At 47.5% G+C, this 381,815-nt stretch carries 302 protein-coding genes, 5 tRNA genes, 1 rRNA gene and 8 pseudogenes (2 of these 316 only partly in view); 173 read left to right on the forward strand and 143 right to left on the reverse strand.

The features are described from left to right. Nucleotides 1–924, forward strand: the 3' portion of a protein-coding gene (locus tag ACIDITHRIX25_RS000000100170; protein WP_201731892.1) for an IS630 family transposase. It extends 102 nt beyond the left edge of the window; the window shows 924 of its 1,026 coding nt (coding positions 103–1,026); the start codon falls outside the window, past its left edge; it ends in the stop codon at nucleotides 922–924. Between the two features lie 63 nt (nucleotides 925–987). Here ACIDITHRIX25_RS000000100170 and ACIDITHRIX25_RS000000100175 read toward each other — a convergent pair whose 3' ends face one another. Both ACIDITHRIX25_RS000000100175 and galU read right to left on the reverse strand, forming a co-directional pair. Beyond that, nucleotides 988–2,208, reverse strand: a complete 1,221-nt coding sequence (locus ACIDITHRIX25_RS000000100175; protein ID WP_201731893.1) for a molybdopterin molybdotransferase MoeA — start codon at nucleotides 2,206–2,208, stop codon at nucleotides 988–990. Nucleotides 2,209–2,850: 642 nt separating this feature from the next. Then, complete coding sequence (gene galU / locus ACIDITHRIX25_RS000000100180) at nucleotides 2,851–3,846, reverse strand: UTP--glucose-1-phosphate uridylyltransferase GalU (protein WP_201731894.1); 996 nt, start codon at nucleotides 3,844–3,846, stop codon at nucleotides 2,851–2,853. 403 nt (nucleotides 3,847–4,249) lie between these two features. On the opposite strand from galU, the gene ACIDITHRIX25_RS000000100185 reads away from it, so the two are divergent. Then, the gene (locus tag ACIDITHRIX25_RS000000100185; RefSeq protein WP_201731895.1) at nucleotides 4,250–4,579 is read left to right on the forward strand and encodes an FmdB family zinc ribbon protein; all 330 of its coding nucleotides are present in this window, start codon (nucleotides 4,250–4,252) and stop codon (nucleotides 4,577–4,579) included. On the opposite strand, the gene ACIDITHRIX25_RS000000100190 is transcribed toward ACIDITHRIX25_RS000000100185, so the two are convergent. Then, a complete protein-coding gene (locus tag ACIDITHRIX25_RS000000100190) occupies nucleotides 4,576–5,808 on the reverse strand; it encodes an NAD(P)/FAD-dependent oxidoreductase (protein ID WP_201731896.1) in 1,233 nt (410 codons plus the stop codon). The genes ACIDITHRIX25_RS000000100185 and ACIDITHRIX25_RS000000100190 overlap by 4 nt on opposite strands. Before the next feature lie 398 nt (nucleotides 5,809–6,206). Here ACIDITHRIX25_RS000000100190 and ACIDITHRIX25_RS000000100195 point away from each other — a divergent pair, with 398 nt between their 5' ends. Continuing rightward, on the forward strand, nucleotides 6,207–6,410 hold the full coding sequence (locus ACIDITHRIX25_RS000000100195; protein WP_201731897.1) for a hypothetical protein: 204 nt from the start codon (nucleotides 6,207–6,209) through the stop codon (nucleotides 6,408–6,410). A 1,266-nt stretch (nucleotides 6,411–7,676) separates the two neighbouring features. On the opposite strand, the gene ACIDITHRIX25_RS000000100200 is transcribed toward ACIDITHRIX25_RS000000100195, so the two are convergent. Genes ACIDITHRIX25_RS000000100200 through ACIDITHRIX25_RS000000100210 form a run of 3 tightly spaced genes read right to left on the reverse strand, consistent with a single transcriptional unit; the run spans nucleotide 7,677 to nucleotide 11,058 of the window. Continuing rightward, a complete protein-coding gene (locus ACIDITHRIX25_RS000000100200) occupies nucleotides 7,677–8,321 on the reverse strand; it encodes a PHP domain-containing protein (protein ID WP_201731898.1) in 645 nt (214 codons plus the stop codon). Between the two features lie 9 nt (nucleotides 8,322–8,330). Then, entirely contained in the window at nucleotides 8,331–9,674 is a 1,344-nt protein-coding gene (locus ACIDITHRIX25_RS000000100205; protein ID WP_201731899.1) for a TldD/PmbA family protein, read from the reverse strand. Continuing rightward, the gene (locus ACIDITHRIX25_RS000000100210; protein WP_201731900.1) at nucleotides 9,667–11,058 is read right to left on the reverse strand and encodes a TldD/PmbA family protein; all 1,392 of its coding nucleotides are present in this window, start codon (nucleotides 11,056–11,058) and stop codon (nucleotides 9,667–9,669) included. The genes ACIDITHRIX25_RS000000100205 and ACIDITHRIX25_RS000000100210 overlap by 8 nt, the downstream gene beginning before the upstream one ends. A gap of 327 nt (nucleotides 11,059–11,385) precedes the next feature. Between ACIDITHRIX25_RS000000100210 and ACIDITHRIX25_RS000000100215 the strand changes: the two genes are divergently transcribed. The 4 genes from ACIDITHRIX25_RS000000100215 to ACIDITHRIX25_RS000000100230 all read left to right on the forward strand — a co-directional run bounded on the left by ACIDITHRIX25_RS000000100215 (nucleotide 11,386) and on the right by ACIDITHRIX25_RS000000100230 (nucleotide 16,541). Further along, complete coding sequence (locus ACIDITHRIX25_RS000000100215; protein WP_201731901.1) at nucleotides 11,386–12,399, forward strand: lysylphosphatidylglycerol synthase transmembrane domain-containing protein; 1,014 nt, start codon at nucleotides 11,386–11,388, stop codon at nucleotides 12,397–12,399. 708 nt (nucleotides 12,400–13,107) lie between these two features. Further along, nucleotides 13,108–14,163 (forward strand): polyprenyl synthetase family protein, encoded by a 1,056-nt coding sequence (locus ACIDITHRIX25_RS000000100220; RefSeq protein ID WP_201731902.1) that lies wholly within the window; start codon nucleotides 13,108–13,110, stop codon nucleotides 14,161–14,163. Between the two features lie 21 nt (nucleotides 14,164–14,184). After that, entirely contained in the window at nucleotides 14,185–15,690 is a 1,506-nt protein-coding gene (locus ACIDITHRIX25_RS000000100225; protein ID WP_052605734.1) for a phytoene desaturase family protein, read from the forward strand. Beyond that, nucleotides 15,684–16,541: a phytoene/squalene synthase family protein gene (locus ACIDITHRIX25_RS000000100230; protein ID WP_201731903.1), complete on the forward strand. Its 858-nt coding sequence runs from the start codon at nucleotides 15,684–15,686 to the stop codon at nucleotides 16,539–16,541. Before ACIDITHRIX25_RS000000100225 ends, ACIDITHRIX25_RS000000100230 begins: the two co-directional genes overlap by 7 nt. On the opposite strand, the gene ACIDITHRIX25_RS000000100235 is transcribed toward ACIDITHRIX25_RS000000100230, so the two are convergent. The 3 genes from ACIDITHRIX25_RS000000100235 to ACIDITHRIX25_RS000000100245 all read right to left on the reverse strand — a co-directional run bounded on the left by ACIDITHRIX25_RS000000100235 (nucleotide 16,455) and on the right by ACIDITHRIX25_RS000000100245 (nucleotide 17,760). Next, nucleotides 16,455–16,982: a sterol desaturase family protein gene (locus ACIDITHRIX25_RS000000100235; RefSeq protein ID WP_082058652.1), complete on the reverse strand. Its 528-nt coding sequence runs from the start codon at nucleotides 16,980–16,982 to the stop codon at nucleotides 16,455–16,457. The two genes, ACIDITHRIX25_RS000000100230 and ACIDITHRIX25_RS000000100235, sit on opposite strands and share 87 nt — an antisense overlap. A gap of 105 nt (nucleotides 16,983–17,087) precedes the next feature. After that, entirely contained in the window at nucleotides 17,088–17,411 is a 324-nt protein-coding gene (locus ACIDITHRIX25_RS000000100240) for a lycopene cyclase domain-containing protein (protein WP_201731904.1), read from the reverse strand. A gap of 4 nt (nucleotides 17,412–17,415) precedes the next feature. Further along, a complete protein-coding gene (locus ACIDITHRIX25_RS000000100245; protein WP_249685808.1) occupies nucleotides 17,416–17,760 on the reverse strand; it encodes a lycopene cyclase domain-containing protein in 345 nt (114 codons plus the stop codon). Between the two features lie 466 nt (nucleotides 17,761–18,226). Here ACIDITHRIX25_RS000000100245 and ACIDITHRIX25_RS000000100250 point away from each other — a divergent pair, with 466 nt between their 5' ends. Beyond that, the gene (locus tag ACIDITHRIX25_RS000000100250) at nucleotides 18,227–19,930 is read left to right on the forward strand and encodes a hypothetical protein (protein WP_201731905.1); all 1,704 of its coding nucleotides are present in this window, start codon (nucleotides 18,227–18,229) and stop codon (nucleotides 19,928–19,930) included. A 681-nt stretch (nucleotides 19,931–20,611) separates the two neighbouring features. Here ACIDITHRIX25_RS000000100250 and ACIDITHRIX25_RS000000100255 read toward each other — a convergent pair. Next, a complete protein-coding gene (locus ACIDITHRIX25_RS000000100255) occupies nucleotides 20,612–23,134 on the reverse strand; it encodes a DUF2309 domain-containing protein (RefSeq protein ID WP_201731906.1) in 2,523 nt (840 codons plus the stop codon). Continuing rightward, complete coding sequence (locus tag ACIDITHRIX25_RS000000100260) at nucleotides 23,131–24,747, reverse strand: proton-conducting transporter transmembrane domain-containing protein (protein ID WP_201731907.1); 1,617 nt, start codon at nucleotides 24,745–24,747, stop codon at nucleotides 23,131–23,133. The genes ACIDITHRIX25_RS000000100255 and ACIDITHRIX25_RS000000100260 overlap by 4 nt, the downstream gene beginning before the upstream one ends. A gap of 885 nt (nucleotides 24,748–25,632) precedes the next feature. On the opposite strand from ACIDITHRIX25_RS000000100260, the gene dxs reads away from it, so the two are divergent. After that, nucleotides 25,633–27,546: a 1-deoxy-D-xylulose-5-phosphate synthase gene (gene dxs / locus ACIDITHRIX25_RS000000100265; RefSeq protein ID WP_201731908.1), complete on the forward strand. Its 1,914-nt coding sequence runs from the start codon at nucleotides 25,633–25,635 to the stop codon at nucleotides 27,544–27,546. 54 nt (nucleotides 27,547–27,600) lie between these two features. On the opposite strand, the gene ACIDITHRIX25_RS000000100270 is transcribed toward dxs, so the two are convergent. From ACIDITHRIX25_RS000000100270 to ACIDITHRIX25_RS000000100305, 8 genes are all read right to left on the reverse strand, one after another. Next, nucleotides 27,601–28,329, reverse strand: coding sequence for an SOS response-associated peptidase (locus tag ACIDITHRIX25_RS000000100270; RefSeq protein WP_201731909.1), 729 nt, complete (start codon nucleotides 28,327–28,329; stop codon nucleotides 27,601–27,603). A gap of 151 nt (nucleotides 28,330–28,480) precedes the next feature. Then, nucleotides 28,481–29,203, reverse strand: a complete 723-nt coding sequence (locus ACIDITHRIX25_RS000000100275) for a class I SAM-dependent methyltransferase (RefSeq protein ID WP_201731910.1) — start codon at nucleotides 29,201–29,203, stop codon at nucleotides 28,481–28,483. Then, nucleotides 29,200–30,543 (reverse strand): glycosyltransferase family 4 protein, encoded by a 1,344-nt coding sequence (locus ACIDITHRIX25_RS000000100280; protein WP_201731911.1) that lies wholly within the window; start codon nucleotides 30,541–30,543, stop codon nucleotides 29,200–29,202. Before ACIDITHRIX25_RS000000100280 ends, ACIDITHRIX25_RS000000100275 begins: the two co-directional genes overlap by 4 nt. Continuing rightward, on the reverse strand, nucleotides 30,533–31,819 hold the full coding sequence (locus ACIDITHRIX25_RS000000100285) for an NRAMP family divalent metal transporter (protein ID WP_201731912.1): 1,287 nt from the start codon (nucleotides 31,817–31,819) through the stop codon (nucleotides 30,533–30,535). Before ACIDITHRIX25_RS000000100285 ends, ACIDITHRIX25_RS000000100280 begins: the two co-directional genes overlap by 11 nt. 156 nt (nucleotides 31,820–31,975) lie before the next feature. Beyond that, complete coding sequence (locus tag ACIDITHRIX25_RS000000100290) at nucleotides 31,976–33,322, reverse strand: magnesium transporter MgtE N-terminal domain-containing protein (RefSeq protein WP_052605746.1); 1,347 nt, start codon at nucleotides 33,320–33,322, stop codon at nucleotides 31,976–31,978. Between the two features lie 398 nt (nucleotides 33,323–33,720). Then, on the reverse strand, nucleotides 33,721–34,428 hold the full coding sequence (locus ACIDITHRIX25_RS000000100295) for a class I SAM-dependent methyltransferase (RefSeq protein ID WP_052605747.1): 708 nt from the start codon (nucleotides 34,426–34,428) through the stop codon (nucleotides 33,721–33,723). Nucleotides 34,429–35,269: 841 nt separating this feature from the next. Further along, nucleotides 35,270–36,586 carry an MFS transporter gene (locus ACIDITHRIX25_RS000000100300; RefSeq protein ID WP_201731913.1) on the reverse strand — a complete coding sequence of 439 codons (1,317 nt, stop codon included), beginning with the start codon at nucleotides 36,584–36,586 and terminating at the stop codon, nucleotides 35,270–35,272. 167 nt (nucleotides 36,587–36,753) lie between these two features. Then, the gene (locus ACIDITHRIX25_RS000000100305) at nucleotides 36,754–38,358 is read right to left on the reverse strand and encodes an MDR family MFS transporter (protein ID WP_201731914.1); all 1,605 of its coding nucleotides are present in this window, start codon (nucleotides 38,356–38,358) and stop codon (nucleotides 36,754–36,756) included. A 583-nt stretch (nucleotides 38,359–38,941) separates the two neighbouring features. On the opposite strand from ACIDITHRIX25_RS000000100305, the gene ACIDITHRIX25_RS000000100310 reads away from it, so the two are divergent. Then, complete coding sequence (locus tag ACIDITHRIX25_RS000000100310; protein WP_201731915.1) at nucleotides 38,942–39,961, forward strand: prenyltransferase/squalene oxidase repeat-containing protein; 1,020 nt, start codon at nucleotides 38,942–38,944, stop codon at nucleotides 39,959–39,961. Here the strand turns inward: ACIDITHRIX25_RS000000100310 and ACIDITHRIX25_RS000000100315 are convergent. Continuing rightward, nucleotides 39,942–40,598, reverse strand: coding sequence for a class I SAM-dependent methyltransferase (locus ACIDITHRIX25_RS000000100315; protein WP_052605750.1), 657 nt, complete (start codon nucleotides 40,596–40,598; stop codon nucleotides 39,942–39,944). The genes ACIDITHRIX25_RS000000100310 and ACIDITHRIX25_RS000000100315 overlap by 20 nt on opposite strands. 234 nt (nucleotides 40,599–40,832) lie before the next feature. Between ACIDITHRIX25_RS000000100315 and ACIDITHRIX25_RS000000100320 the strand changes: the two are divergent. After that, a pseudogene (locus ACIDITHRIX25_RS000000100320) lies at nucleotides 40,833–41,299 on the forward strand (SDR family oxidoreductase); the annotation flags it as partial. A 205-nt stretch (nucleotides 41,300–41,504) separates the two neighbouring features. Here ACIDITHRIX25_RS000000100320 and ACIDITHRIX25_RS000000100325 read toward each other — a convergent pair. The 8 genes and pseudogenes from ACIDITHRIX25_RS000000100325 to ACIDITHRIX25_RS000000100360 form a co-directional block, all read right to left on the reverse strand. Beyond that, nucleotides 41,505–42,854: a sensor histidine kinase gene (locus ACIDITHRIX25_RS000000100325; protein ID WP_201731917.1), complete on the reverse strand. Its 1,350-nt coding sequence runs from the start codon at nucleotides 42,852–42,854 to the stop codon at nucleotides 41,505–41,507. Between the two features lie 49 nt (nucleotides 42,855–42,903). Further along, nucleotides 42,904–43,050 carry a winged helix-turn-helix domain-containing protein gene (locus tag ACIDITHRIX25_RS000000100330; RefSeq protein ID WP_082058655.1) on the reverse strand — a complete coding sequence of 49 codons (147 nt, stop codon included), beginning with the start codon at nucleotides 43,048–43,050 and terminating at the stop codon, nucleotides 42,904–42,906. Then, nucleotides 43,047–43,232 (reverse strand): hypothetical protein, encoded by a 186-nt coding sequence (locus ACIDITHRIX25_RS000000100335; RefSeq protein WP_201731918.1) that lies wholly within the window; start codon nucleotides 43,230–43,232, stop codon nucleotides 43,047–43,049. Before ACIDITHRIX25_RS000000100335 ends, ACIDITHRIX25_RS000000100330 begins: the two co-directional genes overlap by 4 nt. Beyond that, nucleotides 43,233–43,895, reverse strand: a complete 663-nt coding sequence (locus tag ACIDITHRIX25_RS000000100340; protein ID WP_201731919.1) for a zinc ribbon domain-containing protein — start codon at nucleotides 43,893–43,895, stop codon at nucleotides 43,233–43,235. It abuts the gene before it with no gap. After that, on the reverse strand, nucleotides 43,879–44,709 hold the full coding sequence (locus ACIDITHRIX25_RS000000100345; RefSeq protein ID WP_201731920.1) for a hypothetical protein: 831 nt from the start codon (nucleotides 44,707–44,709) through the stop codon (nucleotides 43,879–43,881). The genes ACIDITHRIX25_RS000000100340 and ACIDITHRIX25_RS000000100345 overlap by 17 nt, the downstream gene beginning before the upstream one ends. 34 nt (nucleotides 44,710–44,743) lie before the next feature. Continuing rightward, a pseudogene (locus tag ACIDITHRIX25_RS000000100350) lies at nucleotides 44,744–45,369 on the reverse strand (IS607 family transposase). Between the two features lie 33 nt (nucleotides 45,370–45,402). Next, on the reverse strand, nucleotides 45,403–45,993 hold the full coding sequence (locus ACIDITHRIX25_RS000000100355) for a response regulator transcription factor (protein WP_052606659.1): 591 nt from the start codon (nucleotides 45,991–45,993) through the stop codon (nucleotides 45,403–45,405). Between the two features lie 406 nt (nucleotides 45,994–46,399). Further along, entirely contained in the window at nucleotides 46,400–48,946 is a 2,547-nt protein-coding gene (locus tag ACIDITHRIX25_RS000000100360) for a M1 family metallopeptidase (RefSeq protein WP_052606658.1), read from the reverse strand. An 821-nt stretch (nucleotides 48,947–49,767) separates the two neighbouring features. On the opposite strand from ACIDITHRIX25_RS000000100360, the gene ACIDITHRIX25_RS000000100365 reads away from it, so the two are divergent. Further along, entirely contained in the window at nucleotides 49,768–50,745 is a 978-nt protein-coding gene (locus ACIDITHRIX25_RS000000100365) for an adenosine kinase (RefSeq protein WP_201731921.1), read from the forward strand. A 752-nt stretch (nucleotides 50,746–51,497) separates the two neighbouring features. Here ACIDITHRIX25_RS000000100365 and ACIDITHRIX25_RS000000100370 read toward each other — a convergent pair. The 3 genes from ACIDITHRIX25_RS000000100370 to ACIDITHRIX25_RS000000100380 all read right to left on the reverse strand — a co-directional run bounded on the left by ACIDITHRIX25_RS000000100370 (nucleotide 51,498) and on the right by ACIDITHRIX25_RS000000100380 (nucleotide 52,962). Then, entirely contained in the window at nucleotides 51,498–51,713 is a 216-nt protein-coding gene (locus tag ACIDITHRIX25_RS000000100370) for a transposase (RefSeq protein WP_201731922.1), read from the reverse strand. Nucleotides 51,714–51,796: 83 nt separating this feature from the next. Further along, the gene (locus ACIDITHRIX25_RS000000100375) at nucleotides 51,797–52,345 is read right to left on the reverse strand and encodes an IS110 family transposase (protein ID WP_201731923.1); all 549 of its coding nucleotides are present in this window, start codon (nucleotides 52,343–52,345) and stop codon (nucleotides 51,797–51,799) included. A gap of 221 nt (nucleotides 52,346–52,566) precedes the next feature. Further along, nucleotides 52,567–52,962 carry a response regulator gene (locus ACIDITHRIX25_RS000000100380; protein ID WP_152626115.1) on the reverse strand — a complete coding sequence of 132 codons (396 nt, stop codon included), beginning with the start codon at nucleotides 52,960–52,962 and terminating at the stop codon, nucleotides 52,567–52,569. Between the two features lie 366 nt (nucleotides 52,963–53,328). Between ACIDITHRIX25_RS000000100380 and ACIDITHRIX25_RS000000100385 the strand changes: the two genes are divergently transcribed. Beyond that, nucleotides 53,329–54,033: a hypothetical protein gene (locus tag ACIDITHRIX25_RS000000100385; RefSeq protein ID WP_201731924.1), complete on the forward strand. Its 705-nt coding sequence runs from the start codon at nucleotides 53,329–53,331 to the stop codon at nucleotides 54,031–54,033. Here ACIDITHRIX25_RS000000100385 and ACIDITHRIX25_RS000000100390 read toward each other — a convergent pair. Both ACIDITHRIX25_RS000000100390 and ACIDITHRIX25_RS000000100395 read right to left on the reverse strand, forming a co-directional pair. Then, complete coding sequence (locus tag ACIDITHRIX25_RS000000100390; protein ID WP_201731925.1) at nucleotides 54,030–54,713, reverse strand: hypothetical protein; 684 nt, start codon at nucleotides 54,711–54,713, stop codon at nucleotides 54,030–54,032. The genes ACIDITHRIX25_RS000000100385 and ACIDITHRIX25_RS000000100390 overlap by 4 nt on opposite strands. After that, the gene (locus tag ACIDITHRIX25_RS000000100395) at nucleotides 54,623–55,702 is read right to left on the reverse strand and encodes a CHASE3 domain-containing protein (protein WP_201731926.1); all 1,080 of its coding nucleotides are present in this window, start codon (nucleotides 55,700–55,702) and stop codon (nucleotides 54,623–54,625) included. Before ACIDITHRIX25_RS000000100395 ends, ACIDITHRIX25_RS000000100390 begins: the two co-directional genes overlap by 91 nt. Nucleotides 55,703–56,289: 587 nt before the next feature. Between ACIDITHRIX25_RS000000100395 and ACIDITHRIX25_RS000000100400 the strand changes: the two genes are divergently transcribed. The 7 genes from ACIDITHRIX25_RS000000100400 to ACIDITHRIX25_RS000000100430 all read left to right on the forward strand — a co-directional run bounded on the left by ACIDITHRIX25_RS000000100400 (nucleotide 56,290) and on the right by ACIDITHRIX25_RS000000100430 (nucleotide 66,347). Continuing rightward, on the forward strand, nucleotides 56,290–56,934 hold the full coding sequence (locus ACIDITHRIX25_RS000000100400) for a response regulator (protein WP_052606650.1): 645 nt from the start codon (nucleotides 56,290–56,292) through the stop codon (nucleotides 56,932–56,934). 106 nt (nucleotides 56,935–57,040) lie between these two features. Next, complete coding sequence (locus ACIDITHRIX25_RS000000100405; RefSeq protein ID WP_052606649.1) at nucleotides 57,041–57,895, forward strand: glycerophosphodiester phosphodiesterase family protein; 855 nt, start codon at nucleotides 57,041–57,043, stop codon at nucleotides 57,893–57,895. Nucleotides 57,896–58,081: 186 nt separating this feature from the next. Further along, entirely contained in the window at nucleotides 58,082–59,113 is a 1,032-nt protein-coding gene (mnmA, locus tag ACIDITHRIX25_RS000000100410) for a tRNA 2-thiouridine(34) synthase MnmA (protein ID WP_201731927.1), read from the forward strand. Between the two features lie 293 nt (nucleotides 59,114–59,406). Beyond that, the gene (gene ligA / locus ACIDITHRIX25_RS000000100415; protein ID WP_201731928.1) at nucleotides 59,407–61,512 is read left to right on the forward strand and encodes an NAD-dependent DNA ligase LigA; all 2,106 of its coding nucleotides are present in this window, start codon (nucleotides 59,407–59,409) and stop codon (nucleotides 61,510–61,512) included. A 129-nt stretch (nucleotides 61,513–61,641) separates the two neighbouring features. Beyond that, nucleotides 61,642–63,924, forward strand: coding sequence for a Stk1 family PASTA domain-containing Ser/Thr kinase (locus ACIDITHRIX25_RS000000100420; RefSeq protein WP_201731929.1), 2,283 nt, complete (start codon nucleotides 61,642–61,644; stop codon nucleotides 63,922–63,924). 733 nt (nucleotides 63,925–64,657) lie between these two features. Further along, nucleotides 64,658–65,620 (forward strand): ABC transporter ATP-binding protein, encoded by a 963-nt coding sequence (locus ACIDITHRIX25_RS000000100425; RefSeq protein WP_201731930.1) that lies wholly within the window; start codon nucleotides 64,658–64,660, stop codon nucleotides 65,618–65,620. After that, nucleotides 65,613–66,347: an ABC transporter permease gene (locus ACIDITHRIX25_RS000000100430; protein WP_201731931.1), complete on the forward strand. Its 735-nt coding sequence runs from the start codon at nucleotides 65,613–65,615 to the stop codon at nucleotides 66,345–66,347. Before ACIDITHRIX25_RS000000100425 ends, ACIDITHRIX25_RS000000100430 begins: the two co-directional genes overlap by 8 nt. A gap of 215 nt (nucleotides 66,348–66,562) precedes the next feature. Here ACIDITHRIX25_RS000000100430 and ACIDITHRIX25_RS000000100435 read toward each other — a convergent pair whose 3' ends face one another. The 3 genes from ACIDITHRIX25_RS000000100435 to ACIDITHRIX25_RS000000100445 all read right to left on the reverse strand — a co-directional run bounded on the left by ACIDITHRIX25_RS000000100435 (nucleotide 66,563) and on the right by ACIDITHRIX25_RS000000100445 (nucleotide 69,285). Then, on the reverse strand, nucleotides 66,563–66,946 hold the full coding sequence (locus tag ACIDITHRIX25_RS000000100435) for a transposase (protein WP_201731932.1): 384 nt from the start codon (nucleotides 66,944–66,946) through the stop codon (nucleotides 66,563–66,565). 615 nt (nucleotides 66,947–67,561) lie between these two features. Then, on the reverse strand, nucleotides 67,562–68,356 hold the full coding sequence (locus ACIDITHRIX25_RS000000100440; protein WP_201731933.1) for a Druantia anti-phage system protein DruA: 795 nt from the start codon (nucleotides 68,354–68,356) through the stop codon (nucleotides 67,562–67,564). A 170-nt stretch (nucleotides 68,357–68,526) separates the two neighbouring features. Beyond that, the gene (locus ACIDITHRIX25_RS000000100445) at nucleotides 68,527–69,285 is read right to left on the reverse strand and encodes an alpha/beta hydrolase (RefSeq protein WP_201731934.1); all 759 of its coding nucleotides are present in this window, start codon (nucleotides 69,283–69,285) and stop codon (nucleotides 68,527–68,529) included. 502 nt (nucleotides 69,286–69,787) lie between these two features. On the opposite strand from ACIDITHRIX25_RS000000100445, the gene ACIDITHRIX25_RS000000100450 reads away from it, so the two are divergent. From ACIDITHRIX25_RS000000100450 to ACIDITHRIX25_RS000000100500, 11 genes are all read left to right on the forward strand, one after another. Continuing rightward, on the forward strand, nucleotides 69,788–70,207 hold the full coding sequence (locus tag ACIDITHRIX25_RS000000100450; protein ID WP_201731935.1) for an SCP2 sterol-binding domain-containing protein: 420 nt from the start codon (nucleotides 69,788–69,790) through the stop codon (nucleotides 70,205–70,207). A gap of 261 nt (nucleotides 70,208–70,468) precedes the next feature. Further along, nucleotides 70,469–70,771 (forward strand): Asp-tRNA(Asn)/Glu-tRNA(Gln) amidotransferase subunit GatC, encoded by a 303-nt coding sequence (gatC, locus tag ACIDITHRIX25_RS000000100455; RefSeq protein ID WP_052606389.1) that lies wholly within the window; start codon nucleotides 70,469–70,471, stop codon nucleotides 70,769–70,771. Between the two features lie 9 nt (nucleotides 70,772–70,780). Then, on the forward strand, nucleotides 70,781–72,232 hold the full coding sequence (gene gatA, locus ACIDITHRIX25_RS000000100460; RefSeq protein WP_201731936.1) for an Asp-tRNA(Asn)/Glu-tRNA(Gln) amidotransferase subunit GatA: 1,452 nt from the start codon (nucleotides 70,781–70,783) through the stop codon (nucleotides 72,230–72,232). 49 nt (nucleotides 72,233–72,281) lie between these two features. Continuing rightward, nucleotides 72,282–73,748, forward strand: coding sequence for an Asp-tRNA(Asn)/Glu-tRNA(Gln) amidotransferase subunit GatB (gene gatB, locus ACIDITHRIX25_RS000000100465; protein ID WP_201731937.1), 1,467 nt, complete (start codon nucleotides 72,282–72,284; stop codon nucleotides 73,746–73,748). Nucleotides 73,749–73,968: 220 nt separating this feature from the next. Beyond that, nucleotides 73,969–75,642, forward strand: coding sequence for a dihydroxy-acid dehydratase (gene ilvD, locus ACIDITHRIX25_RS000000100470; protein ID WP_235347814.1), 1,674 nt, complete (start codon nucleotides 73,969–73,971; stop codon nucleotides 75,640–75,642). 311 nt (nucleotides 75,643–75,953) lie between these two features. After that, entirely contained in the window at nucleotides 75,954–77,675 is a 1,722-nt protein-coding gene (locus ACIDITHRIX25_RS000000100475; protein ID WP_052606385.1) for an acetolactate synthase large subunit, read from the forward strand. Beyond that, a complete protein-coding gene (gene ilvN / locus ACIDITHRIX25_RS000000100480) occupies nucleotides 77,676–78,260 on the forward strand; it encodes an acetolactate synthase small subunit (RefSeq protein ID WP_082058741.1) in 585 nt (194 codons plus the stop codon). Nucleotides 78,261–78,264: 4 nt separating this feature from the next. Beyond that, nucleotides 78,265–79,287, forward strand: coding sequence for a ketol-acid reductoisomerase (gene ilvC, locus ACIDITHRIX25_RS000000100485; protein WP_052606384.1), 1,023 nt, complete (start codon nucleotides 78,265–78,267; stop codon nucleotides 79,285–79,287). A gap of 5 nt (nucleotides 79,288–79,292) precedes the next feature. Then, a complete protein-coding gene (locus tag ACIDITHRIX25_RS000000100490) occupies nucleotides 79,293–80,855 on the forward strand; it encodes a hypothetical protein (protein ID WP_052606383.1) in 1,563 nt (520 codons plus the stop codon). Between the two features lie 6 nt (nucleotides 80,856–80,861). Further along, on the forward strand, nucleotides 80,862–81,554 hold the full coding sequence (locus ACIDITHRIX25_RS000000100495; protein WP_052606382.1) for an ABC transporter ATP-binding protein: 693 nt from the start codon (nucleotides 80,862–80,864) through the stop codon (nucleotides 81,552–81,554). 207 nt (nucleotides 81,555–81,761) lie between these two features. Beyond that, nucleotides 81,762–84,083, forward strand: coding sequence for a putative bifunctional diguanylate cyclase/phosphodiesterase (locus ACIDITHRIX25_RS000000100500; protein WP_052606381.1), 2,322 nt, complete (start codon nucleotides 81,762–81,764; stop codon nucleotides 84,081–84,083). Here the strand turns inward: ACIDITHRIX25_RS000000100500 and ACIDITHRIX25_RS000000100505 are convergent. The 3 genes from ACIDITHRIX25_RS000000100505 to serA all read right to left on the reverse strand — a co-directional run bounded on the left by ACIDITHRIX25_RS000000100505 (nucleotide 84,042) and on the right by serA (nucleotide 90,120). Beyond that, nucleotides 84,042–84,932, reverse strand: a complete 891-nt coding sequence (locus ACIDITHRIX25_RS000000100505) for a hypothetical protein (RefSeq protein WP_052606380.1) — start codon at nucleotides 84,930–84,932, stop codon at nucleotides 84,042–84,044. The two genes, ACIDITHRIX25_RS000000100500 and ACIDITHRIX25_RS000000100505, sit on opposite strands and share 42 nt — an antisense overlap. Before the next feature lie 916 nt (nucleotides 84,933–85,848). Further along, nucleotides 85,849–87,399: a 2-isopropylmalate synthase gene (locus tag ACIDITHRIX25_RS000000100510; protein WP_052604598.1), complete on the reverse strand. Its 1,551-nt coding sequence runs from the start codon at nucleotides 87,397–87,399 to the stop codon at nucleotides 85,849–85,851. Nucleotides 87,400–88,554: 1,155 nt separating this feature from the next. Continuing rightward, complete coding sequence (gene serA / locus ACIDITHRIX25_RS000000100515) at nucleotides 88,555–90,120, reverse strand: phosphoglycerate dehydrogenase (RefSeq protein ID WP_052604601.1); 1,566 nt, start codon at nucleotides 90,118–90,120, stop codon at nucleotides 88,555–88,557. A gap of 190 nt (nucleotides 90,121–90,310) precedes the next feature. Between serA and ACIDITHRIX25_RS000000100520 the strand changes: the two genes are divergently transcribed. Next, a complete protein-coding gene (locus ACIDITHRIX25_RS000000100520) occupies nucleotides 90,311–91,303 on the forward strand; it encodes an NAD(P)/FAD-dependent oxidoreductase (protein ID WP_213333473.1) in 993 nt (330 codons plus the stop codon). Nucleotides 91,304–91,853: 550 nt separating this feature from the next. Here ACIDITHRIX25_RS000000100520 and ACIDITHRIX25_RS000000100525 read toward each other — a convergent pair. After that, on the reverse strand, nucleotides 91,854–93,068 hold the full coding sequence (locus ACIDITHRIX25_RS000000100525) for a pyridoxal phosphate-dependent aminotransferase (protein WP_052604594.1): 1,215 nt from the start codon (nucleotides 93,066–93,068) through the stop codon (nucleotides 91,854–91,856). 34 nt (nucleotides 93,069–93,102) lie between these two features. On the opposite strand from ACIDITHRIX25_RS000000100525, the gene serC reads away from it, so the two are divergent. Together serC and ACIDITHRIX25_RS000000100535 are read left to right on the forward strand one after the other, a co-directional pair. Beyond that, on the forward strand, nucleotides 93,103–94,233 hold the full coding sequence (gene serC / locus ACIDITHRIX25_RS000000100530) for a phosphoserine transaminase (protein WP_052604593.1): 1,131 nt from the start codon (nucleotides 93,103–93,105) through the stop codon (nucleotides 94,231–94,233). A gap of 2 nt (nucleotides 94,234–94,235) precedes the next feature. Continuing rightward, nucleotides 94,236–95,159: a DMT family transporter gene (locus tag ACIDITHRIX25_RS000000100535; protein WP_201731939.1), complete on the forward strand. Its 924-nt coding sequence runs from the start codon at nucleotides 94,236–94,238 to the stop codon at nucleotides 95,157–95,159. Here the strand turns inward: ACIDITHRIX25_RS000000100535 and leuD are convergent. Both leuD and leuC read right to left on the reverse strand, forming a co-directional pair. Further along, entirely contained in the window at nucleotides 95,128–95,721 is a 594-nt protein-coding gene (gene leuD / locus ACIDITHRIX25_RS000000100540) for a 3-isopropylmalate dehydratase small subunit (protein ID WP_201731940.1), read from the reverse strand. The genes ACIDITHRIX25_RS000000100535 and leuD overlap by 32 nt on opposite strands. A gap of 90 nt (nucleotides 95,722–95,811) precedes the next feature. Then, entirely contained in the window at nucleotides 95,812–97,221 is a 1,410-nt protein-coding gene (leuC, locus tag ACIDITHRIX25_RS000000100545; RefSeq protein ID WP_052604590.1) for a 3-isopropylmalate dehydratase large subunit, read from the reverse strand. Between the two features lie 537 nt (nucleotides 97,222–97,758). Here leuC and greA point away from each other — a divergent pair. The 7 genes from greA to ACIDITHRIX25_RS000000100580 all read left to right on the forward strand — a co-directional run bounded on the left by greA (nucleotide 97,759) and on the right by ACIDITHRIX25_RS000000100580 (nucleotide 104,709). Then, nucleotides 97,759–98,211 (forward strand): transcription elongation factor GreA, encoded by a 453-nt coding sequence (gene greA / locus ACIDITHRIX25_RS000000100550; RefSeq protein WP_235347569.1) that lies wholly within the window; start codon nucleotides 97,759–97,761, stop codon nucleotides 98,209–98,211. A 508-nt stretch (nucleotides 98,212–98,719) separates the two neighbouring features. After that, complete coding sequence (locus ACIDITHRIX25_RS000000100555) at nucleotides 98,720–99,745, forward strand: 3-isopropylmalate dehydrogenase (protein ID WP_201731941.1); 1,026 nt, start codon at nucleotides 98,720–98,722, stop codon at nucleotides 99,743–99,745. Further along, a complete protein-coding gene (locus ACIDITHRIX25_RS000000100560) occupies nucleotides 99,735–100,658 on the forward strand; it encodes a branched-chain amino acid transaminase (protein ID WP_201731942.1) in 924 nt (307 codons plus the stop codon). The genes ACIDITHRIX25_RS000000100555 and ACIDITHRIX25_RS000000100560 overlap by 11 nt, the downstream gene beginning before the upstream one ends. Beyond that, complete coding sequence (gene cimA, locus ACIDITHRIX25_RS000000100565) at nucleotides 100,648–102,240, forward strand: citramalate synthase (RefSeq protein WP_201731943.1); 1,593 nt, start codon at nucleotides 100,648–100,650, stop codon at nucleotides 102,238–102,240. Before ACIDITHRIX25_RS000000100560 ends, cimA begins: the two co-directional genes overlap by 11 nt. Nucleotides 102,241–102,401: 161 nt before the next feature. Next, complete coding sequence (locus tag ACIDITHRIX25_RS000000100570; protein WP_052604586.1) at nucleotides 102,402–102,920, forward strand: hypothetical protein; 519 nt, start codon at nucleotides 102,402–102,404, stop codon at nucleotides 102,918–102,920. Between the two features lie 92 nt (nucleotides 102,921–103,012). Next, nucleotides 103,013–104,488: an amidase family protein gene (locus ACIDITHRIX25_RS000000100575; protein ID WP_201731944.1), complete on the forward strand. Its 1,476-nt coding sequence runs from the start codon at nucleotides 103,013–103,015 to the stop codon at nucleotides 104,486–104,488. 148 nt (nucleotides 104,489–104,636) lie between these two features. Then, nucleotides 104,637–104,709: transfer RNA gene (locus tag ACIDITHRIX25_RS000000100580), tRNA-Arg, on the forward strand. Nucleotides 104,710–104,748: 39 nt separating this feature from the next. Here ACIDITHRIX25_RS000000100580 and ACIDITHRIX25_RS000000100585 read toward each other — a convergent pair. Then, nucleotides 104,749–104,931, reverse strand: coding sequence for a hypothetical protein (locus ACIDITHRIX25_RS000000100585; protein ID WP_201731945.1), 183 nt, complete (start codon nucleotides 104,929–104,931; stop codon nucleotides 104,749–104,751). A 782-nt stretch (nucleotides 104,932–105,713) separates the two neighbouring features. Then, nucleotides 105,714–106,373, reverse strand: coding sequence for an NADPH-dependent F420 reductase (locus tag ACIDITHRIX25_RS000000100590; RefSeq protein WP_201731946.1), 660 nt, complete (start codon nucleotides 106,371–106,373; stop codon nucleotides 105,714–105,716). 570 nt (nucleotides 106,374–106,943) lie between these two features. Between ACIDITHRIX25_RS000000100590 and ACIDITHRIX25_RS000000100595 the strand changes: the two genes are divergently transcribed. Further along, entirely contained in the window at nucleotides 106,944–108,353 is a 1,410-nt protein-coding gene (locus ACIDITHRIX25_RS000000100595) for an NAD-dependent malic enzyme (RefSeq protein WP_201731947.1), read from the forward strand. A 315-nt stretch (nucleotides 108,354–108,668) separates the two neighbouring features. Here the strand turns inward: ACIDITHRIX25_RS000000100595 and ACIDITHRIX25_RS000000100600 are convergent, their stop codons facing one another. Further along, nucleotides 108,669–109,838, reverse strand: coding sequence for a universal stress protein (locus tag ACIDITHRIX25_RS000000100600; RefSeq protein WP_201731948.1), 1,170 nt, complete (start codon nucleotides 109,836–109,838; stop codon nucleotides 108,669–108,671). Nucleotides 109,839–110,408: 570 nt separating this feature from the next. Here ACIDITHRIX25_RS000000100600 and ACIDITHRIX25_RS000000100605 point away from each other — a divergent pair. The 11 genes from ACIDITHRIX25_RS000000100605 (at nucleotide 110,409) to ACIDITHRIX25_RS000000100655 (ending at nucleotide 124,126) form a co-directional block, all read left to right on the forward strand. Further along, nucleotides 110,409–111,911 carry a sensor histidine kinase gene (locus tag ACIDITHRIX25_RS000000100605; RefSeq protein ID WP_201731949.1) on the forward strand — a complete coding sequence of 501 codons (1,503 nt, stop codon included), beginning with the start codon at nucleotides 110,409–110,411 and terminating at the stop codon, nucleotides 111,909–111,911. Continuing rightward, nucleotides 111,901–112,614 carry a response regulator transcription factor gene (locus ACIDITHRIX25_RS000000100610; protein WP_201731950.1) on the forward strand — a complete coding sequence of 238 codons (714 nt, stop codon included), beginning with the start codon at nucleotides 111,901–111,903 and terminating at the stop codon, nucleotides 112,612–112,614. Before ACIDITHRIX25_RS000000100605 ends, ACIDITHRIX25_RS000000100610 begins: the two co-directional genes overlap by 11 nt. Nucleotides 112,615–112,759: 145 nt before the next feature. After that, complete coding sequence (gene kdpF, locus ACIDITHRIX25_RS000000100615; RefSeq protein WP_152626096.1) at nucleotides 112,760–112,846, forward strand: K(+)-transporting ATPase subunit F; 87 nt, start codon at nucleotides 112,760–112,762, stop codon at nucleotides 112,844–112,846. Beyond that, a complete protein-coding gene (kdpA, locus tag ACIDITHRIX25_RS000000100620) occupies nucleotides 112,846–114,534 on the forward strand; it encodes a potassium-transporting ATPase subunit KdpA (RefSeq protein WP_201731951.1) in 1,689 nt (562 codons plus the stop codon). Before kdpF ends, kdpA begins: the two co-directional genes overlap by 1 nt. After that, nucleotides 114,534–116,591: a potassium-transporting ATPase subunit KdpB gene (kdpB, locus tag ACIDITHRIX25_RS000000100625; RefSeq protein WP_052606465.1), complete on the forward strand. Its 2,058-nt coding sequence runs from the start codon at nucleotides 114,534–114,536 to the stop codon at nucleotides 116,589–116,591. The genes kdpA and kdpB overlap by 1 nt, the downstream gene beginning before the upstream one ends. Next, on the forward strand, nucleotides 116,592–117,125 hold the full coding sequence (locus tag ACIDITHRIX25_RS000000100630) for a potassium-transporting ATPase subunit C (protein WP_201731952.1): 534 nt from the start codon (nucleotides 116,592–116,594) through the stop codon (nucleotides 117,123–117,125). A 156-nt stretch (nucleotides 117,126–117,281) separates the two neighbouring features. After that, on the forward strand, nucleotides 117,282–117,959 hold the full coding sequence (locus ACIDITHRIX25_RS000000100635; RefSeq protein ID WP_201731953.1) for a nitroreductase family protein: 678 nt from the start codon (nucleotides 117,282–117,284) through the stop codon (nucleotides 117,957–117,959). Nucleotides 117,960–119,777: 1,818 nt separating this feature from the next. After that, complete coding sequence (locus ACIDITHRIX25_RS000000100640) at nucleotides 119,778–121,475, forward strand: glycosyltransferase family protein (protein ID WP_201731954.1); 1,698 nt, start codon at nucleotides 119,778–119,780, stop codon at nucleotides 121,473–121,475. Nucleotides 121,476–121,523: 48 nt separating this feature from the next. Then, nucleotides 121,524–121,979 carry a hypothetical protein gene (locus ACIDITHRIX25_RS000000100645; RefSeq protein ID WP_201731955.1) on the forward strand — a complete coding sequence of 152 codons (456 nt, stop codon included), beginning with the start codon at nucleotides 121,524–121,526 and terminating at the stop codon, nucleotides 121,977–121,979. A 551-nt stretch (nucleotides 121,980–122,530) separates the two neighbouring features. Then, a complete protein-coding gene (locus ACIDITHRIX25_RS000000100650) occupies nucleotides 122,531–123,361 on the forward strand; it encodes a maleylpyruvate isomerase family mycothiol-dependent enzyme (RefSeq protein WP_052606844.1) in 831 nt (276 codons plus the stop codon). 96 nt (nucleotides 123,362–123,457) lie between these two features. Further along, complete coding sequence (locus tag ACIDITHRIX25_RS000000100655) at nucleotides 123,458–124,126, forward strand: DsbA family oxidoreductase (protein WP_201731956.1); 669 nt, start codon at nucleotides 123,458–123,460, stop codon at nucleotides 124,124–124,126. A 2-nt stretch (nucleotides 124,127–124,128) separates the two neighbouring features. Here the strand turns inward: ACIDITHRIX25_RS000000100655 and ACIDITHRIX25_RS000000100660 are convergent, their stop codons facing one another. After that, nucleotides 124,129–125,505: an acyl-CoA carboxylase subunit beta gene (locus ACIDITHRIX25_RS000000100660; protein ID WP_201731957.1), complete on the reverse strand. Its 1,377-nt coding sequence runs from the start codon at nucleotides 125,503–125,505 to the stop codon at nucleotides 124,129–124,131. A gap of 134 nt (nucleotides 125,506–125,639) precedes the next feature. After that, nucleotides 125,640–126,878: an NAD(P)/FAD-dependent oxidoreductase gene (locus ACIDITHRIX25_RS000000100665; RefSeq protein ID WP_201731958.1), complete on the reverse strand. Its 1,239-nt coding sequence runs from the start codon at nucleotides 126,876–126,878 to the stop codon at nucleotides 125,640–125,642. A gap of 360 nt (nucleotides 126,879–127,238) precedes the next feature. Between ACIDITHRIX25_RS000000100665 and ACIDITHRIX25_RS000000100670 the strand changes: the two genes are divergently transcribed. The 5 genes from ACIDITHRIX25_RS000000100670 to ACIDITHRIX25_RS000000100690 all read left to right on the forward strand — a co-directional run bounded on the left by ACIDITHRIX25_RS000000100670 (nucleotide 127,239) and on the right by ACIDITHRIX25_RS000000100690 (nucleotide 132,495). Beyond that, nucleotides 127,239–128,339 (forward strand): lysylphosphatidylglycerol synthase transmembrane domain-containing protein, encoded by a 1,101-nt coding sequence (locus ACIDITHRIX25_RS000000100670; RefSeq protein WP_213333475.1) that lies wholly within the window; start codon nucleotides 127,239–127,241, stop codon nucleotides 128,337–128,339. After that, nucleotides 128,329–128,769 carry a hypothetical protein gene (locus tag ACIDITHRIX25_RS000000100675; RefSeq protein WP_201731960.1) on the forward strand — a complete coding sequence of 147 codons (441 nt, stop codon included), beginning with the start codon at nucleotides 128,329–128,331 and terminating at the stop codon, nucleotides 128,767–128,769. The genes ACIDITHRIX25_RS000000100670 and ACIDITHRIX25_RS000000100675 overlap by 11 nt, the downstream gene beginning before the upstream one ends. Before the next feature lie 427 nt (nucleotides 128,770–129,196). Next, nucleotides 129,197–131,776 (forward strand): penicillin acylase family protein, encoded by a 2,580-nt coding sequence (locus ACIDITHRIX25_RS000000100680; RefSeq protein WP_201731961.1) that lies wholly within the window; start codon nucleotides 129,197–129,199, stop codon nucleotides 131,774–131,776. A gap of 34 nt (nucleotides 131,777–131,810) precedes the next feature. Continuing rightward, entirely contained in the window at nucleotides 131,811–132,221 is a 411-nt protein-coding gene (locus tag ACIDITHRIX25_RS000000100685) for a hypothetical protein (RefSeq protein ID WP_201731962.1), read from the forward strand. Between the two features lie 88 nt (nucleotides 132,222–132,309). Continuing rightward, complete coding sequence (locus ACIDITHRIX25_RS000000100690) at nucleotides 132,310–132,495, forward strand: hypothetical protein (protein ID WP_052607232.1); 186 nt, start codon at nucleotides 132,310–132,312, stop codon at nucleotides 132,493–132,495. A gap of 25 nt (nucleotides 132,496–132,520) precedes the next feature. Here the strand turns inward: ACIDITHRIX25_RS000000100690 and ACIDITHRIX25_RS000000100695 are convergent, their stop codons facing one another. Beyond that, on the reverse strand, nucleotides 132,521–133,354 hold the full coding sequence (locus ACIDITHRIX25_RS000000100695; protein ID WP_213333476.1) for an HDOD domain-containing protein: 834 nt from the start codon (nucleotides 133,352–133,354) through the stop codon (nucleotides 132,521–132,523). Nucleotides 133,355–135,191: 1,837 nt separating this feature from the next. Between ACIDITHRIX25_RS000000100695 and ACIDITHRIX25_RS000000100700 the strand changes: the two genes are divergently transcribed. Beyond that, nucleotides 135,192–136,337 carry an EAL and HDOD domain-containing protein gene (locus tag ACIDITHRIX25_RS000000100700; protein WP_349632175.1) on the forward strand — a complete coding sequence of 382 codons (1,146 nt, stop codon included), beginning with the start codon at nucleotides 135,192–135,194 and terminating at the stop codon, nucleotides 136,335–136,337. 125 nt (nucleotides 136,338–136,462) lie between these two features. Here the strand turns inward: ACIDITHRIX25_RS000000100700 and ACIDITHRIX25_RS000000100705 are convergent, their stop codons facing one another. Genes ACIDITHRIX25_RS000000100705 through ACIDITHRIX25_RS000000100720 form a run of 4 tightly spaced genes read right to left on the reverse strand, consistent with a single transcriptional unit; the run spans nucleotide 136,463 to nucleotide 140,027 of the window. After that, nucleotides 136,463–137,164: a response regulator transcription factor gene (locus tag ACIDITHRIX25_RS000000100705; protein ID WP_201731965.1), complete on the reverse strand. Its 702-nt coding sequence runs from the start codon at nucleotides 137,162–137,164 to the stop codon at nucleotides 136,463–136,465. Continuing rightward, complete coding sequence (locus ACIDITHRIX25_RS000000100710; RefSeq protein ID WP_201731966.1) at nucleotides 137,103–138,317, reverse strand: sensor histidine kinase; 1,215 nt, start codon at nucleotides 138,315–138,317, stop codon at nucleotides 137,103–137,105. The genes ACIDITHRIX25_RS000000100705 and ACIDITHRIX25_RS000000100710 overlap by 62 nt, the downstream gene beginning before the upstream one ends. 11 nt (nucleotides 138,318–138,328) lie before the next feature. Beyond that, a complete protein-coding gene (locus ACIDITHRIX25_RS000000100715; RefSeq protein ID WP_052607237.1) occupies nucleotides 138,329–139,102 on the reverse strand; it encodes an ABC transporter permease in 774 nt (257 codons plus the stop codon). Nucleotides 139,103–139,118: 16 nt separating this feature from the next. Beyond that, the gene (locus ACIDITHRIX25_RS000000100720; protein WP_052607238.1) at nucleotides 139,119–140,027 is read right to left on the reverse strand and encodes an ABC transporter ATP-binding protein; all 909 of its coding nucleotides are present in this window, start codon (nucleotides 140,025–140,027) and stop codon (nucleotides 139,119–139,121) included. A 303-nt stretch (nucleotides 140,028–140,330) separates the two neighbouring features. Between ACIDITHRIX25_RS000000100720 and ACIDITHRIX25_RS000000100725 the strand changes: the two genes are divergently transcribed. The 4 genes from ACIDITHRIX25_RS000000100725 (at nucleotide 140,331) to ACIDITHRIX25_RS000000100740 (ending at nucleotide 144,843) form a co-directional block, all read left to right on the forward strand. After that, complete coding sequence (locus ACIDITHRIX25_RS000000100725) at nucleotides 140,331–140,468, forward strand: hypothetical protein (protein ID WP_201731967.1); 138 nt, start codon at nucleotides 140,331–140,333, stop codon at nucleotides 140,466–140,468. A 350-nt stretch (nucleotides 140,469–140,818) separates the two neighbouring features. Next, a complete protein-coding gene (locus tag ACIDITHRIX25_RS000000100730) occupies nucleotides 140,819–141,343 on the forward strand; it encodes a MarR family winged helix-turn-helix transcriptional regulator (protein ID WP_052604570.1) in 525 nt (174 codons plus the stop codon). Nucleotides 141,344–141,426: 83 nt separating this feature from the next. Beyond that, nucleotides 141,427–143,772 carry an MMPL family transporter gene (locus tag ACIDITHRIX25_RS000000100735; protein ID WP_052604569.1) on the forward strand — a complete coding sequence of 782 codons (2,346 nt, stop codon included), beginning with the start codon at nucleotides 141,427–141,429 and terminating at the stop codon, nucleotides 143,770–143,772. Between the two features lie 294 nt (nucleotides 143,773–144,066). Then, nucleotides 144,067–144,843, forward strand: a complete 777-nt coding sequence (locus ACIDITHRIX25_RS000000100740) for an enoyl-CoA hydratase-related protein (protein WP_201731968.1) — start codon at nucleotides 144,067–144,069, stop codon at nucleotides 144,841–144,843. On the opposite strand, the gene ACIDITHRIX25_RS000000100745 is transcribed toward ACIDITHRIX25_RS000000100740, so the two are convergent. The 3 genes from ACIDITHRIX25_RS000000100745 to ACIDITHRIX25_RS000000100755 all read right to left on the reverse strand — a co-directional run bounded on the left by ACIDITHRIX25_RS000000100745 (nucleotide 144,840) and on the right by ACIDITHRIX25_RS000000100755 (nucleotide 148,996). Then, the gene (locus ACIDITHRIX25_RS000000100745) at nucleotides 144,840–146,468 is read right to left on the reverse strand and encodes a class I adenylate-forming enzyme family protein (RefSeq protein WP_201731969.1); all 1,629 of its coding nucleotides are present in this window, start codon (nucleotides 146,466–146,468) and stop codon (nucleotides 144,840–144,842) included. The genes ACIDITHRIX25_RS000000100740 and ACIDITHRIX25_RS000000100745 overlap by 4 nt on opposite strands. A gap of 651 nt (nucleotides 146,469–147,119) precedes the next feature. After that, complete coding sequence (locus tag ACIDITHRIX25_RS000000100750) at nucleotides 147,120–148,508, reverse strand: aspartate aminotransferase family protein (RefSeq protein WP_052604565.1); 1,389 nt, start codon at nucleotides 148,506–148,508, stop codon at nucleotides 147,120–147,122. Continuing rightward, nucleotides 148,505–148,996, reverse strand: coding sequence for an Lrp/AsnC family transcriptional regulator (locus tag ACIDITHRIX25_RS000000100755; RefSeq protein WP_052604580.1), 492 nt, complete (start codon nucleotides 148,994–148,996; stop codon nucleotides 148,505–148,507). Before ACIDITHRIX25_RS000000100755 ends, ACIDITHRIX25_RS000000100750 begins: the two co-directional genes overlap by 4 nt. A 494-nt stretch (nucleotides 148,997–149,490) precedes the next feature. Between ACIDITHRIX25_RS000000100755 and ACIDITHRIX25_RS000000100760 the strand changes: the two genes are divergently transcribed. Both ACIDITHRIX25_RS000000100760 and ACIDITHRIX25_RS000000100765 read left to right on the forward strand, forming a co-directional pair. Further along, a complete protein-coding gene (locus tag ACIDITHRIX25_RS000000100760; protein ID WP_052604564.1) occupies nucleotides 149,491–150,708 on the forward strand; it encodes a saccharopine dehydrogenase family protein in 1,218 nt (405 codons plus the stop codon). Between the two features lie 120 nt (nucleotides 150,709–150,828). Next, nucleotides 150,829–152,265: a gamma-aminobutyraldehyde dehydrogenase gene (locus ACIDITHRIX25_RS000000100765; protein ID WP_201731970.1), complete on the forward strand. Its 1,437-nt coding sequence runs from the start codon at nucleotides 150,829–150,831 to the stop codon at nucleotides 152,263–152,265. 599 nt (nucleotides 152,266–152,864) lie between these two features. On the opposite strand, the gene ACIDITHRIX25_RS000000100770 is transcribed toward ACIDITHRIX25_RS000000100765, so the two are convergent. The 6 genes from ACIDITHRIX25_RS000000100770 to ACIDITHRIX25_RS000000100795 all read right to left on the reverse strand — a co-directional run bounded on the left by ACIDITHRIX25_RS000000100770 (nucleotide 152,865) and on the right by ACIDITHRIX25_RS000000100795 (nucleotide 159,784). Then, on the reverse strand, nucleotides 152,865–153,050 hold the full coding sequence (locus ACIDITHRIX25_RS000000100770) for a hypothetical protein (protein ID WP_213333478.1): 186 nt from the start codon (nucleotides 153,048–153,050) through the stop codon (nucleotides 152,865–152,867). Between the two features lie 616 nt (nucleotides 153,051–153,666). Further along, the gene (locus ACIDITHRIX25_RS000000100775) at nucleotides 153,667–154,932 is read right to left on the reverse strand and encodes an aspartate aminotransferase family protein (protein WP_201731971.1); all 1,266 of its coding nucleotides are present in this window, start codon (nucleotides 154,930–154,932) and stop codon (nucleotides 153,667–153,669) included. Nucleotides 154,933–155,069: 137 nt separating this feature from the next. Next, nucleotides 155,070–156,443 (reverse strand): NAD(P)/FAD-dependent oxidoreductase, encoded by a 1,374-nt coding sequence (locus ACIDITHRIX25_RS000000100780; protein ID WP_052604559.1) that lies wholly within the window; start codon nucleotides 156,441–156,443, stop codon nucleotides 155,070–155,072. 9 nt (nucleotides 156,444–156,452) lie between these two features. Continuing rightward, nucleotides 156,453–157,508 (reverse strand): alanine dehydrogenase, encoded by a 1,056-nt coding sequence (locus ACIDITHRIX25_RS000000100785; RefSeq protein WP_052604558.1) that lies wholly within the window; start codon nucleotides 157,506–157,508, stop codon nucleotides 156,453–156,455. 373 nt (nucleotides 157,509–157,881) lie between these two features. After that, nucleotides 157,882–158,898, reverse strand: coding sequence for an XdhC family protein (locus ACIDITHRIX25_RS000000100790; RefSeq protein WP_201731972.1), 1,017 nt, complete (start codon nucleotides 158,896–158,898; stop codon nucleotides 157,882–157,884). A gap of 52 nt (nucleotides 158,899–158,950) precedes the next feature. Beyond that, nucleotides 158,951–159,784 (reverse strand): aminotransferase class IV, encoded by an 834-nt coding sequence (locus ACIDITHRIX25_RS000000100795; RefSeq protein ID WP_052604556.1) that lies wholly within the window; start codon nucleotides 159,782–159,784, stop codon nucleotides 158,951–158,953. Nucleotides 159,785–160,130: 346 nt separating this feature from the next. Between ACIDITHRIX25_RS000000100795 and ACIDITHRIX25_RS000000100800 the strand changes: the two genes are divergently transcribed. Next, nucleotides 160,131–160,206, forward strand: a tRNA-Glu gene (locus tag ACIDITHRIX25_RS000000100800). A gap of 443 nt (nucleotides 160,207–160,649) precedes the next feature. Here the strand turns inward: ACIDITHRIX25_RS000000100800 and ACIDITHRIX25_RS000000100805 are convergent. The 3 genes from ACIDITHRIX25_RS000000100805 to gltX form a co-directional block, all read right to left on the reverse strand. Then, a tRNA-Gln gene (locus tag ACIDITHRIX25_RS000000100805) sits at nucleotides 160,650–160,721 on the reverse strand. Nucleotides 160,722–160,751: 30 nt separating this feature from the next. Continuing rightward, a complete protein-coding gene (locus ACIDITHRIX25_RS000000100810) occupies nucleotides 160,752–161,381 on the reverse strand; it encodes a YdcF family protein (protein WP_052604555.1) in 630 nt (209 codons plus the stop codon). A gap of 43 nt (nucleotides 161,382–161,424) precedes the next feature. After that, complete coding sequence (gene gltX, locus ACIDITHRIX25_RS000000100815) at nucleotides 161,425–162,807, reverse strand: glutamate--tRNA ligase (RefSeq protein ID WP_201731973.1); 1,383 nt, start codon at nucleotides 162,805–162,807, stop codon at nucleotides 161,425–161,427. Nucleotides 162,808–163,051: 244 nt separating this feature from the next. Between gltX and ACIDITHRIX25_RS000000100820 the strand changes: the two genes are divergently transcribed. Further along, entirely contained in the window at nucleotides 163,052–165,409 is a 2,358-nt protein-coding gene (locus ACIDITHRIX25_RS000000100820; protein ID WP_201731974.1) for a xanthine dehydrogenase family protein molybdopterin-binding subunit, read from the forward strand. A 191-nt stretch (nucleotides 165,410–165,600) separates the two neighbouring features. Here ACIDITHRIX25_RS000000100820 and ACIDITHRIX25_RS000000100825 read toward each other — a convergent pair whose 3' ends face one another. Both ACIDITHRIX25_RS000000100825 and ACIDITHRIX25_RS000000100830 read right to left on the reverse strand, forming a co-directional pair. After that, complete coding sequence (locus tag ACIDITHRIX25_RS000000100825) at nucleotides 165,601–166,458, reverse strand: 3-hydroxybutyryl-CoA dehydrogenase (protein ID WP_052604552.1); 858 nt, start codon at nucleotides 166,456–166,458, stop codon at nucleotides 165,601–165,603. A 60-nt stretch (nucleotides 166,459–166,518) separates the two neighbouring features. Continuing rightward, nucleotides 166,519–167,670 carry an acyl-CoA dehydrogenase family protein gene (locus ACIDITHRIX25_RS000000100830; protein WP_349632177.1) on the reverse strand — a complete coding sequence of 384 codons (1,152 nt, stop codon included), beginning with the start codon at nucleotides 167,668–167,670 and terminating at the stop codon, nucleotides 166,519–166,521. 240 nt (nucleotides 167,671–167,910) lie between these two features. Between ACIDITHRIX25_RS000000100830 and ACIDITHRIX25_RS000000100835 the strand changes: the two genes are divergently transcribed. Next, entirely contained in the window at nucleotides 167,911–169,131 is a 1,221-nt protein-coding gene (locus tag ACIDITHRIX25_RS000000100835; RefSeq protein ID WP_201731975.1) for an acyl-CoA dehydrogenase family protein, read from the forward strand. A gap of 218 nt (nucleotides 169,132–169,349) precedes the next feature. Here ACIDITHRIX25_RS000000100835 and typA read toward each other — a convergent pair whose 3' ends face one another. Together typA and ACIDITHRIX25_RS000000100845 are read right to left on the reverse strand one after the other, a co-directional pair. Next, nucleotides 169,350–171,176, reverse strand: coding sequence for a translational GTPase TypA (typA, locus tag ACIDITHRIX25_RS000000100840; protein ID WP_052604550.1), 1,827 nt, complete (start codon nucleotides 171,174–171,176; stop codon nucleotides 169,350–169,352). Between the two features lie 153 nt (nucleotides 171,177–171,329). After that, the gene (locus tag ACIDITHRIX25_RS000000100845) at nucleotides 171,330–172,235 is read right to left on the reverse strand and encodes a cytochrome c oxidase assembly protein (protein ID WP_052604549.1); all 906 of its coding nucleotides are present in this window, start codon (nucleotides 172,233–172,235) and stop codon (nucleotides 171,330–171,332) included. A gap of 680 nt (nucleotides 172,236–172,915) precedes the next feature. Here ACIDITHRIX25_RS000000100845 and ACIDITHRIX25_RS000000100850 point away from each other — a divergent pair. The 5 genes from ACIDITHRIX25_RS000000100850 to ACIDITHRIX25_RS000000100870 all read left to right on the forward strand — a co-directional run bounded on the left by ACIDITHRIX25_RS000000100850 (nucleotide 172,916) and on the right by ACIDITHRIX25_RS000000100870 (nucleotide 181,264). Next, nucleotides 172,916–174,853 carry a helix-turn-helix transcriptional regulator gene (locus ACIDITHRIX25_RS000000100850; protein ID WP_201731976.1) on the forward strand — a complete coding sequence of 646 codons (1,938 nt, stop codon included), beginning with the start codon at nucleotides 172,916–172,918 and terminating at the stop codon, nucleotides 174,851–174,853. 261 nt (nucleotides 174,854–175,114) lie between these two features. Next, a complete protein-coding gene (locus tag ACIDITHRIX25_RS000000100855) occupies nucleotides 175,115–175,855 on the forward strand; it encodes a dienelactone hydrolase family protein (protein WP_082058460.1) in 741 nt (246 codons plus the stop codon). Between the two features lie 11 nt (nucleotides 175,856–175,866). Continuing rightward, on the forward strand, nucleotides 175,867–176,130 hold the full coding sequence (locus ACIDITHRIX25_RS000000100860) for a DUF6295 family protein (protein WP_052604547.1): 264 nt from the start codon (nucleotides 175,867–175,869) through the stop codon (nucleotides 176,128–176,130). 478 nt (nucleotides 176,131–176,608) lie between these two features. Then, nucleotides 176,609–179,524: a relaxase domain-containing protein gene (locus ACIDITHRIX25_RS000000100865; protein ID WP_201731977.1), complete on the forward strand. Its 2,916-nt coding sequence runs from the start codon at nucleotides 176,609–176,611 to the stop codon at nucleotides 179,522–179,524. A 201-nt stretch (nucleotides 179,525–179,725) separates the two neighbouring features. Further along, the gene (locus ACIDITHRIX25_RS000000100870; RefSeq protein WP_235347561.1) at nucleotides 179,726–181,264 is read left to right on the forward strand and encodes an AMP-binding protein; all 1,539 of its coding nucleotides are present in this window, start codon (nucleotides 179,726–179,728) and stop codon (nucleotides 181,262–181,264) included. 636 nt (nucleotides 181,265–181,900) lie between these two features. Here the strand turns inward: ACIDITHRIX25_RS000000100870 and ACIDITHRIX25_RS000000100875 are convergent. Further along, nucleotides 181,901–182,656, reverse strand: coding sequence for a PIG-L deacetylase family protein (locus ACIDITHRIX25_RS000000100875; protein ID WP_152625842.1), 756 nt, complete (start codon nucleotides 182,654–182,656; stop codon nucleotides 181,901–181,903). A gap of 41 nt (nucleotides 182,657–182,697) precedes the next feature. Beyond that, nucleotides 182,698–183,411: a glycosyltransferase family protein gene (locus ACIDITHRIX25_RS000000100880; RefSeq protein ID WP_201731978.1), complete on the reverse strand. Its 714-nt coding sequence runs from the start codon at nucleotides 183,409–183,411 to the stop codon at nucleotides 182,698–182,700. Nucleotides 183,412–183,461: 50 nt separating this feature from the next. Here ACIDITHRIX25_RS000000100880 and ACIDITHRIX25_RS000000100885 point away from each other — a divergent pair, with 50 nt between their 5' ends. The 5 genes from ACIDITHRIX25_RS000000100885 (at nucleotide 183,462) to lipA (ending at nucleotide 190,345) form a co-directional block, all read left to right on the forward strand. Continuing rightward, a complete protein-coding gene (locus ACIDITHRIX25_RS000000100885) occupies nucleotides 183,462–184,568 on the forward strand; it encodes an adenylate/guanylate cyclase domain-containing protein (protein ID WP_201731979.1) in 1,107 nt (368 codons plus the stop codon). Between the two features lie 58 nt (nucleotides 184,569–184,626). After that, the gene (gene rnhB / locus ACIDITHRIX25_RS000000100890; protein ID WP_052604542.1) at nucleotides 184,627–185,319 is read left to right on the forward strand and encodes a ribonuclease HII; all 693 of its coding nucleotides are present in this window, start codon (nucleotides 184,627–184,629) and stop codon (nucleotides 185,317–185,319) included. A gap of 398 nt (nucleotides 185,320–185,717) precedes the next feature. Further along, complete coding sequence (gene lpdA, locus ACIDITHRIX25_RS000000100895) at nucleotides 185,718–187,118, forward strand: dihydrolipoyl dehydrogenase (protein WP_235347560.1); 1,401 nt, start codon at nucleotides 185,718–185,720, stop codon at nucleotides 187,116–187,118. Next, nucleotides 187,111–188,559 carry a dihydrolipoamide acetyltransferase family protein gene (locus tag ACIDITHRIX25_RS000000100900; RefSeq protein ID WP_201731980.1) on the forward strand — a complete coding sequence of 483 codons (1,449 nt, stop codon included), beginning with the start codon at nucleotides 187,111–187,113 and terminating at the stop codon, nucleotides 188,557–188,559. The genes lpdA and ACIDITHRIX25_RS000000100900 overlap by 8 nt, the downstream gene beginning before the upstream one ends. A gap of 142 nt (nucleotides 188,560–188,701) precedes the next feature. Continuing rightward, entirely contained in the window at nucleotides 188,702–190,345 is a 1,644-nt protein-coding gene (gene lipA / locus ACIDITHRIX25_RS000000100905; protein WP_052604539.1) for a lipoyl synthase, read from the forward strand. A gap of 493 nt (nucleotides 190,346–190,838) precedes the next feature. Here the strand turns inward: lipA and ACIDITHRIX25_RS000000100910 are convergent, their stop codons facing one another. Further along, nucleotides 190,839–191,165 carry a metal-sensitive transcriptional regulator gene (locus ACIDITHRIX25_RS000000100910; protein ID WP_052604537.1) on the reverse strand — a complete coding sequence of 109 codons (327 nt, stop codon included), beginning with the start codon at nucleotides 191,163–191,165 and terminating at the stop codon, nucleotides 190,839–190,841. Nucleotides 191,166–191,250: 85 nt separating this feature from the next. On the opposite strand from ACIDITHRIX25_RS000000100910, the gene ACIDITHRIX25_RS000000100915 reads away from it, so the two are divergent. The 3 genes from ACIDITHRIX25_RS000000100915 (at nucleotide 191,251) to ACIDITHRIX25_RS000000100925 (ending at nucleotide 195,139) form a co-directional block, all read left to right on the forward strand. Further along, complete coding sequence (locus ACIDITHRIX25_RS000000100915) at nucleotides 191,251–191,457, forward strand: heavy-metal-associated domain-containing protein (RefSeq protein WP_052604536.1); 207 nt, start codon at nucleotides 191,251–191,253, stop codon at nucleotides 191,455–191,457. A 132-nt stretch (nucleotides 191,458–191,589) separates the two neighbouring features. Then, nucleotides 191,590–193,809, forward strand: a complete 2,220-nt coding sequence (locus ACIDITHRIX25_RS000000100920; protein WP_201731981.1) for a heavy metal translocating P-type ATPase — start codon at nucleotides 191,590–191,592, stop codon at nucleotides 193,807–193,809. Nucleotides 193,810–193,942: 133 nt separating this feature from the next. Then, nucleotides 193,943–195,139 (forward strand): aminopeptidase P family protein, encoded by a 1,197-nt coding sequence (locus tag ACIDITHRIX25_RS000000100925; RefSeq protein WP_052604534.1) that lies wholly within the window; start codon nucleotides 193,943–193,945, stop codon nucleotides 195,137–195,139. A 566-nt stretch (nucleotides 195,140–195,705) separates the two neighbouring features. Here the strand turns inward: ACIDITHRIX25_RS000000100925 and ACIDITHRIX25_RS000000100930 are convergent. Next, nucleotides 195,706–196,617, reverse strand: coding sequence for a LysR family transcriptional regulator (locus ACIDITHRIX25_RS000000100930; protein ID WP_052604533.1), 912 nt, complete (start codon nucleotides 196,615–196,617; stop codon nucleotides 195,706–195,708). A 241-nt stretch (nucleotides 196,618–196,858) separates the two neighbouring features. Here ACIDITHRIX25_RS000000100930 and ACIDITHRIX25_RS000000100935 point away from each other — a divergent pair, with 241 nt between their 5' ends. The 3 genes from ACIDITHRIX25_RS000000100935 (at nucleotide 196,859) to cbbX (ending at nucleotide 199,981) form a co-directional block, all read left to right on the forward strand. After that, nucleotides 196,859–198,337 (forward strand): ribulose-bisphosphate carboxylase large subunit, encoded by a 1,479-nt coding sequence (locus tag ACIDITHRIX25_RS000000100935; protein WP_052604532.1) that lies wholly within the window; start codon nucleotides 196,859–196,861, stop codon nucleotides 198,335–198,337. Nucleotides 198,338–198,358: 21 nt separating this feature from the next. Continuing rightward, a complete protein-coding gene (locus ACIDITHRIX25_RS000000100940) occupies nucleotides 198,359–198,796 on the forward strand; it encodes a ribulose bisphosphate carboxylase small subunit (protein ID WP_201731982.1) in 438 nt (145 codons plus the stop codon). 243 nt (nucleotides 198,797–199,039) lie between these two features. Then, entirely contained in the window at nucleotides 199,040–199,981 is a 942-nt protein-coding gene (cbbX, locus tag ACIDITHRIX25_RS000000100945) for a CbbX protein (protein ID WP_052604530.1), read from the forward strand. Nucleotides 199,982–200,076: 95 nt separating this feature from the next. On the opposite strand, the gene ACIDITHRIX25_RS000000100950 is transcribed toward cbbX, so the two are convergent. Both ACIDITHRIX25_RS000000100950 and ACIDITHRIX25_RS000000100955 read right to left on the reverse strand, forming a co-directional pair. Next, the gene (locus ACIDITHRIX25_RS000000100950; RefSeq protein WP_201731983.1) at nucleotides 200,077–201,228 is read right to left on the reverse strand and encodes a GAF domain-containing sensor histidine kinase; all 1,152 of its coding nucleotides are present in this window, start codon (nucleotides 201,226–201,228) and stop codon (nucleotides 200,077–200,079) included. A 69-nt stretch (nucleotides 201,229–201,297) separates the two neighbouring features. Beyond that, nucleotides 201,298–201,984 (reverse strand): response regulator, encoded by a 687-nt coding sequence (locus tag ACIDITHRIX25_RS000000100955; RefSeq protein WP_235347556.1) that lies wholly within the window; start codon nucleotides 201,982–201,984, stop codon nucleotides 201,298–201,300. Between the two features lie 321 nt (nucleotides 201,985–202,305). Between ACIDITHRIX25_RS000000100955 and rpe the strand changes: the two genes are divergently transcribed. The 3 genes from rpe (at nucleotide 202,306) to ACIDITHRIX25_RS000000100970 (ending at nucleotide 207,067) form a co-directional block, all read left to right on the forward strand. Next, nucleotides 202,306–202,995 carry a ribulose-phosphate 3-epimerase gene (gene rpe, locus ACIDITHRIX25_RS000000100960; protein WP_082058457.1) on the forward strand — a complete coding sequence of 230 codons (690 nt, stop codon included), beginning with the start codon at nucleotides 202,306–202,308 and terminating at the stop codon, nucleotides 202,993–202,995. A gap of 65 nt (nucleotides 202,996–203,060) precedes the next feature. Beyond that, nucleotides 203,061–205,994 (forward strand): transketolase, encoded by a 2,934-nt coding sequence (tkt, locus tag ACIDITHRIX25_RS000000100965; protein WP_201731984.1) that lies wholly within the window; start codon nucleotides 203,061–203,063, stop codon nucleotides 205,992–205,994. A gap of 128 nt (nucleotides 205,995–206,122) precedes the next feature. Beyond that, complete coding sequence (locus ACIDITHRIX25_RS000000100970; RefSeq protein ID WP_052604528.1) at nucleotides 206,123–207,067, forward strand: phosphoribulokinase; 945 nt, start codon at nucleotides 206,123–206,125, stop codon at nucleotides 207,065–207,067. Nucleotides 207,068–207,810: 743 nt separating this feature from the next. Here ACIDITHRIX25_RS000000100970 and ACIDITHRIX25_RS000000100975 read toward each other — a convergent pair. Then, nucleotides 207,811–208,395: a class I SAM-dependent methyltransferase gene (locus ACIDITHRIX25_RS000000100975; protein ID WP_152625840.1), complete on the reverse strand. Its 585-nt coding sequence runs from the start codon at nucleotides 208,393–208,395 to the stop codon at nucleotides 207,811–207,813. 280 nt (nucleotides 208,396–208,675) lie between these two features. After that, nucleotides 208,676–212,140, reverse strand: coding sequence for a methionine synthase (metH, locus tag ACIDITHRIX25_RS000000100980; RefSeq protein ID WP_052604525.1), 3,465 nt, complete (start codon nucleotides 212,138–212,140; stop codon nucleotides 208,676–208,678). A gap of 68 nt (nucleotides 212,141–212,208) precedes the next feature. Between metH and ACIDITHRIX25_RS000000100985 the strand changes: the two genes are divergently transcribed. Both ACIDITHRIX25_RS000000100985 and ACIDITHRIX25_RS000000100990 read left to right on the forward strand, forming a co-directional pair. Continuing rightward, nucleotides 212,209–212,748, forward strand: a complete 540-nt coding sequence (locus ACIDITHRIX25_RS000000100985; RefSeq protein ID WP_052604524.1) for a cob(I)yrinic acid a,c-diamide adenosyltransferase — start codon at nucleotides 212,209–212,211, stop codon at nucleotides 212,746–212,748. Nucleotides 212,749–213,000: 252 nt separating this feature from the next. Continuing rightward, on the forward strand, nucleotides 213,001–214,476 hold the full coding sequence (locus tag ACIDITHRIX25_RS000000100990; protein ID WP_052604523.1) for a leucyl aminopeptidase: 1,476 nt from the start codon (nucleotides 213,001–213,003) through the stop codon (nucleotides 214,474–214,476). A gap of 240 nt (nucleotides 214,477–214,716) precedes the next feature. Here ACIDITHRIX25_RS000000100990 and ACIDITHRIX25_RS000000100995 read toward each other — a convergent pair whose 3' ends face one another. Then, on the reverse strand, nucleotides 214,717–215,412 hold the full coding sequence (locus ACIDITHRIX25_RS000000100995; protein WP_052604522.1) for a hypothetical protein: 696 nt from the start codon (nucleotides 215,410–215,412) through the stop codon (nucleotides 214,717–214,719). Nucleotides 215,413–216,037: 625 nt separating this feature from the next. Further along, entirely contained in the window at nucleotides 216,038–216,646 is a 609-nt protein-coding gene (locus ACIDITHRIX25_RS000000101000; protein WP_052604520.1) for a nitroreductase family protein, read from the reverse strand. Between the two features lie 191 nt (nucleotides 216,647–216,837). Between ACIDITHRIX25_RS000000101000 and moeB the strand changes: the two genes are divergently transcribed. From moeB to ACIDITHRIX25_RS000000101020, 4 genes are all read left to right on the forward strand, one after another. Continuing rightward, on the forward strand, nucleotides 216,838–218,022 hold the full coding sequence (moeB, locus tag ACIDITHRIX25_RS000000101005; RefSeq protein WP_052604519.1) for a molybdopterin-synthase adenylyltransferase MoeB: 1,185 nt from the start codon (nucleotides 216,838–216,840) through the stop codon (nucleotides 218,020–218,022). A 521-nt stretch (nucleotides 218,023–218,543) separates the two neighbouring features. Further along, nucleotides 218,544–219,380 carry a sulfite exporter TauE/SafE family protein gene (locus tag ACIDITHRIX25_RS000000101010; protein WP_052604517.1) on the forward strand — a complete coding sequence of 279 codons (837 nt, stop codon included), beginning with the start codon at nucleotides 218,544–218,546 and terminating at the stop codon, nucleotides 219,378–219,380. Beyond that, entirely contained in the window at nucleotides 219,381–219,821 is a 441-nt protein-coding gene (locus tag ACIDITHRIX25_RS000000101015; RefSeq protein WP_052604516.1) for a DUF1634 domain-containing protein, read from the forward strand. Nucleotides 219,822–219,823: 2 nt separating this feature from the next. After that, entirely contained in the window at nucleotides 219,824–220,564 is a 741-nt protein-coding gene (locus tag ACIDITHRIX25_RS000000101020; RefSeq protein WP_052604515.1) for a GntR family transcriptional regulator, read from the forward strand. A gap of 87 nt (nucleotides 220,565–220,651) precedes the next feature. On the opposite strand, the gene ACIDITHRIX25_RS000000101025 is transcribed toward ACIDITHRIX25_RS000000101020, so the two are convergent. Next, entirely contained in the window at nucleotides 220,652–220,870 is a 219-nt protein-coding gene (locus tag ACIDITHRIX25_RS000000101025) for a hypothetical protein (RefSeq protein WP_201731985.1), read from the reverse strand. 163 nt (nucleotides 220,871–221,033) lie between these two features. Here ACIDITHRIX25_RS000000101025 and ACIDITHRIX25_RS000000101030 point away from each other — a divergent pair, with 163 nt between their 5' ends. The 6 genes from ACIDITHRIX25_RS000000101030 to ACIDITHRIX25_RS000000101055 all read left to right on the forward strand — a co-directional run bounded on the left by ACIDITHRIX25_RS000000101030 (nucleotide 221,034) and on the right by ACIDITHRIX25_RS000000101055 (nucleotide 228,996). Further along, nucleotides 221,034–222,674 (forward strand): NRAMP family divalent metal transporter, encoded by a 1,641-nt coding sequence (locus tag ACIDITHRIX25_RS000000101030; protein WP_201731986.1) that lies wholly within the window; start codon nucleotides 221,034–221,036, stop codon nucleotides 222,672–222,674. 269 nt (nucleotides 222,675–222,943) lie between these two features. Next, a complete protein-coding gene (gene istA, locus ACIDITHRIX25_RS000000101035) occupies nucleotides 222,944–224,182 on the forward strand; it encodes an IS21 family transposase (RefSeq protein ID WP_201731987.1) in 1,239 nt (412 codons plus the stop codon). After that, nucleotides 224,169–224,957 carry an IS21-like element helper ATPase IstB gene (gene istB, locus ACIDITHRIX25_RS000000101040; RefSeq protein WP_201731988.1) on the forward strand — a complete coding sequence of 263 codons (789 nt, stop codon included), beginning with the start codon at nucleotides 224,169–224,171 and terminating at the stop codon, nucleotides 224,955–224,957. The genes istA and istB overlap by 14 nt, the downstream gene beginning before the upstream one ends. Beyond that, a complete protein-coding gene (locus tag ACIDITHRIX25_RS000000101045; protein WP_201731989.1) occupies nucleotides 224,954–225,490 on the forward strand; it encodes a hypothetical protein in 537 nt (178 codons plus the stop codon). Before istB ends, ACIDITHRIX25_RS000000101045 begins: the two co-directional genes overlap by 4 nt. A gap of 557 nt (nucleotides 225,491–226,047) precedes the next feature. Continuing rightward, a complete protein-coding gene (locus tag ACIDITHRIX25_RS000000101050; RefSeq protein WP_201731990.1) occupies nucleotides 226,048–227,631 on the forward strand; it encodes an acyl-CoA mutase large subunit family protein in 1,584 nt (527 codons plus the stop codon). A 9-nt stretch (nucleotides 227,632–227,640) separates the two neighbouring features. Further along, nucleotides 227,641–228,996 (forward strand): dihydrolipoyl dehydrogenase family protein, encoded by a 1,356-nt coding sequence (locus ACIDITHRIX25_RS000000101055; RefSeq protein ID WP_052604512.1) that lies wholly within the window; start codon nucleotides 227,641–227,643, stop codon nucleotides 228,994–228,996. A 1,012-nt stretch (nucleotides 228,997–230,008) separates the two neighbouring features. On the opposite strand, the gene ACIDITHRIX25_RS000000101060 is transcribed toward ACIDITHRIX25_RS000000101055, so the two are convergent. After that, on the reverse strand, nucleotides 230,009–231,199 hold the full coding sequence (locus tag ACIDITHRIX25_RS000000101060) for an amidohydrolase (protein ID WP_201731991.1): 1,191 nt from the start codon (nucleotides 231,197–231,199) through the stop codon (nucleotides 230,009–230,011). Nucleotides 231,200–231,424: 225 nt separating this feature from the next. Next, nucleotides 231,425–233,194: an acetyl-CoA carboxylase biotin carboxylase subunit gene (locus ACIDITHRIX25_RS000000101065; RefSeq protein WP_201731992.1), complete on the reverse strand. Its 1,770-nt coding sequence runs from the start codon at nucleotides 233,192–233,194 to the stop codon at nucleotides 231,425–231,427. Between the two features lie 52 nt (nucleotides 233,195–233,246). Here ACIDITHRIX25_RS000000101065 and ACIDITHRIX25_RS000000101070 point away from each other — a divergent pair, with 52 nt between their 5' ends. The 9 genes from ACIDITHRIX25_RS000000101070 (at nucleotide 233,247) to ACIDITHRIX25_RS000000101110 (ending at nucleotide 242,543) form a co-directional block, all read left to right on the forward strand. Then, a complete protein-coding gene (locus tag ACIDITHRIX25_RS000000101070) occupies nucleotides 233,247–234,038 on the forward strand; it encodes a biotin--[acetyl-CoA-carboxylase] ligase (protein ID WP_052604510.1) in 792 nt (263 codons plus the stop codon). Nucleotides 234,039–234,208: 170 nt separating this feature from the next. Beyond that, nucleotides 234,209–235,354 (forward strand): acyl-CoA dehydrogenase family protein, encoded by a 1,146-nt coding sequence (locus ACIDITHRIX25_RS000000101075; RefSeq protein WP_201731993.1) that lies wholly within the window; start codon nucleotides 234,209–234,211, stop codon nucleotides 235,352–235,354. A 17-nt stretch (nucleotides 235,355–235,371) separates the two neighbouring features. Continuing rightward, the gene (locus tag ACIDITHRIX25_RS000000101080; protein WP_052604509.1) at nucleotides 235,372–236,451 is read left to right on the forward strand and encodes a glucose-1-phosphate thymidylyltransferase; all 1,080 of its coding nucleotides are present in this window, start codon (nucleotides 235,372–235,374) and stop codon (nucleotides 236,449–236,451) included. A 101-nt stretch (nucleotides 236,452–236,552) separates the two neighbouring features. After that, nucleotides 236,553–237,566 (forward strand): dTDP-glucose 4,6-dehydratase, encoded by a 1,014-nt coding sequence (gene rfbB, locus ACIDITHRIX25_RS000000101085; RefSeq protein WP_052604508.1) that lies wholly within the window; start codon nucleotides 236,553–236,555, stop codon nucleotides 237,564–237,566. Nucleotides 237,567–237,651: 85 nt separating this feature from the next. Further along, complete coding sequence (rfbD, locus tag ACIDITHRIX25_RS000000101090) at nucleotides 237,652–238,536, forward strand: dTDP-4-dehydrorhamnose reductase (protein WP_201731994.1); 885 nt, start codon at nucleotides 237,652–237,654, stop codon at nucleotides 238,534–238,536. 48 nt (nucleotides 238,537–238,584) lie between these two features. Then, complete coding sequence (locus ACIDITHRIX25_RS000000101095) at nucleotides 238,585–239,466, forward strand: glycosyltransferase (protein WP_201731995.1); 882 nt, start codon at nucleotides 238,585–238,587, stop codon at nucleotides 239,464–239,466. A gap of 134 nt (nucleotides 239,467–239,600) precedes the next feature. After that, the gene (locus ACIDITHRIX25_RS000000101100; RefSeq protein ID WP_201731996.1) at nucleotides 239,601–240,326 is read left to right on the forward strand and encodes a hypothetical protein; all 726 of its coding nucleotides are present in this window, start codon (nucleotides 239,601–239,603) and stop codon (nucleotides 240,324–240,326) included. A 153-nt stretch (nucleotides 240,327–240,479) separates the two neighbouring features. Then, a complete protein-coding gene (locus tag ACIDITHRIX25_RS000000101105) occupies nucleotides 240,480–241,550 on the forward strand; it encodes a nucleotidyltransferase family protein (RefSeq protein ID WP_052604504.1) in 1,071 nt (356 codons plus the stop codon). A gap of 12 nt (nucleotides 241,551–241,562) precedes the next feature. After that, complete coding sequence (locus tag ACIDITHRIX25_RS000000101110; RefSeq protein ID WP_160291720.1) at nucleotides 241,563–242,543, forward strand: NAD-dependent epimerase/dehydratase family protein; 981 nt, start codon at nucleotides 241,563–241,565, stop codon at nucleotides 242,541–242,543. Nucleotides 242,544–242,620: 77 nt separating this feature from the next. Here the strand turns inward: ACIDITHRIX25_RS000000101110 and cofE are convergent, their stop codons facing one another. From cofE to ACIDITHRIX25_RS000000101125, 3 genes are all read right to left on the reverse strand, one after another. Then, nucleotides 242,621–243,340, reverse strand: coding sequence for a coenzyme F420-0:L-glutamate ligase (gene cofE, locus ACIDITHRIX25_RS000000101115; protein ID WP_201731997.1), 720 nt, complete (start codon nucleotides 243,338–243,340; stop codon nucleotides 242,621–242,623). A 4-nt stretch (nucleotides 243,341–243,344) separates the two neighbouring features. Then, nucleotides 243,345–244,286 carry a 2-phospho-L-lactate transferase gene (gene cofD, locus ACIDITHRIX25_RS000000101120; RefSeq protein WP_201731998.1) on the reverse strand — a complete coding sequence of 314 codons (942 nt, stop codon included), beginning with the start codon at nucleotides 244,284–244,286 and terminating at the stop codon, nucleotides 243,345–243,347. 129 nt (nucleotides 244,287–244,415) lie between these two features. Further along, nucleotides 244,416–245,390: an NAD(P)H-dependent flavin oxidoreductase gene (locus ACIDITHRIX25_RS000000101125; protein ID WP_201731999.1), complete on the reverse strand. Its 975-nt coding sequence runs from the start codon at nucleotides 245,388–245,390 to the stop codon at nucleotides 244,416–244,418. A 584-nt stretch (nucleotides 245,391–245,974) separates the two neighbouring features. Between ACIDITHRIX25_RS000000101125 and ACIDITHRIX25_RS000000101130 the strand changes: the two genes are divergently transcribed. The 7 genes from ACIDITHRIX25_RS000000101130 (at nucleotide 245,975) to ACIDITHRIX25_RS000000101160 (ending at nucleotide 256,533) form a co-directional block, all read left to right on the forward strand. Beyond that, nucleotides 245,975–247,129 (forward strand): glycosyltransferase family 4 protein, encoded by a 1,155-nt coding sequence (locus ACIDITHRIX25_RS000000101130; RefSeq protein WP_201732000.1) that lies wholly within the window; start codon nucleotides 245,975–245,977, stop codon nucleotides 247,127–247,129. Between the two features lie 4 nt (nucleotides 247,130–247,133). Continuing rightward, complete coding sequence (locus ACIDITHRIX25_RS000000101135) at nucleotides 247,134–248,264, forward strand: glycosyltransferase family 4 protein (protein ID WP_052604498.1); 1,131 nt, start codon at nucleotides 247,134–247,136, stop codon at nucleotides 248,262–248,264. 54 nt (nucleotides 248,265–248,318) lie between these two features. Beyond that, nucleotides 248,319–249,455 carry a glycosyltransferase family 4 protein gene (locus ACIDITHRIX25_RS000000101140; protein WP_201732001.1) on the forward strand — a complete coding sequence of 379 codons (1,137 nt, stop codon included), beginning with the start codon at nucleotides 248,319–248,321 and terminating at the stop codon, nucleotides 249,453–249,455. Between the two features lies 1 nt (nucleotide 249,456). Next, the gene (locus ACIDITHRIX25_RS000000101145) at nucleotides 249,457–250,374 is read left to right on the forward strand and encodes a GDP-mannose 4,6-dehydratase (RefSeq protein ID WP_052604496.1); all 918 of its coding nucleotides are present in this window, start codon (nucleotides 249,457–249,459) and stop codon (nucleotides 250,372–250,374) included. A gap of 273 nt (nucleotides 250,375–250,647) precedes the next feature. Then, nucleotides 250,648–253,641: a glycosyltransferase family 2 protein gene (locus ACIDITHRIX25_RS000000101150; protein ID WP_201732003.1), complete on the forward strand. Its 2,994-nt coding sequence runs from the start codon at nucleotides 250,648–250,650 to the stop codon at nucleotides 253,639–253,641. A gap of 58 nt (nucleotides 253,642–253,699) precedes the next feature. Next, nucleotides 253,700–255,211, forward strand: a complete 1,512-nt coding sequence (locus ACIDITHRIX25_RS000000101155) for a DUF5719 family protein (protein ID WP_201732004.1) — start codon at nucleotides 253,700–253,702, stop codon at nucleotides 255,209–255,211. Nucleotides 255,212–255,573: 362 nt separating this feature from the next. After that, nucleotides 255,574–256,533 (forward strand): LLM class F420-dependent oxidoreductase, encoded by a 960-nt coding sequence (locus ACIDITHRIX25_RS000000101160; protein ID WP_052604493.1) that lies wholly within the window; start codon nucleotides 255,574–255,576, stop codon nucleotides 256,531–256,533. Nucleotides 256,534–256,697: 164 nt separating this feature from the next. On the opposite strand, the gene ACIDITHRIX25_RS000000101165 is transcribed toward ACIDITHRIX25_RS000000101160, so the two are convergent. The 4 genes from ACIDITHRIX25_RS000000101165 to ACIDITHRIX25_RS000000101180 all read right to left on the reverse strand — a co-directional run bounded on the left by ACIDITHRIX25_RS000000101165 (nucleotide 256,698) and on the right by ACIDITHRIX25_RS000000101180 (nucleotide 261,262). Then, nucleotides 256,698–257,249: a hypothetical protein gene (locus tag ACIDITHRIX25_RS000000101165; RefSeq protein WP_201732005.1), complete on the reverse strand. Its 552-nt coding sequence runs from the start codon at nucleotides 257,247–257,249 to the stop codon at nucleotides 256,698–256,700. Nucleotides 257,250–257,322: 73 nt separating this feature from the next. Continuing rightward, on the reverse strand, nucleotides 257,323–258,084 hold the full coding sequence (locus ACIDITHRIX25_RS000000101170) for a dihydrofolate reductase family protein (protein ID WP_052604491.1): 762 nt from the start codon (nucleotides 258,082–258,084) through the stop codon (nucleotides 257,323–257,325). Nucleotides 258,085–258,246: 162 nt separating this feature from the next. Beyond that, the gene (zapE, locus tag ACIDITHRIX25_RS000000101175) at nucleotides 258,247–259,281 is read right to left on the reverse strand and encodes a cell division protein ZapE (protein WP_201732006.1); all 1,035 of its coding nucleotides are present in this window, start codon (nucleotides 259,279–259,281) and stop codon (nucleotides 258,247–258,249) included. A gap of 820 nt (nucleotides 259,282–260,101) precedes the next feature. After that, entirely contained in the window at nucleotides 260,102–261,262 is a 1,161-nt protein-coding gene (locus ACIDITHRIX25_RS000000101180; RefSeq protein ID WP_052604488.1) for a GAF domain-containing sensor histidine kinase, read from the reverse strand. Nucleotides 261,263–261,615: 353 nt separating this feature from the next. Here ACIDITHRIX25_RS000000101180 and ACIDITHRIX25_RS000000101185 point away from each other — a divergent pair, with 353 nt between their 5' ends. Continuing rightward, complete coding sequence (locus ACIDITHRIX25_RS000000101185) at nucleotides 261,616–262,668, forward strand: hypothetical protein (protein WP_201732007.1); 1,053 nt, start codon at nucleotides 261,616–261,618, stop codon at nucleotides 262,666–262,668. A gap of 142 nt (nucleotides 262,669–262,810) precedes the next feature. Here ACIDITHRIX25_RS000000101185 and ACIDITHRIX25_RS000000101190 read toward each other — a convergent pair whose 3' ends face one another. From ACIDITHRIX25_RS000000101190 to ACIDITHRIX25_RS000000101205, 4 genes are all read right to left on the reverse strand, one after another. Continuing rightward, nucleotides 262,811–263,518: a hypothetical protein gene (locus ACIDITHRIX25_RS000000101190; RefSeq protein WP_201732008.1), complete on the reverse strand. Its 708-nt coding sequence runs from the start codon at nucleotides 263,516–263,518 to the stop codon at nucleotides 262,811–262,813. 86 nt (nucleotides 263,519–263,604) lie between these two features. Beyond that, nucleotides 263,605–264,663, reverse strand: a complete 1,059-nt coding sequence (locus ACIDITHRIX25_RS000000101195) for an FAD:protein FMN transferase (protein WP_052604484.1) — start codon at nucleotides 264,661–264,663, stop codon at nucleotides 263,605–263,607. Beyond that, the gene (locus ACIDITHRIX25_RS000000101200; protein WP_052604483.1) at nucleotides 264,660–265,178 is read right to left on the reverse strand and encodes a hypothetical protein; all 519 of its coding nucleotides are present in this window, start codon (nucleotides 265,176–265,178) and stop codon (nucleotides 264,660–264,662) included. Before ACIDITHRIX25_RS000000101200 ends, ACIDITHRIX25_RS000000101195 begins: the two co-directional genes overlap by 4 nt. Nucleotides 265,179–265,181: 3 nt before the next feature. Beyond that, nucleotides 265,182–265,661, reverse strand: a complete 480-nt coding sequence (locus ACIDITHRIX25_RS000000101205) for a hypothetical protein (protein WP_201732009.1) — start codon at nucleotides 265,659–265,661, stop codon at nucleotides 265,182–265,184. A gap of 448 nt (nucleotides 265,662–266,109) precedes the next feature. Between ACIDITHRIX25_RS000000101205 and ACIDITHRIX25_RS000000101210 the strand changes: the two genes are divergently transcribed. From ACIDITHRIX25_RS000000101210 to ACIDITHRIX25_RS000000101220, 3 genes are all read left to right on the forward strand, one after another. Then, complete coding sequence (locus ACIDITHRIX25_RS000000101210) at nucleotides 266,110–266,253, forward strand: hypothetical protein (protein WP_201732010.1); 144 nt, start codon at nucleotides 266,110–266,112, stop codon at nucleotides 266,251–266,253. A 196-nt stretch (nucleotides 266,254–266,449) separates the two neighbouring features. After that, on the forward strand, nucleotides 266,450–266,794 hold the full coding sequence (locus tag ACIDITHRIX25_RS000000101215) for a HAMP domain-containing protein (protein WP_213333479.1): 345 nt from the start codon (nucleotides 266,450–266,452) through the stop codon (nucleotides 266,792–266,794). Nucleotides 266,795–266,945: 151 nt separating this feature from the next. After that, nucleotides 266,946–267,158 carry a hypothetical protein gene (locus ACIDITHRIX25_RS000000101220; protein ID WP_201732012.1) on the forward strand — a complete coding sequence of 71 codons (213 nt, stop codon included), beginning with the start codon at nucleotides 266,946–266,948 and terminating at the stop codon, nucleotides 267,156–267,158. 139 nt (nucleotides 267,159–267,297) lie between these two features. Here the strand turns inward: ACIDITHRIX25_RS000000101220 and ACIDITHRIX25_RS000000101225 are convergent, their stop codons facing one another. The 10 genes from ACIDITHRIX25_RS000000101225 to ACIDITHRIX25_RS000000101270 form a co-directional block, all read right to left on the reverse strand. Continuing rightward, nucleotides 267,298–268,116, reverse strand: coding sequence for an SDR family oxidoreductase (locus ACIDITHRIX25_RS000000101225; protein WP_052604480.1), 819 nt, complete (start codon nucleotides 268,114–268,116; stop codon nucleotides 267,298–267,300). A gap of 107 nt (nucleotides 268,117–268,223) precedes the next feature. Continuing rightward, nucleotides 268,224–268,832, reverse strand: a complete 609-nt coding sequence (locus ACIDITHRIX25_RS000000101230; RefSeq protein WP_201732013.1) for a DsbA family protein — start codon at nucleotides 268,830–268,832, stop codon at nucleotides 268,224–268,226. Nucleotides 268,833–268,857: 25 nt separating this feature from the next. Continuing rightward, on the reverse strand, nucleotides 268,858–269,262 hold the full coding sequence (locus ACIDITHRIX25_RS000000101235; protein WP_052604478.1) for an NUDIX hydrolase: 405 nt from the start codon (nucleotides 269,260–269,262) through the stop codon (nucleotides 268,858–268,860). An 87-nt stretch (nucleotides 269,263–269,349) separates the two neighbouring features. Beyond that, on the reverse strand, nucleotides 269,350–269,895 hold the full coding sequence (locus ACIDITHRIX25_RS000000101240; protein ID WP_201732014.1) for a phosphatase PAP2 family protein: 546 nt from the start codon (nucleotides 269,893–269,895) through the stop codon (nucleotides 269,350–269,352). Nucleotides 269,896–269,922: 27 nt separating this feature from the next. Beyond that, the gene (locus ACIDITHRIX25_RS000000101245; RefSeq protein ID WP_052604476.1) at nucleotides 269,923–270,768 is read right to left on the reverse strand and encodes a RecB family exonuclease; all 846 of its coding nucleotides are present in this window, start codon (nucleotides 270,766–270,768) and stop codon (nucleotides 269,923–269,925) included. Nucleotides 270,769–271,192: 424 nt separating this feature from the next. Beyond that, nucleotides 271,193–271,378: a hypothetical protein gene (locus ACIDITHRIX25_RS000000101250; protein WP_052604475.1), complete on the reverse strand. Its 186-nt coding sequence runs from the start codon at nucleotides 271,376–271,378 to the stop codon at nucleotides 271,193–271,195. Nucleotides 271,379–271,732: 354 nt separating this feature from the next. After that, a complete protein-coding gene (locus ACIDITHRIX25_RS000000101255) occupies nucleotides 271,733–272,602 on the reverse strand; it encodes an IS3 family transposase (protein ID WP_249685811.1) in 870 nt (289 codons plus the stop codon). Continuing rightward, nucleotides 272,602–272,922 (reverse strand): transposase, encoded by a 321-nt coding sequence (locus ACIDITHRIX25_RS000000101260; protein ID WP_052604111.1) that lies wholly within the window; start codon nucleotides 272,920–272,922, stop codon nucleotides 272,602–272,604. The genes ACIDITHRIX25_RS000000101255 and ACIDITHRIX25_RS000000101260 overlap by 1 nt, the downstream gene beginning before the upstream one ends. Nucleotides 272,923–273,616: 694 nt before the next feature. After that, entirely contained in the window at nucleotides 273,617–273,787 is a 171-nt protein-coding gene (locus ACIDITHRIX25_RS000000101265) for a hypothetical protein (protein ID WP_201732015.1), read from the reverse strand. Nucleotides 273,788–274,061: 274 nt separating this feature from the next. After that, on the reverse strand, nucleotides 274,062–275,678 hold the full coding sequence (locus ACIDITHRIX25_RS000000101270; protein WP_201732016.1) for a coiled-coil domain-containing protein: 1,617 nt from the start codon (nucleotides 275,676–275,678) through the stop codon (nucleotides 274,062–274,064). A gap of 1,931 nt (nucleotides 275,679–277,609) precedes the next feature. On the opposite strand from ACIDITHRIX25_RS000000101270, the pseudogene ACIDITHRIX25_RS000000101275 reads away from it, so the two are divergent. Then, a pseudogene (locus ACIDITHRIX25_RS000000101275) lies at nucleotides 277,610–278,541 on the forward strand (IS1595 family transposase). A 411-nt stretch (nucleotides 278,542–278,952) separates the two neighbouring features. On the opposite strand, the gene ACIDITHRIX25_RS000000101280 reads toward ACIDITHRIX25_RS000000101275, so the two are convergent. Then, on the reverse strand, nucleotides 278,953–279,822 hold the full coding sequence (locus ACIDITHRIX25_RS000000101280; protein ID WP_052604105.1) for an alpha/beta fold hydrolase: 870 nt from the start codon (nucleotides 279,820–279,822) through the stop codon (nucleotides 278,953–278,955). 157 nt (nucleotides 279,823–279,979) lie between these two features. On the opposite strand from ACIDITHRIX25_RS000000101280, the gene ACIDITHRIX25_RS000000101285 reads away from it, so the two are divergent. The 22 genes from ACIDITHRIX25_RS000000101285 (at nucleotide 279,980) to ACIDITHRIX25_RS000000101390 (ending at nucleotide 304,533) form a co-directional block, all read left to right on the forward strand. Then, nucleotides 279,980–280,492 (forward strand): DedA family protein, encoded by a 513-nt coding sequence (locus tag ACIDITHRIX25_RS000000101285; protein ID WP_201732017.1) that lies wholly within the window; start codon nucleotides 279,980–279,982, stop codon nucleotides 280,490–280,492. A 100-nt stretch (nucleotides 280,493–280,592) separates the two neighbouring features. Continuing rightward, nucleotides 280,593–280,662, forward strand: a tRNA-Pro gene (locus tag ACIDITHRIX25_RS000000101290). 1,300 nt (nucleotides 280,663–281,962) lie between these two features. Beyond that, a tRNA-Gly gene (locus tag ACIDITHRIX25_RS000000101295) sits at nucleotides 281,963–282,036 on the forward strand. A gap of 335 nt (nucleotides 282,037–282,371) precedes the next feature. Then, nucleotides 282,372–283,457 (forward strand): redox-regulated ATPase YchF, encoded by a 1,086-nt coding sequence (gene ychF, locus ACIDITHRIX25_RS000000101300; RefSeq protein ID WP_201732018.1) that lies wholly within the window; start codon nucleotides 282,372–282,374, stop codon nucleotides 283,455–283,457. An 897-nt stretch (nucleotides 283,458–284,354) separates the two neighbouring features. Next, complete coding sequence (gene tig, locus ACIDITHRIX25_RS000000101305; RefSeq protein ID WP_201732019.1) at nucleotides 284,355–285,893, forward strand: trigger factor; 1,539 nt, start codon at nucleotides 284,355–284,357, stop codon at nucleotides 285,891–285,893. 57 nt (nucleotides 285,894–285,950) lie between these two features. Beyond that, nucleotides 285,951–286,574 (forward strand): ATP-dependent Clp protease proteolytic subunit, encoded by a 624-nt coding sequence (locus ACIDITHRIX25_RS000000101310; protein WP_052604101.1) that lies wholly within the window; start codon nucleotides 285,951–285,953, stop codon nucleotides 286,572–286,574. Between the two features lie 90 nt (nucleotides 286,575–286,664). Next, nucleotides 286,665–287,936, forward strand: a complete 1,272-nt coding sequence (clpX, locus tag ACIDITHRIX25_RS000000101315; RefSeq protein WP_052604114.1) for an ATP-dependent Clp protease ATP-binding subunit ClpX — start codon at nucleotides 286,665–286,667, stop codon at nucleotides 287,934–287,936. 35 nt (nucleotides 287,937–287,971) lie between these two features. After that, nucleotides 287,972–289,258, forward strand: coding sequence for a bifunctional folylpolyglutamate synthase/dihydrofolate synthase (locus ACIDITHRIX25_RS000000101320; protein ID WP_201732020.1), 1,287 nt, complete (start codon nucleotides 287,972–287,974; stop codon nucleotides 289,256–289,258). A gap of 67 nt (nucleotides 289,259–289,325) precedes the next feature. Next, nucleotides 289,326–289,733, forward strand: coding sequence for a nucleoside-diphosphate kinase (gene ndk, locus ACIDITHRIX25_RS000000101325; RefSeq protein ID WP_052604113.1), 408 nt, complete (start codon nucleotides 289,326–289,328; stop codon nucleotides 289,731–289,733). A gap of 148 nt (nucleotides 289,734–289,881) precedes the next feature. Then, nucleotides 289,882–290,910, forward strand: coding sequence for a rod shape-determining protein (locus tag ACIDITHRIX25_RS000000101330; RefSeq protein WP_052604099.1), 1,029 nt, complete (start codon nucleotides 289,882–289,884; stop codon nucleotides 290,908–290,910). Between the two features lie 17 nt (nucleotides 290,911–290,927). Beyond that, nucleotides 290,928–291,767 (forward strand): rod shape-determining protein MreC, encoded by an 840-nt coding sequence (gene mreC, locus ACIDITHRIX25_RS000000101335; protein WP_201732021.1) that lies wholly within the window; start codon nucleotides 290,928–290,930, stop codon nucleotides 291,765–291,767. After that, complete coding sequence (mreD, locus tag ACIDITHRIX25_RS000000101340; protein ID WP_052604097.1) at nucleotides 291,764–292,297, forward strand: rod shape-determining protein MreD; 534 nt, start codon at nucleotides 291,764–291,766, stop codon at nucleotides 292,295–292,297. Before mreC ends, mreD begins: the two co-directional genes overlap by 4 nt. A gap of 19 nt (nucleotides 292,298–292,316) precedes the next feature. Next, nucleotides 292,317–294,410, forward strand: a complete 2,094-nt coding sequence (gene mrdA / locus ACIDITHRIX25_RS000000101345) for a penicillin-binding protein 2 (RefSeq protein WP_201732022.1) — start codon at nucleotides 292,317–292,319, stop codon at nucleotides 294,408–294,410. A gap of 432 nt (nucleotides 294,411–294,842) precedes the next feature. Then, nucleotides 294,843–296,738: an Rne/Rng family ribonuclease gene (locus tag ACIDITHRIX25_RS000000101350; protein WP_052604095.1), complete on the forward strand. Its 1,896-nt coding sequence runs from the start codon at nucleotides 294,843–294,845 to the stop codon at nucleotides 296,736–296,738. A gap of 23 nt (nucleotides 296,739–296,761) precedes the next feature. Further along, nucleotides 296,762–297,067: a 50S ribosomal protein L21 gene (gene rplU / locus ACIDITHRIX25_RS000000101355; RefSeq protein WP_052604094.1), complete on the forward strand. Its 306-nt coding sequence runs from the start codon at nucleotides 296,762–296,764 to the stop codon at nucleotides 297,065–297,067. Between the two features lie 77 nt (nucleotides 297,068–297,144). After that, a complete protein-coding gene (gene rpmA, locus ACIDITHRIX25_RS000000101360; RefSeq protein ID WP_052604093.1) occupies nucleotides 297,145–297,390 on the forward strand; it encodes a 50S ribosomal protein L27 in 246 nt (81 codons plus the stop codon). Between the two features lie 94 nt (nucleotides 297,391–297,484). Then, on the forward strand, nucleotides 297,485–298,765 hold the full coding sequence (gene obgE / locus ACIDITHRIX25_RS000000101365) for a GTPase ObgE (protein WP_052604092.1): 1,281 nt from the start codon (nucleotides 297,485–297,487) through the stop codon (nucleotides 298,763–298,765). A gap of 160 nt (nucleotides 298,766–298,925) precedes the next feature. Next, a complete protein-coding gene (gene proB, locus ACIDITHRIX25_RS000000101370; RefSeq protein ID WP_052604091.1) occupies nucleotides 298,926–300,017 on the forward strand; it encodes a glutamate 5-kinase in 1,092 nt (363 codons plus the stop codon). A gap of 163 nt (nucleotides 300,018–300,180) precedes the next feature. After that, a complete protein-coding gene (locus ACIDITHRIX25_RS000000101375) occupies nucleotides 300,181–301,443 on the forward strand; it encodes a glutamate-5-semialdehyde dehydrogenase (RefSeq protein WP_201732023.1) in 1,263 nt (420 codons plus the stop codon). A 73-nt stretch (nucleotides 301,444–301,516) separates the two neighbouring features. Next, nucleotides 301,517–302,356: an AAA family ATPase gene (locus ACIDITHRIX25_RS000000101380; protein WP_349632178.1), complete on the forward strand. Its 840-nt coding sequence runs from the start codon at nucleotides 301,517–301,519 to the stop codon at nucleotides 302,354–302,356. Between the two features lie 9 nt (nucleotides 302,357–302,365). Beyond that, nucleotides 302,366–303,787, forward strand: coding sequence for a vWA domain-containing protein (locus tag ACIDITHRIX25_RS000000101385; protein WP_052604088.1), 1,422 nt, complete (start codon nucleotides 302,366–302,368; stop codon nucleotides 303,785–303,787). Between the two features lie 59 nt (nucleotides 303,788–303,846). Continuing rightward, nucleotides 303,847–304,533 (forward strand): histidine phosphatase family protein, encoded by a 687-nt coding sequence (locus ACIDITHRIX25_RS000000101390; RefSeq protein WP_201732025.1) that lies wholly within the window; start codon nucleotides 303,847–303,849, stop codon nucleotides 304,531–304,533. 459 nt (nucleotides 304,534–304,992) lie between these two features. Here ACIDITHRIX25_RS000000101390 and ACIDITHRIX25_RS000000101395 read toward each other — a convergent pair whose 3' ends face one another. From ACIDITHRIX25_RS000000101395 to ACIDITHRIX25_RS000000101405, 3 genes are all read right to left on the reverse strand, one after another. Next, nucleotides 304,993–305,424: an SRPBCC family protein gene (locus ACIDITHRIX25_RS000000101395; RefSeq protein ID WP_201732026.1), complete on the reverse strand. Its 432-nt coding sequence runs from the start codon at nucleotides 305,422–305,424 to the stop codon at nucleotides 304,993–304,995. 404 nt (nucleotides 305,425–305,828) lie between these two features. Next, nucleotides 305,829–307,463 (reverse strand): glycoside hydrolase family 25 domain-containing protein, encoded by a 1,635-nt coding sequence (locus ACIDITHRIX25_RS000000101400; RefSeq protein WP_201732027.1) that lies wholly within the window; start codon nucleotides 307,461–307,463, stop codon nucleotides 305,829–305,831. Nucleotides 307,464–307,776: 313 nt separating this feature from the next. Beyond that, nucleotides 307,777–309,126, reverse strand: coding sequence for a class II 3-deoxy-7-phosphoheptulonate synthase (locus ACIDITHRIX25_RS000000101405; RefSeq protein WP_052604084.1), 1,350 nt, complete (start codon nucleotides 309,124–309,126; stop codon nucleotides 307,777–307,779). A gap of 221 nt (nucleotides 309,127–309,347) precedes the next feature. On the opposite strand from ACIDITHRIX25_RS000000101405, the gene ACIDITHRIX25_RS000000101410 reads away from it, so the two are divergent. The 3 genes from ACIDITHRIX25_RS000000101410 (at nucleotide 309,348) to rsfS (ending at nucleotide 311,343) form a co-directional block, all read left to right on the forward strand. After that, nucleotides 309,348–310,280: a TIGR03621 family F420-dependent LLM class oxidoreductase gene (locus ACIDITHRIX25_RS000000101410; protein WP_052604083.1), complete on the forward strand. Its 933-nt coding sequence runs from the start codon at nucleotides 309,348–309,350 to the stop codon at nucleotides 310,278–310,280. Nucleotides 310,281–310,284: 4 nt separating this feature from the next. Beyond that, a complete protein-coding gene (nadD, locus tag ACIDITHRIX25_RS000000101415; protein ID WP_160291682.1) occupies nucleotides 310,285–310,890 on the forward strand; it encodes a nicotinate-nucleotide adenylyltransferase in 606 nt (201 codons plus the stop codon). A gap of 78 nt (nucleotides 310,891–310,968) precedes the next feature. Beyond that, entirely contained in the window at nucleotides 310,969–311,343 is a 375-nt protein-coding gene (rsfS, locus tag ACIDITHRIX25_RS000000101420) for a ribosome silencing factor (protein ID WP_052604082.1), read from the forward strand. Between the two features lie 444 nt (nucleotides 311,344–311,787). On the opposite strand, the gene ACIDITHRIX25_RS000000101425 is transcribed toward rsfS, so the two are convergent. The 4 genes from ACIDITHRIX25_RS000000101425 to ACIDITHRIX25_RS000000101440 all read right to left on the reverse strand — a co-directional run bounded on the left by ACIDITHRIX25_RS000000101425 (nucleotide 311,788) and on the right by ACIDITHRIX25_RS000000101440 (nucleotide 315,192). Continuing rightward, nucleotides 311,788–312,414 carry a mycothiol-dependent nitroreductase Rv2466c family protein gene (locus tag ACIDITHRIX25_RS000000101425; protein ID WP_052604081.1) on the reverse strand — a complete coding sequence of 209 codons (627 nt, stop codon included), beginning with the start codon at nucleotides 312,412–312,414 and terminating at the stop codon, nucleotides 311,788–311,790. A gap of 185 nt (nucleotides 312,415–312,599) precedes the next feature. Then, nucleotides 312,600–313,835: a DUF1501 domain-containing protein gene (locus ACIDITHRIX25_RS000000101430; protein ID WP_052604080.1), complete on the reverse strand. Its 1,236-nt coding sequence runs from the start codon at nucleotides 313,833–313,835 to the stop codon at nucleotides 312,600–312,602. 80 nt (nucleotides 313,836–313,915) lie between these two features. Next, the gene (locus ACIDITHRIX25_RS000000101435; RefSeq protein ID WP_201732028.1) at nucleotides 313,916–314,059 is read right to left on the reverse strand and encodes a hypothetical protein; all 144 of its coding nucleotides are present in this window, start codon (nucleotides 314,057–314,059) and stop codon (nucleotides 313,916–313,918) included. A gap of 5 nt (nucleotides 314,060–314,064) precedes the next feature. Continuing rightward, nucleotides 314,065–315,192, reverse strand: a complete 1,128-nt coding sequence (locus ACIDITHRIX25_RS000000101440; protein ID WP_201732029.1) for a DUF1800 domain-containing protein — start codon at nucleotides 315,190–315,192, stop codon at nucleotides 314,065–314,067. A 689-nt stretch (nucleotides 315,193–315,881) separates the two neighbouring features. On the opposite strand from ACIDITHRIX25_RS000000101440, the gene ACIDITHRIX25_RS000000101445 reads away from it, so the two are divergent. Beyond that, on the forward strand, nucleotides 315,882–316,721 hold the full coding sequence (locus tag ACIDITHRIX25_RS000000101445) for a fumarylacetoacetate hydrolase family protein (protein WP_160291681.1): 840 nt from the start codon (nucleotides 315,882–315,884) through the stop codon (nucleotides 316,719–316,721). Nucleotides 316,722–316,858: 137 nt separating this feature from the next. Here the strand turns inward: ACIDITHRIX25_RS000000101445 and ACIDITHRIX25_RS000000101450 are convergent, their stop codons facing one another. Together ACIDITHRIX25_RS000000101450 and ACIDITHRIX25_RS000000101455 are read right to left on the reverse strand one after the other, a co-directional pair. After that, nucleotides 316,859–317,164, reverse strand: a complete 306-nt coding sequence (locus tag ACIDITHRIX25_RS000000101450) for an SHOCT domain-containing protein (RefSeq protein ID WP_052604076.1) — start codon at nucleotides 317,162–317,164, stop codon at nucleotides 316,859–316,861. A 107-nt stretch (nucleotides 317,165–317,271) separates the two neighbouring features. After that, nucleotides 317,272–317,709 carry a hypothetical protein gene (locus ACIDITHRIX25_RS000000101455; RefSeq protein ID WP_052604075.1) on the reverse strand — a complete coding sequence of 146 codons (438 nt, stop codon included), beginning with the start codon at nucleotides 317,707–317,709 and terminating at the stop codon, nucleotides 317,272–317,274. Nucleotides 317,710–317,780: 71 nt separating this feature from the next. Here ACIDITHRIX25_RS000000101455 and ACIDITHRIX25_RS000000101460 point away from each other — a divergent pair. Beyond that, nucleotides 317,781–318,262, forward strand: a pseudogene (locus tag ACIDITHRIX25_RS000000101460) (IS1595 family transposase); the annotation flags it as partial. 135 nt (nucleotides 318,263–318,397) lie between these two features. On the opposite strand, the gene ACIDITHRIX25_RS000000101465 reads toward ACIDITHRIX25_RS000000101460, so the two are convergent. After that, nucleotides 318,398–318,604, reverse strand: a complete 207-nt coding sequence (locus ACIDITHRIX25_RS000000101465) for a hypothetical protein (protein WP_052604074.1) — start codon at nucleotides 318,602–318,604, stop codon at nucleotides 318,398–318,400. Between the two features lie 235 nt (nucleotides 318,605–318,839). Between ACIDITHRIX25_RS000000101465 and ACIDITHRIX25_RS000000101470 the strand changes: the two genes are divergently transcribed. The 3 genes from ACIDITHRIX25_RS000000101470 (at nucleotide 318,840) to ACIDITHRIX25_RS000000101480 (ending at nucleotide 323,102) form a co-directional block, all read left to right on the forward strand. Next, nucleotides 318,840–320,189, forward strand: coding sequence for an ammonium transporter (locus ACIDITHRIX25_RS000000101470; protein ID WP_052604073.1), 1,350 nt, complete (start codon nucleotides 318,840–318,842; stop codon nucleotides 320,187–320,189). Beyond that, complete coding sequence (locus tag ACIDITHRIX25_RS000000101475; protein ID WP_052604072.1) at nucleotides 320,186–320,524, forward strand: P-II family nitrogen regulator; 339 nt, start codon at nucleotides 320,186–320,188, stop codon at nucleotides 320,522–320,524. Before ACIDITHRIX25_RS000000101470 ends, ACIDITHRIX25_RS000000101475 begins: the two co-directional genes overlap by 4 nt. Before the next feature lie 256 nt (nucleotides 320,525–320,780). Continuing rightward, nucleotides 320,781–323,102 (forward strand): [protein-PII] uridylyltransferase, encoded by a 2,322-nt coding sequence (locus ACIDITHRIX25_RS000000101480; RefSeq protein ID WP_201732030.1) that lies wholly within the window; start codon nucleotides 320,781–320,783, stop codon nucleotides 323,100–323,102. 27 nt (nucleotides 323,103–323,129) lie between these two features. On the opposite strand, the gene hutG is transcribed toward ACIDITHRIX25_RS000000101480, so the two are convergent. The 6 genes from hutG to ACIDITHRIX25_RS000000101510 all read right to left on the reverse strand — a co-directional run bounded on the left by hutG (nucleotide 323,130) and on the right by ACIDITHRIX25_RS000000101510 (nucleotide 330,908). Further along, entirely contained in the window at nucleotides 323,130–324,104 is a 975-nt protein-coding gene (gene hutG / locus ACIDITHRIX25_RS000000101485; RefSeq protein ID WP_201732031.1) for a formimidoylglutamase, read from the reverse strand. Next, nucleotides 324,085–325,317 (reverse strand): imidazolonepropionase, encoded by a 1,233-nt coding sequence (gene hutI / locus ACIDITHRIX25_RS000000101490; RefSeq protein ID WP_201732032.1) that lies wholly within the window; start codon nucleotides 325,315–325,317, stop codon nucleotides 324,085–324,087. The genes hutG and hutI overlap by 20 nt, the downstream gene beginning before the upstream one ends. Next, entirely contained in the window at nucleotides 325,317–327,035 is a 1,719-nt protein-coding gene (hutU, locus tag ACIDITHRIX25_RS000000101495) for a urocanate hydratase (protein WP_052604068.1), read from the reverse strand. The genes hutI and hutU overlap by 1 nt, the downstream gene beginning before the upstream one ends. A gap of 65 nt (nucleotides 327,036–327,100) precedes the next feature. Further along, nucleotides 327,101–327,835 (reverse strand): histidine utilization transcriptional repressor HutC, encoded by a 735-nt coding sequence (gene hutC / locus ACIDITHRIX25_RS000000101500; protein ID WP_213333480.1) that lies wholly within the window; start codon nucleotides 327,833–327,835, stop codon nucleotides 327,101–327,103. Continuing rightward, nucleotides 327,802–329,337, reverse strand: a complete 1,536-nt coding sequence (hutH, locus tag ACIDITHRIX25_RS000000101505; RefSeq protein ID WP_249685819.1) for a histidine ammonia-lyase — start codon at nucleotides 329,335–329,337, stop codon at nucleotides 327,802–327,804. The genes hutC and hutH overlap by 34 nt, the downstream gene beginning before the upstream one ends. A 527-nt stretch (nucleotides 329,338–329,864) precedes the next feature. After that, nucleotides 329,865–330,908, reverse strand: a complete 1,044-nt coding sequence (locus ACIDITHRIX25_RS000000101510; RefSeq protein ID WP_052604064.1) for an aminotransferase class V-fold PLP-dependent enzyme — start codon at nucleotides 330,906–330,908, stop codon at nucleotides 329,865–329,867. A 1,344-nt stretch (nucleotides 330,909–332,252) separates the two neighbouring features. Between ACIDITHRIX25_RS000000101510 and ACIDITHRIX25_RS000000101515 the strand changes: the two genes are divergently transcribed. Then, nucleotides 332,253–332,798: an Rv1352/Rv1906c domain-containing protein gene (locus tag ACIDITHRIX25_RS000000101515; protein ID WP_152625784.1), complete on the forward strand. Its 546-nt coding sequence runs from the start codon at nucleotides 332,253–332,255 to the stop codon at nucleotides 332,796–332,798. On the opposite strand, the gene ACIDITHRIX25_RS000000101520 is transcribed toward ACIDITHRIX25_RS000000101515, so the two are convergent. Continuing rightward, nucleotides 332,767–334,362 (reverse strand): Ppx/GppA phosphatase family protein, encoded by a 1,596-nt coding sequence (locus ACIDITHRIX25_RS000000101520; protein ID WP_052604062.1) that lies wholly within the window; start codon nucleotides 334,360–334,362, stop codon nucleotides 332,767–332,769. The genes ACIDITHRIX25_RS000000101515 and ACIDITHRIX25_RS000000101520 overlap by 32 nt on opposite strands. 941 nt (nucleotides 334,363–335,303) lie before the next feature. Here ACIDITHRIX25_RS000000101520 and ACIDITHRIX25_RS000000101525 point away from each other — a divergent pair. Next, nucleotides 335,304–335,603, forward strand: coding sequence for a helix-turn-helix transcriptional regulator (locus ACIDITHRIX25_RS000000101525; protein ID WP_052604061.1), 300 nt, complete (start codon nucleotides 335,304–335,306; stop codon nucleotides 335,601–335,603). A gap of 399 nt (nucleotides 335,604–336,002) precedes the next feature. Here ACIDITHRIX25_RS000000101525 and ACIDITHRIX25_RS000000101530 read toward each other — a convergent pair whose 3' ends face one another. Continuing rightward, nucleotides 336,003–337,175, reverse strand: coding sequence for a lysylphosphatidylglycerol synthase transmembrane domain-containing protein (locus tag ACIDITHRIX25_RS000000101530; protein WP_052604060.1), 1,173 nt, complete (start codon nucleotides 337,173–337,175; stop codon nucleotides 336,003–336,005). A gap of 181 nt (nucleotides 337,176–337,356) precedes the next feature. Here ACIDITHRIX25_RS000000101530 and ACIDITHRIX25_RS000000101535 point away from each other — a divergent pair, with 181 nt between their 5' ends. Together ACIDITHRIX25_RS000000101535 and ACIDITHRIX25_RS000000101540 are read left to right on the forward strand one after the other, a co-directional pair. Beyond that, nucleotides 337,357–338,460: an AI-2E family transporter gene (locus ACIDITHRIX25_RS000000101535; RefSeq protein WP_052604059.1), complete on the forward strand. Its 1,104-nt coding sequence runs from the start codon at nucleotides 337,357–337,359 to the stop codon at nucleotides 338,458–338,460. A gap of 446 nt (nucleotides 338,461–338,906) precedes the next feature. Then, nucleotides 338,907–339,257, forward strand: coding sequence for a hypothetical protein (locus ACIDITHRIX25_RS000000101540; protein ID WP_052604058.1), 351 nt, complete (start codon nucleotides 338,907–338,909; stop codon nucleotides 339,255–339,257). Nucleotides 339,258–339,444: 187 nt separating this feature from the next. Here the strand turns inward: ACIDITHRIX25_RS000000101540 and ACIDITHRIX25_RS000000101545 are convergent, their stop codons facing one another. Then, nucleotides 339,445–340,578: an IS630 family transposase gene (locus ACIDITHRIX25_RS000000101545; RefSeq protein ID WP_249685821.1), complete on the reverse strand. Its 1,134-nt coding sequence runs from the start codon at nucleotides 340,576–340,578 to the stop codon at nucleotides 339,445–339,447. Nucleotides 340,579–340,715: 137 nt separating this feature from the next. Here ACIDITHRIX25_RS000000101545 and ACIDITHRIX25_RS000000101550 point away from each other — a divergent pair. The 4 genes and pseudogenes from ACIDITHRIX25_RS000000101550 to ACIDITHRIX25_RS000000101565 all read left to right on the forward strand — a co-directional run. Then, a pseudogene (locus ACIDITHRIX25_RS000000101550) lies at nucleotides 340,716–341,537 on the forward strand (transposase); the annotation flags it as partial. After that, on the forward strand, nucleotides 341,483–341,719 hold the full coding sequence (locus ACIDITHRIX25_RS000000101555; protein ID WP_201732035.1) for a hypothetical protein: 237 nt from the start codon (nucleotides 341,483–341,485) through the stop codon (nucleotides 341,717–341,719). The pseudogene ACIDITHRIX25_RS000000101550 and the gene ACIDITHRIX25_RS000000101555, both read left to right, overlap by 55 nt. Nucleotides 341,720–341,971: 252 nt before the next feature. Beyond that, nucleotides 341,972–342,196 carry a transposase gene (locus ACIDITHRIX25_RS000000101560; RefSeq protein WP_283770453.1) on the forward strand — a complete coding sequence of 75 codons (225 nt, stop codon included), beginning with the start codon at nucleotides 341,972–341,974 and terminating at the stop codon, nucleotides 342,194–342,196. A 529-nt stretch (nucleotides 342,197–342,725) separates the two neighbouring features. Continuing rightward, nucleotides 342,726–343,139, forward strand: a complete 414-nt coding sequence (locus tag ACIDITHRIX25_RS000000101565; RefSeq protein ID WP_052607177.1) for a hypothetical protein — start codon at nucleotides 342,726–342,728, stop codon at nucleotides 343,137–343,139. Nucleotides 343,140–344,009: 870 nt separating this feature from the next. Here ACIDITHRIX25_RS000000101565 and ACIDITHRIX25_RS000000101570 read toward each other — a convergent pair. The 3 genes from ACIDITHRIX25_RS000000101570 to ACIDITHRIX25_RS000000101580 all read right to left on the reverse strand — a co-directional run bounded on the left by ACIDITHRIX25_RS000000101570 (nucleotide 344,010) and on the right by ACIDITHRIX25_RS000000101580 (nucleotide 345,660). Then, complete coding sequence (locus ACIDITHRIX25_RS000000101570; RefSeq protein WP_283770445.1) at nucleotides 344,010–344,510, reverse strand: transposase; 501 nt, start codon at nucleotides 344,508–344,510, stop codon at nucleotides 344,010–344,012. A gap of 127 nt (nucleotides 344,511–344,637) precedes the next feature. Beyond that, nucleotides 344,638–344,814: a hypothetical protein gene (locus tag ACIDITHRIX25_RS000000101575; protein WP_201732037.1), complete on the reverse strand. Its 177-nt coding sequence runs from the start codon at nucleotides 344,812–344,814 to the stop codon at nucleotides 344,638–344,640. 678 nt (nucleotides 344,815–345,492) lie between these two features. Next, nucleotides 345,493–345,660 carry a hypothetical protein gene (locus tag ACIDITHRIX25_RS000000101580; protein ID WP_201732038.1) on the reverse strand — a complete coding sequence of 56 codons (168 nt, stop codon included), beginning with the start codon at nucleotides 345,658–345,660 and terminating at the stop codon, nucleotides 345,493–345,495. A 501-nt stretch (nucleotides 345,661–346,161) separates the two neighbouring features. Here ACIDITHRIX25_RS000000101580 and ACIDITHRIX25_RS000000101585 point away from each other — a divergent pair. Then, the gene (locus ACIDITHRIX25_RS000000101585; protein ID WP_201732039.1) at nucleotides 346,162–347,268 is read left to right on the forward strand and encodes an IS1380 family transposase; all 1,107 of its coding nucleotides are present in this window, start codon (nucleotides 346,162–346,164) and stop codon (nucleotides 347,266–347,268) included. Between the two features lie 718 nt (nucleotides 347,269–347,986). Here the strand turns inward: ACIDITHRIX25_RS000000101585 and ACIDITHRIX25_RS000000101590 are convergent. After that, nucleotides 347,987–348,616 carry a DUF1697 domain-containing protein gene (locus ACIDITHRIX25_RS000000101590; RefSeq protein WP_201732040.1) on the reverse strand — a complete coding sequence of 210 codons (630 nt, stop codon included), beginning with the start codon at nucleotides 348,614–348,616 and terminating at the stop codon, nucleotides 347,987–347,989. A 269-nt stretch (nucleotides 348,617–348,885) separates the two neighbouring features. Between ACIDITHRIX25_RS000000101590 and ACIDITHRIX25_RS000000101595 the strand changes: the two genes are divergently transcribed. From ACIDITHRIX25_RS000000101595 to ACIDITHRIX25_RS000000101615, 5 genes and pseudogenes are all read left to right on the forward strand, one after another. Further along, a complete protein-coding gene (locus ACIDITHRIX25_RS000000101595) occupies nucleotides 348,886–349,233 on the forward strand; it encodes a hypothetical protein (protein WP_201732041.1) in 348 nt (115 codons plus the stop codon). A gap of 34 nt (nucleotides 349,234–349,267) precedes the next feature. Further along, a complete protein-coding gene (locus ACIDITHRIX25_RS000000101600; RefSeq protein WP_201732042.1) occupies nucleotides 349,268–349,756 on the forward strand; it encodes a hypothetical protein in 489 nt (162 codons plus the stop codon). A 100-nt stretch (nucleotides 349,757–349,856) separates the two neighbouring features. Beyond that, complete coding sequence (locus tag ACIDITHRIX25_RS000000101605; protein WP_201732043.1) at nucleotides 349,857–350,480, forward strand: DDE-type integrase/transposase/recombinase; 624 nt, start codon at nucleotides 349,857–349,859, stop codon at nucleotides 350,478–350,480. Nucleotides 350,481–350,607: 127 nt separating this feature from the next. Then, nucleotides 350,608–350,958 (forward strand): annotated as a pseudogene (locus tag ACIDITHRIX25_RS000000101610) (integrase core domain-containing protein); the annotation flags it as partial. 11 nt (nucleotides 350,959–350,969) lie between these two features. Beyond that, complete coding sequence (locus ACIDITHRIX25_RS000000101615) at nucleotides 350,970–351,236, forward strand: hypothetical protein (RefSeq protein WP_201732045.1); 267 nt, start codon at nucleotides 350,970–350,972, stop codon at nucleotides 351,234–351,236. Nucleotides 351,237–351,422: 186 nt separating this feature from the next. Here the strand turns inward: ACIDITHRIX25_RS000000101615 and ACIDITHRIX25_RS000000101620 are convergent. Continuing rightward, a pseudogene (locus tag ACIDITHRIX25_RS000000101620) lies at nucleotides 351,423–352,523 on the reverse strand (IS630 family transposase). A gap of 160 nt (nucleotides 352,524–352,683) precedes the next feature. On the opposite strand from ACIDITHRIX25_RS000000101620, the gene ACIDITHRIX25_RS000000101625 reads away from it, so the two are divergent. Then, nucleotides 352,684–353,487 (forward strand): DDE-type integrase/transposase/recombinase, encoded by an 804-nt coding sequence (locus ACIDITHRIX25_RS000000101625; protein WP_201732046.1) that lies wholly within the window; start codon nucleotides 352,684–352,686, stop codon nucleotides 353,485–353,487. Between the two features lie 1,137 nt (nucleotides 353,488–354,624). On the opposite strand, the gene ACIDITHRIX25_RS000000101630 is transcribed toward ACIDITHRIX25_RS000000101625, so the two are convergent. The 6 genes and pseudogenes from ACIDITHRIX25_RS000000101630 to ACIDITHRIX25_RS000000101655 form a co-directional block, all read right to left on the reverse strand. After that, entirely contained in the window at nucleotides 354,625–354,822 is a 198-nt protein-coding gene (locus ACIDITHRIX25_RS000000101630; protein ID WP_201732047.1) for a hypothetical protein, read from the reverse strand. A 964-nt stretch (nucleotides 354,823–355,786) separates the two neighbouring features. Further along, nucleotides 355,787–355,912 (reverse strand): hypothetical protein, encoded by a 126-nt coding sequence (locus tag ACIDITHRIX25_RS000000101635; RefSeq protein WP_283770446.1) that lies wholly within the window; start codon nucleotides 355,910–355,912, stop codon nucleotides 355,787–355,789. Nucleotides 355,913–356,029: 117 nt separating this feature from the next. After that, entirely contained in the window at nucleotides 356,030–356,767 is a 738-nt protein-coding gene (locus tag ACIDITHRIX25_RS000000101640) for a polysaccharide deacetylase family protein (RefSeq protein ID WP_160291756.1), read from the reverse strand. 283 nt (nucleotides 356,768–357,050) lie between these two features. Further along, entirely contained in the window at nucleotides 357,051–357,776 is a 726-nt protein-coding gene (locus ACIDITHRIX25_RS000000101645; RefSeq protein ID WP_152625912.1) for a hypothetical protein, read from the reverse strand. 490 nt (nucleotides 357,777–358,266) lie between these two features. Continuing rightward, nucleotides 358,267–358,569, reverse strand: a pseudogene (locus ACIDITHRIX25_RS000000101650) (hypothetical protein); the annotation flags it as partial. A gap of 887 nt (nucleotides 358,570–359,456) precedes the next feature. Further along, a complete protein-coding gene (locus ACIDITHRIX25_RS000000101655; RefSeq protein WP_201732048.1) occupies nucleotides 359,457–361,208 on the reverse strand; it encodes an MGDG synthase family glycosyltransferase in 1,752 nt (583 codons plus the stop codon). 31 nt (nucleotides 361,209–361,239) lie between these two features. Between ACIDITHRIX25_RS000000101655 and ACIDITHRIX25_RS000000101660 the strand changes: the two genes are divergently transcribed. From ACIDITHRIX25_RS000000101660 to ACIDITHRIX25_RS000000101670, 3 genes are all read left to right on the forward strand, one after another. Then, nucleotides 361,240–362,109, forward strand: coding sequence for a DMT family transporter (locus tag ACIDITHRIX25_RS000000101660; protein ID WP_052605121.1), 870 nt, complete (start codon nucleotides 361,240–361,242; stop codon nucleotides 362,107–362,109). Between the two features lie 303 nt (nucleotides 362,110–362,412). Beyond that, complete coding sequence (locus ACIDITHRIX25_RS000000101665) at nucleotides 362,413–363,129, forward strand: alpha/beta fold hydrolase (RefSeq protein ID WP_160291755.1); 717 nt, start codon at nucleotides 362,413–362,415, stop codon at nucleotides 363,127–363,129. Nucleotides 363,130–363,499: 370 nt separating this feature from the next. Continuing rightward, nucleotides 363,500–363,781: a WhiB family transcriptional regulator gene (locus ACIDITHRIX25_RS000000101670; RefSeq protein WP_082058546.1), complete on the forward strand. Its 282-nt coding sequence runs from the start codon at nucleotides 363,500–363,502 to the stop codon at nucleotides 363,779–363,781. Nucleotides 363,782–364,603: 822 nt separating this feature from the next. On the opposite strand, the gene fdhD is transcribed toward ACIDITHRIX25_RS000000101670, so the two are convergent. Continuing rightward, complete coding sequence (gene fdhD / locus ACIDITHRIX25_RS000000101675; RefSeq protein ID WP_052605119.1) at nucleotides 364,604–365,473, reverse strand: formate dehydrogenase accessory sulfurtransferase FdhD; 870 nt, start codon at nucleotides 365,471–365,473, stop codon at nucleotides 364,604–364,606. Continuing rightward, nucleotides 365,470–366,072: a molybdenum cofactor guanylyltransferase gene (gene mobA / locus ACIDITHRIX25_RS000000101680; protein ID WP_201732049.1), complete on the reverse strand. Its 603-nt coding sequence runs from the start codon at nucleotides 366,070–366,072 to the stop codon at nucleotides 365,470–365,472. The genes fdhD and mobA overlap by 4 nt, the downstream gene beginning before the upstream one ends. A 290-nt stretch (nucleotides 366,073–366,362) precedes the next feature. Between mobA and ACIDITHRIX25_RS000000101685 the strand changes: the two genes are divergently transcribed. Then, entirely contained in the window at nucleotides 366,363–367,607 is a 1,245-nt protein-coding gene (locus tag ACIDITHRIX25_RS000000101685) for a Rieske 2Fe-2S domain-containing protein (protein WP_201732050.1), read from the forward strand. Between the two features lie 748 nt (nucleotides 367,608–368,355). Here the strand turns inward: ACIDITHRIX25_RS000000101685 and ACIDITHRIX25_RS000000101690 are convergent. From ACIDITHRIX25_RS000000101690 to ACIDITHRIX25_RS000000101710, 5 genes are all read right to left on the reverse strand, one after another. After that, complete coding sequence (locus tag ACIDITHRIX25_RS000000101690) at nucleotides 368,356–369,639, reverse strand: isochorismate synthase (RefSeq protein WP_052605116.1); 1,284 nt, start codon at nucleotides 369,637–369,639, stop codon at nucleotides 368,356–368,358. A 13-nt stretch (nucleotides 369,640–369,652) separates the two neighbouring features. Then, nucleotides 369,653–370,357, reverse strand: coding sequence for a ubiquinone/menaquinone biosynthesis methyltransferase (locus ACIDITHRIX25_RS000000101695; RefSeq protein WP_052605115.1), 705 nt, complete (start codon nucleotides 370,355–370,357; stop codon nucleotides 369,653–369,655). After that, nucleotides 370,354–371,199 (reverse strand): MerR family transcriptional regulator, encoded by an 846-nt coding sequence (locus tag ACIDITHRIX25_RS000000101700; RefSeq protein WP_052605114.1) that lies wholly within the window; start codon nucleotides 371,197–371,199, stop codon nucleotides 370,354–370,356. Before ACIDITHRIX25_RS000000101700 ends, ACIDITHRIX25_RS000000101695 begins: the two co-directional genes overlap by 4 nt. A 461-nt stretch (nucleotides 371,200–371,660) precedes the next feature. Beyond that, entirely contained in the window at nucleotides 371,661–372,581 is a 921-nt protein-coding gene (locus ACIDITHRIX25_RS000000101705; RefSeq protein ID WP_200891205.1) for a PPK2 family polyphosphate kinase, read from the reverse strand. A 36-nt stretch (nucleotides 372,582–372,617) separates the two neighbouring features. Then, on the reverse strand, nucleotides 372,618–373,073 hold the full coding sequence (locus ACIDITHRIX25_RS000000101710; protein WP_052605113.1) for a MaoC family dehydratase: 456 nt from the start codon (nucleotides 373,071–373,073) through the stop codon (nucleotides 372,618–372,620). 474 nt (nucleotides 373,074–373,547) lie between these two features. Here ACIDITHRIX25_RS000000101710 and ygiD point away from each other — a divergent pair, with 474 nt between their 5' ends. After that, nucleotides 373,548–374,321, forward strand: a complete 774-nt coding sequence (gene ygiD / locus ACIDITHRIX25_RS000000101715; RefSeq protein ID WP_052605112.1) for a 4,5-DOPA-extradiol-dioxygenase — start codon at nucleotides 373,548–373,550, stop codon at nucleotides 374,319–374,321. Nucleotides 374,322–374,674: 353 nt separating this feature from the next. Here ygiD and ACIDITHRIX25_RS000000101720 read toward each other — a convergent pair whose 3' ends face one another. Both ACIDITHRIX25_RS000000101720 and rlmN read right to left on the reverse strand, forming a co-directional pair. Then, nucleotides 374,675–375,019 carry a hypothetical protein gene (locus ACIDITHRIX25_RS000000101720; RefSeq protein ID WP_052605111.1) on the reverse strand — a complete coding sequence of 115 codons (345 nt, stop codon included), beginning with the start codon at nucleotides 375,017–375,019 and terminating at the stop codon, nucleotides 374,675–374,677. Nucleotides 375,020–375,162: 143 nt separating this feature from the next. Continuing rightward, nucleotides 375,163–376,224: a dual-specificity RNA methyltransferase RlmN gene (gene rlmN / locus ACIDITHRIX25_RS000000101725; protein ID WP_235347685.1), complete on the reverse strand. Its 1,062-nt coding sequence runs from the start codon at nucleotides 376,222–376,224 to the stop codon at nucleotides 375,163–375,165. Between the two features lie 87 nt (nucleotides 376,225–376,311). Here rlmN and ACIDITHRIX25_RS000000101730 point away from each other — a divergent pair, with 87 nt between their 5' ends. Beyond that, nucleotides 376,312–377,025 (forward strand): VIT1/CCC1 transporter family protein, encoded by a 714-nt coding sequence (locus ACIDITHRIX25_RS000000101730; protein ID WP_052605127.1) that lies wholly within the window; start codon nucleotides 376,312–376,314, stop codon nucleotides 377,023–377,025. 308 nt (nucleotides 377,026–377,333) lie between these two features. Here ACIDITHRIX25_RS000000101730 and mshD read toward each other — a convergent pair whose 3' ends face one another. Beyond that, nucleotides 377,334–378,281, reverse strand: coding sequence for a mycothiol synthase (gene mshD, locus ACIDITHRIX25_RS000000101735; RefSeq protein WP_052605109.1), 948 nt, complete (start codon nucleotides 378,279–378,281; stop codon nucleotides 377,334–377,336). Nucleotides 378,282–378,669: 388 nt separating this feature from the next. Between mshD and ACIDITHRIX25_RS000000101740 the strand changes: the two genes are divergently transcribed. Both ACIDITHRIX25_RS000000101740 and ACIDITHRIX25_RS000000101745 read left to right on the forward strand, forming a co-directional pair. Then, complete coding sequence (locus tag ACIDITHRIX25_RS000000101740) at nucleotides 378,670–379,155, forward strand: type IV pilin protein (protein ID WP_201732051.1); 486 nt, start codon at nucleotides 378,670–378,672, stop codon at nucleotides 379,153–379,155. A 1,646-nt stretch (nucleotides 379,156–380,801) separates the two neighbouring features. After that, nucleotides 380,802–381,815 (forward strand): 16S ribosomal RNA (locus ACIDITHRIX25_RS000000101745) (it continues 503 nt past the right edge of the window).

Below are 381,815 nucleotides of genomic sequence, written 5' to 3' on the forward strand. Positions count from 1 at the left end.
GGGAGTCCCCTCAACAGGACAGGCCTCTCTGTCAAGCATGTACAGCGAATTCGACGGTCATTCCGCGGCGTTGGCACTGAGGCATTCAAGGACAAGCGCCATAACAACGCTCCGGTACTTCTCTCAAAGTCTCAAAGAGATGAAGTGGCAATCATGCTCACGACTACAACTCCCAATGACCACGGCTATAGCAGTTCCCCGTTTTGGTCAACACGGATCCTGGCTACAGTACTCAAGCGCAGATACGGTGTTCTCTATGCCTCTAGGACTAGCTATTACGTTCTGTTTCGGGAAAGTAAGTTCAGCTTCCATCTGCCGGGCAAACAGTACGAGAAGGCTGATCCACAAGCGGTAGCTGAATGGAAAGACGAGCAGCAAGAACGTCTGAAAGAGGCATTCTCTGATCCAGATACGGTGATTCTCTGTGAAGACGAGATGGTTCTCACTCAGGCGACAACTACTCAGAAAGTGTGGATACCGAAAGGAACCACACCAGCTGTAATTGAGACCAATGGAACCAGAATGAACCGGAGCATCTATAGGTTTTTGAACCTCAAGACAGGCAAGGAGCATGCATTTGCAACAGAGCGCCAGACTATGCATGAAACAGCGGCCATACTGCTGGCGATCCGCAAGATCTACCCAAGAGAGAAGATTCTGCTTATATGGGATGGGGCAGGATGGCACAGAGGGAGCGTCGCTCAAGAGGCAATTAGGGAGCATCACATCGAAGCAGTCCATTTCCCTCCGTATTCTCCGCAACTCAATCCCCAGGAACACGTTTGGAAGCAAGGGCGCTCTGCTGTAACCCACAATCGCTTCATTCCCAAGATTGAACCAGTCACAAAGGAATTAGTCGACTATCTCAACACGACGACATTCCCATACTCTTTGCTTGATTTCAAGGAGCAAGTCATAGTGTGAGCTCTATAGATGTAACTTTCGTTTCTCTTTGAGGGTTCTATTTGAGTTGAATGTGTCGTTTCTCTAAAGAGCACTAAGAGGTAATACTTCGACCTCTTGGTCTTTGAGGAATCCATCTCCGTCTTCGACGATGATAAGAGAATTTGCTTTCGACATCTCATGGAGCATGTGTGAACCTTGTTTGTCAAGAGGCTTTACTGCTAGGGCTCCACTGTTATTTACATGTAGATTCGAACGTACAAAGTGTCTTTTACCGTCAGGGGTTCGCTTGTAAGCGCCGGTGGCTTTTGCTAAAACTGGCCGAGGGAGCGGCTCTAGATCTCCTTGCATCTTTCGAAGCGCGGGTTTGACCAATAGCTCGAAGCTGACTAACGCGGAGACGGGGTTGCCGGGTAAACCGAAGAATGGAGTGTTGTCGATTTTTCCAAACGCAAAGGGCTTGGCTGGTCGTATCGCGATTTGCATCCACTGAGCTTTTCCATTTGACAGTTCGTTTAAGATTGCTTTGGTGTAGTCGAAATCTCCTACACTGACGCCGCCAGAGGTTATTATGACGTCTACCTCTTTGGCTGCGTCTAAAAATGCCTTGCGTAGATCCTCTGGTCTATCTTTCACGATTCCTAGATCGAGGACGTTGGCGCCGCTTGAGGATGCAATTGCAAGTAGGGAATGACGATTTGAATCTCGTATCTTTCCGTAGGTTAGGGCCTGTCCGACCTCGGCGAGTTCGTCTCCGGTCGAGATCACGCCAATTTTGATTCGGCGAAAGGCTGGCACTTTCGCAAATCCCACAGATGCTAATACACCTATATGAGCTGGGGTTAATCGGGTATTTGATTCAAAGAGCCGAGTTCCAATTGCTATGTCTGAACCTTTGCGTCGTATGTTGTCACCCGGCGCAATTCGACAAGAAATAGTCGCCATAATATCGCTAGCAACGACATCTTCTATCATTACCACGGCCGAACAATTTGATGGTATTGGTGCGCCCGTCATGATTCGAACGCATGTACCCGGGGCAATCTCTACCTTGTCTGGGCTACCGGCGGCAATGGTGGCTGCGATTCTTACCTCGATGCTCCCTGAGAGGTTTAGACGATCTATCTCCTCTGATCTAATGGCTATTCCGTCGACTGCTGTGTTGTCAAATGGGGGAATTTCTTCCATGGCCTCAAGCGAACCCGAGGTAATGAGTCCGTTTGCTTCGTCGATAGGAATTGCCATTGCCCGTGAGGTATCAATATTTGACAATACGTACTGCTGTGCCTGTGTTAAGGGGATCATTCTCTTTGAACCTAACTAGATATTTCCTTTTATATACCTACGTTAGATTCAAAATGGAAATTTAAGGCGAGTGCGTACAGGCTAAAGAAGTGCGGTCACTCTTAATGGTCTCCATGGTGGCGATCCGATCTTGGGAATCTGGGCGCCAGGGGTTTCACTTGGATGATTGCGCCTTGGTTGGGGTGGTGACTAAGGCCAAAAATTGATCCCAAGCCTATTTAGCCGATGCCCGTATGGGGGAGTTTGCAAGGGTGATTTTACCCGAGGCGTGATCTGTTGGTTGATGAATCTTTATTGTAGGTTTGCCGGTACTTCTTTAATCTCTTTGTGGCCACGATGAGATTTTGAGTAGTTGTTGAGACTGTGCTTTGAGTATCTTGGCGAATTGGTAGTAGATTCGACGGCACTTGTAACTAGAAGGCTTGAGTTTCGATTTTTGCAAGATTTGCCCTAAAGATCTGACTCAGAATAAGTTTGTTGGGTTTTATGGTTACGGGTAGGGCGTCGGTTGAGAATCAATATTTAGACGGTTTACTTAAAATAATTGCTTCTGACGGATTTTCGGTTCTACAGGATATTTGTGGAATCATGCATAGCAATTACCATATCAGCTATAGTATCGGTGGCTAAATCAGACAGAACTTATATGAGTTTGCGATCTAGATCAATCTTTATATCGAGCAGGTCTTGGCACATTTCACGTAATTTTGGATCATTGGCAACCACGTTTGCAAGAATTTCTCTGAATGGACCCGAGAGGTCGCTGCGATCTAGTGCAGTTTCGACCGTTGCCCTCAGGTAATCCAATTTATTTCCGATGTCGTATCGTTTTTCCGAGGTGATGAGGCCATAGATTGCCTGCCATCCAAGAAGAATTTGAATTGCATCAGTTAATTGGATTTCACCAGCAAAGCCCGGATTTGTCTCTGAAAGCGCATCGAAGATTTCCGGAGTGAATATATATCTTCCAGTAACCGCTAGGTTGCTAGGTGCATCCTCTACGGTAGGTTTTTCAACTATTTTTGATATTCTAGCAAAATTTGGAGTCACGAATTCAGGCACAGCGCATCCATAAAGACGTATGTCGGCTTTTGGTACCTCGCGAAGGGCAATTACAGAACGACCGTTTCGATAAAATTGTGACAGCATGTCAGGTAATAGGGTAGAGTCCGACGCTGCAATATCATCAGCCAAAAGAACGACAAAGGGCTCGCTTCCAACGTGAGCTTTAGCAGCTAGTACTGCATGTCCGAGACCTCGTGGATCCCCTTGTCGAACATAGTGAATCTCGGCTAGGTGGTTGATTTTACGAATTTCCGCCAGTTCTTTAGTTCTGTTGCCTTCTTCTAGGTAGTACTCAAGCTCAAATGATCGATCAAAATGATCTTCGATCGATCGTTTTGATCTGCCGGTAACAATTAGGATGTCGTCTAAACCTGCTGCGAGTGCCTCTTCGACTACGTATTGTATTGAGGGCTTGTCGACTACGGGAAGCATTTCTTTAGGTTGAGCTTTGGTCGCCGGAAGAAATCTTGTGCCGAGGCCAGCGGCTGGTATCACGGCTTTGCGAACTTGTTTCAATTTGAGTATTACCTCTCCCCTGGTGAGGTAGCCTCCGGGTTGTCGGTTGGGTCGCATTTTGACAACCCGGCGACTATAGCTATTGATTATATAATCTTAATCCTTAAAATGCAATTGCTAGTGTGAGATTTGTAGAATTAGAAGACTCCAATCCTAGATTTATCTATTCTTTAGATTAGCTTTAAGGCGGGGAGAATCACCATAGGATGCCCAATAAAGACGGCGCTTTTAACCTTTTGATCGCGATGATCTGACTTTGACTACTTTTGAAGTGGGTTAATCTTTTTAGTGCAGAGGTTTCGCGTCAGTTGCAATCTTTCCGGCACCGAAGAGATTTTGTTCTATCACTTTGTTTTATCGTCGAAGTCATGCGTACGAACTTAAGGCCAAACCATACTAAAATTAGCACTCAGATATATTGAGTGCTAATCGTGAAAGACCTTTAGATTTAGGAGTAAAAGTGCCAAAGTATGAATACCTCTGCAAGTCTTGTGGCAATAACTTCGAGGTGACTCAATCCTTTACGGACGATTCCTTGACGGTGTGTGAGATTTGTGGCGGAGAACTTCGCAAGGTTTTTGGAAGCATAGGAATTGCCTTCAAGGGAAGTGGATTCTACCGAAACGATTCCAAATCCACTTCGAGTTCTATTAGACCGCCCGCTTCAACTGGTGAAGCTACTCCAGCTGCGCCAACCACATCAGAGTCGGCGGCTCCAGCAGCGACAACAGAGAAGAAGTCGGCACCGGAAAGTTCGCCGGCGCCTGCCTCTCCATCTAACGCGTCCTAACCACCAAGTATTACTCTGGGACCACGACCCCAAGATATGTAGTGCCAACTCCAATTGAGTAATACCGACAGGCGATTGCGGACGCCCAATAGGGTCAAAAGGTGTAGAGCTAACCATGCGAGCCATGCGGTAGATCCCGTGAGTTTCATTCCATTCGTTAGTTCGGCGACTGCTGCATTTCTTCCAATAGTGGCCATCGTCCCTTTGTTGCGATAGACAAACTGTGTGGTCGGCATTGAAGTGATTAAGGCCTGGATCATCTTGGCAACGTGCGTGCCTGTCTGTATTGCGGGCTGAGCTAGTTGCGGAACTAGGCTTCCGTCTGACTCTAGGGTTGCAGCTATGTCGCCAACCGCGAAGATATTTTCATGGCCTACGACCCTAAGGTCATCGCCAACCTCAAAGCGCCCTTGTCTGCCTTGGGGCAGCCCTAAATCTGAGAACTGTTTTGAAACCCCAACACCTGCACTCCAGATGACCAGTCGAGAGTCGATGAATTCGCCGTTGGCAAGGTGAACTCCAGCATCGGTTACGCTTTTCACTTCAGTGTTGAGGCGGACTTCGACGCCACGACCTTTCAGCTCAGCTGAGGCGTACTTTGAGAGCTCTGGCGAGAAGGCGCCTAGGAGTCGCTCTCTAGCTTCAATTAGGATCACTCGAGCTTGGGCGGGATCTAGCGATGGATAGTCTGTTCTAAATGCGCGCAGCTTCAATTCGGCAAGGGCACCTGCCATCTCGACGCCGGTCGCACCTCCACCAATGACGATTGTGGTCATTGCATTTCCTTTGATGCCCTGGGATGCTGCCCGTTCAAAGAGAGAGAAGACTTTGTTTCGCACCGCGAGCGCTTCGTCGAGGGTGTAGATGCCGTGGCAGTGCTCTTCTGCGCCGGGAATTCCGAAGAAGTTTGTAGTTGCCCCCATCGCTAAAACAAGAAAGTCATAGGGTACCCGCGCTCCGTCCACTAGGGAAATTTCGTTTGCAGCACTGTCAATACCCGCCAACATCCCTTGTCGAAAGGTTACGCCTTTTTGTTTTCTTAGAAGAGTCCTGATAGGAAATGCTACATCTCCCGGATTTAGGCCAGCGGTCGCGACTTGGTATAGTAGCGGTTGAAATGTGGCAAAGTTGTGCTTGTCTATTAAAGTAATCTCTACATCTTGGTGGGCCAGAGCCGACATTGTGGCTAGTCCACCAAATCCAGCTCCAACAATTACAACGCGTGTCATATCTGAATCCTTTGTGATTGTTCCTAGGTTGAAAGGGCTAAATATTTGAAGTTGGCGTAATTTTGGATGATTCCCAGAGATGTCTAGAAGTTGACCTCTTGTTATTTTACTTGGAATTTGAGACTTGCTTTGTCGAATTGACCAACGGAAATATTTAATTAATACGAATAATCCAATTAAATTCATCGAGCATGGATGGCTATCCCATGAAAGGCACCATCCTGATGGCTCTTATGGCTCTATTGACATAGATGTGGGTCCAAGGTACCACTAAAGCAAGTGATAATCCCAGTACACATCTAGTGTCCTTAGTCATAAATTCATTTAACTAAGGAATTAATCCCTATTTTTAGTGTTTTACCTATACAGAGGTACATTTCACTACACTTAGGAGAGTAATGGAAAAGAAGATTGGTCGACCGGCATTCAAGGTTGTTCTTTCAGACAACGATAGAAAGTTTCTAGAGGGCGTACTTCGTGCTACTACCTCGCCTCAGTCTCATGTAACTCGTGCCAAGATTGCCCTTGGAGCAGCTGATGGCCTTAGCCAGGATGAGATCATTGAATTGTCCAGTGTCTCAGGCTTTACTGTCTCTAAGTAGAGGAAGAGATTCTCTCTCTTTGGGTATCGGTTCTATCTGATGCTCCACGAAGTGGAACCCCAAGTGACTATTCCGATTCTCTGGACCACTATTGGCAGAATTTTTGGACTATAGCACCAGTATCTTTGGACCAGACTTTCCTGATCCCTCAAACCTATTTCTAAGTTACCTCAATTCTGGTGGACGTCAGGCTAGAAGGTCCCTTAATTAATGCCTAAATGGCTCGTTTTCTGATATTTATTTGTCCATAGTCCTCCCGCTGTTGGATTAGAAAGTTGTCTTTTACTTTTCTGAGGATTACGGACCACTCTAAGCCAGGAGTAGCACAAAGGGTAACTGGTTCCTAAACTACGTATTGGAATCAAACCCCTTTAGTTCGAATTCAATGGAGCTAAAAACATAACTTTCAGATCCAATTACGGGACTGCTTATTTCTTTGGATCCAAAGAAACGCTCGAGGGGAGTTCTTGAATTCTAAGCAACCATTTTGAGTAAATGCGTTGCTGTCGAATACGCCAAAACGGTTATTTCGCAATGACCCCTGTGGTAAAGGACTGGTAAAGAGTTTTGGAATACTCAGGTGTCCAAAAAAGCGGCTAATCACGTCATCAACCACAACACCGCCAGGCTTATAGTTGGTGATGTGAGGGGTATCGAGAAAGATACCAAAGTAAAACGGCGCATAAGTCGCCATGGCCGCCAACAACTATCCCAGTGGTCAAGAGGAGTACAGGAGCGATATCTGCAAGAAAAGACCAAGCTAGAGATAGAACACCTAAACGAGTCTTACTCTAGCCAAACCTGTCCAGCGTGTTCAAGGCGCAACCGACCATGAGGTCGGCACTACCGATGCAAGAACCCTAACTGTGGGTTCAGCTGTCATCGAGACGCCCTAGGAGCAATAAATATTCTCCAGAAGGCGATATACAACGAGTACTCTCCAATTGGACTAGATACAACAATCCGAGTCACGTATCTTCGAGCTGAAAAGCGTTGGTCACCCAATCAACGCAAGTCACACCAAAAGGTGCAGTGCCACAAGGCCAGAGCCCGAAGTGGTGCCCAGAACCGGGCCTTGTCTGAGCTATCTCAGACTAGCAAGCCGAAACTAGCAAACTCATCTACTAGTGCTAATTCATTAGCACTAGACCAGTCGGTAGCGGTGGCATGATGCAAGCGATGTCAGGTAACTCCAACCAAACGGCGAGGTCAGAAGCCCCGTCTGTAAGGGCGGGGAGGTTCACTGTCTCGAATGTGTCGTGGGTGCTAATGGCTCGATGGTACTATTCGCGACTTCCACTTTCGCGGCGGATCAAACCAATCGATTGTAAGGCTTGCGCCGCTCAGTGCTAATAGGAATTGGCTTGAATCGTTCCAGGGAGCATCGCCAAGGTCGCAATAAGATGAGCCGATGGCGGTCTCGACATGTGAATCACTACCAGCTCCTGTGGAAACTGAGGTTTTGGTGGCAATGCTTTGAGCTTTTTGGTTGAACCCGTTAGGACTCCACCTAGAGTTGCCGATTTCAATAATGTCAATCATTTTCTCGTTGGCAAGCATAGATAGTGTTTCATAGGTGAGAGAGGTTCTTCCTTGATCACCTGGGTGAGGAACGTAAACTAGTCCACCTTGGTCCCTAATCATCTTGGATGCGGTTCTGGCATCTAGGCCCGGAGGTATTTTTTTTTCGATGAAGAGGCCAATAAGCTCGCCCTCCTTGACCCGAAATTCTTGACCTATGATGATCGTGTCCCCGAGGCGTTCTCGAAGGTTCAATGCGCCCTCAATGGTAAGGTGGTCGGTTACGGCCACCTTATCCAAATTTGAGGATTGGAAGGCCTCTATATATTCTTCGTAGGTGGTGGTTGAATCCCCGGAACGATGAGTATGTGTGTGGAGGTCTATCTTCAACGGCTAAACCTAGGAGCCGCTTAGGTTTATGTTGCCAATTGCTAAAGTTACTCCAGCAGCACCACTCGGTCGTATCGTTAAATCTGAGCCAATCGATCGAATATCAAGGAGCATCTTTTGTAGGTTGGATGCAATCGTAAACTCTTTGATCGGCTCCTTTAATTCGCCGTCGTGGATTCTAATTCCCTCTGCACCAACTGAGAAATCTCCGCTTACTGGGTTGACGCCAGAATGAATTCCTGATACCGATTGAATTAGGACACCATCGGTTATTTCAGAGACGATCTCTTCCTTGGATCTTTCTCCGGGCTCTATGTAGGGAGCTCTGGGGCCCGGAGAGCAGGAGCCCGCGATGCCACCTCGAATAGCAGAGCCAGTGGGCGCCACGCCTTCTTTGCGAGCGGTATAGCTATCGTAGAGGTATCCCTTGAGACTTCCATTTTTGATCAGAAGGTTTTGCCTGGACGCGAGACCTTCGTCGTCGTATTTTGCCGATGAAAAGAATCGTGGATCCGAAGGATCGTCGATTAGGTTCAATCTGCTATTTGCAACATTTTCGCCAACTCTTCCTGAAAAGATTGATCGACCTTTTTGAACTGCCTCTGCGGAGAGGGTGCTGGAGATGATGCCAATAAATGAGGATGAGATATCTGGTTCGAAGACCGCAATCAGATTCGAAGACTTGGGCTTTTTCGCGCCAAGCATTCGTGTGGATTTATAAGCTGCCTCTTGGGCTGCGTATTCTAAGTCGATACCCGCAAAGTCCCTCGAGGCGTGGAGGCCAAAGCCAGTCTGGGTCTCGTCGTCCTGCATAGCTAGGGCGTATGCCCAAAGCCAACAGTAGGTTTGTTGGGTGTAGCTTGCTATGCCTTTTGAATTTACGATAGCGCTCTCTACGCTAACGTCTCCGTAGTTCGATGAATTGAGGGATTTGATGCGACGATCTTTGGAAAGCGTTACCTTCTCAAGCTCAAGGGCAAGGGATATCTTATTTTCAGTTGGTGTATTTGTGATGTCGACCGACCATAGGTTGAGCTTGGGACCATCGACTCCGTCGGGTTCGGCGATCCCCGCGAAAGGATCTTGTGAAGCAAACCGGGAATTATCCCGGGCCTCTTCTAGGGCTCTTTTGAGGTCGTCGTCTTCGAGGGTTCCAGCATATGAAATTCCGACTCTTTTATCCCGGATGACACGAATACCGATTCCTGATGATTCAGATGTGGTAAGCGATTCAATCTCTGAATTGTAGACGCGTATGGAGGTCTCGCGCTCCCAGATTGCATATGCCTCTATCTCTTCGCCACCAAAGGCCATATCGGCAATTCGTTGGCCAATTTTAATTAGATCAGGCACCCGCGGTTCCTCCTACCGTAACAGCTTTAATCCTTAGTGTTGGCTGTCCGCAGCCAACCGGGACACTTTGCCCATCTTTCCCACAGGTTCCAGGTACTATCGAGAAGTCGTTGGCAACGGCATCGATGTTCGCCAGAACTTCTGGTCCGTTTCCAATTAAATTCGCCTCTCGCAACGGGGCGGTTATGCGACCATCTTCAATTAGGTATGCCTCTGTCATTCCAAAGACGAAGTCTCCAGTTGCGGTATTTACTTGGCCGCCACCTAGTTGCGAGACGTAGATGCCGTATTCAGTATCGGCTATGATCTCTTGCGGTGTTGACTCGCCAGGCATGAGATAAGTATTTGTCATTCTAACCATTGGTAGATGGGCGTAACTTTGACGGCGTCCGTTTCCTGAAGAGTCTCGCTTGGTTCTGTCGCCTTGGGTTTGATCCCACATGTAATCGACCAAGACGCCATCTTGGATCAAGGTGTTCTTTGAGGAGATATGACCTTCGTCGTCGTGATGGAAGGTACCCCATTGATCGGTTACGGTTCCATCGTCTAGGAGCGTTACCAATGGACTTGCAACGCTACGACCTATTTTTCCTGCATATACAGATGACTCTTTGAGAACGTGGTCAGCCTCAAGACCGTGACCACACGCTTCGTGGAAGAGGACTCCGCCACCTAAGCCATTTAGGACGACTGGTACTTGTCCGGATGGTGCGGGCCGTGCGGAAAGTTTTAAGATCGCTCGATTAGCAGCTTTGAGCGCCATCTGCTCGATATCTAGATCTTGAAAGATTTCGAACCCCTTGGTCATGGCAACGGTTTCATAACCCCCCTGCATCCCTGTGTCTCCTAATGCAATTGCGGAGATTGAGATTCGAGTTCTTATCTGCTCTTCTTCAACGAAGACGCCATCTGAATTGGCGACCAAAAATCTCCTTAACGAGTCGGAGTATGACGCCCCAACTTGTCGAATGGCCGAACCTGCTGAACGAGCTGCATCATTGAGGTGTTTTAGAAGTTCGATTTTGCGATCTTTTGCTATCGTCATAGGAAGGTTTTTGAGCGGATCGATTGGTGAAAAGACTCGCTCTTGCAGTGCCATTATTTGTCTTGACTTCGAGCTATTTTGCGCAAGCGAAGATGCTGCTTGCGCGGCGCGTAATAGGCCATTCTCGTTTAGATCTGCTGTATGAGCAAAGCCGGTTGTGTCACCATAGCGAACTCTAATTCCGGCTCCTCGAGCTGTACCGGATGAAAGTTCTTCGACGATCGCGTCATCAAGGGATGCCGAAAAGGTGGTCTTTTCTTCTACGAAGATCTCTGCGAAGTCACCACCTCGACTTAGCGCGGATCGGATAACCTTTTCCACGAGATTGGACTCAATCATGAACCATACTCCCAATTTGTTTCGACTATTAATTTAACTTAATCTAGGCGATCTATAGATTAAAACGCTGTTCTAAAGTGGTATCTTGCCATTGCTGGTCTATGGCTGTCGATCGACGATTACTTGGACACTCGCTAAACAATGGTTTTGGCATATACTTCAAGTAAGGTTAACTCAACTAAGCTTGCGACGATTTTCGAGCTAATTGATTGAAGGGGATCGGTAGGGTTGGAGTTTCCCGTCAGTGAATCGAGAGGCGTCTGTAGATTCCAATCAGCCTAAACGATAGAATAAGTCAGTTCTCAACTCCTAAAGTGCGGAAATCTAATGGGTGAAGACCATCTCGAGGGAAAAAATTCAGCAGTTTCAACTATCTCGCAAACATCCATAAAGCGGGCATTCCCTTATCTTCGTTACGTATCGACCTTGGTAATGTTTTATGTTTTGGTTACAAAAGTGGACTGGACCCGAATTGAGCAGATTGGCAGGCGCGGCTTTAGCCTCATAGCCTTTGCCTTTGTTGTTACGCTCGTGGGAATTGCCGTCTCTGTGGTCCGCTGGCACCGAGTTCTAGCCGCACTGGATGTAAAGTCGCGATTTAGGGATCTTATTGAGTTGCAGCTTGCAGGAATGTTCGCTGGCAATTTTTTGCCCTCCACTGTTGGTGGCGACGTGATCCGTGCGAAGTGGCTTGGGTCGGTTTCCAAGGCATCCTCTGACTCTGTGGCATCGGTGGTTCTGGAAAGATTAACTGGTTGGTTGGTGTTGCCGCTACTGGTTCTTTTTGGCGTAGCTAGCGACCCTAGTATGCTACAACTTGGTTCAGTCTCTCAAATGATTATGGTTATAGCATTTGTTACTTTGGTGGCTCTTTTTGTTTTGGTTAGGCTATCCATATTAAAGTGGCAGTTCCCCGTCGCTTCTAAGTTGCGTTTTTTAAATGGTGTAATGTCTTCGATATCCAAGGGTCTCGGAAGGTTTCGCGAGAATCCCACAGAGTTTTTACGCCTTATTGGATGGGCATTTTTATATCAAATATGTGTCGTTGCTGCTAGTATCTTCGCGGCTTCGGCGCTTTCTATCTCCATTGGATGGCGGGCACTATTTGTTTTGGTACCCACCATTGCCATGTTGCAAGTTCTACCACTAACTATTGGCGGCCTTGGCGTTCGAGAGGGTGCTTTGGTTCTTATGCTGCACCCACTGGGAATTCGATCGGCCCCTGCTATTGAGTTTGGTCTTTTGGTCTACGCTATAAATATCGCTGCTTCGCTCTTTGGGGCTCCTAGCTTTGCAATGGGTTCAAAGCGACTCGTACAAAGGCGAGCAGACAACCCTTAGCTGCTCGTTCTCGGATTCGATAGCGATGTATTGAGATTTGCGGTAGATTTGGTCAGCGCATCTGGCTCTTTCGAATGAATCAAATGCAAAAGATTACTGTCTTTGATGGTCCGGCCTTATGATCCATTTAGCTGTGGGTCTAGGATGGCTCGCGTTTTACCGCTGAACCAAGGGTGATTACCTGAGCCTTTAAAATCGACTTTGAATAAGATTAGGTGTGCATTTACTTAGACCGATATCTTGGACGTTTTCGATAAGTTCTAATAAAAGAGCTTTCCGGCCCTGAAATGAGACCACTTTGGAAGTTTAGAACATTCTTTAGTGTTATCTATGTCTGTAAATCTATCGACTGGCTCTTGCTTTTTCAATTGTGTAGGTTAGGCGAGTTCAGATTTTGATCGTGATAGCTGTCGAAGTGTTTCGATAGTTTGATTGAAAGGTCGATGATTCGTTGCGTTTTTCTTGATCTCTAACTTTGGCATGCGAAGGTTTAGATGCTAATTTTGGGAATTTTTGGATTTAGTGATAATTATTCTGATTTTAGAAATAATTTATGGGTGTTTGTTGGCTCAATAAGATGCGATCTATGTTCGGTCTATTTTTGCAGGTTCCTGCTGTGTATTTGCACATGTTGTTAGGTGGTCGATTCGAAGTGAAAGAAAAAACTAAACTAGGCGCTAGGAAAGTGTTTTGACTAAGGAGATGCAGTTGGATCGAGCTCCGGCAGGTTTGCGAACAATTGCCCAATTGGTTGATCGACGCTTGACAAAACTTTTTGACGACGAAAAGCCAAGGTGGGAGCGCGTTGACGACGGATTGATCGTTCCTTTTGAAGCACTTGAGAAGATGGTTGCCTCGGGCGGGAAGAGGCTTCGACCTGCTTTTTGTTACTACGGATACTTGGGCTCCGGAGGATATGGAGACGCTCCTATTCTAGTGGATCTTTTAACTTCTCTTGAGTTGCTACATACTTTTGCCCTATTGCACGACGATATTATGGACGGCTCTTCTACTAGACGTGGCTCATCGACTGTTCATGAGCGATTTATCGAAGAGCATAGGATATCTTCTTACAGAGGTGAGAGTCGACGCTTCGGCGAGGGTATCGGGATCTTGATAGGTGATTTAGCATTTGTCTATGCAGATATGATGATGGAAGCCGCGCCACTTGCGACCCGCAAGATCTACTCTGAACTCCGACTTGAAGTAAATATTGGACAGTACCTTGACCTTATTGGAACTGCCAAAGGTAGGCCGACTGTCGAATCGGCGCAGAAGGTAAGCATCTATAAATCCGGGAAATACACGATCGAGCGACCACTTCAGATAGGCGCCTCTTTGGCCGGGGCATCTTTAGACCAGATGGAGGAACTGTCACGTTTTGGGCTTCCTCTCGGTGAAGCTTTCCAGCTCAAAGACGACCTATTGGGTATCTTTGGCGATAGCACCATAACTGGTAAGCCTGTCGGTGATGACTTGAGGGAAGGTAAGCCAACCACCCTGGTCGCGATGACCATGGACCGCCTGACTGGTCTCGCAAAATCAGAGTTTGAAAGACTGTTTGCCCTTGATCTACCGAATGAGAGCCAGATCCTCGCGATGATGGAGATGATTGAGGATTGCGGATCAAAGGCGATGGTTGAGGATCGAGTCGAGATGCTTGTTGAATCGTCTTTGTTGGCTTTAGACGAGTGCTACCTTTTGGATTCGGCAAAGGCTGACCTAAGAGACCTCGCCGTCTTTATCGCCTCGCGAACTCTCTAGTCTAAGATTAAGGATAGCGATATGAGAATTGCCGTAATTGGCGCAGGATTAGGGGGCCTATCCGCTGCAAGTTATCTTAGGCGGGACGGCTATGAGGTAACTGTTTTTGATAGTGCGGATCGAGTGGGGGGCCGCAGTGGCCTCTTTGCCTCTAATGGTTTCTCTATTGACACCGGACCTTCTGTTCTTACGATGTTAAATCTTTTATCAGATGTCTTCAATGCCAATGGCGCTAACTTATCTGATGAACTTGAACTCATCAAGCTTGACCCAATGTATCGTGCAAATTTTGAGGACGAAGCGGGGCCATCCGGTGGCGGCGTGATATCGGTACGTGCTGGCCAGGAGGCGATGAGACAAGAGATTCGAAGTGTCGCTGGTTCTAAGGATGCAGCTGCATTCGATAGGTTTTGCGCCTATCTAAGAAAGCTATATGCTCTTGAGGTCGAGAACTTTATTGACCGTAATTTTGATTCACCTCTAGATTTCTTGAACCCACTTATGCCAGGGCTGCGCCTTATTCAAATGGGGGCCTTTGGACGACTTGCTCCGCTCGTTGAACGGTATTTTGACGATCCTAGACTTCAGAAGCTCTTTTCTTTCCAGTCTCTTTATGCAGGTCTTTCTCCTTATGATGCCCTGGCCGTCTATGCGGTAATTACTTATATGGATACGATCGAGGGTGTGTACTTTCCTAAAGGAGGAATGAGTGCGATTCCTCAAGCCCTCGCGAAGGTTGCTAAGGCGAATGGAGTGGAGTTTCGTCTCAATTCAAAGGTTTCGCGCATTCTGAGATCAATGGGATCGCGTGGAAGTGTTGTTGGGATTGAACTTGAAGATGGCGAGCGCTTTAGCGCTGATGCGGTAGTGGCCAACGGTGAATTGCCGGGTGTCTACAGAGATTTATTGGGCGGGGAGCAGGCCCCACGCGTATCACGCAAGGGGGAGTATTCACCATCTGCTCTTTTACTTTTGATGGGTATCGATGGTAAACCGAGCGTGGAGCACGCTCATCATAATATCTATTTTGGTAAAAAGTGGAAAGAGTCCTTTGATTCGCTTCTCAAGAGTGGAACGAGAATGGAGAGCCCATCTATTCTGGTGACAATTCCTACTCACAGTGATCCAACTTTAGCACCGGACGGTTCCTCGATAGTCTACGCCTTAGAACCCGTCCCGAATCTTGATGGCAAGATTGATTGGCGATATGAGCGAGACATAGCAATTTCTGACTTTAAAGCGCGTTTAGCTCACAGAGGTATTCTTGGAGCAGGGACCTCGAATATTGTGCTTGAGAAGGCGATAGACCCTCTGGATTGGCAAGCTATGGGAATGGAGAGAGGAACCCCATTTTCTCTTTCGCATCGTTTCTTTCAAACTGGACCGTTTCGTCCGAATAATTACGACAAGAGAATCCCCGGCCTTTATTTTGTTGGATCGTCTACTGTGCCCGGGGTGGGTGTTCCTATGGTTTTGATCTCTGGAAAGTTAGTTGCTCAAAGAATCGGCAAGGCAACTAGATGGTGACCCAACGGGAACTAGATGGCTCCTATGAGCGATGCAGATCTCTAAATATGCGCTTTGGTAAATCGTATTACTATTCCACTTTTCTACTTCCTCAGGCGATGAGGCGACATATACATGCGCTTTATGGCTTTTGTCGATATGCAGACGATATCGTTGACGATCTCGGAGATGTCCCAATTTCTGACCGGGAGAGTGCCCTGGGGGCCTTCGTGGGGCGCTTTTTCAGCGATGTAAAGGTTGGTTTTTCAAATGATCCAATATTGATGGCTGTCGTAGACACGGTTCTTCGTTTTGAAATCGATCTTGATCTTTTTAGTAAATTTGCCGAATCGATGAGGCTGGACTTTTCCAAATTCAGATACGAGACTTATGAAGACCTTTTGACCTACATGGAAGGCTCTGCTGCCGTTATAGGTGAGATGACATTACCAGTTTTGGAGCCATCGTCTAAATACGCCCGAAAGCCGGCTAGGGATCTAGGCTTTGCTTTTCAGCTGACAAACTTTTTGAGAGATGTCTCAGAGGACTTACAGCGTGGAAGAATCTATATTCCGCTTGAAGATATTGAGCAGTTTAAGGCCATGAGCGCTTTTGAGACCAGACGATCTGATTTTGAATTTAGAGAATTGATGCAATTTGAGATCGCCCGAAATAGGGAAATCTATGAGCAGTCCCGTCTGGGGGATCGTTTTTTGCCGCCTCGTTCTGCGGCCTGCGTAGCTGGCGCACGAGAACTTTATTCAGGAATCTTAGAAGAGATTGAATTAGTCAACTTCGATGTATTTGGGAGTCGTGTGAGTGTTGCCCCATGGAAGAAGTTCAGAGTAGCCATTGGCGCGATTGTTGGCTAGTACCGCATCCGCCCTTGCTCGAACTGACTTTGGGACTATTGGGAATAGCATTCCGTAGGGTTCGCCATTGTAGAGGTGGTGGATCTGGTGGGCGTATCTTAGGGGTTCTAGGAATGAAATGGTGGGCACATTGAAGAGCCTCTTATGGATGTAGATGTCATGCATGAATGCATAAGCCGCTCCATAGATGGTAATTCCAATGCCAACTGGAACAAGGATTGAAAATTTTGACGTTGTTGTTCCAAGCGCTATAGCTGCGATGGTAAAAGCGGCAAAGGCTACGGGATAAGCGTCGTTTGCCTCGATCTTTTTAAGGCGAGTTTGATGATGGCTGGCGTGAAGAATCCAACCAAAGCCATGCATTATTAGCCGATGGGCCAAATATGCGATCGGCTCCATCAGAAAGAATGTTGCGATTACAATTGAAACTTTGAAGAGCATGTGGACCTCTTTAGGTTATCTCTAATATATCAGTATAGAGAATCTAAAGATCTAGTTGGAGCAATGCCAGCTAGGGAGTGGTTCTAGAGCACTTATATCTCAAGGTCAGCAGCTATCTGTCTTCTCTTCTCTTTGTCTTAGGCGTTCCCAAATGCTCAAGACCGCTGAGACAAGCGCAAAGCCGTAGAGGAAGTCCTCGATGGGGATGGAAAATGGTATTCGTAAGCCGGAGAAGTGGTTGGGATTATATATGACAATTGGGGCTGAGGTTTTTGTGAGCCAGCCATCGGTCGGGATTTGAAATAGTACGACAATTAAAATTGTGATCCAGAACTCTTTTTTGAAGTAGATCCGGCCTTTCATAACAAAGAGTTCAAAGATTATCGAAAGAGCCACGGCGGCCAGTGCGCCAATGGTGTATGCATGCATGGATCTAGCGCCTCGTTGGTCTTTTTTGTCTTGGCTCTAGCAGCACGTGGACGGCCTCATATGTCAAAAGTGCGCAAATTGGTATGATCAAGAAAAATAGGAGCTCCTCCAGGGGAAGTTTGCCTGGAAGGGTGACGCCGCTTACGTAGCGCTTGGCATAATGCCACCAATTGGCATGGATGGAGTAGATGTCGAAAAGCGAGAAAAGTAGCGCGATAGGTATTAATGAGATTGCCAGTCTGAGCGGCTTGCGGTAGACCTTAGCCCCAATGACGAGTTCCAGTGGCAACGTACCTATGAGGCAGAGCGCTAACACGATTAAGTATTGTAGGTGGTTGATCGACTTCATCTCGAGTCTGTTTTCTGATTCGAAGGCACGCGGGTTTGTCAAATTCCTTATAAAAGCTAACCCAATATTACTAATGGTAGTGCTCAATGTGACTTGATATTGATAAGGTTGGCCCCTATGGCTAAAGCATGGCTATAGCAAGTCAAACTTTGCGCGTCAAGGCGAGCGAAATGGGAAGACCTTTCAACTAGAAATTTGTAGGTGGCCAAGTGTTACCTAGTTCAAGTATTACCCAGTTAAAGCGATCTCACCTCTTATTTGAATCCGAGTTAGGAAAGGTGAGGCATGGTCCAAAGCGGGAACCTTGTCGATTGCTTGTGAGGAAGTTTTGTGCTTTCGTATTTCAAGGGGAGGGATAAAGTCGAACGATCCCATGAGTACTGCTAGCGGCGTTTGGATTAAAGAAGTAAAGTGCCTTTAGTCTAATGATTAATGAATGACCATAAAGCGAAGGTAATAGTTCGATTTGTTTGCTAAATCACGCCAATTGATCCTCGCGCCTCTGATAACGGGCCTAGTTGCGGTTGTTTTGGTAGCATTGGTCCGTTTTGGAAATGATACTGCAGCGCATCTCTACCTAACAGCTCTTTTTGCAAAGTACCATCGCCTTATTTTTTGGGATAATTTTTGGTATTTTGGCAAGTTCCAATTTCTTGGCTACTCCTACATCTACTACCCCCTAGCGGCATTTACGACCACATGGCTACCACCAATCCTTGGTTTGATGGCGATCTCTGGAGTGGTCTCCTCTTTTTGTTTAAAGCTAAAGGCGATCTCTTGGAATGGAGTAGATCCTGATCGACCTGGCTTCCTTGGTAGTTACTTTGGCACGATCTCCACTGCCGTGGCTATTGGTGTTCCGGCGGGTGCGTTAATTCTTACTGGGGCATACCCGTTTTTGACATCGCTGGCTTTTGCGTCATTTGCTATAGTCGCCATGAATAAGCGCTCCTGGGTCTCATATTGTCTTTTTTTGATTTTGGCTGGTGCTACTTCGCCATTGGTTCTTGTTTGGATTTTGGTTGGCGTCACTTTTAGTGCCGTTAGATTCCTCACTAAGGAGTCGGCAAATTATCATCCAATAAAAGTTGCCGGTTTGGGGTCAGCTTGGCTCCGTGCCAAGAAGGCCTTGGGGGTCTTACTTGGTTCGTCAATCACTCGCATTGGCATGGGGCTACCACTTTTAGGGCTTTTTGGCGACTATGAGATTTCAAAGTACTTTGGGATCGGTGGCAAGTATCCATTTTTTGGCTCTGACTTAGGGCTGGTTCTTGGTTTTTCCCTGATTCTCTTGGTTGTTGTGAACGTGTTTGTGGACGATGGAGAGCGCGCCCCCATTGTCATCCCTACCCTTTTGTACATGGCGGGTTCGCTTATTTTGTTCACCGTGTCGACAACGTTAGGTGGGAATATTGCTCGTGTGGGTGAAATCTCACCGATTTTGATTGCCGTCTTGTATCTTTTCTCAAAGGGTTCCACAAGGGGTCCTAAAAGCAGGAAAGTACGATTGGCGGTTTTTGCGCTCCTATATCTTTTGGGCGTTGGGTGGGAATTTATCTCAATCGAAGCTCCGATCTTTGATCCAAGTGCCGCTTGGCTGACAAATAGCTCCAATTGGAGTGGCCTTGTTCGTGTGCTCAAAGCTTCGTACCCTGGGCAAAGGGTAGAATATGTCGACTCTCTTTTGCATGAGGGCTCATATTTTCTAGCTAATAGTCAGATTCCCCTGGCACGGGGGTGGTTCCGGCAAAGCGACTTCAATCAGAATGAGATTTTTTATGGTGTGAGATTGACTTCACGAGAGTACAAAGATTGGCTTTGTAGCAATCAAGTTCGGGCGGTGATTTTGCCTCCGGCCCCCTATGACTATAGTTCGCAACGGGAGGCTCAGATCGTAGCATCACCTTCTACTTACCTTGTTAATCCAATAAAAATTGGAGAGTTCAAGGTCTTTGAAGTGGCTGGTTGTCCTTCGGCGCCACTTCAAATTCGCTCAATCGGAGTAACTACAATTTCAGTCTCTATTGCTAAAGCTGGATCGTATCTATTGCCAATAAATTTCTCGCCATTTGAATCAGCGGTCGGCGCAAAGATTGCAAGAGCAAAGGGAGGTAGGGCCGAGATCTCGGTATCAAAGGGAGGCAATTACCTCATTATGACTGGTTATTGAGAGACTGTGTTGAAATTTCCGTGATAACTAAACGAAAGTTTCCATTTCGAGATGGACTTGCACCTGGCCAGCTTCGACTTGAATCGCCTTTGGTAACCACCATCATCTGATGGAGATGATGGTGGTAGATGCTCTTTAGTAGATTTGATATCTCTGATTACCAGGGGTTTTGGATCCTTTGAAAGAGCGCTCTATGGCGATCCGGCGGAGGATGGCAATGGGATTGTCTTTTTAGCGGCTTGTTTTCTGGCGACGAAGTCGTCTATTCGTTGGTTTGGGGCGAGATCTTCGCTAGGGATTTTTCCTCATCGTATGAGTGCATTTCGATAAACTGTCTTCAAAGACGGACTGGCCGCTAGCGCTAACTGAATTGGTTCTGCGGTCTTAGGCACGAGATTCTGGCTCTTTGGGTTTGCGTGGCGGTTAGGCGCCGGTCGTTCGCGTGAACCCAAAGCGCCGTAATGCAAGGATTGCAAGGAGGACCGACAAGGGCTTTGCTCCTTACAATCTAACAAGCAATCTGAGGGATCGAATCTTGAACTGCCTTGGGAGAGTTTTGCTCTTTTGAGGGCTCTATTTCTAACTCTTTCTGTCTATATAGCAACCCACTCTGGAACTCCACTCTGCATGGTTTCAATTCATAGTCTCATTTTTGGCCATTGTTTGAAAGATTTGATTTTTTTACGCCTTCTCATCGTGCTCTGGGCTATTTTGCCATGGGTACCACTGTCTGGCGGTCGAGCGGATCATCCATCGGCTATCTTTGTTTTCGCGGGCAACTAGGTGGACCCATGCTCCATTGAAGAGTTGCTGAAGGATTTGGTTGGCATCGATGACTTGTTCGATTCGTTCAATGGGCGCCTCTACCAAGGTGAGAAGACGCATCGGTTCGTGGTAGGCCATGTCTTGATCAAAGAGTGATTGACGTGTTAGGCCAACCATCAAGTCGCCGCCCGCACCAAGTATAACTCCCGTATCTCCAACGACGTTGTGGGCTACCTTGTCTCCTGCGGAGAAGGTGGCTGCATCGACACTAGAAAAGTAGTATTGCGCATTTATCCAGTGCGCAACCACCATTGGGGCCGTGAGAATCGCTGTGAGTAAAGTACCGTCGGGGTCGATGCTTGCATTATAGGAGTGAAGAAAGGTACGGCGATTTAGATCCAGACCCGCAGTCGTCGATCGAGGTCCTATAATCATTGCGGCATTACGAGCTAAGCCCCACTCCGGAGTAATCTGTGCCCAATCGCTAGCCCGACGTGCTACGTGGGCCGTACCTCCTCCGGCCGGTGCCCCAGGTAAGGATCTAACACGTTCTTGAGCTAGTTTTTCTCCTGCTTGGATGAGCGCCTGTTTCAGCGACTCTATCTCGCTCTTGTGCGTTAGTGTCGCATTTTGGGTGTCGAGTAGAGTTACCAAATCGATCGATGTGTCGTGCTCGCCTGCGATGAATATGGTTGAATCTGGGATTGCAATGCCGCGTCCAGTCAATCCTGTACGCACGTCGCTGGTGTTTAGGATAGTAGCAAAGATGCGAGCGCTGTTGGCTCCGCGGTTACCACCGCACGCACCACAGTGAAAAGCTGAGAAGAAGGCGTTGTTTTCGGTGCTACTTCCATGGCCACATACCAGCACTATCGGAGCGAAGTTGCCTATTAGACCTATTGCTCTAAGGGTATTTTCGGCCATATTGACTTGTTCGTCGATCGTAAAACTTTCGTTTCTATCGCCTATTTCTATGTGAGTTGAGATCGGTCCCGAACGTTGTCCTCTAGCAAATGAGCGAATAGATGCATACCCTCTTGGACTAATAGTACGTGCAATTGCGATTGCACCGGCTGCAACTCCTGTTGCTTCCGCAAGTACGTAGGCCGAGGTGGCTCCATGGCGAGTCCTCTCAAAAGCGGAATAACTCGCCCTTTCGACCTCTGATATTGCCATTCTTCTTTTTAGAGAACTGCCATTATCTTGATTGGGAACTTCGTAGCTTGAGATAGTCGGCTGCAACAGAACAGGGCTTAATGGGATCGGTGTGGATTCTCCAAATGCGGCGAAGTTGGCTGGGATGCCAAAGAAACCTGCAAAGCCATATGTTTCGATTTCTCCGGCTATATCAGTTGCTTCAAGCTGGCGACGGATTCCTTCTGATCTGACGTCAATACAGAAGATAGCCTGTACGCTCGCCGTCGTGGGTTCATTGGAGAATTCTGAGGAGCTTTCGCAGCTCGATTTCGATTCGATGATCGTCAAAAGCTCATCGCGGTAGTGGTTCTCATAAGCACGTAAGATGACAGCGCTCTGGCGGTCCGGTGAAAGTTGGGATAGGGCTTCCCAGCCGGATCTGTTTGAATTATCCTTCGTCGTCGCTCTTTTCCTCTTTGGTTCATGGGTCAGAGGAGGGCAAGATGCGTTGGTTTTTACCGAGGTGATCTCTGTGGTTTTCAAGGCATTAGCCACAACCGCTTCGTAGACAAGTCCTACGGCAAGCAGGCTATCCAAGTAGAGTTTCGGCCCCGGATGTGATGGATCGGCCCATTGTGAGCGCCACTTTGCATGTCCTGCCCAACCCAATAGCCGAGTTAGGGTGAGCCGAAATAACTGTATGTGTAGCTCTTGAGGAGCCTTGAGATCTTCTAGCGCTTTTGTAATTGCTATTAGTGGAGTCTCTCCGAAGGCTCCTAAGGATTTGTGTTCCTTTTTCCCTACGATTTTTCGCGCTGCCGGATCGATAACGACGTGTCGCCTCCAATAGTCGTAGAAGCCATTTTCGGCATTTTTATCGGAGGCAGTTAAAAAAGAAGCACACCACTTTGCCATCTCTTCTTCTATCATTGTGGAAAGTTGAGTACCGTGGATGTGATCGATGAGTTGACTCGGAAGGACCATTTCGAGGGGTTCAATCTCTTTCTGGTATTGTTCGGCCAAGATATTCGCCTCTATAGTTGCTTCGTCGATATCCTTCGAGATGAGACGAGACTGCTTTATTGCTAAGTCAGCCAGACTCTCGGGGAGGTACCCGTCAATACCGAGGTATTGACGGGCGTAGCGAATGGCGCCATGAAACCCCAGGTCGCGAAGGTCCCATAGGGGATTTACGGCGACGAAATTCGTCAATGGCCATATGGGTGCGAGCACTTCTGCGGCTTGTTCTATCTCTTTGATAAGCGAGAGGGGCTTGGAATTTTGAACACGCTCTTTTTTCATGCTGCTGCTTCTTCTTTTTCGATGGAACTTTCGGATTGCATCAAGATTCGTTGGTATTGTCGTCGGCTTGTCTTTGGCGGCGAAACTTTGGCCCAGGTATTTGGGATGTGGTAAAAGCCATGGCGGCTAATACTGCCGAAGTTTATTGACCACACTCGAAGGTGACGTTCGAGTGTGGGTATTGTGCTAAGGCGTTCCAATCCCAAGGCCACTCCGAGGGCGACTATGAGCCACCATGGTGAAAGCGCTCCAGAGGGAACAACCGCCAAAGAGGATGACATCCAACGATCAAGACCACCGAGGATCGCTCCATAGGCCGCTGAACCAAGGAGAGTCGCCCCTGCAATGGTCACAATGAGTTTTGGTTTGCCAGCTAGGTTCCGGGCAGCGTTTGATATAGCAACGTAGATGGTGCAAGCAACGAATCCGAGCAAAATGAGACCTCCTCGATGACCCGATGCTCCGGGATAAGCAGCCGAAACTGCGACCAAGGCACCCAGAGCTGCGATGGCTTTTGTCTTTATGGGCGGGTGATTTGCTTTGGCTGGCGCGTTGTGGCCGCTAGGCTTTCCAATCGCTGAAGGTGAATTTAGAAATCGAGAAGCTTTGTATGTGCCATGTCCCAGGAGATGCATGAGTGTGGCTAGGTTTGCACCGATAGTCGCTTCACTAATCATAAATCCCATCTGGGAGATGGTAGAGATGGTGAGTTCGCCTTTTATGTCGCTGCGAAAGCGGATCGCTAGAGCTGCAACTATTGCGGTTATGGTGACGATGGCAAAGGCGAGAGCGGTTACCAAGTTCGATGACTCTGCGAGTACACCTATTCGTAGTAGTAAGATGCCACCTCCATTTACCACTCCAGCGTGAAGTAGAGCGCTGACAGGCGTGGGTGCGTTGACTGTTGGTGGCATCCAACGAGCCGCTGGACCTTGAGCGCTTCGAATGAGGATGGCCACCATCAAAAGCGCGCCAACTGGCAGAGCCTCGCCTCCGAGTGCAGTTAGGGCCTCGTGTTGTGCGCTAAGGCTTGTGATGTTGAGATTTCCTACACGGTTGAGCACAAGAAGCACAGCACCCACCATAGCGATCGCCCCTATGGAAAAGTAAGTCAAAGTGCGTCGAAGGGCTTCAGCTACTCCAGGAAGTTCTCGACGGTAAAAGAGCAGGGCAAGAAAGGATGCATCCGCTATGATCCATGCACAAGATAGTACCGCGAGAGTGGTTGCCGTTGCAACGGCTATCGAGGAGGCAATTAGCACCTGGGACGCGACAAAGTACCGTCTATTGAGCAGGTCTTGCTGGAGAAAGCGCAATGAAAATGTTGATACGATAGCGCCGATCGTAGCGATGAAGATCATCAGGACGGCACTAAGACGATTTGATGCGAAGTAAGGGTGCTTTGTTATAGGAATCAGAGAGATGTGAGAGAATATATTAGCGCCAGTGGATACCTTGACCATAACCAATAGGGCACACGCTACAACTAACCAGGCGGCCCATACGCTCAATCGCGCTACCCAACGACGAGGTACGAGACACAGCACGCCTGCGGCGAAAAGTGGTAGCACGACAGTGGCTGTTGAGCCATTTAGAGCTATTCCAGTATCCAACTCTTTAACCTCCGTTTGTGGCGATATTTAATCAATTACATAGATTATATATACGAAAAGTAATTCATGAAACAAATATCGTATAATTTCAATAAACCCTTGTGTTGACGTAGGTGGTTACCTGTCAGCGTCGACGAGCGCGTTGGTGACGATGGTAAAAATGCTGAGAGGTTGGATTTCGATCCGTGTTGATTGCCACTTCCTGCGCATGAGTTAGTCTCACCTTGGCAAGGGTCTACGGAGCAGAACTGCTATTGTGCTTCTGACCTTATTTATTGGCACGTCAGCGCATTTGTCCGAGTGATTTTTGCCTGGATTAATTTGTAGCAGATTGATCTGTGGTGTCAAATTCGCAACGGAAGGATATGGGCTAGATGGTCTAGTGTTGGAATGGCTGAAGCCTGAAGCTGCTGGCTTTAGTCTTCGTAGTTTTGTTCGTCTTTACCATCAGACAAAGGAGATCCAGGCCCACCAAAATTGCGGGTTTAGCATGGGCATAAGTTTTTGGCCGACTGAAATTGCCCAAGATTCATCCCTGATGCCGGTTTCATCGTTCGGAGATCGAGCAAGCGGTTGGAGTTTGCTTAAATTTTTACTGACTTGGCTGGTGTTTATCGAGTCGTCGCTAGTTTTATTTCGTCAAAAGACGTGTCAAGAATCACTATATGTGGCTAATTACTACAAATAATTCCATATGGTTCCGCATAACTTCTAGACTTGGTTTATCGTTGATAGCAATGTTCATCTACATGAGAATCGCAGGAATGTCGGTTTGTTGCATGATGTTCAATAATGCGAAACACCGTTGAAATTGGAAACTGTTTCAACTATGGGGTTTAGCTAAGGTGCAGCGTCGACGATCGACGACGACTGCGGAGGTGAGCTTTGACAGTTCTTGAGAATATAGATGGTCCTTCAGATCTGAAACGCTTGACAAGCGGTGAACTGATTAGACTTTGCGCGGAGATTCGAGAGTTTATAGTTGATAAGGTCAAGGTAACAGGTGGCCATCTCGGTTCGAACCTTGGAGCGGTTGAACTAACCGTAGCAATTCATTTATCCTTTGAATCCCCAAAGGACGTCGTTCTCTTTGACACGGGCCATCAGGCATACGTCCATAAGATCCTCACAGGTCGACGTGACATGTTCGACACTTTGAGACAGGAGGGTGGTCTTTCTGGATATCCAAGCCGAAGTGAATCAGAGCATGATTGGATTGAGAATTCACATGCATCTACGGCTCTTAGCTACGCTCATGGTTTAGCATGTGCCATGAATTTAGGTCGCGGTCCACTGGTTGGAACCTCCGATGCTCAAGTCGCTTCGGATCCAACTCGTTATGTGGTCGCTGTCGTTGGTGATGGCGCTCTTACGGGAGGACTAGCGTATGAGGCGCTAAATAATATTGGCCACGGAAATAAGAAAGTGATCATAATCTGGAACGATAATGGTCGAAGTTATGCACCAACCATCTCAAGGTTATCTTCATCAATTACAAAGATACGACTCAACCCAACCTATATTCAAGCTAGAGGTCGCATTCGCCAGATCCTTAGCGAATTCCCACGGGTGGGCTCTATAGCATCCTCTGGCATAGTTGGCTTGACTACGGCGCTTCGTGAGGCAATTGAGCCTCGCGTCTTTTTTGAAGCTTTGGGAGTCCGCTATACTGGGCCGATCGATGGCCACGATATCTCTGCGATGGGGTATGCCTTAGCTGGTGCCAAGGAGTGGGATGGCCCAATCGTAGTTCACGTCATGACACACAAGGGCCATGGATATGGTCCAGCCGAGCAGGATGAAGTGCAGTGTCTGCACGATCTCAAGGTTGCCCCTCTCGTCGCGATAAAGAATCGAGAGTCTTTTACCGATGCCTTTTCTGAGAAATTGATTGAGATCGCATCGCATCGTTCAGAGATCGTTGCGATTACGGCTGCCATGCCAGGGCCAACCGGTTTATTGAAATTTGAAGCTAACTTTCCAGAGCGTTTTTTTGATGTTGGTATAGCTGAAGCGCATGCGGTTACTAGTGCGGCCGGGATGGCGATGGGTGGGCTACGTCCAGTGGTAGCGATTTATTCGACTTTTATAGCTCGCGCCTTCGATCAAGTAAATCTTGACGTCTCGCTCCACAATCTTCCAGTCGTCTTTATCTTAGATAGGGCTGGCATCACAGGCGATGATGGCCCAAGTCATCATGGTCTGTTGGACATGGTAGAGATGTTGGCAATACCAAATCTAACGATCTTTGCGCCATCGGGTACAGATGCACTTCGGAGTGCCCTTGAAGCGTCTTTGAACCTTTCGGGACCTGCGGTTATTCGATTTCCAAAGACTACTGGAGTCACGACGCTCGATGGTTTGCTTCCTCCCTTAGATCCGTTTGCAGCTCATAAATTATGCGGCGGCAATGGCTCTATTGCGATTGTTGGGGTTGGAAAGATGGCTGAGTTTGCGCTTGAAGCTGCGAACCTTCTTGAGGACCAAGGTCTAGATGTGACAGCTTGGGATCCTCGCATCATTAAGCCTCTGTGCTCTAAAATGATGCGAGAACTTACTAGTATGACCCATGTATTTGTTGTTGAAGACGGATTTGTTCCTGGTGGAGTGGGCTCTCATCTCTCGTATCAACTCAACCAGAGCCAACTAGTAGATCCGACCGAGGTGGTCCAATTGGGCGTCCCGATTGGATTCATAAAGCAGGGGAAACCCAACGATATACTAGCTCGCTTAGGGCTGGATGGTATTGGCATCGCAAAGAGTGTTATGGCGCATCTAAACCACAATCAAATCGCATAGTTACTTTAGATTTGAGCTATAGATGAACTTCGAGGTGCTCTTGGCTTTCGGCAATCAAGCTACTTCTGCACTTATTTTTTCAGCGGTTAGCGGCTCGATAGCCTTTGCACCTTTGAAGCCCGGGGAAGCTACTGCCTTTGATACTTCAAAGAAGGTCGGCTTTGAAGCCAAGGTGTAGGTAGAGATTTCACTTAGGAGTTTATCTGACTCGCCTTTGGAATCTATTTCCCCGTTGATCCACTCCCCAAGGAGATCTTGCGGGACAAAGCAGGGCATTCTGTCGTGGATACCAGAGATGGTTTCATTTGCATCGCGAGTTAAAATAACGAATGAGAGCAACCCAGTGGTTCTATCTGGAACCTCGAGGCCTGCCAGTAAAGAGATGTCATTCGAATCGAGACGAATGAAGAATGGGATCTTTTTGCCATTTGAGGTCAGCCATTCGAAATAGCCATTTATAGGTATCGCAATTCGGCGATTTCGAAGCGCTTTTGAAAAGGAAGCCTTTTCATTGGCAGTTTCAGAGCGCGCATTGATTATTAGTTTTGTTCTAGCTGGAGTTCCAAAGGTAAAATTGGCTCCAAACGTTTCAAAACCAAGATAGGACACTTCGGTTTTTGCGCCCTTTATAACAATAGCCCGCTCGCTTGGTGCGAGGTTAAAGTTCTCATTTGCCGCGATTTCGACGAGAGATTCGTCTTTGACTATTTTGCCAATTTGTGGACTTTGATATTTTGAGATAATTTCTGAGATAGATATATTCTGAGTAAACCTGCCGCACATTTAAAAAGCCACCTTAGATTCTAATACCCTAACCCTAGCCGTAATAGTTGGAGTTTGGTGGGAAATCGTATCATTAGCTGACTTTGGAAGAATTATTCCCGGTTTTTGGGCTGTAGTCTGTCGAGATTGAGGCTATCCATGCGGAGAATGTTCAGGTTTTGATGGCGTAGAGAACTAATGACTTTCCAATTGATGGATCAAGAACCCTTTTCTCGAAGGTATCTAAGCGCTCGAGTCGGCCAGACATTTGCTTGATCAATAGATCTTGGTATCTTCGAATCGGCGATAAATTGGTTTTTTCTAACCCCAGCAGTGTCTTTAGCCACCAGTAAGGTGAGTGAAGACCATGTGCATATGAGACCATAACTACATCCAAGTTAGCTTGTGCGATTCGTTGGAGAAGTTGGCGTTTTCGGTAGATCCTTATGTGTCCACCCTTGACGCTATGGTACTCCTTGGAGAAGATCCAGTTTAATAATTCCGGCATCGCTCGAGGTACTGAGATCGCGATCATTCCGCCGGCCTTTGTGACCCGGTTTATCTCTCTTAGGACGACATGGTCTTCTTGAATGTGCTCGAGGATCTCCGAGACGATCACTATATCAAATGAGTTGTCATGGAAGGGGAGACCCCTGGCGTCACTCACAGCCAGTGAGAGAATCTTGGGTGATGTGTCGTCTTTGATGTCTAGATAAGCCAACGTCTCGTCCAGGGCCGCTGGAATTGTTTGAAGTGGAGTTGGGTCGATTTCAACACTTACTACGCTGGCTCCGCGAATTATGGCTTCGATACTGTGTCGACCCGCTCCAGCACCTAGGTCGAGGACCGATTTTGTACGCAGATCGCCAAAACGATCAAAGTCGAATGTCTTCATGAAATTTCGCCTGTCGCATCCTCAAGATGTAATGGTTCATTGAAGTTGACCTTTAAAACATTGGGCGATGGTATGGGGTCTTTGCTTCTTGCAATAGCGAGATTATATTGTTCAACGGTGGCAATAGCTGCGCTCTTCCAGGAGTAGTTTGCTAGAACCCGAAGACGACCATGGTGTGAAAGTGATGCCCCAAGTTCGCTTGAGTCAAAGATCATCGAGATTGAGTCTGCTAGTGATTCTGGATTCCTGGCCTTGGCAATTAGGCCTGCTACCCCATTTTCACCTACCACTTCTGGTAAGGCGCCGCCATCGGTGGTGACAAGGGGTGTTCCACAGGCCATGGCCTCAACGGCCGGGAGAGAAAATCCTTCATACACGCTTGGTACACACGCCACCTGGGATGTAGAATAGCACCGCACCATCTCCTCGTGAGTCACCTTGCCGACAAATTCTACATGACCGCCAATGCCAAGCTCTTTTACGAGTTGATGTACTTCGCTATTGGATTTGCGTGCTCCCAGTACCTTTAGAGTCACGTCAGGATAGTTAATACTTAGGATTTTTACAGCTTCCACAAGGTATTTGAGCCCTTTTAGTACGACGTCCGCACTAGCTGTGGTTACGATTTGGTGTGGTATCGGTGTTATTCCATCAATGGGTCTAAAGACTGTGGTGTCTACGCCTATCGGAATAACGGTAATCTTTTCGGGATCTAGTTTCATCCCTGTCACCATGTCATTTTTTGATGCCGTGGAAACTGTAATTATTGATTCATATCGTCTTGCGACTTCGCATTGAAAGCGAACGAAACCGTACCAGCGCCTCGCTCCTAACTTGGCAAGCATTCCCTTGGCACCTTTTATATCAAGTGTGCGGTCCACCGTGATTGGATGGTGGATAGAAGTCACGCTAGGAACATTGTCAAAGGACAGTCCCAGTAACGACCAGTTTAGGGACTGGTTATCGTGGATGACGTCAAATTCCCCAATGCGTCGACGAATCTGACGGGCTGCTCTGTAGCCAAAGACTCTTGGTTCGGGAAATGAGCCAGTTGACATCAATGCAAACTCTATTAAGTCGAACATGGACTTGAACTCCGTGAGTTTGGGAACTCTAAAAGGATCTGGCTCACGATAAAGGTCGAGAGAGGGGAGTTTGACGAGCTCAACCCGTTCGTCTAGATGAGGATATGGAGGTCCTGAAAATACTGTAACTTTGTGGCCCAAGTCGCAGAGCGCCGCCGTTATATATTTTGTGTAGACACCTTGACCACCTGAGAAAGGATTTCCTCGATATACGCAGAATGCAATTCGTAGAGATCGCGATAGATCATCCGCCAATGTGAAACCAACCTAAAACTGTCTGCCCCATAAGTACTAAAGACAGACTAGACACGCCAACAACCGTGGCAGTCGCAACACCTCTGAATATACGGCCATTAGCCGCGTCTCCGAGTATGGACCGCTTGTTTGCTAACTTTAATATGAATACCAAGATAACTGGAGTCACTAAACCTTGGAGCACTTGGGAAAAGACTAGAAGTTTGATTAGACTGCCCGGGACTAGGGCTACAGCTGCTCCAATTGCAATTTGAACTGTGAAGATACCGAGAAAGACGGGGGCGTCCTTTAACGATCGAGAGACCGAACGTTCAAATCCAGCTGCCTCTGCGATGGCGTAGGAGGTGGATAGGGGAACTACAGCAGCAGCAAGGGCCGAAGCACCAAAGAGGCCAGCTGCAAAGATGTAAATATCTGCGGCCCCTGCTACAGGACGAAGGGCCCGTGCCGCTTGAGAGGCAGAGGTGAGTGGTCCACTGCCCCCAATTGCAGCAGCTGTAGCAATGATCATAAACATGGAGATGATATTCGCGAAGATTGCCCCGCCGACGGCATCAAAACGCTCCAATGGATAGTCGTCCGGGCTTACCCCTCGGTCGACCACTCCCGATGCAGCATATAGCTGCATATAGGGCGAGATGGTGGTGCCAATGAGAGCTACTGCTAGGTAGATGTAATTCTTGGAAAGGACGAAATGTGGAATTACTAGATTGGTGGCTATTTGGCCAAATTTAGGGTGACTAAGGAAGGCCGCAATTGGATATGCAAGAAATGCGAGCGACATAAACAGAAAGATTCTCTCAGCGTATCGATATGAACCTAGAAGTACCAGCGACCAGACACCGACTGCTGCGATTGGAACTGAGATATATCGAGAGACCCCAAATAGCTCCAGAGATGCGCCAATCCCAGCAAATTCTGAGACTACAAGGCCGAGATTGGTTACAACTAAGGCGACAATGGCCAGAAAGGTGAGACGGATTGAGAACTGTTCCCGAATGAGGCTTGCTAATCCCTTGCCCGAAAATGTGCCAAGGCGTGCCGACATCTCTTGGACCACAACAAGGCCGACTGTTACCAATAACATAAAGAAGAGGGTCTTGTAGGCAAATTGAGAGCCAGCCGATGCGTAGGTGATAACTCCGCCGGCGTCGTTTCCAGCGTTTGCAGCGATTAATCCGGGGCCAGCAGCTCCGAGGTAGGCGATAATTCCAAACTTTTTCTTGGTGCTGAACCGAGGCTCCTCACCAGAATCATTCTTTCGTGGCTCTTGCATTTAATTAACTCATATTCAATTGTGTGAATACTCACGGCTATCAAATAACAAATGCACAGAATGTCTCCTTGTGATATCGGTTAGTGCCGATCTTTTAGTAATCATGTGTTTAAGGGGTAATTTAGAGCTTCGGAATGGTTTTATGGGTGCAAGCAATTAAGAGAGTAACCGAGGGAAGCGTCCTTTGGATCGATCTGGCAAAATCGCATCAACCAGATCATCCGCTAGGATTCGACCCAAAGTCTTCCCCTCCTCGACTACGACCACAGAGGAGCGCCTAGTCTCAATTAGTGCTTCAGCAATCGCATCAAGGTCGTCGTTAGGGTCGACAGTCACGCATTTTGATTCGCGAACTAGCGTAGCAATCTGGTCGTTTCTATTTGAGACCATAAGCAGCTCGAAGATCGATACGTCGGCGCAGAAGTTTCCATCTTCGTCAAATACTACAACGCCATCTAGGTCGCCACCGTGGTCTGAAAGGTCGCGCAATTGGTCGATTACCTCGCTTATGGTGGCCGCTTCGTGGACCTCAAGAACCAGACTGGTCATGATTCCGCCAGCGGTCTTTTCGTCGTAGGAAATAAGCTCTTTCAAATCCGCGGCTACGTCAGGTTCGAGGAGGTCGAGCAGTTCATCTCGTTCATCTTCGTCAAGATCTCGAAGAACATCAACCGCTTCGTCTGGCTCCATATTTGCCACGAGGTCGGCGGCTATATCTGGTTCGGTATTTCGAATGAAGGATTCGATCTGTTCAGCATCCATCTCCTCAAGGGCATCTGCGATCGCTTCAACACCAAGTGCCTCGATTAACCCACTGCGCTCTCTTCGTCCTAAATCTTCTAGCAGGTCTGCTAGTTCGGCCGGGCGCAGCCGCTTTATTCCTCCGTTGGCTCGGGCTGCACGTAACTTCATCTCGCCACTAGTTTCATCGAAAGCTGCGACATCGGACCAATCGATTACTCGTATTGGGTTGGCCCTTGCTCGAATTCTCTGAGGCGCCATACGTCGAAAGAGAGCATTCACTCCAACTTCGACACCAACCAGCCTAAGTTTCCCCAGTGCGTTTGCTAGATAGAGTTCGCTTGCACGAATAACTTGGATTCCTTCTACGTCGACCAGCTGGTGGTCTAGGATCTCCTCCATCAGAAGTACTTCGTTGTTGCGCTTTGAAAAATCCCGCAGATCTACTTTAGAGCTTCGAAGCGCTATGGATTTGGTTTCAAAGATCTCCACTTTGTCAATATCAACGAAGGTACGTTGACGTCCCACCCTAACGATTAGACCCGTAATTGGTGGATAGTCAATTTCTGGAGACCATCGAGCGACGATGTCGACCAAAACGCCAATATCACCACCACTTTGATTGCGAACGGTAATTCCAAGCAACCCAGATAGCGGCATTATTGCTGCGCGTATTTCCGAAATGGCAAGGATTCTTCGAGCTCTTGAAACTCTGATTCTTGAAATCCGAACCGGCGAAGGAATCTGTACCTTGTAGGCCATGATTTAACCCCTTATACTAGAAATATCTAATAGATAGGGACGTCATCACCGCTCCGATGTGGCTCGTAACCTTAGTGGGTTGCAACTAGCGCTACCAGACCGACAGTGACGTCATAAAGACGAATTTTTCTCCGGTACTCGGGGGTTCACTAGAATTCATGACATCACCTCCATATTTCAAACAGATCAACTACGCAGAGTCAGACCTCGGTGGAGGCCCGTGCTTACCCACCGTTAACTTCTATGCCAAAGAAAACCTTGTGACGTTATGCCAAACTAAACGATAGGGCGTAAATTACTACTCCTTAAAGCGTAGCTGTATAATCGCAGCTCTTGGTGTTGAAAAAGCGAATTGTCTCAACAATTTACTCTTAATTTACGCAATATTATCTTTACCACTATGGTTTTTTAGCGCGAATTATTCCAGCTTCGGAAACAATCCTGATCGCCTCGATCTCAACGAATCCAGCGTTTGAAAGGAGGGTTACCCAAGAAGCTTGGCTTATAGGTTTTTCTTGAAAACGAAAGAGGTACCTGAATCCGTTCTTTGCAATTCTCCAGTATCCGCCGGGGCCTTTGGACATCATTGTTTTGACTTTGTCCATTATTACCGCGCGGTCTTCTGCGGTAGCACCACGTCCGAACATCATGTCGCCGAAGATAAGCTCTCCGCCAGAGTGGAGCCATCGGAATGCATCGTGGACAAAACTCTGTTTCTCTTTGTCACTTAAGTGGTGCAGCACGTAATTTGAACAGACTAGACCAACGGTACCGTTAGTAACTCCATATTGCTGAACAGAGCCAACCACTGCTTGTACGTTTTTGATCTTTTGACTTTCGAGTTTTTCATTCAAGAGGTCGATCATCTTCGGTGCGATATCGAGTGCAAGAACTGATTTTGTCTTTGTTGCTAGGGGTATGGAAAGCTGACCCGAACCGCATCCAAGATCGATCGCAAACTCTAAAGGTCGATCTCCAATGAGTTCAATCATCTCGTCAACTACCCGTTGTAGTCCAGGATTTTGCATTTCGTCCCAGCTGGTGGCGCGTCGTGACCAGACGACCCGCTGAAGATAGAGACCTGCCTTTTGCATAATTGAAGACAATTTTTACTCTTTCAAACTTGGCACGAACATAAGACAATCGCCGTAAAACGTATCTTTGTTGGGCTCAAGTGGAAGTCTCTTTAGCGCCAACAGCATTAACGGCTTATGACATATTAGTTGGAGGGAGTGAAAACGAAGTGAGAAATAGATTCTAGTCAAACCCTAAGGTCAAATTATTACAGTTTTGCCCCATCGAGGTGGAGGTTTATCGCCCTGGCTTATTTTGATTACGAAGTAGGTGGGACAGTTTGAAGTCGAATATCGATTATCGGTAGCGACAATGAGATATTGTATGAAAATTTCGGAAATAAAATTTCAGAAAGGATGAATTTGGTTATAGTTTTACGGTAGTGGCGACTTTTGAACGATAATTCATGACCTATTTACGCCAATTTATGGTTGGCGTAGCACGTAGAAAGTTTTTATATAGATATTATTTAGTGCTATATTCTTATATTTGATCCGGTAATTGATGAGAATAATTGATATATTGCCTTAATTTTTTATATGGACCGCTGATTGTTCCTGACGAATTTTTATGTCTACTTTTTGCTTTCACCTTCTGATCTAGGTAAGCAACTCGCCTTGGCGGTGCTGGTTACGAATATAGATGGTATTTTGGCCACAAATAACCTGGTGTAGCGAGTAGTTTAGAGCGCTAAAGAGCGGGGCATGTACCTTATAATTTTGCTCGTGGCTACTTGTCGAAGGATGATTTTATAGTTGGGCTTTATTATCTAATCACCTGCAGATGGGCTATAATATTTTGCTAAATAAAAATTAGCTTGCTCATATAAATTTTTAAAAATGTAATACCCGTCATTTATTAGTGAACTCGCTTTTAGATGCGGGTGGCGTTTGCTTTGTGGCGATGATATATAACAGCCAAGAGTCCCGCCGTTAGGGTTGCTACCCCTCCAACTAAGATCCCCGAGCGCCCTCCAAAATGACCAGAGATATAGCCGATCAATGGAGCTCCGATTGGTGTTGATCCAAGGAATGCGACGCCATAAAGTGACATGACCCTACCTCTCATCTCAGGAAGTGATGTCATCTGCAAGAGCGAATTTGCGGTTGAGAGAAAGACGATCGACGCGGCACCAGTAAGAGCTGTTGCAATCAGTGCCAATGGGAATGATGGCATTTCGGACATCAATATCATTAGCACTCCGAAAGCCAACGTTGCAGCCACTAGGAGCTTTTGTGAGACCTTGGCATAAGTTGCCGCTCCTAATCCTCCTACCACTGCGCCTAGACCAAGACTCGCCGTGATAAGTGCATATGAGCCTGCTCCGAGGTGAAAGGTATCCGTGGTGAAAAGCGGCAGGGACACTTGAAATTCATACGCGAGAGTTCCGACGATCACCATCATCAAAAGGGGGATCGCAAGTGAGGGTGTTTTGGCGACGTAGGAAAATCCTTCTCGCAGCTGGCCGGATTTTGAGGTGGCTCGTGTGGCTGGCATAAGTTCTGATGTGCGCAACATGATCAACATTGCAATTACCGCGAGAAAGCTAATGGCGTTTAGGATGAAGTTTGGTCCGACTCCTAAGCTGTAGATGACAGCCCCAGCAATCGATGGTCCGATTACGCGGGCGGAGTTCATGACCACTGAGTTGAGGCTTACCGCATTTGGAAGATCTTTGGGTCCTACCATTTCGATGACGAAAGTCTGTCGAGCGGGCATATCGAGTGTATTTACCAGTCCAACAAGGGCTGCTGCTACAAAGATCATCCAGAGTTGCACCAGGCGAAACTCTACCAATAGGCCAAGAGCAAGCGCGAGGAGCGCAAAAGCGCTCTGGGTTCCAATTAGGAGTTTGCGCTTGTTGGCACGGTCAACGTATACTCCAGCAAGGGGACCTAGCAGTAGCGTTGGAAGGAAGTTGGCCGCTGAAACTAGGCCAAGAACCACCCCTGACTTTGACAGTTGAAGAACCAACCACGATTGCGCGATCATCTGCATCCACGTGCCGGAGTTTGAGACTACTTGACCTATGAAATAGAGGCGATAGTTGCGGTTTGAGAGTGCAGAGAAAGTAGCGAGTTTGGCTCGAGGAGGTTTTTGTTTTATAGCATCGTCTTCTGTATGGGTTTTATGGTCTTCTGGGTCAGAGTTATCTGACGCCTTGGAATATTTTTTAGATATCTGGCTCATTATAAAATCTTTTCGTAATATTAATTTATCTCTTAGGGGCGGGGTGGATGATTCTTTGGTGAAACTCATTCCAAGATTGAGAGTCCCTGGTGTCTCTTTCTCCTACGTGAGTTCCGACCACGATATCTTGTTGGTGACTAGTCGATTTGAACTTTTGTTTGATATCACTATTCGCTAATTAGGAAGGGTATATGTTCTTTGGAATTTTCGTTGGACTTTGCTCCGGCTATGCCAGCTATCGACCTCAGTGGCTTTTCCGGAAGCATTAGAGCTAAGGCGATTGCTATAGCGCTAAATGGAATAGCCCACAGAAAGACCACGTGAAGGCTTTTGACAAATGCGTCAATTACCCCGATATGTATCCGAGTCGGAAGTTTTGCGAGTTGTGCTGGTGAGCCTCCCATCACTGCTGCAGTTGCGCTAGATGTACCCGCAGCAGAACCCATGGTACGAGCGAGATTGAACGAGAGCCGATTGATGAGGATATTCCCAAAGAATGAGGTCCCAATTGCACCGCCCATCGTTCTAAAGAAGGTGACGGCGGAAGTGGCTGTTCCTAGATCTTTGATGTCGACCGAATTTTGAGTTGCAAGGATGATGACTTGAACCGAAAGGCCAAGTCCTAATCCCGTTATGGTCATGTAAATACTCTCAATCCAATACTGAGTATTGGCCTCAAAGAGTGAAAGAAGATAGAATCCGCTAGCAAGTAGGATCGAGCCAATGATGGGGAAGATCTTGTATTTTCCAACTCGTGTGATTATTTGGCCAGATCCGACTGAACCAAGTACTATTCCAAGAGTTAACGGAATAAGCATTAGGCCAGATCGCGTCGCTGATACCCCTCTGACGATCTGCATATATTCAGGAAGAAATATCACAGCGCCAAACAGCGCAAAACCGGATAGGAATCCTATGGATGACGAGACTGAAAAGACTTTGTCTTTGAATAGTCGAAGTGGAAGAATCGGCTCCGGGGCTCTATTTTCTTGGAAGATAAAGGCCAAAGTCAGAGCTATGGTAGCTGCGGCTAATGAAATAATCATGGGCGAGGTCCAAGAGTAGGTGACTCCGCCCCAAACGGTCAAAAGTAATGCGGTAGTTACCGCGGCGGTGATGAGGCCAGATCCTAAGAAATCGATTTTGTGAGGCATTCTGCGAACTGGCAATTTCAGGACATATGAAGTAACCACAAGGGCGAAGATCCCGATGGGGACATTTACGTAAAATATCCATCGCCATGAGATCTGGTCGGTCAAAAATCCTCCGACCAAGGGTCCAAAGACGCTCGCGCTTGCAAATACTGCTCCGGTGTAGCCTTGGTATTTTCCCCTCTCGCGAGGAGGCACGATATCGCCAATGATGGATAGAACCATGGCGAATAGCCCACCACCACCGACTCCTTGAATTGCCCGAAAAGCTATTAGCTCTCCCATATTTTGACTAAGTCCAGACAAGACTGAGCCCACTAGAAAGATGACGATTGCAAATTGAAAGAGTGCTTTTCTCCCATATAAGTCAGAGATCTTGCCATAAAGCGGAGTGACCGCAGTCGAAGAGAGCAGATAGGCGGTGACTACCCAGGATAGGTGTTGAAGTCCACCTAGATCTCCTACGATTGTGGGTAATGCCGTTGATACTATTGTCTGATCTAGTGCCGCAAGAAGCATTCCTAACAAAAGACCGCTCAGTGCCAAAAGTATTTGGCGATGAGTCAGAGGGGTCGAGCCATGGGTTTGATCTAAAGGCTCGGCTTTCGACTCTTTGTCCATCGCTTTTTTTGTCTCCTTCGGGAAATTCAGCGGTCAACTTCTCTGCAGAACTTGATAGTTGCATGCAACACACAACTATCAACTCTACTTCGGGCATTAGCTATTCCGGGTTTAGTATCGCCTCATCAAAAACTTCGATTTCGATGAATGCCCATAGCTTTGCTAGGATTCTTTGTCCATAAGATTGCATGGACGTCGACGCTTTACTATTAGCAGCGTCTGGTTTTGCGTCAACTCTATTTGGGTTGAGGTTCGCTGGAGCTGTGCAATAAATTTTCAAAGATGCCAGGCAAAGATTTAGGTGAATATAGATGCGAGAACCTCTAGAGCGGGCAGGTGCCGAAAGTTCAAAGAAGTTGCTGCTTTATGTTCAGCGATTCATGGCTGTATTCTCAGGGTTTGGTAGCAAATCTCTCCCAATCTAGGGCTTTTAGGTCGCTCCCTTCCCCTTCCACCTTTGGTGTCTTTCGCTCTTTGTTTAGAAATCGTCTCTAAAACCTTGTATCTATTGACTGGTGTATAGAGTCGTTCCGAAGGCATCTGGTAGGTTTTTCGTATTTCTACTAGACTATTTTATTTAATAATGCTTACAGATCTAGAAATCAAAACTACTGCGAAATGGATAAGTGAAGTTCAACTTCGTAACGGTTTAATCCCTTGGTATTCCGGGGGTCATATCGATCCGTGGAATCATATTGAAGCTGTGATCGCCCTAGGCATGGCGGGTTTTGATGAAAGTGCAATAAAGGGTGTTGACTCACTTTTTTCACTCCAAAATCGTGATGGCTCCTTTTGCCACTATTACCTAACCAATGGCGTAAAGGAGCCAAATCGCGATCCAAATGTGATCAGCTACTGTGCCCTGGGGTTACTTGCGCTACATTCGTGCATTGAAAACCTCGATGTAGAGCGGTACTTTCCATTCGTTGAGCGTGCACTTGACTATGTCGTCATGTACCAACGTGATGATGGAAGTTTCCCGATGATGATTACTCCTGAGGGGCTATGTCATCCCAAGTCGCTTTTGGCTGGCAGTTGTTCGATTCTCAACTCTCTCGAGGCAGGAAGTTTTTTGGCAGGAATAGTCGATATCGAAAAGCCTGAGTGGAAACGTGCTCACGAGAGTCTTGGTGATTTTATATATTCGAGCGACTCACGTGTCGTGGCAGACAAATCATCCTGGGCGATGGATTGGTACTATCCCTACTTGGCAAATATTCCGCGATTTGGAGGCCAAGGCTTAGGGCTCGGCCCTCATCGTGAAATCGGTCGATTTTTCGTGTCTGGCTCAGGAGTTAGATGCATCTCTGGGCGAGATTGGTTTACGGCTGCCGAGACCGCCGAGGCCTCGATCGCATTTTCACTCAGCGGAATGAATGAGGCGGCAACGGAGATTTTCTGGACAACAAATCGTTTCAGAGGCGAGGATGGCTCCTACTTAACCGGACTGGTGTATCCTAGTCAAGCTAGTTATCCTCATGAAGAGAGGTCCACATATACCGCGGCAGCGGTGATAATCGCAAACGATGTCATATCTAGCGGTATCTTTGGAAGCCTAGGAGAATTCTTTATAGAGCGTTGGCTCAGGCGCCATCATCGATGATCTTTTTCAGGATTCTAAGCGATCCCTCGGACGAGATCTCTTGGTAGGTAGCGCTCTCTAAGGCATGTTGAAAGATCTCAAATGGTGGTCTTCCCCCATCCTTTGGGTCAGGGAATACATCATGGATTGCCAACGTGCCACCTAGTCCCAACAGAGGTGAATAACTTTGAAAGTCACTCCATTGGGTTTTTTCGTCGTGCCCTCCGTCTAGAAAGATAAAGTCCACAGGGTGCTTTATAAATTTGGCGGCGTTGCGCGAATCCCCCAAAACTGCCATTACATATTTATTTAGGTTAGTTACTCGCATCGCGGCCCGAAATCTTCCAAGGGTGTCTAGATCGTTCGAGACTGGATCCACTAAAGTCCAGTCGTGGCTCTCCCAATCCGGGCCATTTTCAATGGACCCTTTATGGTGATCGATTGTAACCACTAAGGACTTAGATAGTGAAGCCGCGTACCCAAGATAGATGGTCGATAGGCCACAATAGGTCCCAATCTCGATTCCTAGGCTGTTTGGCGATGCTAACGCCTTGCTAGCCCAGTAGCACAGTGCCTCACCCTCTGAAGTTGGCATAAAGCCTTTTACCCATAGAGCAAGATCTAAAAGTTCGGCGGGAAGGCTCAATCGATACTTCATTTGGCTCCTTTTAGTGCGGAGTAAGTTTTTATGCTGTATGTAAATATATAAGGACCGCTGTGCTTCGGTGTTTTGAGAATGAATAATTGCCTTGTTGCTTATTCTTGGAATCGAAATTGGTTTGACCTTCTTGGCGTCTTTGGCCGCCAGTGCGACTCTAGGGATCCATGTCCATCAAATTGGAGTCATCACTGACTATCTGATGGTTCAAATTAGACAACCTTCTAGGGTTGCAACCCTTTGCATGAGGTCACTGATGAAGTGTGGGAGCGGGTGTTTGCTGTCAATGTTGATGGCATGTTCCGCCTGACCCGCGCCGTGATTGCGCTCACATGCTCGGCGCCGGCGCCGGATCGATAGTTAATATCCCATCAGAGGCTGGTCTGCGAGGGTTTGCCGCTGGCCTTGCCTATACCGCCTCAAAACACGCTGTAGTTGGCCTGACCCGTAGTTGCGCTTTTATGTATTGGCCATCGGGTCTTCGTTTCAACGCGGTCGCACCTGGGCCGGTTGCGACGAACATAGAGGCTTCGTTCGCATCTGAGCTTGGTCAATCCCGCATCGCTAATGCAATGGCTGCGATGCCTCCGATTGCGCAAGCGACGCAGTTTGCTGCCTTGATTACCTTTTTGCTGAGCGATGATGCTACGAATGTAAATGGTGCAATTGTACCCTCAGATGGGGGATGGCCAAGCCTTTAAAGACCACCTCCTTCCGATCTTTTTTAGCGTCAAGTCGTGCGCGCGATTTTGGTTTTATGGGCTATTTGAACGGCAGATTCCTAAATAGATTCCTAAAAGGGTCTCTCCGGTACATCCCTTTTAGGAATCTGTTTTTCGCTTTTGTATGTCAAGTTTAGGGTCACCTTTGAGGTGATTCAATATGGGTTCGCAACTGGTCGAACGACTATCTCTTTTGATTGGCGGAGAGTTTTTCTGGTTTACTCTGGTGATCTAGCTCTGGCTCGTTGATTGTGATTGGAAAAGTCAAGGTGAACTTGGAGCCAACTTGATATCTTGATTCAACATCGATACGCCCACCTATGTTGAGGGCAGCTTGCCTGGCTATAGAGAGGCCAAGTCCGGAACCACCACTGGCGCGATCTCTTGCGTTGTCTATTCGGTAGAGACGATCAAATATTTTATGGATATTCTCTTTCTTGATTCCGATTCCATTATCTGTTACCGAGATCGAGTATTCGTTTTGCGAGGCGCGCTTCCCCTCGATTACTACAGCTTTTTTAGTGGTTGAATATCTGATTGCATTGCTGGTGAAGTTGTCGATTATCATCTCGATTAATCGTTTGTCCTGGGCAATCTCACGCGGTTGATAGGATATCTCAAGCGAAATTTCTTTTTCTTTAGCGCGATTTTGGAACCGCCCTTTTAGATTATGCGAGAGTTCAATCGAATTGAAGTGCGTCTGGGTTGCCGCTTTCGTCACCTCCAAATGATCTAAGGAGCGTAGGTCTTCTAGTAAAAAATGTATCCTCTTTACCTCGTCGGTAATTAGCTCGATGGCTTCAGTCTGTTCTTTTGGTTCTGATATGGTTTTATCGGCAATTGCTATGGCCAAACCTGTAGCAGCATTGATAGGAGTCGCAATTTCGTGGGCTAGGTCCGAAAGAAATCGACGCTGTTCTTGGTCGGAGCGCTCTAGTGATTTTGCCATTTGATCGAAGGCACTTACTAAGGCGTCGAACTCAGACGGCAGGGTGTTTTGAAGGCGCGCGGACAGGTCCCCAGATTCAATTCTTTGGGCAACTCTTGATGTCTCTTTGACTGATCCACCTATCGCTCTTTCGATAATAGAGGTGACCCAGAATGCGCCAATGAGTACTCCAACGATTACTATCGCTGACACTGTGGTTATTTCAACCGATAGGGGTGTAGGGTTTGACTTTGGCGCGATGACTGTGACGTCTAAAGAGGGTCCTATTCTGGCGAAAGAGACCCTTGAACCATAATTCATTGATCCAGGGGTTGCAAATAATCGAACTCCATCTCGGTAGATTGAGAAATCAAATCCGGGTGAGGCCCGATAAATTTCATTGAATGCGTGAGAGTTCAAGCCGTTAGTGGCAAGTTCATATACCGATCGTGAGATTGAGCGAGCCGCGTTCTTTAGGTAGAGGCGTTGGTCGCTTCGTTCGAGTTGCATTGCCAAGATGAAGCTTCCAATGATGCCAATTGCGCCAGTTAAAAAGAGTACTGCCAACACTCTGGACCTAATTGACTTTACTTTATATTTGGGCAAAGCTGCTCCTTTGGATTACTTTATCGAATCGAATCTCAGTATCTTGGGTTCATCTCTCATCAAGTCGGTAACCAACGCCTCGCAGTGATGTGATGTTCGCGGCTCCATTTAGTTTCTTCCTGAGAGAGGCGACATACACATCGATGGTTTTTTCCGTGATGAAGGTAGTTCCGCTCCGAAATACATATACATTCATATGCACCTCTTTTGTTTTCGCTCTCCAGACGCCTTTGCGTGTTCTGCCCCATCCACGGGGGCAGAACTAGGGCGAGTCGGTGGTTGCACACCTCCCACGTCCAACTCGCGTTGTCGTGGTATCGTTGGAGTCCTGCCGTGAGCGCTATCCTTGGCATCTTCGAGGATGTTCCGGCTTTCCATTTAGCGTAGGAACCTCGCGTCAAGAATCTTTCTCACTTCCGTGTAGGGAGTGAACCGGTCGATCTGGTGATCTTGGATCCTTGATTTGATGTTCATGGAGGCTACGTGATCTGCATCGCCCTGCCAATTGCAATCCCAATAAGGGTTACGACAGTGAAACACATCCCCGCTTCGGTTGTCGAAAGAGACATACCCACACGTTGGATTAGGAGATGTTTGGCTGGTGTAGGCCGCGTTGACCGTTTTAATGCCGGAACCTCCGACATGCGCATGTACCATAATGCGTTCTTGGTTCTCGTCCCTTGCCCACGATGAGCAGAGTCGAGATATCTTCTTAGACTTAGCCTTACCCCCTAGGTGAGACAGATCTTCGGTGATGATTTCTTTTGGCCGTTGTGATGGATGTTGGGGAGCTCGTCCATTAGCTCTGGTGCGATTGCCCTCTCCGTAGACCACTTCTTTGATTGCAGCGCCCGAAATTGTCTGTAGTTGTGCCTTTGCACGCCTGAGTCGAGCTTTTTGTTTCTTGGTCCCTAGGTTATTTCGTGAGATGTGCTTGGTTCTTCTGGAGCCAGCACCTCTCTTTGATAGAGCGTGAAGTTTGTTCCTTGCCTTGGCGGTCTTATGCCTGCGCTTAGTCATGGAACTATAGAGCTCGGCCATACTCGTCGCCATGATGAACTCCCGAGTCATCAGTGCAGACCTCGGTGATTCCCCAGTCGAGCGATACAGCGGGGCCGGTGGCCTTGGCTAGAGCTGCAACGTCGTAGCTAACGTGAATGAAGGCCCGCTTGTTCTCTTCATCAAGTACGACCCTGACATTCCCCGACACACGAGAAATGCCAGACAGGGGTAGCGAGATGCGTTTGTTGCGAGTTGAGCTGACAACTTTGACATAGCGTCTGGTCTTGCCTTTAGCTGTGTCGTTGTCGACCACTGAATACAAGGTAGAGTCCAAAGACATCGAGTGAGACTTGATAACGGTTGGCCAGCTACCATCGAGTGCATCTCGAATGACGCGATGTAAGTACGAGGCTATCTTTGCACCCGTTTCGGGGGAGGTAGTCACAGTGGAGATCTCTGGCACGCCGCCACCCATGATTTGGCCAATAGCCGAGTATCTCGTTAGACAAGCATAGGCATAATGCCTCTCATCTTCGTCTGTGAAGCGTCTCCACACCCTTGCCTTGACGTTAGCTCTTACAAAGCAGGACTCGATGTGGCGAATACAGGTATCCACGGCGTCAAAGGCAGCTTGGTCTACCAAATGGACGTTGATGCCCTCTGGGTATAAGCCCTGTGCCTTTGCATAGTCACGAAAGCTTTTGCTTCTATCAAGCAGCCTCCATAGGCTAGTCTGGCGCAGATGAGCTACGAAGACGCGCTTTGCGTCGCTATAGTGCCCAATCACAGAGCGCGTCTCGTCATACTTGTTCTTGTTCAGTGGCAACGTGGCTAGACGTACCGTGCGCTTCATAATGCTAACCATAGAGTGAGGCTCGGACATCGGATCATGGAGTTACCTCTTTGGCCACCTCTTGAAGCCGTTCCATAACCTTTTTGTTTTTATGGTTACGCGATCCATATAGCCAGCCCGAGAAGACGGTTACGATTTCAATGACATCGTTTGTCAGATCTTCTTCAAAGGTTGAATCCTCGCTAGCGTTGATAATGATTACTTCGACTCCAAAATGCTCACAAAGAGACAAAACAAGCTCTGACCCAAAACGAAGCAGTCTGTCCTTGTGACTGAGCACCAGCCGATCTACCTCGCCGGAGCAAATCCAAGAGATAAGCACTTTTAGTCCACGCTTATGGTAGTTGAGTCCTGACCCTACATCGGAGATGACCTCATAGCTCCACCCGTTTGCGGCGCAATAGCTCTCTAGGAGAGCCACCTGGCGAACCAAGTCGTCTTTTTGAGCGTTGGTTGACACGCGGGCATAGGCGATGGTAGCTCTGGTGGATGGAGCTTTATGAGAGTAATAGCACGAAGCTTAGATAGGTCATAACGCCTTCTGCCTCCTTGTGTGCGTATAGGAGGATCGATACGTCCTTCTGCTTGTCATCACCGTAGCGTCACGGGGTGTACCCCAAGCTCCTGTGCTGGCACCCCAATAGGCACTAACCTCGTCATATAGGCATTATAGTAAACTTCGTTCAAGAGTGCTCAGCTGGAGAGTAGCAGTAGCGAGCCCCATGCTGCCAAAAGTAGCGCTTCTCTGGTGAAGACCTTTCCTGGCGAGGAGGCGAGTTTGTAGAGTAGGTCGAATTCGCGCTTTGAGAGGTCGATCTCAGAATCGTCAACTGTGGTTCGCCGGGAATTGGGGTTAATCGACAATTTTGCCATTGTTATGGTTGGTGCGCCAACTTCGAAATCGTGAAATGTTCCATTGAAGCGCCGAAGATGGGCTCGCACTCTTGCTACGACTTCAGGCGCCGAAAAAGGTTTGGTGACATAGTCATCCGCTCCAATTTCAAGGCCAGTGATCTTTGAAGATTCCTCTCCTTTTGCTGTAACTAAGATAAGCGGTATATCTGTTATTGTTCTAAGTTCTCTAACTAGGGCAAATCCATCTGCGCCAGGCATCATAACGTCGATAAGAGCTATGTTGATTTGGTATTGATCAAAGAGCGCTCTAGCGCTTGTGGAATCTCCGGCCTCGACGACATTGAAACCTTCTTTGGTGAAGTAGCTCCTCAAAAGTCGACGAAGTGGATATTCGTCGTCGACGATCAAAATTGTAGTAGTTTCTTCCATGAGTTGATTCCTAAGAGGAGAGCGCGTCAATCGTGTTGGAACGTATGAACTTTTGAATAGAGAGTGCTCTTTTAGCCCGACCTATTTTGATTCCTATTTGAGTTATTTGAGATTTTTAGATCCAAACAAGAGACAGTAGTCTCTTGTTTGGATCTAGATCTTCATAGAGAGTTTTCCAAAAACCACCAGAGCGAAAGATATCAGATCAGGAAGTATCGATTCTCTGCTTCTCCCCAATGAGTTTTATTGCTTCATTGGGGAGTTTGCCTTACACATCATGACCTTGATTTTTGTAGCCCAAGACCCCATATTGATTATCTGTAAAATTAGGGCTTTGGTTTCAGGTCAAATCCTCAAAAGAGCTGTTTTGGATGATCTGTTACTATGGTCCGCCATGTTGGTTTCGCTATAGTTGCGATCGAAGGCGATTCGAGAGAGCAAGGTTGGCCTCGAAGCGCTCCCGTATCTGAAGTAGCTTTTTCCCAGTCTCAGGGATCCGGACGTTAGCTAGAAAGTTACGGACTTCATTTGCTCGATTTGAGATCTCTGGACTATAGAGAACGGCCATTCCTTCTATCATCCTTGAGATTGTGCTTTCAGGAAAGCGGCTTGCAAGGGCTTCATAGTTATTCGCCACGAAGTCGAATGCAATTGGCCCAGATGTGGCGCCGGCGAGCATTTTAGAGATTGTAAAGGGAGCGTCCTGACTTCTAATTTCGCTTAGAGACATTCCCAAAGTCCTCTCTATCAAGGGAAGTTCGGTGAACTCTGAAAGAGCTGAAAGATAGCGCTGTTCTTCGATTGGGTCACTTGGGTGTCGATATTTGTCTAAGACGAAGGCGTAATCGGCTTCGTCTCCATTGGCCGCAATGATTCGAAGGATGCTTTGGGCCAACGAGGGTTCCATTGTGGCTTCGCCTGACATCTCTGACCTGAAGGTGCTTTGGGCAAATTCAATAACTTCTGGATCTTTGACAAGTGTTCCTAGGACCGAAATGATTTGAGAGCGTAGGACTCCAGTTGTTTCAGGTTCGTCGTCGGCTGGGTTGAAGCCCAAAACCTGCAATAGAGGCCTAAATAATGCTCCTGCGATATCTCCTATCCATTCGCTTTTTTCACTTCCAAGTGCCTTTGACGCGACTTCGAGACCTTGTGCCACGACTGCCCAAACGGGAGATTCGAGGAAGGGCCCCTGCCCGCCGAGAGCATTGGCCACATCCAAGAACCCAAGATAGTCGATCTTGGCTGCGACGACTTGAGCCCAAGAGTCCGAGATCAAATTAAACCTCTCGAGCTCCTCCAGTTTATGAATCTGTGGAATGATTTCTTGGATCAACTCTTGAGAATAAGCAACACGATAATACCCGTCGCCCTTAGCGTTTATGATGGTCGGCACGCTTGAAGAGTCGGCGATCTTAGCTCTTGTAGTATCGAGTAGATATGTGTTTAGTTCGTCGGAATCATCTAGGTTGCGGAACGTGAGCGGTACCGACCAGATCTCTCCAATTGCTGAACCTTCTGGCTTGCCGGGAATAAAGGAAAACGGCTCCTGCTCGACAATGAGGTCGGTTCCTTCCTTTTTGAGAGTCACGAGAGGAAATCCGCCCTGAAATACCCATGAGTCCATCAAAGACCTTACTGGCGCGTGCGTTGACTCCTCGAGAGCATCCCAAAGATCGGTGGTTTCCGCATTGGCATAACTATATTTGCGAAGATAGCTTGAAACTCCGGCTCGGGTTGGCTCGGTTCCGAGATAGCGTTCAAGCATTCTTAGGACGCTTCCGCCTTTTTCATAGGTTAAGATGTCGAACATACCTTGACAATCCGATGGATGCGCAACTGGGTACTCTATCGGTCGTGTTGCATGTAACGAATCAGTAGTCTGGGCCGTCGAACGGTATATGCCGAAGGTGTTCCATTTTTTCCAAGCTGGATCAAAGTGATCAGTACAGAGAGTTTCCATATAGGTCGCAAAGGCTTCGTTCAGCCAGATGCCATTCCACCACTTCATCGTAACGAGATCCCCGAACCACATATGAGCTATCTCGTGTGAGATCACATCTACGATACGCTCTTTTTCTGGTTGTGAAGCGTTTGCACTATCGACTATTAGCAACGACTCTCGAAAGGTGACTGCTCCAATATTTTCCATAGCGCCGAAGGCAAAGTCTGGTATGGCTATGAGGTCCAATTTTGATGCTGGATAGGCGATTCCGAAGAAGTCCGAAAAGAATTCAACGGCGTGGGCGGCGGCTTCAACTGCAAATGTGGTGAGATGAGACCATCCTGGACGGTGAATGATTCGAATTGGTATGCCACGAACCTCTCGTGGCGTGGTCGCCTCTAGAGGTCCAACTACAAACGCTACTAGATAGCTCGATATTGGTATTGTTGGCTCGAAATTTACCAGCTTCTTCCCCGAAGCGAGCATAACACTAGAGACCTCCGCACCGTTGGAAATCGCTATGTGTTCTGGCTCGACTTCGAGGGAGATCTCAAAGATCGCTTTCATCTCAGGCTCGTCAAAGCATGGGAATGCGCGACGTGCGTCAGTTGCTTCAAATTGAGTCGTGGCGATTTCAACGATTTGGTCTTCATCGTTACGATAGGTACTCTTATAAAAGCCAGCGAGGCGATCGTTAAGGATGCCAGTAAAGTTCATTGCTATGGCGAAGGCACCACTGGGTAATTCCTGTTCCAAATCAAGATTGGCCATCTCGTTTTCGGTATCGTAAGTGATATTTGCGTTGTACGTGCCAGATGGATCTGTAATAGTGGCGGTTTCTATTACCAGTTCGATAGCGTTGATTCGAATTGACGAAAATGCTTCAGCGGCTTCACATTTTATCTCTAGGCTTCCTCTGAAAGTTGCATCTTTGAGATTTGGTGCGATATGGAGTTTGTAATGAAGCGGATGAATTGTTTTTGAAAGGCGATAGTTCTCGGTTGTCACTTGCCCTAACGTAGTAGATTTTTTTCACTTTGGCCCCACTCTGGACAAAACTTTTTCAGCCATGAACCATCACAAACGCCTCTAAAAGTGTCTACCCCTCAGCTGGATCTGCCTTAAATGCAGGAACCTTTGGAAGACGGGGTGTGGGCTGTGACATAGATTACAATCTGATTTCCGGTTCTCTTTGGGGTGCGAATTTAGCTAAAGGGATTGTGGGAATGGCGTCTTTGTATTTTTTTTGAAAAATAGCAGAGGCCTCTAAGTTTGGTTGATCTGAGAGACGGTTGATCTGAGAGACGGTTGATATGCACATTGCTGTCGCCAACGACGAGATTTAGGGGATTTGATTGGGTCTTTCTTTGTGTGATGGTCGCATTTTAGATTTGTCAACAGTATTCGCAATGGGCTTGGCCGTAGTCGTCAAACTATTAGTCTCTCGAGGGCAAGTTAGCCCTTTTTCTCTTTTTAATAGTCTCGAACGATTGAATCGGTGTTCGCCAAATGGAAGGCGCAGAGTTGTTCTTTCGTGGAACCTCTTTTATCGGTCGATCGGATGCCGTTCTCTTTTTTGATATTGATGAGATTTCAGTGATCATGGGGAACGAGGCTCCCTAACGACGACGTTAGCGTTGTTGCCTAGGTCGTTCGATCTCTTAATGTTGCTTTCCATTCCGACGATGTCTCCTTTGGTCTTGCGTTCATTTGTTGGCTCTAGTCCTATCTGGCTGCCGAGACATCTAAGGTGGAATCTTACAAAACGCAGATCTATGGGACCGAAATAATGGTTCGGATATGATTCAGAAACGGCATAGGCTCAAAAAATGGCAGTGGTAGGCATAGGACATGCGATTATTGATCTTTTCGTTCAAGCAGAGGTCGAACTAATCTCGGAATTAGGGTTAGATCCTGGTTCGATGACCTTGATCGATGATTCAACTTCTAGGGAAGTTTTGGCACATCTTTCTGTTCTGAAGGCTTCCTCTGGAGGCTCGGCGGCAAATACCCTGGCTGGGGTTTCGAGTCTTGGTGGTGCAACGTATTTTGTCGGTGCCCTTGGAAATGATCAGTTCGCTAATAACTATCGTGATGATCTAGAGGATGTAGGGATTGTATTTATCGACAATTCCTTGGACTTGGGCGCCTCCAATACCGGCCATTGCATTGTAATTGTAACTCCCGATGGGCAAAGGACGATGCTAACCCACCTTGGTGCCTCGATTCATGTTTTGGATTCAGTGCCCAACATTGACCTTGGCCACGATGCAATTGTCTGCTATGTGGAGGGCTATCTTCTGGATTCACCATCTGGTGGCCAGAATATCGAGGCCATGTTTTCGAAAGAAATAGCAGGGGTAGAGTACGCATTTTCACTTTCAGATCGAACCTTAGTCCAAAGACGCAAGCCCCAGATCTGGGAGCTGATTAAAGGCGGTGGAATCTCGATTTTATTTGGCAATGAAGATGAATTTCTTGAATTGTGCGATTCGAACGATCTATTAGGTGCCGTAGAGAAAGTCGGTGCTTATGTTGGCGAAGGAGCGATCACCCTTGGTGCTAAAGGTTCTTTTGTATTCTCTCGCGATCAAGAACCTATAGTAGTACCAGCGGCCCAAATAGAAGTAGTGGACACCACCGGAGCCGGCGATCTATTTGCTGCAGGCTACTTGTTTGCTCGTGAAAAGGGGTACCCTTCTTACGAACGAGCAAGGATGGGTAATATCTGTGCTTCTGAGGTAATCTCACACTTTGGCGCTCGTCCGCTCGTGGAATTGAGTACTTTGGTAGCCAAGGCATTTTAGGTAACCCAGTCAATTCGTCACCATGGAAAGAGGCGCTGGCACCTGATACAGAGTGATCGGAGGTATTTTGATCTATCTGTATTAGGTATTGGCGGTCATGGATAGATCTTTGCTATGAGGAGTTTTTGGATACTTCCTGGTGTGTAATGCTTACTGTATTCCCGAATTTAGAGCGCGCAAAACTAGAGTACTGTGGTTGTGAGTCATCTTATAGCTAGAGATGCCGCTTCCAGATTGGTCATGGGTGTGATGTTTTAGGTCTTGGTGGTCGAACCTCTTTACTTCGCCACTTCGACGCTAAATACCACGAGAAACCATGAGGCTCTAAAGGCGGCTAGTGTCGGTGTTGGCTCCAGGCGACTGCCTGGGTCATGGTAACTTCAAAACCTAGAGCTTCTATTCGGCTAGCTAGTTTCTGAGCTTGGATAGCTGGGTCACAACGACGATCAAAGTAGTCGGCTCCTGGGTCTACATACAAGGTGCCATTGGTGAGTAGATGCCATAAAAGTATCTAATATGGAGTGGGCAACAGCGACTGGCGCTTTATTAGCTCCTCTGCGTTTAGCGATACGAAGATACTGGGTTAAATAGCTGGGTTGAGTAGTATGTGCCCTTCGTACGTGCGGCTGCTCTAGCCGCCTCAATCAAGATTCGTCTCAGCCATGGGACACCATGACGTGTACCAGCTGGCCTTTTCTTTACCAGCTGACTCATAACTCGCCGGTGCGACCCCAGCCCATGCACACAGGTGACTAAGAAGTTGGAAACCTCGACATGTCACCCCCTGTTTCAGCGATGATCACCTGGGCCGTGGTCTGTGATGTACCGGGTATAGAACACAAGATGGCCACCGCTGGATTAAAATCCTCTAGACCATCACAGATCTCCTGGGTTAGCTCTGTGATGGTCTTATCACAGAAGTCAATGTGGGCGATGATCTTACCGACACAAAAGAGCGTGATGATCATCAAAGGTTCCAGCTAGTGCCTCTTCTAGCTGTGAGATCTTACTTCGCATCTCGGACTTGGCCATCTGGGCTAGGACCACAGGGTCACGTGTTCCTGAGATAAGTGCCTCGATGATCTCCCTCGACGATGCGCTCCATATAGCTGAAGCTACCGAGGTGATCTTGATGTTGAGCATCTTGGAACACCTTGCCTAGGCGTTGAATCTCCTTGGTAGGTGTGTCGACTTGGCTCTTGCGATAGCGGGTCAAGTCACGTAATGCACGAATCTCAGATGGAGGCACCATTGAAGGTCTCACCATCCCATGCCTTGCAACATCGCCTAGCCACTCAGCATCGGAGAGATCGGTCTTTCGTTCTGGTACGTTCTTGGTGCGTTGGGCGTTACAGAGCCACAAGTCAATCCCTCCAAGGCGTAGTACACCGGCTTGGGGAAGATGTCGGTTGCCTCCATCGCTATCGTTGTTAGTTCTGCCTCGGATAAGAACGATGCCAATTGGACCAGACCTGCGGAGTGTCGTTGGAGTGGTTACCTTGGTTAGCTCAATATCGGTGGAATCACCTATCCGAGTGTATGTCACCACCGTATCGCGGTGGATATCAAGACCAGCGACTCTGTCTCTAATCTGTTCCATTGTGCTAACCGCACTAATTGTTTATTAGTGGAGGTTGTAGGGATCAGGCCAAGGTAAAGCGGAATCTGGAGTACGTGCTCGTAGCGACATTCTTTGGTTCTCAACGGTCCACCACCAAACTTATAACGCGCTCATGGCTGCAAGAAAGGACGGTGACTACTCCCGAGGGCCTTCATCGCTAGCATTACATGCTTCAGCGGTGTTGCCAACGTCATAAGAACTTATTCAGGTTGTTTTTCTTCTGGTCTTTGGCTCATCTCGATTTTGTAGTTCTCATAGATTCCTTGGAGTGCCACCATGGTTTGATCTTTTGAGAAGAAAATATGCGCGCCAGCCATTATCGCCTCCTGCTTGATCGGAGCAGTATTCGCGGTCGAAAATGCCACTAAAAGGGTCTTTGGGTGGTTTTTTGATATCTTTTTTATTGCACTCAAACCGTCGATGATAGGCATGCGGATGTCCGTCATGGCAATGTCAGGGGCGGTGCTATCGCACATCTCGATTAGTTCAGCACCATTCTTTGCGGCGCCAACGACAATCAATTGAGGATAGTTCGAAATGGCATGGATGAGGGCCTCTCGATATTCGTCGGAATCGTCAGCAATTACTATGCGCATTTGTTGGAGTGCCTTCACGATAAAACTCTATTTGGACTATTCAAGTATTGTCGACGATTGGCATAACTGCCTGACGTTACTGCTATCGGCATGGTAGTCAAATATTACTATCTCATTTAAATCTTTCTATGCAATATGTGTTAGATAATCAAATGAGCGACTGATTGTTTGTGAATTTCTGGAGGCATGTAATTCTTGAGAACCAAAAGCGTAAATTATTCAAGTGCAAAAATTGTCCTAAACGATTAGTGGGCCATCAAGGTTAAAGGAGTTGCATTTAGAAACCGATTAACAGGTAGAGCATACAGATAATTTTTTTAGATGCCATAGTAGTTGCGTGGTGTTTTGACGTAGATGGATTTAGCGATGGTAGAAAGAGCGCTTTGTAAGGAGATCTGGGGAGGCAACTGTCGAGAGGTCGTACTGTATCCACTATTTCGATGTGTATATGGACACTCTCCAAGTAAATCGGATCTTCCCACGGCAAGCCATACTGTGGTTGTTGATTGGGATGGGGAAACTGCTACGGTGGACGTAGCCAATCTGATTCGGACGGTTCTAAGCCCTTTTATAGGTGAAAAATTAATCGCAAAGCTTCTTGAAAACTTGGAGATTGATGCGATATTGGCTCGGGATATAGCACAAGCTCCAAACCTACCCTTTGAGCGCTTCTTGGATTGTTTGAACTTTCGTCAAATTCCGCGCCGCTCGTTGGAGTTGATGGTACACGAGATGCTCTCTTTGCTGGAAGTATCTCCCAAGGTTTCATGGCTTAGCGGTTATTCTAAAAATGAAGTTCCAGATACTTTATGGGAGATAATTAGTAACGGAGAGAATGAAGCTGTAATTGGTCCGGTCCCTGACTCTGTTGCGGATTCTAACCTAGAAAAGCTTGCAGAACTTATCGGTGACCCTGTCTTTCACCACAGTCTGATCGTCGAGATTTGTAGGCGGTCGCTCCCTAAGACGCTCGCGGATGCGGCATATGAGCGATTTAGAGTCTCTCCTAATGTGGATAAATGGGATCTTAGAGAGTCTCATGAGCTGATTTTGGACACTTATGGAAGCTAGTTTGAAAGTACAGGAGCGACATTTGTGAGAGTTCCATCGCCTAGCAGTGGAATGGTAGCCCTAAAGGAGATGAACGTTCCCTTTAGATCACCCATTGACTCTATTATTTCGACGAGAGTCATCTCTGGCGCGTTATCTCTGTCTTCTTCGATCGGATGTTTCGTGGCGATATTCCACTGTATCTGCCTTTCGAAGAGCGTCTCCTTTCTGAGATCTTTTTCGGTTTTGAAGATCAGTTGCATCGACAGCTGGCCTCCTATCGATTCGATCGAATCTACCAAAAGCGGTATGCCGAGGTGGCCGGCTTGACTATGGCGCCGCGGTCCATTTCCAATTAGATGTTGAGCCATACTCTTCAAGTTAGCTATATCAGGTTCGCTAACTTGATTTACCGAATGAATAGTCATTTCTGATTTAGAGGCAACTACTGAAAGGTCAATTGGACCTCCACGCGATCCTTTTAGGGCGTTGGATGCAAACTCTTGGACGCACCTAAATCCCAAAAGCAAGGTGGGCTCAGAGTGAGAGTCGCGATTTTTTAGTTCGGAGAGTTCGACGACGGCGTTGATTCTCGATTCGGTCCCAAGCTCTAGAGACGAAATATGCTCTTTAACTGCTTGCTCAAAGTCGGATCGAGCAAGCCCAGGGGATAGAGAGTGGCGATCATATTTCGCATCCACTCTGTCGCTCGATCAATCAAGGAGACTACGGGATCGCTAGATAATTGTTCGACGCCGTATCCTCCCATTTGAAGACGTAGCTTCGCCGCAGCTAAGAGCTGAAGTGGATTGTCATGGATTGCTTCGGCTACCTCGCGACGCTCTCTAAATTGAGCGTCGAGAAGTGCTGTTTTTCGTTGAATGTCGAGCTCCTTGAGAATCCCTTGGCGCATTGATTCGATTGAGTTAGATAGTGACTCGATCTCTCGTACTCCATGAAGTGATACAGGGGTTGAGAGGTTACCGTTGGCCACTGTGTCGGCTTCGCTCTGGAGTTTTCGCATGGGTGTGATGATCATCAGCCAGAACATCGTTCCCAGGGTAAGAATAATTACCAGTGAAACGATTGCCGCTACCGCAACTGTGGTGCGGAGGTCGTCTAATGCAACAGTTGCAGCATTCCGCAGAGTATCTTCTGTTGTGATAGTCGATGAATTTAGTGTGGCAATTCTGTTTCTTAGGGCATCAAAAGTTGCTTGATCGGATTGAAGGCTGGCCTGTATCGCTGACTTTAATCCCGATTCTTCGAGAGAAGGTACAATTTCATGGAGCGTAGCGGAGATTTCCCATGATGTTCCAGCGAGTTGAACCGCATGCAATTGTTTGTCCAAAAGACCATAGGGGCCAAGCGCCGAGTCAAGGATCTTATAAGCTGCAGTCACCTGTTTTGTTCCCGAGACAAAAGGGGCTAAAAATGAAGTATCCCCAGTAAGCACATAGCCACGCAAACCAGTCTCTTGGTTTAAGTATCCGATTAGAAGCTGAGCCTCGGCGTTTTCAGCTGGATGGAAAAACTTCAGCGATGAGTTGGCGACATTTGCTTCGTTTGAGACGGCGGCAAAGATTGCACTTGCATTTACTAATGCGGCTACGCTCAGCAGGAGTCCCGCAAGGAGAAATATCGCAGAAAAAGAAAGTCGTGATCGTTTTATTCTAACTTTGGTGATCATCGAAGTTACTTCCTTGGGTAATGAAGAGTGGGCGATTGAGTTTCGCATGGACCTAATTTGTATGTCGGTCGTCTCGAGCTAAGTCAAGGTGCGAATTGACAGAGATCTCTTATGTGACCTTCAATGTTTGTGTATAGTTGTGTTGTTTAGGTCGTCAATTTGATACTATCTCTCGCGAACTTTAACCTTTGTAGTCATTTTGACTATTCCGCAGAAGTTTTCGGCTTTTTATGCAGTTATTGGTTTTATACTCCAAGTCTAAAGCACCATTAGTTGTAGGGATATGTTTGATCGGGTGCGATTTGAATATGGTATCGCGGCTTCGGGGAGTGCGACTGGCGGTGCCGTATGTTGTTGGTGACTTTAGGTTTTTTGGGGGCGGGCGTTACAGCACTCTTATTTTGGGCTCAAAGCCTATCCTAATCAAGTGATTTGACGATGACTTTATAGTCTTTGAAATTAGGAAGTAAATTCGAAGACTTCTCCTCAGAGTTTTTGTCAGGTTGCTCTAAAAACTTTTCACAGACGTCAATTTTGCAAACAGCGATCGACGATGACCAGATGGGCTATGTTTACGGAGGCCTTTATTGATACTAGGTGAATCCATTCAGATATTGATCGTAGAAGACCACACGGTCTTTGCTGAAACTATGTCGATGGCACTTTCGGCACAGTCTGATATGAATGTGGTAGGTGTGGCTAAAGATGGCTCAGAGGCAGCCTCGATGTTGAGAAGTTATCATTGCGATGTGGTTCTTATGGACATGCGCCTCGGTGAAGACGAAGGACTGGATGTTATTGAACGCCTTAGGCTGCTGAATGGCGAAGTGGCCATACTCGTTTTAACTGCTGTTAGAGATGCTCGTAGCGCTGCATTTGCAGTCTCGCATGGCGCTGCTGGATTCTTGACTAAGGATATGCCCCTGAGCGACGTCATCCGTGGTATCCGCGACTCCGTGAGAGGGCGATCCGTAATGGAGCCTTCGATGGCTACTGAGGTTTTGAGTATCCTGTCGGGGCGGCGTCAGCGTGTTGGTGATAATTTGACCAAGAGAGAGATCGAAGTCCTTCACATGTTAGATGCTGGTAATTCGGCTGCGGAAATTGCTGGATCTTTGAATATCTCTTTAAATACAGCTAGAAATCATATCGCAAGGATAATCTCCAAGTTGGAGTGTCATTCGATGCTCGAGGCCGTTTCTACTGCACGCAGAGAGGGAATAATCGACTAGGCCGCTTTGAATAAGGTGTTTGGTTGAAATGGTTATTTGATGAAGTTGGGATCTGCAAGTTTGATCTAGCATGGTAGCGGTGTAACTTTCAAGACCAAAGGCAAAGATGGCTAATAAGTGGCTAGAACAACGTGTTATAGGCTACGCTCACCAAGGTGGAGCTTTCGAGGCGCCGGCCTCGACCTTTTACGCAATGGACAATGCAATAAAATTGGGTATGACTGGGCTGGAATTAGATATCCACAGAAGCGCTGATGGCGTTTTGATAGTTATGCACGATGAAAGTGTTGATAGAACTTCTTCAGGGGAGGGTCGAGTCTCGGATCTAACTTGGGAAGAGCTCTCAGCCCTAGATAACAGTTACTGGTTTGTCCCCGACTCAATGGAGGCAAATAGCGTTGGTCATCCACCTAAAGACTATGTCTATAGAGGTCTTGCGCCCGAGAATCCGGAATTCGGAATTGCTCTATTTTCGGAGATTCTGGAGCGATACAAAGATGTCTATATCAATGTCGACATAAAACAAGCCTCTCCAAATTCGCTTCCCTACGAGACGCAGGTAGTCGACGAGATCGTTGCTGGTGGAGCAATCGATCGAGTCATGGTTGCCTCCTTTAGGGATTCCTCTCTTTTTGCAGTTCGAAAGTATAACTCTGAAATATCCACATCGGCGGGGCCGGGTGAAGTTTCGGAGTTTTATTTTGCGCTTTTGAATTCGTTCAAAAGCGCAGTTGCAGTAGCACTTGCGGTGCCCTATGTCGCTTTCCAGATTCCGCACTTTTACGGCGAGATTGAACTTGCTACCAAGGAATTCATCGATGCAGCACATGCAGCGGACAAGGCGGTGCATGTTTGGACAATTAATGATCCTGCGGAGGTAGAACTTCTTCTCGAGAGAGGCGCGGATGGGATTATTTCGGATTGCCCGAGCGTTGTGAGCAAAGTTATACCAAGGAAGTGATCTCTTGGCGGCTGATCCTATTGCGAGCAATAGTTAGCTTGGGTTGAAGTCGATTGAATTGACATTTTTAATTTCTGTTTTTCTTTGTTCATGGTTGGCCCATGAACTAGGCAGAATCATATTTGGTACCTTGTGCAGAACAAGGTTTTTGGCAATTTGCCTCGTTTTTCAGGAAGAAATAATCAAGTGAGAGTACTGATAGCGATGTCGGGTGGGGTTGACTCTTCTGTTGCTGCGTTGATGATGAAAAATGCGGGACATGAAGTTGTTGGCGCCACAATGAAGTTGTGGGGTGGAGTTAGCGATTCGGGTTGTTGCTCTGTCTCGGATGTGGCAGACGCTCGAATGGTGGCTGGACGAATTGGAATAGACCACCATGTCTTTAATTTTACAGAAGAGTTTGAATCTAATGTAGTTGACCACTACGTTAAGTCTTATTCAAGTGGATTGACTCCAAATCCTTGCATAGAGTGTAACCGGAAGATTAAATTTGACTTATTTATCGATCGAGCGCTACGTCTTGGATTCGATATGGTGGCAACTGGCCATTATGCAAGGGTAGAGGAACGAGTAGACGGATTTCATCTTTTGCGCGGTATCGATCCGAAAAAGGATCAATCCTATGTGATCTCTATGCTAAATCAACAGCGCTTAGGTCGATTGATTCTTCCGATTGGAGATTTTCCTAAAGAGCAGGTTCGAGAGATTGCTAAGGATGCTGGTCTTATCACGGCTAGTAAGCCTGACTCCCAAGATGTCTGTTTTATTGCCTCCACCACTTCAAGAGTTGAGTTTCTCTCTAAGCGAACAGCTGTCCATGAAGGTGTAATTGTCGACTCAGATACTGGGAGCGAACTCGGTAAGGTTGAAGCTATTGAGACAGTGACGATTGGGCAGCGGCGGGGATTGGGAACCGTGGGCGACTCGAAACGTCGATACGTGATAGAGGTGCGTAACGACGAGCGAAAGATCGTCATGGGGACGCTTGATGATACCTACGCGTCGATGCTTCACTTTGGAGATCTTGCCACGACTCTAGGGCCAATCGAGGAGGGATCTCATGTGATGATTCAGACTTCTTCGCACGGTTACGTTAAAGGCGGCACCTTTTGGCTTGATAGGGTAGAGCTAGATGAACCCATTCGTAAGGTCGCCCCCGGTCAAACCGTCGCCTTTTATAGGGATGATGAGGTGTTGGGAAGTGGGGTTGTGAGATGAGGCTGGGTCAGTAAATTTCTCTTTTTATCTCTTCTTTGGGGTGCGCCGAGGCAAATTCTGTCACCACTTTTCCACTGCTACCAACTTTGCCATAGGGATTTTTGAAATTAGGCAATTTGGCAGTCTGATATCGGATTGGATTTGCCAGTGGCTAACCAAAGTGGGTTAGTTCCAAAGTGGGTTTGTCAAGCGCAATGAGTTTTTATGGCAATCTGGCTCGATTCGGATGCAGATTTTTTGAGATAATGATCTAATAGTTGATCTATTTTTATTTGGACCTGGGAGTGGATGCAATGAACTTCGAAGCCGCAGATGAGATCGAGGCGTCTTTGTTGATGAGGCGTCTTGAGTCTCAAATTCGCCAATGGGATCTTTCCTACTACGTTTTAGACACCAGCATGGTTTCGGACTATGACTACGATCTAGCGTTTTCTCAGCTTCGAGATCTAGAGGAGAGGTTCCCGCTGCTTCGAAGCGATACCTCTCCGACTGCGAAAGTTTCAGGTCTGGCTCACGAGCTCTTTAGATCGGTTACTCATGCGATTCCAATGCAAAGTTTGGACAACGTCTTTTCGATCGAGGAGCTCGGTGGCTGGGTAGAAAGAACCCTCAAAACACTTCGAGAGGTCGATGAAACTAAGAGCCCGAAGTTTTGCTTTGAGTTGAAGATAGATGGTCTAGCAATGGCACTTTCCTATCGGCAAGGTGTCTTGGTAAAAGCAGCGACCCGGGGCGATGGGACGATGGGGGAGGATGTCACTGCAAATGTTTTGACTATCGATGCAATCCCAAAGACGCTTGGACCCCACAGGAATGATATAGATCTTGAAGTGCGTGGTGAGATTTACATGCCATTATCTTCTTTTGATCACCATAACGAGATGGCGCTAAAGGCTAGATCGGATGAATCTCTCTCGCCAAGTGAGAAGCCCAAAGTCTTTGCCAATCCAAGGAATGCCGCAGCGGGCTCCCTAAGAGTCAAAGATCCCAGGGTAACCAGAAGCCGCAATTTGAGTTTTTTTGCCTACCAAATTGCTTACTCATCGAACGCCCACTTTGAAAGTCATTTCGATTCTCTTGGATATCTGAGAGAACTTGGATTTCCTACAAATCCCAATACGACTAGAGCTAAAGATTTAGAAGAGATTGCCCAACTCATAACTCGATGGTCAAGTGGTCGTGAAACAATAGATTACGAGATCGATGGTGCAGTCTTGAAGATCGATTCTATCGAGGATCGAGAACTGCTTGGATCAACTTCAAGGGCACCTCGTTGGGCTATCGCTTATAAGTACCCACCAGTGGAACGCCATACAAAATTGGAGCGCATCCTTGTCTCGATTGGAAAGACCGGTCGCGCCACCCCTTTTGCGCAACTGCAGCCCGTGGTGGTTGGAGGGTCGGAGGTAGGATTAGCAACCTTGCACAACGAAGATCAGGTCGTACTAAAGGACCTGCGCGAAGGTGATACGGTAATTGTACGCAAGGCTGGCGACGTCATACCCGAGGTCTTGGGAGTGGTTCTAAGCGAGAGAGCTGCAGGTTCTTCTCCTTGGAAGTTTCCAGAGCTTTGCCCGGAATGCGGGGGTGAGCTCGTTCGCTATGAGACAGAGGTGGATCGCTACTGCACGAATTATCTTTGTCCAGCTCAGGCTGTAGCTCGCATGACGCACTTTGCTTCTCGGTCTGGGATGGATATCGAGGGCCTTGGGGAGTCGATAATCTCGCGACTTTATCGACAAGGACTTCTACTAGATGTATCTGATATCTATCGTCTGACAGCTGGGCAACTTCTGTCACTGGAGCGATTTGGCGAAAAGAGTGCAAGTGCACTTATAGATTCGATTGAAAAGTCAAAGGAACCGCCCCTTGCAAGGTTCTTGGTTTCGCTAACAATTCGCCATGTTGGCCAGGTGGCCAGTGAGGCCCTTGCTGACTATTTTGGAAGCTTGGAGAAGCTGAGAGGGGCTAGGGCATCGGAGATTTCAACGATTGAAGGAATTGGACCCACCATAGCCGCGGGAGTTGAATCTTATTTTAATGATCCGCGACAGCAGGGGCTCCTTGATTCATTGATTGAACTGGGGGTGCGACCAAGGTCAACGCAGAGGCCATCGAACCAAGCTACCTCCTCCTCGAGCTCTGGTCCTTTTGCCAATCGTGTCTTTGTGGTGAGTGGAACTTTACGGGGTTTTAGCCGGGACGAGGCTGAACAAGCAATAAAATTTGGTGGCGGTAAGGCGGTCTCAAGCGTCTCGAAAAAAACCACAGCTCTCATAGTTGGTGCTGACCCGGGAGCATCTAAGGTCTCCAAAGCACGTGAACTGAATATACCCGTGAAAGATGAAGATTTCTTCGTGGCGCTGCTTAATGGCGAACAATTGCTTTGGGACCTATAATAGAACTTTAGATATTTTGCTTATCGCTAAATCCCCCCTTATTTTGGTGAATTCCATCTAGAATCATCAAGGAATTGGCTTTTATGTGTCAAATTTTTTTCAAGAGGTTATCGATCTAGATGGTTGCGTTTGAAGCGGCTAAGTGAGCACATTGGTGCGGTTCTTTTAGATAGGTATGTACTGGTCGATTTAGTCGGCCAAGGTGGGTCAGGAGTGGTTTACGCCGCTAAGGACCTAACCTTAGGTCGCCGGGTCGCCGTTAAGCTTTTGCATGAAGGTTTGAGCTCGGATGCTGCCTTTATAAAGCGATTTCACGCTGAAGCCAAGGCAGCAGCTTCCTTGAATCATCCCAGTATCGTTAGGGTCTTTGACTCTGGCGAAGAGCATGGCGCTCCTTTTTTAGTCTTTGAATTTTTAGGTGGCGGCACTCTTAGGGATTATTTGGACTCGGGAGTCCAACTTTCAATCCCGCAAGCCGCTCGAATTTCGCTTGAGATTGCCCAAGCGTTGGCTTATGCCCATAATCGGGGATATGTTCATCGTGACATAAAACCCTCAAACCTGCTCTTTGACGATGAAGGCAGAATAAGAGTCGCCGACTTTGGAATAGCTCGAGCCTTAGCTGAGGCTGCATGGACTGAACCAGTTGGAGTGGTCATTGGAACCGCGAGGTATGCCTCTCCAGAGCAGGCTCGAGGAGAGCAATGTTTTCAAGAGGGGGATATCTATTCTTTTGCTCTTGTGATTATTGAAGCGATAACAGGAGAACTTCCTTTTTTGTCGGATACCACCTTTGCTACGGTTATGGCAAGGACCAAGGAAAGTATCGTCGTTCCGGATTCGCTTGGTCCATTACGCAATCTCGTCAGCGAGATGGGTTCTTTGGGCGTCAAGGATCGCCCATCTGCAGCTTCAGTAGTTGAGCGATTGGCGGTTATCGCCAGAGAACTTCCAATACCAGATCCGCTTGATTTGACGTCTTGGACGCCATCAAAGAATGCTTTTGACCCGCCTACTACTGTTTCGCGTATACCACCTGTCATTGTGCCTAGTAGCGCTGTTGGAATTGACCTTGAGGGGGCATTAAACCCAGAACATGGCGTTTTGGATTCTAAATTTGTGCCGCCGAGTCCATCTAACGATTTTTTGAGGTCCGTGGAGTTAGCGAATGCTAAAGGTGAGTTTTTCGATCAAGATGAGCACCTTCTAATTCCAGAAGAAACCACGCTAGCTTTGAGTGGGACAAGCGCGAAAACTTCTAGTGCTCCAGTGGACCAAAAGGCTCATTCTGATAGTGAGAGTGGTCTAGGGGAACTGCATTGGTTTGAAGCGCTACAAGCCGATGCGGATAGCACCTTAACCGTTGGCCAAGTCGGGGCTGTAGCGGGTCAAACTTTAATTGAATCAAACCAAGAAACGAGAGGCCCTAGAGAGGACTCTCAGTCCGACGGGGTAAAGGTATCGAAAAGGCTCAAGAAATCGAAGGGTGAAGGAAGTGATGCCACGGGATCGTCGCAAAAGCGTCGTTCGGTTTTCAAGCGCAGTGCTGTTTTGCTTGGCATCCTCGCGCTTGTTGTGGCGGTGCTAATCGTAGCTATAAGCGCTCTCTCTTCTCCGGCAAAGTTTTCCATTCCAAATGTCATTGGCAAGGCTGCATCTGTGGCTCAAGGCAGTATTACTAAAGCGGGCGGCGTGGCATCTACTTCTGCCTCGGTTTATGACCCCTCTATCCCAAAGGGTGACGTGGTATCTCAATTTCCATCGCCTGGGTCTCTGGTTGTAAAAGGTGTCAAGGTAAATCTCACCATTTCGCTGGGGCCACCTTTGGTAGCAGTTCCAAATGTAGTAGGTGATCCGCTTCAGAGTTCTATTGATACACTCACCTCTAACCATTTGAGCTACACCACCTCTAGCTCATATTCTGAAACCGTCCCTACGGGTGATGTTATCTCCCAATCTATTACCGGAACCAAGGTCGTACAAGGTTCTAAGGTGGCACTTGTAATTTCAAAAGGTCCGGTGCCGCGTATTGTGCCGAACTTGGTTGGGCAAAGCCTTGCGGCGGCAAAGTCGACACTTGGAAGTCAGGGTCTCAACTTGACATCCCAGGTGGCCTATTCGAATTCGGTCCCATCGGGTTCAATAATTTCACAGAATATTCCAGCGGGCAATAGCGTCGCAAGGGGCAGTACGCTTTCGGTTGTGGTCTCACAGGGTCCACACTTAGTTAGTGTCCCTGATTTGACAGGAATGACACTTTCGCAAGCTCAGGCAGCCCTAGCCGGCGTCGGATTGAGCGTTGGTTCGGTATATGCGCCCAAGGGAAGTATCGTTATAATTCTTCAGAATCCGCTGGCTAGCACCTCGGTGCTTTATGGGTCAACCGTCGATATCTATGGAATCAAGATGTGAACTAAGTCCGTTACCGTAACTTTCTAACGACGAAGACAAAAAGTGGGGCTATTTGCCGAGTCTATGGTCGCACTTTTGGAAGTGGGCCGTTTTGTAGATGCTCTATTCGCGTTGGTTGCTGGTGATGGCTTAGTTGGATCTTTGGATTTAGGTGGTCTTTCTTGTTTTGATCAGCTTGGCGATGGGTTAGATTGCAAAGCTTCGCCACTTATGCAATTTTTTTATTTGGAAATCGCAAGTAGTGGCTCTTTGTCCGCCAAAATATCTATAGTTGCAAAGTGAACTCCACATATAACCGCTAAATCTTCCAAATTAATCGTTTTCCCAGCTTGGGGCATATCTCTCCTTTGGAAAGAATGTTGAAAAAGCCCCCCCCGGTGATATGAACTGCGACTATTTCTTTTAGGGCGGCATTTAGTTTTTTAGAGTTTTTTCAATATAGATGGAATCGCTGGGGCTGGCGGCTTAGCCAGAGCAATGGCTAAGCCGAGTGGTTTTTGCATCTGTGGCAATCCTGAATTGGTATTATGACAAGAGATCGATTAAGATTTTATCGTTTCGATTTTTTTTCATTTATACGTCTTAGTAGTTGTCCTATTGGAATTATTTGGTAGTTTTATCTTGTCCGTTTAGAACCTTTCTGTTCGTGGGTGCGTGATTTTCATGCAAGCAAGTAACGCGGCGGTATCTCGTTGGCGAATTTGTGTGGATCTTCTTTTGGGAGCAGGAATCTTTGGTTGACTTAGACGGCCTCTCAGATGTGGTGCAGATAGAGGGTCTAAGTATTCGATACGGTGACCTTCTTGCGGTGTCGGATGTAACTTTTAGCGTCTCCCGCGGCGAGCTCTTTGGCCTTATTGGGCCAAATGGCGCTGGAAAGACATCTATTCTCGAGACGATCGCCGGGTTGCGGCGGGCGGTCTCTTCAAGTGGATCAATCTCGACCTTCGGATTTGACCCGTTAACTCAACAAAAGAATTTAAAGGCCATGGTGGCTATTCAGCTACAGGACTCCGCCTTTCCGAGTCGTGTGACAGTAGGCGACATGTGCACACTTTATGAGAGCATCTATAACGCTCGGGACGCTAGCGATTCCTTGTTGGAAGAATTTGGGCTTGCGGATCGACGAAGTAGCTTGGTTAGCTCATTATCCGGTGGCCTTCGACAGCGATTGGCGCTTGTTTTGACCCAGGTGGGTTTTGCTCAACTTCTACTCCTCGATGAGCTGACTACCGGTCTAGATCCAGAGCAAAGGCGTGCTACGTGGAAGATCATTCGTCGCCTGGCTACATCTGGCAAAACCATCGTTTTGACGTCTCATTATATGGATGAGGTGGAAGCTCTTTGTTCTAGGGTCGGAGTTTTGCATGGAGGTCGCCTTGTATTTTTGGGGACTCCAAAAGAACTTGTTTCCACATATGGTGGATCTCCACAAATCGAGGTAGATACGACGTTGATGAATGAGGCTCAGGTCCAACAACTCTTAGATTTGGGAGACCCCCAAGATGTAACAGCGACCGATACTCGGGCGACTTTTCGGACTTTTACCCCCGAAATGGCTGAAAGAATCATTTTATGGATTGGCGCTAAAGGATTTTCGCCAGCGATCGCGCACTTTAGATCGCCCAATCTTGAGGAAGCTTATCTCGCGCTTATCGAAAGTTGCGACAAGGCAAGGAAGCAGACAAGTGTTTAGAGGAATACTTTGGTTTGAAACCAAGCGGATGGCGCGGAACTTTGTTCCTGTCTTCTTTGCCCTTGTTTTTCCGGTCATGATGCTGTCGATCTTTGGTGGAATCTATGGGAGCACTCCGTCGGCTCGTTTCGGGGGTCGGGGGGTTGTCGACAGCTCTGTACCGGCGTATCTTGTGTTGGTTATAAGCGTCACAGGTTTGATGAGTTTTCCCCTTGGACTTGGTGAATACCGTGAACGTGGTGTGTTGAAGCGCTTTTCCTCGACGCCGGCTCGGTCGTCCTCATTTCTACTAGCACAGGGTATCGTAAACTTGGTACTGACCATCGGGGGAGTAATTCTCCTCGTTTTGACTGGCTTGATATTCTTTGGCCTTCATCTGCCAAAGAATATTGTCACGACAATATTTGCTCTTATATTGGTCATGCTCGGGGTCTACTCGGTCGGTGCCTTGATCGCAGCTTTAGCGCGAACCGAACGTCAGGCGATTGTCATCGCCAATTTGGTTTACTTCCCGGTTATTTTTCTCTCGGGAGTGACAATTCCATTGGCTATCTTTCCATCGATAATGATAAAAATTAGCGACTTCATTCCCTTTACCTACGGAGTTAAGTTACTTCAGTCACAATGGCTGGGAACCAGCACAAACCTAGGCGTGGATCTGTCGGTTATCTCTGCGACGATTTTGCTAGGAGCCTTTGTCGCCATTCGAGCATTTCGTTGGGAATAGTTGATTTCAGAGATGGCTTTTATCCCACGGTCCTTCGCAAAGTCCATCATCTGAGGCAGTCACCGAAGGCCGACAGAATCAACTCGGTAGTCATCTGAGGCTCGATTTCCCTGAGTTGACTTCCACTCCTTCCTTCTGGCACGTGTTTTCTGTTTCGATGGCGCGCTGAACCAGCGTGACGGTGTAAAGGTGCTGTGTTGGTGGGAGCTTGGTGGCTACATGCCGAGTAGTGCGAGCGGCCTGGCATGCTCGCGTGATGCCCACCTGAGGCCTCGTGCAGCGTTTGTTTCTCCAGCGTGACGAAGAACAGCAATTGCGAGGTTGTGGAATGAGGCGAGGCTACGTGGCGCAGAGCCAGTTCTCACCTGCGATCTGTCCTTCTCCCAGGTGACATTTCGGACCCAATGCAGTCCGTTTTCTATCTCCCAGTGACCCCGAACGATCTTTGCTATCCGATCCGCACCTGCTTCAGCTGATGTCAGGCTCGTCACGTAGAAAGAAGTCTCAGTCGAGACCATGTGGTCTTTGAGATCAGCTACCTGGCTGAGACATTCCGCTGTCCATCCATAGTGAGGGTCACAGAGAAACCCCAAAAACAAAGCTATTGATCCTTGGTAAGATCTGATTGTCGAATGTGACTAGTTGCCTTGGGCAATCCAGGCATCTAACTGTTGAGACTGCCACTCCCAGGGCCAGGTTTCGCAGTAGTCACCGAATCGCCTTACCACTCGTTTACGACTTCGAATCATAGAAGGAGATAGTCGACGCGCCATATGCTGACATCGCCATCCCTACAACATTGCATCAAATAACATCGGCTCTACGCGCAGTGGCGTTCCAGCACCCACCAAAACCAATGCAGCCGAACCAGACGGACGTCTCATTCGCGCTCCTCCCTGTTGTGGCATCAGATACAGCATTATGTACTCTAACCCAACTTATTAGATGCATCATTATTGCATCTAACTGACTACAGGTGTTATATAGCCATTCCCACCAGCGCTTTGGTGCGCGATGGACAAACTCCTATAGAACTGCTTAAAACTGTTTTCCCAGGTGGGAACTAATCACGAACCATGCTGAATGATGCATCAGACCTAACATTGCTCATTTTGCGGATAGTAGCATCCGATGGTGGAACATACCGCTTGTGCACCGGGTGGAACTTGGCACCAAGGCGAGCAAGGGCTTCTTGTGGGCAGTCAGCTGCCCATTCACCGATTGCAGTCAGACTTCGACAAGCCAGCGACTGTTGCACACGCTGCGACAGCTAAGACGCTTGAGGGGCTGTGACGCACACCTCGTGGTTTGCGATGGTCACAGATCTGGCTGAGACGAGCGAGGAGACCACTGTCACCTTCGAAGTTCACGTTATTTAGGTTGATCAAAGGTGCCTTCCTTCGCGGAGTAGATGAAATCGCTGGATGGTCGAACTCACCAGACAAGATCGAGAGAGCGTCACGCCTGAGTAGACGGGCGAGACAGAGTTTCTGTTTGCCATGATGGACGTAGCGACCAGAGACCCTGCCATAGCCGAGGGTAGTTCCTAATACCGTGAAGTTAGATGCAAGATAACAAGTTCCGCGGTGACGGGATGGATCGACGAAGGTCTCGACCAAGAACACTGGGTGGCCCCAACGCTGCTCATAATCGTCACTCAACCTCTTGAGACAACGAGATAGTACTGCTGAGGCGACGTTAGCCTGTCTTCCAGCAGGCAGAATACAGAATCTCTGATTGTTGGTCACGTAGCGCAATCGCTTGAAATGTATCTCATCACTCCAGCCAACAAAGCTATCTCGTGGACGACATGCAAGCGCAGCAGCTCCGAAGCCAACCAGTGCCAGCCATTCCCCGTCTGGGGATAGCGCTACATAGCGCATCGTTTCACCTACGAGACGGTGACCGAGCCAGTGATGCTCATCGAGACCAGCATCGAAACGGGCCTGCTCGCTCAGAAGTATAGGACGAACGCTTATCCGGCCCACATCGATTGGCGGTTCTTGCATCCTCTATTTCTAACAGCTACTGAAACAAAACGTCAATCCTGTTGTGTCAGGCCAGGTAAAGCGACATTCAGCTGGACTTTGCAATGGCCATGGCTTTTATCCGTATCCGTTGGAAATAGCTCGCAAGAACCAACGATTTTTCCCAACGGAGAAAAAGCCCAATCAAATGTCTAATTTTTCGTAATAAATTCCAGCATTCCCTCTGTGATTATCTCTGAATCGTAGTCCAGTGTAGCGACGTGAAACGACTTTTCCAGAACTACCCTTGTTACGTTTTGGGCATTATCGCGGAGGTATTCGCCTGATTCAACTGCAACTACATGGTCTTGTATCGAACTAAATAGCAAGATCGGTATGGCAATCTCACTTACCTTGGGCGAGAGTTCCTTTGCCGCTTCGAATAGAGACTTAGCTGCTCGCACTGGTGCCCCTGGATATGATGCTTCCTCCATCTCTGGATTTGCTATGTCCGAGCCAATGGCTGGAAAAACTTCTAGACCACTTTCTAAAACTTGATCGATCAAGTCGAAGAAGTCCGGCGGTGGAGGTAGGACCAGTGGATTTACAAGTACCATTGCCTTTACTCGGCGATTGCGCAATGCGAGATCAAGAGAGAGGGTACCTCCCATCGAGATGCCAACCACATAGATCGCCTCGTTCTCTTCGCCTAGGCCTTGAGCTGCTTGGTCAACATCTCTGAGATAGTCTTCGTATCTAGTCTCGAGCATATCTTCTAAGACGGTACCGTGGCCCGAAAGGAGTGGAACGCTTACGGTATGGCCAGCGTTAGCAGCTGCAATATATTGAGGCAAAAAGGTTTGAGGTGAGCCAGTGAAGCCATGAATGAACAGCACCTTCTTTGAATCTGGGCCTCCGTCGACAAAGAAGGGCTGCCGATGGTCATTGGGTATATCAAATTGTGGTGTCATTTCTCTCCTTTGCAAGACTTTAGATATCTCGCAATTGAACCTTTTGTTTTTCGGTCCGTAAATTTATTTTCGGATCTATCTACAAATTTCTACCTTAGCCGATAGCGGCTATTGAAGATTGAGGATTTTCTTATGGCTGATACAAATAGTCGATCAATTTTTGCTCAAGGTTCTGCTCTCGTTTTATAGACGTGCCCTTACTGGGTTTTTGCAAGGAATACACTTTGTGATCTCACGGCCATGAGATTGTACCGCGAAACTAAGGACGATGCCCTTTGGCGTGTAGCATTTGGATTTTGGCTATCTGCGTTGTCTTAGGTTGATGAAAAGGGTGACAGGCCGATTGCTATCTGTCGCTTATCGGCTAATTTCACTGATCTGCATTGAATCCTTTTGAAGTTGCGGCGAGATTTCAATAGACCTGAAGGAAAGCGGCGATATGTAGCAACTTTAAAGCTTGTAACTAACATGTAGTGCAATTGCCGATGGAGGTTTTTAGATCGTGGAAAAGTATCCGTTTTTGTCACCCGAGTGGATCGAGAGAGTCCGCGATATCCGCCAGGCCTATAGCGAGCAAAGCGATACGCCTTCGGTGGATGTAGCAATTCGGATGAACCAGATTGTAACCGATGTCCCATTTGGCAATAGTGAAGTCAAGATCTATATCGACTCTTCGGAAGGCTTTATCGACATAGAGTTGGGCGAACTTGAAGATGCAGAAATTACGATTCGAATCGACTATGAAACGGCAAAGTCGATCTTTGTGGATCTCGACTTTCAGGTTGCAATGACAGCTTTTATGGCTGGAAAGATCAGGGTGACCGGCGACTTCACTAAGTTGATAGCTTTGCAAAGTGCTTTTTCTCCTGAATCCCTTTCTCCTAATGAAATTGTGGCCAAGATAAAGGACTTGACTTCCTAGGGCAACCATCAAGACTTCCAGCGCCTTTGACACGGTGAGATCTATTCTCCGTTCAAGGTTCAAGGTTCAAGGTTCAAGGCTCAAGGGGTAAATAGGTATTTGAGACTCTATAAGGATCGTTTCTGTTTGGATGATTTAATCCGGGAATTTTTTTTGCACTATGGTAAGTTGCGTTGAATTTGAGATTTGCTTCTTATCAAAGTCCTAAGAGTGATCGATCAGTCGATCGATTACAGAGCTGATAGACCTAGTCTGTAAGACATGTCAGCAGATAAGATATCGAGCAATGAAACGCGCCATATTGCGCACTTAGCCAGACTGGCCTTGTCTGAGGCTGAGATCGAGGACTTCACCGGACAGCTAGCGGCAATCTTGGAGCACGCTAAAGATATCGAAAGCTTAAATCTTGATGATGTCGCTCCAACTCGCCATGCGCTCCCGATTAAAAATGTTATGCGTAGCGATGAAGTCCGCAAAAGTGTAAATCGCGAAGAGGTCCTTAGAATGGCGCCAGAAACCCAAGCCAATATGTTCTTGGTTCCAAAGATTATCGGAGAGGACTAACCAGTAAAAGTGGAAATTATCGAATTAGGCGCTGTTGAAATAGCCAAAGCTGTCAAGTCAGGTGAATTGAGTGCTCTTGAGGTTGTCTCAGCTCATTTGAGTGAGATAAATGAGCATGACGGCGATGTCGGTGCCTTTTTATTGGTTATGGCGGATCGAGCGATCGAACGGGCCAAAGAGATCGACAAACGACGCTCCGGCGGCGAAGAACTTGGAGCTCTTGCTGGTGTGCCTGTTGCACTAAAAGACAATATGGTTCTTCAAGGAGTGGAAACGACGTGTGCCTCAAAGATTTTGAGTGGTTGGGAGCCACCATATACCGCCACCGTGATCGAAAAGCTAATCAGTCAGGGTGCAATTCCTATCGGTAAGACCAATTTGGATGAGTTCGCAATGGGTTCATCGACTGAGAACTCGGCCTACTTTCCTACTCGTAATCCTGTCAAACTTGACCGAGTTCCAGGTGGATCGTCAGGTGGTAGCGCTGCAAGCGTCGCTTCTAGATTCGCACCAATAGCCATTGGTTCTGATACTGGGGGTTCGATACGTCAGCCGGCATCCTTATGCGGGGTTGTTGGCGTAAAGCCAACTTATGGGTTGGTTTCTCGTTATGGATTGATTGCATTTGCCTCGTCGTTGGATCAGATCGGTCCTTTTGCCAAGAGCGTTGACGATGCGAGTCTTGTCTTATCTGTAATCGCTGGCCATGACGGTATGGATTCGACATCGAGTCGAACCGCAACTTACGAGCATGCGCCCAACGAAAGCGATATCTCATCATTGCGAATTGGAGTTATCCAGGAGATGATGAGCGACGTTTCAAATGATGTGCTTGGCGTCTTTAATCAAAGCCTTGATGCGCTCAGAAGTTGCGGAGCCAAGGTGGAGACTGTGTCCATCCCTGCCGTTAGATATGGACTGTCGTCGTATTACCTGATCGCCCCCGCAGAGGCATCTTCAAACTTAGCACGTTTTGATGGGGTTCGTTATGGGCTTCGAGTTACAGGCGCAGATATGAATGAGACCTATGGCCTGAGCCGAGAAGCGGGTTTTGGCCCAGAGGTGAAGCGGCGCATAATGCTGGGAACCTATGCGCTTTCGGCCGGATACTACGACGCACTATATGGTAAGGCCCAGAAGGTGAGAACCTTGATTGTGAGCGAGTTTGCTCGCGCATATAGTGACTTTGACGTCCTTGTCTCTCCGACCTCGCCTACAGTTGCCTTTGGCTTTGGTGACAAGAGCGACCCACTTTCGATGTACATGTCCGATGTATGCACAATTCCGTCTAATTTAGCTGGTCATCCAGCGATGAGCGTCCCATTTGGTGGCGGAGCAGATGGCCTGCCAGTTGGGGTTCAGATTCTCGCTCCAGCCCTTTCAGAGAGAGTGATGTTCCAGGTTGCTCGCGCATTAGAAGGCGCATCGACCTACATGGCCAAGCCTCAATGGGCGCATTGACAAAGATCTGTTTAAGTGGTTTATTACAGGAACAGTATAGGGATGAATTATGGCAATTGAAGATGAATATATAATTACCATTGGACTCGAAGTCCACTGTGAACTAAAGACGAATACCAAACTATTTTGCGGATGTGCCAATCAATTTGGCTCAGAGCCAAACACGAATATATGTCCTGTGTGCCTAGGGCTCCCTGGTTCTTTACCGGTGATTAATGAGCGCGCGGTTGAATATGCCATTCGTATCGGTTCGGCTCTTTCATGTGAGATTAGACCGTCTGTATTTCATCGCAAGAACTATTTCTATCCGGATATGCCAAAGGACTATCAAGTTTCTCAGTACGATGAGCCAATTTGCGTAAATGGAAAGTTGGAACTCCCGTCGTTTTCCAAGACTGTGCGAATCGAACGGGCGCATATGGAAGAAGATACTGGAAAGACGACACATGTTGGGACTTCTGGTCGAATACATGGGGCTGATTTTTCATTGGTGGACTACAACCGAGCTGGAATTCCTCTGGTGGAGATCGTTTCGGCTCCTGATCTCTCAAGCGCAGATGAAGCTCGAGAATATGTCTCTGAACTTCGGGCTATCTTAGTTTCCACAAAGGCAAGTGATGGCAAGATGGAAGAGGGCTCGCTGCGTGTGGATGCAAATGTCTCGGTAAGGCCCCTGGGCACCGAGAAATTGGGCACCAGATGCGAGATTAAGAATTTAAATTCCCTTCGATCACTCGGTCGAGCGATCAATTACGAAGCTCGGCGTCAAATGGAGGCTTTGTCTGCTGGTCAATCGATACGACAGGAGACTCGCCATTGGAATGAGGACCAAGGGGTTACCTCTGCACTTCGCTCCAAAGAAGAGGCCTATGACTATCGTTATTTCCCAGAGCCCGATCTAACGCCATTGGATCCAGATATGGATGAGGTGGCTACGATAGCGCGGGCCCTTGGGATCCTTCCACCGGCACGGAGGCTGCGATTGAGGGAACTACTAGATGGAGAGCTTACGAGAAGTGAGCTGGAGCAGGTTCAAACCTGTGTCAAGTTTGATTTGGATGAGCATGTGCTGGATGCTGTGAGAACTGGGGTACCAGCGCGCCTTGCTTTAGCACGGGGCTCGAATGAGCTTGCATCTTATGTAAATCAAGCCACTGTAGACTCTTTCGAAGTCGCGGAGTTTCCCCGTGGCAAATTCATTGAAGTTATTTCGCTTGAAAGTCAAGGTAAGGTCTCATCCACCCAGGCGAAGACACTTTTGTCTCGAATCGCTTCGAACCATAACGAAGAAGTGTCGGCCCTTATCGAGGAACTCGGATATAAGGCAGCCTCTCAAGATGAGATTTCGGAACTCCTCGATAGGTTGATCAGTGAAAATTCAATGGAATGGGAACGACTTTGCGCTGGAGAGAATCAGCTGGCGGGGTTTTTTATTGGAAAAGCAATGAAGATTACCAACGGTAAGGTCAACGGAAAGACCTTAGCCTCGGAGATGGCAGCCCGTCGATTGGGCTAAAGTGCGGGTCCGCTTTGCATCTTTGGCCCTGATGATAGTGCCATGGGGAAGCGGTAGCGTTGAAAAAAGTGCACGCAGAAATGATCATTGATTTGGTATTGGTCTCTTTAAAAACTTTGTTAGGGTGACTTTTTGGAAATTTGGATGCTATTCGAATAACCTATTAGTGCAGTAAGAAAATCTACGAGATGGATAGACGGTGGTTTGCATGTCAGGATCAATGAAGCCAAGATCAGGCGACGTTACGGATGGCTTTCGTCGAGCCCCGGCTCGAGCGATGTTACGAGCCGTCGGTATGGGTGATCAAGACTGGGATAAGCCCCAAATTGGGGTGGCCTCTTCATGGAACGAGGTTACTCCATGTAATATGCCTTTAGACGTTTTAGCCAAGAGTGCCAAGCAAGGAGTCCTTTCCGCGGGCGGTTTTCCATTGGAGTTTAATACCATCGCTGTCTCTGATGGAATTTCAATGGGCCATGAAGGCATGCATGCCAGCTTGGTCTCTCGAGAGGTGATAACCGATAGCGTTGAGACCGTTATGCACGCTGAACGATTCGACGGTATGGTGACTTTAGCTGGTTGTGACAAGTCGCTGCCCGGTATGTTGATGGCTGCTGCTCGCTTAGACCTCCCAACTGTATTTTTATACGGTGGAACTATCATGCCAGGAATCCACAAGGGTGAGGCGATCGATATAGTTACCGTCTTCGAAGCGGTCGGAGCCCGCGCGGCCGGAGCGCTCAGCGATGAAGAGTTGGCTCTTATTGAATCTGAAGCATGTCCAACTATTGGTTCATGTGCAGGTATGTTCACCGCAAACACAATGGCATCGGTTGCGGAGGCGCTAGGGATGGCGCTTCCTGGATCATCGTCGGCTCCAGCCATCGATTCACGACGGTCGGATTACGCCTTTCAATCTGGAGAGGCCGTTGTCGCTTTGCTGGAGCGAGGAATTCGCCCTCGACAGATAATGTCAAAGGCAGCATTCGAGAATGCAATCGCCCTCGTCATGGCTCTTGGTGGGTCCACCAACGCCGTTCTTCACCTGTTGGCGATTGCCTATGAGGCCCGAGTTGACTTGACCTTGGCTGACTTTAATCGCATTGCCGCGCGTACCCCACACATCGCCGATACTAAGCCACATGGAAAGTATCACATGAGTGATCTCGATCAAATCGGCGGAGTTCCTGTTGTGATGGCGCATCTATTAGAGGCCGGTCTTTTAAATGGTGACTGTATGACTGTTACGGGAAAGACCATAGCGGAGAACTTGGCGCAGATCAACCCGCCTCAGCCAGATGGCAAAGTCGTGCATAGTCTCTCTTCGCCGCTTCATGAGATTGGCGGAATCGCCATTCTTAGCGGTTCTTTAGCTCCCTTGGGTTCAGTCGTCAAAGTCGCAGGTATCGACCAGTTCACCTTTGACGGTACGGCTGCGGTATTCGATGGGGAAGAAAAGGCGCTGGATGCGATTTTAGCTGGTGAGATCAGGCCAAATACCGTTTTGGTAATTCGATACGAGGGGCCTAAGGGCGGTCCTGGCATGCGCGAGATGTTAGCGGTTACCGGTGCGCTAAAAGGTGCTGGAAGAGGTGGCGATTGTGCGCTGGTAACCGATGGTCGCTTTAGTGGTGGAACGCACGGTTTTTGTATCGGTCACGTAGCGCCTGAGGCTCTAGACGGTGGTCCGATTGCAATTGTGCAAAATGGTGATCGAATAACTATAGACGTGAATACAAAGACGATCGATCTTCATTTGACTAAAGACGAGATGGAGCGCCGTTTTGCCAACGTCAAGGCTCCGATGCCCAGATACACATCTGGAGTGTTGGCAAAGTATGCCAAGTTGGTCCAGGGTGCAGAGATCGGTGCCGTCACGAATTTCTTTTCGTAATCGGTGATATCTAAGTAGTTAGCAGGCCTTCTGGCCCTCGAAAGGGTGATATCTTGAGTGGCCAGAAGGTGCTAAAGCTTTGATTGGGTGGACTGATTATATAGATTTGATTTGACGAATGGTTGAATGGGTATTAGGATATAGGGCAATGAAATTATCTGCCTTCTTTGAAGTAGTACTTGTAGTCTTGTAGCGCCGAAGCACTGCTTCAAGGCGCTACTTAACCTCCCAACAGGGAGGTTTTTTTATACCTCAAATTGACTATTGAAATGATTGCAGCGTGAGTTTACGGGACGAAGGATGACAATAAGATGAAATTAACAGGTGCACAAGCATTAGTCAAGAGTCTTGAGATGCAGGGCGTCGACGTCGTTTTTGGCCTACCTGGCGGGGCGATTTTGCCAGTGTACGATCCTATTATAGACTCACCAATTCGTCATATCTTGGTCCGTCATGAGCAAGGCGCTGGCCATATGGCCGAAGGGTATGCTCAGGCAACTAACCGACCGGGCGTCGCGATTGTTACATCTGGACCTGCCGCGACCAACATAGTAACGCCACTTGCGGATGCATATATGGATTCGATTCCCATGGTGGTAATAACTGGTCAGGTGGCGACCTCTTCGATTGGGACTGATGCCTTTCAAGAGGCAGATACGACTGGCATCACCATGAGTATTACAAAGCACAACTGGCTCGTAAAAGATGCGAATGAGATTCCAGAGACCATAGCTCAAGCATTCCATGTGGCTACGACTGGCCGCCCGGGTCCCGTCTTAGTGGATCTCCCCAAGGACGTTGCTAACCAGATGATGGATTGGTACTGGCCAGAGACGATCGACTTGCCTGGCTATCGTCCTAATACCAAGGGGCACCCACGCTCTATAGCGGCTGCTGCTCGAATGATCAAAGAGGCCAAGGCTCCGGTTTTCTATATTGGCGGTGGATGTATCAGGGCTAATGCAACAAGTGCGCTATTTTCACTTGTCGAAAAGACTCAGATTCCCGTTGTTACGACCTTGATGGGTCGCGGAGCGTTCCCCGACGAGCATCCCCTATGTCTCGGTATGCCTGGTATGCATGGCAACTACACTGCCATAACGTCGATGCAAAAGGCTGACTTGCTGATCACGCTCGGCGCGAGGTTTGACGATAGGGTAACCGGGAAGGTCTCTGGCTTTGCACCAAATGCCAAGGTTATCCACGTCGACATTGACCCTGCCGAACTTGGTAAGGTGCGTAGAGCCGATATCCCAATCGTTGGTGACGTAAAGCTGGTCATTCAAGAGCTCATCGAGGCACTCGATCGAGGCGAAGCAGGTGAGATGCAAGCTCAAGATATCTCTGCTTGGATTTCTCAGATTCGTCAGTGGCAAGAAAAGTATCCGCTTGCATATGAAAAAGATCCAGCCGATGGCTCGCTAAAGCCGCAGTACGTTGTTGAGACCTTATCGTCACTGGCTCCTCCAGGAACAATTCTGGCTTCAGGCGTAGGACAGCATCAGATGTGGGGATCGCAGTATTGGAAGTTTAATGATGCAAACACCTGGATCAATTCAGGAGGCCTTGGAACGATGGGATTTGCAATACCCGCGGCCATAGGTGCAAAGGTAGGACGACCAGACAAGATGGTTTGGGCAGTAGATGGAGATGGGTGTTTTCAAATGACGGCCCAAGAGTTGGTGACCGCCTCTGCCGAGCGAATTCCTGTAAAGATTGCACTTTTGAATAACGCCTATCTTGGCATGGTGCGTCAGTGGCAAGAGATGTTTTACGATCAAAGATATTCCGAGGTTTATCTCTCTCCAGACCTACCAGACTACGTCAAATGGGCAGAGGCTATGGGGTGCGTTGGCATTCGAGTCGAATCTCCTGAAGAGGTGGCCCCTGCGATTGAAAAGGCGAATGAGATCGATGACCGATCTGTGGTTATCGAATTTAGGACAGATTGGCGCGAGAAGGTCTTCCCGATGGTCCCCTCGGGTTCGACCAACGATGAAGTTTTTCTTGGACCTATGTTTGAAGGGAAGTAGATGACCGTTTCAGGACCTAACCTTATTCCAATGAGTTTACCTGGTGGAAAAAGCGCCAATGAGATAGATCACCATGTTCTATCGGTACTGGTGGAGAATAAAGCGGGAGTTTTGGCGCGGGTGGCACAGCTGTTTTCACGCCGCGGCTATAACATCTATTCGCTTGCTGTAGCGCCGACCGACGATCAGAGATTCTCACGGTTGACCATTGTTGTAGATTTGGAGTCGGTAACGCTAGAGCAGATCACCAAGCAGCTCCATAAATTGATTAATGTTATCAAAATTACAGAGATCGATCCCCGAGACTCTGTTGAGCAGGAGTTGTTGCTTGCTGTGGTGGCAGCGGACACTCAAAGTAGATCGCAAATACTCGAGTTGGCTGGAATCTTTGGTGCGAAAGTGTTGGACGTTGGTCTTGAACGTCTTACACTAGCCTTGGCAGATACTCCGGAAAAACTGGATGACTTTAGCGAACTGATTAAAGTATTCGGAATAGTAGAAGTACAGCGAACTGGCCGAGTTGCCTTAACAAAGCTGACTCGTTCGAGTTCGCGCGGTGGAATTTCAAAGGGAAAGGCAAGCTAGCCAGATGGCTGAAATGTTTTACGAAGCCGATGCAAATCCTTCTTTGCTTCTAGGCAAAAAAGTAGCGGTTATCGGATATGGATCACAAGGTCACGCACATGCGCTGAACTTGGCTGATTCAGGTGTTGAAGTTGTAGTTGGCCTCCGGGAAGGATCTTCGTCGGTAGTCAAGGCAAAGGATGCGGGGCTCACCACGATGAGCGTTAGTGATGCAAGTGCATGGGCTGACGTAGTAATGTTGCTCGCCCCCGACACCGCTCAAAAGAAGATCTACGACGAAGAGATCGCCCCGAATCTAAAGGACGGTGACGCTCTTTTATTTGCCCATGGCTTCAATATTCGCTATGAGCAGATTCAACCGGCGCCAGGAATAGATGTTGCAATGGTCGCACCAAAAGGGCCTGGCCATCTTCTTCGTCGGACCTATGCCGAAGGCGGAGGCATCCCTTCGTTGATTGCAGTTCATCAAGACGCCACAACAAATGCACGTGAGCTGGCACTTTCTTATGCGCATCACATAGGATCGACTAAGGCGGGCGTGTTGGAAACAACATTTTCTGAAGAGACAGAGACCGACCTCTTTGGCGAACAGACCGTACTTTGTGGTGGGCTTTCTGCGTTAGTAACTGCTGGTTTTGAGACCTTGGTCGAGGCTGGATATCAACCTGAGTCGGCATATTTTGAATGTCTGCACGAGCTTAAGCTGATTGTGGATCTTTTGTATCAGGATGGTCTCTCCGGAATGTGGTTCTCCGTATCTGAGACCGCTGAGTGGGGTGGTTTGAAGATCGGTCCTCGCGTAATCTCTTCGGGCGTGAAGGCCGAGATGAAGAAGGTTTTGGATGAGATTCGTTCTGGTCAATTTGCAGACGAATGGATCGCAGAGAACGAGAATGGCCAGAAGCACTTCAACGAGTTGCGTAGCGCCGCTGCGAATCATCCAATTGAAGAAGTTGGAAGACAACTTCGTAATATGATGCCGTTCCTAGCGAATTCTTCGAATATTCGCGACGTTTCTGGCGGCTAGATTCCTTGGCAAATCAAGAAAGGGAATTGCTGCGCGAGCTTTCATCTGCGCGGCGTTCCCACTTCCTAGAAAACAATGACAAGTTGGCGGTGATCGTGAAGGGATACTTCGTGATCATCGTCGCTGCACTTTTGGTTGATATTATCTCAACATCATCGACCTATTTCGTTCCTACCTCGTCTGACATCGCTTTTTTCCATTCGAATGCCAACAACTACGGAACCGCCTTATTCTTATTTATTTTATTTCTAGGCGCAATGCTAGGAACTCGGGGCGGTCCTCTCACGGTTCATCGTCCAGAGATGCGGATGGTCTTTTTGTCGGACGTGGGTCGAGAGCGGCTATTGAGACAAAAAGCCATTCGAACCCTTTTTCACTATGGTTACATAGGAGCAGCTGGCGGCGGTGGCGTTGGTGTTGCGCTGCACGCTCTTTCGCATCACCAAGCAGCTACACCGGCTATTGACTTTGGAATCTTTGGAATTGCGTGTGGCTTTGCCTATGCCGGCATGGCGCTTTTATCTGTGAGTTTTTCACTCAGTGGGATCAAGGGATATGCACTTGGGTTAGTATTGATATTGGTTGGAGTGGTCCCTATTCTCTCGGGTTCCACCTCTCCTATCGCCGTTTTGGGCGGACCATTAAAGGCAATGTCTCCGACGGATCTGCAAAATATGGTCGTGCTCGCGACAGGCTTAGTGATTGGGATATTAGGGGTGCTTCGACTTCCGAAGGCAGATCTGGAGCCCATAGAACGTCACTCTGAGCTAATTTCGCGCCTCCGCTTTGCAATTGGAATGCGAGACGTAAGAAGCATTATTGGCATATCAAGATCTTTGGGTGAGAACGGTTATGTTGGGCGCAGATTGCCTAAAATCGCTGAAGCTTTATTTCGTACACCGAAGTCAACACCTTCGCTTCGCTCGTTGTCGAATATTTACAACTGGTCCATCAAGAGGTATATTCGTCTTTTCATCTTGAATTTGTCAGTCGTTTTCATCATTGCAAACGCCTGGCTGCATTCAGTGATTTTATTTTTCGTGGCAGTGCCGCTTTGTTTTGTAATGGGCCTCGAGTTGTCTGATTCAGTTGGTTCGTTGGTTGACAAGGCTGATAGGTTTGTGAACTATCCAGTTGAAGATGGATGGTTATTGAATCGATCTACGATGCTGCCAGCAGCAATCGCAATTGTATTGACTTTGGTCTCTGATGTAATCGTTTACTTTTTGGTTTCCGGTACGACATTTAGCATTTTGTTGCCCCTGAGCGTTGCGATGGCGATTACCAGCGTCTTCGGAGGTGCTGTAGCCCAGGTTCGAAGTGGCAAAGGTCAAGATGTATCGGCCTTTGTGCTGGTACCAGAGGTGCAGGCCTTCAAGTTTTTCATTGAGCTAATTCCTGTAATAATTGCCAATGCCTGGATAGTGGCTGCAATAAATGCCCACGGCGCGTTGGCCCATCATTCGTCTGCATCAAGTGCAGCACTTTCGGCGTCATCTTTTGTGCTTATTGCTCCCTTGGCGGGTTGGGCATGGATAGGCGGACAGAAAATTTTGAAAGCGGAGTAGTTCTAAGTGGCAAAGAATACAGAGGCCAAGAAGTCAGATATAGTCCTCTCGGTCAAGAATGTCGACAAGAAGTTTGACGATATCCCTATTTTAAAGGGAGTCACTTTCGACATCAAGCGAGGTTCTATTTGTTGCCTTGTAGGTATGAACGGCGCAGGTAAAACTACTTTAGTCAAAGCCATTGCAGGTCTTGTCTCTCCCGATAGCGGATCTATTGACATTTTGGGTGCTAAGGGGGGCAGTCGTCAAGCTAGGGCGGTAACGTCGGTGGTCTTTGACGAACCGGCACTCTATTCCGACTTAACTGTGATGGAGCATTTGAGTTTCGCCGCTCGCCTTTCGGGATTTATGGATTATCAGGAACGAGCCGATCAGCTTTTGGAAGAGTTTGCGATTCAAGAACTTGGCCAGCGCCTTCCAAGGGGATTTTCGAGGGGGCAACGGCAAAAGACTGCTCTTTCGATGGGGCTAGTTCGGTCATTTAAGCTCTTGGTTTTAGATGAGCCATATGCGGGACTTGATGCCTCTGGAAAGAAGGCACTCCTAGCAATTCTCGGTGATGCGGCTACCTCTGGTGCTGCGGTTCTAATAGCTACACATGCGCCCGAGTTATTGGCTATTGCTAACCAGATGGTGACAATTAGCGATGGTAAAGTTTCCTATGTTGGAAAGCCCGATATTGGCAGAATTGATAGCTAAGAGGGTTACGGGAGACTCTCTTTTTACGGGTGGCAGAGTGCTTATAAGGGTTACGCCACTTGATGGTGGATTGTTTTATTGCCGCGGGGTAGCAATCGCTAAATTATCTGGCTTGGGATGATAAATTTCATGATCTTTTTCAAGTAAGTGCCTCAATATGGCGATAATTTGGTTGTTACATAAATGCAACAACACCGAAAGTAAGCCATGACCTTTGAGATCGGTGCAATAAAGGTGAGATTGTCACCGTCGAGCGTAGTTGCATTGGGTGGAACTGTCGTTTTGATAGCCTTCGCCCTAGATCTCTTTGGCCCGGTTGAGCGCTTTGTGCCAGTTTTTGTCGCCGTCGTTTCAACGATTTTTGTAGCAGTTGGTATTCTTAGGTTTAGACCATCCCCCAATTGGAATTGGTGGATGATCTTTGGCGCGCTCTGGTTATTCATTGCTGGGGGCACCCTTAGTTCGCTTCTGGGCACACTGGGGAATTTGACACCTTCGCGTTCCCTCGTACCCGATTTAATTATTATTCCAGGGTATATCATTCTTGCAGCTGGCCTCATGCGACTCTCAGGCGGGAAGCGCTATGACCGAGGTAAGACCGTTGATGCCATTTTGGATGGATTGATGGCTGGACTATCGGTTTTGGCTGTTGCGTGGGTCTTTCTGATTGAACCACTAGGTGCGAGCCGAGGAATTTCTATCTCAATAAGACTTGCTCTAGTTGCATATCCGCCGATGTCGTCGATTCTTTTGATATTGGTCCTTCGCATTGCATTTACGAGTGATGTCCGACGATCTGTCGCCTACTGGCTCTTACTTGGCGCATTCTCGATGATGTTCTTGGGTGACAGTTTGTATATGTTTGTAGACGCGGATCTACTACACTTGCCACTGTCAATTTTGGGACTCCCATACGGGGGCGCATACGTTTTAGCGAGTTGTTGCGCTCTCTCGCCCTCTATGAGGCGACTTTCAATCTCGGATTCACACCGTGGTAAGGGTTATCAACGTATTCAGTTCAGCTTGATTACTCTTTCCTTGGCCACCCCAGCGTTTTTGATCTTCGGTCAACAGTCGGTCTCTTTCTCCGATCGAGTAGTAGTCTTTGTGGTTGACATAGGCCTTGTCGGCGCGGCAACGACACGGGTTTTGCGCGCAATGTCGGTTGCACGGCGCTCCGAAGACCAGTTGGCCCACGTAGCCGCTTACGATGCATTGACTGGTCTTCCCAATCGACGACTTTTGTCGGAGGAACTAGCCCGAATTTTGGAGGATTCCGCGTCGAAGTCTTCGTTCGTTGCATTGATATTCGTGGACCTAGATCAGTTCAAATTGATAAACGACTCCTTTGGTCACACCTTTGGGGATCTGTTGCTCATTGGCGTAGCACAACGGTTGCGGTTGCGGGTTCGCCAAAGCGATCTAGTTGCCCGCCTTGGTGGCGATGAGTTTTTGATCGTTCTAAAAGATGTCCCAGATGCTGCAGTGGCTACGGCGGTCGCCGCTGATTTGCGGGATTTCCTGCGTGAACCATTTTTAGTCAATGGTCTGAAGTTCTTTGTGACTGGAAGCTTTGGAATCGCCCTTACCTCACCCAATGACTCTCTTGACACCGAAGCCCTTTTGAGAAGCGCAGATACGGCAATGTTTCAAGCCAAGATGGCGGGGCGGGATACTTTTAGGGTATTTGACTCTTCGATGCAGACTGAAGTTACAAGGCGACTCGAATTGAAGTACGACTTGCGCAGAGCCATTGAGCTCGATCAATTATTTTTGGTATATCAGCCAATTATTGCTACGAGGACTGGACGAGTCGAAGGGGTAGAAGCGCTAATTAGGTGGAATCATCCGAGACATGGTCTAATTTCGCCGACGGACTTCATACCCATTGCCGAAGAGTCTGGAATGATCTTAGAGATCGGTGCTTGGGTGCTCGATATAGCACTAGATCGCTTCACCTCGTTGAATAGGGAAATGAGCTTGGACGACGACTTTTACGTCTCGGTCAATCTCTCAGTCGGACAGTTGATCGATAGTAATTTAGCTATTCGAGTTCATGATGCCCTTGTCCGCCATAAGGTCGAGGGCCGTAGCCTGTGTATTGAGCTTACCGAGTCGATGGTTATGGAGAACCTTGATAACTCCTTTGCTATTTTGCTTGCGCTGAAGGAGCTTGGGGTTCGTCTTGCGATAGATGATTTTGGCTCTGGCTATTCGTCTCTGGCATATTTGACTAAATTTCCAGTTGATAAACTCAAGATCGATAAATCCTTTATCGACTCTATGGTCTCTTTGGACTCTCCAGACGCAAGGCTTATAGGGTCGATCGTCGCAATGGCGAAATCTCTGGGGATGTCAACCATAGCAGAGGGCGTCGAGACACTGATTCAAGCCCAGCGGATTTTTCAACTTGGCTGTGACTCTATTCAGGGTTTTTATCTATCAAGGCCTGTTGAAGCCGCGGATCTTCATTTGACAATTGGCGACTTAGAACGAGCGAGCAATCTTTTTTTCGCCTTCGACGTTTGAATTTCGATCTTTTTCCAACTCTCGAAGGTTGATGACTTCACCTTCAGCGGGGTAGTGCTTCTGGATTGAAAAAAACTGTTTTCTAAAGGAATCTATCGAGAGCTCCTCTACTGTCGGTGAAGGTCCTCCAGGGCTGAATATGCTCTCGTGAAGGTCGGGCTTGTAGGCCCAAAGTCTTTGTTGCCATTTGGATAGTTGACACCAGACTGGATGCGAAGCCTCTGAACCTAGATATGCCTTTGGTTCAAGATCCTCAAAGCGCGACCAAGTCCCACCAAATTGCCAGTTGCCAAATCTAAATAGACGATCATCTAAGATGGCGATCGTCCAGTCAACACCACAGCTTTGAGAAGCTGTCACATATGCACGGTAGAGGCTTATGGCAATTAGACCAGGAGCTGCTCTGCCTTGAAATTGACGATGAACGGAAAGGGTCGCGATATCCCAAAAGTTATTTAGAGGCATTTTCTCGCCTTGGCGAATCTTTAATGCTACAGGCTCAATTCCCCAGTGAGCAGAGATGTCGTCAAGGCTCTTTGATCCAGTGCCGCTTTCTGAGGGCAGAATTATCCTCATCGATGCAACGGGAAGTGAAAGCGAATGGTTGATCACGCATAGGAAGATGGAGCGATCTAGATATGGATAGTATTCAGTATTTAGCTGATCACTTGTGTTGCCATAGGTATCGAGAAAGACCTGCTCTTCGACGGATTTGGCTAGATGGACACCTGGGTGATCGCCTGAAAAAGCATATATACCAAAAGCTCTTGATGAATTGGGATCGATGACGGTTTTAGCTATTTCGCCGATCTCGTAGGCGCCTATTTTAATTTCTTTTCTGGAATCCAAGCTAGTGTCCTAATAATGAGAAAAGGTCCATTGTGATGATGGTTGTTCGCCTTGTCCAAGGAAGGAGGGCGAGGCTTGGATATTGCAAAGTGAGATCACCCATAAATTGACAAGCTCAGAAGCGGTCTGCGAGACCGATTTATCATCATCTCGTCAAGAGATGGAAGTTTGGGAGGCGCAGACCAGCGGCGCCCTATTGAATAAAATGTTGCGCGACAGTCGGCCTTTCTTTGACTAAATTTGGTAGCTACTTAATTATTATAGCTTGAAAATACAAGCAAGATGATCCGCTCTTCATCTCGTCGCCACTTGGTAAATAGGGCCATCGCGCCACTGGCAATCTCCTTCCATCTATCTAGGAACCGGTGGCCAGTGTTCGTGTAGAACTTCAAAAAATTGTTCAAAGTCGGCTTTTTAAATAGTTTGTCTATGGTTTTTAGCCGTTGTAATGAGGGATCAAAAAGCCAGGTCTTGCCTAAGAGACCTAACGGATCGCAGGAGTGTAAAGGAGCTATATTGGCACTTCGAAAGCACATGCGTCTAAAGATATGAGCAATTGCCTTTGAGTACCTATCACACACATTCGAAGGCGTGTTCAATTACTGGGCGCGCTGGTAATTTGAGGTTACTTCAAAAGTCGAATCACCAAGAGTTGTGTAGATCTAATGATTCACGCGCTGTTTCGCGAAAGTGAGTAAGGAGGTCTCTATTGGCTAGTTGGCACTTTGATCTTTTAGAGTGACATGGGATAGAGACAGGGAAGTTTTTGGTCTGTGTCTGGCAGTCTATGTCTGGAAGACGACAACGAGCCAAGACTACCTTTGGTGTGGTCTTGGCTCGTAAGTTCAGGTTTCTACTCGGCCGCGGGTTTGGCCTTGAAGAGTGCTTTGGTCGATCCGAAAGTTTGTTGTTTGTCTTATGGTCCAACTTCTGGAGTAGTGGCCTTGCGGGCGTTAGCTCTTGCTAGGCGATTGACAGCATTTAGGTATGCCCGTGCAGATGCTTCTACCACATCAGTCGATATGCCTTTACCAGATACCTTGATTCCGTCGGATTCAAGTTGAACAACTACGTCGCCAATTGCATCGACGCCACCTGTGACTGAAGAGACGGAAAAGCCAATTAGGTTGGCCTTGGTTCCAGTAGCGAGCTGAATGGCTTTACCTGCTGCATCTATCATTCCGTTACCTTCGGACGAGGCCTCAACTTTGCCGTTTTCGCTAGAGAGAACGACCTTCGCTATTGGAGTCCCGACGGTACCACCGGAGACATGGAGCTCTTCAAGGCTATAAACGTCAGTCGCGACAGTCCCTAATTCTTCAGCGACGATGGCTTCAAGATCTGCTTCGGTGATATCGAGCTTTCGATCCGCGAGTTCCTTGAAACGCGCGAATGCGGCATTGAGGGCATCTCCAACTATTGTGATTCCCATCTTCGAGAGTGTGTCGGCAAACGCATGCCTTCCTGAATGCTTGCCGAGTACGATCTGCGAACCTTTTTGGCCAACCGACTCTGCGTCAATGATCTCGTATGTGCTTCGGTCCTTGAGAACGCCATGTTGGTGAATGCCAGACTCATGGGTAAAGGCATTTCGACCAACCACAGCCTTGTTGTACTGTAGTGGATATCCAGTTAGACGAGATACGAGCCTTGAGGTCCTTGCGATCTCCTCGGTTTTAACTTGACTATAAATTCCAGGAAATTGGTCGCCGCGTATCTTGAGTGCCATGACGACTTCTTCAAGTGCTGCATTGCCAGCGCGCTCTCCAAGTCCGTTTACACACACTTCAACCTGACGGGCTCCTGCTGCTACGCCAGCGAGAGAGTTGGCTGTCGCTAAGCCCAAATCGTTGTGGCAGTGCGTTGAAATTACATAGTCGCCGCTTACGTTTTTACGCACATAAGCTATCAGCGCACCAAAGTCCCATGGAATTCCATAACCAACCGTGTCTGGGACGTTGAGAGTATTCGCTCCTGAATCCACGGCTGCCTGAAGAACTTCGATCATAAAGTCCAGTGGCGTACGGGTAGCATCTTGAGGAGAGAACTCAACGTCGTTGGTGTGCTCTTTAGCCCTTGCTACGCCCGATCGGGTTTCGCTAAGTACTTGGGCTTCGTTCATCTTGAGCATATTCTCCATATGGACGGGTGACGTTGAGATGAAAACGTGAATGCGTGCTTGTTGAGCATGCTTTAGGGCTTCCCAGCATCTATCGACGTCCGAGAGATGGGTCCGTGAGAGTGCTGCGATTACAGGCCCTTGAATGCGTGATGCAATTAGGGATACAGCTTCGAAGTCACCCTGACTAGAAACGGGAAATCCTGCTTCGATATAATCGACGTTGAGCCTTGCTAGCTGTTCTGCAATCTCGAGTTTCTCTGTAGCGTCAAGTGAAATTCCTGGAGATTGTTCGCCGTCTCTCAAAGTCGTATCGAAGATTATCAGTTTTTCTGCATCTTGGCTCATTGCCGTATTCGCCTTTCGTTTTGTTTCAATTTCTTACCTAGTGCTAAACACTCACCAGAAAATAAAAAACCTCCGTGTTCAAAAACGAACACAGAGGCTGTAGCGGTGCTTCGATTGTCGAAGACCGCGCTCAGGTTAGGGATAGGAGATAAGAAAATTGGGAAACCATTAATGGCAATGATAGTCGAACTTTTTTATTCCTAGCGCTTGAATAGCACTTAGTTTATTAAAATATCTCGCTTCAAAGACAAGGAAATCGTAGCTTTGAGCCCTTTTATCGGATTTGACTCAAGGAGTCATGTCGAGGTTAGGTTGTTTTTTCGCGCTCGATTGAGTCAAATTCCTCGTCGCGATGGCAGCTGAGAAACGAGAGGTCATTTTGCAGGCTGGCTTTTTGATCGTTTGGATTTTTCTTTCGGACCAGATCTTAATTAGGCGCTAAATAATAGTTATTTTCCAAGGAGCGCCATGAAAGGGATTTTCATTGATGGCCATTGGCGCTTTGGAAACACTAAGGAGTGAGATCGGTGACTGATCTCTCTCCATGTGATTTTGAGTTCTAAATATTGCCATCGTGAGAGCACAGAAGTCGGTGTCTCTGATCGATCTTTGATGTTCGAGGTTGCTAAATAATTTTGTCACTAGATCCGGCTCTTTGCCATCCCTTTTGATGTGTGCAAAGCGGCAGCCATGAACTCGTTGGAAGATGCAATTCAAAAAGTACAGGCAAGGCACTTTAGATCTCATGTCGCTAGGCGATGTTTATTCGATGGGAGTTTTGGGTATGTGGTAGTGTTCATTTGCTAGGTATCAAATCCGATTAGGCCACACATGATGCGAAGACAAAGCGCTGTGGGCACAGAAGATTTAGGATAACCCAGAATTTAGCGAAACCTTCTGGTGGGCTATTGTTGTCGTTAGCTGGCCCGCTAAAGGTGAACTTAATCCAAGGGGTCGATAGAGGGGCCGGGAGTAGTCGGTGACACAATTTTGTGGAGGTGTTCGAGCTGTAATGTGGGCTCGGATCTCGAGTTATTTAGGATTAATTTAAGGCGTAGAAGGGGCCGTGGTACGACTTCTACGCCTTAAATTATGGTTACCTTTGTCAAGGTAGCAGTGATCGCTAAGTGGGACTCATGCGTCGCTGTTACCTTTTTAGCAGGAGACGCTTCGAGCGTATATGATTCCTGGAGCTGACTTTATCTGAGCAAGGATCTCGGCAGTGGGCTCAACGTTGGTCGAGAGAATCATTAGGGCGGTCTTGCCGTCATGTGATGGGCCTACAGCCATCGAAGAGATTGAATATCCGGCATTCCCGAGAATTGTCGCGACTACGCCGATCTTTCCAGGCTCATCGTCGTTGCGAACAACGAGCATATTTTGAGCAGGTGGAATTTCTACCCTATGGGAGTCAACTGCTACGATCCTTGGATCCTTATTTGGTCCAGTGACTGTGGCTGAAACGCTATGGCTGCCGCTAGAGAGTGTAAGTAGGCTAACGTAATCTTTTGCTTGTTCACTAAAGGACTCTTTCACCTCTAGACCACGCTCTTTTGCAAGTGCCGGAGCGTTTACATAAGAGACAGGTTCGTTGGTGCCAGCACCGAAGATTCCCTTGAGTGCTGATAGCGAAAGCAAACGAGTATCTCCGCTTGCCAAAAGTCCCTGATACTCGATGGTAAGTGTATCAGGAAGACTACCTTCTAGGGTGGAGATGAATCGGCCTAGAGATTCAGCTAGGGGTAGGTATGCCTTTACATTTTCTGGAACTTCGGCGGCATTGACATTGACAGCAAAGGGAACGAAGTCTCCGGCAAGGGCAAGCTTCAATTGCTCAGCAATTGTGACGCCCGCTTTGTCTTGTGCCTCTGAGGTGCTCGCTCCAAGGTGTGGGGTGACAACCACATTTTTGAGAGTAAAGAGTGGTGATGTGGTGCAGGGCTCAGTTCCAAAGACATCTAAAGCAGCCCCTGCAATTCGGTTCTCAGAGAGTGCCTCAAATAGTGCATCCTCGTTTACGATTCCGCCTCGAGCAACATTGATCACTCGTGCGGTTGGCTTGGCCTTGGCGAGCATCTCCTTGCCTATGATTCCAATTGTCTCTTTGCTCTTTGGAAGGTGAATCGTTATGAAGTCAGATCGTTCCATGAGGCTATCGAGGTCTACTAACTCTACACCCATCTGACGAGCGCGATCGCTAGATACGTAGGGGTCATAGGCTATGAGCTTCATCCCAAAGGCTAAGGCTCGTTGGGCTACGAGTGCACCTATTCTGCCGAGTCCAACTACTCCCAAAACCTTGCCAAAGAGTTCGACCCCTTCCCACTTGGATCGTTCCCACTTACCTGCTACTAATGCCGAATGGGCCTGGGGAATGTTCCTTGCTTGAGCCAAGATGAGCGCCACTGTCAATTCCGCAGCGGAAAGGATATTTGATTGAGGTGCATTTACGACCATTACTCCACGTTTGGTCGAGTAATCTACGTCTACGTTATCCAAACCAATTCCGGCTCGTCCGACTACAAGAAGATCGCTCCCAGCGTCGATCACTTCGGCGGTTACCTTGGTGGCCGAGCGAATTATTAGTCCGGCTGCTCCTTTGATCGCCTCGAGAAGTTCTTGGGGCGAGAGTCTTAGTTGGATGTCTACTTCGTGGCCGTCTGCACGGAGCAGGTCGAGCCCGCTATCGGCTATTTCTTCGGTTACCAGTATTCTGGCCATCGTTCTCCTCAAAGCTATCGGGAAAATGGTAATTCGAATCTTATTTGAGACCGACATCAAGCATCGATTCTCTTATTGGAATTCGTACCCTCAAGCCTAGTTGTAGGCGCCAAAAATGTGGTGTTGCTCTTTTTGACCATCCATTTGAATCGCTGTGGCAATTCTAAGGCCCGTCGGCTAGCGTTTTTAGATGGCTCAAAACTCTGTGGATCTTGTTATTATTGGTGCTGGTCTATCGGGCTTAGTTGCGGCTTCTGAGCTTTCCGGAGATATTGATCTGGTTGTTGTGGATAAAGCGAGGTCTCCTGGTGGGCGGTTGGCTACTCGGCGAATCGGAGATGCGACTTTCGATCATGGGGCTCAATTTTTTACCGTACGCTCCCAGGAATTCGCCAATGAGGTCACCAAATGGAGTAATCGTTCCATCTCCAAGGTATGGACTTATGGTTTTCAGGGCGAGTCAGACGGTCACCCCCGATACATAGGAGTGCACGGAATGAACTCCATTGCTAAAGACTTAGCGACGGGGATTCGCATGGATCTTCAGAATGCCGTATCGTCTATTACATATGAGGACTCAAAGTTTCACATACATGGTCACCCACACGACTATTTTGCAAAGCAATTGGTAATTGCAATCCCGTGCCCTTCGGCGATCGAGATAACTAAAGACCTGCCTTCATCAAGCGTCACGATAATTAGGGATAGTCTTGGCTTTATTGCTTATAACCCAACGATAAGTGGTCTATTTGTGATGATGGATGATGGTGACTTTGGGCCGATCCAGCCTATTCAACGCCCTAATTCAAAGGTGAACTTCTTGGCGGACAATAAGCAAAAGGGGATATCTGCCAAAAATGCGCTGACTCTTCATTTAGGCGACGAGATCTCGCTCGAACTTTTTTACGGTAATTACTCTCAAGGAGAGATTGAATCAATTTTGAGGGAGAATTTATTTGAATTGATTGGCGAGGTTCCTATCTCCGAAATGCAAGTAAAGAGCTGGAGGTACGCCTCGCCGATATCGATCTATCCAGAAGCGGTTATGGATCTTGGCCGAATTGGAGGATCGGGAGCGCTTCCGTTGATATTTTCCGGTGATGGCTATGGAAGTTCAAAAGTCGAAGGTGCTTATCTGTCGGGATTGAGAGCAGCAGCGGCAGTAAGGGAATATCTTGGCTAATTTGCTTTAGCTTAGGTGCTGCATCTTTGGTTTTAGAATCGTTGATTTTAGGACAGTTGTCAATCGGCACCTAGCATTAATCTTAGTTGGTCTACGAGCCACCTGGATGAGCTATCTGCAAGTACGGGATGAAAGAACCACATGAAAGTGGATGCCTGCGACCCAAAGTTGTCTTGGTTGATAGGAGCGAGGGTTGATTGGCGGATAATATTTTGTAGAATTTGCCTAGGTGTTAGTGCTTGGGTTTTTAGTTTTGCAATACGGGACACCTTGGCAATTGCTGGTAAATACCTATTTAAGGGATATTTGGATGCAGATTCGGTTGGACGCCACACCTGCTTCAAAAACTCCTAGCTACAGAGGCTATTGCCTAATGGGCTTCGAATCGCATTCCAACCAGACAGGTCTATGGTGCTAGACAGTTCATGGGACTAGCACCGAGCAATTGGAGGCAAGTCCCATAGCAATAGTGCAGGGGCCTTGCTTTGAAAACTCGGATTTGGGTTGGTAATTCATGCTAGGCGAAGACCAATCCAAATCCGAAATTTATCTATTGGGCTGATTCGCTAACTAATTTAGCGATACGGGAGATGCCAATCTCAAGGTCATTGTCGGAGAGGGCATATGAAAGCCTAAAGTACCCCGGAGTTCCAAATGCTTCACCGGGAACAACTGCTACCTTTGCCTGATCTAGAATGACCGAGGCCAATTCGGACGTTGACGAAGGTCTAACTCCACCAAAGTCGCGACCTAAAAGTCCACTTACATCGGGATAGACATAAAAAGCACCCTTTGGTAGAGGGCAGTTAATTCCAGGTACCTCTGAGAGTAGGCTAGTTATTAGCTTTCGTCGTCGGTCAAAGGCCTCTCTCATGATGGATACAGGGCCTTGATCTCCAATTAGCGCCTCAATAGCTGCTCTTTGTGAGATGTTTGCAACGTTGGAAGTGGATTGAGATTGAAGATTGATTGCGGCAGCGACGATATCGGGCGCTCCAATCATCCAACCGACACGCCATCCGGTCATAGCGTAAGTCTTCGCGACACCGTTGACTATTACTATCTTGTCGAGGCCGCGCGGATCGTGGTTTGCAATTGATTCGGCTTTGATGCCGTCATAGGTTAGGTGCTCGTAGATCTCATCCGCCAAGATCCAAAGGTCTTTATCCGCGCAGAATTGAGCGATCTCCTTGGTCTCCTCTGGGCTATAAACACTACCTGTTGGGTTAGAAGGAGAGACGAAGAGGAATAATTTTGTACGAGGTGTGACATATTTCTCAATGGTTGCTGGCGATACCTTAAACTCTGATTCTAAGGTTGTTGGAACGGCGATAGGAGTTCCCCCAGCAAGCTTCACTGCCTCGGGGTAGGTCGTCCAATAGGGCTCAGGAATCAGCACTTCATCGCCTGGATCCAGGAGAGTTGCAAATGCGTTGTAGATGGCGTGCTTGCCTCCGTTGGTTACCAAAGTCTGATTTGTTGTGATCTCCACCTGGGAGTCGCGAGCTGTTTTTGTAACGATTGCTGCACGTAATTCCGGTAATCCAGCCGTTGGAGTATAACGATGATTTTTAACATCTGCACATGCTTTAGCTGCGGCCTCTACGATGGAAGCCGGAGTAGGAAAGTCTGGTTCTCCAGCGCCGAAACCGATGATGTCAACACCGGAGGCTTTGAGAGCTTTAGCTTTCGCGTCGATGGCTAGCGTCGCGGATTCGGCTACGGAGCCAATCCGTCGTGAGACCCTGGGCTTACCCTCTGACATCACATCTACCCCCTAAGGTGAGAACTGCGCAACTATGAGCGAGAAAAAAGTTAACACAGATATCCTAATCCCTTCGGAGCTGCTTCCTAAGGATGGTCGTTTCGGTTCTGGACCTTCTAAGGTTCGTCGAGAAGCCGTCGAAGCCCTCCTTGCACGTTCGGGCGACTTCTTGGGAACGTCGCATCGTCAAAAAACTGTAAAGTCTGTCGTCGGTGAGCTCCGCCGAGGACTCTCTGACCTCTTTATCCTTCCGGACGGTTATGAAGTCGTACTTGGCAATGGCGGCTCTACCTACTTTTGGGATACTGCCGTATTTTCATTGATTGAAAGAAAGAGCCAGCACCTATCTTTCGGCGAATTCTCGGCGAAATTTGCAGCCTCGGCAAAGGCTGCTCCCTTTATAGAAGATCCGATGATTATCAAGTCGGAGCCAGGCACCCATCCCGAGGCGGTCGCCGATTCATCTATCGACCTCTATGGACTTACTCACAACGAGACCTCCACTGGCGTGGCAATGACGATTAATCGACCGATTGGTGCTAAAGGTTTGGTCGCCGTCGACGCTACTTCCGGAGCCGCTGGTCTTGCGGTTGACCCGCTTGAGTTCGATTGTTATTATTTTGCGCCTCAAAAGGCATTTGCCTCAGATGGTGGCCTTTGGTTTGCGTTGATGTCGCCGGCTGCTGTCGAGCGTGTTGGCGAGATCAAAGCAAGTGGACGCTATATTCCTCCGGCATTGGATCTGAGTATTGCAATTGACAACTCTCGACTTGATCAAACCTATAACACACCAGCACTCGCGACGATCTTTCTTATGAACAACCAAGTTCAATGGATGTTGGCAAATGGTGGGATTGACTTTACGACCAAGAGGTGTGCAACCTCCTCAGCGACTTTATATAGCTGGGCTGAGGCATCTTCGTATGCTACTCCGTTTGTACAAGACGAAGAGATGCGATCCAAAGTTGTTGTGACAATTGATTTGGACGATGCTATCGATGCGACCGTGGTTGCAAGCACGCTCAGGAAGAATGGTGTCGTTGACACCGAGCCATACAGGAAGCTTGGTCGCAACCAGCTCCGAGTAGCGGTCTTTCCAGCCGTGGAGCCCGCAGATGTTGAAGCTCTGGTTGCTTGTATCGACTATGTGGTGGAGAATCTCTAAAAGTGAAGTTGAACCCCCGCCTCGAGCTCTTTTTGCTTGGGGGACTATGGGGGCTCTCCTACGTTCTTATCGAGGTCGGGCTGAGAGATTTCAGTCCGGCCGTGGTGGTATTTGGGAGGCTCCTAGGAGGCTCCCTTGTACTTTTAGTCGCCTTGATCTTTTCAGAAAAGCCCTTCATAAAATCAGGAAGCAGACGAAAGTTCTGGCTTTTGATGCCGATCCAAGCTTTGGTTGCCTCTGCGCTTCCATACCTTGCAATCTCCTACGGTGAAACTAAGACATCGACTGCAATTGCTGGAATGCTAAATGCGGCGACGCCACTTTTTACAGTTGTTTTCGTCAAGTTGACGTCTTCGTCTGAGGTTGTAGGTCGACGTAAGGGCGTTGGTGTAGTCTTGGGGCTAGTCGGCGTCGCTCTAATACTTTCCCCTTGGAATTCAAATGGCCACTCTAGTGCGCAACTTGTTGGAGACCTTGTCGTATTGTTGGCGTCAATCTCTTATGCCTTGGGCTTTGTCTATACCAAGAGATATCTAGGCGCTTTGAGTGCAACACCTATCATGGTGGCTTTCGCCCAAATCTCCATTGCCGGTGCAATTTCGATTCTCTACTTACCCTTCTTTCACGCCCCTCGGCATCCGAGTGGATCAGCGGTTGAGGGATTTTTGGCTATAGTAGTTTTAGGTTTTGTCCAAACCGGTCTTGCAACACTGATGTACCATCGTGTTGTGCGAGAACTTGGCGCTACGGCTTCTTCGGTCGTCTCTTATATAGTCCCGCTTGTAGCCGTAGCGGCAGGAGTGGTGTTACTAGGCGACCACCTGTCTGGATCTTTTCTAGCCGGTGCTGGAGTGGTTTTGATCTCAGTCGTAATGGTCGCCGGTGGCTTTAAAGTTAAACGAGACGCGGCAACCAAGCTGCCCTAGAGTTTTCGTAGGTCGTAATGCGACCTTCGTTCTCCAGTGTGATTCCAATATCGTCAAGGCCCTCTAAAAATCGATAGCGGGTAAAGTCATTTAGTGGAAAAGACTCTTTAATCCCTAGCTCATCGACGCTTACTTCGCGTGATTCTATGTTTACTTCGATTATCAAATTCGGGTTGGCTACCGCAGCACTTTGAATCGTTGCAACTGTCTTTGCGTCCAATACGACCGGTACCAATCCTGCTTTAGTCGAGTTGTTGAAGAAGATATCACCAAAACGCGCTGATATAACTGCACTAAAGCCGTAGTCCGTCAGAGCCCAGACCGCATGTTCTCTGGATGATCCTGTTCCAAAATTGGGACCGGCAACCAAGATAGTTGCATTGGCGTATCGTGGATCGTTGAGAATAAAGGTCGGATCTTCTCGCCACTCTCCAAAGAGGCCGGCGCCAAAACCAGTTCGCTCGACCCGCTTGAGCCAATCGGAAGGGATAATTTGATCTGTGTCTACGTCGCTGCGTTCAAGAGGAAGCGCGCTTCCCGAAAAGACATTTATCTTTTTCACTCCTGTAAACCTCTCTTAATGCATAATTGTCGTTCCAGCTGTGTTTGATTTACCATCAAGCACAGCTGGAACTTTGGATAAATGATGAAATTAATTTTTCACTAGATCACTTGGAGCGCCAAAGTGGCCAAGTATTGCAGTAGCGGCGGCTACCTCTGGCGAGACTAGGTGGGTCCGACCTCCTTTTCCTTGGCGTCCCTCGAAGTTTCGATTCGAAGTTGACGCCGATCGCTCGCCGGGTGAGAGTTGGTCGGGGTTCATTCCAAGGCACATGGAGCACCCAGCTTCGCGCCATTCAAATCCAGCTTGGGAAAAGATTTTATCGAGGCCCTCAGCTTCTGCTTGAGCTTTTACGAGGTGAGATCCAGGAACGACCATAGCCCGCAGACTTGATTTGACGGTTCTTCCATCTACAACTGCAGCAGCAGCCCTTAGGTCTTCGATTCGTGAGTTTGTGCAAGATCCTATAAACACGGTATCTACTCGGATATCTTTGATAGCTGTTCCTGCTGTGAGACCCATGTAAGTGAGTGCTCGGGAGGCAGCCTCTTGGTTTGATGCTTCGGCGAAGGAGGCTGGATCGGGCACGATGCCATCGATTGGGGCTACTTGTGCTGGATTAGTGCCCCATGATACGAATGGTACGAGCTTTGTCGCATCTATGTGGACGACTTTGTCAAAGACTGCGTCGTCGTCGGTAGCCAAGGTCGACCAATATTGTATTGCGGCCTCTAAGTCATCGCCTTTGGGTGCATATGGACGTCCAGCAACATATTCAAAGGTAGTTTGGTCGGGTGCTATCATCCCCGCACGTGCGCCAGCTTCAATCGACATATTACAGATGGTCATACGAGCCTCCATTGAGAGTGCTCTAATTGCGGATCCGCGGTACTCTATGACGTAACCAATTCCGCCTCCGGTTCCAATGGTTCCGATGATCGCTAAGATCAGGTCCTTTGCGCTTACGCCGGGGGGAAGTTCCCCGTCCACTTCGATCGCCATGGTTCCAGGTCGAGATTGTGGCAGGGTCTGTGTTGCCAAAACATGTTCCACCTCGGAAGTCCCGATTCCAAAGGCTAATGCTCCAAAAGCACCATGGGTTGCGGTGTGACTATCACCACAGACGATAGTCATTCCTGGAAGCGTGAGACCTTTTTCTGGTCCAATTACGTGGACAATACCTTGATTTTTATTGCCCATCGGATATAGGGTTATGCCGAATTCGTCGCAGTTTGAGCTCAGCACCTCTAATTGCCGCCTAGAGATGGGATCAGCCACCGGTTTATCTATATCTTTAGTTGGGACATTATGGTCAGCGGTTGCAACTGTTAGGTCCGGCCTTCTTGGCTTTCTGCCGGCAAGTCTAAGACCGTCGAAAGCCTGCGGAGAGGTTACCTCATGTATTAGGTGGAGATCGATATAGAGTAAGTCGGGACTTTCTTCGCCACTATGGACCAAGTGTGCATCCCATACCTTTTCAGATAGAGTCTTTCCAGTCAATTCGACCTTCCTTAAAACTACGGTGTATGTGTAAGTGCTCAAGCCGAAACACTTTTCTTAGAGATGCTAGCGACGGACTAACATCGTTTTGGTTCTGCCAATGCCCCACTAGGCGGTACTATATGGGACTCGATGACAAGAAAACCTATCAAAGTGTTCGACACGCGGGCCTTGCTCAACGATTTTGTTTGTATAAAGACTACATCGAATGAGATGATCCGGCCATAGTGATTCTCTCAAAAGATTTTCACGGCGAGAAAAGCCCCAGATGTGTCGAGGAGATAGCGATGACCTTGGATGTTCTGTCCTTTTGCAAGTATCCAGAGTCCATGGATTTTAGAGGGTGACTTCGATGGCCCATAGCTGTGGGGATATGGCTCTTGTGAAAGTCTGATGGGACTGGTAAGAACTTGGTCCATCGCGAGGTCTTCCTCGAGAGCTCTTGCTGGCTGCTGGTAGTGTTTTGGCCTAAGGCATCTTTTGGTTTCAATCCTGTTTCGCTAAATGTCGGCTAGCGTTAATTATGTGGCTCAAACATTGACAAGACAAGCATATGAACGGCTCCTAGCAGAGCGCGACGAGCTATCGACACGTGGTCGTATTGAAATAGCAAAAGTTATAGAAGATGCTAGGGCATTGGGCGATCTACGTGAAAATGGGGATTACCATGCGGCTAAAGATACCCAAGGGAAGATGGAAGCTCGAATTCGATTGATCGATTCCATCCTTGAGGATGCCATAATTATCGATGATGAAGCTGTCTTTGACGTTGTCGGTATCGGATGCGTGCTCACCTTGCGGTACGTTGGAGATGAAGATACGGAGTCCTATTTTTATGGATCAATTGAAGAAAAGAGACCAGGTCTAGCATCTTTGTCTCCAAGCAGTCCATTGGGTAAAGTACTTCAGGGCAAACAAAAGGGAAGTGTTGTCACCTATCAGGCTCCTGGTGGAACGCTTGAGGTGGAGATTGTGGATATTGGATCTTAGGCTGGCGTAAAGCGACTTTTGAAGTGCGGTGTCGGTCTTTCCGGTCGGCTAAATTGGTTTATCTAAGTCGGTTTATCTGCCTATCGAAGCCATTATCTATCTATCTGACGCATGGAAAGCAGTTGCATTGACCGTTTTTAGTTGCTTTTTACAATTTTTCCATTGACTTTGCCTTTGGGAGTATTGCAATGAATGGCCGTCAAAGGGAAAATTTTAGATTTTGCCTTAAAAATTCTTGAATTCCCAATGGGGCTAAGTGGACTTGGCTATCTTGTCCTGCTAATGTTTACCTATTATAAATCTCTCCCTAATAAGGAATGTGGTCTTAGTGGTCACTATATTTGCACGATTCGTAGTAATTATTTGAACGCTTGTGGCTCAGTATCGCTGAGGTGCAAGCGTTAGAGGCCGGTCACAAACGTGGGCGGTCTTTTTTATTGGTATAGCTACGAATGGACGTGGGGATCTTCTGGACCATCGGTGTGCTCTTCAAAGAATGGACTTTTGCATGTATAACATTGCGCTTATTGGTGGGGACGGTATCGGCCCCGAAGTTGTGGAACAAGCGATGAAGGTAATTGACGCTACTGGCGTCAAGACTTCAAGTACTTCATATGACCTTGGAGCGTCGCGATATATTCGGACCAAAGAGGTACTTCCAGATTCGGTTTTAGATGAGTTGCGCACTTTTGATGCGATTCTTCTTGGGGCCGTTGGGCCTGCAATTGGCTCAAAAGAGGTTCCGTCTGGAACTCTCGAGCGCGGTCTTTTGCTCAAGTTGCGTTTCGAATTGGATCTTTATATCAATTTGAGACCGTTTGTGACGCCTCCAAGTGGTGCCAATCCAGCCTTCGAGACGGTTGACTTTGTAGTGATTCGAGAAAATACCGAGGGTACTTATGCTGGCGAAGGCGGTTTTCTTCGAAAGGGCACACCAAATGAAGTTGCCACTCAGGGTTCGGTAAACACTCGTTTTGGTGTTGAGAGGGCGATCCGCTTTGCATTTGAGTTGGCGAATTCGCGCCCTGCGAAGAACCTTACTCTGGTTCATAAGACAAATGTTTTGACTTTTTCTGGAGATCTTTGGCAACGAACCTTCGATGCTGTGGCGCTGGAGTTCCCTGGCGTTTCCACTTCCTATAATCACGTTGACGCTGCCTGTATCTACATGGTTGAGTCTCCAAGTCGTTATGACGTTATCGTAACCGATAACCTTTTTGGAGATATCTTGACCGACTTGGCTGGAGCTATCTCTGGAGGCATAGGACATGCCGCTTCAGCTAACTTGAATCCTGCTCGTACCGGTCCTTCTTTGTTTGAGCCTGTCCATGGTGCGGCTCATGACATAGTGGGAACTGGCAAGGCGAATCCAATTGCGGCAATTCGCTCGGGAGCGTTGATGCTTGACTTTCTCGGTGAGAGCCAAGGCGCCAATAAGATTTTTTCAGTACTTTCAGATTTTGCGCCAGAAAGTGGCGCCACTACATCTCAAATTGGGGATGCGATAGCAGAGAGGGTTTCAAATGCCAATTGAAAAGAGCCAGTTTATATGGATGAACGGTGAGATGGTCGGATGGGATGAAGCAAACGTTCATGTCCTAACTCACGGATTACACTACGGTTCCGGTGTGTTTGAAGGCATCAGGGCCTATCAAACTCCTAATGGCCCTGCGGTCTTCCGCCTGAACGACCATGTGAATCGTCTCTTTGAATCTGCCCATATCTTTATGATTGACATTCCATTTTCTACCGAGACGATAACCGAAGCGATCAAAGCTATCGTGCGCGAGAATAATTTAGAGGAGTGCTACATTCGACCAATCGTCTACTTGGGCTATGGCGAGATGGGCCTAAATCCTCTTACTTGTAAGGCGGATGTTTCGGTTGCTGCATGGAAGTGGGGGACATACCTAGGTGAAGATGGTGTCACCAAGGGGATTCGCTTGAAAGTGAGTTCCTGGGTGCGACATAACCCGAACTCTCTTCCTCCAGCGGCCAAGGGAACTGGTATGTATATGAACTCTTCCCTCGCAAAGGTTGAAGCGGTAAAGGCCGGCTACGACGAGGCGATTTTGCTCTCTCCTCAGGGCTATGTCTCTGAGTGCACAGGTGAGAACGTCTTTGTAGTGCGCAAAGGGAGAGTTTTCACACCTCCAACTTCTGCTGGTGCGCTTGAGGGTATTACTCAATCGACGGTAAGTGCTCTGGCGCAAGAGTTGGGCTACAAGGTCGAGGTCGAAAACATTCTTCGCTCAGACCTTTACACTGCGCAAGAGATCTTTGTCTGTGGAACCGCCGCAGAAGTTACCCCAGCAGTTTCGGTCGACGATCGTATGGTGGGCGACGGTAAGCCCGGAGTATTTACGAAAGCCATTCAGGCCGCCTACTATGCTGCGGTCCACGGCGAGAACGACAGACACCCAGAGTGGCTTGACTATGTCGGCTGAGATTGACTTTGCGGTTCCTGAAAGTGTAGAGATCTACGATACGACACTTCGTGATGGCTCGCAACAAGAGGGAATCTCATTAACTGTCGATGATAAGCTTCGAGTCGCAGAGGCTCTAGATGACCTTGGGGTGAAATATATCGAAGGGGGTTGGCCTGGGGCCAACCCTAAAGATATCGAATTCTTCCATCGTGCTCCGCGGGAGATTCGCTTTGGGAATGCAACTCTCGTGGCATTCGGGTCAACTATGAGACCAGGCGGTGACGTTAATAGCGATGATACCCTAAGGAATATGTTGGATGCTAATACCGAAGCGGTATGCATGGTAGCTAAGTCTTGGGACTATCACGTAAAAGAGGCGCTTCGAACTACTTTGGACGAGGCGCTACGTATGGCGGAAGAGTCCGTTCGCTACCTAGTGGAGCGCGATCGACGGGTGTTTTTCGATGCAGAGCATTTTTTTGATGGATATAAAAATAATCCACAATTTGCGATGGCGGTTTTAAGAGCTGCTCAAAATGGTGGTGCCTCCACCTTGGTTTTATGTGATACCAATGGAGGATCCTTGCCATTTGAAGTTGAACGGATCGTGCGGGAAGTGAAATCTAGCTTTCCTACACAGATTGGCGTTCATTTTCACAATGATTCTGGATGTGCTACGGCAAATGCGCTCACCTCAGTTGGCCTTGGAGCTACCCACGTCCAGGGCTGCATAAATGGTTATGGAGAAAGAACTGGCAATACCGATCTGTCGGTAGCAATCCCTAACCTAACTCTAAAGATGGGCATCGAGACGATCCCGCGTGAGAAGATAGCAATTATTACATCGGTTTCACGCCACTTGGCTGAAGTCATAAATATCGCGACTGATCCTCAGAAGCCTTACGTTGGAACCTCGTCGTTTACACATAAGGCCGGCCTTCATGTCAGTGCTATAGCACGACGAAAGGACGCATACGAGCACATCGCTCCAGAGTTAGTAGGCAATGGAACGAGATTTGTAGTTTCAGAGATGGCAGGTCGTTCGACCGTAGCTATCAAGGCTAGCGAATTAGGGATAGATCTCACTAAAGAGCAGATCGCCACTGTTCTTGAGCACCTAAAGACCTTGGAGCACCAAGGTTTTCATTTTGAGACAGCTGATGGTTCGATGGAACTACTTTTGCGAAGGGCGACCGGCTGGAATCAAAACTTCTTTGAGGTCGAGTCCTTTAGAGTAATTGACGATTTTAGGGATAATTCAGAACAACTTACTGAGGCAACTGTAAAACTTTGGGCAAACGGAGAGAGACTTATTGCCACCGGTGAAGGAAACGGTCCTGTGAATGCCTTGGATGGTGCGCTACGAAGGGCATTGACTCCGCTTTACTCGGGATTGAACTCGATACATTTGACCGACTTTAAAGTTCGAGTTTTGGATTCAAGCAGCGGAACCGGAGCCAAGGTTCGTGTTTTAATCGATTCATCGGATGAAGTGGGATCTTGGACCACAATTGGGGTTTCGCCAAATGTAATCGATGCCTCCTGGCAGGCTCTGGTTGATTCAATTGTCATTGGTTTGTTAAGGACTCAGCAAGGGTAGCTCTTTTTATCTATCACTTGGGACTAAGTCTCGATCAGTGTTTTGACAGCTTGAGGCTATGATCTTCGATTTAAAATGAGACAAATCGGTTGTCGGTTTGCGAGCTGCAGTTAAAGCAGTTAGCCTTGTAGATTGTTATTTGATTCGATGAAGAGGTTTTAGTGACTCAGCCAGATTACGTTCCCGTCGCTTCTGGAACACAATTGAGAAAATTTGATGAGCTATCTAACCCTGGAAGCTGGATGAGCGATCGTGTAGCAGAACTCCCTCCAAATCCTCATTCCGCAGTAGAGCAGGGAGTTCTTCTGGGTACACCAGGTCCTGATAGTGGTTTTGCTATAAAGTTGGCAAGATACGAACTGGCCAAAATTTCCTTGGATGAAAATGAGCATCATGAAGATGTGGAAAAGGCCGTTACTTCAGTTGCCATCAAGCGTTCAGCACTTTACTCGAGAGCTCCGGTTATTCACGATGTCAGGTTTGCCCTAAAACTATTTGGCTATGGAGAGGAACTTTCTCCACCAGTGGAGCTTGTTGAATTTCGAAAGAAGGCTTTTTCCGGGGTGGCTCACGACTATTTCAAAGTGCGTCGCCTTTTGGACCTAATTCCAGTTGCAACTCTATCTCTATCTGTCGATGAGATAGATGTCGCTAAATGGGATCAGTACCTTCTCTCTTGAGCTTGATTCGCCTACCTCTTTCCAAGTCGTAATCTCTAATAGTCGGTGGATTTCGAAGGTATATTGTATGAAACTTGCTAGAGTGACCGCTTGTGGAGTCAAGATTTGAGATTAGTAGTGCTTCTGTCGCAGAGATCCGAAGAAGTATTGAAGCGAAAGTGATCTCATACGATGAGGCGCTTTCGACTGCTTTTGATCGGATGGGACAACTTGATAAAGAAGGACCGAAATTAAATGCCCTTTTATCTCTTGTTGAAGTTGATGAAGTTCATCTTCAACAAGAGAGATCGAAGCCTCTTAGCGGAATTGCATTTTTAGCAAAAGATAATATTGATACCCAAGACCTTCCTACGACGGCCGGTTCGCTAGCCTTTGAGGGTTTGCCGGCCTCTAGCGATGCTCCAATTATTACCTTGATGCGGTCGCTGGGGGCCACTTTGATTGGAAAGACCAATCTTTCTGAGTGGTCAAACTTCAGAGGCATCTACTCGGCTAGTGGCTGGTCGGGTGTTGGGGGTCAGACTCGAAACCCTCACAGACTCGATCGTAGCCCGGGTGGGTCATCTTCTGGATCTGCAGTTGCGGTCGCAGCTGGGTATGTGCCGATTGCTCTCGGAACTGAAACCGACGGATCTATTATTTGTCCGGCATCGGTCAATGGCGTGGTGGGCTTTAAGCCCACCCATGGGATCTTGCCGACAGAAGGCGTAGTGCCTATTTCTCGAACTCAGGACACCCTCGGCATCTTCGCTCGCTCAGTTTTGGATGTAGAGATTGTCTATAGTGCGTTGATCGATAAGTTGGGTAAGGGAGCGCTCTTTGGCGAAGGTAGTGCAAGCACGAATTTGTCGGCCAGACCACAACCCACACCATTTCGAATAGGCGTGCCTAGAGCAGGGTTTTTTGGATATAGTCCAAAGTCAGACCTGGTATTTGAGGATGTGCTCATTGCACTAGGCGAGGCCGGAATTCTTGTGATAGACGATATCGCAACCCGAGCAGGAAGCGATCTTTCGTTCAACATTGGCCATGAGTTGTTGGTTTTGCGATGGGAGATGAAGCAAGAGCTCGGTAAATATTTGAGTGCAAGAGGTGTCGAGGGCCGTTCTAGCTTGGAGGAGATCGTCGACTTTAACAGAGATAATTCCTCGAGAGAGATGAGTTTTTTCGGGCAAGAACATTTTCTTGCCGCCTGTGAAATGGACGATTCCTACCGTAGCGATTACGAGGTTGCTCGCTCTACAAATTTGGGACATACTAGAGGTGAAATTCGCAAGACTCTAATCAATGGTGATGTGGATTTTTTGCTAGTTCCGTCTATGGGACCTGCGTGGCTTATTGATCATATTTGTGGAGACGTGATAGCAGGAAGTGGCTATTCGTTAGCTGCAATAGCGGGCCTCCCTTCCATCAACATTCCAATCGGAGATGTCTTTGGTCTTCCAGTTGGAATGACGCTTTTTGGTGACGCCTATAGTGACCTGCATCTACTTAGGGTAGCCTCGCGGATCCAGGAGATCTTGTCCGTGAAATTGTTGCCTGGATTTTCAACTTCATCGGGGCTTTAGTCTGGCATTTTTCTGGTGCCGCCGATCCTTTTTCGGTTAGTTTTTTTGTCTTTAGCAATTGGAGAGTGGTGACATGGCACCGAGAGTTCCATTCTTGATGAGTGTGCGCACTAAGTTGTCAATTCAACGATTAGGATATTTATCCGCTGCGCTCGTAGCTTAATGGATAGAGCATCTGACTACGGATCAGAAGGTTGGGGGTTCGACTCCCTCCGAGCGCGCGATCTTCCTCAATTGGCGATCCTGCCCTATCGCTGATCTCATAGGGCGATAAATTTAAACCAATGTAAATCCTGACTTTTGCTAGGGATAATCGTTATGAGACTCTGTTCTTCTTGGGTCCGCATCGCAGCAATAAGAGATCCTTGGTCTAAATCGCTACGCATGAGATCAGGCGGGTAGGATGCAATCGGAGCAGTCGGATCCGACACCGTCGTTGTCATTTTGAATGCCCTGGAGTTGATCCAGTTAGGCTGACTTGTTTCATTCATAGAGCGTACGTAGTGTTTAGAATTTCGAATCACCCTTCCTGTACCAAATGGCGACGATCCTATGTGGTACATAGATACCCTTCGACTCTGTGTGAATGAAGAGAATCATCGAATTGAACTCTAAGTTGCAAACCCGAACTAGAGAAACTCTCTTCTTCGGTTATCGATAGCATCCAGTTGGAGAGAGTTCGAGGCGTCAGGTCATCCATACAATCTCCACTTTTGCGCGAGGTCTCCATCGGTGCGCGTCGTTCCTGTTCGTTACGTGGCTGACATAGGCCGCTGTCGTAATCAAGGGGCATTGTCTTTTTGCGGTTTTGCCGTCTCACGCGTGCGTATAATTAGTTCTCGATCGTCACCGAAACTAAGGTGATCGTCACCGATACTTGAGACTGTCTCCATTTGCTTTCGTTGGTCGCGTCCCTAGCGATACAGTGAATCTTCGACGTTTGTGAACTCTAAAGATACCTACTTCTTTTTCGCTACGAACAGAATCAATTACCTAAGTGGCCGCCGTTTCCTTCAACTTTAATGAGGAGCTTCTTATGTCGATTACCATAGTGACACCTGATAATTCGCACCGTCTGCTCAATTGCTAGGTGTTTTCTAAATCTGAGTAACTTCAAAAGGAACAATTGAGCCGTCAAATAGCCAAATTCCCGACGCACATTGACGCTAAGTGCTTAGAAGTTTTTATAAGACGGCTCAGGCGAGCTTGGATAATAAAGAAAAAATTAGTTTCGGAAGTGTTCGGGACGCTCCCTGGGTGCCTGGGATAGCGCCTCGGTGACACCTTCGATTCCAAGGTCAGCGCCATAGACGGGAGTTCCTGGTTGTTGTCGCCACGATTCTGCTAATGGACCAGCATCTACAGCATCGAAGCCCAACTCATCAATGAGTGCTATGACCATCTTTTTAGCAGCTTGGTCGTCACCTGCAACTGGCAATGCTATGCGACCAGGTGTCCCCGCAGGGAGGTGGCGATCCAAGAGATGTTGTGAGTAGATCCCGTTAAATGCCTTGATCACGCTATGGCCAAGGTGGCGCTCGACCCAAACGCTTTCAGGTTCTCCATCTTCTATCTCGGCTATCAGCCCATCGCGCTCTTTTGGATAGTAGTTTCCAGTGTCAATCACCGCAACGGCTTTGGGTACGTTTTGAAAGAGTGTCGGTGGTAGGTCTGGAATCCGCTTCTGTGGGATCGTTACGATGATAAGTTCTGCATCTGAAACGGCCTCGCTGGGGCTGCAAGCTAGTGCTCCAGTTTCTCCGGCAAGCTGACTCAGCGTTTCAGGTCCACGAGAGTTTGCAACTTTTACTACATGGCCGAGGGCGCTTAGCCTTTTAGTAAGGTTGCCACCAATATTTCCTGCGCCGATGATGCCTATTCTCATTTGGTACTCCCTTTAAGTGCTTTCAGTATTTCCAGCGTTATTCACCTGGTCATTATTCCGAATCGATCTCGCAGTTGCATCTTCTCGGAGTGGTTAGTCTGTGTCGAATTGATCTCGCCGTTTTCTTTTGTTCGGTCAGGATCTAGGAAAAAGATAGATTTTCCCCTCTGGTTAGTCCTTGTGTGATAGCTGGTTTGGCTGTCGACCCGTTGATGGTTGTCTCGAGGTTGAAGGTCAGATTGCTCATCGACATTTTGGCTGCTTTGAGGTTAATATTTTTACTTTCCGATCTCGGATTTGAATTGTGGATACGTAATTGACGCTGGAAGTGCTGCTTTGGGAGATTACGACTTCGAGGGAGTTCAAATGGCTAGGATGTTGATGTCTGAGCTTTATTGAAGCTGTCAGGAAAACCGATATTATATCTTCAGTTTGCGACTTGTAAATCTGTGGATTAAAATAATGAAGAAGTTCTATTTGTCTTTTCCCCAAAAACGATCAAAGTAGATCGTTGAGGGCTTGCTTTCATGGATAGGAAGGGACACTTAGGCATGAGGGGCGGATATTTTTATGGGTGCAAGTCCAAGCGCATCGTTTTCAGTAACAATACGAGTCGAGATAGCAAATGCACGACTTGTCGGAGTTGTAACCGCGAATATAAGTGAAGCCGGTGGCGCGATAACAGCTCTTGATATGATTGAACCCGGTCCTGAGACGCTGGTAGTCGACATCACAGTGAACGCTGAAGACGAGGTGCATTCCACAAAGCTACGGGATCTGGTTGATTCGATTCCAGGAGTTACGGTTCGTGCAATGAGCGATCGGACTCTTCTGCTTCACCTAGGTGGAGTTCTGGGAACTATGTCTAAAGTCCCGCTCAAGACCAGAGAAGATCTCTCAATGGCCTATACCCCAGGTGTAGCTCGGGTCTGTCTGGCAATTGCGAAGGATCCTAGTGCGGCAAGGAATCTTACGATAAAGCGAAATTCGGTGGCGGTTGTCACCGATGGATCAGCGGTTCTTGGCCTTGGTAATTTGGGTCCGGCTGCTGCTCTGCCAGTGATGGAAGGCAAAGCAGTTCTCTTTAAGCGATTTGCCGACGTCGATGCTTGGCCAATTTGTTTGGCGAGCCAAGATGTGGATGAGATAGTTCGAGCGGTTGAACTTATTGCGCCTGTCTTTGGCGGGATAAATCTTGAAGATATCTCTGCTCCTAGATGCTTTGAAGTTGAACGTCGACTTCGTGAATCGCTCGACATTCCTGTTTTTCACGACGATCAGCACGGTACGGCAATTGTAGTCCTCGCGGCCATTCTGAATGCCCTGAAGGTTGTGGGCAAGAAACTCAAAGATGCCAAGATCGTTGTTGTTGGCATTGGTGCGGCTGGTGTGGCGATATCTACCCTTCTCTTGGCCGAAGGGGTGGGAGATCTGATAGCAGTTGATAGAACAGGGATCTTGGATCCATCTGATAAAAACTTAGACGAACAGCGCTTGCATATAGCAAGGGCCTCTAATCCAAATAGAGTCACAGGGGATCTATCCGATGCAATTGTCGGTGCTGATGCGATAATTGGAGTCTCGGGTAAGGGTTCGATTCAAGAATCTCATCTTTTGAAGATGGCAAGCTCTCCAATAGTATTCGCTCTGGCAAATCCGGATCCGGAGATCGATCCAGTTATCGCCCGGAGACACGCAGCAATAGTGGCTACTGGTCGCAGTGACGAGCCGAATCAAATTAATAATGTGCTTGTCTTTCCCGGATTTTTCCGGGGACTATTGGATGTTGGAGCGCGTTCAATTACTCCTCAAATGGAGATCGCGGCGGCACGAGCGCTGGCGGGGATAGTCGGTGACGAGGAGCTCTCGGCTGCTTATATCGTTCCGACGGTCTTCAACCCAGCCGTCACTAAGGCGATAGCAGATGCGATTCGATCGACGGTTCGACCAGAACACAGCGTCGTTCATCGCCAAAGTTGATGCTTTTTGTTCTTGGTTGGTGTTGCATATTCTTCTGGATTGATCCACGATTGATGGACTTTGAGCCGATTTGAGCCGAGAGCTGAATCTAGCATAATATTCAAGGCTTCGACAACCATAGCGGTGGATGACAACATGTCATTATCCTTGGGGCGGAAATATAATCGGTTTTTGGATGACTGGGAGTTGGCCATAACGAAGTCTCAGTGTGCTTTATCGATTAACAACTATCGTACTAGTTGATGAGAAGCCAATTTGTTTTGATTTGCTATTTACTGTAGTGCGAAGCCTCGACTTTGAAGGCGTTAGGTGCGGCTAGCTCTCTGTTAGTTCGTTCAACGTAAAGTCTCCGTTAGGGGAGTCCCTGTGACGAGCGATTATGTGGACATCGATTCCTTGGTTGCCTGCGTTATCCATTATTTTGGTGAGTATGGAGTTTCCAAGGCGTCTTTTCCATTTATTTTGACGAGTAGCGCCGAGTACGATCTGGGTTACCTTGGCGCTTAGGGCAAATTCAACAATTCCCTTTGCTACGTCGTCCTCGTAGAGGTCTTGCCATCTGGCATCAAGTTTTTCGCACTCGTTTTTTAGGACGTCTAGGTCGCTGCCATTAAGATTTGCGTCTGCGGACTTGATGTGAACCACCATTAGTTGTGTTTTGGCTCTCTGGGCCATCCTGGCCGCGCGATGTAGCACGAACGATGATTCAGGCGCACCGCTCACCGCCACCATGATTCTCTCTGAGGTCTCCCATCGCCCGGGTATTTTGATCTTTCGCAGATAGTCAAGCATCTCTTCCTCGGTTTCGTCGGCGACGAATCTGAGAGCAATGTCTCGTAGTGCTGAAAGATTTTCGAATTTGAAGAAGTGGGTGAGTGCGGATTCAATCTTTTCTTGGGGGTAAATATTGCCATGTAGGAGGCGGCGTCGAAGCGACTCTGGCGAGGAATCTACTAATTCGATCTGGTCGGCGTTTCTTACCACCCAGTCTGGAACTCGCTCTGCAACTTTGGCACCAACGATCTCCTCGACAGCGGCTGCGATTGATTCAAGGTGCTGGATATTAACTGTAGTAATCACGGAGATTCCGGATTTTAGAAGAATCAGTATGTCTTGGTAGCGTTTTTCGTTTGTGGAGGATTCAGGCACATTGGTGTGCGCCAACTCATCCACCAAGACAACTTCAGGCGCTCTAGCTAATATGGCGTCTAAATCCATTTCTTGAAAGGTGCTACCCCTATAAGAGATGGTTTTTCTCGGTATGATCTCAAAGTCGAGGGTTTTCTCTAAGGTAAAGGGACGCTTATGCGTTTCAACGAATCCCACCACCACGTCGGCCCCTCGGCTTTTCCTGCGAATGCCTTCTTCGAGCATGGCTACTGTTTTACCGACTCCCGCTGCTGCGCCAAGATAGATTCTGAACTTTCCTGCAGGCTCTACGAAGGAATTTTCTGTATCCGTATCGGAAAACGGCGTTTTCTCCATCTCGATCGTCTCCTTGTTGAAAATTTCAATTGTAGATAATTGACTCATTGCGAAAGGTTCTCTGGTCGACAATACCACGGTTGATCGAACAAGAGCGCAAACCCCGTCTGGAAGGGCGGGGTCGAGCGACCTTTATTGCGCTCCCAAAATAAAACCATCACACCCTCGGCGTATAATATAGGTATGAGTATTCGTGAGGCATTGTACCCATAAGAACAGGAACTGCCCGTTCTTGTTCGGCACTGCCTCGATGCTCGCCATGTTCAGATGCTCGCCATGTTCAGATGCTCGCCATGTATGGAACCTAGCTCCAGAACAACGCAATCTATGGAAACCAAAGAGAGCCCAGAAGATTATCTACAATACCTAAGCGCACGAAGTAGCTCGATTCTCCAAGGAAACCTGGCTCAACGAAGAATCGTCTATTGTCTACCTAGACACAGCCAGAGCGACCCAGTGAAGCGCACCACCACGCCTAAAGCTGCCTAAGCAGCTTAGGAAGCCCTTTCCGTAAGGGCGCGCGGGGAGGATGTCATTGTAAGACCGTTGTTCATGTATTAGGATCACTATGTGGCATATGATTCATCTAAAGAATTTGCCAGGGGCATCGGCGGCGTCTTAGTAGCAACGATTATCTTTGGCGTGCCTCTGTTTTTTATTCGAGGCTCTATCAGCGTTGCTACATCAGCCTTGGTCTTTGTTGTTCCGGTGGTAATCGGGACCGTAATTGGTGGCTTTAGGGTAGGGGTTATTGGCGCTGCCATTGGGTTTTTGGTCTATGACTTCTTTTTCATACCCCCTTTTTACACCCTGTCGGTCGGTGCTGATCAAAACTGGATTGCACTTGGCGTCTACGTGGTGGTTGTTTTGGTTGTTTCGCGAGTGGTATCTAATCTTGGCGAGGCGAGGGCGATCTCGTTGCGAGAGAGTTCGATCAACCTTCGGCTGTTTGAGCTTTCACAGATGCTTATCGGCGACAAGTCTTTGTCGGACCTAGCTAATTCGATCGCACTAAACCTCTGTGACGCTTTTATCTTGGAGTTCGTAGTAATATTAGTCGAAAATTCGGGAGCCCTAGAGCCCATTGCAGTGGTTGGGAAGATTGATGTTGCGATTCTCCTGGAGCAGTTTAAGGCCGATAACGACCATTTGATGCAGAATTTGGATCTTGGACCTAACAGTGAGTTGAACGTCGATAGGTTATTCGCGATTGCGCTCACTGTCCAAGCTAAACCAGTTGGGATTCTGGTTGTGAAATTTAAATCTGCCAAGCGAGAGGACCTTAGAATTCTAAATACCTTTGCGAATCAAGCCGGTCTGGCGTTGAACCATGCCCGCTTGGCCCAAGAGGCAAAGCACGCGCGTATGATGGCTGAGTCGCAGAGGTGGCAACGTGCACTCTTGGGTACCGTTTCGCACGACCTGAGGACCCCTCTGACAGCAATAAAAGCATCTATTTCCAACCTAAGAGATCCATGTCTAGAGATTGAAGCTGCTGATCGAGATGAGCTTTTTAGAATGATTGAAGCCCAAGCGGACCGCCTCAGTCGTCTTGTTGTGAATCTGTTGGATATGTCACGTCTAGAGGCTGGTGCGTTAGAGCCAAGATTTTCCCCAGTCGAGATCGATGTTCTAATCGAAGAGGGAATCGACTCTCTTATGCTCACAGGTGAATTGAAGGAATCGATCGAGATTTTCATTTCACCCGAGGTGCCCGATGTTATGGCAGATCACACTTTAGTGGCTCAAGTGGTGGGAAATCTACTCGATAATGCGATTCGCCATTCTCCAGCTAATAGTGTAGTTGACGTGGCAGCCCGTCTTCAAGATGGTCGAGTCTTGATCGAGATACGCGATCGGGGTCCTGGAGTTGACAAAGAGGACGAGTCGGCGATCTTTCGCATGTTTGAACAGCGACTAAACGGGGGGCGGGCAGGTATCGGCCTGGCAATTGCTAAGGCATTTGTAGAAGCCCACGGTGAGAGAATCTCTGTGCGGAACGCTCCAGATGGCGGAGCCATATTTTTCTTTACCTTAGCGATAGCACCAATGGAGACGATCCATGAACTCTAACCCATCGATACTCGTGATCGATGATGATCCAGCTCTAAGAAAAGTTTTAGAGATTGGTTTGAGCGGAAGGGGTTATCGGGTGAGGCTCGTGGGCGAAGGCCATCTCGGAGTCATGTCGGTCATAGACAGTCCACCGGATGCGGTTATCTTGGATCTTGGATTGCCAGATCAAGATGGTGTTGAAGTTTGCAGTACGATCCGAAGTTTTAGTGACGTTCCTATTATTGTGCTCTCTGCTGTTCATGATGAGCTCAAAAAGGTAGCTGCCCTAGACAATGGAGCCGATGACTATGTGACTAAGCCATTTGGCATGGCCGAACTTGCCGCTCGATTGAGGGTCTCTCTTCGTCACCGTCAGATCAGAGGAAACTTTGATGATGCTTTTTCGTCCATCGAGATTGGAAATATTTTAATTGACTTTGCCGCCTCGCAGGTGCAGGTAAAAGGCGTTGAGATCGACTTGACGCAAAAGGAGTTCGCCCTGCTTTCAGCTTTAGCTCGCAACGTCGGGAGAATCTACACCCATCGGCAACTCCTCAACGACGTTTGGGGTGAAGGATATTTTGATGAAATTAACTATTTGAGAGTTTATGTAAATAGACTTCGTCAAAAACTCGGTCAAGATGGCTCTTTGATCCGAACCAGAGCCGGAATCGGATATCAGATGGTGGAATCTGATGATGATAGCAATGGAATTAATTAATTATTGATATCTAGAGCCCTGCCTTTTAGGGACCATTAACACTCCATTCCTTATCATTAGCTCCTATGGTTGATCTTTATTTTTTAGCGTCGATGGTCGTGACTGCGGTAGTTTTCATTCTTGCCGTAAAAGGACTGGAGAACGCATGAGTGTAAATCTTGTACTTCTGGTTGGATCCATAGCTATCTTTGGCTATCTTTGCTATGCCCTTTGGCGTCCGGAGCGATTTTAATGAATATCGCACTTACTATTTTGGCACTTTTGATTGTCCTTGGAATTTCCTGGAGGTATCTTGGCTCTTATTTAGAGGCGGTTTTTGAAGGCCGGGTTAAATTTCTCTCCTTTATCGAGCGTCGGTTTTACAAATTATTAGGTGTCGATCCCGAGGCAGAGCAAAGCTGGCAGAGCTATGCCCGGTCCTTGATTATCTTTAGCGTTCTTTCGATTGCATTTTGCTATGGGATTCTTCGTCTTCAAGCACACCTGCCCCTGAACCAGTCGCATCTGCCTGGCGTTCCACCAGCACTTGCCTGGAACACTGCTGTTTCGTTTATTACGAATACGAACTGGCAGAACTACGCCGGTGAAACCACAATGACCTATCTGTCGCAGATGATGGCTTTGGTCGTTCCGCAATTTACCTCGGCTGCCGTTGGCATTGCTGCGGCTATTGCGCTGTCTCGTGGATTTTCTCGTAAATTGTCTAAGACTATCGGTAACTTTTGGGTGGACATAACCCGTGTAATAATTTATGTGCTTTTGCCGGTAGCCTTCATTGCAGCGATTGTCTTTATGGGCCAGGGTGCCGTTCAGACCTTTTCTCATTCGGTTACCATTCGAAATGCGGCAACTGGGTTCAAGCAGACAATTCCGTTGGGACCAGTCGCTTCCCTGGAGACAATCAAGCAATTTGGCACCAATGGTGGTGGCTACTTCAATGCTAACGGCGCGCATCCATTTGAAGATCCGACTGCCATGACTGCGTTTTTGTCGGTAGTTCTGATCTTGGCTATTCCCGTCTCCTTGACTTACACCTTTGGCAAAATGATCAAGCGCAAGCGTACCGGATTGCTGCTTCTAGCAACCATGGCGTTTTTCTTCTTTGTGAGTCTCGGCGTTGCGACGGTGGCGGAAAAGGCTCCATCGCCTGTTATGTCAGCAGCGACCCACGGGCAGGTAGTCCATGCTTTTGAGGGTAAAGAGTCTCGGTTTGGTATCTTTGATTCGGTTCTTTACGACGTGGCTTCCACCCAAACCTCTACAGGAAGCATCAATTCCCAGCTGGATTCATATTCACCGGTTGGAGGCGCAGTTGCTCTAGGCGGAATGATGCTTGGAGAGGTCTCTCCGGGTGGTGTTGGAAGCGGTCTATATACGATTCTTGCCTTTGCCATTGTCACGGTCTTCATTGCTGGATTGATGGTTGGGCGTACGCCAGAATTTCTCGGTAAAAAGATTCAAGCTAAGGAGATCAAACTCGCCAGCATAGCTGTTTTGATAATGCCGATTGTGGTGCTTGTGGCAACAGCAATCGCAGTTTCTGTACCAGCTGGTCGGGCGGGTCCCCTAAATGCGGGTCCCCACGGATTTAGTGAGATCTTATATGCCATTACGTCCCAGGGGAATAATAACGGATCGGCCTTTGGTGGATTATCTGGGAACACCGCCTTTTATAACATCATCGGTGGAGTGGTGATGTTGCTTGGACGTTTTGGTGTGATGATCCCCGTCTTGGCACTATCAGGCTCTCTTGCGGCAGCTCCGATCGTCGGCGAGACCGATGGAACTCTAAAGACGGATTCATTTCTCTTTGGATCATTACTTGTAGGAGTGATCGTGATCGTAGGCGCCCTGAGCTTTTTCCCAGTTCTATCGCTCGGTCCTATTGCTGAAGCATTGTCACATGGAAGGCTTTTCTAGTGGAAACTACGACCAAGGGGCCAGAAGCCTCTTCAAAAGAGAAAAAAACAGCTGGTAAAGGAATCATCGACAAGGCGATCCTTCGAGATGCCCTAAAGGGAGCATTTACTAAGCTGCATCCAAAGGTACAAGTTCGCAACCCGGTTATGTTCGTGGTGGCGGTTGGAACTGTGATCTCGATCTATGAGAGCATAAAATCACCTTCAATCTTTACTATCTCGGTTACGGCATGGCTTGCGTTGACAGTTCTTTTTGCCAACTTCGCTGAGGCGGTGGCAGAGGGACGCGGGAAAGCCCAGGCAAATACCCTTCGCTCGATGCAAACCCACACTGATGCTCGACGCATCGATGATAAAGGGGTTGAGACTCGAGTAAGCACTGCTGAATTGCGACGAGGTGATTTTGTCGTTTGTGAAGCCGGAGATGTGATCCCGTCTGACGGTGAGATCGTCGAAGGTGTCGCGAGTGTCGACGAGTCCGCAATTACAGGCGAATCGGCGCCGGTTATCAGAGAATCAGGAGGCGATCGGTCGGCGGTAACGGGAGGCACCTTGGTCTTGTCAGACCGAATAGTGGTTGAAATTACGGCCGAGAAGGGCAAGACTTTTCTTGATCGGATGATCTCACTGGTGGAAGGCGCTTCGCGTCAAAAGACGCCGAATGAGATAGCGCTTACTATTTTGCTTGCTGCGTTGACTATCATTTTTATCCCGGTAACTGTTACCCTTTATAGCTTTGCAAGTTTTGGACATGCCACTGTATCGGTAGTCGTTCTTGTCGCGTTGACAGTCTGTCTCATTCCAACTACGATTGGCGCGCTGTTATCAGCTATCGGAATCGCTGGAATGGATCGGCTAGTTCAAAAAAACGTACTTGCCACTTCAGGTCGAGCCGTCGAAGCCGCCGGTGATGTCTCTACGTTATTGTTAGATAAGACCGGAACTATAACTCTAGGTAACCGAATGGCTGCCAACTTTTATCCAATGGACGGCGTCGACGAGCAGGAGCTAGCTCTAGCTGCCCAGTTGTCTTCGCTTGCTGATTCAACGCCAGAGGGTAGATCGATAGTAGTTCTTGCCAAGGAGAAGTTTGGCATTAGAGGACAGACCATGGGGGACAATCATATCTTTGTTCCGTTCTCGGCTTACACGAGGATGTCAGGAGTTGATATCGGGGACCGAATGGTTCGTAAAGGTGCTACCGAAGCGGTTAAAGCATTTGCGGTTAGTCGCGGCGGAACAGTAACACCCCAGGTGGACCAGTTGTCCGATCGAGTCTCGAGCCATGGTGGAACGCCGCTTTTGGTCTTGGATGGAAACAGAATTCTCGGAGTTATCGAGCTCAAGGATACAGTAAAAGATGGGATTAAAGAGCGCTTTGCCCAGCTAAGGGCGATGGGCATCCGCACAGTAATGATTACTGGGGATAACCCAATTACCGCTGCGGCAATAGCAGCAGAGGCAGGTGTGGATAGCTTTTTAGCCGAGGCTACGCCTGAGCGTAAGATGGAGTTGATAATCTCAGAACAGGCTGGCGGAAAGCTTGTAGCGATGACTGGTGACGGGACTAATGATGCACCAGCGCTCGCTAAAGCCGACGTAGGTGTGGCCATGAATAGCGGAACCAATGCCGCTAAAGAGGCCGGCAACATGGTGGATCTTGATTCAAATCCGACCAAGCTCATCGACATAGTTGAAATTGGAAAGCAGCTTTTGATAACTCGAGGTGCGCTCACTACCTTTTCGATTGCGAATGATGTAGCAAAATATTTCGCTATCATTCCGGCTCTCTTTGTGGCTCGTTTCCCGGGACTGAAGGCCCTGAATATCATGGCTCTTCACTCACCGACCTCAGCTGTTTTATCTGCTGTGATCTTTAATGCCATTATTATCATCGTGCTCATTCCATTGGCGTTACGTGGAGTTCGATTCAAGCCAGCGAGTGCCTCGCACCTCCTTCGAAGAAATGTGATGATCTATGGCGTGGGTGGATTGATACTTCCATTCATTGGTATCAAGTTGATCGATTTGATCTTAGTTTTTACGAGGTTGTACTAGATGTTGAATGCAGTTCGTCGTTCTGTTATTTTCTTGATCGCCTTTGGGGTTCTTCTGGGGCTTATTTATCCTGTTAGTTTGGCCCTGATAGGAAGTGGACTTTTTGGCTCGAAGGTTACCGGTCAGATCCAAAGCAGTGGCTCACCCCTTATAGGACAGAGCTTTACTGGCCCTACTTGGTTCCATGGAAGACTTGGGAGCTACAATGCGATGGCAAGTGGGGGTACCAACTATGGCCCACGTTCGATCCTTCTGCGCAAGGAGGTGTCAGCGGCCTACGCCTTCTATCACTCTCATGGGGTCAATCCGACATCGCAGCTGGTTACATCCTCTGCTAGCGGTCTCGATCCTTCCATCTCAGTTAATTCTGCCTTGGTGCAGATACCTATGGTGTCAGCGGCCCGAGGCATTGCACCGTCGGCACTTAGGCGATTGATCCTGAGTCAGCAAAGTGGGCGTGACTTTGGATTCTTGGGAGAGAACACGGTCAATGTGTTACGTCTGAATCAATCTCTTCTAAAGCTGGCCAAATAGCATCCATAACACGGGATGAGACTCAGCCATTTTGAAGGGCTTATGTAGATCTAAAAAAGCAGCAGCGTGGTGACCTTGTAATTTGAGAGATCCACGCTACTGCTTTAGCAATGATAAAGCTTGGGCGTATCTTATAGCTGGGTGTAAGATCAAGATATGGAATTTGATCGAGTGGTTCGAACTACCGCAAGCGTAAGGGAGTTTGAAGATCGAGATGTAAGCGACGCCGATCTTTATGAGCTTTTAGAGCTAGCACGTTTCGCGCCCAGTGGTGGAAACCGTCAGGGATGGACGGTCCTTGTAATTAAAGATCGACAACTTCGCGAGAGTATTCGAGACTTATACGTTGAGGGTTGGGCTGAATACCAGGCTCACCAAAGGGTAGGTAAAGTACCTTTTGCCCCGATCGAGAATAGAAAATGGACTAAACCGGCAGTCGATTTGAGCATCGCCTTTGAGACACGTACACCTTTTTACTTTAGTGATAACTTAGATAAGGTACCGGTTCTTTTGGCAGTTTTTGTAGATATGGGTGCGCTTGCGGTTCTAGATAATGGCCTCGACCGCCAAAGCATCGTCGGTGGAGCCAGCGTCTATCCATTTGCCTATAACATCCTCCTAGCTGCGAATGCAAAAGGAATCGGAGGAGTTTTGACTACTACGCTATGTCGGCGTGAAGACCAAGTTGCTCGCCTTGTAAATATGCCAGGTTCATATGGGCTAGCCGCGCTCATTGCGCTTGGATATCCAAAGAAGAAGTTGACGAGCCTAAAGAGAGCTCCTGTAGAAGAGTTTACCTTTGTCGATCGATTTGATGGCGATCCCTTTAGATGAGTGAGCAATTCAACGTTATGGATTTAGGTAATCTCTGAAATAGGGGAAAGCTACTGTTGATCTATTGCTTGATAATCTTTGGCTCTTATAAAATACTTTGCCGATATCGATGGTCCATAGTGAGTTTGATCCAATTGCAACTTACTTCATCGATATCAAATAGCCACTTCAATCACTTCTAGATGCCTTCAATCGAGGCTGTTGGTTTCAGGAGACTGCATTTGTCTAGATAGTGCCAGCGTTATAGCTTATGATAGAGCCTTTAATGCTCAATAGAGCGGCTCTCGAGGTTGAGATTTTGATTTTCTGAGGGTCTCTATTCGTCTATTGAACTTTTAAGTTCAGATTTGATGATTTGCCTTTCGGTAATACGCTTGAAAAAACTCGAGCCAAGCACGTCAAATCCTATGGGTTGGCTCGACAGGAGGGAACTAGCATCGATTTTTAGACTCCACGCTGAAGTATATTGCTAAATCGTTTTTGATTAATTGTTACAATTCGCGAACCGGTCTAATTCTCGTTGAGTTTTGAGATCCTAGATCTATTCAGTAATTTTGGATCTATTGATGGAGTCCGACTGTGGATTGTCTCTGAGACTGGCGATTCGTTACCCACGATCGTTCTTGGTGCCATAGCGAAAGGGCCATTGAACTGGTGTTGGATGGCATAAAAATGATCCTTGAAGCGACGTTTCGAACTTTAATTTATCCTTAAGTCGCCTGGTTCTTGGAAGCGCCTTCGCGCTGGAACTTCATTTGGATCTCTTGGTGAACTGTTTGACTTCTTTTAGGTAGGCTCTAATAATTTATTAACATAGATCGCATATATTCGAGAATGTCGCTCAGTGGCATTCCATGTGCTTGAATTCTTTGCTTTAGTTAGCGCTAAGACCAAGGGTAGGTTTTGTTGTGAGCCGACTATTGAGAGCTGCTTCCTCGTTAGGTGTTGGCAAGTTTGTCTTTGCATAAATCACTACCATATCTGGGGTGAAAGATGATTCGGATGGTATGGGTCTGTGTTGGGTCGACTTGGAGAGCTGACGATTTGAGCTCTTTGATAAGTAATGCTTTGAGGAGTGTTGGCTAGCTCAGGAAAGTTGAATTATAAACCAGGTTGAGAGTGTCGATAATATGGCAGTCGCTTTCGGGTTAGTTTGACACTTGAATCTCTTGTGCTGATTTATTTGTGGCTAATTGTTCGAGCGGGGATTGTACGACATATGCTTTCGATCTGCGGGGACGTGTTTTAGGGCACTGGTTGCAGGTTATTTAGTTAAATTCACTTCTAGAGGATAAGTTCGCGATTTACGAGATATTTAGAGGTTCACTATTAGGACAAACTGACGAAGTTCATGGTGATAGGCGGAACGTAAAAGAAGGTAGATTCCCCGGATATATCTATGACATAATAGTTTGTTTTTTCGTTTTGCCACTTGCAATGATAGCTAACTATTGGCCCGTCATCGTGGGCACCAAAAGCTTGATAACAAATACCAATTGGCCTCAAGGGCCAGCGTTTGTGGGGGACCCTACTGCTGGTGGCCCTATAACTCAACCGATGGAAAGAGCAGTAACCCACGCTTGGGCGCATTTGCATCTACCTTTGATCTTGCCTTATCAGGGCTATGGTCTCAACTTGGCTGGAAACCAAGGGTCTCCCTGGTTCTTTCCCGAGATCCTGATTCATCTGCTATTTCCGTCTAATCCATCTCTCTGGCTTATACTCTGCCTCAACTTGTGTGCCATTGGCACATATTTACTATGTAGAGAGTTTGACTTAGGTAGGTTGCCATCCGCTTTGGGCGCATTGTTAGTTTGCATGAGCGGACCAATAGTTTCGAACTTGAACCTCGATATGTTTAACCCATTTATGGATTCGCTTTTCTTAGTGCTGGCAATCTCGCGAGTGATTCGCGCAAGGGGCAATCGAAGGGTTGGATGGCTACTGATTTTAGCCTTTTTGGTAAGCCAGTTATTTTTGTCGGGCTTCGATGAAGTGGTTCCACTTCTGGCCATCATGATCTTTTTTTTCATGATTGCGCTTTTGACAAAAAACGGGTATAAACTGCGCCATTCCATGGGGCTGGTAACTGCGATAATAATTAGCTGCATCCTTGGTTTGGTCGGATCGGCAATAGCTACCGCTTCTTTGTATGGTGCCATTTCAACGAGTGCTGCACTCCAGTCACCAAATGGATGGAAGCATCACTCGCCTATTTCATGGCTTGTAACTTTAGTGGATCCATGGTTCTTTGGGAAAGGCGTGATAGGCGGAATCTATCAGGGTACCTTTGCTGAGTGGGCGTGGGGAAACCCTATTCTCTGGTCACTGGCGGCTCTTGGAACAGTCGCAATTATCAAGGATTTGGTTTTATCCAGGGGGAAGTACCAACTCTGGCATCGAATTATTCTCGGCTTTGCACTCTTTGGCTTTCTGGCAGACTTCAACTTTGCCTATGTCGATGCACTATTTTCACTACCGATCCTACGGCTTATAGCACTTCCTAGGTTTTTGCCCTTTATGTGGTGGTTGCCGCTTGTGGTTCTTGCGGCGATCGGCTTTGAAGCTATTCGATCGGCAACTCAATTGGTAAGGGTATGTGGTTTTATATTTCCTTTGCTTTTTTATGTAGCTCTCGATCTATTCATACATGTGCAGGGCTCCAGGGCCTTTCCTGTTTTGACGGCTCCAGTTGTGGCCGCTTTTTCCAGTCAATTCATCTTCTATATTTTTTGTTTAGTTGGTTTAGTGATTGTTGTTCTTTTTGATCGTTTGGCTTGGTCGGAGATTTCTCTTGCTGGTTTGGTTGTCGTCTCTCTCTTTGTTTACCTTCCTAGGAATTTTTTTCCGACTCCTCAGGCCGTGGCGATGTCAGCGCCTATCGCGCGAGTCATCAAGAGCTCCAAATTTTCACATGCAATTTTTCTAGCGCCAGGTGATCTGCTTCTGCCTTCGGTCCTTGCGATGAATGACCTTTCAAGTATTCAAGGTTTGGGAATCTTTTTTCCTAAGGGATATGTAAATACTCTTAAATTGGAATTTGGAAATGCCCCGACGCACTCGTCGCTATCCCCGTTGTGGCCACTGGCGCCTTCGCTATATAACGTGGCAATAGACTATGGATCGCTGAAGTCTTTGAATCTGATGGGCGTCGGTGGTCTGATCCTAGGACAGAAGATGGCCACCTCCTATGAAGTGGTGGATAGTTCCCTTCCTGCCCCTTTTGGTAAGAATCGACAGGTTACAAGTGCACTTAGTGCGCTTCTAGGGGTTTACTATTCACGACCAGATTTGGGCGCGGCTTTTAATTTGGATTCGAGATCTATTTCGTTGTTGAAATGGGCGACGGGAATCTCAAGTGGCGATTCATCGTATTCGCGGCTTCACCCTAATCGAGAGATCTATTTGAAGGTGCTATCCCAAGAACAGAGCGATCCCAAGATCTCTCTCTTTACCTCTATTGACGTAGCTTCTCAATGGCAATATGGAGGATCCGTGACCTTCAATGGCGTTTGAAAGTTTATCTACTATTCGACTATATCGAATTTAAGTAGTCAACTCTTTGTGCCGACCGAGATTCGTCCTAGCGGCAATTCAAAGGCGCATCCGCTTATCTCAGGAGACACAACTGCATATGTTACCCAAAATGAGATCTCAAGAAATCATCTACCCAAAAGCCAGACAAATCAAGATCTGATTTTAACGTCGATTCATAAAGATACAGATCAAACCGTCGAATCGTTGGTGGCGAAAAGGCAGGGTTTCGTGGTTCTCTTCGATCAGGTTATGCCAGGTGAGCATGCTTTCGATAATGGAGTTCCAATTCCACTGATCACTACAGATGGTTTTTTAACGGGTCTTGTCTTACATAAGGGTGTAAATCACATTGTTTTGAATTACGTATCCCCATGGGTGATGGTAATTTTTTGGTTGGATCTTTCCTTGAATCTAATCCTGATTCTTGCTGGTGGCTATCTCGTTTTGTTCAAAAGATTCTTAATTGGTCGGCATCTTTTTTAGCAGCTGGATATTTTATCGTCAAAATTCCAAGACAGATAACCCGATGGGCGGATAATCGTCTCTATGCCAGCGGGCGGTCTGATTTTCGATCTTTATTTCTGTCATTTTGATCTATGAATTGCTTGAGTAATCAAGCTAAATATATTAGATCCCTTTGTAAATTTCGTGTTTTTGTTCACCTGAACTAGATGATTTTTATTTGCGTTTATTTAATTTCGGGTATGTGTCTAAAAATAGTTTAATTTGGAGGATCTTGTGGTTTTGTTTTGTCTGGCGGTTTTGCCCCTACGGCCCGGAAGGCAAAGTATTTTGGATCTGTGGCTTGATCTTCTTTTCGACATGGCTCCTGATAGGGATTATCAGTGGCGATTGACTGCTAGATGGCCAAGTCCTTTGATCGTTGGACTTTGAGGCTGATCATGTGATGGTGGCAATTGCAATTTGGTCCAGTGGGGGTATTCTAACTTTTACTGTGATAGATTCTTAAAAATGGCGACGTAATGACTGACTTGTCGTAGTGTTAAAGAGATGACATCGATTAGGGGTTCATTGTGCAATATTCATCTTCATTTATAATTTCTGCACTTGCTGAGACTTGGAACTCCCTTGGGGGTTATTGCCGTGAGTTAGGTGAAGAACAATGGATTGCGTTGTCGAACTGTCCAGGCTGGAGCGTAGGGGATATTCTTTCGCATATCGTAGGTACCGAAAGGAGTCTTCTCGGAGATCAAACTCCAGTGATGGACGACGATCAAGTTGGGTCGCACGTTAAAAATGAGATCGGAAGATCCAATGAGGCCTGGATAAAGTCACTAAGGTCTAAGTCCTCAGCCGAAATCTTAGATCAGTTTGAAAGTTGCGTCACCAAACGCTTAGAGGTGCTCGGTTCTATGACCGAGGAGGAGTTTTCGAAAGAGAGCTGGACGCCGATTGGCAAAGGTACCTATCGAGACTTTATGGTCATTCGGGTGATGGATTGTTTTGTCCATGAACAAGATATTCGAATATCCAGTGGCGGATCCTTTCTTGCACACGATAGATCAGGAAAGATTTCATATGATCAATTGGTCTCGGGTCTAGGATTTGTAGTTGGTAAGAAAGTCAAGGCCAAAGAGGGCACTCAAGTCCGCTTTGAGATAGAAGTTAACCCTGGTAATGTTGATACTATTAGGATTTTGATTCGCGATGGTCGCGCTGTGGTCGCGCGAGATGATGCCAAAGAGATCGATGACGCCTCGTTGACCATGACCTTTGAGGCATTTGTCTTTGCCGCTGCAGGACGCCTCAATGCCCATAGTTATTTAGAAGATGGAAGCGTAAAGATCGGTAGCGATAGTGAACTTGGGACGGCGGTCTATCAGAATTTAGGTTTTTTGATATGATCCATTCCACAATTGGTGACGGTGGCTTTGGTGATATTGCCTTTGTAGATTTGGTTCTCACCTAAATTTTGTCAATTGAGAACGCTAAGGAGAAAAGTGAAGGCATCGGAGATAGAACGTGTCGAATTTTTTTACGACCCAATGTGCCCATTTGCCTTTGCAACATCTCTTTGGATGCGGGAGGTCGCCCATCACTATGGATTATCGATCGACTTTCGATTTTTTTCTTTAGAAGAGATCAATTTGGAGAAGGGCAAGAAGCACCCCTGGGAGCGTGATTGGTCTTTTGGATTCTCCCTGATGAAGGTGGCAGCACTCGCTAAAAAGTTAGATCCTAAATTGGCTGATGACTTTTACTTTGAGGTTGGCTCCGCAATACATCTCAGGGGTGAACCTATTCACACCCTGGAAGCTGCTACTCGGTTCGCAGGGAAGGTGGGGATTGACTCCGAGCTTGTGCTTTCATCTATCCATTCTCAAGAGGCAATCGACATAGTGCGAAAAGATCATGATTTTGTACGTGAGGCCCACGGCGCATTTGGCGTGCCTACCATTACCTTCAATGGTGACCATACCTTCTTTGGGCCAGTCGTATTTCCCCCGCCCAAAGGTCAAAAGGCTCTCGATCTCCTTGATATGGTGTGTCTGTTTGTCTCTGTTGACAATCTCTATGAACTCAAGAAGCCGCGCAATGCTAGCGATGACGCTGAACTCGCACAGAGGCTAAAGCCCTATCTCTCGGCCCGAGTATGGAAGAGCATCTAAAGCTACATCGGTGAGTTGGCATGTTTTGCCATGCGGATACTCTCTTTTTTGGCTATAATTAGTTCCAGCGCCAAAGCTATGGATTTGCGCGTATCTCTGGGTTCGATGACTTCGTCGACAAAGCCCCGTTCGGCAGCTATGTATGGAGTGAGATATCTAGCCTGATAATCCTCCTGATACTGGGCTCTTTCTTGGTTGGTTGCTCGTCTCATTAGTATTTGGGCTGCCCCTTGTGCGCCCATAACGGCGATTTCAGCCGATGGCCATGCGAACACTACGTCTGAACCCATTCCCTTGGAATCCATCACGATGTAAGCACCCCCATATGCTTTTCTTAAAATCAGGCATATCCTCGGAACTCCGCAAGCTGCATATGAAAAGGCAAGTTCGGCGCCATGGCGAATCATTCCTCGCCATTCGACGTCTTTCCCCGGCAGAAAACCTGGGGTATCCTCCAATGATATTAGCGGTAGGTTAAAGGCATCGCAGAATCTTACGAACCGAGCACCTTTTTGTGAGGCTGGAATGTCTAAGGTGCCAGCGAGGACTCGTGGTTGATTGGCTAGTATTCCTACAGCATGACCGCCTATTCGAGCTATCCCCGTAACTAGCTGGGGTGCCCAAAGTGGACGAAGTTCGAGAAAATATTCGTCGTCAACGATTTCAGAGATTATGTCCCTAACGTCGTATGATCCAGTGGGCGAGTTAGGGATCAACGATGTCAAAGAGTCGCATAATCGCCCGACTGGGTCATTCGTTTCAATCACTTGGGAGACGTAGTTTGTAGAACGTGGAAGAATTGAAAGAATCTCTTCCACCTGTTCTTTCATCTCCTGCATGTTCTGGGCTTCAAGATGGCTAACTCCAGTTTTGGTGGCTAGTGTGTAGGAGCCACCAAGGTCAACGGCAGCGACTTCAACACCTGTGTATCCTTTTACCATCTCTGGACCAGAGACAAAGGCATAGGAGTCCGGTGTGGAGATCACAATGTCAGCCAGACCAAGCAATAGTGCGGGTCCGCTAACTGCAGGGCCAAATAGTCCGGCTAAGATTGGCACAACGCCAGAGGCTGCCGCGAGTTCCCTAGCGGCTCGCCCCCAACCATTTAGTGCAGCAATTCCGTCATGTATTGACGCTCCAGATGTCGATAGATAAAGAACAATTGGGAGCTCGTTTTTAACTGCTACTTTGATTGCGTTAGCGATCTTGATGCCGTCTTCTTGGGTTAGGGCTCCTCTGTTTGGCGCTGGAATAGATGAGATAACCATTGCCGGCCTACCTGCTATGGTTTCGATCCCAGTTACGGTGCTTCCGGGAATTCTAATTCCTAATCCGAATTGTGGTTGGGACCGAGATGTCTCATTTCTATCCAAGATCATTCGTCTTTGTCCTTGCCTGTTCTTTTAGTTTTCAAAAAATGAAACTTATTTAACGAGATTCTAGGCCATCTGAAGCGAACCGGAATCTGTCATTTTGAATTGGTCTATCAAGTCTTGTATCGCCGTTTTGACCTTCAGGCTAGCTTGGAGCTCATTATTGCTTGACTGGCAAGTCGTCCGGACTTCAATGCTCCATCGATGGATGGATTCTGGAGATAGTCGCCAGCTAGAAAAGTTCTTTGAGATACATTCAAAAAGTATGGGTCGCCAACGTTTCCAGAGCTAAAAACTACAGGTAAAGCGTCTTTGATTTCGTAGCTTCTTATGTGGCTAAGCTCGTTTTTTTCAATTCCTAGGACTATAGCAATCTGATCACTTATTACATCTGGGTCCATATCTGGCTTTAGGGTAGATGCCGAGATTAGATGGACACCTTTTGGTGCATAGCTTTTTGAAATCGCATCGAGTTGAACTACGGTTGCCAAATCTATCTCGGGCATTCGTGGTATTACTACGGTTGGCTCATTTGAAAGTTCTATCTCGGTTGCAAAATAGTGGCACGCAACGCTTCGATAGTTCACCTTGGCGTTGTTGCCCAGAAGAAGGTTTGCTTGATCTGGTTTTGTAGCGACTACCACAAAGTCATGGGGACGCTCGCTTCCATCTTCTAGGGTAATCGATCGGTCCGACACGGATCTTACCTTTGAGTTGAGATGGATATCTTCTGGTTCGATATTTGATGCGATCTGACTTGGTATCTCAGCCATTCCAGTATCTGGAATTACGCTATGGCCAGTTAGAAAGTTTGAAAGAGTGAATAATAACATTCGGTAGGAGGTGCTGAGGTCGTCCTCTAAAAAGACACCCTTGAAGAATGGTCTGAAATATCGGTTGATTACCGAGGCGGAGACGCCAGCTTTTTGTAGATAACCAAGCGAAGACTGCTCTTTCATGTAGAAGTAAGAGTCCCGCCGCCCTTTGAGAAGGTCAAAGGCGATTTTCGCAAGGGGATATAACTCTCCAATCGAAAAGGATTTGACCAGATTGACTGCATCGATAAGATCCCGGGATGATTCGGGAAACTTCATCAACTCCTGAGAACCATTCGAATCTACGAAGTGGACACCTTTGGTAAATGGTTTTAGGTTGATTTTAGAGGGATCAACAATTCTGCGAAAGTCAGGATATGAATCTATTAGGATTTGAAAGCCGCGATCTAAGTAAAAACCCTCTACTGAATCTGTGGCTACAATTCCTCCGATCCGGTCGCTTGCCTCGAAGATCGAGATATCGAAGCCATTTTGTTTGAGGTAGAAGCCGGCAGACAGCCCAGCCAAACCACCTCCAACGATTGAAATCTTTTTACTGATCACGCTCAAACATCCTAAATTTACTCTTGGCTCTATTTCTGGTTCTTTTAAGAGGTTAGCCTAGGGTGGGAAAATGCCTTTTTGACTCTCGAGTCAACAGAGAGTAATTCTCTCATGAGCTAGAGACGCTAATCCAAAAGGCGACACTGGGCCAAGAAAATATCCCATATTCTTTTGTGGCGAGATTGATTTGTCGATGTAATTATTGATGTGAGTGCCTAGGGGTGCTTTTGGTCTTCCAAGGTTTAGTTAATACTTGGTCGTTACAATGGCTATATTGCCAAAGTAACTAAGCTCCATTAGCGCAGAAGCCTTGAGACTTTGCCTCTGGTGGTCTCTTTAGAGAGTGATGAATTGCATTCCTTGAAGACAAATAATTCGGCGCGATCATCCAATGGGATTCGTGGTTTGAAGTCGAATCGTCGAGCTCGACGGATTCTTGGTTCGGCCTTTGCCATTGGGGTTTTGGCCTTTGGTGTCTATGTAATCAGTGGGCAGTCTGGCGAACTTGGGGGCTCTCTCGAGCTGATTGAGTCTGCGCAGTGGCCATATATAGTTCTAGCGATCTTCGCAGAAGGTGCTTCCGTGCTGGCCTTTGGCATCTTTACGATTTTGCTTTTACGAACCCGTCTTTTACGAACTGGCTTTTTCCATCCTGTAGCGATCTCGATAGCTACGACCACCATCAACAATTGCGTTCCTGGAGGCACGGCCTTTTCTTCGATCTACAGTTTTCGTGAATATCGCCAAATGGGGGCCGATTCGATCTTCGATAGTTGGGTGATAATCTCCACCAATCTTCTTTCAGGCGCTGGATTGGCTGTTCTTGCTTTGATCGGAGTCTTTGATTCGATTAGAAGTTCGGAGTTCTTGGATCTCATTTTGGTAATTCCTGGAGTGTTGGTCGTAATGGTTGGCCTCTCTTGGCTGATATCTTCACCCTCGATTTTGATAAAGATAATTAGACCATCTCTGGGGTTGACATACAGACTTATTCGCCTACCAAGAGGAGGCATAGGGGAAGTAGATGCGCTCTGTCAATCCTTTCAAGAGACGCGGCCAACGCTGAGACGAGTCTTACTGGCGACATTTGTTGCAACCTTGAATTGGGTGTTTGATGCGAGTGTTCTCGTGCTTGCATACTATGCCATCAATCAATCGATTCCCTGGCGAGGCTTGCTTCTCGCCTACGGTGCAGGACAGCTGGCAGCGAATTTGCCGATTACACCGGGCGGACTAGGAGTGGTGGAGGGGAGTCTTTCCATAGCGCTAGTCGCCTATGGGGGCGCTCAAGAGTCGGCGGTAGCAGCGGTTTTGATCTATCGCTTGATAAGCTTTTGGATGACGATTCCAATTGGCTGGGGCGCATACCTTTGGACTTCCTTTGCACGGCGGCGAAGTTCAACTCCAATAGCTGAATCTTTGCCCGTTGAAATTTTAAATGGTGATCTAAATGAGAGTTAGATTTCAAGTTGGCTCTAAGGCGCGGCTTCTTGGAGCGGCAAGTTTACTTTCTTTAGCTTTGCTTTTGTCATCCTGTGGGGGTGCATCGGCTGGGTTGGGCACGTCTTCTGCATCGTGTTTTGTGGCGTTACCGGCCTCATTTCATGTGGCGGGTAAAAATGCGCACCTCTTAGGGGTCAAACTTCTCCCATACAATATCGTGAGGCGGTTTGAGAAAAGTCTTGGCAAGGGTGCAGGATCTCACGTCTGCGTTGTTGCTTTTCAACTTCCAGATGCAAATTCGAAGTTCTCTATAGTAAAGGAGAAAGATCGAGTTCTTGGAAATTTCGAAATCGTAATCTATACCTTGGCGCAATCTAAAGTTCTAGCTATCCGACATCCAAAGTCGCTTCCTTATAAGTTTGCCCATTCATTTTCGTTTCTAATTTAACGCTCATATGCCCGGTTGAAGGTATGACGGCAATTGGCTAGAACTGAGCACTCCTAGATATGGTGACTATTGATTAGGTATCTGTCGTGAGTTAAAAGCGCCTAGCAAATTAGTTGACCTTAGGGCTTTAAAGTTTTTAACTCTCGTTTTTGTATCAATGGGCCATAATGGGCTGGGCCTATGATTTGGCTTAGCCATGTGGGTGCTTGGCCCCGAATTGACTGATTGAGTTGTCAACCACCTCTTTAAAATCTAATTCTGGGGGCAACGGGCCAGCAAAAGAATGGTATGTTCATGCAGTGGATCGATTTGATTACGCCTTGGTGTGAAGTGGTCGTTCGAACCACAAGGGATTGAGAATTTCCTTTGGGGTAGATCTTTGAAAGAGTGCCGGAAGTTCTTGAATTTTTTAGGAAAGTAGTAGAAGTTGTCTATAAGCAAGAATAAGGGGCGTGCTATTGCCAAGCTTATTGTGGCAACGCTAGTTCTTGTTGTAACCATATCCCTGGGAATCTCAGGTTATGGAACGGTTCCATCTCTTGGAAATACATTTAATCCTTTTCTAGGGGTTTGGACTATGGCCAATAATGCAAAACCTCCTGTTACGCAGACGCTTCGCCTCCCCGGATTGAACTCGGCCGTAACTGTAGCATTTGATGCCAACGGAGTACCCACCATAAATGCCAGTTCTGACCATGATCTCTTTGAAGCAATGGGTTATATTCATGCCCACTTTCGTCTTTTTGAGATGGATCTACTCCGCAGAGAGGCTTCGGGAACTCTGACTCAGATAGTTGGCAACAGCGCTCTGTCCAACGATGAACTTGAGCTGACCTTGGGATTGAATCGAACCGCTGCAGCTGAGTGGAAGAAGATAGGGAGCAAGTCGGCTTTGGGCAAGGATTTGCTTGCCTATGCCGCGGGGGTCAATTATCAAATTTCGCAGTTCAAGTCCAATCGCAACCTGCCTGCGCAATTCAAACTTCTGAAGTACACCCCAGCAAATTGGACGCCGATCGATTCGCTCTTGATTGAAGGGGATTTGACCCAGGTTTTAGATTTCAATGTAACCTCAATCGACTATCAGTTATTAGAGAAGTCATTGGGCTACACCAAGACAATGGCGCTCTTTCCAGTGGTAGCAAACAACCCTCAGGCACCGTATGATTTGGGACCATATAAGAAGGCACCACTCTCGCCGATTACACAGGTCATTCCTGGGACAACCCCAAATTCGACAGGTCGAGCTATCGCGGCTAAGACGGTCATGAACAAACCTAAGAAGCGATCGTCGGTCAAGCTTTCAGCTACTTCTTTGAAAAATGTGGATCTATCGATTCTCAATTGGGTCAATTCGTCCCAGCCCTTACTCAAAAGTGTTGGCGGCAACTCGAATAATTGGGTTGTGGACTCCACTAAGTCGGCTAATGGACATGCGATGATCGCCGGAGATCCGCATTTGCACCAGTCTTTGCCCTCGGTTTGGTATCAGATGGTTGCATCTTCTCCCACTATTGATATCTCCGGCGTTGGAATTCCAGGTCTGCCGGGAATTTTAATTGGTCATAATAAAAATATTGCCTGGAGCTTAACTAATACCCAAAATCAAGCAACCTTTTTTTATCAAGAGGTGACATCGCCAAGTCGACCCGGTGAGTATTTCTGGAAATCCAAGTGGCGAAAGATGAATGTAATTAATTACAAGATTCCACTTAGGGGTGGTGGCTACAAGAGTTACCAAGTTCGTCTGACTGTACACGGTCCGATACTCTCAAAATTTGGCATTTCAGATTCGGTCTATTGGACGGGTGCACTTCCCTCGGGAGATCTAAGCGCCATGATTGGTGTCTGGAGATCTAGCAACTTTAGTCAATTTCGCAATTCACTCAAGACTTGGCTCGCCCCCACACAGAACTTTGCTTACGCAGATGTCCATGGGAATATAGGAATTGTGGCTCCTGGCATCTATCCTCAGGTGAAAGCGGCGAGACCTTGGCTGCCTCTCTCTGGAAATGGCTCAAACGATGTAGTGGGTACTATACCTTATTCCCAAGTTCCAATGGTCTATGATCCACCTACGCACTTTGCATTTTCGGCCAATCAGCGCGAGGTTACCTCAAAGTATCCATATTACATAGGAACCTCAGCTAACTTTTTTTCCAACGGATTTAGAGCTCGCACCATAAAGAAAGTTCTGTCAAGTACGAAAAAAGTGACGATGGCTCAAATGGAGGCACTCCAGTCGAACAACGTTGATTTACTTGCTAGTGAGATTGTGCCGCTGATTAAGGGTGCTGTTGCTTCTTCGAATCCAAGTGGCGCATTCACACTATCGCCACTCTACAAACAGTATTTGTCGAGTCTTGAGAAGTGGAATTATTCGATGGACACGACTTCTTCTGCGGCAACGATTTGGTGGTACTTCCTCCAGAATTACATGACAGATACCTTTGGAGGGTTATGGTCTCGTTCTGGAGTACCAACGGCCAAGGATCCAAATTTAGTAGTGGGAACTCCCTCGACTGCACTTGTCGAAGATATAGAGGCTGCTTCTTTACACCCTTCCTCTACGGGAATATTTAATACCTCGATTACTTCGGGCCAGAGCAGGAACAAGATCATCTTCAAAGCTTTCGTCCAGACCGTGACGCAGCTTGACAAGGCCTATGGCAGTTCTTTGTCAGCTATCGAGTGGGGAAAGGTTCATAAACGCGAGTTCGTCTCATTGGCTCAAGTAAAGCAGTTCTCTTATGGGCCGTTCCCAGGCGCAGGTGACTCCTGGACTGTAGATGCAGCCGATGGGAACCTATTGAGCACTGCCGGTCCGAGTTGGCGAATGGTCGGCGAATTGGGAGTTAAGTTCGTTGGTATTATTCCAGGTGGCCAAAGCGAGAATCCTATATCACCGCTATATTCCAACCAGGCTTTAGCGTGGCGTCAAGGTCGTTATCTGCCAATGGTTCCAACCTCTGCGAGCTCGGCGATAGCGCTTTGGACGCTTCGATGACCACTATGTTCGCATTTTATTGGAAGGTAGTTCAATGATTGATCCATCCATAGTCCAGAAAAAGTCATCAAAGCTGCAATATCTGATTGTCGGAACTTTGACGGCAGTGATGGTTCTTATATCAATCTCGGGCCTTTGGGGGCTGACAATAGTGCTGGGCCTGATCTTTGGGTTGGTCAAGCTACGTCGTGGATATCGCTATCTGATCTACGCATCGACAGTCTCATTTCTTTTGGAGATGCTCTTTAAGGCTTTGATGGGGCTTGACGTTATTGGCAACGCAAGGGCAGTAGCTGAACTTGTTGGGTTAGGCTCCTTGTTTATTATTCCTTTTGTTATCTCTATTTTGGTTGGGGTGATCTTCGTTTCGGCTGGGTACTTTTTTGGCCACTCGATTAGGGCCTTTTTTTTAGAGGTGACCCGCTGGAGCTTCTTGCAGCGATGAATGATTTTTTCAATTGCTTGTGTAGTTCCAAAGGAATTCACAGGCTTTGGAGATATGATAATTTTTATTCAATAGATAAGGAGCAAAGATGCGAATCGCTAAATTTGCCGGAATTGGTGCGGCTGCACTAGTAGCTATATTGGCTATAAATTGGGTACTTCATCTCATGACATCGCTATTTTTTGGCTTTGTACTGGTGGTTGTAGTGGTTGGCGCTGGATTTTTTGTCTCAAAGACGAGAAGAGGATCTTCTAAGGGGTCCAGAAACATTTAATATTTTTGCAATGCTTGCCATCAGGCTAAATTACCAAAAGTCCTAATGTGGTGTCAGAGATGCCTAGTGTCTCGATAGCCTTAGTCCTTGCCTCAATTGCAAGGTCAAGGGCGTCATTTATATCCATACCCATCGGAAGCAATAGATCCGATGGCATTGCCTCAGGGCTCATGGTTCGAAGGCTAGACAGCCTGGCCCCTCCGGCCACGCTCCTTGAGAGTGGATCGGTCGCGATTTGAAAATCACGATGGTGAGCGATCGCTGCTATTACGTCAGGCGAAAAGTGGAGGCGTTTCATCAGTTCTGCTGCTAAATGGCAGTGGTCTATGCCGAAGAGTTCTATCTCCATTGACTTTATCTTTTGTATGGTTCGGGCATTTGCGGTGTTTTTGCATTCTGATAGGATAACTTCGTATCCGCTTGGATCGATGTGGGCCATGACGATCTCTCCCGCATTGTGGAGCAGTCCAGCGCTGAATGCACTTGTAGAGTCCTCTCGATAGCGTCTAGCGAGGTTAGAAGATCCATAAGCTACGCTCAAAGCATTAGACCAGTCTGACCATTTTAGAGGTGCTACGTGGTCAACGATGGTCATTGCCGACAAGGCTTCCAGCGTGGATAGCCCCAGGCGACAGATGGCAGTCGGAAGGTGATTGGTGGCGTTGGCTCTTTTGTAGTGCGGAGAGTTCGCCATTGAAATTAGTTGTCTCGAAAACGAAGGGTCTTCCTCGATAGCCGAAGCTATTTCACCGACCGAGATATCAGTGTCTAGGAGCAGTTCAAGCACGGCTGCCCCAGTGCTTTCACTGGAAGTAACGTTGTCAAATTGATCGATTAGTTCATCGAGTGATGGCGGCACATCGAACTCCTTGTTGGGTTGCTTCAAATTTTTCCTATGATCTAATCGTCATCCAAGCGTCTTCAAATTAATTTTTTTTTGACTCTTTTGTCAGCATTTATGGGCCATCGACCGATGATGATGGTACGCTCGGGTCAATAACATTTTGACTGTTTGTCTAAATCGAACAGCGCTCCCTTCGAGAGTCTGTTACAGGATGGTTTCTGCAGTAGCAAATTACCAAAGCTGGCCCGTATCGATTGCGAATTTGTTATTTTTGTTCCTGCTAGATGAAGGTAACGGGTAGTTGAGCAGGGCCTATTTGGAAGATTGCTGTGCTTTGGCACGAGCTTTCGGGCGAAAGTGTATTTGAGTGTTGTTTGACTCCCGGCATCGCCATCTCGCTTGCTGAGCGCAAAGACAACTTGGGCAGATTTTAAGATCGGTGATTTTCGCATTGATTAGCTCAAGGTGACTTGTTCTAGAGAATCTACTTTGATGAATAGATTTTTTATTCGAAAAGCGCCATCTTTTCAATCGAGCACCAGATAGATGCGTGCCTGGAACTCGTTTTTTAAGAAGAAAAGGGCCACCTCTTAGACGACGATAGTTAAATTGATCGAATCCCTTCATCTTTATCTGGACCCATTGGTTCGCATCTTTGGGGTTGGCTGTTTAGCACCGGTTGACCCCGACTCGCCGTGAATATCGATCGATGGTTTTTGCTATGCTCGGCAGTTGCCAAAAAGTCTTTATTTATAAGATTATGCCTACACTTATGACCGATTGGTCGGTTAGAGGTGGCTCTGATTGAGGAGATTTTATCGATTTCTACATAGGAATATGTTTCATTGCGTGTATTTAGGAGGAGTTTTTCTTGCTACATTTCGCTTCAACCTAAGAACTAGTATCTAATTACTGACCTAATAATTACTTTTTAGTTTTAGGTATTTTTGCTTTTAGCAATTATCAAGATTGGTTTGCTTGTTACTATTTTCTAGATTATTAGACATTATGGTTTGCTAGTTTATTTGGGACGGAGGCGATATTGGGTTCATAAGCCATTTGTGTTGACTTTAAATCGGTTAGATAGGTTAGCTTGTTGGCCATGGTGACGCCAGACTTTGCTGAATATCGAAATGATAATGTGCCCGTCCGGCCCCTTTTGCTATCTTGATATCTTTTTGTATGCAACGTCGGCGACGTCAAAGAGCTTTTAAACTTTCGATTTTGTGTTCAATAAAAAGGATTCATGACCGAGAGCGCGCCAAATATATATGCTGCCTTTACTGTATGGTATATTTGTTCATCTTCAATGTAGCACCGCAAAATTACCCCAAAGCCAAATTGCACGAGAATTGATTTAGAGGTTTAAGCCGCTAAGAAGTTCGACATGGTCCGATATATGACCGATCATTTTGAATCATGTCATTTGAAGATGGCTTTGAACAAATCCTTTTGGAGGCCAAGGCATTTATTATTCCGCCTAAATTTTTAGTGACTTTTATTCGGGAGTTCCGTGGATGACAAACTTTTTTTGATGTATATGGTTTTAATATCATTTATGAAACTGCTTTATTTGCCGATAAATTCACATATGGAGTTGGGTCTTCAAAGTCTCGGTAGTTCCGATGTTCGTTGTAAGAAAGTTGTATTTTTGGGATTAATTTTGGAATGCGATGAAGTTAGACCGTAAGGTTTGGTTGACAATGAACAAATGGATAGTTTTGCACATGCGCATATGGACCAGACGGCCGTGAGTAATGAATCGATACTGGCGCGTCAGCCTATATTTGATCGACTCCTTGAAGTTGTTGGGTATGAATTGTTGTTTCGGGGGAGGCTGAAAGGAAGCCCTATGGCTTCTCAAGACAAAGGGGACCTAATGACGGCTCAATTGATGGTCGATGCTTTTGTCCTGGGAATCGAACGGATTACCGGTGAGGCACTTTTGTTTCTCAACGCCGATCATCGCATCATAGCAGGGGAGGTGCCTATAGTTTTCCCCCCGGATCGTACTGTGCTCGAGATCCCTCGGACAATTCTACAAGACGATGAATTGGCTATAGCGTTACGTAGACTTTCGAACGAAGGTTTTTTACTAGCTCTAGATGATTTTGAGTGGTTCGATGGTGTAGAGAAGCTCCTGGAGGTTGTGGATTTTATTAAGGTGGATATTCAAAGGTGGAGTGATGACGAGATTACAGAGCTGATTAGGGTAGCTAAAAGATTCCATATCAATACCATCGCCTTAAAGGTGGAGACCTGGGAAGAACTAGAGAGATTCACTGAAATGGGTTTTAGCTTTTTTCAGGGTTATGTCCTTTCGAGGCCCCAGCTAATTGAAGGAAGGACTCTTGCTCCAGCGAATCTTACCAATATTCGTCTAGCAGCGGAACTCAATAAACCCGCTTCGACTTTAGATGAGGTTGCGTGCATTGTCCAGAGAGATCCGGCCTTAGCCTATAGGGTTCTTCAAGGTGCGAGCGAAGGATCATTTTACGGTATGAAGCGATCGATTAGATCTCTAAATGAGGCGATTGCTTTGCTGGGCTGGAGAAGGTTGCAGACCTGGGTTACCTTGATGCTTTTGGTGGAGCCCGCGAACATACCCGATCAGCGTATTGCGACTGCGCTTATTAGAGCTCGCCTTTGCGAGCAACTAGCAATCTTCGTAGATCCAGAGCTAGCCAATGCTGCATATACAACTGGTCTGCTTTCAAGTCTCGACCTTTTGCTGGGGGTGCCGGTGCAGGAGGTCCTGGCTGGTCTGCCGATTGATCCAGAGGTTGCTTCAGCAGCTCTATTCCTTGAGGGTGATCTGGGCAAGATTTTGGCTGAGGCAGAATTTCTCCAGCTCGGATTCTTGGGCAGCGGCGAACTCGAGGATGATTTTGCTAGCCAACACAATATCCCTATCTCAAAGTTGCAACTGGTCTATTTAGATGCTGTAGAGTGGGGCGACCAGATGACGAGGGCGCTGGTCTCCTCCCTTTTAGCGTGAGACGGGCAAGATCGGCGACCGCTTTGGAGATAGCGATGGTTTGGGACGAGCCTTTTGTGCCATCGAAAGTCATTCATGGAATTCAATAATCAGTTTTTATCGTTTATTGATAATCCTGCTGGTATTCATTTCTCTCCGGGACGTATGATTCCGAGTTCGTAGGCCATTACGACGGCTTGAACACGATCCCTAAGACCGAGTTTAGCTAAAAGGTGAGATACGTGACTTTTTACTGTGGTTTCAGAGACAAAAAGTCTTTCCGCAACTTCTGAATTCGACATTCCTTGCGCTAGAAGTTTTAGGACTTCCATCTCACGAGCGCTTAGACCTTCTATCGCACGATTTGCAATCACTTCATCTTGTTGGGGGACTCGGACCATTTCAAGGACCAATCGGGTTATCTCTGGAGCTAGGGCGGCATCTCCAGCAGCTACTGCTCGAACAGATCTCACTAATTCTTGGGGAGTGGCATCCTTTAAAAGGAAGCCACTTGCACCTGCACGAAGTGCGCCTATGACGTATTCATCAAGATTGAAGGTAGTAAGAATTAGAACTTTGGTATCTTTTATTTGCCGTGTTGCCTTGAGGCCGTCCAAAATGGGCATTCTTATGTCCATGAGTGCAATATCTGGATGATATGTTTCGCACAACGATACCGCCGTGGCTCCGTCACCAGCCTCTGCGACAACCTTGATATCTTCCTGGGCCTCTAAGATCATCCTAAATCCCGACCGCATGAGGGGCTGATCGTCTGCTATGACCACTTTAATCAACTTGTTCTCCCTTTTTGGAAAGTGGAATCTGAGCTTCGACTCGAAAGATATCATCGGATGCATATCCTGCATCGAGAGAGCCGTTGAACAGGTTTACACGTTCTTTCATTCCAGCGATTCCATGGCCATCGCCCCCTAGGTGGTGGCGAAACGGTCCGTAGTTTTCTATTGTTATGGCAAGTTCCTTGCCTCGATATTCGACCTCTACAAAACCACTTACTCCGATACCGTACTTTACGATATTGGTTAGAGATTCTTGGACTACCCGGAAGACCGTTGTTCCTAGGGTCTCTGATAAATCTATCGCTTGGCCCTTTATTCGATAGTTGATCGCGTAACCGGCATCGTTCGCTCGGCTAACTAGAGCTTCTATCTCGTGTATTCCGGGTGCTGGCGAGAGAGGTAGTATTGAATTTTCTCGGTCATTTCGAAGTACATTGAGCATGCGGCGCATCTCAGACATAGCTCCTCGCCCGGTATCTGCAAGCTGATCAAGCGAATCCCTAAGTGGAGATGCAGGCGGTAGCGACTCCCTGATCGCACCTGCTTGGACTATCATTAGCGAGACGTGATGAGCTACTACATCGTGGAGGTCTCGGGCGATTCTAACCCTCTCATCATTTACAGCTTGAGCGGCTAAAAGCTCTCTTTCTCTTTCTAGCTGCGCCGATCTGTCTCGAAGTTCTTTAACGTAGGCTTGATTTGTCCCAATCCAAAGTCCAAATGATGAAACCGGAACAACGATTGAGAGTGCGGCTAAGGCGCCTCTTACCAAATAGTGACCAATGCCTAGTGCTACCGAATCAATAAAATATGCCACGGTAACTACCGCAGCCATCACGATGATCTTCTTTGGTGGCTTAAGGACCGAAAAGGCGAAGATTCCAATAAGAAGTGGAATTGGATAGACCGTCTGGTATTGAGATGATCGTTCTATTACTGTAAAGATTAAGACGATGGCCACCGTAAAAGTTGGCCATCGTCGAGATAGCGAAAGTAGGGCAATGCCGATCAACCCCGCCATTGAGTAGATGACTACCACAGTTTGCTTAGTGGAGGGCACCGATCCAAGCTCGTGAAACATAATTGCGACGTTCACGATCATCAAAAAGGCGATCAAAGCGCCGAAAGCGATTGTCGATCGGCGCTTTCCATTCCCAATGAGGTAGGGCGATCTAGATAAGATCTTGTCGGTTGAAATTCCCATTGTTTAAGATGCTAGGCATCCATTCTGACAGTTCGCACCGCGCCTAGCCCCAGCACGACTGCTGACCATACTATAAGAACTATCACGGCTGTTATAACGCCTTCATTGATTGGAACCGAAAATGGTCCGCCTCGAGCCGAGTTGAGCGCATGTTGAGCAACCAAAGGTAGCGCCTTCCTGGATGACCCAAGAAAAGTGATCGCTGCAATTAGTCGTTGAGCAAAGAGTACCCAAACTAACAGAACCCCAACTGTGATGGATCGTGAGAGTGTGAGGCTCGCAAAGCCGAGCGAGAGGGTGAGATAAAAGATCGTCACCGCAATTGTCACTATTGCATTCCTAAAGAAGTCACCGGCTGTTGGGTTGGGAAGATTACCGTGGAAGATAATCGTTCCAACTATACCCAAGGCGAGGGCGGCGATGAGAAATGGCAGGTAAAACAGAATTGCTCCAGCCACTCGAGCTAAATAGAGCGAAGTCCTGGATCGTCCACTTGCCACAAGATCACGAAATACCCCCGAGCTTTCGTCGCTTGATCCGGCATATGCCCCGATGATAATCGCTGCAGTCGAACCTATGAAGGTTAGAATCGTGATTAGGTTATGGAAATTGCTGGTCCCACCAGCTGGGCCATGTGAAGTCGAGTTGTAGAGGTGTAGCCCCTCTGCGACTGCGAAGTCGACGATGACAACGCCAACCGTGAGGAGTAGAGCAGTTAAAAATTGCCCTCGGTTCCGACGAAGTTTAAGTACCTCCGAGGAGACCATCTTTCTTAGAAACCACATTTGTTAATCTTTCTTTCTAGTGAATTCCCATATTTGAGGTAATCGACAGGAACTCGTCTTCGAGAGTCTTGCGAGTCGGTGAGAATTTTTCTACTAATACGCCCGCCAATACCAGATCCGAGTTGACCTGCGATGGCTTTACCTCGGGGTTGAGCTCAAATTTCAGTTGGTTTTTCCCAACTAACTCGACGCTCGAAACATAGGAGAGGCGGGAGAGTACGCTAAGGGCACCTTCGCTGTCTCCGACCTCTATCTCAACTTCGCCCGATGGATTTCCGAACATCTCGGAGAGATTTCCCTGGCGGATGATTTGCCCTTGGTCCACGATTGAGACAGCATCACACGTCTTTTCAATCTCATCAAGTAGGTGAGAAGAGATGACAACCGTTCTGCCCTCGCCAACAAATGCTCGAATCAGAAGTCTAAATTCCATTATTCCAGCAGGATCCAGGCCGTTCATTGGCTCATCTAGAATCAAGAGCTCGGGGTCAGTCAATAGGCATCGAGCAATTCCTAGACGTTGTCGCATCCCCAATGAATACGACTTAACCTTGTCTTTTGATCGTTCGCCCAGGCCGACCCGTTCGAGCGATTCCCCGATTCGTTTCTCCGCTTCGGGTCCGCGGACTGCTGCAGCGATGCGTAGGTTTTCTAGCGCTGTCATATATTCGTGGAACCGAGGTTCCTCTACGATTGCTCCAACCTTAGCAAGTGCCAGAGAGCGGTGTTCGGGGACTTTTTCGCCTAGCATCCACATCTGCCCGGATGTGGATGGCGTAAGACCAAGCAGCATCCTTATCAGAGTGGTCTTTCCTGCGCCATTGGGGCCAAGATAGCCAAAGGCGACGCCTCTAGGTATCGTAAGATCAACGGAGTTAACTGCGATCTTGTCACCATATTTTTTAGTGAGACCTTCAGTTCTCACTGCAAAGTTGTTTTCCATGTTAGATAAGTAAAGTCGCCATTTTTGATTCGACCAATGATCCAAGGGATGATTTCAGGGCTCATCCGAAAGTTGTGGTTCGATAAGTTGTGGTTCGATAAGTTGTGGTTCGATAAGTTGTGGTTCTACCAGGCTTTTCGATAGTCCTCGCTCACTCTTAGATGACCATAGATGACCATAGATGAATAGTTCGTGCCCCTAGGCGGGCAGACATGGTAACTCCGGCATCTTTGTTTACCCCAGGTTCTGGCCTATTAGATCTAAACAAGTCGATGCGAATTGGAGATGGCCAAAGAAAACAGAATCGGCCTTGTGGCATCTCCCCTTTGCAATTGGCTCTTGTTCTTGTTAGTTGGAATCGCAGTGCTAAAAGGTGGTCTACAACTTTTGGATGACAGACAAATCGTTCTTAGAGAGATCTAAATGGCGATCGGTGATTCTTGCTATCACTTCTGTCGATTTATTGTTAGTGGTGATTTAGCATGATTTTGTTTAGTTGAACATCCATGTAGTAGTTCAGAGTCAATAGAGTTGGTTTGAGGTGGTCTGAGTTGACTTCCTTCAAATCACCTAGTGATCATTTTCTCGTCTCGCCAAGGCAAAGATTATTGTAACTCCGGAAATTATTTTGAACCTAATATAGTTTTGTTATTTGAAGTAATTAATGATTAGACATACATCTTTCAACTCAAGACCTTTGGACGAATGGCCAAGTAGGCCCCTTTGGGGTTGAGTGAAGTTGGAATATTACCAAAAAGAGAGGGAAATAAGTTTTGCCCGAGGGAAACAATCTTTCAGGAAATCCTTTTGAGGGTGAGACTGAACGCGATGCTAGGCCGTTCGAGCTTCTGTCTAGGATGTCGGGCGTGTTGAAAACTCTTCGGGATACCAACATAAAAGAGATAGTAGGAGATGTTCCAGAACCTTCGCCTCGTCACATTATTGCACTCTCTCATATCGTGATATTCCAGCCAATCTCAGTCTCTGACCTAGCGGTACATCTTCACGTCTCTTTGGCTACCACTTCGAATCTGGTGAGCCAATTGAGCAATGGAGGGCTGGTGGATCGAACTGAAGACCCCAACGATCATAGACGGACGTTGGTAACGCTTTCTAAGGATAAAGGAACTGTAGCTGCACAATTGATTCATCAGCGAATGGAACCGATCATAGGCGGCATCAACAAGATGGGAAATGATCGATTTCGAATGTTATGTGAACTTTTGGATGAACTTTTGGAAGGGATAGAGTCGAATCCACGCAATCCTACGGTGTTGGATCGGGAGGTGGAGACTTGACAATCCAGGGTAGATAGTTGTTTTTGGATTATCGATTATTCGCCAAATTTTAGAGTGAGTCATCATTTGCTAATAGGAGTAATATGCAAAAATTTTTTAGAGGCTTAGGCCATTTTTCGGTAAAGTATCGATGGTTTATCATTGTCTTTTGGATCGCTGGCACTTTTGCATCGATTCAGTTCTTGCCGTCGCTTGGTTCGGTGGTTACCAATTCCAATAGGGCATTTCTTGCATCTAGCTCTCCCTCGATACAGGCCGCTAATTTAGCGTCGCCATTTCTAAACTCCAACGACTCCCAGGTCATAGTGGTTGCACAGACTAGTCAAAGTAAACTTTCCCCAACAGATAGGGCTGCATTTGTTGCCGTTCTGGCTTCGATGAAAAAGGAGCCGACAGTACTTTCGGTTAAGGTGGCAGGGGTTTCGCCTGACCAACGTGCTATCCAGGGAGTGATAATCTCAAAGACTGGTCCATTTGGTGCCACGGGTCTAAAGACACTAGTGGGCAACCTGCGTTCTGCCATCAAGGCAACACCTGTCCCGAGTGACCTTTCTGTTCACTTGGCAGGACAGACAGCGGTTACTGTTGATTCAAACTCCGGTAACAGCGCTGGTCCAAGCAATGCTCAGAACTACTCAGTTCTGCTGGTTGTAGTTATTCTTCTCATTGTCTTTCGTGCTGTGTTGGCTCCGTTTGTAACCCTGCTTCCAGCTGTATTCGTAGTACTAGCTGGAGGTCCAATTATCGCGGAGGCCTCCAAAGCTGGATTTACGGTATCATTTGTCACCCAGCTTCTCTTTATTATTTTGATCATCGGTGCCGGAACTGATTACGGTCTTTTCTTGGTCTTTAGAGTGCGGGAAGAGCTTCGTCGCGGACTAGAGCCTAAAGCTGCCGTATCTAGGGCGCTTGAGAAAGTCGGAGAATCTATTACCTTCTCTTCGGCGACGGTTATCGCAGCGCTTTTGTCCTTGGTGACTGCCTCTTTTGGCTTCTATCGGGGCCTCGGCTGGCCGCTAGCTATCGGCGTTGCTCTGATGCTGATCGCAGGCCTTACTCTATTGCCAGCGATTTTAGCGGTTCTGGGTCGCGCCGTCTTTTGGCCAACCTCGACTCGTCCTGGAGAACCAAAAGTAGGACTCTGGGGACGGATTGCAGCGAGGGTTGTAACTAGGCCTGTAACTACATTGATCATAGGTCTCGTTATCTTTGGTTCTTTGGCGGTTGCATCATTTGGCAATTCGCCATCTGGGTTTGCCTCGGCAAGCACCGCTCCTAAGGGCTCTGACTCTTACTATGGTACTCAAATCCTAAACAAGGAGTTCCCTTCATCGAGCTTCAATCCGACGGAGGTAATCTTCAAGTTCAAGAGATCGGTTTGGTCAAATCTATCCAATATAGAGGCTATGCAAACCGATCTTTCGCACCAGTCGACCTTAAAGTCTGTGTTTGGTCCCTTCAATGTGTTAGCTACCAAATTTAGCGCAAGCCAGCTAAGTGCACTGAATGCACAGTTGGGTTCACCAGCTGGACTGCCAGCCATAGAACCGGCAAACCTATCAATTCCTCCGAAGGTATATCAGGCGTATCGTAGCGAGTATCAGTTCATCTCCAAAGATGGAAGAACCATTTTATTCGTAACAAGTCTGAGCGCTGGAAATGCAGCTTCGACCGCTGCGCTGAATGCTACACCGTTGATTCGCTCTCAGGTGGGAGCGGTTGCGAATAAGTTCGGGGCTGAAAAATATGGAGTTGCTGGTCTAGCTCCAGCGGCATACGATATTGCATCTTCGTCGAGTTCGGATCTTGTCAAGATTGTTCCAGTGGTCATCATCATTATTGGTGTTCTGCTAGCTTTAGTTCTACGAAGTGGTGTGGCGCCTCTTTATCTGATGATCTCCGTCATTCTCTCGTATCTTGCCGCACTTGGGGCTGACGTTATTGTCTTTATCTACTTCGGCGGAAATAGCGGACTCAACTTTGTCTTACCCTTCCTATTATTCCTCTTCCTATTAGCACTGGGAGAGGACTATAACATCTTGGTTATGACAAGAATCCGCGAAGAGGCCCAACATAGAGATCTTCGCTCTGCAGTGAAGGTCGCCCTAAATGCTACTGGGTCGACTGTGACATCGGCGGGAATGGTCCTAGCTGGTACCTTTGCGGTTTTGGCTCTCGCCCAACTAGGAAATTCCCAGGTAGAAGAGATTGGCTTTGGCCTTGCTCTTGGAATCGTTATGGATACCTTTTTGGTCCGAACTCTCTTGGTCCCTAGTGTTGTGGTCCTTTTGGGTCATTGGAATTGGTGGCCATCTCATCTTTTCAAGGAATCACACTCTGACCTCGAGGCTGCTAGGTGGGAGGCTGAGCAAGCTGAAATGGATAACCCAAATGAACCAAGCGGCGATGTGACTATCGGCGTGAAGTAAGTTAGCTCTTTGACCAATAGTCTCGGCTTTGTTGCTCATTGGATGATGCGATGGAGCCGAGACTATTTTCATCTCAAAAAGGCGGGATTTTTGTCGAATCGGCACTTGTTCTGAACCGTTTTCGGCCCTATCTGTTGTTTGCTAGAGTCTAGTCATAGCGACTTTTAAGAGCCGATTCCCTGGTCCTATTAGAGCTTCACTCCGATAAGAAATCGCATCGCTCGGCCAAATCTCTGAGTTAATCGTTTAATATGTCATGAAGGGCCTCGAAGGACATTCCCTAGAAAGGACGTCATGTCAGGAAGTGTAACCACACGAGTAATCGGTTCAATTGCAGAGGTACTAATTACTAATCCTGAGCGCAAAAATGCGATATCGCAGGATATGTGGGGTCAACTCGACGATAGTATCCGCCTCGTTGACTCGAATGATTACGTCAAAGTGGTCATAGTACATGGTGGCGATGGCAACTTTGTGGCCGGTGCTGACATCTCTGAATTTAAAGACCTGCGTCAAAGTGGCCAAAGCTCGCATACCTACGATGAAAATACCGAGAAGGCACTTTTGCGTCTTCGTAGGACCTCTAAGGTGACCATCGCTTTGATAGAGGGATATTGTATCGGAGGGGGTGTCTCAATCGCTGTAGCTTGTGACTTTAGAATTGGAGCAGCTAATTCGATCTACCAAGTTCCCCCAGCTCGTTTGGGAATTTCCTACCCCCTTGGTTCGCTCTCGCGCTTGGTTGAATTGGTTGGTCCGACTAATGCCAAGTGGATGATCTTTACCGCGGCTCGCCTAAGTGCAGTCGAAGCGGAGTCGATCGGACTCATTAGGAGCGTCGCTTCGGAAGCGATTTGGGAATATGTAGATGATCTTGCTCGCCAGATTTCCGAGAATGCACCCTTATCTATTATGGCTACTAAGCGAGTGATTGAGGCGCTTAGTAATGGCGGCGACTCTGTGGCTGATGTGGCGAACGAGATGAGCGAAAAGACACTCTCATCGAGAGATTATCTAGAGGCGCTAGAGGCTTTTTCTCAGAAGCGACAGCCAAAGTTCGAAGGACGTTAGATATCTTGGGCCATTTTTCTTAGCTCTTTTGATAAGACTTTGCCCATCGCGTTTTTAGGAAGAGCATCTATTGCGATAAAGTCTTTTGGAACCTTATAAGGTGCTAATTGAGCTTTTAGAAGATCTACCAGATCTGAGGTTTTCAGTGGGAGGCTCCTCCAAACTATGAATGCCACTACTTCCTCGCCCCATATCTCACTTTGACGTCCGACCACTGCTACCTCTGCTATTTGTGGGAGAGCGCGCAACTGATCCTCGACCTCTCGTGGGTAAACATTAAATCCGCCGGTGATAATGAGATCCTTTAGGCGAGCATCGATAATTAGATAATCATCTTCATCAAACCTTCCGACGTCGCCGGTCGCAAACCAGCCGTTGGCAAAAGATTTTGCTGTAGCTTCTTCTTGACCGAGGTACCCCTGAAAGACGTTGGGACCCTTGAGCCAAATCTCACCTCGGTTATCGATTCCAACGCTGACTCCACATAGCGGTTTGCCTACGCTACCGGCCTTTCTAGCTCCGTCGAATGGATTGGAGGTGTTCATCACGGTCTCTGTCATTCCGTATCGCTCCAGGGGAGGTTGTCCCATTACTTGGTCTATTTTGGCGAATGTTTGTGGGGAGAGCGGGGCAGATCCTGAAACTATAAGTCTGAACTTTGAAAAGTTACTTGATCGAGAGTCTCCAACTAATCGTCCATAGATCGTTGGTACTCCAAAAAAGAGCGAGGGCCGATGGGCCGAGATAGCGCTAAAGACCGCTTCTAGATCAAATTTTTCTTCTAGTACAATCGACGATCCAACTACCATTGAACCGATCAACCCCACTCCTAGACCGTGCATATGGAATAGGGGTAAGGTTAGGAGTAGCCGATCGGACGACTTCCAATCCCATGCCACAGATAGCCCTTGTATCGAGGAGATGAGATTGCTGTGACTCAAAAGTGCGCCCTTGGGGTTACCTGTTGTTCCTGAGGTATATGCACATAGGGCTATATCAGAAGGACTGCCACTACAGGGAAGGGTCGTTTGTCCATCTACATTTATTTTCCCATACGGAGACTCGCCTTCATAAAGGCTGGACTGATCCGTGCCTCGTCTATTGATTTCATCGTAGGTGATTAGAGATATGGAGCTATTCGTGGTCGGAAGGTGCGATCCAGGGCCAATATATGGATCTTTGTCAAAGCGGAGTTTGGTGATGAACTCCAGATTGGGTTGATCAATTGCATCGCAGGCGAATAGGGCGGGACGCACGTCTTTCAAGATGTAAGTGAGCTCTCGTTCTGTGTAGTTGGGGTTTATCGGAACGACTACCAATCTCAGAATTTGGGCTGCAAGAAAGGTCGTGGCAAAAGAAACTGAACCTCGTCCGCTGAGGGCAATTCTTGATCCAGGCGTCAAATCGAAGGTCGAACTTAGCATCTTGGCCTGACCTTGTGCAATTTGATAGAATTGAGCCCCACTTAACCAGCCAGTTCTGGCTGAATGGATGAAGTTCGAATGGTTTTGCTTTAGGTTGAGCTCGCTTATCGAAGCGATAGTTAGATCGAGTGGGTCAAAACGGGTTTCATTGGTGACTATCTTGATAAAGGATGGAGATCCGTCGTTATTGAGTGGTGGCACTTCTTTATTTTAGTTAGGCACCATTTGAGGACGTGATCAATCTGCCTATTATTGATTGACTGGTATATTTTGATCTGGCAGAACGAAGGTGCCATCTTGAATGAACCGGCAATTGATATGCCCTTGCATCATTGGCCCGTTGAGCACTGGGCCAAGAACTGTGCTCTGTGGCGCTCTGGTAAATCAAGGCCTCTTGCATTGGCGGCCTTTGGGGTTATAGAAAGGGATCGGCCGAGGTCTCTTTGGTAAGGGTCAGACCTCTGGTGCTAAAGCGGAAAATCTTAAATAGAGTTGGTGAAATTTTGCCTTTTGAACCATTGTCGAGATTCCACGAGATAGCCATCTTTGCGAGTAGTGCCCTCTGACAAATATGGCTTGTGCGTCTCTATATTGCGGATTATTCCAAATGACCTAGAGATATTTGTGAGCCAAGTGGTGACGTTTGTGGCTAAATTTCAAAGAGGCTGGGGGTCTCAAACAAAGGCCGAACGAGAGAGAACTCAAGTTCTTGGTGCTCGAGCCATTTGTAGCTGATGATCCTGTTACATGTTCGGCAAAAAAGAGAGATTGACTTGTATGAAAGCCATAAAGATCGCCTCCAAAGTTTGAATGTTAGAGGCGATCTTTATGGAGATTTTGAATTTGGTAGTCTTAGATCAACGCCGCGGCTTCGCTTAGAACGCCCCTTAGGATTCCGACTATGTCGTCTATCTCCGACCTACCTATGACTAGTGGAGGCGATAGTTGGATGACGGGATCACCTCTATCATCGGCTCGACAGATCAAGCCTTCCTCAAAGAGCCTTGGCGTCAGAAGGCCACGAAGCAGTCGTTCTGATTCGTCGTCGCTAAAGGTCTCCTTGGATGATCGATCCTTGACGAGTTCGATTCCGTAGAAGTATCCAGTTCCTCGGATGTCACCTACGATAGAGATATCTCGCAACCCTTCAAGAGATTCCCTAAAGTATCCCTCGTTGGCTAGTACATTTCCTAGGAGGTTTTCGCGCTCGAAGATGTCAAGATTGGCTAGCGCAACAGCACTTGATACTGGGTGACCAGCGAATGTAAAGCCATGTAAGAAGGTATTGGTCTCCTTTAGATAAGGCTCGATAATTCGATCGGAAGCTATTAGAGCGCCGATTGGAGAATACCCCGATGTCATACCTTTGGCGACAGTGATCATATCAGGTACAAAGTTGTATTTTTGCGATCCGAAGTAGTGGCCCAGACGACCAAAACCGCAGATTACTTCGTCGGCTACCAGTAGCACATCGTATTTGTCGCAGATTTCTCGAACCCGATCGAAGTATCCATCGGGTGGCGTGAAGCATCCTCCGGCATTTTGAACCGGCTCAAGAAAGACAGCAGCTATTGTATCTGCCCCTTCGTAGTTGATCATTCGCTCAATGTCGTCAGCGCAGTGAAGAGTACATGCAGGTGAATTCGCACAATCGACACAACGGTAGCGATTTGTGTTGGCCACCTTGAAGGTGCCGGGTATTAGTGGTTCAAAATCAGCTTTTATGCCGGCTAAACCAGTGATAGAGAGCGCTCCCATAGTGGTGCCATGGTAAGAGATGTTTCGGGAGATAACCTTGGTCTTTTTTGGTTTGCCGGTTAGTTTGAAGTATTGCCGAGCCAGCTTGAAGGCGGTTTCGACAGCTTCACCGCCGCCCGTGGTGAAAAAGACGCGATTTAGATCTCCAGGAGTCAACGAAGCTAACCTTTCGGCAAGTTCAATCGCTGGAGCGTGTGCGTAACTCCATATGGGGAAGTAGGCAAGTTCGCTAGCTTGTTTGGCCGCCGCTTCGGCAAGTTCGTGACGACCGTGTCCTGCTTGAACCACAAAAAGACCAGCCAAACCATCGATATAGCGCTTCCCATGGGAGTCCCAAACGTAGCCGCCTTCTCCCTTTACCATGATGGGAATTTCTGCTTCGTTATAGGAGGAGAGACGTGTAAAGTGCATCCAAAGATGACGGCGCGCCATTTCGGATAGCTTGTCGGAATCGAATTTACTGTAATTATTTTTATCGTTCATCTTGCACCCCAGGCATATGATTGTTTTTCCAGTCTCAAATAGACAAACGTTTCCAGCGACGAGACGCCGGGAACGTTTCGAATGGTGTCATTGAGGATTTCCATCAGGTGGGCATCGTCTTCGCAGACGACCTCAGCGAGCAAGTCGTACCGACCTGCACAAACTACTACGTAGTCAACCTCCTTTATTTTTGCAATTGTCTCTGATACTTTTCGAAGGTCTCCATCGGCTCTTATACCAATCATCGCTTGGCGTGTAAAACCAACCGAAAGAGGGTCTGTCACAGCCACGATCTGCATTACATTTTGGTCGATAAGGCGCTGAACTCTTTGGCGAACGGCTGCCTCTGAAAGGCCAACCTCTTTCGCAAGAGTTGCATAGGAACGGCGACCGTCAATCTGTAGAAGTTCAATCAGCTGTTTTGATTTGTCGTCTAAGGTAAAAAGTCCTCGACTGTCATTTCTTAAAGGTTCCACATTTCTTGTTATGGGCGCTACTGCTCCCCCGCCGCCTCTCACCGGGCGTAATGCTCGTTCCACTTTGATTACTCCAAAAGATATAAGTTCATGGAAAGATATGATTCCAACAGTTCTGTGCGCAATTGTATCGCGAATTGTTCTTGGAAAAAGATCGTTACGAAGGATTCTTACATTTTTGGTATGCGTATTCTAGCGATTCCGAAAATTTCTGTCCATTTTTATGCGTTTTCCATACTTCGACCGCGTTTTCAATGTAGTTTAGGCAGTGGATCATTGATGATACGACGGAGTCGGTGCCCATTTGGTTACGGATCGGTTGATTTATTTTTCTCGGCGGCAGCAGTGGTGGATATTTGTGGTTGTGAACAATACGATTCCTACCGCGGAGCTGTTGGCTTGAGTTAGAGGTTATTCCAATTTACCGTATTTGAATGTGCTGGTGGATCTGGCTTTATTTCATGTGATTGCTTTCTGGTGGTGTCTTTGATGGTTAGGGGAGTTGAATGCGAGTCCTAGTGATAGGTGCTGGTGGCGTTGGGGAAGCGATTGTAAAGATTTCTTCCAAGTTCGAAAGCTTTAGTTTTATTTGTGTCGCGGATATCGATGAGGACAGGGCGCGATACGTTGCACGACAGACCAATCTTGATGACTCCGCGGTTGCCTATAGCAAATTAGACGCGAGTTCTGTGACGGAGATAGTGGCTTTGGCCTCTGCTTTTGAGATAGATGCGATTATGAACGCCTGTGACCCGCGTTTTGTAATGCCGATCTTTGATGCTGCATACGAGTATGGATGTACTTATGTCGATATGGCAATGTCGCTCTCTAAGCCACATCCGAGCGATCCCTATTCTAAGTGCGGCGTAATGCTGGGGGATGCGCAATTTGAAAAGGCTAACCTCTGGGAGGAGAAGGGGCTACTTGCTTTAGTTGGCGTTGGCGTCGAACCCGGACTGAGCGACATCTTCGCGGCGTATGCGAGCAAGCATCTTTTCTCACAGATCGACGAGATAGGGGTGAGAGATGGAGCGAATTTGGTAGTGGAGGGGTACGACTTTGCTCCGACATTTTCAATATGGACGACGATTGAAGAGTGCCTCAACCCCCCTTTGATCTACGAAGCAAATAAAGGTTTTTACACAACGGAGCCATTTTCTGAGGCAGAGGTCTTTGACTTCCCTGGCGGAATTGGCCCAGTCGAATGTGTGAACGTAGAGCATGAAGAGGTTGTGTTGATTCCAAAATGGCTCAAAGCAAATCGAGTTACCTTCAAATATGGCCTTGGCGATGAGTTCATATCAGTCCTAAAGACCCTTCATAAACTTGGGCTGGATAACGCGCAAAAGATAACAGTGGGTGAAGTCTCAGTCTCTCCTCGCGATGTCGTAGGTGCATGTTTGCCCAATCCAATAGATTTAGGTCCAATGATGCATGGAAAGACTTGTGCAGGGACGTATGTAAGTGGTCTCGATAAGGACTCTAAAGCTAGGGCAGTATATCTTTACCACGTCGTGGACAATGACGAGACGATGGCGAAATGGGGATGCCAAGCAGTCGTATGGCAGACAGCGATAAACCCCGTAATAGCACTGGAGCTAATTTCTAGTGGGGTATGGGCCGCGAGGGGAGTTCTAGGACCGGAGGCATTTGACCCTGATCCATTCCTAGATTCCCTGGTAAAACATGAATCGCCGTGGGGGATGCGTGAGGAGATTGTCTAATTAAATGTTGTTTTTTTAGGTGATATTACAGGAAATTCAAACTATAACAGGAACGACTTACTCCCAGGATTAGCTGGTCTTGGGGTATAATTCGAATCAATTAGGAACAAGGAGCGCAAATTGAGCGAGTCTAAGGAAACTATCAGGAACTTTATTGCGGGCAAAGAGGTCGATGCTCGCTCTGGTTCCACCTCAGATATTATTGATCCATCAACAGGTGCGGTTTATGCCAGTGCACCCCTCTCTGACGCAAGCGATATTGAGCTCGCCTGTCAGGCTGCGGCAAGTGCGTTTGAAGAATGGGGGCAGACGACGCCCTCGGAGCGATCCTTGGCGCTTTTTAGGATTGCCGATGCCCTAGAGGCGAATGCTAAGGAGCTTGTTGAGATTGAATCCCGTAATACAGGCAAGCCCATTGGCTTGACTATTTCGGAAGAGATTCCTCCGATGGTCGATCAGATTCGCTTCTTCGCCGCAGCAGCTCGTAATCTTGAGGGTCGCTCAGCAGCGGAGTATATGCGTGACCATACCTCGATGATCAGGCGCGAGCCCATAGGAGTATGTGCGAGTGTTACTCCATGGAACTATCCAATGATGATGGCGGTCTGGAAGTGGGCGCCTGCTCTGGCTGCAGGAAATACCATGGTTTTGAAGCCATCGGATACCACACCGATGTCAGCGCTCTTTATGGCCAAGGTCATGTCAGAGTTTCTTCCGGCGGGAGTATTCAATGTGGTTTGTGGCGAACGCGATACGGGGAGGGCTCTTATCGAGAACAAGATACCGCAGATGGTATCTATTACCGGTTCGGTCCGTGCAGGCATAGAGGTAGCCCAGACGGCTGCTAGAGATCTAAAGCGAGTCCATCTGGAGTTAGGCGGAAATGCACCTGTAATAGTCTTTGACGATGCCGATGTCGAGAAAGCTGCCCAAGGGATCGCTATTGCCGGCTATTTCAATGCTGGACAGGACTGTACTGCTGCGGCACGTGTGATGGTGGGATCTAAGGTTTATGGTGACTTTGTGGCCGCATTGACTGAAGCCGCTAAGGCAACTAAGGTCGGCAAGCCTGCTGACGAAGCTGACTTTGGTCCTTTGAATAACTCAAATCAGCTCTCTAGAGTGATGGGACTGCTTGAGCGATTACCAGATCATGCCCAAGTTGAAACTGGCGGCGAAAGGGTTGGCCAGGACGGATACTTTTTGACTCCAACGGTAGTTAGTGGCCTTTTGCAGAGAGATGAGATCGTTCAATCTGAGATCTTTGGACCAGTAATTACAGTTCAAAAGTTTTCCGATGAAGCCGAAGCCTTAAAATCTGCTAATGATGTTGAGTACGGACTTGCATCGTCAGTTTGGACCAAGGATCACGGTACGGCCATGCGAATGGCTAAGTCGCTGAATTTTGGAGCAGTATGGATCAATACGCACATTCCTCTTGTTGCCGAGATGCCACATGGAGGTTTCAAGCACTCCGGGTACGGAAAAGACCTGTCAATGTATGGTTTTGAGGACTATACGAGGATCAAGCACGTCATGAGCTATATAGGAGGATAGACCCTGCTTGGCCATAAAATCAGGGCCGAAAGAGTTTTGGGCTATGAATTTTCCAGATGGGTCTTTACTCGAAATTTAGTCCTTTATCAAGATGGCATTTCTGGAACTCTGGGATCGTCTAACCTCACGCACAAAAATCCTATCTGAATGAGGTGATCTTTGAACTTACTTCGTGGTGTAACACTCCAATTGGAGTGTTACACCACGAACCTCTAGTTGGGCTGTTTCGAATGCCGTAAGCTATTCCTATAATGGCCCCTAAATATGGTCTGTAAATATAGCCAGTTGGAAACCTTTGATTGTCAGGGAATGCCACAAATACGAGGTCGGCCCTAGCGGAATCGATGAAGAGTGCCGATAGGCAAAAGATTTCTACAGATCTCTATTTCGCGACAGCTGAACTCCTTAGATGGCTTTGGAGATGTGAAAATCAATGGAGATGTGGCTGTCGTCGAGTTCAAGAGCCTCCTAATTGGTTCGGCCAATTACTTTTTGGATTTAAGCGATAAACCTTCGATAGCGTCGAGCTTATTATGCCACTCTTGCACCAGTGCAAGAGTAGTTCCTGCCGCTAATTTTGCTGACGAAGAGATTGAGCTTTAGCCATTGGCTTTTGTTATCTCTGGATTTTTCCTACCATCGATAAAACCCGTCATATCTCCATTGGATCGGGAGGAAAAGATGGTTCGGCTGGCGATTAGATAGTTTGTGACCCATGAGTGTAAAGTCACAGTTTTCGCAGCGTCAAAGGCGATCTCTGGAGCAACTCCAACAATCCTAATCAATAGATTGCTCTGCATGGGTGGAAATATAACGCCGGTTTCTGGCGATTCAATAGTTGCAAAGTCCTCTTCGACCCAATCTCTTCGTCGGAGATGAGAGTGATGGCATCGCTTGGTTTCGAATCTAGGGTAAGGTTGACGCTCGGAACTTTATTTGCGTTCGAGTGGAGTTCCACCAATTTTACAAAGGTACCAAAGGCTGATTGGGATGGTGCTCTGTCGAATTTTAGGTAGAAGTGAGCGGATGCATCGAGTGTGAGTAAACCTTAGCGTGCCTGTGTCAAAATCTTGCCCATGGCCGCCCCTTGGAATGATGCTCGATGAAGTGTCAATGATCCTAAAGTTGGAGTTGGCCCTGTCGTGCTTTGTCGCCTCACGCTAGATTTCTGTGAACAATACAAAGGCCGCCCTTGGCCTCTTGAGGGTTGCCTGGCTCGCTCGGACATTGTTTTAGCTATTACTTGGTTTCGCCCACGGTCCATGGGCGACTCTGATTGCAACGAGGAGATAAGTTCGACCTTGTCTCAGGCGGGATGGACCCTGGGATTTTGACAATGAGCGACCGTGAAGAGTTTTCGCGGTCGCTCATTGTCGATCTTCTCTATCAAGGGAGCATAAGTTAGAGATTTGCTTTGATAGCAGCTTCAAATGCAGCGAGTGCCTGCGCAACTTGGCTCTCATTGATGATCAGAGGTGGCATCCACCGAATGACGTTATTGTAGGTACCGGCATTCATAAGGATTACTTTGCCATTTTCGCGTGCGTGTCTGAGAATTTGATTGACAAGTTCACCGTTTGGTAACCCAGTTGCTGGGTCGACAATCGTGCAACCTAACATAATTCCAAGGCCACGTACGTCGTTTATGATTTCATACTGAGCTTTGAGTTCTTCTAAACCTGATCTAAGTTGAGCACCTCTTGCCACCACATTTTCAAGAAATCCTTCAGATCTCAGGATGTCAATTGTTGCCAGTGCTGCGGCGGCGCCTATTGGATTTCCTCCGTAGGTTCCTCCGTGGCTGCCTACGGGCCAACGTTCCATGATTTCATAGGATGAGCCTATCGCCGAGAATGGAAACCCAGAGGCGATACCTTTGGCCATTACCATAATGTCTGGCTCTATCCCGTAGTGCTCGAGTGCAAACATCTTGCCGGTGCGCCCAAAACCTGACTGAACTTCGTCAGCGACAAAGAGAATACCCTTTGCTTTGGCTCGCTCATATAATCCTTGGACGAAGGCCTTGGGCGCCGGGCGATACCCTCCCTCGCCTTGTACTAGTTCAACAACTACGGCAGCGGTTTCGCTCGGGGCGGTCTGTGTTGCTAGCAAAAGATCGAAGTTATCGAGGGCCCTCTTGACTGCTGCCGCTTCGTCAAGGCCACTGGTGCTTGGATCGGGAAACTCTGATACGAACACTCCCGATGGAAAAGGAGCATAACCAGCTTTGTAACCAGTTTTTGCCGTCGTCATAGCCATGGTTTGAGCAGTTCGACCGTGAAATGACCCTTGAAATACGATTATGTGGGGCTTTTTGGTCGCTGCTTTGGCTAGTTTGACTGAACCTTCGGTAGCTTCAGCTCCGGAATTGGAAAAGAAAAAGGTATCGATCGATTGAGGCGTTATTTCATTTAACTTTTCAGCTAATGGCTCAAGAAGGTCGTGCTTGTAGATGTTCACTTGCGCGTGTATGAAGCGGGCGGCTTGATTAGTAATCGCTTCCACGACCTTGGGGTGACAGTGGCCGGTCGAAGTTACAGCAATGCCAGCTGTAAAGTCTAAGTATTCTTCACCACTTTGGGTTTTAACTGTCGCCCCAGAGCCGCTAACAACGTCTAGCCCCGTTAGTTGGGACCACACTGGTGACAGATGAGATCTTTGAGTCATCTTTGTTTCTCCTTTTGTCTTATGCCACCATGGTGGCAATTTTGTTGAAGGCGTACTAGGGGCCATCGATCAAAATGCTTTATATTTTCGAAACCGTTTAGGGTTCGGCCTAGAGGGTAATTGGTCTGATCTTTAGTTCATTGGCCGGTAAGTCGATTGAGAATCGTCGCCGTTAATGGTTGAGGGAGTCCTTGATTTTCGTATTTGTCTGACTGAGCTGCTGCCCATAAGCCAGCGTTTACACCTAGGTATCTAAGTGGTTCCATCTCCCATTTTCTTGCTTTGTGATTTACGATACAGAGTTCGCTTAGATCGCTTTTTTTATTGAGAATAAGATCCGAAAGTGTCCTGCCAGCGAGGTTGGATGTAGTGACACCGTCACCTACGTAGCCTCCAAGGCTCGCAATACCTCGTCCTAGGTCGAAACGAACAAATGAAAAAAAGTCGCGGGGAACGCCCAGCGGACCACCCCATTGGTATTGGATTTTGGTAGCGCGCAATGATGGGAAGAGCTCAATTAATGCCGATTTTAGGTTGTCAAAGACGTCACTTTGATAATCAAACTTAGGTGAAATGGTTGATTTAAAGTGATAGGGAGCTCCGCGACCACCAAAGACAATTCGATTGTCGGCACTTCTTTGGCCATAGACGATCAGATTGCGTTCGTCGGCGAAGGTTTCACAGTCCCCAAGGCCGATCTCGGCGAATTGCTGGTCGGAAAGGCGTTCTGTTGCAATCATAAGCGAGTATATGGGCGTTGTCACTCGAGATTGCCCAGATAGGAGTGATCGGTATCCCTCGAGGGCATCGATTGCCACTTCGCACTTTATCCCTCGGCCATTCACTTGAAGGTCATGTGGACCAATCTTTGTCACCAGTGATTGTTCATAGATTTGAACGCCCATTCCAAGTACTACTTGTGCTAGGCCTCGAGCTAGTTTTGCTGGGTGAATTCGAGCACATTGTTTCGTAAATGCGCCGCCTAAAGTGTCGGTCGCATTGAGGCGTTTTTGTGCTTGAGCGCCATCGAGCAGTTGTACGTCTTCGCCAAATCCGAAGTTTTGCTCAGATTGAACGAATGCCGAGGCACGATCGAGCTGAGCCTTATTGCGTGCCACCATAATGGTGCCGCCCTTGTGAAAGTCGGCTTCTATGCCTTCGCTTTGAGTGACCTTGCCGATCTCGTCGATCGAGTCATTGAGAGACCGATATAGGGCGATTGCTGACTGTCGACCGTATCGATCTTCAATGGCTTGTTTAGATGAGGCGAATAAGCCCGAAGCCCAGCCCCCATTTCTTCCAGAGGCGCCAAAGCCAGCGAATTTTGCCTCAAAGATCGCGATTCTCAATGAAGGATCGGCTTTTTTGAGGTAATAGGCGCTCCAGAGACCGCTATAGCCTCCACCAGCAATTCCAATGTCTATCGTCAAGTCCTTGTTGATGGGATTTGTGGGAACGATTGGATCAAGTTGCGCGAGCCAAAGACTCTTTGGCGAAGGCCAAGTTAGCATTTATTGACCTTAAAATCCTAAAGATTCTGAGACGGCCTTATAGACGATCTTGCCCTTGGAGACATTTAGTGCCCCAGCGAGTCGTTCTGAAGCAGGGTCCCTAGCAAGGTCTACCAGTCGCGGTGCAACGGCAGCGCTAAGTGCCCTCGACGATGTGCGCGGGTATTGGCCAGGTACGTTAGTTACGCAGTAGTGGACCACTCCGGAATCGACAAAGGTTGGATGAGATAGAGAGGTCGGACGTGAGGTCTCGATGCAGCCTCCTTGATCGATTGCAAGGTCGACGGCCACTGAACCTGGCTTCATTGATTCAATGTGTTCCCGAGTGATCAATTTAGGTGCTTTTGCACCTGGCACGAGAGCAGCGCCTACGACAAGGTCGGCGTTTTTCACAACTTCAGCTATCGCCATTTCGGACGATGCCAAAGATGCGGTAATTGTCCCTTGTTGTTGTAGCTCGTGAAGTCTGGCTAGATCAATATCAACCCCTGTGACTTCGGCATCCATTCCGCGAGCTCCTCGAGCAGCCATAGTTCCAGCTACTCCCATTCCTACCACGACAACGCGCGCCGGAAGAACACCAGCCGATCCGCCAAGAAGAGTTCCTGAACCGCTCGCTAGGTAATATGCACCCATGATTGCAGCCGCCCGGCCTGCAACTTCGCTCATTGGAGCTAACAAAGGAAGGCCCTTAGGATATGAGAGAGTCTCAAATGCAAATGCTTCTACTCCAGAGGACATTAGAGCACGCGCAAGGTCTGGTTCTGCAGCCAAATGTAGGTAGGCAAATAGGTGAAGACCTTCACGGAAGTACCCCCACTCACTGGGCTGGGGTTCTTTTACCTTGCAAACTAGATCGGATTCCCAAACGTCGGCTGCCGTAGGAACAATTTTTGCTCCGACTGCTTGGTAGTCTTCATTGGTGAAGCCAGCGCCAACTCCCCCATCTTGCTGGATACGGACTTCGAAGCCAGCCGATATTGCCATCTTGACCGCAGATGGCTCAAGCGCAATCCTTCGTTCGCCGTCTTTTGTTTCGGCTGGAATTCCGATTGTGCGAATCATATTCATCCCCTTGACGAATCGTCACCATGGAAGGCTCTGACGATTATGTACCTGTTATTAGTGTCGACGAAGAGGGTGCGCGCTGATGCGCAACGCTTTACGTCTCAACTTAATCAAGGCTACACCAAGTGATGTTTCAGAATTATGAAGATAGGCGCGGCTGGTCGCCTACGATATTGGAATTAAATACAAAAGGGATTTCAAAAATTGTCTTTAATTAGAATTTACTCCCCAAGGCAGTTACCTAAGGTCTGGCCCTATTATGGAGGATTAAAGAGGCGTCTAAGGGAGTCGGAAACCAAGATGGACGACGGTATTATTAGCCCATCTTGGTTGGTTCATCTAATTTTTAAGGAGAGTTCCTAGGTCTGACTTAGCCGTTTATCGGTCCATCTCCGTTAACTAGGCTCGAAGGAGCACGGCCACTTCGATGGGCTAGAAATTCACTTGCAATGGCAACTGCAGTTTCTGCGGGTGTCTTAGCGCCAATGTCAAGTCCTATAGGTCCATAGATCATCGACACTTTGCTGGGAGCAACACCTAATTTTATGAGTGCTTCGTTTCGAATCGATTGGGTATGCCTAGACCCAAGTGCGCCGACGTAAGCCCCGTTGATCTCCAACAGCTTTGCACACAAGGGAACTCCAATGGCGTGGTCATGACTCAAGACAATTAGCGCATCGTTGGCTCCGAAACCCGAAATTATATCCATTGCGGTCTCGACCGTATCCGTTATACGGGAGGTGATATTCAAAAGAGAAAGCTGCGCAGCAATGGCCCTAGCTAGCTCAGAGTCACCGATGATGGCAGCGGTAGAGGGTGGAGAAAAGACTTCAAAGTGAAGCTCTAACCCCTCGATAGTCTCGGTGGTAGAGACAGACCTACGGTGTGTAACTAATTCTACAAGGCGCTCAGATGTCTTAGCATGGGCAGGAGTTTTTTGAAAGTCGTCGTCGAATCGAGCCTTTTCATTGAGTTGCGCCATTCCCAAGGTAACTACCGAGTCATCTGCGATTTGTGAAACCACGCCAACGACATCTCGTTTGGATATGGCAAGGATTGACTCCAGCAAAATCCCATTGATAGGCTGAAGAGCGACTCTTGCGCTACCTCCACATGCGAGACCCGCTGCGACTGCATCGCGATCACCGAGATCGATATTCTTGAGAATTCCCTTGGATGAAGTCGCAACGAGGTGCCGTGCAGCCTCTTCGATTTCGCGATCCATCGATCCAAACATTAGAGATCCCAGCTTCAAACGCGAGCCAAGGGCAAGAAACTCTCCGGATGTCCGTCCTCCGAAACCACTCATAGATATAATTCGCGCCAGAGCAACCGGGCTCTTGGCATTCTCGTCAATAATAGATCGGGCGATTAGATGCTGTTCCAATGGTTTACTCCTGAATTGCTGGGTCGGTCATGAGCATATACGCCTTGAAGTTTTAGGGGTTTAGGTTATCCATGATCAGCTCTTTGAGCTCTTTTGCGATGCGAAGTGATACTGGCCCAATGGCGTTGTGTAGAGGTGTTTCATCGACGTGGGTGATGGATTGAGCATCTCTTAGGGTTGAGGCAAGGAAGGCTTCGGAGGTGCGACTTGAGACCAAGGTTGAGATAGGGACGTCCATCTCTTTTGCGCCAAGATATTCAATTATAAGATCTCTTGTAACGCCAGCCAAGCATCCCGATTCAAGGGTAGGGGTAATCAACTGCCCATCAACCACGAGAAAGATATTAGAACCTGATCCTTCGCATAGGTCGCCCTTTGTGTTTGCAAAGATGACTTCGTTCGATCCCTGTGAAAGCGCCCAATCGAGCGCTACTACATTTTCTGCATAGGATGTTGTCTTTAGCCCCGAAAGAACGCCTCGTTCGTTTCTGGGCCATGGAGCTATCGATACCCTGGCAGTCCGTGATAGTGGAGCGAGTGGACTTGCCGCCACTACCAAGAGCGGGGATGCGTCTTTATCTCGGTCGGAACCAAGTGGCCCATTTCCAGCGGTGTAGGTCACTCTTACCTTTCCAAATGAGATCTCATCCTTGGCCACTACCTCAAAGATAGCTCTTTCAATTTCGTCTAAATCTGGAGGTGCGAGTCGTATTCCCGCGACTGACCGAGCTAGCCGCTGCAGGTGGCGTCGTACGGCAAAGGGGGTTCCATCGTAGACCGCTAGCGTCTCAAAGACTCCATCGCCGGTTACCAGTCCATGGTCATGAGCTGAAACTGCAGCATCATTCGTTTCAAAAAGTCGACCGTTGATGTACGTGTGGCTCATGGGAGTCTCTGCTTTCTAAATCGGGATCCTCAGGCGATTCTATTATTGCGATAGATGGTGATTAACAACTCTAGCTGACGCGAGATAGCGCGGTCTGTCGTTGGAGAGTAATTGATATCTGTGAAGTTTATCGAAGCCCGAATTCGCCTTGTTGGGAGGCTTTGGTGGGATCTGAGTGCTACGAGCTAAGGTGGCGGTCAGGTGAGCTATCTTTCAATAGCTAAAAATGAGCCGTAGTCTCACCGATCTAGAATTCGATCCATAGTTCTAAGCCACATTGTTGTGTTTTTTCATTTCAAGGTAGGACGACCTAAAGGCGCAGTATAGAATGTTCTCCTACACGCGAGGCCCCATCGTCTAGCGGTCTAGGACATCACCCTCTCACGGTGAAGACACGGGTTCGAACCCCGTTGGGGCTGCCACTATTGCCAATATTTGGATTATCTTGAATGATTCAGAGCGCCAATCTATCGAGCTTCATTGATGCCATTTTCGCCCGTGCCATCACTAAAGGCGGCTCTGTGGTTTGGCGAAGGTCAAATCTCTGATCTCTTTAAATGTCACTCGACCAAATGTTACTCGCCAGGACTACCACACTTTGGTTACCACACTTTGGCAATTTCACCAGTTCGTTCTTGGGTGGAGCATGAGTGGAATCTGCATACGTTTCGACACGTATTTTAGATAATCTCTACTATTGGAAGGACTCTAATTATTGGAGAGACTTTGATCGTGCTGACTTTTTGTAATATCACCTTGTAATATCACCTTGTAATATCACCTTGTAATATCACCTTGTAATGTTTGTCTTTGCAAGTCCAAGACCTAGGTATTTGGCCAAAGTTAGATTGGCCAAAGTCAAAAGCTCGGGGGGGAGGACTCGAACCCCCAATAGCAGGGCCAGAACCTGCTGTGTTGCCGATTACACCACCCCCGAAAGGCTTTTAAACAATCTAATGGCCAAACACTAGCTTCCGTGTCTGAGAACGCTAAGGAATTTGAATCCCACTAATTTTGCCATCTCAATTGCGACGGCCTCACGCAAGTAATAGGTTATCGATGACAGACCGCGTATGGGTGAGGTTCGTGTAGGCGACGATATGTCCGAGATCCCAAGCTGAGAAGCGATTAGGTAGACCCGATATTCATGGAATGGATCGGAGACAAATATTGCATTAGTGGCGCCGAAAGATTTGAGCGTTTTGCTGACTGCCACCATTGTCTGGTAGGTGTCATTTCCGGTAGCGTCGGCGATAATATTTGCAGGCGGTATCCCGAGCGAGATTAGATAGGTTCTACCGACACCGGCTTCGGTGTAGAGGTCCCCGTTCTGAGAGCCACCGGTGGTGATTATGGTGGTCGCGAATCCTTGTCTGTATAAGAGTGCCGCATGGTCCAGTCGTGCTTTTAGAACGTTTGAAGGGGTTCCGTTAAATTCTGCGGCACCTAAAACTACTTCAATCTTTGCTTTTTGAATGAAGTCATGGTTTCCGAAGGTGTAAATTTTCCCCAATAGAACCAAGAAGATTATGAGTGGAACTCCAACAATCAAAAAAAGTAGGTAAAGGACGGATTTTTTTGCAGTAGTGCTTTTCATCTTTATCTTTAATTTAGTGAGCCACTCTGGGATGGCTTCATCTTTAGATCTGTGCGTTTAGCCGATCGAGAACCACTGACTTTCCCAGGGTTGACCAGGTCTCAAAGAGCGGAAGTCCAACCTTTGTCCCAGTAGTTGCAACCCTAATTGGCGCTTGAAGCTTTCTAAGGGGAATATCCAGAAAGCTAGAGCAAGATCTGACGGCTAGTTCGATCGTTCCGGCTTCGAAGGGGTCGGCCTCGCTTAGCGCTTTAATCACAGCCTCAATTATCTTTTGTGCATTTGGGTTGTCTTTAATCTCTTTTTGCAGCGCTCCATCGTCGAAGGTAAGTTCTTCTTCGAAGATTGGCCGAATCAATTCACTTACTTCAGCGAGCAACGAGACTCGTTCCTTAGCGAGTGCGGCCACTGCCATAAATTTTTCAAGGTCCTCTTTAGACCCCGTCCACCAGGTATTTTGTTCAATAAATGGAATAGACAGTTCCATGAATTCCACGTTGTCGAGTGCACGAATGTAGACCCCATTGAAATGGGCAAGTTTTTTTTCATCAAAGAACGAGGGGGAGTGACCGACATTTGCCATGTCAAATGCGTCTACCATCTCTGAGACGGTCATGAATTCTCTATCTTCTTTTGGACTCCAGCCCAGGAGTGCTAAGTAATTTAACATTGCCGGAGCTATTATTCCCTGTTTGCGATAGTCCTCAACGGCGACTCGATCACGTCTCTTTGAAAGTTTTTGCCTTTTCTCGTTGACCAATACGGGAACGTGTCCAAAGGTTGGAGGTTGTTTCTCTAGAGCTTGAAAGACCAAGATTGCCTTAGGTGTATTTGGGAGGTGCTCTTCAGCTCTAACCACATGAGTTATTTCCATGTCGATGTCGTCCACAACGTTTGCTAGCACAAAGAGTGGGGCGCCTGAGGATTTTACCAGAATAAAGTCTTCGATATGGTTGTGGTCAAAGACGACTTCGCCTCGGACTAGGTCAATAAATCTAGTTTCTCCAGGTTTGGGCACTTTGAACCTAAGCGCACCACCGCTATCTGTACCAAGTCCGCGATCTCTGCAAAAACCATCGTAGCCAGGGGTTGAACCTGCCTCTTTATTTCTTGCGTCGATCTCATCGCGGCTGCATAGGCAATAATAAGCAAAGCCATTTTCAAATAGTTCATTGGCCGCATTTAGATAAAGGTGGAGTCTTTGACTTTGGCGATACGGCCCTTCGTCCCAGGTAATTCCTAACCACGAAAGTGCGTCACAAATGCCATCGACCCACTCTTCCTTATTGCGTTCTGAGTCTGTATCTTCAATTCTAAGAACGAATGTTCCCGAAGAGTTTTTGGCGAGCATCCAATTGTAAAATGCCGTTCGCGCTCCTCCTACGTGGAAGTAGCCTGTGGGCGATGGGGCGAATCTAACTTTCATATAACAATCTGAACTTTCGATGTGGCGAGCCATTTCTTTGTCTGGACGTTGGATGGGTGTCCAAGCGTTGTTGTCGAGTTAGTCAGGCTTGGTCCTGACAAAAGATGGCGCGTGCTTACTACCATAAGCTTAGGCGAATGAGAGGTCTTTTCAATTGACGATTTAACCATGTCTTGGGTTCAAGCCTGACTGAGGTGAGATAATGAGAAGATAAGGTTGAGAAAAACAGATTGTGGAGTGAGAAATGAACGGATCGATATTAGGTACGCGAGTTATTCGTCTAGAGGACCCTGAACTGCTGAAGGGCAGGGCCACATATGTCGACAACCTAGAGCACCCCGGTGCACTCTATTGCTACTTCGTTCGCTCAACTGTAGCTGCGGCCAAGATCGCCTCTTTAGATGTCGCAAGGGCGAAAGAACTTCCAGGTGTTAGGGCCGTCTTGGTTGCTTCAGACTATGACATTGAACCTTTTGTACCTTTCTTTCCCCTCAATGAGCACCTAAAGCGTCCGGTTTTAGCTAGTGGAGTCGTGAAGTTTGTAGGTGATCCGATTGCAATGATTATTGCTGCCGATAGGTCAACTGCGGTCGATGCATCTGAACTGGTCGAAGTGGAGTATGAGCCCTTGGATGCTGTTGTCGACATGGAAGATGCTCTGAGTATCAATGCCCGTCAGATTGATCCGGAGGTTGCCAGAAATCTTGTTGCTTCAGTTGTAGGTGGCAATATCGATAATCCTCTCAATGGTGCCGAAGTAGTCGTACGGGGTAGATTCGAGAATCAACGGATGTCGGTTGCTCCTATGGAGCCGAACTCCATTGCTGTCAATCCAGATGGAGATGGCGACGAGGGGATCACGGTTTGGGTGTCAACACAGATGCCACACGTCATACAGACAAAGTTGTCTTCGATTTTGAGCATTCCAAAGGACTCTCTAAGAGTAATTACCCCGAATGTCGGCGGCGGTTTTGGCGGCAAGGCCGGTGTCATCCAAGAACACGTAGCTGTCGTGGGCGCCTCTTTGATGTTGGGCATACCACTTCGATGGATGGAAGAGCGAGGTGAGAACCTGATCTCGATGCAAGGAAGAGGTCAAGTTCAATACGTCGAGATGGCGATCTCTAGGGATGGACTAATTCTTGGACTTGATGCTCGAATGGTGGGCGATGCAGGCGCCTATGGCGGCTTCGGCGGCGGCTTAGTAGCTGGTTCGACCCGTTCGATGGCTCAAGGGGTCTACTCGATACCAAAGATTCGCTACAAAGCAGCAGTAGCCTCCACGAATACTCCCCCAATTGGAGCACTTCGAGGAGCAGGAAGACCTGAAGCGACTGCGTTTCTGGAGCGAATTGTGGACATGGCGGCGGCTGAGATCTCGATGGATCCGATTGAATTTCGTCGAAAGAATTTAATCTCTTCCACCTCTTTTCCGTACCAGAGCGTGATGGGACCACTCTATGATTCAGGAAACTTTGTTAAAGCTCTTGATGCCGTGGCCGAGGTCTCCAAATACCAAGATTTGCGTCGCGAGCAATTACGACGTCGGCAAGCTGGCGAGACTGTGGTGCTTGGAATTGGGGTTAGCTGTTATGTGGAAGTGACTGCTGGCGGTGGCGCTTCGGAGTACGGTGCCGTCGACATCACTCCCGATGGAGGGGCAGAGATTAGGGTTGGAACCTCGGGCCATGGCCAGGGTCATCCAACTACCTTTTCTATGTTGGTTGCAGATACCTTGAAGATACCCCTTGAAAAGATCAAATTTATCCAAAGTGACACCAAAGAGGTTCCCAGAGGCGGTGGCACAGGCGGATCTCGTTCACTGCAGCTAGGCGGTTCTGCTGTAAACGCGGCAGCTCTTCAGGTCTTAGATGTCGCTAAGAATTTAGCGGCGTCACATTTTGAAGCTAGCGTTGATGATATTATCGTCAGCCAAGAGGGAACGATAGGCGTTGCGGGAAGTCCCAGCCACTTTTTGTCGTGGACAGATTTGATGGACGTTGCCAAGCAAGCCGGTGTTGAGCTCGCATACAGGGGAGACTTTAATCAAGCCGGAGCAACTTTTCCCTTTGGGGCGCATGTGAGCGTGGTTGAAGTTGATCTGGAGACTGGCCTTGTTAGGCCGATATCACACTTTGCTGTGGACGATTGTGGGCGTGTTTTGAACCCTCTAGTGGTTGAGGGGCAACAACATGGTGGAATTGCACAAGGCATAGGACAGGCCCTTTATGAAAAGGTTTACTTTGACGCTTATGGCAATCCCCTAAACAGTTCATTTGCAGAATATCTCGTTCCATCGGCTGCGGAGATGCCAAATTTTGTTGCCTCGAATACCGAGACACCGTCTCCTTTGAACCCGCTGGGTGCTAAAGGCATCGGTGAGTCTGCAACGGTTGGGTCAACACCAGCGGTACAAAATGCGGTTGTGGATGCCCTCTCACACCTTGGAGTTCGACATATCGATATGCCCATGACTCCCGAAAGAGTTTGGCAGGCAATTTCACAAGGAAGCAACGGGCCATTATGGTCAGAACCGCCCTCTATCTTTAGCGAGATTAAAAAGTCGGATTCTGGCTCGGCTCCAGAAGAGGTTGATATCTAGTCCTGCGGTTTTAGATAGTCTTTGAACAGCAGTTTTGATAATTTAAGATTTTTGACTTGTCTCCTTGGTCTACCTCTTGGGTAAACCAAGGAGACTTCGATCTTTTAGTGGTGTTTTTGCTCTGCTCAAGGATTTGCCAGGCTATTAGCTAGTTCAGGCTTTCTCTGAGCTAGCTAATAGGTTTGTCGAATTTACTTTTTTTTGTAGTCGTAAAAGCCTCGACCAGACTTTCTACCCATTAGGCCAGCTTCGACCATTCGCAACAACAGGGGTGGCGGAGCGTATAGGGGCTCTTTGAACTCTTGATAGAGTGAATCGGCAACTGCCATAGTGGTGTCCAGGCCGATTAGGTCACAAAGTGCTAGGGGCCCCATTGGATGAGCGCAACCCTCAACCATTCCGGCATCGATATCCTCTGCTGTGGCAAATCCAGATTCCATCATCCTAATTGCAGAGAGAATGTAAGGAATCAGCAGCGCGTTTACGATGAATCCGGCTCGGTCCTTTGACCTAATCACTCGTTTGCCTAGCGTATTCTTAGCAAAATTGGTAGCCGATATAGCGGTTTCATCAGAGGTTAAAAGTGAAGTGACAAGTTCGACTAGTGGAAGTACCGGCACTGGGTTGAAAAAATGGATTCCAATGACCTGTTGGGGTCGTGACGTGGCGACGCCGAGTTTCATTATCGGTATCGATGAGGTGTTTGAAGCCAAGATAGCCGTTGGCGACTCTACGACCTTATCTAAGATCGTGAAGATGTCAATCTTGGCCGATTCATTCTCAACTATCGCTTCGACCACAAGGTCCCGATCAAAGTGCGCTGAAAGATCGGTCTCAAAATGTAACTTAGCTAGGGTCGCTTCAACGTCACTTGCTGAGATCTTTCCGTTTTTCGCGGCACGCGATAATGAGGATTCAATTCGGCTTTTGCCGCGCGTCAATGACGCTTGGTCTGCCTCTGTTATCATAACGTCTAATCCTCGACGTGCCGCTACTTCGGCGATGCCTGAGCCCATGAGGCCGCAGCCAACTACGCCTATTTTCTCCATATCTTTTTTATTTCCCTTCGAAGTGTCTAAAAGTATCTGTGGTCTAGGTGTTTGGGCGATTTATCCCAGAATCTTTTTAGCAACTACCACTCTTTGGATTTGGTTCGTTCCCTCGTAGATTTGCGTTATCTTTGCGTCGCGCAAGAATCGTTCCATTGGAAAGTCAGTCGTATATCCGTAGCCTCCCAATAGCTGAAGTGCATCGACAACTACGGACATAGAAGTGTCTGATGCAAACATCTTGGCCATAGCACCTATCTTTGAGAGCTCGTTTTCTGGGTCAGAATCGATCAACGAACAGGCTCGATAGACCAAGCCTCGCGCAGCTTCGATCTTAGTTGCCATATCTGCGACCATGAATTGAAGGCCCTGAAATTCTGCGATTGGATGGCCGAATTGATTTCTTGATTTTAAATATTGGGCGGCATAATCGAGCGCACCCTGAGCTATTCCTACGGCTTGGGCCCCAATAGTTGGTCGCGAACGATCTAGCGTTCCCATTGCAATGTAGAAGCCTTGTCCTTCATCACCTATTCTGTTTTCAACGGGGACCCTTACGTCTTCGAAGATGACCTCACCGGTGGGAGAACCACGCATCCCAAGTTTGTGCTCCAACTTGGCAACTTTTACGCCCCATTTCGCTTCTACAACAAATGCTGAGATCCCGCGATGTCCTTTAGTGGAGTCGGTTTTGGCAAATACGGTATAGGTATCTGAGATTCCGGCATTGGTTATCCAATATTTTGCACCATTTAAGATGTAAAAGTCACCATCGCGAACCGCTGTTGTCTTCATCGATGCTACATCGGACCCCGCATCTGCCTCCGACAGTGCATATGATGCCTGAGCCTTGCCCGATGCTACGCTAGGAAGGTATTTTTCTTTTAGATACTTTGATCCCCAGTTGATAACTGGAATCATTCCTAGTTTAGAAATCAACATCGTAAGCGATGTGGAGCCACATACTCGCGCAAGCTCCTCCACCATTATCGCTTGGGTTACGTGGTCGGCGCCACTACCTCCATACTCTGATGGAACGCCCAATGATGGAAGTTCCATGGTTAGACACTCTTTGTAAGAGTTCCATGGAAAGGTCTCGCTTTTGTCAACTTCAACTGCATGGGGTGCAATTTTTGCTTCGGCAAATTCTCTCATTATTGAGGCGAACTGCCGCTGTTCTTCGTTTAATTGAAATACACTCACAACATTAATCTTGCCACTTAATCGGATCCGAAACAAAATTGGTAGAAATTTTCGACAATAGCGCTCCAGGTAGTTGCAAATCGTTTGATTCAAAACATCTTTTATCGATTCGTAGTAACATCTCTAGATAAGAGGTAGGTGCTGCGAGCCGATTAGGTGGCGATAGATGCGATCGCATCTTTGCTAGATCCAGATCGGAAGTTTTAAAGCACTACCGTAAAATCGGAGCCTTTGATAACGGGAGCATGAATGTCAGTAATGGATCGATCCACCGAAGTAGATCAGGATCAAGTGAATTTGGTTAAGGAAAAGCTTGATCTGCTTTTGACAGAATTTCCTCCAGAAAAAACTTCTGCTCGTGATTTTTGGGGCGCTCAATACGACCTTGGGTTGGCTTGGGTTCATTTCCCAATAGGCCTAGGGGGTCTCGGGGTATCTCCAGCCTTAGGAGAGATGGTCGCATCTACCCTAAGAGCTCGTGGCATCCCTAATAATTTCGCTCGCAATCCCATCGGAATCGGAATGGGAGCTCCGACACTAGCAACTCACGCATCGGTGGAGTTGGCGTCAAAGCTTCTCCGCCCCATGTTTACGTGTGAGCATATTTGGTGTCAACTCTTTTCGGAGCCTAACGCCGGAAGCGACGTAGCGTCACTTTCGACAAAGGCTGAGCGAGATGGTGACGAGTGGATTATCTCAGGCCAAAAAGTTTGGACGACTTTGGCTCACGTCGCTCGTTGGGGCATGATTGTGGCCCGCACGGATCCAAGCGTTCCAAAACATGCAGGAATGACCTATTTTGTGGTAGATATGGAGTCTGACGGGGTTGAAGTCCGACCACTTCGCCAGATGACTGGAGAGGCGGAGTTCAACGAGGTCTACTTTAATAACGTTCGAATCCCGGATTCTCAGCGCCTAGGCGATGTGGGTAGAGGTTGGAATGTCGCTATCACAACCTTGATGAATGAGCGAGTTTCAATTGGCGGAAACGTTATGCCAAGGGGATCAGGTGCAATATCTGAGGCCCTGAAGGTGTGGGGTGATTCAAGCAATAAAACCAGCGGCCATCGAGATGAATTGATACGGCTCTGGGTGGAGGCTGAGGTCAATCGGCTCACCAATATAAGAGCTGCCCAACTTCGAAGAGCGGGAAATCCAGGGCCAGAGGGTTCGGTGGCTAAGTTGGCTTATGCGGAGCTTAATCAAAGGATCTATTCATTTACCATGAATCTTTTGGGTGCAGGTGGCCTTGAATATTCGAGTTACGAGATGATTCGTCCAGACTTTTCTGGTGTGAATATGAGAAGCGAACGGGATCTTCCAAAGATATTTCTGCGTTCGCGCGCTAATTCAATCGAAGGTGGCACTTCTGAGATTATGCGCAATATCTTGGCCGAGAGGGTTCTAGGCCTTCCGGGTGACCCTCGGGTGGACAAAGATATCCCCTGGAGCGAAGTGCCTAAAAACTAACTTATTCCGTAGACCTCGCATCTATTTAGAGACGTTGGCATCAAATTTCGCGGCTCCTATCGATACGCTTGAATGGAGCAGCGAGTAGCAACTGATATAAATTAAATAGAAAAAGGCCACGAAATCTTAGATTTCGTGGCCTTTTTCTATTTAGAAATCAATTAATCGTTTTTTGACTTCTTCGAGAAGCCGTCAAAAAACAAGTTCTGATGCTATAGTTAGTTTCTGCTCTTGTTGGAACGTAATCTAGATCGTTCTTGCATTGAAAGAGCAACCTTTCGCAATCGAACCGACTTAGGAGTCACTTCAATGCATTCGTCTTCAATTATGAATTCAAGTGCGGCTTCTAGGGTCACTGGCCGTGCAGGAGTCAGGCGAACTAGTTCTTCCGCAGTGGAGGATCGAACGTTTGTCAACTTCTTTTCCTTGGTGGGGTTGACGTCCATGTCGTCTTGGCGTGAGTTTTCGCCGACGATCATACCTTCGTAGACGTCCTCGGTCGGAGAGACAAAGAGCGATCCGCGCTCTTGTAGATTCAACAGCGCATAGGAAGTGGCGACTCCAGTTCTATCGGCGATCATTGAGCCGCTTAGGCGGCTTCTGATTTCGCCAAACCATGGTTCGTAGCGATCGAATGCATGGTGGATCTGTGCCGTGCCCTTGGTCTGGGTTAGAATCTCCGTTCGAATGCCTATCAATCCACGAGATGGTACTGAATAGATCATCCTTATCCAACCGGTTCCGTGGTTTATCATCTCTGCCAAAGTTGCCTTGCGGGTTGCGAGGATCTGTGTCAGAGGCCCAAGGAAATCTTCAGGTGAATCAATCTCAAGCTGTTCGACCGGCTCGTGAACTTTTCCATCGACGATCTTTGTGATTACTTGTGGCTTTCCAACTGTCAGCTCGAAACCTTCGCGGCGCATTATCTCGATCAAGATGGCGAGAGCCAATTCGCCACGACCTTGGACCTCCCAAGTGTCGGGTCGTTCAGTGTTGAGAACTCGAAGCGAGACGTTTCCGATCAATTCCTGATCTAGTCGGTTCTTTATGAGACGAGCAGTTACCTTGGTGCCTTCGCGTCCAGCAAGTGGCGCCGTATTAACACCTATTGTCATGGATATAGATGGTTCATCCACTAGAAGGAGAGGTAATGCGACTGGGTTTTCAAGATTAGCTAGAGTCTCGCCTATTGTAATGTCTGGAATTCCAGCGATTGCTACAATTTCACCAGGTCCGGCTGTTTCAGCGGAGCTACGTTCTAGCGCGTTCGTGATGAAGAGCTCTGAGATCTTTACCCTTTGATTGGTGCCATCCCGGCGGCACCAGATCACATTTTCACCCCTTGACATCCTACCGTTTATGATTCGACAAATTGCAAGGCGACCTAGATATGGACTTGCGTCAATGTTGGTAACTAGAGCTTGGAGGACTTCGTCTGAGTCATACGTTGGAGGAGCAACGCGTGCAACGATAGTCTCAAAGAGGGGTATGAGGTTTTCCCCTAGAGTGTCTGGCTCTGGAGTTGCCCATCCGTTTTTACCGGAGGCATATAAAATTGGAAAGTCGATCTGTTCTTCGGTGGCATCTAGGTCTAAAAAGAGCTCATAGACCTCGTCTAGAACTTCCTTCACGCGTGCATCTGGTCGGTCTACTTTGTTGAGGACCAATATCATCGGCAGATGCTTTGCGAGTGCTTTTCTAAGCACAAATCGAGTCTGAGGAAGGGGCCCTTCGGCGGCATCGACTAAGAGTAAGGCGCCGTCGACCATTGCGAGTGCTCTTTCAACTTCGCCGCCAAAATCGGCGTGACCTGGCGTGTCGACGATGTTTATCTTGGTCTCACGAAAGGTGATGGCTGTTTGCTTTGCGAGAATGGTAATTCCCTTTTCGCGCTCTAAATCCATCGAGTCCATGACGCGGTCGGTCAGCTCAGCGCGCTCGCTAAATGCGCCGCTTTGTCGCAACATTGCATCGACAAGTGTTGTTTTGCCGTGGTCGACGTGGGCAATTATGGCAATGTTACGTAAATCGTTTCTTATAGGCACAAAGAACTCCGGGAAGCTATATTAGGAGAGAATGGGGGAGTCGGTAGACCTTTTGGGTCAATTAACCTAGGTTAGCATAATAGGAAATCTCGCCTTTCCTGTAGATTCCGTGGTCACAGCGGTGGGGCTGCGAGAGGTTTTGGTAGTGACCTTCTATTGATCTATAGGTGCAGTGCGCTGAAATTCTCGTTCTACGTCGTCCCAAGTGAAACTGGGGCCGGAGGATCCAGACTCCTCATCTTTTGCAGCTCTTGCCAGAATTATTGCAGCTATTGACCAGAAAACTATGATCGAAATTATTTTTACTGTTCCCCCTGCTAACTGCTGGTCGGCAAGTGGGCTAATTCCTATCTTTTTGGCTTCATGCGAATATGGATTGTACATCGAATGCCTTGCGAAGATCAAGACAATGGCGGGGAAGGTAGGTAGCAGTGATTGAACGAACAAGAAGGCAACTCTTGCGATCGACCCAAGACCTCTCAGGCCAGGAAGAAGATTGAGAGCCGTAAACCACATCATCGCCGCACCAACACATTCAGCCATGTGGAAGAGATTCCAATATAAAGCCGAAGAGGTCTCCCAGGAGACTACCGATGGGACCATTGAGGCAATTACAACGCTGGAAAATGCGATGGTCGAGATTATGGGGTTGGTGGCAATTGAAGCAAGGCGATCAAGTTGGCGAGATCGCGTAATTTCGGCATAAAACCACTTTGGCAGACCCAATAAGACTAAAGGTAGGGCGGCCAGCAGAAGAATTGAATTTGAGACAAGGTAGACAAAGAGGGAGTAGTGACGCGCTAAATCTCCAATTGGCCAGCTCAGGGCTATAAAGCCAAGTGCGATGCCCGAATAGAAACTAAGTACCTTTCGACGCGATGTATGCGTTAGTGCAATAAGGGTGAGGTTGGAACCTCGTGGGATTTTATTAGTGGAGGCGCGCTTTTGTCGCTTCCAAGTAGCTACTGTAAGCGACACTGGATAGAAGATAGCTAAAAACAGTGTTAGGGCAAATACAAAGAGATGGAATGTGAATGTCAAAGGGTTGTGCTTTATCATCTCGATCCAAGTTCACTCGCTAAGTACGATAGAAGCAGGGCTTGTTCCCATCTATGAACATTAAATAATTACCTTGGAATAAGATGATACATCATATGGTCCGCTAGTAACCCGTAGTTGATTTGGTCTTTAAATCCAGGGGACAAATTAAGGTTTTGTCAACGCCTATCGAAATGACATGGTTAACTCCGGTGGAATTCTCCAGGGCGTGAACTAGAAGATTATAATCCCGAAAATTCGAATGTTAGACATGGCGCCCTGTTGGCTTTTCCTAAATTGCTAAGTTATGAATTGATGGTTAGCGAATTTCATGAGAAGTTGGAAGTTTAGACTCTGAGAGTTCGGAGATCCTGCAATCGTTAGGTGTGCTTTTGATCTCCCAAGGGGTCAAGTGAGTTGGCATTTTTTTGCCTGTCGATAGTACAGCAAGTTTAGACGTCGTAAAATGAGGCTTTTAGGTTTCATAAAAAGAGCGGTTTATGGGGATTTATTTAAAGGGTAATTGTGGCATCTGTACCCATTTGGAAAATATGTTAATTACTTGATTGCAACTCATCCTGGACCTGGGCCAAAAGGAGTTGTCCTAAGAGCTACCAATCCCTTCTCAAATGGTGTAAAAGTATCGTACCAAGCTTTGAATTGTTTGGTAGCATCAATTGATAATGAGCACTTCAGACCCTTTGAGCAGACTTTTAAATCTATATCTTTTGTTATCCAATGCAAGTCGGCCGCTCTCTCTGGCTGAGATCACCGATCACATAGGTGGCTTTCCCGACTCACCCGAAGCACGACGGCAGGCTTTTGAACGCGCTAAGCGAGACTTAAAAGCGCTAGGACTTCCAATCACTACGGTCGCTCATCCACAAACTAGTGGCGATGCCTACTTGGTAACTAAAAAGGAAGAGGCTCGAATTGCACCGATGCTTAATTTAGATGAGGCTTTCGCGTTGGCCGGTGCCATGGCCTCGGTGCAGTTTGGCAACGAGAGTGGGCTCGATTCAGCGAGAAAACTGGGCTGCGTTTGGGAGGGTGAGCGGATTGAGTTGGCCTATGTCCCTAGAGTTCCTCTCGTTTCACAGTTTTTTGAGGCAATCCAACGTTATCGAGTGGTGAGGGCGAGATATCACAACATCGAGCGGCGTCTTCTTCCATTTGGAGTCTTGTTTCGTTGGGGCACTTGGTACTTGATCGCCAGAGAAGAAGGCCAATTGCTCGTTAAGAGTTTTCGAATTGAGAACTTTGATCCTGATATAGAGATTACCTCCGAGGAATTCGACCCCGGAGATCGCGTAGATGTCTCTACTGTGCTTCCCGAAAGTCCGACGTCGGTTCGATGGGAAGATGAAGAGATCGTCGAGCTGGAGTTTCCTCAAGAGATTTTGAGCATTGTAATCGACAGGTTGCCTCAATTGGTTGTAAATACAATCGACAATAAAACGGTGCACGCCTCGGCTGCGATCTCTGGATTTGGTGCATTTGTCTCGATTTTGATCGAATTTGGTGATCAGGTTGAGTTGGTAGCTCCACCACGTGCTAGAGGGAGAGCCTTCGATCTGCTAAGCCGTTCGCTGGAGTTTCAAACAGTAGTTTTAGAAGAAGAGACTGAATACATAGAGGAATATCAAAGTCTCATCGCCGCCGAATTGTCACCGTCCACCAAGAAGGCTGGACGTGAATCTGGAACTTCAAAGTTCAAAAGGATAATGTCGCTTTTGCCCTGGTTGTATCGAAACCCAAATACTACAACTCAAGAGATCTCCTTATTGTTTGGAATTCCCGAGTCGGCAGTTGGTGGACTTCTAGAGACAGTGGCCTGTTGTGGTCTGCCACCTTTTACGCCAGATCAACTGATAGAGATTATCGTTGATGGCGATGAGATCACTGCCCGCATCTCTGAAGACTTTGCTAGCGGTCTAAGGTTGGGTGCTACCGACCTTTTTGTTGCAGCTTTGAGCGCCAAGTTGGCCTTAGCCCATGGGGATTTTGTTGGTCAAAAGGAACTTACCAGTGCAATAGGCAAGATATTTGATGTCTTTGGGCTCGATAGCGATCTCAGCGACTCCTTGGTCTTAGACGTAGAGGGTACCAGAAATCTCACAGAGATCCGTAGGGCTCAAGGCGATAAGAAGTCGCTTAGATTTGGATACTTTTCTTTGACCAATCAAGCTTTTTCAGAGCGACATGTCGATCCATTGCGCCTCTTTGTGCGTGATGGCCATTGGTATTTACTTGGATGGTGTCACAGCTCTGAGGCTTTGAAGACTTTCCGATTGGATCGTGTGGCGGAGGTGGTCGTTCTTGACGAGGCGATTTCCGTTTTTCCAACCGACGAGGAGTTGAATGCAACAGACTTTAATTTCGGGTCGGATCAAGACGTCGATAGCGTTCTTTTAGTCATAGACTCCAATAGTTCATGGAGGATCGCAAGGATTCCTCATCGAACAATTCAAAGTACGCGTAATCCAAGTTATCTAGTTGCCGAAGTTAACATAGTCTCGAAGATCTGGTTGAGGAATTTCGTAGCTTCTTCCGTGGGTGACGTAAAGGTTATCTTTCCCAATGAGGTTGTCGCTGGTTTACGAGACGCTCTGTTCAAACTGCGCGGTCGCTTTGGTTGATAGCGTGTGGCTTGGTCTTTTATACCAGCGATTCATCCCGTGCATGGGTATTTTTTTGAAACCACGGTCAATTCATGGTAAATGAACTGATTGTATTGATATTAGGATACCTCTAAGGTTCCGAGACGCCTCGGCTACGAGGTCCAAAGTGAAGCATTTGAGTAATTTCGCATTTGTGGAGATCTTGAGGTTGGTGGTATGGATCATCAGTTTTGGATCGGCCTTGAAGTTAACCCGATGGAGATTTTTTAGGAGTTTGAGTTGAGAGATAGAAGCATTTATTGTGAAACCGTCAATTTCCCCGGATTCAATGGTGACATTATTGAAGGATATTTGGCTAAATCCGTAGGTGAAACTTCGACAGGTTCAGTAGTTGTGATTCATCACATGCCTGGTTATGATCGAGAGACGAAGGCGATAGCGCGGCGAATAGCTGATATGGGTTTTAACGCCCTTTGCCCAAATCTACACTACAGAGATGCTCCGAAGGCGCAAAGTGATGACGCAGCAGCAGCCAGTCGTGCCAACGGCGGAGTTCCCGACGATCGCTTGATTGGCGACGTCGCAGGGGCAAGCGAGTATTTGCGATCGCTCGATAATTCCAGTGGCACCATGGGTGTAATAGGTTATTGCTCGGGTGGTCGTCAAGCATTTCTCGCGGCTTGCAACCTTGACTTTGATGCAGTTGTAGATTGTTATGGCGCATTCGTTGTAAATTCGCCTGCTCCAGAGTTTCCAATTCGCGTTCTTCCCGTGGCGGACCAAGCTGCAAATCTTAGCGGTGCGTTGTTGGGTTTATTTGGGATCGAAGACACCTTCCCCTCTCCCGATGAAGTAAAGGAACTTGAGAGAATCTTGACATCTCTTGATAAGGTCCATGAGTTTCACACCTTTGAAAATGCCGGTCATGGATTTTTCGCTGCCGACCGTCCCAGCTATCGTATAGAAGCGGCAAATAAAGGATGGGTTTTGGTTGAAGAGTTCTTCAATCGAATGCTTTAGGAGGTTCGCAGATGTGTACCTATATAGTTGAGACTATACCTGCGAAGGGTAGCGCTAAGAGTACAAAGGGGTGGATCGACGTCGATCGAGCGACGGTCTCGTTTGACCACCCGGTACATGCCATGACGCCGCATACGTTGAATATTGATGTTACGAATTCTAAGATGGATGCATCCTATCGAGTCGCCCTCGAGCTGGATGCAAATAGTGCTCGAAATTTAGCCAATACAATCTTGGCAGTACTTGAGGAAGCCCCGCTCGCGCTACAACAGTAACTTAGATCGATCTGTGTTCGTGGTAGGCACCTCAATTCAAATGAGCCGGAGGCTAACCAACCGCTAGGGCATCTCGCGGTTGGGGCCTTTTGTCTTCTGGTAGGAGTTGTAAGCGAATCGGCTCTGAGTGGGCTTTTGTGGATAATCTCTATTTTAAATTACATATCTCGGGCTTGGCTTAGGGTACGCTTGTGGTTTAGCTTTTCGTGTGCGACGTTGTCAGATTGTGCGTTGGCTCTATTGAAGATCCCATTTGGTTTATTTGTATAGATGTTAAGACTTTGGCTCCTTTGGATTTTCGAGTCGGCTTGTGTTGTATTATTGAGATGGCGGCTTTGATTTAACGGCCATTGAGACTAAAACGCTCCTGGAAAAACCACTAGATATTCATACGCCCTATGGCCTATTGAAGTCCTTATTTGTTAGATAATTGGCAATTGCCCAAGGTAACGATCGTTATTCGTGCGGGGTGGTTTTGATGCCAATTATCGTTTCGGGTCGGGCTGCTTGTGACTTTGGATATTTTGAGAGGGAAAGCCGTGCCCTCTCTACAACAGGCGCTGGATCTATTTGTTTGGAACCTACGGCTATGGTGGGTCACGGTCTATCGAAAGTGCCCAACTCAATTTTTGAAAGTGAAGGCAATTTTTCAATCGGATGGCATGATCCGAAGCTAGATCGAAGAAAATATAAGGCCTTCGAGGTGATAGTTCCGGCCCCAAAGTGGACTTCTGTGGCGCTGGGGATCTCGGATCTTACCACGCAGGGTGCACTCATAAGTGCGCATAGGAGCGCGGTTGCCACTGTCTTCCAGGAGATCACCGCTAACTATCTCTATATAAAGCGGACCGTTCAAGGAGTACAATCCTACGAACAGGTCAAGGGGTGTGGCATTGACTTTGTGCATTTGATCTCAAGGTCGTGCGATCCACACCTGCATTCGCACCTTTTGATTGCAAACTCCGCTCTAGATTCAAGTGGCACCCCTAGAGCTTTGATGGCAGATGGCATTCAATATGCATCCGACTCTCTGGAGGTGCTTTATTTGAGTACCTTTGAGAGTGCTCTGAGCCGAGATCCTAGCCTTGATTTGCAACGAGTGGATTTTGATAGATTGGTTGTCGATTCCAAGCTATTGGCTACGTCGGGGATCTTTTCGGGACGCTCAAATCAAATAGATACTTATTCGACGCAGCGTGGATTTCGTTCGAGATCGGCTCGAAAGGTTGCGGCATTTGCCACAAAGAACGAGAAGCCCCCCGAGATCTCGTTCGATCTGATGGTGGATAACTGGAAGAATGCTGCCACGGCTCAGCTCGGCATAATTCGACAAAAGAACTTTTTCTCCATGGAGATGCCAAAGATTTCTCCACCGAGGGGTTATTTCCAAAGTGATATTGACGATGTCATCTCCCGGATAGACGGTCGAATTACCCGTGACGGTTTGGATATGACGTCGTTGATGGGAAAGTTCTACTACAGAAAGGGTGAATTGGAGATCCAAAAAGCTTCTGAGCTTAGCTATATCTTCGACTTCCATATCCCAAGGTATTCAGATCAAGCCTTTATTGAACTCTCTCGAGATACCTTTTCTTCTTTTACCTTAGATAAGAAGATGGAGATCGGAGATTCCATTTTGGAAGTTGGCCAAAATCATGGTGGCCTACCGGTGAGCGCTCGTATATATGACGCAAAGGCGCTAAATGGTGCCATTTCATCTGGCTTAGATCCTTCTAATGAAGTGCGGAAATGGTCTTTTATTCCACTTCAAGGTGATGCAGCCGGTGTGATAACCCTAGATAACGCGTTACGAGAAGCCAAAGCGTCGTCGATGACAATTTATTCATTTGAGGATGACTTTGGAGTAGGTCCAAAGATCCTCGGTGAGCAAGTCGTCTCCTGTATAAGAAGGATCGGGGTTGATGATCTTGAGGTGATAAAGAGGGGGACTTTATTGCTCTCGACAAGAATTGAGCCGGGACACTTGGAGGCGATCTTCGATGCGATCGATAAGGGATCACAACTAACGATCCTGCAAGTGGACCAGCGTCGCTCGAGTGAGCTCTCGGGACTTAGCATAGGTAGGGGATCGAATTGGCGACGTTTTTTGAGCCAGATGGATGCCAATTCGATGGATGACAACACTTTGGAGCTATCAAAGTCGCACCATCGAATGCTAAATTCAAAAGCGGTCGCTCTCAACTTTGAAATAGGTGGTTCATCGGTCGTCTATTATCCTAGTCTTGGCGCCCTCGTCGAAGAGACTTCGACAAGGGTTGCTGGCTATGTCTACGACAACACTATCGTTGCCTCGGAGAGAGGTAGATCTGCGCCGTTACCAAAGGTCATTGAAGTAGGAAATAGATACAACTTGGATACCTTATCCAAGTTGACCTGGCAAAAGATTCAAGAGATGGGAGACCACGACCACTTGGAGAGCGCATCGCTGGTGCGTCAGATCAAAAATCACTCTGCGAATGAGCCTCTTCTGTCCTACCAAGAGGTCTGCTCGGTTCATTCTTATAGCCAAGAAGCTAAAACAAAAGAATGTGCTATGCCTCCGGGATATGCCACATTGGGGTACTTTACGCACTCAGACTTACAACGGATGTACTCCAGGAACAGTGATCTTAGTCAGACTATCGATAGTCAAGCGGGGCTGGAGCATTCTGATTCTAATTATGAATTGCGAGAAGCCACCGGCGATGGCCAGCGCTATTATCTCACCGATCCCATCTCCAAGTCGATCCCTAGTCGAGATAGTGAGCTGATGTCAAGAAGGATACTTAGTGGCGTTGGAGTCTTTTCTAAAAGCGGCTATCTTCCTCGTGCGAAAGGCTTTTATGAAGGAATTACAACTGTCAATTTGTTGCCAAATGATAGTCAAAATCTTGTGGCCTGGTCGTCAAAGCCGAATCATAAGGAGTTGAGCATCGGAGACCTATTCGAAATTAACCATGCCAGGATCGCTCTGTCTGGTGATACGGATGGCAGCAATGGGTTTATTATTAGAGATGAAATGCTCATCGAAATGAATCATCGTCTTCACGATGTGATCTTATCTAAAGCAGCTATACCACTTATTGACGACGATTTTGATGGCAATAAGATGCTTGATGACCAGAGTCGTACCGGCGTTCGTCTTGATAAGATCCTTAGCTTGGTTGAACATTCGCTCAACGATGAGGGAAAACAAACTCACCAATATTCGCATAGCACACAGAGAATGCTAAAAAATTCACGTCGCTTATTGACGATGCAAATTAGATATAATGAAGAAAAAATGGAGGAGGATTTAGCCGATGATTACATGCATAATAGTTCAAGATTTAAGGTGCGAAATCAGCGTCTTAGCTCCATTGGACGAAGGTCGAATTCAACACTAGGGATTTAGCTCTTATGCCGTCGAAAATATGAAAATGCTTTCCTGTAATGTGTAGCGTCGCCGCGGCCTTGATAAAAAGGATAAAGTTCGATATATTTTAGTTGCTCGATGCTCAGATTAACTTGTGTGATGATCGAGCCTCTAGCGTGTAAATTTGTGCGACCCCGGATGGGTCGCTCGGTTGAGGGGGACCAAAAGTTGCTTATTCAAATGAATGTCTTAGATTATCTCGAGCGTGCCGCTCAGGTCTATCCTGATCGCATAGCGATAGTGGACGAGCCCAATGTTGCAAGTTCGATGGGAAACGTAACTTACGGAAGCCTCTATAAAAGAGCTAGAAATATGGCAAAAGTCCTAGAGGATATGGGCATAACCCAGGGGGAAAGGGTAGCTATATTTTCTCCCAATGCTGGCAAGATGATCACAGCACTTTATGGAGTTAGCGGGTACGGTAGAATTTTAGTACCTATCAACTTTAGGTTGACCGTTGAAGAGGTTTCCTACATAGTGGAACATTCAGGTTCTTCTATTTTGTTGATTGACCCCGAGTATGAGGAGCTTCTAGCGGGAGTTCAGGTGAAGTCTAAGATCATCTTGGACGGAGTTCAAGATGAGCAACTCTTTAGAGAGCTCCCAGATGACGCTGTGGGTCCGACCCCATGGAAAGCAGACGAGTCATTTACATGCTCGATAAACTACACCTCAGGTACAACTGCCCGACCGAAGGGAGTTCAAGTAACCCATAGGAATATGTGGATGAACTCGGCAATCTTTGGTTGGCATGCCATGGTTGATGACAACGATGTATACCTTCACACGTTGCCTCTTTTCCATGTGAATGGTTGGGGGATGCCTTATGCGATCACCGGTATGGGTGGAAAACATATAGTCCTTCGAAAGGTTGACGGCGAGGATATTCTTTCTCGCATTGAAGAATACGGCGTCACTCTAATGTGCGGAGCACCTGCTGTGTGGGCTGCAGTTTTGACGGCTGCCGAGAAGAGGCGCGCAAATGGGGTTGACATTCCTGGACGTGGACTTGTCCGGATTGTTACTGCTGGTGCGCCACCTCCATCTAGGACGATTGAACGAATCGAGGTCGAGCTTGGATGGAAGTTTATGCAAATCTATGGCTTGACAGAGACATCGCCGGTTCTCACTTTCAATAGTCACCGTTTTGAATGGAATGATAAGCCAATCAGCGAGCGGGCAAAGTTGCTCTCTAGAGCAGGTGCGCCTGTCATTGGCACCAGTCTCCATATCGATCAGAACGGCGAGGTTCTTGTAAAGGGTAATCAGGTCTTTGAAGGATATTGGGAAAATCCCCAGGCCACCGGAGATGCCCTGGAAGGTGGTTGGTTCCACACCGGAGACGGCGGCTATATAGAGGATGGCTATCTAACGATCTCTGATCGCAAGAAGGACGTGATTATAACAGGTGGGGAAAACGTGTCGTCAATCGAGGTTGAGGATGCAGTCTTTCAGCATCCCGAGGTTCTAGAGGTTGCGGTCATTGGCGTTCCGGATGAGAAGTGGGGGGAGACCATCAAGGCTCTCGTCGTCTTGAGGCCGGATTCTCAAGTTACCGAGAACGAAATAATTGAGTTTTGTCGAACCAAGATGGCACACTTCAAATGCCCAACGACAGTTGAATTTCGAGGCGAACTTGCTCGGACTGCCACTGGTAAGCTTCAAAAGTTCAAGCTTCGAGCCCCTTATTGGGAAGGCAAGTCTCGTCTTGTGAATTAATACCGAATGAGATCATAAGGTATAGTTTTGTAAGTGGTATGGCCACAAGCAACTAGGCAATTGATTTTAGAGATTCGATAACTATGAATTGATTGGAATGGGCTGATTTGGCTCATTCCAATCAATTTTGATTTTCATTTAGAATTCTGTCACAGTGGTATCGCGATAGCGATCAAGTCTTGATAGAGTCTTGTAAAGCTGCTTTGTAGAATGGGCGGAGTTCTTTTTGGTTGCGGTACACCTCCGCGGTAGCTGTTATCTTCTAAGTCGCGTTTTTGCATCTGCATCATAGGCACGGAATGACTCTACCAACTTTTAATCTCGAATTAGGTGAGGTTGCCTAGCGGAATATCGTAATCTTGAAAGGCGCAATGTGCCAATGCCCTCTTCGAACATGAAATCCTCGTTATTTCAAAGCGCTAATTAGCTAATAATCAAGCCTATCGAAACTATGTCATGGCCATAGAGGCTAGGTTTTGATTGAACCGTAAAACTTTTAAACGTCAGATATTGCAGGGGCAAATACCAAAAGATCAAGAGCGAAGTTGCGGCGCACTTTATGCTATTGAACTTTTGGATGTGCTGTTTCCTTAGAGCAGTCGTTGATAGTCATGGATTCGGACTACAGCTTGACCTTTAGATATCGTTGATAATATGGAATTCTTCGCCTAGTGAAACCCCTGCTTTGTCTCCCACTTTTTCGGCCATTGCAAAGACAAGTTTCTCAAAGCGAGTAACTTCATCTGTGGATTCGCCAGCTATTTCCATCGATGTTTCGTGTTGGGATTCGTGACACATTAAGGCATCTATCTTTGCTTGAACATACTCGGGAGTGAGTGGCTCGATATAATTGGGTTCGTCTGCCTCAAAGAGCAGTAGATGCGAAGGCCGATGATGGCTTCCTAACTCCTTTAGAAAGTGGGGATCACGAGCTGCCACTACCGCATCGGTAACGATAAAGCCGGTGTTTCTATGGTCAGGGTGAAGACGATAGCGCTTCCATGGATCGTGGGAGATTATGGTCTCTGGTTTATATTTGCGAATTAGGCTCGTCACCTGTGCGATCCGCCGTGCGGTGGGCGTTAGTTCGCCGTCGATGGCATCGAGAAACTCTACTATTCCATTTGATGTGAGTTTATCGATTGCGCGGTGCTGTTCTTTTTGACGACGGACCGCAAGCAAGTGCTGGTTTATCTCTGGGTCCCAGGTTCCTTTTGCTCCATCAGTCATGATTACAAAGATGATTTGGGCACCTTGAGCTGACCACTTGGCCAAGGTGGCACCCGCGCCGAACTCGATGTCGTCAGGGTGTGCGCCAATGGCCATAGTTATAGCTGGTCTTTTTATCACAGTTTCGATCTCAGGCCTATTTCGAAGATACGTTGACGTCAAGGTTTTCTCGCTTTCTGAGTTTTAGAATTAGAACTTAATCATCATTTATGGCCAAGAACTGACAGTATCGTTTGAATGCGCTCGTGCAAATCAGATGGTAGTTTTGGATCGTCGCGTATAAGTTTTCCAAGGGAGACGATATCGCCTTGGGTGTCTATGTCATAACAGGGGTAAATGCGTTGTAAAACTTCGCATTTTGCGCCACTTTCTTCAATAAGTGCCCTGTGGGAAGCCAGTGAAGATCGACCGTATGAGAGCTGAATCGATAGCGGTAGGTCAAAGGCCATTACATTGGTTCCCTCATGATTGCGATCCGTAATGATCGCAAAGTCTCCATGGCCAAGAACGTCTAGAACGTCTTGGTGTCGGAGTAATGGTATATCTCCGAGCACAATTGCACATCGACGATAGCCCTGTTTATATAGCAGATTAGTTGCCCCTCGAAGAGTGGTATTGAGATCTCCATTGTCTTTGAGGGTCGAAACACCCAAAGAAGTCGCCCAAGCTTCAACTCCAAGATCGCTAGAGATCACGAACCTTTCAATGGGAGATGCGGCATCGAGAATGTATTTGGCGATTATACGTATTATTTCGGCTTTAGATTGATAAGGAATAGGGCCAAGTCGAGTTTTGCCGTTCGCGAATGATCTAATAGGGATTATTACTGCGAGGCCACTGAGTTGATTTTCTTCATTTGGATTTGCTAGGGCCATATTTTCTTCACAATCTTCGAGCATATGCTGCTCGAATGCCACCGCGAACCCCGCAATGCCATACCATTAATGTTATCGAAGAGGAGTGCGCCTTGGGCTTGGACGAACTGCCAGTAAGACTCGTGGAGATGTTGCGGGAACGCGGGGTCCGTGACAGCGACATTCTCAATGCCTTAGAAGACGGCTCGATTCACTTTCTTGCTGTAGATCAGTTGTTAGGGCCGCCATCTAGCAGAATCTCTGCGAATCAAATTGCAAAAGCAACGGGCGTCGAGGTCTTGGTTTTGCGGAGATTATGGCGAGCACTGGGTTTTAGGGATTTTACGAACGACGAGATGGTCTTTACTGAACTCGATTTGCAGGCTGCTCACTCACTAAAAATTCTTTTAGGTGAAGGTGAGCTGCCTCGTGAAATAGCTCTTCAGCTTGCTCGTGTAATGGGATCTTCGATGGCGCGCTTTGCTGAAGCCGAAATCGTCTCATCCTCTGCCTTTGGAGCGCTGGGGGATGAATTTGGTGAAGTGGACCCGATATCCTTAGCGGATCGCTTTACTCGCTATAGCGCCAATGTAGTGCCAGCTGTGCCTCAATTGCTTGTCTATACCTGGCTGCGCCACCTGCATGCGGCGTCGCGTCGGGCGATGCTTGCCTTTGATAACGGAGCACAGAATGTGGCTGTCGTCGAGCTGGCTATTGGCTTTGTAGATTTGGTGGGTTTTACGGTTATCTCTCAGCAACTTAGCAATGAAGAACTTGCGAAAGTGGTGGGTCGATTTGAGCAGGTTAGTTTTGACAGCGTAACAAATGCTGGTGGTAGAATAGTCAAGATGATAGGCGACGAGGTTATGTTTGTCGCAGAGGACCCAATGGCGGCATGTGAAATTGGGCTTAGACTTGCGGCTGAATATCGCAGAGATTCGCTGCTCTCTGAGGTGCGTGCTGGAATAGCCTTCGGAGAGATGCTCTCTCAGGACGGAGATTACTATGGCCCTATAGTAAATACCGCTAGTCGGATCGTAAATATAGCGGCGCCAGGTACGGTTTTGATAACCCGAGAGGTTGCTGATCATGTTCGAGATGAAGGCGATTTTGTCTTGCGGGCACTGCAACCTCGATATCTCAAGGATATTGGATCTGTTGAGCTTTACGTCATTAGGGATAGTGGGCCGACTTCCAAGGTTGCCTTGTCGAGTTTGTGAATCAGGTTGACTTCATAGACTCCATCTGATCGGTATTTGGAGGTCGAAAGGGTCGTGTGTGATAGATCTCACTACTGGTAGATATTTGGATGGATTGAATGACTCGGATCTTGTAATTGGGGTCGACGAAGTGGGTCGTGGTTCTTGGGCTGGGCCGCTGAGCGTTGGCGTTGTCGGTATCTCAGCTGGGGAGTTACGGGCTCTTTTGCAGGGTGACCCGCTAATTGGGTTGATTGATGATTCAAAAGTGTTGTCGCCATCGAAACGCGAGATAGCTAATGAGGCGATTTTGGAGGTCTTTTTCGGATCAGTTGGGTCGTGTAGCGCTAATGAATGTGACCTATACGGGATCTCGAGAGCACTATCCCTTGCAACATCGCGTGCATTGGAGTCGTTGGGGAAGAGGCCAAAGCTCATTCTTTTGGATGGCAGGGTGGACTTCGTGGTCTCGCCGGGATGTCGAGTAGTTCCTCTTGTAAAAGGTGATTCCCGATCTCTTTTGATCGGCGCTGCAAGCATTGTGGCCAAAGTCAATCGAGACCGGTACATGGTAGTTATCGACGATCAGTACCCATTTTGGTCTTTTTGGAGAAACAAGGGCTATCCTTCGATACAACATCGTAGGTCATTGAGGGTCTATGGACTGTCGGCGATACATAGAGTTAGCTGGAGTTATGTGGCAACTATGAAACTTCAATGTGATTGGTCGCCGCTTGGTACCTCTCGGGAAGATCACCTACTTGAAGGCTAAGGACCCAAACGATTAATTTTACCTAGGGCATACTTTTCATCTATATGGCTTCAGTGGTGGGCCCTAGATGGACGTCGGTAACGATATTATCTCCTGTCGGATCGCGGATTTGAATTTTAAATTACCAACGTGGCACTGCTGTTGCGCGTTCCAGCCCTAAGGAGATTTTGGGTGATTTTATCTTCGGAAGTCTCAGATGAGAATCGATAAGGGTAATTGCAATTAACGAGTCATTATTTGGTCTGCGACCTTCTTGGATGTGAAATTGACAATAGATTGATATGAGATTGGATCTGTGTCGGTTTGCCAATTGTGGTGTTTTGGGCATAGAGTTGTGAGGTCGGAAGAGTTTTGCTCTTTTGACTTATTTTTGTGGTTTGGGACCACTTACTTAGGAGGTGATTGCGACGTCTAAAAATTTTGACGTCGTCGTGATAGGGGGTGGCCCAGGAGGCTACGCAGCAGCGCTATACGGTGCGAGCGCCGGTTTGAGCGTATGCGTAGTCGAAAAGGAAAAAGTTGGTGGGACATGCCTTCATCGAGGTTGCATACCAGCCAAAGAGTTCCTAGAGAGTGCCGCCGTTTTTCGCGCCGTAGAGTCAGCTAAGGAGTTCGGGGTTCTTACGACACCGCCTTCGATCGACTTCTCAATAACACAGAATCGCAAACAGAGAGTCGTAGATCAGCTCTGGAAAGGTCTTTCCGGCCTTATGAAAGGTCGGAAAATCGAAATCATCGAGGGCTTTGGTGCTTACATTGGTGACGGTAAGGTAGAGATCGACGGTGGCGAGATTGTCACTGGGGATTCTATTATCTTGGCGGCGGGTTCCGTTCCTCGTACGATACCTGGCTTTGAAATAGACGGAGAAGTCATTATTACCTCGGACGAAGTTCTGGCAATGTCTGAGCTGCCCGAGAGCGTGGCGATTATAGGTGGCGGAGCCATCGGTTGCGAATTTGCGTCAATGATGTCAGATCTCGGCGTTAAGGTAACTATTTTGGAGGCCATGCCCACTCTGCTTGCGGGATGTGATAAAGATGTTGCAGATGTCGTTGTTAGATCCTTCAGGAAGCGTGGGATCGCAATGCACACCGGAGTGGCCGTCACTGGACATGCTCCCGGGGAGAAGGGGACCAACCTCTTCTTCGGAGACGGAAGTAGCGTCCATGTCGACAAGGTTATCGTCTCAGTGGGTCGACGTCCATTTAGCGAGAAGCTTCTTGGAGGCAACTCATCTGTAAATCTTGATCAAAGAGGATTTGTCCAAACGGATGAATATATGAGGACCTCTGAGGAAGGTGTTTTTGCAATTGGCGACTTAGTGGCTACTGCACAACTTGCTCACGTGGGCTTTGCTGAGGCCATAGTAGCAATCAAGACCATTCTTGGAGAGCGCACGATACCTGTAGACTACGTCAATGTACCATGGTGTATCTATACACACCCAGAAGTAGCCTTCGCGGGATTGACAGAGGAAGCGGCTAGAAATGCCGGTTACGATGTCATCGTCAAGAAGGACCCATTCGGAGGCAACTCACGTGCTCGGATTATAGGTGAAACCGAGGGCGTTGTGAAAGTTGTTGCGGAAAAGCGCGCCGATGGAAGCGCAGGACGTATCCTTGGGGTTCACATGGCTGGCCCATGGGTAACAGAGCAACTGGGGATGGGTTATTTGGCTGTCAACTGGGAAGCAACAGCTGAAGAAATTGCACACTTTATTCAACCGCACCCAACATTGTCCGAGACATTCGGCGAAACGGTAATAGCTTTAACAGGAAGGGGTCTACACGTTGGCTGAGATCTTAATGCCACAGCTTGGCGAAACAGTTACAGAAGGCACAATTACAAAGTGGCTAAAAAAAGTTGGTGATAAAATTGCCATCGACGAGGTGCTCTTTGAGGTTTCGACAGATAAAGTCGATTCGGAAGTACCATCTACGGCCAGCGGTTATCTAACTTCGATCTTGGCTGAAGAGGGAGACACCGTAGCGGTAGGAACTATTTTGGCAATCGTTGGAGAATCCAGCGAGGCTCCTGCTCCGGCTCCTGCTCCAGCTCCGGCTCCGGCTCCTGCTCCAGCTCCAGCTCCGGCTCCAGCCCCAGCTCCAGCTCCAGCCCCAGCCCCTGCTCCGGCTCCAGCCCCAGCCCCAGCCCCTGCCCCAGCCCCAGCCCCAGCTCCTGTGGCCGTGCTAGGAAATGTCGAGGGATTGGTTCTCTCTCCAGTTGTGCGACGCTTGATTGATGAAAATTCATTGGACGTTTCGCTTATCAAGGGATCTGGTGCAGGAGGTCGAATTACTAGATCTGACGTTCTGGACTATTTGGATCAAGTCGCTCGGTCGCAATCAGCTCCGGCTGCACCGGCTGCACCGGCTGCACCGGCTGCACCGGCTGCACCGGCTGCACCGGCTTGGGTAGCTGCACCAGCTCCAGCGCCGCGTCTTCCGGAGACTATTTCTCAGGTACCTCAGATCGTAAATCGCCAGCCAATTCATGCTGACGTTTTCCCGCCTGCTACCGCTGGAGCTCGAGATGAGATTATTCCGTTTAATAATATTCGACGACGCACAGCAGAGCATATGGTTCGATCTAAGGCCACATCTGCTCACACGTTAGTTGCTATCGAGGTTGACTTCGAAGCGGTAGATCGAGTTCGTGCATCGCTCAAGGAGGCCTTCAAGCGAGAAGAGGGATTCTCTCTAACCTATCTTCCTTTTGTCGCAAGGGCGACAGTGGAGGCATTGCGCACCTTTCCTCGGTTGAATGCATCTGTGGGCGATGATGAACTGATCGTCCATCATGATCGGAATCTTTCAATAGCGGTAGATCTTGATCTTGAGGGTCTGATAGCGCCAGTTATTCATGGAGCTGATCAAAAGAGACTTACAGGGCTAGCTAGAGATATCAAAGATTTGGCGACTCGAGCTCGAACTAAGAGATTGAGTGCTGATGATTTGGCTGGTGGTACTTTTACAATCACCAACCCTGGTCCCTATGGAACCTTTATGACGGCTCCGATCATCAATCAGCCACAAGTAGCAATTCTCTCAACCGATGGTGTCAAGCGTAAACCCGTAGTGATTACCCTTCCAGATGGATCTGAGAGCATAGCGATTCACTCGGTTGGCATTCTTGCGCTTACCTTTGACCATAGGGTAATTGATGGAGCCTACGCGGCTGCATATCTAGCGCGAATGAAAGAGATCATTGAGACTTGGAATTGGGCTCAAGAGTTCTAATTTTTTAGAACGCTCCCTATTGGGTATAGAAGGGCAAGTTTCAGTCTGTTGATTCGGGGGTGTGGATCACTGACCTTAGGTCAGTGATCCACACCCTTGCTAAATTTTAAAAGTAAATCTAATTTTGAAGATGGAGTTGTAGATGTTAGAGGTTCGTTGGTTGTCGAAGGTGGCTTATCGGGATGCTTATACCCTTCAACACGGCTTATTTGACTCTGGGAAAGCTCAGCATCTACTACTGTTGGAGCATAATCACGTCTATACCCTGGGCGTTAGGGCTGATATCTCCAATATTCTTGTAGACCCCAAACAAGTTGGGGCTGAAATGGTTAGGGTTGACAGGGGCGGAGACGTCACCTACCATGGCCCGGGTCAGCTCGTTGGCTATACAATTTTAGATGTAGCTACGGAGCAAAATTCAACCCCTAATTTTGTCGCGAAGATTGAAGATTTGATAATCGCAACTCTAGATAAATTTTCAATTGTAGGACAGCGAAACCCTGGCTTTCCGGGTGTATGGACGATCTCTAAGGATGGTAGTCTCAGAAAGATTGCGGCTATCGGGGTTCGAATCTCTAGGGGACGTTCGATGCATGGCTTCGCGTTGAACGTAACTACAGATTTGGAGATGTTTTCTAACATTGTTCCGTGTGGTATCAGCGAATACGGGGTTACCTCGATGCAAGCCGAGGGTAGTGTCTGTCAAGTGGAAGACGTTGTTGGCGTGGTGGCATCTTTGGCGCCTAAAATCTTTGGTTTTTCTGAGGCATCTTTCTACGGAGCTTCTTCGTCTGATGGCTATTCAATGCAAGATCCAAACTTGGTGGATTCAATCATTAAGGTGGCACCCAAGGTTGATGCCATGGCGGAGTCTCGCTCTCTAGATAGAAGACTGGCGAGCGCTGGCGTTGGGACCGCAGAGGGAATTTCGATTTCAAAGACCAAACCTGAATGGATTAAACTTCGGACCAAGATGGGTTCGGAGTATCAGGAACTCAAGGAAACCATGAGGGGCCTAAATCTGGTAACTGTCTGCGAGGAGGCCGGTTGTCCCAATATTTATGAATGTTGGAGTCAAGGGACCGCGACGTTCATGATCAATGGCGAAGACTGTACTCGAGCATGTGGATTTTGCCTCGTCAAGACCGATCGGCCGCTACCGCTCGATCTTGACGAACCCCGAAGGGTTGCTTTGGCCGTTGAAAAGATGGGCCTTGATTTTGCCGTCGTTACTGCCGTGGCTAGGGATGATCTTAGTGACGGGGGAGCAATTGGTTTTGTTGAGACGATAAACCAGATTCGACGACTTGGTCGAGATATCGGGGTCGAGGTTTTGATCTCTGACTGCAAGGGCGACGAAGACGCTCTAAGTGCCATCTATAAGGCAGCTCCCGATGTATTGAATCACAATATTGAGACCGTTCTTCGTCTCCAGCGGGCTGTGCGACCCCAAGCGAGCTACGCGCGCAGTTTGTCGGTTCTCTCAGGTGCCGTAAAGGCTGGTTTGGTTACTAAATCAGGGATTATCGTAGGGATGGGCGAGACGATGGATGAGCTCAAGGCGACCCTTAGGGATTTGGCTAGCGTTGGAGTCTCGATTGTAACTATTGGGCAATATTTGAGACCGACCAGAAAGCACCTTCCAGTTTCGAAGTGGTATACGCCCAAAGAATTCGCCGAGCTGAAATCATATGGGGAAGCATTGGGGATCCGACACGTCGAATCTTCGCCAAATACTAGGTCGTCTTATCACGCCAAGGAGGCGGGACTTGGTATCAAGGTCTAGCTGGATGATGGGACCTACATCTGTTTTTTGCTGACTCTCGTCTATGTAAGACGGGGTCAACACTCTCTTTTTGGCTAGATTTTGCGGATATGTCACATGGGTAGATCTCAAAGATGGACGATCTCACTCGGAATTGCATAGGATTTGAATTTGTGATCTTGACTCTTTGAATCCTTGGGACTTTGAGCGATGTGATTGCATTGGTGAAACAATTTGGTCGATCTTGAACTTCATTTCTGTTCCGTCTCAAAATTTGGAGATTTGTGTCCGTGGAGATCATCTTATGTAGGAGACTTAGTCCCGACGAAACACGGGGGGCTTGGAATCTTCCGTGGATCAAGATCGAAAATTCAAAACAGCGACCTGACGCCTATTTGGTCAGTTTCATTGCTAAGGCGCTGAAGTCATTTCGCTCTAGATCTTTTAGGGCCGAGTTGGCGAAGCTGTTTCAAGGTGGTTTACCAATGGCTATTTGATGTGGCTATTTGATGAATCAGTGGGAAACTATCCTTTTTACGACGCCCATTACCTCAGCGGTCTGTTCGTTAGGGTCGGTCGGTCCTCCACCGTGGCCAATCAAGCAGTGTCTCAGATGCCCTTCTAGTAACCCGAGTTCGACTTTTTTGAGAGCCCCTTGAATTGCCGATATTTGGGTAAGTACGTCAACGCAGTATCGATCCGCTTCGACCATTTTAGCTACGCCCCTGATCTGTCCCTCTATCTTTGCGATCCGCTCAAGTAGATCGCCCTTGGATGAGGTGTAGCCCCTCGAGACTCCGACTAGCTCATTGGGAGAGTTTTCTAAATCTTCTGAGTCCATTCCGATCCTTTGTAGCTTAGCAGTTTGATAAATACTTAATCTAAGTATACACTAGGGGGGTAGGGTATATATCTTAGGAGGAAAAATGGAGACGAAATCTTACAAGGTTGAGGGAATGACTTGTGGCCATTGTGTGGCAGCGGTCAAAGGTGAAATCGATAAGGTTGCGGGCGTTTCGCAGGTTGACGTCGATCTTGAGACGAAATTGGTTGTAGTTTCGGGCGAGAAGCTCGATGACGCTGAGATCTTTAATGCAGTAGATGAAGCGGGCTACGAAGCTCAGCTGGTTTGATCTTCTAACCCTCAAGAGACGAAGTCTCGATAGGACTTCACTATCGAAAGGCAGACAACTGTGGCGGTTGGCGAAAATTCAACAATAGATGATAAGTCTATGGGCGAGAGTGTGGAGCTATGCTTAACTGGGATGACCTGCTCTTCTTGCGCGGCTCGAATTGAGAAGCGCTTGAATCGCTTAGATGGTGCGAGCGCAAATGTGAACTTCGCCACAGAGAAGGCCTCAGTTTCTTTTGACTCTTCCCTTTTGACGACGCAGGATCTTCTAGATGCAATATCTGGCATTGGCTATGGAGCGTCGTTGATTGAGGGGAATGATAGGAGTAGTGGTGAAATTGATGATGAGTCGAGATATCTAGATCACCTGAATCCACTTAGGAATCGCCTGATCATCTCGGCTATTTTGTCGCTTCCTGTCTTAGCTTTGTCTATGGTTCCATCGTTGGAATTTCAATACTGGCAGTGGGTAGCACTTGCGCTAGCAACTCCAGTATTTATCTATGGCGGACTTCCATTCCATAAAGCCGCCATCGCCAATGCGAGACACTTGACCTCGTCCATGGACACCCTCGTCTCACTTGGTTCATTAGCTGCCTATCTTTGGTCTTTGTACGCGCTGATCTTTACCGATGCGGGAGGCCCGTCTTTTCGGATGATGTTTTCGTTGACGGCCTCGATAAATTCGCATCATCCAGACATCTACTTAGAAACCGCCTCGGTCGTTATCACGGTAATTCTCTTTGGTCGCTACTTAGAAGCCAAGGGAAAGAGACGATCCACCAGTGTGCTTCGCTCTCTTTTATTAGGTAATGGCCAGGTCGTACATAAGATATTGAACAACGACATTGAGGTTGAAATCGATGTTGTAGACCTTCGTCCTGGCGATCGGTTTTCCGTACGTTCAGGGGAGAAGGTTCCAACAGACGGTGAGATCGAATCGGGTGAAGCCCTCTTGGATTTGGCTTTGCTGACCGGGGAATATGAGCCCAAGCGATTCAAGTCAGGGATGGAGGTCGTCGGTGGGTCGCTGAACGTTGATGGCTTTTTAGTCGTTAGGGCTACCAAGGTGGGCTCGGATACGGCGCTCGCAGGTATTGTGTCGATGGTTGAAGAGGCCCAAGCAAAAAAGGCCAAGGTTCAAGCCATCGCCGATAAGGTATCGGGAATCTTTGTGCCGAGCGTTATTGCAATCGCAATAGCTACCTTCTTGTTTCGAGTTATTATCGGTGATTCAATCGCACTCTCATTTTCAAGTGCGATCGCGGTTTTGGTAATCGCATGTCCCTGTGCCCTTGGACTTGCTACCCCTATGGCTATTCTGGTTGGAACGTCGCGTGCCGCGCAGATGGGTATTCTTATCCGTGGTCCAGAGGCTCTAGAGGCTGCAGGAAAGATTGATACGGTCGTTGTTGATAAGACCGGAACTCTCACAACTGGAACGATGACACTTCAGGAGATACTCCTAGAAGTTGGTTTTGATTATGACTTTGTACTTTCGATGGCCGCTAGTGCTGAAGCGGCAACCACCCATCCCATTGGACGTTTTATCGTCTCTCTCTCCGAGGAAAGGGAGCTGGAGGTACAAAAGGCGGATCTCTTCAAGTCATATGTGGGGTCTGGGGTCATGGCCCAAGTCGCCGGCCATTCTGTCGCAATCGGAAAGTTGGATTTCTGTCTAAGTTCAGGCTTCGAAATCTCCACTTCCTTTCAAAGCAAGGTTGACGCCTATATCTCTAACGTCTCCATTACAACTGGGTTGAGCCGTATCTATATTGGCCTTGATGGTATCGTCGTGGCATTTATGGCCATAGGCGATGAGATAAGGGATGACGCCTTTGAGACCCTTAAAAAGATGCGCCAGTCAAATTTAGATGTTGTTCTTTTGAGCGGTGACAATCAAGAAAGTGCTCGTATTACCGCGTCACAATTAGGGATTGAACGGGTAGTAGCTGGTGCAACACCGAGTGAAAAGGCAGACTACATTCGAGAGTTACAGTCCCAGGGGGCAAGGGTCGCAATGATAGGCGATGGCATTAATGACGCAGCTGCCCTTGCGCAAGCCGATCTGGGAGTGGCGATGGGAAGCGGATCTGCGATAGCACAAGAGTCCGGAGACATCACAGTATTTTTAGGCGGTGTCAGTGGGGCCTATTCGGCAATCTTGGTTGCGCGAGCAACTCTTAGAACCATACACACTAATTTATTTTGGGCTTTTGCTTATAACGTCGCGGCGATTCCAATCGCTATGGCCGGATTGATAAACCCGGTCATAGCTGGAAGTGCAATGGCTTTCTCGTCAGTCTTTGTCGTTGGCAATTCTTTGCGCCTTTTCGGCTTTATGCGACGCTAGAGACGATTTGCATCCTCGATGTCATAGATCTCTTTGGTAGAATCTTTTGGTGGTACCGCCGTCTCGCCAATGTGACTGGCGGTGATGTTGGGGCAATCTGTAAGTCGATATGAATTGATAGGGTGTGTTTTGATTGGTTCAGTCTCATTTTTTGATTGACAAATTATCTGACGAGGTATTTGTGAAGGATGCTCTGAGGGCCGTCGGTGATGATGGCTTTCATGCCTCAAGGTTGAACCGTCTTGAATCAACCCAATCTGCCCTTGAGGAGGCTGGTGTTGACGCATTGATTCTTTCACTTGGAGCTGATTTGCCATGGCTCAGTGGATATGAAGCAATGCCCCTAGAGAGGTTAACTGCACTTGTGGTTAGACGTGGTGTTGCTCCAGTTTTGTTCGTTCCAGAGTTGGAGGCGCCACGAGTTCGCCACTACGCGGAACTTTTTGAATTACGGCCATGGAAAGAGGGCTCAAATCCATACGAGATGATTGGATCCCTTCTTTCAAAGGCGGACCTTGTAGGGGTCTCCGATCGGATGTGGGCCTCAGCACTGTTGGAGCTTCAAAATACCTGTCCAAATTCACGCTTTATCTCTGCCTCTGGTCTTCTGAAGGGTTTGAGAGGTCAAAAGGACAGCCTTGAGCTTCTTATGCTTGCTCGGGCTGCACATATAACAGATCGAGTCGCTGATCAGTTGTTGGCTGGAGAAATTGCAGTTTTGGGTCGTTCTGAGGCAGAGGTCTCCGATGAACTCTCTAGCCGACTTGTAGCGGAAGGACTGGCCAAGGTCAACTTTGCGATCGTTGGTTCTGGCCCTAATTCGGCAAGTCCCCATCATGAGGCAGGCGATAGGATAATTTCTATTGGTGATGCGGTCGTATGTGATTTTGGTGGAGTCTTTCGATTGGGCGAAGAACCCGGCTACTGCTCCGATATCACTCGAACTATAGGAGTTGGAGACCTCGGGGGAGAATTTGTTGAACTCTATGGCGTTTTGAGTCGAGCTCAGACCAAGGCGCGAGATGAGATGTCTAGCGCGCTTTCAGGAGCAGAACTAGATGCGATTGCACGAAATGTCATAGAGGCAAGCGGATATGGCGAGTTCTTTGTCCATCGGACTGGCCACGGCATTGGCATAGAGGAACATGAAGACCCCTATATTGCCTCTACGAACTCGACTTTATTAGGGGCTTATGCTGCTTTTTCCATTGAACCGGGTATCTATATTCCTGGGAAGTTCGGGGCGCGAATCGAGGACATATGCGTCGTGGGTGAGCATATGGGTGTCTCTTTGAACCGAGCATCGCGTGAATTGAGCATCCTCTCTTAGTCATTTGTGGGCTTTTTAGAGGTTGACTTGGAGCTACTAAATTTCAAAGCAATGATCGTTACATCTTTTGGTGGGGTTCGCTTTTGTCGCTAAACCCATGGCAAAGTTCAAGGGAGCTTGGGACTAACAGTTTTAAGCTCTCTGTTGCTTTTACTTCGTGGCTTTTACTCCTTCCTTCGTCTTTACGTTTTGGTTTTTACTTTGGATGGGGCCACGATGTTAAATTGGATTTTGGCTTTTGAACAAGAGATTGCATATTGCACGGCCCGCAAGACAACCAATCTCACAAGACGAAGTAGCTAAACTTTCTACCCTCGTTGAAGGTGAACCCAAATTTGTCGTAAGCTTTTGGACAAGGCTGGCGATCTGAGTTGGGGTTTAGAGGTAGCCATTCAATGCCAAGGTTTAAGTGTGCCAAGGTTTAAATTGTCGAGAGCTAGCTTGACTTGGACTTGATCGTTGAGTTTTTGAACTTGCCTGTTCCACTAAGGTTTCATTTGAGAAATTGAGATCTATGACCCAATTCGCCAGCCATAAGGTCGGTTGAGCAGATAGCATATTTTCACCTAAGAGGGCAAGGCGGAGACGAATTTGTGCTCGATGAGGTGGTTGGCAAAGTTGGCCGCAATCTCTGCTTGAACTCCATCTTCGTCCCGGGAGGTAATATGCCATTGTTTTACAATTGGCAATGGAGGGACGTTAATTTCCTTCAAAATACCCATTTCAAGTTGAGTACTGACCGTATCTGAGGACAATAAAGTCACACCTATATCAAGGGCTACAGCTTCTCGCAGTGCCACGTTGGATCCGATCGTCAGCATACGAGGCGATATTGCCAGGAGGTCAAGCAACTCTTCGAGACTTTTGCGTGTGCCCGACTTTTCCTCTCTCATGAGCCAGGTAGATCGAGCTAAGAGGGAGGTGACGTCACCTCCAGCTTCATAGATTTTGGCAATCTCGGAATTTGCAGATGCCACAAGCATCAGCTTATGCGGGCGAACGGCTAGGGTTTTGAAGGCCATTCCAAGCGGTGGACGTCCCGCAATAACGAGGTCTACCGAGTGAGATTCGAGCAATTCGAATACTCGGGAACGGTTTTCAACATGACTGCGAATTTCAACGTCGCTTTGTGAATCTATATATGACCGTATCCACCGAGGTAGCAACGCCTCGCCTGCAGTGGTGACTGAGGCCATTCTAAGTATCCTTTTCTTAGTGTCTGACGTGGCGATAGCCTCAATCTTTGCCTTCTCCGCCATGCCTAAGATCACCTTGGCTTGCTTGTATAGAACTAAACATGCGGGTGTAGGTTCGATGTTTCGTCCAGATTTAGAGAAAAGTTCAATTCCAAGTTCGTCGCGCAAGGCATAAATAGAAGAAGAGACTGCAGATTGAGAGAGGTAGAGTTCGTCTGCGGCGCCGGTAATCGACCCGTTTTGAACGACTGCTACAAGGGTTCGAAGTTGATTGAAGGTCATAGCGCTGATTTTACCGTCTTGTTTGAGTCAAAAACCGTGCTTTTTTCAGATGTATGACTTATTGAAGAGTCTAGAGTGGGTATGTAGAGGGTGCGTGGCTCGCTAATGGCTTTCATAGTTTTCTTATAAGGCGTCCGGTTATTTCTCCCTGAAAATTCTGTAGGGATTGAGGACCGTGCGATCTATTGGAGCGGCTCTAGCGGTAACTGCGCATTGACAATCGAAGGAGGCTATCCATCAAATGGATAAAACATCAGCCGGTGGCGAAGCAAACGAACGTTATAAGTCTGGCGTAATACCCTACAAGCAGATGGGTTATTGGGAACCCGATTACATCCCCAAGGATACAGATGTTCTGGCACTTTTTAGAATTACACCACAGCCAGGGGTTGATCCAGAGGAAGCAGCAGCTGCTGTAGCTGGGGAATCTTCTACTGCGACCTGGACGGTCGTGTGGACAGATCGATTGACCGCTTGCGAGCTCTATCGCGCGAAAGCCTATCGTGTTGATCCGGTTCCAAATACCGGCGTCGGTACCAATACCGAAGCTCAGTATTTTGCTTACATTGCCTACGACTTGGATCTTTTTGAAGAGGGTTCGATTGCCAATTTGACTGCTTCAATCATTGGCAACGTCTTTGGTTTCAAGGCGGTAAAAGCTTTGAGACTTGAGGACATGAGGCTTCCGGTCGCCTACCTTAAAACTTTTCAGGGTCCAGCGACGGGAATCATCGTTGAGCGCGAAAGGCTCGATAAGTTTGGACGTCCACTTCTTGGAGCTACCACCAAGCCGAAGCTGGGGCTTTCAGGTCGCAACTACGGCCGAGTTGTCTACGAAGCGCTCAAAGGTGGCCTCGACTTTGTGAAAGACGATGAGAATATCAATTCGCAGCCTTTCATGCACTGGCGCGATCGTTTTCTTTACGTAATGGAGGCGGTAAATCGGGCTTCAGCCGCAACTGGAGAGGTGAAAGGCCACTATCTAAACGTTACCGCAGGGACGATGGAACAGATGTATGAGCGTGCTGAATTCGCCAAATCGCTGGGATCCATTGTTGTCATGATCGACCTAGTAGTTGGCTATACAGCGATTCAATCGATGGCCAATTGGGCTAGGAAAAACGATATGATTCTTCACCTGCATCGTGCTGGTAATTCGACATATTCCAGACAGAAGAATCACGGGATGAACTTTCGTGTCATTTGCAAATGGATGAGGATGGCAGGCGTTGATCATATCCACGCAGGGACAGTAGTTGGCAAATTGGAAGGCGATCCTTTGATGATCAAGGGATTCTATGACACCCTTCGAGAGGTGCGTACTCCGATGTCGCTCGAGAACGGGATATTCTTTGATCAGGATTGGGCATCTTTAAATAAGGTAATGCCAGTCGCTTCCGGTGGAATTCACGCTGGTCAAATGCATCAGTTGATTCACTACCTAGGCGAAGATGTAATTCTTCAATTTGGCGGTGGCACCATTGGCCATCCAATGGGTATCCAAGCGGGAGCAACTGCAAATCGTGTGGCCTTAGAGGCTATGATCATGGCTCGAAATGAAGGTAGGGATTATCTCAACGAAGGGCCAGAGATCTTGGCGCAGGCGGCAAAGTGGTGTACTCCTCTAAGAGCAGCATTGGATACCTGGAAGGACGTTACCTTCAACTATGAATCTACCGACACTGCAGATTTTGTTCCCACACCTACGGCAAGCTTTTAGATCTAGGGAGACGATTAGATTATGATGACCAATCCAGCAAATCGAGTGACTCAGGGTCAATTCTCGTTTCTTCCAGAACTTAGCGACGAGCAGATAATGCTACAGATAAAGTGGGCTATTGACCACGGTTGGGCGCTTAGCGTGGAGTATACCGACGACCCCCATCCCCGTAATACCTACTGGGAGATGTATGGTATGCCAATGTTTGACCTAAAGGACCCAGCTGGCATTATGGGGGAGATCAATCAGTGCCGGGCGACCTTTCCTAACTATTACATCCGTGTTATGGCATTTGGTTCAGATCGAGGCACGGAGAGCCCAACTATGTCATTTATGGTGAATCGCCCACCCAACGAGCCAGGGTTTAGACTTATGCGACAAGAGGTCGATGGTCGATCGATTAGATACTCGATCACCCCTTATGCCACGGATCAACCAGAGGGTGAAAGGTATCCATAGAGATACCCCTCGCCTTTATTGAAAATACTATTTATGACTGACGGTGGAGTGGCTGAGGTGGCTTTTATGAGCTGTTTTCTCAAAAACTCCACTATTTTTCTCTGTCACATCTAATAGATTCAAGGTGATTGGCTCAGTCGAATGAGTATTTATGAACTTAGATGGTCAGCTTGTTTGCCTCTTTGCTTGAGTGTTTGCGGTGAGGACCTCTTATTGGTGGCTTAGTGAGAAGAAAGAATTTAGATGGATGACCTTGGCGCTAATGTAAGTGACGACGAAGACAACCTCTCTCTGGGCACGGCAGATGATTTCGTTGATTTGGATGTGGTATACAAAGAGTCGAATATCGCAAGTATCTTGGAGAAGCTCGATAAAGAACTCGTTGGTTTGAAACCGGTTAAGACGCGAATTGGCGAGGTAGCTTCACTTTTGCTGGTCGATCGAGTGCGTCGTCAGTTGGATCTTTCCTCTGGCGCACCCTCGATGCATATGAGCTTTACGGGAAATCCTGGCACCGGTAAGACGACTGTGGCTTTGCGCATGGCAGAGATACTGCATCGTCTTGGATATGTACGACAAGGTCATTTGGTCTCGGTTACTCGCGACGACTTAGTGGGTCAATATATCGGCCATACGGCGCCTAAGACCAAGGAGATTCTCAAGAAGGCGATGGGGGGAGTGCTCTTTATCGATGAGGCCTACTATCTCTACAAGCCGGAGAACGAGCGCGACTATGGTGGCGAAGCGATCGAGATTCTTCTACAGGTTATGGAGAACCAAAGGGACGATCTTGTCGTGATCTTGGCTGGTTATAAAGATCGCATGGACAAGTTTTTCACTAGTAATCCTGGGATGTCATCTCGGATTGCACACCATATCGACTTCCCTGATTACACCAAGACGGAGCTTGTGACAATCGCTAAGTTGATGTTAGCTGAGCAGAACTACGTAATGAGCGGGAAAGCCGAAGCCGTCTTTGAACAATATGTACAACGGCGGATGGAGCAGCCATTCTTTGCAAATGCACGATCGATCCGGAACGCTCTGGATAGAGCCCGACTTCGACAGGCGAATAGGTTGTTTGAACGTCGAGGAGATCGCCTTACCCGGTTAGACCTAATGACTATCGAAGATGTTGACTTCTTGGCCAGTAGAATATTTTTGGAGCCTGGACCTAAAGATTGATTCGCGAAACCCCTTGGTGTTTGGAGGTTTTAGGGTTGGCTAGAGATATAGCTTCTGCGATGAGAGCTTGGAATCTAATTTACCCAAACATGATTCTATTGATTTAGGGAGAATGGTACTTTGAGGTGGATCTTTGTTCCATGGTTTGCGCGTGAAAATACCTCGAGGCTTGCTCCGATTAGCTCAACTCTTTCCCTCATACCTTGAATTCCGTGGCCGTTATTGACATCGTCGACATCGAACCCCGCTCCATCGTCGGAGATAATCGCATGTAGAATCCGAAGTTCGTAGTCGAGCCAAATCTTCAGCGATGCCCAAGTTGCCCCGGAGTGTTTGATGATGTTTGCCAGCGCTTCTTGGGTAATTCGGTAGATGGTGATCTCGGCTGCGCTAGCGAGGATCGCATCGAAGACCTCGGGAAGTTCGACGTCAACTTCGGGGTTTTTTATCGAATTGCAAAGACTTGCTAAGCCCGCCATAAGACCAAGGTCATCTAGGATTCCTGGTCGAAGGCGGGATATTGTCTCTTTTACCTCTGAGATGGCCGAGACGACGAGATCTTTGGCCGCAGTTATCTCTATACGTGAGGCGTTCATCGATTCTGGATACATTGCAGCATCTAGATGGTAGAGTGCCGAGTGTAGGAGTTGTCCAAGGCCATCATGAATATCTCTTGCGATTCGCTTTCGCTCTAACTCCGCTGCATCGATAGTGTCAGCTGCGAATTTTTCAAGTTGACTCTCGCGTCGGGCAAGTTTTTCAACGAGGGCGGCCATTTCGACGTTGCCGGCAAATAGGTTGGCGACATATTGCAGGTCCACCAAGATCGATTCGCTCTCGCTTGGCAATTCGCGCCAATGGACATTTAGGACGCCAACTACTACCTCACCAGGTCTCATCATCGGCACCGAGATCAGGAAATTGAAGTTTTCCCCCTCCAGTTCAGGCATATAACGGTATCTACTGTCCGCCCATTTGTCGGGAACAATTAAAGGTATCTTGGATTGAGCGACCCATCCCGAGATACCATCTCCAACGGCTAGGCGAATCTTGCCCCTATGGATCGAATAAGGAGGTGTCGCGCCAATCAGACTGATATGTCTTTGGTCCTCGTCTAGGAGATAGACGAAGCATACGTCTGCACCGAAAGCCCCTATCACAAGTTCAGCAACGTGATCTGCTAGCTCTTCTAGATCTGTGACGTGTGGCATTGCGTCAATAATTTGACGAAGCAAGTGATCTTTCAATGTGAACTCCAAAGACTCATCATTTTGGGATTTCCCTTATCCCTTTCAAAAGGGGCTTTTGCATTATTGTTATCTAAAGATTGCTTCGCGCATTGCAAGTGCTACAGCTGCAGTCCTATCTTTGACGCCGAGTTTGCGATAGACCGCGCTCAGGTGGGTCTTGACTGTCTCTTCTCCAACGAAGAGCTTCGCTGCGATTGCCTTGTTTGAGTTTCCCTTGGTCACAAGGTCAAGGACCTCTGACTCCCTTTGCGTTAACCCTAGGTGTGCTCCTGGCCAGAATTCACCCGAGTGAAGACGTGCCGCAGATAGTGCAACCCTGCCCGCTAGCTGAGGATCGACGACGATATCACCGTTTTGTACCCGTAGGAGTTGCTCTAGCAGTTCAGCAGCGGTGATCTGTTTGAGAAGAAACCCTTTTGCTCCAGATCGTAGGGCTTGAAATAGATACTGCTCGTCATCGTAGACAGTTAGCATGACGACCGAAACATCAGGAAATGACTTGGAGATTTCCCTGCAGAGATCGATGCCGCTGTCGTTTTTGAGACGTACGTCGGTGATTACGATGTCTAATTGGTTTGTAGTGACAAAGGCGATAGCGCTTTGTGCATCCTTAACCTTGCCCACAATTTTGATCTGATTCTCGAATCGCTTCATCATTGAACTGATTCCATCCAGAATGATGTCTTGATCGTCGACTAAAAGGACCGAGATCATCTCTGTCATTGCATCTTTAGTGTCGTTATCTTGTTCCACGTCTGTTGGTCCCATGCGAAAATAGCTAGAAAGCTACAGTTAGAAAAAATTTAAGGGCGAGATAGCCGTTACTTGCGACTTTTTCAATAATGAACACCTTATTTGATGGTACTCCTCAATGTGACATTGGTCGATCTCAGTTTGGTAAATCCCTCTTATGTGGGAAGAGTATAGGTGTTTAGGTCGCCTAGATTCTTTTCTAAATTGTAATGATCAATTCGGATTATTCACTATGCAGCGGACCGCTTTAGGCTGTGAGTTGATTAACTGTTTTTAGGAAAGATCTAAAGGTACGCAGTTTTTCCAAATAGGGGGTTGACGATGGGTGTAAAGCAGAATATTTTGGTAATCCCTTCGGTGCTACCTGCTGACTTTTCACAACTAGGTAATGCGGTTGTGGAGTTGGAAAAAGCGGGTGTGGATCGAATTCAATGGGACGTTATGGATGGTGTCTTTGTACCAAATCTTACATTTGGTCCAGATACCATAGCGTCGGCGCGAAAAGTTACGACTCTTGGTTTTGAGGCTCATCTTATGATTGTTGATCCAGATCAATATATCGAAAAATATGTAGCGGCAGGCTGTGAGCTGCTTATCATTCATGCTGAGTCAACTCGACATCTTCATCGGACTCTGGGTCGCGTGAGACAAGCTGGGGCTAAGGTCGGCGTGGCACTGAACCCGGCAACCCCTATCTGTGCCATAGAGAATGTCGTGGATTTGTTAGATCTAATCCTGATTATGACGGTTAATCCTGGCTTTGGTGGCCAGGCCTACATTTCGACGATGGAGTCAAAGATTAGCTCAGCCTATGAATTGGCAAACTCGTTTAGTCATGAAATTGAAATTGAGGTTGATGGGGGAATCTCCTCCTCTACCGTTGAGGGTGCTGTGAGTGCGGGCGCAAGAACATTGGTTGCTGGCTCTTCTCTCTTTAAACATCCCGACGGCCTTGAGGCCGCAGTGACTGAAATTCGCAATTTAGCAGGTCAAGCCAAACGAAAAGCCTAAAGACCCTCTTGCGACATAAAGCCGTTAACTAAGAGGTATGAACGTTAAACGATCGGAAAGATTTTATGACAAACGACAATGATCAACTTTGCGTAACCGCGCTAAGGATGCTTTCGATAGATCAGGTGGAGCACGCTAATTCGGGCCATCCGGGCCTTCCTCTGGGACTTGCACCTGCCGCATATACTTTGTTTTCTCGGGTGCTAAAGCATGCACCATCTGATCCAACCTGGGCCGATCGCGATCGATTCGTACTCTCGGCTGGCCATGGATCGGCACTCGTCTACTCGCTCTTGCACCTTTTTGGCTATGGACTTGAGGTCCAAGACCTCCAGGGCTTTCGTCAATTGGGTTCAAAGACACCAGGACACCCCGAATACCATCACACAACTGGCGTTGAAATGACGACCGGTCCGCTGGGTCAAGGGATCTCTAGCGCCGTTGGTATGGCCCTTGCCGAAGCTATGATGGCGAGCCGAGTTGATGCCGCAGGAGCTAAAGGAGTAATAGACCATCACACTTACGTCTTTGCTTCAGACGGCGACCTCATGGAGGGCATCTCTCACGAAGCAGGCTCTTTGGCTGGTCATCTAGGTTTGAATAAGCTGATTGTATTGTTTGACTCCAACAATATAACGATTACAGGCGATGCCACACTGTCCTGCACAGATAATATTCGAGGTCGTTTCGAAAGCTATGGTTGGAATACCATTTTGGTAGAAGATCATGAGGATCTCGATCTTATCGAATCAGCGTTCAATAAGGCTCGCGAAAACACGGGCGGACCGACACTGATTGAACTGCGGACGGTAATTGGATATGGCGCTCCTACCAAGGCGGGTAAGAGCTCGGTACATGGATCGGCCTTAGGCGCTAAGGAGATCGCGGGCACTAAAGAGTTTTACAAGTGGACCTATCCTCCCTTTGAAGTGCCGCAAGCGATCTATGACCACGCCCGCTCTAGCGTGCAAAAGGGCGAAAAGCTTGCGGCTGCATGGAGAGAACGTTATAAAGAGCTATCTAATGAGGTGCGTCAAATAATCTCTCCAGTAGTGCCTTCTCCAGGTGAGATCGCTGGGTCGATCAAACCATTTAGTCCAGATAAGGCATTGGCTACGAGAATATCCTCCAAAGAGGTCTTGATCCAGTTGAGCGAAGCTCTACCTTTCCTTATTGGCGGCTCTGCTGACTTGGCCGAGTCGACTGGTACAAACCTTGGTCTGGACTTTGTCTCATCGTCTAATTATCTAGGCAGAGAGATTAACTTTGGAATTCGTGAGCATGGGATGGCTGCACTCCTAAACGGGATTGCACTTCATGGTGGCTTTGTGGCTTATGGATCAACTTTTCTGGTCTTTTCCGACTATTGTCGTCCGTCTGTGCGCCTAGCAGCCATTATGGGCTTGGGCGTCAATTTCGTATTCACCCATGATTCCATTGCAGTCGGAGAAGACGGCCCAACACATGAGCCGGTTGAACATCTAGCAGCTCTAAGGGCTATCCCAAACCTTCGTGTAATGCGTCCAGCGGATGCAAATGAGACAGCTGCAGCCTGGGCAACCTCCATTGGGGACCCTTCGATGCCATCTGTATTAGTGCTTTCTCGACAAGGTCTTCCAACCGTTACTACACATGGTGATCCAGCTTGGGTCAACGACTCTGGAATGCAGATAATCTCCGACCCTCAAGATGCCAGAGGGGTAATCATCTCGAGCGGATCTGAAGTGGTAATTGCACTAGAGGCCGCAGAGATCTTGAAGCAAAATGACGGTATCTCGGTGCGCGTGGTCTCGGTAATGTGGCGCGAGCGATTCTTGGACGTCTATCGAGGGAGAATCGAGGCTCTAACTTCGGGACTTCCCACGCTTGTCGTAGAGGCAGGCATTCCTCTTGGCTGGGAGCCAGTTGTGGCTAGCGAAGCAGACATAATCGCTATGCATTCGTATGGCGCCTCCGGTAAAGGCTCAGAAGTCCAAGCCCACTTTGGTTTTTCGGGCGAAAAGGTTGCGCAATCGTTCCGTGAAACTTTGTCAAGAATTGAGTCGACCAAAAAAGATAGCCACGACCTAGAGTACCTAAATGCAAATCTAGTCCTAGAGCGCAATATTGTTCTAGCCTGCGTCGACGCCGCTAAGGCTAGTTTCTCAAAAGTTGGTAGGGGCGATCGCAACTCTGCTGATTCATTGGCAGTGGGGGCTATGCGAAGAGCTCTTAACAAGGCTCCAATTGCACTTGAAGTCGTAATTGGTGAAGGAGAAAAGGACGAGGCTCCAATGCTCTATCGCGGAGAGCGCTTAGGAAGTGGAGCTGGACCTACCTTTGACATTGCGGTAGACCCGCTTGAGGGTACAAATTACGTAGCAAAAGGCCAGCCAGGTGCGGTCTCAGTAATTGCTGCAGCTCCGAGGGGTACCTTCAAGTATCTGCCAGGATATTACATGGACAAGATGGTCGTTGGCTCTCGAGCCAAGGGTGCGCTTACTCTTTCGAATTCGATTGAATCTAACGTTGAAGCTCTGGCAAAGGTCTTGGATAAGTCGATCGGTGAGATTGAGATAGTTGTACTTGACAAGCCTCGCCATAAGGAGCTTATCTCGCGTATTCGTAAAATTGGAGCCAGGGTTCGTGAAATCCCAGATGGCGATGTGATGGGAGCGTTCGAGGTTCTTGTCGGTCATATCGATGCACTCTTTGGGATTGGTGGAGCACCAGAGGGCATCATTATGGCAGCTATGACCAAGGCCCTAGGCGGTGAATTCCAAGGTCAATTGACCCCCCAGAGTGACGCTGAGCGAGCTCAGATAATTTCTTTTGACGCTTCAATTATCGACACTGTCTTTGATCAAGATGCCTTGATTTTAGCAGAGCCAGTTGTGGCCATAACCTCTGTAACTGGAGCTGGCGTATTGGAACCCGTCACCTATCGAGACGGATCCCTCTACATATCTAGCGCTTTGATTCGAAATGGGAGCTATTCCGTCGTATCGCAATTTGCCTAGGTTGTAAATTCCCAGATTTGAAGTTAGGACTCTATATTTCAGGGCCCTAGGAAGATTTTAGAATCTTTTTTAGGGCCCTTTAGATTTTTGTATCCAAAATGAACTAGTACAATAACGAAAGGGCACCAATGCCGCATCGACTTGCGATGATTGAACGGGCTAACCGAAATCGTTTACGCCGACACGTACCCATGTTGGCAATCGCTGGAGATTCGGCGGTCGGCAAGACAACCCTGACTCGGGGCCTTGTCGAGGCGCTCGGCCCGGCTAACATATCTTCATTTTGTACCGATGACTATCATCGTTACGACCGAAATGAACGGAAGAATCTTCCCTTTACTCCGCTGCACCCTAATTGCAACTATTTGGAGATCATGGAGCAGCATCTGCAACTGCTCGCAACGGGTCAACCAATCCTAAAGCCACTCTATAGCCACCATCACGGGACTCTGGATCGTCCAGTTTTGTTTGAACCTAAGGACTTTGTCGTTGTAGAGGGCCTATTTCCCCTTTGGTCTAAGTTGTCGAGGGCTTGCTTTGATGTAACGGTCTTCTTGGACCCCCCAGAGAGCGTTCGACGTGAGTGGAAGGTACAACGCGACGTATCTCAACGTGGTTATACAAAAGAGCAGGTTCTAGCAGATCTTGATAAGCGTGAGCCGGAGTCTGGCGCATATATCCGCCCGCAACGAGCCAATGCAGATATCGTCATGAGCTTCGCCAAGGCTTCACCTGGCGAAGGCGAGGAGATTCCGTTGTCGGTGTCAATCCTTCTTAGGCCAACGATTGACCACCCAGCTATCTCTGACCTACTCTCATCCGATACGAGAGAGGCTATACATCTAAAGCTGATGCGCGACGATGACAATAAGCCAGTTGACGTGCTTCACATACATGGTCATGCATCCAAAGAAGTAGCGAGCGAAATAAAAGAGGCGATCTGGTCGAGGCTAGGGATCGACCAGCCTCTTCCAAGTTCGCTGGGACGAATTACAGATGAGAAGCGTAGCGAACCATTAGCGATCGCACAGCTGTACCTGCTTTATCACCTTTTGCAGGCCGCCAAAGGCTGATTGGCGTCACATGTCTTATCGGGATTTATCCCGGTTCAAATGGTTAGTCGAAGTCTTGGTAACGGTTATTTTAGAGTACTTCTAACTGTCATTTTAGAGATTGTGATGATCTTAATTTAAGCGTGGTTCTGACGGGATCATCGTTTCAGCCAAATAATTAGTCGGGTCTATCTTCGGTGAGGATGGAGAGACATCACTCTAACGGAATGATTTCTTATTGAGTAGTGGATTTGCGATCGAACCAATTAGCTCTAGATGTAAAGTGCCAGATTAAGGCGGTTTTCACCGGGAGATCTAAAAGTTGTTTCATAGGTGATTTTGCAAATCGATGGTTCGTCATGTCAATGGCTTTTCTTGCATCTCCTACCAGCTGAACGTACATAGTGGCTTTTATGTCGATTACCAAAGATTGATCGAAAGATATTCTTTTCAGGCTTTGAAGCCAAAAGTCCACTCCCCGACCAATACCAGATGGGCAATGTCATCCTGGTTTGGCGGCAGGAAGCCAACGCCATAAGCAAGAAGGCGACCATTTTGATTGTCTATTTCTTGTAATAGCCTTCAAAGGTCGTTTTGTCTTGTGAATTACCGTGGCCGCTGAAAACTAAATCTATATGGTTGGTTTTCAGCGGTATTGCCTATCTTTGAATGCCTGGTCCGTGAGCACATAGGTCCTGTTTGTAAAGAAAAGAAGGTGAGTTCACGGTGAAACCCTTCAGCGGATGTTGCCGCCTACGAGGGGATCAAAGTTTTTCGATCACCGCTAATAGAGAGGGTGCCGAATGACCGTGGTCTGCGATATCCGTGATCTTTTCAAGTCGCACGATCTTCTGATCCACAAAGGCCTCTGTGACTTCGGAGTCGTCCATCAGTAGGTCTGGATCTGATGGCCCGACTATTCCGAGCGATTCGATATGGTGTCCAATTAGAAATAGGTGTCCGCCCAAACTTATTCTCTTAATGGCCTTTTTATACAGCTCTAATCGCAAGGTTCTTGAAGGGTGAATGTTAGCAATAACGATTAGGTCATAGCTGTCATCTTGATCTAGAAAGTCAAAGATGTCGCTACAGATCGTATCTACTTTCACTCCCGCTTCATTTGCCGCTCTGGCTAATCTTTCAAGGGCAACGCTGGAAAAATCTACCGCTGTCACCTCCCAGTTGGTTTTAGCTAAGTACATTGCATTGCGGCCTTCGCCGCATCCTAGGTCTAACGCCTTGCCAGGGGAAAAGTTTGATATAACATCAGCGAGCTTGGGATCTGGTTCTGGAATCCAAAGTCGATCGATCCCTGCATAGCGCTCGTTCCACATTTGTGCATTACTCACGATTAACCTGCTTTCCAAGTTGTAGAGGTCATATGCTATTTACGCCTTTAACTGTAGTATATACTACAGATTGACCTATAGGTGCGGTGATGCCAAAAGAACGGTATATCGAGATTTTTTTCGTCACCTTCAAATCACCAAAACGCGCCATCTCTGATAATTGTGCCTGCGCCTGTTACTCATGGGTTTATCTTCTTTTACGTCTCCCATAGGATGCGGAGATGTAAAAGAAGATGTCGATAGCAGCTATTTTGGTAATGAGTGGCTCCGTGGGGAGTTTCTAGGCGACAAAGTATTTAGCTCGGGGGTGGTGGCAGATTATCGCAGTAGTTGTCTGTTCGGGGTGAAGTTGAAAGCCCTCTGAGACTTCAATGCCGATCCGTGTCGCGCCTAAGAGCGATACGAGCTTTTCATTGTCTTCTAGCTTGGGACAAGCTGGATAGCCAAAGGAGTATCGACCACCTCGGTAACGTTGGCGAAATAGCCCGAGGACTGAATTGTCGTCCTCATCTCCAAAGCCCATTTCGACCCTGATGCGTAGGTGCCAAAGTTCCGCAAGTGCCTCTGCCATCTCAACGCCAAGACCATGAAGGCGAAGATATGCATTGAAGTCACCGCCTTCAAAGAGTTTTGCTGTACGGGCCGAGACCTCAGATCCCATGGTTACCGCGTGCATTGCGATGTAGTCGACCTCGGGCGAATCATAAGGTCTAAAAAAGTCAGCTATGCAAAGGTGGGGTTCAACCTTTTGACGGGGGAAATCAAAGGTTTCAATCACCTTAGATCGGCTTTCGTCTTCATATATCAGGAGTTGGTTTCCCGCTGAAGCAGCCACAAAGTAGCCATAGGCCACTTTGGGGATTAGGCAGTTGCTCGCTTTGGCCTCTTCGAGCTCCAATCGAAAGATTGATCGAATTCTCTCTTTGAATTCTCCGTCGCTTTCACCATTTTCGGGCCTAAATCCCCATTGATTGCGAAAGAGTGCAGTTTCATTTATAAAACCTGCGATTTCGTCGATTGAAATTCCAGAGACTATTCGGGTTCCAAGAAATGGAGGCTTGTAGATCTTGTTGTCTATCGCAACTTCAGAGGACCGTATGGCTGCAACTTCTGGGAGAGATGACATCGTCTCTGAGCGCTTTGGCCCCAGTTTTCGCTCGGAGAGTTTGCGTCCAAAATCGTCATCTTGTATTGAACCCTCTCTTATTTCTGCCAACTTGTTCATGACGTCCAAGCCCTCGAATGCATCTTTGCCGTAAAAGAGACGACCTTGGTAGATTTTTCTGAGGTCTTGTTCGACGTAAGTCCTTGTCAGTGCGGCTCCACCGAGTATGACGGGAATCGATGAGAGCTCTCTGGAATTCAATTCCTCTAGGTTTTCTCGCATGATAAGCGTAGATTTGACCAAAAGACCACTCATGCCAATTGCATCTGCTTTTATCTCAATTGCCTTGGCGATCATCTCAGAGATTGAAACTTTGATGCCGAGGTTGTGTACTTCATAGCCGTTATTGGAGAAGATGATATCTACTAGGTTTTTGCCAATGTCGTGGACGTCACCCTTGACTGTGGCCAAGACGATCCTTCCCTTTTTATTGGCTTGTCCTTTTTCAAGATATGGCTCCAGATACGAGATAGCACGTTTCATCGCTTCGGCCGAGGAGAGGACGAATGGAAGCTGCATTTGGCCCGCTCCAAAGAGTTCACCCACTACCTTCATGCCAGATAGGAGATATTCATTGATAATTTCCAGTGCTGGAATTCCACTCTCTAGCGCGTCATGGAGATCGGCGACGATATTATTTTTGTCCCCATCGATGATTCTTCTTTGGAGACGTTCGGAGATGGGAAGAGACGCTAAATCCTCCTTCACCGCCGCCTTTTCATTGACACCTTCGAAGAGGTCGATAAGGGCCGAGAGGGGATCGTAGTCGGCGGTGCGACGATCGTAGATGAGGTCGAGGCAAACCTGCTTTTGTTCTGGTGGAATCTTTGAAAGGGGAACGATCTTTGATGGATGCACGATTGCGGCATCCAATCCTGCAGCAGTGCACTCTGCAAGAAAGACCGAGTTGAGGACCGTTCTTGCGGCCGGCTTCAATCCGAAGGAGATGTTTGAGAGGCCAACTATGGTAAAGACCCCCGGTAGTGACTCCTTGATCTTTCGGATGCCCTCTATTGTCTCGATTCCATCTTTACGAGATTCTTCCATGCCAGTTGAGATTGGAAGCACCAATGGGTCAAAAAAGATATCTGCCGCGCTAAGTCCATATCGATTAGTCGCTATCTCATAGATGGCTTTAGCTGCCGCTACCTTCCATTCTTTAGTTCGTGCCTGGCCTTCTTCGTCGATACAGGTTGCAACTACAGCTGCTCCATATTTTTTGGCAAGGCGACAAAATAGATCAAATCGAGTTCCGGGAGCATCTCCGTCTTCCAAGTTCACCGAGTTTAAAAGCGCTCGCCCGCCAAGGTGCTTGAGACCAGTCTCGATCACAAGGGGCTCAGTTGAATCTAAAACGATCGGTAGTGTTGAAGCCGTCGCCAATCGACTGGCGAGTTCCTCCATGTCTGCAACGCCATCTGCGCCTGTGTAATCGACGCAGAGGTCAATTGCATCAGCACCCTCTTTTACTTGATCTTTGGCGATCTCGATGCAGGTATCCCAATCACCCTGGAGCATGGCCTCGCGAAAACGTTTGGATCCGTTGGCGTTGGTTCGCTCTCCCACTGAAAAATATGACAGTTCTTGTGTGATTGGTGCGGAACTATAGAGAGAGGCGAGTGCTGGTGGTGCATCTAGGGTCACAAATTTCGGCACCTGGTCGGTGATTATCTCTCTTACTGCTGCGATATGTTCGGGTGTTGTCCCGCAACATCCACCTACGATTCGAACTCCGAGTTCGTTGATGAAGCGGTGGTGATGTCTAGCGAGTCCTTCTGGCGTTAGGTCGTAGTGCATCTTTCCGTCCACTACCGAAGGAAGACCTGCGTTGGGTTGCGCGGAGATCGGGAGTGTGGTGTTTTGATGGAGATATCGAAGGTGCTCACCCATCTCTTCGGGTCCAGTGGCGCAATTCATTCCAATTACGTCGATCCCCATCGAGCGAAGTGCGATTAGCGCGGCAGATATCTCTGTTCCTGGCAGCATCCTCCCGGTCAGTTCGACTGTCACCTGGAGTTGAATCGGAACTTTCTTGTCGAGCTTTTCCATGGCGAGCCGAGCCCCAGTTATTGCAGCTTTAGCCCCTAGAAGGTCATAGACGGTCTCTATTATAAAAAGATCGACACCGCCAACTAAAAGCCCTTCTGCTTGTAGTTGATATCCATCCCTAAGAGTATCGAAGGTCGATTGCCCGAGCGAGGGAAGTTTGGTGCCGGGACCCATAGATCCTGCCACGAAGCGACGATGGGATTTACTGGAGTAGGAGTCTGCGACCTCTCGAGCCAACAATGCACCTATGCGATTTAATTCAAAGGCTCGATCCTGCACTCCATATTCGCTAAGAACGATTGGAAATGACCCAAAGGTATTGGTCTCAATTACGTCGCTTCCAACTTCTAAGAAGCTAGCGTGGAGCTCTCTTACCACGTCAGGACGGGTTAAGACAAGATTTTCATTCAGTCCTTCCAAGTTCGCTCCGCCAAAGTCGTCGGCGTTTAGGTTCCTCAATTGAAGGTTGGTACCAGTTGCGCCATCGAAAAGTAATACTCTGGTTTTAATTGCCTCTAGATAATCGCTCATATTATTAACCTAGCCAAGATATTTGGATTACATAGTTATTTGGTAATCGTAGGAGACAACGTAAAATCGTGAAAATATATACCCGAAAAGGCGATGACGGAACTACAGGCCTACTCTATGGTGCAAGGGTCGCAAAGGATTCGATTCATATAGAGCTAAATGGCGCCGTGGATGAGGCACAAGCAGCACTCGGTCTTGCCAGATCTTTCTGTGGTAACAATAGCAAATTGAATGAGATTTTGATTGGTCTCGAACGAGATCTATGGGTGCTGATGGCTGAGGTAGCAACGCTTGAGGCATCGCGATCTAAATTGAAAGAGGGAAGTTCCAGGGTTTCAACCAAGATGGTGGAACGAATTGAGGAATTGATCGACGAAATCGCAGATTTGTTCGAGATGCCAAAAGAGTTTGTGGTTCCTGGCTCTAACCAACTTTCAGCGGCCTTGGATCTTGCTCGGACCGTGATTCGACGCTCTGAACGTCTTAGTTTGGGGTTTTGTTCAGAGATCCCTGATTCGGTCGTTGGGGTCTATCTCAATAGATTATCCGACCTTGCTTGGATCTTGGCTCGTTGGTGTGAAGCTGAACACCTATTGGCAAGGGGTTAGTAGGCGCCAATCTTTGAGGGCGAGAGGTGCGCGAATATCTTTTTGTAACTCTTGGTTAGCGGCCAAAGCTACAAAAGGTAGGTTTTGGCTCCGCCTGACCATGCCACATCAAGGCTCCCAGGGAATCAAAACCTCTCAAAATGGTTCTCACTAGCCAAGAGTTCGCAATTTTGGCTAATAAGATTCGCATAGCTTTAATTCGCATACGGTTGAGTCGTTATTGGCGAATTTATGAAAAGGAGTTGAAAACACTTGGGACAAGTTACCTATAGAGTTAGTTCGTTTAACGAAAATGGCGATTTGCCAAATTTCATCTTTGTCTCTCCGGACTCTATTAGCAGTCCACTAGAGGCTCTAGCAGGAGCCACTTTGGCCGACTACGGAGTTGATGCTCTGGGCTTTAGCGCTGGGGCAAATGAGGTTCTGATCCTGCCAAGGCTGAACAATGGGCCCATGGGGCTAATTGGTCTCGCCAACAAGGATTTAAAGGCTGATGAGATTCGTGAAGTTGGAGCTTTGATTGGGCGCGCTAGTTATGGCTTTAGCGAGGTTGTAGTTTCGACCATAGACTTTATTGCCCGGTATGGAGTTGATGCTTTAGGTTATTTGGTTGAGGGAATAGCCATGTCTAGCTATCGCTTTGACAAATATAAGAGCGATCCAAAGGAACTCAAAAAAGCATCGCTTCTAAGCAACGTAACCTTTTTGATTGGCGAAGATGTAGAGAGCTCAGATTGTGATAGAGCGATAGCTCAAGGTGAAGCAATCTCGGATGCAACCAAACTGGCGCGCACTCTAGTAAATGAGCCAGCCGGGTTTCTAACACCCACAGTGTTCGCGAAGGTGGCCGAAGAACTATTTGCCCGCGATCCTTCTATCTCGATTGAGGTTTGGGATGGTGAAAGAATTCAAAGCGAGCGACTGGGAGCGCTTTTGGGAGTAGCGGCCGGATCTTCTCAAGAACCTCGGGTGGTCAAGTTGACCTATGCCCCAGCAAATGCGACCCAAAGCATTGCATTGGTCGGCAAGGGCATAACCTTTGACTCTGGTGGTCTGAACATTAAAAGCTTCGATGGAATGAAGACGATGAAGACCGATATGGGCGGTGCGGCTGCGGTAATTTCGGCTATGTCGGTCCTTGGCCGACTAAATGTCACCAAGAAGGTGATCGGCTTTGCGATGTTGACGGAGAATATGCCAAGTGGTAGCGCAACTAAGCCAGGTGACGTTCTTACCACTAGAAGCGGTAAGACTATTGAAGTTCTCAACACCGACGCTGAGGGCCGATTAGTGCTATCTGACGGACTAACTTTGGCCTCGGAGGAGTCCCCAGACTATATCGTTGATTTGGCAACTTTGACTGGGGCGTGTGTAGTTGCCCTTGGGACCGAGATCGCTGGTGTTCTTGGAAATAGTGACGAGCTAATCTCACGCTTGATAGATGCGGGAGAAGTGTCCGGCGAGGCACTTTGGGAACTTCCTATTCCGCAACGTTACAAAAAGCACATCCGTTCGGAGATCGCTGACATGCGCAATATTGGCGAGGCTGGTCAAGCAGGAGCAACTGCTGGGGCAATGCTTCTAAGTGAGTTTGTAGAAGGTCAGAAATGGGCTCATCTTGACATTGCGGGTCCATCGCGATCGGACTCTGACCGAGGTTACATCTCCCGTGGCGGAACTGGATTCGGTGCCAGGCTCCTGTGTTATCTGCTGCTGGGATCACTGTAGTTGGTTATGACCTAGGTGATGTGACCTAGGTTGATCTTTGAACGACATCGAAAGATTGAGGCGACGACTAGTTTCTTGAGCGCTCGCATCGGCTTCAAATGCGCTAGTCAACTTTGGCACTTTCAGCTTTGATGATTTATTATCTGGCCTGAAAGTGCCAAATCGACTTTATCGATCAGTCGAGATTGACAGAACTAAGTATCTGCTTGGTCTGATCCAAAGCACGGAAAAATGCACACTTCATTGCTTATTATTTTCTAGATCGTCTCGTGGAAACAAAGCTTCTAGAGCCCGCTTTGCTACCGTAGGTTCGATCTTCCACCTGGCTAGATCCTCGATGGCCCTCTCCTCTGACTCATGAGACTCAAGAAGCGAGACGGCAATCGCTACGCTCTGATCCTTAGCCTCTTGTGTTACAGGCGTGCCGTATCCTAGAATTAGAGCTTCGTGGACTTCTTGAAGTCTGATCGGCAGTCTATTTAGTTGACGCTGACTCAACGGCGGCAGTGACCTCCTGAAGGCAAGCTGACCATTAGGAAGTAGCTTTGCCATGTCGAACTGGATGCATCGATTCACCGTTCGGGTGATACTACTGCTAAATCCCTTTGGTGATCCAAGTCCAATTTCGTAAGAAATTGTGTGTAGTGACATCTCTCGGAAGTCACCACTCAGGTCGAAAGCATACGCCATACGTCGCAGAAGAAAGATGCAGCTGGGCCCTAAAATTGGGAGCCAGAAATATTCGACGTAGTTTGTCCTAGGGTCAAAGCCAAGTGATTCCACTAATGGATCTACCCAGGTGCCTACCATGATTCTGCCGTCTTCTTCTTCAATTCCATTATTTGAAATCGCTGTAGATTCGATTTCCGATTGATTGTTGGTGTGGTCACTTGAGTCATTAGGAATGGGATTTCTATTAGAGCGGTCGACAGTCACAGGAGAACCTTTCGAATATAGGGATTGGAGGCAATAATTGCGATTGACCTATATTACATAAATAAAATCGAAATATCTTGAAATATCTTGAAATTTTGGAAATCTATTTTCCGGATATGACTCTGAAATCCAATTGAGTTACTTTTTTATCGGTGAATATCAATTTTGATTTACAGTATTTAGCCTGATTTACTTGTAAGGCATCGTTTTTTTCATCTTGTCTAATGTTTTGAACTAAAAAAATCAAATTATGCTGCGTGGTCATTTTTGAAGATGCGCGAGGGTCGGAAGCCTCCGATACTATTATTTTGGATGCTCAGTTTTTTACCTAATGGATGACGACTTAGTTAACGTTATGGCCAATCCTAAGGATTCGGATTTGCTTGAATATTTTTTGATTAGGTTAAATAAATGTTATCTAGATCTACAACGATAGGTTCCCTATTTGATATGAAGATGCAGCTAGTTATATGGATAGATAGCCAGGTCAGGGTCTTGAATGTTTGTGGAATTTCGCAAATGGACCACTGTTTGCCTTTGGGCGTTTCCGACGTAACGGCAATCATAAGTCCAAATCACCAGGTTGAGATAATTGAAAATTCATATAAAATTATAAAGAGCCTCGTTAACGCTTGAAATCATTCATCCAGATAAGGTCATCTTGATGAAGCCGCACTTGGACCTTTGATGAAGCCGATGGATCATTGTTGGCTGGATGCCCAAGGGCAATGACTCCAATAGGTTCATAGATTGACGGTATGTTGAACGCTTCAAGAAGTAGCGAACGATCCACGGGGAGGCCGAAGAAGAGATATGCGAGACCTGCATCTACGATGGCTAGCTGGACCAACATTGCCGCGAATGCTGTATCGATAGTCCAATATGGTGATGGAAAATCGCTCTCTATCTTTTTTTGCGCATATCGTTTGTCGTCCCTTTGATAGCGATCGATGTAGGCGGACTGATTCGAGAAGGGAATTATCAATACGGGAGCATTGTCAAGCCCTGCGTGGCTTTTGGATTTTTCGCGCCACTGGGGTGTAGCGACGATGGACCAGAATTTTTCCCGTGCCTCTGGGTTGGTTAGGACTAGGAACCGACTTGCTTGGGTGAATCCGGCTGATGGCGCCCGTGTCGCCGCGTGTAATATTGCCTCTAGGACTTCTTTTTCAACAGGGTCTTCCAGGAAGTGGCGATGCGTGCGTCTTTTCTTCAAAACTTCGGAAAATTCCACTGGTCTCCTTATGATAAATCGGACAAATCTCCAGGCTATTGGTCCTTATGATCTGTCACCAAGACGTCCTTTGTCAACGCTTCAAAATCCTTTGTCACCGTTTTAGAGTAGCCTTCGTTTGGGAATGTCGACTTAAATAGTAGAGTTTTATCTCGTAAGGTATTTTAGGAAGCTCAGCCAAGGAGACGACAGTGGCCGGATTTAGAGATTTGCTTGGAAGTATAAAGGGTCAGATTAGGGAGGTTTCTACCCAAGAGGCCCAGGAACTGTTTGAGTTAGGGTGGCTTGGGGTTGATGTGCGCGAAGCGGATGAAGTCGAACAGGGTGCAATCGCGGATTCTTTGTTTATTCCACGTGGAAATCTAGAGTTGCAAATCGAAGGTCGAGTCTCTGACAAGTCTCAGCCTATGGTTGTCTATTGTGCGGGCGGTGTTCGATCTGCGCTAGCTGTCCATTCGTTGACTTTGATCGGCTATGAAAATGTCGTATCGATGGCGGGTGGATTTAATCGCTGGAAGGATGAGGGACGCAATTGGCAAGTTCCAAAGGTTCTAAATGAGCAACAGCGGAATCGTTATCAGCGACATCTTCTACTTCCAGAGGTCGGAACTAAAGGGCAAATGAAGTTGCTTGAATCAAAGGTGCTTCTGCTGGGCGCCGGTGGACTCGGTTCGCCAGCCGCCCTGTATCTAGCTGCGGCAGGCGTTGGTACTTTGGGGATTTTAGATATGGATGTCGTCGATGCTTCTAACCTACAAAGGCAAATTCTCCACAATATGGATCGAATTGGAGAGAGGAAGGTCGATTCGGCCAAGAAGACCCTTTCTTCCTTGAACCCCGATGTGACGGTGGTTACCTATGATCTACGTTTGAATTCTGAAAATATCCTTTCTGTTATTGATGGTTATGACGTCATCGTGGATGGCACCGATAACTTCCCAACTCGATATTTGGTAAATGACGCGTCGTTGATCAAAAAGATCCCAGTCGTGCATGGTTCGATTTTTAGATTTGAGGGTCAAGCGACAGTCTTTCAACCCTACGTAGGCCCTTGTTATCGATGCTTCGTTCCGGAACCACCTCCGCCAGAGTTGGCGCCAAGTTGTGCAGAAGCAGGCGTGTTAGGCGTTTTGCCGGGGATTATCGGCTCGATTCAAGCCATGGAGACAATCAAGATCTTATTGAACATAGGAGAGACATTGGCAGGAAGAATATTGTCATATGATGCGCTTGAAGAGAGTTTTAGGAACTTCAGGATTCGACGAGACCCCAATTGCCCCGCTTGCTCCATAGATCCCACCGAGATCGTGATTTCGGAATACGACGAACTTTGCATGCCCCATCCATCGGCCACTACGGTTTTGAGTCTGCACTAGATTCACGGATATTACCTAATCGCAGTCCTGTTATTGCAGACTGCTTTTTTGGTCTAATTATGAATTTTTCACCAAAGCTATTTATGCCATTATCGGTTGATTCAGGCCAAAGGATACAGGCGGCCTTTGGCTAGAATCTGACAATTCACAGGGCCAGTAACTACGGCGCCAGTGGTAGAGCCTGTTTTGGCATAAAGCTGCCATTGGCCATTGGCGAAAACCAAGGTTTTGTCTTCAGCTGTGGTATCACTCTTGTGATGGCCTGGTTTTATTAGCTTTTTGACATTTATGTCTGAAGAAGTCCCTTGTATCTCTATGGGCAGATCGCTAAGACGGATCGTCGCTCTTGGTTATACGATTCAAAAGACACTAAGCCCTCAGACAATCTCTTTGGCGTCTGGCTGGTCATATGCCAACATACTAGGGACAATGCAATGAAGCAGGATTTGGTCCGAGAGGTTGCTCTTTAAATATTTGTCTTTTTTACACATCGGTGTTCGTTTGTATGTACAATTGTACATATGACTCCTCTTGACTTTGTCATTTCTCTGGGGTTGATCTCAGTTGCCGCTGGGATGCTCGGCTCGCTCGTGGGTCTTGGCGGCGGTGTGGTCATCGTTCCGGTGTTGACTTTACTATTTCACGTTGATATAAGACTTGCCATTGGTGCGAGTATTGTATCGGTTATTGCCACCTCAAGTGGTGCAGCAGCAGCCTATGTCCGGGAGAAGATGACGAACTTACGGGCCGGTATGTTTTTGGAGGTTGCGACGACTACTGGTGCAGTAACGGGTGCTTACCTCACGACGCTGTTGCCTACTCGGTTCTTGTTTCTGCTTTTCGGGGTGGTTCTTGCCTATTCAGCGGTCGCTACCTTCCAGCGTCGTCGTGCTGCGGCACCTCTTAGCGTCTCGAGCGATCGAATCGCTAACGTTCTAGAGCTTCATGGTGAGTACTTTGATGAAGCGGAACAAAAGGAGATTTCATATAAAGTTACCGGCACCAAACTTGGCTTGTTCATGATGTATGTAGCCGGCTTGGTGAGTGCTCTGCTGGGCATTGGATCGGGTGCTCTAAAAGTGCCGGCAATGGATTTGGCTATGCATCTTCCAATGAAAGTTTCGACAGCCACTAGTAATTTTATGATCGGTGTAACTGCTGCAGCTAGTGCGGGGGTTTATTTTGCTCGAGGTCAGATTGACCCCATCATCTCTGCCCCCGTTGCCATCGGAGTTCTAATTGGAGCTACGGTCGGTTCGAAGGTTTTGGGAAAGCTAAAGAGTCACGTAATTCGTTTGATCTTTGTAGTTGTGTTGATCGTCATTTCGCTTGAGATGTTGCAGAAGGGGGTGTTTTAGTTGAGGCTTACCAGGCGTCCTCCTGAGACAGAAGAACAAGCCAAGGTAATGAACGAAAAGATTCGAATGACCGAAATCACCATTTCGCTCGTGCTTCGAATCGGAGTCGCTCTAAGTGTGGCAATCTTCATCGTTGGTTTGGTGGTGATGTTTGCTCATCACCCCGCATATGCAAAGCTGTCGGGTTCGCTCTCTTTTCACTCTTTGACATCGCCGTCATCACAATTTCCGCATTCATTTAGCGGCTTGTGGAATTCGCTCGCCAAAGGACAGGGTAGGGGAATAATTGTACTCGGTACGATGGTGTTGATTATTACTCCAGTTTTACGAGTCGCGGTCGCCATAGTCTCTTTTTCAATCGAGAAGGACCCAGCTATGACTATCGTTACCATCTACGTCTTTGCTGTGCTCATTCTTTCGTTTTTTTTGGCAGGAGCTTGAGCTTGAGCGCGATAGATCGCTCAAGCCCACTTCCGCTTTGGGCGCAAATCTGTGAGGATTTGCGAGATCGAGCTGGCACGGGTGAATTTGATGGACGCTTTCCTACCGAAGAAGAGCTAGCTCGTCTCTATGGAGTAAGTCGCCAGACCGTACGTGAGGCGATCCGACGACTCGAGTCCGAGGGCTTGGTGGTTCGTCAAAGGGGACGAGGGACCAGATTGGTTTCTCGCACGGTTTTGGAGCAGCCACTCCACTCTCTCTATAGCATGGCCACGACGGTGAGCTCGCAAGGTTTTGCAGAGCGTAGCGAAGTCGTGGCCCGCAAGCGTGAAACTCCACCTTTTGAGGCGGGAGAATTTCTAGGAAGTTCAGTTGTGGATGCCATTTATATCGAGAGAATTCGCTTTGCAGGTGACGATCCAATTGGGTGGGATCGGTCCTGGTTGCCCTGGGATCGAGCGGCAAATCTTCTAGAGGCCGATCTCTCCAAAGGGGGCCTCTACGAGGCACTTGATCGCTTTTGTGGTATCAAGATAACCGGTGGTTGGGAGAAGATTCAACCAATCGTTCCATCGAGTTATGAGAGAATGCGCCTTGGCATATCAAAAGATGTGGGGGCCTTTTCGATCAACCGACTTGCCATATCTGGAAACGAGGCTATCGAATGGCGGAGAAGTCTAATTCGTGGAGATCGCTATGCCCTCGTTGCAAATTGGCCCGGTGGAGAGTCGCCAACTCTTTAGGTAGCGTTGTGGAATAATCAGGTATAATAGATTCACTACCTAAGTGTCAAGAGCGAGAAGGAGGTGCGCCAATGAAACTCGAACCTCCTAGTAACTGGCGTTCTCCAGCTTCTGCTCAGGTATTGATACACATCGGCTAACTACACAGTTGTTGCCTACGTCCACCGGTGGTCTCGTCGGATTCTGCATTGATCGACCAACCTGGACGCCAAGATCCATATCGGTTACTGAGCTTGGAGAACGCCTGCCAACAGTTTGCTCGTGCACGCCCAAGACTGCACTCGTTCCCAGCCCCAGAAGCGTCATTTGACGCGTCCATTCTCAGATTCCAGGATACCACCATGACCGAGATCATTTTTTTCGTTGCTGCTGAAGCGTTGAACACGCTTCACGGAGATAGCTATAGGAACCAGTTCCAAGCTCACCTGTTCGACTGCTCGCCTCGACACGTGTTGGAGGGTTGCCGTCGATGATAAAGATCGCCACTACCGAAGCTCTCGAGGGCACCGCCGTTCTCGATGACGCTCACCTCGGCGACATCCAGGGTGCGTTCGGCACGATCGCCCTTGGCGACGTTGCCCCTCGCCGTAACCTGTCGGCGAAGCTCAAGACACTCCTTGCTATCGTTGGACCAGGACTCATAGTTATGGTTGGCGACAACGATGCCGGTGCGTTTGGCACCTACACGCAGGCTGGACAGAACTACGGAACGCACCTCCTCTGGACCCTCCTCCTCCTCGTTCCCGTCTTGTACGTGAGCCAGGAGATGGTGCTGAGACTTGGTGCCGTGTCCGGCGTCGGACACGCTCGCCTCATACTGGAAAGGTTCGGGAAGTTTTGGGGAGCGTTCAGTGTCATCGACCTGTTCATCCTCAACGCCCTCACGATCGTAACGGAGTTCATCGGGGTCACGCTTGCGACGGGATACCTCGGGCTACCCAAGGTCCCGTCCGTGATCCTGGCAGGCGCCGTCGTTGTTGGAGCAGCGAGCACGGGGAGCTTCCGTCGCTTCGAGCGGGTGTGCCTCATTCTCGTTGCTGGGTCGCTTGTCCTCATTCCGATCTACTTGATGGTCCACCCACCTGTCGGGCAGATGGTGCACAACTTCGTCATCCCTGGTTTTCCGCACGGAGCCCAGGTCTCGACGGTCATGCTCCTCATCATCGGGATCGTTGGAACGACGGTCGCCCCATGGCAGCTCTTCTTCCAGCAGTCGTACGTCATCGATAAGAGGATTACTCCTCGGTTCATCAACTACGAGCGGGCCGATCTCTGGATTGGGATTGGGCTAGTCGTCATTGGTGCGGCTGCCATGTTTGGGTTTTCCTCTGCCGTGTTTGCAGGGCACCCGGAGTTCGGCAACTTCACGAACGCAGCAGGTGTCTCTGCGGGGCTTGCGAAGTATGTCTCTCCGCTTGCTGGGGACCTCTTTGCCATCGCCCTCCTGGATGCGAGCATCATTGGAGCCGCTGCTGTCGGCCTTGCGACGGCGTACGCAAGCTCGGACGTGCTTGGTTTCAATCACTCCCTTCACCGTCCCGTGAGTAAGGCGAAGGGCTTCTACCTCTCCTACGCTGGATTGATAGCGCTCTCAGCAGCGCTCGTCATCATTCCGGGTGTGCCGCTCGGCTTGTTGACCGAAGGTGTCCAGACGCTCGCAGGCGTGCTCCTACCAAGTGCTGTCGTCTTCCTCATGCTGCTTTGCAATGACAAAGAAGTGCTGGGCCCGTGGGTCAACGGCAGGAAGCTCAACATCCTCACGTCGGCGATCATTTGGGTGCTTGTCCTGCTGTCTATCATCCTCACGGCAAGTGTGCTCTTTCCGAGCATCACGACGATGCAGATCGTGGCCGTGATGGGTGGCGGAGTGGCAGTCGGCCTCGTTCTTGGCCTTTACGTGCTCGTGCAATCCCGTCGGACGACGATCGCTCTAGCTGTTGCCAGCGTCGAGCCAATGGATCGTCGGACCTGGAGGATGCCAGCACTCGCAACGCTGAAGACACCGGTCATGTCCACCCAGCGCAAGATTGGGCTCATGACGCTCCGTGGTTACCTCATCATTGCTTTTGCCCTCGTCGTCGTGAAGATCGTCGAGGTCGCAGTTCGCTGAGATGTCGACTGTTGTCGGCCCAGCACCACGGGGTGATTCCGTGATGCTGGGCCGGTGGCAGAAGGTCCCTTTCGTGGTTCTTGTGGTTTTTTCTCTCCCCGACTCACTCGTGAGTCGCTTCTCTGTGCGCGGCCGTTGGCGAATATTCAACTCTTTGAAGTCACCTTGTAAACAGCGGAATTAAATTGACCCACCATCAGCGATAAAAATTGACCCACCCAACAGACAATACTCTTGAGTGAATATCCACTTTCACGAAGGAGTTTTACATGCTGAAGGGTAGGCCACTTATGAACATATTTGATTTGAAGCAACAAGGTCTCAGTTACCGAGAAATTGCCCGAGAAACTGGACATTCAAGAAACACCGTACGTAAATATCTAAGAGACGGAGCAAGTTCTAAACCAATCGAGACAAAGCCACAACGAAACTCAAAACTCGATCCCTATAAGTCTGAGATCGATCGACTTGTATCTGAAGGACTTCTGAGCGTTCCGGCAATCATGTCAAGAATTGTTCCACTGGGTTATACCGGTAAAGAAAGTATCTTGAGAACATATGTCAGTAGTATCAGACCACCGGCAAAGCCAAAACAGGTAGCTATCAGGCGATATGAAACCCAACCAGGTAAACAGTGTCAGTTCGATTGGGGAATATTTAGCTATGTCGATTCGAGAGGAACAAAAAGACATATTCCCGGACTATATGTAACACTTGGACGAAGTCGCAGGAGTTATCTGGAATTTGCACTGAGTGGCGATATATACGGTCTTATAACTTGTCTGATCAATGCCTTTTTCTACTTTGGTGGACTAACCGATGTGTTTCTCACTGATCATATGAAGACCGTGGTAATCGGTGGAAACGGAAAAGACGGATATCAGTTCAACTCGCAAATGGCAGATCTGGCTAATTTCTTGGGAATATCAATCAAACTATGCAGAGTGAGACGGCCAGAAACCAAAGGCAAGGTAGAACGAGGGATTAGATATGCCAAGGAGAACTTCTGGCCTGCTAGAACCTTTAGCGATCTAGCTGATCTAAATCAACAAGCCCTTATCTGGTGTAGCGAAGCAGATAACCGGATTCATCAAAGTCTCGGTATTACCCCAAATGAAGCCTTCATAGTAGAACAGCCACACTTAGGACCACTTCCAACCCGGGAGACATTGTACGGTTTTGAAAAGAGAATCAGAAAGGTAACAGCTGATTCGTTTGTCTCATTTGCTGGAGTCAAATACGGAGTACCTTGGAAATACTCACTTTCACAGGTAGAGGTACTTCCAAAAGAGCGAACCGTTGAGATTTATTCAAACGGAGAGTTGATAGCTTCTCATCAACTTACCTACCAAAAGCGCTCGTTGGTTTACCTTCCTCATCAATACAGCGGGATCACTGCTGAAGCTGGCAGACTGGCTCCTCCGGTACTTGTAAGACAAATCATTGACACTTCAGTTGAGATCCGTTCGCTTGATGAATATGTGGAGGCTGCAAATGTTAGATCTTGAATTAGCTCAAAACCAGCTAGTAGAACTGGGTCTTGGCCATATGGCTGAACTATTAGATGCCAAGGTATCTTCTGCAACTGAAAAAGACCTTTCCTATTTGGCATTTCTATCTGAACTATTGGGAGTTGAAATTGAATCAAAAAGAAAAAGGACCTATGAGATAAGACTGCAGACCGCGGGACTGCCGTTTAGGAAGTCATTTTCAGATTTCGACTTCAACTTCTGTCCAAGTATTGATAAGGCATTTATCTCTGAACTACGTTCTCTGGCCTTTATCTCTAGTGCCACCAACCTGGTCCTTTTGGGTCCGCCCGGGATCGGCAAGACTCATATTTCTGTAGCACTTGGTCTTGAGGCAATCGCTGGTGGATTCTCTTGTTATTTTACTACATTGTCAAAAATTGCAAACGACCTTTCCAGTTCCTACAGTCCAACCAAGATGCGAAAGTACACCTCTCCTAAGGTACTGATAATCGATGAAATGGGATATAGGCCACTTGATCGAATGGCAGCGAATTATTTCTTTGACATTATCTCCGCCAGATACGAAACCGGAACCGTAATCCTTAGTTCCAATAAGGGCTTTTCCGAGTGGGGCGATCTCTTCTCAGATCAAGTACTAAGTACTGCAATTTTAGACAGACTGTTACACCACTGCCATGTAATCAACATCAAGGGCAACAGCTACCGGCTCAAGGATCGAATCAAACAAGGAATCTATACCAACCCACAAACTGGTGACAACGCCAAGAAAGGTGAAGAGGTGGAAAAATGAAAACTTCCTATCATCACTTCCGCTACCTAAGCGAACCTAATCCGGTCTCAAATGATTTCCAATCAGTGGAAGAGATACAAGTACCGAAGAGCCAATACCTATTTCATAACGTTACGGAACTATCTCAGCTGGGATCACTAGAGCGAACCCGAGAACCATTTCATAACGTTACGGAACTATCTCAGCTGGGATCACTAGAGCGAACCCGAGAACCATTTCATAACGTTACGGAACTACCTATCTCAAAGATCTGCGAGAGACAGGGGTGTGATCAAATACTTCCGGAACATTGCATAGGAAGACCACAAAGGTATTGCTCAGCAGCTTGTCGTATGGCAGCTCATAGACAGAGGAAAAGAGGCCCGATTAGAGCAGAGGTACATTTTGGTTCTGCAACTACTCGGAGTAGACCAGAGGAGCGATCCTGGATGGTCAAGTTACTTCGAGATAATGAAGAAGTGATAGTCACCTTCGGTCAAACTAGAGATAATGCAGAACGTCTTACTGCTCGGCTAAACGAATTTCTCTACTGAGATTTTCAGATACACGGTGACTTAGAAATGAGACACTTTTACTGACACCAACAACTACTATTGAACTCAATTGGGTGGGTCAATTTTAAACCGCTGATGTGGGTCAAAAAAACGTCGCTGTTTACACACCTGGAACATCCTCGAACGCTATAGAAGAGCCAGAGTTTCTCCAGCTTCAGAGGGCTGCCCTTTAGCACTACTCTCAGTTTAGGGTTGGCCATAATCCTTATGGAGAGACGAAGATGACTTTCAAATCCAGTAATGGGAGGTTGACGCACAAGTAAATCTCAAATAAACGAGGCATCTGATACCGAATTTTAGGTACATTAATGGTGGTCGCAAGGTTCAATATTGAGTGGTTGCCAGTTGTGGAATAGTCACATTGTGATCCAAATCGATCTATTGGTCTTTGGGCATCTTATTTAGAGTTGAGCTAAATGTGATGTTGACTTAATTTAATCCATTACCTCTTTAGGAAATGTAAAATTGTTCTTGGTTTTAATGCGGATTTGATGTCAACTCGACTCCAGTGCGCTCATTAGAGTATCATCTATGCCATGACTTTTGGTGATCATCGAACCGATTCTGGTATTGAAATTGACGCACTTTATGATGGCACTAATTTGGATGGATTTGATTCAGCCTCAAAATTAGGTGCTCCCGGGCAGTATCCCTATACTCGTGGGGTCTATCCAAATATGTATAGAGGCAAACTGTGGACCATGCGCCAGTATGCAGGTTTTGGAAGCGCTAAGGCAACCAACGAGCGCTTTAAGTTTCTGCTCAAGGCAGGACAAACAGGCTTGTCGTGTGCTTTTGACCTTCCGACTCAGATGGGCTATGACTCGGATCATCCTCGCGCCTTTGGGGAGGTGGGCAAGGTCGGTGTAGCTATAGATTCCATTGAAGATATGCGAGATCTACTTGATGGTCTTCCCCTCGATAGGGTGACAACCTCGATGACTATCAACTCCACCGCTTCAATCCTTTTGCTCCTATATCAGTTGGTTGCTGAAGAGGCTGGAATAGAGTCATCCAAGCTAGGCGGCACGATCCAAAATGATATCCTCAAAGAGTATGTGGCGAGAGGCACTTACATCTTCCCGCCGAGGCCTTCGATGAGGATAATCACTGATATCTTTGCCTACTGTAATGAACACATGCCTGCTTGGAATACTATTTCAATCTCGGGATATCACATTCGTGAAGCTGGATCAACTGCGGTTCAAGAGATTGCATTTACAATTGCCAACGCCATTGCATATGTAGAGGCGGCAATAACGGCTGGCTTAGAGGTTGATGAATTCGCCCCGAGGCTCTCGTTTTTCTGGAATGCGCATAACAATCTCTTTGAAGAGGTGGCCAAGTTTCGCGCATCACGGCGGATTTGGGCAGATATTATGCGGAATCAATTTGAAGCAAAGGATCCAAAGAGCCAATTGCTTAGGTTTCACACTCAAACCGGCGGTTCCACTCTGACTGCGCAGCAGCCTCAGGTGAATCTGGTGAGAGTAGCCATCCAAGCCCTTTCTGCAGTTTTAGGGGGAACTCAATCTTTGCACACCAATGGGTTTGACGAGGCCCTGGGTCTTCCAACTCAGCAGGCTGCTAAGTTGGCTCTGCGCACCCAGCAGGTGATTGGATATGAATCAGGCGTAACCGACACAGTTGATCCTCTTGCCGGTTCTTACTTTGTTGAAAGTTTGACCAACGAAGTTGAGTCGATGGCACTTGAATATCTCGCCAAGATAGCGGAAATGGGTGGAGCGATAGCGGCTATCGAAAATGGATACATGCAGGATGAAATTGAGCAAGCGGCTTATGATTACGCGCGATCTATCGACTCTAAGGCAAAGATAATTGTAGGTGTAAACGAGTTTGTCGAAGAGGAAGAGGTAGCAACAGAGGTCTTTCCGATTGATCCAGCGCTCCAAGAGGAGCAATGTGAACGTGTGGCTAAGCTACGTGCCGATCGTGACAACTCGGCCGTGAAAGAGCGACTTTCAGAGCTCTATAGCGCAGCTAAAGGTGATGCAAATCTGATGTATCCAATGAAGGCTGCGCTGCGCGCAAATGCAACATTAGGCGAAGTTTCCGATACGCTAAGAAGTGTATTTGGGATATATATTCCAAGAGGGTAACCTAGAGGCGTGAAATTTGTAATTATTGGCGGAGGACCCGCAGGAGTTGAGGCCGCGACCCACGCAGCCCGTATGGGAGCCGAAGTCGTTTTGATTGAGCGCGATATCGTGGGTGGTGCTGCCAATCTATGGGATTGCATCCCCTCGAAGGCTATGATCTCCACTGGAGCCGTTCTGGCTCTTACAAAACGGGCCGAAAAGATGGGCCTAATGCCAATTACGGCACAGATCGATCTGGACTCGCTAAAGAGTCGGGTCTCATCGATAACGGGGCGTCTCGCCGCGTCCAAGATGGCACTTTTGAAGAGTCAAGGCGTGACTATCATCAACGGCGTAGGAAGAATGGTCTCTCCAACTCGAATCCAGGTAGAGGCTGAAGACGGCATTCGTGAGATAGAGTCCGATGCAGTACTTTTGTCAACAGGCTCTCGTCCACGTATTCCAGATTGGGCTGTAGTAGATGGTCAAAGGATTCTATCGACGAGGGATGCATATCCACCGCCTGTCATTCCTGAGCATTTGATCGTCGTTGGTTCTGGTGTTACGGGCGTGGAATTTGTTCATATGTTTAGATCCTTTGGCTCTAAGGTCTCTTTGATCGTCTCACGTCAGCAAGTATTGCCCGCTAAAGACCCTGAAGTGGCTGCAGCCCTTGAGGCAGACTTTTTAGAGTCGGGGGTAAAGCTATATAAGGGGGCAAGGGCTATTGGCCTCAAACAGGATGTGGATGGCGTCTCTATTGAATGTGACGATCAGAGGGTTATCAGTGGTTCACACGTGCTCTTTGCCATTGGCTCTATCCCAAATTCAGATTCGCTAGGGCTAGACGCTGCTGGTGTTTATGTTGATCGTTCAGGCCACATTCCTGTCGATCACCACTGTGTTACTAACCTGAGAAATATCTATGCAGCCGGTGATATCTCAGGAAAGCTTCCGCTTGCCTCTGTGGCATCGATGCAAGGGCGCAAGGTGGCAGAACATGCTCTTGGACTCGACTCAAGGACGCACCGTCATCTTGATTACGAGAAGGCTGCATCTGCAATCTTTACCGAACCAGAGATCGCCGACGTAGGCTTAGCCGAGGCGGAAGCTTTTGCGCTTGGACGAAAGATTCGAGTGACTAAAGTTCCATTTGCCGCCAATGCTCGCGCCCTTATTGACGGTGATTCTCGCGGGTTTGTAAAGATTGTCTCCGATCCAGCTACTGGTGTCGTCCTTGGGGGATCAATAGTGGGCCATAATGCCGCTGAACTTATCTCGGTTATCGCTCTGGCGGTGACTGCACATTTGAAGGTAAATGATATCGTAGAGTCTGTTATGGTGCATCCAGCTCTGGCTGAGGCCCTAGCAGACGCTGCGGAGTAGTAGTGCCTTGGTCGGCCGGTTTACATCGCTAAAGCGATCGGCCGAGGGGCCAATTGCGCTTGAATTCAATCTTTATTATATATTTACAAGGGCTAATTTATCACGGGCATATTTTTAAGAGTTGTCCTAGTTTGATTACGATATGGTTTATATTATTCAATTAAATATTCGTAAAATTGGTCTGGTTTTAAACGGCATAGTCTGGCATTTTGCTAAATATGATGTGGCTAAAAGCTGAAATAGATTTAAATTAGAATATTCAGGTAACTATCATTCGAGCCGAATAATGAACTGAGTATTGTTTGATATGGTTTCGCAAGTGATCCTTATAATGGATTTTATCGAAAAGATGTTATTGGGCCAGACCACATCTATAATTTAGCAAGATGTCGAGCATGTGTCACCGGACTCGTGTCATAGTCACTAAAATTTTTCTGGACCGACTAAATTAGGCGCTGTTAGAGGAGCCTTTGGAGCAAGTTCGTAAAGGCATCTCTGCTTGGCAAATCCCAAGGATATCGATTCTATAATGAAGCAATATTGGATCGAGATGTCGCTTTGGCCTATTTTTATTTGGACTGCATCTAACTACAAATCATATCAAGACTGACACTTATTGGTGGTTTGGTTATGTGATTATGGCTGTTGGTATTTCCAATATATTTTAAATTAAAGATTTATAAATATCATTAGATGGGGAATCAATAATATTGATAGGCTAAATCTGACCTAGCGGTTGGCAGAGAGTCTTAGAAGATATTGAGATCATTCAGATGATCAAAAGAGGAGTTTTTAATAGCTTCCAACGCCAAGTTGCAAATGATCAATGTGACAGTAGCCATGGGGATGATTTATACCGATTCGGCTGAGATATTTCTAATTCGAAAGTTGCACCATAGCTCTATCAGCTCTCCTTGGTCGAGGCCACCGATAACGACGAAGCACCATCGGTGGCTGTCTTTTTAAGTTGGAAGATGAAAGCTGATGAAACTTGATTTATGGCTAGCTTCGGTTAGCTGGCCATCTGCTGGCGGAGGGCAATTCGTTTTTTACCGTTTATAAATTCGGCTCTCAATGTTTGATCCGATGCGACTGCGGCGATCGTCCTTGCCATGGCTAGAGCACCTTGCACTACTGCTTTATCGGCACTTTGGGTAATGCAGGCGGCTGTGAATTCGGGTTGATGGTTGACAGCAGGAAGAGAGTCAATGCCAAGAATGGGATGAATTGACGGGATGGCCATTGAAACGTTCGCCATGTCGGTTGATGCCCTCATGGCTGGGGTTGGGGAGGTTGAAATCGTCCTTCCAGAGGCAACTGCCTCTCTTCGGTAGATTGCAGCTAATGTTTCATCAGTTATGAACTCGGAGTATGCCTCAAATTTATGAATGAATTTGAGCTCTGATCCTGTTCCGATTGCGCCAGCTTCAAAACATCTCCTTATGCGTGGAACTAAGGTTTTAAGTTGATTTAGGGTCTCTGCGCGAGCGATGTAGTCAGCTGCTGTCCTCGCTGGAATGATGTTGGGAGCCTCTCCTCCATGGGTAATGAAACCGTGGATCATCTCACCCGGATAGAGCGACTGGCGCAGCAGTCCGATGGCAACTTGTGAGATCGTCATTGCATCTAAAGCATTGATGCCAAGTTGAGGAAATGCTGCTGCATGAGATTCTTTTCCCAAGAATTCAACTTCTAGATGCTGAGCTGCTACGCATGGCATTCTATCAAATTCGCTTGGGGCTGGGTGAACCATCATTGATAGATCTATTGATTCAAAGAGGCCAGCATTTAGCATAAGAATTTTTCCGCCGCCACCTTCTTCGGCAGGCGTTCCCATTACGGATAGTTTGAGGCCAAGATCTTCTACTAAAGGTGCGAGGATCAGTCCAGCCCCAATTGCGGCAGCTGCAATTATGTTGTGACCACAGGCGTGGCCGACGTCAGGAAGCGCGTCATATTCTGCACAGATAGCTACTTCCAAGTCTCCATTGCCGATCGTAGCAACGTAAGCGGTCTCCATCTCTGCGACTCCGAAAGCCACGTCATAGTTGGCGTTTGAGAGGATGTCAGCTGTCCAGCGAGATGCTTTAAATTCTTCGAATGCCACTTCGGGGTTGGCATGGATTTTGTGGGAGAGTTCTACTAAGAGATCACCGATCTGGGCAGCAGTGGAGTCAAGTGCTCCATTGATTTGAGTTGACACTTTTCCTCCGAGTTGTCTGTGACACTTAGAGATTATACAAGACTTAATTTGTGGTCATTCGCGCCAATTTTAGATCCTGACGTGAGTCTCTGGCTCTTTTGGGAGATCAATTCAGGTATATGAGAAGATGGCCCTGAATCTCCTTTGATGCTCTCAAAGGCCTTTGGGACCATCTTCTCTATTTATTTTTAGCTTGAATCGTAGCGATCTGCGAAGGGGTATCAGCTAGGAGATTACAACGACAATATCTCCGGTGCCAACCGTATCTCCTGGTTTAACCTTAATTTCGGTTACCTCTCCAGCCTTATCGGCCAAGATTGCATTTTCCATCTTCATCGCCTCTAAGATGCAAACGGTGTCACCCGCGTCAACCTTGTCCCCAACGTTGACTGAAACTTTTACGATCGTGCCCTGCATTGGAACGGAGATCTTCCCGGAACCACCAGTGGCGCCGTGTGCATGCGATCTCGATCTAGGCGAAGCTGCACCCTTTCTTCCAGGTGCCAGAGGGGCAGATGCTACAGAGGTTGCTATCTCAGGGAGGTAGAGGCGAACGTTGATCCTCTTACCGTTGACTTCGGCTGTAACATCTCGTGCCACGACCTCATTGCCTTGATCGTCCGTCGAAGTAGGACGTGCTACCTTTAGGGATTTTAGTTCCTCTACACCCTCAACCCATTTGGTTGAGTGAGTCGCATTTATAAAGTCAGCTTTTTCAAGAAGAATTTGTTGTGCTGGAATTGTAGTAAGAATTCCTTCAATTTGAATTTCGTCAAGAGCTCTGACCATTCGTCGCCGTGCTGACTCTCGGTCTTTACCCCAGACTATTACCTTACCAACTAGGTTGTCGTAAAATTGAGATACCGTATCGCCTTGAATGTATCCTGCATCCAAACGGGTCGCAAAACCGTTAGGTGCGGTGAACTTGGTGATAGTTCCCGGTGAAGGTAGAAACTTTCCGCCGGATGGGTCTTCTGCGTTGATCCGGATCTCAATGGCGTGTCCGGATCTCTTTATTTGGTCCTGAGTGATACCAAGAGGTTCCCCAGCTGCGATTCGGATTTGAAGTTCTACTAGGTCAAGAGAGGTGATCGCTTCGGTAACTGGATGTTCGACCTGGAGGCGCGTGTTCATCTCTAAGAAGTAAAATTCTCCGTCTTGAAAGAGAAATTCTACGGTACCAGCGTTTCTGTAACCACAGGCTCGTGCGACTTTGATCGCCGCCTCTCCCATTCTTTGGCGTACAGAGTCATCAAAGTTAGGTGCAGGAGATTCTTCAATAAGTTTTTGGTGGCGACGTTGGCATGAGCAATCTCGTTCTCCGAGCCAGATCGCATTACCAAAGTTGTCGCAAAAGATCTGCATTTCTATGTGACGTGGCCAAGTTAAATATCGTTCGATGTAGCTCTCAGAGCGTCCAAACGCTTTTTCTGCCTCTCTTTGGGCAGATTCTAGTGCTTGAGCTGCCTCTTGTGGCGAGTTGACTACGCGCATTCCGCGTCCGCCCCCACCGTAGGCTGCCTTGATTGCCACGGGCCAACCGAACTCTTCTCCAAAGGCGATGACTTCGTCTGGTGATTTGATGACTTCTACCGTGCCAGGAACGCCCTCGACGCCTGCTTTTGTAGCAGCGATCCGTGAGGAGATCTTGTCGCCCATCACCTCGATAGCCTCGGGAGGTGGCCCTATAAATGTCACTCCGATCTCGCCAATGGCTCGTGCGAAGTCAGTATTTTCTGAGTAGAAGCCATATCCAGGGTGTAATGCGTCGGCGCCGCTAAGCGTTAGCGCATTGAGGATTGCATCCGTGTTGAGGTAGCTCTCGGCCGCTGTTTGTCCGCCTAAGGCGTAGGCCTCATCGGCCAAGCGTACATGTAAGGCTTCTCGATCTAGCTCGGAGTAGACAGCCACAGTGGCAATGCCCATCTCCTTTGCAGTGCGAATCACCCTTACCGCGATCTCGCCCCGGTTTGCGACAAGAATTTTTTTGAACACCGGTATCCTTTCATTGCGCTGACCAATCATTTTATGGTCTAGTTTCGCATGTATGGATTATACGATACAACTTGACCTCAACAATGGTTGGAAATTAAGACACATAGAAAGTATTGACTCCACAAATACCGAGTTGAGTCGTCTTTGTGCCATCGAAGATATTCCAGAGGGAATGGTTCTAAGCACTAATCATCAAGAAAGTGGTAAAGGCCGTCTTGGGCGGAGCTGGATCGACGAACCTGGCGACTCTCTGCTCTTTTCGATTCTGTGTCGTCCCGGAGTTCCTCTAGATGATTATTTTTATGCCACCATGGCTATGTCGATCTCTGCTTGTGAGGTATTGCAGGACTATGGGGTAGTCGCCGAGATCAAATGGCCCAACGATATTTTAGTGGGAGGTGCCAAACTCTCTGGGATGTTATCAGAGGTGGGTGAGAGTAAATCCGGAAGATTCATGATCATTGGAATGGGCATAAATGTTAATCAGGACCATAGCCGGCTTGAGGTTCTCAAGCGTAACGCGACTTCGATGGCGATTTTGACGGGGAATCAACTGGATCTGTCAATGAGACTCTTGCTTGCCAGCCGCATTGTCGAGGCCTTTGCTGGACGATATCTACCTATGAGCCAAGGAGACCCTGCGCCGAAGGTTCAGATATTGCGACAATATCGCTCTAGATGCGTGACCATTGGTTCGTTCGTAAGGGTGGAATTGAACGATGGTGAATCGATAAGTGGCAACGTATTGGATATATCGAATCAAGGCCATCTGTTAGTCGAATTGGACTCCTGCATTAGGACAGTCCAAGCAGGTGATGTACACCACGTCTTTCGCTCTAGCTGAAGTCGCTCCAGATGAAGTAAAGCTTGCTTTCATTTGTAAATCCACTTTTTTGACTGGGGCGGATTTGAACTGACTTAGTTGGAACAAACTCAAAGATGAGGCCATGGTGGTGAATGTGGTTTTGGAAGTTAAATTGTTTGGTCGATTCTAAAGCGATAGGCTTTAGGACTATGGACTTTGAGTTAATGCACCACCAAGAAGAGTTTAGAGAGCTGATCGAGAGCTTTGCGGCTAAAGAGATCGCCCCTTATGCTGATCTTTGGGACGAAAGGGGTGAATTTCCCCTTGATACAATCCTTAAGCTTGGCGAGCTGGGAGCTTTTGGGATCACTTTTCCAGAGGAGTTTGGCGGCTTAAATTTAGAGTTCTCGACCCTTTGTATCGCTATTGAAGAACTTGCTAAGGTGGACTCTTCCGTCGCTATCACCTTGTCCGCGGGCGTTGGCTTGGGCGCGAATCCGATTTTTTCATTCGGTTCACAAGAGCAAAAGATGAGATATTTGCCTTCGATGTGTGAAGGTAAGGCTCTAGGAGCTTTTGGCCTTACTGAGCCGGATGCAGGTTCAGATGCAGGAGCAACTCGAACGAAAGTTCGTTTGGACGAAAAGACCAATGAATGGGTTATTAGCGGCTCAAAGGCTTATATCACCAATAGCGGAACACCGATAACCTCTGTTATTACCGTTACGGCCCGCGACGAGGACGGGGTGAGCACGTTTTTGGTTCCTAGTGGAACTCCGGGCCTGGTCGTTGAGCCTTCGTATCGTAAATTAGGCTGGCATGCATCTGATACCCACGGCCTTTCTTTGGATGAAGTTCGCCTTCCTTATGAGAACCTTTTGGGTGCAAAAGGCAGAGGTTTTGCGCAATTTCTTTCGATATTGGATGATGGAAGAATCGCAATAGCTGCTTTGGCGCTTGGACTGATAGAGGGATGTCTGGTCGAATCCATAGAGTATGCCAAGACTAGAAATGCATTTGGCGGACCAATAGGACGTTATCAAGCGGTTGCTTTCATGTGCTCAGATATGGCCACTAAAGCGAGCGCAGCGCGTCATCTGGTCTATCATGCTGCTTGGCTCAAAGATAATTCCAAGCCATACAAACAGGCCGCGGCGATGGCAAAACTTTTTGCGACCGAGGCCGCCGTCGAAGTTTCGCGAAGTGCAACCCAAATCTTTGGGGGAGCAGGTTTCATTGAAGGCAATGCTGTTGCGCGCCATTACCGTGATGCCAAGATCTTAGAAATAGGAGAAGGTACCTCGGAAATTCAAAGGCTCGTGATAGCCCGTAGCCTTGGCTTGCCCCAAAAGTGATTATTATCTAAAGCGCTATGACGACACTCAAGGGACTCGTGCTTGCGGGCGGTACTGGAACACGCTTGCGGCCAATAACCCATACTTCTGCCAAACAATTAGTTCCCTTAGCAAATAAACCGATCTTGTTCTATGCTCTTGAATCTCTGGCCGAGGCCGGAGTGGTTGAGGTAGGAATGATAGTTGGCGAAACCCGCAAAGAGGTCATGGCTGCAGTTGGCGATGGCAGCGACTTTGGATTGAAGGTAACTTATATCCCCCAGGAGCAACCACTTGGCCTTGCACACTGTGTCATGATCGCCAAGGAGTTTCTAGGTGACTCTCCTTTTGTCATGTTCTTAGGGGACAACCTCATAAAAGACGGAATTGTAGAATTTGCCAACAGCTTTCGTGAGCGTGAGCCTGGAGTGTGCGCCGAGATCTTACTTGCAAGGGTCCCTGATCCTCATAGATTTGGCGTGGCCATTTTGGATGATGACGGCCACGTAAAGGGACTTGTGGAAAAACCAAAGGTGCCGCCGTCGGACTTGGCGCTAGTCGGGGTCTACTTCTTTGACACCTCGGTTCACAAGGCTGTCGAATCAATAATGCCATCTGCACGTGGGGAACTTGAGATTACTGATGCAATTCAATACCTTATAGATTCAGGGGCCAGGGTCTCCAGTAAGCAGATTTCAGGATATTGGAAGGACCTCGGACAGCCCGAAGCTCTATTAGAGGGTAACCGCCTTGTTCTTGAAGACATTGAAGCAAATACCATGGGAGTGGTAGATGAACTTTCTGTCGTTGAGGGGCGGGTAATCATCGAAAAAGGAGCGACAATTCTGCGATCGCGTCTTCGAGGGCCGGCAATTATAGGACGTGGAAGCGTCTTGAAAGATTGCTTCATAGGGCCATTTACCTCCATCGGGGAGGATTGCCTGATTGAGGCAACGGAGATTGAAAATTCGATCCTTTTAGCCGGGACTACTGTGGATGGTATCCAGTCGCTCGAGGGGTCAGTGTTGGGCAAGCAAGTAACGGTGCGCCGGCGCCAAGCTCGCCCGATAGCTAATCGGCTCGTGGTTGGGGATCATTCGATCGTTGAAATCGCTTAGCTTTGCTTTAAATGGAGCTTTGATAGCGGATTTCTGCGCTTAGTTAGGCTACCATAGGCCAGAATTATTTTGGAAACAATACCATTTAGGATGGAAATTTAATGAATATTTTAGTGACTGGCGGGGCTGGATTTATTGGATCCAACTTCGTTCGATACTGGATGAAGGCACATCCCGCCGATACCATCGTTGTCTATGATTCATTGACTTATGCGGGCAATATTCACTCGCTCGACGACGTCGCTACTTCTTTTCATTTCGTCAAAGGCGATATTGCCAATAGCGATCTAGTCTTTGAGAGCCTCAAGCGTTTTGAGATCAACGTCGTGGTCAACTTCGCTGCTGAGTCTCATAATTCTTTGGCTATTTTGGATCCAGGTCGCTTCTTTCAAACGAATGTTATGGGTACTCAAGGACTTATGGAGGGTGTGAGGCGTGCTAAGGTGGATCGCTTTCACCACGTCTCCACCTGTGAGGTCTATGGAGACATGGATCTAGATGAAGAAGGAGGATTCAAGGAAGACTCTCCTTACTTGCCTAGGACGCCTTATAACGCCTCTAAGGCTGGCGGAGATCATGTTGTTCGCTCCTATGCGTTGACCTATGGGGTCCCGATTTCAATAACGAACTGCGCTAACAACTACGGCCGATATCAATTTCCTGAAAAGGTGGTTCCGCTTTTTGTTACCAATGCAATTGATGACCTTCCGCTTCCGCTATATGCCTCGACCTCCAATAGGCGAGAGTGGATACATGCCCTAGACCACTCCAAGGCGATAGATCTCGTCATCAACAAGGGGCGCGAGTTCGAGACCTATCATGTAGGTACTGGCGTTGAAAAGAGCATTCTAGACATTGCGGACTTAGTCGTCAAGCACCTTAATAAGGACGAGTCAATTAAGACCATTGTTCCTGATCGTCCCAGTCACGATCGACGTTATCTGTTGGATTCGTCAAAGATTCGCCAAGAGCTTGGGTGGGAGCCTGAGATTGAATTTGACGATGGAATTGCCGACGTAATTGATTGGTATGTTGCAAATAGAAGCTGGTGGGAGCCACTGAAACTTCGAGCTCCTGTCGTAGAGGGCCCTGGCAGCAGCTGGATATCGAAGTAGTATTTCACTCCTAATCGGAACTTATTTTCTCTGGCACCCATTGCTACACATTGTCAGTGGCTAAAGTGCCAAATGATGTCGTCTTTTGACGAATTGGATTGAGGTCATATTGAGACTTTTAGTGACAGGCGCAAAGGGTCAGGTTGGCTCGGAGTTCGTTGAAACCGTTGCTCAAAAGGAAAGTTCATGGGAGGTTTTGGCGACCGACAAGGATGAACTTGACTTTACCAACAGAGTTGAGGTATTTGGAGCGATCGACTCCTTCTTGCCAGATATCATCGTTCACTGTGGTGCGCTGACGGCAGTGGATCTTTGCGAGGATGAAGTCGAATTGGCCTATTCCATCAATGCAATGGGGACACGTTTTCTAAAGCAAGGCGCACGAAGAGTAGGAGCTAGTGTCTTCTATCTCTCCACTGACTACGTCTTTAATGGTCTAGGAACGACACCCTATAGGGAGTGGGATGCGCCAGATCCCTTGTCGATCTATGGAAAGTCTAAGTTGGCTGGGGAGTTGGAACTTGACTCTAGCGACCTGATAGTTCGCACAGCCTGGGTTATGGGCAAATACGGCAATAACATCCTAAAGACGATGATTCGCCTCGCTAAGGGCCAAGGAGATGTTACCTTTGTCGATGATCAGTTTGGGATACCCACGGTTGTCACAGATTTGGTCGATGTTATGATTAAACTGATTTCGGATCGACAAAGTGGGATCTATCACGTCACAAATTGCGAAGTGACCTCGTGGCATGACTTGACTAAGTTTGTCTTTGAAACCTTAGGGGCAAATCCATCGCGAGTTCTACCAATTGCCACAAGTCAGTTGGATTCTTCGCGCAAAGCTCCTCGACCGGCCTATTCGGTATTGGATCACAGCGCCCTTCGTCTAGGAGGCTATGGAGAGACTCCAATCTGGCAGGAGTCTGTATCTTGTCTGATAGCTCAGTTGCGGGATAGCTATCTCTAGCCCGCTGAATCTTTATGAGATGGAATTTTAATTTAAGGCCCAAGTGATATGTCATCTCCAAAGATAGCGTCGATTGTCGTCAACTACAATACCGGCTCGTTGCTGTGTGATTGTATAGGCGCCCTGTTGATGGGGCCTAGCGAATTGATAGTCGTAGCTGATAATTCAAGTAGTGACGGATCGATGGAATTGATAAAAGAGAAGTTTCATAATGAGATCGATACTTCTAGGTTGGTCCTAAGATCCATGGTCGGGAACTTGGGTTACGGGAGAGCAATAAACGAGGTATCAAAGGACCTTTTGGGTTTTGACCTCTTTATCTGCAATCCGGACTGTGTTATAAGCGGTGATGCGCTTTTAGAGCTCTCCTCGTTCAAAGAGCGAACCAATGTCGCCATAGCGGGACCACTTATAAAAAATAGCGATGGAGAAATCTATCCATCGGTGCGTCGCTTCCCGTCTCTGGCAGTTTCGGCTTTTCATGCCGTCCTTGGACAACTGTGGCGTAATAATCCATTTTCAAGGCGTTATCACTCTATCGAGAACGAGAGCGTTGGAGATGATCGATGGATTTCGGGTGCTGCGATGTTGATCTCAAGCGACCTTTTTAGAGAGGTTGGTGGCTTTGACGAACGTTATTTTATGTTCATGGAAGATGTAGATCTCTGTCGACGGATAATAGCAAAGGGATATGATATTGGCCACGATAGGGAGGCGGTAGCTATTCATTATCAAGGAAGATCGTCTAGTTCTCGACCATATTTTGTGGCCTACATGCACCACCGTTCGCTTTTGATCTATTCGAGTTCCACGCTTTTGGGGTACAAGGCTTTGGCTCTACCTTTGGTGGGAGTCGGTGTCGTCCTGCGATTTTTGATTACGATTGCAGTGACGAGATACAGACGTTTTTTAGAAGGTAGGACCCTTTAGTCGACTAAAAGACTTGAAATTTATGCTATTCGCCGATGATAGTCAAGGGATTTATTGTGGCTAAGCGTCATTTTCCCCTCAACGGCTAGAGTGGTAAGGGCTAAAAATCTATTCGGAGTGAGTCAAGAAATCATATGTCAAAGCAATCCGTAGGTAAAAGAGTGGCGAGAGCGGCCGCAACTGGTGGCAGTAGGTCTAGGCGCGGCGCTGTACCTATTGGTTTCTATACATCCATAGCATTAGTTGTGGTGGTGGGATTCTTCGTGATCGGATATTCGCGGTATCAACGACTCAATCCAACAGGAGCAAAGGCTGCGCCTCCCCTTGTGGGTACAACGTGGCACGTTGCACTTGGCGTCTATGACTGTGGAACTTTTTTACCTAATCTCCCAGCCCAAAAGAATACAACGAAGCTCTCATTTTATACAACGGGCAATGGCTTGATAACTGTATCGCCTAAAACCAAGTTGGATGAGGGCTCTAATGCCACTTTTGGCAAGTTTGTTCTGAATTATTCAGGTCTTTATGTCTCCTCGTCAAAGGTGACCTATCCAGGACATGCCTCCTTGGCAACAGGTCAAACATGCAATGGTAAGCCTGCTTCGATAAAGGTAGAGACTTGGTCTTCACTTTTGGGTAAAGGACAGATCGTCACCGGAAATCCTGCAAATATTGTATTTGGAAATCAGCAGCTCATAACTGTTGGTTTGGTGGCAAATGGTAAGTCTCTTCCAAAGCCAAATTCTACTAAGGCGCTCGTAAACCTGCCTGTAACACAAGCACTTGCTACAACCACAACTACTGCGGCTCCAGCGACAACTGCGGCTCCAGCGACTTCTACGACAAAGGCACAGGGTTAGCAAAGAGTTTTCCAAAATACAATTTCCACACCTTTGTCTTGTGAGAATGTGAAGTTCAAGAGGCGTTTCGATATTGTTTTTAAAATTTCTAAGGGTATGATGGTTCTACAAGGTCCGCACCCGACGCTTCGGCCTTAGGTGGCGCAAGGAGGCATGTTGCAAGCAGTTGTTCTAGTCGGAGGTATGGGTACGCGCTTGCGTCCACTTACTCACGAGATTCCAAAGCAGATGCTCAAAGTGGCCGGTATAACCATGCTCGAGCGAGTTGTAACGAGGCTTGGACAAATTGGAGTTGACAGGGTCGTACTTTCGCTTGGCTATAAGCCTGACGTCTTTATCAAGGCTTTTCCAAGCGGTAAGGTTGGCGGGGTGCCAATTTGTTATGCGGTAGAAGAGACTCCACTTGACACTGCAGGAGCCATTAAATTTGCAGCCGAATACGCAGGGATTGACAGCACATTTCTAGTTGTAAATGGCGACGTTCTCTGTGATTTTGACTTGGAGACCTTGGTTAGCGCCCACTTGAACAATCGTGGTTTGGCAACTATTGCCTTAGTTCCAGTTGAAGATCCTTCGGCATTTGGCGTGGTGCCAACAGATTCGGCGGGTCGAGTACTGGCCTTTATAGAAAAGCCAGCGCGCGAATTAGCCCCATCAAACTTTATAAATGCAGGCATTTACGTGCTTGAGCCCCAAGCTCTGTCGTCGGTGGAAAGCGGGGAGCGCGTTTCCATAGAGCGAATGGTCTTTCCTCAACTTGTCTCAGATGGCCACCTATTCGCTGAGCCCTTTGAAGGGTATTGGGTAGATGCCGGCACGGTGAGTAACTTCTATTCAACTTCCATGCACTTTCGAAGGATACTTGTGGGGGCGAGTGGAGGCTCCATCTCCTCCAAGGAGTCTTTGTTGGTTGGCAAACTTCCAAAGGGATACACGGTAAGTGAAGACTCTTTGATCGCTCGAAATGCCAGAATAGCTGAGTCCGCAGTGATTCTTCGCTCCATAATCGGTGACGGGGTGGTTATTGAGGCAGGGGCAGTAATAGAGGATTCTATTGTGATGGATCGAGCAATCGTGGCTTCATATTCGCGAATAACCGATTCAATAATTGGCGATGAAGTAGAGGTTCCACCCGAGACGATCGTGGAGGAGCTCTCAGTCCTTGCACTTGGCTGCGACATTGGTGCGGGCGAACGTCTAAGCGGTCAAAAGATTCCGAGCTAGATGGATCGGGTCATGGTTACGGGTGGTGCGGGATTTATTGGCTCGCACCTAGTCGAGCGGCTATTATCCCAGGGATTATTTGTCGACATCGTGGACGATCTCAGCACGGGTCGCCTAGCAAATTTGGCATATGCCCGAGCTAAGTGGCTAGGCTCGCTGGCCTTTCATCAAATGGATGTGCGTTCTGCGTCGATGATTGAGTTGACTAAACGTAAACGTCCCTCGGTCATCTTCCACTTGGCGGCTCAGACTGATGTAACTTTCTCCATGGATAACCCCTTAGAAGATGTGGCGGTGAATCTAGGTGGTTCGCTCAGGATCCTTGAGGCAGCACTTGGCGCTAGTTGTTCTAAAGTTATCTTTGCCGCATCTGCAGCGATCTATGGGGATCCTCCAGCTGATCTTCTTCCGCTGGATGAGTCTGTCTCACTCGATCCAATCTCGCCCTATGGTGCTTCAAAGCGGGCAGTCTTAGACTATCTGGATATCTATCGGCGCAACCACGACCTTGAATATACAGCTTTGGTTTTTGCCAACGTCTATGGTCCCCGCCAAGGGTGTTCCAGAGAGAGTGGGGTAATCTCAACCTTCATGGAGCGAGCTTTGGCCGGCCGACCCTGTACTATCTATGGCGATGGCAGCCAGAGTCGAGACTTTGTTCACGTCGATGATGTGGTAGATGCGCTAGTCCGCTCGATTGACAATGGTGGTGGCCTCGTCTTGAATATTGGGACATCCATAGAGACGACGATCGCTAGGTTGCATGAAGAGATCGTCCATGTGACAGGGAGTACACTTCGTCCAAGGCTCCTGCCCAAGCGCGAAGGTGAGATCCAAAGGAGTGCCTTAAGTGCAGTCAAGGCCGAGACTCAACTTGGTTGGCATCACTTTACCTCGTTAAGTGATGGATTGATGGATTTAGTCGATTGGTATCGATCTAACCCTGATGAATTTGTTCATCGGCGAATCAATAAGGCTTCAAAGGAGAAGTAATCGACAGGGAGGCTTGGTCAAATTGTGGCAAGCGAACCTCGACTATTCTCTAAGTCTATTACTACCTAAGCTGACTATTACCTAAAGAGATCTTCTCCGTAGGGTCTAATTATCTCGTCCTTAACTGAGCCTTCACGGAAATGGCTCGGATCTATTCCTCGCACTATAACAACGGGAATAGCCCCTGACTTTGGCTTTGTGAGTTCGGCGGTTGCGGCAATTTCATCCACGATAGCTATTTCCGTAGCCACAAGGGGGCGACCGTTGCTATCTAGAGTACCCCTCAAGTCAGAGATTGGACCTATTCCAGCTGATCCTAGGGCTATATCTGTAACGCCGCGCCTCCAAGCTCGGCCAAAGGTGTCACTTATAATTACTGCGACATCTATTCCGATAAGTGCTTTGATTCGATCTCTTATTCTTCGAGCTGAGCGATCTGGGTCGGCAGGTAGGAGACAGATCGAACCATCTGGCATATTGGATTGATCTATTCCAGCATTTGCACAGACGAAGCCGCCTTGGGTCTCTGTGATCACAAGCTGACCCCTTTGGCGTAGGACGCGTCTTGATTCACCGATGATGATTGCATGGATCTCTTCGGGCGTGAAGCCGTCATTAGGCGCCTGAATGATGCGTCCCTCAACTTTTGAAACGATCTTCGAGGTAACGACGATAACGTCATGGTGGTTCAAAGTGGTATTTTGAATGACGATATCGGCTATGGGATCGCCCTTTTTGAATTCGGGTAATCCGTGGATGGCTATGGCGGTAACGACTCCACTTTGATTTGGATCCATAGTCCTATCTCTCATATGATGTTAGGGCCAAAGCCGCTAATGATATCTTTGAATCAATAGTGGTCATTATGGTATTAGTGGCGACCACTCTTACCCCTAGGGACTCGATCTGATCGATGGAATTTGAATCGATCAGATCGATTATCAACCTTGAGATGTAATCGCGATAGTATTGGGCAACCCCAAGGGCGCTAGCTGGATACCCAAAGGCTTCAAGAACTTTATCTGCCGGTCCCTTTAACGCCTTACCGTCCACTATGGGCGAAATCGCCACCACGTCGCTTCGACGTCTGGCAATTGTCTCGGCGATCTTGGGAATTGCAAGAATTGGTCCAATTGAAAGTATTGGGTTAGATGGTGCGATTATGATACGTTCTGACTCTTCAAGTGCCTCTATGACACTTGGGCTCAGGCTCGCACTCTTAGAGCCCACATAGAAAACGTCTTTTACTATTGGCTTATGTTGGTACTTTACGAAGTACTCTTGGAATGAGGTGCTCTCGGTCTCTCCGGATGGGTGAACCAACTCGAGCTTTGTTCGTATCTTGTCGTTAGTGGCAGGAAGTAGCTTCAATTTCAGTCCGGCATTGTCTGAGATCTCTTTGGTAACTTGTTCGAGCGTGGCACCCTCTCTGAGGCGTTCGCTTCTAAAGAGATGAGTCGCGAGATCTAAATCTCCCAATTGGAACCAAACCTTGCCACCTAGGCCCTTTAGGCGTTCCATGGTACGCCAACTTTCGTTGGCGAGGCCCCACCCGGTTTGGTGATTTACCGCGCCTGAAAGGGTGTAGGTGATGGTATCCAAATCAGGGCAGATGTATAGGCCGTGCATGACATCGTCATCTCCGACGTTGGTGATCGCGACTATCTCTTGGCTTTGATCCAGTGCGATAAGGCCCTCTAAGAATTTGGCGGCGCCGACTCCGCCGCAAAGAACTGTAATCATTTGTACGATCCTATTTGAACTAACGCAAGTGTAATCCCCTTTCCCAAGGGAGGGGTGGTTCACGAAATTGTTGATCTGATAGTGACATTTTGAGCTCTATTGACCCACGAACTACATAAAACTTGGTGGCTAGAGCGCTAATCTTTCGGCCAACGAGATCTTTGCTGCCATGAATTCTTCCTCGATTCTAGTGACGAGCTCGGCTGTGGTTAGGGCGGCTTTGACCGAGCCTATTCCGTGACCGGCGCCCCATATATCTTTCCACGCCTTTACATTTGTACCTGAACTTGAAAAATTCATCGTCGTTGCGGACTTAGCTTCCAGGGTATCTGGGTCTAGCCCAGATGCCAATATCGACGGCTTGAGATAGTTGCCATGAACTCCAGTGAAATGGGAGGTGTAGACGATATCTGAGGAGTCTGAGGCTGCCACCATCTCTTTGTGTGGCGCCGATGCATTAGCTTCTGTGGTGGCGATGAAGATTGAGCCCGCATATCCAAAGTCTGCACCCATAGCGATTGCCCCGAGAAGTGAAGCTCCGTTTCCGATAGCGCCTGATAGCAGTAGAGGTCCGTCAAAGATTTCACGTATTTCAGAGATTAGAGCCAACGGTGAGGTCGATCCGGCGTGACCGCCGGCTCCAGATGCAACCGCGATTAGGCCATCTGCCCCTTTTTCCAAGGCTTTTTCGGCAAATTTTTTATTTATGACATCATGAAAAACGATCCCCCCATATTCATGGACTGCGTCAAAGACGTCGCTTCTAGCACCTAAGGAAGTGATGACGATGGGCACCTTGTGCGCGATTGTAACTTCCAAATCTGCATCTAGGCGATCGTTTGATCGATGAACTATCTGATTGACAGCAAATGGGGCAATTTTGGTGTCTTGATCGCTCTCTCCCCCTACTGCGAGTGCCTCTTCGATCTCAAAGAGCCATTCGTCAAATTGTGAGGTTGGTCTTGCGTTTAAGGCTGGAAATGACCCAACGACGCCACTTTGACATTGAGCGACCACGAGTTTTGGATTTGATATTATAAAAAGTGGCGCGCCGATAAGTGGAATTCGTAGAGATTGAGTAAGTCTTTTGGCTATAGGGTGCATTTCTTTGCTGGCTCCTTTTGGTTGCTTGAAAGTATCTTCTGGCGCGATCTTACGTTGGCGGAATATTGTTTGATTCCAAACTACTCTATCTGACACACCCCAACATGTGGTTCGTAAGTGGCTAGGTGATTTAATTAGGTCGGACTTGATTGTTTGCTAATTCAATTTAATTTTTCAGTTGTAACCTGCAGCTAAATAATTACTTAGAGAGATTAGATAAGGAGTTACCCGGATAGCTCCTATGGCTCAGGCCTTCACCAAATTTGAAGCAGCGAATTGATGCAGAACTTTTATCTGATGAATTCCACGGCTCTTTGGTGAACTGTGATTCGAATTGGTTTTAGAAGTCAATAGATTCGCTATTGCGGTAACTTCTCACCCAGACTCATTTTTTTGCATTTATTTGAGCGCTTGTGAAATTAGCTCCTCATCTCTTGGCAATCGGTCTGTTTGAGCTGTCAATTGGTAAAGTTAGTGGCGTTATGTCGGCCTCTTAGAACAGGCGAGGTTCAATTTGTCTTTTTTGACTAGGTGGGCGATTATCTTTACGTTACTAAGGTTTTGCGAACGAGATTGTAAAAGTCATGATAAAAGTGGGATTTGATGCCACGCCATTGTTGGGGCCTAGAACCGGAGTCGGGGAGTTTTGCTCTGGAGCAATTCGCAGTCTCGATTCCCTTGAAGGGGTTGATCTAAGGACATTTGCGGTTACGTGGAGGAATAGAGGTCGGTTGCCAGCCGCTCTAGGCGGAGTTGCGCCGTCAAAACAACTACCAATGCCCGCCCGACCGCTTCAGAAGCTCTGGTCGAAGGTTAACTTCCCTCCAATTGAACTCTTCGTTGGGAGCCTAGATGTAGTTCATGGATCGAACTTCGTGGTACCTCCTAGCGCGAGGGCCGCCAGAGTTGTTACGGTTCACGACCTTACGCCACTTTTGTATCCTTCTTTGGCCGAACCTGCCACGCTAGCCTTCCCCCGATTGGTGGGGCGGGCGATAGAAAATGGCGCTTTGGTCCACACCCACAGCGAATTTATCGCTGAGCAAGTTGTTGAGTATTTTAGAGTTGATCGTGAACGAGTTATAGCAGTGGCACCTGGTGTTGCTCAGCTTCACGAGCTGGCGGCGGGGTCAGCTCGTGTGAGTGACGATCACTTTGATCCAGCCCTAGAAGGGGTCGCATTGAATGGGCGCCCGTTTGTTTTGGGTTTAGGCACGATTGAACCGCGGAAAGACTTTCTAACTCTGATTGGAGGATTTGAGGTTGCCGCACGGGCAAATGAGGATTTGATGCTCGTGATCGCCGGTGGTCCGGGATGGGGATCCGACGAAGTTGAAGAGAGGATTTCCAGGTCTCCATTTGCGGATCGAATAGTTCTACCGGGTTATGTAACTTCTGCGATGCGCAGATGGCTCCTCTCAAAAGCGTCGGTCTTTGTCTATTCGTCAATCTATGAGGGTTTTGGACTTCCGCCCATTGAGGCGATGACCATGGGGGTTCCTGTGATCTCCTCTAGGGCGGGATCTCTCCCAGAGGTACTTGGTGACGCGGTCGATTATTTCGATGTGGGTGATGCGAATGGTCTTGGTGAGAGGATTGAAGTAATGACGAACGACGATCGATTAGTTGCGCAGCTTCGAATTCGTGGAACTGAGCGCGTTGGTAGATATACCTGGGCAAAGTGCGCTCTAGGGCTTAGAGATATCTATTTGAAAGCTATTGAGGTCCAAAAGAGTTGAGGCTTTGGAGATTGAGACACAAGAGAGGGGCAATGTGGCGAATCTGACTCAAAATGGGCGACTCCTTATTATCCCAGAGCAGCTACACGCCATAGTGCCGGGTGGAATTGGGGCCTTTACTCATAATATTTTGGCTGAGTTGGCCCCACTTCTGATTAGATCAGGGGTGGATTGTGAGATCTTTGGATCCAAATGGCAGGGATCGTCACCGGATCCATTTGGGGAATACGGAGTCAAGTACTCCAATGCCATTGTCCACAACCGCATTCTCAATCGACTATGGGACTATAGCAACTTTTCGACACCAAAGGGTTTTGATAGGTTGTTGAGCCTTTCCATTGCAGGACCCCTGCGAGGTGGCCCAAGTTCCAAGGTTTATACCATCTATGACCTAGCTCATAGAATCGTGCCTGAGACGTTGACTCCTCGTGGAGTTGTTTGGCACGAAGCTCGACTTCAGAAGATTTTGAATTCAACTTCTTCTGTTATTACAATCTCTAATCGATCTTTGGACGACCTTGTCGATGCAGGCTTTGACCGAGATCGAATTACTCTTGTTCCGCCTGGTTCGGACCATCTGCCCATCGCCGACCTACTCGGAGCCGATGACCTGTTGCGCAGGGTCGGAGTATCCTCCCCGTTTATTTTGTCTGTGGGCACGATGGAGCCTAGGAAAAATCTTCACCGGGTTATAAAGGCTCTTCAAATGGCTCGGCCGCTTCTCGGGGGTGAGTTTCCTCTGGTGGTAGTTGGTCCTAGTGGTTGGGGAGAGGCCATAGCGCCCACCAAGGGTGTCCACCTCGTTGGTAGGGTGGACGCTTCGATACTGGCCGGCCTTTACCAACGGGCGAGCGCCCTTGTCTATGTTCCATTTTTCGAGGGGTTTGGCCTTCCACCGATTGAGGCGATGGCATCTGCTACCCCGGTGGTCGCATCCTTGTTGCCCTCAACCTCATCTGAGAATTCTGTAATAGTTGACCCATATTCGATTGAGGATATCTCAAGAGGAATCGTTGAGGTAGTGACCGATTCGAAGGTTTCTTCTAGGGTCGTTCGTGAAGGTTTGATCACAATTTCTGCCATGAAATGGTCGCAATCGGCCTTGACTATAGGTAGGCAGTTCTATGGCATATAGAGAGATCGCAGGAGACCGAATGATTTATGAGATAGAGCCAAAGGAATATATTCAATGGAGGGGCTGATCTCGATCGACCTGAGTGCAATTCCTAATCGCCTAACTGGCGCTGGCCGGTATGGCATCGAGATGCTAAAGGCAGTATTGGATCAAAATGACCAAGAGACACTTTCGTTTCTGGGGATTACTAGAAGCGGTGATGGCGATCGTATGACGGCTCTGATTCCGACTTTAAGGTTTGCTGAGTTGGTGCCAAATGGTCGCGTTAGTCGCTTAGCCTACGAACGCCTATTCATGGCTTCGCAACTTCGGCGAAGAAATGTTAAATTGCACCACGGAATTCACTATACTTCGCCAGAGCCATTTGGTGGAAGAGTGGTTGTAACGGTTCACGACACAACCTTTATCGATCATCCAGAGTGGCACGAGCGCACTAAAGTGGGCTTTTTTCGTCATGCAATCGCTAAGGCGGCCAAGCGGGCAGATGCATTGATCTTCCCATCTCAATTCGCCAGAGACCGCTTTGAACTTTTCTATCCTAACAGTGGGGAGCGAGTGGTCATCCCTCATGGAGTGGACGTAAGTCAATTTGGGGTAGTCTCTTCTGAATCGATTGCGGTAACTAAGCTAAGCCATGGAATATCAGATGAATACCTCTTTTATTGTGGCACAATCGAGCCGCGTAAAAATTTAGGGCGCATCCTTGATGCCTTCGCATCTACAAAGATCCCCGGCCTTCAATTTGTTATTGCAGGATTGAGTGGTTGGCGAAATTCGAAATTCTTTGCCACCTTGGAGCCCTTCGTGAAGAGCGGTAAAATCAGGGTTTTGGGATATGTCTCTGACGCCGATTTGGGTTCGCTCTATGCCGGCTCGGTTGCAACACTCTATCCCTCTCTCGAGGAGGGATTTGGCCTTCCGGGTTTAGAAGCGTTGGCTATGGGGTCAAAGCTGATAACGTCAGTTGATTCTGCGATGGCCGAATATGCAAATGAATCGACTTATCTTGTGAATCCCTATGATACCGATGAGATCGCTAAGGCGATAATAGGGGTCTATGACCACTTCGGTGGTGGTGAGAGGGATAGATCATTAGGCCTTAGCTCCAAGGATGAACTCCTAGCGAAGTATTCATGGACCATAAGTGGACAACGGCACTTAGAGCTCTATCGTAGTATTCTATCAATTTGAAATGTCGGGGGAGAATTTGCGCGCGCTTGTAACTGGAAGCAGAGGATTTGTCGGACCATATCTCCTGGGGGAACTTCGCCAAAGAGGAATTGAAGCCACGGAGTTGACGCCTGATAGCGATATCTGTGACTTTGAGGTCATTAGTTCTGAAATCGAAAGTTTTGTTGATCTTGGTGGCGAGATGGTGGTTTTTCACCTTGCCGCATTGAGCCATGTCGGAACCTCCTGGCGCGAGCCAGAGAGGTATCTGTCGATAAATGCTGGTGGAACGCTCAATATTCTTAGAGCTATCGCCACTAGGAATGTGAAACTTCGTTTTGTATATGTCTCTTCTTCGGAGGTGTATGGCAACCATAAAGAGCTTGACAAGGTGGACGAGAAAGTCTCGCCGATGCCGCTTAGCCCTTATGCCGCTTCGAAGCTATGCGGGGAGACCTTTGTCCTGCAATATGGTCGTGCCTATGGGCTGGATGCGATAGTTGCACGCCCGTTTAATCATATTGGCCCCAATCAATCGGATAACTTCTTAGTCGCTGCGATTGCCAGGAGACTTTGCCAGGCAAAGCGCGATGGAGGCTCATCGATTCCCGTCGGTAATCTTGATGCAGTCAGAGACTTTCTGGATGTCCGTGATGTGGTTCGAGCGTACGTCGATTTAGCCTTAAAAGGAGAGGCAAACAGCCTCTACAATATCTCGTCTGGTCGCGGAGTCATGGTCTTGGATCTTATAAATCGCATGATTGACCTTTTGGGCGTTGAGATAAAGTTGACCACCGACCCCACCTTGGTCCGACCGGTTGAGGTTGCGCGACTAGTTGGAGATAGTTCAAAGTTGATTCGGGATCTTGACTTCGAAGCGAAATTCAGTCTCGACGAAACCCTATTAGATGTTCTGTCATATTGGCAAGATCGCCTATAGCCCGATTTACGCTCTTTGATAGGTCGTTGCGTGCCACCATAAGACGCTGGAGTCCTAAAAGAGCAAAGCCTACGGTTGAATACGTCAAATCCTTTAGTTCATCGGAAGGGCTTTTGGCCATTTGAACCTCACTTTTTGTCGATCAGTAATCCAGAAATCAATTTTCCAAACAAATTTATGTCCTTGTTTGCCAGCATAACTCAAACAAAGCACTTTCGCTCCCCACTTTGTGTGGGCATTGGCGAATCGACAAGCTAGCCTATTTAGTTCGATATGGCAGTTCCGCCTTTAGTTGTAGTAGTCATGGTAGCCAATGACCCCGGTGATTGGTTCGAAGAGTCGCTTCAAGCAATTGTGGCCTCAGACTACCCGAATTTTTCAGTAATTATCGTTGACAACGGTTCAAGAGTGACTCTCGCCCAAAGGGTGGGGGCATCGCTCCCAAATGCTCTTTTTCTTCGAAACGAGACAAATCTAGGTTTTAGTGCTGCAGTGGATGCTGCGGTGAGGAATGTTACCTCAGCGACATATCTAATGATATGTCACGATGACGCGGCGGTAGCGCCAGATGCAATTTCAATTATGGTCGAAGATGCACTGCGGATGAACGCCTCGATAGTGGCTCCAAAGATCGTTAGCTGGTCTTATCCTGATCGAATTACCTCATTGGGTTTTGACGTTGACCGCACGGCAGCATTGCGATCACGAATCGACGTTGGCGATCTCGACCAGGATCAGTTTCCTATCGTTGAAGAGGTCTTTGCGGCTCCGGGTGCTGCGATGTTGGTGCGATACGATCTCTTTAATGTTCTGGGCGGCTTCGACCCTGAGATCTACCTCTTTGGCGAAGACGTGGAGCTCTCCTATCGTGCGCAATTGGCTGGGGCTCGCGTAATTGCATCTTCTTATGCCAAAGTCCGCCACATGGGGGTCTTGGTCAATGGTGTTGATGGCGCCTATGTCAATTCGAAGTTTCAACCCATAAGGCGTAAATTGCGTCGCGCCGAGCGATCCTATTACGTTCGTGCAAATCAGATGCGATGCATAGTAAACAACTCCTCTGGCTTTGCTCGTCGGTATTCAAAGATCCAACTTTGGCTGCTTGCACTCTTAGAGGCTGCATATTTCGCAGTTTCTGGCCGATGGCGTACCGCTAGGGCCATACTGAAAGGCCTCAGGGACGGAGCAAAAAAATCACCGACTCAATCGGTTCGATGGGAGGTCGGTGCTCAGTCGCGTCTTTTAGATTTTAGAGATATGACTCTAAAGTTGGCGCGAGGATCGGCTCGATTGTCGGCTTTTTTTGCGCATCAGAGGAACACACGTGCTCAAATTAGGTATGAAGTTGAGCGGTCAAAACGCAACGATCGAGGCGCTTTTTTAGAGAAAGAGAATCTGAGCGAAGACGCCATCGATCCTACATCTTTGGCGACGCGATATGTACAACGTAGGTTTGCTCGCGTAATCCAGGGTCTGATCCTCGTCTTTATACTTGTCGCGGGGCGCCACGTCTTGTTTTCAAATCTACCTGTGTTTGGCCAGTTTGAGCCATTCCCACATGGGACAAGTCTGTTGTCTGACTTCTTTTCAGGGTCGTTGTCTTCCTCTACAATATCGCCTACCTCAGTTCCAGCTGGCTATCTATGGTTGGGCGTGATCGGAACATTCTTCTTTGGGGCAACCGGTCTCTTCTATCACCTTTTCTTGATTGGTTTGGTTGCAACAGGCCTCTTCGGCGCCTTTCGACTGGGTGCACGATATCGCAACCCGCTTTCAGCTTCGATCGCTATGCTTTCGTATTTTTCAACTGGAATATTGACTGGACTGATCTCAGTCGGCACTCTCTTTGGCCTCGTAACGTTTGCCTTTGCACCGTGGATTTTGGGTATCGTATTGGATTTCCAAGAGGAGTTAGCGCCTGGTTCGAAGATTCGTGCTCGATCGTTCTTTAGAGGCGCATTCATCGTCGCTATAGCGACCTCTATCGCGCCGGCTTTTTTTATTGTATTTTTGATCCTGACGTTGGCGGTGATAGCGTCGACTGTCTTTGAGCGCCATTCGATGGCTCAAATTCGATCGATGTTGCGTTTTCTTTTTGGTATTGCTGGGGTCGCTTTAGTCGCGAATGCGACTTGGTTTTTAGGATACATCCATTCGGGCGCAACTGTGGCGTCTCTATTTGGGGCCGAGCCCCCCTTTGATTTAGCGGTTCGGTCGATCTTTGACTTCTCAGTTTCGGGAGGAGCGATGATTAATTCGTTTGCCATCCTCTCGCTTTTGAGCGTGATACTTTCCCCCATTTTTACAAGAGGTCTAAGAACACGTCGGTCGATCCGAGCTTTGATTCTTGCGATCGTCTTTGTCGCTTTTATCATAGGATCTAATGGTGGTGGCTTTGGGTCGGATCCGATTCCCCTCGCCTTTCTTATGCCGTTCCTGGCGGCGATCGTCGCATATTCAACTGCTAATGGCGTAGATGGCCTCTATCGAGACCTCCCCAGAGAGACCTTCGGAGTTCGTCAAATTGCCGGCGCACTTTCAGTGATTGGCCTTTTGGTGGCTTCATTTGGGGTGGGAGCTCCCATATCAGGTGGTCGGTTGGGTCTGCCTGTGAGTGGCTATGGGTCTACATTGGGATGGTCTACATCATCTAAGATCGCATCTTCGCGCCTTCTGTGGATTGGAGATCCAGCTGCAATTCCAGCAGGTAGTTGGTGGTTTGACTCAGGTGTCGGCCTAGCAGTGACCAACTCTCATAGCCTGTCTTTTGAGAACGTCTACACACCGATTCAACTTGGCAAGTATGGGGGTGTTCAAGCCGGTTTAGCTCGAGCATCTTCTTTCGAGACAATTCGGCTGGGATCCTATCTTGCGAGTGAGGGCATCGGAAATCTGATCTATCCGCAGTCTGGGGTATCACCTGCTGTTGCTCGGGTGACTCTTACGCTTTCAAGACAGAAGGACTTGATCCAAGTCTTGACCGATCCAAGCGTAACAGGTTATGTCGTGCATGGTAGGAAGATAGCACACTTCCCATCTCCTCATGGCCCGTCTGCTTCATGGCCACTGTTTTTAGGATCTTTCGAGGTCCTAGTTTGGCTTGGCTTTGTTGACTTAGTCTTTGGTGGCGGTTTTATCTCGTCTCGGGTTGTTACTAGGGTAAGAGTGTCGCTAGCTACCCAAAGGGACCAAAGAAACCAAGGTGCATCTGGAATTGGTGAGAATACCATTGAGAATCCAAAATCCGATCTAGAGGTGCATAGATGATTTTTCAATTGATTCAGTGGAGACCTTCGCCTCTTTTTCACCTAGAGACGTTGTAGTCGTGGATTTCATAAGAAAGTTTTTTCGACTACATAGACGTGAGGGTATTGTCGGCATTTTCTTGGCGGTTTTGCTGATTGGCGTCGTCTTTGCTAACAGTGCATCCAGCAGGGTGCTAGTCAAACAGTCGCAGTTCGTACCTTCTTTTTCGGTCTCTCCGGTCGCGTCTGACTCCTCAACGTGGTACTGCTCGCTTCCTCAGGCTAAGTATTTTGGCAAGAGATCGCTCTCTTTGGTCTTGACCAATACTTCGAAGTTTTCTCAGACTGCTTCAATATACATCTATAGCAAAAACGCTAAGGCCAAGCATCTGAAGATGAAGATTCCTGGAGGGTCCCTTAGACGTTTTGGAATGCGTGGACTTTATAAGAGCGCAACGGGGGTTTCAGCTGATTTTACAGGTGGAGCCGATCTGGTCTCGCTAGTTGCCTCCCTGCCCAGCAGTAATGCCGAAGGATTCTGTCAGCCATCGCCTGGCCCTACCTGGATCGTTCAAGGTTTTAATACGGTCTCGGCCTCTAAGGGATTTCTGTCGATCTTCAACCCGTTCGCTACGGATGCAATTGTAGATATTAGCTTTGTGACACCGACAGGGCCAGTTGATCCAGGTCCGCTTCAGGCTGTAGTAGTCCCAGCATTTTCTTCGATCGACGTTAGATTGGCCGATTGGTTTCAAAATACCCCTGCAATTACAGCCTCAATTCAAACTCGAATCGGAAGAATTGTAGCCGGTGGCTTCGAGGTGCGCTCAGACTCAAAGGCCAATGGGATGGTTTTTGCGAGTACTACCCCTGAGATCTTTGCAAACACTGACTTTCCACTTCTGGTTCAGACCGCCAACCAGAGCGTCGACTTGAATTTGGAAAACCTCTCTTCAAGTCAAAAGAATGTGTTGATCTCAATCAAGACTTTAAGTGCTCAAACTACTGTTAAGGCCCCGGCGATAGGCCATGGGGCGAAGGTATCAACTATTTCCGAGACAGTTCCGCCTCAGAGCTCTCTTGTCGTCCCATTGAAGGCGGTGGCGAGTGTACCAGTGGGCTCTTTTTTCTTCGTTCGAGTTCATTCGAATTATACGGTGGCTGCGCTGGCAACTTTGGCCGGTTCGGATTTAGGTCCCCTGAATGGGTATTTCATTGAGAGTGGCTATGGTAGTTATTGGCCCTCGTGGCTCTCGATGCTTGACATAAGCCCCTTTGGCGCCAAGTATAACCAACTCGCGCTCTATTATGGAGGAGGTCAGGTTGTCTCTGCAAGGGGTTCACAGACAGCGCTATTTTCTAAGGCCTTCGTCGATGGTCAGGCTCCCTCCTCAAAACAGAGTGGAATTGACGCCAATGCCGGCATTGGCGTTGTCCCGTCTCCATCGAGCGTGCAGCTATTTCCAACCACTAACTCTGTTGGCTTTCCCGATCTGTTTACCCTTCGATCTTCGGCACCGACCGAGATGGCTCTTGCCTATGTCACCCCCGATGGCTCTATAATTCCAATTCCATCTATTCCTTTGGACTGAATTAGGTTCGGACCCCTGGTGACCATGATGAGCTATCTCTTTAGGATTATTCAAGGTTCATATCTTTTCGCGACTTGGATAAGAAGCTGATCAGAATGCACGAGTTGGCTAATTTAATCGTTTTGCCTTGTGGGATATGGCAAGGCGGCCGTAATGTCTCATTTTAGACTTATTGGTTTTTCAAATCTATATGGCAAGATCTTTGAAAAACGAGTGTTTCTTGTGGATGGCAATTGGAGTCGGCGAGGGTCAATTTGACTTTTGGTCGCAATAATCTGGGATCTCTTTGATAGGTGGGTCAGTTCGGTCCAAAACTTTTATTTCGGCCCATTTGAATCTTCGATCTAACCTAGCATGGATCTATGGCTAGATATGGACTTACAATTCCCTTGGATCGAATTCCACTCGGGGAGCAACGTGAAGCAATTAGGCGACTTCGTGAAGTAGGCTACGAAGATCTATGGAGTGCTGAAGTCGGCCAGTATGATGCATTCACGCCGTTGATTCTTGCAAATGAATGGGAGCCAACTTTCAACTTGGGCACCGCTATAGTTCCAGCCTTTACCAGAGGGCCAGCGACTATGGCAATGTCCGCAGCAGCTTTGGCCGAACTAGCACCGGGACGCTTTTACTTGGGAATTGGATCTTCATCAGATGTAATCGTCTCCAAGTGGAATGCATCGGAGTTTGTGCGACCCTATTATAAAACGAGAGATATCGCCCGCTTTTTGCGAGAAGCTTTTGAAGGTGGGAAGGTGGACCGGAAGTTTGACACCTTTGAGATCTCGGGTTTTCGCCTTGCTCAACCGCCTACCGTGCCACCCAAGATATTGATAGCTGCCCTGCGGCCTCAGATGTTAGCTATGGCGGGTCGCGAGTCAGATGGTGCAATAATTAATTGGCTATCGCCCGCGGACGTTGCCAAGGTCGTTCCGTTCGTAGGCGAGAATAAGGAGATTGTGGCTCGCATCTTTGTCGCTCCGGGAGTTGAACGGAATCTACTGTTAGACGCGGGGCGAAGAGCTATAGCTGCCTACCTTAACGTGGGTGTTTACGCAGATTTTCATCGATGGCTAGGCCGTGGGGAAGCTCTGGAACAGATGTGGAGACTATGGGATAGTGGCGATCGAAAGGGTGCCTTGGCTGCAATTCCCGAAGAGATAGTTGACCAGTTAATAGTGAGTGGGACGCCGAGTCAATGTAAAGCTCGCATAGCGGAATATTTTGGCGCCGGGGTTGATGTAGCTGCACTTGCCGTTCTGCCATTCGGTATTGATACCTATGAAGCGGCTCTATCTTTGGCTCCTGGCTCGAGCGAATAGGGGGTCGAGCCCCATCGAAGAGAGATCTCTTTTCGAGACTATTCTTCTTCTCTATTAAAGAGAAAGTGAAGAAATACGTTTGAGAAATAGAGATCTAGGGTTTATTGGGAGCCAACCTAGATTATTGCCATGACAAAGCGGTTTCACTGTGGCTGGGACCGCTTTTAGTCGATGGTGTTGAATGCCTTCGCCCAGAGGGCCTCATAGCCAACTTCTTTTAAAGCTAGATTTGCCGCTTCGAGATACCCTTGGGTGTCACTAGGCAACTTTGTGGTTCTTTCTAAAAGGGCGTTGGTTATTGCATCAACGATCTTGAAGTGTTCTAGCGTCACATCTAGGCGCAGTATTCCGTAGATATAGTCCATGTCCGAGGTGGAATTCAAATCAGGGTATCTTGATTTAGATCCATAAAACCGTACCAATGACGAACATACCGTGCGCGGCGAGAAGGAGCGATCTATAAACAATGTAGATGGCGGGACATTTTCACCTTGTTTTGAATCGGATGGAACCCCTACAATTGCTTTCCATCCGTTTGGATTTTGAAGTCGTTCCCAGGTGGTCTCTACAGACGGTCCATCAGTCCACGCGAGGGTCATTGTTGCTTGATCAAAGCTATATTCGTTATTTGAGTTCTTAGTCAGATCGATAACCGCGCTAAGAAATTCCTCTTTTGACATTGGCTTTCTGCGTTTAGGGAGCATATTGATAAGCATGGCTAAGTTCGCGCCTTTGGCTAGAGTGGAAACGATATCTACCAATGATGATCATAGCCGAAGTTTACTTTAGTTAACTGGCAATGACCCTGTACCTCATGAGTAGAGTTCCGTGGTCTTCTAGGATTGACAGAAGTTCTAATTCGGATCCCGGGATCTGCTCTCCAAGTCCCAAGAATCCACCATGGGAAGATATCTCTAATTTGGGAACGATTGTTAGGGCGATTTCATCTATAAGTTTGTGTGAAAAGGCCAGCTTCAAGAAAGATGGACCACCTTCGAGCGTTATGCGGATGAGATTGTTTTGTCTCAGCCATTTCCGTAGTAGGTTTAGGTCTGGTTCTTTTTCTCCAAGAAGAAGGAGTTGTGGTTCGACGAGGAAGGTGCGTAAAAGCCCAGCGCATTGTGATTTTTGAGAATTAGATGTCACTAGAGTTATTTGATCTTTTGACTCAATGAGCTTGGAGTCACGAATCTTATTTAGATCTCTACCTACCACGACGAGTTGTGGGGATGTGTTGATTCGCCGTAGGTGCATGAGCGCATCGGGTGTCTGTGGTAGGGATGTATACTCTTCGATGATTGCGGTATTCGCACCAATTACAACCGCGTCGGAGAAGGCGCGAATTATAGAGAAGACTTTTCGGTCTGCATGTGTGGAGAGGCCTGCTGATCGGCCGTTTTTTTCAATTGACCCGTTTAAGGAAGAGACCATATTGGCTCTCCAGTGGTCACCATCGATGCAAGTGATCGGTGCATAGATCTTCTCAAGTGATCCTATGGAAGCTTCATCACTTCCGATTATTGGTGAGGCTTCGGGGAATATGAGATTCATGTTGAAGGCGCCTCTTTCTTCTATTTTGATAGTCCTAGACGATTTGTTATGAATGAGGAGGACTCTCTATCGTATACCAATAGAGCGGGGTTTAGTTACCCTTTTGGATTGGCTCAATATTTATCTTTCAATGAGTTATTGCGAGGTCATTTTTTGAAGGTTTTAGATCGGTGCGGCGACGCGCTCTCCTTCGTCGCGAAGTTGTGAGAGGCGAGATAGTGCTCGGCCGAATTTCTTGCGATAGCCACTCGATAGAATTGAAGCTGAGAAGAGGCCATTTAGGGATGTGTCTCCGATCATAATTGGTATTCCATGCTCGTAGGCACGATCGGTGAATGTTACAAATCGCAGGCCGGCAGCTAATGAATCAATTGTCTTAGCCTCAGTTACGATTACGAGAGCTAAGCCCTCTAAAAGGCGGGAATACATAATTGGGTGTAGCCTTGTTAGGGCTTCCAGTAGACCAAAAAGGCTGTCGGATGAGACTGCGCTTTGGTTGGGCATTGAAGCCGCCATCGTTACCAGGTCGTCACTAGAGCGCGGTTCATCTTCGATATGAAGCTCGGTTGCTCGATAATCGGGGCCGTCAATGGTTAATACCTCAAAGTGGGCGGCTAGCCCTTGAATCTCTCGAAGGAAGTCGTCGGCCGCAAAGCGTCCTTGTCCCAATTTGTCCGGTAGCGTATTGGAAGTCGTGGCGATGTCGACCCCTCGGCGAATTATTCGATTGAGGAGATTAGAGATAAGGACGGTGTCGCCTGGATCGTCAAGTTCGAATTCATCTATTGCCAGGAACGATAGTTCGGATAGCTTTTCGACGGAAGCCTCAAAGCCAAAGGCTCCAACTACGTTCACTAAGTCAACAAAACTTATAAATGCTTTTGGTGCAGTGCAAGCTTGCCACATCGATCCTAAAAGGTGTGTCTTGCCAACACCGAACCCTCCATCTAGATAGAGGCCTTTCCCCGGTTTGGGCTGGGCTTTTAGGCCCAAGGAGCCAATTACTGTTCGCCTTGGCATTTTTGTCTTTGTCAATATGAACTCGCTAGTGACCTTTTTGGCCAAGCTCTGACTCTCGTAGTTGGGGTTCGGGAAATAGTTATCAAATCGGGTGTTGTTAAAGCGCGATGGTGGAATTAGAAGGTCGAAGGCGGCCGTTACGTCGAAAGGAACATCTCGTTTGGCAATTGAAAGCAAAGTACTCCATTTTGAAAAATATCAAGGACCTAGATCTGTGTCACTTTTTGAAATTCGATACTAATCTCAGTCTAATTTTAGAGATCGACAATACTTCTAGGCAAAGCAAAGTAGCACAATGATCCGACCAGTGTGGATATGGCAGCTTTGTTCTGATGCGACTAGGTGGAAGTTCTGGCTCAAAACTAGCAATATTACTCACGATCGCCAGCCTTTTTCAATATGCGCTTCACTAAATAAGCTGGTATCTTGCTTGAGTGGCCCAACTGATGTGCTGACCAATATTTCAATACCTAAACCAGGCGAATACTTTTGGCTTTCTCGTCAAAACCCCATATGTTTTAGTGATCAAGAAGGGAACGCGATGGTATCACAAGCTTACTCTTGGCCCTATGGGCTCGATGATGCAAGGCGAAACTGCCAGGGGTCACTCTCTTTGATCGTCCAAACTTCAAGACCTTAGATTCCAATGTCTCACATGTCAACGTTGAGCCACTTGGAGTTGGCTAAATCTCACAGAGCTATTGTGGTCAAAGAAGGCAGGTAACTTGGTGAGATTCTAAAGAAGCGGAGTTTTCCGATCACATTTGGACTACTATCTGCCATCGTTTGCCAAGATAATGATATTCCAATTTAGAAACGAAAGATGATCACCTCTACCTGTACCAATCGTGGGGTAAGAACAAAACGCAAGGCGCTTAGAGGGTTTGTGGCCAATTAGAAAAGTGCCAATACGAATGTAGGGCCGATCTAGCTTTGAGATCGGCAAAACTCCAAAAGAGATGGTCGGCAAATAGGACAAAGAAATGCGCCTTGGTGATTATTGGGTTGCAAGATCATCTACTTGTAAGAAGGGAACTCTCCATTCAAGACAGGCACCTTTGAGTGTCTGAGAGGGACGGAGTTCTAGTGTGCCACCAAGTTCGAAGGCGCGTGCCGCCATATTTTTTAGACCTTTGGAGGCCGCCGAACCGGATGGATCAAGTCCCACGCCGTTGTCTTCAACCACAATGACTAGCTGGTTTGAGGCTGAAATACTGATCTGTACTTGGGATGCTCTTGAATGCTTGGCGATATTAGAGATAGCCTCTCTAAGGACCGAGAGGCCATTGGTCGCTAACTTATTGGTTACCATTGTGTCAATAGGTCCGGTGAAAGAGACGCTCGCTTCAAAGCCTAAAACTGGATGCAGCTCTTTGGTAAGTGCTAGAACCTGTGCGCGGAATGAGTATTGTTGGCGAGTCCTTGTCGTTTCGAGCGCAAAGATGGTGGCTCTTATCTTTTTAATCGCCTCGTCTAGGTCATCGATTGCACCTTGGATGCGCTCGTTTGCATCCTCCTCGGCGACTAGTCGTATCGTGGCTTGGAGGGAGAGTCCTATTGCAAAGAGTCTTTGGATTATTTCGTCGTGGAGTTCCCGGGCAATGCGTTCTCTATCTGCTCTGAGTGCGAAGTCGGCGACTGCTGAATGAAGACGAGCGTTCTCGATTGCAATTCCAGCTGCTCTCGCTAGATATCCAGCAAGTATTTCGTCTTCTTGGTCGAACTCTGAATTGTCGATCTTGTTAGTTAGATAGAGGTTGCCGAAGTTGCGCTCCCCGACCATGATGGGAAGTCCGAGAAAACTCGTCATCCTAGGGTGCAACGGAGGAAAACCGAAGCTATCGGGGTGTTTTTGGAGTTCGTCAATTCTCAGTGGTTGCGACTGCGAAATCAATAGGCCAAGGACTCCGTGGCCCTTGGGACGGTCTCCAATCTTGGATTCGTCAGTTTCGTCCATACCAAATGTAATAAATTCAACCAATGATGTACCTGAAGGATCGAGAACGCCTAATGCGCCATAGCGCGCATTGACTAATGTCGCACTTTCGCGCACGAGTGTTTTTAGAACTACCGTAAGCGATAGATCCCTTTCGACAACTAGAACTGCGTCCAAAAGATGCCTTAGCTTTGAAACATCTTTGATCTTGGATAATGACATATCTACAATTTATCTTAATATTAATCTATGTAAGTTACTAATGCATTCGGCCCCCCCCTCATGTGCCTAGTGGAATAGGTGGATTAAGTCGTTTTATAGCAAACTAATTGACCAAATTGTAACCCGAGAGCCTTATGCAGGGTGTCTTTGCGGGCCAAAACCACCTTTTTTGGGCGAGCAACGAGACCTCAACTGCTGTAGGTAAAGACCCCAATTATCGTGGCAGTGCAATCGGGGTTTTGGGTAATTCAAGTCTGTTTATAAATTATTTACTAACTTTGGCTATAGTATTGCCACTTTCTCTTTTGAATTTTTTGGCAAAGGGGGAGTGGTACAAAGCGTTGGGGAGATAGATGCAGAGAGTCGTTAAAACGGTAAATAATATTGAGTTCTCACAGATAGATACCGTTGGTAAGGTCCCAGATTTGACCAACGGGGGTAGATTTACGGAGATTCCTCTTATTCAGCGAATCGACCCCATCTTCAAAGGTCGCGCACGTTTTGTAGTTGGAGCTAAGTTGCAGCCTGAGGTTAAGGTTGATGTGAGTGAGCTGACTAAGGTCGGGGGATTTTGTCCATTCTGTCCTGGTGCATATGAGAAGTACACCTTTCCGTTCCCAAGTGAGATGGTTGCCGAAGGAAGGATACGCGTAGGAAATGCACTAGTAGTCCCCAATATTCTTGCTTACTCGACCTACTCTTCAGTTGGGATATATGATACATCTAGGCACTTTGTGCCTATCGACGAGTTTGACCATAGTGTCGTTGGCAACGCCTTTTCGGCGATGGTTCGACATGCTAGGGCTATTAGGGATTATGACCACAAAGCGGTCTATAGCTCAATCAATGCGAACTATCTGCCTTCTTCGGGAAGTTCGCTCATCCATCCCCATCTGCAATCTTCCCATGACTACATGCCACTTAGCCATCAGGGCCATTTGATACAGGAGATGGCGTTGCACAAGGAGCGATTCGGAAGAAGTCTGATGGAGGATCTGGTCGAGGCCGAGATCCATCTTGGAGAGCGCTACGTCGGTTCAATTGGAAATGTTGCGTTTTTTGCCCCTTTTGCTCCATCAGGCTTTCGTGAGGTTTGGGGCGTTATTCTTCGACAAGGTGATATACCTCAGATAGATCCGATCGATCTATCTGATCTTGCTCTTGGAATTTCTAAGATCATCTCGGCATATGCAAATTGGAACTTATCGAGTTTTAATTTCGCGTTGACTGGGGGCGGCCCTGATGCTAGAGAGATTTCGGCGAATCCACTCTTTAGAATCGTGGCTCGATCGAACCCAGAGAGTTATTATCGATCCGATGTGACCTATTTTGAAAAGCTCTATAGCGAACTTATGGTCGATGTCACACCTGAGGAGACCGCTAGCGCCCTGCGGGCCTTTTTTTGAACCATGCTATTTGTTTTGAACCATGCTATTTGGCGAAAGATGGGTTAGCGCGTGGCAAATAGATCTGGCACAGGAGGGTCGTCCTTAGTTATTGCCCTGGGTGCCGAGCAAGATTACTCTTTAGCGGATGCGCTTTTAGTTATCAGTTTTTGGCGGTGGCCGCTTGCTTTTGATGTTCCTTATGGTCAAAGAGGTACCTAGTGGTTGCCAATATGGTGATGACAATGGCACTTGCAACATATATGCCAGAAACTAATACGGTGTCACTGCCGGCAGTGATTCCATGTACAAGGATTAAGCAATAGGCAGCGATTGCGAAACGATGAACCATCTTCCAGTTGAAGAGCTTGGTTCTTACCTTTAGCCATGCGGTGAAACCTACTGCTAAGCACAGGTAAAGAGCGACAGTCCCAAGAGCTACGGGAATTGGCCGATAGGCTGACTTGAGGGGTACGAACGCGCCCAGCAGGCCGACCTTGGCGAAACTGTCAGCGATTATCGAGCTAACGTGCAAAAAGAGGAGCACCGATCCAACCCCGGCAAGACTTTTGTGAGCTGAATTCAATGTAATTATATGTGGGAAACTCTTTCGTTTGTTGCGTTTGGGGTGGACCATCCATAGCCCGACTGCAACCAAAAGACTCGTTATTATTACTAGCGCTAACCCTGTGCCTCTAGCTATTAACCATGGCGCAAGTGTCGGCTTTGCTTTGGCGCCTAGCCAGTGTACTAGCTCAAAGCCTCCTACAACTGAGACTGAGCCGACGATTACCGCGAAAAGTATAGATGGAGAATCTTCTTCTATCTCTTCAAGACTATTTTTTTGATCATCGTTGGTCGAAGTGGCCATATTTTCCTACTTGTATCGTGGGTATTATCGACTTGAGGGATTAGCGAGATAAGTTCTTATCGACAAGAAGCTAATGCATAGCAGTTTTATTTCGCAAGTCCGACGCTATATGCAAAATAGGGGAGCGATATATCATGGACTGCCGCGATAGGAACTGATGATTGATCTTTGCTTCGAACTTCCATTGACCCAGCAAACTTTTTTGAGTAGAGAATTTGTTTTTTCGAGGTGATCATGAATGCGCTAATCTTCCGAAAAGCTGCTTGCTCGAGGGCTTTCTTGGAACCTAGGAGAAAAAGGCTCTTGGACCAAACCTCAGCATGTGCTGGGTCTTTTCCAATGACACTTACCGAGACTAAGTCCGAATCCGAGGAGTCCATGGTAGCTGGATCGATTAAGTGGTGTTTTTGTGTGCCGTTTAGGCGCCATGATCGTATCTTCGTGGATGAGGTAGCGACAGAGTTGTTCCCTAGACGAACCATTAGTGGGAGGTTTTCAACAGAGAATGGATTTTCGATATCAACAAACCAAGGTTCCTCGGGGTAGTTCCCGACAAAGGTTACGATATCTCCTCCGGCCTCAATCAAGTGGGGTGAAGATCCAGAGAAATCCTTAAGGAGCCGACTTAGATTCCTAAGTGCAAGCCCTTTGCCAATTCCGCCAAAATCTAGAGGAGGTCCATCTTTTAGGAGCAGATCATGATCTAGGTCATAAAAGATCTCTTTCTCCAAGGCATTCAATCTTCGGGAAGTTGTCTTTGAGGAGGTGTCTTTCATGCTTGATGGGTCATTTATCTCGAGGTCCATCAATTCGAAGCTAACCAAATACCCGGTTTTTTTGAGCGCTCCTAGGATTCTTGGCTCAAAGAGTCCGCTTGTGACTTTATTCGAGCTAATTGCCTCGAAGATCGCCGTCTTGAAGTATTTCGATGGATTTTCAAGAAGGGAGTATTCATTCAAAATCGACAATTCTGAACTATCTCGAAAGCGGCTCCAGGATTGTTCCATCTCTTCTAATGCAATTGATGTCGATTTAGATAGAGAATCCTTTTGTGTTTCGGTAATCTTTGCTTGAAAATTAAAAATTGATCCCATGGCACGAATCGTCCACTTTTGAATTGGCCCTGCGACTGGTTTATCAGTCATCCCAGGAGGCTTGCCCTAGTGGTTGCAGCAGGAATTTGAGCAGTCGGGATTCTAATCACCGGCGCTGGTGAGTTCGCTGATGGCGTTGACGCGCCGCCGGCAGCTCTGGGAGCAGATGTGGCTTGTGAATTTTGAGCAGGAGATGCGAGAGGGCCGAGAGTCGGTACGGGTGTATTTTGAATTTGAGTGATTCCATTTTGGATTGCACCTATAGCACTTTGGTTTCCCGCGCTTTGATTAGCCACCCCAGCAAGTGCATTTGCGGTCTTGTTGACCTCTTGGGCTACTTGATTGATGGACGCGGTAGCTTTTTGGGCGGCCGCTGCTGCGGCTTTAGCGCTAGCGCTAAGGTTGAGCGGATATAGGTGTGTAGGCGTTGATACGAAGTCAACGCCTACATGAGCTCCGATCACCGAGGCTGGTGCGATTATCATGAAGGGAACAACACGTCTCGCCGTATTTTTTATCTTGGTATTTCTCTTTTTGCGAGCCTTTTCGTCCAGTACTTTCCTCACAGATTAATTGTCTCCACCTGAATCGCCGCCCCCATCATCTGACTTGTGCGAGGAAGCCTTGGTGGTAGCAGCCGGTGCGCCTCCCGAAGCCGTCGGCGATGAAGCGACAAATTGTGTTATGGGTTGAGCGGCCACCGAGGCGGATGCCGCTGCTCTCGCGGCTGCAGCTTGAGCTTGAGCTTGAGCTTGGTTTTGGGCGGCAATGGCTGCCTGACTGGCAGCAGCTACAGCTGCTTGCTTGGCGGCAAGTTGACTTTTGGTCTGGGTTAATTGCGCTTGTACGGCTTGTTCTTGCTGACTTAGGGTGCTTATTGCTTTTTGAATGGAAGCTACCTGGGCTTTTTGTGCTGCAACGGGGTCGACTGGTTTCGTTGATGCGGTATTGGTGCTTGAAAACGAGACCTGCGCTTGATGCAGTGCTAATATTGCACCTAGTCCACCTCCAGCTGAAACTAAAACTTTAATCGGGTTAGAGACTTTCAAATTGCCCTCCGGGTCTTACCTAGTCGATTGTTTCGACCATTTTTGGTCACATATTGATTGTCGTCGACTAAGAGCCTTTAACCATGAGCGTTAAGTGAGAATTTTCTAATGTTTTTGAGAAGAATAAAGAAGAATAAATGAATTCTCTTTCATGATTTATTTCTTGTACAGAATTAGATAATTCAGGCTAAATGCATAAAGTTCTAATCAGGAGAGTCCGAAAGGTAGTAAGTGATTGATTTGATCAGGATTTTAACTATGGAAATTGGTGAAAGCAACTATTAGCGTTCGGAGGAATATTGACTACAAAGTACGGGCGGGGTTGGGTGTTGCAGCACTATTGGCACTGGTGGGTTCGCTCTCGGTTTTTCTAGACTCTTTGTAGTTAGCGTTATCGGTTGCCTACTACTGCACCAAATCAGAAGGTCTTTCATCGCAGGTCTTGAAGATGGAGCGCGACTTTTACAACTACGACGATCAGATGAATAAGGCTGTATTGGTAGCGGCAACCTCATCCAGCCAAGCTCACCCGAACTCAGCTGATCTCCAAGACTGTACCTCACTCTCAAGAGGCGAGGACTCTAATTCTTAATGAGTTAATGGCTTCGCTTAATCTGGCTCCTAGTCATTCACTTTGGTTACTCTTGGACCGTGTAAAGCGCGATATTAACTCTGATAATCGATATAGCGAGCAGTTCATCGCTGATTTGGGCGCTGACGAAATTCAACAAGCTTCATGCACCCAAACGCTGGGTAATCTTTAGCCGTTAACTGACATCATGCCAGCAATGGCTACGGTAGAGAAGGAGTCAATTGCTATATCTAATAGAGCCTTAGCGTCGATGGTCACAAGTCAAACTGTCGACATCGCAATGGTAGCGATAGATGCGGTCCTATTGCTTTTCTTGCTCGGATTTCTTAATGTTGGATATCGAAGGGTTATTCATGTCCCGCTGAATGATCTATCTAATTTTCTGGGGGAACTTGCCAATGGCAACGGTGACCTTGGGGTCAACTTGGACAACTCTAGATGTGATGAGATCGGGGAGATTGGCTCTACGTTCAATCGTTTCAAGGATAAGATAGCGGTGACAATCGATAGTGTTGTTGACTCGATCTTTTCGATAATGTAAGAATCTCGAGCAATCAAGGAGACCTCGAGCACTATCGGTGCTAGTTCGAATCAGACCGCGGCGCAATCAGAGGTCGTCTTAGCTTTGAGCGAAGGTGCATTGAATTGAGTTGGTTCGGTTTCGATAGCAACCAAGGGGATGAGGGCTTTAATTGGAGAGATCGTTCCCGGGGTGGCACGTTCAGCGGGTGAGACTTCTCGGTGTGGCTTGGAATGCCGCTTTAGCATCTGCAAATCTTGAAAAGGTCCATGATGTTCTCGCTCGGCCAGCAGGTCACTTCAAGACCTCGAAGAGTCTCTCTGTGGAAACAAATGATAATTCACACCAAGAGGCAGCTCTTCGATTTAGGTTGGCGAACTCTTAGGCGTTGAATGCAGAGATCGCTAGCGTCGGGTTAGGCTGATCCATAAAGAAGCATCGGCAGAATCATTTAGCGCGGCTTTGTGGGCGTATGGGCCTTTATTGTTGTTCTAAATGATTCTGACGAACGGGGCAGATTAGACCTATTTTGAGATCTGTTCCTGGTATTTGGCCATGGAGGTAATCCATTTCTGAGTGTTGTTAGCACGGAAGCTGTAAAATCCAAGAACATCTTTATGCGGCAAGATTAGGAATTCTTCTGCCTTTACTGCGGCTATTACAACCTCGGCTACTTGTGAGGGGTCGAGGATATCGCCGGCATCTAGAACTGCTCGCTGTGCAAGCGACTCGGCCTTTGAAGACGCTGTCCTGTCGTCATCTGGAAAGAGCATGTTGGTACGGACTCCCATGGGGCATAAAACGCTAACTCGGATATTGTCTGGCCGATGGTTGATCGCTATCCATTCTGACAGAGCAACAGATGCATGTTTGGTTACTGCATAAGAGAGGGCACCAAGGTTGGTGAGTAAACCAGCAGCGGACGCTGTATTGACTATGTACCCTCCTCCGTTAGAGATCATTGCTGGCAAGAGTGCCTTTGCCGTACGGACTTGAGCCATAAGGTTTACATTCCACGAAGTCTCCCAATCCTCCTCTGAAGTTTCGAGATCACCTGCAAACGAGACGCCAGCATTGGAAAAGAGTATGTCGACGACGCCATGGCGCTTGAGAACTTTTTCACCAAGGTCAGCTATCGCCGAAAGATCTGTCAGGTCGATCGTCTCTGCATATGCTGTGGTTTTGGTTTCTCGTAGTTGACTGACTGTCTTTTCGACATTTGCGGTGTTTTTATCGACACAGATAACAGCACTGGGGTTTTCCATGCCGCATGCTAATGCAATAGCACGGCCAATACCTGATCCAGCTCCAGTTACAAGGACTACTTTATTCTCAATTTCCATGAGCGAATGTTATCGCGCACAACTCAATCGCGCTTGATAAATGACAAATCGCCCACGTTGATTTATAAGGTGGTGCGATTTGTCATAAAAATGGGGTTTAAGCAATCCTATCGAGCAACGGTTGTATGTTTCACTTCATTTAGCTCTGGATGGTTGAAGATCTGATCTAGAACTCTTTCGATGATGGTTGTGGATGATTCCGAGGAGCTGAGCGGTCTTGTCATAATCCTTACAAATGCAGCTTGATCGTCAGAGAAAATTGTGGGTACGCCGAATATTTTGAGCTCTTTGACTTGGGTTTCATGGAGTTTCTGCACCTCTCTCGAGTAGGTGTGGTTGTCGAGCTCGCTTTGGATTCGTGCGGGGTTAACCCCATGTTCTTCAAGGAGATTTGCGATTTCGCCGAAGTTTTTTAAGCTCTTGGCCTGTTCGTGCCGAAGGGCGAATAGTGCTAGGTGAACACTTGGGAACTCTGTGGGATAGAGTTTTGAGACAATGTAGCCAACCTCGTTTGCCAAAAGGTCATCTGTTTTGTCAGGGTCTTCCCAAATAGATGGCTCGCCTTCTTCAACGTGAACCTGTGACAGATTGAACGGTATGAAACTGACGTCAAAGTCGGCCCCCTCTTTGAGGGCGGTTACAACGTGCTCGTTCATGTTGCGAGCGAAAGGGCATCGATAGTCGAAGTTGACCGAAAATTTGGTTATTTTTGTCATATGTTTCTAATCCCTAATTGTCCCTCTAATATTCCCCAAGGAGTAGGTCGAAGCCTGTAATCACTCCGAAATCTCGGCTGAATGTCAATTTAGATTCCACGAGATTAACGTCTACCCAAAGGCATTCGTCAGACTCTTCATTTTTTGTGAAATTTTGCACGAGTGATTTCATCAAGAAATAGTGCACTTCTTTTTCTAGGTCGGTTTCTAAGGGGTATTTGACTACTTGAGTTTGGTCTTGGACGATCTCTGCTTTAATCCCGGTCTCTTCTTCAACTTCGCGTAACGCAGCTTGTGCTAGCGTTTCGCCAACTTCAACTTTGCCCTTTGGTAGCGTCCAGTCATCATAACGAGGACGGTGAATTAGGCAGATCTCGAGCGACCCGTTAATTCCTTCTCGGAAAACCACACCTCCGGCAGCTGTAATCATTGAACTTCTTTCTGTTTGGTAATTGTTTAGATATTGTTTTGTCTCTGAGGGCTTAATAATGAATACCCAACCTTGTGTTGATTGGATTCAATCTATTTTTATACTTTTTGAGATCGGAAATACCTTTTTGACCAGCATTCCATAGCCTATGCCGACCATGGCGCCAGCAAGAACATCAGAGGCATGGTGCATACGAACGTGAATTCGTGAGGGCGCAATTAGAAGTGCGAGACCTAGATAGATTGGCCATAGACGATCGTTGTCACCCAGAATAATAAGACTAGTGAACGCGGCGCTCGCATGGCCCGATGGAAATGAACTCGTCAGTGGTTGGCGTATTTCGTGAGGGCGTTCTCCCTCCCATTCTGGACGCTTGCGGCGAAATATTGTTTTAATCCCCATATTCACAAGTACTGATTCAGCCAAAAGCGCAAAAGCTGCCCTGGTGGCATAGCTGGCGCCACCTTTGCGTACACCTCGTGCTGCCGCTAAGGTAAACCAAATCAATGAGTGGTCCGCGACGTTGGATGCTGCGAATAGGATTTGATTCGCAGCGGGAATATCCCGCAAGGGAAGAAAGAACTTGTCTATTCGTTCGTCGAACGGTGTAAAAAATTCTTGGATATCAATCAATTCGATTCCTCAATCAATTATTTTGATTTAGTTATTTTCGCAGCGCTTTTTATTGGCTACGTGTGTTGCCTTGAAATCACTAATTAGCGCTAGGCTTCCACCCTGGGCCGGACACAGTTCTTGATAGTGGCAGAAACGACACATTCTAGATGGCCGTGGTCGGAAATCTTCCTTCTCGCAGGCGTGGCAGACGGCTTTCCATATTGCCTCTGTCTTGGATTCAAGTCCTCGTAAAACTTGATCTGTAGGGGTGGCGACGATCCGCGTAGCATCCTTGAGATAGATAAGTTGGACGCTTTTGGGTCTGGTGCCTAATACTCTTTCGCACAAAAGCGCGTAGAAATATACCCCCGTCAGACGTTCGTTTTCTTGGATTTGCCCAGGCAATTTACCTGTTTTGTAGTCTGTAACAGTTAGTGACCCATCGTCATTGAGGTCTAGACGGTCTATAACTCCCCTAAGTATCGTGTCGCCGAGCGTAGTTTCTAGACGCAATTCGGTTGCGATTGCATTTACATGTGATGGGTCTTCGGCCTCAAAGTCTTTGAGGACTAATGCTATAGTCTCCTGAAACAGAGCGTCGCGACCGGCTTGACTATGGCCGGGTCCAAGAATGACCTCAAGACTATTGTCAACAAGGGACTCATTCCAGACTTGCCGGACGATTTCAATTGCTGTCTTTTTAGTCCGGTCTTTGGGCTCTATCTGAAAGTACATTCGCTCAAGAACGGCGTGGGTCAATGTACCGCGAATTGTCCAGAGGGTAGTGGGCTGAGGTAGTTTCTCAATGACGGACAAACGAAATGCTAAGCCGCACTCCTTGAAGGAGCTGACCTTCGATGCGGTAATCGAACCTGGTACCTGTAAACCCATTTTTAGAACTTTTCAACTGACTTGCTATGGACTTTAACGCTACCAGAACAGCGACCTTTAATAGTCGTCAATACGAAAGTTGGAAGTTTTGGAATGGTACTATCCAAAACTGTTGAAACCACCCCACGGATATACGGGTGATTCCTGGCTCAGGCTGCTTGAATGCCCAGCGGACACTCAGCTCTTATGCCATCAATACCAGCCGCATTCAAACCAGCCCAGACGACTATCATGGCCGCAGAATTCTTGTCCCTTGAATTTCCTAACCCACAAACATAACAGGAATAGGTTCGTTGGGACAATGCTAAGCGAGTGCTTGGTTCTCGCAGTGCAGCTGAAGCAACCGATAGTCGTCTACCTTGGATGGAGGGGTTGTGGGCCTGAAGCGTGCTTCTAATTCATATAAACACCAGTCTGCTCTTGGCTACGCTATGACAGCATCATCTTTCTTCTTAGCCATGGTTGTCTTAGTGAGAGATTTTGGTTCTAACTCTTCCATGGCGGCCTGGTCGTGGTTCATCACAAATAACTTGGCGTAGTTACATGATTCAACTTGTCGTTTTTGTGCGACGCTGCGATAAGCCTTGGCGGCATATTTTTCTTGGCGCATCGGTAGCCCTTAGAAGTTGATCGTCCACTCTGGGTTTACGTCGAGCCATCTTGCGTTGATAGCGAGAAAGAGGGATCTGGGAGGTTTTTGGTCTTTCAGGATGAGGAAAGTCGTAGGTGTCATCTGTTATGGTAGCAATCTCATTTACTACCCAATCAATCCCTATGATCGCTCCGTTCTTGGGGAGTGGCTCGTGTTTCACTTAGATGACGAAGCTCACTCACCAATCACCAACTCCGTCTTGAAAAGTTCCTTAGAAAAGACGGCTCAGATAAAAAAGGACGCGACCAGACCGGGTGGACGATATTGCCTCCAGCCAGATGTGAGGTTGCCCATAAATAATGGACACATTGACTACGCCGCCTTGGCGGACTCCAATAATGTTAGTTCATAACCAACTGGTGAGACGTTACCGATCTTCGAGTACCGCCTTTTATGGTTATAAAAGTCCATGTAACTCCTAATCCCAGCCCTCAATTCGGACATACCTTCAAATACGTGCCGGTAAAAGTACTCGTGTTTGAAGATCGACCAGAACGATTCAGCTGTTGCATGGTCGTAGCAAGATCCAGTTTTATCCATTGACCGGATAATGCCATTCTGTTCACAGAGTTCCACGACGCGACGATCGGTGAATTGGCTCCCGCGATCGGTATGGAAAATTGCGCCTTGGATATCGTCTCCCCTGAGGGAGATTGCCTGCTGGAGTGCTTCAATGACAAGGCTTGTCCTCATGTGGCGATCGACAGAATATCCAAGCACCCTGCCGGAGTGCTCATCACGAATAGCACAAAGGTAGGCAAATCCCTCTCCAACTCGCAAATAAGTGATATCCGAGGTAAGAACGGCATTTAGATATCCCTTGTCGAAGTCACGTTCGACGAGGTCACTGGGATAACAAGCCTTTGGATCAGCGGTAGTGGTTTTGACTTTGAATGATCTGGGGGATATACCCTCTATTCCAAGATCTCTCATCCGAGTTGCAACGCTGTTTTTACTGATTACCTCCCCGCGATCGTGAAGCTCAGCGGTGATTCTTGGAGCGCCATAAGTTCCATTAGATTCCCTGTGAATGGAGAGTATCTTTGCCTCAAGGTCATTTCTAGCCACCTTGGCATCGGCTGGGTTCTCTAACCGATGTAGCCAGGCATAGTAGCCAGATCGAGACACTTCAAGTAGTCGCGCCATTCGTGCTATCTCAAAGTTAGCGCACTCCGCTTCCATCAGGGCAAATCTTTCTTGTTTGCTTGCTTGGCTGCGAAGTACGCGGCTGCTTTTCCCAGGAACTCATTATCTTTTTTGAGCTCTGCCATCTCACGACGGAGCTTTATGAGTTCTCTTCTTTCATCAGCGCTCAGTGGTCCTTCATTGACACTAGAAGCTGCCTCTAGACGTATTCGTTCATCTTTTACCCACCTATATAGAGCCTCTTGGGAAATAGATAGCTCACTAGCTACCTCTGGAACGTTCCTGCCGGAATCTATAACTCGATGAGCAGCTTCAGTCTTGAACTCAAGGGTGAATTTACGCCTTGTTGCTCCCATGATGACATCCTTTCTACCAACAATCTATGTTGGCTTAACAGGTGTCCACTAAATCTGGGGAACCTCAATGTAACTGTAAGAGGTTATGCCTATTTGTTGTTGATCTGGTGATCGGGTTTGTCCTGTTCCTTTTGTTCTGTTCTTTGAGGGGTATCCACTCCTTGTGCGGTTGAAAGCCTTTGACCTGGCTTGTCCGAAGTCTCAAATGGTCTGTTGCCGGGTAACTGAGGAAGCATTTGGCAAACACTCATTTTCGCATCGCCAATGGGTGGGGTCTTTACACAATTTTGCCGGCCCACACTAATCTTGTTCTCAGGAGTAGATGTGCTAAAGGCTGCTTTGGACTCTTGAACACAGCGGCTCCAGACCCATCGGGCACTGTCTCATTCAGCACTGTCTCGTTAGGCACTTTCTCATTCAGCACTGTCTCGTTAGGCTTGCAGTCTTGACCCAGCATCTTTAGAAATAGGCAATCGGTAGTTGTACCAGATGGCGGAAGAGCCAAGTTTGCGTGATAACACTTCGGTGTATAGCTTGCTCATATGGAGATCAAACCCAATAACAACCCAATAACAAAAAATTGTCTAGCGCTGTATTTATCATGTTCTAAGTACGACAGATCAATTACCGACGATGATCTAAAGTAAGGCACTCATCGAGCCTTAGCTCGAGGAAATCATTACTCAGCTTTGCATCACGAAGGGGCCAAAGAAGGGGCCAAAGAAGGGGCCAAAGTGGACTTTAGACCATGGCCAATCAACTCCATCTCCTCGTTAGTGTCGATCCCCAGTTGTGGAATATTCACTATGGCATCGATCCTCTCGTCAAAGTAGATCAAAGCTTGGTCGTCTCTGAGGCTGCGCATTGAGTTGCTAAGTCTTGGCCACAGCCTCGCTAGACCTGTAGCTAAGACTTAGTCTTCGTCACTAGGAGTCTTCGTCACCCCGCTAGAAATCATCAAGCAGTAGGTGGCTAATCAGCGCAATGTTTGAGCACAGTTGTAGGCGCTTCGCCCCGGTGGGACGCTATATCCCCAGGGCTAAAACCAGGGGCATTCCGCCAAATGCCACATTCTGGTAAAAAGGTCCATCCGGATTGAATTCGCGGAAGGTCCTTTTTGCTAACACCGAGACGTGGTTTTACTCCGATGGTGGGGTGCTTGCCTCTTGAACCCTGGGTGTCCTGGGTGGTCGTCGCGTGGTTGATGTCCGAGTAGTTGACCGTGTGGTTTTGGCTGGCGGCTCCGACGTTTTGGTCGATTCATCAACAGGGTCTTCGGCGATTGGAGCCGAGGCACGGCTTTGTTGAATATCTTCTTCGTCTACGGAGATAATTGCATCAGGGGAAGAGGTAAGGTCTATTTCAACCTCTTTCAAAGGCGCTGAATCGCTTGATGTAGCAGGATCTTGCTCGATTGAAGTGTTTTTGGATTCGACTTCACTATGGTCATTGCGTGGGTGATTCTCGTTACTTAGATGACCTGCGGGTTCTATCGATACTTCTCTGTTTGTCCCTGAGGCTGACTCTACCTCGATGCTTTGGCTCTCTATTGAAATTTTGTCAGCTTGGGCTGAGGAGTGAGTTTCAACCGAGTAGAGATTTAGGGCCTCAACAGAGCCTTCCAGGGATTCCAAATTAGAATTTATGGAGACAGTAAGGGCACTTTCCACACTCGTGACGCGTCGTTGAGCATCTTGGAGAAGTTCTAGGAACCAGCCTCGAGTTCTTGCGAGCGTGTCTATGTGGCCTCGGACTTCGTCTGCACGAATTTTGAGGTCGGAGAGAATTTCTGTTCGCGTTTCCCTCGCAGAGGTAAGTAACGAGGTGGCTTCTTTTTGGGCATCAGCTAGGATTCGATCCGCACTCCTCTGGGAGTTTGAGATGGTCTCAGAAGCGAGTTGATTTGCACGATCTAAAATCTCCTTGGCCAATAATTCTTGCGCACCTAGTCGTTCGGCTATTATCTGGTCAGCTTGGTCAATTTTTGTTTTGGCTTCTGCCTGAGCGCTTGTAATGATATCGGCAGTCTTGTCTCGTGCTCTAGAGAGCATCTGGCTGGCGAGAGTTGATGCCTCCTCTTTTTCCCTTTTTGCTTGGCTCAGAAGTTCGTCAGCCTGTGATTGTGCTTTTTCTGTTTCAGACCTGGCTTCTGCCTGAGCGCTAGAAATCATTTGTTCAGATTGATTCTGAGCCTGAGAGAGCATCTGGCTGGCGAGAGTTGATGCCTCCTCTTTTTCCCTTTTTGCTTGGCTCAGAAGTTCGTCAGCCTGTGATTGTGCTTTTTCTGTTTCAGACCTGGCTTCTGCCTGAGCGCTAGAAATCATTTGTTCAGATTGATTCTGAGCCTGAGAGAGCATCTGGCTGGCGAGAGTTGATGCCTCCTCTTTTTCCCTTTTTGCTTGGCTCAGAAGTTCGGCGCCTTCCGCCTCGGCCTTTTCTTTTATTGATTGGCTTGCCGTTACGGAATTGGAGATAATAAATGAAACATGGTCCCCGAGCATTTTTGCTGCCATCGCTTCGTCCATTGGCAGAGGGATTGGTTCTGGCCGTGAATTGGCATCGTTTAGTTCTGCTGTTACTTCGGCTAGTCTTTGCTTTAGCTCGCTGATTGTCCGGTTTGACTCTGTCAAGTTTGTTTGAAACCGTTCCAAGGATTCGCGTACATCCTCAGGCGAATATCCTCGTCGAACCGTGCGTAATCTCGCGATTATGGATTCTGTTGACGCTGGCTGGAAATCATTCCTCGATTGATTCAATCGGGACCTCTCTTTTTTCCTAAAATTACTCTTATAGTATATTTAGCGCACTTCGACCGCGTTCAATCTGGGATTTTGTAAATTTATTAAAAAATACTGAGGCTAAGGCTGTATTTATGACATTATGGTCAAATCGTTTGCCTTTGCTGACTTCGGTTCGATTTGCAAGTGGTCGTTTTTGCTGGGAAATTGTGGCCGGCTTCAAGGTAAGGATCTCTACCCCCAGGGTAAGTATTGCTAGAAAACGATTGCCAATCAAGAAGTAGTTTGTAAGAATTTGGTGAAATAAATGCGCTAAATTTTCTTTAAATTTCCGGTTCGACCCCGATCTATCGAACAATCAAAGGATAAAAGTGGTCTATGAAAGCATGCTTTGTTTGCTTTTTGGGTTTGCTCGTTGGCCGCTCGGGGTTTGAATGGCGAACTCGATCGCTTCTTGTTACTTTGAATAAATGGGCAGGTTGAGATCGCTGGAGTATCAAGGTTTGGCGCTTTCTGCACCGAGAGAGGCTTTGTCTTTATCTGGTGGTCCAATCACACAGCGAGCAACGAAAATCTCGGTTTTAGCCACTGACTGTTGCACTACATCTACATTAATGTCTCGATTTCTATGGATATAGAGCTTTGACATTCAGTTTATTTTATGCAATTATTTTCCGCCACTGGGTGGTGGTCCTGGATCGATAATATATGAAAAACCACATTAAAGAAAGTCGGTAATGTAGTAAGCCACATATCGTGACAATTTGTGCTCACTTAGCGACATTGAGATAGTTATTTCTGACCTTCAAGTTGCCCAGATTGGCCTTTTCAAATGTTCCGCAGGCACCTTGTATTGTGAGAATAATCGAGAGATTTGACTCTTTTGAGTTGGGGCATTGAATAGCTGATTGACAGGTGGCGCCTTTGGAAATCGTTTGATGAATGGCTCTTGATCTTGAGATTAAACGTTGTCTAGCGCTATGTATGCTCTTGGTGGGGTTAAACCACTCAATGCAGACAAATTTGACCGAGTTCTGGCTCTGTGCGATTGGAAATTTGTAGTTCTCCTGGTCAGGTCTACTATATAACTCCACCTTTGAGTAGGACTCTTCGGCTAGTCGGATGTGGACTTTTAGTGGTGCATTTGTCGACGGCGTCCCACAACCAAGATGGTTTCCTGCATGTGGGACTTGATCCCATATAGAGGGTCCTTGACTTTCCAAGTGCGAGTTTTTTGAGATCAAGGTAGGTTTTGCTGGTGAATATCTTGACTTTTCAATTTCGGATGCTGATCCACTTGGCGGTTCACTAAGCGATTAGATCAGCTGTGTTCTTTTTAGCCTTGTCGGATCTGTCGTACCTGACTGATGACTGCCAGTTCGATGGGAGACTTAGAGTAAGTCCCAATGGTATGAATATCGTACAAGTGCCAGGAGCATTCTGGAGGCACACTAAACGCCAGACAAGCTTTTGGAGTTAAGATGGGGTGCCTTGCTTTGACTTCAGGCCAGTTTTAGTACAAGTTTGAGTGAGTGCGGATAGGAATTCAGGTTTTTGTATTGCATCCTTATTTTTGCATTGAGGACCTAAAGCTAATAAAGCGCATCTTTGGATGGCGCATTCTTGTAGCGATCTGGTTTAAAGTATCGAACTGATAAAAGCCATATTTTAAGGAACATAAAACGTGCTTGCTTTGTCTTAATGCGATCGAATCAACTTGCATATGCTGGTTGCAATGCGAAGGTATTCTGTCTCGACACGTCTCTAGAACAGATGTTTTATCAGAATGATGCATTATTAAACATACTTATCAAGTTTCGTAAGTTTCGCCTTCACCGAGACCAGATTGGAGCTAATCCTTAGTAGAACAGATGTTCTACTAAGGTGGCATGGTGGATCTCTCAGGCTTTATGGTACGCTTCGCTTCAAAGTAAGCATGTGAAGATCATTTGATCAAATTGCTATTGCTATGAGGGATTTAGATGCTCAAAGTGTAACTTCGATCAATTTACTTTAGTAAGGCCAAATCATTTCAAGAAATGCAGCGTCTCGAGCTCCACTTTTTCAATGTAAATCTTTTCACCGTCAAACTAGCGTTACCTCCAGAACCATCTTCCATCGAAGCCATATCTCTTTATCCAAGTGGTTCTCCGCTATCTATCTATTGTCCAACGACAAGCGTGGTCTTTCGGCTACTACCCCCTAGCCATCAGAGCCCCTGCTAAATTCGTTCAAGTATCTTATTCGACTGGCTGGTTGATGCTAAATAAGCTACCTAAGGCAATGGCTGAGCGTAATGGCTGAGCGTAATGGCTGACCGAAATGGTTTATATAAACTTGGAGGAAACGTCCAGGTAGATGAGTTCTTTTTAGGTGGTGAGAGCCATGGCGAAGGCTAAAGAGGAAAGGGAACAAAACAAACCAATGTCCTAATTGGAGTGTCGATTAGCAATGGTGCTCCTACTCATTGCTTCATGGAAGTAATCAAAGATACCACTGCTAAATCACCCAAAGATGTTTTTGTGAGACGTTGAGATTCTAATACCAAGCTGATAAGTGATGGTAACCCAAGTTACGGGTATGTGCTGAAAGACCTTGGACTAGCGCACGGGTTCACTCTATCCAAAGACGAACAAGCACATGTAACATTCAAATGGCTCAAGATCCTAAATTGGGAACTGCAAGAAATTTATCGACGGAACATACCACGGAGATGAGGAACATAAGCAACTTATGCCTCGAGGAATTCGCATACCGATTCAACGCAAGGCACTTTGAAATGTCATTGGTCGAGCGACTTCTCAATACATGTGTGTTTGCGTCTCCCCATCCGCTACTCCGCGAATCTGATTCCAAAATGGCTCTTGCTTACGAAACTTGATAAGTATGTTATTAAATATGTACCTGCTAGAGACGAAAGTTGATACCCCTTGTAGTCAAGGCAGAGGCTTTTGTGAAGATGGCATTATCGCGGATGTCCATTGGCGAATCCGGTAGTTTTTCGTGTGATACGGAAGTGAGTCAACCACTCCGGGGAAATTTGCTCATCTGTTTGGGACGGCTGCGATTGGGACTGGACCAACTTGATTTTAAGCAGCCGTAGGAGATAAACCCTCATAAGGGAGTGTCCCGCATTGTGCGACTCATCGGAATTGATTCATCGAAGATCGGCTTTGGTTCTCCCCCTTTTAATATTCACTCAAAAAAAGGGGGGCAGGTGTTAATGGTTGAGGATTTCTTTGACGTAGGAGTCTTCAGATTTTGAGCATTTTGGCGAACTGCAAGGCTGTGTCTAATTAGTTTCTTGTAAATCGAACCAATTTGTGATCATCTTTGCGACCACTTCAGGCTTTTCGAATGGCCCAAAGTGACTCATTGCCAATGCCATTTCGACCTCGGATCTTTTGGCTTTTTCTCGTAGGCGCTCCATGTAGTTGAGATCAAAGGCGTCCGTAGTCTCACCTGAAATAAACAGCATTGGTATTTCAATCTTTGGTAAATTGGAATACGCTTGATTGCATGACGCCCAAGCGTAGATTTCGGACTCTATCTCCCTTGGGCAGGTTAGCTCCAATTGGGCATCCAATGTTCGTTTGAGACCCGTTTCCAGGTATAAATCGATGCAGGTTTGATCGAAGCTAGACATCGGGAACTTTGATTCAAAATTTGAATGCGCTTCCCTCCTCGTCCCAAAGTGTCGTCGGCGTCGTTTGGTTAGAACCGATAGGTGGTTTGAATAATCTGGCTTTGAGGAATTACCTTCAATCGGTACTACCGGCTCGAATAGGGCTAGCCTTTTGAAGAGACCGGGCGAGTTTGCCTCCGCTAGAATCAGAGCAGCACCTCCGTAGGAATGACCAAATCCCGCCCACGAATCTCCACCTAAAACCTCGATCGTTCTTTCGATATCGTTTGCAAAAGTTCCCCAGTCAACGTTCAGAGAATCGCCACCGCTTGAGCCGCCATGATAACGTGCGTTGATACCAAAACAGTGGAATTTTGACCTAAGAGCAATGGCCAGAGGAAGATACATTCGAGCATTGAATCCTGTAGCGTGGGCAATTAGAAGGTTGTGACCTTCTCCTCCGAAATCTTCCACCAATATGGATGCGTTGTCGCTTCCGGCTACTTTTGTTATTTTAATTTCATCATATCTTGACATTATGCTTAAAGAAATCTACTTAGTTGTTGGAACTTCCGTTTCATTCTAGGCAAGGTAAGCCGGAACTCTCAAGGTTAAAAGGGTTCTCAATCTTTGAAAATTCGCATTTCAAATGCGTATTGTGCGACAGATCGTCAATGGCCACTAGTGTAACGTCGTGGAAAATTTCATCTCAAGTTCGGGAATTCTCGCTATATTTTTGCTCATGACCGCGGAATCGGCTTTGATACCGATACCCTCTGAGGTTATAATGCCTTTTGCGGGCGCTCTTGCTGGGTTAGGCAAGTTGAATATCGTGATGGTTATTTTGGCGGGTACTTTTGGCAACCTGATCGGTAGTTACATTGCATGGATTATCGGTCGAACTGGCGGAAGGGCGTTGGTGCTTCGAGCCGGTCGCTACGTGAGGATCAAAGAGGAAGATCTTCACAAAGCCGAACGTTGGTTTGCCAGACGGGGTGATTCTGCAGTTTTAATAGGGCGAATCCTCCCGTTGTTCGAACCTTTATCTCTCTCCCGGCAGGTGCAGCAGAGATGCCCCCGGTGCGGTTTGGTTTATTCACCTTCATTGGCGCACTGCCTTGGTGTGCTGCCTTGGCTGGATTGGGCTATGGAGTGGGATCTAATTGGACTCAGTTTTCTTCATACGTTAAATATGCCGGATATTTGATTGCTGTGATCCTTGTTGTGATCATCGCAAGATTTTTCATTGCACGATTTCGCTCTTCGGGGAATCAAATAGCCAAATAGCCTATTATGATGTAGTTTCCTCGGGAGTGGCGCAGCGGCAGCGCACCTGGTTTGGGACCAGGGGGTCGGGGTTCAAATCCCCCTCCCGACCATTTGACTTGAATGCTGAGTTTTGATAGAGGTTATTGTTCGAGCCCATCAGTACGGGCCTCGCATTTTTAATCTAAGTTGATATCCTTGCTGCTATTTCCTTTTACTATCGCTTCGCAATCTTATCTAGATTTATGGTTAGCGAATTTATTTGTTCGGACTCGGGTAATCTTTTCGATAGAAGATTTATCATCGGCTGTTACGCGGGGTCTTATCCGTGTAGTTGGTCGATGTTGATAGAGAATCGACTTGTGACTCTATTGGATTTGCGACGCTGCAGAAAAATTCAAATACCTCTCGGAGTCGAGATTAAACGATTGCTCTTCGAGTTGTCTGGCCAAGGTCTGATTTCCCGCCCGTTAGGTGGATAAAAGTTTCCGTCTAGTCCCCCCCCCTTTTTTTTTATAGATGGTCGGCTAATTCTCTTGTTTCTGGAGATCGTTAAATAGGCAAATTGTCGCTTATTTTTTGAGCTTCAAAGTATCAATAGCCCCATGAATAGGATATCTATTGTTATTTATGGGGCTATTGCGTTGATTTGCCAGCCCTTGCTATGGAGCCAACGATCTCACTCGTATTGCGTTCATTTTCAAGTAAATGATAGTTTGTGAGAGTTCACCCAAAATGTAGAAATATCGCTGACCTGTTCATAGCTCGTTGATTTGAGCCCTTGAGCCCTTGAGCCCTTGAGCATTGGCTGATCCTCTATCTTTAGGGCCTAGGTGTCGCCTTATTGCCAATACCAGCAGATCCCGACTTTTACTTTTGTGCAAGACTTAATTGTTTGGTTGCTGGCGGATGTGTTAGATTAATGTCTTCAAATGACAATTTTGATCGAATAAGAGCGCAAATCCCGCCTTTAAGGACAGCCTCGAGCGACCATTAATTGCGCTCCCAAAATAAGACCGCCACACCCTCGGCGCATAATACATAATACAGGTATCAGTATTCGTGAGGCCTTGTAACCGCAAGAACAGGAACTGCCCGTTCTTGTTCGTCACTCCTTCGATGCTCGCTATGTATGGAACCTAGTTCTAGAACAACGCAGATGTGAATGCGGCCAAAATTAACTGCCGCAGGGCTTGGTGTCACAGAGCACAAAGGGACATCGCATGCCACGTCTACCAAGACACAGCCACAGCGACCCAGTTAAGTGCACCACCACGCCTAAAGTTGCCTAAGCAGCTTAGGAAGCCCCGTCCATAAGGACGGGGAGGATGTCACACTTTTGAATCGAAGAATTATAGACGATGATGTGTCGGGGCTATGGGATAGTTCGGCTAAGATGGTGTTTCGCATTGCGGGTGTAGCTCAATGGTAGAGCTCCAGCCTTCCAAGCTGGTGGTGCGGGTTCGATCCCCGTCACCCGCTCCAAAATGGAGCTCGACTTTGTTTACTGTTGGCTCCACAATTCGTTTTCCCATTGACCCCTGGCCGTTTTGTTGGCTCTTCTGTTTCTACCGGGGTGGAGTACTCGATTTCATACGCGGTAAGACTCTTTATCTAGCCCTAGGTGATCTTGTTTATCCGATACGTATCGGTAGTTCCCCCTGGGTGGTTAGATGTCGTCACACTTATATTTTCTCCTCTAACGCCTCTGAGTCCAAGAGATTGACTTTTGGAGTTGAATTGTTTTCATGGTGGAAGTCCTAAACTTTGCGGTGGACCTTTAGGTAAGAGGGTCGACTGTGATAGCGGAGGATTGATTCGTGGGTTTGTCAATTGGAATCGTTGGGCTACCAAACGTTGGAAAGTCAACGTTGTTCAATGCGTTGACCCAAAATGAGGTCTTGGCGGCTAACTATCCGTTCGCGACAATTGAACCAAATGTAGGGGTCGTCGCTGTGCCTGACCCGAGACTTGACTCCTTAGCGTCGCTTTATTCAAGCAAAGAGATTGTTTCGGCGATGGTTACCTTTGTCGACATAGCTGGAATCGTCAAAGGTGCGTCGGTTGGCGAAGGGCTCGGTAACAAATTTCTTGCCTCTATTAGGGAGAGCGATGCAATCTGCCAAGTAGTACGGGTCTTTTCCGATCCTGACGTAATCCACGTAAATGGCGAGATATCTCCGAGTTCAGATATTGAAACAATCAATACCGAGCTTATTCTTGCGGATCTACAAACAGTCGAGAATAGGCTAGTCAAATTGGCCAAAGAGGCCAGGAAAAGGCCAGAACTCGCTCAAGCTCTGTCGGCCTTGGAAAAGGCGCAAGAGATATTAAACTCCGGTAATACAATTGCTGGGGCAGTTGGCTCTGGCAAACTAGACGCGACATTCCTGAATGATCTCCATCTTTTGAGCGCCAAGCCCTTTATCTATGTTTTTAATGTAGATGAAGATGCACTCTCCGATTTAGAATTACGTGCTCGCTTGGCGGCTATGGTTGCGCCTGCTGAAATTGTTGTGCTATGTGCCAAGATAGAGGCGGAACTTTCGCTCTTGGATAAAGACGACGCTGCGGAACTCCTAGCTAGCTTTGGTCAGGTTGAGTCAGGATTGGTTCAACTGGTTCATGTTGGCTTTAGAACTTTAGGGCTCCAAACGTTCCTAACTGCTGGCCCAAAGGAGTCTAGGGCGTGGACGATTCATATTGGCGACACTGCCCCCCAAGCCGCAGGTACCATTCATACTGACTTTGAACGCGGCTTTATTAAGGCAGAAGTAGTCAGCTTTGAAGATTTGATGGAGGCTGGGTCTATCGCGGCTGTTCGATCCTTAGGGAAGGCTCGGATAGAAGGTAAAGAATATATTATGCGTGATGGAGACGTAGTCGAGTTTCGATTTAACGTTTAGATCCGTGGCGAAGGGTTGTCCTGGATCTCTAACCGTGAGAACTTTTGAGGTGCAGCCATTCGAAGCGTACGTGAATAATTGGTGGGATCAGAGCCCAAATTGTTTTTCGGATAGTCAGATAGATTCTCTAAGGCCTGGTGGATGGGTATCTGCTTGTTGTCGAGGGCGTTGTTTGTCGGCACGGAGACAATTGCATAAGTTGATTTTTACCCGTTTTGGATTTTAAGCTCCGCACTTAATGCCGAATCAGGCATAGTAACTGCATTCGGAGTCAAAAAAATACCACCTGAAAGAGTCGATTTATGAATTGCGCGATGGCCTCCTAGGATAGTGAGTTCTGCCGTATTCAACTGAACAGCTAATGAAGCTGTTTTAGGGTTGTGCTGGAGTGGCTCACAAAACGGACGTTTATGGACCTTGGCGGTGCGAAACTTTTCGAAGGGTGAACGGCCGCTTGGCTCTTCAGTGCTCTGAGCGTCTTGGCTCCTATCTCAACATTTCTTGTATATGAGCGATTTTTATTCCGCCTAAATGATAATTTGAGCGGCAGAACTTGAGTTCGATTAAATGGTGATCGAAAGGGCTATCCAATAGCTTTTGGTCGAAGTCATCATGGTTGGCAGATCCTGGAATTTCTAGTTAGAGAATGTGATGCGCATCTTCAATTTGGGTTGAAAATCTAATTGGGATCAAAGATAAGACCAGTTTGGAGAAGATGTTTTGACCATTGGTGAACAGGTTCACTTATTACTTTGAGGGATTTCTCGTTAGCTTTGTTATTTTTTGATCAAGATTCGTTACAAAAGTAGGTTTTTAGGGCTCTCATTTCCATAACCTATAAACGCCTTGCCTATAAATGTCCTTAGATTGCTATATTCGCGCTAGTTTGGATATCATATGCATTCTTCAAGCGAGCTACTCGAAAATAATCAAATTAAGCTTCTCGTTGAGATCTCCGAAGAGGAGTTGCTCCCAGCGGTAGAAGTGGCCTTTCGTAAGGTCTCGTCCCAAATTCGTATGCCAGGATTTCGCCCTGGTAAAGCCCCAAGAAAGGTCCTTGAGTCTAGGCTTGGTGCTGGTTTTGCTCGTATGGAAGCGATCAATGAGAATAGCAATCGTTGGGCCGAACAAGCGATAATTGAGAACGAGGTTGAGCCGATATCGGCGCCAGCGGTAACCGTTCTAGAAGGCGAAGAGGCTGGTCCTCTGAAGCTCGATGTTATCGTAGAGGTTCGCCCAACTCTAGATCTCGAAGGTTATGGAGATCTAACTTTCGAGGTGCCAGCAGGCGAGGCCTCAGAGGATGAAGTCAACGAACAGATAGATCGACTTCGGGAGGCACTGGGATCATTAGAGGATTCAGACGGTGCAATATCCCAGGGATCAGTTGTTACCGTAGATCTAAGCGTCACCTCTGATGATAGCGAAGCACCGACGGATATCAGTGACTATGTCTATAGGATTGGCGCGCCAGAGCCTTTTGAAGGCTTGTCTGATGCCCTTCTAGGTAAGGCCGTTGGCGAAAGTTTCGAATTTGTATTGACGGATGTAACTGACGAGGATCAACTAGACGATCTAGACTTCGACGATCTAGAAGCAGAAGATATTTCGGAGGAGTCCGTTGCTCAAGAGCCCGAATTGGAGCCAGTAGAGAACGATTTCGAGAAAGCATCGACAATCGTCAAGGGTGTCATCAAGGAGCATCAGGCTCTAGTAAAGCCCGAGTTAGACGATGCGTTTGCCTCTGAAGCCTCTGAATTTGAGACACTTTTGGAGCTACAAGAGGATATCAAGAGGAATCTCGATAACTATCACAAGTCGATGCTTAGAAATACTTGGCGTCATGTCGTAACGAACAAACTGGCTGAGATCGCTGGATTGGCGCAACTTCCTTCCTCTTTGGTAAGGATGGAGTTTGAGAATATGTCTCACAACTTCGGACACCGGATTGAAAATAGTGGTCTATCTTTGGCCAAATATCTTGAGCTTGCAAACTTAACTGCCGATGAATTATCTACTCAAATCGCAGCTGAAGCTATTGTAGAAAGTCGATTTGACTTGGTGTTTAGGGCTCTGGCGAAGGCTGAGGGCTTGAACGCAACGCCTGAGGAGATCGATCTAGAGCTGGGCAAGATTGCTCTGTCGAATGGCGTGGACATTGAGGATGTTCGTGTTCGTTTGAGTGAGGCCGGTCAATTGGTTGGTTTGAGAGTGGAAATTGCAAAGCGAAAGGCCCTCGACTGGTTGTTTGAAAATTCGAAGTTTGTGGACGCGAATGGAAACGAGTTGAGCCGATGGGACGTAACTGGTGAAGTTGCTCCATCTTCGATAGAGGTCTCCACAAAGGAGGCCGAGGCTTTGGAAGGATCCGAGACGGCAGATGTCGAGGTAGAAGAATCGGTTGATTTAGAGTTAGTAACGGAAGATAGCGAATAGATCGAGCGCTTTGAGCGTTAGATGCTGTAGACGAATCGCCAAGTTGTAGGAGGCTAAGTGAAAGCATATAACTATTTGGTACCGACCGTAGTTGAGTCGTCCAGTCGCGGCGAGAGGTCCTACGACCTTTATTCTCGGCTCTTGCGTGAGCGAATCATTATCTTAGGTACCCCAATTGACGACGCAGTTGCAAATTTAATCTGTGCACAGTTGCTCTTCCTTGAGTATGAGGATCAAGAGAGAGATATAAATCTATATATCAACTCTCCAGGTGGCGACATCACTGGTCTCTTCGCCATCTATGATACGATCAGATTTATCAGGCCGGATGTATCAACTTTTTGTTTTGGACAGGCTGCTTCTGCCGCGGCTGTTTTATTAGCTGCCGGAGCGAAAGGCAAGCGTTACGCTCTTCCCCATGCTAGGGTTCTGCTTCATCAGCCTTACGGAGGCGTTGGTGGACAGGCAACTGATATTGAGCTTCAGGCCAAAGAGATATTGCGTATGCGAGATATTCTCAACGAGATGTTGGCTTCGGATACAGGACAAGATGTTGAGCGGATTTCGCATGATACCGATCGAGATTTCATCTTGGATGGACCTGGGGCCCTGGAATACGGAATTATTGACGAGGTCTTGGCTTCGAGGCTCGCTATTGAGACAAGGTCCATCGTCAACTAATTATGGATGTGGCTATCCTTGGATCTCCCTTGGTTAGCCACGGTGGCCAGTTGGGGCTAGGATAGATTCCCTAGGTTGGAGGAAGTGGGAGTGGTCAAGTACAGTGACGGCCAAGAGGTCGTAAAGTGCAGCTTTTGCGGAATGTCTCAGAAGCAGGTACGCAAGCTGATTGCTGGCCCGAGTGTTTACATTTGTGATGAGTGTATTCGGCTTTGCGTTGATATTATCTCGGAAGATGAGGGTGTAAAGACCGATCTTCAAGTCGATAAGTTGCCTACGCCCCAAGAGATTTCATCTTTTCTTGATCAGTTCGTCGTTGGTCAGGAACGCGCCAAGAAGATCCTCTCTGTTGCGGTTTATAACCATTACAAGAGAGTTCAGCAGAGTTCAACCCTCGATAAAGAGGTCGAGCTTTCAAAGTCGAACATCTTGCTGTTAGGTCCAACCGGTTGTGGCAAGACGCTACTTGCGCAGACTTTGGCTCGCATGTTGAATGTGCCTTTTGCCATCGCTGACGCGACAGCTCTAACAGAAGCAGGTTACGTTGGAGAGGATGTTGAGAACATCCTTTTGAAATTGATCCAAGCTGCTGACTACGACGTAAAGCGAGCGCAGACCGGCATTATTTATATAGATGAGATCGACAAGGTCGCTAGAAAAGCTGAGAATCCTTCAATAACCCGAGACGTCTCTGGTGAGGGCGTCCAACAAGCGCTGCTAAAGATTTTAGAGGGTACCGTCGCCTCGGTTCCGCCACAAGGTGGTCGAAAGCATCCTCATCAGGAATTTATACAGATTGACACCACAAATATTCTTTTTATTTGTGGAGGTGCTTTTTCTGGATTGGAACGGATTATTGAGTCGCGAATTGGTAAAAAGACCATAGGTTTTCGCGCTGATCTTTCTAACGATCGATTTGAAGCTACCGAGCTTTTTCATTCCGCACTACCAGAAGATCTTTTGAAGTACGGTCTTATTCCAGAGTTCGTTGGACGGCTGCCAGTAGTTGGGGCAGTTTCGAATCTGAAGCGTGATTCGCTAGTTGAGATTCTTGTTGAACCTCGTAATGCGTTAGTCAAGCAGTACCGTCGCACCTTTGAGATGGACGGTGTGGAACTCGAGGTGACAACTGATGGTCTTGAGGCGATTGCGGACCTAGCCCTTCTGAGAGGGACAGGAGCTCGCGGATTGCGAGCGATCTTGGAGGAAGTACTTCTGGATGTAATGTATGAATTGCCATCGAGGAATGACATTCAACGTTGTGTAATTGACGCAAAGGTGGTCTCTTCAAAGGCGGCTCCAACTCTTATTCCAAAGGAGAAATCGACCGAGAGGCCTCCGCGTTCTAGGCGAGCCTCTTAGCGAATTGGTTAATTTCTTTCAAAGGCGGTGCGCACTTGTGGTCTAAGCACGATGCCTTGGCGTGGCTTGATTCGCATGCAAATTTCGAGAGGTCGCGGCAATTTGAACGCCCACCTTCGCTGGAAGGCGTTCGAGCGGTTCTTCAAGCACTTGGGGTTAACAAGGATAGTTTTGAGATCATCCATGTAACAGGAACAAATGGTAAGGGTACCGTTTCTCATATTGCTTCCGAACTTCTTTGCGCTATGGGTCGGCGTGTTGGTCTCTTTACCTCTCCCCACGTTCACATCTTGAATGAAAGAATTCGAATCGATAATATCGCTATCGATGACAACCTTTTGATCTCTGAATTGTTGGTAGTCAAGGGCGTAATTGAGCAACTTGGCCTTGAGCTTTCATGGTTTGAGATAGTGACAGCTCTTGGACTGTCAACTTTTTACGCTGAAGGTGTAGAGGTGGCAGTGGTTGAGGTGGGCATTGGTGGCACTTGGGATTCCACCAATGTTATCGATGGCGACGTTTCTGTTATAACGTCTGTTGGTCACGACCATTTGGAGCTTCTTGGGCCAACTCTGGCCGATGTGACCCGTAATAAAGTTGGCATTATCAAAGCAGGCTCAGTTGGTGTGGTCGCGAGTTTGGATGCCGACTTGATGGAGATTGTCTTCGAGACTCAGAATGCCGGATTGGCTATAGTTGGTCGGGATATTCTGGTTTCAAATCTCCGACCGGCCCTGGGAGGTTGGCAGTTCGATCTGGTCACGCGACGTTCGCTCTTGGACGATCTTTTTCTATCTCTTCATGGACGCCATCAAATCTTCAATGCAGCCTTGGCAATTAGTGCGGTGGAAGAGTTAGAGGCCAGATCTATCTCGCAAGATCTTGTGCGTATGGTTCTGGAGTCGGTGGTGATGGCCGCGCGGATTGAGGTTGTATACCGATCTCCTCTTGTGATAGTGGATGGCTCGCATAATCTGGAGGCGGCCAGGGCTCTCGGCGACTCTATCTGCATCGAATTTGAGGGTGTGGAGCCGATTGTGGCGGTTGTGGCCATGTTGGAGGGTAAAGATACCGAGGGTTATCTACGCGAGATAAGGCGTTTCTGCGGCACGGTAGTGGTGAGTAGTACTTTTGATGTGCGCTCGGTTTCTATCCAGGACCTTTCTGAGATTGCTACTAAGGTCGGATTAGAGGTGGTTCTATCGGAGAATGTACCGAGCGCCGTATCGATTGCTATGAATTTAGTCGGGGACGTTGGTGCCGTGGTCGTATGTGGATCCTTTAGAACCGCGGCTAGTGCGCGAGAATTTCTTATATCTTGATGCTCCAAGGAATTGCATCTTTGTGATTCAGGTAGTTATGGGCTTCGGACTTGTAAACTTGTGGGCTATGAATTCAACCTTTTTTATGTGTAAGCCAGATGCAGTGGAACGAGGGCTAATTGGTGAGATCATTCGCCGTATCGAAGCTACAGGATTGAAGATTGTACGAGCGGAATTGCGTGTGGTAGATGAAGCTACCGCAAAGGCACATTACGCGGAACATGAAGGCAAGCCATTCTTCGGAGAGCTGATCTCATTTATAACCTCGTCGCCAGTCTTTGTAACCGAGATTTCTGGACCTGATGGGACTTGGGAGATCGTTCGTAAGTTGATGGGAAAGACCAATCCGGCCGAAGCTGCACCTGGCACTATCCGGGGGGATTTGGCGACTTCGATCTCAGCTAATCTCGTGCACGGCTCCGATTCGGCAGATTCAGCCCGCCGTGAGCTGGCTAATTTCTTCCCAGTTCGCTAGGACCAGTAGTTGATGTTTTGATTTGTGCAAATGCTCATTAGACTGTTTGTTATATCGCATATATTATCAGCGAACACCATTTAGGGCATTTGAGGCCCTAGTCGGATAGACCCTCTCTTTTTATTTACATAGCACCACGGAGGATTCCATGGCATTCGGAATTTCATTTGGCAGGGACATGGCGGTTGACCTAGGTACCGCTAACACGCTCGTTTACGTTCGTGGTAAGGGGATCGTTCTGAACGAACCCTCAGTCGTTGCAATTAACACCAAAGATGGTCGGCCGCTAGCGGTCGGCGTCGAAGCTAAGAGGATGATTGGGCGTACCCCAAGTAATATCCAAGCGATTCGCCCTCTAAAAGACGGCGTTATCGCTGACTTTGAGATCTGTGAGAAGATGCTTCGGTACTTTATTCACAAGGTTCAATCAAAGCGCTTTGGTAAGCCTCGTATGGTCATTTGTGTTCCGTCAGGTATTACAGGGGTGGAACAACGGGCAGTTCAAGAAGCTGCCGAATATGCAGGCGCTCGTAAACCCGCATATATCATCGAAGAACCAATGGCGGCAGCTATCGGTGCCGGCTTGCCAATCCATGAGCCGACTGGCAATATGGTGGTCGATATTGGTGGTGGTACAACCGAGGTCGCAGTAATCTCCCTTGGCGGTATCGTTACCTCAAAGTCGATTCGAATAGGCGGCGACGAACTAGATGAGGCAATAATTGCCTATATCAAGAAGGAGCATAGCTTAGCTCTTGGTGAGCGGACCGCTGAAGAGATGAAGATGGCCCTTGGATCGGCGACTGTTCTAGAAGAAGAGTTTCAAGCAGAGATTAGGGGCCGCGATCTCGTAACGGGCCTTCCAAAGACGATATTGGTCTCCACGCAGGAGATACGTAAGGCGATAGAAGAGCCTATAGCTGCGATTGTTGATGCAGTAAAGTTCACCCTTGATAACACGCCACCAGAACTTGCCGCAGATATTATGGAGCAAGGAATTGTTCTAACTGGCGGCGGCGCACTGCTTACAGGTCTTGATAAGAGGATCCACGCCGAGACGGGTATGCCTATCGTTGTGGCAAATAATCCGCTTCAATGTGTAGCTTTGGGATCTGGTCAGTGTCTAGAGGAGTTTGAGGCACTCAAGCAAGTGCTGATTTCAGCTAGTAGTCGATAGGGAGCCAGCAAGCCAAGGTGGCTACTCAAATATTTAGACGCCCTCGTATCACTCTCGTTATATTAATTTTGGTTTCGATTTCACTGATATCAGTGAGCTATAAGAAGACACCGCCATTTATAACTGGAGCGAGAGGATACGTTCGCGACATAGTTACGCCGATAAGACAAGGTGCCACTGCATTAGTGACACCTATCTACAATACGATAATTGGTGCTTTTGACTACTCGTCTCTCAAGGCTACCAATCAGAAGTTGGTAAATGAGATAGCGTTGATTCGCAATCAAAGAGTTGTAGATGCTGGAGCGGCTAGGTCTCTTGCTCAGCTCTCCAAGCAGTTGAAGATACCATATGTTGGCAATATACCTAGTACTCCGGCTCAGGTTATCTCGGTAACTCCTACGAATCTTCAGATGAGCGTTGAGATCGATAAGGGAACCTCTGATGGAGTTGCCATTGGCAATCCAGTTGTCTCGAATCTGGGTTTGGTTGGGCGAATTATTCAAGTGTCTCCTAGTTCTTCTACTGTACTTTTGCTAAACGATCCAAACTTCTCCGTTGGAGTGCGTTTTGGCAGCGCTTCTCAATTGGGACTTGTAGTAGGGCAGGGGGGCGGTCAGAAGTTGAGCGTTCAACTTGTGGATCCAGGTACAGTCCTGCCTGTCGGAACATTTATGTATACCAGCGGATTGTCCGGCGAGATCTTCCCGGCAGGAATTCCGGTTGGGTCGGTCTACAAGGCTTTTACTCCTCCGGGCGGACTGCAAGAGCACGTGGAGCTGACACCTTTAGCATCGCTTTCTAATTTGAATTACGTTTCAGTGCTTCACTGGCTGCCAGGTGTAAAGCTGCCATGAACCGTAGCTCTTATTATTTCAAGCTGCCATTTATAATTCTGTTGATTGCAGGGCTTCAACGTTCCCAGTTGGGTACTTTGACGATTCAGGGGGTTCACCCGGATCTTTTATTGGCTGGCGCGATAGTCATTGGATTGATCGAGGGCCGCGAGGCTGGTGCTATTGCTGGCTTTGTGTTTGGCCTGATAGCGGACTCGTTTGCGTCAATTCCCTTTGGTGTATCTAGTCTGGTATATGCGACCATCGGATACTGTGTAGGCCTCGTAGAAGTTACTTCAATGCCGGATTCGCTCATAGCTGAGGTTCTTATCTCTTTGGTTGGTGGGGCAGTTGGAGTGGCCTTCTTGGAGGTTGTAGTCCGAATTTTAGGTTTAAAAACTACGCTCAGTGCTAAGTTTTCGGTGGCGCTGATTGTTGTTGCAGCGGTCTGTGGAATCTTCTCTTTGATAGGGGTTCCGCTATTTCGCTGGTTGATTAATTTGGGATCAGGAGATCGACCACCGAGTCGACGTAGTTCGCGAAGTTTATGACTTTTGAGAAAAGGGTCGAATGAGTTTTTTTGATTCAGAGGAGCCAGGTCGGGGGTCACTCTCAGATCGTAGGCGAATACGAGCAGTTGGTTTCGCCGTATTTGCTCTGTTTGTTGCTTTAATCGCTCGTTTGTACACCTTGCAAGTTTTGCAAGTGTCGACGTATAGGTCGCTTGCCACTCAAAATCAGGTTAGGTCTGTGGTGACATCGCCGCCTCGTGGCCTAATCGTGGATAGAAATCAGAATTTACTCGTTGGGAATCAGGTCGTCGAGTCCTTGACGGTGGATCAAACGATAGTTACCAAGTCCCCATGGGTTCTAAAGAATATAGCTACTGAGCTAGGTGTTCCCTTGGCAAATATTCAAGCAGCTTACAACAGTCCCCAACAGAGTCCTTATGCTCCGGTTTCGGTTGCTTATAACGTTACGAAGGCACAGATAATTTATATCAAGGAGCATCCTTCTCTATTTCCAGGGGTTTCAAGCTCACTTGGCACACAGCGGGTCTATCCAGAGGGAACCACTGCATCTCAGGTTTTGGGGTATGTGCGACAGATCTCCGCCAGCCAATTGGCACAATATGCGGCTGCCGGATATCAGGCCGGGGATCAGATTGGCCAGGCCGGAATTGAAGCAAGCTATGAGAAGTACCTTCGAGGAGTTCCCGGCAAGAAGACTTTGCAAGTTAATTTTGCTGGCAAAGTGGTTGGAACTCTTGCCAATACTCCACCAAAGCCGGGTGACAACGTGGTTTTGAATATGGACTTGAACCTTCAAAAAGCAGTAGAGAGTGCGCTCTCAAGCCAGATTGCCAAGTTGAGCCATACCTACGATCCATATCGTCATCAATACTTCACGAATCTTTCCGGTGCTGCTGTCGTTGAAAATGTCAATACTGGGGCTATCGTTGCTATGGCATCGTATCCGACCTATAATCCTTCAGTGTGGGTCGGTAACATATCTCAGGCGGCGTACAACAAAATTACCTTACCCCAATACGGTGATCCGACTTTCAATAGGGCTATTGCTGGTGAATATACGCCAGGGTCGACCTTTAAGTTAGCTACCGCCTCTGCGGCGCTCTCTTCTGGCTTGATCTCTCCATATTATTACTATAACGATACGGGAATCTTCAATATCCCCAATTGTAAAGTTGGAAGCGGCCTGTGTAGCTTTCACAACTCTGGCTTTGAACACCTTGGATCGATCAATGTAACAACAGCTCTCACCGCCTCTGACGATATCTTTTTTTACAATCTTGGCTACATGTTTTATGCAAATACGCAGACTTACGGCACCTCTCCAATTCAGAATATGGCCGCTAAGTATGGGTGGGGCTCGCCAACTGGGGTTGATCTTCCAGGAGAGGCAAGTGGCCTCGTGGATTCACCCGCTCTTAGGGCTCTATTGCATAAAAAGTATCCGAAGGCTTATCCCTATAGCTCCTGGTATACAGCAGATCAATTGGAAATGGCCTTTGGTCAGGGTGAGACCGTGATTACGCCAATTCAAATGGCGAATGCTTATGCAACCTTTGCCAATGGCGGTACTAGGTATGTTCCACAGATGGTAGCCGGAATCGTAAATCAGAATGGGAAGGTGGTCAAGACCTTCGCTCCGAAGGTTGCCGCCAAGGTACCCCTATCGGCTGTGGACAGAGCTGCGATGTCAGCCGGCTTTGCTGGAGTTATTTCGAACCCCCTTGGAACAGCTTATGGCACCTTTTCTGGCTTTCCACTTTCTAGTTATCCATTGGCAGGTAAGACTGGAACGGCTTCTGTTACAGGATTGGAGCCAAATGCGTGGTTCGTGGCCTACGGACCACTTCCCAAACCACAGTATGTTGTTACAGTAGTGGTTGATCACGGTGGTTTTGGTACAAGTGGAGCGGCACCTGTTGTTCGTACGATCTTTAACTATCTTCGAACTCACACCATTCCCCCCGTCACATTTGGCCAGCCTCATATTCCAGCCGGCGCTACTACCTACGCTAGATATGGCATCAAGACAACCCCAACAGCTACAACATCGACTACTGGCGTGGGTGGAGCGTCAAAAACTGGTGGCTCTGCTACTGCCCCAGCTACAACCACCACAACGAAAAAGGGCTAGTTCGTTTTTGTTTTTTGAGATCTTCCAATCTGTAGATCTTCTAGAGTCTGGAGCTTTCAAATGAACTTTGGGCGGCTCGATTGAGGCTTACTTATTCTTTGTTGCATCAAGTAACCGACTACGCATTCAATGGGATACTCAAGAGTGGGCTAGACTGTATGTAATGGATTTTCCCGAATTTTGGAAATTGATTGGTGTGCGGTATATTCCTATGGCATTAATAGCTATAAGGTTCTCGTATTCTATCGGCACAATGTCAGTATCTGATTCCCGTGGGAGAACCCTGAATTTTTCCGAGCGTCTTTGCGACGGAGGTAAAAGGTTTGACCGATCGAGGACCGTGAGGCCTTCGAGCACTGAATTTTCGACATTAGGTTTAACTCGATTTCCGTTCCTTGGCGCTAGATCACACTTAGGAAGTGCAGGTTTTAGATGTCAACAGGTAATAATCCAGAGGAGAGTTCAAAATCTCCCCTGATCCCACCGCCGATAACGGTTGAGCATCAGCGAACGAGCCAAGATGCTACTAACGCTCCATCTCGTTCAAATAATTCGAATGGTCAAAGGCCAAGATTAGAAGGGCAGGCGACTTCGGCGTCCAACCCACAACCAAGGCGAAGCCGAAATCGACGTCCACAGGGTCCTAGGAATGCGACAGGGCAGACTGGCCAGCCGCCACAGAGCGACTCGCTCGAGGTTCCAGGCAATGTAAGTCCTAAGACCGAAAGGCCAAATGACAGGCGACCAAAGCGCGTCCTTCCGCCAAAGGCATCAAATGAGGCTCCTCCCTCTTCGAATCTTCCAAATCAGGATCGAGAGCATCGAACCCATCTTCCTCGTTTCGCAAGAGCCACCCCTGAAAGCACGGAGCTATCGCCGTCTGCGCCACAAAACCCTGTGCGTAGAAAGCGCGGCCCCAAGTCAAGGCAATATGGCGTCGTAGATGAACCAGTGCGATATAGCGTTGATTCTCAGCTGGCAAATGAGACAAAGACCGATACTCGTGGAAGTCGCCGGGCCAACCAACGAATTGGTCGCTCGAGAAATGGACGGCCGCTAGGGCGGTACCTAATGTGCGTTCACAAGGCCGATGATTTTGTCCAGATCGCAGTACTCGAGGGACGAACCTTAATTGAACACTATGTCTCTAAGGTCGGTCAGGATCCCAATGCGATAGATGGAAATATCTATCTGGGCCGTGTCACAAATGTCTTAGCGGGCATGGAGGCTGCATTTGTTGACATCGGTACAACCAAAAATGCGGTGCTATATCGGGGCGATGTTCGTTATGACCGTGACGATTTAGTTGAGGCTCCGTCCCGCGAGGTAAGAATTGAGCATCTTCTACGTCCGCGACAAGTAGTTCTTTGCCAAGTCACCAAGAACCCTATTGGGACCAAAGGAGCTCGTCTTACCCAGGAGGTGTCGCTTCCTGGGCGATTTGTCGTTCTTGTGCCAAACTCGGAGAGTTACGGTATCTCAAAGCGATTACCTGACGACGAGCGTCGTCGACTTCGGCGTATTTTGGGCGAACTGAAACCGGAAGGTTTTGGAGTAATTGTCCGTACTGCAGCAGAAGGCGCTAGTGCTGATGAGCTTGGGCGTGACATCTCTCAACTTGTTGAGATGTGGAAGGCTATTGAAGCCAAGGCTAAAGTCGCACATGCACCAACTCTTTTATATTCAGAGCCGAACGTTGCGGTTCGAGTAATTCGCGAGGAGTTCAATAGAAACTATAGAGGCGTGATCATAGATGATGCAGATATCTATGACGAGGTTCACTCCTATGTGGGGAGCATCTCACCTGAGTTAGCTGATCGCGTAGAGTATTATGATCCAGCCGAAGCAGGACTTCCGCTCTTTGAAGTCCATCATGTTCACGAACAACTCCATAAGGCGATGGACAGGAAGGTTTGGTTGCCGTCAGGTGGTTATCTTATAATCGATCGCGCAGAAGCCTTGACTGTGGTTGATGTCAATACAGGTAAGCACGTAGGAACGGTCTCTCTGGAGGAGACAATACACCAAACGAATGTTGAAGCTGCAGATGAGATAGCCCGACAATTGCGACTGCGCGATATTGGCGGAATCATAATTATTGATTTCATCGACATGACTGTTGAGGTCAACAAAGAGGACGTTCTTAGAGCTCTCAAAGGTTCGCTTTCGCGCGATAAGACGAAGACTCAAGTATATGACATCTCCTCGCTTGGTTTAGTAGAGATGACTCGCCAGAGAGTCTCTGAAGGATTAGTCGAAGCGCTCTCAGACGCCTGCCCTACGTGCAAGGGGCGTGGGATGGTATTTCTAGATGTCGAAGTTCTCTAGATAGTCACTAGACTGTTCAACCTATGTATGCAGTTATTAAGTCCGGTGGCAAGCAGGAAAAAGTTTCGGTAGGCGAGTCCGTGCGACTTGAGCTACTAGATGGTCTTATTGGAGACTCCGTTGAGTTCAATCCAATCCTTGTCGTTGATGAAGAAAATGTTGTAAGCGGTGCCGCCGCAGCTAACTCTGTGGTACGGGGTGAAATTGTAGGCTTCGCTAAAGGACCCAAGGTGGTTGGCTTTAAATATAAGAATAAGTCCAACAACCGCAGGCGCTTTGGTCATCGTCAAAAGTATGTAATGGTCAAAGTTCTCGAGATCGCAAAGTAACTATTTCTTTGGGCCAAAAGGTCTCAAATGAAAGGTTTTAGGTCGTTTTTTGACCTTAATAATAGATAGGAGTTGAAATGTCAAAGACTAAAGGTGGTGGATCTACTAGAAACGGTAGAGACTCTAACGCCCAGCGCCTTGGTGCGAAGGTATTCGATGGTATGACCGTCACTGCAGGGTCGATTTTGGTTCGACAACGGGGTACTCGGTTCCATCCTGGAATCAATGTTGGCCTTGGTAAGGACGACACTCTATTTGCTATGGCTAACGGCGTAGTCAAATTTGGCGAGCGTAAGGGACGACGTCTAGTAGACATCGTCTAAACCCACTAGAGGTATTTTGGTCCATGGCGACCGACGCTAATTGATGAATGAACCTCGGTTAGACCCGAGGTTCATTCATTTTGAAAGGAATAGTATGTCAGGTTTCGTCGACAAGGCCCAGCTGCACGTCAAGGCTGGTGACGGTGGTGCGGGATCAATATCTTTCCGCCGTGAAGCTCACGTCGATAAGGGCGGCCCTGATGGAGGCGACGGTGGTGACGGAGGAAATGTTGTTTTGCTTGCCACTGACGACATGGTGTCGCTCTTGACGTTCGTCGACCAACCCTTTCGAAAGGCTGAGAGCGGCGTTCACGGAATGGGCAAAGCTCGCCATGGCCATCGTGGCAAGGAGCTGGTTGTTCGGGTTCCTACCGGTACGGTAGTTCATGACCTCGAAGGCTTAGCTCTTTGTGATCTCTCTCTTCCCGGGATGCGTTATGTGGCAGCAAAGGGGGGTCAAGGCGGGCGAGGAAATGCACGATTTCTAGCCAATAAGCGTCGTGCTCCTACCTTCGCAGAACAAGGCGAGAAGGGCGAGGAGTTTTGGTTCAACCTCGAATTGAAGCTTCGTGCCGATGTCGCGCTGGTTGGTTTTCCGAATGCGGGTAAGTCAACTTTGATCTCGGTTATGAGTCGCGCCCAACCAAAGATAGCTGACTATCCATTCACTACTTTAAAGCCCAATTTGGGCGTCGTGCGTTTGGGCGACAGCTCTAATTTTTCTGAATATGTTGTCGCTGATATTCCAGGTTTAATCGAAGGTGCCTCAGAAGGGCGTGGACTTGGCCATGAATTTCTCCGACATATCGAACGGGCCCGCGTTCTTGTTTATTTGTTAGATGGTCTTGAATCCCAAGGTAAGGCTGTGTTGGATCAATACGAGATCCTCCAACAAGAGCTTGGCGCATATATGCCAGATCTCTTAGAGCGACCCTGTGAAGTAGTCATCTCTAAGGCAGATACCCTTGATCCAGAGATAATTGCGAACCCAGGTGACTATTTCGGCGTAGATGCGGATTTCGTTATCTCCGCGGTCACAAGGATGGGGATTTCAGAGCTAACAAAGGTCTTAGCCGAGAAGGTGTCCAACGCCAAAGAGGTCACGCCAATGGATGCTACAAGCGATGAAATTGTTATAAATCTCTCAACCGAAGGCTATAGTGTCGATCGTGAGGCGCCCAATCGATTCAGAGTGTCAGGGCGTGCAGCAGAGCGAGCGGTAGCTCTATCTGATGTGACTACGCCTGATGCTAGAGAATATATCCATACGCGACTATATCATCTCGGGGTATATCGATCTTTGGTGCGAGCTGGAGCTACCGATGGCGATGAAGTGGCTATCGGGGAGTTTGAATTTATATATTATCGCGACTAAATGGCTCGAGAACCTTCGCCAATATGGCTATGAGTAACTATTGCTACTTTGCAAAATGCGATCGCGAAAGATTTTAGATCTGCTTTTGAAATCCGATCGCACTATTTATGACTTACTTGATTGGTACTTGATTGGTAAAAGTGTAGAGGTTTGATCCAAGGTGAATTTGGTTGTCAAGATTGGCTCGTCATCTGTTACGACGGACGAATTTGAGATAAATGAAGCGACATTGAATTCGCTCTGCTCGCAAATAGTCAAGGTTTCCAAGTCGGGCCACAAGGTAGTCGTGGTTACTTCAGGGGCTATCGCTATTGGCTTAGGGATGCTTGGCTTGACTGGCGATAGGCCGACGGAGATGGATCTCCTCCAAGTGGCATCTGGCGTAGGTCAAGGGCGTCTTTTTGACTATTACGCCAAGCGCTTTAGCCTCGAGGGCTTGCTTGCGGGGCAGATCTTGCTCTCTGGTTCAGACTTTATGGAACGGCGACAATACCTATCGGCTAAAGCTACTCTTTCGAGAATGCTTGAGATGGGAGTTATCCCGATTGTAAATGAGAATGATGCGATCGCCGATGACGAAATTCGCTTGGGGGACAACGATCGAATTGCGGCATTAGTTGCAGGTTTGGTTGGTGCCGACACTTTAGTTCTTTTGACCGACCAAGATGGTCTGTTTTCTGGCGATCCACGGATTTTTGAAGACGCCACCTTGATTGAACAGGTTGAAGAGGTCTCAAGAGAGTTGGCTGCCATGGCTGGTGGTAGAGGGACGACTCGCGGCAGTGGTGGCATGATGACCAAAGTGATGGCTGCTAGAATTGCGGCCTGGTCGGGAGTTGAGACTTTGATCACCTCGGCTTCAAATGCAAGCTCACTAGATGACGCTATTGAACGAGTTGCTGGAATAGGTACTTGGGTGGCCAAGAGCAGGCGCCGATTGGCGGCTCGTAAATTATGGATTGCTTTTGCGCTTCCAATTGATGGTTTTGTAACGATAGATGAAGGTGCACGTAGAGCGATTACTCAAGGTGGCTCTTCTCTCTTGTATGTGGGAGTCAGAAACGTCGGCGATTCTTTTGAAGTAGGATCAGCAATAGAGGTGCGAGCACTCTCTGGAGAGGTGGTCGCTAAGGGCCTGGCCCGGATCTCTGGCGTCGATCTCTTGAGGCTTATGGATGCTGATAAGAGTCAACTCGGCTCTGAGTTCTCATCGGTCTTGATCCATAGGGACGACCTTATCGTTCTTGAGTGACCTAAGTTCCCATGTTGTCGCCGTTCCATGGCTCATTTTTGGTTTAAATTGTTTTTGAGCAGTACGTGGCTGGAAATTGGATCTCTATGTTGGAGATTTCCTAAGTTCGCCCATATTAATTTGGACCACTTGAACCGGGCCGCTTAGGTTAGTCTTTAATGGTATGGAACCAAGTGAAGAAAGAGATCTATCCTTAGAGGAGCTCGCCCAAGGCGCAAAGAGTGCAACCCAGGTAGTCGCTACGGCTTCCACAAGCACCAAGAATGCTGCTCTAGCCATGATGGCACAAGAAATTTTGGCCCATAGTGATGAGATATTGGCTGCTAATGAGATCGATCTCAAAATGGCTAGTGAGCTCGGTCTCGCCTCGACTGCTATCGATAGATTGAGGCTGGATCACAATCGAGTATTGGCAATGGCCCAACAGATAAAAGAGATCATTAAATTGCCAGATCCAATAGGGCAAGTAACGAGCGGCTATCGATTGGCTAATGGACTTAATGTTCGAAAGGTTCGTGTGCCATTGGGGGTTGTCGGGATTATATACGAAAACCGACCCAACGTTACTTCCGATGCGGGCGCACTTTGTCTTAAGTCCGGGAATGTCGCTCTTTTGCGAGGATCGTCTGCTGCAATAAATTCCAATCGGGTGATAGCAACACTGTTGCGGGGTGCAATTGGTGAAGTTGGATTGAGCCCAGATGTTATAACTTTGATTCCTTTCACCGATCGTGCCTCAGCTGGTGAGTTCATGAGGTTGAATGGCAAGATTGATCTTTTGATCCCGCGAGGTGGTAGATCTTTGGTCGAGGCTATAAAAGAAAATGCCACAGTGCCATATGTAATTGATGGCGATGGAAACTGTCACATCTATGTCGATGAGAGCGCGAACATTGAGATGGCGATCGAGATCATCGAGAACTCCAAGGTACAAAGGCCCGGTGTATGCAATGCGGTAGAGACTGTTTTGATACATACAAAGATTGCTCGCCAACTTCTAAGCGCATTGGATGAGAGGCTCTCATCGGTTCAATTGCGAGGTGATCTCAATACGACGGCTATCGTTCCGCGGGCACTTTTGGCGACGGATGACGATTATGCGAATGAGTTTCTGGATTTGGTCCTAGCGGTGAAGATAGTTGATGATATGCCCGATGCGATCGACCATATCAGGCGCTTTGGAACCGGTCACTCAGAAGCGATTATCACTGAGAGTTACGCCAATGCAAATTATTTTTGCGAAAGAGTTGACGCTGCTGCAGTTTTGGTAAATGCATCGACACGATTCGTAGACGGTAATCAGTTGGGACTAGGTGCTGAGATCGGAATTAGTACTCAAAAGCTTCATGCTAGAGGGCCAATGGGCTTAGTTGAACTCACAACTGAGAAGTATGTGATAGAAGGCAGTGGTCAGGTTAGATCCTGATTACATAATATTTAGAAAGATGCAATTGAATCAGGATTATATATCAACCGGACAGGAATTTAAGACTATCGAAATGGTAGATGAGGCCCTATTGGGGGCTAAGTACCTCTCCAACAGGACGATTTCAACTACTGTATTTCTATCAATAGTTCTTCGCAAGCCAATATTAGTTGAAGGACCAGCGGGAACCGGTAAAACCGAGTTGGCAAAAGCTCTCTCGAGCTCGTTGGGTGCCGAACTGATTCGCCTCCAATGTTATGAAGGTTTGGACGATGCTAAAGCCATCTACGAGTGGAATTATTCAAAGCAGTTGCTTAGGATTCAGTCAGCACAAGCCTCGGGTGCTTCGGCGGAGTGGGATGAAGTAAAGTCCGACATCTTTTCAAGTGAGTTCCTGCTCTATCGCCCATTGCTGAAGGCAATAGTTACATCGGCCCCCGCCGTCTTGCTGATCGACGAGATCGATCGGGTCGAGGTTGAGACCGAAGCCCTATTCTTGGAATTACTTTCAGATTTTCAGGTCACCATACCTGAATATGGTACGATTAGCGCCACTCGTCATCCGCTTGTAATTCTGACGTCGAATAATACTCGCGAACTCTCTGAAGCCCTAAAGAGACGATGTCTGTTTTTGCACATTGGCTATCCTGACCGTGATCGCGAAAAGGCTATTTTGACTATGCGCGTTCCTGGGCTTTCAAGTGCGTTGGCTAATTCGATAGCTGATTTCTTGGCGATGCTTCGAACATTGGATTTGAAGAAACATCCATCTATCTCTGAGTCGCTAGATTGGGCTATCACTTTGATGACACTAGGGGCGACTGAACTTGAACAGCCAATGGTGATCTCAACTCTCAATGTCTTATTGAAATATCAGGCTGACATTGAAAAAGTATTGTCTAAGGTCTCCTAGGTTAGCGCTATGTTTGATCAGATCGTAGACTTTGCAGAGACCTTGCGCCTTGCTGGTGTTCCCGTTTCAATGACTGAGGTGGTTGATGCAGGTAGGGCAATATCGGCAATAGGTGAAGTCGACAGAAGCTCCTTTCGGGTTGCCCTTTATGCCACCTTGGTAAAGGATGAGTCCCATAGTGAAGTCTTCGACCTTATCTTTGATGTCTTTTTTTCAAAGAGATCAAGGTCTTCTTTGGAGATTGAAGACCCTCATGGTCTGGCCCCAGACCATGAGGGCGAGGGTGACGACTCCAAGGGATCGGAGATTCAAGGGGCGCGCGACCAAGGGGACTCCGGAGGTGAACTGCGCAGTTGGATCATAAAGGCGCTTTTGGAGAATGATCGTGCTCGGCTGTCGCGTTTGGCACGCGGAGCGGTAGCTAGATATGCAGGTATGGAGCCAGGACGCGCAGTAAGTGGTGTCTACTATACCTACAGGACCCTAAAGCAACTAAATATCGAGATGATCTACGATGCGTTACGAGAGGCGCGATCTGGCGACTTAGATGGTGGCAAGATGTCAGACGCAGTCGTTGAAAACGATCTACAAGAACTATTATCCAATCTTCGCTCTGCAGTCGCTGACGAGGTGCGCCAGCTATTAGTTGAGGATCGTGGTGCCAGAGCGGTTGCTAAGACTATGCGACCTACGCTTCCAGAAGATATCGAATTCATGCAGGCATCCCGTGATGAGATAGCTAAAATTCGCCACGCGATAAATCCTCTCGCGAACAAGCTTGCCGCACGTTTGGCTCGGCGACGACGCCTTGGCCATAAGGGCGGCTTAGATTTTCGCAAGACCTTTCGCGAATCATTGGGTTATGGCGGCGTACCTATGGCGTTGAAGTTTCGTTCACCACGGCCCTCTAAGCCAGAGATATTTATCGTTGCTGACATTTCGGGCTCCGTCTCGTCCTTTGCTCGTTTTGCGCTGCAACTCGTCTACGCCCTCTCTGAGCAATTTTCGAAGGTGAGGAGTTTTGTCTTCATCGACGCTTGTGACGAGGTTACGGCCTACTTCGATGCTGCCTCCTCCATCGAAGATGCTTTGCGAGATATAAACACCAAGGCCAATGTTGTTCACATCGATGGCCATACCGACTACGGAAATGCGCTGTCGCAATTTGAAGAGCGATATGGTAGATCGATTAATAAAAAGTCGACCATAATCATCTTGGGAGATGCCAGAAACAATTACCATTCCTCGCGTGCGGAATTGTTGGCCAAGCTTAGGAGAAATGCAAGAGCTCTTTTTTGGCTGAATCCAGAGCCCTCTAACTATTGGAATTCTGGAGATTCGATCATCTCTGAGTACGCTAAATATTGTGACAGCGTAGTTGAATGTCGGAATTTGCGTCAGCTTGAAGAGTTCGTGGATCGTCTAGGTTAGGTTTTCTTGAAGATTATGAACCTAACCTAGAAATCTTTGACCGGGAGTATTTGAGGGCGATGGAAAAGGCTAAAGGGTTCATCGAGCTTATCTTGATTCGTCACGGGGAGTCGCAATCCACCTTGGATATGGTTGTTGGGGGACATCTTGGCTGTAGAGGCTTGAGTTCATTTGGGATGACTCAATCGCTTGAGCTAGGGGAATTTTTGTCTTCGAAATTCTCTACAATCTCTTCTTCAAGGGTGGTGGCCTCGTCGATTTTGCGAACAACTCAGACTGCTCAGTTAGCGATTGGGATCGATCCAAGTGTCATAGAACGCCTCTGTGGCCTTTGTGAGATAGATCCAGGAGAAGACGATGGTAAGGCATGGGCGAACCTGAGCTTGGTGGAGGTCAAAATTGACTCTGCGATTGGCCCGGGTGGCGAGTCAATCGTGCAAATGTACGACAGGGTAGACCTCTGCTTGGGAGAACTTTTGGCGGAGGCTAGTAACGCACTTTTGGCGGCGGGACAGGACGCACGCGAAGGTCCGACCTTTGTATTTACGCACCGAGGTCCAATATCTAGTGCTTATGCAATATGCAAGGGAACCGGAGTTACCTCTCTCAAACAATACGTCATTGAGACCGCAAGCGTTCATTCGCTTTTGGTCTGTCGTGACTCAATTGAGGGGGCTAGAACCCCTCGTCTTTCGAGCTTTTTAGGTGCAAATATCCAAGAGATATATCCAGTTCACGCCAGATAGGTTTTGTGGCGATCAACAGGATTAATTGAGATGCGAAGAGATCCATGTGATCCGCAGCGCTTGATAGACAAGGAGATTGTAAGAGTCTTTGTGAAGTGTCGACTTGCCATTATTATAATAGACTGGGCGAAATTTGGTTGAGGATTTGGTGTCTACTATCAATTGCAATGGCGCTAGTCATAATCAATCATTTTGAGTACCGATATTCCTAGGTAATGACACATTTCAAAGATCGGGATGAGGCAAATCCATCTATTGAATCTTTAAATGCGCCCAATGACTATCAATTGCGAAAGATGCCAGTCTTATCGCCTATTATTTGTTATTAGTTGTAATGTCTTAGAATCCATGAATATCCATAAAATTGCTGGATAAACGCAATCAATCTATCCATCTATCAACCACCCAACCAATCGCTCGCACAGAGAGCTTATTGTCCGGCCTCAAACAGTGGAGTCCTCAAGAGTAAAGTTTTGCTATACGATTCAAGGTGGCAATTATCGATCTTTGATTCGTTTTTGGAGCTTTAGTTAGTTCGAGCATCTTTGGGCTCCTAGCGTTGCGATAGTCGAACGTTTCGGTGACCCTGCATCTGGAGGCATCTAGCTCTAAAAGTTCATAGCGCCAAATGTGATGGCCCCAATGGCGCCAAGCGATGACGCGCCCCTCTTCGAATTCAACGACCTCATTTGTAATACGGTAAGGAATTCCAAGTTTCATTGACATTGAGAATTTGGCTCCTAGGTAGAGACGGTCTGGTCCAGAGATGTTACCTTTCACCGAATTCGAGCCGTCGAAGCTTGAATGCTTTTTGGGTTGGGCCAGTAGATCAAAGACGTTTGACGCGCTTGTGTTAACTTCTATGGACTCTGATATAACTCTATTTTTCATCTAACTCCTCCGACTGCGATCTTAGGAGGATAATGAGGGTTCTATTGACTTATTGGCACTTTATATTAAAGAGTGCGGTGGTGGCTCACTTGCTTTTGCTTTGCGACATAAGATTGAACTGCAATGTTTGCCCTAATCGATAGCTGTGGTAGGTTGTCCATCTCAATGATAGGTACGCTAATTTCTTGCCTTAGAGTCTTTAGTGGTGCCAGCAATAGTCCACTGTTGAAATTCACTTGGCGCTAACGACCTAGCTTGGACCTTTGGAATCTCTTATTTTGCAAGTTTTTCCACTGAAGTATCTTTTCCAAGATGTAACTAATGGCACGAATTATCAATGCAAGCTAGACCGTTGCTTTGCGCCTAAATTTATGGGTAGCCTTAGATCGCCCTCTGTGTGGAACCTAGCACGAGTAGTCTACGTCCATACCGTTTGGAAGCTGACTTTGAATGTACCAAGGGATACCTCCGGCGAACGGATTTAGGTTTCCCGATGGATTCGTGGTGGCTGTACACGCGGCGCTTCCGCTTGCAGAGTAGAACCATAGGGGTATTGGACCACCTTTTGCCCCCGCTATTATCGCCCCGGCTCCGCTGGTTGTGCCAGTCGTGATCTGTGCGTACATCCCTGCATTCCCTGAGTAAAGGCCGACCACAACGCCGGTCGAACTTAGGTAGTCAGCGGCACCTTGTATAGCGGCTACGTTTAGGGACGGAATCTGGCTCCAATAGTTCGTGGCACCCTCAACGTCGATCCACCATATGTTGGAAGTTGCTCCTTGGCTCGAGGCAGCCGCATAGGAATATTTTGCGGCGTTGTATCCATAGTTGTAAGCCTGAGATGCAATATCAGTAGTGCTCTTTGGCCCGACAGAATAATCGGTAGTTGGGGTGGATGGGTTCCAGGTGGGATTCGACGTGTTTCCTGAAATCGGAAGTGCTAAGAATGTGTAGAGCTGATAGTTGTTTCCCGCCCAGGAGGCTTCTTTGGTAATACAAGGATTGGTGGCGGAAAATGGCCAGCCATTTACTTCTATGATTGCGAACGTGCCAGTGGCTGGAGATGCCGTGCTGGCGCATTGGAAGTTGCTAACGTCAAAGCCAGTAGCCCCAGAGGCTGTCGCCACAGTTTGGTTCGAGGTGTTGATTCCAATGATTGGAGAAGTTAGTTGTGAACCGCCTTGGGATCCGTAATAGCTGGCATCCCCAAAGGAAAATATCCCACCGTCAGAGGCGACCAACCAATATCCTGCTCCAGTTGGCGTTGCCTGCATGCCCACTATCGGCTTATTGAGTTTGATTGCACCGGTTGAGCCATGGAAGGCCGCATCCCCAAAGGAAAATATCCCACCGTCAGAGGCGACCAACCAATATCCCTTGCCATCTGGTGTCGAGGCCATCCCCACTATTGGCTTATTTAGGGTCATTGCACCGGTTGAGCCATGGAAGGCCGCATCCCCAAAGGAAAATATCCCACCGTCAGAGGCGACCAACCAATATCCCTTGCCATCTGGTGTCGAGGCCATCCCCACTATTGGCTTATTTAGGGTCATTGCACCGGTTGAGCCATAGAAGGCTGCATCCCCAAAGGAAAATATCCCACCGTCAGAGGCGACCAACCAATATCCCTTGCCATCTGGTGTCGAGGCCATCCCCACTATTGGCTTATTGAGTCTCATTGCACCGGTTGAGCCATAGAAGGCCGCATCCCCGTAGGAAAATATCCCACCGTCAGAAGCGACCAACCAATAGCCAAGGCCATCTGGAGTGGGCGCTGAACCAACAATTGGTTCAGCAAGCGAAAGGGTATGGGCATCCCCAAAAAATCGATCCCCACCGTGTGTATAGACGGTTCCGTTTGCGCTGATTAGGCGGTATCCGGATATCGTTGTTGCTGCCGTGAGCTTTGCTGTGTGAAACAGCTTTTGTGGGCTTGCTAGCCGGCCAAGGACGTGGTGTGGGGATGCCTGTGCTAGACCAGCGCCTGCCACCAGCGCGCACGAGCCGATAATTGCTTTTGCGTACTTTAGCTTTGTCATAGTGGAAACTCCGCATCCAATTTTCTAAGTTGATAATTGCTTTTGTCATGGTTGAGGAAGGAAGTCGAGCGCTTTAAACCTCACCCAGAGATGTTTTTATTATGTTGCTTGTATCGACCAAAGCGCACATTACTGAACCTACTAGCGGTTTAAATCGATGATTAATCCATTTGAGCTGGAATAATTCGTGATTTTTGGGCAGGCTGTGCCATCACGTGTATAGCTTGTCGTTGCGCAGTGGTCTGAAATAGCACCCGGAGTGGCAGTATTAAATGACCATCCAAGTGTTCATGGTGACAACATGTCGGCTGTGTCAGTCACCTATTAACATCTCCGCAACCCGGTAGGCGAGATCTAAACTCTGCCTAGCATTCAATCTTGGATCACAGATAGTGTTGTAGGCGGTATCTAGGTCCTCTTCGTTTACCGTGGCTGAACCACCGAGACATTCTGTCACGTCTTCGCCGGTGAGCTCCACGTGGAGTCCTCCGGGCCATGTGCCAAGGGAGCGATGCACTAGAAAGAATCCCCTAACCTCGTCAATTACTTGCTCTAGGTTTCGAGTTTTAAAGCCATTTTCTGAGACAAATGTGTTTCCGTGCATCGGATCACAGGACCAAATGACGGGATGGTTTGCTTGTTGAACCGCGCTTATCAGCTTGGGAAGTACTGATTGGACCTTTTCTGAGCCCATTCGAGAGACGAGGCTAAGTCTGCCAGGTATCCTCATGGGATTTAGTTTTTCACAGATTTCAATGACTTCTTTTGGTGTTGCACTTGGACCTATCTTGCAACCGATCGGATTAGAGATACCGCTAAAGAATTCCATGTGCGCATGATTGAGCTCGCGAGTACGTTCGCCGATCCAAATTGTATGCGACGAAAGATCCAGATAGGTTTTAGAGGTCCGGTCATATCTGGTCATAGCCGATTCGTACCCAAGCAGAAGAGCCTCGTGTGACGTCCAAAAGTCGACTTTTCTAAGGGTTTCTTCCCGTTCAAGGTCGATACCACAGGCGGCCATGAACTTTAGAGCCCGCTCAATTTCAGTGGCCACCGCGTCATAGGCTTGGCCTTCGGCTGATGATGCGACGAACTCTTGATTCCAGGTGTGCACCCTGGAGAGGTCTGAGAAGCCGCCGCGTGTCAACGATCTCAGTAGGTTCAAGGTGGCACTCGACTGATGGTAGGCCCTGAGGAGTCTTTTGGGGTCGGGTCTTCTTGCGTCGATCGAGGCTTCATCGTCGTTTACTATATGCCCTCGAAATACCGGAAGCAGTTGGCCGTTGATTTTTTCCATCGGAGAGGATCTTGGTTTTGCGAATTGGCCCGCTATCCGGCCAACTTTGATTACTGGAACCCCTGATGAATAAGTTAGAACTACTGCCATTTGCAAGATGACTCGCAACTTGTTTCTTACTACGTCGGCTGAAAAGTCGTTGAATGACTCCGCGCAGTCTCCAGCTTGGAGCACGAAGGCTTGACCCTTAGCCGCTTTAGCGAGCTGGCTTTGGAGCTCTCGAATCTCAGAAGGATAAACTAAAGGCGCGTAGCTGCCCAGTTCTTTTTCTACCGCGTCTAATTCGCTCGGGTCGTCCCAATCGGGTTGTTGGGCGATCGGGAGTCTCCTCCACGAGTCAGGCGTCCACACCGATGTCTCCATATTAATTTACCTCTAACCCAAGTTCCATATTTTTGTCAACCGCTCTTTGAGTAAGCCCTCCGGCATTTTCAGGCGTTTGCAATTGACCCTCTAATAAGATATTCCGAACTTTCCTCGACATGGAATTAGGATTCATCATGTTGATTCCAATTGTGAAATAATAAAGCTTTGGATATTTTCTACTTATAGGATATGGCCAAAAGCGACTGAAGGGTAACCTCGTGCGGCATTTAAGGTTTGGCGTTCAAGTTTCGGAATTGACGACCGATATTGAATCTTTGGTGAAGCTTGCTCAAAGAGCTGAAGCCCTTGGTTTTTCGTCGATCTTTTTACCTGACCATCTTGGGGGCGATCAGTGGTCACCGATATCTGCTCTAACTGCCATTGCGCTTGGAACCAAAGAGATCTCCTTGGGAGCACTTGTCTTTTGCAATGACTATCGCCACCCGGTCGTTTTGGCTCAGGAACTCGCTTGTCTTTCAGTGATTAGCAGCGGTCGACTGGAGTTTGGCTTAGGGGCCGGGTGGATGAAGGCTGATTACGAGAGAGCTGGCATTGCAATGGATTCACCGAGCAAGAGAATCGCACGCCTTGAAGAGGCTTTGATAGTGATGAAGGGGCTCTTTTTGGGCTCTGCCTTTAGCTATTTTGGAGAGTACTACCAGTTGGAGAATGCTAGCACTATTACAATCCCAGAAGGAATGGCTCCAAAGCTGATAGTGGGCGGAGGCGGCAAGAAGATGCTAGAGGTCGCTTCTCGCCATGGTGATGTGGTTGGAGTCAACGTAAACTTGGCATCTGGAGCTGTGGGGCCTAGCTTGGTTGCTGAGGTTGGACCGAATGCTTTTGATGAGAAACTTAAATGGGTCAACTCCTATATGGGCGATCGCATAGGTGAAGTTGACCTACAGTGCCTCTCCTTCATAGCTAAGGTGGGTCCGGATGCAAATGACTGGATTGACTCTATGGCCCCGGCATTTGGCATATCAGGGAAAGAGGCGCGAGAGATTCCAATCGTCTTGAGCGGGACCGTTGATCAGGTTGCCGAGACTATTTTGGCAAGGCGTCGCGAATATGGTTTCAACTATTGGGTAATTCATCAAAATGAATTAGAGGAGTTTGCGCCAGTGGTGGCAGCGTTACAAGGTGAATAGAGATTTGCACATAGATAAAAATCTCACCCGAATAGGAATTTTTGGTGGGACCTTTGATCCAATCCATGTTGGACATCTTGTCGCTGCGGTGAATGCCAAAGCCCAGGCTCGATTGGATAAAGTTCTCATGGTGGTGGCAAATGTTCCGTGGCAGAAAGAAGGAACCCGAGCGCTCACTGAAGCTACGACTAGATACGAGATAGTCAAGGCTGCTATTGCAGGGGTCGAGGGCCTTGAAGCAAGCGACATGGAGATAAGACGTGGCGGGCAGTCCTATACCATCGACACGGTGCGTGAGGTCGCTCGACAATATCCAAATTCTGAACTTTTTTTGGTGGTAGGAGCCGATGCCGCTGGAGGTTTGGATACATGGGAACGATCTGAGACGCTATCGGAGATGGTCTCATTGATAATTGTGAATAGACCGGGAACTCGGATCGACGCTTCTATTAAACGTTATTGGCGTACTGACTTTGTGGAAATTCCAGCACTTGACGTCTCTTCGACCGACATCAGGGCTCGAGTTAGAGATGGGCGTCCGCTAGATTTTCTTTTGTCTAGGGAGACCATAGATTACATAGCTCGGTCAGGGATCTATCGAAATAGCTGAGATATTGTCGCGCAGTATCTTGAATCGGTTTGCATGGGTGATGCTAGAATAGATTATTAGGTATACTTCGGAGGATTCTTGCTGGAAGATCAGAAAAAATTGGACTTTGACGGACTAAGAGCCGCCTTAGTGGCAGGCGAAGCACTGTCTGACAAAAAAGGTGAGGAGCTCACGATATTAGATATATCTGAGCTTAGTACGGTTTGTGACTACTTCGTAATCGCCTCTGGTAACAATTCGCGTCAGGTTCGGTCTCTAGCAGAAGAAGTCGAGGCCAAGATCAAGGTTGAATTTGGCATAGCTCCTCGATCCATTGAGGGACTTAACGATACTTCTTGGGTCTTGATGGATTACAGTGATTTTGTTGTACATATATTCATGCCCGAGACAAGAGACTTTTATTCACTGGAGCGACTGTGGATGGATGCTAAGAGGATTCAAGTCGTCTCCTAAAATCATTCAGTCAAAGGTTTCTGGCTATAGACTCCCTAAAGGTTTATTTCTGGGATCTATCTCGACACAATCTATAAATGTCGCCACGGATCAGATATTTCAAAGTACCCGAAGGCCCTAATTGACAAGTTTGGCTTTGTGAAAGCCTGCTTGTCAGTGATTGACTTTTTATCGATCTTTTTTAGTCGAATATCTATTGATTGCGTCTTGATTCTTTAATTGGGTTATTTTCCAGGATACTTGAGGGCAATTTTTAAATTATTTACGGCTGTCAGTGATTTATTTATTAGGATGGGCTTTTAAGAATTGAATTAGAAAAAGCGCAAATTACTTGCAAGTTTACAAGCAATTTGCGCCATCGATCTGTTTTTGTCGATCTACTGAAAATAGCTGTGTAAGCTATTTTCATACGAATAAAAAGTTTCAGTCACGGTTGAAATGCTTTCATGAAACAACTACGGAGCCTCGAATTCGTTTAGCTTCGTAGAAGAAGTCCATTTCCGCTACGTGGATTAAGCTATTCCATAGGTCAATACCCTCTTGTTCATTTGGCACTCGGCCAAGAATTGGCCCGAAGAATCCACGTTGAGAGGTTTCGTTTTCGAGTACAATTATCGGAACGCCAACATCGTTACCAGTGAAGCTGAGTGCATAGTCCATCTCCTTCTTTAGAAAGCTATCGAGGCTTTCATCGTCCTTAGCTTTAATGGTTGCTTCATCGAGGCCGATTTTAAGGGCAATTTCAACTGGGTTGATCTCGAATTTATTATTGTTCAAGTGAAATTCTTTTGCAAATTCCCAATAGAGTTCTGAGATGGGCAAGTTATGCTCGGGATCTGTCTTTCTAAGATTTGCTGCCATTCTTAGGGTTGGCTGAGATGCCCTAAAGTATGAGATAAATGGCTCCGTTGGAGTCTTGTCGCTGTTTTTTATTTGCAGCGAAAAGGGTCTAAAGACTAACGGTATTCCTTTCGTGTTGGCGACATTGCGAATCCATTGGGAAGCAACAAAGGTCCAAGGACATATTGGATCAAAGAAGAAATTGATCTGGTTGATTTTAGGCTGTGACAATGTGAACTCCTCGTGGCTATTTTTTTAATTGGTTCTAGCATCTCTTCCCCAAGAATAGGGCAAAATTGCTCCTAATACCATCTGTTTGTCTGGAGACGGAAAGCAATACTTCGGCGTAGTGATACTGAGTTCTTGGACCACCGTTAGGTTGCACGCTTCGATCCGTGTGCGCCTTCGATGAAGTTCTAGGTTTTGATTATATTTAGTTTTGGGTAGTTGCCATTTAGAATCGTCTTTGAGTCGTGCGAAAGGACGTTTTCGAGTAAGGTCGCGTAAATTGAACGGTAATCTACTGTAATCTTTAGATTTCCGTCCGATAGATTGGTAAGAGATGGGTATTCTCCGGCCAGCCCGCCCTTGACGCTATTCCCGTAGACAAAGACGACTCCGGCGGTACCATGGTCGGTGCCACCGCTCGCATTGACCTGAACTCGTCTTCCGAATTCCGAGTAAGCGACCACCACGACGTTGTCTGCGATTTTGGGGTGAAGGGTCGAGAGAAAGCCAGAGATCGCGCTATCAAAAATCTTCAAATCTTCAAATTGAGTGCCTTTTTCATTGGCATGAGTGTCGAATCCGGATTGTGAAACGGTGAAGATCTTGGTCGGAGTACCTGAATTTAAAAGGTCAGCAACTGTTGCAAGTTGACCGGATATCGTTGTAGGGCTTACTTTAGTTCCTGGGTTCTGTGAGATTTCCCCTAGGGCCAAGATGTCCCTGTTCAATTTCAATAGAGTGCTTGAAGCCTGAGCGCTCAATTGACCCACACCGTTGAGCTCCTTGGACGTTACCATATCCAGATAGGCCGAACCGTAGCTGGCAAATGGATCTGGGCTCGCAAGGGGTGAGGCTACAGCGCTAGCTTGTGTCGTGGCGCCCACACAAAGTGGGGGTACCGATGATCCGACTGAGAGGGCCGTCATTGGGTCAGTGTTTGTGATCTCATCGAGATATCGTCCAATCCAGCCCGTTGATGTATTGTTGTCGGTGGAGCCAGATTGCCAAATATCCATTGAGACAAAGTGTGAAAGATTTGGATTTGGGTATCCAACCCCTGGGATAATGGCCACCTTTTTTTCTTTCCATAATGAAAGGGTGTTGACCATCGCACCGTTGAGGTAAAGGCCCTGTGCGCCAAGTGGACTAACTTCGCTGGTTGTGAGAGCTAGAGGTCCTCGGGAGCTTTGATAGGTTGGGTCTTCAAAAGGAATTACTGTGTTTATTGCATCATTTCCACCATACAGTGTTGCAATGACAAGAACTCTGTCGGAGCTTGCTGGGCTCTTGATGACAACATTTAATGGGTGAGGCTGATTCTGGCTGTAAATGCCACCCGCTACGATAGCTCCAGCGCCAACAGTTCCGGTGATAGCTATGAGTTTTCGCCTAGAGAGGTGGATCTGTTCTCCTGAAGTTGACATTTTGCTTCCTTTTGCTCGGTATTGCAAGCGGTTCAGCTGGATGTGTATTCTGGGGAGCAAAGTGCCATTGCCACCAGAGCTTATGGTTTTTTTACTAAGGCCGCAAGGGCTTGTTTTGTAGATTGTGAGGCATCTGAGATCCCAAGAAATGAACAGGTACCATCTACCCTCTCTGAGGGTTTTAGGTCAGAGACGGGGGAGATGTCGCCGGCAGTGACCATCATATTTGCTACTTGGCTCGCGTGGAGGCGGTAACGGTTGAGAGCCAATAGGCGTTTTGGGGCCACCCCCCAACGTTTGGAGGATTAAATGGTACTTGACCCAAAAGGTTTAGAATCTCCATTAAAATGTTGGAGTGCGCAGTTGAGATGTTGACTTTTAGCGCCCTCATAATTCCGCCTAGGTATTCCGACGGTTGCTTTGCAAGTCCACTTGCAGCTTGGGGGCTTATGAATTCGGGGGACGTAGCGATCGAAGCCACCAGAGGTGCAATTGATCCAGTTGAGGGATTGAAAGTCGAAGCCAACCTTATTGCTATTGGGTCACGTGGTTTGATTGGATATGCCAGAAAGCTAAAGAGGCGCGAGGCTAGGAATTGGGCAGCCTGAGGTTTTGACAGAATGATCGAGATTATGTCCGTTCCGTTGAGGTTTCCGGTGTTCCCAAGGAAGGTCTTGCTGCCGTTGTCGTGTTGTTTGTTATTCAAAACGAATGCCAATGTGGTTGGGTTGAAGCCCCATCCGGTAAATGCACGAGAGGCGGCGACTACGTCGTTCTGTGAGTAGTTTCCAACTCCTATTAGAAATCTCTCCATTAGCTCGCGCCCAAAGTTTTCATTTGGATGAGTTGCTTTGCTGAGATAGGTGTCGAGCCAAATCATCATTGCCGGGACTTGCGCGACGCTGGTGGCTAGTTTTTCCATTGAACCGAGCCCATTTTGCCTAAGGGTGTTGTTCTGGTTGAGCATCAAAGATGTCAAGCCGACTTTATTGATTGCGGTCGCAAAGTGGCCGTGCCATATCAGTGTCATCTTTTCGACCAATGGAGTTTGAGATTTGGCCATCTGATTCAACCACCAGCTTATTGCGGCAGGCAACTCCTCGCCGTGAATCTTTTTCGTGAGCGCTTTGATGTTCGTGAAATTGCGGGAACGCAGCGTGGCGTGGAGTTCTTCGAATGAAGTCAGCGGTCCTGGCTGTGGCGCAAAAAAGTTTGAGGGTGAGTTCAGTGCTGTTTGTACAGTTTTATTTACAGTTGCTTGGTAGCCAATTGACATCGCCGATGAGATCTCGGATTGACTGGCACCGAAGCCGAGCCTTCTAAAGAGTTGTTCGTAAGAGCTTTGCGTCGCTGTCAATTTTTGCAATCCTTGACTCAATGAGGCTTTATTAGTCCATGATGCAATGTAGTTATTATTAAATTGTTTTGTAATTGAGTGTGATTTGTAAACGTTTTTGTGATTTGATTATCTATTCAAGTTTGCCGAGATTTTTTTTGGGGCTCTTTGATGAGTGTAGGTGAACTTTTTAGGGCTTAGCCTTTTCACCGATTGATGGCTATGGCTTTCGAATCGGCCTTTTCCGCTGGTATGGATGAGGAATATCTGAGGCCCTGTGTTCACTGTAAATTCGGAGACCAATGACCACTAGAGGCTGCATCTGAGATATCTCTCCGTCGGTCTTTTTATCCTTGGCGATCTCCTTTGCACAAGACCGGCTCTTTATATTCTTTCTAAGGCTGCTTTGTTACCTGGATTAGATGGGGTGACCGATCCAAAGCCTCAGTTATTTGTGAGGCCCATCTGAGTTGCGAGGGTTTTAGGCGTGTGGCTATAGATTGATATTTGGTGATCGAGTATCGACGATAGGGATCGATTATAGCTGTCGATCTAGTCAGAGGCTCAAAGGTGTTGTCAAGGATAATGTCGCTCATTTTCGATGACATCTGCGCCCTGGATCTTCAATTGGCCATTTCGAGCATTTGGGTGGTCGTTTTCTACTAGATTTTCATTCATCGAGGTTGGCAATTAACTTATTTAGGATGATAATGATGGAAAGATTAGCGACCATATGGGTGCAAGACGGAACGCGAGCCATCGCCGTTCGTGAGGATGATTCATTTTATTTTTGCGATTTTGACGATGTAGGTGCAATCCTAAGGTCAGAAGTTGAGATCGATGAGGTGATTTCAAGAGCCCGTCAGGGCCAACTTAACGAGGGACTTGACCCGTCTGCTTTGGCTCCATTGGTCTTGGATCCGACAAAGGTCATCTGCCTTGGCCTCAACTACTCTGCGCACGTTCAAGAGATGGGCCATGAGCTTCCTAAGTATCCAACCCTCTTTGCGAAATACTCCGACTCTTTGACTGGAGCTTATTCGGATATCGCTATTCCTGCGATTACGACATCGATCGATTACGAAGCTGAGATGGTAATTGTAATTGGGAAAAGTGCCAAGGACATAGACCCATCTCGCTCCTTTGAATATGTCGCTGGCTTTTGTGTTGGAAACGATACCTCTATAAGGGACTTTCAAAGGCGATCTTCACAGTTTCTCCAGGGCAAAATCTTTGAGAGCGCGACGCCAGTGGGACCCTATCTAACGCCTGCTAAGGACGTTGATTTTGGTAAGGACCTTTCGATTAGGAGTTTTATTAACGGTGAGGTGGCTCAAGACTCTAGAACTTCGAATTTGATCTTTGGCGTGGAGGAGATCGTCAGTTACATATCACGATTTGTAACACTAAGACCTGGTGATCTAATTTTTACTGGCACACCCGATGGCGTTGGGGCCGGTAAAAATCCTCCGGCATTCCTATCAGACGGGGACGTGGTCAGCGTTGAAATTGAAGGTTTGGGCCGCCTCTCCAACACGATAGTTCAATAGCCACCACTGGTTTTCGCCATTTCATGGAACAATTAAAAAAACAAGCCGATCACAGGGGTAAAGCGATCGGCTTGTTTTTTTGGGGTGTTTTCTGGGGTTGGGGACTTTTTTGGGGAGATTTTAGAGGTGGACCGACTTCAGCTAGCTGTGTCGATGGTGCCTTGTGAATTGTATCGGCGCGGAATTTGATAGCCTAAAACTTCTGCGGCTCGTCGGTACTCCTCCTCGGTCATTGCTCCACTTGCAAATCGTTTATCGAGGATAACCTTGGGGTCTTCTGGGTCGAATGGGGGGCTTGTGTTAACCTGCGATTGATAGCTTAAAGAGAAGTTGCGCAAAAGGAGATAAGCCGCGCAGCCAAGCAGCGCAAATAAAACTACAAAGACCCCGAATACACCAGCAATGTTCGGTCCGCCTCCGTACATACCATTATCCCAAGGCATTTATTCCTCTTTTCGCTTAGACCGTCCTAACGTCTTAACTTTGACGGGCAGCTAACTTCTAACTCTTTCATCTTTTATCTTGAAGATGTGAAAGTATTGAGAATTTGCTAAATAGTGACTTTGGATATCTTGTCTGAATCGACATCGTGTCTCATTTTGCCTGATTGATTATGCATTGCGGCGATACTAGAGCGGTCATTGGCTTCTTGATCGGCCACCTTCCAGCTATCGAGATCCTCGAATAGAATCCCAAGTTCTCGCAGGTAGGTACCAAGTTCGAGTTCGGTCATGGATTCAGTTCTAAAAACAATCTCGTACTTTGCTTTCGACGAGAGCGTAAGCGACGGATTCCCAGATACTGAGAACTTGCCAACGGCACCAGTTCGTTTCAGTGACGCGTTCCAGGTGTAGAGCGTATTGAGTGGAATTCCTTCAGCATTAGAAAGCTCGGTAATAGCACCCTCTGGAGCATTTCCACCATCGCCTAGCTCTAAGAGCTTCCTCAGCACTCGTTCCTTTTGTTCTCTTGGGTATACCTTTTTCATGACTCCTCTATCCTCGCCCTATATATGACTGTAGTAGATTTTCCGGCAAGGACTCTGAGGGCTAGGGCTAAAGAGGAAAGGGAACAAAACAAACCAATGTCCTAATTGGAGTATCGATTAGCAATAGTGCTCCTACTCATTGCTTCATGGAAGTAATCAAAGATACCACTGCTAAATCACCCAAAGATGTTTTTGTGAGACGTTTAGATTCCGACACCAAGCTGATAAGTGATGGTAACCCAAGTTACGGGGTATGTGCTGAAAGACCTTGGACTAGCGCACGGGTTCACTCTATCCAAAGACGAACAAGCACATGTAACATTCAAATGGCTCAAGATCCTAAATTGAAAACTCCAAGAAATTTATCGACGGAACATACCACGGACGTGAGGAACATAAGCAACTTTACCTCGAGGAATTCGCATACCGATTCAACCGAAGGCACTTTGAAATGTCCTTGGTAGAGCGACTTCTCAATACATGTGTGTTTGCGTCTCCACATCCGCTACTCCGCGAATCTGATTCCAAAATGGCTCTTGCTTACGAAACTTGATAAGTATGCTTTGAAATGTCCTTGGTAGAGCGACTTCTCAATACATGTGTGTTTGCGTCTCCCCATCCGCTACTTCGCGAATCTGACTCCAAAATGGCTCTTGCTTACGAAACTTGATAAGTATGAAGCCTTTTGTTATATCGCAATTGGCGATATGGATCTTACCTTGGCAACTTCGACGAAGATGTCTTCGCCCAGATTGGATACCCAAAGTGTTCCATGCTTTCCAGCACTTACAGAAACTAGCTCGCAGGGTGCAAGAGTTTCGCCTCCTTCCAGGGTAACACAGCCAAGCGCTGAGCCCATTCTGAAGATCTTTGATTCAAGTTCAAGTGATGTCATACTCACCTCCTCGCTTTATCTACACTTCGGTGTGCAAACCTATTAACTTGAGGCATTGTTGGCCAAAGTGCGAGAAGGGGTTTTAATCACCAACTATTGTGCAACGCCGTAACAGAGAAGTAACAATGTCGAATTGATCCCGAAACATCATGCTCATAAGTTGGCACCAATCGCTTTTTTGGTTCGACAGGGTCGTTGAGCTAACCAAGCGGGATTGTGGATAATAAGGAGGAAAATGCACTACAATTCCGGAGATACTGCCTGGATTTTGGCAAGCTCTGCTTTGGTACTTTTCATGACTCCAGGGCTGGCCTTTTTTTATGGTGGCATGGTTAGGTCTAAGAACGTTCTTGGAATGCTAATGCAAAATTACGTTGTAATTGGCATTGTAAGTATTGTCTGGGTCTTTCTTACCTATTCGATGTCATTTGGCACAGACTGGGGCGGTTATGGGATTATTGGTACCTTGCACTTTTTTGGATTAGCTCATATGACCCAAGCGGTACCAGGCTATACAGGAGCATCGGCACAGACTATTCCGCCTCTTGTCTTTGTAATATTTCAGATGATGTTCGCGGTCATTACGCCCGCTCTGATTACTGGATCTACAGCTGATCGCCTTCGCTTTGGACCATTTGTGGTATTTGTTTTGATCTGGTCGATCATTGTTTATGCCCCAGTAGCGCACTGGGTCTTTTCTCCAACAGGATGGCTCTTTAAACTCGGAGCCGAGGACTTCGCAGGTGGAACTGTAGTTCACATCAATGCTGGTGCTGCTGGTTTAGCTGTAGCAATGGTTGTCGGCAAGAGAAAAGGCTGGCCAAAGGAGCCAATGCCACCGCACAATGTACCGTTTGTGCTTTTGGGCGCTGGAATCTTGTGGTTTGGATGGTTCGGATTCAATGCCGGTTCGGCACTCGGAGCCAATGTTCTCTCCGCTAACGCGTTCGTGAACACGAATACCGCAACCGCAGCGGCTCTGTTGGGTTGGATCTTGGTTGAAAAGATAAGAGGTGGCAAATCAACCACCTTGGGTGCGGCCTCTGGAGCGGTCGCAGGTCTGGTTGCCATAACCCCAGCTTGTGGATTCGTCAATGTGGTTGGCGCAACGATTATCGGTTTGGCAGCCGGGGTCATTTGTTCGTTGGCAATTAGCCTTAAGTTCAAGGTTCGCCTAGATGACGCCTTGGATGTTGGCGGGGTTCACTTGGTCGGAGGAATTACCGGAGCGCTTTTGATCGGCTTTTTCGGAACTTCAACGATTGGTGGAGTGAACGGTCTCTTCTACGGTGGCGGCCTTGCTCTTCTTGGCCATCAAGCTATCGCCGTTGTGGTAGTTGGAATTTACTCCTTCGTGGTCTCTTGGATCCTCGCGAAGATCATTGATAAGACCATGGGCCTCAGGGTCAAGGATGACGATGAGCTTGAGGGTATGGATACTTCGCTCCATGCAGAATCTGCATATGAGTTCGGTGGGTCTTTGCTTCGAAGCCTCTCCGGAAGTGGCTCATCTTCGGCCCATCTTTCGGTAGCCTCAAAGGAAGAGCCAATTGTATCAACTAGAAAGATTGGTGAAATCCTATGAAATTGATAGTTGCGATTGTGAAGCCTTTCAAACTAGAGGATGTCAGAAATGCTCTTTCGAAGGCCGATGTAAAGGGTATGACGGTCTCCGAGGTTCAGGGATACGGACGCCAAAGCGGCCACACCGAGGTCTATCGTGGTGCTGAATATCAGACGCAATTCGTACCGAAGTTGAAGGTAGAGGTTGTCGTATCTGATGAAGCGGCAACCGAGATCGTTGACCTGATGGTGGAAGCGGCTAGGACCGACAAGATTGGAGATGGCAAAGTCTGGGTTGTCAACGTGGAAGATCTCGTGAGAGTCAGAACCGGCGAACGTGGAGCAGACGCTCTTTAGAGCTGATTTGATAGTTCGAAGACGTTTTAGTAGGTATGTAATACAGGGTATTTGAATAAAAGGTGGATCGCTCTGTATTGAGCGTTCCACCTTTTATCTTGGTGTTCATGAGCGGTCTTTTGAAATGCTTTGCATGGATTGGGCTCGCTTTGTAGATTAGGTTCAATCTGAGTCGTAAGATTTAGCCAAATAGTTCAGGGGATCAATTGATTTTCAAGCTTATTCGTCCCATTTTTAATATGTTTTGGAGCCCAAAGTGAGAACCCCAGAGGCACGGTCAATTCTTTTAGAGAACTTTCTCTCGGAACGTGCGAAGATGCGCCAAGCTGATTGGTCAAATCCAACGGCAATGGCCCAACTGACTGGCATCTCCGATCACTTTGTAGCTGGGCTGGCTGAGGGATTTCAGGGCGTTGCGATCATTGCAATAGGTGGCTATGGACGAAGTGAACTTGCAATCAATTCTGACCTTGACATATTGCTTTTGCATAAGCCTCGTCTCTCGGTTGATGCCATGACGGAAGCCCTTTGGTATACGATTTGGGACTCAAGGGTCGGCCTTGACTATTCAGTTCGAACTGTAGCTCAGGCACTTCGAGTCGCAGAGTCCGATCCTCGTGCTCTTTTGGGGATGCTGGATGCTCGATTGATCTATGGCGACGAAGTTCTCTTTAGGACTCTACAGCGAAAGATCTGGGAGCGATTTACCTCTCGGTTAGATCGCTATCGCGTGATAATGCATCAACAGGGTGAAGCCCGACGGGTAGAGTCGGGTGAATTGGCCTTTTTGCTTGAGCCAGATATCAAAGAGGCACATGGAGGGCTACGAGACCTCGTTATTTTGCGCCATTTTGTCGCAGCCGACCCCGATCGCAAGGTCTTTGTAGGGCGTGTCGATGAGATCGCAACCTTGCTTTTACGTGTGCGAAACGTACTTCAGGCGCGATCTGACCGAGGGCAAAATCGACTCTTTTTGCAGGATCAAGATAGCGTAAGTGCCCAACTTGGTTTTAGGGACGCTGATGAACTGATGTGGCGTATTTCAGAGGCAGGGCGTTTTGTCTCGCGTGCACTAGAGGAGTCCTATAGGGTCATAGATGCCAAACGCGTAAATTATAAGAACCTTGGGGACGCGTGGGGGTTGATACCTAAAGGCGTCTTTTCCCATGGCGGTGAGATTTGTATAGACCCAGCTTCGCTTTCGGATTTTGATGCTCAGGTGATTATTCGAATTGGGGCAGCATCGGTTTCCTTGGGTCTTGGCATTTGCGTGGATGCCCTCGAGATTTGTTCTGAACGCCTTGGGACTATCGATAAGCCTTGGGAGCCAGCTACATTGACGGCGTTGACCACGTTGCTCTCCTATGGCGAAGCTTCGATAGCGGTTATGGAACGCCTCGACCATTACGGACTTTTAGATAAGGTGATACCGGAGTGGAAGAGGGTTCGCTATCTTCCACAGAGGAACGCCTACCACACCTATACCGTTGATCGCCACCTCATCGAGGCGGGAGTTGGCGCTGGTCGACTTCGTCGTAATGTCAAGCGTCCAGACCTATTGATAGTCGCAGCACTGTTGCACGATATAGGCAAAGGACTCGATAGGGATCACTCATCACAGGGTGCCTCACTCGCAGCAGAAATTGCGATTCGGATGGGTCTTTCGAAGAAAGACTGTGAGATCGTGGTTCGCCTTGTGGAGCACCATCTTTTGTTAGCAGATGTTGCTACTAGACGTGATATTGGCGATCCAAAGACGATTCTAGACGTTGCAGAAAAGGTGGTCGATATTACAACGTTAGAGCTACTTAGAGTCTTGACAGAGGCCGACTCAAAGGCTACAGGACCTGTCGCGTGGTCTTTGTGGAAGGAGGAGTTGATCAATAAGCTGACTGAGGCCACTCGAGCCTATTTAGATGGCGGTTCGATCAAGGTCGATTCAAATCAGTTAGGTGAGCTGGAACTGGATTTGATAGCCAAATTTGATGGCGATCTTTTGATCCATAGTCAAGGAAACCAGATCTGGATAGCAGCCTCAGACGAAGTCGGCCTCTTTGCAAAGGTGACTGGTACGATGGCGCTATTGAACCTCAGCATTCTGTCGGCAGATGTATTTTCCGAGGGTGTGATTGCATTAGAGCGACTTAGGGTGATTAGCCCTTATGGGCGTGAACCCAATTGGACTAAGTTTGAGAACGAGCTTAGAAAATGTCTGGTCGATCCCACTTACCTTGAGGGGCGTTTGAATGAGAAGTCTAAGAGCGCTGCCAAAAAGCGCAAGGTGGCCGAGAGCGCTAAGATACCGCCAAGGGTTACTGTCCACGACGACTTTTCTGATCGGGCCACAGTTATAGAGGTTTGTGGTCCCGATGGCCTTGGAACTCTTCACCGTTTGACCTTTGAGATAGCATCAAAAGGGTTAGATATCCTGCATGCGAAAGTCATCACCATCGGTGATGACGTAGTCGACACCTTTTATGTAGTGGATTCATTGGGAAGACCAATTGACGATGCTCGCCTTGTTGGTGAGATCACAAAGTCTCTATTTGACGTGGTGGTTGCCGAGGGAGCTTCCTAGCCCTCGGGGATCAGATTTCGGTATCGTCTAGGATCCTTGCGATAACGGGCTCCACCGTGAATTCGGTAGGTTATGCACTATCGTATGAATTAACCGCGATGCTATTTTGGCTCCGTGATTGTCGATATCATACGTAGGGTTTAGCTCTGCCAATTCTACGAGACGTACTTTTTTGGTGGCAAGTAAGGCTCGGATAAGTCGTTCTAAACTAAAAAGAGTGACACCGTAGCTTGCTGGGGCTGAGACTGCGGGCATTACTGATGCTTGTAGGACGTCTAAATCAATAGATAGATGAATTGCGTCGAAAGGCTCGACCATCTCTATGACTTGGTGGTTGGTTATTGAATCGAAGTCGAAATCTAAAATGTACGAGCAGTTTAGTTCGGCAGCTCTCTCAAAGAGGGCTTGGGTATTTGAAGGTTCTGAGACTCCGAGGACAAAGTAGCTAAAGTCGAGGTTTTGACCCCTTCGATCTTGTTCTATCTGAGAAAATGGCGTACCGGATGAGGCCACCTTGGACTTTCGAAGGTCGAAATGGGCATCGAAGTTCACAATTGCTAAGTTGGTCAAAGTGGTGTCTGATTGATTTGCTTTTATGACGCCGAGATGTGATCCACGAGCGACCTCATGACCACCACCTAGAACGATAGGGATAATATCGTGGCCCAGTAGTTCGCATACCTTGTCGGCTAGTTGGATCTGAAGCTCTTCGAGGGATTCGTCCTTGGTGATAACGTCACCTAGGTAGTAACAAGACCGGTTGCTATGCCAGGCTAAGTTGCCAAGCTGTTCGCGAATGGCAAATGGTCCGTTTCTTGCACCTATTCGTCCATGGTTGGCCTCTACCCCTTTGTCGCATGCGAAGCCGACTAGTGCCACTGAAGATGGTTTCATCTCCTTGATTGAACAAGCGGTTATCACTTGGTGGGCACGCAGAGCGATCGGTGATTCGATGAGGTCATCTCGGCCTGAAAGGGGAGGGTTAGAAGCGATGCTGAACATAGATCTCTCCGTTGGCAACTCTTCCCCATAAAGGTGAGCCGCCGATTTGATAAGTGAGTTCGTTTGGATCTTCGAGATCCCATATGGCTAGGTCTCCTCGCAAACCTGGAGCGATCTCACCTCGGTCCCTAAAGCCCAAGGCCATTGCTGCATTTTTGGTCGTAGATCGCAATGCATATGAGGGGGTGAGTCCAAAAAGGACAGCACTCATATTCATGGCCAATAAAAGTGAGTAGAGTGGGGATGTTCCGGGGTTATGATCGGTTGCTATGGCAATTGGAATCTTGTTTTTGATCAATTTGTCAACAGGAGGGGCCTTTTTTTCTCTCAGAAAGTAGTAGGCGCCTGGAAGAACCACTGCTACGGTCTTTGAGTTAGCGAGTTTCGCAATTGATTCATCCGAGATATACTCCAAGTGATCGACGCTTAATCCCCCCAAGTCGACGACGACGGCTGTGCCATCTGTCGATGTGAGTTGTTCCGCGTGGGCTTTCACTCCAACACCTAGCGACTTTGCAGCACCTAGAAGTTGCTTTGTCGCCAGGGTGTCGAATGCAATTGATTCGCAAAAGATATCAACAGCGTCACAGAGACCAAGGGCTATCATCTCCGGTAGATCGTGGTTTAGGATCTGGTCTAAGTATCCGCCAGCATCTCCTTCGAACTCCTTTGGAATGCTGTGGGCGCCAAGGTATGTCGAGGTTATCGTAATTCCAAGATATCCATCTAATTTTCTTGCGACAGATAGCATCTTTTTCTCGGTTTCAAATTCAAGGCCATAGCCCGATTTTATCTCTAGCGTTGTAAGGCCATAGGAGGCCATTGTCTTCATCCGAGCCTTGGCACCTTCGTAAAGGTCGTCAAAAGAGGCTGACCGGGTCATCTCTACTGTTTGTTTGATTCCACCACCGCCGAGTGCGATCTCGGCGTAGGTGGCTCCAGCCATGCGGGCATTAAATTCGTCAATTCGATTACCGCCATAGATTAGATGGCTATGGCAGTCGATCAATCCCGGTGTTACGATGCGACCTTGGCAATCAATCTCAGCCTCAATTGGAGAGTCTGAGAGTGCTTCGATGAGGCCTTGATCGTCAACGATCGCCTTGATTTCTCCATCTTTTAGGATCAGGGTGACATTTCTCTCAAAGTCATAGCCACCCTCTACCGAGGTGTTCACGACGGTGGCATTCCTTAGAACTTTGGCTGGAGTCATCACCTTGAACCGCTTTTGGAGGCACGATCGATCATTGGCAGTCGAATATTGTTTTTCTTTGCGCTTTGAATTGCAGATTCGTATCCTGCATCTGCATGGCGGACGACTCCGATTGCGGGGTCGTTGAAGAGAACTCTTTCGATTCGTCTCTTTGCAGCATCTGTTCCGTCTGCTACAATCACGACGCCGGAATGTTGAGAGAAACCTATTCCCACGCCTCCTCCGTGATGCATTGAGACCCAAGTGGCGCCCCCAGCGACGGCGGACATCGCATTGAGAAGTGGCCAGTCTGCAACCGCATCACTTCCATCAGCCATCGCCTCGGTTTCGCGGTTTGGGCTAGCAACAGAACCTGTATCTAGGTGGTCCCTGCCAATTACAATTGGCGCAGAAAGCTCGCCTGATGTGACCATTTCGTTGAAGGCCATGCCAAGACGGTATCGATCTTCGACCCCGACCCAGCAGATTCTTGCCGGTAGCCCTTGGAAGGCGATCTTTTCACGAGCCATATCGAGCCAGTGGTGGAGGTGGCGATCGTTTGGAATGAGCTCCTTTACCTTTTGGTCTGTCTTATAGATGTCATTGGGATCGCCCGAGAGCGCTACCCAGCGGAAAGGACCGTAACCTTCGCAAAAGAGGGGCCGTATATACGCTGGGACAAAACCAGGAAAGTCAAAGGCTCGCTTTACTCCATATTCTAGAGCCATCTGTCTTATGTTATTTCCATAATCCACCGCTGCTACCCCGGCATCCATGAACTTTAGCATTGCCGAGACCTGATGAGCCATAGAGGCTACAGCTGCATCTCTGACTCGCTCGGGCTCCTGCTTTGCGCCCTCACGCCACTGCGAAAGGGTCCATCCCATTGGCAGATAGCCATTTACTGGGTCATGGGCGCTGGTCTGGTCGGTTACCACATCAGGCAGGATACCTCTATCGTAAAGTTCGTTATAGATCGAGGCTGCGTTTCCTACTAGGCCAATGGAGATCACCTCTTTAGCTGCTATCGCGCTATTTAGCATCTCAATTGCTTCGTCGATCCCCATCGCTTTTTTATCGAGGTATCTACTTGCAATTCTCATATCTATGCGTGATTCATCGCATTCAACAGCAATCATGCAGAAGCCAGCCATCGTCGCCGCCAATGGCTGTGCGCCGCCCATCCCGCCTAAACCAGCGGTAAGGACCCAGCGACCGGAGGCGTCTCCCAAGAAGTGTTGATTTGCAATGGCAAAGAAGGTCTCGTAAGTTCCTTGAACAATTCCTTGGCTGCCTATGTAGATCCAGCTTCCAGCCGTCATCTGCCCATACATCATCAATCCGCGCTTGTCGAGTTCTGAAAAGTGCTCCCAAGTTGCCCAATGGCCGACAAGATTTGAGTTGGCAATCAAAACTCGCGGGGAGTCGGCATGTGTTTTGAAGACAGCTACAGGTTTTCCACTCTGTACGAGCAGGGTTTCATCTTCTTCTAGATCCACTAGTCGTTCGAGTATTTCATCGTAACATTGCCAGTTCCTAGCTGCTCGACCGATCCCTCCATAGACGATCAGCTCTTGGGGATGTTCAGCCACTTGGTCATCTAGGTTGTTTTGAATCATTCGGTAGGCGGCCTCACTTAACCAGTTTTTACAGGTCAACTTGTTGCCGGTGGGTGCCTTGATTCGTCGATTTGGGTCAAAGCGGTCGGTTGTTGGATGAAGTGGATTGTTGTTTGACATGGCTGGTCCTCCTATTGGTTGACGCTGTTTGATTTAAATTAGCTGTGTTATTGTCTTTTTGTCGATCAAATAACGCCGCTGAATTCAAAGCGGCTGCTTGGGTGGTGTAATTCGGCCAGTGATGCAACTTTGCCAAAGGCGAACGTTCTTCTTCGGAGCATTAGGACTGGTTCATGTGGGACCATCTCGAGAACGTTAGCTATGTGGAGAGTTGGCACCATTGCTGTTATTACATATTCGACTCGCTGGATAGGCGCGACGGCTATTAGATATTCAGTAGGTGTGATCCTTTCGAAGTCTTGGAGTAGATAATCAGGCGCAACCTGAGGGTTGACATATCGCACTTCATATTGAATTGGGCGGGAATCGCTAAAGTGGAGGATTTCAGAGGTAAACAAAGGAGCTCCCTCCTCCAAGTTGAAGTCACGAGCCAGAACTTTCGAGGCAGGGAAGGGCCGCACCGTTTGAACTTTGGCGCTATGGCTAGCCCCTCGTTTAGATACGGTCTCTGAGATCGGCGCGATCTCGATTAGAGTCGTGTCGAATCTGCCATCGCTGACATATGTCCCAGAGCCTTTGATTCGATAGATTATCCCCTCTCCGACCAGTTCTGTAATTGCACGATTTACCGTCATTCGAACTACCCCGAACTGCCTTGCTAGTTCATTTTCTGAAGGTATCTTGCTGCCAGCGACGAGTCGACCACCTTCGATCTCGCTCAAGAGATAAGCTTTGATCTTTTCGTAGCTATATCCCGCTTCGTTGATCAAGGCAGATCCAGCCCGGAAGTAGTGGTCCATCCGGGATAGCTGTTTGCTATGACACCCTCTTCAACCATCTGTCTGGCTACATCAATATCGGGTGCTAAATAGTGGTCAATTTCGTAATGTGCCACTTTTCGCCGAACTATTTCAGTCACTTTGGCCAGAGCGTTACTGGTCTTATGTGGAGCCCGCAGGTCGATCCCCTGGGTTGCAACCAAGATCTCAATTCCAAGGATAACAGCCACATTGTTTGCTATCTCACTCAAGCGCCTAGCGGCAAAGGTTGCCATCGAGACGTGGTCTTCCTGATTTGCTGAGGTGGGAAGGGAATCGACAGATGCTGGATGGGCTAGTGACTTGTTCTCTGACGCCAAGGCGGCTGCGGTTACATGGGCAATCATGAATCCAGAGTTAACGCCACCTTCGCGCACCAAAAAGGGTGGCAGTCCTGAGAGAGATGAGTCGATTAGAAGTGCAATCCTCCGTTCGGCGAGAGCACCGATCTCCGAGGCGGCGATTGCTAAGTTGTCTGCAGCAAAGGCGATCGGTTCGGCGTGAAAGTTTCCACCAGAGAGGACTTCCAGAGTGTCAGGAAAGACGAGTGGATTGTCAGAAACCGAGTTTGCCTCAATTTCAATGATTTTGGAGGCATGGATAATTTGATCAAATATTGCTCCCATTACTTGTGGCTGGCAGCGGAGGCTATATGGATCTTGTACTTTGGCGCAATCTTGGTGGGAGAAGTTAATCTCTGATCCGCTTAGAAGCTCACGATATTTTTTAGCAACTTCAATCTGTCCGATGTGGCCCCGTAGTTGATGAATTCGATCATCAAATGGAACTGTCGATCCGGCGGCGGCGTCGACAGCTAAGGAACCGGCGACCGTGGCGGTTGCAAATAATGTCTCGATGGAAAATAGTCCATGAAGAGCAAATGCTGTGGATACCTGTGTGCCATTCAAGAGCGCTAGCCCCTCTTTGGGAGCGAGTTTTAGTGGATTTAGACCTGCGCGATTAAGACCCACCAAGGCACTAGCGCGCACTCCGTCAATTCGCACTTCGCCCACGCCGATTAAGATCGTCGCCATGTGGGCAAGGGGGGCAAGATCTCCTGAGGCGCCCACGGAACCTTTAGATGGAATTATAGGCATTACCCCAGCGTTATAGAGTTTGATAAGGGCGTCGATTACCTCGAATCGAATTCCACTATGGCCTCGAGCTAGACTTGCAATCTTTAGGACCATTACAAGTCGTACTACGGGATCTTCCATTGGCAATCCGACTCCAACTGCGTGGGAGAGGACTAAATTTTCTTGAAGAAGTTCGAGGCGGTCGTAGTCGATGTGCGTCGTGGCTAATCGTCCAAAGCCGGTATTGACTCCGTATGCTGGCTCGCCTTTGGCAGCAATGGCACCTATTGCATCTGCGGCTTTAGCAATTTTTGGTAGTGCACTTGTATCGAGAGATATCTCTTCATGTGAGAGGTTTATCCTCCGCAATTGGGCGAGCGATAGATTCCCTGGGTGAATTTCGATCATATTTGAAAATCCTGTCTAGACAACTTTAATTTAGTGTATCACTTTCAAAGTTGTCTAGACAGGATTTTTTCGGTTTTTTTATTTTTTCGTTTCGACCACTCGGTCGAGATCGCTGATCTCCGTGTAGCTAAGCGCCCTTGCGGGATCGATTCTGTAGATGTATTCATAATAATTTTTATCAAGTTCCCACTCCTTGGCTTGATAAAGTTGCAGTTGGGTGCTTTTGTGCCAGCTCTTTAGCGCTGTTGGTCGAGAGCCTGTGGCTTTTGATTGGGCTTATATCATGAGGGCGAATTCTCGTTGTTTTTATCTTTGTAAGTCGAGCGAGAAAACGCCTGGCTAGTTTTCTAATTGGATATGGTCTATCGCAAGGTAACCACATGCCTCGGAGTGTGCAATTGCGTAATTCATATCCGGCGACAAGCAAAGAGCTATGTTCGGATCTGGGTCTTTGTTGTGTTCAGGTACTCCTATCCGTGTTCTATCCCTAGTGCCAAGGCACTCCTATCTTGTTAGAAGTGTTTTTGTTAGAGTGATTTAGCTGAATCTCTAAGTAGTTGCAGCATTGCTTCAACATCGTTCAGATTGTTGTAGAAATGGAAGGATAGGCGGAGGTTATTGTTTCGATACGAGGTCCGCAAGTTACGTTCGTGTAGGAGTTGTGGCTGCAGCTCAACTGGTATCGAGACGATCGCGGAGTCTGTCGGGCCAAGACCGTACTCATTTGTGAATGCATTTGAAAGCTCCAGATTGTGATTTTTAATTGCAGCTACGCCGATCTTGGAGATTAAATCCATTGAATGTTGCGCGCCGACCCAACCGAACCAGTCGGGCGAGAGTTGATAGCGTCTTGTATCGCTAGCTAATCTAAGTGGTGGACCGTAGATGGACGTCCATGGATTTTCTCCCGCATACCAATTTGAAAATATTGGTTGTAGCCAATTCCTGGCTTCTTCTTGTACGCAGATGAATCCTGTTCCACGAGGAGAACATAACCATTTGTAGGCCCCCACAGCGATGACATCGAAAAGCTCTGAGTTGATGTCTAGCCAAGTGATCGCCTGAGTAGCGTCTAAATACGATCTCACACCATGTAGCTTGCATCTCTCAGAGAGTGCGGTGAGGTCTATTACCTTACCGCTGCTAGATTGAACTGCGCTAACGGCTGCGAGTTCGATGGAGTCATCGATTGAGTCAATGAACTTTACAAGCGGAACAATCCTGAGGTTTATTTGGCCCATTGAGGCCCGTGTCATAAAAGGGAAAAGGACAGAGGTAAAGTCTTCCATCGCGAGCAGAACAGTTCCACCAGGGCTAACCGAGGCCGCTACTTGTGCACTTGCTGTTGACACCTGAGAGATGATTCCAATGTTTTTGTGTGACGTTTTTACTAGCGATGCGAAATCTCTCGTAGCCGCTTCTATGGCTTGGTCAAAGGCAAGGATGTCTAAGTTCCCCTCTTCCCATAGTTTTAGGGTCTCGGCTATAGCTTTTGTCGTGGTCCTCGGAGGCAATCCAACAGTTGCTGTGTCGAGGTAGTGATTGGAATGATGGAAGTTGCTCTGAGCCAATTCGATCGATGGATTATTGGAAATTTTATTGTCTCGTTTCTAGAAAATACGCAAGAGCGATCGACGATGGCCTGTGTTTTGGGTAAAAGATAACTTTTTGACAGGTTAGCTTCTCGATGAATCGGTTGAAGTTGCTGGGGTCAATTCTCCACAGCCTAGAGGTTATGTCCATGTGATTCATGATTGACAGGAGAGCCGGTTTACCGCTGGATGATAAGGCCTATCAGAATTGGAGATTTGCTTCGTTGTGGCATAAGGGATTCTATCGACAAAATGGTGATCTGCCAAGACTAAAGCACTCTAGATCTGTTTTTTGAATTGCCCATGAAGACTCCGCGCGGTGGATGTCGCTATTGAATCGCACTTCGACGAGCGCCGCTGGAACCTTTGGGCCATAGGGATGTACCTTAATTATTAATTGTTTAACGATGGGGACTTAATGCTTTAGGTGATTGGCTGGCGGCTAAATTGGCCGAATTCTCGTGCTTTGCCAAAGCTGATGGATTACAGACAATCGAGAATTTTGAGTGATTTATTTTTTCATAGCCAGAGGCGCGAGTTTATCGCTACGCCTTGAAATCGAAAGGTTATTGTTCTTGATTGTAGGTAATTTTGTCTTGAATCTATCTGGTCGTTATTGATTCGGATTAGATTGCTTGGTGTCGATTGTGTAAGTGAAAATAAAGTTGGCTCGATCTATTCCCTGGACCAATGGCAATGGTAGCTTTGTGTTGAACAATCACCTTACGATGATATCCTAACGATTTAATATCTTGTTAATCTACTTTATGGGACGCATAATAGGCACATTTAGTCGTCATTGCCTGGGTGGCTTGTACCTTAAAATTCAGAACCGACTGATTCCAAGGGGGCAAAGTTTGACGCTGATCCTCCTGTGAAATAGACGACATACAGCATTTTTAACGGGGATATTCTTTTGGTTTTGGCATCTTGGAAGTTAAATGGGTTCGAGGCGGGCTTATATCTTGATTTTGGAATGCAAGAATAAAAATGCGTAAATCTTTCAGAGTATCTCCTCGGAGTCAAAATCTTTCTGATTCTACTCCAGGACTCATATCTTTGGTTGCTGCTCAATAGTAAGTTTCATAATGGCACTGAGACTTTTAGAAAAGAATCGATAACTCTATCTATAAAAGAGCTTATATCTCTATTCAACTTGTTACAATGGTTTTCTAATACATGGTTACGAGTGATTGGAATTTAGATATTTCTAATGTCAGCCCTAAAAAAATCGCCAGCGTAAGATGACTATCGGTGGCGCTGCGTTGGTCATAATTAGCCATTATTGCAACCAATCAGAATAAACCAACTCCTTCATCTAAGGTGAGTGCTTCTAAGAATAAGCCACTAACTACTACTGGTTCTAGAAATTCGCCTGTTTCTACTACTTCCAGTACATTGGGTGCTTCAACTTCGGCGACGCAGTCTCAAACGACAGCAGCTGCATCGTTGGGATCGAATTTTTCGGATGGCACCTGGGTCGTCGGCAAGCAGATTTCCCCGGAAAGCTATCAGACTTATGGAGGCTCAGGTTGTTATTGGGAGCGGTCGAGTGATTTGAGCGGATCGCTCTCTAGTGTTTTGGCGAACGGAACGCCACCGGGTCACGGCGTGGTTACTATTTTGGCTTCTGACGTTGGTTTTCAGACCCAGGGATGTGGTACTTGGAGTCCATTGGCAGCTACTGGTGCCCCTTTGACTACTTTTGGTGATGGGGACTGGGCGGTGGGAATCAATATAGCCCCGGGAACATATCAGACTTCTGGAGGCTCAGGTTGTTATTTGGATCTACCAAGTGATCATCGACTAAGTGATTATTGCTTGTCTTTGGAGATGGCTACTCTTGAATTAGATGAACTTCACGATTAAATGTGTCTTCGAATAGTTGACGTTTGCGCCTGAGCCCGTATTCTTCAAGTTCTATCTTTGTCGGTGATGTAACGAAAAGAAGGACTTGTGTCGAATTGGTCACGATTCGGCACTTTTCAACGATGCGGCTATGTGAGCGATCGAGTGCATCACCAAGACGTAAGATGGCAGCTAGTTTTGTTACTACGATTGCTCGGGCTTTGGTGAGTTCGCCAAAGGGCCCGTAATCAGATTTTGGAGTTCCACGTCTGTGGTACCTGACTATTGAGAGCAATTCATTTCGCTCATCTTTGTTGAAACCTGGAAGTCGTGAGTTTTCCAACAGGTAGGCACCGTGGCGATCATGGCCCTCGACTGAGATGTATTCTCCGATATCATGAACCAGGGCTGCTAGGTAGAGAAGTTCTCTATCTGAATCCCCGAGGTTGTGAAGGCCCTTAGTCTGGTCGAAGATCTCTAAACCTAGGTTTGCGACTTGGCGTGAATGGCCTTCGTTCCAGCCATATCTGGCGGCCACAGATGTAAGCGACGCAAGCTTGATCGACTCAGGTGATCCCTCGAACTCTGTTTCGCTTCTTTGAGAGAGTTCTCGTAGGATGATCCCTTCTCTAAGTGCCCATTCAGATGTGATAACTCGAGCGGGTTTCAGTGTGTCTAAGAGGAGTCCCAAGACCTCTGCCCCGGCTGGAAGTAGATCAATTCGCTTTTCGTCGATGCCATAGAGTTTGCTTCGAGACTTTTGATCGAGCTTTGTAAGGTCCGAGCAGATCGATCTTAGCTGTGATATAGCGATTTCGGCTTGATTTATTGAAGTGTTTTCCCACTGTGCCCGAGATGTACGAAGGAGGGCCATTCGGGCAATATTGAGGAAGCTTCCAGAAGAAAGAATAAGAGTCGTTGGGACGATTTCTGATTTTACGGTAAGTAGCTCATTGGCTAGGGTTGCCTCAAGATGGCTCCGAAGAGATTTTGAATCTATGCCAGATGGTGCTTTGGAGCTAGAAAATTGGGTGGTCAAGCGACCTACACCTACCGCGAAACTTTTGGCATAGGCGAGTGCATCTTGAGTTCCCGCAGTGATTTCCATGCTCCCACCTCCGAGATCGGCGCCGATGACCATTTCGCCATTGAAGTCAACCCCATGAGTGAGCGCATTCCAGATTAATTCCGCCTCTTTTTGTCCAGAGATTACCGAGACTTTAATGCCAAGGGTCTCCTCTAAGTCGTCAACGATGATACCCGCATTTCTAGCGTCTCGGAATGCTGCGGTAGCCAAAGCGACCATCTCGCTCGCGCCTACACCGCTGGCGAGGCTTGCCATAGTAGCAACCGTCTCTTTGATTAACTTTGCCGATTCGTTCGATATCACTTTGTTTTGCGCGACTTCATCACCGAGGCGCATCATGACCTTTTCTTTGAGTAGAACTTCAAAGTTATTGTGACCATGACCTCGTGCCACAACTAGGTGAAATGAGTTAGACCCCATATCGAGGGCGGCAACAATTACACCGGTGTTCTCTGTGGGCGCTATTTGGTTGATCTTTAGGAAACTTGGTTCGCTCATTACTGAGACAACTTAGGCGATATTTTTTAAAAGGTTTATTCTATTTCAAAATTAGTTGCGAACCTTCTCCCGAGTGGACAAGATCGATGAGAATTTTGTTTGCCTTGGGTGCCCCGATCCTTTTGGCCATCATGGCTAACTAATTCAAGAACGACTCCCATCTATCAACTCGGTCGACTAGTGTTGCTTGCTTTTATTAGAGTGTTTATGGTGATGGCCGCCTCATTCGGGTGGTAGAAGGGATTTTATGGATCTCATTGGTAATGCCAATTCCAATTTTTAATCGAGGTAGGCAGTTTTAGGCTAGGTTCGTTCAATTTGGTTCTTGCGATTTGCCACTTTGGGTGCTCTGGCCCGAGAAACCAAATGATATACAACGGGCTTGTGGAAACATTGGTTGCCATGATGTGAATTTCGCTGCCATCAGTTGAATTGCCTTTTCGGCGGTTTCATTCATTCACTCACTCACTCATCTACCTATGCATTTTACACCTGCGCTCTAGGTGGCGAATAGCCGACGATAAGCGTCATCTCTTTGAGACTCGGTGCTGTGGTGGTAGCTCAATCTCGGGTTTGTTGGTGGCCGCAAAATATCGTGGCAACAGAGAAACGATCAAGAACATGCCCTTAGCGCTGTTAGTAACCTTCTTTTTCCTGCTTGGCTAATTGGTCGGTTTGAATGAGTCTCAATTATTATTGTCCCATTTTGACGGATTGCTCTCCATGGATTGGAAGTTTTAGGCGATGCCCTGGTGAGCTTTATCACAAGTTTGCTTTGCGAAGTGTTTATTTCGATGACTTTTTATACCCGATTTCGCCTTTGGGAAAATCTCCACTTCGTTTGGAAATTAATTGGCTCCATCAGGCTTTGGAATATTTTTGATTCCGGAATAATGTTTAGTCGGAGTCGGTCATTATGACATCCATCAAGGAGTGAGCAAGTGGACAAAGTTGGACGAAAATGGACCTTTCTGACGAATCATGGTCATGTCTTTTTGGCAGTTGATTCGCGTTCGGATGCGTTGATGAAAGACATTGCGAAGGCGGTTGGAATTACCGAAAGAGCGACTCAGATGATTCTCGCAGACCTGGTAGAGGATGGCTATGTCGAGGTGACAAGAGTTGGTAGACGTAACTACTACAAAGTTAATGCATCAATGCATTTTCGCCACCCCAATGAAGCTACGAAAGAGGTCGGCGCTTTGCTTGACATCTTCAATGAAGAGATGATCGAAAGTTGACTCGATGGCCAGCATGGCTACATTGTGAATAAGGACACTCATGTACTCCCTGGTCATGGTGAGTCTTGACTTTGGATGGTTGTGTGCTTAAATTTTGGTGCCCTATTGTCTGTTTCAACGATTGAGTTTTTCAGACACACCCCGCCAGCAGGTGAAAAGCGTTATAGAGCTGCATGGTCCAGAGGTGTACAGTTCAGAGACTGGAGAGATGTGTCGGAAAGTTTGTTAGCGGCTACGAGCGGACGAAGGAAGATTACGAACCGCTTAATTTTTTAGTGAAAGTTCTAGCTCGCGCTCTAGAGATTGGGCCAAGAGATTAGCCCAAAACAAAACCCAAATAGTAGTGTTTAGATGGACGATTTCTCTAAACCTGTAACCGCTTCCTTGTGTAAAAGTTGATCAATCGGTAGCTTTCGTTATCTTGCGGTAGCGGAATAGATGTGACCTGGTGATTGCTTCGATGAATTTCTTTGAACTTATCGAAGTGGAACGAGCCTCAAGTTCATCATTGGATTCTGCGCTGGGTAGTTCATTGTTTATTACCGTTGGTAATGTTCCAGTGGTAGGTCCGTTCTTTCGATTTGCGCCGATATAGAGGAGGCCTCCAACGGGAATCGGCAGCCAGAAGTTGATTAATCGATATCCAATTACCCCAAGGATTGCAATAGCGCGAGGCGAGCCAAACCCCACCAGTGTCGAGGTGAGGACACCCTCAATAACGCCCAACCCTCCTGGGGTAATTGGGATGGCTGCTAGAACATTAGCTAATCCATAAGAGACCAATAGTGAGTCTGGATTGACGTAATATCCAAAGGCAGCCATGAATACCCAAAGCGATGCTGCGTCTAGGAGCCAGTTCAATAGCGCGAATACTATTGCACGCTTTAGGAGATCTGGATCGGATTCTAGATCGCGAATTCGAGTGGCGATTCTCTGTAGGATCGGCATTACTTTTTCCTTGGACAGGAATGAGATACGTCGTGAAACCCAATCGATCAATCTTTCAACTTTTGTCTCTCCTCGAGTAAATAAAATCAGGAGTAGGAAAAATACGGTGAAGACAACGGCGCCGATTCCGGCGGCGATTCCGTAGATTGCGTCGAACCCTCTCATTGGAATTGAGATGATAAGAGCTACCCAAAGGATTAGGTTTAGAACTACCGCGGAACCGATTCCTTGGACTGCAATTGCGAAACCGGCGTCAGTTGCTCGTATGCCACCGCCAGTAAAGAGTTTCATGGATACTCCGGTGCCTCCAGCGGTTCCCGCAGGTATCACGTGTGAAACTGCCAAGGATGCCAGGTCTATTCTAAAGATCTTGCCAAGGGAGAGCACCTTGGTGGGCAATACCGATTGTGTCAGCTTCGCGTATGCGATTAGCGCTGCGATTTCGAGACCGAGACCGGCTCCTATCCACGCTACATTCACGTTAACAAGTACGCTGAGAGACTTTCTCGCCCCGGCTAGCTGGGGTAGGACGAGGTATTCAAGAACAAGCAGTAGCAGCGCCCCTTTGATGCCCTTGATGGCAAAACGACGCAGGCGAAGACGAGACCTCCATTTTTTGGCCATGGAGGAGTGATCAATTGGATCATTGTCTTTGAAATCGCCGATTGTCTGCTCCGTTTGCTATAGTTTGGCGCCCTCGTGAATTCGTATGGCTAGATTCTCATTGGAGAGAAGTTGACATAGTTTAACGAATGCGTTGCTTTTAGCTTAATAAGTATCTATCAAAATGAAGGTTAAGGTTTTCATGGAATTCGAGATACGTTCTTCTCGCGCTGAATTTATGCGGCGGATCCTATTGATTGATCTGATCGTTGTTTTGACCGGACTAGGCATCTATCTAGCAATTGTGCTGCGAGGACTGTTATTGGATTTTCTAATATCTGGCATCCTAGCGATTGTCCTAGAGCCAATAGTTCGTGGACTGTCAAAGTTGCGCATGCGCCGCTCGATCGCGGTAGTTTTTGTAGTCTTTATAGGCCTGACCGCGATATCTGGGCTTCTATATATCTTTACGAAGCCTCTCTATCAGGCGGGAGTTACCTTTGTCCACGAGCTGCCAACCTTAGTGTCTCAAGCTCAAAATGGTCAGGGTCAATTTGGCTTGCTAATCAAGCAACTGCATATTGAATCCTGGGTGGCTCAAAACACATCTAGGATTACATCTGCTCTGACCAATTTCACTGGACCAGTGATATCTGCAACTCGAACTGTGCTTTCAGGAATAACAGGTTTTATTACGATTGCGCTATTGGCGGTCTTTATCATGCTCGAAGGTCCCGTGATAATTCGTGGGGTTCTTGGACTCTTGAGTAAAAATACATCCACTACAGTTATCCGAACGATCGAGGCGAGTGAGCGTGCGGTTGCCGGTTATGTCTTTGGAAATGTTGCAACTTCGACAATTGCAGGAATTATCGTCGGAGTTACTCTGTGGCTTCTCGGAGTGCCTTTCGTCTTGCTTTTAGCCCTTTGGGTGGCAGTCGTGGATCTTCTACCGTTAGTAGGTGGGCTGCTTGCTGGCGTGCCAACAGTAGCCATTGCCTTTTTGCATTCACCGATAGCTGGTTTAGTATCCTTGGTCGTCTTTATCGCGTATCAGCAGGTGGAAAATCATATTCTCAATCCGATAATTATGGCTAAGGCGGTGAAGCTGAATCCACTTTGGGTTCTCATCTCGGTCTTGGTCGGCGCGGATCTTGCCGGATTTCTTGGCGCTCTAATTGGAATTCCAGTAGCTGCGATGATTCAAGTCGTTTCTGCTGAGGTTTGGAAAATTATTGCGCCTAGGTACCAGGCTCGCCAATCTGATACGAGTCAGACTGACCTTGGAGCTGATTTCGTTGATTGAAGGGTTACATAAAAGAGGTGTTGACGATATCTCTGACTTGAATGAAATGAAGCAGTTAAACTGCTTTTTAATCGAGTTCGACTAGTTGGTTTATCTTTGATACTTGCTGGAGAGATAATATATTTCACTTCAGTGAATCAAGCGTCAATTTTTAAAAAGTCAGCTGAGCCATGAGTTTATCTGGCGTTCTCTTCGAATTAATAAGCACCAAGAGGTCGATCCAAAGATTGCCTTTTTCTTTTTGACCTTTCGAGCTGACTCGGGATATAGCTTTTGCATCCCTTGGCACTCCTCGTAGAGTTGGCGACTCCCACCATGAACCTAACCCTGGATCCACCGAAAATTTAGCCGATCGACTTTGATTTTGGCATAGAAAAGGTGCTCTGAACTGGTAAACTTTAGGTTGTAATAGTCAAAAAACAACCAGTTCAAGGAGCACCTTTTAGATGCGAGCATCTGCTAGTGCTTTAGAGTGTTTGATAGTCACCTTTGACGATTCGAACGCAGTTTCCAACAGTGGATTAATACTCCCTATCACCCTTGCTGAGAGACTTGGCCTTAGGGATCTCTTTGATTTACACATTGACCTAGAGGATCGTCCTGGACGAGCAAATGTTGGCAGAAAAGCTATGGCTATCGTCGCATCTATCTTGGCCGGTGGTGATTGCATTGATGACACTGCAATCCTTGAAAGCCCAAATGCACAAGTGATTCTTGGTCAGATAATGCCAGCACCTTCTAGGTTTGGTGTCTTCTTGCGTAGTTTTGAGACCAGTGACATCGCAGATGTTGAATGAGTTGCAGCTTTGTTGCTAAAACGAGCCTGGCTCGCTGGAGCAGGTCGAGGTGATGAGCCGCTTACCATTGATGTTGATTCCACAGTATGTCAGGTATATGGAAACAAAAAAGAAGGAGCTTACTTTGGTTATACCAACCTAAGGGGGTATCACCCACTAGTATCCCCTCTCATAAGTTCCCTGAGTTCTAGTTCCCCAGATACTTTGCCATCGATGCGAATATCTCGTCAGCTGTCTTTACCCACCTAAATGGTGTTGGGTCTTGGTTCCAGCGCTCTGCCCAGGTGTTGATCGAAGCAACGAGTTGCTTTTGTGACTTATGGGTGGATGTGTGGAGCATTTTGGTAGTCAGTTCCGAGAACCATCTCTCAACCAGGTTCATCCACGAGGAGTAGGTGGGTGTAAAATGGAAGTGGAATCTGGGGTTTTTTATGAGCCAGGCCCGTACAGCATCGGTTTTATGCGTTGCATAATTGTCCAGGATGATATGGACTTCGAGTTCTTTTGGAACTTCTTTTTTCACCTGATCCAAAAAGGCTATGAACTCGATCGCCCGATGAGCCTTTGTGGTGTTGGTGATCACCTTGCCAGAGGCAACATCAAGTGCTGCAAAGAGATTTGTTGTGCCGTTGCGTTTGTAGTCATGTGTTTGCCGCTCTGGAACAAAAGGTCTCATGGGAAGCAGTGGCTGGGTTCTATCCAACGCCTGGATCTGTGTCTTTTCGTCAATACATAGTACCAGTGCAGCATCAGGGGGATTGAGATAGATCCCAGTTATGTCGCGGACCTTTTCGGTAAAGGCCGGATCGGTACTGATGTTGAAGTATCCCAAGACATGGGGCTTGAGGCCAAAGGTTCTCCAGATACGTGAGATGCTCGCTGGTGATACCCCGATCCGCTTGGACATTGAAGACGTCGACCACTGGGTAGCAAGCGGGGGCTCTTCTTCCAAAGTGATCCTTAGAATCTCGGCGATCTTTTCGTCATCAATGCTTCTCGGTTTTCCACTTCTCGGTGCGTCATCGAGAAGTTCCACTCCGTAGTTGATAAAACGCCGCTTCCATTTGCATACCGTCTCTGTAGATATCTGAAGTCTTTGCGCGATCTCGTTGGTTCCAACCCCTTCGTTACTCCATAGGGCAATGCTGGCCCTTGCCACCTGTCCTATGGGAGCTGTGGACTTTCTTACCACTGCTTCTAATTCGCTACGTTCTTTGGGACTGAGCGGAACCACCGAAGCTTGTCGTCCAGATCTCTTCTTGGGCGGCTTGCTCTGGTTGGCATCAATGTTTGGCTCCTCTGAAATGGTGTGACTTTGCATCGTTCTCCCTTGCAAGGTTATGTCCTTACCAAGGAGAACAACCTTACGAAGGAGAACAACCTTACGAAGGGATTAATTCCTCAGTTTCAGGGAAATTATGAGAGGGGACACTAGTAGCAGCTGTTGGCAAGACAGGTGACATTCTTGGAATAGTGACACGTGAAGGCAATGCCAATACCGCCCGTGGTGCCGGGGAGTTTGTAACCCAGGTAATCAACAATGCCAGAGCCGCTGGAGCAACTGGTGAAATAACCATGCGTTTTGACTCTGGGTTCTTCTCAAGAGCCGTTAGAGACGCAGCTAGTGCGGGTGATGTTCGCATTTGCATTACAACACGGATGTCCAAGAGACTAAAAGGTATCATCTCCGATATCCAAGAGGATGCCTGGACTTCAATTCCCTACTGGCTTGAAGGTGGAGCTGATGTAGCAGAAGTGAAATATCGCGCATTTGCAAGAGATAGACAAGACGTTCGTCTTATCGTACGAAGGGTCAAGCCTACTCCAGGGTCTCAGCTGGCACTATTTAGAGACTATGACTATCACGCATTTATTACCGATCGACAAGGCGAAACGCTCTTTCTTGAGGCTGATCACCGAGTACATGCCCAGATCGAACTAGTCATCAAGGATCTCAAAGGAGGTTCTAGATGGAATCATGTTCCATCCAGATACATGAACGCTAATGCCGTTTGGTTGGCTCTGGTCTGGTTAGCTCTGGTCTGGTTAGCCATTGGTGCAATTGAACACAACCTGGCACGGTGCAACTGCACAACCCGACACGGTGCAACTGCACAACCCGACACGGTGCAACTGCACAACCCGACACGGTGCAACTGCACACAACCTGGCACGGTGCAACTGCACACAACCTGGCACGGTGCAAGTGCACACAACCTGGCACGGTGCAACTGCACACAACCTGGCACGGTGCAACTGCACACAACCTGGCACGAATAGGTGCTATTACAGAAACTGTAATAACCACACCAAAGCTTCGACGGTGTTACTTTCAGATCGCAGGACATATCACTCGTTCAGCTAGAAAAGTAATACTGCATCTTGAAGAACACTGGCACTATAAGGATAAGTTCTTAGAGGCTCTTGATCGGATCAGAAAGTTTGAGATCGCCATCACCTGAACATCTGGTTACCTAACACACTGAATATTACTTGAAGGAACTGCTCTAGAAGACAAGGGATTAGGTCACTATACCCAAAATGAGATTTCACAATCTCAAAAATGACCAAACAGGCTCAACCACAAAGGGATTAGGTCATATTTGGCACTCTGAAACCAGATTTAAGCCATAGACCCTCCGTCAAACCTAAATCAGTTCCTAAAAACCGACTCAGAGTCACACCGAAGGGCTCAAGCTGGTCCATTTCTGTGGATTCAGGCTAAATATCGCCGTTATGTAATGACAAACAGAGTAATTGACGAGATCAAACCCGCGATTCTTGAAGTGTGTACTCGTTTTGATTCCATCTCCGATGCTTTTGAGACAGAGGGCGATCATGCTCACCTGTCGATAACCAACGCAGCTAAAGTTGTTCTCTCAAGATTGCCGATGTCTATGAAGACGCTCTCAGCCATAAGAGCAAAGCTAAAAAACTAGCCGGAAGTCCGAGATGCCATGTGGGGGAAGTGCTTTTGGCCACCCTCATAGTCGGTAGTGTCTTGCGGTGGGAACCCATTAGAGACGGTGGGAAAGTACATAGAGAACCAGATACTCCCAAGAGGTAAATCAGGTAGACCGAGAAAGAACGAGGTCGCTTGACCGCTCCCTCACGGAAACCGATTGCGCTCCCGTTGGTTCAATTCTTTGATCAAAATAGCTGCTCGGTGGTGGCTAGCTGGAAGTTCTGTAGGCATTACGCTACCAAGGTGAGCTTGACAAGGCACTAATTTTGGCACATATGGGGAAGGCGCACTATTCTGTAATAATAGAAAAGTTGTCACAACTTTGCTTATGCGACGGGAAGCCTCTTATGCCGCTAGGTCATTCGGTGAGCCAGATTGGCGATCGACGGTGCATGATCAGAGTAAGAGATGGATCAAGAAGCGAATTTAATTCAGCTGAGGTTGTTGTGAGAGTAGGCAAAGGCGTTTACACGTTACTAATCATTTGATGGGATATCGAAGGTATGGCAAGCACAAAGGAAAACTTTGAGGACCGCAGTTCAGAGCCAACATCAGTAGATGGCGCGGTTAACAAATTCCTACGCATCAAGGCGGTAGATAAGACAAGTAACCAGCAAGAAGCTGCTCAAAAGCTCTTTAGTGTTTCGATGGTTATCTCAGGATTTCGTTGCATCTTGAGCTATGTCATACTCCCTTTTGTCCTTCCCTTGTTTGGAGTAGGGGCAACGGCTGGAGTTGGTCCCGCGATTGGAATACCGGTCGGTGTTATAGCTTTAGCCTTTGATGCTCGGGGTATCCGTAGATTCTGGGCTATTGGTTATCGTTACAAGTGGCAAATGACAACTATTTACCTAATGGTGATGGGACTCGTTTCGTACCTTGTAATTGTCGATATAGTTCACTTAGTCTCTAAGTAGTCACTTCGGCTGATTGAAGCCCCCAAAACTTCAGTCTTCGACCTTCGTTGAAATTGGGAGTCTGACCCTTGTGTATTTCGAAGGCGTTCGCAATTACTTCAACTGGCAGGTGGGTGATGCGGGCATGGATTTGTATTTCATGCTTCTGTGCGTTTGTTAGCCGGAGCAGTTTCCTCGAAATTTTTGCTGCAAAAGCCCGGACTCAAAATACTATTACGGATGCCAAGCACCGATTGCTATTTTTTGCACGTCTCCTAAGAGGAATGGCGCAACACTAGGTTCTCCAGCGACGTTGCGATGAAGAACCTTAAAATCACCCAAGTGTTAGCCATGTGGGGTCAATCGGTAACCAGGAAGTCAACTCTACCGATTTCCCTGCTTTTGCGAGATGCAAAATACGCCCTGAAAGGGATATTCGTATTTCGAACCATATCTAAGCGGTGGCAATGGGTATTAAATCGCTGAACCGTAGTCCGTCACAAGTGAAAGCAAATTTGACACTAAGAGTGCTTTGGGAACAACCAGGGCCATCAATTGTGCCCTTGTACGTTCGGAAAACGAATTGTTTCAGTGATCATCCCAACTGTAAAGTGCCTAGCTCTTAGAAGGTCACCGCAAAATGGCACAGTTCAGAGTCAACGCTTTCAAGGCTGAATCCTGCACTTAGTAGGGAGCGCTGCGAAGCAATGTTGTCTGGAGTTGTATTGGCAGTAACCCTTTTAAGGCTCTCCTAACATAGATGTGGATCAAGCAACCCTTTCGTAGGGGAGCTTGAGATCAATCGGACCGCATGAAAGCATCACCAAGCCAAGTGTTGATTTTGCAGAGTGAAGACCATAGCATCTAGCAATGGCGGATCTAATATATTGTTTAGACCCTCAAGCCTTCCATTGGAGACACCCTTTTCAAGCTAGGGGGCTCAATAGCAGCCATAATTCCAGCTTTATGGATTCGAATTGTCTTTGATAATCTGACAAAGCTAGGTATCTGTGATCGTGAAGCACGAGCACACCAGGAATCCAAGAACTCAGCTACTTCGTCATTGGATAATCCACTACCGAATATCCCTCTTAGGGATTCTTTCATCTCTAAGGGCTTTAGAAGTATTGCAGCGGTTGACTTTATTTGACGTAGAGTCTCATTTTGGCGTTGAGTCAAATCACCAGGATTCTTTAGTAATGCCCATCTTGCACTCACAAACCTACGGGCGTAATCTGGAGTAGGAAGTTTTCTCAGTTGGCGCCATAGGTCGCATCTTACCTCCTCCAGGGCCTCAGTGCCCAATTTAACGACATGAAAAGGATCGAGTGCGATTTGAGTATCTGGTGTGCGATCAGCGAAAGCTTTAGCAAAAGCTGGTCCCATGTCCATTGTTGCTACTTGTGTGAGAGCTTGGAACGTTGCGAACCAAGCTCACATAAGAACCCATCTAGACTCTTAGCGCTTTTTCCTTCTGCTCCATAGACGATCTTTCCAGTTTCATGATCTGTTACGGGCTCTAAATAACTTGGGTTATGTACTTATGGTGTTTACGATAGGCAATCTCATCTACCTCTATTATTGAGAGCTTCTCTAGTCGCTTTGGATCGATCTCTTTGGCTACTACTCTCTCACAGATCGTACCAACTGTTTTCTGAGCAATCCGGGTGAGCTTCGTAACTGTTGTTTTATCCATCTTTGCGGTTGAGCCGGCAACTAGATGTTCAAAGTCTCTCGTGAAGCGAGATTCAGATACCGGTCACCCAAATGGCACTGACTCAGTGATTACTCCATGATTGGGGCATTTCGGTCTCCGTAGGGCACAAGAGATCCAAGTACGACGTATTCCCATGTCAAGATGTCTCCAGCGTGAGTTGACAAGTTCTGATGTCGTAGCGGTATTTTGTTTTGAATTTACGGCTTATTCAACAACACGGTGGACATGCGAGTTTGGATCGTGCAAGTTTGACATCTACAACAATTTCATCTTTTGAGATAAAAATATCGTTGACAATGACACCTTTAACGTCAAGCAACTGCTTGACTAGAGAGTTAGCGTGCACGGTTAGATCTCCTAAATCTGTGTGTTAGTAACTTCAAATTTAGAGGTCACAAACCGTGCACGTTTCATTCAATGCTTTTAAAGACCCAAAAGTTCTTATCGTGCTGGCGTTACTTATCGGTTATGGGGTCTTGGTGACCCACATGAGGGTTAGGAGAGCCCCTTTTAAGTCCATTTTCATTGGCTACTTTCAAAAGGATCATGATTGCCTCCGCGGCCAAACCGTGTTCACGGGCTGAGGGTGCAAAACCATAGCCAATTTCGACAAAGCTTCCGGTGGGGGCGCTCCCTTGAAACCGATTCCTCCGATTGCTAACCCATCTGAGAGACGAGAAATTCGGTAATAACCGAATGGTCGTTGTTCTGCGGATATCGCACTTGCTCGGAGGAACATCCCGACCCCGATAACGTCACCGTCAAATGGATAATCTTGCGCCCAAGCGTCAGAAGGTCCCGTACTGCGCTACACGATACGTTCACCCTCCGCCACATCGATCGCGTGTAGTTGGAGTCGCGGAGTTATTAGGTCGGTCATGATAACATCGCTTTCACTTAACATCTTTCACTTGTGACTTTCAACTGAGATCTTAGCGTCACAATTATGCCGCTATATAATACAGAGCTGCCTAGATTGTGCGGCGACCCTAGGTGTCAGGATGGTTAGCATCTGCTCATTTAAAATAAGAAGAACTCAATAGGGCGAGAATTCGAGGAGTGATGATCCTTTATCCAAAGGATTAAAAAGAAGCTGTTATTAGTAAAATAAGGATACTCCTTTTAGATGCAAGCACCTACTAGTGCTTTAGAGTGTTTGACTGAACTGCCTCTTAATCGAGTTTGACTAGTTGGTTTATCTTTAATCCTGGATCCACCGAAAATTTAGTCGATCAACTTTGATTTAGACATAGAAAAGGTGCTCTGAACTGGTAGAATGATGTTTGAAGACACTTCAAATCCATCAGTTCAAGGAGCACCTTTTAGATGCGAGCATCTGCTAGTGCTTTAGAGTGTTTGATAGTCACCTTTGACGATTCGAACGCAGTTTCCAACAGTGGGTTAATACTCCCTATCACCCTTGCTGAGAGACTTGGCCTTAGGGATCTCTTTGATTTACACATTGACCTAGAGGATCGTCCTGGACGAGCAAATGTTGGCAGAAAAGCTATGGCTATCGTCGCATCTATCTTGGCCGGTGGTGATTGCATTGATGACACTGCAATCCTTGAAAGCCCAAATGCACAAGTTATCCTTGGTCAGATAATGCCAGCACCATCCACTCTTGGTGTCTTCTTGCGTAGTTTTGAGACCAGTGACATCGCAGATGTTGAACGAGTTGCAGCTTTGTTGCTAGAACGAGCCTGGCTAGCTGGAGCAGGTCCAGGTGATGAGTCACTCACCATTGATGTTGATTCCACGATATGTCAGGTATATGGAAACAAAAAAGAAGGAGCTTACTTTGGTTATACCAAAGTAAGGGGGTATCACCCACACCTAGCAGCTGTTGGCAAGACAGGTGACATTCTTGGAATAGTGACACGTGAAGGCAATGCCAATACCGCCCGTGGTGCCGGGGAGTTTGTAACCCAGGTAATCAACAATGCCAGAGCCGCTGGAGCAACTGGTGAAATAACCATGCGTTTTGACTCTGGGTTCTACTCAAGAGCCGTTAGAGACGCAGCTAGTGCGGGTGATGTTCGCATTTGCATTACAACACGGATGTCCAAGAGACTAAAAGGTATCATCTCCGATATCCAAGAGGATGCCTGGACTTCAATTGTCTACTGGCTTGAAGGTGGAGCTGATGTAGCAGAAGTGAAATATCGCGCATTTGCAAGAGATAGACAAGACGTTCGTCTTATCGTACGAAGGGTCAAGCCTACTCCAGGGTCTCAGCTGGCACTATTTAGAGACTATGACTATCACGCATTTATTACCGATCGACAAGGCGAAACGCTTTTCCTTGAGGCTGATCACCGAGCACATGCCCAGATCGAACTAGTCATCAAGGATCTCAAAGGAGGTTCTAGGTGGAATCATGTTCCATCCAGATACATGAACGCTAATGCCGTTTGGTTGGCTCTGGTCTAATTAGCCATTTGTGCAATTGCACACAACCTGGCACGGTTCACTGCACGAATAGGTGCTATTACAGAAACTGTTATCACCACACCAAAGCTTCGACGGTGTTACTTTCAGATCGCAGGACATATCACTCGTTCAGCTAGAAAAGTAATACTGCATCTTGAAGAACACTGGCACTATAAGGATAAGTTCTTAGAGGCTCTTGATCGGATCAGAAAGTTTGAGATCGCCATCACCTGAACATCTGGTTACCTAACACACTGAATATTACTTGAAGGAACTGCTCTAGAAGACAAGGGATTAGGTTACTATACCCAAAATGAGATTTCAGAATCTCAAAAATGACCAAACAGGCTCAACCACAAAGGGATTAGGTCATATTTGGCACTCTGAAACCAGATTTAAGCCATAGACCCTCCGTCAAACCTAAATCAGATCCTAAAAACCGACTTGAAGTCACACCGAAGGGCTCAAGCTGGTCCAATTCTGTGGATTCAGGTTAATACTTGCTGGAAAGGTAAAATATCTTATTTCATGGAATCGAGCTTCAATTTTTTAAAAGTCAGCTGAGCGTTGAGTCTTTCTGGCGCTCTCTTCGAATCAAGAAGCTCCAAGATGTCGACCCTAAGATTGCTTTTTCTTTTCGACCTTTCGAGCAGACTCGAGATATGGCTTTTGCTCTCCCTTGGCACTCTTAAAAGAGTGGGCGACTCATACAGTGGACCTAAGGTGAACCCTTTTGTTCAAAGTCTAAGAATTTGTTTGCGGTGTGGACAAATCTTGAGGTAAACGGCTGTTGGAAGTTATTTGTGAGGAAGTTCATGGAAGGAGGCTTCCCAGAAAGAAGTTTCCATGAAACTAATGCGAAGTCTGGATCGCAGCGGCTAATTATGAGATCACCTTTTGGAGACGTTATTGGTGTGACTATCGTAGGCGGATCGCCTTTGTAGAAGACTATTGTCTCGCGCCGATCACGTTCGACTGGCCATGGGCTGATCTCGATCTCTTCGTCTTGGTCTGCTTGGTATGGAGATTGACTAGCTTCGAGGGCGTTGTTCCGCGTAGAAGATATGTTGATCGCTAAGTCGATGATCTCTTTAAAGCGATCTAAGGGGTATAGAAAGAGGCTACTCGTAAACGCGAAACGTTCTAGGAAGGCCGATTCGATTCGATCAGTTATCTCTGACTTTTCAATGGTGCTTACTAGCGGTTCGGCGCTAAAGGATACGTTGCCTGACTGAATGAAAGTCCTGGGGTTATCTACCCCGGTTTCGCCTAGCAAGCCGACAAGGTCAGCCGTCTTGATCCTACGGCTTCCAACATTGATACCGCTAAAAAGACCCACGTAACGCATTGTGTCGACACTCTCTCAACGGTAATAATAACCTTCATTTTAGTGTTTGGTGGCAATTAGTAGCGCCTGGGCGAGATTAGCGCTATAGGCGGACACCATAGCGAGATTGGCAATTTTTCTTTTGTGCAAGGAGGCCCTCTCTATAAGTTTTGGTATCTTTTGTATTCAATACCAAAGCAGAGGTAATCAATCTCCCTAGGTGTCAAGGGGGTTGGCATCTATTCGAATAGAATACCAACCATGCAGGGCGAGAACTTTGATCGAACACGATGAAGCCTTATCCCAAGGATCAAAAAGAAGCTGTTGTCAAGATGCTGAGGGAGCTGTTGTCAGATCCCAATGCACCCAGAGGTGCAATCGCCGATTTGGCTAAACAAGTCCAGATACCAAAGACAACTATCTACATCTGGAATCGTGAATTAAAGGACCAGATAGATCGCCAAGATCCAACTAAGCGAACCCCAGCCAGTTTATGGAGTTCAGAGGCTAAGTTCCAAGCCGTGCTTGCAACTGCAACAATGTCTGAGTTGCAACTTGGAGAATACCTTCGCACAAAGGGAATCTTGAAAGAAGAGCTAAATGACCCTCTCTGCCAAGAGTGTTGTCACCTAGCTTGATTTTTGTTTCTAAGAGGGCGAAGATGGAATTGACATGAAAAGGTATCCTGCGGAACTAAAGAATAAAGTAGTAGCGGCTCTATATGAGCTCGATAACTCAGAGCCAGCGAAGGCTGGCGCTATTGCAAAGATCGCAAAAGATCACGGTATCAATGCAAACGTGGTCTACCAGTGGAACTCGGAACGTAAAGCCAGAGTCATCAACTCAAGCGAATCAATCAACAAGATCAAAGCTGTTGTTGACACAGCTGCTATGAATGAGCACGAACTCGGTTCATGGTTGAGAGCTAATGGTGTTCTAGCAGAAGATTTAGAGGAGTGGCGAAATACCTTAGAGTCAGCCTTTGACAATAAGCGTGCTGCTAATAGGGCTCACCAGGTAGAGCTTGATAAAGAGCGTAAAGCAAGATTACGAATTGAAGCTGAACTTCGACGGAAAGAAAAGGCGCTAGCAGAAGCTGCTGCTCTATTGGTTCTTCAAAAAAAAGTACAAGAGATCTGGGGGGAAGAAGGGGACGTCTAGTCTCTCCCCTCTGTATCTAGATCACAACGTTCGAGCTCAAGCTGTAGTTCTCATCAATGAAGCAATAGACGCAGGTGCCAGATGCTACAAAGCCTGTGAAGTGCTCAAGATATCGACTCGTACGTTTAGGCGATGGGAATCTGGTGTAACGGATCGCCGGCGAGGAGCTTCTCATAGACGTCGCTTTAATGCTTTATCGGAGGAAGAAAGAGAAAAGATCATCGAAGTGTGTACTTCGAGTACGTACTCGTCTCTTACCCCTGCCCAAATAGTTCCAAAGCTCGCTGATCAGGGAAGATATATCGCCTCTGAGAGGACCTTTTATCGAGTTCTAGCCGATAACAATCTAAACAAGCGCAGGAGCAGGACGAAGCCGCCGAAGAAGAGGTCTAGGCCAGTACACACAGCAGTAAAACCAGGTGACATCTGGACCCTAGATATTACTTGGCTAAATGGACCAGCTAGGGGTATCTACTACTACGCCTATGTGATCATCGACCTTTATTCGAGGAAAATAGTTGGCTGGGAAGTATACGAATCTGAAAGCTCTGAGCAGCTAAAGAGAGTTGTAAAGCGAGCGATAGCTCGAGAGAATATGGCTCCGAAAGTGATCCATAGTGACAATGGGTCACCCATGAAGGGATGGTCACTAGTTGAGTACTTGTATGAGCTAGATGTAAATATATCGCGGTCACGGCCTCGGGTATCACCGTTAACCGGCTAATCGTGAGGCTCCATTCCCGCGAATCAATTTGCCTCGATTAGCAGGTTAACAGGGCATTATCCGGGCTCGAATCGGAGGTTCGAGCGCACTAATGTACCCATTAGCCGGATAATCTAACGACAATGCTCATATTGAGTCGCTCTTTAAGACCGTGAAGTACTTTCCAAGCTATCCCTATGGAGGATTTGCCACAATAGAAGAATCGCGCAAGTGGATGAGTGAATTCGTTGATCACTACAACAACGACCACCAGCACTCTGGCATCAAATTCGTAACCCCGCAACAGGCACACAGCGGAGAGCATATCGAGCTACTAAATAGAAGGCGCGAGCTCTACGAGGGAGCTCGCAAATCCAAACCAGGACGGTGGATCTCGGGCAAATGCAGAGACTGGGATCCAGTATCAGAGGTACCTATTGTTCCTACGAATAAATCGGTGGGAGATGAATCAAAAGGGAGGCAAAGGGAGGTAGCTTAGATTGTGCGAAAGTGACAACTTCCTTGGCAGGCTCCGATGACTGGCGTATTACCTGTTCAAAGGCGAATGACAAGACTGGTGAAGCGGTATCCAAATACAGATCTGCACTAGCAAGTGAGAAGGTCAGATCAAAGAAGTTCGAGTCAGAGCTAAATAGAAAAGAAAAGGCACTCGCAGAAACTTACACATTGCTGGAGTTGCTAAGGAAAAGCCCAGGCGACCTGTCGGGGACAAAGAGGTCGAATGACCTCCCCTTCAGATCGCCTACTTGTAAGTAGAACTTATTGAGGAAGCTCATAACGGCGGAGCTAGGCTTAGACTAGCGGTCAAGGAACTCGGACTGTCACTACGTAGCTTTCAGAGATGGAAAGCTGAAGGTGACAACACCCACGACAAACGCCCCTTTGCCACTAGGGCTAAACCCAGCTTTGCTCTAGTGTCCCCTCTCATAAGTTCCCTGAGTTCTAGTTCCCCAGATACTTTGCCATCGATGCGAATATCTCGTCAGCTGTCTTTACCCACCTAAATGGTGTTGGGTCTTGGTTCCAGCGCTCTGCCCAGGTGTTGATCGAAGCAACGAGTTGCTTTTGTGACTTATGGGTGGATCTGTGGAGCATTTTGGTAGTCAGTTCCGAGAACCATCTCTCAACCAGGTTCATCCACGAGGAGTAGGTGGGTGTAAAATGGAAGTGGAATCTGGGGTTTTTTATGAGCCAGGCCCGTACAGCATCGGTTTTATGCGTTGCATAATTGTCCAGGATGACGTGGACTTCGAGTTCTTTTGGAACTTCTTTTTTCACCTGATCCAAAAAGGCTATGAACTCGATCGCCCGATGAGCCTTTGTGGTGTTGGTGATCACCTTGCCAGAGGCAACATCAAGTGCTGCAAAGAGATTTGTTGTGCCGTTGCGTTTGTAGTCATGTGTTTGCCGCTCTGGAACAAAAGGTCTCATGGGAAGCAGTGGCTGGGTTCTATCCAACGCCTGGATCTGTGTCTTTTCGTCAATACATAGTACCAGTGCAGCATCAGGGGGATTGAGATAGATCCCAGTTATGTCGCGGACTTTTCGGTAAAGGCCGGATCGGTACTGATGTTGAAGTATCCCAAGACATGGGGCTTGAGGCCAAAGGTTCTCCAGATACGTGAGATGCTCGCTGGTGATACCCCGATCCGCTTGGACATTGAAGACGTCGACCACTGGGTAGCAAGCGGGGGCTCTTCTTCCAAAGTGATCCTTAGAATCTCGGCGATCTTTTCGTCATCAATGCTTCTCGGTTTTCCACTTCTCGGTGCGTCATCGAGAAGTTCCACTCCGTAGTTGATAAAACGCCGCTTCCATTTGCATACCGTCTCTGTAGATATCTGAAGTCTTTGCGCGATCTCGTTGGTGTCCAACCCCTTCGTTACTCCATAGGGCAATGCTGGCCCTTGCCACCTGTCCTATGGGAGCTGTGGACTTTCTTACCACTGCTTCTAATTCGCTACGTTCTTTGGGACTGAGCGGAACCACCGAAGCTTGTCGTCCAGATCTCTTCTTGGGCGGCTTGCTCTGGTTGGCATCAATGTTTGGCTCCTCTGAAATGGTGTGACTTTGCATCGTTCTCCCTTGCAAGGTTATGTCCTTACCAAGGAGAACAACCTTAGAAGGGATTAATTCCTCAGTTTCAGGGAAATTATGAGAGGGGACACTAGATGAATCTGAACGTCAAGAGATCTTAGATACCATGCATAAGGAGGAGTTCTCGTCACTTCCTCCAAGTCAAGTAGTTCCAGCCTTGGCCGATAAGGGAATCTATCTCGGATCGGAATCTACCTTTTATCGAATTCTTCGTGACCACAAGCAAAACAACCATAGAGGTAGAGCCAAAACAGCAGTTAAACGTGGTACTCCTAGTCATTTGGCAAATGCTCCCCTTGAAATTTGGGTAACAGATATATCCTGGCTACGTGGACCAGTACATGGAGTTTTTTACTACCTGTACTTCGTAATGGACCTTTATTCGAGGAAGATAGTTGGATATGAAGTATACGGATGCGAATCATCTCAGCAACTTGCCGATTTAGTTGTAAGAGCAACTCTCCTAGAAGGAGGAAGAGCTCCTAAAATCTTACATAGCGACAATGGATCTCCTATGAAGGGATCTTCTCTATTAGAGCTTTGCTACAAAATGGGGATCACTACCTCGAACTCACGACCTCGGGTTTCTGATGATAACCCCCACATAGAGTCGCTCTTTCGCACTACCAAGTACTGGCCTGGTTATCCATATGGAGGATTTGAAAACCTTAGAGATAGTCGGACCTGGGTGGAGAAGTTTGTCAACTACTACAACTACCACCACCGACATAGTGGTCTAAAGTTCGTTACTCCCCATGATGTTCATGAAGGAAACCATCTCGAAGTACTCTCGATGCGACAGAAACTCTACGAAACGACAAAGGAACTCAACCCAAAGAGGTGGATCAACTCTAAAGCGAGAGACTGGAGCCCACCTGGCGAGAACCTGGACTACACCTCCAAGGGATAAATCCATCCTAAGTTCTACATTATCTGCGTAGTTCTAAGTCGATTGACCCAACACGAAGAGATTCAAGATCTTAGAGACTTTAATTTAATTAGTAGTAGTAGTAGTAGTAGTAGTAGCAGGTTGAAAGAGCCTCGTGGGCGAAGGTTATTGGATTGTGCGTAAACGCGAAGCGTTTTCCACATTTCAATTACCGTTTGCGTAGCGATCGTCCACAACTCAATAACCCCAGTTAGCTTCCTAAAGAGCTAGAGGCCTGAGATCTCAGAGGGAAGGTGGGTATAAATCACACCACAAGTCCGTCATCGATCAACACAGCCAGGAGGTTTCCTATTTGCGAGCTCCAATGGTCCGTTGCGTGACGATAGTGCGACGATTTTGTTATCCAGCTTCGATCTCATGAGCCCAAAGATATTTAGGATTGTCAATTAGTTAGCCAAATTGGCAGACCCAAGTGTGGTCATTTGATCTAGTTGCCGACTTGTCGTCGGCAACTAGATCAAAATTTCGTCACGGATAAGTCGATCAATGAGGAACCTAAACTAACTAGATTTTGGCGGCACGAAGGTGCCAGAAAACCATTAATCTCAAACTAAGCAAATGTGCCAACTATCTTGACACTCACCGGTGGCGAGCGTTGTGTTAAAAGGCGGAGATACCTCCGTTGGGTAAGTACTACGAAGATGGGCGAAAGCGAACCATCCGATGACGCATCGAAACCCAGATGGTTGACATCAGAACCAAGGTCGGCCCATATCCTTGGGATAAGTTTGGCAGGTTGTCTCGTTCCTGGCCAGGCAAGTGTCTCGTGTAAAGGTGGCATGAGCGTAGTATGGGCTTTCATACTGTTGCTGGAAACACATATCGAACTCAGGAACCAGTCGTGTGGCTGTCCCTTTGGAAACAGAGAGAGCGGGAGTGCACCGAGGCCAAAAGCCGAAGGTAAGAGTGCCGGATGCTACGCAGCGGGGCGGACTGGGGTGTATTAGCAATGAAGCTCTTGTAATGAGACTTTGAGCAAAGGCTAAAGGCGAACGGACTGCAATGGACTAGCCAACTCAGCAATGAGCAGGAGCTAACACAAAGCAGTTGCGAGCGAGAAGCCGGATGAAGGGATACTTTCACGCACGGTTCTGTGAGTTATGCGGCTAATCCGAGTCCGGACTTAGCTATCTCCCATACACGCCTAGTTTTTATTACCCTGTTTTTTTCTCCGGATTGGCGGGCAACGGCGCGTAGGAGCTCCTCGTGACGACGAAGGATGGCGGCGATTGCTTCAAGACCAACACGGAGTTGCTCGACTTGAGCGACTAACCCCGAAAGGGTTAGTACCTCCAAAGCCCGTTGGCAATGCTCATGGACCACTGCATGGAGTTCGGGTCGGCGATACAGCGTCGCGCGGCCGATCTGGGCTCGACGGGCAACTGCATCGAAGGTTATGGCTGCGCCGGCTTCTATTAGCTCGGCACAAGCTTGTTATACCTTTTTGATTTGCTTCTGGTACATTTTTATTCTGACCTCTCTAGCTTGCCCTAATAGATAGCGACAACGCAACTACGCGGTCGCCCCCACAACATCATCAGCTCCAGTGATGCTCTACGCCCCCATAGTAATCAACCAAAGCGTCGCCCTACAAGGTCTCGGTGTCGGCCAGCTCCACCCCCCCCTCGCTCCACCTTTATCTTCAGTCGCATTCCGCGAGGGGATGGGCTGGAATTGTTATCCTGAGTACCACAAACCCAAAAGAGCGCTCACATCCCAGTATCCTGCACGAACTCTCGGAGTTTCCGCACCCCAACAACCGCTGATACTAATTATTGGTCACATAAAAGGGGAGCGGGAGGGGAAGATCCCTCCCGTCTCCCTACTAAGTTCTGGCCTGCTGCGGATCAAACCCAGCGTTGGCTCCGTCGCTATCTGATACTTCAAAAGTAGCGGAGAGTGCAACTACTAATTTTGCGACAGCTACCGCATCGACCACTTCAATTGGAACCTGTCAGTCAAGTTGTTTTTCAACAGCCAAGGCAATTAGCTGTCAGGGAAATGCGGCAACCCGAGCGAGATAGTTCTTCATTCACTCGCAAATAATGCCCCTCCGTGTTGGGGCTACGGATACCCATTGCTTTGGCTTTTTGGACAATCGGTAACGCCTTCTTCTGTTACTAGCGCGATTAGCCCGTCCTTTACGAGTGATGATGGGGTCGTAGAAGTCTTCTTTTCGCCGCCGCCAACCACTGCCTTGGCATCTGGGCCAAATACGGTTGGATTTGTTATGGTTTTACAGTGACGTTGCCAAATGGGGCTAAGGCTCTTGCTCTCGTGCTACATCTATCGAGATCGGCTGGCAAACCGTTGTGCCAGTTCCTGAATTTGCAGTTATGCATCCCAGTCTGTAATGTGCCGATACAAGTCTCTCCTTTTGTTGCATCGGCAAGCTTGGCTCCTTTGGAACTTGGGTAATATCCAAGTATCTCTCCAGTCAAGTTTGCACTTCTAGGAGTTTGGCCTGCGGCATTATCGTCTTGGTAGTGAGCGTAAAGTCGATCTATTGATCTATTGTTATCGGGCTTAGTTCGATTTTGTTCAAATTGGCGAAATCCATGAGCTTTTTAAGACCACCGATAGTAGACCATGTGCTACCAGGAGCTGAAGTGCAATCTGAGTCATGGAGGAGAATTGTGCTGCCGCCAATTCCATGTCTCATTAGATCGGAGATGACCGATTCACTGGTGGCGCTTGCTCGCCAATCTCTTCCCCACGTTGTCCAGAGCCGAATCTTTAAGTCGAGTTTTCTCGCTGCAATCAATGTGCCAATGGAGATTACACCGTAAGGGGGTCGATAGTAGCGGATCTTTACTCCAGTGGCGGTCTCAACGATCTCTTTGGCCTTTGTCAAGTCGTATATTATCGTTCGTGTGCTTCGAAAGAGGTGATTTCGATGTTCGTAACCATGTAGTGCGATTTCATGGCCGGCCTGGGCTACAGCGTGGGCTAAGTTTGGGTGCGCTTCCACCATTGACCCGAGCATGAAAAACGTCGCATGGACGTTGTTCTCTTTTAGGATTTGGAGGACTTTGGGGGTTGAAACTGGATCTGGTCCGTCGTCAAAGGTCAATATGGCGCGACCTGCTTTTGTGACTCCCATTAGATCTGGAAAGAAACGTTGGGTAAATGGGAAGAACCACGTTGTTGCCGGTAGCGAATGAACCACTAGGGGGGGAGCAATAAGAGCTATCGTCCTTTTTATATAACGTGATTTTGACATCAGATTGATTTTAGCCATCGGGGTCTCTCTTTTAGGCACGGGTAACTTCAACATCGGTGATCCTTTGGGAAAATTGTTTTAAGTGTCTCTGATTAGAGGCGTAAATCCACCTTGGTGCCTTTAACAAACTGTGCGTTTTACCTTAGCCAGATTTCAGCTCTCTTTGGGAGTTGCGGGAAAGTCAGGCTCTTTATCGGGCTGTTTTATCTTTGCAGCACTTGGGGGATTATGAAGATTTTGATCACGAGATGAAGAGATGAAAGATCAAAGCATGAAGGTCAACACGGGGGCCCTAGGTTAGCTAGCAGACCCCAGCGTATCCAAATACGCCTACCCCAGGCGCTGGATTGTTGACTATGCCACTTGCTCCGGTTGAGGCTACCGATCCCATATGGACGACGTACCACTGGCCCCTCCAAGATATCAGAGATGCTATACCAATTGAGTATGTGGAGTTGCCAACTCGATAAAGTAATCGAGAGTCTCCAACATGCCAGTACCCGGTGTTTGAGTAGCAATTTCCAGGAGTTACCCAATTGGCGCTCCAACTTGGTACTGCAATGCCAATAAATTGAGCTGTCGATGCGTTGGCACCAAGGTAACTGTGGGCAGCCAGGATGTCAAGTTTGAATGCACCGAGAAGACGGGTTTGATAGTCGGAAGCTGGATTCGTGATTGTCTTTAGCGAGACGTAAGCGGATTCAGGAAAAAATGAAGGCAGCGCCAACGTGGGGTTGCCAGTTGTTATTGCATTCCAAAGATCGGCGATTTTGGTAATAAATTGCCGGCTATTCGTGCTAGGAAAGACACTGGTCTGTGGTAGGGTCCCAGGATCAACCGTTGTAGTCGTAGCGGGCACTGCGGTGGTTGTGGTAGTTCTCGGCACTATGGTGGACGTGAGTGCCTTCTGGGTCGCTGTTTGGTTGGATTTGCCTATGGCGTACAGTCCGCTAGCGATAACGACTAATAAAATTGCCGTTCCTAGCAGGATTCGTCGCACTAAAAATTTGGAACGGCGGTTTCTCATCTATGCTTTCAACTTCTTGTATTGGTAAGTATACCGTTTATCAGAATTAGAAAACACTGAGATCAACGGTACCGCTTTACCAAGAATAGTGAGTATATAGGTCGGTACGATTGGTAGTAATTCAGATATACCGAAAGTGTTCAGCAAAGTTGACCTTCGCGGCTTTCGGTTCTTTGAATTAATTTCCTGATCAGACTTTGACGAAGATGCCTTGTGCGCACTTTTTCGCTATCGCCCCAGCGATTATTTGATTTAGACCTGGGGATTGGCCCGATCCGAGTTGCTGTTCTTGATCAGCTCATTGCGGCCATATGGATTCATACTTATCAAGTTTCGTAAGCAAGAGCCATTTTGGAATCAGATTCGCGGAGTAGCGGATGTGGAGACGCAAACACACATGTATTGAGAAGTCGCTCTACCAAGGACATTTCAAAGTGCCTTCGGTTGAATCGGTATGCGAATTCCTCGAGGCATAAGTTGCTTATGTTCCTCACGTCCGTGGTATGTTCCGTCGATAAATTTCTTGCAGTTCCCTATCAGGATGTTGAGCCATTTGAATGTTACATGTGCTTGTTCGTCTTTGGATAGAGTGAACCCGTGCGCTAGTCCAAGGTCTTTCAGCACATACCCCGTAACTTGGGTTACCATCACTTATCAGCTTGGTGTCGGAATCTAAACGTCTCACAAAAACATCTTTGGGTGATTTAGCAGTGGTATCTTTGATTACTTCCATGAAGCAATGAGTAGGAGCACCATTGCTAATCGACACTCCAATTAGGACATTGGTTTGTTTTGTTCCCTTTCCTCTTCTGCCTTCGCCATGGCTCTCACCACCTAAAAAGAACTCATCTACTCAGGCGTTTTCTCCAAGTTTGTATAAACCATCTCGGTCAGCCGGTACGCTCAGCCATTGCTTTTCGTAGCTTATTTAGCATCAACCAGCCAGTCGAATAAGATACTTGAACGAATTTAGCAGGGGCTCTGATGGCTAGGGGGTAGTAGCCGAAAGACCACGCTTGTCGTTGGACAATAGATAGATAGCAGAAAACCACTCGGAAAAAGAGATATGACTTCGATGAAAGATGGTTCCGGAGGTAACGCTAGTTTGGCGGTGAAAAGATTTACATTGAAAAAGTGGAGCTCGAGACGCTGCATTTCTTGAAATGATTTGGCCTTACTAAAGTAAATTGATCGAAGTCACACTTTGGACATCTAAATCCCTCATAGCATAAGCAATTTGATCAAATGATCTTCACATGCTTCTTGCGACGCGGAAGCGTACCATAAAGCCTGAGATATCTACCTAGACAGCTTTATTGAACATCTGTTCTACTAAGGATTAGCTCCAATCTGGTCTCGGTGAAGGCGAAACTTACGAAACTTGATAAGTATGTATGGATTTGTCTGGGATTTTTTTCGGATCAGGATGGAAGCTCCAAGTGGCAAAAGTTCGCTAGATGAATCTATATTTGTATTTTAGTTTTGAAGCGATGACTGGGTATGGATCGTTGAGTTTTGTGACAAGTTTGACTTGATCTAAAATCTGCACTTAGGTTTGAAGTTTGAGACAAAAGGGTGCCACGATTCATTGTCTTGCCGGTGAGATTTTAGACAGCTTCAATGCAGCCTTTGAGCGTGGGCAGTTGGAGCTGACCTAAAGGGTAATTTCCTATTGGACTTTTATGATCCTATTACAGATATCGGAAGTAGGGTGAAGTTGTTCTTCTTCAAGATGGATTCCATCCATGCAATATGCTTTTCGACCTGCGGGTTGGTCATTCCTGTGGAATTGATCTCATAGACACGACCCTTACTTGGTATGAACTTGGTTAGGCTTTCGACGACTACGGCTTTGACCAAGGGTACGTGAGAAAGCGAAGCCCACGCTAGGTCTACACTATTTACCACTCCGACCGGCGCGTAAACAATCGATTGCAGACCAGTATCGGCCAGAATTATCTTTTGAGATTTCGTTGCATCTTCGATAGGGGCGAAGATACGTAAGCCAGAGTTTATCGGCCATCCGCCATTGACAATCGTCACACCGGCTGAAGCTAAAGCTCGTACTTGGTCAGGGTAATGAAGTGCGATTGGTCCAGTGATGACAGCGCCTATTCCTGAGTCGGCAAGTTGGTGGATTAGCACAGGGTCAAAGATTGACCGAGGTGTCATTGTAACCAGTGCGTAGGCATAAGGTGAGGACATGGATGCTGTGCCGACATTTAGCTGAGTAGTTGTCGCATTGACCGCAATGTTCGCGCCGCTAATTATTACCAACAGTGCCATTGCGAATTTGACCAAGACTCCGACCGGTCCGTGGCCGGTTGACCTCTGGCGTCTTGGAGTTTTGCGTTGGTAGTAGTCAACTTCAATCATCTTACCTGGATCACATACAAAGACTTGAGATGCTCGCTTGGTGGTAAGTTCTGGATTCGCTGTCAGCTCATGGACGGTTTCAATAAGCTCCTTCGGACTTTTTGCCCAAAGGGAGACTCCCGATGCTTCCATCTCGATTACGTTTCTCAAGCCATGGCCCTTGATCGGGTTGTACGAGACGACCGGGACTCCTGCCGCAAAGGCCTCAAGAGCTGTAAGGCCACCAGCATTCTGAATCACAACATCGCATGCGCGCATGAGATCTGCCATACGGTCGGTCCAACCTATGACGCGGCCGACATTCAGTTTTGAAAGATCGTCATAAAGTGCCTTGTTCTTACCACAGACTACGACCGGGAAGATATCGTGAGAATTGCCTAGCGTCAACAAGGTATCTTTTAGATCTCCAACGCCCCAACTGCCTGCAACTATTAGTGCTGAAGCAATTTTTTGAGGTATTGAGAATTCATCCCGAATCGATTCCCGCTCCATATCTCCTATGTGGTGGAATCGCTCAGATACCGCAGGGCCGCTTACCATGGGAGTTTTGTTAACTAGTCGTTCAACTTGCCTTACGGAGATGTTGTGAACTGCTAAATATGCATCGATTCCTTCGTCAACCCACATAGTATGCACAGAAAAGTCAGTTAGGAAAGTGTAAGCAGGAACCTTCATGGGCCTCAGTACAGACCGACGAGCTCGTCCTAGGACTAGTGAAGCAAATGGGTAGGTGGTAAGGACGATGTCGGCATCGACCTCCTTGATCCACTTTCTGATTCTTGGGAAAAATATGAAATAAAAGATTGAGACGATTGGGGGCTTGATTGCTTTGAATGATGCGAAGATACGAAATAGCGCTTCGTAGCTCCATTGGGCATGATCTAGCTGTAGCTCGTAGGTGCGCTCGAGAATTTTTCCGATTAGAGGTGCAGCATCAAGGAAGTCTCTAGTTTCGACATCAAAGCCCCTACTCGTAAGCTGTAGGGCGATTTCCTTAGCAGCTCCGTCGTGTCCCGCTCCCATTCTGGCGGACACGATAAGCACGCGTTTTGGCATAAAGATGTAACCTTTTCTTCAACAGACTTTTATGGTGTACATTTTCTCAATTATTTCAGCAGTATTATTTTCCTTAGCTGCCTTTATTCAGCATCGGCAGGCTCAGCGCACACCACACTCAACCAACCTAAGGCTATCTTTGATTTCAAAGCTAGTTAAACGACCCTATTGGATCCTAGGCGTTTTCTTGGATCTATTGGCCTTTTTGGCTCAGTTCGTAGCACTAAAGCTCGGTCCTCTTCTAATCGTTCAACCAATTTTAGCCTTCGGCCTTACTTCAACTCTCCTCCTGGAGGCTATTTTTGGCGCCCATAAAGCGTCTAAGCGTGTTTTAGCTCTATCTTGCGTTTCTGCTCTTCTTTTGGCGCTATTTTTGGCAACTACCACCTTTGGATCTAGCCAAAGGGTCGTTTCGATATACGTCGGAACTTCTCTGAGCGCGTTTTGTGTAGTTGCATTTTTAGCCTTGAGGTTCTTTGGTGATAGATTGAACCCTACTCAACGAGGAATTGCGATGGGCGCTGCGGTGGGAACCTTGCACGGAATTGCCACTTTTACCACAAAGGTCCTTACGACGACCGTCGCATCCTATGGCTTTATTGGCGCACTGTCGAAGTGGCCCATCTATTCTCTCGTCATAATTGGCGCTATTGATGTAATTTTGACACAGTCGGCATTTCAAAAGAGCTCTCTTTCGGTTGTTATGCCCCTTATCAATGTCCTTGAGCCGGTAATCGCAATGGCACTTGGAGCAACCATTTTGGCCGAGACGATCCGGTCGCGCTTGGGGGGATTTGGCCTTCTTGCGATACTTGGGACGATCGCTTTATTGTCAGTGTTTGTTTCGAGGTCCGCCTCGGTCCTTGTGATTCAGGCGGATCAGAATCAGCTAAATAGTTGATTGGGATGTCGTTTGTTGGGCCGTAAGGCCTGCTAGGAGTTAGAAAGTTGGCACGACCTGAGATATTGACCTCTAGGGCACATATCCTCATATTAGTTTTCTCGGGCTTTATTTGACAGAGTGTTGTCTTTTAGCAATAGCGGCAGCCAGGTTGGGGTAGCTTAGTTTTTTATTGGTGCCAACCGTTTTTGGTCATGGCGCGATTGAGTTCAAGGGTTTGAATTGAGTCGGTATTTTTTTGATTTGACGAGGAAATGTTGGCTTTCTTCGCAAGACTACGTTGTCTCAGATAGTTGTCGTTCGGTGATACTGTTAGTTCATGGACAGCCCGGCAACGGGGAGCTTTGGGGGGATCTACCCAGCCATCTGGCGGATAGCTTTGATGTTTTGAGCTACGATCGGCCAGGTTGGGGTAGTAACTTAGATGAGCCTCTTGATTTGGCAGGTAATTCCCGAATCCTAGACGAAGAGATCAAGAAGGTCCGAAGCGCGTTTTCTTTGACGGGCAGCGGCTCACGACCGTTGGTGGTGCTCGGCTATAGCTATGGTGGCGCCATCGTGTTGGGCTCAAAGGAGGTGGTAGATGACGAGTCCATCTCGGTCCTACTTGTTGCGCCTGCAGCTGAGGTAAGTTCAATTGGAGAGATGGACCGGCTCTTTGAGACTAAATTTGTAGGGCAACTGCTCTCTTTGATCTCTGCAACTCTATCTAAAATTGCCACCCGCGATAAAGTTTTGGGAGTGCTTCGCCATGCTCATTCGCTTTGGTACGAATCGGTTACAATGCGTAGTGATTTTGAAGCGCTGTCAAAGACATTGCCACTACAGCGGCCAGTCATTGTCGTTGCCGGCCTTCGCGATCGAATCGTTCCACCAACTTCGATCTCCAAGCTGGCATTTTGGCTAAACAATCCAGATATCGAATGGGTTACCCATGGATCTCACTTGGTCGTCTGGCGATCTCCGAATGTGATCGCAGAGATAGCTCGTTCGCGGGCCGTTAAATCACGAAAAGTTTAGGATTTTTTTGGTATTATGAATAATTAGTTACAAAAATAAAAAAAATAATAAATGAAACTAAGTTGAAACATGGTTAACTTGTACTAGAACTTGTATTATCAAGTTGTTTACCAAGTTGTGACAAAAGGTTAAGGTCGGATCGACTCGTAGAGAGGCGATATCGGTCGAGTTTGCAATGGAATGTAAACAACGAGGGGACGTATCGATTCGTCTAGGCGAGTAGGTCTGATGTGTCGATAGATGTGTCTTTATCTTTATGGTAGGGACGTTTGTATGTACTGGATGGCTTTTGGCTGGGGGCTAAGAGAAGTCAAGGATCTGAAGGTCTGGTTTTTTGCACCAATTCCGGAGGTTGTGAACGGTGGAGTCTATGAAGCAAGCAACGTGGAATTACGAATATTGGCGACCACGAGCACTGTGTAAGGATTATGAGCCTACTCTTTTCTTCCCAGTAGGGGTTACAGGGGAGGCTGAGGTTCAAATTCGATCTGCTAAGGTCGTTTGTGCGCGCTGCCCAGTTGCGATGCAGTGTCTTGAGTTCGCGCTTCGAACAAATCAAGAGTACGGAATTTGGGGCGGAAAAGACGAGGAAGAGCGCCGAGTTATTCGAAGGATGAGACGACAGCGCCGTAAGTTGGCTGCTGCATCTTAGCAGTATTTATCGACTTTAATTAATTCTCGTCCTTGTTGAAAAGACGTAGTATTGACCTAAGTCTTATTTCGCAAAGCTGTTTTTATGAAGCCGACCGTGAATATATCGCTAATTAATATTGATTCGGTTATTTAGTGTCGAGCATTGGCCTATTTCGCAAGTCCGTAAAGAGATAATCTGCCTAGTAACGGGATATATGCATCGATTTTGTAATTAATTGAAAATGAAGTGGTAATACAAGATGATTTGATTGAAACAAGTTCCAGAAGTTGCATTATTACTTGGTTTTTATTTGGCTGCACGCTGGTGATTGCGGGCACAAATGAGAGTTGATATTTTGGTTAGGTGACTCCAAATACCGGATAGTGATTTTTTATCATTTTTCCCCATGGGGATGGAAATTTGCGCCCGATTTTAACTTGTGCTGGGCTTTATCGGGTTGTATTTGCTACCGAAGAGGAAGAAATTGGGATAGGACTGTCTTTTGGTTCTTGTGATTTTTTATCCAATTGGACTTTGGCCCACGAGTAGGTTTTGATTTTTGTCCGTGTCTTCTGTGGTATTTTGGGTCGTGTTTTTTGTTGTGAGTGTAATATTTAAAACCTTATCCTCTAAATCAAGTTTTCAGGTTTCCCCTAGCTTGTTTTATCCTATTAAGAAACCAGCAGTATTATGCTTGATTTATCTTTGATGCCTTAGTTCGGGGTTAGGATGGATAATAGATCGCCTTATTTTTTTATCCGATAGAAATCGCGAAGTCATTAATTTTTGATATCGCTTGGGTTTGGCCTTTTTCTCCCTTCGATGATTGTTTCTGGGGCCCTAAATGATTCTCTCGGGGTGTGAGTAGATGTTAAATCGACGCATCGATGTGAAGCCTACAACTGTTAGATTTGCACGATCTGCAAGGTCGAGTGCCAATGAGCTGGGAGCGCCGACTGCAACCACGATTTCGACTTTGGCCATCAGGGCTTTTTGAATCAACTCTAAGGCTATCCTGCCTGAAAGAACCGCTATTTTGTCTTTGAGAGGGAACTGGTCTTTGACCAAAGACGCACCGATTGCTTTGTCTAAAGCATTGTGGCGACCTACGTCTTCTCGGACCAAGAGTGCCTCGCCTTTTAAATTAAAGATTCCCGCGGCATGTGCGCTTCCGGTTTTATGAAAGAGTTTCTGTCTTTTTCTAAGGGAATCAGGTAATTCGAACACGATGGACGAATCGACACTGACTGTCTTTGGAAGTGGCGACTCATCCTGAAAGATGTCATCCAGAGTAGTAGTGCCGCAGATTCCACAAGCGCTTGAAATAGGGGTCGACCGGTTTCGTTCGATTACCTTGGAAGTTCTGAGTGTGACTGTTACTACGTTGTAACGTTGTTCCTCACTTTCGACGAGATTGCAGTAGCAGACATTAGCAAGATGACTCTTTTCTTTGATGACACCTTCACTGATAAGATAGCCGATTGCCAGATCGAAATCATTTCCAGGAGTACGCATTATGGTTGCAAGTCGAAAAGGATCGCTCGATTGGTCGTTTATTCTAATCTCAAGTGGCTCCTCGGTTAGGACCTCGTCGCTCTTTGAGCGACGAGTAGAACTAGTTGCCTCTGGGCCGGATTGGGATCGTTCAATGGTAGTTATCAACCGATGGGTGGTCGAATGGCGCAGATTTCCTTCTACCTTAATGCTCACAATATCCTCCGGGTTACTTTAATTCGCTTTAAATCTTTGGGTCTATCAACGTCGCTAAATGGTGAAAGTAGTCCCGAAGTCCGCCATTTGCAGTTGTCAAGTATTACAGTGGGGCCGGCGATAGCTTTTGATGTCGGGATATCTGGATCTATTGATGATAGTTCAATGGCTAAGTCGAGTGATCGGCAAGACCATCGGCTCGCCAGAATTTGACGGTGTCCATCGTAGGGTATGACATTGGAACTACTCGGAAAATATGCAATGGACCTAAGGACCTGGGGAGTGAGAAGGGGCATGTCTCCGGCCACGACCAGAAGGCCCATTGGGTCTCTACTATGACGGGCTCGAATGTGAATCCAAGCAATGGCGATCGCAGATAAGGGTGATTTATCTTCGGTCTCTGGGACCTGGGGGAAGTTGCTGTATGATCGTCCTGCTTCGTATGCGACTCCACCGAGGTGAGCTATTGCCATAATCGGAAAGTCAATCACACGTGAAGCACCCAGGTTAGCCTTTAGCTTGTCTGTTCCAAAGCGTGATGACCGACCTCCACTTAGCAACAAGGTGGTTGGAGGTGCCGAATAAACATTTGAGTTCACTATGAGAATGTTAGTAATCCACAAGGAATAAAGCGTCGCGCTCCCTTGGCGTTGGTCGGTTCGGGCTAAAGAGTTCTATGATAAAGGTGCAAGATTTTCGTCGTACCTTTTGATTTATTATTTAAATCATTTTCAGGCGATCTCGACAGAGGGTTGGTCTTGATCAGCGATTGTTCAATGAGATCTAGTGAACTTTACGATGATTTTGAGGTGGTAGTTTATTTTGGGTGATAAAACTATCGCCTAAAAGGGCTCTAGCTTTAATGTTGGGTTTTTAGAAAGGTATCTTTTTGGGAGTAACTAGGGCGCAAAAGATGACTCCAGGATGGATACTTTTGCCGTTGCGCATCTTTTTGGGAATTACATTTACATTTGCAGGCGGCCAGAAGCTTGCAAATCCGGCTTTTTTCAACTCTGCTAATCCAGCCTCGATTCAAGCACAATTGAATGCATATGCGCTTAGGAGTCCCCTACACCTGCTGCTTCAAATAGCGATGAAGGCTCCGGTGGTCTTTGGAGTTTTGATTGCTGTTGGCGAAATTGCAGTTGGAGTAGGCATTTTGCTGGGGGTTTTTACAAAGGTGGCCGCATTCGGTGGCCTAACGATGTCATTCATTTTATTTCTCTCAGTTTCGTTTCACTCCAATCCCTACTACACCGGTTCAGATATCGTTTTTTGCTTCGCATGGACACCGTTTTTATTTGTTGGTGATGGTGGAGTTATGTCGCTAGCCAACGTGATATCAAGACGTCGCCACCCCTTATTGGCTGAACCGTCAGCATTGATCGCGGGTATCGAATTTTCACGCATCATGCGAGTCTGTGGCAACTTCGACGATGGTAAGTGTGCGAAGTTGGATGGTTTGAAATGTAATCAGCGGTTATGTCCTGTGCTGAACGAGTTTTTTGTTAGCGGTGGTGGCCAAGAGGATCCCAAGACATCGCATCGACCATATTACGATTCGACTCGTCGAAGATTTGTAGTAACCGCTGGTGCCGCGGGAGGTGCTGCTGCTCTTTTAGGCGGTGCAAGCGCGGGTTTCGGGCGCGCACTTGGTTCGTCAAAGTCATCGTTCGGAGTTGCCGCTTCAAATTCAACCAATTCAACAAGTCCAGCTTCGACTACAACTTCTACTACCACACCATCTTCCACTACCACTACCTCTGTTTCAACGGCGAATGCAGCCAAGACGAAGAAGACTGTCGCTGCGTCGGGTCCAGTTCCCAAGGGGACTCCGGTAGGACCAGCCACTGGAGTGCCGGTGGGCAAGGTGGCATCTTTTGTCGACCCAGCATTAGGACAACCAGCCTATGTGCTTCATCCTAAGACTAACGAATTTGTGGCTTTTTCAGCCGTTTGTCCTCATGCGGGATGTACGGTTCAGTATGCCGGATCTGATCTTTTTCAATGCCCATGCCACGGCTCTCAATTTAACGCACTGACAGGTGCGGTATTGCAGGGTCCAGCACCTAGGGGCCTTACCCCAATAAAGGTTGTCGAGGGTCCCAATGGGCAACTTTATGTTGACGGCTGAGCCACCAAGGCCATGAGAGTTCCTGCAATGCCAAGATCGCGCTCGGGCGATCTTGGCATTGTTCTTTTATTTTTGCACCATCGCTACCTGGGAAAATAAGAAGTTTTATTATGCAACCGTGTCGATCAACTCGCTTTTGGAGTTTTGGCCTGAGACCAAAGGTGACTAGATAGTATTTGTAGCTTTCTTTGTGGAACTCTTGATTTTTAGATTTTCTTCGAAATGCTAAGAGGGTTTGGGGATATTGTTAGGGATATGGGTCCGGATGAATTGATAACGAGAGGGCTCGCGATGAATTCATCCGAGGGAATCTCTTAAGGCCATAGGTATTTTGCACCGTCGGTTTATGAAAATATGAGCTGCTTTTCTTGGTGAAACATTGTCGGCTAAGGCTGAGCGTGCCATCGAGCAGACAGGCAGGATAAATTGTCCTAATGCGGCTTTTGACCTAAAGTCTTTTGAGTTACTTTTGGGTGTGTTAGCTCTTTTGGCCTTGTGCGACTTTGATAGCACTTAGGACTTACCCCGTGCAGCTATTGTATTCTGGGTAAATTCTTAGGACGATCAAGAGTATCTTTAATTTGGTTTTCAATGCAATAAGCAAGATGTGTTAATGGCCATTGAGAAACGAAAAGTCAACGCAATTTAGGGGCCATGGAAAATGAGCATAGGCGGCTATATTCATCCATTTTCTAATGGCCGTTGACAAGATGCAAGGAGCTTTGACCCAGTGCATCTTGATTGGCTTTTAAGTGACAATGGGTAGCATTGCCGTCAACTTAGCCTGGACCTCTCTTAGTTCTTCATTGGGATCTGACTCATTTACAATTCCAACACCAGCTTGAAATTCAATTTCTAATCCATCGATCGATACAGTTCTTATCGTTAGATGCCACTCTCCATCACCACTTAGGTTCTGATATCCTATCGCTCCTGCATAGAGGTGTCTAGGTTCGTCCTCAATCTCTTGTATGAATGCTACTGCTGCTGCTTGAGGAATTCCAGCTACAGCAGGGGTTGGGTGGATCTTTAGCAGCAGATCAATAGAGTCTGTGTTCATTGGATCACGCAAAAGGCCTCTAATGGGTGTGCCAAGATGACAGATATCTCCGAAATTGGTGATACTTGGTGTCGTTGGGATATCAATACGCGCGGTACATTCGTTAAGGCGTGATGTAATGTGGTCGGTTACTACTCTGTGTTCGTGGTTGTCTTTATAAGAGGCGAGAAGGGCGCTCTCGTTTCCTGTGGAAGCAGTCCCTGCCAATGGGTGACTTTCAAAGAAGTCGCCCTCTCGCCTGATTAGCAATTCTGGCGTGGCACCAATGAGATCTCCATACGAAAACGAAAGGGCACCTGGATACCTCTCGATCAATCGAGATAGGGAACGCATTCGATTTAGCGGTTTTTTGAGGTTTAGGGTAGTTCTTCTGGAGAGGACGATCTTTTCGAATTCTCCGTTTCGAATCCGGTCTATTGCACTTATCGCTTGATTTAGCCAGCTTTGGTCGTCCACCGTAAAGGCCAGATTGGAAGGAGCGCAGCAGTCACCACTACAGGCTTCCTCGTGTGGCTTGATGATTTTGCCCGAGAGTGAGTCGGCTAGTGCGGATAACTTGTTTGCGGCGTCGTTTTGATCTGAACCAATTACCGCGAGGCGGCTTTGTTCTTCTGTGATGTTGATCACAAAGCTAGGTACGTAGAGATATGTTGGTTGAGTCTTAGGGTCGAACGGAATGAGGCCGAAAATATCTATTAGTGATGCCGTTTCGGGCCTATCTACTTTGAAATTTGAAGTGATTTCACGGATCTTGGACTTTGGATCAAGCGTTTGTGTGGTCAGGTAGGGACCACTCGCAAGCACCATCAATCCAGGTCGCATGAAGACGATTGCACTGCCGTTTTGTATTTCGTCGCGAAAGATCCCCATGACACGATCTTTGTTCAGCGATTCCCCCAAATTACAGCTGTTTGCAAATATTAGACCCTCTTCTTCGATTGGACGTGATGGTAATTCTTTTCTATTTTGCACTGCGGCTAATCTCCTACGCCTTTGTTGCAGTAATGACTTGAGCGGCACCCATCATGAAGTACTTGAACTCAACTGCTTCAAAGCCAGTCCTCTTTATCAATGCTTTTAGTTCATTTTCTTCTGGAAGGTATGATGTGGAAGCAGGCAGATATTTATAGGCTTCCCTAGAAGACAGGGCAGCTCCAATAGCAGGTACGATCCGATCAAAATAGATGCCGTGCAGTTCTTTGATAATTGGCCTTTTCGGACGAGCAACTTCGACTAATGCAACCTTGCCGCCTCGGCGTAGCACTCGAGCCATCTCAACTAAAGTCGCCTCCAGATCAACGAAATTTCTTAGGGCGAATCCACATGTTAGGCCGTCAAAACTTCCATTTTTGAATGGAAGTTTTGACGCATCACCTTGAATTAAGTCGTGTTGATTTGATGCCGCAAGCATACCGAACGAGAAATCGATACCGACTACTCGATAGTTTTTACTTCCAAGCATTCTCACAAAGTCTCCAGTACCACAAGCTACGTCAAGCATCAATGAATTTGGACGAAGCCCAAGTTGCGCAATGGCAAAGGTGCGCCATTTTAGGTCCATTCTCATAGTCATCAGACGATTCACGAGATCGTAACGAGGCGATATTGTGTCGAACATCTTTTGAACGTACTGTGCCTTTTCACCGGGGCTAGGCAGGATTGATTGGATAGCTCGATTTGGTCGATTCATCTGTCTTTATCACCTTTTAGAAATTTGTCTTCGTATAACTTTGTGACTATTTCAGCTTCCAGAGGAGAGGCTGTTTGGTAGAACTTATTTTGAGCACGAATGGTCAAAAGCCTCGAGAAATGAAGAGAAATAAGTTCTCCGAGTGTCTTTTGGATTGTGGAGAATGTCTTGAATTCCTGCTCGATCTCGTTCTTGCTGGCGTCTTCAGGAACCCTGAGGTGGTGTTCGAATAACTCTATTGCGTCATCTATCGTTGATTCCATTCGCAATGCATGGTCTTTGGCGATCGATAGAAGATCCGAGAAAGGTAAACCATATCCGAGAAGTTCAAGGGCAGCTTCGGCCATTCGTATATCATCGGAGTTGAATATCTCTTTTTCGCCTACTGTAAGTGGATGCAGTATGCCTTCTTGAATCATGGCTTTGACGAGTGGTACCGGAATCCCAATCTTGTTAGAGAATTCTTCAAAACCCAGGGCTATAGGCGGTGTTTGCGAGGGCCCATCGAACAAAGCTTGATTTAGTCGTTCCGAGATATCCTTCAAAGAGAAACCTACCGCCCTAAGCTGGCTGATTCTTTGTAGACGTTCGAGGTGCGATCTGCAATATAGGCCACGTCGACCGACTCGAAGCGGGGGAGGCAGGAGCCCTTTTTGCTGGTAAAACCTTATTGTATCGATAGATACCTGAGAAAGGTTTGCCAATTCATCAATGGTGAGCTCATCCTTTTCGACCGATTGACCTACCTCGGACGAATTTTCAACTTCGACGGCGTCATCAGATCTTTTTTGCCCCTCGGAATGGTTATGGGACGAGTCAATGCCTGACGATTTTATTGTCATACTCTAATTGTACTAGTGCTAGCTCTAATTGAGTGAGCTTTTGCTCTAATTGATTTTACTCACTCGACTATTTGGGCGTTGCAATGTCTACACCTCTCGTAAGCTCTAGAAGTTGGTCTGTTGCACTGTGAGCATATGTAGACCTTTACTTTTCGGGATAGGATCGATCGGGAAGCAGAGACCAGCATACCGCCGATTGCAATCACAAACAAAAACTCGATTGCGTCTCTAATGAGTTTCATCTTTAGACGTCCTTTTTTGTCGGTTCGGTCATCTCTGAGGTGGAGTGAACGAAGAGTTTATTCCGAGAGCGCAAGTCTTTTGGACTTTGATCTTGCCCACAGTCCATTTTTTGATTGGGCGACCACTTTTGGGCCAATGACGCTTGCTGGCTATGGATTTAGATATCTCTTGGAATTGCTAGGGGGTCATTGGTCCAATAGCTAAGTGTCGCATAGCTCTTACTTGATAACAACCTTAGATAGGTTTGGCTCTGGTGGTGGATACTGCGGGTTCATCTTTGTTATGGTGTCGACCAAGAGGTTTACGATTGCCCAGTCCCGGTACCACTTGTGGCGTGCTGGCACTACATACCAGGGTGCAAAATCAAATGAAGTTTGTGAAATTACCGATGAATAGGTTTCCATATATGGAGTCCATAGCTTCCGGGTCTCTAAATCGGCGCTCGAGAATTTCCAGTTTTTTTCAGGGATGTCAATGCGCTCTTGCAATCGTTTTTTCTGTTCGTCCTTTGATATATGCAAAAAAATCTTTATGATCGTCGTTCCTGAATTGGCAAGGTTGGATTCGAAGGCCTTGATCGTATTGATTCTGCGCTCTTGTTCATGTGAATCGATCAGCGAGAGGACCTTTGTGGCAACTACATCTTCATAGTGAGATCTGTTGAATATTCCGATTTCCCCCTTAGCGGGAAGTTTGGAGTAAATTCTCCAAAGAAAGTCGTGTTTGAGTTCCTCTCCTATCGGTGCGCGGAATCCGCTAACATCTACCCCTTGAGGGTTCACCCCTCCGAAGACACGTCTGATTGTGCCGTCTTTTCCACCGGTATCAAGCGCTTGCAAAACCATGAGAAGGCTCCGCTTGGACTCCGCCCAGAGGCGGCCTTGAAGTTCTTCGAGCTGAACGTGAAGTTTTGCGACCGCTTGATCTAGTTCTGCCTTGCTGGAGGTAGTTCCAGGTGTTGCGGTTGAATCAATCTCTGAGAGATTGATCTTTTTGCCAGGGTGGACCAATAGATGGCGCTCGGCGTGGGTTGACTCGCTCATAGTTTTGTCCTTTAATTTGTCGCCAAAGAGGCGATTTATGTCAGGGTGAATAGCCATGGGAAGAAATTGATATCCACTTTCTTCCCATGAATTCATCACTAAGGCATTGTCCTTAGATTCTAGGTGTCTTTGCTAGAGATAGTATCGAAAAACTAATTGGGCCACGAGGGATGGCTTTGGGGCTCCTTCGACTTCGATTGTCACGTCGACCTGGTTTTGGACTCCTCCTGCAATCTCTTCGACGCCAGCGATTGCCGCTCCAAGTCGAATCTTGGAACCGGACGGAACAGGAGAAGGAAATCGGACTTTATTTGAGCCATAGTTCACACCCATTTGAACACCCGTCATCGTCATAACTTCCGTCATTAACGTCGGCACTAGGGATAGCGTGAGATATCCATGCGCTATGGTAGTTCCAAATGGCCCTGCTTTGGCCATCTCTTCGTTTATATGTATCCACTGATGATCACCTGTTGCATCAGCGAACGCATTTATTTGTTCTTGAGTCACAATATGCCAATCTGAATATCCCAGATGTTGGCCGACCATAGCTTTTAGCTCTTCAATTCCATTAATAACAGTTGCCATGTACTATTTCTAGCACCCTGGAATTTGGTGGGCCAGAGATTTTGATATTGCCAGCACTATTTGAGGGAATTGCTCTCTGACACAGTGGAATATTCTTTGGTGTGATTGCTCTTTTTGCGAGTCGAATCCCCTCCATCAGTTCTATTGCTACTTCTTCTTTTATCTATCGTCTAAAAGGATTGGTTTGTCGATTCGATTAGTGTGCGAGCGGTATCTAGCTCATCCATTGATTTTGGTGAACCTGGCAATTATATGGCCTTTGTGGTCTTTGTCAAACGATATTCATGAGTATTGCCTTTATGCCTGAAATTTCATAATCAATATCTCGAGGCTGTCTTTAGGTGAATTTTCCATGGCAGAGGTCCGAAACTATCAGTCGGGAATTTGTTGAGGGAGAGTTCGGTTAGCTAGGATAGTTAGAAACAAGTTGCGTACGCAACTTGTTTTGTCGATTTGATATTTTTAAAGGACGTCATGACTGAAACCTTAAAGCCAACTTTTTTTGGACATGGAAGTCCGATGAATGCGATTGAAACTAATAGATATTCGCAAGCCTGGCGGGAATATGGACGTTCGATTCCAACACCTAGAGCTGTTCTAGCGATCTCTGCCCATTGGTACATAGGTGCTACGGCTATCACCACAATGAATGTTCCCCGAACGATCCACGACTTCTATGGTTTTCCCCAGCCACTTTTTGATTTTCAATATCCAGCGCCCGGGGACTCAGAGGTTGCCAAAGAGGTCATTGATTGCGTAAAGCCGCTTTGGGTCGGTTCGGACGAAGATACGTGGGGATTAGACCATGGTACCTGGTCGATCTTGTGTCACATGTTCCCAGAAGCTAACGTTCCAGTACTCCAGCTTTCTATCGACTCTACTAAGGACTTTTCTTACCATTTTGACCTAGGAAGAAAATTGGCAGCCTTGAGCGAACAGGGCGTATTGATAATGGGAAGCGGCAATGTTGTTCACAATTTAAGAAGGATTGATTGGTCTTCTCCCGATGGGGTCTTTGACTGGGCACGCGAGTTCGATCTAACGGTGTCTGGCATTTTGGCGACCGATCCAAAGGCAATCCTAGGGATCGAGGATAATAAGAACTACCGACTTTCTTCGCCCACGCCCGATCACTTTCTGCCGTTGGTATATCTGGCTGGGATGGCTTATGAGACAAAGTCGGATATTTCAAAGATTATTGAGGGGTTCAACTATGGATCTCTCTCCATGGCAGCCTATTCTCTGTAGAGGTGAGATCCTTTTGGGATCGGTCTCCGATCTATAGATCGATTGGCGTGCGGATATACTTGCACTTTGTAGACCTATCCATACAGTGGTCATGATTGTAATGGTCGTTGGGAACTGCAAGTTAGTTGCCACGAAAAATGCACACAGGTGGCCATTACTTTTGCATACTTACCTCTAGCCACGGTTTCGGCTTTTCACATGTTGCATAGTTTTGTATGGTCGAGATCTAGTAGGGCCTTTATTTGGTGATCTATCTCATATTTGAAATTAAAGAAAAACCGGAGGACCTTTCGAGGTCCTCCGGTTTTTGTTAGCTGTGCAAAGCTAGTGGTTCTGGAATGGGAATGTGTGGTTTATCGGAAGTAATATCGCTTATATTCCCTAGAAGAAGGATGGATAAGGAAAGCTACTACGATTCCGCGAACCAAAATCGTAACTAAACCGGCGAAGAAGAGACCTTTGGAGATGTACAGAAGGTAGATCAATACCGGCACGCTAGCTCCAACCAGCGCTACCCAATATCCCCATTTTTTTTCGTTTGCTAGGCCGAAGGCTCCGACCGCTTCCACCAAAGGAAGTAAAATGCCAAGTCCGCCGAAACCAAAGACCAGGTCAAGTACAGCATTCAGGTAGAGCAAGAGCTGTGCGGTGTTGAGCATCTGCGGAAGAGAACGATTATATAATCGCATTTGTTGCATTTTAACTCCCTAACGCTTTCGCGTTTTATCTTACCAAATCGAAGTTCTTCATATAGAAAAACTTACTTTCTGATTATCTATCATAAAATTGTGGCTCCGGTTTGATGAGCCTGTTAAGTTCCTTGGAAGACCTTACTAGTTTTTCAGTCAATCGGATCAGGTCTTGGCGAAGAAGACCTCTTTCGTGGGCTCATTTGAGTGGTCAATTGCCCGCACGCTGCAGCTATCTGATTTCCTCTGTTCTGGCGGATTGTTGCATTTACATCTAGCTCTAAAAGCCTATTTCGAAATCCTTCGACGATTTCAATTGGGGAACCAGGATACGGCCAGAGCGGTGTCGGATTCAGTGGGATCAAATTGACGTGAGCACTTAATTCTCGCGCGATCTCGGCAAGCTCAAAAGCATCCGCTGGGGAGTCGTTGATTCCATCCATCATCGCCCATTCAAAGGATATTCTTCGATTTTGCTTACTTTGGTAATACTTAAGCGCTTCGATGATTTCACCCAGAGGATATCGGGAATTGATTGGTACGAGCTTTGATCGCTTTTCATCGTTGGCGGCATGGAGGCTAACTGCCAATGAAATTGGCATCGGTGAGTCTGCAAGCCTTCTAATCCCAGGAGCAATTCCAACCGTTGAGATAGTTATATGGCGAGCAGAGATTCCAAATTCGAAGTTGATCGCTCCTATAGCGTCGATCACGGCATCGTAGTTAGCCATAGGCTCGCCCATGCCCATAAATACGATGTTGGACAGTCTTCCTCCGAAGATGTCTCTAGACGTCCTAGAGGCTCTGAAGATCTGTTCTAGAATTTCGCCTTTTGTGAGATGGCGAAAGAAGCCTGCTTGTCCAGTGGCGCAAAAGACGCACCCCATTGCACATCCTGCCTGCGATGAGACGCAAAGGGTGACTCGATCCGAATAGGCCATAAGGACTGATTCGATTTCACGCGAGTCAGAAAGTGAGTACAAGGTCTTGATCGTCTTTTTATCATCCGTAAAGAGCACTTCCTTTTCAGATAGAGCCAGAGACATCTCACCCAGGGAGCTCAAATGCTCGCGAAGAGCTTTTGGCAGGGTTGTTAGTTCGCTTGGGAGCGAATAGTTCTTATAGAGGCCATTCCAAATTTGGTCAAAACGATATCGAGGCTCATTTTCAATAAGTCCTTTTAATTCGCTACGACCTAAGTCAAAGAGAGTCATTGTCAATTACGCTTAATGTTTATGGGTATTAAACCGGGGAACCTTACGGAATTGATTCATAAAAAATCAAAAGAAGTTAACAATTCTATGATCAATGACGATCAGGCCATGCATGATGGTCATCGTGACATTAGTGGCGGCGCTGCCAGGGCGGCAGTTTTTGGAATATCTGACGGCCTAGTATCTAACGTGACGTTAGTGCTAGGAGTTGCTGGAGCACATCCTAGCTCTGGTCTTGTTCGTTTGGCAGGATTAGCTGGCCTCATTGGCGGGGCATGTTCAATGGCTATTGGTGAGTTTGTCTCGATGTCAGCTCAAAGGGAGTTATTCCAACGTGAAATAGCTATTGAAGCCGCAGAAATAAGCAGGAGACCTGAGGGTGAACAGCGTGAGCTCGCGATGATCTATGAGTCTCGCGGCGTACCACGAAAGGTGGCCGAAGAGTTCGCATCACACATGATGCTTGACCCTGATATTGCGCTCGCAGCACACGCCAGGGAAGAGCTCGGAATGGATCCGTCCTCGATTGGTTCTCCAATTCAAGCAGCAATCTCGTCGTTCGTAGCTTTTGCCGTTGGAGCTCTTCTTCCTCTTTCCCCCTGGTTTTTCACCACGGGGTCGGCGGGTATCGTGACTTCAATCATAATTGCAGTTATTGCGTCGATTGTAATTGGGGCGGCATTGGCTTGGGCGACGGGTCGTAGTGCATTCAAGACGATTGCTAGACAGCTTATTTTGTCGGCCATTGCCGCCGGCGCTACCTACACGGCCGGTAGATTGATTGGATTCTCGGGGGCCTAAAGCGCCTCTGTGAAAATTGAATTTCGCTTGACCAATCAGTGAAGTTGACTTCGGGTCGTCTTTGTCGTCGGCTCAATGCACGGAATTCTTTTAAGTCTTTACGTGAGGCAATTTCGCTTTGGAAGTTGGGTTTAACGCTTTGTGGCCGCAGTTGGCGCTAGAACCTGGAAGTGTGATTTTTCTTGGACTCTAGTGCCACTCGTGGCTGGCGCGGAATGACAGACAAACACATAGGGCATTTTGAAGATCGACTCTTTTGAAATTCCCTATGAAATAGCTCGCCACTCTTTTATTTTAGGATGGTTTTATCATCCAGTTTTATCATCTATAGGTGAAATGTCGGTGGGTGAAATATCGGCGACATAAGCAAAGTCAAAGTGATCTGGATGAAACCCTAGATGGCGATACATGGCTAGCGCATTGGTGTTCTCTGCATCGACATATAGCATTGCTAATGGCATGCCAATGGATGCAAGGTGTTGCAGTCCTGCGATTGTTATTTTGCGACCAATGCCCATACCACTAAATTTTGGGTCTACTCCTATTACGTATATCTCGCCCATTCTAGGGCTCGAATCACCATGGACCTTGGTCCAGCAAAAAGCAGCTAACTCCTCATCGACAAAGTGCAAAAGGAAGCCGCTACCGTCAAACCAAGGTTCCTTTTGTCGCATCGAAAGTGTCTCATGAGTCCAACCTCCTTGTTCGGGGTGGTTTGCAAATGCTCTGTTGTTGACATGCAGCCATTTTTCATCATCTTTCCCAACGACAAAGGGACGAGTGTCGATTTTGGTTTGGGAATGCCAGTCCTCTAGCGGCAGTGGTCGTCTCATCTGTATCAGCTGTCGACCAGCTACAAAGCCAGCTTCTATAAGAACCCTTTCTAGCTGGGAATTGTTGTTTGAGAGCCATACGTGCACATGGCCGCCACCGTGTTTTGCAATTTCACCTAGGGATCGCTGGACTAGCGCGTGTGAAACCCCCATCTTTTCATTGCGGGCCATCGGGTGTACTACAAGTTCTAGTGCCCAGCTATCGTTTCCAACCGAGATCTGGGCGTAACCTACAAGTCCTTCAGAATTTATGGTGCGTGCGGTGAAACCCCACACGCCTTTTCTCCCGCCATGGACAAGGTCAAGCCAGCTGTGGTCTCCAAGCGCTTTGTGCTTGTCGAAACTTTCGGCATCGCTTACTAGCTTTGCGATATTACTGATCTCTTCTTCGCCGCTGCGAAGTGCAATTATCAGTTCTTCCATACCAGAAATCCTAATGTGTTTTGATTGGCACCATTTTGGGTTATGAAACTTTAGAGCCTTGGCGCTGGTTTGCTTTTTGTTGATAGGCGAGCGCATTTGTGCATCGAGGGTTGAATTTGAGGAAATTAGTTGAGCTCTGTGCCGACCATATTTTTGCGCATCTTTGTATTCGGTGGCTCGCAGAACTGCCCTCAGCGCGGCTCACTTGGAACTTTTGACCGTGAAGGGCCGACAATAAATTTGTGGGAACGAGATCCAGTTTTAAGAAAGCTTAGATATTTCTCTAAAGAAATTTTTGAATTTTATCGAAGAGTTAAGTGGCGGTACAGGAGAGATTCTCGTGTTCATTGGCCGCCAAAACATGGACGTGACCAAAACAGGAGATCCAATGAAGGCAATCAAACATTTTTTACATAGAGACCATGAAAGCGACGATGGCTTTACCCTCATCGAATTGATGGTAGTGGTCCTAATCATGGGAATTCTCATGGCAATTGCCATACCGACATTTTTAGGAGCTCAATCGGGGGCTCAGAATGCAGCGGCTAAGTCTGACGTTACAAATGCGCTTACTGCCGCGAAGTCTTATTTCACCAACAGCTCGGGGACTTATAGCGGCTTGACCACTTCGGATATGAAATCCTTGGAACCGTCTTTGACGTACGTTGCTACAGTGCTCGCCTCTGGAGCATATGCGCCAAGTACAGTTGCGGTCGTCAGTGATGGGTCGGGGGGCATATGTCTCACCGAACTGTCTAAGACGGGTATTTACTATGGCGTCTATGATCCAGGAAATGGAGCCATTAAATACATGAATGGCACTACGTCGCCTACGTGCGGCACTTCGTACGCTTTGACTGCTTGGACTGAATGAGTTCTAAACGTGTGATAAGCGGATAAGTTCGAGTACGACGTTTCGATGGCATGGACACACCTAGGTTTACGGTGCGTCCATGCCAGCGTTTTGCTCTTACCGCACCAAGCGATGTTGTTAGTTGGCTTGGTTGGGATAGGTCCTTTTCAACTTTAATCAAAGTCCCCTTCAAATGTTATTTTTGAGAGTCTAGCTAAAATTGCGGCAAGAATCTGGAATTGTCGTTGTAGCTAGGTTCAAAAGATTCCTATCAATTCCTTGGGCTGACCCAAACGGGAGATCTAATGAAGGCTTCCAAGATGTTTCTTCATTAGAGTTTATGATAGTGATGATAGCTTCACGCCGATCGAATTGATGGTAGCGATCCTAATCATGGAAATTCTAATGGCGATTGCCATTTTGGCATTTGTTAGGCGCTCAAACCAGCGCCCAGGATGCAGCGGCTACCTCCAATATTACTAATGCGTTCTTGGCGGCGCAGGTGTTTTATACAGATTATGGTAGCTACAAGTCGATTAGTGGTCCTGTGTTAGATTCACTACAGCCCGCGTTGTTGTTTGTGACTGATGGTTCAGTTCTTTCGAGCGTTCCTAATGGGGTAGAAGTTTTGCATGATACTCCCAAAAAGGCAGTATGCCGTTTTGAATTACTCGGCTTCAAGCATTTATTTTGGGGTAAACGACAATCCCTCATTAGGTTAAAAACTTTTACTTAGACAGTCTTGCAGCTCGGTACTAGCGATGGGTTTGATAGTGTCGAGCTGGCCGTACTTCTAGATTTCTAGTAAAATTAGCATTACCTATTGACCATAGAGAGTCCTGACCAGGCAGAGGTCAGGAATTCTGATTGCTACTACTAACTGTTTACAGCCGGGCATACCGTTCGCGACACGGTGGATATAAATAGTTTCCAGCTTCACGCCTCGTCAAATGGGTTTGAGATCAGTGGTGCGATTTGGCAGATTCCGCTCATTCCCTTCCACCCCTCACCCCCCCCCCACAAACATTTTTCAAAAAATCCAAACAAAATTGCAGCAACTCACCATCAACCCTTATAGATTTATAAGTCCGCTTTGAAAGCCACGAAACATTCGTGAAACACAAATGCGAAGGAATTCTGAGATCATTTCTTATTCCACAAGGGAAAAGAGCTCTTGGGCTCCTTGAACTAAGGCATAAGAGATGATCCAACGGAAACACTTTTGTAGCGAAAGTGAAAGCTAGTAGTTAGCTAAGGCCTTAGATATGATTTATCTATCAAAAGGACAAGCTAACTTCTAAAAGCTAACACCTAGCTATATAAGGGCCGCTCCTTGACAACGAAATAGGATGAGAAGCATAGCTAAATGAGATTCATATAGCGTGCATTCGAATTACAGCCAGTTTTGGTCTGTTGAACGACTTTCATATCTACAGAGTCGTAACGACTCACTAGGTGAGTCAATGACAACTAACTGATAAGTATCAAATAACTTAGGTACTTACTAGCCAAAGCCAAAGACACATATCACCTCTTAGAGAAACGAAGACACCTGTTCTTATGAATTCGATCAACAACTTCTAAACAAGTACAGACCTAATCAATTCAAAAATTTTGAGAAACTCAAAAAAACAGTAATTAGCTTGAATTAAGCTTTTTCATCAATTTCGATGGAGAGTTTGATCCTGGCTCAGGACGAACGCTGGCGGCGTGCTTAACACATGCAAGTCGAACGGTTTATAAGGGCTTGCCCTTATAGATAGTGGCGAACGGGTGCGTAACACGTGAGCAACCTGCCCCAAAGTTTGGAATAACACCGGGAAACCGATGCTAATACCAAATATGCTCACACTATCACAAGATAGAGTGAGGAAAGTTTTTCGCTTTGGGAGGGGCTCGCGGCCTATCAGCTTGTTGGTGAGGTAACGGCTCACCAAGGCATCGACGGGTAGCTGGTCTGAGAGGACGATCAGCCACACTGGGACTGAGACACGGCCCAGACTCCTACGGGAGGCAGCAGTGGGGAATATTGCGCAATGGGCGAAAGCCTGACGCAGCAACGCCGCGTGGAGGATGAAGGCCTTAGGGTCGTAAACTCCTTTCAGCAGGAACGAAAATGACGGTACCTGCAGAAGAAGCTCCGGCCAACTACGTGCCAGCAGCCGCGGTAATACGTAGGGAGCAAGCGTTGTCCGGATTTATTGGGCGTAAAGAGCTCGTAGGCGGCTTGGCAAGTCGGATGTGAAACCCCCAGGCTTAACCTGGGGCCGCCATTCGATACTGCTATGGCTTGAGTTCGGTAGGGGATTGTGGAATTCCCGGTGTAGCGGTGAAATGCGCAGATATCGGGAGGAACACCAATGGCGAAGGCAGCAATCTGGGCCGACACTGACGCTGAGGAGCGAAAGCGTGGGAGCAAACAGGATTAGATACCCTGGTAGTCCACGCCCTAAACGTTGGGCACTAGGTGTGGGACCTACTTCGACGGGTTCCGTGCCGTAGCTAACGCATTAAGTGCCCCGCCTGGGGAGTACGGCCGCAAGGCTAAAACTCAAAGGAATTGACGGGGGCCCGCACAAGCGGCGGAGCATGTGGCTTAATTCGATGCAACGCGAAGAACCTCACCTGGGCTTGACATGTTGGGAAAAGCCGTAGAGATACGGTGTCCATTAGGGCCCTTC

This window comes from Acidithrix sp. C25 (assembly GCF_904848545.2).

Coding starts and splice junctions, on each gene's coding strand:
- ACIDITHRIX25_RS000000100175 (WP_201731893.1), bottom strand. CDS start 2,208: ATGATCCCCTTAACACAGGCACAGCAGTACGTATTGTCAAATATTGAT.
- galU (WP_201731894.1), bottom strand. CDS start 3,846: ATGCGACCCAACCGACAACCCGGAGGCTACCTCACCAGGGGAGAGGTA.
- ACIDITHRIX25_RS000000100190 (WP_201731896.1), bottom strand. CDS start 5,808: ATGACACGCGTTGTAATTGTTGGAGCTGGATTTGGTGGACTAGCCACA.
- ACIDITHRIX25_RS000000100195 (WP_201731897.1), top strand. CDS start 6,207: ATGGAAAAGAAGATTGGTCGACCGGCATTCAAGGTTGTTCTTTCAGAC.
- ACIDITHRIX25_RS000000100210 (WP_201731900.1), bottom strand. CDS start 11,058: ATGATTGAGTCCAATCTCGTGGAAAAGGTTATCCGATCCGCGCTAAGT.
- ACIDITHRIX25_RS000000100215 (WP_201731901.1), top strand. CDS start 11,386: ATGGGTGAAGACCATCTCGAGGGAAAAAATTCAGCAGTTTCAACTATC.
- ACIDITHRIX25_RS000000100225 (WP_052605734.1), top strand. CDS start 14,185: ATGAGAATTGCCGTAATTGGCGCAGGATTAGGGGGCCTATCCGCTGCA.
- ACIDITHRIX25_RS000000100230 (WP_201731903.1), top strand. CDS start 15,684: ATGGTGACCCAACGGGAACTAGATGGCTCCTATGAGCGATGCAGATCT.
- ACIDITHRIX25_RS000000100235 (WP_082058652.1), bottom strand. CDS start 16,982: ATGCTCTTCAAAGTTTCAATTGTAATCGCAACATTCTTTCTGATGGAG.
- ACIDITHRIX25_RS000000100240 (WP_201731904.1), bottom strand. CDS start 17,411: ATGCATGCATACACCATTGGCGCACTGGCCGCCGTGGCTCTTTCGATA.
- ACIDITHRIX25_RS000000100245 (WP_249685808.1), bottom strand. CDS start 17,760: ATGAAGTCGATCAACCACCTACAATACTTAATCGTGTTAGCGCTCTGC.
- ACIDITHRIX25_RS000000100255 (WP_201731906.1), bottom strand. CDS start 23,134: ATGAAAAAAGAGCGTGTTCAAAATTCCAAGCCCCTCTCGCTTATCAAA.
- ACIDITHRIX25_RS000000100270 (WP_201731909.1), bottom strand. CDS start 28,329: ATGTGCGGCAGGTTTACTCAGAATATATCTATCTCAGAAATTATCTCA.
- ACIDITHRIX25_RS000000100275 (WP_201731910.1), bottom strand. CDS start 29,203: ATGAAGACATTCGACTTTGATCGTTTTGGCGATCTGCGTACAAAATCG.
- ACIDITHRIX25_RS000000100285 (WP_201731912.1), bottom strand. CDS start 31,819: ATGCAAGAGCCACGAAAGAATGATTCTGGTGAGGAGCCTCGGTTCAGC.
- ACIDITHRIX25_RS000000100290 (WP_052605746.1), bottom strand. CDS start 33,322: ATGGCCTACAAGGTACAGATTCCTTCGCCGGTTCGGATTTCAAGAATC.
- ACIDITHRIX25_RS000000100300 (WP_201731913.1), bottom strand. CDS start 36,586: ATGAGCCAGATATCTAAAAAATATTCCAAGGCGTCAGATAACTCTGAC.
- ACIDITHRIX25_RS000000100305 (WP_201731914.1), bottom strand. CDS start 38,358: ATGGACAAAGAGTCGAAAGCCGAGCCTTTAGATCAAACCCATGGCTCG.
- ACIDITHRIX25_RS000000100310 (WP_201731915.1), top strand. CDS start 38,942: ATGCTTACAGATCTAGAAATCAAAACTACTGCGAAATGGATAAGTGAA.
- ACIDITHRIX25_RS000000100315 (WP_052605750.1), bottom strand. CDS start 40,598: ATGAAGTATCGATTGAGCCTTCCCGCCGAACTTTTAGATCTTGCTCTA.
- ACIDITHRIX25_RS000000100330 (WP_082058655.1), bottom strand. CDS start 43,050: ATGAATGTATATGTATTTCGGAGCGGAACTACCTTCATCACGGAAAAA.
- ACIDITHRIX25_RS000000100335 (WP_201731918.1), bottom strand. CDS start 43,232: ATGGAAAGCCGGAACATCCTCGAAGATGCCAAGGATAGCGCTCACGGC.
- ACIDITHRIX25_RS000000100340 (WP_201731919.1), bottom strand. CDS start 43,895: ATGGCCGAGCTCTATAGTTCCATGACTAAGCGCAGGCATAAGACCGCC.
- ACIDITHRIX25_RS000000100345 (WP_201731920.1), bottom strand. CDS start 44,709: ATGAAGCGCACGGTACGTCTAGCCACGTTGCCACTGAACAAGAACAAG.
- ACIDITHRIX25_RS000000100355 (WP_052606659.1), bottom strand. CDS start 45,993: ATGGAAGAAACTACTACAATTTTGATCGTCGACGACGAATATCCACTT.
- ACIDITHRIX25_RS000000100365 (WP_201731921.1), top strand. CDS start 49,768: ATGGCAGTGGTAGGCATAGGACATGCGATTATTGATCTTTTCGTTCAA.
- ACIDITHRIX25_RS000000100370 (WP_201731922.1), bottom strand. CDS start 51,713: ATGATCATCACGCTCTTTTGTGTCGGTAAGATCATCGCCCACATTGAC.
- ACIDITHRIX25_RS000000100375 (WP_201731923.1), bottom strand. CDS start 52,345: ATGGAACAGATTAGAGACAGAGTCGCTGGTCTTGATATCCACCGCGAT.
- ACIDITHRIX25_RS000000100380 (WP_152626115.1), bottom strand. CDS start 52,962: ATGCGCATAGTAATTGCTGACGATTCCGACGAATATCGAGAGGCCCTC.
- ACIDITHRIX25_RS000000100385 (WP_201731924.1), top strand. CDS start 53,329: ATGGTAGAAAGAGCGCTTTGTAAGGAGATCTGGGGAGGCAACTGTCGA.
- ACIDITHRIX25_RS000000100395 (WP_201731926.1), bottom strand. CDS start 55,702: ATGATCACCAAAGTTAGAATAAAACGATCACGACTTTCTTTTTCTGCG.
- ACIDITHRIX25_RS000000100405 (WP_052606649.1), top strand. CDS start 57,041: ATGGCTAATAAGTGGCTAGAACAACGTGTTATAGGCTACGCTCACCAA.
- ligA (WP_201731928.1), top strand. CDS start 59,407: ATGAACTTCGAAGCCGCAGATGAGATCGAGGCGTCTTTGTTGATGAGG.
- ACIDITHRIX25_RS000000100440 (WP_201731933.1), bottom strand. CDS start 68,356: ATGCAAGAACCGCCAATCGATGTGGGCCGGATAAGCGTTCGTCCTATA.
- ACIDITHRIX25_RS000000100445 (WP_201731934.1), bottom strand. CDS start 69,285: ATGACACCACAATTTGATATACCCAATGACCATCGGCAGCCCTTCTTT.
- gatC (WP_052606389.1), top strand. CDS start 70,469: ATGTCAGCAGATAAGATATCGAGCAATGAAACGCGCCATATTGCGCAC.
- gatB (WP_201731937.1), top strand. CDS start 72,282: ATGGCAATTGAAGATGAATATATAATTACCATTGGACTCGAAGTCCAC.
- ilvD (WP_235347814.1), top strand. CDS start 73,969: ATGAAGCCAAGATCAGGCGACGTTACGGATGGCTTTCGTCGAGCCCCG.
- ACIDITHRIX25_RS000000100475 (WP_052606385.1), top strand. CDS start 75,954: ATGAAATTAACAGGTGCACAAGCATTAGTCAAGAGTCTTGAGATGCAG.
- ilvN (WP_082058741.1), top strand. CDS start 77,676: ATGACCGTTTCAGGACCTAACCTTATTCCAATGAGTTTACCTGGTGGA.
- ilvC (WP_052606384.1), top strand. CDS start 78,265: ATGGCTGAAATGTTTTACGAAGCCGATGCAAATCCTTCTTTGCTTCTA.
- ACIDITHRIX25_RS000000100500 (WP_052606381.1), top strand. CDS start 81,762: ATGACCTTTGAGATCGGTGCAATAAAGGTGAGATTGTCACCGTCGAGC.
- ACIDITHRIX25_RS000000100510 (WP_052604598.1), bottom strand. CDS start 87,399: ATGAGCCAAGATGCAGAAAAACTGATAATCTTCGATACGACTTTGAGA.
- serA (WP_052604601.1), bottom strand. CDS start 90,120: ATGGCCAGAATACTGGTAACCGAAGAAATAGCCGATAGCGGGCTCGAC.
- ACIDITHRIX25_RS000000100520 (WP_213333473.1), top strand. CDS start 90,311: ATGGCTCAAAACTCTGTGGATCTTGTTATTATTGGTGCTGGTCTATCG.
- ACIDITHRIX25_RS000000100525 (WP_052604594.1), bottom strand. CDS start 93,068: ATGTCAGAGGGTAAGCCCAGGGTCTCACGACGGATTGGCTCCGTAGCC.
- serC (WP_052604593.1), top strand. CDS start 93,103: ATGAGCGAGAAAAAAGTTAACACAGATATCCTAATCCCTTCGGAGCTG.
- ACIDITHRIX25_RS000000100555 (WP_201731941.1), top strand. CDS start 98,720: ATGTATAACATTGCGCTTATTGGTGGGGACGGTATCGGCCCCGAAGTT.
- ACIDITHRIX25_RS000000100560 (WP_201731942.1), top strand. CDS start 99,735: ATGCCAATTGAAAAGAGCCAGTTTATATGGATGAACGGTGAGATGGTC.
- cimA (WP_201731943.1), top strand. CDS start 100,648: ATGTCGGCTGAGATTGACTTTGCGGTTCCTGAAAGTGTAGAGATCTAC.
- ACIDITHRIX25_RS000000100585 (WP_201731945.1), bottom strand. CDS start 104,931: ATGACAACGACGGTGTCGGATCCGACTGCTCCGATTGCATCCTACCCG.
- ACIDITHRIX25_RS000000100590 (WP_201731946.1), bottom strand. CDS start 106,373: ATGAGAATAGGCATCATCGGCGCAGGAAATATTGGTGGCAACCTTACT.
- ACIDITHRIX25_RS000000100595 (WP_201731947.1), top strand. CDS start 106,944: ATGGGTGCAAGTCCAAGCGCATCGTTTTCAGTAACAATACGAGTCGAG.
- ACIDITHRIX25_RS000000100600 (WP_201731948.1), bottom strand. CDS start 109,838: ATGGAGAAAACGCCGTTTTCCGATACGGATACAGAAAATTCCTTCGTA.
- ACIDITHRIX25_RS000000100610 (WP_201731950.1), top strand. CDS start 111,901: ATGAACTCTAACCCATCGATACTCGTGATCGATGATGATCCAGCTCTA.
- kdpF (WP_152626096.1), top strand. CDS start 112,760: ATGAGTGTAAATCTTGTACTTCTGGTTGGATCCATAGCTATCTTTGGC.
- kdpA (WP_201731951.1), top strand. CDS start 112,846: ATGAATATCGCACTTACTATTTTGGCACTTTTGATTGTCCTTGGAATT.
- ACIDITHRIX25_RS000000100630 (WP_201731952.1), top strand. CDS start 116,592: ATGTTGAATGCAGTTCGTCGTTCTGTTATTTTCTTGATCGCCTTTGGG.
- ACIDITHRIX25_RS000000100635 (WP_201731953.1), top strand. CDS start 117,282: ATGGAATTTGATCGAGTGGTTCGAACTACCGCAAGCGTAAGGGAGTTT.
- ACIDITHRIX25_RS000000100640 (WP_201731954.1), top strand. CDS start 119,778: ATGAGCGGACCAATAGTTTCGAACTTGAACCTCGATATGTTTAACCCA.
- ACIDITHRIX25_RS000000100660 (WP_201731957.1), bottom strand. CDS start 125,505: ATGATCTTGGATAGAAATGAGACATCTCGGTCCCAACCACAATTCGGA.
- ACIDITHRIX25_RS000000100675 (WP_201731960.1), top strand. CDS start 128,329: ATGAGAGTTAGATTTCAAGTTGGCTCTAAGGCGCGGCTTCTTGGAGCG.
- ACIDITHRIX25_RS000000100685 (WP_201731962.1), top strand. CDS start 131,811: ATGATTGATCCATCCATAGTCCAGAAAAAGTCATCAAAGCTGCAATAT.
- ACIDITHRIX25_RS000000100690 (WP_052607232.1), top strand. CDS start 132,310: ATGCGAATCGCTAAATTTGCCGGAATTGGTGCGGCTGCACTAGTAGCT.
- ACIDITHRIX25_RS000000100700 (WP_349632175.1), top strand. CDS start 135,192: ATGGCTTCTCAAGACAAAGGGGACCTAATGACGGCTCAATTGATGGTC.
- ACIDITHRIX25_RS000000100705 (WP_201731965.1), bottom strand. CDS start 137,164: ATGATATCTTTCGAGTCGAAGCTCAGATTCCACTTTCCAAAAAGGGAG.
- ACIDITHRIX25_RS000000100710 (WP_201731966.1), bottom strand. CDS start 138,317: ATGGGAATTTCAACCGACAAGATCTTATCTAGATCGCCCTACCTCATT.
- ACIDITHRIX25_RS000000100715 (WP_052607237.1), bottom strand. CDS start 139,102: ATGTGGTTTCTAAGAAAGATGGTCTCCTCGGAGGTACTTAAACTTCGT.
- ACIDITHRIX25_RS000000100725 (WP_201731967.1), top strand. CDS start 140,331: ATGGCCAAAGAAAACAGAATCGGCCTTGTGGCATCTCCCCTTTGCAAT.
- ACIDITHRIX25_RS000000100735 (WP_052604569.1), top strand. CDS start 141,427: ATGCAAAAATTTTTTAGAGGCTTAGGCCATTTTTCGGTAAAGTATCGA.
- ACIDITHRIX25_RS000000100740 (WP_201731968.1), top strand. CDS start 144,067: ATGTCAGGAAGTGTAACCACACGAGTAATCGGTTCAATTGCAGAGGTA.
- ACIDITHRIX25_RS000000100750 (WP_052604565.1), bottom strand. CDS start 148,508: ATGAACGATAAAAATAATTACAGTAAATTCGATTCCGACAAGCTATCC.
- ACIDITHRIX25_RS000000100760 (WP_052604564.1), top strand. CDS start 149,491: ATGCGAGTCCTAGTGATAGGTGCTGGTGGCGTTGGGGAAGCGATTGTA.
- ACIDITHRIX25_RS000000100775 (WP_201731971.1), bottom strand. CDS start 154,932: ATGACTCAAAGATCTCATCTGTCACCAGTGTGGTCCCAACTAACGGGG.
- ACIDITHRIX25_RS000000100780 (WP_052604559.1), bottom strand. CDS start 156,443: ATGCTAACTTGGCCTTCGCCAAAGAGTCTTTGGCTCGCGCAACTTGAT.
- ACIDITHRIX25_RS000000100785 (WP_052604558.1), bottom strand. CDS start 157,508: ATGATTCGCACAATCGGAATTCCAGCCGAAACAAAAGACGGCGAACGA.
- ACIDITHRIX25_RS000000100795 (WP_052604556.1), bottom strand. CDS start 159,784: ATGAGCCACACGTACATCAACGGTCGACTTTTTGAAACGAATGATGCT.
- ACIDITHRIX25_RS000000100810 (WP_052604555.1), bottom strand. CDS start 161,381: ATGAAAAGCACTACTGCAAAAAAATCCGTCCTTTACCTACTTTTTTTG.
- gltX (WP_201731973.1), bottom strand. CDS start 162,807: ATGAAAGTTAGATTCGCCCCATCGCCCACAGGCTACTTCCACGTAGGA.
- ACIDITHRIX25_RS000000100820 (WP_201731974.1), top strand. CDS start 163,052: ATGAACGGATCGATATTAGGTACGCGAGTTATTCGTCTAGAGGACCCT.
- ACIDITHRIX25_RS000000100825 (WP_052604552.1), bottom strand. CDS start 166,458: ATGGAGAAAATAGGCGTAGTTGGCTGCGGCCTCATGGGCTCAGGCATC.
- ACIDITHRIX25_RS000000100835 (WP_201731975.1), top strand. CDS start 167,911: ATGTCAGTAATGGATCGATCCACCGAAGTAGATCAGGATCAAGTGAAT.
- ACIDITHRIX25_RS000000100845 (WP_052604549.1), bottom strand. CDS start 172,235: ATGATAAAGCACAACCCTTTGACATTCACATTCCATCTCTTTGTATTT.
- ACIDITHRIX25_RS000000100860 (WP_052604547.1), top strand. CDS start 175,867: ATGTGTACCTATATAGTTGAGACTATACCTGCGAAGGGTAGCGCTAAG.
- ACIDITHRIX25_RS000000100865 (WP_201731977.1), top strand. CDS start 176,609: ATGCCAATTATCGTTTCGGGTCGGGCTGCTTGTGACTTTGGATATTTT.
- ACIDITHRIX25_RS000000100870 (WP_235347561.1), top strand. CDS start 179,726: ATGAATGTCTTAGATTATCTCGAGCGTGCCGCTCAGGTCTATCCTGAT.
- lipA (WP_052604539.1), top strand. CDS start 188,702: ATGTTAGAGGTTCGTTGGTTGTCGAAGGTGGCTTATCGGGATGCTTAT.
- ACIDITHRIX25_RS000000100910 (WP_052604537.1), bottom strand. CDS start 191,165: ATGGACTCAGAAGATTTAGAAAACTCTCCCAATGAGCTAGTCGGAGTC.
- ACIDITHRIX25_RS000000100915 (WP_052604536.1), top strand. CDS start 191,251: ATGGAGACGAAATCTTACAAGGTTGAGGGAATGACTTGTGGCCATTGT.
- ACIDITHRIX25_RS000000100920 (WP_201731981.1), top strand. CDS start 191,590: ATGACCTGCTCTTCTTGCGCGGCTCGAATTGAGAAGCGCTTGAATCGC.
- ACIDITHRIX25_RS000000100930 (WP_052604533.1), bottom strand. CDS start 196,617: ATGACCTTCAATCAACTTCGAACCCTTGTAGCAGTCGTTCAAAACGGG.
- ACIDITHRIX25_RS000000100935 (WP_052604532.1), top strand. CDS start 196,859: ATGGATAAAACATCAGCCGGTGGCGAAGCAAACGAACGTTATAAGTCT.
- ACIDITHRIX25_RS000000100940 (WP_201731982.1), top strand. CDS start 198,359: ATGATGACCAATCCAGCAAATCGAGTGACTCAGGGTCAATTCTCGTTT.
- cbbX (WP_052604530.1), top strand. CDS start 199,040: ATGGATGACCTTGGCGCTAATGTAAGTGACGACGAAGACAACCTCTCT.
- rpe (WP_082058457.1), top strand. CDS start 202,306: ATGGGTGTAAAGCAGAATATTTTGGTAATCCCTTCGGTGCTACCTGCT.
- tkt (WP_201731984.1), top strand. CDS start 203,061: ATGACAAACGACAATGATCAACTTTGCGTAACCGCGCTAAGGATGCTT.
- ACIDITHRIX25_RS000000100970 (WP_052604528.1), top strand. CDS start 206,123: ATGCCGCATCGACTTGCGATGATTGAACGGGCTAACCGAAATCGTTTA.
- metH (WP_052604525.1), bottom strand. CDS start 212,140: ATGAGCGATTATCTAGAGGCAATTAAAACCAGAGTATTACTTTTCGAT.
- ACIDITHRIX25_RS000000101010 (WP_052604517.1), top strand. CDS start 218,544: ATGACTCCTCTTGACTTTGTCATTTCTCTGGGGTTGATCTCAGTTGCC.
- ACIDITHRIX25_RS000000101025 (WP_201731985.1), bottom strand. CDS start 220,870: ATGACGCTTCTGGGGCTGGGAACGAGTGCAGTCTTGGGCGTGCACGAG.
- ACIDITHRIX25_RS000000101030 (WP_201731986.1), top strand. CDS start 221,034: ATGATAAAGATCGCCACTACCGAAGCTCTCGAGGGCACCGCCGTTCTC.
- istA (WP_201731987.1), top strand. CDS start 222,944: ATGCTGAAGGGTAGGCCACTTATGAACATATTTGATTTGAAGCAACAA.
- istB (WP_201731988.1), top strand. CDS start 224,169: ATGTTAGATCTTGAATTAGCTCAAAACCAGCTAGTAGAACTGGGTCTT.
- ACIDITHRIX25_RS000000101045 (WP_201731989.1), top strand. CDS start 224,954: ATGAAAACTTCCTATCATCACTTCCGCTACCTAAGCGAACCTAATCCG.
- ACIDITHRIX25_RS000000101050 (WP_201731990.1), top strand. CDS start 226,048: ATGACTTTTGGTGATCATCGAACCGATTCTGGTATTGAAATTGACGCA.
- ACIDITHRIX25_RS000000101070 (WP_052604510.1), top strand. CDS start 233,247: ATGGATTATACGATACAACTTGACCTCAACAATGGTTGGAAATTAAGA.
- ACIDITHRIX25_RS000000101075 (WP_201731993.1), top strand. CDS start 234,209: ATGGACTTTGAGTTAATGCACCACCAAGAAGAGTTTAGAGAGCTGATC.
- ACIDITHRIX25_RS000000101080 (WP_052604509.1), top strand. CDS start 235,372: ATGACGACACTCAAGGGACTCGTGCTTGCGGGCGGTACTGGAACACGC.
- rfbB (WP_052604508.1), top strand. CDS start 236,553: ATGAATATTTTAGTGACTGGCGGGGCTGGATTTATTGGATCCAACTTC.
- ACIDITHRIX25_RS000000101095 (WP_201731995.1), top strand. CDS start 238,585: ATGTCATCTCCAAAGATAGCGTCGATTGTCGTCAACTACAATACCGGC.
- ACIDITHRIX25_RS000000101100 (WP_201731996.1), top strand. CDS start 239,601: ATGTCAAAGCAATCCGTAGGTAAAAGAGTGGCGAGAGCGGCCGCAACT.
- ACIDITHRIX25_RS000000101105 (WP_052604504.1), top strand. CDS start 240,480: ATGTTGCAAGCAGTTGTTCTAGTCGGAGGTATGGGTACGCGCTTGCGT.
- ACIDITHRIX25_RS000000101110 (WP_160291720.1), top strand. CDS start 241,563: ATGGTTACGGGTGGTGCGGGATTTATTGGCTCGCACCTAGTCGAGCGG.
- cofE (WP_201731997.1), bottom strand. CDS start 243,340: ATGGATCCAAATCAAAGTGGAGTCGTTACCGCCATAGCCATCCACGGA.
- cofD (WP_201731998.1), bottom strand. CDS start 244,286: ATGATTACAGTTCTTTGCGGCGGAGTCGGCGCCGCCAAATTCTTAGAG.
- ACIDITHRIX25_RS000000101125 (WP_201731999.1), bottom strand. CDS start 245,390: ATGCACCCTATAGCCAAAAGACTTACTCAATCTCTACGAATTCCACTT.
- ACIDITHRIX25_RS000000101130 (WP_201732000.1), top strand. CDS start 245,975: ATGATAAAAGTGGGATTTGATGCCACGCCATTGTTGGGGCCTAGAACC.
- ACIDITHRIX25_RS000000101140 (WP_201732001.1), top strand. CDS start 248,319: ATGGAGGGGCTGATCTCGATCGACCTGAGTGCAATTCCTAATCGCCTA.
- ACIDITHRIX25_RS000000101145 (WP_052604496.1), top strand. CDS start 249,457: ATGTCGGGGGAGAATTTGCGCGCGCTTGTAACTGGAAGCAGAGGATTT.
- ACIDITHRIX25_RS000000101150 (WP_201732003.1), top strand. CDS start 250,648: ATGGCAGTTCCGCCTTTAGTTGTAGTAGTCATGGTAGCCAATGACCCC.
- ACIDITHRIX25_RS000000101160 (WP_052604493.1), top strand. CDS start 255,574: ATGGCTAGATATGGACTTACAATTCCCTTGGATCGAATTCCACTCGGG.
- ACIDITHRIX25_RS000000101165 (WP_201732005.1), bottom strand. CDS start 257,249: ATGCTTATCAATATGCTCCCTAAACGCAGAAAGCCAATGTCAAAAGAG.
- ACIDITHRIX25_RS000000101170 (WP_052604491.1), bottom strand. CDS start 258,084: ATGAATCTCATATTCCCCGAAGCCTCACCAATAATCGGAAGTGATGAA.
- ACIDITHRIX25_RS000000101180 (WP_052604488.1), bottom strand. CDS start 261,262: ATGTCATTATCCAAGATCAAAGATGTTTCAAAGCTAAGGCATCTTTTG.
- ACIDITHRIX25_RS000000101185 (WP_201732007.1), top strand. CDS start 261,616: ATGCAGAGAGTCGTTAAAACGGTAAATAATATTGAGTTCTCACAGATA.
- ACIDITHRIX25_RS000000101190 (WP_201732008.1), bottom strand. CDS start 263,518: ATGGCCACTTCGACCAACGATGATCAAAAAAATAGTCTTGAAGAGATA.
- ACIDITHRIX25_RS000000101195 (WP_052604484.1), bottom strand. CDS start 264,663: ATGACTGATAAACCAGTCGCAGGGCCAATTCAAAAGTGGACGATTCGT.
- ACIDITHRIX25_RS000000101210 (WP_201732010.1), top strand. CDS start 266,110: ATGGAGCGCGACTTTTACAACTACGACGATCAGATGAATAAGGCTGTA.
- ACIDITHRIX25_RS000000101215 (WP_213333479.1), top strand. CDS start 266,450: ATGGCTACGGTAGAGAAGGAGTCAATTGCTATATCTAATAGAGCCTTA.
- ACIDITHRIX25_RS000000101225 (WP_052604480.1), bottom strand. CDS start 268,116: ATGGAAATTGAGAATAAAGTAGTCCTTGTAACTGGAGCTGGATCAGGT.
- ACIDITHRIX25_RS000000101230 (WP_201732013.1), bottom strand. CDS start 268,832: ATGACAAAAATAACCAAATTTTCGGTCAACTTCGACTATCGATGCCCT.
- ACIDITHRIX25_RS000000101235 (WP_052604478.1), bottom strand. CDS start 269,262: ATGATTACAGCTGCCGGAGGTGTGGTTTTCCGAGAAGGAATTAACGGG.
- ACIDITHRIX25_RS000000101245 (WP_052604476.1), bottom strand. CDS start 270,768: ATGGGTTTACAGGTACCAGGTTCGATTACCGCATCGAAGGTCAGCTCC.
- ACIDITHRIX25_RS000000101250 (WP_052604475.1), bottom strand. CDS start 271,378: ATGCGCCAAGAAAAATATGCCGCCAAGGCTTATCGCAGCGTCGCACAA.
- ACIDITHRIX25_RS000000101255 (WP_249685811.1), bottom strand. CDS start 272,602: ATGGAAGCGGAGTGCGCTAACTTTGAGATAGCACGAATGGCGCGACTA.
- ACIDITHRIX25_RS000000101260 (WP_052604111.1), bottom strand. CDS start 272,922: ATGGGAGCAACAAGGCGTAAATTCACCCTTGAGTTCAAGACTGAAGCT.
- ACIDITHRIX25_RS000000101265 (WP_201732015.1), bottom strand. CDS start 273,787: ATGCGCAGCCTCAGAGACGACCAAGCTTTGATCTACTTTGACGAGAGG.
- ACIDITHRIX25_RS000000101280 (WP_052604105.1), bottom strand. CDS start 279,822: ATGTCAAGATATGATGAAATTAAAATAACAAAAGTAGCCGGAAGCGAC.
- tig (WP_201732019.1), top strand. CDS start 284,355: ATGCATTCTTCAAGCGAGCTACTCGAAAATAATCAAATTAAGCTTCTC.
- ndk (WP_052604113.1), top strand. CDS start 289,326: ATGAATTCAACCTTTTTTATGTGTAAGCCAGATGCAGTGGAACGAGGG.
- ACIDITHRIX25_RS000000101330 (WP_052604099.1), top strand. CDS start 289,882: ATGGCATTCGGAATTTCATTTGGCAGGGACATGGCGGTTGACCTAGGT.
- mreD (WP_052604097.1), top strand. CDS start 291,764: ATGAACCGTAGCTCTTATTATTTCAAGCTGCCATTTATAATTCTGTTG.
- mrdA (WP_201732022.1), top strand. CDS start 292,317: ATGAGTTTTTTTGATTCAGAGGAGCCAGGTCGGGGGTCACTCTCAGAT.
- ACIDITHRIX25_RS000000101350 (WP_052604095.1), top strand. CDS start 294,843: ATGTCAACAGGTAATAATCCAGAGGAGAGTTCAAAATCTCCCCTGATC.
- rplU (WP_052604094.1), top strand. CDS start 296,762: ATGTATGCAGTTATTAAGTCCGGTGGCAAGCAGGAAAAAGTTTCGGTA.
- rpmA (WP_052604093.1), top strand. CDS start 297,145: ATGTCAAAGACTAAAGGTGGTGGATCTACTAGAAACGGTAGAGACTCT.
- obgE (WP_052604092.1), top strand. CDS start 297,485: ATGTCAGGTTTCGTCGACAAGGCCCAGCTGCACGTCAAGGCTGGTGAC.
- ACIDITHRIX25_RS000000101375 (WP_201732023.1), top strand. CDS start 300,181: ATGGAACCAAGTGAAGAAAGAGATCTATCCTTAGAGGAGCTCGCCCAA.
- ACIDITHRIX25_RS000000101380 (WP_349632178.1), top strand. CDS start 301,517: ATGGTAGATGAGGCCCTATTGGGGGCTAAGTACCTCTCCAACAGGACG.
- ACIDITHRIX25_RS000000101385 (WP_052604088.1), top strand. CDS start 302,366: ATGTTTGATCAGATCGTAGACTTTGCAGAGACCTTGCGCCTTGCTGGT.
- ACIDITHRIX25_RS000000101390 (WP_201732025.1), top strand. CDS start 303,847: ATGGAAAAGGCTAAAGGGTTCATCGAGCTTATCTTGATTCGTCACGGG.
- ACIDITHRIX25_RS000000101395 (WP_201732026.1), bottom strand. CDS start 305,424: ATGAAAAATAGAGTTATATCAGAGTCCATAGAAGTTAACACAAGCGCG.
- ACIDITHRIX25_RS000000101400 (WP_201732027.1), bottom strand. CDS start 307,463: ATGACAAAGCTAAAGTACGCAAAAGCAATTATCGGCTCGTGCGCGCTG.
- ACIDITHRIX25_RS000000101405 (WP_052604084.1), bottom strand. CDS start 309,126: ATGGAGACATCGGTGTGGACGCCTGACTCGTGGAGGAGACTCCCGATC.
- ACIDITHRIX25_RS000000101430 (WP_052604080.1), bottom strand. CDS start 313,835: ATGTCAACTTCAGGAGAACAGATCCACCTCTCTAGGCGAAAACTCATA.
- ACIDITHRIX25_RS000000101435 (WP_201732028.1), bottom strand. CDS start 314,059: ATGATGGTCACTGCCGGCGACATCTCCCCCGTCTCTGACCTAAAACCC.
- ACIDITHRIX25_RS000000101445 (WP_160291681.1), top strand. CDS start 315,882: ATGATGGAAAGATTAGCGACCATATGGGTGCAAGACGGAACGCGAGCC.
- ACIDITHRIX25_RS000000101450 (WP_052604076.1), bottom strand. CDS start 317,164: ATGCCTTGGGATAATGGTATGTACGGAGGCGGACCGAACATTGCTGGT.
- ACIDITHRIX25_RS000000101455 (WP_052604075.1), bottom strand. CDS start 317,709: ATGAAAAAGGTATACCCAAGAGAACAAAAGGAACGAGTGCTGAGGAAG.
- ACIDITHRIX25_RS000000101465 (WP_052604074.1), bottom strand. CDS start 318,604: ATGACATCACTTGAACTTGAATCAAAGATCTTCAGAATGGGCTCAGCG.
- ACIDITHRIX25_RS000000101470 (WP_052604073.1), top strand. CDS start 318,840: ATGCACTACAATTCCGGAGATACTGCCTGGATTTTGGCAAGCTCTGCT.
- ACIDITHRIX25_RS000000101475 (WP_052604072.1), top strand. CDS start 320,186: ATGAAATTGATAGTTGCGATTGTGAAGCCTTTCAAACTAGAGGATGTC.
- hutG (WP_201732031.1), bottom strand. CDS start 324,104: ATGTTCAGCATCGCTTCTAACCCTCCCCTTTCAGGCCGAGATGACCTC.
- hutI (WP_201732032.1), bottom strand. CDS start 325,317: ATGACTCCAGCCAAAGTTCTAAGGAATGCCACCGTCGTGAACACCTCG.
- hutU (WP_052604068.1), bottom strand. CDS start 327,035: ATGTCAAACAACAATCCACTTCATCCAACAACCGACCGCTTTGACCCA.
- hutC (WP_213333480.1), bottom strand. CDS start 327,835: ATGGACCACTACTTCCGGGCTGGATCTGCCTTGATCAACGAAGCGGGA.
- hutH (WP_249685819.1), bottom strand. CDS start 329,337: ATGATCGAAATTCACCCAGGGAATCTATCGCTCGCCCAATTGCGGAGG.
- ACIDITHRIX25_RS000000101520 (WP_052604062.1), bottom strand. CDS start 334,362: ATGAGCGAACCAAGTTTCCTAAAGATCAACCAAATAGCGCCCACAGAG.
- ACIDITHRIX25_RS000000101530 (WP_052604060.1), bottom strand. CDS start 337,175: ATGGCCAAAAAATGGAGGTCTCGTCTTCGCCTGCGTCGTTTTGCCATC.
- ACIDITHRIX25_RS000000101535 (WP_052604059.1), top strand. CDS start 337,357: ATGGAATTCGAGATACGTTCTTCTCGCGCTGAATTTATGCGGCGGATC.
- ACIDITHRIX25_RS000000101540 (WP_052604058.1), top strand. CDS start 338,907: ATGCGAGCATCTGCTAGTGCTTTAGAGTGTTTGATAGTCACCTTTGAC.
- ACIDITHRIX25_RS000000101545 (WP_249685821.1), bottom strand. CDS start 340,578: ATGCAAAGTCACACCATTTCAGAGGAGCCAAACATTGATGCCAACCAG.
- ACIDITHRIX25_RS000000101565 (WP_052607177.1), top strand. CDS start 342,726: ATGGCAAGCACAAAGGAAAACTTTGAGGACCGCAGTTCAGAGCCAACA.
- ACIDITHRIX25_RS000000101570 (WP_283770445.1), bottom strand. CDS start 344,510: ATGGACATGGGACCAGCTTTTGCTAAAGCTTTCGCTGATCGCACACCA.
- ACIDITHRIX25_RS000000101575 (WP_201732037.1), bottom strand. CDS start 344,814: ATGGATAAAACAACAGTTACGAAGCTCACCCGGATTGCTCAGAAAACA.
- ACIDITHRIX25_RS000000101585 (WP_201732039.1), top strand. CDS start 346,162: ATGCGAGCATCTGCTAGTGCTTTAGAGTGTTTGATAGTCACCTTTGAC.
- ACIDITHRIX25_RS000000101590 (WP_201732040.1), bottom strand. CDS start 348,616: ATGCGTTACGTGGGTCTTTTTAGCGGTATCAATGTTGGAAGCCGTAGG.
- ACIDITHRIX25_RS000000101595 (WP_201732041.1), top strand. CDS start 348,886: ATGAAGCCTTATCCCAAGGATCAAAAAGAAGCTGTTGTCAAGATGCTG.
- ACIDITHRIX25_RS000000101600 (WP_201732042.1), top strand. CDS start 349,268: ATGAAAAGGTATCCTGCGGAACTAAAGAATAAAGTAGTAGCGGCTCTA.
- ACIDITHRIX25_RS000000101625 (WP_201732046.1), top strand. CDS start 352,684: ATGCATAAGGAGGAGTTCTCGTCACTTCCTCCAAGTCAAGTAGTTCCA.
- ACIDITHRIX25_RS000000101635 (WP_283770446.1), bottom strand. CDS start 355,912: ATGCAACAAAAGGAGAGACTTGTATCGGCACATTACAGACTGGGATGC.
- ACIDITHRIX25_RS000000101640 (WP_160291756.1), bottom strand. CDS start 356,767: ATGGCTAAAATCAATCTGATGTCAAAATCACGTTATATAAAAAGGACG.
- ACIDITHRIX25_RS000000101645 (WP_152625912.1), bottom strand. CDS start 357,776: ATGAGAAACCGCCGTTCCAAATTTTTAGTGCGACGAATCCTGCTAGGA.
- ACIDITHRIX25_RS000000101655 (WP_201732048.1), bottom strand. CDS start 361,208: ATGCCAAAACGCGTGCTTATCGTGTCCGCCAGAATGGGAGCGGGACAC.
- ACIDITHRIX25_RS000000101660 (WP_052605121.1), top strand. CDS start 361,240: ATGGTGTACATTTTCTCAATTATTTCAGCAGTATTATTTTCCTTAGCT.
- ACIDITHRIX25_RS000000101670 (WP_082058546.1), top strand. CDS start 363,500: ATGAAGCAAGCAACGTGGAATTACGAATATTGGCGACCACGAGCACTG.
- ACIDITHRIX25_RS000000101695 (WP_052605115.1), bottom strand. CDS start 370,357: ATGAATCGACCAAATCGAGCTATCCAATCAATCCTGCCTAGCCCCGGT.
- ACIDITHRIX25_RS000000101700 (WP_052605114.1), bottom strand. CDS start 371,199: ATGACAATAAAATCGTCAGGCATTGACTCGTCCCATAACCATTCCGAG.
- ACIDITHRIX25_RS000000101705 (WP_200891205.1), bottom strand. CDS start 372,581: ATGAATTCATGGGAAGAAAGTGGATATCAATTTCTTCCCATGGCTATT.
- ACIDITHRIX25_RS000000101710 (WP_052605113.1), bottom strand. CDS start 373,073: ATGGCAACTGTTATTAATGGAATTGAAGAGCTAAAAGCTATGGTCGGC.
- ygiD (WP_052605112.1), top strand. CDS start 373,548: ATGACTGAAACCTTAAAGCCAACTTTTTTTGGACATGGAAGTCCGATG.
- ACIDITHRIX25_RS000000101720 (WP_052605111.1), bottom strand. CDS start 375,019: ATGCAACAAATGCGATTATATAATCGTTCTCTTCCGCAGATGCTCAAC.
- rlmN (WP_235347685.1), bottom strand. CDS start 376,224: ATGACTCTCTTTGACTTAGGTCGTAGCGAATTAAAAGGACTTATTGAA.
- ACIDITHRIX25_RS000000101730 (WP_052605127.1), top strand. CDS start 376,312: ATGATCAATGACGATCAGGCCATGCATGATGGTCATCGTGACATTAGT.
- mshD (WP_052605109.1), bottom strand. CDS start 378,281: ATGGAAGAACTGATAATTGCACTTCGCAGCGGCGAAGAAGAGATCAGT.
- ACIDITHRIX25_RS000000101740 (WP_201732051.1), top strand. CDS start 378,670: ATGAAGGCAATCAAACATTTTTTACATAGAGACCATGAAAGCGACGAT.